We start from the raw sequence: 457,368 nt of genomic DNA, 5'->3' as shown, positions 1-457,368 counted from the left end.
TTGCGGACACCGAAGACCTCCCTTCGAACAAAGGGCGCGTCTCGCGAACTGCGCGGGGCGCGTCGCTGGAACCGACTCCATTACCAAAGAATCGAAACGGATTCGACGGGCGAGGGTTGCTGCCCCTTGGTAAAGCGGACCGACAACACTAGGTGCGTGCCCGCAACGGAGGATTGAAATGGGCTATCGGGTCGCAGTTGTCGGAGCGACGGGCAATGTCGGGCGGGAGATGCTGAACATCCTCGCCGAGCGGCAATTCCCGCTGGATGAGGTCGCGGCCGTCGCATCTGCGCGCTCGACGGGCGACATCATCGACTTCGGCGACAGCGGGCAGGAGCTCAAGGTCAAGAATCTCGAGCATTTCGATTTCAGCGGCTGGGACATCGCTTTGTTTGCGGCCGGCTCGGAAGTCAGCAAGGTCCACGCACTGCGTGCCGCTCAGGCTGGTTGCACGGTCATCGACAACAGCTCGCTGTTCCGGATGGACCCGGACGTTCCGCTGATCGTGCCGGAGGTGAATGCCGAAGCGATTTCCGGCTACACCCGCAAGAATATCATCGCGAACCCCAACTGTTCGACCGCTCAGCTTGTGGTCGCTCTCAAGCCGCTTCACGACGCCGCGAAGATCAAGCGTGTCGTGGTCGCGACCTATCAGTCGGTCTCTGGTGCCGGCAAAGAGGGCATGGACGAGCTATTCGAGCAGTCGCGCAACATCTTTGTCGGCGACGCGAACGAGCCGAGGAAGTTCACCAAGCAGATCGCCTTCAACGTTATCCCGCACATCGACAGCTTCCTGGACGACGGCTCGACCAAGGAAGAATGGAAGATGGTGGTCGAGACCAAGAAGATTCTCGACCCCTCGATCAAGCTGACCGCGACCTGTGTGCGCGTTCCTGTCTTTGTCGGTCACAGCGAAGCGGTGAACATCGAGTTCGAGAACGAGATTTCTGCCGAAGAGGCGCGTGACATCCTGCGCGAAGCACCGGGGGTGATGGTCGTCGATAAGCGCGAGGACGGCGGCTACGTCACGCCGGTCGAAGCGGTCGGTGAATATGCGACCTATGTCTCCCGAATCCGCGAGGATTCGACAGTCGAGAACGGGCTCAGCCTGTGGGTGGTCAGTGACAATCTCCGCAAGGGCGCGGCGCTGAACGCCGTGCAGATCGCCGAGCTTCTCGGCCGCAAGCATTTGCAGAAGGCCGCCTAACCCAATAGCCTCGCTTCCTTTACGGGAGGTAGCGATGCGCGTCTTCGTTCTATGCCTTGGCATTCTCGCCATTGCCGCCTGCAAGCAGGCGCCGGCCGGGCATGCGGCGGTGACCAAGGCGGAGGCGGCAACGATCGCCGAGCAGGCCGAAGCGAATTTCACAACCGGCAAGGTCGACGATGTCATGCGGCAATATGCCGAAGGCGCCGTCCTGTTCGACGCCGGGCATCCCACCTTGAGCACCGACAGGAAAGTCCAAACCGGCTGGGCGCGGGACTTTGTCAGCATGAAGCCCGCGGACTATCACGTCCCTGACCGGCAAATTCAGTTGCTCGGTCCCGATGCGTTCATAAGTTCGGGTACCGAAGTCTTCACCATCGAGTCCGGAACCACTCGACCGACGCTTAGCGCTCGGTTCACCGACGTATTTCAGCGCCAGCCAGACGGAAGTTGGAAAATCGTCCACGAGCACGTCTCGCTGCCGCCGGCGTCGCAAGGCAATTAGGCCCTAGGGCTGGTCGCCCCAGTAGCGAAGCAGGTTCGCCTGTATTAGCTGCATCCGGCTGAAGTTCTCCGGATCCATCTTCAGGCCCTCGAGTGCCGCGACTTCGTTCAGCTCGAACAGCATGTGCCGCTGGAAGGGATCTTTCACTCGGCTCTGAATGAAGGTGATCGCCACGAGCCTCTCTCCCTGCGTGACCGGCTCGACCTCGTGGAGCGTGTCCGACGGGTAGACGATTGCCTGGCCGGGCTTCAGCTTGAACCGCATGCTCCCGTCCGACAGCCGGACGTGGAGCGCGCCGCCCTCATAATCCCCGGGCTCGTTGAGGAAGATCGTGCAGCTGAGGTCGCTACGCACCGTCCCGTGCGGAAGTTGCAGATAGGCGGCATCGGCATGCGCGCCATAGTGCATCCCCGGCTTGTAGCGGGTCAGCAGCGGCGGAGCGATTTGCGCGGGGAATGCGAACTCGCGGAACTCGTCACTACGCATCATGGCCTGGAGGACGAGCTTCGCGCTCCGTTCGTAGGCGGCCGCCTCATGGAGCTGCTCGTTCTGCTTCGCCTTGTTGTGCGGGTTGCTGATCTTGCCGTGAACGAAGGTCGCATTGGCCGCAATCTGGCGGCATTCCGTGACTTCCTCCGGCGTCAGTATGTCCAGCACCCGATACATTCAGCTCTCCGCCTGCGCCCGGTCGAGGGCCTTCCGAAGCAAGGGCGCTGTTTCGGCCGCCGCGTCGAGCATGGCAAGCGCACTTTCGATGTCAGTACGATGGTTCCGTTCCGCCTCGGCCAGCAACTCGCGACGCAGCTCCGGGCTGTATTCGTACTCGGTGGCCTTCGAGTAGCGGCGAGTGAGCGGCCCATTGGCGATCTCGGCCAGGCGCTCGGCCGTCGCGGGGAACGCGAAGAAGCCGGCAAGCTTTCTCAGGAATCCATCCAGGTCACAGAGGACGCGGTCGAAATCGGCCCACAAGATGTTGGCTCCTTCCGCCGATTCCAGCGCGACCATTTCGCAGGCCCAAGCCGCCGCCGCGAGGTCGGCTTCGCTACGCGGAGCAGAAAGATTCACGCCTCGTGCGACCAGGCGGCCGGTACGCTGCTCCGACCGTCCGGCCAACTCCTTCCGTGAGTTCTCGCCCGCCAGGATCCCGGAGATGAAGGAGCGAGGCGTGGCGTAGAGGAATAGCGCGGGTTCTCCCTCCACCATCAACTCGCCCGCGATTTCGCTGACGAAGCTCGTCGCCTTGATTAGTGCCGCGCCATTCGGCTCGAAGGTCCGGGAGAACAGGGCCTGCAGCGTTGGGATGAACCGTGCCCGCACGTCTCGCGGAAGAAAGTCAGGTCGCGGAGAGCGCGCGGCTCGCGAACGGACAGAATCCCGTCCAGTTCGCCAAGCAGGCGCGCGATCAGGGTCGAGCCGACATGGCTGATGTGGAAGATCCAGCGTGCGTCGCGGCGAGCATCCACTGGGACCGAGTCTGCGATATTTCCCCAAGGAAGCAGGTGCGTGACGCGGTGCTGCTGCTGGAACATCCGATCATCGAGAAAGCTCGCCGAGCGATAGTTTTCCGGCGTCATCTCGACGAACCGCACTAGCCCAGCGCGAGGGTCGACCGCCTGGCCCAGCCAGCGGGCGTCCTTCCAAATCTCTTCCGCAGGCGGTGCGCTGGACATGCCGCCCCTTAGCCGCGCAAATGGTGATGCTCCAAGGGAGGATGTTTTGCCCGACGAAATGACTGGCGGCTGCGCGTGCGGGCGGGTCCGCTACACGGTGAAGATCGCCAACGATGACGCCTATCTCTGCCATTGCCGGATGTGCCAGCGGGCGACGGGCTCGGTCTCAGTCGCATTCAAGAACGTCAAGCAGGCGGACGTCGCATGGGAGCATCAGCCCGACTGGTACGACAGCTCTCCGATCGGGAAGCGGCCCTACTGCCGCGAGTGCGGAACTTCGCTGGGCTACCAGTACAAGGAAGGCAGCGAGAACATGGACCTGACGGTCGCGAGCTTCGACGATCCGTCACGCTTCAGGCCGAGGCACCATTTCGGAGCGGAGAGCATCCAGCGCCCTTGGCTCAATACTGATGGCCTGCCGGAATACAAGAGCAGCGACTACGACGTGCTCGTCAACAAGTGGATCGAGGCCACTGGGATGATGCCGGAATGAATGATGCCGTCCTCAATCGCTGGACCACTTCCGACGGTGTTGAGCTCGCCTATTACGAGGTGGGCGAGGGCAGGCCGGTCATCCTGCTGCACGGGCTCTTCTCCAGTGCCCAGATGAACTGGATCAAGTTCGGCCATGCCGATCGCATCGCGTCCGAGGGTTTGCGAGTGATCATGCCGGACCTGCGGGCTCACGGGGAAAGCGGCAAGCCACACGACCCGGCGAAATATTCGGCGGACATCCTCGTCCGCGACCTCAAGGAACTCATTGCCCATTTGAAGCTCGAGCGCTTCGATCTCGGCGGCTTTTCGCTGGGGGCGCGGACGACCATCGATGCTGTGAGCAGCGGTGTCCAGCCGGAACGTGCGATCCTGTCCGGCACCGGCGTGAAGGTGCTGACCAACTGGGATCGTCGGAGCAGCTTCTTCCTCGAGGCGATCGACCGGTTCGACCAGGCGCGGCGCGGCGATCCGTATTGGCTCTCGATCCAGTTCATGCGCACGATGAAGGTTGATCGCGTAGCTGCGGCGCTCCTGCTCAAGGCGCTCGGCGATCATCCGAGCCCCGAACAGGCGCTTGCCGCCTTCACCATGCCGACACTCGTCGTCTGCGGAAGCGAGGACCATGATAATGGGTCCGCGCGCGAGTTCGCCTCGGCGCTTCCCAACGCTCGCTATGAGGAGATCCCGGGCACGCACATGAGTTCGGTGACCAAGCCTGATCTTGGCGAAAAGATCGCGGAGTTTCTCGCGGCCGTTTGAAGAGCAAAGTTGACCGCTTGACGAAAGGGCTTGCCGGTTCCACTCGGCACGCCTCCGGAGACGTCCAAAATTGGGGAGAGTTGAATCCATGAAATTTGCTGCTTCCGTGTCGCTTGCGGCGCTTGCGTTGGCTGGTTGCGCCGCCAATACGTCTTCGACCTCGCCGGTCGCCGAAGTTCCGGCGACCGCCGCCGCTGCGCCGGCTCCTGCCGCCAATGCGTTGCCCTATCCGCAGACCCCTGAGGGTGCTCGCCAGTTCATTGCCGACGTCGAAAAGGACCTGTTCGACCTCAACGTGATCACCCAGCACGCCGCCTGGGTGAACAACACTTACATCAACGAGGATACGGACGCGCTAAACGCCTACTTCGGGACGATCACGACCGAGAAAGGCGTCAAATATGCGACTCAGGCAGCGCAATATTTGCAGGTGCAGGGTCTCGACGCTGACACTGCTCGCAAGCTGAATATCCTGCGCGGCGCGCTCGTTCTTGCGGCGCCTTCGACACCGGGCGCGGCCGCCGAGCTCAACGACATTTCGACCCGCCTGCAATCGACCTACGGCAAGGGCCGCGCGATGCATAAGGGCAAAGTCATCACCGGGGACGATGCGGAAGCCCTGATGGGCGAGCTTCGCAATCCCGCCGAACTGAAGGAAGTCTGGCAAAGCTGGCATGAGAATGTCGGCCGCCCGATGCGCAACGACTACACGCGCATGGTCGAGATCGCGAACCAGGGCGCGAAGGAGCTCGGTTACGCCGACACGGGCGCGATGTGGCGCTCGCAGTACGATATGTCGCCCGAGGAATTCTCGGCGATGTATGATCGCCTGTGGGCGGAGACGAAGCCGCTCTACAATCAGCTCCACTGCTACACGCGGACAAAGCTCAACCAGAAGTATGGGAACGCAGTGCAGCCCGCGACCGGCCCGATCCGTGCCGACCTGCTCGGAAACATGTGGGCCCAGGAATGGGGCAACATCTACGACGTTGTGGCGCCGAAGGGCTCGGGCGACGTCGGCTATGATATCGGTAAGCTGCTGGAGGGGCAGAAGAAGACGCCTCTCGACATGTTCAAGATCGGCGAGGGCTTCTACAGCTCGCTCGGCTTCGCGCCGCTGCCCAAGACCTTCTGGGAGCGGACGCAGTTCACCCGGCCGCGCGACCGCGAAGTGGTCTGCCACGCATCGGCTTGGGACGTCGACAACAAGGACGACCTGCGCATCAAGATGTGCACCAAGGTCAACTCGGACGACTTCGTGACCATCCACCACGAGATGGGTCACAACTATTATCAGCGCGCCTACAACCAGCAGCCGTACCTGTATCTCAACGGAGCCAATGACGGCTTCCACGAGGCGATCGGCGACTTTGTCGCGCTTTCGATCACACCCCAATATTTGGTGCAGATCGGATTGCTTGATCCAAAGAAGGTCCCCGACGAGAGCAAGGACACAGGCCTCCTTCTGCGGCAGGCAATGGACAAGGTCGCCTTCCTTCCGTTCGGCCTGCTCGTCGACAAGTGGCGCTGGGGCGTGTTCAACGGCTCGATCACGCCGGCGAACTACAACCAGGCCTGGGTCGACCTGAAGCGCGAGTATCAGGGCATCACGCCGCCGGTCGCTCGTTCGGAAGCGGACTTCGATCCGGGCGCCAAGTTCCACATTCCGGGGAACACGCCATACGCGCGTTACTTCCTCGCGCGGATCCTTCAGTTCCAGTTCTACAAGGCGGCCTGCGATATCTCGGGCTGGAAAGGCCCGCTCCACCGCTGCAGCTTCTACGGCAACAAAGAAGTCGGCCAGCGGCTGAATGCAATGCTGGCGATGGGCGCATCGAAGCCATGGCCTGATGCGCTTCAGGCATTCACCGGCAGCCGCGAAATGTCGGCAAAGCCGATGCTCGAATATTTTGCGCCCCTTCAGCGCTGGCTAGAAGAGCAGAATCGCGGGAAGCAGTGCGGCTGGTAAGCAGATAAGAGAAGGGGCGCCGCGAGGCGCCCCTTCGAATGCGTGGGCGTGGTATCAGGAGATTGCGCCCGATCCCGAACCCGTATGAGCGCCGAGCGAGGCGTTGCCGCCGCCCGTTTCGCTCATGCCGCTAGAGCTCTTGCTCCGCGTGCTTGTGCTGCGCGAGCCCGTCGAACGCGAGGACGTGCTTCCCGTCGCTGCGCCGCCCGTAGCGAACTCTTCCTCCAAGTCACCGGAACGCATGCTCTCGGTCCACTCACTGATCTGATCGCTGAGGTTACTCAGCTGCTCGCTGATCTGGTTGCGCTTCGACCAGAGGAACACACCCGCGCCGACAGACGCCGCGGCGACCGCAGCTGCTGTCATCGGTCGTTCCTTGACCGTGCTCATCCAATCGCTGCTGTACTGGTTGCGACCCGTGGGGTTGTTGTTACGGCCGCGATTGCTGGTTCTCGACATCTCCAATCTCCTCCTACTTTCGTTGTGAAAACAACGCGCTGGACCGAACAGCGTTTCGGCCCAGCGACAGGGGAGACTGGAGAGCGACAGACGCCGAAAGTCAGAGCTGTTCGAGCAATGTCTCAGCGCTGGAAGCACGGTATTCGCCCGGAGCTTCGACGTTCAGCTGTTCGACGACGCCGTCGTTGACGAGCATCGAATAGCGCTGGCTGCGCTTGCCCATGCCGAACTTGCTGGCATCCATCGATAATCCAACTGCGTCGGCGAATGCGCCGTTCCCGTCGGCGATCATGGTGATATCGCTCGATCCGTCAGCCTTGCCCCAGGCGGACATGACGAACGGGTCGTTGACGGAGATGCAAGCGATCTCGTCGACGCCCTTGGCCTTCAGGTCGGACGCCTTGTCGACGTAGGACGGAAGGTGGCGTGCCGAGCAGGTCGGCGTGTAGGCGCCAGGCACCGCGAACAGCGCGACGCGGCGGCCGCTGAAGAATTCTCCGGTGGTGGTTTGTTCCGGGCCATCCGGGGTCGCAACGGTAAGCGTTACATCTGGCAGGCGGTCGCCGACATTGATCGTCATTTCTTGTCTCCTCGAGGCATTGCGCTTGAAGCCCCTACAGCCGCGATGGGTTCCCCCTCAAGGCTTGCCCGTTACGGCTGTGCGGCTCATTACGGATTCATGGAAGAGCCGCGTTTTCTTTCGGGCAAGCTATTGCTTGCGATGCCCGGAATGGCCGATCCGCGTTTCGAGCGGGCAGTGATTGCCGTTTGCGTCCACGACGAGAATGGTGCGGTCGGGATCGGCATCGGTCACAAGCGTGCCGGAATGCGGTTCCGCGCACTTCTGGAGCAGCTGGACATCGACGCCGGCAAGGCGCCGGACTGCGCCGTGCACCATGGAGGACCGGTAGAGCCGGGGCGGGGCTTCGTGCTTCATTCCACGGACTGGGGCGGACAGGACTCGCTCCAGGTCAACGGGCCGGATGGGGCAGTGTTCGCAATGACCGGCACGATCGATGTCCTGAAAGCGATCGCGGAGGGAAAAGGACCATCGCAATGGGTGGTCGCGCTTGGCTATGCCGGCTGGGGTGAAGGTCAGCTCGACGAGGAGATGACGCGGCATGGCTGGTTTGCGGCGGAGAGTAGCAAGAAGCTGCTCTTCGACACGCCGGCGGATGAACGCTGGGCAGCGGCCTTCAAGGCGCAAGGTGTCGACCCGAGGCTGCTCTCCAGCGAAACAGGGGTCGCCTAGCTCTCTGTTCATCATATAAAGAATTCTTTATATTTGCTTTGACGGCGCGCTGCGGCTAGAGGCGGCGCGACGCGCACCTCGCGCACCAGCATTCACAATTGGAGACTTTTGACGTGGCGACCCAGGCTGAAACGCGTTTCACCGATTATGTCGTGAAAGACCTCGGCCTCGCCGATTTCGGTCGCAAGGAGATCGAGATCGCCGAGACCGAAATGCCGGGCCTGATGGCGCTGCGCGAGGAATATGGCGCGTCGAAGCCGCTGAAAGGTTCGCGGATCACCGGCTCGCTGCACATGACGATCCAGACTGCCGTCCTGATCGAGACGCTGGCCGAGCTGGGTGCTGAAATCCGCTGGGCATCTTGCAACATCTTCTCGACCCAGGACCACGCGGCGGCAGCCATTGCGGCTCGTGGTATTCCCGTCTTCGCCGTGAAGGGTGAGACGCTCGAGGAATATTGGGACTACGTGACCCGCATCTTCGACTGGGGTCGTGACACGACCTGCAACATGATCCTCGACGATGGCGGCGACGCGACCATGTTTGCACTCTGGGGCGCGCGCGTCGAAGCCGGGGAAGAGCTGTTCACCCCGTCGAACGAGGAAGAGGAAATCTTCGCCGCGACGCTGAAGAAGTTCCTGGCCGAGCGTCCGGGCTACCTGACCAAGACCGTTCAGAACATTAAGGGCGTCTCGGAAGAGACCACGACGGGCGTTCACCGGCTTTACGACCTCGCCAAGAAGGGCAAGCTCCCGTTCCCGGCGATCAACGTCAACGACAGCGTGACAAAGTCGAAATTCGACAATTTGTACGGCTGCAAGGAGTCGCTGGTCGACGCGATCCGCCGCGGGACCGACGTCATGCTCGCCGGCAAGATCGCCTGCGTCGCCGGCTTCGGCGACGTCGGCAAGGGTTCGGCAGCTTCGCTCCGCAACGGCGGCGCACGCGTCATCGTGACCGAGGTCGATCCGATCTGCGCGCTTCAGGCTGCGATGGAAGGCTATGAAGTCGTGACGATGGAAGAGGCCGCTCCGCGCGCCGACATCTTCGTCACCGCGACCGGCAACATGGACGTCATCACCCTCGACCATATGCGGGCGATGAAGAACATGGCGATCGTTTCGAACATCGGCCACTTCGACAGCGAGATCCAGATCGGCGCGCTGGCCAACATGAAGTGGACCGAGATCAAGCCGCAGGTCGACGAGGTCGAATTTCCGGACGGCAAGAAGATCATCGTCCTGTCGAAGGGGCGCCTCGTGAACCTTGGGAACGGAACGGGCCATCCGAGCTTCGTGATGAGTTCGAGCTTCACCAACCAGGTGCTCGCGCAGATCGAGCTCTGGACGAAGAGCGACCAGTACAAGAACGACGTCTACGTTCTTCCTAAGCACCTTGACGAGAAGGTTGCCGCGCTCCACCTCGAAAAGCTCGGCGTGCACCTGACCAAGCTTTCGGACAAGCAGGCCGCTTATATCGGCGTGTCCCCGGAAGGCCCGTTCAAGCCGGAGCACTACCGCTACTAAGCCAGTATTCGGGCGAACAATTCGGGGGGCGCTTCCAGAGATGGAGGCGCCCCTTCTGTTTGCCGACCGTGCCGGTTTGATTAGAAGGGCGGAAAGGATGAAATTCGAATGCGCCTGAAGCAGCCCTTCCTGAAACTGCCGATCCGTTTTGACGCGGACGCCCTGGCGGCAGAGGCGCGTGCTCTTCCGCCTTCGGCCTGGACTCCACACCCGACGGGCTTCGTCGGCAACGAGGCCGTTCGGCTGGTGACGCCCGCCGGCGAGGATAGCGACAATATCGAAGGGCCGATGGCGGCGACCGACAGCCTGAACCGCTGCCACTACGTCCGGCAGATCATGGCGGAGATCGGGGTGTCTGGGGCCGCAGCCGGTTCATGGGCCTGGCGCCGGGACGGGAAGTGCCGCCGCACATCGATATCCATTATTACTGGCGCACGCACCTGCGCATTCACATTCCGGTGATCACCAATCCGGGCGTCCTGTTCACCTGTGGCGACGAGACCGTCCACATGGCGGCGGGCGAATGCTGGGTGTTCAACAGCTTCCTCCGCCATGACGTTCAGAACAAGGGCGATGCGCAGCGCATCCATCTTGTGCTCGATACGGTGGGCGGAGGAATTCTCCCTGAACTGATGAGGGCGGCAGAGAAGGGGGCACTGAACCGCGGCTGTTGGCTCCTGGCGCTCGCTCTGGCCAAAGCTTAGTCTTCGAGCGGGTCAATTCGCCGAAGGTCATGTCACCTTGGGAGATGCGATGCCACCTCGCATTCATCCGCGAACAGGCCGGCACTGATCCGAAGATCGTGGAGTCTCTCGACAGGGTTGAATCCTTCATCGACGCCTGGGCCGCCAACTGGGCCCGCTTTGGAACCGAAGTTGAAGGGCGCGCGGTCTATGAAGGCCTGCTGAAGGACATTCGGGCGAGCCTGACGAAGCTGGAGGTCTCGTCGCTGGAAATGCCCAATGAGGTCTTCCTTGGGCGCATCCTCGAACAATTGATCTTCCAGATGGCGCTTGCCCATCCGGATAGCCGTGTCGCAAAGTCGGAGGCCCCGGTCGCTCACCCCGAGCCGGAAGAGAAGGCAACCGGAAGCGTGATCCTTTCCGGGTCGGCAAAGGCGTTTCGTCCCGCCGACAGGGAGCCGTACCGAAATCGCTTCGACCGGCCGCTCTTCGTCGTGAGCACCCCGAGATCGGGGTCGACCCTTCTCTACGAAACGTTCGTCAAGGCGCCCGGGCTTTTCGCCACTGGGGACGAGAGCCATCGCCTGATCGAGAACGTGCCCGGCCTTGCGCCACCGCAACGCGGATGGCTGTCGAACCAGCTCGTTGCGCACGATGCGACGCCCGAGCGCGCCGAACGCCTTGCCGAAGGTTTCTACCGGCAGCTCAAGGATCGCGACGGTCGCCGTCCGACAGGGCGGGTCCGGATGGTTGAGAAGACGCCGAAGAATGCTCTTCGCGTTCCGTTCTTCGACGCGATCTGGCCGGACGCCGAGTTCATCTATTTGTACCGCGATGCCCGCGAGACGCTCTACAGCATGATGGAGGCCTGGCACTCGGGCGGCTTCAGGACCTATCCTGGCCTGCCGGGCTGGCCTGACGGAACATGGTCGCTTCTGCTTGTCCCCGGCTGGCAGCAGCTCAAGCGGATGCAGATCCCGGAGATCGTTGCGCACCAATGGGCGATCACTACCGAGGTCCTGCTCGATGACCTCGAACGGCTTGGCGAAGGCCGCGTGCAGGCGATCGACTACGGAACCTTCCTTGGTTCTCCGCAGTCCGAAATGGAGCGGCTGGCAGCGGCCGTGGGACTCGGTTGGGATCGCAAGCTCGGCGACACTTTGCCGCTTTCGAAGACGACCGTTTCAAAGCCGGACCGCCAGAAATGGCGTCGGCTGGCGCATGTCATCGAAGCAGTCTGGCCGATCGTCGAGCAAGCCGATGAACGCGCCCGGCAATTCCTGGCTGACAGGCGCGTCCCGATCCGCGCGGCCGCTTAGTCACCAGCTTGGCGATTCCTTTGACGCCGGTTAGAGCGCCGGCAGCATTGCGCCCACGGAGTTTGCGCCAACCATGACATACCAAGTCACCCCGCCGGCTGCTGCCGGAGCAAGTGAAACTGCGGCTCCGCCAGCGCCTCCGCCCGAAGACACAAAGATCAGCGTATCGCGCGGACTGGCTTCCTGGCTGACTGCGAACCACACGAGCCTTGCAATCACGTCGTACCAGAGCGGCCGGCTATTCCTGGTCGGCACGATGCCGGACGGAACGGTCTCCGTGCATCAGTCGGCATTCAGCCGTGCCATGGGCGTTTGCTGGGATCGCAACGGCCTGTGGCTGGCTTCGCGGGTTCAGCTGTGGCGGCTGGAGAATATCCTGCCTGAGGGGATGACCGCGCAGGGCACCTACGATCTGTCGCTGATGCCCCGGCAGACCTTCATCACTGGTGACATCGATATCCACGAGGTGGGCGTGGACGGTGAGGGTCAGCCGGTCTTCGTAAACACAAGCTATTCATGCTTGGCGACGATCGATCCGGTGCACAGCTTCCGCCCGATCTGGAAACCGAGCTTCATTACCGAGCTCGCCAGGGAGGACCGTTGCCACATGAACGGCCTCGGCATGCTGGACGGGAAGCCGAAATACGTGACGGCGGTAAGCCAGACCGACGTCGCCGACGGTTGGCATGGCCGTCCGCTTCCGAAGGGCGTAGTCATCGACGTCGAGACTGGCCGCGTCGTCACCGACCAGCTGTCGATGCCGCACTCGCCGAGGGCGGGGCCGGACGGGAAGCTCTATGCTGTCGACAGCGGACGCGGATTTCTCGTCGAGGTCGACAAGGAGACCGGCGACCTACGCGACATCATGTTCTGCCCGGGATTCCTTCGCGGACTGGCCATCGTCAACGGCTATGCGATCGTGACCGTCTCCAAGCCCCGTTACGGCAAGTTCGAAGATATGCCGATCGCTGACGAGCTCGCGAAGCGTAACGGGACGCCCATGTGCGGGGTTCTAATCATCGAGCTTGCCACCGGGAAAGGGGTGGAGTGGCTGAAGCTTGATGGCGACGTGCACGAGCTGTTCACGGTCGAGCTGATGCCGGGCGTCAAATGCCCGATGGTCGTCGGCCCGGCGACGGAAGAATTCCCGGAGACGATTACCTTCGACGGGGAGTTCCAGACGAGCGCCGCCTAAGCGATAACCTAGCTGTGTCGGCTGTGCGACAATTCGCGTTTACCGGCTCGTACAGTCATGTTGCATTAATGCTACAACCGCCCGCGGAAATTGAGACTGGCGCGCTCTTCACTTTCTTTTCGTTACCGGTTTCGTAAGTCACCCATCGGGGAACCAATCACCACCTCCGAGGGGATCGAAATAGCCATGCGCTCACTTTCCTATGCGTTTCTGACGTCTGCGTCCTTCGCAGCGCTCGCGGTTGCGACGCCTGCGAACGCGCAGACACCGGATCCGGTCAATCCGGATCGTGACCCGTGCCAGGCACCAGCCGACCAGCGGGATCCGAAGGCAAATTGCCCGGCCGCCGACACTCCGGCGGGCGAAGCCATCCAGCAGGGCGCAGTTGCGACCCCGGCTGGTGAAGAAGGCGGCGTCGTCGTTGTCGGTTCGCGCATCCGCCGCGACCGCTTCAATACCGCTGATCCGGTCACCATCATCAACCGTCAGGCTGCGGTCGACGCAGGTTTCAACTCGACGGCTGAAGTTCTTCAGAGCGTCGGCGTCACCGGCGGCACGGGCCAGATCAACGACACGTTCGGCGGCTTCGTCGTCGAGGGTGGTCCGGGCGTCAACACGCTGTCGCTGCGCGGCCTTGGCCCGACCCGCACGCTGATCCTGCTCAACGGTCGCCGCATTGCTCCGGCCGGTACGCGCGGTCAGGTTGGCGCGGCCGACTTGAACGTCCTTCCGAACGCCATTCTCGACCGTATCGAGGTTCTGAACACCGGTGCGTCGTCGATTTACGGTTCGGACGCAGTCGCGGGCGTCGTCAATATCGTCACGCTCAGCAAGTTCAACGGCATCGCCGCGGAAGTCTCGGTTGGCGCTCCGGAAATCGGCGCCGGCACGACGCAGCGTTACGCGATCACCGCCGGTACGTCGGGCGAGCGCTTCTCGATTCTCGGATCGCTTGAGCTGTTCGACCGTAACCGCATCACGCAGGGCGACCAGCCTTGGGCCCGCTGCCCGCAGCAGCGCCGCCTGAGCCCGCTCGGCGTGAACGACTCGAACAAGTGCTGGCCGCTTGAAGAGGGTGGTGTGACGGTCAACACGATCGGCACCGGTTTCTACTTCACGAATAACCCGGCTGACCTCGCCCCGGGCTTCGAGACGGCACCTCCGGGTTACTACCTTTATTGTAACCGTTGGCGTCCGAATCCGGCCAAGGTCGGAACGACCCTGCCGGGCTTCGAGTGCGTTGGTGGCCTTCTGTACAACTACACCACTGGCGCCGGCTTCGGTACGAACCTGAACGTTCGTGACACCTTCGCGCCGTCGATGCTCCAGCAGGACATCATTTCGCCGACGCGGAACTACACCGGCTACCTGACCGGCACGTACGACACCGACTTCTTCGGCAACGGCCAGCTCTACTTCGAGCTGCTCGCAACCCGTCGTAAGTCGCAGCAGAACGGCCAGCGTCAGTTCACGCTGGACTATCCGGTCAACAGCCCGCTGCTCCTTGCTTCGAATGGCGGTCTATTCACCAGCATTCCGAGGCGCGTCAGCACGGCTTCGAACATCGGTGTTCGCGTGTTCGCCGACTACGGCATCTACGACAGCAGCCAGACCCAGGACTTCGTCAAGATGTCCGGCGGTTTCCGTGGCGACCTGCCGTTCCTGCCGACGTGGCGCTACGACCTCTACGCAGCGAAGAGCTGGCCGGACGGTACGTACAGCTTCGAGCAGATCCTTGCCGACCGTCTACAGCGCAGCCTCGACGTGGTCCCGGGTGCAACCCCCGGCACTTTCGTCTGCCGCAACACTCAGGGTGGCTGCGTTGCCGCTCCGCCAATCAGCGGCGCGATCATCGGTGGTCAGGCTCGCACGGCTGCGCCTGCGTGGTTCGACTATGTGACGGACGATGTCGTCGGCCACACGGCGTTCCGCGAATGGACTGCCAACCTCACCCTCGACGGTCCGCTGTTCCGCCTCCCGGGCGGCGACGCGCAGATGGTTGTCGGCATGGAGTACCGCAAGTCGAGCATCAACGACGTCCCGTCGGAAGACGCGCAGCGGAACAACCTGTACAACTTCTCGTCCGCTCCGATCACCCGTGGTTCGGACAGTGTCTGGGAAGCGTTCACCGAGCTTGAGTTCCCGATCCTCAAGAACGTACCGTTCGCCGAGGCTCTGACGCTCAACGCTTCGGGCCGCTACACGGATTATAAGTCGTACGGTTCGGACGAGACCTACAAGATCGGCGGTCTCTACTCGCCGACCCGCTGGCTGTCGTTCCGCGGCAGCTACGGAACGTCGTACCGCGCTCCGGCATTGTTCGAGCAGTTCCTGGGATCGACGACGGGCTTCCTGTCGGCGCAAAGCACGGATCCTTGCACCAGCTTGTTCAACGTCACCAACCCGACCATCCGGGCGAACTGTCTGGCTCAGGGGCTTCCGAACAACTTCATCAACAACGGAAGCGTCACTGTCTTCCAGCGTGGTGGTGCGGAAGCTGGTCTGTCGGCCGAGACGTCGAAGAACCTGACCTTCGGCGGGGTTCTCCAGCCGACCCTTGGTCCGGACTTCGGTAACCTCTCGCTGGCGATCGATTACTTCCGTGTCGAGATCAACGGCGGTGTGTCGCAGCTCGGTGCGGGTACCCTGACCCGTGGCTGCTACAACGGCACTCACCCGGAATACTGTCAGTTCGTGACCCGCGCGCCTTACACGGGACCGGGTACGGGAGCGCTGTCGGTCGTGCAGACCTACATCAACATCGCGACCGATATCGTGAAGGGCATTGACTTCGTGCTCCGTTACGATCGCGAGTTGGGCCCAGGTAAGCTCGACATCGGCGTCCAGGCGATCAAGATTATCGACCGCGTGAACCAGACCGACCCGGACTCGGAAGCGGTCGATTACGCCGGCTCGATCGGCAATCCGAAGTGGGCGGGCACTGCTCACATCGGTTACGATTGGGGCTCGTGGTACGCGCGCTGGGGCGTCGACTACATCAAGGGAACGGACGACCGGTTCCTCACCGAGGACTTGGGTTACGATCCGGCTGTCTACGACTTCTCGATGCCGGACTACTGGCTGCACACGGCCACGATCCGCTTTGAGCCGTCGAACCGCTACAGCCTGACGCTCGGTATTCGGAACATCTTCGACAAGAAGCCGCCGAAGATCACCGCCGAGGATCCGTTCGTGAACACGATCTCGAACGTTCCGCTGCAGTCGGGCTTCGACATGCGCGGACGTACGTTCTTCGTGAACGCGCAGGCCAAGATCTTCTAAGATCGGTCCAAGCGAACAACTCGACGGGCGGGAGAAATCCCGCCGTCTTTTTTTATTTTGCTCCGATGGTTGCGACGGGGCGCTTTCTATCCTTTGCAAGCGTAGCTCAGCGACTAAAGTCATGATCGCTTCGCGAAGTAGGGAGACGAATGGGCGAGCTGGGGGGCTCAGCATGGCTGGCATTGGTGATTGCGGGTCTTTGGCTCGCGATCGCAGCCGCTTTGCTCGTGCTTGCCGTGCGCCGAATGCGGGAAGCTGGGGCAGTCATTGACGCTGCCACGTCGATGGCGGCTCTTCTCGACGTTGCGCCAGCGCGACCGCTTCTCGTTCGACCGGACGGATCGCTCGAAGCGGATCAACGCCTCCTGAGAGAACTCGGGTTGGAGCGCTCCGTTACGCGATGGGCTGATCTTGGCGGCGACGATCAAGGACTGATCGACGAGGACTTGGCCGCGCTGAAGTCTGCAGTGGACGCTTCGGCCCTCTCAGGAACGTCGATACAGCGCCAGGTGAGGGCCTCCGGATCGGACCGCGTGTTCGATGTGCGTGGCGGTCCTGCTCCGGCCCATGAGCCCGCGGGCACCATCCTTCTCTGGTTCTCCGATACCAGCGCAGCGGAGGCGGAACGGTCGAAGTTGTCACTTCGCATCCGGCAGACCGAAGCAGCGTTCGATTCGCTCACTCACCTGATCGAGGCCGCCCCATTTCCAATGTGGTACCGCGGCCCCGATTTACGGCTCGGCCTTGTCAATCGCGCCTTTGTCGAGGCTGTGGAAGCACGCGATGCCTCGGACGTCATTTCCCGGTCGATCGAGCTGGTCGATGCAAGCGGACAGGATAGCGCGCGGGCTTCGGCGGAGGCGGCGCTCGAATCCGGCAGGCTCCAGACACGCATCCAGCCTGCAACAATTCGTGGCGAGCGGCGCGTGATGCGCATTGTGAACGTGCCGCTGACGACAGGCGCGGTCGCCGGCTTCGCGATCGATATCCAGGAATTGGAAGACGCCCGCTCGGAGCTATCCCGCCACGTGCAATCTCAGCGTGACCTGGCCGACCGCATGACCGCGGGCACGGTCCAGTTCGACGCCGATCGCAATGTCAGTTTCTTCAACCAGCCTTTTGCAGTCATGGCGCAGCTTGATCCGGAATGGCTTGCGGAAGCGCCCGAATTTGATCGCGTCCTGGAGCGGATGCGGGAGCGCAACCGCCTTCCGGAGGTCCGCGACTTTCCCGTGTGGAAGGCCGAGAAACGCGAGTGGTTCACCAGTCCTCAGGAGGTCATCGAGGAGGACTGGATTCTCGCCGACGGCGATCACCTGAGAATGGTCGCTCAGCCGCTTCCCGACGGCGGCCTTCGCATGTTCCTGGAGGACCGCACAGAGCAGGTTAGGCTTGCGTCCGCGCGCGATACCTTGTTGCGGGTTCGCGCTGCGACATTCGACAATTTGTTCGAGGCCATCAGCGTCTTCGCTAGCGACGGCCGTCTCTACCTATGGAACAAGAGGTTCCGCGACGTCTGGGATCTTGAGGAAGAACGGCTGACCGAACACCCGCGTGTCGACGAGCTGGTGCCGGCGATGGCTCGGAAACTCGTCAATCCGACCGCTGCCGCCCAGATTCGCGAGATGGTGCGGCACACGACGAATGAGCGCCAGCCCGCGAGTGGCCACATTTCGCTGACGGACGGCAGGCATTTCGAATTCGCGGCGGTACCGCTGCCAGACGGAAATGCGCTCTTCACGATGGTCGATGTGACGGACTCGACGCGCATTCAGGAGGCGCTGCGCGAACGCGCGACCGCGCTAGAGCAAGCCGATCGGGTAAAGACCGACTTCGTCGCTAATGTCAGTTATGAGCTGCGGACCCCTCTGACTTCGATCGGCGGATTCGCCGAGATGCTGGCTGGTGGTTATGCGGGCAAGCTGGCTCCGGCGGCAGCCGATTACGTGAGTGCCATCCTCGAAGCGGTGGACCGCCTTTCGAAGCTGATCGACGACGTCCTCGCGCTAACTCAGGGAACGGCGAGCGGGATCGCTTTGGAGCGCGAGCGAGTGGACCTGTCGGGATTGTGCCGGATGGCGGTCGACACGGTCCAGCCGAGAGCGATCGAAAAGGACCAAAAGCTGGAAGTCGACATTGCGCCCAGCACGGGGTTTGCGTTCGGTGACGTCCGACGCCTCAGGGAATCGATCGAGCACGTGCTTACGAATGCCATCGCTTACACCGACAAGAAGGGTCGCATTCGGATTGAAGCATCGGGCGATGACGAACAGGCCGTGATCCGGATCGTCGACAACGGTATCGGTATCTCCAAGCAGGACCTGCCGCGTGTCTTCGAACGTTTTGACCGGATCAACGAGACTGGTGTCCGCGGCGAGGCTGCGCTTGGCCTTGGCCTTCCACTGACGCGGCAGTTCATCGAGGCACACAGTGGTCATGTCGAGCTGGAATCGAAGAAGGGGAAGGGGACGACCGTGACCCTGACCATCCCGCGCGGAAGCAAATGAATCTTGCGGATGAACAAGCGACCGAAGCTTTGGGGAGGCTGCTTGCCCGTGCCGCGCGAGCCGGGGACGTGATCACAATGTCTGGGCCACTCGGTGTGGGGAAAACTGCGCTGGCACGAGGCTTCCTCGGTGCGCTTGGTCATGAGGGCGAGGCGCCGAGCCCGAGCTTCGCGATCGTTCAGCCCTATGAGGACCTCGAACCGCCCGTCTGGCACGTCGACCTGTTTCGGATAAACGATGTCGGTGAGTTGGAAGAGCTCGGCCTCGAAGCGGCGGCAGACGGCGTTCTACTAATCGAATGGCCGGAAAAAGCGGGCGATCAGGCGTGGCCGCAAGCCCTTGGACTCACCTTGGAATTTGCTGAAGGCAACGCGAGGCGCTTGACAGCGAAAGTCCCGCCTTCATGGCAGTCGCGATGGCCTCCTCAATGATTCCGCCGCCCCACGCGCCCGCATTCCTCGCTTCCTGCGGATGGGCGGGAGCCGAAATCCTGCCGCTCGCAGGCGACGCATCGTTCCGCCGCTACTTTCGGATAGTCCAGGGCGATCGCTCGGCCGTGCTGATGGACGCGCCGCCCGAGCGTGAGGATGTCCGGCCGTTCGTCGCCGTTGCCGAGTGGCTTGCCGAGAAGGGCCTTACAGCGCCGGAAATCCTGGCTCGGGACATTGAACGGGGACTACTTCTGCTCGGCGACTTCGGCGATTGGCGGTTGCGGGAATATCTCGACAGCGAACCGTCGCGCGAGCGCGAGCTTTACGAGCTCGCGACCGACGTTCTCATCCACCTCCACCGGCATGAGCCGATGCCGGGCCTGCCGCCGCACGGTCTCGAACAGTGGCTGGAAGAACTGAAGCTATTCACCGATTGGTATTGTCCGGCGGTAGGATTGTCCGTTGATGCCGGGGCATACCGGGACGCCTGGACGAAGGTGCTCGAGCCGGTTGCGAACGATGGTTTGGCACCAGTTACCGTCCTTCGCGACTACCATGCCGAGAACGTGATGCTGGTGGAAGGCCGCGAGGGTGTGGCCCATTTTGGTCTGCTTGATTTCCAAGACGCTCTCGCGGGCCATCCCGCCTACGACCTTGCGTCCGTACTCGAAGATGCCCGACGCGATGTTCCGCAGGAAATCGAGCGAGCGATGCTCGACCGCTACATTGAGGCAACCGGCAACGGGCAGGATTTCGAGCGAGCTTATTGGACGCTGGCCGCGCAGCGCAACACGCGCATCCTTGGTGTCTTCACCCGCCTCTGGAAGCGCGACAACAAGCCGCACTATACGCATTTCCAGCCGCGGATGTGGGGTTTGCTCGAACGCGATCTCTCGCAGCCCGGCCTGGAGCCGGTTCGCGAATGGTTCGATGCCAATGTCGGCGCGGACTATCGCGTGGCCCCGTGGAAAGAAGCCGCATGACCGCTGCACGCCGTGCACTAAGGCTCCGCGCCGAAGTCGCGGCGGATGTGCCCAAGACAGCGATGGTGATGGCCGCTGGCCTCGGCAAGAGAATGCGCCCGCTGACCGCCACTCGGCCCAAGCCGCTCATCGAGGTCGCGGGCAAGCCGCTGATCGATCATGTGCTGGACCGGCTTCGGGCAGCGGGTGTCGAGAACATCGTCGTCAACGTTCATTATCTTCCCGGTTCGATCGAAGCGCATCTCGCGGCCAAGGCGCAGGACCTGAACGTCACCATTTCCGATGAGCGAGGCCTGCTGCTCGAGACCGGGGGTGGAATGGTGAAGGCGGCTCCGCTGATTCACGACGACCCGTTCCTGGTAGTCAACAGCGATAACCTGTGGGTCGATGGGCCGGCCGATACGCTCAAGCTGCTGGCTTCTCACTGGGATAGCGCGCGGATGGACGCGCTTCTGTTGCTCGTGCCGCACGCGCGAGCCCAAAATCATCGCGGCTTGGGCGATTTCCACATGGACCGGACCGGGCGCCTCCGGCGCCGCGAGAAGTCGCGTGTTGCCCCGTTCGTGTTCACCGGGATTCAAATCGTGTCGAAGGCGCTCCTAAAGGACGCGCCCGACGGAGCTTTCTCAACGAATGTATTCTGGGATCGTGCGATCGAGGCGGGCCGCTGCTTCGGAGCGGTCCACCAAGGCCTGTGGTTCGACGTCGGAACACCGAAGTCCATCGGTGAAACCGAAGCTTTCTTGCAGAATGTCTGACGGCCGCGCTGCGCGCCCTGCCGTTTACAGCATACCGACGCATCGCTCGTTCGCGGATTCGCTTGCGGCGGGCCTGATCGCGAAATTCGGGGACGACCCACTTCGGCTGGCTTCGGGCCGGATCCTCCTTCCGAACAACCGTGCTGTCAGGACGATCACCGATGCGTTCGTTCGGGCGAGCGGATCCGGCCTCTTGTTGCCCCGCCTGATCCCCATCGGTGATCCGGAGCTGGACGAGCGGATCGGCGGCGCGCTCGATCCCGCTGGTGACGAGGAGCCCGTGCCGCCTGCGATCGAGCCGTTGGAGCGAATGGCGATGCTCGCGGCATTGGTGCGCGGACCCGACGAGTCCGCCGCCGAAGCGATGCGCCTCGCTTCCGAGCTGGCCCGAACCATCGACGCCTTGATCATCGAGGAGGTCGATCCCGCAAGGCTCGCCGACGCCGTCGCGGATGCGCCGGAGCTCGCCGCCCATTGGGAGAAGGCGCTGGAGCGATTCCGGGCGGTGCTCGAACGGTGGCCAGCGATCCTCGCCGAGCGAGGACGTATCGATCTGACCGATCGCCGCAATCGCCTGCTTCGACGCACTTCCGACCGCTGGGCTGAAAAACCGCCAACCGGCTTCACCGTCGCAGCGGGCATTACGACGGCTGCTCCCGCGATCGCAGCGGTCTTGGCGCGGGTCGCTCGAATGCCGGAAGGGATGGTCGTTCTTCCGGGCCTCAGCCTAGCCGGGTCAATGTCCGACGAAGAGTGGGATGCGCTTGGCCCGGACGACCGGGGCCGCACCGAGGAAACCCACCCCAATTTCATCTGAAGGTCTTGCTCGACCGAATTGGCGTCGCGCGAGGAGAGGTCCTATTGTGGCCGTCATCGGGAAGGGCGGCATCACCGGCCGTTCGCACTCGCGCGGTCTCGCATGCGATGACCGCCGCGGATTTCAGCGACAAGTGGAATGGGCTCAAGCCGGCTGAGCGCCGATTGACAGGCATCAAGTCCGCGGAATTACCCGATCCGGCGGCAGAGGCGCAGGCAATAGCGCTGGCAATTCGCGAGGCGCTGGAAACTTCGGGCCGCACTGCAGCGCTAGTAACTCCAGACAGGCTATTGGCGCAGCGAGTCTCGGCGCTTCTCCGCCGTTGGGGGATCGATGCTGACGACAGCGCGGGGCGTGCGCTTTCGCAGCTTCCGCCGGGGACCTTGTTGCTCGCTATTGCGTCGGCGGCGGCTGAGGACCTGGCACCGGTGGCCTTGCTCGCCCTGCTCAAGCATCCGCTGGTAGGCGGTGAGGGCGAAGCTCGCCGCAAATGGGTCGACGATGTTCGCGTGCTCGATCGCGCATTGCGCGGTCCGAGGCCGGCGAGTGGGCTAGAAGGGCTCGACGAGCATTTCGCGCGACAGGAGAAGGAGGTTCGAGGCTGCGTGAAGGCGTGGCAGCGCATCCGCCCTCATTTGGGCAAGCTCGAAGGCCTGAAGTTCGCGGTCACGCTTTCGGACCTTGCCTCTGGAATAGCTGGGGCCGCCAAGCAGCTTGCGGGTGATCGGGTTTGGGCCGGGTTGGATGGTCGCTCCGCGGCCGATCTCTTCGCCCGAATCCAGTCCCTTCCTGATTCAGACCTGGCGATTGCTTCCGAGGACGCTGTCCCGATCATTGGGCAGCTGCTCGACGGCATTCGCATCCGACCACCTTACGGTGGACACCCCCGGGTCTTCATCTGGGGATTGCTTGAAGCCCGTCTTCAACAGGCGGACCTGATGATCTTGGGTGGACTGAACGAAGGCGTATGGCCGTCGCTTCCCTCGCCTGATCCCTGGCTCGCACCCAGAATTCGCGCAAATCTCGGGTTGCCGAACCTCGAGTTCCGGGTCGGGCTTTCGGCGCACGACTTTGCCAGCGCACTGGGAGCGCCACACGTGCGCATTACCCGGGCGCGCCGTGACAGCCGTTCGCCGACGATCGCGTCGCGTCTGTGGCTCAGGCTTCAGGCCATGACCGGTGGCCTTGTGCGCGACACGAGGCTGGAGCGCCTTGCGCTCGCACTGGACGACCCCGGAGCTCCGCGGCCCGTCGACCGTCCGGCGCCGAAGCCGCCGCGTGAACAGCGGCCAACGAAGATCTCGGTCACGTCCGTCGACAGGCTGAAGGCTGATCCGTTCGCATTTTATGCGCAGGCGGTCCTGGGATTGCGCCGTCTCGATCCGGTCGATGCCGACCACAGTGCCGCTTGGAAGGGAACCGCAGTTCACGAGGTTCTCGAGGCTTGGCTTCGCGACGAGGGTTGCGACCCTGCAAAGCTAGTCGACCGCGCGCGGTCTCTTCTCGCGAGCGAGACCATTCATCCGATGCTCCGCGCCCTATGGCAGCCGCGCCTTATGGAGGCGATCCGGTGGATTGAAGAGCAGGAGGTTACGAACCAGGCGCTGGGCCGCCTTCCGATAGCGGCGGAGAAAAGGGGCGAGGTTAAGCTCGATGGAGTCCTGCTTCACGGCAAGGCCGACCGCATCGACCGGTTGCCGGACGGGGCGCTCGCAATTGTCGATTACAAGACCGGCAAGGCGCCCGCGCAGAAGGCCGTCGAGGCCGGCTTCTCTCTGCAGCTGGGGCTACTTGGCCTAATCGCGGAGGCCGGAGGGTTCGAAGGCATATCCGGCCACGCGCGAACTCACGAATATTGGTCGCTCAGCAAATACGGCGACCAGTTCGGCAAATGCGTCCGCCCGGACAAGAAGATGGGTCCGGACGGGTTCCTGGAGCATGCCCACCGCAACTTCAGCGAGGCCGCGCGAAAGTGGCTGACCGGCGTGGAGCCGTTCACCGCTAAGCTGAACCCGGCCTACGCTCCTTATGGCGATTACGACCAGCTGATGCGGCTCGAAGAATGGTACGGCCGCAAATGACGCTATCGGCGCGGCTTCTTCTTGATCTTGGAAGCGTAGAGGAGCGCGGCGACGATGGCGGCCGATCCGATCCCGACCGCGACGCCGGCTTTCACGAGCTTCGACCTGCGCTGCTCGCTGGCGTCATCCCTGTCGTTGCTGTCGGCCATCTCGAACCCCTGAATGCCTTTCTTCCGCGCACATCTATGTTCGACGAGCCGACAATGGAAGCGGAAGGCTGATGGGAAAACGCTTCAAGCCTCTTCCAATTCTCGAGGGAGCGCAGGCCGCGGCGGTCGATCCGAACGTCCATGCCTCGGTGTCGGCATCGGCAGGCTCGGGTAAGACGCAGGTCCTGACCGGTCGAGTGCTCAGCCTGCTCATGAACGGGGCCGATCCAGAATCGATCCTTTGCCTGACCTTCACGAAGGCAGGTGCGGCGGAGATGGCGAACCGCATCGGTGCGCGTCTGGCGGCCTGGGTACGCTTGTCGGATGCTCAGCTTCGCAAGGAACTCTACGCTCTGCGCGGCCCGAACGATCCGGCCGCGCTTCAGCGAGCGCGGCGTCTGTTCGCCAAGGTTTTGGAGGCTCCGGGCGGCCTGCGCATCCAGACGATCCATAGCTTTGCCCAGACGCTTCTATCCGCATTCCCGGCAGAAGCGGGAATAACGCCCGGCTTCAAGCCGATCGAGGGCCGTGCGGAGCAAGAGTTGGCGAAGACAACCTTGGCTGGCTTGCTTGCCGACGCCGAATCTCGCCGCGACGAGCAGCTAATTGCCGACGTCCAGTGCCTCAGCCTCCGTCTAGGCGAGGAAGGGGCCGTCAAATATTTGATGCTCTGCGCCCAATCGCCGGACGCGATGGCCGCGCTCGGATCACCGGAGAAAATCGAACCCGCGCTTCGGCATCTGATGGACCTGCCAGACAGCTCGGTTGAGGACTTTCTTGCTAACCATTGCCATGAGGATCGCTTCGATTGCGACCTTCTCGAAGCAATTGCCGATGCCAACCGCAGGTGGGGCGCGCAAAGCGGCCTCACCTATGCCCAAGCCATCGAAGACTGGCTCGAACTGACGCCGATCGAGCGGGCGGCAGGACTGCAGAAACTTCGCAAAGTCGTCCTCACGGACAAGGGTACCCCACGTGTCTCGACGGGCCAGACGAAAGTGGAGCCGGCCTATGAGGATCATGCGGGCCGCCTCGCGACCCTGATCGGCGATTTGCTCGCGGTGCAGAATGGCGTTCGATTGACTGGCGAAATGGCGGCGGGACTGCGGGCCGGGCAGGCGTTTGCGGCTATTTACACGAAGGCGAAGCGAAGCGCCGGAGTTGCGGATTTCAACGACCTGATCGCTTGGACGCGGCGGCTGCTCGACAGGCCGGGGATGGGCGAGTGGGTTCGCTACAAGCTCGACCGGCGAACCGATCACATCCTTGTCGACGAGTCCCAGGACACGAACCGCGAACAGTGGGAGATCGTTCAGGCGCTTGCTGCCGAGTTCTTCGCCGGAGTGGGAGCGGTCGAGAGCCGTGGTCGGACCATATTCATGGTCGGCGACTTCAAGCAGGCGATTTTCGGCTTCCAAGGTACGGACCCCCAGGAGTTCAAGCGCGCTCGCGATTGGGTTCGGCAGCAGTCCGCGGCACTGCTGGAGGCCGACGAAGATGCGCGGGCCGGCGCGGCGCTGGAATTTCGCGATCTTTCCATCGAGGCGAGCTATCGGTCAGCACCAGCTGTTCTCGACGTTGTGGACGCCGTCATCGGTGATGTTGGCTACCGAAACATGGGCCTTCCCGATCACCCGAACCTTCACCGCGCCCATTTTCATGCGCGTCCCGGTGTCGTCGAACTTTGGAAGCCATTCGCGGTTGAGAACGTCGAGGACAGTGAGGACGGGGAGGAAGGCTGGCTCGGCGAGGAGGCCCGCCTGTATGCCAGCGCGTTGGCCAGGCAAGTGCGGCGCTGGATCGAAGAGGCGCCGATCCTTGCCTCTACGAAACGACCGCTGAGCGCCGGCGATGTGCTCATTCTAGTCCGAAGCCGCGGCGAACTGGCTTCGCTGATCGTCGCGCGCCTTTTCGAAGAAGGTGTGCCCGTAGCGGGTATAGACCGCCTGCATCTCCAGGAGCCGCTGGCCGTCAAGGATCTGCTCGCAGCCGTCGCCTTCGCTGCACAGCCGCTGGACGACCTGAACCTCGCGAACCTGCTGGTTTCTCCCCTGATGGGCTGGAGCCAGGAGCTTTTGCTCGAGCTCGCCTACGGACGGGGAGGCATATCGCTGTGGCAGAGGCTCGGCGAACGCGCCGACCTGAAACCTGAATTCCGGACGGCCCGGGACCAGCTCGGCGAACTCCTTGCGACGGCCGACTTTACGACGCCCCACCGCTTTCTGGAGACCATCCTCTCCGGACCAATGGACGGACGGCGCAAGCTCTATGGTCGCCTCGGTATGGCTGCTCGCGACCCCATCGACGAGCTGCTGGCAAGCGCCCTCGATTTCGAGCATCAGGAAATAGCGTCGCTCGACCGGTTCCTGGCGTGGTTTTCGCGCGGCGAGGTCGAAATCAAACGCGACCCTTCCGCTCCGGCGAATGCGGTTCGAGTAATGACCGTGCACGGCGCCAAGGGCTTGGAAGCCCCCGTCGTAATCCTCGCCGACGCTACCGCCGACCCGGCAAAGCTTGGTGGCACATCGAGGACGCTCGATTTCCCCGTTGCCGGAGCGGGCGAAGTGCCGCTCATTCGGCCCCGCAAAGCGGAACGCGTTTCGCCCTTCTCCGAACTGATCGTCGAAGAGGAAGCGCGGGATCTCGAGGAGCATTGGCGGCTACTTTATGTTGGGCTGACCCGCGCCGAGGAGCGGCTCGTGATCGCTGGCCTGCAGCCGAAGACAAAGGACGGAATCCGTCCCGAGAACTCCTGGCATACGAGCGTCGAGCGGGCACTTGTGTCGCTAGGCGCCCACTGGATCGAGGACGAGCATTGGGGGTCTGCACTTCGTTACCAGGGGGGAGTCCCGGCAGGCGCAGTGAAGGCGAAGTCTGTGTCGGCCGCGCTCGCTCGCCCGAGCATTCCGGCGTGGGCGACGACACGCGTGCCTCCTGAAGCGCGTCCCCCGCAGCCGCTCGCTCCTTCGGCAATTGCCGAGGATCGCGAGTCACTGCCGCCTCCGAGCGAGTCCATGCGCCTCGCGGCCGAGCGCGGTACGATGATACACCTGCTTCTGGAACGGCTCGCGGACGTAGAACGATTACAGCGTCACGCTGCCGCACTACGATGGCTGGAGCGAAGCGCAGGGATGACGGATGCAGGTGCCCGCGGCGAAATCGCGGATACTGTCTGCGAAGTCCTGTCGGATCCGCGCTTTTCAGCTCTGTTTGGCGAAAGATCTCTCGCGGAAGCTCCAATAGCGGCAACCATCGCTGACGGGACGGTCGTCGCGGGGACCGTCGATCGTCTGTTGGTCGAAGAACACCGGATTTCGGTTGTCGACTTCAAGACCGGCAAGGTGCCGCAATCGCACGATGCGATTCCAGCCTCCCACAAGGCTCAGATGAGCGCCTATACAGCGGCGTTGCGAGTCATTTTTCCGGGTCGGGAGGTACGCGCCGCCTTGCTCTACACGAGCGGTCCCCAGCTCTTCGAACTGTAGTGTTGAGACTATCGCGCACAGTCCCATATGCCTGTTAACTTTTGTCACGGAGACATGTTGAAATGGCCACCAAATCCGTCACCGACCAGAGCTTCCAGGACGATGTGCTGGGTGCTTCGGGTCCAGTTCTCGTGGATTTTTGGGCGGAGTGGTGCGGCCCGTGCCGGATGATCGCTCCGGCGCTCGAGGAGATTTCGAACGAACTTGGCGACAAGGTTTCGGTCGTGAAGATCAATATTGACGAGAACCCGGACACGCCGGGCCGCTATGGCGTTCGCGGCATCCCGACGATGCTTCTTTTCAAGGACGGTCAGCCGATCGCACAGAAGGTCGGAGCAGCTCCGCGCAGCCAGATCCAGCAGTGGCTCGAGGGCAACCTCTAGGTCTTTCCGGCGGAATGCATTGAATTAGTCGGGCCCGCGCTTGCCGGGCCCGATTTTTTGCAGTTGGGCCAGGCTGCATTCCAGCGCTCCCATTAAGACTGCCTTTCATTGACTACGCTTAGGGCGCTGCCTACATCGCCCGCCACAATTTGCCGGCTGTGTGGGGGCAGTCGTTCAGGCCCGTCCAAGCGCCCGGCACGTAAAGGATTTCCATGATCGCCGCACTGGCAAAGAGCATCTTCGGATCGGCAAACGACCGCTATGTCCGAGGCCTCGGAAAATACGTCGATGCCGTGAATGGTTTCGAGCCCACGATTTCGGCCATGACGGACGATGAGCTTCGCGGTCAGACCGAGGTTTTTCGCCGCCGCCTGGCCGATGGAGTCAAGCTCGACGATCTGCTACCGGAAGCCTTTGCTACGGTTCGTGAGGCGGCGAAGCGGACGCTCGGCCAGCGGCATTACGACGTCCAGTTGATCGGCGGCATCGCGCTTCACCGTGGCGAAATCGCCGAGATGAAGACGGGCGAAGGAAAGACGCTCGTCGCCACACTCGCGACCTATCTCAATGCGCTACCCGGCAAGGGCGTCCACGTAGTCACGGTAAACGATTATCTCGCCCGCCGCGACGCGGATTGGATGGGTCAGATTTACCGCTTCCTCGGGCTGACGGTGGGCGTGATCGTGCCCAACCTGACCGACCAGCAGCGGCGCGAGGCATACGAAAGCGACATCACCTACGCGACCAATAACGAGCTCGGCTTCGACTACCTCCGCGACAATATGAAATATTCGCGGGAGCAGATGGTCCAGCGGCCGTTTAACTTCGCGATCGTCGACGAGGTGGACTCGATACTGATCGACGAAGCCCGCACACCGCTGATCATTTCCGGCCCGACCGACGACAAGTCGGAGCTCTACGTCTCCGTCGACAAGATCGTGAAGAGCCTAGTCGCCGAAGACTATGACAAGGACGAGAAGCAGAAGTCCGTCGTCCTTACCGAGGACGGCACCGAAAAGGCTGAGCGGATGCTCGAGGAGGCGGGTCTGATCGAGGGCCGCAACCTCTACGACATCGCCAACACGCAGGTCGTCCACCACTTGAACCAGTCGCTGAAGGCGAACGTGATGTTCAAGCGGGACATCGACTACATCGTGAAGGACGAGAAGGTCGTCATCATCGATGAGTTCACCGGCCGCATGATGGATGGACGCCGCTGGTCGGACGGTCTCCACCAGGCAGTCGAGGCGAAGGAAGGCGTCAACATCGAGGCGGAGAATCAGACGCTCGCTTCGATCACCTTCCAGAACTACTTCCGCATGTATCCGAAGCTGTCGGGAATGACCGGCACGGCAATGACCGAGGCGCCGGAATTCTTCGACATCTATCGGATGAATGTCGTTTCGATCCCGACCAACGTGCCGGTGAAGCGCGTCGATGAGGACGACGAGTTCTACAAGAACATCACCGACAAGTTCGCTGCGATCGCGAAGGAGATCAAACATCGGCAGGAGATCGGCCAGCCGGTGCTGGTCGGTACCGTCTCCATCGAGAAGTCCGAAATGCTCTCGGAATTCTTGGAGCGCGAGGGCATCAAACATTCTGTCCTGAATGCCCGCTTCCACGAAAGCGAGGCGCATATTGTCGCGCAGGCGGGTCGCCTGGGAGCGGTTACCATCGCCACCAACATGGCCGGCCGCGGAACGGACATTCAGCTTGGCGGTAACCTAGAATTCCGGATGCAGGACGAGTTCGCGCATCTCGTCGCGGGGACGCCGGAATATGAGGCGCAGGCCGAGAAAGTCCGCGCTGAGATCATCGAGGAGAAACAGCGAGCGCTCGACGTGGGCGGCCTGTTCGTTCTCGGAACTGAGCGCCACGAGAGCCGGCGCATCGACAACCAGCTTCGCGGTCGTTCAGGCCGTCAGGGCGACCCGGGACTGTCGCGCTTCTACCTGAGCCTCGACGATGACCTCCTGCGCATCTTCGGGCCGCAGACGATGTTCGCGCGGCTGATGAACAAGAACCTTGAGGACGGCGAGGCGATCATCAGCCCGTGGATCTCGAAGGCGATCGAGACGGCGCAGAAGAAGGTGGAAGCCCGCAACTACGACATCCGCAAGCAGGTCGTCGAATTCGACGACGTGATGAACGACCAGCGCAAGGTCATTTACGAGCAGCGCGCGGACATCATGGATGCGGAGGACGTCAACGAGGTCGTCACCGACATGCGCGCGGAGACGGTTGCGTCGATCGTGACGGCTTTCTGTCCGCCGGGCACTTATCCCGAGCAGTGGGACAAGGAAGGCCTGAAGGAGAGCGTCGAAGCCGTATTCGGCCTTCAGCCACCAATCGACGATTGGCTCGAGGAAGAGGCGGTCGAGCAGGAATTGATCATCGAGCGGGTCCAGCAGCTCGCAGACGACGCAATGGCGACCAAGCTCAGCGAGCTCGAGCCCGAACGCTGGAACCAGGTTGAGAAGAACATCCTTCTCCAGACCCTCGACCACTTCTGGAAAGAGCATCTGGCCACGCTGGATGCCCTTCGGGCGGTCATCCACCTTCGCAGCTATGCGCAGAAGAAGCCGATCGACGAATACAAGCAGGAGGCCTTCCTGCTGTTTGAGCGCCTGCTGATCTCGATCCGCGAGGAAGTGACGCGGGTGCTCATGCGCGCTCAGGTCCAGTTCCAGGAACCGCCGCCGCTCGAGCTTCCCGATTTTATCACGCAGCACATCGACCCGTTGTCGGGCGAGGACGATACTGTCGACGTGGATGCCGGAGGATCACTCCTGTCGAGCCTCGGCATTTCGTCGCTGAACATCCCGCAGCCGGCTTTGCCGCAGGGTGAGAATGGCGAGACGGTCGAGCAGCCAATCAGCCGTAACTCGCCCTGTCCGTGCGGCTCGGGCAAGAAGTTCAAGCATTGTCACGGCCAGCTGGCCTGACGGCGATGCCGGAACCGGCGCAGGTTGACCGTTCACAGCTGAGGCATGCCTATCGGGCCGACGAGGAATTCGTCGCGCGTGAACGTCTTGCTCAGGCCCGTCTCGACAGCGCCGCTCTGGGCGAGGCGACGGCGACGGCTCGAGCACTGGTGAAGGGCGTTCGCTCGCATAAGCCGTCGGGTCTCGACGCCTTCCTGCAGGCCTATGACCTTGGCAGCGACGAGGGCATCGCGATGATGTGCCTTGCCGAGGCGCTGCTGCGTATCCCTGATGCACACACCGCCGACGAGTTGATCGCCGACAAGCTCTCGGGCCCGGACTGGGCCGAAAAACTGGGCCAGTCGGATTCCTCCTTCGTGAACGCAGCGACCTTTTCCCTGCTCCTGACGGGCAAGGTGCTGGAAGGCGCGTCGGACCGCTCCGACAATTGGAAGGCCGCGCTTGGCCGCGCGGTTGGCAGGCTTGGCGAGCCGGTCGTCCGGACTGCAGTCCGGGAGGCGATGAAGATCCTCGGCCGCAATTTCGTGTTCGGCCGCACGATCGACGAGGCGCTTCGCCGGGCCGCACCCGAACGGTCGCAGGGGCTGACGCATAGTTTCGACATGCTCGGGGAGGCAGCGCGGACGATGGCGGACGCGGAACGGTACGCGGACGCTTACCGCAATGCCCTCGATCGTATCGCCAAGGAGGCCAAGGGAGGCTTCGCGAAGTCGCCGGGAATTTCCGTCAAGCTGTCGGCGCTCCACCCCGCTACGAATGGAGCCATGCCGAAGAGGCGAAGGCGTTCATCCTGCCGATCCTGCAGGAGCTTGCGCATAAGGCGAGCAAGGCTGACGTCCACCTGACGATCGATGCCGAAGAGGCCGACCGCCTCGAGCTTCAGATGGACATGCTCGAACAGCTACTTTTAAACGACAGCCTGTTCGCAAATGGTTGGGGCGGACTGGGCGTAGCGATTCAGGCGTATCAGAAGCGCGCTCTGCCACTCTGCGAATGGACGGTCTCAGCCGCGCGCGCTCATCGGCGCAAGCTGATGGTCCGCCTTGTGAAGGGTGCCTACTGGGACACGGAGATCAAGGCCGCTCAGGTTGCGGGATTGCCGGACTATCCGGTTTTCACCCGCAAGGTTGCGACCGACGTTTCCTATCTCGCGTGTGCCAAGATCCTGCTCTCTGCAAAGGATGCGATTTATCCGGCGTTCGCCACGCACAACGCCAACACCATCGCCGCCGTGAAGGCGCTCGCTGGCAAGACGCCGTTCGAGTTCCAGCGCCTGCACGGCATGGGCGAGGGGCTGTATGAGGAAGTCGCGAAGCTCGAAAAGGCGATCGGCGACCCGCAGACGCCGGTGCGGATCTACGCTCCGGTCGGTAGCCACAAGGAATTGCTGGCCTATCTTGTACGCCGTCTGCTCGAAAACGGCGCCAATTCCTCCTTCGTCAACCGTATCGCGGACGAGCATGTCAGTCTCGACGACCTGGTTCGCGATCCGGTTGCAGATCTTGAAGCTCTCCAGCCCAAGCGCAATCCGAATATCATCCTGCCGAGCGAACTTTTCGGGAACGGGCGCCGCAACAGCGCCGGAGTCGACCTCAGCGACCCATTGGTGCGCGAGCCGTTGATGCAGCGGCTGAAAAAGCTTGAGGCTCGCAGCTGGTCAGCGAAGCCGGGAATTGGAAAAGGTGAGGGCAGGCCGATCGTCTCGCCGCACGACCATCGGATCACTGTAGGTATGACGTTTGAAGCGACGGCCGATGACGTCGACCGGATGGTTCGTGCCGGGCACGCTGCGCAGGTCGCCTGGGATGCGCTTGGCGGCGAAGCGCGCGCAAAGTTGCTCGAACGAGCGGCCGATCTTTACGAAGAGCATGCGGAGGAGTTCTTCTCGCTCTGCACACGAGAAGCCGGAAAGACCCTGGTCGACGCGGTGCTCGAGGTTCGCGAAGCGATCGACTTCCTGCGCTTCTACGCGTCCGAAGCGCGCCGGCAGTTCACTAGGCCCTCCCGCTTCCGGGTCCCACTGGAGAGCGGAACGAAATGCGCTTGCACGGCCGTGGGGTGATTGCGGCCATCTCGCCGTGGAATTTCCCCCTCGCCATCTTCACTGGCCTGGTGTCGGCGCCGTTGGCTGCCGGTAACGCGGTTATTGCGAAACCAGCCGGGCAAACGCCGCTAATTGGCGCATTGGCTATCGAGCTGATGCATCAGGCGGGCATTCCCAAGGACATCGTCCAGCTCGCACCGGGCTCGGGCAGGGTAGTCGGCGGAACGCTGACTGCTCATCCGCTGCTTTCGGGCGTCGTCTTCACCGGCTCGACCGAGACCGCGCGGATGATCAACCGCACGCTGGCCGAGCGCGATGGCCCGATCATTCCGTTCGTTGCCGAAACCGGCGGGCAGAATGCGATGATCGTCGACAGCTCGGCTTTGCCCGAGCAGGTGACTCGCGACGTTATCTCGTCGGCATTCCAGAGCGCGGGCCAGCGCTGCTCGGCCCTGCGGGTCCTGTTCGTCCAGGAAGACGTTGCCGACGGCATGATCGAGATGATCGCCGGCGCGATGGAGGCGCTGAAGGTCGGTGACCCGAGTGACCTGACGACCGACGTCGGCCCCGTGATCGACGAGGCTGCAAAGAAAGTGCTCGATGACCACCTCAAGTGGCTCGACAATAATGCGCAAAAGATCTGCCGATTGAACGCGCCAAAGGAGGCTGCGAACGGTTGGTTCGTTCCTCCCGCTTTCTATGAGATTCAGTCGCTAAGCCAATTGAATCGCGAAAACTTTGGTGCGATCCTTCACGTCATCCGCTTTGCCAGCGACAAGCTCGACAAAGTCGTCGAGGCCATCAATGCGACCGGCTACGGACTGACCCTCGGGCTTCAGAGTCGCATCGACACGGTGCGCGATTACGTCGAGGCGCATGCCCACGTCGGCAATTTCTACGTAAATCGCAACCAGATCGGCGCGGTGGTGGAAAGCCAGCCCTTCGGAGGCGAGGGCTTGTCAGGAACGGGCCCGAAAGCCGGCGGGCCGCATTACGTCGCGCGCTTCGCGACCGAGCGGGTCACCTGCATCGACACCACCGCAGCAGGCGGCAACGCTACCCTGATGGCAGCGATCGAGGGCTAAAGCCTCGTTTGTCCCTTCACGGGACACCGGGGAGCGGCAGGAAAGAGCAGCCGTTTTTAGAGGGCGGGGTGGCCTTCCCAGGCACGAACGCGCTCCGCCGGAGCGGTCGGGCGAAAGCCTGGCCGCTCCGTTTGCATTTGCGCGAAAAAATGGCTCCCCGGGCCTGATTCGAACAGGCGACCATTCGATTAACAGTCGAACGCTCTACCGCTGAGCTACCGGGGAGCGACCCGCATTGCTGCAGGGCGAGGCGGCTAGATAGCGAAGCTCACTCCAAAGGCAAGTGCCGTTGACCCTTCAGGTGGCGAATTGCTCCATCGCGATCCGCTCGTCGAGCGCATGCTCCGGATCGAACAGCAATGTGAGCGATCTTTCGCGGTCCAGGCGGACCTCTACCTTCGCGACTTCGCGGACTTCCTTCTGGTCGGCAACAGCGGAAACCGGCCGATTCTTGGCTTCCAGGATCCGGAAACAGACGGCCGTGTCGTCAGGGAGAATAGCGCCCGACCAGCGGCGTGGCCTGAAAGGGCTGATCGGCGTGAGGGCAAGCATCTTGGCCTGAAGCGGAAGGATCGGGCCCCGCGCAGAGAGATTGTACGCGGTCGATCCCGCGGGGGTCGCGACAAGAACGCCGTCACAAGCCAGTTCCGGCAGGGCAACCCGGCCGTTCACCAGGATTTCGATCTTCGCGGTCTGCCGCGTCTCGCGAAGCAGGGATACTTCGTTGATTGCGGCGTGGCGGAAGATTTCTCCCGAAACCGTTGTCGCTGTCATCTGCAGCGGTGCGACGCGGATCGCTTTGGCACCGGCGATGCGCTCGGCGAGGCGGTCCAGCCGCCATTCGTTCATCAGGAAGCCGACCGTGCCCCGGTTCATTCCGAACACTGGCTTCGGTACTCCGGCATCCAGCATCGCGTGCAGAGTCTGGAGCATGAACCCATCGCCGCCGAGCGCCACGAGGGTGTCCGCCTCTTCTTCCTTGGCCCAGGTGTAACGGCGACGAAGCATCGTCTCGGCCGCTTTGGCGACCTCCGTGTGCGACGACAGCAACCCGATCCTCAGGCCGGCAAGGTCGACCTTTTCTTTGCCACCACCGATCTTGGCTGCGTCAGCGCTCAACTGCCGCTCCCTTCTGCTTTCGAGCATAGGGATTTTGGCAGGGCGCGCCACTGTCCCGTTGTGGGGCGAGGCCTTAATGGCCGGTTTCGGCGGGACGACGGGAGCGCTAGCCAATCATCCATGTTGAAGCGGGATGGCGTAGAGACCAGGGAACGCAACGAGGACCGGCGGGAGTCTCCCGTACCTCGGCGGCGCAAGGATGATCTCCTAGCGGCGGTCATTGCTCACCAGCAGATCGGCGTGGTTTTCCAGCCGCAGATCGATCCTGCCAGCGGCGAAGTCGCCGGTGCCGAGGCCCTTGCGAGATGGGATCGTGTTGCTGGAGCAGAACAATTGTTCGCTCGGGCGGCAGCAGCCGGGCTCTCCGAACCCCTTTCGCGCCTTGTTCAATTCAAGGCGTTGCGCGCTGCAGCGGCATGGGAAGGGCCGCTGCGGCGCCTCCGTGTTTCGATCAACCTTCTTCCGGAAGACATACTGCAGGACAACTACGTCGACTGGCTTATCGGCCAGATCAATTCCGTGGGGATCGACCCCAAGAGGGTCACAATCGAGATTACCGAGAATGCCTTGCTCAGCGACCTGGAAGCGGTTGCGGAGCGACTGACGAGAATTCGCCAGGAAGGAATCAAGGTTGCGCTGGATGACTTTGGAACAGGCTACGCAAGCCTTTCCTATCTCGGCAGCCTTCCATTGGACGCGCTGAAGATCGACCGCGGTTTGGTCGCCAGAATTGGCACCAGTGAGCGCGACCGCATCGTCGTTCGGTCGATCTTCTCTCTTGCCCGTGACCTTGGCCTGACCGTCATCGTCGAAGGCGTCGAGTGCACTTCTCAGCTCGTGTTGCTCGCGGAATGGGGCTGCGACCTCTACCAGGGATTCTTGGGCGCCGGGGCGCTCGACGAAGTGGAGCTCTCACGCTTCGTCGCCGTTTCGCAGGCCAATGCCGCCTAGGCGGCCACCGGCTCCTTCGCACGATCACTTGCCGCGGCCACACGCGCCAGCCCAGTTGAAAGCTGCAACGCGCCGTTGAGCCGTGCTTCTGGCGTCGGCCAATCCCGTGAAACAACGAGCTTGCTGTCCGGTCGGAGCTTAGCCGTGCCTTTCAGCCGGTCGATATAGCCGAGGAGGCCCGCGAGATCCGGGAACCCGCCGTCCGCGAAGGTGACGAGCGCACCCTTGGGCCCAACATCAAGCTTGGCGATCATCGCCTTCTTCGAGTTGAGCTTTGTCTCGACGATCTTGAGCAAATTCTGTGTCTCCGACGGAAGCGCTCCGAACCGATCGATCATCTCGGCCGCGAAAGACTCCACGCCTTGCTTGTCGTCCAGCTCGCCGAGGCGACGGTACAAGCCCATGCGCAGGTCGAGGTCCGGCACATAGGTTTCCGGAATGAGGACCGGTGCATCGACGCTGATCTGCGGAGTGAACCCTCGGGCCGTGGAATGCCGCCGGCCTTCTGCTCGACGATCGCGTCCTCCAGCATCGATTGATAAAGCTCGAAACCGACCTCCTTGATGTGTCCTGATTGCTCGTCGCCGAGCAGGTTACCCGCGCCGCGAATGTCGAGGTCGTGGCTCGCAAGCTGGAATCCGGCACCGAGGCTGTCGAGATTGGCAAGCACCTGAAGGCGCTTCTCCGCAGTCTCCGTGATCGAACGATCAGCCGGGGTCGTGAGGTAAGCGTAAGCGCGAGCCTTCGAACGGCCCACCCGGCCGCGGAGTTGATAGAGTTGGGCGAGGCCAAACCGGTCGGCGCGATGCACGATCAACGTGTTAGCGCTCGGAATGTCGAGGCCACTCTCGACGATCGTGGTCGAAAGCAGCACGTCATACTTGCGATCGTAGAAGGCGCTCATGCGCTCTTCCACTTCGGTCGGCGCCATTTGGCCGTGGGCGGTGACCGCCTTGACCTCCGGCACTTCCTCGCGAAGCCATTCCTCCACGTCCGGAAGATCAGCGATGCGAGGAACGACGAAGAAGCTTTGCCCGCCGCGATAGTGTTCACGGAGCAGTGCTTCGCGAACGACAACTGGATCCCACGGCGTGACGTAGGTGCGGACGGCGAGGCGATCGACCGGTGGCGTCTGGATAACGCTGAGCTCACGGAGACCGCTCATCGCCATTTGGAGCGTGCGCGGGATTGGCGTTGCGGTCAGTGTCAGCACGTGAACGTCGGCTTTCAGCGCCTTCAGCCGTTCCTTGTGGGTCACTCCGAAATGCTGCTCCTCGTCGACAATGACGAGCCCCAACTTCTTGAACTTGATCCCTTTCCCGAGAATCGCGTGCGTGCCGATGACAATGTCGACCTGGCCATTCTCAAGACCTTCACGAGTGCTCCTCGCCTCGGTCGCGGGGACCAGTCGCGACAGCCGCCCAACCTTAATTGGAAATCCTTCAAGCCGCTCCGTGAAATTTCGATAGTGCTGCCGCGCGAGAAGAGTGGTCGGAGCGACGATCGCGACCTGCATTCCTGACATCGCAGCGACGAAGGCAGCGCGAAGCGCGACCTCCGTCTTGCCGAAGCCGACGTCGCCGCAAACCAGGCGGTCCATCGGCTTGCCGGATTCTAGATCCGCAAGGACGTCCTCGATGGCGCGGTCCTGGTCGTCCGTCTCCTCGTAAGGGAAGCGATCGACGAACTGGGGAAAAGCGCTGTCCGCCTCGATCACAACGCCGGGGCGTGTGGCGCGCATCGCCGCGGTCTTGATGAGCTCGCCCGCGATCTCGCGGATGCGCTCCTTCATCCGCGACTTACGGCGCTGCCAGCCTTCGCCGCCAAGGCGATCGAGCGCGACGCCCTCGCTCTCGTTGCCGTAGCGCGTCAGCAGGTCGATGTTCTCGACCGGGACGTAGAGCTTGTTCCCGCCCGCATATTCCAGCGCCACGCAGTCGTGCGGCGCCTTGCCGACCATGATCGATGTCAGGCCTTCGTAGCGGCCGATGCCATGGTCGTTGTGGACGACGAGATCGCCAGGCGAGAGTGTCGCAAGCTCGGATAGGAATGCGGCCGCGCCCTTGCGCTTCTTGCGGCGGCGGACCAGCCGGTCGCCGAGCATGTCCTGTTCGGTGAGGACGGCGACGTCCGGCGCGGTGAAGCCATGGTCGAGCGGCAAGACCATCAGCGCAGGCTGGGTCTTGCTGCCGAGCGCCTCCTGCCAATTGTCGACGAGCTTCTGGGTCTTCAAGCCGTGATCGCCAAGTAGGCCAGACAGGCGCTCGCGGGCACCGACGCTGTAGCTTGCCAGAACGACTTTATGTCCGCTTTTCCGAAGCTTCGAGATATGATTAGAGACAGCTTCGTAGATATTGGCTTGCTGGGTGCGCTCGGGCGTGAAGTCTCGAGCAGTTTCGACTCCGAAGCTGACGATCCTGTCGCTTTCGGGCTCGGGGAATTGTGACGTCAGGTGGATGGGCCGTTCGGCGACGGCTGCATTCCATTCCTCCTCCGTCAGGTAGAGCGCGCCCGGCTCCAATGGACGGTAGCTGCCCGCTTCGCCGGACATCGTCTTGCGACGGTTGGCGTAATAATCGTCGATCGACTCCCGCCGCGCGGCAAGCGCCTGGTCCACACCGGCGTCACGGACGATGATGTCCGCCTCGCCAAGATGATCGAACAGGGTTGTCAGCCGCTCTTCAAATAAAGGGAGCCAATGCTCCATCCCGCTCATTCGGCGCCCGTCCGAGATGGCCTCGTAAAGGGGGTCGCCTGTCGCAGTCGCTCCGAACGTTTCCCGATAGCGAGAGCGGAAACGCTTGATAGTCTCCTCGTCGAGCAGAGCCTCGGACGCCGGCGTGAGCGTGAAGGCCTTGGCTCGGTCCGTCGAGCGCTGGTCGGCGGGATCGAAACGGCGAAGGCTCTCAATCTCGTCGCCGAAGAAATCGAGGCGGAGCGCCATGGTCTCGCCGGCCGGGAAAAGATCGACCAGCGAGCCACGTACGGCATATTCGCCATGCTCGGCGACGGACTCGACCCGCTCGTATCCTAGCGAGCTCAGCTGGGCGACCAGCCGGTTGCGGTCGATGCGCGCGCCCTCTTCGATACGCTGGGTAAGCTGACGTACGCGAAACGGGGTCAGCAGGCGCTGCGTCGCTGCATTCTCCGTAACGACCAATAGCTGAGGACTCGTGGCCTTCAGCTGCAGCGCGTTCAGCGTTGCCAGCCGTTCGGCCATGACGCGCAGGGCTGGGGAGGTGCGGTCGTATGGCAGGCAGTCCCACGAAGGAAGGGTCAGCACTTCCACTTCCGGCGCGAAAAGCGGGACGGTCTCCGCCAGCGCCCGCATTGCCATTTCGTCCGAAGCGATCAGTACCGCACGGCCGCCCTTCGCCGATCCATGCGCCGCGCGAGCGAGATCGGCAGCGAGCACCGGCAGGAAGCCCGGCGGTACGCCGGCAAGAGTCAGCGGTTCGGAAGCGCGGAGGACGTGCTGCAACGTGTCCGTCATCGCGCGCTCCGGATGTAATCGAGAAGCTTCAGGGCATCGATCATGGGACCAGCGAAGCGCTGTGGTGCCTCGGCGGTTCCGATGGCCCAGGCCATGATGTCGACGTCCTGCTCTTCCAGCAAGGCGGAGAAAAGCGCGCGCTCATCAGTGCTCCACGACGCATTGTGAGCGTCGAAGAACCCGCCGATCAGCATGTCCGCTTCGCGCGTGCCACGATGGTGCGCGCGCCAGCGCAGGCGCTTCAATTCCTCGTCTGGAAGCATGCCTGCGATGTAGTGGAGGGATGCCCTCAAAGAAAGTCCGTCCCCCACGCAATTTACATGTTCATTCCAGCCATCTGGTGCGTCTGCTTGTGCGCCTTGCAGCTGACGTTCGGATTGAATTGCGCGAATATCCCGCTCGGGTTCTCGCGATAGAGCCAGACGTGGCGGTCGTAATGGGGCTCGAACATGTGGGCCTCGTCGATCTTGGTGGCAGGGTCATCCTGCATCGTGTCCCATTCGACGCCGTGGAAGCTCGGCGGCTTTGTATTACCGGCGGCATGCCAGGACTTCCGGAAGACCAAGTTCTCGACGGCGACCAGCTGGAGCGAACCATCGGCATGAGGTTCGTAGATGAGGATCGCGGGCTTGTTGAAGTCGGTGTGCGTCCCGTTGCCGTTGACTCGCGGGTTGGGCGGCGCAGAGATTCCCAGCATGTCGGGCCGGAAGAAATGGATGCCCATGGCCCGAGGCTTGCGGGCCGGCCCATCATCTCCGCTGAGTCGCAGGTGTCCGACGGATCGCGGATATAACCTTCCGCCAAAGCGACCTTCACATCCTTGAAGCGCTCGGTGGCCGCCCGAACCTGGTCCAGCGTGGGCTCGGCAGGAATTGCCGTGGTCCCGGGCGGATTCGCTAATAGCAAGGCGCTCGCGGACACAGCCGCGAGGCCAATCGCAACTTTCAACATATTGGTGATGCTCCCTTTTGCGAGGGCGCGGCTACGCCTCGACAAGTCGTTGCTCAATCGAAATGCTTGCAAGGGGCTATGCAGATGTGAATAGCTGTCGGCGGTGTTCTCGTGGGACGATATCGGCGTGTTTCTCGCGCTCTATCGGGAGCGAACGACCGGCCGCGCCGCAAACGCCCGGGGAGTTAGCCAGCCGACGATCGTCCGGCGCATTGCTGCTCTCGAGAATGACCTCGGCCTAGCGTTGTTCGAGCGCAGTCCTACGGGCCTGATGCCCACTGATGCCGCGCACGGCTTGTATGCATCCGCGCAGCGCATCGAGCGGTCGGTTTGCGAGTTCACCGCCGAGGTGGACGGGCTCACCGGCGCTGAAGTGAATCTGATCCGGCTGACGTTCCTCGATCATTTCGAGCAATTGTTGATTCCGGTTCTACGCGACTTCCGATCCCGATGGCCACGTGTCCAGACGCAGCTCCTTGCAAGCGATCACATCTACGATCTTGCACGGGGCGAAGCCGACATTGGGGTTCGCGGACGCGACCGGCCGACCAGCGACGAACTGATTGTCCGCCAGCTGCCGCCGAGCGGATGGACAATCTACGCTTCGGCCCACTCTTCGGCAGAGGAGCGGCCGCGCGCCCCGCGGACGTTGCCGGACATCCGATTGCGCTGGTCGGGGGCGTCCCCGCGACCCTCCCGGTCTATCTGTGGCTTGAAGAGTTTGCGTCGTCTGGTCCTCCTCCCGCGCGGTGCAACAATTATCGGGCGATCAAATCGCTTGTCGCTTCCGGATCGGTTTTGTCGGCGCTGCCCTGCACAATCGGGGATGGCGATTCGGATCTGGTTCGGTGCTTTCCTCCACTCGAAGAATGGGATGTGCCGATTTATCTTATCGGACGGCGTGCGATCCTGCGTCGGCCTCCGGCGCGCGATCTGTTCGATTCGATCGCCGCGCATTTCGATCGCCATCCGGAACTGCTGATGGGCGTGCGCTGATGCGGCCCGACGTTCTCAATCCACTATTCGCAGAGGTGGATACGCTGCCGGGCGTCGGCCCGCAGGTCGCGAAACTCCTCAAGCGTCTCGACATCACACGTGTCGTGGACCTCCTCTATCACCTGCCGACCGGCGTGATCGAGCGAGTCAGGGCACGAGCGGCAACCGGCAACCTGCTCGGATGCAATGTCATCCTCGATCTAACGCCCTTCCAGACGCGCGAGCCACGGTCGGGCAGGGGACCGATGCGCGTGTTCGCATCGGACGCGGACGGTAACTCGATCAGTCTCATTTACTTCAACAATCCCGGCTGGGCGAAGAAGAGCCTGCCGATGGGTGAAAAGAGGACGGTCGCCGGAAAGCTCGAAGCCTACGGTGACGAATGGCAGATCATCCACCCCGAAGTGCTTACGGCGGATAAGGGCTCGGAGCTTTCGATCCGCGAGCCCGTCTATGGCCTGACCGAAGGGCTGACGAACAAGCGCCTTCGCGAATTGGCCGTGATGGCCTTGGAGCGTGCCCGGAGCTGCCCGAGTGGATCGAGCCGAGCCTTGCCGCTCGCGAGGCTTGGCGGCCGTGGCGCGCGGCGATCGCCGAAGCGCATCGCGATCCGGGGACGGACGATCCGCGCCGGCGCCTCGCCTATGACGAAGTGTTCGCCAATCAGCTCGCTCTCCTGCTTCTTCGGCAGGCCTCCCGGCGCAACCGCGGAGTCGCACTTGCAGGAGACGGGAAGCTAATCGGCAAACTCAAGCTGCCGTACCATCTGACGGGCGCGCAACGGCGCGTGGTCGAGGAGATCCGTGGCGACATGGCGCAGACCGCGCCGATGCTGCGGCTCCTCCAGGGCGACGTCGGCTCGGGCAAGACGCTGGTGGCGCTAATGTCGATGCTGACCGCTATCGAATCCGGCGCTCAGGCCGCCTTGCTCGCCCCGACAGAGATTCTCGCGCGCCAGCATCATGCGACGTTGTTGAAGCAACTCGACAGCATCGGCGTGCGTGTCGCGATCCTGACCGGGCGGGAGAAGGGGAAGGCGCGGGAGTCCGTCCTGATGGGCCTCGCCGACGGTTCGATCGACATCCTCGTCGGCACGCACGCGATCTTCCAGGAGAAGGTCGGTTACAAGAATCTCGGGCTCGCGATCATCGATGAACAGCATCGCTTCGGCGTGTCGCAGCGCCTGTTGCTTGCCTCGAAAGCAGAAAAGCCTCCGCACTTGCTGGTCATGACTGCCACGCCGATCCCGCGGACCCTGACGCTCACCCAATATGGCGAGATGGACGTCAGCCGGATCGACGAAATGCCGCCGGGCCGCACCCCCGTCGAAACGCGCGTGATCAGCGAAGAGAGACTCAGCGAGGTGGTCGATGGTCTGGGGCGCCATCACGCACTTGGCGGCCAGGCTTATTGGGTCTGCCCGCTGGTCGAGGAAAGTGAGAAGAGCGACGCCGCGGCAGCCGAAGAACGGGCCCGCATACTCCGCCTGCGCTTCGGCGACGACAAGGTTGGGCTCGTCCACGGGCGCATGAAAGGCCCGGAGAAAGACGCGGTCATGGCCCGTTTTGCTGCCAATGAGCTTGCCGTCTTGGTCGCCACGACCGTGATCGAGGTGGGCGTCGATGTGCCCAATGCGACCTTGATGATTGTAGAGGGGGCCGAGCGCTTTGGCCTTGCCCAGCTGCACCAGCTTCGCGGGCGCGTCGGACGTGGTACGGGCAAGAGCACCTGTCTGCTTATCCGCGGTCAGAATCTCACTGAGGTAGGACGCGCCCGGCTAGGCCTGATGCGAGAGACCAGTGATGGCTTCCGCATCGCCGAGGAAGATTTGCGCCTGCGCGGTCCGGGAGAAATCCTTGGTACCCGCCAGTCGGGCGAAGTCGCTTTCCGGGTAGCAACGGCTCAAGACGTCGAGGAACTCGCCCAGATTGCGCAGGACGATGCGCTTATCTTGCTCGACCGCGACGGAGGCCTTGCTGGGCCTCGGGGACAAGCCGCGCGGATTTGCCTTTACCTGTTCGAGCGAGATCAAGCGGTCGGCCTGATCAGGAGCGGTTAGCGCACCAGAAGCGCGTGCCGCTTCTTGCCCAGGCTGAGCTTCACCGGCTCGCCTCCGACTTCGACGACCAGCGCGGCATCCGACACGGCCTCGTCGTTCAGCCGCACTGCGCCCTCGGCGATCTTGCGGCGGGCTTCCTTGTTCGATGGCGTGAAGCCAAGCTGAGTCAGTGCATGGGCGAGGCTGACTCCTTCGCCGACCGACAGTGTTGGCAGGTTATCGCCGCTACCACCCTGCTCAAAGGTTGCGCGCGCCGTATCAGTCGCTGCCGATGCAGCCTCGCGGCCATGCAGCATCGCGGTCGCCTCGGTAGCCAGCACAATCTTCGCCTCGTTGATCCCGGCGCCCGGTAAAGCCTCAAGTCGCTCGACTTCTTCGAGCGGGAGGTCGGTGAAAAGCCGCAGGAATTTGCCGACGCTGGAATCGTCCGTGTTCCGCCAGAACTGCCAGTAATCGTAGGCGCTCAGCTGTTCCTCGTTGAGCCAGACGGCGCCCTGCGCGGTCTTCCCCATCTTCGAGCCGTCAGGGTTGGTGATCAGGGGCGTCGTCACACCGAACACCTCCGTGCCCTCGATGCGGCGCGTGAGCTCGATACCGTTGACGATATTGCCCCACTGGTCCGACCCGCCGAGCTGCAGCCGCAAGCCGTGACGCCGCGACAGCTCCAGGAAGTCGTAGGCCTGGAGGATCATGTAATTGAATTCGAGGAAGGTGAGCGGCTGCTCGCGATCAAGGCGCAGGCGGACGCTGTCGAACGTCAGCATGCGATTGATGGTAAAGTGCCGGCCGACATCGCGAAGGAAGGGGACGTACTCGAGCTTGCTCAGCCAGTCGTCGTTGTTGACCATCACCGCGTCCGTCGGGCCCTCACCGAAGGTCAGGAAGCGCTCGAATACGCGTCGGATGCCGGCGATGTTCGCGTCGATCTCCGCATCGGTGAGAAGCTTGCGGCTCTCGTCCTTGCCGGTCGGATCGCCGACCTTGGTCGTTCCGCCGCCCATCAGCACGATCGGCTTGTGACCGGCCTGCTGCATGCGGCGGAGTATCATGATCTGGACAAGGCTGCCGACGTGAAGGCTCGGCGCGGTCGCGTCGAAGCCGATGTAGCCGGTCACGATCTCCTTCGACGCCAGGGCATCGAGACCTTCGGCGTCAGTCAGCTGGTGAATGTATCCGCGCTCGTCGAGCAGCTTTAGGAGAGAGGAACGGAACTCGGTCATGCTCGCCGCTTAGCGTGATGCTCTCCGTCCTGCTACTGTGGGCGCAATGCAGCTGAACCTCATTCCGCATCCGGACACGCCGCCTTCGCAGCCCGACTTCAAGGTGTGGGCGAGTGTCGATCATGCAGGGGCTTTCGGCGCGACGGCGACGACCAACATCTGGTTCGGGGTCGGTGCGCCTGCATCGCGTTTCGCCATTCCAGCGGCCGAGGAGCCGTCTCGAGCCGATGAGCTATGGAAGACCACCTGCTTCGAAATCTTCCTGCAAGAGGCAGGCTCGGACGCCTATCAGGAGTGGAATTTCGCCCCGTCCGGAGACTGGGCCGCCTATCGCTTTTCAAATCACCGCGAAGACATGACCGAGTTTGAGGTGAGCGCCCCGCCTTACATCCGCATGGAGGACAATCTGACATGGTGGACGCTCGGCGCGACCATTGCGGTCGAAGCCGGCAAGAGCTGGGAGTTCAATCTCACTGCGGTCCTTGAGGAAAAGGATGGGACCAAATCCTACTGGGCGGTGGCCCATGCGCCGGACAAGCCGGATTTCCATCATCCCGATTGCTTCGTCGCCAAGCTCCCTTAAGCAGCCTTCATGAGCCTGTTTGGAATCGATCGCCTCTTGGCGGACCCGGAATTGCGACGCCCGCTCGAAGGACAGCGCGTCGCGCTGCTCGCGCACCCGGCCTCTGTCACCAAGGACCTGACGCACAGTATCGACGCCTTGTTCGCGGCGGGATTGAAGGTTTCGTCCGTCTTCGGCCCGCAGCATGGCGTCCGCGGCGACCTCCAGGACAATATGATGGAGTCGCCCGACTTCACCGATCCGACCTACGGTATCCCGGTATTCAGCCTGTATGGCGAGGTTCGCCGTCCGACCGGCCAATCGATGAGCACCTTCGACACGATCCTCATCGACCTGCAGGACCTGGGCTGCCGAATCTACACCTACGTCACGACGTTGCTTTACGTGCTCGAAGCTGCAGCCGAGCACGGAAAGAGTGTCTGGGTTCTCGACCGCCCCAATCCCGCAGGCAGGCCGATCGAAGGGTTGATCCTGCGATCGGGCTGGGAAAGTTTCGTCGGCGCCGCTGAGATCCCGATGCGTCATGGGCTGACGCTTGGTGAATTGGGCGCCTGGTTCATCGATTGCTTCAAGCTGGATGTCGATTATCGCGTGATCGAAATGGCCGACTGGCAACCTGAAGGCCCGGGCTTCGGCTGGCCGCAGGAGCGCGTCTGGATCAACCCGAGCCCCAACGCCGCCAACCTCAACATGGCGCGCGCCTATGCGGGCACGGTGATGCTCGAAGGCACGACGCTTAGTGAAGGCAGGGGCACAACGCGCCCGCTGGAAATTTTCGGTGCGCCGGACATCGATGCGGGCAAGGTCATCGCTGAGATGCACGCCCTTGCACCGCGCTGGCTCGAAGGCTGCAAGCTGCGCGAAATCTGGTTCGAGCCGACCTTCCACAAGCATGTCGGAACGCTGTGCAACGGCGTGCACATCCACGCCGAAGGGCCCTTCTACGATCACACTTATTTCAAGCCGTGGCGGCTGCAGGCGCTCGCCTTCAAGGTAATCCGCAATCTCAATCCGGATTACGAGCTATGGCGCGATTTCCCCTACGAGTATGAGTTCGACAAGCTCGCCATCGACGTGATCAACGGCTCGCCATTGCTCCGCGAATGGGTCGAGGATCCGAACGGGACGCCGGACGATCTCGACGCAATCACACTCCCCGACGAACGTGCTTGGAATGAACAGAGGCGCGCCTTTCTTCGCTACTGAATGGCGTGGTTAACGAAAGAGTAGGGGCTTCGCTCTATCCCGCTCACGAAGGAATTCGTTGGAGCGCACGCGGGTCATGGCCACACACGGTATCGAGGAAGTCACTGAGAACGCGATCCGCAGCGTTGCGCGGGACTGTGGCTCCCTGTCGATGGAATGCAGTGACGTCGCCGGTTACGTCAGGGATGTCGGGACCCGCATTACCGAGCATCTCAGCATGCTCGACCAGCTCGAAGAGGTAACAACCCGCCTTCTTGGCGACCAGGCGCGCGTTTCGGATTCGACCGACGAGGCCCGGCTCTTGTCCGAGCAGGCCCGCGCCAAGCTCGAGGCCGGCCGCGAAGCCATCGACGGGACGATCGCCGGTTTCAAGGGTCTGACCGATCTCGTCGTCCAGCTTGGCGAGCGCATGGCAGGCTTCGCGTCGGCCATGAACCAGGTTCAGACGGTCTCCTCCACCATCGAGACGATTGCCCGCAAGACGAACATGCTCGCGCTCAACGCGACGATCGAGGCTGCCCGCGCCGGTGATGCCGGCCGCAGCTTCGCGGTCGTTGCCGCCGAGGTGAAAAAGCTCGCGCACGACACACGCGCCGCCACCAGCCAGATCGCATCGACGATCGGCGAGTTGACCCGAGAGGCGGGAGCCGTCACCACCGAGATCAAGACCGGCGTCGAACGCAGCCGTGCAGCCCAGTCAGGCTTCGGCCAGATCAGCGAGACCGTCCGCGAGGTCGCCGAGATCGTTACGATGGTCGACCGCCAGACCGAGGGCATCGCGCACTCGACCAGCATGATCCAGACCAGCGTCGACCGCGTGAAGGCCGGGCTGACCGACTTTGCCGGCGATGCACGCAACAATGGCAGCCAGTTGCTCCAGGCGCAGAAGCGTCTCGAGCACCTCGAAATGCTGTCGAACACGATGCTCGACACGCTCGCCAATTCGGGCGCGGAGATCGACGACACGCCGTTCATCCTGAAAGCTCAGGAAACGATGCGCGCCATCCAGGCGGTTATCGAGCGCGGTCTCGAAAGTGGCGAGATCACCTTGGATGACGTGTTCGATCGCCAATATCGGTTGATCGAGGGATCGAATCCCGAGCAGTATGACAATCGTTTCTGCGACTATGCGGACCGCTATGTTCGGCCGATCCTGGACCGGGTGAAGGGTGGAGACGAGCGCCTGATCGGTTCCGCGATCACCGATGTGAACGGCTATTTGCCGACGCACCTCACGGAGCGCAGTCATGTTCCAGGTCCGGATCCGCTCTGGAACGATGCGCACTGCCGCAACAAGCGCATCATGATGGACGATACGACCGCCGCGGCGATCGTGAGCGAGAAGCCTGCGATGCTCGCGACCTATCGCATGGAGCTTGGCGAGAAGTTCATCCCGGTGAAGAACGTGTTCGTTCCGCTGTGGATCAAGGGCCGCCGCTGGGGCAATTACGAGCTCGCTTACCGCGACGACTGATCGTCGCTTCCGAGATTATGAACTGAAGATAACGTGGGCATCTGCTTCGTAGCAGGGGCCCGTTCTCTTAATAATCGCCGCGGGCTTCGGCGCGGGCCTCGAGCAGGTCGAACAGGCCGCGGTGCTGGAGCAGAAGCTGCTCGCCGCCGAATCCAAGCGCTCGCTCGCTGGCCATCGTGTCGGAGGCAGCTTCGATCACCGCCACGACCGATGCTTCGTCCGGCAGCGCGGGCGCCGGGGAATCGACGCCGGCTCGAGCAGCGGCACGATCCAGCAGGCGGCGGATGGGCCACCAATCGCCGACTAGCGCAGCGGCAGCACCAAGTGCGCATCCACGGCGCTCGGAAGTTGCGAGGATCTCCAGCGCATTGCGTTGAGCGTTCATGGCCGCTTCGGTCTCGGCGGCGCCAGGGGTGCTCGGCAGCGGCCCGACCGCGGAGGTCAGCCGGACAAGGAACAGGCGTTCACGCTCGAAACCTTCGGCGGCGCGGGCTAGCCAGTCGCGGGCCGGCCCTGCTTCGGCAATTTGGTGCGCGAGTTCGACGAGACTGGGTGGGCTGCCATGCAAACCACAGAGCAAGTGCACTGAATCGGCGATGTCGCGCGCCGTGTTCGTGCCGGAACCTTCGAGAAGGGCATTCAGATAGCGATGGCGTGACGATCCATCCGCGGCGACGCGCGCGAGGTGCGCTTCGGCTACGCTGACCGCTGAACGGCCGACGGACCGATTGATCGCCATTCTGTTCCCTCATCACGCGGAGCGAAAGCCCTAGTCCGTGGACCCTAGCCCAAGGGCGTAAAGAGGAGGTTTATGCGGCGTTAGATTGGCGGAAAGGACCGGTCAGGCGGCGATCAGCTCCCGCTCGGGCTGAGAATGGAACTCGACGTGCGCCGGCAGTTCGACGATTCCGGCATCCTCGACCGTCGCTTCGGCATACTGGGGCTTCGGGAAGACAAGGTGGGACACGCCGACGATGAGGCCGAGGCCGACATAGGCGCCGATCATCAGGGCAGGACCGAAAAAGAGTAGGCCGATCAGGCCGATGCGAAGGAAGATCGGGTTGAAACCCAGATGATCGCCGACCGCCTGGCAGATCCCGAACAGACGCTCAGGCTGGCCCGGCTCGGAATTGTCGACTTCGTTGGCGGCGTACTGAGTGTCGTGCATCGAACTTTCCTTATTGCGTGTGGCCATCGGCCTTTCTTGATGCACTGGAATAAGCAAGGCGCATGCCAGAGCTGGAAAATGGCCGTTTAACGGGATTTTCATTAGAATGATGAGCAACTGAGGACGTCCTCGTCACGGGCTGCAGCCCCAATGTTGGGAAAATCCACGAACCTTGGTGCGGGGCCTACGGGCTTTCTGCCGTAAGCCGGACCGTCTGCCGCCATTCCTGCGTTTGACCGTCAACAAACAGACAGGAGCATGGATATGGCCGACCTAAGCCTGACCGACATTTCCGAGAAAATGCGCGACATCGATTTCGCGGTGCTTTCGACCCGCACGGACGGCGGCGCGGTCGCGGGTCGGCCGATGAGCAATAACCGCCAGGTCGATTATGACGGCGACAGCTTCTTTTTCACCTGTGAAGACTCACGGACGGTAAGCGACATTCGCCGCGATCCGAATGTCGGGCTGACTTACCAGGCGAAGTCCGGAATGCTTGGGATGAAGCCCTTCTTTATCACTGTCGAAGGCCGGGCAGAGCTGATCCAGGACAAAGCGGAGTTCGCCGAGCATTGGACGAAGGACCTCGACGCCTGGTTCAAGCAGGGCATCGACACCCGAGGTCTTACGCTCATCAAGGTTGTCGCGGAGCGTCTGCACTATTGGGATGGTTATGATTCCGGTGAGATCGCGCTGAAGGAGCGGGCCACTGCCTGATCTGGGGAGAGTGGAAGCCCTGCCTCTGGGGAAGGCGAAGGGTCGGGCAGGGCTTCCCTGACGCTGTGTCCACTGGTCCTGACCTCGCAAGGGGAGGAGCGTTATCAGGACAGAATTCGATATTTACTCTTCCAGCCTTAAGCCTGTCCGAAGGATGACGGTTAACGGCTTGGTCAATTCCTCACGTTGATGAAGTCAGGATGCGGTGCAACCAACCGCCGCCATGATCCGCGATGTGACAGAGGAAGACGCAGAAGCGATCGCCGCAATCTATGCGCACCACGTTGCTCATGGCACAGCATCGTACGACATTGGTGCTCCATCAGTAGACGAGACTAGTGCGAAGATCCGCCGCATCATCGGTGCGAGCTGGCCGTTCATTGTCGCCGATGAGGGTGGGTCCGTCGTCGCCTATGCCTACGTCACGCAATTTCGCGACCGGGCGGCATATGCCTGGACTTGCGAGGACAGCATTTATGTCCATCCGGATTGGCAGGGCCGTGGAATTGGAAAAGGGCTGCTGCAGGAGCTTCTGCGGAGGGCGGAGGCTTTTGGCTTCCGGCAGATGGCCGCGGTGATCGGCGGAGCGGAGCCGGCATCGATCCGGCTTCATGCTGGCTGCGGCTTCCGTGAAGTCGGCAGGCTGCATGCGGTTGGCTGGAAGCATGGGCGTTGGCTCGACAGCGTCTACATGCAGATCGCGCTCGGGGAAGGGTCGAGCGAGCCGCCGAATATCTGATCTGGGAGGAGGTGGAAGCCCTGCCCTCTGGGGAAGGCGAAGGGTGGGGCAGGGCTTCTCTAGTCGTTCCGGCAGAGCCGCTCCAAAAAACGCCGGGGCAACGCTGCTGAGGACCTTATTTACCGGTCACCGCTTAAGCTGGTACCAAAGCAATTGGTTACCGAAATCCTCATATTTCGACTGGCTTATCGGGCCTGGACGCGGACGAGAGGACGGGTCCAGCCGCGGCGGATCGGCGAATATTTCAGGCGCACGGTCTCGATGTCCCGCGGTTGCCGGCGAGGTCGATGTTGCGAGTGCAGGCGCCAGCGCCGATGCGCTGGCGGACGCGGACGTCCTGATGCCCGCCATTCTCGAAGCGGACGTCGAAGTCGCGCATGACGATCGGTGCGTTGAAGACGCACAGGCGAACCTGGCGATAAAGGGCATGGCCCTGGACGGAAATCCGGTCGGTGTCGACGCCCCCGCTGACGGTCTTGTAGCCGATGGTGCGCCAGGAGGAGCCGCCGTGATGGCGCTGCTGTGCATCGGCGGGGACGGCGGCGACCATTCCTGCGGCGCCGAGGGCCAGGGCGGACATCAGGACATATGTTCTCATTATCTGATCCCTCCTTCGGATCTTGACGGTGAGAACGGACCTGAGTCCCGAAGCGTTGCACGGCCTGACGGCTCGCTCGCGTCGGCCCGTCCTATGTGAACGCCAGCGAAACGAAGGCTGAATCACTGCTGGATGATGGTCGTTTCGTAGTCGATGCGGATCTGCACCCACTCGCCGATCAGCTCCTTCCCATTCTTGCGGGGCGGCCTTACCCGGAACTGCCAGGCGGCCTGCCGGACCGCGCTCGCCAGGTGAGAGCCGCGCGGCGACTGGCCCAGCTCGATGCAGTCATCGACACGGTTCTGCGGAAGGGTTCTGCAGGCGATCAGGCCGTAACCATCCGGAGCGTTGCGGGGGAGGTAACCGCGAAGCTCGGCGGAGGTCGGTTCGCGAGCCCATTCGGCGGCGTAGAGTACTTCGCCGTTCGGGCCACGGCCGACCGTCCGCGAATCGCCGGCACCGCCCGAGCCCGATCCGGAGCCCACGGCCTTCGGAAGCCGAGTGATTTCCGCCGCCGCCAGTTCTTCCTTGGTCATTGGAATGAGGTCGAGTGGGCGTTCATCGGGGATGGGGGGCTTGATCGGAAGGACGTGGGGTAGGCGGGGACGGGGCGGGGTGATTTGCGCCGTGGGTTTCGGCCTCTCCGCCTTCTCGGCTTTGCTCGACGCTCCGCTCGATTCGGGCACGAGGTTCACGATCAGTGCGTCGGATGGCTTCAGTGGCGGGCCAGAGCGCAGGGCGCCGATCCCCAGCAATACGATGATGAGCACCACGTTGATCGCGACCGCGAGCGCGATTCCGGACGCGCGGCGTCGAAGCGGCGTCTCGTCATACGCGGAGCGGAGGCGATAGGTGGACAGGATCTGGTCTTGGTTTCAGCGTCGCGAAGAACGCCACTAGCCCGAGCGAAGTTGAACCGCGAGTGAAAGTCGCTCGGGCGAGCAGAATGGCGGTTGATTTCCTAAGCCGCGCCGCGAGCACGCATGCGGAGCGCGCGTTCTTCGCGGGGAGTTGGGGACGCCAGCATGCGCGTCACGGCTTTCTTAAGCGCCGTGTCGACCCGCGTGACATCATCTGCTCGATCGTGCGCCCGGCGAAACGAATTGCGGGTGTGGGGGTTGTATGTGGTCAAAGGGTTGATCCCGAAACGAGAATTGGAGACGTCACTTGGCGGAGGCCGAGCAGAAAGCCCAATTGGGCGTGCAGGGACTGGACGATATCACCGCGGGAGGCCTTTCCCGAGGCCGCTTGTTCCTGCTGGAAGGAAGCCCGGGCACGGGCAAGACGACGATTGCCACGCAATTCCTCATGGCCGGCGCCGCCGCCGGGGAAAGCGCGCTCTACATCACTTTGTCCGAAACGGAGGACGAGCTTCGCGCCAGCGCCGCGTCGCACGGGTGGTCGCTGGAGGGCATCGACATCTTCGAGCTGGTGCCGCCTGAGAGCCTGCTCGACGAGGACCAGCAGCAGAGCCTGCTTTATTCCTCCGACCTGGAACTTGGTGAGACGACCAAGCGCATTTTCGAATCGTTCGAGAATGTGAAGCCGAAGCGGGTGGTTCTCGACAGCCTGTCGGAGATTCGCCTGCTGGCGCAATCCTCGCTTCGGTATCGCCGCCAGATCCTGGCGCTGAAGCATTATTTCGCCCGAAGCGGCGCGACCGTGCTGATGCTCGACGACCTTTCGAGCGAGGCCAACGACCGCACGATGCACAGCGTCGCGCATGGCGTCATCCGCCTGGAGGAGCTCTCGCCCGAATATGGAGCGGAACGCCGCCGGCTTCGCGTCATCAAGTATCGCGGACAAAGGTATCGCGGCGGCAATCACGACTTCGTCATCGACACCGGCGGGGTGCGCGTGTTCCCACGGCTGGTGTCGTCGGAGCATCGCCGGCCATTCAAGCGCGAGGTTGTCCCGAGCAGGTCCGCGGAGCTGAATGCGCTGCTGGGCGGCGGCGTGGAGCGCGGCTCCAGCACGCTGATCCTGGGCCCGGCCGGCACCGGGAAGTCCCTGCTGGCGCTCAATTTCGTCGTCGGCGCGTTGAGCCGCGGCGAGCGGGCCGCGATGTTCGTGTTCGACGAGGAACTCGGGCTGTTGTTCGAACGCGCCAAAGGGCTCGGGATCGACCTTCAGGCAATGGTCGACAGCGAGCGGCTGTTGATCGAGCAGGTGGATGCGGCGGAGTTGACGCCGGGCGAGCTTTCCGAGCGCGTTCGGTACTGCGTCGAAGACAGCGGCGCGCGAACCGTCGTCATCGACAGCCTCAACGGATACCAGGCGGCGATGCCGGAGGAGCAGTCGCTCATCCTGCACATGCACGAGCTGCTCCAGTATCTGAACCGCAAGGGCGCCTCGACATTCCTGACCGTGGCCCAGCATGGGCTGGTCGGCGACATGAAGTCGCCGGTCGATGTGACCTACCTCGCCGACACGGTCATCCTGCTTCGCTATTTCGAAGCGCGCGGGCGGGTTCGGCGCGCCATCTCGGTAATCAAGAAGCGCACGAGCGCCCACGAAGATACGATCCGCGAATATCGCATCGGCAGCGAGGGAATCACACTGGGTGAGCCACTGATGAACTTCCAGGGCGTGCTTCGCGGCGTCCCTGAGCTCGTCGGCAAAGGGGAATCGTTGCTCGAGCCCGCTACAGTATGATTCCACACCTCTCGGAACGAGCTCTGATACTGGCTCCGCAGGGGCGTGATGCTGCGGTAGCGGCCGCGATGCTGCACGAGGCTCGATTGCGAAGCCAGATCGTCGGCGACCTCGGCGAACTGATCGCCAATCTGGATGCCGGCGCCGGTTTCGCAATCGTAACGGAGGAGGCGTTGGCTGGTTCGCCTCTTCATGGCCTGTCTGACTGGATCGCGGGTCAGGAGGAATGGTCCGACTTTCCGTTCGTCCTGTTGACGCGGCGCGGTGGCGGGCTCGAGCGAAACCCGTCGGCCGCCCGCTATCTGGAGTTGCTGGGCAACGCCACGTTCCTGGAGCGGCCGTTCCACCCGACGACTCTGGTCAGCCTGGCCCAGTCCGCACTCAGGGGGCGGCGCAGGCAATATGAAGCGCGTGCAAGGCTCAAGGAGCTCAATGACCTGGCCAAGGATTTGGAGCGCCGGGTCGAGGAACGCACGGCCGAGCATGAAGCGGCCGTGGCCCAGCTGCATGAAGTGCAGAAGCTGGAAACCTTGGGCCAGTTGACGGGCGGAGTGGCGCACGACTTCAACAATCTGCTCACTCCGATCACCGGCGCCCTCGATATTCTTCACAAGCAATATGGCGATACGGACCCTCGCTCGGCGAGGCTTCTTGGCAATGCGCTGAAAGCGGCGGACCGGGCCAAGACGCTTGTTCAACGGTTGCTTGGCTTTGCGCGGCGTCAGACGCTGCAGACCGAGGCGGTGGACATCGTTCGTCTGATCACGGGAATGCGCGACCTTATTGCGAGCTCAATCGGTCCGACCATTGAAATTCGTTTCGAGCATGAGGCTGAGCTTCCGGGCGCCGTCGTCGACCCGAACCAGCTCGAACTCGCGATCCTGAACCTTTGCGTGAACGCGCGTGACGCCATGCCCGACGGCGGCCATCTTACGATCGCTCTTCGACAGGAGTCTGTGCGCGCAGGCGAAGTCCCCATGCTGGCGCCAGGCGATTATGTTCGGCTGTCGGTCATCGACGACGGTTGCGGCATGTCCGGCGACACGCTCGCCCGCGCGATCGAGCCGTTCTATTCTACCAAGGAGGTTGGACGAGGGACCGGGCTCGGCTTGTCGATGGTTCATGGTCTTGCCGCCCAGCTGGGTGGTGGATTTTCCATCTCCAGCGAACTGGGCGAGGGGACGTCCGTCGATCTCTACTTCCCGATCGCGGCCGAGCAGGCCTCCGAGACGGATATTCCCTCCGCCGGCACGTCGCGACCCAGCCAGCGCAAGCTGTCGGTACTCCTCGTCGACGACGAGGATCTCGTCCGGTTTGCAACGGCGGAAATGGTTCGTGAGCTCGGCCACAGGGTGACCGACGTTGGAAGCGGCGTCGAAGCCTTGGAGCAACTCCGTCAGGGTCTGGAAGTCGACGTCGTGATTACTGACTACAAAATGCCGCGGATGGATGGAGCCCAGCTTGCGCAGCAAATCGGCGAGACGCGTCCATCGGTCCCAGTCCTGATCATCACCGGTTACACGGGTGTAAGCGGCGACGCCCTGAACCTGCCGCGGCTGGCGAAGCCCTTTGGCCAAGCCGAGATTGCGGCCGCGCTGGCAAACCTTACCGCCGGAGACGAGAAGGTCGTTCGGTTTCCGACGCGCGCCAAGACAGGCGCCTAGCGGCTACTGGTCCAGGAAGCTCCGCATCTTCCGCGAGCGGCTTGGATGCTTCAGCTTGCGCAGCGCCTTCGCCTCGATCTGACGGATACGTTCGCGGGTCACGCTGAACTGCTGCCCGACTTCCTCCAGCGTGTGATCGGTGTTCATGCCGATGCCGAAACGCATGCGCAGCACGCGCTCTTCGCGTGGGGTGAGTGATGCGAGGACTCGCGTCACCGTTTCCTTGAGGTTCGACTGGATCGCCGCGTCCACCGGGATGACGGCGTTCTTGTCCTCGATGAAATCGCCGAGGTGGCTGTCTTCCTCGTCGCCGATCGGCGTTTCGAGGCTGATCGGCTCCTTGGCGATCTTCATCACCTTGCGGACCTTTTCGAGCGGCATCGAAAGGCGTTCGGCGAGTTCCTCCGGTGTCGCTTCGCGGCCGGTCTCGTGCAGGAACTGGCGGCCCGTGCGGACGAGCTTGTTGATCGTCTCGATCATGTGGACCGGGATGCGGATGGTCCGCGCCTGGTCGGCGATCGAGCGGGTGATCGCCTGCCGGATCCACCAGGTGGCGTAGGTCGAGAATTTGTAGCCGCGGCGGTACTCGAACTTGTCGACCGCCTTCATCAGGCCAATGTTGCCTTCCTGGATGAGGTCCAGGAACTGCAGGCCGCGGTTCGTGTACTTCTTGGCGATGGAAATCACGAGGCGGAGGTTGGCCTCGACCATCTCCTTCTTCGCGATGCGGGCCTCGCGCTCGCCCTTCTGCACCATGTTCACGATGCGGCGGTATTCGGGGAGCGAGGTGCCGACGGCCTGCGCGATTTCGCTGATGTCGGTGCGGATACGCTCGGCGCTTTCGCGCTCGGCGGTTGCGAAGGCCGCGAACTTCTTGTCGATTCCGGCGGCGCGGTCGAGCCAGCTGTCGTCGAGCTCATTGCCCGTATAGCTGTCGAGGAAAGCGCGGCGCGGCACGCGATGCCGCTCGGCAAGGCGCAGCATCTGTCCGCCCAGTGCCATTAGGCGGCGGTTGTAGCTGTAGAGCTGCTCGACGAGGAACTCGATCTTCGCGTTGTGGAACTGGACGCTCTCGACCTCGGCGGTAAGCTGCTCGCGGAGCTTTTGGTACTTCTTCTCATCGGCGGGCGGGAATTCCGAGCCGCTCTGAAGCGCATCAAGGCGCGCGGCCTGGAGCTTCGAGAACTTCTTGAAGAGCGAGGTGATGGTCGCGAACTTCTCCAGCGCCTGTGGCTTGAGCTGCTCCTCCATCTGGGCGAGCGACAGGGCGTTTTCGTCGTCTTCCTCTTCGACCTGCGGCTTGGTGCGGCGGTCGACCATGTCCTCGTCGTCTTCGTTGGTCCCGGCCTCGGGCTCATCGGCGACCTCGTCCTCTTCCTTGATGGACGGGCCGGCGGTCTTCTCGCTTATTTCGCCCTCGGCTCCGCCTTCATCGCCTTCCTCGCTTTGCGCGATCTGCTCGGCGGTCGGGCCCTTCGACAGCATGGCTTCGAGATCCATAATCTCGCGCAGCTGCATGCGGCCCTCGTTGAGGGCGTTCGACCAATCAATGATGGCGTTGAAGGTCATGGGGCTTTCGCAAAGGCCCCAGATCATGATGTCGCGGCCCGCCTCGATGCGCTTGGCGATGGCAATCTCGCCCTCACGGGAGAGGAGTTCCACTGCACCCATCTCGCGAAGGTACATGCGGACGGGGTCGTCGGTGCGGTCGGTAGGTTCCTTCTTAGTCGCGGCGGCAGGGCGCGGGCCGCCGTCGTCGAGGGGATCGACCTCGTCTTCGGTCGTGTCCTCTTCCTGCTTGTCCTCTTCGTCGTCCGAGGCTTCCTCATTCTCGACGACGTTGATGCCCATGTCGTTGATCGCGGACATGATATCCTCGATCTGCTCCGAGGACATCTGGTCCTGGGGCAAAGCTTCGTTCAGCTCGTCGATGGTGATGAACCCGCGCTTCTTCGCACGGGCGATCATCTTCTTGATCGACGCGTCGTTGAGATCGATCAGCGGTGCATCGCCGCTGTCCTGGGTCTCGGTTTCTACTGCTTCGTTTTTCGCCATGTGTGCCGCCGCTTAGTCACTGCCGGCGAGAGACGCCAGCCGCTCCTTGATTTCCTCACGTTTCGAGTGCAGCCGACGCTGCTCCTCGAACGCATCCTCTTCGCCTTCCTTCAAACGCTCGGTCGCGGCTTTCAGGGCCGCACCTATCTCCCCGTCCGCCATCAACGCATCGATCGCGGTCCCGAGGTCGCGTACGGCCCGGTCTGGATCCGTGTCGCTGCGGGTGAAGGAAAAAGCCATTGTTCCGGTTCGGCGCGCTTTCTCGAGGTCGGCCGCCGCTCCACTGTCGCGCAATATGGTAGCAAGTGCCTCCCGATCAAGCATTTCGCCGGAAACGGCTGCATCGACCAGCCGGTCGCGTATCCGTGCGAGGGTCGCCTCGCCGATCGGAAGGGAGGCCAGTTGCTCGCAATGATGCTCCAGCGCCTCCGGAAAATTAACAAAACCGAGGACCAGGGCGCGGGCCATGGTTCGGTCGATGCCAGTCGCTGCAATGGCGCGTACGGCAGGGCCCGCGGGAGGCTTGGGCGGTACCCAGCGCGCGCCGCGCTGGTTTGGCTGGCCAGAATATCTGGACTGAAACTCGCGGCGCGGCTGGAATTGCGGGCGGGCGGGTGTGACCTCATCGTGGAATCGCCGAAGCCACTCTTCGCGGTAGAGGCGGGCAAGCGCCTGGTCGCCGATCGCCTGAGAATGCTCGATCAGGCGCTGGCGGAGACCGGCTCGGGCCTCGGGCGTCGTCAGCGGCTGCGCCTGGAGCTCGTGGCGCCAGAGGCGGTCGACCAGCGGCTCGGGTTCGGCAAACAGGGCTTCCAATGCCTCGCGGCCGCCGTTGTTGACGACGTCGTCCGGGTCCTGGCCCGCCGGAAGCTCGACGAACCGCAGGGTCCGTTCAGGGCCGAGGTGGGGAAGGGCGCGGGTTGCTGCGCGGATGGCGGCCTTCTGGCCTGCGCTGTCGCCATCGAAGCAGAGGATCGGGTTCGGATCGAGCCGCCACATCCGCTCGAGCTGGTGCTCGGTGACGGCGGTGCCGTTGGGCGCCACGGCCTCGGCGATGCCGGCTCGGTCGAGGGCGATCACGTCCATGTAGCCCTCGACGACGATCAGGCGCTTCGCCGAACGGGTCGCCGGGCTGGCGAGATCAAGGTTGTAGAGGGTGCGGCCCTTGTCGAAGAGCGGTGTGTCGGGGGAGTTGAGGTACTTGGGCTCGCCGGCGCCCAGGATGCGGCCGCCAAATGCGATCACCCGACCACGGGCGTCGCGGATCGGGATCATGATCCGGCCGCGGAAGCGGTCGTAGGTCTCGCCCTCGTCATTCTTGACGAGCATGCCCGTCTCGACGAGCTTGTCCTCGCCGAGGCTCGATAGTCCGGTCTTGAGCTTGTTTCGTCCCTCAGGCGCTAGACCGATGCCGAAGCGGGCGACGGTTGCTGGGCCGATGCCGCGGTTTTTCAAATATTCGCGGGCCTCTGCGCCTTCGATCCCGGCGAGTTGCTCGGCGAACCATTTCTGGCACGACGCCATGACGTCAGTCAGCGTTGAGGTGCGCTCGGATCGTTCGCGTGCTTGTGGGTCGGGGGCAGGGACTTCGAGCCCGGCCTTGCCCGCAAGCTCCTTCACCGCATCCATGAAGGGCAAGCCCCGCGCATCGGTCAGGAAGCGGATCGCGTCGCCATGCGCGCCGCATCCGAAGCAGTGATAGAAGCCCTTTTCGTCGTTGATCGTGAAGCTGGGCGTCTTCTCATTGTGGAAGGGGCAGCAGGCTTTCCATTCGCGGCCAGCGCGGATCAGCTTCACCGACGGCGAGATAACCGCCGACAGCAAGGTCCGGGCACGAAGCTCGTCGAGGAAGGCGGGACTTAAGCTCATTGGGCGACCGGATTTTCTCGCATCCGACTCGGCGCGCGGCAAGCGCATGAAGGCGATTTATCCACAGATGAGGTGGGCCGATTTTGCAGGTGAAGATTTGACCATGCCCGCAAGGGACGGAATCGACGGGATTATTTCTCCTGCGGAATGAGCGGAAATAGGGTTAATCTCTTCTTTGTTCCGAAGTGCAGCGGTGGGGAGCCGCTGCGCGGAACGAATTGGAGGGGTTACCATGATGAACAAGGTCGGCGGGCTTGCCCGCGCAATCTACATCGTCCTCGCGATCGTGGCTGGATTTGTCGCCATGGGTGGGTTGAATGTTGCGTTGATACTTGTCGTCCTCGGCCTGATCGCCGGACTCTCGATGCCCAGGGAAAGATTGGTGCTTGCCATGGTGGCGGTCGTCGCACTGCCGATCATAGGCACGGCGCTTTCGACGATCCCGGCCATCGGCGCCCAACTCAGTGCCGTGATGGGCAATCTCCAAATGGGTATCGCCGGCGCAGCCGCCACCGCACTTGCCATGCTGATGTATGAACTCGTCATGGAAGGGGTGATGGGCCTAACCGGCAGCGCCGCCGCAAGCGGAACTGCCGCAACCGCAAGATAATCTTCGAACATTTTGAGAGGCTCCGCCGCTTACCGCGGCGGGGCCTTCTTCGTCAGACCAGTGCAGTCCTGACCATTGCGCTGGCCCGCGCCGGATCGATCTGGCCGGCGAGACGCGATTTCACCTCGCTCATGACCTTCCCCATGTCCTTCATGCCCGAGGCGCCGGTCTCGGCGATGATCGTCTGGATCGCCGCGCTCGCTTCCTCGTCGCTCATCTGCTTGGGCAGGAAGCGCTCGATAACCGCGATTTCGGCCTCTTCGGTCGCGGCGAGCTCCTCGCGGTTGCCTTTGCGGTAGAGGTCTGCGGATTCGCGGCGCTGCTTGATCATTTTCTGGAGCACGTCGGTGACGACCAGGTCGTCGTCCGTGGTGGCAGTGGAAGTCCGAAGCTCGATGTCGCGGTTCTTGATAGCCGACTGGATGAGGCGGATCGTGCCCGTCGCGGCCTTGTCGCCACCTTTCATCGCCGTGACCAATGCCGCCTTGATTTCGTCGCGAATCATGCTCGCCCTGTGCCCTTTGGTGGAAAGGACAGCCCGTAACGCGGAAATTCGCGATTTTACAGCGTTGACCTCAAGTCCGCTGGGGCCTAGCGGCAGTGTCTTAGCGACATCGCTGCAAACTCTTTGACGGAAGGCTTTCCCGCCCATGGCCGACGCTCGACCCTTGTCCGCGCCTCAACCGAAAGGCGCGACGGGAGTCGTGGTCTTCGCCGATGGCCGGGTCGTGTGGGGCAAGGGCTTCGGGTCGAGGGCGAAGCCGTCGGCGAGCTATGCTTCAACACCGCCATGACCGGCTACCAGGAAGTGATGACCGATCCTTCCTACGCGAAGCAGGTCATCGCCTTCACCTTCCCGCACATCGGCAATGTCGGCGCCAACGACGAGGACGTCGAGGCAGGGGAAGCGCACGCGCTCGGCTGCCTGGTGCGCGAGGTGGTCACCGAGCCGAGCAATTACCGGGCGAACCAGGGTTTTTCCGACTGGATGCGGAAGTGGGGCCGGATCGGCATTTCCGGAGTCGATACACGGGCGCTGACGAAGCTCGTCCGTGAAGAGGGGCCGCCCACGGTCACGATCGCGTACAACGCTACTGGCGAGTTCGACCTGGAGCGGCTTCAGAAGATGGCGGCGGATTGGCCGGGTCTGGAAGGCATGGATCTGGCGAAGGACGTCAGTCGGCTTCAGGTCGAGCGCTGGACCGGCGGCAAGTGGGTCTGGGGCGAGGGCTATGAAATGGGTGGGGACGATGACGAGCGTCCGCACGTTGTCGCCGTCGACTATGGCTCCAAACGCAACATTTTCCGCAACCTGGTCGAGGCCGGCGCGCGGGTTACGGTGGTACCGGCGAGTGCGTCATTCAACGAGGTCATGTCGCACAATCCGGACGGCTTCTTCTTGTCGAACGGGCCTGGCGATCCGGCGGCGACGGGCGAATATGCGGTGCCGGTGATCCGCAAGATGCTGGAAACCGGCAAGCCGCTGTTCGGTATCTGTCTTGGTCACCAGATGCTTGCGCTCGCGGTCGGCGGCAAGACCAGCAAGATGTTTCAGGGCCACCGCGGCGCGAACCATCCGGTGAAGCGGCTCGAGGACGGTCAGGTCGAGATCACCAGCATGAACCACGGGTTCGCAGTCGAGCGTGAAGGCCTGCCGGACAATGTGCGCGAGACGCACGTCTCGCTGTTCGACAACAGCAATTGCGGAATTGAACTGAAGGACCGCCCGGTGTTCAGCGTGCAATATCACCCAGAGGCAAGCCCGGGGCCGCAGGACAGTTTCTACCTGTTCAAGAAGTTCGTCGGGGCCATGAAGTGAGGATGGCGGCTCTCGTTTGCACTGCTCTTGCTTTACCCGCCTGTGTCACTGCCCGCATGCACACCCAGGCCGAACTCAACGACGTCGGCCAGAATTGTGGTCTCGCCGTGGGAGAGCTGTTCCAGGATGAGAGCGAGAAGCGCCTCATCTTTCTGTTCCGTCCGGATTCCTCACCCGAGGAGCGCGCCTGCGTTGCCAAATGGGCGCGGAAAAACGGGCTCAAGACCGTCTTCGTCAACGCCATCAATTATCCAGCGAGCTGATGCCAAAACGCACCGACATATCCTCCATCCTGATCATCGGCGCCGGCCCGATCGTCATTGGCCAGGCCGCCGAGTTCGATTATTCGGGAAGCCAGGCGGTCAAGGCCCTGAAAGAAGAGGGCTACCGGGTCATCGTCGTCAATTCGAACCCGGCGACGATCATGACCGATCCGGAGCTTGCGGACGCGACCTACATCGAGCCGATCACGCCAGAGTTCGTCACCAAGATCATCGAGAAGGAGAAGCCTGACGCCATCCTCCCGACGATGGGTGGTCAGACAGCGCTGAATACGGCGCTATCGCTCGCGAAGGACGGCACGCTGGAACGGCTTGGGGTTGAGCTGATCGGAGCCAATGCCGAGGCGATTGAGAAGGCCGAAGACCGGCTCAAGTTCCGTGAGGCGATGGACAAGATCGGGCTGGAAAGCCCGCGCTCGGCAATCGCGCACAGCATGGACGACGGCTGGGCGGCGCTCGAAAGCGTCGGGCTGCCGGCGATCATCCGCCCGAGCTTCACACTTGGCGGGACGGGCGGGGGCATCGCCTACAACCGCGAGGAATTCGAGGCGATCGTTAGGGGCGGCTTGGAGGCCAGCCCGACCACCGAGGTGCTGATCGAGGAATCGGTGCTCGGCTGGAAAGAGTTTGAAATGGAGGTCGTCCGCGACCGCGCCGACAATGCCATCATCATCTGCTCGATCGAGAATATCGATCCTATGGGCGTTCACACCGGCGATTCCATCACTGTCGCTCCGGCGCTGACGCTGACCGACAAGGAATATCAGCGGATGCGCTCTGCTTCGATTGCCGTCCTTCGGGAAATCGGCGTCGAAACAGGCGGTTCTAACGTCCAGTTCGCAGTCGATCCGAAGACTGGTCGCATGGTCGTGATCGAGATGAACCCGCGCGTTTCGCGGTCCTCGGCGCTCGCGTCCAAGGCTACCGGCTTCCCGATTGCCAAGGTCGCGGCGAAGCTGGCCGTTGGGTACACGCTCGACGAGATCGCCAACGACATCACGGGCGGCGCAACGCCCGCGAGCTTCGAACCGACCATCGATTATGTCGTGACCAAGATCCCGCGCTTTGCTTTCGAGAAATTCGCAGGTTCTCCGGCGCTGCTAAGCACGTCAATGAAGTCGGTCGGCGAAGTGATGGCCATTGGCCGTTCGTTCGCGGAGAGCCTCCAGAAGGCGCTTCGCGGGCTGGAGACGGGCCTCACCGGTCTCGATCGGGTAATGCAGTACGACGGCGCCGACCCGGTGGTGATCGAGAATGCGCTGGCGAAGGCGACTCCGGACCGTCTACTGGTGGCTGCCGAAGCTCTCCGTCAGGGCTTCACAGTCGAGCGGATCGCCCAGATTGCTGGGTTCGATCCCTGGTTCCTCCAGCGCTTGCAGGAGATTGTGGACGCGGAGGCGCAAGTCCGGCGCGACGGCCTGCCGCAGGACCCGGCGGAGATGCGGCGGCTGAAAGCGATGGGTTTCTCGGATGCGCGCCTTGCACAGCTGGCGCTCCGGTCGGCGCACGTTGAGCGCGAGATGAGCGAGATGATCGCCGGCGGTTCGGGCATCATGCACGACGCGCTGAAGCACATGACGGGTGGCGTTACCGAGACGGAAGTGCGGGATCATCGGCACAAGCTCGGCGTCAGGCCAGTGTTCAAGCGGATCGACAGCTGCGCCGCGGAGTTCGATGCGGCGACGCCATATCTCTACTCGACCTATGAGGCTCCGCTGTTCGGTGAGCCCGAGGACGAAGCGGAGATCAGCGATCGTAAGAAGGTCGCCATCCTTGGCGGCGGACCAAACCGCATTGGGCAGGGCATCGAGTTCGATTATTGCTGCTGCCACGCGGCGTTTGCGCTCGGGCGTGATGGGGCGGGGTTCGAGACCATCATGGTCAACTGCAACCCGGAGACGGTGTCGACCGACCCTGACACGTCGGATCGACTCTATTTCGAGCCTCTGACAGCGGAGGATGTGCTCGAGATCCTGCACCGCGAGGTGGAGAAGGGGGAATTGCTGGGCGTCATCGTCCAGCTGGGTGGCCAGACCCCGTTGAAGCTGGCGGCGAACCTGGGTGCGGCGGGCATCCCGATCCTAGGCACCAAGCCGGATTCGATTGATCTGGCGGAAGACAGGGAGCGCTTTGCCCAGCTCGTCGACAAACTGGGCCTCAAGCAGCCTGAAAACGGGCTTGCGCGAAGCCGGGAAGAGGCAATCCAGGTCGCTTCGCGCATTGGGTATCCGGTGCTCCTTAGGCCATCGTACGTGCTCGGCGGCAGGGGCATGGAGGTGGTCGACGGGCCGGAGCAGCTCGATCACTACATTGCGACCGCCGTGGCTGTGTCGGGATCGAGCCCTGTCCTCATTGACCGTTACCTTCGAGATGCGATCGAGGTGGACGTTGATGCCATCTGCGACGGAACCGACGTCGCGGTTTGCGGAATTCTACAGCACATCGAAGAAGCCGGTGTGCACTCGGGCGACAGCGCCTGCTCCATCCCGCCACACAGCCTTTCAGATGAGGTGGTGACGGAAATCGAACGGCAGGCAAAGGAACTTGCCCTGGCGCTCGACGTCCGCGGGCTGATGAATGTCCAGTTCGCAGTGAGGGAGGACCAGGTCTACCTTATCGAAGTCAATCCGCGTGCCAGCCGTACGGTGCCGTTCGTCGCCAAGGCGATCGGACGTCCCGTTGCCAAGCTTGCAGCACGGGTCATGGCCGGTGAGAAGCTGGCCGACCTAGGCGGCATTGACCGCGCCATCGACCATGTCGCAGTAAAAGAGTCCGTCTTCCCCTTCGCCCGGTTCCCGGGTTCCGATCCCGTTCTCGGACCGGAAATGAAGAGCACTGGCGAAGTCATGGGAATTGACAGGGAATTCGACCTTGCTTTCGGCAAGGCCTTGATCGCCGCAGGCATCAGCCTTCCGAACAAGGGAACGGTTTTCGTATCGGTAAAAGACGCCGACAAGGACAATATCATTCCTGCCGTCGAGAAGATGATTGAACTCGGTTATTCGATCATCGCTACGGGCGGCACTGCCGATCATCTGGCGGGCAAAGGCCTACCGATCGAACGAGTGAACAAGGTTGCCCAGGGACGTCCGCACATCGTCGACAAGCTGATGGATGGTGAGGTCCAGATTGTCTTCAACACGACCGAGGGTTGGCAGTCGCTGAAGGACAGCCATTCGATCCGTTCGACGGCGCTTATCAGGAAAGTGCCATACTTCACGACGGCGGCAGGGAGCCTGGCTACGGCACGGGCAATCGAAGCGCTGAGAGGACATGCGCTTGAAGTCCGCTCCCTCCAATCCTATTATTCCGCCTCCGAAAGCTGAAATTCACCATACAATCCGCCTGAAGCTTCGCGAACCCTGGTCAGGGCGCGGCAGGCGGCGTTTTGAAGAGGAAGGCCATTGACATGGCGACTGCCGAAAAGGTCCCGATGCTGGCCGAGGGCCACCGCAAGCTCAGCGAGCAGGTGCGGCACCTGAAAACGGTCGAGCGCCCGGCGGTCGTCGAGGCGATTGAAGCCGCTCGCGCGCATGGCGACCTGTCCGAGAACGCAGAATATCACGCGGCGAAGGAGCGTCAGGGTCAGATCGAGGCGATGATCGCCGACATCGACGACCAGCTGAGCCGCGCGATGGTGATCGATCCGACCACGCTTTCGGGCGACAAGGTGGTGTTCGGCGCCACCGTCACCCTGCTGGACGAGGACGAGAAGAAAGTTCGCTACCAGCTCGTTGGCCAGGTCGAGGCCGACGCGAAGGATGGCCGCATCAGCTACAATTCTCCCCTCGGCCGCGCTTTGATCGGCCGCCACAAGGGTGAGGAAGTGGAAGTGTCGACGCCGTCGGGTGACCGCTACTACGAGATCAAGAAGATCGAGTTCATCTAGGCCGTGACGCGCTGATGCGCCTACCACGCACCGCAACCGTCACTATCACCGTCGTGACGGCCATCGCATGGCTGCTCACGGCCCTGCTCGGTGCAGACAGCCGGGCAGCGGTGATAATGGGCGTGATCCCGGCCCGTCTAAGCGGCCTGATCGACCTCACGCCGGCTGTTCCCGCCTGGTTGACGCCATTGACGTCAACTCTGGTGCACGGCGGTGGGCTTCATCTGGCCCTCAACATGCTGATGCTCGTATGGTGCGGAACGCAGGTCGAGCGCATTCTCGGTCCGGGACCTTTGGTCTTCCTCTATGCAGTCGGTGCCTACACGGCCGCCATCGCGCAGTGGCTGGTCGATCCGGCCTCGGCGACGCCAATGATTGGTGCCAGCGGTGCGATCAGCGCGATTATCGGCGCGTTCGCGCTCAGCTTCGGCCAGCAAAAGAAGATCGTCAGCTCGGCGGCTCTCAACCGATCGTTGAATGCCTTATGGCTGCTCGCTGCCTGGGTCGTGCTTCAGGTCATGACCGGGTTACTCGCCGGCACGCAGGGGTTCCTGCTCGCGACGCCCGCACACATTGGCGGCTTCGTGGCCGGTCTGCTTCTGCAGCGTCCCTTGCTGATCTGGCGGTACAGGAACGCCTAGGCGGCCGAGGCGGTGCCGCTGTCGCTCTCCGGCTCGAGCAGCCGGTGTAGGTGGACGACGACATACTTCATTTCCGCGTCGTCCACGGTCCGCTGGGCCCGGCCGCGCCAGGCCTCTTCGGCTTCGGTATAGCTCTGGAAAAGGCCGACGAAGTCGATGTGGTCGAGATCGACGAAGTCCAGGCCGCGCGGGTCCTTAACGCGGCCTCCGAAAACGAGATGAAGCTTGCTCATGGCGCGCCCGCTAGCAGGATTCTAAGGCCATGCGAACCGGCTCTCGGACGATCATTCGCCGCGTCGGACAGTGCCCAGCGCCGCCTGCGCCGAAGCTTTCGCAGCGTCGCCCGCGCCCTCGAGGATTGAACGGATGACGTCTGATCCCTTCTGACGCGTGAGGCCGAGCTCATCGAGCCGGTCCTGACCGGCATCCTTGGCAGCCTGGACCGCAGTGCGGGCGGTTTCCCGCGCACGATCGGCCACCGGTTTGACGAGCTTATCCTCCGCCCGGGTGCGCGGAAGCAGTGCGGCGATGGCCGCACCCGCAGCCAGCCCGGCGGCCAGCACGATCAGCGGAGCTTCTTCGATCGTCTCGCCTGCGCGGCGTCCGGCGTTCGAGACCCGGTCGCGGGCGTTGCCATAGGCCTCAATTGCCCGCTGGCGGGGCGTTGAGTGGCGAGCTTCGTCCCGATTGGAATTGCGATTCTCGGTCATACGGGATTCTCCGTGGATTTGGTTCGTGTCCTAGGCTTTGGTCTTGGCTTTGGCTGGGTTGTCTTCGGCACTTTGCGCTTCACGCCGTTGGCCACCTTTCCTGCGAGATCCATCAGCGGTTCGCGGGCGAGGAACAAGGCAATTGCGGCGACAACGCCTGTCGCGGCGACAGGTCGCTTGCGAACTGCGTCGACTGCATTTTCCGCGAGATCCGCGCCCTTGTTCTTCGCATCATGCCAAGCGTTGGAAGCAAGCGTGCCGGGACTCATCCGCGCCTGGAGGCGATTGGCCGTGCTCATCAGTTGCAAGCGGGCGCGCTCCGCTTCGAGCTTGGCGGCAGTCACTTCCGGCAATTCGCGGGTCATAGATCCTCCCGCAAACGCTTGGCGCCGTACCAGCCGAGGCCGCCGGCAACGGCCGCCAAAAGGAGGAAAGCGACAATTCCGCCGGCTAGCGGTCCGATCAATGTAGCGAGACCCATAGCCACGCCGACGGCGAGGGCGGCGATCGCCGCCAACGCAAGTAGGAACGCCATCCCGAACATGATGGACGGGATTTTCAGCGCATTGGCCTTCGCGGTGGCGATCGCCCTGATCACCTCCGCCTCTGCCCGTGCATAGGCCTTGCCGTCCTCGATCAGTTCGTGGACGAGCTCGCCAATCGGGCGCTCATTGTCGCCCGTCGCTCCTTCGGGTTCGTTGGGCGGCTTCAGCAAGTCCGGTTCGCCCCTAGCTATCGTCTTCCTCGTCGCGGTTCAGTCCGGACTTGAGCAGCCGAGCGACGACGAAGCCGACGATTGCGGCTCCCGCAACGGCGAGTCCGGGACTGTTGCGAACGAAGTCGCGGGTGTCCTCGATCAATTCATCGGGTTCTTGGATGCGATCTTGTTGGCCGTATCTTCGATCGCTGTTGCGGCGCGGCGAGCGTAGTCGCCATATTCCTGGCCGAGCCGTTCATCGAGGCCGTCCGCGGTGTCGCCGACCAGCTTGCTGACGTTTGCAAGGGCTTCGGCCGAACGTTCGAGTCCCTGGCTGACAAGGCCGCGGGCGCGATCGGTTGCTTCCGTGGAAAGCCGCTCTCCGCCCTCCCGAATGCGCTTCCGCAGGTCCGGATTGCTTCGAGTTGCGGGAGTTCTCGTTTCAGTCACCAGGCCTGTCTCCGTTGTATCCACGTTCGTGGTGTCGTCCGTATTCGATGCGCCCGCAAGTATCGTGTCGGTGCCTTCGGGAAGGTCGGTTCTGTCGTCACCCATGGCGAGTCTCCTTGTCCTTCCTCAACCCTGAACCGTTACCGTCGTTCCTGACTGCTGAAGCGAAAGTTGCACGCTCCGGCGCGCCGCCTATAGGTGCTGCGCACACCAAAATCATTACGCCTGCGCAAGAAGGATTGCCATGACTGCGATCGTCGACGTCCACGCCCGCCAGATCCTCGACAGCCGCGGAAACCCAACCGTGGAAGTTGACGTCACGCTCGAAGACGGAAGCATGGGCCGTGCCGCGGTCCCATCCGGCGCCTCTACGGGGCGCACGAGGCGGTGGAGCTTCGCGACGGCGACAAGAGCCGCTGGGGCGGGAAAGGTGTCGAAAAGGCGGTCCGGGCCGTCAACGACGAGATTGCTAACGCGGTGCTCGGCCTGGATGCCGAAGAGCAGGCGGAGCTGGACCGAACCTTGATCGACCTCGATGGCACTCCGAACAAGTCCCGGCTCGGCGCCAATGCGATCCTTGGCGTAAGCTTGGCAGCCGCAAAGGCTGCGGCGGATGCGCTCGGGACGCCGCTTTATCGCTATGTCGGTGGAGTAAGCGCCGACGTGCTTCCGGTGCCGATGATGAACATCCTCAATGGCGGCGCCCACGCGGACAATCCGATAGATTTCCAGGAATTCATGGTCATGCCGGTCGGCGCTCCGACCTTTTCGGAGGCCCTGCGTTGCGGCACCGAGATCTTTCACTCGCTGAAGTCTGCGCTGGCCAAGGCGGGCCTCGCGACGTCCGTTGGGGACGAGGGCGGATTCGCTCCGAACATTGCTTCGGCCCGTGAAGCGCTCGATTTTATCCTCAGGTCGGTGGAAAGCGCCGGATACAAGGCCGGAAGCGACGTCGTTCTCGCTCTTGATTGCGCTTCGACCGAGTTCTTCAAGAACGGTAAGTACGAACTGGAAGGCGAAGGCCGAAGCCTCTCGCCGATCGAAATGGCAAGCTATCTCGCCGAGCTCGTGGACGCCTATCCGATCGCGTCGATCGAGGACGGGATGGGAGAAGACGACCTGGAGGGATGGAAAATCCTGACCGACATGGTGGGCGACCATGTGCAAGTCGTGGGCGACGATCTCTTCGTAACGAATGAGAAGAGACTTTCGCAAGGCATTGAAAACGGGCTTGCAAACTCGATCCTGGTAAAGGTCAACCAGATCGGCACACTGACCGAGACCATCAACGCGGTGCGGCTGGCCCAGACCTCCGGCTATACGGCGGTCATGTCACACCGGTCGGGCGAAACCGAGGATTCGACGATCGCCGATCTCGCGGTCGCCTTGGCCTGCGGGCAGATCAAGACGGGCAGCCTTGCGCGGTCCGACCGGACCGCGAAGTACAACCAGCTGCTCCGGATCGAAGAAGAGTTGGGTGATTCGGCCCGATATCCAGGAATTGCGGCCCTGAAGGCATACAAGTCCGCATAATCCACAGCATTATCCCCAAAGGGCTCTTTTTCCTTGCCTTCATGACTCCATCGTGATTCTTAGAACTTATGGGGGGTGCTGCTCGCAGTTTCGGGTTGATGCGTCGGGCGTTTTGGCCCGCGCTTGCGCTGATCGTGGTCGGTAATTTTGCCGGCTATGCGGTTGCCGGACCCAACGGCCTGCTCGCCTGGGGCGGCTATCACCGCGACCTTCAGGCCCGAAAGCTAGAGTTGGCACAACTTGAGGCCCAAAAGCAGCAGCTGCGCCATCGTTCGGCACTGTTGGATCCCCGCAAGGCAGACCCGGACATGGCCGACGAACTCGTGCGCCGCGACCTCGGGCTTGTCCGGCCCGATGAGGTTATCGTCCCGCTCGATTGACGCTACGGCTGCCATTGCCGCCTGAAGCGGTGCAACCTATAGACGCGCCGCTCATTCCATTAGCGCGATAAAGAGGGATAGACGTGGCGCGTTCCGCGAAGACCAAAGCCGCTGCAAGCGCAGCACCGCAAATCCCGAACAGGGAACGCCCCGCGGAGCCCAAGCGCTACAAAGCGACCAAGGACGAGCTTCTACAATTCTACCGCGAGATGCTGCTCATCCGCCGCTTCGAGGAGCGCGCGGGCCAGCTTTACGGCCTCGGCCTGATCGGCGGTTTCTGCCACCTTTACATCGGCCAGGAAGCCGTCGCTGTCGGCCTCCAGTCGGCGATGACCGTCGGCAAGGACAGTGTGATCACCGGCTATCGCGACCACGGACATATGCTCGCTTACGGCATCGACCCGAAGGTGATCATGGCCGAGCTGACTGGACGCGCCGCCGGCATTTCAAAGGGCAAGGGCGGCTCGATGCACATGTTCAGCGTTGAGCATGGCTTCTACGGCGGCCACGGCATCGTCGGCGCGCAGGTATCGCTCGGGACCGGCCTCGCACTCAAGCACAAGTATAGCGAGGATGGCGGCGTCTGCCTCACCTATTTCGGCGATGGCGCGGTCAATCAGGGCCAGGTCTACGAGAGCTTCAACATGGCTCAGCTGTGGGACCTGCCGGTCATCTACGCGATCGAGAACAACAAGTACGCCATGGGCACGAGCATCGAGCGCTCGTCGTCCGAGCCTTTGCTCTACAAGCGCGGCGAGAGCTTTCGCATTCCGGGTATCCAGGTCGACGGCATGGACGTGCTTGCGGTTCGCGGCGCGGCCGAAGTCGCGCTCGAATGGACGCGCGCCGGCAAGGGCCCGATCATCATCGAATTCCTGACCTATCGCTATCGCGGCCACTCCATGTCCGACCCGGCCAAATACCGGTCACGCGAGGAAGTGCAGGACTATCGCGAGCATCACGATCCGATCGACCGCGTCTCCAAGGAACTGGAGGCGATGGGCGTGAAGGAGGAAGAGCTCAAGGCGATCGACAAGGAGATCAAGGACATCGTTGTCGAAGCCGCGAAGTTCGCCGAAGAGGCGCCGGAGCCGGATCCTGGCGAGCTCCATACCGACGTGCTGGTGGAGACCTACTGATGGCGACCGAGCTGAAGATGCCGGCGCTGTCGCCGACGATGGAAGAGGGCACGCTTGCGAAGTGGCTCGTCAAAGAAGGCGACGACGTGAAGTCGGGCGATATTCTTGCGGAGATCGAGACCGACAAGGCCACAATGGAATTCGAAGCTGTCGACGAGGGCAAGATCGCGAAGATCCTCGTTCCAGAAGGCACCGACGGCGTGAAGGTCGGCCAGCCGATCGCTCTGCTCGCAGCGGATGGCGAGGCAGTGAGCGATGCTCCTGCGGCGCCAGGGAAGGCCGAAGAGCCGGCTGCTCAGGCACCGCAGCCCGCGGAGCAGAAAGAGGAAGCAACCCCGACGCCGCACGTCTTCGAGACAGCAGCACGCGACCTGGTCGCCGACGTTGCCAATACCGTCGACGAGCCGGAAGTCCTTGAAGGCACGCCGCTGGTCAGCACGACCGTCCGCGAGGCCCTCCGTGACGCCATGGCGGAGGAGATGCGCAAGGACGATCGCGTCTTCGTGATGGGCGAGGAAGTCGCTCAGTACCAGGGCGCCTACAAGGTGACGCAAGGCCTGCTCGACGAGTTCGGTCCGAGGCGGGTCATCGATACGCCGATCACGGAATATGGCTTCGCGGGTCTCGGTTCGGGTGCCGCGATGGGCGGCCTTCGTCCTATCGTGGAGTTCATGACCTTCAACTTCGCGATGCAGGCGATCGACCACATCATCAATTCGGCCGCGAAGACGAACTACATGTCCGGCGGCCAGATGCGCTGCCCGATCGTGTTCCGCGGCCCGAATGGTGCCGCGGCGCGGGTGGGTGCCCAGCACAGCCAGAACTATGGCCCGTGGTACGCGAGCGTGCCCGGCCTGATCGTCATCGCGCCGTACAGTGCGTCGGACGCCAAGGGACTGCTCAAGGCCGCGATTCGGAGTGAAGATCCGGTCGTCTTCCTCGAGAATGAATTGCTCTACGGCCAGCATTTCGACGTGCCGCAGATGGACGATTACGTCCTTCCGATCGGTAAGGCCCGCATCGTTCGTCCGGGCAAGGACGTTACGATCGTCAGCTATTCCATCGGCGTCGGTGTCGCTCTGGAGGCCGCGCAGGAGTTGATGGGGCAGGGTATCAATGCCGAGGTCATCGATCTCCGCACTCTGCGACCGCTCGATAAAGCGACGGTGCTGGAGAGCCTCAAGCGTACCAACCGCATGATTGTCGTCGAAGAAGGCTGGCCGACCTGCTCGATCAGCTCGGAGATCATCGCCATCGCGATGACCGAAGGGTTCGACGACCTTGATGCGCCGGTGTTGCGCGTGACCAACGTCGATGTGCCGCTGCCCTATGCCGCCAACCTTGAGAAATTGGCGCTGATCAAGGCGTCGGACGTTGTCGAGGCCGCAAAGGCTGTCTGTTACCGCTGACGAGGAGCTAGCGGCTGCGATCGGTGGCGATCGCGTGCTTATGCTCCGTCAAGTCCCTGCTGAGGTTCGCGCGGCTACCGAAGCCTTGTGGCAGGTCGATGCTGCGATGGGCGATGTGGTCGCGCGAGCGACACAGCCGGCGCTTGCCGCCATCAAGCTTGCCTGGTGGCGTGACAGGCTGGCGGAACTCGATACTGGGCCGGCTCCGGCCGAGCCTCGACTGCAGGCAGCTGCCGAACATTTGCTCCCCGCGAACGTCACCGGTGCAGAGTTGGCGGCACTTGAAGACGGTTGGGTGGCTCTGCTGGAGGAGCATGTCGATGCGGCCCGTGTGGCGGAGCGTGGGATAAAGCTTTTCCGCCTCGCGGCCCGGTTGCTTGGTGCCGACGAAACCCGGACCCTTGAAGCGGGTGCACTTTACGCTTTGGTCTCAGTCGTCCGACGTGGCGTTCTGGAACTGCTGGATGAGGCCGAGACCTACGCGCCAGCCCTTGTGAGGCAGCGCTTCCCGCAACCCCTGCGCCCTTTGACGGCCCTAGCCAAGCTTGCAACGCGCGACCTGAAGCAGGGCGCGCCGTTCGAGATTGAGGGCTCACCGCCGCGTTTGGCGGCGATGCTTCGGCATCAGCTGACAGGACGCATTTAATCGCCGCTGAGACCGTCCGTTCCCGACGCAAGTTTTGCCATGCCGAATCTCCTTATGTTGAAGGAGAACCGCATTAGCGCGTTTCCTAACCGGGGCTGCGGCCTGTTTCCTACCCCTGACCGGAGCCTTCCTCTTCTGGCAGAGCCGAGGCGCCACAGCTTCCCCTGCACCCCAGCGCGAATGGCATCGTCCGGCGTGCAAGCGCCGAGCTTGCCCGCGCCGCCCGAAGCGTCCGCCAAGAGCCGCGAGGAGAAGCGATCTTCTCGCGCCGACAAGGACAAGAAAGAGCGCATCGAGCGCGAGGAACTGCTCGCAAGCCGTCGCAAGGCCTCCGCCAAGATCGACAAGAACGGAAACGGCTCGCTGTCGTTCGACGAATGGGCCGTGAAGACGATCGACAAGTTCGCTGGGGCCGACAAGGACCGGTCCGGATGGCTGAATGCGGCCGAATATGCGACTACGGCAGCCCTTCCGCCGAAGAAAAAGCGCTGTTCGTGTTAATTATGTCTTCAACCCGACGTTACCGCTTGAGACTGGCAAAAATGCGGCTAGCGATCAGGTATGCAGTTGACTTCGGTGACGTACACAAGCCTTGCCCGTCTCGACCCTCAATCCTCCGATTTGGACCAAATTCACCAGGTATCTAGAACCAGAAATTCGGCCGACGGGATAACCGGATTGCTGGTATTCAACGGCACGCATTTTCTCCAGATCATAGAGGGATCGGAAAAAGCGATTGAGGATCTGGTCGATCGACTGCGAAAGGATAGTCGTCATTCGGGTTTCGAAATCCGTGACAAGCGCAAGATCGAGAGACGGAGCTTTCCCGATTGGCGTATGGAACTGGTTCAGGTGAACCCGAGCTTCTTCGAGGCCAGGGATGCAATTGCTGAGCGGCTGCCCGAGACCGTCCCCGAAGCGATCAGGGCGCGCTTGCTTCGGATGACGGAGCTGATCTCGACGATTGAGTTCCCCAGTTAGGCCGGCTCGGCGACCGGCTCGCGCTCCAACCACCCGGCCAATTTCTCTCGCGCACGGTCGGTGTAGGCCTTCTTCCGCTCGGCCTTCTTCTGACGCCCGGAGAGCGGAGGCATCAGTCCGAAGTTGATGTTCATCGGCTGGAAACTCTCGGCATCGGCGCCGCCGGTGATGTGACCGAGGAGAGCCCCAGAGCCGTCTCGGGAGGTGGCGGAGGCAACGTTTCACCCGTCCGTTCCGCGATGGCAAAACGTGCTGCGATCAATCCAATCGCGGCGCTTTCGACATAGCCTTCGCAGCCGGTGATCTGGCCGGCGAAGCGGATGTTGGGCTTCGACTTCAGGCGCAGTTCGCCGTCGAGCAGGCGAGGGGAATTGATGAAGCTGTTGCGGTGGATCCCGCCAAGCCGTGCGAACTCCGCATTCTCCAATCCCGGAATGGTGCGGAAAATCCGTACCTGTTCGCCATGCTTCAGCTTGGTCTGGAATCCGACCATGTTCCATAGGGTTCCGAGCGCATTGTCCTGCCGAAGCTGGACGACGGCGTAAGGCCAGCGTCCCGTTCGCGGATTATCGAGGCCGACGCCCTTCATCGGGCCATAGCGAAGCGTGTCCAAACCGCGCTCCGCCATCACCTCGATCGGCATGCAGCCTTCGAAGTAGGGGGTGTCCTTTTCCCAGTCCTTGAACTCGGTCTTCTCTCCGTCGCGAAGAGCCTGGACGAAAGCTTCGTACTGCTCCTTGTCCAGCGGGCAGTTGATGTAGTCCTTGCCGCCCTTGTCCCACCGCGCGGCCATCCAACAGATGTCCATGTCGATGCTGTCGCGATGAACGATGGGCGCGATGGCGTCGAAGAAGGCAAGGGCACCCTGGCCGGTTTCGGCGGCGATCGCCTCGGCGAGCTTCGACCCGGTCAGCGGCCCGGTCGCAATGATCGTCGGATGATCGGGAAGCGCATCGATACGCTCGCGGACGATCTCGATGTTCGGATGACCTTCGATTGCTTGCGTGACTTCAAGAGCAAAGGCTTCGCGGTCGACGGCCAGGGCCGAGCCGGCGGGAACGCGGTGTTTTTCGGCGGCGGTCATGATCAGCGAGCCGAGCGCCCGCATCTCCTGGTGAAGGAGGCCGACGGCATTGTTCTCGGCGTCGTCGGAGCGGAAGCTGTTCGAGCAGACCATCTCGGCAAAGCGATCGGTTTCATGCGCCGGGGTCATGGCGCCACCGCCACGCATCTCGGAAAGACGGACTCGGAGGCCCGCTTCGGCAAGCTGCCAGGCTGCTTCGGATCCGGCGAGCCCGCCGCCTATGATGTGGATGTCGAAGGACATGGAGGGCTGTTAGTCGTCCCGTGAGGCGCTATCCAGCCGCCATGCGCATCTTCACCATCGGCTATGAGGGCGCGACGGTCGCTGAATTCCTGGCGGCGCTTCAGAAAGCAGGCGTCGAACGGATCATAGACATCAGGGCCGTGCCCAATTCACGGCGGCCCGGCTTTTCGAAGACGCCATTGCGCAATGCGCTCGCCGAGGCGGGGATCGACTATGTCCACCTGCGCGCCCTTGGGACGCCCGCGGATGGGCGCGCCGCAGCGCGAGCGGGTCGGAAAGACGAGCTCAAACGCATCTACGCAGGACAATTGGAGCTGCCCGAAGCGATAGCCGAGAGTGGGAAGATGCTCGACCTCTCCCGCGAGAAGCCGAGCGCTCTCCTTTGTTATGAGCGCGATCCCGCAGCGTGCCATCGCACACTGCTGCTCGAAGCCGTGGCGCCGGACGCGGAGATCGAGGACCTCTTCGCCTGACAATTTCTGTGGACGTCAGGCAGTCTCGCTGACTTGAAATGTTACGACCCAGTTTCCGACCGATCCTTCAACGCGGCCAAAGGGGTTGACCGTCAGGTGGAAGACTTCGCCGGTCCGGCGATTGATGCCCTGCAGGTGAGTCGTGCCGGTATCGTCCACCGTTTCGGAATAGCGGCCGATCTCATGCGCGTCCTTCGCGTTCACCGGCTGTACGATCCCATCCTTGCCGATTGGCGCCAGTCCAAGCGCGACGGCTACGATCGTCGTCATTATCGTCATTCTTGTCTCCCTTTTTGCGCAGCGGGGCGCTGCAGGGAGATCACTTCAAGAACCATGCCAACTCGACGAGCACAGGGGATTGGCCGACAAATCGGCCAGCGGCGGGACGAGCGAATGGGATCAGGTGCTATATATTAGCAATACACCACAGCCTCAGGCCGGGGAGCTCCCTCGCCGACGAGCAACTCCTCGATGTCGGGAATCGGGCGATCCGTCATTTCCTTGTTGATGGTCACGACGATGCGTTTCTGGACTTCCTTGTGGAGGCACTTCTTGAGGACACCGAGCGCCTTAGGTGGAGCGATGACCGCCAGGGCATCGAAGTCATTCCGGAGAGCGCGCTTCTTCAATTCGTCCGCCGCGTCCTTCACCCAGCGGTCTTCCTCCTGCTGGTGAAAGTCGGTTTCCTCCATCGCAGCGCGGCCAAATCCCATACTCTGCTTCGTCGCGCCGGGCGCGTCCGTCTTGATGTCGCTGTCCTTGCGGTCCTTGCGAGCATCGTGGGATTCTGTGCGCAGGTCGATCTGGTTCTGGTCACCGTGATTGCGAAGGAAGAGAACCTTCTTTCCGTCGGCGACAAGGACCAGAGCGCGATGGGGAAGGGCCATGAATTTCTCCTTGCTTTCGTTTCAACAACGAACGCGAGCTAACCCACCGTCGTTCCTACTGTTCATCCGCAATCTTACGGGGTTCGGATGCTACGCCCCAAGTTCCGGATCGGCCGAGCGATCGAGCTCGCTCTCGCCCACGACGGCGCCTTCCTCCGGCGCTTTCTCGTCGCCCGCGTCAAGCTCAATCTCGTCCTCGTCGCTCTCATCGATGCGAGCGACACTGACGACGTGCTCGTTCTCGGCGACGCGGAAGATGGTCACGCCCTGAGTATTGCGGCCCATGACCCGGATGTCGCCGACCGTCGTGCGGATCATCTTGCCCTGGTCGGTGATGAGCATGAGTTGCTCGCCGGTATGCGCCGGGAAGCTGGCGACGACGCGGCCATTACGCTCGGACGTGTCGATGTTCGTGATGCCCTGGCCGCCTCGGTTGGTGCGGCGGTACTCGTAAGCGGACGAACGCTTGCCGTAGCCGTTCTCGGTAACGGTGAGGATGAACTGTTCCTTCTCCGCCATTTCGGCCACGCGCTCCGCGGGTAGCGAGCATTCGACGTCCTCGCGGTCACGCCATGGCGGGCACTTGAGGTAGGCCTCGCGTTCTTCCTGAGTGGTGCCGACCCGGTGGAGGATCGACATTGAAATGACCTCGTCGCCGGCGAGCAGTCGAACGCCGCGTACGCCCGTCGAGGTGCGTGACTGGAATTCGCGGACGTCGGTGGACCTGAAGCGGATCGCTTTGCCGTTGCGGGTGGCGAGGAGGACGTCGTCTTCCTCGGTCAGAAGCTCAACGCCGATGAGGCGGTCGGAGAGGTCGGACTGCTCTTCGCTGTCATCGCCGTTGTCCGCGCCTTCGACCGCCGAAGTGCCGAAGCGCATCGCGATCTTGCCGGCGGTTGGGATGTTCGTGAACGCCGCCATGCTGTTGCGGCGCACCGTGCCGTGCGCGGTCGCGAACATGATATGCAGGCCGCCCCACTCGTTCTCGTCCTCGGGCAAAGGAAGCACGGTAGAGATGGTCTCGCCTTCCGCAAGCGGCAGCAGGTTGATCATCGGACGGCCCTTCGTATTCGGGCCGCCTTCCGGGAGGCGCCACACCTTCATTCGGTACACGCGCCCTAGGTTGGAGAAGAACAGTACCGGATTGTGAGTCGAGGTGACGAACAGGGTCGTCACGGCATCCTCATCCTTCGTCTGCATTCCAGCGCGGCCCTTGCCGCCACGCTTCTGCTCGCGGAACAATGCCAGCGGAGTGCGCTTGATGTAGCCGGTCATGGTCACGGTCACGACCATGTCCTCGACCTCGATGAGGTCTTCGTCTTCGATTCCGTCGGCGGCGGGCGCGAGCTCGCTCATGCGCGGCGTTGCAAACTCGGCTTCGACCTCGTCGAATTCCTCGCGCATGACCTCGTAGAGTCGGGCGCGATTGGCGAGGATTTCGAGCAGCTCGCCGATCGAGTCCGCGAGCCCAGCAAGCTCATTGCCGATCTCGTCGCGGCCGAGCGCGGTTAGGCGGTGCAGGCGAAGCTCGAGGATCGCTTTCACCTGCGCTTCGGAGAGCTGGTACGTCTCCGACTTGCCCTGCGGTTCGACGGCTTCGACCAAGGCAATGTAAGGGCGGATTTCGGCGCCGGGCCATTTGCGGTCGAGCAATTTTTCGCGCGCTTCCGCCGGGCTTGCCGACCCGCGGATCAGCTTCACCACCTCGTCGAGGTTGGTGACGGCCACAACCAGGCCGAGCAAGATGTGCGCGCGCTCGCGGGCCTTCAGCAGCTCGAACTTCGAGCGGCGGGTGATGACCTCTTCGCGATACTTGACGAAGCTCTCGATAATGTCGCGAAGCGCGAGAGTTTCCGGGCGGCCGCCGCGGATCGCGAGCATGTTCGCCGGGAAAGACGACTGCGCTGGCGTGTGCCGCCAGAGTTGATTGAGGACTACGTCCGGCGTCGCGTCGCGCTTCAGGTCGATGACGATCCGGACGCCTTCGCGGTTGGACTCGTCGCGGATGTCCGAAATGCCCTCGATCCGCTTGTCCTTGGCGGCTTCTGCGATCTTTTCGACCAGACCTGACTTGCCGACCTGGTACGGGATTTCGGTGAGGACGATCGAGCGGCGGTCGTTGCGGCCTTCTTCGATCTTGTAACGCGAGCGCATCATGATCGAGCCGCGGCCCGTCGTGTATGCGCTGCGAATTCCGGCCTGGCCGAGAATGAAGGCGCCCGTCGGGAAGTCGGGGCCCTTTACATGTTCCATCAGGCCTTCGGACGTGATTGCCGGATCGTCCATGTAGGCGCGGCAGGCAGCCAGCACTTCACCGAGATTGTGCGGCGGAATGTTGGTAGCCATGCCGACGGCGATGCCGCCTGCGCCATTGACGAGCAGGTTCGGGAAGCGCGCCGGCAGGACCTGCGGCTCTCGCTCCGACGCATCATAGTTCGGCTGGAAATCGACAGTGTCCTTGTCGATGTCCGCGAGGAGGAAGTTGGCGACCTTGGCGAGCCGGGCTTCCGTATACCGCATGGCGGCTGGCGGATCGGGATCCATCGAGCCGAAGTTGCCCTGACCGTCGATCAGGGGGACGCGGAGCGACCATGGCTGTACCATGCGGGCGAGAGCATCGTAGATCGCGCTGTCGCCGTGTGGGTGATATTTACCCATGACGTCACCGACGATGCGGCTCGATTTGCGATACGGCCGCCCGGCTACGTAGCCCGCTTCTTGGCAGGCGTAGAGGATTCGGCGGTGGACCGGCTTTAAGCCGTCGCGCACATCCGGAAGCGCGCGACTCACGATCACGCTCATCGCGTAATCGAGGTAGGAGGTCTTCATCTCCTCGACGATGGAGATGGGCGCAATGTCGTCGGTCTGGCCGGGAAGTTCTGCCGGCGGTTCGGTGGCCAAGTGAAAGATCCTGTGGGTTCTGTTTATGCGAATACGCAGGGAGAATCGCCGCTTTGCGCGGCGCTGCCCCCCAGATAGGGAGGCCTAGCCCAGTTTGAACCCTCGCACCAGTGCGCGCGCGGGCGCGCGCGAGGCTAATTCATGCGAAAAAGGCGACCCGGCAGCAGAGTGGAGGGATGCCGGATCGCCTTTGTCGGGTGGGACCCGCCAATTCCTGAGGTGTCGATGCCAAGGGATGGCGAGCCCCGTGCAATAGATACCCGCATGCACGATTACCTTTGTAGTTATCAGAAGTTAGCGCGCGGGCGCGGCCTCGAGTTCAAATTCGGTTCAGGCAGAATCTCGCAGCGGCTTGGCGATCCAATCGGCGGAGTTTATTGCGCCGGCACCACATTCGGGAAGCGCCATGTAGGGCGCGCGGGAGACCAACAGTGAAATCAACGATCAAAACGCTTGGCATTGCCCTTGCCGCTTCGACAGTCCTTGCAACCGGCGCGCAGGCGCAGCGCGATTATGGTGGGGGAGGACCGCAGACGACGGATCCTCAAAGCCGCAGCGAAAAGGCGGCAGAAAAGCAGGAGAAGGCGCCTAAGGGCAGCGCGACTGTCACGCTAGGCGACAAGAAGATCAAGATCTCGGCGGCATTCGCCAAGGCCTACCAGGACCTGGTCACGGCTGTCGAAGCAAACGATACCGCAACGCTTCCGGCCAAGGTCGCCGCCGCGCACGCAGCGGCGCAGACCAAGGAAGAGCATTACCTGGCTTCTCAGGCGCAGCTGAAGGCGGCTGTCGCGACGAAGAACGACGCCGAGCTGGCGACCGCGCTTGAAGCGTTGATTTCTTCGGGGATGCTGGACCAGGGGCAGATGTCCAACGCCTATCTCAACCTCGGCAAGACCCGCTACAACCTAAAGCAGTTCCCGCAGGCGATCGCCGCCTTCGAGAAGGTCCAGCAGCTAGAGCCGGGTAACCAGGAGATCATTCCGCTGCTCGCACAGGCCCGCTCGATCGGCGGCAATCCGGCAGACGCCGTAGCAACGCTTCGCCAGGCGATTGCCCAGCAGAGCGCGAACGGAGCCAAAGCGCCTGAAGATCTCTACAAACGCACGATTTCAGTCGCTTACAAGGCGAAGCTCCCGGTAACTGCGGAAATCAGCCGGCAGTGGGTGGCCGCTTATCCGACGGCTGCGAACTGGAGCGATGCGATTCGCATCTATCGCAACCTCAACAACACCGACGAGGCCGCGACTCTTGACCTCTTCCGTCTGACCCGCGCCGCCAAGGCGATGAAGGACGACGGCGATTACGACCGCTACGCCTATCTGGCTCTTAGCAAGGGCTATCCAGGCGAGGCGAAGCTCGTTCTCGAGGAGGGCGCTGCTGCGAAGCTCGTCGATCTCAGCAAGTCGCCCTTCAAGGAGGAAATGGAGCAGGCCAAGGCGAAGTCGGCCGGCGAAGCTGCGACTCTCGGCGCGGCGGCCACGAAAGGCCTTAACGCTCCGACCGCCAAGGCGGCGCTTGCGAACGGCGACCTCCTTTATGGCTATGGCGAATATGCAAAGGCGGCCGAGATCTTCCGGGCCGCGCTCAAGAAGCCGGGTGCCGATGCGAACATGATCAATCTCCACCTGGGAATGGCTTTGGCCAGGGCGGGCGACAAGGCGGGTGCAACCGCAGCTCTCAATGCCGTGACCGGACCGCGCGCCGAAATTGCCAAATACTGGCTGACCTACGTCTCGACGCTGGCTTAAGCCACGTTGAGTTTCGGGAGAGGGCGTCCGGCTCCGGGCGCCCTTTTTCGTTTGTTCTTTCTGCGTTTAGGCCTGTGCCATTTCGGGATAGTTAAGCATCAGCCTCTTCCTTAGGACTGTGCACCACGTGAACGGTGCATCGACCGATCTTGAAGGAAGCGGATGTAAGCGGTGCGGTTCGATGATCGCCTGGATACCGTGTTGGCACAGCCTGCAGCCAACCCGCACGACCGCGCCGTCCGCTGGCGTCAGTTGGTGGAGTTGCTTGCCCGCTCGAACGATCTCTCTTCGCCGTCCGCTCAAAGAGCGCTCGAGGAAGTCCTCGCGCAAGCAGCCCTGATCGATCCGCAATTGCGGGCTGCCGCTGCGCGCTCGGTCGCTGGTCCACACTTGCCGCTGCCACTGGTGATCGTCTTTGCTGCCGACAATCTTGCAGTCGCCGCGCCGGTGTTGTCGGCGTCTTCGCTCCAGCCGTCGCAATGGCGGGACGCCCTTGCAACAGCGAGCCCAGATAGCCGCCGGTTCATCGCGTCGCTCTATCCCGATCTGTCCGCCTGGGCGCTTGCTGCAGCGCCGCCGGCAGAGGCGGTCGTTGCCGTGCCTGAGCCCGAGCGTAGAACCGAGCCGGCAACAGCAACGCCACCAGAACCGCAGCCGGAGCAGGAACCGGAGGCTGAGCCGACGCCACCTCCGGCAGCTCCGGCGGCGCCGAGCGGGCCCATTCCATCGATCAGCGAAGTCCTCGCGCGGATCGAGCATCTGCGGCAGGAGCGGCACGTCGTTCGCCCACAGCCTCAAGCGCGTCCGCAGCCCGCCTTCGTTGCAAGCTCCGGATTTGGCGCTGCGCCCCTGTTTCGTTGGGAATGCGGACCATCCGGCGAAATCGCCTGGGTCGAGGGGGTTCCGCGCGGACCCTTGATCGGACGGTCCCTCGCAAACCCGGGCGAGCACAATGGCGTAGACCAGCGGATCCAGCGTGCCTTCGCCGTGAGGGCGCCCTTTCGCGACGCGATGCTGACCGTCTCGGGGGACGGACCCGCCGCCGGTGACTGGAAGCTTAGTGGTGTGCCGGCATTCGAACCGGCAGACGGCCGATTTGCCGGCTACCGCGGCGTTGGGATCCGTTCGGCCGACACGGACGAGGAGGAACAGCCGTCGGCCGAAGCTGATGAGGAGCCGCTCGACGAAGACGCCCTGCGCGAGTTGATTCATGAGCTCAGGACGCCCCTGAACGCGATCATCGGGTTCGCAGAGATCATCGACGGCCAGTATCTTGGCCCCGCCGATCACAGTTATCGCGAGCGCGCCGCCGAGATCGTCAGCCAGGCGCGGTTGCTACTTTCGGCGATCGAGGATCTTGATGTTGCCGCGCAGCTACGTTCGTCGTCCGCATTCTCGGATACGTCGACCGACCTAAACGAGTTGCTCACGGAGTTGACGCCCGAGTTGAAGGAACGGGCAGGCGAGCGTGGAGCAGCACTCGCGGTCACGACCTCACGTGCACCGGCGATCTGTTCGCTCGACCGCGCCGTGCTCGAGCGCTTGATGCGGCGATTCTGTTTCGCGCTTGTCGATGTAGCTTCGTCTCGCGAGCGCCTCTCGATCGCGGTCGATTGCGACGTCGGGCAATGCCTCGTTACCATGAACCGTCCGCAGTCCCTGAGCGGCCTTAGTGACGCGCAATTGTTCGGACGAAGTTCCGACAGTGCGGACGTGCTCGCCAGCAGCTTTTCGCTGAAGCTGGCACGCGGAATCGCGCAGACCGCTGGCGGCGATCTCCGGGTCGCCGGCGACAAGCTGGCGCTGGTTCTACCCCGGCGCAGGACCTAGCTTGCGCCCAATGCGGGCGGGGGCTAACGCTTCTGAACCGGGGAGGGCCTGTAGCTCAACGGTAGAGCCGGCCGCTCATAACGGCTAGGTTGGGGTTCGAATCCCTCCGGGCCCACCAAACCCGAATTCAATCCCTATCGGGTTTCTTGCCGATCAGGCTGCAAGTTAGAAACTTTCCATGATGCTCGGTGAGCAGAGCGGACTCGCCAATGCTGTGTGCCGCCATGATCATGGCAATCTTGTTAAGCCGGTAGTTGTTCATCTGCATCCCCGGTGCGTTCCAGTCACGACCGGCGCAGATGTTCTGCCAGATCTTCACGCCGGGAATGTGGTGGCTAGCCCACCAGAGGGAGCGGGATGCCAGGCCGTCCGATCTCAGCGAGAAGTGGATATGAAAGCCGCCGCCCGGGCTCACCTTGTCAATCAGTCGCGAGATGATCGGCAGTCCGCGGCGGACCGGTATGTGCTGAAGGACCATGTAGCTGGTGACGAAGTCGAACTGCCCCAGTGCATTTGAAAGCTCATCGTCGGCGAGCAGGAATTGCACGTTCGCTACGCCGAACTGTTCGGCATTGGTCCTAGCTTCGGCAATCATCGATGGTGAGACATCGAGTCCCAATACATTTTCGAATTCCTGCGTAAGCGGCAACGCAAGCCGGCCGACGCCGCAGCCATGATCGAGAGCGCGTCCCCGAGGAAAGCTACCGAAATGCGTCTCATATCGCTTGATGATGTGGGCAATTGTCTGTCGGCCCGTTTGGAAGAACTCGTCGCGATTCTCGAGGATCTTGTTCATCGAGAACTTCTCGTCCGCGAGAACGCCGAAATAGGGATCGCGCTTCCCTAATTTTTCCCACGCTTTGTCGGTATTGAGCATCGCGTCCACCACAGCCGACCCGAGCATCGACTGCAACGGTGTTTTACGGAAGACTGGTGCTCCGGCCGCGCGGTGAAGTCGCGACCGGAGCGCTCGGTGAAAGCTTAGGCTGCGAGGCGCAGGGTTTCCCCAACCGCCTGCTTGATCGAGCTCTCCCGCTGTTCGGGGCTCACGGCGAGACCGTCGGCGGCAACGAACTCCGGCTCGACACCGATGAAGTTGAAGACCCCACGGAGGTAGCTCTCAAGATGTTCGAGCGACGCGGCCGGCGAGCCGTCATCGTAGAAACCGCCCCGGGCGAGTGCGACGATCACGCGCTTGCCCTTGACCAGGCCTTCGGGGCCTGTCTCCGTGTAGCGGAAGGTCTTGCCGGCGATCAGCAGCCGGTCGATCCAGGCCTTGAGCTGGGTCGGCAGAGTGAAATTGTACATTGGCGCGCCGACCACCACCGTGTCCGCTCCTAGAAATTCGTCGAGGACTGTCCCGTCGGCGAATGCATCGAAGGTCAGGTGGGGCAGGGGGTCAGACACCAGGTCGCGGACGACAATATCGGCCTCGGGCGTCTGAGCGCGAAGCCGATCGACGATGGAGCGGCTGACCGCGCGGCTGGCGCTGTTTTCGCCACTGATGCTGCTGTCAATATGCAGGATGGTCACTATTGCCTCCTTGGTATGTATTTGTTACCGAGGCACCCTAAGTAACCACATGAAAAGCGCTGGCAAGAACGCACTTTTTTGTGGCGGACGAACAAATTTGTGAGCCGGGAACATTGAGGTGACCACGAGATGAAAGATCCAGCGAATCCAGTCTGCCGGACGATCAGCACCTTGCTTTCGCGCATTGGCGACAAGTGGACCGTGCTTGTCGTTCAGACGCTCGGCGATGGATCGAAGAGGTTCAACGAGCTTCGGCGCGAGATCCCGAGCGTGTCCCAGCGCATGTTGACGCTTACGCTACGCAACCTGGAGCGGGACGGGTTGGTCAACCGGACCGTTACTCCGACAATCCCGCCGCGGGTCGACTATGAGCTGACCGAGCTCGGCAAATCGCTTCAGAAGCCGATTTGCGGTCTGGCGACCTGGGCCATGGAAAATGTCGACGCGATCCATGGTGCCCAGGCGCGCTTCGACGCGGAGCAGGACGCGCGCGACGCGGCCTAGGAGATCGGCACTGGCGGCTGCGGACGCAGCTTAGTACGAGGGCGCCCATTCCACGGAATGGGGAGAAAACGCGGATGAGAGTGATTGCGACTGCCGACGTCGGTGGAACGCATGCGCGTTTCGCGTTGGCAGCAATCGACGACTGCCAGGTGGTCGACCTCGGCGAGCCGGTGACGGTCAAGACCGGTGAATTCGCGAGCTTCCAACATGCGTGGCAGGAATTCGGCCGTCGCATCGAGCAGCCGCTTCCCAAGGAACTGGCGATCGCCTTTGCGGGCCCCGTCGGCGGCGACGTGCTGAAGCTCACCAACAATCCGTGGGTCATCCGCCCCGCGCTTATGTTTGAGAGGCTCGGCGTCGAGCGCTTCGTAATCGTCAACGATTTCGCTGCAATCGCCCATGCCGTCGCGGGGCTGGATGCATCGGCTTACCGTCACGTTTGTGGCCCTGAGCGGGGTCTGCCCGACACAGGCGTGATCACGATCGTCGGACCCGGCACCGGCCTTGGCGTTGCGAGCCTGCTAAAGCGTGCAGGCGGATATGAGGTCATCGCGACCGAGGGAGGCCACGTGGACTTCGCACCTCTCGACTCGCTCGAGGATGGGATCCTGCAGCATTTGCGGGAGAACTTCCGGCGCGTGTCGGTGGAACGGCTTGTGTCGGGCAGAGGCCTTCTCAACATCTACGAAGCGCTCGGAACGATGGAGAAGCGCCAGTTCACCCTCCGCGACGAGAAGGACCTGTGGACCGCGGCCTTGTCTGGGAGCGATACCCTCGCGTCCGCGGCGCTCGACCGCTTGTGCCTGACCTTCGGGGCCGCCGCCGGGGACTTCGCACTCGCGCAGGGCGGGCATGCCGTAGTTCTTGCGGGGGGACTTGGCTTGCGGCTCGTCGATTATTTGCCGAAATCGGGCTTCCGCGATCGCTTCATCGCCAAGGGGCGCTTCGAGCGAATGATGGATGAGATGCCGGTCAAAGTGATCACCCATCCACAGCCTGGCCTTTTCGGCGCTGCAGAGGCGTTCGCGAGCGGCCACGGCGTGATCGAGGCCAATGCTTAGCGCCAGCACGCTTTCCGACCGCCGGGGCCTGGTGGCCTTCGGTATCGGCGTGATCGCCGTTACTGCGGGCGTGCTCCTTCACGCGCCCATGTTCTGGATGGGCCGGAACCTGCATTTCATGCTCGCGGGCATGCCGATGGGCGCGGACATGATCGCCGGTATGTTCCTCATTGTCGGCGGGGTCGGTGTCGCGGCTTACGGGCTGTTGCCACGAAACGTCTCGGGTATCCTGTCGGCCTCTCAGGACATTGTCGTATCTCCGCCCGAAGACGCGCCATTGTCTCGAGCACACTGGGTTTTGATGGGCGTTCTCGTTCTCGCCCTCGTCATCGACATCATGAAGCCCGCGAGCCTCGGATTCACGATCCCCGGAATGATCGACGAGTATCGGGTTCCGAAGCAGACCGCTTCGATGGTACCCTTCTTCGCATTGGTTGGGACGGTCGTAGGCTCGATTGTCTGGGGAATTCTTGCCGACATCTATGGCCGAAAAGCTTCCATTCTGCTCTCGGCTGTGATGTTCGTCGGGACCTCCATCTGCGGCGCCATGCCATCGCTCGCCTGGAACATCGGCATGTGCTTCATGATGGGCGCGGCGGCGGGCGGCATGCTGCCGGTTACCTACGCGCTTCTCGCCGAAATGATGCCCAGCAAGCACCGCGGCTGGGCGCTTGTGCTCGTCGGGGGCTGGGTGCCGTGGGCGGCTATTTCGCTGCGAGCGGCTTTTCCGCGCTCCTCCAGCCTTTCTTCGGATGGCGCATCCTCTGGTTGCTGAACCTGCCGACTGGATTGTCGCTCGTTTTGCTCGGCGCGTTCATTCCCGAGTCCGCGAAGTTCCTCCTCGCTCGCGGCCGTCGCGAAGAGGCGAGGGCGGTGATGGCGCGCTTCGGGTCGGAGGCGCGCAGCACTACCCGCGCCGAAGAAGCCGCTTTTACGAAAGGGCCGTCGGTCGCTCTGACCGGCAAGGCTTTCTTCGGCAAATTGTTCGCACTGAGTCTTGCGGCTATCTGCTACGGTCTCATCAATTTCGGGCTGCTCCTGTGGCTGCCCGCGGACCTCGTATCGCGGGGCTACAGCATGGAGGTGACCAGCAAGCTGCTGGCGGAATCCGCTCTGATCGCATTCCCGACGGTGTTCATTGTTGCCTATCTGTACAGCAGCTGGAGCACCAAATGGTCCGTTGTCGGGTCCATCGCGGTGACTCTTGCCGGGCTTGCCGGCGTCCTCTGGCTGGAGTTCACCGGAAGCGGGAGCCCGGTCCTTCCCGTCGCGCTCCTGATCGTCGGCACGAACGGATTGATTGCGATGCTGCTCCCGTATGCGGCCGAAAGCTTCCCGCTCAGGATTCGCGGCAGGACAACCGGCACGGTGGCGGCCTGCACGAAGGCGGGTGGCATGTTCGCGCAATTCCTGGCGATCCTCGCGCTCGTCCCGCCGCTTGATGTCGTGTCGCTGATCATCATCGTTCCGACGATCGGTGCGCTCGTCCTCGTAGCCATGTTCGGCAAGGAAACACGCGGCCGCGACCTTCGTGATCTTGATCCCGATGGCCATACATTTGCGGCGACGGGTGTGTAGTCCGGTGTAAACGATTGGCGCCTATTGCGGCGCGCGAGCTGAGTGACGGAGGGGGAATGACCCGTGAAGCTCATCTGGCCTTGGAAGTTGGCGCCCAGCTGGGCGAGGGGCCTGTCTGGGTAGAGCGCGACCAGGCGCTCTGGTTTACGGACATCAAGCGCAAGAAGATCCACCGCTACGATCCCGAAAGCGGCGACCATCACAGCTGGGATACGCCAGAGCAGGCCGGCTTCATCTTCCCCGCAAAGAGCGGCGGTTACATCGTCGGACTTCAGAGTGGCCTTCATCGGTTCGATTCGAAGAAGGGAAAGTTCAAGCTCCTGGTTGCCGTGGAACCCGGTAGCCCGGACAATCGGTTGAACGATGGCGTAGTCGATCCGAAAGGTCGCCTGTGGTTCGGCACGATGGACGACAGCGAAAAGTCCAAGACGGGCGCCTATTACTGCTTCCATCGCGGCAAGCTCACGCGAACCAATGTCACGAGCATCGCGATCACGAATGGCCCGGCGGTCTCCCCGACGGGGCCATCCTTTATTGGGTCGATACGCTGAGGGGCACGATCTCCGCGTGCGAGATTTGGGGTGATGGACAGCTGGGGCCCTCCCAACTGGTGGTAAGAATCGACCCGCGGGAAGGTCATCCGGACGGTCCGACCGTAGATCGCGAGGGCGCGATCTGGATCAGCCTCTATTCCGGATCGGAAGCGCGTCGATATTCGCCCGCAGGCGAGCTGCTGGAGCGGGTTCGTTTTCCCGTCTCGAACATCACGAAGATTGCGTTCGGAGGGCGAGACCTGAACACGGCCTTCGCGACCACAGCCCAACATTTGCTGTCACCCGAAAAGCTGCTGAGGGAGCCGCTTGCTGGGTCGTTGTTCGCCTTTCAGGCGGGTGTGTCGGGAATCCCCACGCCGCCGATCGCAGACTGACGATCAATGTCATGCCACGGAGCGCGAATGCGTTGACAACGCCATGCGTTCCTATGCACCCATGGTCTTCAAGGTCGCGCCATTCGGCGGTGCCGGCAGAGAGGGAGCATCCGCAGAATGGTTATCGCAACTGGGATCGGCGAAGGCGAGGCCAATGCAACTCCGCTGGAGTTGCCGGACGGCGGAGTGGACGCTCCGAGCCTGCGTTATTTCGTGTTCGCGCTGTTCTTCATCTTCGGCGGCATCACCAGCCTCAACGATGTGATCATCCCGAAGCTGAAGGAGCTGTTCACGCTCAATTACACGCAAGCGATGCTTGTCCAGTTTTGCTTCTTCACGGCCTATCTCGTGATCGGAATTCCCGGAGCTCAGCTCGTCAAGAAGATCGGCTACATGCGTGGAGCAGCGGCGGGCCTGCTGATCATGATGGTGGGATGCCTGCTGTTCATTCCGGCATCGCGGACCGCGACTTACGGCCTGTTCCTGCTTGCTCTGTTCGTCCTCGCCAGCGGCGTGGTCGTCGTGCAGGTGGTGTCCAACCCGCTCATCAGTCTGCTTGGCCCCGCAAAGACGGTGCACAGCCGGCTGACCTTTGCCCAGGCGTTCAACAGCCTCGGCACCACCATTTTCCCGCGTGTCGGCTCGGCGCTCATTCTCGGTGGTCTCGCCGGCGTGTCGGCTTCGCAGCTCTCGGGCGCGGCGCTCGACCAGTATCGGATGGAAGAGACCCAGGCGATCGTCTCGACCTACATCGGCCTCGCCGTCGCTCTCGCGGTGATCGCTGCGGTGGTCTGGATGTTCCGCGACAAGCTTCCCGGTGAAAAGCACGATCACAGCTCGCCGCTCGCGGGCTTTTCCCTGCTGAAGCGCCCTCGCTTCGGCTTCGGGGCGTTGTGTATCTTCCTGTATGTTGGCGCGGAAGTGTCGATCGGGTCGCTGATCGTCAATTACCTGATGCAGAAGCACGTGCTCGGAATCTCCGATGCGGCCGCGGGCAAGCTGATCATGTATTATTGGGGCGGCGCGATGGTCGGCCGCTTTATCGGATCCTACTTCCTGCGGGTCATGAGCCCGGGCAAGATCCTGGCCTCGGTTTCGACGGGCGCGATCCTGCTGATCGCGATTTCGGCCAACACGACCGGCACGCTGTCTGCTTACAGCCTGCTCGCGATCGGGCTCATGAACTCGATCATGTTTCCGACGATCTTCAGCCTGGCGTGCGAAAAGCTCGGTCCGCGTGCTGCGGACGGCTCCGGTATCATCAATATCGCGATTTTCGGCGGGGCCGTAGTGCCGCTGGCGACCGGCTTCCTGGCCGACCAGTCGGGTAGCCTGCAGTTCGCGCTGCTACTCCCCGCGCTCTGCTACGCGATCATCGCAGGGTTCGGCATCTTCGCCCGGCGTCCGGCGGAAGGTCCGGTGATGGCGCCGCTCACCGCCTGAGGCGCGCTCGCCACTGCAGCTAGCCGGAACTCGTACGCCGCGAGAATTGGACGCTCGTGGCCGCACGAAATGGTGAGGATGGTCGGGGAGACAGGATTCGAACCTGCGACCCTCTGCTCCCAAAGCAGATGCGCTACCAGGCTGCGCTACTCCCCGACGGCGGCCTGCTACACGGCAGCGCCGCCAGGAACAACCGCCTGAATCCGCCTATTGTTGGTTGGTGTGCTCGTCGTCCTTATGCGTAACATTCACGTCGACATCGACGTCACCAACCTTGTTCTCGACCTTTGCGGCGGTCTGATCGGCTTCCTTGGCGATTGCGCCACCCAGGTTCTCGGCGGCGTTTCCGATGTCTTCGGCGGCATTCGCGGCAACGTCTTCATTGAACGACAAGGTCGTCGAATTGTCGTCCTTCGTGACTTGGCAGGCACCGAGCAGAAGAAGCGGAACGGCAAAAAGAACTCGCATAGTTTCCTCCCTTTTGGGGGCTCAACGCCGCTTGGCCCGTTTCGGCTCCGGCTCGATTCCGCCCGACAGCACGCCAAGCATGGCGGTCCATGCCGCGACATTCTGGCGAAGCGCCTCCGGATCGATCTTGTCGAGTGTGTCGTCGGGCGTGTGGTGGATGTCGAAATAGTGAGTGCCGTCCTGACTCAGGCCGACACCTGGCAGGCCAGCGTTCAGCAGGGGCTCGATGTCGGATCCGTCCGCTTTCTCAAGCGAGCCCGGCACGATTCCTAGCGGTGCGAGCGCGATTTGAAGCGCCTTGGCCTCCGCTTCGCGGTCCTTGCCGAGCTTGCTGTCGACCTTCCAGATGCGGTCAGCGCCGAAGTCGCTCTCTGCGATCGCATAATGCAGCTCGGTGCCATGCTTCTTCTGGTAGTCGATGCCGCCAAAGAGGCCGACTTCCTCGGCACCGAACCAGACGATGCGAATGGTGCGGAGCGGCCGCCCGCGTCCATGATGCGTTTTGCGGCGGCGGTCGTGATGGCGACGCCTGACCCATCATCTATAGCGCCGGTGCCCTGGTCCCAGCTGTCGAGGTGGCCGCCGACGAGGATGAAGGGTGCCTTGGGATCTCGCCCCGGGACCTCGGCGATCACGTTGCCCGACTTCCCCTGGGTTACCTGCGAAACGAGCGTCAGATGCATCGTCACCGGTTGGCCACGCTTCAGGATGCGCTGAAGCTGCTCCGCGTCAGGAATGCTGAGTGCTCCAGCGGGAATCGGCTTCACACCATCCGCGAAGGTCTGGACACCCGCGTGCGGGTTCCGGTGATAGTCGGTGCCGATCGAGCGCACGACGATTGCGATGGCACCTTTCTTGCTCGCGACGGTCGGGCCCTGCCGGCGAGGCCCTCCGAAGAAGCCGTAGCCCGAACCGTCCTGCGTTCGCGGCATCGCGTGGGAGACGAAGACGATCCTTCCGCGCACTTCGTCAGCCGGCGCGGCTTCGAATTCGGCCATCGAGTTGAACCCGACGATTTCCCCGGTGATCCCTTCAGGAGGCGTCGATGCGCTGTTGCCGAGCGCCGTGATCACCATCCGCTGCGGGAACGGTGTGAGAACCTCCGCGCCTTCCGCGCCCCGTGTCCAGACAGGCATATCGAACGGCTCGATCCGGACATTGGCAAAGCCCATCGCCTTGAGCTTCTTCACCGCCCATTCGCGAGCGCGCGCCTCGGCCTCGGTTCCGGCCATCCGGGGGCCGACCTCTGTCGTAAGGCCTTCGACGATGTCCCAAGCATAATTGTCCTTCAGCGCGTCATCGCGAAGCTGGGCAACCTGCGTAGGCGCAGGCTGAGCGAGGGAAGGGGCGGCGGATGCGAGCAGGAACGCGGCGAACAGATGCTTGGTCATGGGCGATTGCCTAGGGCAGGGACGCACGCCAAGTCACCATGCGCTTCGATAAAAAGCATGCGGCACTCCATCAAAGAAGGCGAAGCTGGTTGCCTTGAGGCGGTTGGAACAGGTCGCGGCGAAGGCCGAACTTCGATCGCTGCAGGCCATAGCGAGCGGCCGCCTTCTCAAAGCGAGTCCGGATGAGGTCCGCCCACGGCCCCTGACCCTGCATGCGGCTGAAGAAGTTGGGATCGTTCTCGCGGCCGCCGCGCAGCGACTGGATGGTTGACATCACCTTGCTGGCCCGATCGGGAAAATGCTCGTCCAGCCATGCCCGGAACAGTGGCGCCACCTCATGCGGAAGCCGCACCGGCAAATAGAAACCTCCGCATGCGCCGGCTCCAGCTCCCGCTTCGACGATCGCCTCGAGCTCGTGGTCGGTGATCTGCGGGACGACCGGGGCAATGGCGATGTGGCATCGGACGCCCGCCTCATTGAGCGCCTTGATCGCCGCGATCCGCCGATGTGGGGTTGGAGCGCGAGGCTCGAGCGTCCGGGCGATCTTCGGGTCAAGTGACGTCACCGACAGCGCGACCGATACGATCCCGAGCTCGGCCGCGGGCTTCAGCAGGTCGAGATCGCGCAGAACGCGATCCGACTTGGTGGTGATCGTGAATGGGTGCTTGGTTTCCACCAGTAGTTCTATGATCGAGCGCGTGATCCGCCATCTTTCCTCGATCGGCTGGTAGGGATCCGTGTTTGTCCCCATTGCGATCGGCGCGCATTCGTAGCCCGGCCGCGACAGCGTTGCGTGGAGAAGCTGGGCGGCTTTGGGCTTCACGAACAGCCGGGATTCGAAATCCACGCCCGGCGACAGGTCATGATAGGCGTGCGTCGGCCTGGCGAAGCAGTAGATGCAGCCATGCTCACAGCCGCGATACGCATTCACCGATCGGTCGAAACCAATGTCCGGCGAGCGATTGCGGGTGAGGATCGACTTCGGATGCTCGATCGTGACCGTCGTTCGGCGCTTCGGAACTCCATCGAGCGCCTCTACGCTGTCGAGCCATTCACCTTCGACCAGCCGCTCCTGAAGATTGAAGCGCTTCGGCGTTGAATTGCGCGTCGCTCCGCGCCCTTTGATCGACTCGACCGGCATGCCGGCAAACTACGCCGACAGTAAGAACAGAACAAGAACAAATGGGCGATCAGGGCTCGCCGGTGGGTGCCATCTGAGTTGCTGCGGCAAGGTTGGTCTGCGCCGTTGGGAAGGCAGGCCAGCGATGTTGCGAAAGAGCGCTCAGCGTCGGCGTGTCGGCTTTCGCGAGACCCTGATAGACCCACAGGTTCCGGAACACCGCCGGGACGTAGTAGCGCGTCTCCCAATAGGGGATGGACTCGATCCAGAGCAGGGGATCGCCCTGACCGCCCAAGGACGTCGACCAACGAGCGACGGGCAGTGGACCCGCATTGTAAGCCGCGATGATCTTTGGAAGCTGACCTTGCGTGGACGTCGAAACGCGCATCGTCTCAATGAAGCTCTGGCCGTACTCGATGTTGGCTGTGGGGTCGAACAGGCTTCCGGCGTCATAGCCATTCCGCCGGGCCATCGCGTTCGCGGTGGTCGGCAGTACCTGCATCAGTCCGACCGCTCCAGCCGGGCTGACCGCATCGACACGGAAGTTCGATTCCTGCCGCATATGCGCAAGCGCAAGCGCCGGATCGATCCGCCAGCCGCTGCGCGGCATCCAGCGCGGGATGGGGTAGCGGTCGACCGCATCGACGACGGCGCCGTACTGGCCGTTATGGGCGAGCCAATATTGCGCCGACGGCAGATCGAGCTTTTTCGAGAGCTCGATCAGCGAGTGATGGTCCTGGACGCGCCCGATCTGCGCCTGGTGCTTGATCAGCGCTTCCGCGAGCCAGGGCTGGCCGATCTGAACCAATTCTTCGGCGCGGCGGACGTTGGGAAGGTTTTCGATGCGCCCAATGCCGTTGTGGATATCCGGCGGAAGCCTCTTGTCGATGCCGAGGGTCTCGCGCGCCAGAAGGCCGTAGAAGCTCTCGGGCGAGTTGGCGGCAACCTTTAGCAAAGGCGCTACCGAGTTTGGTCTGCGGCATGCCTGTTCGGCGCGGGCCGCCCAGTAGTAGCCGGCCGCAGCCAGCTCCCGCTGCTGTGCCCGGGATCCGACCTCGCGAAAGGCAATGGACGCGGAATTGCAGTCGTTGAGCCGCCAGGAGGCAAGGCCCGAAACCCATGCCGACTGGCTCGCCCAATCGCCGCTGGCGCCAACCCGATATGTATCGGCGACCCGGCGGGCATCGGCATCGCGGCCAACGGCGAAATAGGACCAGGCGACCCGCTGACCCGCTTCCGCACGCGCTTCGTAGGAGAGGAGCGGCGTTGCCTGCATCAGCAGGAGCTCCGCGTTGACGGCGTCGTCCACCTTGATGAGCGGATCGAGCTGCGCCCGGAGCGCATCTGCTGCTGGCTCGCCGGTGACGGCCTTAGCCTTGTACCGGCTGGGAGAGTTGCCTAGCCAGGTCGTCGGGCGGCGCGTGACATATTGCGGAAGCGTCGTTGCGCCACGCGTAAGCGCCATTCGCGCAAGCTGCTCCGCCTCCGGGAGCTCCGGCGCCTCAGCAAGAAGGGCCTGGATCTGTCCAAGCGACACGACCGGTGATCCCTTGGCGGTATAAAGCTCGGCCTTGGCCACGGGGGTAAGGATGCTCTGCGGAAGCGTCGCGATTCCGATCTGCGCTTCGGCCCAGCGGCCGCCGCGAATTGCGGAGAAGACCTCTCCGTAGTTGCGGGGAACCCGGACCGCGACGACCGGTGCCGTCGGCGGAGGAGCAATTACGGGCGGGACGACGGTCACCGGACCCTGAGCGACGGGATCGGAAGTTACGTTCGATTGGGCCTGCTCCGTTCCCGCCACAGGAACGAGGACTGGAAGCGGGCTAACTGACGGTTGTGACGGAAGCGGTGCGAGCGGGTCCGAGGCCTGGCCCTGCACCGCCGCGGCTGCAGCTGCTGCAAGAAACAGATGAATGCTCAAACCTCTTCCTCCATCAGAAGTAGAAGGTCACGCCACGCCAGCGCCTTGTTCGACGGTCGATCGAGCAGGAACCGCGGATGGAAGGTTGCTACCGCACGCACCCTTCAACTTTGTGAACATGACCGCGGGCGACTGTGAGCGGCTTTCCGAGCAGTGCCCGGCATGGTGCATCCCCAGAAGCAGCAGTCGCTTCGGCTTGGCGAGGGCGACGTGCCTTCGCGCAAGTGTCGCGCAGGCTTCAAGATCGTTGCCGGAAAGGCGGGTGCCCGGGCTATGGAAGCAGGTCAGGCCCGAGACATAGGCCTGGTTGCTATCGAAGCCGATCGCTGCAAGCATGCGCTGGGTGAGTTCCCAAGCCGGCCCCGCGATGGGTTGTCCTTCGGCAACATCCTCGGGCGTAGGCATATCGGCAAGAAGCATCACCTCGGCCGCTTCAATTCCTATCGGAAGAGCACGACGAGCATTGGCCTTTGCCAACGGAAGAGAAGGCGTCTCACCGAGCCAGTGTCGAAATGCCTCGAGACTTGCAGGAAGTTCCGGGGTTGGCTCGGGAGCGCCGAGCGTGTGGGTCTCGACAGAAGTCACGGCCGCGGTCGCGCCGAGCCAGGCGCGCGGTTGCTCCTGTATCGCAACATCGACTCCCGCCTCGATCCACCAGCCAATGACGCTGGCAGCCTCGGCCGCAGTCAAGCGGTCGTGCTCCCCACCCATGATTTGATTAGGCCTCAGCATTGACGCCGAGGTCAAGGAAAAGCAGGGCTAGCGCGGGCAAGGCGCCCTGCCTGCACGACGAGGGGAACGATGAGCGAACGCGAGTCCATGGCTTATGACGTGGTAATCGTCGGTGCGGGACCCGCCGGCCTGTCCGCGGCGATCCGGCTGAAGCAGCTTGCAGCGGCCGCGGGACGCGAGATTTCGGTTTGCATCCTTGAGAAGGGTAGCGAGGTCGGCGCGCATATCCTGTCAGGTGCAGTTGTCGACCCGAAGGCGCTCAACGAGCTGGTCCCGGACTGGAAGGAACGGGGAGCGCCGCTCACAGTGCCGGTGACGGAAAACCATCATTGGGTGCTCACGAAGACCGGCAAGTGGGGCATGCCGCACTTCGCCTTGCCGCCGTTCATGCGCAACAAGGGCACCTACACGCTGAGCCTAGGCAATTTTTGCCGCTGGCTTGCCACGCAGGCCGAAGAGCTAGGCGTCGAAATCTTCCCAGGATTCCCTGCCGCCGAGGTGTTGTTCAACGAGGACGGCTCGGTGAAAGGGGTGGCAACCGGCGACATGGGCATCGCCCGCGACGGCTCTCACCGTGCCGATTACCAGCCGGGCATGGAACTCCATGCGAAATACACCTTCTTCGCGGAAGGTGCGCGGGGCAGCCTGACCAAGGAGCTGAGCCGACTTTTCGGTCTTCGTGACAAGTCGGGACCGCAGGTTTATGGCCTTGGCGTCAAGGAGTTGTGGGACGTTCCTGCCGACAAGCATAAGCCCGGCCGAGTTATCCACTCGCAGGGCTGGCCGCTCGAGGACGCCTGGGGTGGTGGCTTTCTCTACCATCAGGAAAACAACCAGGTCGCGCTCGGCTTCGTCGTCGCGCTCGACTATGCGAACCCGTACATTTCGCCGTTCGAGGAATTCCAGCGGTGGAAGACCCATCCGGCTATTCGCGCCGAGATCGAGGGCGGCCGCCGCGTCTCCTATGGCGCTCGCGCCATCAACGAGGGCGGCTGGCAGGCCATTCCGCAACTGGCTTTCCCGGGCGGAGCGCTGATCGGTTGCTCTGCCGGCTTCGTGAATGTTCCACGCATCAAGGGCACGCACACGGCGATGAAATCGGCGATGCTGGCCGCCGAGGCCGCGTTCGATGCTCTCTGCAAGGATCGGTCTGCCGATGTCCTCGAGGCCTACGAACCGGCTGTCCGTTCGAGCTGGATCGACAAGGAATTGCGTCTCGTTCGCAATGCCCAACCGGCAGTGGCGCATTTCGGCGGTTTTCTCGGAACGCTCTATGCGGGGTTCGACATGTGGCTTGGCCAATTCGGACTCCGACTGCCGTGGACGCTCAAGCACAAGGCCGACAACACGACCCTCAAGCGGAAGGGCGAGGTCCGGAAGATCGATTATCCCAAGCCCGATGGCGTGCTGACCTTCGATCGCCTTACGTCAGTGTTCCTGTCGAACACCAACCATGAAGAAGACCAGCCCGTTCACCTGACGCTAAAGGATCCAGCCATACCTGTTGAGGTGAACCTCGAACTCTATGACGGGCCGGAGCAGCGTTATTGCCCGGCAGGCGTTTACGAGTTCGTCGAGGAGGCGGATGGGAGGCCGCGGCTGCAGATCAATGCCCAGAACTGCGTCCATTGCAAAACTTGCGACATCAAGGACCCAACCCAGAACATCAACTGGGTTACTCCGGAGGGCGGTGGAGGACCCAATTATCCGAACATGTAAGTCACTTCCCGCTGCTGCCGTCATTCTAGCCGCACTCTGGCCGTCACCAGCGCTAGCAGTCCGAACGTCGAATGCAGCCTGGACGTACATGGAAGCCCGTGCAGCGGCGATCGAGGGAAATCACCTGCGCTCGGCGGAGCTGCTTGCGCAACTGGTCGACGCCAGTTCGGCCAATGCGGACATCACGCGCGAAGCGGTTTCGCAGGCTATCAGCGCCGGCGACATGAAACTGGCGCTTCGCCTGGTCCGAGGACTTCCCGCCACCAGCACGCCGATCGAAGCGCAAATGCTTCAGGCAGCGGACGCTCTGCGCTCCGATGATCCGGCTCGGGCGATCTCCCTTCTTCAGAGCGGATCGGCGGCGGGAGATCTCGCTTTCGTGGCGCCATTCCTACGGGCTTGGGCAGCTGCGGACGCGAAAGATCAGGCTCGCGCGCTCACGGCTCTCGACGCCGTTTCGTCGCGAAACCTTCTGAGTGCCCTGGTGCCCGAGCATCGGGCGTTGATTCTGCTGAAGTTCGGCCGGACCGCAGAGGCGCAGCCGTTCGTCGACCAGGCGATCAAGGTGAGCGGCGGCCGTGAGGCGCGCCTTCGCCTGGCCCTTTCGGACGCCTACCTGCGGGCCGGAGACAAAGCGCGTGCGTCCGCGATCGTTCAGGGCATGAGCACGGAATTGGGCAAGGCCGGCGACAAGGTGTTGCAGGGCAGGCCCGGCGGAATCCGCATCGACAATGGCCGGCGGGCTTTCTCCGAGCTGCTCGTGGTGCTCGCTGCAGAGCTGAACCGCCTTCGCAATGAGAAGATGCCGGTCGCGCTGGCTCAGGTCGCGCGCTACGCGGCCCCCGACAATAGCGCGGCTTCGGTGATGCTCGGCTTGATGCTCGGCAGCCGCGACAGGGTCGATGAGGCCGTAATCGCGCTGCGAACCGTGCCCGATTCAGATCCCTTGTCGCCTCAGGCAAGGGATGCCGAAGTAAGGACCTTGCTTGGCGCAAAGCGTCAAGGGAAGCGCTTCAGGCTGCGCAGCGAGCCATCTCCGGAGGGAATGCCGGGGTTGCCGACTACGCTCGCCTTGGCGACGTCCTCGCGAACATGAAGCGCAATGACGAAGCCGCCGCAGCCTACGGACAAGCGCTTCAGCTGGTGGGGCAAGGCCGACCGGAAGATCGGTGGCCGCTCCTCATCCTCCAGGCTAGCGCGCTTGAAGAAGGCAATCGCTGGCCGGAGGCCCGCGGGCTCCTGACACAGGCGCTCGCGCTCGCGCCGAACGAAGCCGTCATCCTCAACTTCCTCGGCTACGCGAAGCTCGAGCGCGGCGAGGACATGGATTCAGCTGAAGCGATGATCCGCAAGGCCAGCGCGCTCGCTCCGGACGACTCCTCGATCACGGATTCGCTTGGCTGGGCGGTCTACAAGCGCGGGCGGATCAAGGAAGCGATCGAGATCCTCTCCAGGGCAGCAAAAGGGGATCCGGCCCAGGCCGAGATCCACGAGCACCTCGGTGACGCGCTCTACCGGGCCGGAAACCGCTTCGAGGCGCGATATGCGTGGTCGGCCGCTTTGCAGACCGCCGAGGATGAAGTCGCCACGCGGCTGAAAACGAAGATCGAAACCGGCCTGACGCCTGCGACCGCTGCACCCTGATGCAGCTGGAAGAGCTAGCACCAGCCAAGATCAACCTGGCCCTCCATGTCCGCGGGAAGCTGCCGGATGGCCGCCATCGGCTGGAGACCGTCTTTGCCTTCTGCACGGACGGTGATCGGGTCGCGGCGGGTCCAGCCGAAGAAGTGTCGTTGCAGGTGAAAGGCCCGTTTTCCGGCGAATTGGGCGATCCTGACGATAATTTGGCGCTGAGAGCCGCCCGTGCGCTCCGGGAGGATGCAGGCGTCAGCGGAGGCGCGTCTCTCGTGCTGACCAAAAACCTGCCGGTTGCGTCGGGTATCGGCGGCGGGTCGGCGGACGCTGCAGCCGTCCTTCGTCTGCTCACGCGCATGTGGAGCATCGACCCGTCACACGCGTCCGCCGTTGCTCCAGCGCTGGGTGCCGACGTCCCGGCGTGCCTGCTGAGCATGAGCGTCCGGGGCGACGGCGCCGGTGACGAGCTCAAGTCGGTCGATGCCGGAGTGAGCGGCACGCCAATCTTGCTCGTAAATCCGCGCGTTGCGGTCTCGACCGCAGAGGTGTTCACAGCCTGGAGCGGTGAGGACAAGGGCCCGCTCGACGATTGGCGGGCGGGACGGAACGACCTGCAGGAAGCAGCCGTGAAGCAGTTTCCTCTGATCGGCACCGTCCTCGCGTGGCTTTCGGTTCAGCCGGGGGCTCATTTCGTCCGCATGTCGGGCAGCGGCGCGACCTGCTTCGCCTTGTTCGATACGGAAATTGCGAGGGACCAGGTCGAAATCGCTGTGCCTCGCGAATGGTGGCGGCTCTCGACCTATCTGCGCTAAGGCGCGCCGCGTGAGACCAATTCTGACCGCCGAGGCCATGAGGGCCGCCGAGCAACGCGCAATCGCTGCGGGGACCAGCGTGGAAGCGCTGATGGAGCGAGCGGGGGCTGCGCTGGCGGAGGCGGCCTACTGCCACGCTGGAAAAATGCCCGCGCTGATCCTGTGCGGCCCCGGCAACAATGGCGGTGATGGCTACGTGGCCGCGCGACACCTGGCCGACAGGGGCGTCGAGGTTCGCATCGCAGCGATCTCCGAACCGAAAAGCGAAGCCGCCAAATGGGCGCGGGGACAGTGGCGTGGCGAGGTCGAGGCGCTGAACTCTTCGACCGGTCCATCGCTGCTCCTGATTGACGCTTTGTTCGGGACAGGTCTCAGAGAAGGGCTGGAAGATGCTCTACAGAAACAGTTTTATCGCCTGGCTGCAGACTCACAGATGCGGATTGCCTGCGACGTTCCGAGCGGCGTCGACAGCGATTCCGGAGTTGAACTGAGCTCAGTCCCAGGCTTCGAAATGACGGTGACATTCGGGGCGCTGAAACCTGCGCACCGCCTCATGCCTTCGATGGGCAAATGCGGTAGGGTCGTGCTGGCCGACATTGGGATCGAGGCGAGCCCAGAATGGCATGAGCTTGGGCAGCCCGTTCTTCCGGCGCTCGACCCTGGTGGTCACAAATACTCACGCGGACTTGTTCATGCCCTCGCAGGCAAGATGCCGGGCGCGATCGCGCTCTCCGCGAAAGCGGCCGCCTATTCGGGCGCAGGTTACGTCCGCGTCAGCACATCGCGGAGCATCGACGGCCTGCCTTCCGCTATCGTCCAGACCGACACAGCTGAGATCAACGATGGGAGGATCGGGTGCTTGATCGTCGGTCCGGGCATGGGGGACATCCCGCGGGTTCTAACCCTCGCTCTGACGTCACACGCGCCCAAGGTCATCGATGCCGACGCGATCACTCATCTGGGCGAACCAGAACGGCTTCGTGGGCAGGACGCGATTATCACCCCGCACCAAGGCGAGTTCGAGCGTCTGTTTGGCAAACTCGAGGGTTCGAAGGCAGATCGCGCGCTCGAAGCTGCGAAGCGTTCCGGGGCGGTTATTGTCTATAAGGGACCAGACACCCTTGTTGCCTCCCCTGACGGGCGCCTCGGTTTCGCTCCGCCGGCCCCGGCCTGGCTCGCCTCCGCCGGAACTGGTGACGTCCTTGCCGGAATGATTGCTGCCATGCGTGGCCGCGGCCTGGAGGCATTCGAAGCCGCGAGCGCCGCCGTCTGGCTCCACGGGCGTGCTGCCGAGATCGCGGGTGCGCAGATGATCGCCGACGACCTCGCCGCGGCCATTCCACAAGCGCTCGCACTACTGAATGACTGAGCAGATCGTTCGCATTGCCGCACGGGGCGATGGCGTCAGCTCGACCGGCAGGCATGTGCCTTTCGGCGTTCCGGGTGACATGCTGTTGGGCGACGGGACCATCGCCCCGGTCCTCATCACCAGCAACCGCCATGCCGTCATTTTCCCGAGTGCGGGGGATGCCAACTCCAGCATGTCGATGACGATGCCTACCGCAATTACCTTGTCTCGCGGGTGGTGACGGCGCTTGCGCAGCACGGCCTGACGACCGATATCCGCGACCCGCACCTGTCGCCGCCGCGGACACGCCGTCGAGCGAGTCTTCGCGCGCTGAAAGTCGGGCAGGGAGCCGTGATCGGCTTCAACGCGGCTAAATCAAACCGCGTCGTCGACATGCGCGAGTGCCATATCCTTCGGCCCGAACTGTTCGACTTGATCGCCCCTTTGAGATCGCTGCTTGGAGGCCTGTTGCTTCAGCGCCGGACGGCCGAGGTCCAACTCACGCTCGTCGAGCAGGGCGCGGACGTTCTGCTCAAGGGCGTCGAGCCTGAAGGCTATGAGGCGATGGAGGGCCTTACCAGCTTTTGCGAGAGCAATCGGCTGGCGCGGCTGTCGGTCGACCAGGGATTGGGGCCGGAGACGCTGTACGAGCCCTTCCCGGCGACGATATCTCTCTCTGGCGTGCCCGTCGGATTCCCGGTCGGTGGCTTCCTCCAGGCGACCGAGGACGGCGAAGAGACGCTCGGCTCATGCGTTCGCGAAGCGGTTCAAGGGGGCGAGCGTATTGCCGACCTGTTCGCTGGGCTCGGTACCTTCGCTCTTGCCCTGCCCGGAAAGGTCTATGCTGCCGAGGCGTCTCGCGACGCGGTTCAGGCGCTGAAACGTGCCGCGCCCAATATCGCGGTCGAGCATCGGGACCTTTACCGCCGTCCGCTCGACAAGGACGATCTGAAGAGCTTCGACGCAGTTGTTCTCGATCCGCCGAGAGCAGGGGCCGAGGAACAGGTGAAAGAGCTCGCATCCTCGGGCGTCGCGAGGATCGCTTATGTCAGCTGCAATCCTGCGACCTTCGCCCGAGACGCGATGATCTTGGCCGATGGTGGTTACCGGATCGATTGGATACGCCCGGTCGGCCAGTTTCGCTGGTCGACCCACGTCGAGCTGGGAGCCGCCTTCAGCCGTTAGTGGACGAACAGGCCTCAGCCCAGGCAATCGTGAAGTATGCGAGCGCCTGCGTGCACCGTCAGGCCGAGCAGGCACAATGAGGCCAAGGCGAATATCGTGAACCGGTAGAGGACGATGTTCACAGTCGACTGAATGAGGCTGTGGAGGATGCGCAGGCCGACATAACCCAGGCGAGCCAGTAGTTGATGCCGTGGCCCATGCCCATCAGTGCGAGGGTCAGCGCGATCGCATAGAAGATCGTCGGCTGTTCCATCAGGTGCATGTAATTGTGGGATTTCCACTGGACTTCGTCAGGTAGAACTCCGTCGAGGTTCGCGCCGCGCCCACCCCGGCGAGCTGTGCCCAACGTTATCCCCGCCTTTCTCATTGCCGGGATGCGGGTCACGACCATCCAGACCATCACCACGAGGGTCCACGCGACCAGCGCCACCACCGGTACGAGAATCGGGCTGTATTCCATGAAAAAGCCTCCCCTGCTTCCAGAGGGAGGCTGCTTCAGTTCGTTACGGTTGGCAATCGATTAGTCGAAGAGCTTGGCGAAGCGGCGCTTCTCGCGATTACGCCATGCTCCGCGGTGCCAGGCGTCGGACGCCAGCAGCGGAAGGACACTAGTCGCTTCGGCGAATACCATCTGCTCCATGGCGGTCGAGACCTTGCCCCAGCTCGCCGCTTCCTGAAGCGTCGAGGAGGAGCAGGCACCGTCGCGGACGTCTGCGACGGTGATCTGCACTGCGTACTTGTGCACCTCGACATCGTCGTGACCGAGGATTTCGGCGCAGACGACAGTGTCCTGGGTGAAGTTCTTGGGAACGCCGCCGCCGATCATCAGCAGGCCGGTCGTGCCCGCCTTGATCTTGATATCGGTGAGCTCGCGGAAGTCCGCGATCGCGTCGAGCACCATATAGTGGCCGCCGCGTTTCATCGCGTCGACCTGGTGCTTCACAAGGCCGAAGCCGGCCGAGCTGTCGACGAACGCCGGGCAAAAGATCGGCACGTCATGCTCGTAGGCTAGCTGGACGAGGCTGCCCTGCTTCTTGGCATTGCCCTCGCTCAGCCACTTGCCCATCTCGCGGATGAAGGCGCGGCTGGAGTACGCGCGCGGCTCCAGGCTGTCGGCGATCTTGCCGATGGTGAAGTCGCAATCCTGTAGCTGCTGCTCGTCGATGTAGGTGTCGTAGATGCGGTCGATGTAGAGCGAGCGCAGCGTATCATCGTCAGGAATTTCATTGGCTTGGTAGTGCTTGTGGCCAAGTGCTTCGAAGAAATCCATGTCGACGATCGAGGCGCCGGTGGCGACGATCGCGTCGACCATATTGGACTTCACGAGCTCAGCATAGAGATCCATGCAGCCGCCGGCCGAGGTCGATCCGGCGATCACCAGGATGATCGAGCAGTCCTTGTCCTCCAGCATCGTGTTGTAGATGCCGGTGGCGCGGGACAGGTCGCGGCTGGTGAAGCTCATCTTGCCCATTGAATCGATGATCGGGCGGGCATCGAACTTGGTGATGTCGATATGCTCGATCGGCGTCGAAAGAAGCTCGGACTTGCGCGTGTCGTTGATGCGCTCGGCGTCCTGAACCTTGTTCAGCGTATCGGTCGTCATTTCATGCTCCAATGGTTGCCGCGCCTATAGGCTCGACATCGGAAAAGGGCATGTCGTTTTGTTAGCGGGGGACAGCCTCACCCCATTCCCCTCCTACGCGAAGCAGGAGGGGAGGGTTCCTTACAGCGTCACGACGTTGGAGCGCTTGGTCTCGCCCGCATAGAGCGTCGCCATCGGCTCATCGTCGACGATTTCGGTGCGCTCGGCGCCGAAACCGTTGAACGCGGTGCGCATGGCGCAACCGTATGCGCCCAGCATTCCGATCTCGATGTAATCGCCGTTGGCGACATCGCCCGGAAGCTGGAACGGTCCCGTCATGTGATCGAGGTCGTCGCAGGTCGGCCCGTAGAAGCTAAAATCCATCGGGCGTGTGTTGGACCCGCCGTCCCGGATCAACCGTACGGGATAACGCCAGCCGATGTGCGCTGCATCGAAGAGGGCGCCATAAGCACCGTCGTTGATGTACAGTTCGCTGCCGCGGCGCTTTTCGACACGCACGAGCAGGCTCGCATATTCGGCGCAAAGCGCACGGCCCGGCTCGCACCACAATTCGGCCGAGTAGCTGATCGGAAGTGCTTCGAACGCCGAGTGGATGACCTCGAAATAAGCCTCCAGGGGCGGAGGCTCCATGCCGGGGTAGGTCGACGGAAAACCGCCGCCAACATCGACGATGTCGACGGTAACCGCTGCTTCGACGATCGCGTCGCGAACTCGGGACATCGCCTGGGCGTACGCCGAGGGAGTCATTGCCTGGCTTCCGACGTGGAAGCAGATTCCCAAGGCATCGGCAGCCTGGCGAACTGCGAACAGAAGCGCCTTTACCTCATCGGCCGCAGCGCCGAACTTGGCTCCCAAACTGAGCTTGGCGTGTTCGTTGCTCACTTGAAGTCTAACGAGCAGGTTGAGATCGGTCGGCGCAACGCCATCCCTCGAGGTCGCGCGAACGATCTTTTCCAGCTCTTCGAGCGTATCGAGGCTGAAGGTCTTCACGCCATGCCCGAAATAGGCCTCTGCAATGGCTTCCTCGGCCTTCACCGGGTGCATGAAGCAGAGCACTGCCTCGGGCAGCGTCTCGTGAACCAGTCGCACCTCGCCGATCGACGCGACGTCATAGTGAGTCACGCCCTCGTCCCAGAGGATCTTGAGCAGTTCCGGCGACGGATTCGCCTTCACAGCGTACAGCGACCGTCCCGGGAACTTGTCCACGAAGAAGCGAGCCGCGCGGCGCGCAGCATGCGGTCGGAGAAGCGTCACCGGCTGAGCGGGTCGGCTATTTGCGATATCGGCAACTGGATTGCCGAGAGGGGTGGCAGCTAGCCCCAGCGCGCTATGGTGCTTGTGCAACTCAAGGGACCTCCAACTGGTAGTTCGACAGAGAGAGCTGCCTTGCGGTTGGAAGTCCCATGGGCAGCGGACGCGCGATATATGTATGGGGTATCCTCAAGTAAAGAATTTTCCGAACAATTAAGGCTCGAAGGAGAACTTTTGTCCCCTTCGTGCAACGGTTGGTCGAAACGGTAGGAAAATCAAAGTCTTGAACGACACTCAGACGGTGACGCGAACCGACGTTGTCGAGGCTGGAAGACGCATTGCAGCCTCGATCGAGCACACTCCACTGATTGGATCCGACCTGGATGGCCGGACGATCTGGCTCAAATGCGAGTGTTTACAGACGGGCGGCGCCTTCAAGCTGCGCGGAGCGAGCAATCGGCTGCTCCAGCTATCGGAAGAAGAGCGGAAGAGCGGGGTGGTGGCATTTTCTTCGGGAAATCATGCCCGAGGGGTCGCAATCGCGGCCAGACGCCTCGGGATTCGGGCAATAATTGTCATGCCGAAGGATGCGCCGGCAGTGAAAGTCGACGGCACCCGGGCTGAGGGCGCCGAAATCATCTTCTTCGACCGCTATCGCGAAAGCCGCGAGGCGATCGCTGAGCGAATCTCCAAGGAAACCGGTGCAACTGTCGTTCCCAGCTTCGACGATGCACACATCGTGGCCGGACAAGGCACGGTCGGCCTCGAAATACTGGAGCAGATGCCGGAAGCACCCACGCGCATTGTGGTGCCCTGCGGCGGCGGCGGGTTGGCATCCGGCATAGTGCTGGCATGTCCGGACACGGAGATCGTCATCGTCGAGCCGGAAGGCTGGGACGATATGAAACGCTCGCTGGAGGTCGGAGAGATCGTCCCCGTCAGCTCCGATGCGTCGCCCACGCTGTGTGACGCGCTCCAGACGCCGCGAGTTTCGCCGATTACGTTCGAAATTCTGCGCAATGGGGATGCGAAAGCGCTGTCAGCCAGCGAGGAGGCGGTCCGCAAGGCGATCCGCTGGGCCTGGGAGAGGCATCAATTGGTCGTCGAGCCGGGAGGTGCAGTCGCGCTTGCTGTATTGTTGTCGGGCCAGGTCGAACCTGCCGATGGAACTGTTGTTGTGCTGTCCGGCGGAAATATCGATCCGGCGCTGCATGCCGAGATCGTCGCTTAGGCTGCAGCCGTCTTGTATTCGCCGGGCTCGACGTGGACCGGGCTGCTGCGCTCCACGGCGCGGGTGAGCTCTTCGAGTTCGGCAGCGAGGATCTGCAATTCGGCGGCCAGGGCTTTCGGGTCGGTCTTCGCGACGCTTTCCGAGGCTTCGAGCAACGTCTCCAGCATCATTGCGATGCAGGGGAGGATCGTTTCCTCGATTCGGTCGAACGCCTCTTCCAGGCGTGCCTGCTGCTCTTCGATCGGCATGACGCCTGCCTTAAGGCAGCAGCAGTTAAGTCTTGGTGAAACGGGAGCGGAATTTTGGGGGGCTTAGGTTCGACTTTGATGGCGATCGTGATGATCGCCGCCTTCCTGCTGGTCATCGGCGGGGTCCGGATGCTCAGGCGCAAGGAAGACCGCGGCCGCGGACTCCTGATGCTGGGAGCCGCGGCCGTCTTGGTGGCGAACGTCCTGATCTGGACGGTTTGAGCTTTAGCGCTTGGTGATCGCCGGAGCCGGTTTGTCGGTTGCCAGCCGCATGTCGAGATAATCGTCGACGCTCTTCATCAGCAGATCGAGTTCGTTCGCGAAAAAGTGGTTCGCGCCCGGGATCGTGTCGTGATGAATGGTGATGTGCCGCTGGGTGCGGAGCTTGTCGACGAGCTTCTGGACAGCGCTTGGCGTCACGACTTCGTCCGCCTCGCCCTGGATGATGATGCCTGAAGAGGGACATGGCGCTAGGAAGCTGAAGTCGTACATGTTCGCCGGCGGAGCGATCGAGATGAAACCGCGGATTTCCGGACGGCGCATGAGAAGCTGCATGCCGATCCAGGCACCGAAGCTGACGCCGGCAACCCAGGTCGTCTCGGCCTCCGGGTGAATCTGCTGCACCCAGTCGAGGGCCGAAGCTGCATCGCTGAGCTCTCCGATGCCGTTGTCGAACGTGCCCTGGCTCTTGCCAACGCCGCGGAAATTGAACCGCAGGGTCGCAAAGCCGCGCTTCACGAAGGTTTGATAGAGCAGCTGGACGATCTTGTTGTTCATCGTGCCGCCGGCCTGCGGATGTGAGTGCAGGACCATGGCGACCGGCGCGCGCGGGCGCGTGCCGGGATGGAAACGACCTTCGAGGCGGCCCTCGGGGCCAGGGAAAATGACTTCGGGCATGGAATTCCGTGAGTTCGCGTATAGCTTTGGCCGCAACTGCGGGTGCACCGCGGCGGTGGCTCCTATATAGGTGCGGCCGTTCAACTGGCAATCGGCAGGAATCCGAGCGTTTTGACCGTCAACGACCGCCTCTATCTCGACCATGCAGCGACTACTCCCGTTCTTCCGGAGGCGAGAGCAGCCATCGCCAATGCACTCGACTCATGGGCGAATCCGAATTCGCCTTATGCCGAGGGACGCGCTGCCCGCGGGCTGCTCGAGCAGTCGCGCGGCACAATCGCCGAGGTTCTCGACTGGCGCCATGACGTCATCTTCACATCAGGTGCGAGTGAGGCCGTGGAGATCGCGGGCAGCCGCGCGCGAATTCCAGGGCGGGTCTACGGGGCGACGGAACATGCAATCGTCCCGCATGCCATGGGTGAGGCATCAAAGGTCATACCGGTTGGTTCGGACGGTCTAGTCGACGAGAATGCTCTCGACGCGATCATTGCCGATGGGCCGGCCCTCGTCGCGATTCAGCACGTGAACAACGAAACGGGGGTCGTCCAGCCGCTGGAGCGATTGGCGCCGCGTATTCGTGAGGCGGGATCGTTGCTTCTGGCCGACTGCGCTCAGTCAGCGAGCAAATTGCCGCTTCCCGATGCCGACTTCATCGCGGCCTGTGCTCACAAGCTTGGCGGACCACCTGGCGTCGGTGTGTTGCTGGTCAGGGATCTCGCAACTCTTGAGCCGGTCGGCGGGCAGGAGAAGGGCTATAGGCGCGGTACCCAGGATGTTCCGAGCGCAGCTGGTTTCGCTGCGGCACTTGCAGCGAAGCCCTATGACATGGACCGCCTGACCGCGTTGCGCACTCGCCTCGAGGACGCAATCGTATCGGCAGGTGGTACTGTCATTGCCGGCGACAGTCCGCGCAATCCGACGATCGGAGCCTATGCGATGCCGGGCGTCGCCAGTTCGAGCCAGCTGGTCCAGTTCGACCTAGCCGGAATAGCAGTGTCTGCGGGTAGCGCCTGCTCATCGGGGAGCATGAAGCCGAGCCGGGTTCTCGAGGCAATGGGTCTGCCAGCGGAAGTCGGCAGCTGCTTCATCCGCATCAGCTTCGGTCCGCAGACGAATGAAGCGGATATCGATCGCTTCCTTGGTGAATGGCGGCGGATATACGAGCGAGCCGCGTCCAGGGCGGCATGATCTACCTCGATTATCAGGCCACCACTCCGGTCGCTCCGGAAGTCGCGGACGCGATGCGGCCCTGGATCGAGGAGAAGTTCGCCAATCCTCACTCGCCCTCGCGCTGGGGCCGTGAGGCCGCTGCGGCCATCGAAATGGCCCGTAAGGAGGTTTCAGAGGCGATCGGGCTCACTGGCGGACGCCTGGCGTTTACCGGGAGCGCGACAGAGGCTCTCAACTGGGCCCTCAAGGGCACGCTGGAAAAGACGAAGGGCCGCAATCGAATCGTTACGGTCGCCACCGAGCATGCCGCGGTCCTCGATACGTGCGAGTGGCTCAAGGGAGGGGCTTTGACCTTACGCGCCTTCCCGTCGGGGCCGACGGCCTGCTCAATCTCGAAAATGTGAAGGCCGAGTTGGATGACCGCGTTGCGATTGTCGCAGTCATGCTCGTCAACAATGAGATCGGTGTGATCCAGCCGATCGCCGAAATTGCGGAGCTCGCGCATGAGGTTGGAGCGCTGATGCTTTGCGACGCGGTTCAGGGCTTGGGCGTGTCGAAATACCGGAGGGACCCGATCTCGCCGCCGTATCTGCCCATAAGATTCACGGGCCGAAGGGCATCGGAGCGCTTTGGATGCGGGACGGCGTTGAGCCGGCGCCGTTGATCCATGGAGGCGGGCAGGAGATGGGGTTGCGTTCAGGAACCTTGTCTCCAGCACTGTGCGTCGGATTCGGAGTTGCGGCGAAGCTGGCCACGGAGCGCCGCCAATCCGATCACGAGCATGTCGAAGAGCTTTGGATCGCAGCCGGTTCTTCACTGATGACCGATTGGATCATCAACGGCAGCATGACCCAGCGCTACCATGGGAACCTCAATATATGCTGGCCCGGCGTCGACGCGGCTCGGATCATCGCCGAGCTTCGGGATGTTGCTTTTTCTCTCGGTTCAGCCTGCGCAAGCGGATCTGGCCGCCCGAGCCACGTGTTGCGCGCCATCGGTCTCAGTGATCGCGATGCCCGCTCATCCATCCGGCTCGGGTTCGGAAGGTACACCAGCAAGGAAGAGGTCCTCGACGCCGTGAACCGCATTGACGCGGCTGCCCGCACCCAACGAGGCCTGGCCGCGTGATCAAGGTGCGTTTCCACAAGCCGGACGGCACCCTCGACAAGGAAGTCGAGGCCAAGTCCGGTCAGCGGCTGCTCGATGTCGCCTGGGCCGCGGGCCAGCCCATTGAGGGTGCCTGTGAGGGCGTCATGGCCTGCTCGACCTGCCACGTAATCGTCGACAAGGTGGATTTCGAGAAATTGCCGCATGCAAGCGACGAGGAAGAGGACTTACTGGATCTCGCCGCCCACGCGACCAGAACGTCTCGGCTCGCCTGCCAGATCATCCTTACCGAGGACATGGAGACTTTGGGCGTCCGCATTCCAGCGGGTTCCAAGAATTGGCTGTACGGCTGAAGAAGGCGGATTAATGGATTGAGGGCACGGGTCCCGAGGACCTAGCTCCTCTCTGGCAGGGGAAGACCGATTCTCGTGTCGGGGGCGTTCTTGGGGCGCTTGACGCGCTTTCCCTCTTTCGGTCGGGACGGCAGAAGCACTTTGAGGTTCTGCATTGAGAGCCGGCCCGAGCGATCGTTGTCGAGCAGTTGAAAGCGATATGAGGCAGCGCGCCTGAATTCGTCCAGCGAAACGAATCGGTCGAAATCCGCATCCGCGCCCGCGACGGGTTCCGGGAGATTGAGTAAGCCGTATCGGGCCGCACCCTGCAGGCCGTCCGGTTGATATCCGTCGATGTCGTTCGCCCATCGCCGGTGCCGTTCGCTTCGTTGCGAATCATCCCCCAACCAAGGCTCTGCAGTGCTCTCCTGGCGCCTGCGCTTCCACTGTGAGCCGGACTGAACCTCCGGTGCGATTTCCGATTCGTAAGTCATGCGTTCCTCGGAATCGATTCTGCCGTCCTGATTGGCGTCGATCCTGGCAAAGAACCGCTCCGCGTCGCTACGCATTTCGTCGGCTGTCAGCATTCCGTCCTGGTTTCGGTCGGCTTGGTGAAACCAGCGTGCAAACGGATCATCATCCGGCGCGTGCGACCGAAACGGCTCTCCCATCGGGCTTATGAACGGCGCCCAGGGATATGCTCTGACAATGATCGGCGCCGTTGGTTCCTCCGCCTGCGTTGCGGAAGCGAGAAATGAAATCAAAGCGAATAGGAACATGCAGGCGCCTCCGGCTCGGCTATCGCGACATCCTGCAGGCTGCGTGAATGGTCGATGAAGGGGCATGATACGCAGCAAACTTGCGCGCCCCCAGGTCTTAACCCATATGCGCCGCGGGAGTCGGGCGGACGAGGCTGTCGCCAACCTGGTCAGATCCGGAAGGAAGCAGCCACAACGATTTCGTCTCGGGTCGTTCCGGCTCCCACCTCCAGCCCTTGGCGCGGACCCCACAGCGCCCCTAAACCACAGCTGATGGACGAATCCGAATCGCCTGGCCTGGGCCTCGACTTGCCCGAAGTGCCTCAGAAGGCTGCCGCCTCTCCGTATCGCGTGCTTGCGCGAAAGTACCGCCCGCAGGATTTCTCCGAGCTAATCGGGCAGGATGCCATGGTGCAAACGCTCGCCAACGCGATCCAGCGCGGCCGCATTGCCCACGCATTCCTGCTCACCGGCGTCCGAGGGTCGGCAAGACCTCGACCGCGCGTCTCGTGGCCAAAGCGCTCAACTGCATTGGGCCGGACGGGCAAGGCGGTCCGACCATCACGCCTTGCGGCATTTGCGAACAGTGCAAGGCGATCGCGGAAGGACGACATATCGATGTGATCGAAATGGACGCCGCATCACACACGGGTGTGGACGACGTCCGGGAGATCATCGACGCGGTCCGCTATGCCTCGGTCAGCGCGCGCTACAAGATCTATATCATCGACGAAGTCCACATGCTTTCAAAGAGCGCTTTCAACGCGTTGCTGAAGACTCTTGAAGAACCGCCTGAGCATGTGAAATTCCTTTTCGCAACGACCGAAGTGGAAAAGGTTCCGCTCACTGTCCTGTCGCGGACCCAGCGTTTCGACCTCCGGCGGATTCCAGCTGAAAAGCTCGCGGCTCATTTCGCGGAAGTTTCGAAGGCCGAGGGTGTCGAAGTGGACGAGGACGCGCTCAGGATGATTGCACGGGCAGCCGAAGGTTCCGCCCGCGACGGTCTCTCTATCCTCGACCAGGCGATTGCTCACGGCGGCGGTACCGTGACCGCCGAGCAGGTCCGTGACATGCTCGGCCTCGCGGATCGTGGCCGCATTCGTCGATTGCTGGAACATGTGCTTTCCGCAAACGCGGGAGCGACACTCGCCGACCTCGATGAAGCGCATGATCTTGGCATCGATCCGGGCTCGCTGATCCGTGGGTTGATGGAAGAGTTGCATCTGGCGACTCGGACCAAGGCTGGGGCCTCTGCCGAATCTCTTCCAGTCGAGCAGCGCGAATCGGCTGAGCGGCTTGCCGAGCAACTCGGGTGGGGACAGATCCACAGAGTTTGGCAGATGCTCCTGAAGGGTCTCTCCGACGTCCAGGTCGCCCCGGATCCCCGGGAAGCGGCGACGATGGCGCTTCTTCGGCTGATCCACGCGGCCGACTTGCCCGATCCCGCAAGCGTCCTGTCGCGCCTGTCTGGTGAGGCGGGGGCTGTCCCGGTCTCGGCGCCCGCGACGTCGCGGCCAGCCGGGCCGAGAGCCCAGCTTCCCGCTGACTTCCCGGCTCTCATCGCTTCGCTTGAAAGGTCGGGAAGGCATCAGCTTGCCGTGCAGCTTCACGATCAGGTCGGCCTCGTTCGCTTTGCGCCGCCAGAGATTGTTCTGAGGCCGCTGCGTCCGCTTGGCGGCGATTGGCCGCGTGACCTAGCGGCTGCCCTGAAAGATGCTACGGGCGGCAACTGGCAAGTGTCGCTTTCTGACGAGACGGGCGAGCCGTCGCTGCTGGATCAGGAGAAAATCGCCGAGGAGCGCGTTCGCTCCGAAGTGCTGGCCGATCCGGCGGTGCGCGCTGCGTTCGAAGCGTTTCCGGATGCCACGCTTGAATCCTTTGTTTCCACGAAAGGCGCCTGAAACATGCCCGACCTAGACCTCAACAAGCTCATGGAGATGGCGCAGAACGCCCAGAGCGAGCTTCAGAAGGCTACGCAGAACCTCGAAAGCATCGAGGTTGAAGGCATCGCGGGCGGGGCTTGGTGAAGATTCGTGCGACTGCCAAGGGCACCATCCTCGGCATCGATATCGACGAGAGCCTGCTCCAGCCGTCCGAGAAGGCGATGGTAGAGGATCTGGTCGCCGCTGCCATCAATGACGCCCGCGCCAAGGCTGACCAGGCGGCGAATTCGGAAATGCAGAAGGTAACCAGCGGCCTGCCCCTGCCGCCGGGAATGAAAATGCCCTTTTAAACAGCTGATTTCCGTAGCGAAAACGAACCAGTTGTCGGTTTCGAACTGAAAGTACACACTGCTCCCGCTGCAGTTGGGGAGAGAACGGTGCGGCTTGGGGCGATGCAAGACTGGTCGCTGCGCGTCACGCGGCTGATCGATCATGCCGAACGCGAGCATGGCGACGGGGAGGTTGTGACCGCTTGGGCCGATGGACGGCTGACACGAACGAACTGGCGCAACGTCGCTCGCGACGCGCGGAAAATGGCGCAGGCCCTTGAGCGGCTAGGGATCAACCGAGGTGATCGCGTCGCCACTCTCGCGATGAACCATGAGCACCACTTGATTGCCTGGTACGGCACGACCGGCATGGGTGGGGTGCTTCACACGATCAATCCGCGGCTGTTCGACGACCAGCTGGACTATATCGCGAACCACGCCGAGGACCGCGTCCTGTTTTACGACCGGGTCTTCACGCCGATCGTCGAGCGGATGAAGCCGAAGTGGAAAACGATCGAGCATTACATCTGCTTTGACCCGGAACCAGGCCAGCCGGGTTTCCGTGAATGGATCGATTCCGAAGACGGCAATTACACCTGGATTGATGGCGACGAGCGCGAACCGATCGGCCTTTGCTACACGAGCGGCACCACGGGGAATCCCAAGGGCGTGCTCTACGAGCATCGCTCGACGATGCTTCACACGCTGTCCCAGCTGAGCCCCGACATCATGGGCATTTCGAAGCAGGCGATCGTGCTTCCAATCGTCCCCATGTTCCATGCCAATGCCTGGGGCGTGCCTTGGGCTGCGCCGGCCGCAGGTGCGAAGCTCGTCCTGTCGGCCGACTATCGTCCGGAAAAGATGTGCCAGCTCTTCCGCGATGAAAGGGTCACCCATTCAGCCGGCGTCCCGACCGTCTGGCTGACGATGATCGAACACGTCGAGCGCACAGGAGACACGTTCCCCGATCTTCAGCAGGTCACGATCGGCGGATCCGCTGCTCCAAGAGCGATGATCCGCTGGCTTCGCGAGCGCGGCGTTAGGGTTGGCCATGCCTGGGGAATGACCGAGACGTCGCCGATCGGAACTTGCGGAGCGCCTCCGCAAGGATTCGATGAGATGAGCGACGACGAACAGGTCGAATATATCGCGCGGCAGGGACGAGTGCCTTTCGGCGTCGAGCTTCGTATCGTCGACGACGAGGGCAATGTTCAGCCGCGCGACGGCAAGTCGTCGGGCCGGCTTCAATGCCGCGGACCGTGGGTCATCAAGCGCTACTTCAAAGCCGAGCAGGACGCGACCGACGAAGAGCAATGGTTCGATACCGGCGACGTAGCCGTCCTTCATCCCGACGGTACGATGCAGATCACCGACCGGTCGAAGGACGTGATCAAGTCGGGAGGCGAATGGATCAGCTCGATCGAGCTTGAGAATGCGGCGGTTGGTTGCGGCGGGGTCACAGAGGCGGCTGCTATCGGAATTCCGCACCCGAAATGGGACGAACGGCCGCTCCTATGCGTCGTCCGTGCCAAGGGAAGCAGCATCACCGAGGGTGAGATCCGCGATCATATGAAAAAGCATGTGGCATCGTGGTGGATGCCGGATGCCATCGAGTTCGTGGATGAGCTTCCGCATACGGCGACAGGCAAGCTTTCAAAGCTCCAGCTCCGGCAGCAGTTCAAGGACTATCGCTTCCGGAATGCCGAGGAGATGGTCGGGCGCGACTGACGGGGTGGAAATCCCGCCGTTCATCGCCTAACTCGCGGTCAAATCCCGAACTCGAAGGAAGCTTGCGACCCAATGGCCGCCCAATACGCATTTGTCATGAAGGACATGACCAAGTCCTTCCCCGGCGCCCAGAAGCCGGTGCTGAACCACATAAATCTGCAATTCTATCACGGCGCCAAGATCGGCATCGTCGGGCCCAACGGCGCCGGCAAGTCGACGCTGATGAAAATCATGGCCGGCATCGACAAGGACTTCCAAGGCGAGGCCTGGCCGGGCGAGAACGTCACGGTCGGCTATCTGCCGCAGGAGCCGCAGCTCGATCCGAACAAGAACGTGCTCGAGAACGTCAGGGACGGCGCCCGCGACGTCGCCGATATGGTCGAGCGCTTCAATGCAATTTCGGCCGAAATGGGCGATCCGAAGGACGACACCGACTTCGATGCGCTGATGGAGGAAATGGGCGAACTTCAGGGCAAGATCGACGCGGTCGACGGCTGGACGCTCGACAACCAGCTCGAAGTTGCGATGGAAGCGCTGCGCTGCCCGCCGTCCGACTGGTCGGTCGAAAACCTCTCAGGCGGTGAGAAGCGCCGTATCGCTCTGACAAGGCTCCTGATCCAGAAACCGTCGATCCTGCTGCTCGACGAGCCAACCAACCACCTGGACGCAGAAAGCGTTCAGTGGCTCGAGGCGCACCTCAAGGAATATGCGGGCGCGGTCCTGATGATCACCCACGATCGCTACTTCCTCGACAATGTGGTGAGCTGGATCCTCGAAATCGATCGCGGGAAGTATTTCCCGTACGAGGGTAATTATTCGACCTACCTGGAGAAGAAGGCCAAGCGCCTTGAGCAGGAAGAGCGTGAGGAAACCGGCCGCCAGACGGCAATCCGGCACGAGCTCGAGTGGATCCGCCAGGGCGCCAAGGCCCGCCAGACGAAATCCAAGGCTCGTATCGCCAAGTTCGACCAGCTCGTGGCTGCGCAGGAAAAGCACGTCCCGGGCAAGGCCGAGATCCTCATCCAGGTGCCCGAGCGTCTCGGTGGCAAGGTCATCGAGGTGAAGAACGTCAGCAAGGCGTATGGCGACAAGCTGTTGTTCGAGAATTTGTCGTTCACCTTGCCGCCGGGCGGAATCGTTGGAGTCATCGGTCCGAACGGCGCCGGAAAGTCGACCCTGTTCAAGCTGATCACTGGCCAAGAAAAACCGGACTCAGGTGAGATCGATATCGGGCCCACGGTGCACCTCGGCTACGTCGATCAGAGCCGGGACCACCTCGATAATTCGAAGAACGTCTGGGAGGAGATCTCGGACGGTCTCGACTACATGAAGGTCAACGGCCACGATCAGTCCACTCGCGCCTACGTCGGGGCCTTCAACTTCAAGGGCCAGGACCAGCAGAAGAACGTCGGCAAGCTGTCCGGCGGTGAACGCAACCGCGTCAACATCGCCAAGATGCTGAAGCGCGGTGGCAACGTCCTGCTGCTCGACGAGCCGACCAACGATCTCGACGTCGAGACTCTGGGTGCGCTCGAAGAAGCGATCGAGAACTTCGCCGGCTGCGCCGTGGTCATCAGCCACGACCGCTTCTTCCTCGATCGTCTCGCCACACACATTCTGGCGTTTGAGGGCGACAGCCACGTCGAGTGGTTTGAGGGCAACTTCGAGGCGTACGAAGAGGACAAAGTCCGGCGCCTGGGTGAGGAAGCTACCCGCCCGCACCGGATGAGCTACCGCAAGCTGACCCGGTAATCCGATGCCTGGGGGACCGCGCATGACCACGATCATGTCGTTAGCGGTATCCTCTGCAGGGTCGGGTCGGGGGTGAGCTTCTCGACCATGGGCGCCTTGCTCAAGCTGGCGTCCATGGAAGGGCTCAACGCGCCGGAGCTCGTCTTTTATCGCTCGCTCTTCAGCTTGCCGGTCGTCCTGTTCTGGGTGCTGAAACGCGAGAGCCTGACATCGTTGAAGCCGAACCGGCCCTTGGCCCATGTCTGGCGAAGTTGCCTCGGGCTGCTCTCGATGGGTCTGACCTTCCAGGCCTTGATCCTGCTCCCGCTCGCTGACGCCACGGCGATCAACTTCACCGCGCCGATCTTTGCCACCATCCTTTCGTTTCTCATCCTGAGAGAGGATGTCGGCCTGCATCGCTGGGGCGCCGTGGTGCTTGGCTTCATCGGAGTGCTGATCGTCGCGCGCCCGGGCGGTTCGAGCCTGCCAATCCTCGGCATCGCGATCGCGCTGGTCGGCGCAGTTGGGCAGGCCGGTGTCACGACCACCCTGCGGCATCTTCAGCGAAGCGAGAATGTTGCGGCGATCGTGTTTTGGTTCGCGATTGCGGGGATAGTCGTGGGCGGGCTTCTCATGCCTTTCTTCGGGCGGCTGCACGGATTGACCGCCTTGGCCCTGGTGGTTGCGGGCGGTCTTGCCGGAGGTGTCGGCCAGCTGCTCATGACGTCATCGCTGCGCGCTCCCGTGTCCGTCGTATCGCCATTCGATTATCTCCAGATCGTCGCGGCCACGATCTACGGCTGGCTGCTGTTCTCCGACGTGCCGAGCCTTCACACGATCCTAGGGGCAGCCCTCATCGCCGGCAGCGGCATTTACACCGCGCTTCGCGAGCATCGCCGGCGATTGAGGGAGGGCCCGACCGCGGTGCCGGCAGTATGATCAAGCTCACCGCGACCCTTTGGATCTGGAGCGGTGAGAGCGCGACCTGGCATTTCATGACCGTGCCGGAGGCAATGGCCGGCGAAATCCGTGCCGAGAGCTTCGCTCGGCGGGGCGGGTTCGGATCAGTCCGTGTCGAAGCGACGGTTGGTGACGTGACGTGGCGCACGTCCGTTTTTCCGCAGAAGAGCGGAGGCTACATCCTGCCCGTGAAAGCGGACGTCCGTCGCCGCGCCGGAATTGCCGCTGGAGACGAAGTCGAGCTGGTCCTCGAGATTCTCTAGCTGTGCTGGAGAGATTGGGCAGACCGGTCATAGCCCGCGGCCATTGAGCGCAGGATCTCACGCGCGGACAGATCTTCGGTCGAGTTGGCGAGCCGCCTACAACGAGCGGCCTGCTCCTTGAGCGTTTCGGCCTGCTCTTCGCTGATATCGATCAGCATATTGATTGCACCCTGGAGATCACCTGCTTTGTCGAATAGAGGTGTGGGGTATGGGCGGAAGGCCACCCGGCTTCCGTTCGGGCGCAGGGCAATCGCGATCTCGGACCTTACCGACCGTCTTTCCCTGATTGCCGTCGCCATGGGGCACTCATCGTGGGGTAGGGATTCGCCTTCCTGCGTGAAAAGTCGCCAGGTTACGCACCATCGATCTTCCCCGAGTTGAGGTTCGCGGCCCGCGAAATCGACGCACGCCTGGTTCCAGTAGGTGACCCAGCCGTCCGCATCTGTGGTGTAGATTGGAATCCGGATCTTATCGAGCTCAGCGCGGTATCCGTCGCCGTCTTCTACAGCGGCAAGCGCGCTGTTGAGCAAAGCCTCTGGTTGGCTCGTTTCCAGCATTCAAAATCCCGGTCTAGCCCACGTCCCTCTTCGGCGAGGGACAACCTTCGCTCGGAAATTATGTTCCTAAGTTGCTTGTGGGAAACGCAGCTTTCGGAATCCTGTGTCAGTCAGGCAACAGTCCGAATCTAGCGGAGCCTCTTCACTAATAAGCTGCCGTCGGTAGCAGTTCGCACGTCGAAATTCGGGACCGAACGAATGAGGTCCGACAAGCGCGTGAACCCGTAGTTGCGCGCCGCGAAGCTCGAGACCGCGGTTGCTCGCTGTCCGAGCTCCGACAGGGAGGCATAGCCGTCGTCGTCGCGCTTCGAAGCTTTGTAGGCTTGTCCAAGCAGATCAATGAGTTCGTCGTCGACCACGCCAGCTGAATCATCCGCTGACTTTCCGGCGGCCTCAACGTCATGCGGCAAGTGCAACGCCGCGACATCGAAGAAGCGGGTGCAGGCCTGGCGGAAGCCCAATGGCGTTTTCGCTGTGCCGAAGCCGTAGACCGGAAGGCCTTCCTCGCGAATACGCTGGGCCAACGGCAGAAAATCGCTGTCGCTGGACATGATCCCAAATCCGTCGACATGGCCGCGATAGAGGAGATCCATCGCATCGATGGTCATGCGCATGTCGGTTGCGCTCTTACCCTTGGCAACGTCGAACTGCTGCATCGGGACGATTGAATGGATGCCGGTGAGATTGCCCCAGCCCTTGAGGCTGGTCTTTGCCCAATTTCCGTAGGCCCGGCGCACGTTTATCGCACCTAGCTCGCCGAGGACGAGCAAGACCTCGTCCAGGTGCTCCGGGCTCGCATTGTCAGCGTCAATGAGCAAAGCGATGTTGTCTTCGCGCTCTTCGAGCCTGTCATTCATGTTCGGAATCCATTCATGTTACCGTACCGTAATAGATCGATGCGGGAACGAAACGCCTGTTCGAGCACTGAACCCGCATTGGGAGAGTAACGGGCTTGGAGGATCAGTCGATGAAGAAGTTTGCAATAACTGCCGCCCTTGCCGCGAGTTTCGCTGTGAGTGCGTGCGCTACCAATCCGTACGGATACAATGACCCGTACTACAACGGCCAGAGCAACGATCAGGCTCGCCGTGCCGCAACCGGCGCCGCAGCCGGCGCGGTTGCCGGCGGCGTCCTGGGCGCTGTCGTTCCGGGCGTGAGCACGGTCGAAGGTGCTGTCGCTGGCGCTGTCCTCGGCGGTGTTCTCGGCGCTGTCGTCAATGGCCGTCAGTATTACCGCGATACCCGCGGCTACTGCTACTACGTCGACCAGTACGGTCGTCCGGTCTACGACTACAACACTCGCTGCTAGGCGAACGTGTCAGGCGGGGCGGAAAACACCTTCCGCCTCGTCAAGCACGTAAAGTTTTCCATCGTTGATGGAGAAGTGACAGCCGTGAAGCGCGAGCTTCGCGGCTGTTTCGCGTTCCGCGATCCATGGGAACGTACGAAGGTTGGCGAGGGACACCTGAACCGCCCTCAGCTCCATCTCTAGAAACGCCTTAGGGTCGAGATGAGAGTGCTCGGCCGTCACGGCATCCCGGGCCCCATCCAGCATCCTCACCCAATTGGCGATGAATCGGCCAGCGCCGTGTTCGGCCTCGTCGAACTGGCCGGTCAAAGCCGCGGCACAACCTCCGCATGAACCGTGGCCCATGACGACGATCTCTTCCACTTCCAGCTGGGTCACCGCAAATTCCAACGCCGCCGAAACGCCGTGGTGGCCGGGCGTCGTCTCATATGGTGGGGCGAGAGCGGCGATGTTGCGCACCACAAACATTTCGCCGGGCCGTGCGTCGAAAATGATCGCAGGCTCGACGCGACTGTCGGAACAGGCGATGACCATCACCTTCGGGCTCTGACCGTCGGCTAATTCGTTCCAGCGTTCCCGTTCGTCTTGCCATTCGTTCGTGCGGAAGCGTCGATATCCGTCGACCATGTCGGTGAAGCGCGTCATACGTGCCCGCTAGCGTCACGAGGGCAGGGGTGGCAAGCGGCTCAGCCAGTCGCTATCTGGCCCGCATGACCGAGCCCGCACAGGTAATTCGTCAACGCAAGCCGGACTGGATCCGGGTAAAGGCGCCGACCAGCCCAGGGTATCATTCGACGCGCCGATTGATGCGCGACCTTGGACTAGCGACGGTTTGTGAAGAAGCCGCTTGCCCGAACATCGGCGAATGCTGGACCAAGAAACACGCGACCGTGATGATCCTTGGCGACACTTGCACGCGAGCCTGCGCCTTCTGCAACGTGAAGACGGGGATGCCGCGCGCGGTCGATCCGCTTGAGCCTGAGCATGTGGCGATCGCGGCCGCCGAGCTTGGTTTGGAGCATATTGTCGTGACCTCGGTCGACCGCGACGATTTGCCGGACGGCGGCGCGTCGCAGTTCGTGAAGGTGATCGAAGCTCTTCGCAAACAGACGCCGAACACGACCATCGAGATCCTGACGCCCGACTTCCGGAACAAGAGCGAAGCCGCGGTCGATGCGATCGTCGAAGCCGGTCCGGACGTTTACAATCACAATCTGGAGACGGTACCGAGGCTCTATCCGACGATCCGCCCGGGTGCTCGATATTATGCGTCGCTGCGGCTCTTGGAGAGCGTCAAACGGAAGGCGCCGCATATCTTCACCAAATCGGGCGTGATGGTCGGCCTAGGCGAGCAACGCCTTGAGGTGCACCAGGTCATGGACGATATGCGCTCCGCCGGCGTCGATTTTCTGACCATGGGCCAATACCTGCAGCCTACTCCGAGGCATGCGAAAGTGGAGGAATTCGTCCCTCCTCAGGCTTTCGACGCCTATGCGGCGATCGCTCGTGCAAAGGGTTTCCTGCTCGTCGCAGCATCGCCGCTGACGCGGTCGAGCTATCACGCCGGCGACGACTTCAAGAAGATGCAGGCGAACCGTAACGCGCAACTGGAGCGGGCGAACGGCTGATGCCGCGTCACAGCGAGACGAAGCATCTTCCATACTCACCCGAGCAGTTGTTCGAACTCGTTGCGGACGTTGCCCGGTATGACGAATTTCTGCCCTGGGTCGTCGCTGTTCGCGTGCGCTCATCGAGCCCAAGGGAAACAGTCGCCGACCTCGTCGTGGGCTTCAATGCCTTCAAGGAGCGCTTCACCAGCCGCGTGGTTAAGGAGCGGCCCGGCCGAATTTGCGTCGATTATGTCGAAGGCCCGCTCAAGTATCTTCACAACGAGTGGAAATTCGAGCCTGCGGACGACGGCGGCACGAACCTCTGCTTTTCGGTGGATTTCGCCTTTCGGTCACGCATCTTCGAAGCGCTTGCGGGTCAGATGTTCGACAGGGCTCTTCGGCGGATGACGCGTGCCTTCGAGGAGCGCGCTGCCGTCCTTTACGGCATCAACAATTCGAGCGCGCAAAGCGCAGCCTGAAATCGGACGCCGGCCCGGTTTGGCTCGTCGAAGAACTTCTGGTCCGCGACGATCTGAGACGGGTCCTTTCCGCGCTCCGCCTTGGCGAAGACGACAGTGCCTACCGGCTTGCTCGGCGAGCCGCCGCCGGGGCCGGCAACGCCAGTGATAGCAACCGCAGTATCCGCCTCCGAGGCTTGGAGCGCACCTCGAGCCATTGCCCAGGCGGTCGCAATGCTGACAGCGCCGAACGTCTCGACGACTTCCTGGCTGACGTGAAGGTCGGCGATTTTGGCGGCGTTCGAATAGGTGACGTAGCCAGCCTCGAATACGTCTGATGAACCCGCGATCTCGGTGATGGCGGCGCTCACCAAACCGCCCGTGCAGCTTTCTGCCACGGCAATGCGCTTCCCGGCGGCGCGATTGGCGTCGACCACCTGCTGCGCTTTTTCGACAAGTTCTTTGGGGAGCAGGGCGTCAGGCATTGCGCATCATCCGTATGCTGGCAACGGCCTGTGCCGCAATGCCTTCGCGGCGGCCAGTGAAGCCCATGCCCTCGGTCGTCGTCGCCTTGATGCTCACCTGATTCTCACCAAGCTCCAGGATCTCCGCGACCCTCGTTCTGATCGCAGAACGATGTGGGCCGACTTTCGGCTCCTCGGCGATGATCGTAACGTCAACATGATCGATGATGCCACCGCGCTCGCGGATCATGCCAGCAGCGTGCTTAAGGAACAGGTCCGACGATGCGCCTTTCCATTGGGGGTCGGAGGGCGGAAAGTGCTGGCCAATGTCTCCAAGCCCTGCGCAGCCGAAAAGGGCGTCGGTGATCGCGTGCAAGGCGACGTCGGCATCACTATGCCCGGCGAGGCCGCGTCCGTGCGGGATGGCGATTCCGCCGAGCATGATTGGTCCTTCACCTTCGAAGGCGTGGACGTCGAAACCCAGGCCGGTCCTTGAAACGAAACGCGATGACAGGATCGCTTCGGCACGGGACCAATCCGCCGGTGTGGTCAGCTTCTCAAGCATTGGATCGCCTTCCACCGTCGCCACCTTCAATCCAGCCGCCAGCATCACCGTAGATTCATCGGTTGCGGAATTACGACCCGCTTCCTCATAGGCGTAGATCAAGTCTTCCACATGAAATGCCTGCGGGGTCTGCACGCGAAAGAGTTGTTTGCGATCGACTGGCTCATCGAGGACGCCACCGGAGCCCTTCCCGAGCGTGTCGGCCACTGCAACAACCGGAACCGCCCCGTCGCAGCCTTCCAGGGCGCCAAGCAGGCGGTCGATGACGTCAGTTGGACAAAAGGGCCGAGCCGCATCGTGGACGAGCACCGTACCTTCGGCGATCGCCATGAGGCCGTTGAGAACGCTGTCCGACCGTTCCACGCCACCCTCAATTAGTTCGCCAACCGGCAGGCCGCTAAGCGCCGCCTCGGCAAGATCGCGCTGGCCTGCTCCGATCACCACGCGAACCTGGTTGATCAAAGGGTGGCGAACCATCGCCTCGACTGCCCAGCGCAGCACAGGCTTTCCGCCGATCGGACGGAACTGTTTCGGCACGTCTCCGCCAAGGCGCTCGCCCTTGCCGGCGGCCACGATGAGAGCGGTAACGGTCATGCGGCGGGCGCCTTACGGCGGCTTGCCTTGTCCGCCAAGGGCCGTTCCCCTAAATGCGCCGAACTCATGACCGAGCTGAAGCCCATATCGATCGGCCCCGTCCAGATCGCGTCGCCAGTGATTCTGGCGCCGATGACTGGCGTCACCGACCTCCCGTTCCGGAAGGTCGTGAAGCGCTATGGCGCCGGTCTGACCGTCAGCGAGATGATCGCCAGCCAGGCGATGATCCGTGAGACGCGTCAGTCGCTGCAAAAGGCTCTGTGGGACCCCGCGGAGGAGCCGGTATCGGTCCAGCTCGCGGGGTGCGAGCCTGACGTCATGGCTGAGGCCGCGAGGCTGAACGAGCAGCGCGGTGCCGCGATCATCGACATCAATATGGGCTGTCCGGTCAGGAAGGTCGTAAACGGCGATGCCGGCTCGGCCTTGATGCGCGACCTGCCGCTCGCTGCTGCGCTCATAGAAGCTACGGTGAAGGCCGTGCAGGTGCCTGTCACGCTGAAGATGCGCATGGGTTGGGATCATTCGAGCCTTAACGCGCCCGAGCTCGCCCGCATCGCCGAGGACCTGGGCATCAAATTGATCACCGTCCACGGACGCACGCGTTGCCAGCTGTACAAGGGCACCGCCGACTGGGCGTTCATCCGCAGCGTGAAGGATGCCGTTTCGCTCCCGGTCATCGTCAACGGCGACATTTGCTCGATCGAAGATGCGCGAGAGGCGCTTCGTCAGTCGGGTGCCGACGGTGTCATGATCGGCCGAGGCGCCTACGGAAAGCCGTGGCTGCTGGGCCAGGCGATGGCCGAGCTGGGCGGAGGAGGGGCAAGCCCGATCCGGAGCTGGATGAGCAACTTTCGACCATGCTCGAGCAGTACGAAGACATGCTCTCGCTCTACGGCACGCACACGGGAGTGAACCTCGCCCGCAAGCATATCGGCTGGTATACCAAGGGGCTTCCGGGGTCGGCCGAGCTTCGAAACAAGATCAACCAGCAGGACGACCCGCGGGTAGTCATTGAAATGCTTCGGGAATTCTATTCGCCCTGGTTGTCCCGGGCCGCAGCCTGAAAAAGCGGCAAATAGGCTTCAGTAGCTGTGTTTTTTGTGCAACTGCCGTGCTAGGCCGCCCCGTGGACGCGCCTGCATCCGAATCGAATCTGACCAGGTCTGACTTCGCCGCTTGGCTCGCTCGCAATCGAGCGAACGGCCGAGTGACCCGTTACGCGACCTGGGGTGTTGCGGCCGTCCTGGTCGTGACGGTGGCGTTCAGTGTCTGGGCTTTGACGCGTAGCTCGGTGCCGGGGTCGCTGCTTTCACCGCCCTGATAGCGCTCCTGCTGGTGGCAAACCTCATCCCCGCTATCGCCCTGATGGTCCTTTACTCTCGCCGGGTCGCTCGGCGTCGCGCGAAGAGGGAGGGGCTGGGAAGCGGAAAGCTTCATGCCCGGCTGGTGACCCTATTCTCAGTGCTCGCCGCCGTTCCGACCGTATTTGTGGCGATTTTCGCTTCACTGCTTTTTCAAAGTGGCTTGGAGTTTTGGTTCTCGGATCGGGCTCGGTCGATGCTCGAGAACACGGTCCAGGTCGCACATGCCACTTATCGATATGAACTGGGCCGAGTGGGCGCTGAGGCGACTGCGATGTCCGGAAACGTCGGCGATATTCTGGAACAGATCACCCTCGACGACCCTCGTTTTCAGCAAGCGTTGGCTCAGCAAGTCTATCTCCGTTCGCTGAACCAGGCGGCGCTTCTTGAAATCAGGCAAAACGGGCAGGTTCAGTCGCTGGCTGTCGTAAATGGCTACGACGGGATGATCGACGAGAAGCGGATCAATAGCGCCGTCCGGAAACTCAAGGGCACGCCGCCAGACACGGTGGTCGATGCAGACACTCCCGACCGAATTTCTGTGCTCACGCGCCTATCATACGGGCCTAACAGCTATCTCTATGTCGCACGCGACGTTGACCCGGAGATCGCGCTTCAGGTCGGTCGAGCGAATGAAGTGCTTGATGATTATCAGGCCCTTCTCGCTCGTTCTCGAACGAACCAGCTTCGTTTCAACGGCGCTCTGCTGGTCGTCGCCTTGGTCATCGTGGGACTGGCGATATCTGCGGCCCTGAAGCTCGCGGACCGGCTCGTTCGACCGGTGGGTCAGTTGGTCACTGCTGCAGGGCGCATTGAAGAGGGCGATTTCTCAACGCGCGTCCCGGTCGCGAAGACTGAGGACGAGATCCAGACGCTGGCCAGCGCTTTCAACCGCATGTCCGGGCGCTTGGAAGAGCAGACGGGCGCCTTGATGTCCGCGAACGCTCAGCTCGACGCTCGGCGGGCGTTTACCGAGGCCGTGCTTTCCAGCGTGACCGCCGGTGTCGTCGCCCTGGATGCACACAATCGAATTCTGCTGATCAATCGTTCGGCCGAGAGCCTGTTGCAACATGAGCAGGAGGGGCTGGAAGGCGTTCCGCTGGCCGATGTTTCGCCGGAGTTGGGCGAGTTCATGGCGGGTGAGCAGCGTGAGGCCGATGTGCTTGTGGAGTCCAAGTCCGGCGAGCGCACGCTGGCGGTAAAGCGTGTGCGTTATCAGCAGGGTGCGGTCATTACCTTCGACGATATCACAGATCAGCTTTCGGACCAGCGCCGCGCCGCCTGGTCGGATATCGCCCGCCGCATCGCGCACGAGATCAAGAACCCGCTGACCCCGATCCAGCTTGCCGCCGAGCGCCTGCAACGGCGCTTCGGCAAGGAGATCGCCTCGGACAGCGAGACGTTCGAGCGGCTGACCGGAACGATTGTAAGGCAGGTCGGCGATCTTCGGCGGATGGTCGACGAATTCTCGAACTTCGCACGAATGCCGAAGCCGGTGTTCCGGCGCGAAAATGTGCATGAAATCGCGCGTCAGTCGCTGTTCCTGCACGAAGTCGCCCATCCGGGAATCAGTTTCGCGCTCCAGCCGCCGCAGGGCGACTTCGAGATGGTTTGTGATCGCCGACAGCTGGGCCAGGCGCTTAGCAATGTCGTGAAGAATGCGGTCGAAGCGATCGAGGCTCGGCGGAGCAGGGGCGAACACAACCTTGCCGGCGATCGCGTCGATTTGAAGCTGCATAAGGTCGGCGGGCAGCTGATTTTCGACCTCACAGATACGGGAGTGGGGCTACCTGAAGAGCGCGAGCGACTGACTGAGCCGTACATGACCACCCGAGTGCGCGGGACCGGCCTGGGCCTCGCGATCGTCAAGAAGATTGTCGAGGAGCATCACGGCGAGATTGCCTTCCTTGATCGACCGGGCGGTGGCACGCACGTGCGAATTGCTTTCGATGCGGAGCAGCTTGCTACGCTTGAATCGGAAGCACCAGCGGACTCTTCCGCGGAAAACTCACCTGTAGGGGTCAACAGGGGACAGCGATAATGGAGTAATTGATGGCGCTTGAAGTGCTCGTAGTCGACGATGAGGCCGATATCCGGGACCTGGTAAGCGGGGTGCTGGAAGACGAGGGCTATTCGGTGCGCTCTGCCGCCGACAGTTCCGCCGCGCTCGACGCAATCGAAGAGCGCAGGCCTTCGCTCGTGCTTCTCGACGTCTGGCTTCAGGGTTCTCGCATGGACGGTCTGCAGATTCTTCAGGAGGTAAAGCGCCGCGACCCGAATCTGCCCGTGTTGATGATCTCCGGCCATGGCAATCTGGACACGGCCGTCGCCGCCATTCGTGAAGGAGCGATCGACTTCATCGAGAAGCCCTTCGAGGCCGAGCGGCTCGTCCATCTGGTTGCGCGAGCTACGGAAACCGACCGGTTACGGCGCGAAAACGAAAATCTCCGCCAGCAGGTGGGGCAGGACGACCAGCTTCATGGCACTTCAGTCGCAATCAACAATGTCAGGGCAACGCTGAAGCGCGTTGCCCCGACTGGAAGCCGCGTCCTCATCACCGGCCCCGCAGGCGTGGGGAAGGAGATTGCGGCGCGGATGATCCATCAGTGGAGCCCGCGCGCGAAGGCGCCTTTTATCGTGGTGTCTTCAGCGATGATGAGCCCGGACAGGGTCGAGGAGGAGCTTTTCGGCAGCGAGGTGGACGGTGTCGCGCGGCCTGGCCTTCTCGAGCAGGCTCATGGCGGGACCCTGTTCCTCGACGAGATCGCCGATATGCCGCTCACCACGCAGGGCAAGATCCTGCGGGTGCTGACGGATCAGAGTTACCACCGGATCGGAGGCCAGCGGCCGATCAAGGTCGACGTCCGGGTTCTCTCGGCGACCTCGCGAAACCTGGCCGACGAGATCACCGATGGCCGCTTCCGCGAGGATCTGTATTACCGGCTCAATGTCGTTCCCGTTCGCATTCCCCCGCTGCGCGAACGCCGTGAAGACATTCCCGAGCTTGCGAACCACTTCCTGACCCGCTTCGCCGCGGAGCGTCGCATTACCCCGCCAAGCTTTTCCGAAGAGGCCATCGCGGCGCTGCAAGCCCACGACTGGCCGGGCAACGTCCGCCAGCTTCGTAACATCATCGAGCGGACAGTGATCCTGGCGCCTGGCGACGTTTCGTGCATCGACGTCGATCTCCTGCCGTCGGAGGTGCTCGACAACCAGGGGCGGCGGGTCTTTCGAGCGCGACGCTCACGATCATGGGCAGCCCGCTTCGCGAAGCGCGTGAGTCTTTCGAACGCGAATATCTTAAGATCCAAATCCGCCGCTTCTCCGGCAACATCTCCCGCACCGCATCGTTCATCGGAATGGAGCGATCGGCGCTTCACAGAAAACTCAAGGCGCTGGGCATTGCAGACAAGCGCGACGGAGAGGATTGAGCTCGGGCGATCGCAAATGCCGGACAAGCCCTCAGCCTCCAGGATCAGTTTTTGAACAGCGTCCGGCGATCCAAATCGCCGGCGGTCGTCTTTCTTGTCAAAGGTGTGAAGCTTCAGGGCGTAATCACCTGGTTTGATGCCTTTTCTATCCTTCTGCGGCGCGACATGTCTTCGCAGCTTGTCTACAAGCACGCGATTTCGACGATCATGCCGCAACGCACTCCGACGGACCTGCCGAAGGGGTTTCTTGAGCCGCAAGGAGGCCGGGGGAGCCTGCAGGACATCTTTCTTGCTGCCGCCGCCCGCGAGAAGGCGCCAATGACCCTGTTTCTCGTCAATGGCGTCATGCTGCAGGGTCATGTGGCCGGTTTCGACCAGTTTTCCATGTTGCTCGAACGCGATGGACAATTGCAGTTGGTATACAAGCACGCGGTTTCGACCCTGCAACCGCCGCACGCGCTGGATCTTGGCGATCAGGGCGCGACGGAAGAGCCGAACGCGTGACCTTCTACGACCCCGTCAACGATGTTGCCCGCGGCGAACGAGCGGTCGTCGTCGTGCCGGAGCGCGTTGGCGAGGGATCCCGCCGCTCAACGGAAGCGCGGCTGGACGAAGCGGAAGGGCTGGCCGGTGCGATTGGCGTCGACGTGGTCGCTCGCAAGGCGTTTCGCCTCCGGCAAGTTCGTCCGGCAACTTTGCTCGGCAAGGGGCAGGTGGAGGAAATCGCGGAACTTGCCAGTGAAAGCGACGCAAAGCTTCTAATCGTCGATGCGGCGCTGTCGCCGGTTCAGCAAAAATCACTCGAAGAGCAGGTCGGTACAAAGGTGATCGATCGCACGAGCCTCATCCTCGAAATCTTTGGGGAAAGGGCGGCCACTGCGGAGGGACGGCTTCAGGTCGAACTTGCCCATCTCGATTATCAGGCGGGCCGCCTAGTGCGAACGTGGACCCACCTCGAGCGGCAGCGCGGTGGTTTCGGTTTCCTCGGCGGCCCGGGTGAAACACAGATCGAGGCCGACCGTCGGCTGATCCGCGACCGCATGGCGCGTATTCGGCGCGAGCTGGAGCAGGTCAAGCGAACCCGCGCTTTGCATCGCGGCCGTCGTCAGCGCGCACCATGGCCCGTCATTGCGCTTGTTGGATACACGAACGCCGGGAAATCCACCCTTTTCAACATGATGACCGGTGACGGCGTGCTTGCCGAAGACATGCTCTTCGCGACGCTCGATCCAACGATGCGGAACGTGAAAATCCCGGGCTTCGACAAGGCCATATTGTCTGACACGGTCGGCTTCGTTTCCGACCTTCCGACCGAGCTGATCGCTGCCTTCAGGGCCACGCTGGAAGAGGTCGCGTCGGCCGACCTGCTAATCCACGTGCGTGACATGGCGCACCCGGACCACGAAGCGCAGGCAGAGGACGTCGAAGACGTGCTGTCTTCGCTTGGCATCGGGGAAGGGGAGGGTCCGGCCCGGATAGAGGCCTGGAACAAGGTGGATCTCCTGGACGAGACCGACCGGCGGGCGCTCTTGGCCGAAGCCGAGCGGCGAGCAGATGTCGTTCCAATTTCAGCGCTTAGCGGATGGGGCGTCGACCACATTAGAGAAAGGATTGCCGAAGCCTTGCAGCAGGACACGCAGGTCCATGTGATCCGGCTGAGCTCCAGCGAAGGAAGCCGGCTCGCCTGGCTGCACTCGCGTGGAGAAGTCCTCGAACAACGCGTTGACGGCGATGAGATCGAGCTTTCTGTTCGACTTTCGCCTGAGAATTGGGCGCGTTTTCAGGCGAGCGAGTCCGCCTGATCAGCCTTCGCGCGCCTCCAAAGCTCTTCCATTTCACCCAGCGTCATATCGGAAAAGCCGGGTTCCTGCTCGATAGCCCGAAAGCGCCGCTCGAACTTCCGATTGGCCTCACGGAGAGCAGCTTCCGGCTCAATGTTAAGCTTCCGTGCGAGGTTAACGACTGCGAAGAGGAGGTCTCCCATCTCCTCAAGCATGCCCTGATGCTCGGTTTCGAGCTCCAGCTCTTCCAGTTCCTCATCGATCTTCGCACGAGGCCCTGACGCATCGGGCCAATCGAAACCGGTCCGCGCAGCGCGTCGCTGGAGCTTTGCCGCTCGTTCCAGCGCCGGGAGAGCCAGAGCAACACCCGCGAGGGCGCTCTTGTCTTCGCTTGCCGAGCGTTCTTCGGCCTTGATGATCTCCCACAGGTGATGGCCGCCGTTCTCAGCGTCGCCGAAGATGTGCGGATGCCGGCGCTCCATCTTGTCGCATATGCCGTTGATGACGTCGTCGAGCGCGAAATGGCCGGCTTCCTCAGCCATTTGTGCATGGAAGACGACCTGGAGCTGGAGGTCGCCGAGCTCGTCGACCAGCGCGCCCATATCATTGCGAGCAATTGCGTCTGCAACTTCATAGGCTTCTTCGATCGTGTACGGCGCGATCGTTGCGAATGTCTGCACGCTGTCCCATTCGCAGCCGGTCGAGGGGTCGCGAAGCCGCTTCATGATTGAAACGAGCCGATCGAGGCTAAAGGACGTCCCCACGGCGATTTCCATTTCTACCTCGTAAGTATGATAATATGTATTATGTAAAGTTCCCGAGTAATCAGGGGACGAGGATCAGCCATCGCCCTTCCACTCCCCAACGCTGCAAAGAGGACAGGAAATTCATTCCGAGGACGTTCAAGTCCTCATCGTCGGCAATGTGCAGCGCGAGATCCCGGCGCTCAATGTCGCCGACTTCCAGTTCTTGCGCCGTACCTGTAGCCACACGAATGAATCCATTTCCGGTCCGGACGATCTGATTGCGTGTTGGGCTTGCCCGGACTCCGACCTCAGCCGCAGTTTCCCGCCCGATCGTCGTCATGGTCGCACCGCTATCGATCAGGAACTTCACCTTTCTTCCATTGACCAGTCCGTCGACCCAGAAATGGCCGTCCAGCGCCATCGGAATGCGAATTTCCCGTCCTTGCTTGACGGGCTCGCCTGTCGCTTCGGCTCGAAGCCTTTGCCCGACATAGCCAAGATCGTCACGAAACGTGAAGACGACGAAACCGCCGGCAAAGATTGCAATCCAGGCGAGCACCATGGTCAGTTTCCGGGCAAATGGCTCCCGCCGGGCCATAAGGCTCCCCAGCACCAGCATGATCGCCATGACCAGATAGACGCCGCCCAGCATGAGGCTGTTCGTCATCACGGCTGAAGCACCAGGTAAGTACCCTCGACACGCCAACCTTGAAGCGACGACAGGAAGTTCATCCCGAGTAGATTGGTGTCGTCGTTCTCATTGATATCAATCGGAAAGTCGGTCTTCTCGATGGAGCCGATCTGAAGCTGTTCCGCATATGCCTTGGTCGCACGCGCCGGTCCGTTCGCAGTGTTCACGATCACATGCTCGTTGCCGATTGGAACTCCGGCCGCGACAGCGGTTTCCCTGGATACGGTCGTTACCGAAGCTCCACTGTCCACCATGAAGCGCACATCACGTCCGTTCAGCTTGGCCGCGACCCAGAAGTGACCGTCATCGGCAATGGGTATTCTGATCTGCCGGCCGTCGAGGATGGGGTGCCCATGGCCTCGGCCTTCAACCGTTGGCCAACGCCGGAGAATTCGCTTCGAAACGAGAAGAGAAGGAATCCCACCCGAAGATTGCCACCCAGGCCAGGGCTATCTTCAGAGTTTTGCCGATGGGCTGGCGCATCCCGATGAGCGAACTGGCGACGAACACGGCCGCCACCACATAATAGATGATGTAAGGCCCCCGCTCTTCCATCAGAGTTCGATCTCCAGTCCGTCATGCGCCGGTGCCGCCCAGGACGGCAGTTCATCGACCAGCGTTGTGTAGTCCATGCTGTTGTTGAGGTGCGAGAGGTAGAGCTGCCCCACCTTCATTTCCTCCGCCCAGCCAAGGACAGCGTCGAGGTGGGTATGCGTTGGATGCGGTCGCCGGCTGAGGCAGTCGCTGACCCACACGTCCACACCTTCATACAGTGTCCGCATGTCATCGGTCAGCTCATTGAAATCTATGGCATAAGCCAGTGACCGCGAGCCGATGTCGATACGCAACCCAAGCGACGTGATTCCTCCGTGCGGCTGGTCGACAAAGCGTATCTGTGCGCCGCCGAAGGTCAATTCCGAACCGACTTCGACCGCTTCGCCTACCGCACGATAGAAGCTCGCCGACTTGAAGATGTAACCGAACCGTCTCCGGAGCCGCTCAAGCACGTCGGCTCGGCCATAGAATGGAACCGGCTTGCCCAGGGTCTGCGAGATTGCCCGCAATTCGTCGATGCCATGGCAATGGTCGGCATGATCGTGGGTGATGATCACGCCCTCGACCGTCGCAACCTGCGCCTGGAGCAGTTGCTCGCGGATGTCGGGCCCACAGTCGACAAGGAGCCTGCTGCCCCACCCTCGAGAAGGATCGATGAGCGTAGGCGTCGATTGCGCGGCTCAGCTCGATCGCATTGGCCCCAGTCATTCCCGATCCGCGGAACACCGAATGACGTTCCACAGCCGAGAATTCTTACCTTCACGCAGAGGCCCGGGAGAACAGCCGGAAGAAATTGGCAGTCGTCGTCTCTGCCAGCGCTTCGGGCGGTTCGCTACGCAGTTCAGCAACGAACCGGGCCGTGTCGGCCACAAAGGCCGGCTCACACGTTTGCCCGCGGTGCGGGACAGGAGCGAGGAATGGCGAGTCTGTCTCGACCAGCATGCGATCGGACGGAAGCCAGCTGGCCGTTTCCTGCAATTCCTTCGCATTCTTGAAGGTCACGATGCCCGACAGCGAGATGTAGAAGCCAAGGTCGAGGGCTTTGCGGGCAAGGTCGGCCGTACCGGTGAAGCAGTGGAGAACGCCGCTGACGCCCCCTTCCCGCACCGCGCGGGCGAGGATTTCCGCCGTGTCTTCCTCGGCGTCTCGAGTGTGAACGACCAACGGAAGGCCGCTCTGGCGGGACGCGTCAATGTGGGCTTCGAAGCGCTCCTTCTGAGCATCTCTCTCAGAATTGTCGTAGAAATAGTCGAGCCCACATTCCCCGATGCCGATCACACGCGGATGTGATGCAGCCTCGACCAGCGCCGAGGCGCCGAGATCGGGATGCGCATCGGCCTCGTGCGGATGAACGCCGACGGTGGCCCAGACGTCCGAGTTACGCTCGGCAGCGCCAAGCACATCGCCCCACTCGCTCTGGCGCGTGGAGATATTCAGGAAGCCCGTCACGCCGTTCGCCCGAGCGTTCGCGAGTACCTCGTCCTGGCGCTCAGCGAGACCCGCGTAATTAAGGTGACAATGGCTATCGATGAGTCTCAAGCGGCTGCCTCCTCGTCCTCCGAAAGCTCGAGGCGCGGGAACAGCGGCTGAGGCTGGGCGATCGGCTGGCCGGCTTTACCGCTATCGATATGGGCCAGCAGCTTTTCCGCCGAGGCCGGAATGACGGGCGCGACCGCTTCAGTCAGCTTCCGAACAGCCACGACCAACGTGCCGAGAACCGCCATCATGCGCTCCGGGTCGGTCTTGCGCAGCGCCCACGGCGCCTGAGCGTCGATATAGGCATTGCAGGCGAACACAGCGCCCATCCACGCCTCTAGCCCCACTGAGAACGCGTAATCGCCGAAGCGCTGCGTCAACTCGGCACAGGCCTGATCCACCTTTTGAAGCAGGTCCTTGTCTTCGGCGGCGTCTCCAGCAGCCGGAATGATGCCCTCCAAATTCTTGAAGATCATCGAAAGGGTGCGCTGCGCGAGATTGCCGAAGCTGTTCGCCAACTCCGCATTCACGCGATTGACGATCGCTTCCGCGCTATAGCTGCCGTCCTGGCCGAAAGTGACCTCGCGCATCAGAAAGTAGCGCAGCTGGTCAACGCCGAAGCCCTGGGCCAGCGCCAGCGGGTCGACGACATTACCTACGCTCTTGGACATCTTCTCGCCGCGGCTGAGCAGGAAGCCGTGACCGTAGATCATCTTCGGCAGATCGATCCCAGCCGACATCAGGAACGCCGGCCAGTAGACCGCGTGGAACCGGACGACGTCCTTGCCGATCAGGTGGACGTCCGCGGGCCAATACCGCTTCCAGAGCTCGGTTTCGTCGGGATAGCCGAGGCCGGTGATGTAATTCGTCAGGGCATCGAGCCAGACGTACATCACATGGTTGTCGCTCCCAGGCACCGGCACGCCCCAGTCGAAGCTGGTGCGCGAGATACTGAGATCCTTGAGGCCGCCCTCGACGAAGCGGACGACCTCGTTGCGGCGGCTATCGGGCCGAATGAACTCCGGCTTTGCAGCGTAAAGGTCGAGCAGGGGTTGCTGATATTTCGACAGACGGAAGAACCAGCTCTCCTCGACGGTCCATTCGACCGGCGTTCCCTGCGGAGACAGCTTTTCGCCGTCCTCACCGGGAACGAGCTCGTCTTCCTCGTAATAGGCCTCGTCGCGGACCGAGTACCAACCTTCATAGCGGTCGAGATAGAGGTCTCCCCTCTCCTCCATCGCCTTCCAGATCGCCTGGCTTGCGCGATAATGATCGGGCTGAGATGTACGAATGAAACGATCGTACGACACGTTAAGAGTGTCGCACATCTCTCGGAAAAGGAGTGACATTCTGTCCGCAAGTGCGCGCGGCTCAATGCCCTCGGCACGGGCAGTCTGGGCCATTTTCAACCCATGTTCGTCGGTGCCGGTTTGGAAGCGCACGTCGCGCCCCTGCGAACGCTGGAAGCGCGCGATCACGTCGGCGGCAATCGCCTCATAGGCGTGACCGATATGCGGCGGGCCGTTCGGGTAGCTGATTGCGGTGGTGATGTAGAAAGGTTCGGACATTCCTCACCGCCCTAGCGGCGGCGGTTGGGCGCTTCAAGGAAGCGGGTCGGCAACCGATGCCAGGATCCCGCCAAGCTGGAACACGGTCGACGCGGGATCGAGGGACAGCCGGGGAGCAATCGCCACCAATTCGCGCGTGCGAGCATAAGCGTCGACTGCCCGCAGCCGAGGCGCGCCGGTTAGCGATCGCGCCTCCCTTGCGATTACGGACGGCAGCATTTCCAGGAAGGCTGCATAGCGATCGCCGGCGCCGCGTTTCCCAAGCTCAAGAGCCAGATCCGATCGGCGGCCGTTGGTCGGATCGCCCTGCCGCAGGATCTTGATTGCCTTGTCTTCGAGACTGACGAGGTCGAGCCCGGCCAAGGCAATGGCCCTTCCCGCCGATCCGTCCGCTGCCGCAATGACTCGCGCCCGCTCGAAATCCTTTTGTTCCGGCAATGCCTTGGCGAGAATTGACGTCATGGCGTCGTCATCGAGCGACTGAAAATCCAGCCTCCTGCAGCGCGAGCGAACGGTCGGCAGGAGCCGACCCGGTGAATGGCTGACGAGAAAGAATATCGTGTTCGCGGGCGGCTCCTCAAGCATCTTCAGGAGCGCATTCGCAGCAGACTTTTCGAGGTCGTCGATGGAGTCGATCACCACGACGCGCCAAGGCGACAGTGCCGGCGTGAGGTCGAACAGGTCAGCGAGCGACCGCACCTGGTCGACCGTAATATTGCGGGCGAGGTTGTTCGTCTTGTCGTTCACCAATCGCTCGAGCCAGCGCAGGTCCGGATGGCTGCCTGCTTCCACCAGCTTTGCGATGCGATGATCTTCAGGCGTTTCCAGCCCGGGAGCATCGACTTGCGGCCCTGCGGCGTCCGCGAGAACTCGCGTCGCCGCTTCGCGAGCGAAAGTCGCTTTCCCTACCCCCTTGGGCCCTGCGAGCAGCCACGCATGGTGCAGCGCGCCGCGCTTCCACGCGTCCGAGAACTGTCCTACGGCGCGATCCTGGCCGACGATCACGACAGAAGATCCTTCAGGCCGTCGAGCAAACGCTGCGTAACTTGCTCTGGAGTGCCGGATGCGTCGATCAACCGAACGCGCTCAGGCTCTTCCGCGGCGATGATCCGGAAGGCCGTCTCGACCTTATGGTGATATTCGGCCGAGCGGCCGCCTATTCTGTCGGCTCCGTCGGTGTCGCGGGCACGGGCACGCTCCGCGCCCTCATCCAGAATCAGGACCAGCGTGCGATCCGGCAGGAAGTCGCCGCACGCGAAACGATAAAGATCCCGCACTCGCTCGATTCCGAGCCCGCCGGCACCGCCCTGATAGGCAAGCGAGGAATCGAGGAAACGGTCACTAAGCACCCATTTCCTTTGGCTCAGCGCAGGGCGGATCGTCTTCTCCACATGGTCGGCACGTGCCGTTGCGAAGAGCAACGCTTCCGATTCGGCCGACCAGCGCGCCTCATCTCCCGAGAGCAAAAGCGCTCGAATGGCTTCGGCTCCCTCGCTTCCGCCCGGCTCGCGGGTGACGACGCAGTCGACACCGCGCTGGGCCAGCGCAGCTTGAAGAGCCTTCAGCTGGGTCGACTTGCCGACCCCTTCACCGCCTTCGAGCGTGATGAAGCGTGGGGTCGGGTTCACGCCATCCCGAACAGCTGCTTGAGCCCGATCCAGATGCGTCCGAAGAAGCCCGCTTGTCCGACGTCCTCACCAGCGACCAGCGGCATGACCTGCTCGCCGTCGGGCATCACGACAACCAGGTCAGCGATGTGCTGCCCCTTGGCAATCGGCGCCTTTACCGGCCCCTGATAGCGGATCTTCATCGCTCCGGTCTTCGAAAGGATGCCTGCAGGAATGGTCAAGGCAAGGTCGCGCGGTGCGATCAGCGGCACTTCGCTGCTGCTTCCCATCTGAACCTTCGCCGAGCCGATATTGGTTCCAGACTTGAAAAGCGGCTTCGACTGCCAGGCGTTGAAGCCCCACTGCATCAGCCGCACCGACTCCTGAATCCGCCCGTTGTAACTGTCGAGCCCGGCGACAACCATGATCAGGCGGCGCCCGTTCTGCTCGGCAGATCCGGTGAAGCCGTAGCCGGCCTCTTCGGTATGGCCCGTCTTCAGACCGTCGGCACCCGGGACCTTGCCCAAGAGCGGATTGCGGTTGGCCTGAGTGATCGCGGCGCCCGACCCCAGCGTCTGGCCGTGGGTATACTCAGTCAGGCTGTAATATTTCTTGTAGAGGTCCGGATAGTTCTCGATCTCGGCGCGAGCGAGGGTCGCGAGGTCGCGCGCAGTGACATAAGTGCGACCCTCATCCGGCCAGCCGTTCGAGTTGCCGAAGTGGCTGTTGGTAAGTCCCAGCCGCTTCGCATTCTCATTCATGATGTTGGTGAATGCCTCTTCGGTGCCGGCAATGCACTCAGCGAGCACCACCGACGCGTCATTGCCGGACAAGGTGATGATGCCCTTGAGCAGCTCATCGACCGACACCTGCTCGTTGGGGCTCAGGAACATCGTCGAGCCCGCCTGCGGACCGTGCCACTTTTGCCAGGTCTCGGGCCGGACCGTGCACATTTTGTCCGTCTTAAGGTCGCCCTTCTTGATGAGCTCGAAGGCGACGTTGGTCGTCATCATCTTCGCCATCGATGCCGGCGGCATTCGGACGTCGGCATTTTTGGACAGCAGGACCGCACCGGACGAAAGGTCGATCAGATAGGCGACCCTCGCTGGCGTATCGAACGGGGGTGCCTTGGCCGGAGCAGCGGTGGAAAGTGTGAGAGCGGCGGCTGAAGCGAATAGTATTGCGCGTTTCATCGACTCGGGGTTCGTCCTGCTGGGCTTATTGGAACACCCTCCTATCGCCGCGATTCCACTCGCGCGAGGGGTTCAGCGGCGGGTTATCGCGTTTGCTAGAAGACCGACGGACAAAGCGTAGAAATTCGAGCAGTTGTAATCGAGGATCGCGCGATAGTTGCCGGTCAGCAGATAGGCCGTTCCGTTCGGCCCGTCCGGCTCCAGCAGGGTGGCCACCTCCTGGTCGGAAAGCGACGAACCGTACGGCACGACTCCAATCGATCGCCATTGGCCAACCGTGAGCCATCGGCTGTGCCGCGCATACACGCGCTCGCAGCGCGGGCCCGAAGCGTCGACCGGATAGCTGCTCGGTTCAACGTCGGCGAAACCCGGGCCGCGACGCCCCAAGGCACGCCCGGCTTCCACCCGGCATTGCGAAGATAATTGGCGATCGACGCGAGACCGTCTGATTCACTTCCCCAGATATCCGCATAACCGTCTCCGTCGCCGTCAGCACGAAGCCGGACGACGACCGAAGGCATGAATTGGGGATATCCCGTCGCGCCGGCGTAACTGCCCTTCAGGCGCCATCGCGGAACACCCATGTCGATAAGCCGAAGCGCGGCGATGAACTCGCTCTCGAACATTGGGCGTCGACGTCCCTCGTAAGCGAGGCTCGCCAAGGCTTCGAGCAGATCGAATCCGCCGGTGACCGCGCCATAGCTGGTCTCGTGACCGTAAATGGCCATGAGAATGCCCGGATCGACGCCGTAGCGCGCCTGAATCCGGGCGAGATTGCCGTAGATCGAAGCGTAGCGATCCTGCCCGCGCCGGATCAGGGTCGGAGTGACATGGTCGCGCTGATAGGGCGCGAACGGCGGGATGTAGCTGCTGTTCGGCGGCCCGCCCGGCTGAGACTGGTCGAGCTGGATGGCTCGCCGGTTCAAATCCAGGCCCAGGACATTCGCCTGGATCGTCGCCTCACGTATTCCTGCGCTACGCGCCCGCCCCGCCAGGTACAGCTTGTAGGCGTCGAATCCGGTCGGTGCGGCGTAAGTGGGTCGCGTGACGTATGTTTGAACCGGCTGCATGGAGACCGGCTGGAGCACGGCAGATGACTGCGCAGGCTGAGGAAGAGGCCCCAGCGGGTCGGACTGAGCACGCGCAGGCCACGAGGCCAGCACCGCTCCAGCCGCCAGAATCCAGGCACCAATCAACCGCAATTCGACACTCCCTCCACCGCGTGACGCTACGGGCTAAACGCTGTTTTAGGCCAGCCGTGTTCGCCGCGCGCCTTGCACGTCCCATCCCGACACGCGATAGCGGGAAAAGCTGAACGAAGGATGGGTGGCCGAGTGGTTTAAGGCAGCGGTCTTGAAAACCGCCGTGGGTGCAAGCCCACCGTGGGTTCGAATCCCACCCCATCCGCCAGCGACTTTAAAGCTTATTTTCTAGTACTTGGTCGGTATTGTTGAGACGATTAGATAATCGTCGCCAAAGTCCTCGTCGATAATCTCGCCGCTCCAGCGCTGGACGTTCATTCCCTCTTCGCCGTCAGGTGTGAAAGCCTTTCCACCATTGGCGACCGCAACCATGCGCTCGAGAGTTTCGAGGATTAGGCGATCGACATCGACGATCACCGCCGCTCTGAAGTCGTGGCCCAACCTTGCCGTGCCGGGACCGTAGGGGACATAGAGCCAACCCTCCCCCTCCGGCGACGGAACCACGGCGACTGCTCGACCACAGGTGAAGGCAGGGTCGATGAGCATCCGGTATGCTCGCTTTGGCATCTGCTGGGTCCGCGAGAGCAAGTCCGCCACCTGCATCATCCCGAAGGGCTGAAGCTCAAGCCCGAATGCAATCGTGAGAATGTCGCCACCCGTGAAATGCCTCCTACGGCCCTTCCCCGGGTTCTGCTCGCCCGAAAGCGTTAGCCACTTCCTTGAGACCCAGTTGTGAAGCTGGTGATCGGCAACACCCGTGATGGCAGCCACATCCGGCCGAGTGAATCGGGGAAGCTCCAGAATGCTGTGTGCCTGCTCTCCGCTGCCGACGATCGCACGAAGATTCGCAACCTTATCGGCCAGCGACATGGACTCTCCCCCGTTGCGCCGAGTGTAATTCACTTCGTGCATTTCTCGAAATGCGGGAATTCACCTGATGCATTTCGCGACGGCTCCCCTTGTCCCTCCGTCTAGCCGCCGATGCTTCTACCAACGGCTCTGGTCGATCCGTTTGTCGATTGATCGAACCATCGTCGCTCCCTGAAAAGCCGTGCCCTAGCCGCTCCTCCATCGAAACATGGGGATCTGGATGGTGCGGGCCTATTTGCTCGGAAGTATCGCCGTAACGGCCTTGGTGAGCTCCCCTGCGGCGCTCGCCCAAACCCGAGCCCCAGTGATTCGCAATCGACCGCTGCGGTCGCCCAGAATGGCACCGGAAAGCGAACGACGTCCTATGACGCGGCCTATTTCGCTCAATACGCGCCCCGCACCGCCCTCGACATCGCCCGACGCGTGCCCGGTTTCCAGCTGGATCTAGGAGCAACCCAGACGGACCTGGGCCAGGTCGACGTCCGCGGCTTTGCGGGAACGGCGGGCAATGTTGTCTTCAACGGTGCGCGCCCGACGTCCAAGGCGGAAACGCTCGAAGTCACCCTCGCCCGTATCCCGGCCCAGCGCGTTATCCGTGTCGAAGTTGGCCCTGGCGATCTCTATGGCTCCGACTATTCGGGCAAGAGCCAGGTTCTCAACGTCATTCTCTCCGCCGCGTCCGGAATTGACGGAAATGTCACTGCCGCCGGTACCCGACGGTACAACGGCTACATCAATACGGACATTTCGGGCTCGGCCGTCATCCGCAAGGGAGCCTCCACCTTCAATCTGTCGGCCGGAACGGGCCGCAATCGGCAGATTGAAGAGGGAACCGACACACTCACCGACGTGGAAACCGGGGAGCAGGTCGAGTTCCGGCGCAAGCACAACAGTTATTTCAATCGAGATCCTTATGTTTCGGGGAGCTGGGCCCTCGAGCGCGCATCGGACAGCGCCTACCGGTTCAACGTCCGGTATCAGCCCAGCCGTTTCGACCTGCACCAGGACAATCGCGTCACGACCGCTGACGGCCAGCGCAACGACAATCTAGACCAGCACTTCCGAAATCCGCTGATCGAGATCGGCGGTGACGTCACGCGACCGCTGGCAGGCGGCGCCATCAAGCTTGTCGGCCTGGCCACGCGCAGGAAGCGCGACGACACAGAAACCTATCTGCTCCGCGATGGCCTGATCGAGGACGGTGGCTCGGTTGTCGGCGGCTTCGACCAGAATATCGAGGCAAAGCGCAACGAGACGATCGGTCGGCTGAGCTGGACGCGCTCGAACCTCGCCGGCTTTTCCGTGGAAATCGGTGCCGAGGCCGCACTCAATACGCTCGACAGCACCGTCGAGCTTTTCGCCTTCGACGAGGACGGCAACAGGAACCGCATCGACCTGCCGCTCGACGACGCCACCGTGAAGGAGAGGCGAGGCGAGGTCTATTTCAGCATTGGCAGGAACCTGTCGGACAAGCTCCGGATCGACGGCGGGCTGAATTACGAATTCTCGAACCTGAAAGTCCGTGGCGACACTCGCGCCGACCGGACGCTCAAGTTCCTAAAACCGAATTTATCGCTCGACTGGCAGCCCGGCGGGGGGTGGCACGGTCGTCTGTCGGTGCGCCGCACGGTTGCCCAGCTCGATTTCTACGACTTCATCAGCGTGGCCGAGCTCTCGACCGATCGCGTCAACGCCGGCAACGAGAACCTGGAGCCGCAGCGCACCTGGGAATTCCGCCTGACCGCTGAACACCCATTCCTCGGCGACGGCCTGATCAAGCTGGACCTCGGTCATGACCGCATCAGCATGCTCCAGGACCGGATTCTGATCTTCGACGACGAAGGGAACGGCTTCGATGCTCCAGGCAATATCGGCGCCGGCAACCGCAGCTTCGCCGAGCTCACGGTCGATGCACCGCTTGGACAATTATGGAGCGGACTTCGCGCCAAGTTCACAGGCACGATCCAGCGTACGCGGGTCGAGGATCCGATTTCTGGAGATATGCGCAAGTTCAGCGGCTTCTTCCCGGCCTGGCAGTGGCGCGTCGACGTCCGTCGCGATGCCGGCAAATGGTCGTACGGCTTCAGCGTGAACGACAATCAGCGCTTCACCTTCTACCGCACCGACGAGTTCGATACGAATTTCAACGGCGGCCCGTATGGAACTGCTTTCATTGAATATCGTCCGACGGCCAAGACCTCCATCACGTTCGACGTCGACAATGTATTCGAAACCAGCGGGAACCGCACGCGGCGCCTGTTCCTGCCGAACCGCGCAGCGCCCGAGGACGTCATCGACGAGGTCCGCGAGCGTAATCGTCACCTCAGCTTCGGCCTGACGTTGAAGCAGAGCTTTGGAGGCTCAAGCGGTACCGGGGTGGCGAAGGCGGACTGACAGGGGTAAGGAGCCGGCGACTTCTTCAATCGCAGGGTATCCACGTGGCCACTTCCCTCAAGGCGGACGCTCACAACCACGAGCCCGCCATTTTGCCGTTCGACTGGGCTGACGCCTATGACCTCGAGCATCAGTTAACCGAGGAGGAGCGCCTCGTCCGCGACACGGCCGAGAATTATGCGCAGGAGAAGCTGCAACCGCGTGTGACCAGCGCCTACATGGAAGAGCGCTTCGATCGCGAGATCATGAGCGAGATGGGCGAGCTTGGCCTGCTTGGCGCGACTGTCCCAGAGCAATATGGCGGAGCCGGCCTCGGCTACGTCAGCTACGGCCTCATCGCCCGCGCCGTCGAGCGCGTCGACAGCGGCTACCGATCCGCTTGCTCGGTCCAGTCCAGCCTCGTGATGTATCCGATTTTCGCCTACGGCTCCGAAGAGCAGCGCATGAAATATCTGCCGAAGCTCGCCCGCGGCGAGTTCGTCGGCTGCTTCGGCCTCACCGAACCGGATTCCGGCTCCGATCCGGGAAGCATGCGCACCCGCGCCGAGAAGACCGCGAATGGCTACCGAATCACCGGCACCAAGATGTGGATCACCAACTCGCCGATCGCCGACGTCTTCGTCGTCTGGGCGAAGTCGGATGCCCACGGCGGCAAGATCCGTGGCTTCGTGCTCGAAAAGGGCATGCCCGGCCTATCGGCGCCGAAGATCAAGGAGAAGCTCTCGCTTCGTGCCTCGATCACCGGGAGATCGTCATGGACAATGTCGAGGTAGGGGAAGACGCCCTCCTCCCCAACGTTGAGGGCCTCAAAGGCCCGTTCGGATGCCTCAATCGCGCCCGCTATGGCATTGGCTGGGGTTCGATGGGCGCCGCTGAAGCCTGCTACGCCGCTGCGCGCCAGTACACGCTCGACCGCAAGCAGTTCGGGAAGCCGCTCGCCGCCAACCAGCTCGTTCAGCTGAAGCTCGCCAACATGGTGACCGAAATCACGCTTGGCCTGCAGGCGGCGCTCCGCGTCGGACGCCGGCTCGAAGAAGGCACGCTGATCCCGGAGACGATCAGCCTCCTGAAGCGCAACAATTGCGGCAAGGCGCTCGATATCGCGCGCGTCGCCCGTGACATGCACGGCGGCAACGGCATCAGCGCCGAATTTCACGTGATGCGCCACGCGGCGAACCTCGAGACGGTGAACACCTACGAGGGCACGCACGACGTGCACGCGCTGATCCTTGGCCGAGCGATTACGGGGCTCTCCGCCTTCTAGCGGGACCAACGGTAACCCTCTATGTTCGCTTCAAGGCAATTAGGGGCTAATCGCATGGGCATCTTGGTTTGGGTCGTCCTCGCGGCCATCGTGCTGGTGCTGGTCCTGGCCGTCAGCATCTACAACCGGCTCGTCCGGCTGCGCGCGCTGGTGAAGGAAGCCTTTAGCGGGATCACCGTGCAGCTGCGGCGGCGCGCCGACCTGATTCCCAACCTGGTCGAGACAGTCCAGGGCTATGCCACCCACGAACGCGAGGTCTTCGAAGAGGTTACTCAGGCCCGGGCTGAAACCGTCAAAGCCGGAAGCGTGGAGGCGACGGCGCAGGCCGATGCACACATGACGGGAATTCTGGGACGTCTGTTCGCGGTGGCGGAGGCCTATCCGGAGTTGAAGGCCAATACGAACTTCCTCCAGCTCCAGGACCAGCTGGCAAACATCGAGGGCGAGCTTCAGAGCGCTCGGCGGTACTACAACGCGACCGTTCGCGACCTGAATTCTACCATCCAGAGCTTCCCCCGGTGCTAATCGCCCGGCCTATGGGGTTCACCGAAGAGGCGTTCTACCAGGACGACGACCCGGCGATCCAAAGCGCCCCGAAAGTGGCCTTCCAGCGCCCGGGCGCTTAATGATGTCCCGCTTTTGGCGGGCCCTCCCCGCCTTGTTGCTCCTGCTGGCCGCCACGCCCGCGCCCGCCGAGGAGCGCATCCAGCGTTTCGTCTCCGACGTCCAGATCCAGAAGGACTCATCGCTTGAAGTCACCGAGACGATCGACGTCCGCGCCGAGCACAACGCGATCAACCGCGGCATCTATCGCGACTTCCCGACCCGTTATCGGGGACCGCACGGCTCTCAGGTACGGATCGGTTTCACGTTTCGGGACGCAACGCTCGACGGGACGCCGGTGCAGGCGTCGACGGAGATGGTCTCGAACGGCGTCAGGATCAGGCTCGGCGACCCGGACAAGTTGGTCGACATTGGCGATCATCGTTACGTCATCCGATACAAGACCACGCGGCAGGTCGGCCGCTTCAAGGATTTCGACGAACTCTACTGGAATGCGACGGGCAACGGCTGGATGTTCCCGATAGACGTTGCGCAGGCTCGTATTCGCCTTCCCTCCGCCGTGAAGTTCGGCCAGCGGTCCGTTTACACGGGCGCGCAGGGATCGACGGCATCCAACGCCCGAGTGATCGAAGAAAAGCCGGGCGACATTAGCTTCCAGACGACCGGAGCGCTCGGACCCTATGAAGGTCTTACGGTCGCGGTCGCTTTTCCGAAGGATGTGGTCGCCGAACCGACCGAGTCAGACCGGACCAAGTGGATACTTGCCGATTACGGCCCGCCGTGGTCGGTGTGATTGCCATGCTTGGCCTCGGAATATTCCTATACTTCGCCTGGGCCAGGGCCGGACGAAATCCGCGAGCAGGCACGATCGTCCCGCTCTTTTCTCCGCCGGCCGACCTTACGCCTGCCGGGATGCGTTACATTTGGAAGATGGGCGCGGACAATCGCGCTTTCGCGGCCGCCCTCGTCGACATGGGTGTCCGGGGTCACATCAGGCTCAGCGAAGAGGATGGCGGCTTCTTCTCGCGCGACAAGACGGTTCTCGAGCGCCTGCCCGGCGCGAATCCTCTTCCGCCAGAGGAAGAAGCCGCTCTTCGAGAACTGGCGAAGACGGGCGAGCAGATTGTGATGGAGCAGAAGAACCATCAAAAATTCTCTGCTGCACAGAAGAGTTTGGGAGATGTTCTGAAGAATACCTACGAAGGCGTGATGTTCAACCGGAATTGGGGTTGGGCGGTTGCCGGCGTCATCCTGTTCATAGCCGCCTTCTGGTTGGTCGCGGCTGCAGTGGTTGCGACAACCGACGGCGCTGCGATCTGGCGGATCCTGGTAACCCTTGGCGCGGCAGTCGTGGCCGCAATGCTGGCAATGGTGATCCATGGCTCTTCAACGAGCGGGAAATGCCTGCTCGTGCTCGGCATGTTCGGTGCGGGCGCGGTAGCACTCATGACCGGTGCTACAGTCCTGATTGAGGCGCTGAACACGGGCTGGTGGCAGCCGCTTGTGTTGCCGCTGCTCGGGCTGCCCCTCGTAATCTCTGCCTTCTTCTGGATAGCGGCGCCGACGAAGGATGGCCGCAAGGTTCTCGACCAGATTGCCGGCTTCAAACAATATCTCTCGATCACGGAGCGCGAGCGGCTGGACCGCATGCATCCCCTGCGGACACGCCGGAGCTGTTCGAACGCTATCTGCCCTACGCAATCGCGTTGGGCGTCGAAAACCGGTGGGCGGAGCGGTTTGCGGGTGTCCTCGCGGCAGCCGCCGCGCAGGGTCAGCAAGGCTTTGTTTGGTATTCGGGAACACGCGATCCCTGGAGCGACCCCGGCCGATTTGCAGAAAGCGTCGGCTCTTCCCTGGCAAGCACGGTCAGCTCGGCTTCAACGGCGCCAGGCTCGAGCAGCGGGTCCGGCGGAGGCGGGTCGTCGGGTGGCGGCGGTGGTGGCGGCGGAGGCGGCGGCTGGTAGCGCTCAGGCCGGACGCAACCAAATGGTTTGTGGCTTCTCGCGATACGTCCCGTCGGCCTGACGCTGAAAGCCCAGCTTCGATGCGAGCTTCATTGAAGGGTCGTTCCCGGGCGAAATGAGCGCCCAGATTGGCTGTCTGCCAAAATGCTCTTCGAACCAGCCTAGAGCGGCCTCGCAAGCTTCGCTGGCGTACCCTTTGCCGTGTGCGACGGGAGCGAGGATCCAGCCCATCTCGGCCTGCCCCTCGATCGAAGGCTCGCATCCGCGGAGGAAGTCGAAGAACCCGACGTGGCCGATCGCAGAACCACCGCCCCGCTCGGCAACGGCCCACATGCCAACGCCGGTGAGGTGCCACAGTCCTGCGCCGGCAAGCATTCGGCGCCACGTATCTTCGCGGCCGCTAGGCCCTCCAACATGCTGGCTGGCTTCGGCGTCCGCGAAGAAACTCAGGAAATATTCGAGGTCGCGCAGCTCGAAGTCGCGCAGCACCAATCGCTCCGTCTCGATCCGAGGAGCGGACGGAAATCGGTGGGCCTGGTCGTGAAACGGAAGCAGCTTCAGCGAGCCTGCTTACTTCTTGCCAAGCGAGAGTCCGCCGAAACGCTTGTTGAAGCGCGCCACCTGTCCGCCCGTGTCGAGCATCTGGCCACGTCCGCCGGTCCATGCAGGGTGTGACGTCGGGTCAATCTCGAGGTGCAGCGTGTCGCCTTCCTTGCCCCAGGTCGAGCGGGTCTGGAAGGTCGTGCCATCTGTCATCTGGACGGTAATGGTGTGGTAGTCGGGATGGGTACCGGATTTCATCTTCAGTTCCTTGAAATGGCGCTGGTTTCCGACCAGCAGCCGGGAATGCCGGGCGCACTTAAGCGAGAGAGCCCCGATTGACAAGGCTCGCGGCTGGCTCCTAGTCCCACCCCCGGACCGAGGTCCGGCGGTTACGGCTGCCGGCCAAGAAGGAAGCCGGTGCAAAACCGGCGCTGTGCCCGCAACTGTATCTGCCCGCCTGGGTGGGAGTCAGACACTTGCCTTGGTCCGTCGTCCGTTTCTCCGGCCGGGACCAGCCGTAGTGCGTGGGTGCTCCGCATCCTCTGCGACGACATGTTCGTCAAAGGAGGATGAATTGATCGACGCACTTCCAACCACCGAAATCATCGTCACCGCGGAGCGCGCGCCCGAGAAGGCCGAAGATACGCCCGCGAGCGCGGCCGTCATCGACAGTGAAAGTATCGAGCGGCTGGGCGAGCCGCTGGTCCCTGCCCTGCTGCGCCTTACGCCGTCGGTATCGGTCGCCACGTCGGGTCCAGCGGGATCGTTGACGGAGGTCCGCATCCGCGGGACCGAGAACAACCACACATTGCTGTTCGTAGACGGAATCCGGGCGAACGACCCCGCGACCGGCAACCAGCCGCGCTTCGAACTGCTCAACGCCGACGTTACTTCGCGAATTGAAATCGTCCGCGGACCGCAATCGGCGCTCTGGGGATCGGAAGCCGTCGGTGGCGTCGTCGCGGTAGACAGCGTTGCGAGCGAGCGAAGTTCGTTCTCGCTGGGCAGTGAGATTGGCTCGTTCGGATTTCGCAGGGGGTCAGCATCCGGATCGTTCACGAGCGGCAAGTCGAGCCTGGCGGGCGGACTCGGGTGGCAGCGAGCCACTGGCATCGACGCCTTTGACGGAAACGGCGACAAGGATGGCTACCACAATCTCTCTGGACGGGTTCGCGGAACCTTGGAAGTCACTCCGGCCATTCGACTTGGCGTAGCGGCGTTTGCAATGTCCGGACGGAGCGATTTCGACGGGTACGACCCGATTACGTTTCTCCATGCCAACACGCTCGACAGCAGTCGCAATCGACTCAGTGCCGTAAGGTTGTGGGGTGATTTCGGAGATCCCAAGTCGGCCTGGAGCGGCAGTCTCGGCGGCGCCACCCTCTCCTCTCGCAACCGGAATTTCCTCGCCAGTGACGAGATAAACCGAACGTCAGGGCGCAGACAGACGCTCGACGCCCAGGTCCAACACCGTTTTAAGACGTCCTCGGTCGAACATCGTCTGATCCTGGCGCTCGATCACGAAAGTGAGGAGTTCAAGGCGCGCGACGTCAATTTCGGCGGATTCACCGATCAGGACCGCGATCGCAAGCATAACGCCGTCACCGCAGAATGGCGGGCGGACGCCGGACCAGCAACTTTGGACCTCGCAGTCCGGCGCGACGCCTTCAACCGATTCAAGGATGCGACGACGCTTCGGGCCTCGTTGCTTGCGAAGGTCGGGAAGGGCTTCTCAATTGCCGGTTCCTATGGCGAAGGCATCGCCCAGCCGACCTTTTTCGATCTCTATGGCTTTTTTCCCGGCAGTTTCGTTGGAAACCCGTCGCTTAAGCCGGAACGTTCACGCGGATTCGAGGCATCGCTTAGGTATGCAAATCGGACGTTTGCGGCATCCCTCACGGCATACCAGCAACGTCTTCGCGATGAGATCGTCGATACTTTCGATCCCGACACCTTCCTGTCGAGCACTGCCAATCGATCCGAGACTAGCAGGCGGTCGGGTGTCGAGGCTCAAGCCAATTGGTCTCTACATGAGGGACTTAGGCTCTCGGCGAACTACGCCTATATCAAGGCGAGCGAGCCCGACGACCTCGGATCTCACGTTCGCGAAGCGCGGCGCCCGAAGCATATCGGCTCCGTCGCCGCCGATGGACAGCTGGGCCGCATCTCCTACGGGCTCTCTATTGCCTACACAGGTTCGCGCCTCGACACGGACTTCGAGACGTTTCCGTTCCAGCGTGTGAAACTCGGCGCCTACTGGCTCGCCGGCGCCCGCGTGTCTTACGAGGTTGCAGAAGGCGTGCAGATCTTCGCTCGTGCCGCAAATGCCTTCGATGAGCGCTATCAGGACGCGCTCGGTTATCGGACCGAAGGGAGGAGCATTTATGGCGGCATCCGCCTTGCTCGCGGCCGCTAGCGTCGCATCCCTCAATCTATGCACCGATGAGTATCTGCTGCTGCTAGCCAGGCCGCAGGAGATCGCGAGCGTCAGCTTCCTCTCGCAGGACCCGCAGGAATCCCGCTCTGGAAGCTGGCGCGCAGGCATCCTTCGAACCGAGGCTCGCTTGAAGACATCCTCGCGCAAAAGCCCAGAATCGTCCTGACAATGGGTGGCGGAGGACGAGCGACCTCGCTCATCGCTAACCGAATGGGCATTCGCGCGATTGACCTTCGCCCCGCGAGCGCGATCGAAGACGTCGCTTCGAACTTTAAGGCAGTCGCAAGTGCGCTGGGAGACCCTAAGAGAGCAACGCTGTGGCTGAAGCGCCTGGCCAGGCTTCGCGCCACTGCACCAATCAAGGCCCGAGATGCAATCTGGCTTGGTGGCGCCGGCCAGACGATCGGCGTTCCATCGGTTGGCGCCGACTGGATGCGTCTTGCCGGGCTCGCACAGAGACCGCTGAAGGGCGATCGCATATCGCTGGAAACGCTACTCGTCCGTCCTCCTTCCGTGCTCGTTCAGAGCACCTATCGGCATGGCGAATTCTCTCGCGGCGCACAGTGGCTTGATCATCCGATCGTCCAGAATGCGAGAGCCAAGTGGCTGCGCGCCGACGGGCGCTCTTGGACCTGCATGGGGCCGCTGGTCATCGGTGAGATCGAACGCTTTCGATCGGAGCTTCGATGAGCCGCAGCTGGTCCGCATCATTGATCGTCATCGTCGCCCTTATCGCGGCACTTAGCCTGCTGACGCCGCTCAGCAGCCTGCTGGAGCTGCGAAGGACTGATCCAGATCTGGCGTTGGCGTTAATCGAAGAACTCCGGCTTCCTCGGACCCTGCTGGCTCTTGGTTACGGTGCGGTACTGGGGATGACCGGCGCAGCGCTTCAGGCAACCTTCGCCAACCCCCTCGCTTCGCCCGACATCACGGGTAGCAGTAGTGGAGCCGCGCTTGGCGCCGTGGCTGGATCCTATTGGTTGGGAATTACCGGCCCATTGGCCCTCGCCGCATGCGGCGCTGCGGGCGCCGCGCTGGCGCTGGCTGCACTGTTCGCGATTGCAGGGCGTCGGAGCGAAACCGCGACCTTGCTTCTTGCCGGCATTGCCATCGCGCTCGCCGCCGGAGCGGGCACTAGCCTTCTTCTCGCCCTCGCTCCTTCGCCTTTCGCATTTTACGACAGCTTCGAATGGCTGATGGGGAGCTTTGTCGATCGGAGCCTTCCGCAGGCAGCGGCGGCTCTGATCCCAGCGGCGATCGCATGCGGTCTGCTCGCAAGTCACGGCAAAGCGCTCGACATGATGGCGCTTGGCGATGACGTCGCCGGCTCGGTCGGTTATCGACCACGCCGCCTCGCCGTCGACGTCGTGGCCCTCAGCGCGATTGCCGTAGGCGCGTGCGTGTCGGTCTGCGGGCAATCGCCTTCGTCGGCCTTATCGCTCCTTATGCGGCACGCACGATCACGCGGGGACATCCGGGTCAGGCGTTGCTGCCAGCCGCGGCGATTGGTGCAATCCTCCTTCTTCTCGCGGATCTGATCGTTCGCGTGGCTCCAGCGGGCCGATCGATTCCGGTCGGGGTCATCACGACAGCAATCGGCACGCCACTGTTCATCTGGATCGTCGTTCGGATGCGCCGGACGGTGGCGTCATGACGTCGCTCCTGGAAGCGCGAGACATTGCGATTGCCGGTCGGCTCAATCCGACGAGCGTCGATGCCGGGCCGGGTAGCCTGATCGCCCTGATTGGCCCAATGGTGCGGGGAAGACGAGTTTGCTGCGCACGCTCGCAGGCATTGAACGCGAGATGGGCCAGATCCTGGTCGACGGCGAGCCGATCAACGAAGCGCCTCCAGCGCGTCGGATGCGTCTGCTGTCATTTCTTCCCGCTACTCGAAGCCTGGTCTGGCCGATCGCAGCGCAGGATGTGATCGCGCTCGGTCTGCCCTCACCGGATCCAGCGAGGATTGTAGAGCTCGTCGAACTCCTCGAGCTTGGCAATTTGGCAGCTCGCCCTGTCAATCAATTGTCGACTGGCGAGCGGTCGCGGGTCCTGCTGGCCCGGGCTCTTGCGGCCAGGCCCCGGCTGATGCTGCTCGACGAACCCTTGTCGAACCTCGACCCTTATTGGGTCCTTCGAACGCTGCAGATCCTGCGCGGCGAAGCCGACACCAGCGGGTGCACCGTGCTGGCCTCCGTCCACGACCTGAGCCAGATCATGGCCTTCGATCGAGCATTGCTAGTCGATCGTGGCGGAATAGTCATGGATGGATCACCGGCAGTGGCCCTGGAATCACCCGAGTTTTCCACCGCCTTTCGTGTCGAGAAGGCGGGCTCGGCCTGGCGAATTAGCGATAAGTTTTAGGCCGACGGCGGGTCGGCGATCATCGCCGTAAAATTTGCTTCCGCAGCCAGCTTGCCTTCGATGGTTGCACGTCCGGCGAATTTACAGACCGTGGAGCGTTTCTGGACGAATTCAACCTCAAGCTTGAGAATGACGCCTGGCTCGACAGGCTGGCGGAACTTCGCGCCGTCGATAGCCATGAAATAGACGAGCTTGCCGCTGTTCGCGAGGCCGAGGGATTCGACCGCGAGTACGCCCGCCGCCTGGGCTAGCGCCTCCACGATCAGCACGCCCGGCATGATCGGCCGCCCGGGAAAATGCCCCTGGAAGAAGCCTTCATTGATGGTCACGGCTTTGATCGCGACGATCTTATGGTCCGGCTCGATGCTCTCGACCCGGTCCACGAGCAGCATTGGGTAACGGTGCGGAAGCGCCGCCATCACCCGCTTCACATCAAGCGGTCCGATAGCGGCGCCTTCCGTCATTCGCTTAGCGGCCCTGCGGCTGCTGCTGCGCCGGAGCGGCCGGAGCAGTCGTCGAAACGCTCGGCAGCTGCTGATTCAGGGCGGCCAGGACGTCATTGGTGACATCGAGATTTGCACCCGAGGCCAGCGTTGCACCCGCCTCGAGCATTACGTTGGCGCCGCGGCGCTGCATGACCTGCTGATAGATCGGGCCGAGCTTCGTGCTGATCTGCTGCGAAACATAGGCCTGGTTGCGCTGGATCTGGTTCGTCTGACGAGCAATCTCCTGAGCGCCCTGCTGCTGCTTGGTCTGGAATGCCTTGATGCGAGCCTGCAGCGCCGCATCGGGCTCCTTGCCCTTGAGGGCCTCGACAGCCGCCTGAAGCGACTGGCCTTCGGTCTTCAGCGGAGCTGCGAGGGTGGCTTCACGCGACTTCAGGGCAGTCACCTGGCCTTCGAGCGCGGTTTTCGCGGCCTTGCAGGCGGTGCACTCGCTGCTGACCTTTTCGAGGTCGACAACTGCGATCACGGCGCCGGGAATGGCCTGGGCAGAAACGCCCACGGGAGTGAGAACCATCGCTGCGAAGGCAGCGGTCATTGCAATCTTACGCATTAGAATTGTGTTCCTACGTTGAAGCTGAAGAGTTTTGTGTCGTCGCCTTCCTGCTTGAGGATCGCCTTCGCGAGGTCGATCCTGAGCGGCCCGAAAGGCGAAACCCAGTTGACGCCTACACCTATGGCCAGGCGCGGCTTCGGCGAATTGCCGACGAAACGTTCGCGATATCCCGACGTGAACGTATAGCCCGAAGCGCAATTCGCCTTCGTCTGACCCGGATCGAGCGTTACCACCGATCCTGTCGTTCCGCTCGGCGGCGAGCAGAAGCCCGGAATATCCTGCAGCGCCGGACTCTTGAGTCCCCAGACCGAGCCGACGTCGACAAATGCGGAAGGTCGGAGTCCGAAGCTCTTCAACGCGGAACTGGTCGGGAATTCTAGTTCGACGCGGCCCATATAATAGGCTCGCCCGCCGAGCGCATCGCTAACACGATTGCTGGCAGATACGAACTCGCCGTTCTCGTCGTAGTCCTCACGCAGGATACGCGGGCCGATGCCGCGGATGTCGAAACCGCGAAGCTGGGTTCCGAAAAAGCGGTCGGTGATGCGGATCGCGTCGCGGCCCGGTCCCGGCGCCTTCTCGAGCGGATGGATATACCCGCCCTCTGCACGAGCCGAGAAGACCCAGCCGCTGCCAAGGAATGGCGGCTGCCAATATTTGATGCCGCTGAAGCGCGACCGCACGTAGCGAACGTCACCGCCGAGGCCCGCGAAGTCCTGTGAAACGACGAGTGACTGGCCGCGCGTCGGGCGGATGCCGTTCGTATCGTTATAGACGATCGAATAGCCGACCGACGACGTCAGGCGCCTCCCGAGCTCGTCGCATAGATACTGACCCGCCTTCTTGGGGTCGCACGCCGCCGGCAGCGGGCCATTACTTCCAGTGAGAGGCCCGCTTCCATCCGGATCTGCAACAAGGTCCGGATCGGTGAAGAAGGTGCCCTTATCGAGGGTGATATTGTCGAGGATGAGCGAGTAGCGCGTGCCCAACGTAATATATTCGGTAATCGGGAATCCGAGGCGGAGCGCGGTGCCCGTGCTCGTCTGCGAATAGGTCGTGTTCCGCTGATTTCCGACGAAATTGAAGCTGTTGTAGTCGCGCCGAAAGATGTCGCCGCCGAGCAGGATCTGCTTGTCGAACAGATAGGGTTCGACGAAGCCAAGCTGGATCGACTTCGAATAGCGCGACCAGTTCACGCCCGCGTTGAGCTCCTGGCCTTTGCCCATGAAGTTCCGCTGAGCGATCGAGAATGCCAGGATGAATCTCTCGAGGCTCGAATAGCCGGCGGATAGCTGGAGCTCGCCCGTCGACTTCTCTTCAACGTTGAGGCCGAGAACGACCCGGTCCGGACTGGAGCCTTCCGTCTGCTTGATCTCCAGGTTCTCCTGGAAGAAGCCGAGCGACTGCAGGCGATCCTGCGAACGCTTCACCTTCAAGGCGTTGAAGGCGTCGCCCTCGTTGACGCGGAACTCGCGGCGGATGACCTTGTCGCGCGTTGAGGTGTTGCCCTGGATATCGATGCGCTCGACGTAAGTGCGAGGCGTATCGCCAACCCGGAAAGTAATACCCATCACGTGCTTTTCGGCATCGCGATTATAGGCCGGATTGATGTCGGCAAAGGCATAACCGAGGCCGCCGGCTTCCTCATTCAGCTTGGTGACGGCATCCTCGACCGCCTTGGCGTTGAACCAGTCGCCTTCTTTGAGGTTGACCGTCTGGACGATCTTGTCGGGCTGAAGGTCGCGAAGCGCGCTTTCGGCTTCGATCTTGCCGAAACGATAGCGCGGGCCCTCTTCGACCACGTAGGTGATGACGAAGTCGCGGCGGTCCGGGGTTAGCTCGGCCAGCGCCGAGACGACGCGGAAATCCGCGTAGCCTTCGGTCAGATAGAAGGCGCGAAGCTTCTGCTGGTCGGCCGCAAGACGGTCGGGATCGTAGCTGTCATTGGACTTGAGGAAGCCCAGGACGCCGCCGGCCTGGCGCGTGTACATCTCCTTGCGGAGCCGCCCGTCGTCGAACGCATCGTTGCCGATGATGTTGATGCTGCGGACCTTGGACTTGTCGCCCTCATAGATCTCGAACACCAGGTCGACGCGGTTCTGTTCGAGATTGACCACCTTCGGCTCGACGCGGGCGGCGAAGCGGCCTTGGCGCTTGTAAAGCTCGATGATGCGCTCGACGTCTGCCCGGGCCTTGGAGCGCGTGAAGATCTCGCGAGCCTTCAGCTTGATTTCGGGGAGGATCTTGTCGCTCTTGATCCTCTTGTTGCCCTCCAGAACGATCCGGTTGATGACCGGGTTTTCCTGGACGGTGATCACGATGTTGCCAGTCTCGGCGCCGGTGATGACGACGTCGGAGAATAGCTCAGTCCCGTAAAGGTCCTTGAGCGCCGTATCGAGCGTCTCGGCGGAATAGCTCTGACCGGGCGAAAGATTTGCGTAGGAGCGGATCGTCTCCGGCTCCAGGCGTTGGTTGCCGCGAACCGCGATGGAACGGATCGTTCCCTGCGTTGCCGGTGCAGGAGCAACGGACACCGGAGTTGGTGCAGGTGCCGGTGTCGCGGGCGGATTCTGCGCCGGTGCCGGAGCGGGCTGCGCCGCGAGCGGATCCGACTGCTGCGCCTGCGCCAATACGGGTACCGACCAGCCGCCCAGGATGGTTCCGGCGAGGAAGACCGCGCCTGCGCGATTGCCAATAAACTTACGCTCTGAAGTCACGCGTCCCCGCCTTTTGTGCAAGAATCAGCGGCCGCCCCTCAGCGGTCCGCAGGAATGGTGTGCAGCCCTGCCCTAACCGTCCTAGCCAATCAAGCGCCCAAGCCGTTCCCACAAGCCGAACGACCCCAAATCGTTGACGGTTGTGAAGATGAGCAGGGCCAGGATGAATGCGAGACCGCCCGGAACGCCCAGTCCTGAGCACGCGGGCTGACCGGGCGACGCTGCACGGCCTCGATTCCGTAGAATAGGAGATGTCCACCATCCAGCATGGGGACTGGCAAGAGGTTGATGAATCCGAGATTAATTGAAAGCAAAGCGAGCAGGCTCAGGAAGTCCACAAGCCCCAAACTCGCCTGCTGGCCCGCGACCTGAGCGATCTTGAGTGGACCTCCAAGTTCCTTGACCGAACGTCTTCCGGTGATGATCTGCCCCAGCGCCTCCAGCATCGTCCGAGTCATCTGCCAGACATAGGACGTGGCAGCTGGTACGAGCTTGAGTGGCGGCACCGGCTCGAACACGATCCCGACGGGCGACACGCCCAGCAAGCCCCTTCGATAGGTCTGCCCGAACCTGTCCCTTTCGACGTCAGTGCCCAACGTCACCTGGATCGCTCGAACCACTTGCTCGCGTTCAAGCTCGATAGTGACCGTCTCGCCGGGGCGAAGCATGGCGTAGTTGCGAAGCTCTTCAAATGTCGGGGTCGGACGTCCACCGATAGACAGGATCCGGTCGCCCGGCTGGATTTGCGCGGTCGCGGCCGCGCTTTCCGGCTGGACCTCGCTGACGATAGGAGGCGTCCTTGGTGCTCCATAGATCGCGAAGAAGGCCGAAAAGATAAGGATCGCGAGCAGGAAATTCGAGACTGGGCCGGCCAGCACGATCAGAAACCGCTGCCAGATCGGACGCAGGTGAAAGCTTATCTTCTGCTGCTCAGGCGTAAGTTGTTCCTGATCGGCCGGAGCGCTCGCAGCATGTTCGTCGCCGACGAACCTCACGTAGCCACCCAGCGGGAGCCAGCCCACCTTCCACCGTGTACCACGCTTGTCTGTCCAGCCCGTGACCTCGTGCCCGAATCCGATTGAGAAGATCTCGGCGCCGACCCCCAGCCAGCGAGCGACCAGATAATGGCCAAGCTCATGGATGAAGACGAGCGGTCCGAGCGCGCAGACGAACGCGATCAAGATCAGCCAGATTGGCGGTTGCGACAGCATCAGGCGCAGCGCCCTTCGATCATTGCGGTCACATCAGTGCGGACTTTCCGGTCGATTTCAAACACATCTTCGATGGATCGCGGAGCCGGGCTTTCATTTTCTTGAAGAGCCATATCGACCAACTTGCTGATGTCCGGGAAGGAAATCTTGCCGTCGAGGAAAGTCGCGACGGCCACTTCGTTTGCGGCATTGAGCGCCGCCGGCGCCGACCCACCTGCCTCAAGTGCTTCTCGCGACAGTCGAAGCGCCGGGAAACGCTCGAGGTCGGGCTCCCCGAAATCCAGTCTCGCTATAGCGGCAAGATCGAGGCGCTGGGCTGGCGTCGGCATGCGTTCCGGCCAGGCCAGCGCATAGGCGATCGGAATCCGCATATCCGGCGAACCTAGCTGGGCCAGCACAGACCCGTCGATGAATTCGACCAGCGAATGGATCACCGACTGCGGGTGGACGAGAATGTCGATGCGCTCGGACGGAAGCCCGAAGAGATAATGCGCCTCGATCAGCTCGAGCCCCTTGTTCATCAGGGTCGCCGAATCGACCGAGATCTTTGCTCCCATGGTCCAGTTCGGATGCGCCACGGCCTGAGCTGGCGTGGCGTTGCGCATAGCCTCCGCCGAAGCCGTCCTGAACGGTCCGCCGCTGGCAGTCAGGATGATCCTTGAGACCTGGTCGATGCGGCTCCCCGCAAGCGACTGGAAAATGGCGTTATGCTCGCTGTCGACGGGAAGCAGGGTGGCGCCGCTGGTCTTTGCGGCTTCGGTCATCAGGTCGCCAGCGGTGACCAATGCCTCCTTGTTGGCAAGAGCGACGGTCTTCCCCGCCTCGACAGCCGCCATGGTCGGTCGCAGCCCCGCACAGCCGACGATAGCCGCCATGACGAGATCGGAGTCGCCCGTTGCTGCTCCTACCAGCGAATCGGCGCCAGCGGCCGCCTGGCAACCGCTACCCTGAAGCGCATCTTCCAGGTCGCGAAGCCGGCTCTCGTCCGCGATGACCGCAAGCCTGGCGTTAGTCCGTCGGGCTGCGTCGGCGAGCGCGTCCACGTTCACAGCCGCCGTCAGGGCCGTGATCTCGAACTTGTCCGGCGATCGCTCGATGAGGTCGAGCGTCGATTTCCCGATCGAGCCGGTGGAGCCGAGAATTGCGACTTTCTTCACGCTAAGCCCGCTGCCTGCGCCGCAACGGTCAGAACCGCAACTGGAACTAGGCCATCAAGACGGTCCAGGAGACCGCCGTGTCCCGGCAGCCATGACCCGGAATCCTTGATCCCGGCCATCCGCTTCATCTTGCTCTCGAACAGATCGCCGGCCTGCGCGGCAACGGCGAACAGGGGTGCGAGTGGAAGCAGAGCCCAGTTGAGATCCGTTGAGAGAACCCAGGCTGCTCCGAGCAATGCTGCAGCGGCCATTCCGCCCACAGGCCCTCGACCGTTTTGCCGGGACTTATCGTGGGTGCGAGCTTGCGCTTCCCAAAGCGCCTGCCCGCGAAATAGGCGCCGATGTCGGTCGACCACGTCACAACGAAAACCCACAGCAGCAACGATAGGCCCTGATCGCCGCTCCGGTCGCGGATCCAGAGAAGGGCGAGTGCAGGCAGCAGGCAGTAGAAGAAACCGCCGACTGACCAATGAAGGCCCAGCCCCGGACAATCCGCATCCATTCGTAGAACATGCCCGTGGCCGCAGCGGCGACCAGGAATGCGAAATAATATCCACCCAGCACCGCCGCCATGAGCGCGACGACGACCATGGCGATTCCAGAGATGACACGGGTTGTTAGCTCGTTCACCGGCCTCCGAACCGCCGCTCACGGCGGCAAACTGCTCAATCGCTTTGACTAGCTCGGCCTCATCAAAATCGGGCCACAACGTCGGCGTGAAGACCAGTTCCGCATAGGCAGCCTGCCACAGCAGGAAGTTTGACAAACGGACTTCGCCGGAAGTCCGTATCAGGAGGTCGAGTTCCGGAAGGCCATGGGTCTGTAGATGTGATCCCAACGCCTCCTCATCGATCGAGGCGGGTTCGATCTCCCTGATACTGCCTTGGTTGCGAGCTTCCGGGCTGCGGCGGCGATTTCTGCACGCGACCCGTAATTGAGCGCCACGACGAGCGTCAGCCGCCTATTCGACTGAAGGCTCGCCATCGCCTTTTCAAGGCGTTTCGACAGATCGGGCCCGAAAGCCTCGTAATCCCCGATCAGCCTGAGCTTCACGCCCTCTTTGGCGAGCGAATCCAGCTCGCGTTCAAGATAATAGCCGAGCAGCCCCTTAAGGTCGGACACTTCCTCCTCGGGGCGGCGCCAATTCTCGGACGAAAAGGCATAGAGGGTAAGGACTTCTACGCCATTTTTGACGGCAGCCCGCAATGTTCGTCGAACAGCCTCTGCGCCCGCCCGATGGCCTGCAACACGGGGCAGCCCGCGCTTATTCGCCCAGCGGCCGTTGCCGTCCATAATGATGGCGACATGGCGCGGAACCGACCCGCCTTCTTTGGCCGGCCGCTCAGCTTCGTTCGGAGCGGCGGCAGGCGTCACTTGCCGAGGATTTCCTTTTCCTTGGTTTCTGCCGCCGTATCGATCTCCTTGATCGTATCGTCCGTCAGCTTTTGTACCTCAGTCTCGAGGCGCTTGCGCTCGTCCTCGCTGATGTCGTGCTTCTTCTCGTCAGCCTTGAGATGCTCCATGCCATCGCGGCGGACATTGCGAACGGCGATGCGCGCCTTTTCCGCATATTGGCCAACCAGCTTGGCAAGCTCCTTGCGACGCTCCTCCGTGAGTTCGGGGATCGGCAAGCGGATCATCTGACCGTCGGTGATCGGGTTGAGGCCGAGTCCGGCGGAGCGAATTGCCTTCTCGACGGGCTGCACGTTCGAACGATCCCACACCTGGACCGAAAGCATGCGCGCCTCTGGCACGGAAACAGTCGCTATCTGGTTCAGCGGCATGTTCGCGCCGTAGACCTCGACGTGAACGGGATCGAGCAAAGCCGTCGATGCGCGTCCTGTACGAAGGCCGGCGAGATCATGCTTCAGTGCTTCGAGCGCGCCGTGCATTCGGCGCTGGAGGTCGGATTTATCGATGCTCGTCGTCATGCTTACTCTCCCTGGACGACCGTGGCGGTCCCGCGGCCCTCGATGATCTCTGCGAGATTACCGGGCTGGCGGATGTTGAAGACCACGATCGGAATATTGTTGTCGCGGCACAGCGCAACTGCCGCTGCATCCATGACCTTAAGGTCGTCGCTCAACACCTTGTTGAAGCTCAGGCTTTCGTAACGGGTAGCGTCGGCTTTCTTCTTTGGGTCGGCAGTGTAGATCCCGTCGACGCTGGTGCCCTTGAACAAGGCGTCGCAGCCCATTTCGGCCGCCCGCAACGCTGCGGCGGTGTCGGTTGTGAAGTAAGGATTGCCCGTGCCGGCGGCGAACAGGACGATCCGGCCCTTCTCGAGATGCCTGAGTGCCCGGCGGCGAATGTAGGGCTCGGAAACGCTGGCCATCGGGATCGCCGACATCACTCGGGTATCGACACCTTGCTTCTCCAGTGCATTCTGAAGTGCCAGTGCGTTCATGACCGTTGCCAGCATTCCCATGTAATCCGCGGTCGCCCGGTCGAAGCCTTTCGCCGCTGCAGCCATGCCCGGAAGATGTTGCCGCCGCCGACGACCAGGCACAGTTCGTGACCCTTGGCCTTTGCCGCGGCAATTTCGCTTGCCAGTCCTGCGGCAGCTTCCGGGTCGATGCCGAACTGGCCCTGCCCCATCAGCGCCTCACCCGAGAGCTTCAGCAGGATCCGGTTGAAGCGTGGGCGGGTCATTCGGGCGCAACGTCCTTCAGATATGGAAAAGGCGGACACGCTTTAGCGCGCCCGCCTCATTTTCCAACAGCCAAGACAAAATGTCTTAGGCGACCGGTTCAGCCTTCGAGGAGCCGGCAGCCGCCGCGACTTCCGCCGCGAAGTCTTCCTGCTTCTTCTCGATGCCTTCACCGAGCTGGAAGCGGGTGAAGCTCTTTAGGACGATGCCCGTGCCGGCTTCCTTCGCTGCCTGCGCGACGACGTCCGCGACCGGCGTCTTGTTGTCCATCACGAACAGCTGCGACAAGAGCGCATTGTCCTTGCGGAACTTGCCGAGGCCGCCTTCGACCATCTTCTCGACGATGTTCTGTGGCTTGCCACTTTCCTTCGCCTTTTCCATCGCGATCGCGCGCTCACGCTCGACCAACTCCGGATCGAGCTCGTCCGCGTTTAGCGCCAGCGGGTTCGCAGCCGCGACATGCATCGCGATCTGCTTGCCAAGGGCGGTTAGCGTTTCGGACGGAGCAGCGCTCTCGAGAGCGACCAGCACGCCGATCTTGCCGAGGCCCGGAACGACCTGGTTGTGGACGTAAGGAACGACAACGCCCTCCTTCACTTCCACGACCGCGGCGCGGCGCAGCGACTGGTTCTCGCCGATCTTGGCGATGTTGTCCGTCAGCGTCTCGGCAACCGTTCCACCCGACGGGTAAGCAGCGCTCGAGAGCGCCTCGATGTCAGAGCCGTCCTTCAGTGCGATCTGTGCAACGTTGCGGACGAAATCCTGGAAGATCTCGTTCTTGGCGACGAAGTCCGTCTCCGAGTTCACCTCGACAACCGCACCACGAGTTCCTTCGACGGCCACGCCGACGAGGCCCTCTGCGGCCGTGCGGCCTGCCTTCTTGGCGGCAGCCGCGAGGCCCTTGGCACGCAGCCAGTCGATGGCGGCTTCCATGTCGCCATTGGCTTCAGCAAGCGCCTTCTTGCAATCCATCATCCCGGCGCCGGTGCGCTCACGGAGTTCCTTCACGGTCGCGGCCGTAATCTCAGCCATTTCTCTAATTCCCTCTAAGGGCCCCGCGTGTCGCAGGAGCTCGTTCAAGCTTGAATGTAAGTACTGCTCCCCCGCTTCGCGAGGGAAGCAGACTTAAGCTTCGAGCGCGGCTTCAGCCGGCGGTTCGGCCATCGCACCGATGTCCTCGCCACGGGCAGCGGCATTGCCGGTACGGCCGTTGCTGACAGCCTGGGCAACCGCGTCCGTGTAGAGGCGGATCGCGCGGCTGGCGTCGTCGTTGCCCGGAACCGGAAAAGCAATGCCGCTCGGGTCGCTGTTCGAATCGAGAATCGCGACGACCGGGATCCCAAGAACGTTGGCTTCCTTGATCGCCAGTTCTTCCTTGTTGGTGTCGACGACGAACATGATGTCCGGCAGGCCGCCCATGTCGCGAATGCCGCCAAGCGACTTTTCGAGCTTGTCGCGCTCGCGGGTCAGCTGAAGGACTTCCTTCTTGGTGAGGCCGGCGGTGTCGCCCGAAAGTTGCTCTTCAAGCGTCTTGAGGCGCTTGATCGAGTTCGAGATCGTCTTCCAATTGGTCAACATGCCGCCGAGCCAGCGGTGATTGACGAAGTGCTGGCCCGAAACCTTCGCGGCTTCAGCGACGGCATCCTGCGCCTGGCGCTTGGTGCCGACGAACAGCACCTTGCCGCCGCGCTGGACGGTCTGAGTGACGAAGTCGAGCGCGCGGGAGAACAGCGGCACGGTCTGCGACAGGTCGATGATGTGAACCCCGTTGCGGTCGCCGAAAATGTACGGCTTCATCCGCGGGTTCCAACGGTGGGTCTGGTGGCCGAAGTGCGCTCCGGCTTCGAGCAATTGCTGCATTGTGACGACGTTGGTCGCCATGGGTAGTCTCCTTCCGGTTGTGCCTCAGCGGAGCCATGTAACCAGCCTTACGACTGGCACCGGTATGTTAGCTCCGCCTGTGGGATGGCGGGCCAGTTAGCGGAAGGAGCTATTTCTTTCAAGGGCGCAGGCGCGCGTTCAAATTGCCACTTGACGAACCAGAACAAAGCAGGAACATTGTTCCGTCCCAGCAGCTTGGCGCAACCCGAAACGGAACAAAGCGAGTTCGTTACGGTTGTGCCACCAAACAAGGGACGTCGCTCATGCTTGCACCGCTCGCTACCTTGGCTTTCCTGTCGGCACTCTGGCTGACCGCAGCCGTTTTCACCGAAATGTTCGTACGCACCGGGTCGCGCATCGCCGCGGCCCTGCGTGGCGAAACACCAGCCGTCCGTGGAACGTCTCTGGTTATTCGGTCGCGACCGGCTCGCGCGCGGATTGCGAAGCGGAAGCCGATGCGGGCGCAGCCGCAATTGCGCGCCGCCGCCTGACCCGCTGATACGACGCGAAGGCAAACGGCAGCATAGCCAGATACAGTAGTGCGACGATCAAAAGCGTGACCCATGGCGCGCGGATCAGGGCGGCGCCGAGCAGCGCGACGCCCGCAAGCGCAAACAAACGCCAGCCACTTCGAATTCGGATCGACGACCAGCTGTAGGTTGGAAGGCTCGAGATCATCAGCGCCGCGATGAAGAGCGTCCACGCCATCACCGGCTCCCAGCGGCGGAACACCTCGTCGCCCGTGATCAACCAGAGAAAGATTGGGACGAAAGCCAACCCTGCCCCGGCGGGAGCAGGAACCCCTGTATTGAAGCCGGCGGACTTGTGCGGCTGCTCGGTGGCATCGATTCGAGCATTGAACCGGGCGAGCCGAAGAGCGCAACAAACCGCCAAAGCGAGCGCAGCGATCCATCCGAATCTTGGTGCCGTCTGAAGCGACCAGAGAAACAGGATCAGCGCCGGAGCAGTCCCGAAGGCGATATTGTCGCTGAGCGAGTCCAACTCCGCACCGAACCTGCTCTGAGCCCTCAACAGCCGGGCAATGCGGCCGTCAAGCCCATCCAGCACGCCGGCGAACACGACTGCGGCCAGGGCCTTCTCCCATTCAGCGCCGATCGCGAAGCTGACTCCGGTCAGTCCGAAGCACAGGGCCAGCAGAGTGATCGCGTTGGGGATCATCGCACGGAATGGAATACCGTGCCGCAGGCGTTGCTCGGGCTCGTCCATCACTGGCTGAACCCGATCAAGTCCGGCTGAGCTCCGAGTTCGGCGATCACCGTCTCACCCGCAATCGCCCTCTGTCCGAGCAGGACCCGAGGCCCCGTACCCGCAGGCAAGTAGACGTCGACGCGGCTTCCGAAGCGGATCAGCCCTACCCTCTCGCCCGCTTCGACCTGGTCGCCTTCGCGAACGAAAGTCAGGATCCGGCGTGCAACCAGCCCGGCGATCTGCGTGAAACCGATGCGGACGCCCGCTGCGGTCTCGACGACGACATGCTGTCGCTCATTGTCCTCGCTGGCCTTGTCCAGATCGGCATTCACGAACTTGCCGGGGATATAGGCAACCTTGCGGACGCGCCCGCCGACCGGCGAGCGATTAATGTGCACGTCGAAGACGCTCATGAAGATCGATACGCGCGTGTATTCCGCGCCGTCGAGGCCGTCCGCGCCAGCGAGTTCTGGCGGCGTGGGCACCCTGCTGATCATCGTGATGAGGCCGTCCGCCGGTGCGATTACGATATTATCGCCGCGAGGCGTGGTTCGGATCGGGTCGCGAAAGAAAGCGAAGATCCAGACCGTCAGGCCGACCAGCAGCCATGCGATGAACTGCCATCCGAGCAGGAAAGCGAATAGCGTCAGCGCTGCCGAACCGGCGGCGAACTTGCGCCCTTCAGGGTGGGTTGAAGGGAAGCGCCATTTGACGGTGGTTGGGGTGGTCAGGGCGCCATTAGGCTTGTCCAGAGAAGGCATGCGCACTCCCTTAAGCGCGGCTCCCCGGCTGCACAACGCTGCGGTTGCCTGATCGCGGGCCGCGTCCTAATGCCCCGCCAAACCCGGAAAAGCAGGACAATAATGACCAAGATCAAGGTGAAGAACCCGGTCGTCGAGCTCGACGGCGACGAGATGACCCGCATCATCTGGCAGTGGATCCGCGAACGGCTGATCCTGCCTTTTCTCGACGTCGACCTGCTCTACTACGACCTTGGCATCGAGAAGCGCGACGAGACCGAGGACAAGATCACCGTCGACGCCGCCGAAGCGATCAAGAAGCACGGCGTCGGCGTGAAATGCGCCACGATCACTCCTGACGAAGCCCGGGTCGAGGAGTTCAGCCTTAAGAAGATGTGGAAGTCGCCCAACGGCACCATCCGCAACATCCTAGGCGGCGTCGTATTCCGTGAGCCGATCGTCATCGCCAACGTGCCGAGGATCATCCCGGGCTGGACCGACCCGATCGTGATCGGCCGTCACGCATTCGGTGACCAATACAAGGCGACCGATTTCCTGGTCCCTGGCCCCGGCAAGCTCACGATCAAGTGGGAAGGCAACAGCGGCGACAAGCTTGAATACGAGGTCTTCGACTTCCCGAGCGCCGGCGTCGCCATGGGCATGTACAACCTAGACGAGTCCATCCGCGACTTCGCCCGAGCCTGCTTCAACTACGGCATCAACCGTAAGTGGCCGGTCTACCTGTCGACGAAGAACACGATCCTCAAGGCCTATGACGGTCGCTTCAAGGACATCTTCCAGGAGATTTTCGATAGCGAATTCAAGGCTAAGTTCGATGAAATTGGCATCGAGTACCAACACCGCCTGATCGACGACATGGTCGCCTCTGCTCTCAAGTGGAGCGGCAAGTTCATCTGGGCCTGCAAGAACTACGACGGCGACGTCCAGTCGGACCAGGTCGCGCAGGGCTTCGGTTCATTGGGCCTCATGACCTCGATCCTAATGACTCCGGACGGCAAGACGGTCGAGGCGGAAGCAGCCCACGGCACGGTTACCCGCCACTACCGCATGCACCAGCAAGGCAAGGCGACCTCGACCAACCCGATCGCGTCGATCTTCGCCTGGACGGGCGGCCTCAAGTTCCGCGGCAAGTTGGACGAAACCCCGGACGTGGTCCGCTTCGCAGAGACGCTCGAGCGAGTCTGCATCGATACGGTGGAGGCCGGTCACATGACCAAGGACCTCGCGATCCTCGTCGGCCCGGATCAGCCGTGGATGACGACCGAGCAGTTCTTCGACACGATCGTGAGGAACCTAGAGACGACTATGGCTTCGTGGGAGAAGGCGCCGCAGGCGACTGAACCCGCTCGCGCCTGACGCCGAGCCCGACGATCCGACCCGGAATGCGCCGGAGCAACGGAAAGCGATCGAACAGCCGAATAATCAAAGGCGCCTGACGAATGGGCTCTGTGCCCTGAAGCAGGCGGCCGATGATTCGGTCCTGCGCTAGCTTCTGTCCGCCCTGGATGACGCGGGTCGGAAACATTCGGCGCTCCTGCACCCTGGCAAGCAGCGGATCCAGACTTTCTCCACTGGCCAAGGGTCCAGCAAGCGCGTTTGCCGCCGCTACAGCGTCCTGAACCGCCAGGTTGATGCCAATTCCGCCGATTGGCGACATCGCGTGAGCTGCATCGCCGATGGCGAGCAGGCCCGGCTTGTGCCAGGTCGTCAGCCTGTCGAGCTTCACGGTCAGCAGGTGAAGGTCGGAAATCTCGTCGAGCTCTGCCAGGTCAAGGTCCGATGGGGCGGCTGCGGCTACTTCCTCCCGGATCGCGTCGATTCCTCGCTTTTGGTAGGCCTCGGCAGCACCCTTCGGGATCAGGAAGGCGCATTGCCAATAATCGCCGCGATCGATCATCACGAGAAGCCTGCCCCGTTCGACGTTCCCGCGGAGTCCTCCTATCTCCTGCCTCGGCTTGGCGACACGAAACCAGAAGACATCCATCGGCGCCCCAAGATCCTCCAGCGGAAGCTTTCCGCGAACGATCGAATCCCGCCCATCGGCAGCGATCGTTAGTGGAGCGATGACGTCGCGCCCGTCCTTCATCCGGACACCGAGGACCTTGCCTTCTTTTTCGATGAAGCTCTCAACAGGAGACTCCATCTCGATATAAAACCCGGGGAAGGCTTTCCCCTCGACTCGCAAGAAATCGAGGAACTCCCACTGCGGCATCATTGCAATGAACGGCGCCGGGGTGTGGAGGTGCGACAGATCGCCGATCGTCCACTCCCGCCCGGCGAGGCGCAGTTCCGCCCGATCGACTTTGTTGTGTGGCCGATGAAGAAATCGCTGAAGCATCCCGAGTTGGTCGAGGATCTCCATCGTCGACGGGTGGACGGTGTCTCCACGAAAATCGCGGAAGAAATCCGCATGCTTCTCGAAAATGCGGACATTGCAGCCCGCGCGGGCGAAGAGCAGACCCGCCATCACGCCCGCCGGCCCTCCGCCGACGACGATTAGGTCTGCATCACGCTCTGACGTCATGCGGTCGCGCTTACAGCCCTTGCGCGCTCAAGTCAGCGCTACCCGGCAGGGTGACAGATTCTCGGGCACCTGCTCTAAAGCCGGCATGGCAGGCGAATTCGGCACTTCCGGTTACAGTGATGCCTTAGTCATCCTGGGTGCGGCCGGAATCGTCATCCCGGCCTTCGCCCGACTCCGCATCACGCCGGTCATCGGGTTCATCATGGTCGGAATGATCGTCGGTCCCGCCGGTTTGGGTGGGCTGACCGACGAAATCCCGTGGCTGAATTACCTTACTATTTCCACTCCCGAAGCGATCGATCCGTTCGCGGAACTGGGCATTATCCTCCTCCTGTTCGCGATCGGGCTTGAACTGAGTTTCAGGCGACTGGTCGCCATGCGGAAGATGGTGTTTGGCATCGGCGCCGCGGAGCTGATCGGTAGCGCCGTCCTGATCGGCGGAGCTTTGTACGTGATGGGTCAGCCCGCGGCGAGCGCTGCCTCCCTTGGGTTTGCGCTGGCCATGTCATCAACAGCACTGGTCTTGCCGATCGCCGGGACGACCAGCCCAGTCGGGCGCGCGGCGCTCGCCATGCTGCTGTTCGAGGACCTCGCCCTCGTCCCTTGCTGTTCCTCTTCGGAACAGCCGCAGCCGGCGCAGCTTCCGGACTGGTGGATGTTGTTTGGAAGGGCGCACTCGTCATCGCGGGCCTCTTGCTGATTGGACGGCTGGTCCTTCCGGCGCTTTTTGCACAGGCAGCGCGCACCAAGAGCCCTGAACTCTTCCTCGCCGTCAGCTTGTTGGTCGTCATTCTCGCCAGCATCGCGACGGGCGCCGTCGGCCTTTCGCCGATTCTCGGCGCGCTCATCGCAGGCGTCCTGATCGCCGAAACCGAATATCGAAGCGAGGTCGAAGTGGTGACCGCGCCATTCCGCGGCCTCGCTCTCGGCATCTTCCTGATCACCGTCGGTATGCGCATTGATTTCCGCCAGCTGGCTCAAATCTGGCCGGAGCTGCTCGTGGCGCTGGCAGGTGTACTGTTGGTCAAAGCGCTGGTCACCGGCACATTGCTTCGCCTCAGTGGCTCGCGAGAGGGCGTCGCGGCGGAAACCGGCCTCCTGATGGCTTCACCGTCGGAAACGACGCTCATCCTCCTCGGAGCAGCCGCCGCAACCGGCGTTGTCGCACAGGATACGGCAACCTTCTGGCAGGCGGCGACGGCCGTCGGACTCACCATAACCCCTTGCTCGCAAAACTCGGTCGTCTCGCGGCAAGACGGGTCGATCCGCAGGCGATGGATATGCCTGACAATGAAGCCGCAAAGGGTCGCACGATCATCTTCGGGTTCGGCCGGGTCGGCAGAATGGTCGCCGACATGCTGCGCGAGCACGGACGCCCCTATCTCGCGGTCGACAGCGACATCGACAATGTCATGGCCTCACGAGAAGGAGGCTATACGATCCTGTTCGGTGATGTCGCCCGAAGCGAGCTGGTCGAAAAGCTCCACCTCGGCCACGCGGCGGCGCTCGTGCTGACCATGGACGATCCGGTGCTCGTGGCGCGCCTCGCCCGCCGCCTCCGAAACTCGTTCCCGCAGCTGGCCATCATAGCCCGAGCAAGGGACACGGATCATGCGGCCAAGCTCTACGAGGCCGGCGTGACCGATGCAGTGCCCGAAACGCTGGAGGCCTCGCTTCAGCTCTCCGAAGCCGTGCTTGTCGACATCGGCGTGGCGATGGGACCGGTGATCGCCAGCATCCACGAGAAACGGTCGGAACTTCGCTCCGAGATCATGGCCCAGGCGGAAATGGAAGCGGAACCACGTCTCGGCCGCCGGCGGCTACGTGATGCCGGTTAGGCTTCCGACACCGGCTCGAAGCGGAGCACGCCCGCCGTGTAGGTCCTGTGCTCCGGATTATCGCCAGGATGCCGTTGCCCGTCGAAGACCACTACCTCGGCAAAATCGAATGGCGAGACACCTTCGAGGCAAGCCACATTGACCCCGAGCTGGTCTGGGCTCGAGCGCCGCTTGTGGTGCGTGTAGATCCCGCAGGTGGTGCAGAAGTGATGCTCGGCAGTCTTCGTGTTGAAGCGATAGGTCGCGAGCTTCTCCTCACCCTCGGTGATCCGGAAATGCTCGTCCGTTGACGTCACCGCGATCGCGCCGCGCATCCGGCAGATACTGCAGGTGCAGCGCCTCGCGGAAGAAAAACCGAACGGCAGTGTCGTTGTGAACTTCACCGCGCCGCAGTGGCACGAACCGTCGAGCGTAAGCGGTTCGCTGGCTGCGGTGTCGATCACGCTGCAACCTTCTCCAGCGCGTCCCTCACCGCCTCGATCGCCTCCTTGGCCCTTGAGCCCTCCGGGCCGCCTCCTTGGGCCATGTCGGGACGGCCGCCGCCACCCTGCCCGCCGAGTGCTTCAACGGCGGCCTTTACCAGGTCAACGGCACTGATGTGGCCGGCTAGATCGTCGGTGACTCCCACGGCAACACTGGCACGGCCTTCGTTGACAGCCACGAGAGCCGCGACGCCCGAGCCGATGCGCTGCTTCATCGCATCAACAGTCGAGCGCAAGTCCTTGGGATTCAGTCCGTCCACCACCTGGCCGAGGAACTTGTGGCCGTTCACCTGCTCTGGACCGGCCTCGTCGGACTTGGCTGAGCCGCCGCCCATTGCCAGCGCCTTCTTCGCATCGGCGAGTTCGCGCTCGAGGCGCCGTCGATCCTCGACCAGCGACGCTATGCGCGCGGGCACTTCGTCCGGAGACGATTTCAGCGTGGCCGCTGCCTCGCGAAGCTTGGCGTCACGACCGACAAGCCACTGCCTAGCGGCCTCGCCCGTCAGGGCTTCGATACGGCGAACGCCGGATGAGACGGCGCTCTCGCTGATGATCTTGAACAGCTGGATATCACCCAGCGCCCGAACATGCGTGCCACCGCAGAGCTCGACCGAATAATCGGCCTCCGGAGTGCGGCCCATGGAGAGAACCCGGACCTCGTCGCCGTACTTCTCACCAAACAAGGCCATGGCCCCGGCCTCGATCGCTTTATCCGGAGTCATCAGACGCGTCGTGACCGCCTCATTCCCGCGAATCTGTGCATTCACATCGGCCTCGACCTGCTCGATCTCATCACGTGACAGCGCCTTGGGATGCGAAAAGTCGAACCGGAAGTAATCCGGCGCGACCAGGCTACCCTTCTGCGTCACGTGAGTTCCGAGCCGGTGGCGCAGTGCCGCATGAAGCAGGTGCGTCGCGCTATGGTTGGCGCGCACGCGATTGCGGCGATCAGCGTCCACCGATTGGTGGATTGTCTCTCCGACCGTCAGTTCGCCTGCGGCAACCCTGGTTCGCAACACATGAAGACGTCCTAGAGGCTTAATTGTATCCTTAACTTCGCCCTGGAAGCCTTTGAGTGTGGTTAGTTTTCCGGTGTCGCCGATTTGCCCGCCACTCTCGCCGTAGAAGGGCGTCTGATTGGGAACCAAATCCACCGTTTCACCGATCTCGGCGCTTTCAACGCGCTTGCCGTCCTTAACGATCGTCAGGACAACGCCCTCGCCTTCGTCGCCGGAATAGCCGGTGAACTCAGTGCTTCCGAACTCCTCGGCAATGTCGAACCAGAGATCATCTGAAGCGCGATCGCCCGAGCCCCTCCAGGCGGCACGGGCGGCCGCTTTCTGCTGCGCCATGGCCGTGTCAAAGCCCTGGCGATCCACGCCCAGCCCGCGGGCACGCAGCGCATCCACTGTGAGGTCGTAAGGGAAGCCGTAAGTGTCGTAGAGCTTGAACGCGGTCTCGCCCGGGAGCGTGCCACCCTCGGCAAGGTCTCCCGTCGCCTCGTCGAGAAGGCGCAAGCCGTTCGCCAGAGTCTGACGAAAACGCGTCTCTTCCTGTGCCAGGGTCGCCTCGATAAGTGGCTGCGCACGGACTAGTTCCGGGTAGGCAGCGCCCATTTCCGCGACGAGCGCCGGAACGAGCCGATGCATCAGCGGCTCCTTGGAGCCAAGCAGGTGCGCATGGCGCATCGCTCGGCGCATGATGCGGCGAAGGACGTAGCCCCTGCCCTCGTTCGCCGGCAGGACGCCGTCGGCCACCAGGAAGCCCGAAGCGCGAAGATGATCGGCGATCACCCGATGGCTCGCCTGCCGGTCCCCTCGGCCCGCGTCTTCGTCAGCTCTTCGCTGGCCTCGATCAACGCACGGAACATGTCCGTATCGTAATTGTCATGCACACCCTGAAGCACCGCAGATACGCGCTCCAAGCCCATGCCGGTGTCGATGCTCTTCTTCGGCAACTCCGAAACGATCTCCCCGCCGCCTGCTCGAACTGCATGAAGACGAGGTTCCAGATCTCGACGAAGCGATCGCCGTCCTCGTCAGGGCTGCCCGGGGGTCCACCCGCGATGTGATCGCCATGGTCGTAGAAGATCTCGGAACAGGGACCGCAAGGACCATCGTCGCCCATGGCCCAGAAGTTGTCCTTGGTCGGAATGCGGATGATCCGGCTGTCCGGGAGGCCGGAGATCTTCTTCCAAAGGTCGAAGGCTTCGTCGTCGGTGTGATAGACCGTCGCGGTCAACCGGTCTGCACTTATTCCCCATTCCCTGGTGATCAGGTTCCACGCGAGCTCGATTGCGCGATCCTTGAAATAATCGCCGAACGAGAAATTCCCGAGCATCTCGAAGAAAGTGTGGTGCCGGGCCGTGTAGCCGACATTGTCGAGATCGTTGTGCTTACCGCCGGCGCGGACGCACTTCTGGGAACTGCTCGCGGTCGAGTACGGCTTGGTCTCCAGCCCCGTGAAGACGTTTTTGAACGGCACCATGCCCGCGTTGACGAACATCAGCGTGGGGTCGTTCTGCGGCACCAGCGGCGCCGAGGGCACTCGCGCGTGTCCGTTCTTCTCGAAATAGTCGAGGAAGGAGCGGCGGATGTCGTTCGTCGAGGTCATGTTGAGCGGCATGTAAATGGGCTGCTGCACTGCGGCAAGGAGCCGCCGCTAGACAGCGCACTGCCGAGTGCTAGCTTTCCCGCGGGAGATTTGCTCGATGAGATATTACGCGCTCGCGTTCCTGACGGCTGCCTCGGCGCCGGCCCTTGCCCAGATGGACATACACCAGGGCCATTCCATGAAAGAAGCAACGGCCAAACAGACTGTCCTGCTGGAAGGTTACGGCTCCGGAGGCTTTCCGATCTCAACGGCTAATCGCCAGGCGCAAGCCTTCTTCGACAACGGAATGCAGCTCGCCCATGCCTTCGCGCACAAGGCTGCGGTCGAGGCGATGCAGGAAGCGGTGCAGCTCGACCCGAAGTGCGCGATGTGCCTGTGGGGTGAGGCATGGGCCGACGGGCCGACGATCAACTTCAACAAGACCGAGGACGAGGTCGCGAAGCTTAAGGAATTGGCCGACAAGGCCGCCGAACTCGCGAAGGACCACGGCACCGAGCGCGAGAGAGCGCTCATTCATGCTCTGCAACTGCGATACAAGAATGGTGGCGGCGGCAAGGATGGCGACCTCCATTTCGCAAAGGCGATGGCCGCGCTCGCGAGCAAATACCCGGACGACAATGAAATCGCGGTGATCGCCGCGGACGCCTGGCTGATGACGCACGCCGAGACCGACGAAGACTGGAAGCTCAATGCCGGGCTGGCGATCCCGCTTCTCGAAGGAGTCCTGAAGCGCAAACCGGACGATACCCCGGCAATCCATTTCTACATTCACGCGACCGAAATTGCCGGGCACCCGGAGCTGGCGGAGCCTTATGCGGACAAGCTTGCAGCTCTGGCACCGAACGCCAGTCATCTCGTCCACATGCCCTCGCACACCTATTACTGGGTCGGCCGATACGAGGATGCGGCCAAGGCAAACATGCGCGCCGTCGAGATCGGAATCGACAATGCCAAGAGACTCGGCCTGCCCGAGCCTGCTGGCGTGTGGGGACTGCCCTATCACTCGCACAACGTGACATTCGGGCTTGGAGGAGCGCTCGAGGCGGGCGATGCGGATATCGGACTGCGGTTGGGCAGACCACTGGTCGCCCGGGCGCAAGTCCAGAAGGAAGGTGGGCCGTACAGCCAAATGATCTCGGGCAACGGCTATTACGCACTGGCGCGCTTTGCCGAGCCAAAGGAGGTCCTGGCCTTGCCAGAGCCCAAGCTACCTTTCCTCAACGCGGCCTGGCATTACGCGCGTGGCGAGGCATTCGCCAAGCTGAACAACATTGATGGTCTCCGCAAGGAAGCGGCCGCGATCCGTGGCGTCTCCGGAGAGCTAAGCAAGGATGACGGCTCGCTCCAGGCGCAAACAATGACGTACATCGCCCGGAATGTCCTCGCCGGCCGGGCAGCGATGATGGCGGGCCGCCCCGACGAAGCGGAAATTGCTTTCGCGCAAGCCGCAGAAATGCAGGAAAGCAACGATTTCTCGTCTGTCTCGGACCCTCCAGCATGGCACTATCCGGTTCGCCGGGACTTGGCGCTCGCCTTGTTGCAGCAGAATGACGTGGCTGGGCGCGCCGCGAAGCCGCAGCGGCACTGAAGTACCGCCCCAAAGATCCGGGAACCCTGACGTTGTTGTCCAAGCTTGAGGCGCGCTCGGACGCCCGCTAGGCGCTGCAAATGGCGAGACGACCGAAGTCGAATATTCCCCGCTACAAGCGCAGGCGTACGAGCAAGCGCTCCCCGTTCGGACGCATTGTCGGATTCATCGTCAAACTGGTGCTGATTTTCGTGATCGGCTCGGTGCTTTGGGTTCTCGCCTACCGGTTCGTGAACCCGCCGATCACGGCCACCATGCTCGGCGACCTGGTCGCAGGTCGCGGCGCCACTCGCGACTGGATGAGCATCGAAGAGATTGACCGCGACATGGTTCGCGCAGCTATCGGTGCTGAAGACAGCAAGTTCTGTTCGCATAATGGGTTCGACGTCGAAGCCATTGAAGATGCTATGAAACGCAACGCATCCGGGGGCCGGATTCGGGCGGCTCGACGATCAGCCAACAGACCGCGAAGAACGCCTTCCTCTGGCAGGGCGGCGGCTATTTCCGCAAAGGCCTGGAAGCTTGGTTCACGCTGCTGATGGAAAATCTCTGGCCAAAGCGCCGGATCATGGAGGTCTATCTCAACCTCGCCGAGACCGGGATCGGCACCTACGGAGTTAACGCGGGGTCGCAGCGCTACTTCGATCATGACGCTAGCGCGATGAGCCGGACCGAGGCTGCACGGATCGCGGCCGTCCTTCCGCTGCCGAAGAAGCGCGGCGCGGTCGCTCCAAAGGGCTTCACCAGACGCTACGGGAATTCGATAAGCTCACGGATCAGCATCGTCGCACGCGATGGCCTCGACGCCTGCGTTTATCAGGACATCATACCACCGAAGGAAAAGACGCCGCCGGCCACCGCGAAGCCGCAGAAGCAACTTCCGGGCGAGGAATTCGAGAGCGCGAAGCCGCTTCCTCCGCTAAATGAAGCGGTCGACGAACTGCCACCTGAGTCGCAAGAGCCCCTGGCCACAAACCAGCTCTCACCGGCTTCAGAAACGCAGTCCGTGGCAAACCAGGCGACGCCTCCCGAGCCAGGGAACGTGGAAGCCCCGCCTCCGCCGGTCGGTCAGTAGCTTAATTCGTTGATCGCCTGGCCTTTTGCGTTCGGCAGAGGAACGCCGGGCTGTAGCCCTCCGTTCATGCCGCGAACCCAAAACGGAGGACATGTGATGGCTACACGTACTCAGAGTCGATCCTCATCCAGCAATCGTTCCGCAAGCGGCGGATCGGGTGGAAGCGAGAACGGCCGGACCCAGTCGAGAAATCGCACCGCCATCAACCGAAGCGCCTTTTCATGGACCGACAACGCTGGCCCACTGCTGGGCGCTGCATTCGCCGGTGCAGCGATCGGCTTTGCAGCCAACTACGGCCGCAAGTTCCTGATGCAGGGCCTTGAAGCGGCTGCCGGCGATTGGGACCAGATCCTCGCCGCGGAACATGAGGTGGCGCTCGGCATCTTCGACAAGATGCTCGAAACCGACGAAACGCAGACCTGGAAGCGCAGCATGCTTCTAATGAAGCTTACCCATGCGCTCGACAAACATGCGCACCAGGAAGAGATGGTCGTCTATCCGGCGCTCCGCGAGGCGAACATGGCTGTCAATGCGGACGAACTCGAAGGCGAGCACGGCTACATCAAGACTTTCATTTACGAACTGAAGAACATGGGGCCCGAGGCTCCGAACTGGCTTGAAAAGGTCCGGGAGTTCCGAGCACTGGTTTCCAAGCATGCGCACATGGAGGAAGAAGAGGTCTTTCCATCCTTCAAGCAGAGCATGACTGACGAGCAGAACGCCAAGGTTACCGGCCTGGTGAACGCCGACGGTTTCTGGATGGCGTGAAGACTAGCCGACGAGGGCGAGTCTCGGCGGTTCCTGAACGGAAAGGTCGACACTCCCCTCGCCGGTAATTCGCTGGATGCGTGCCTGGAGCTCGGCGTCGAGCGCGAAATCGCGGCCAGCGATCACCACTGCTTCTCCGCCCTTTGAAAGAGGGAGCAGCAGGCGAACGACTCCGCCTCCGCCATGCGCTCCGGCAAGCTCATGCGCGATCGCAGGCACTAGCAGGGGCGAAGAGACCCGCACTTCCATCTGCAGACGAGTCCGCTTGGCAAGACCCTCCAGCGGCTGGAATCGCTTGATCGCCACCCGAGGAATTTCGTCTCCGGGACGCTTGTCGAGTTCTACCGTCAGTAGGCCGCACGTTCCGGCGCGGGCTGCAGCCTCGATGGCGGCGCTGGCTTCATCGTCAAAAATGCTGGCCTGGAACTGGCCGGACGAGTCGCTCAAAGTGGCCATGAGGTAGCGGCGGCCCTTCGCAGACGTCCGCCAGCGCGCTTCCTCGACGAGGCCCGCCATGACCGCGCCCGCGCGACCTTCCGCCGGCATCGGGATATCGGCGAGCTGCGCAAAGGTCTTCGCCTTGTTCGCTTCCAGCAGGTGGCGGTGCGCGTCGACGGGATGGGCGGAGAAGTAAAAGCCGAAGGAATCCCGCTCGGCCGCCATTCGCTGCGCAAGCGACCATTGCTCGACCTTGGCGAGTCGGATCGGGGCGACCGAGGCCTGGCTGCCTCCGAACAAACCGTGCTGACCGCTCGTGCGCTGTTCCGCGGCGCTAGCCGCGTGAGCAAGGATGGTCTCGGCAGATGCAAAGACGGCCGCGCGGTCAGGAGCGATGGCGTCGAATGCGCCAGCGGCCGCAAGGCTCTCGATCTGCCGGCGATTGAGAAGGCGCGGATCGATGCGTTCCGCGAAATCGTCCAGCGACTTGAACGGCCCCTCTCCTCGCGCTCGGCCACCAGCGCTTCCATGGCCTTTTCGCCGACGCCCTTGAGCGCGCCGAGGGCGTAGCGGACCTTGCCGTCCGCGACGGAGAAGGCGGCCTCGCTCGCGTTGATGCAAGGCGGCAAGCACTCGACTTCGCCTCGACGCATGTCTTCGACGAACAGCGCGAGCTTGTCCGTCTGCGTCATGTCGAAGCTCATCGACGCCGCGTAGAATTCGGGTCTGTGATGCGCCTTCAGCCAGCCCGTATGATAGGCGACCAGCGCGTATGCGGCGGCGTGCGACTTGTTGAAGCCGTAGCCTGCGAACTTGTCGATCAAGTCGAACAATTCCGATGCCTTCGCCGACGTGATGTTGTGCGAAGCACAGCCTTCGACGAAGCGGGCGCGCTGCGCGTCCATCTCCGACTGGATCTTCTTGCCCATGGCACGGCGCAGGAGATCCGCTTCGCCGAGCGAATAGCCAGCGAGCACCTGCGCCGCCTGCATGACCTGTTCCTGATAGACGAAGATGCCGTACGTTTCCTTGAGCACCTCCTCGAGCATCGCGTGCGGATATTCGATCGCCGCGCGCCCGTTCTTGCGGTCCCCGAATAGCGGAATGTTATCCATCGGGCCGGGCCGGTAGAGCGACACGAGCGCGATGATGTCGCCGAAGCTTGTCGGGCGGACGGCCGCGAGCGTCCGGCGCATGCCCTCCGATTCCAGCTGGAAAACGCCGACGGTGTCGCCCCGCTGGAGGAGCTCGTAGACCTCTTCATCGTCCCAGGTGAGCGCCGAGAAATTGACGCTCACGCCCTGCTCGCCGAGCAGCCGCTCGGCCTCCTTGAGGACGGACAATGTCTTGAGACCGAGGAAGTCGAACTTCACCAGGCCCGCAGCCTCGACATATTTCATGTCGAACTGCGTGACCGGCATGTCCGACCGGGGATCGCGATACATCGGGACAAGGTCGTCGAGGCGCCGGTCGCCGATCACCACACCCGCAGCGTGAGTGGAGGCGTGGCGTGGCAGGCCCTCCAGTTTCATCGCAAGATCGATGAGGCGGCGTACGTCGGAATCGCCTTTGTACTCGGCCGCCAGCTCCGAGACGCCGTTCAACGACCGTTCTAGGGTCCACGGGTCGGTCGGATGGTTCGGGATCATCTTCGCGATCCGGTCGACATGGCCGTAGCTCATCTGGAGCACGCGCCCCGTATCCTTGAGCACCGCGCGCGCCTTCAGTCGCCCGAAAGTGATGATCTGCGCGACCCTATCGCGACCGTACTTCTGCTGGACGTAGGAGATCACCTCGTCGCGCCGTGTTTCGCAGAAGTCGATGTCGAAGTCCGGCATCGAGACGCGTTCAGGATTGAGGAATCGCTCGAACAGCAGGTTCAGCGCGAGCGGGTCGAGGTCGGTAATCGTAAGCGCCCACGCGACCACCGAGCCCGCGCCAGAGCCACGGCCCGGCCCCACCGGGATGTCGTGCGCCTTCGCCCATTTGATGAAATCGGCGACGATCAGGAAGTAGCCCGCGAACCCCATGCGGGTGATGACGTCGATCTCGAAATCGAGCCGTTCGCGGTAGCTTTCCTTCTCCTCGTCGGTCCGGCCCGTCAGTCGCGAATCGAGGCCCGCATGCGCGTCAGCCCGAAGTTGCTCGTCCTCGTGATCCGACAGCCGCGGCAGGATAGGCCTACGCTTCGGAGCGCCGACAGAACAACGCTGAGCTACAATCGCCGTGTTCGCCAAGGCCTCGGGCAGGTCGACGAACAGCTCGGCCATCGCCGCTGAATCCTTGAGCCAGGCTTCCGGCGAGGACGTGTGGCGATCGTTGCTCTCGATGTAGGCCGACTGGGCGATGCAGAGCATGGCATCGTGGGCGGCGTGGAAGCTTGGATCGGAATAGGCGGCTGGATTGGTTGCGATGAGCGGGAGGTCCCGTTCGTAGGCAAGCTCGATCAGTGCTTCCTCGGACGCTTCCTCGACCGGATCGTTCCGGCGGATGATTTCCACATATAGCCGATCGGTAAAGCATGCGTGCAGGCGATCGAGATAGGTCGCTGCCTTGCCCTTCTGGTTTTCCGACAGAAGCCGGGCGAGCGCGCCTTCCGAGCCTGCGGTCATTGCGATGAGGCCATCGCTCATCGCTTCCAGAGCCGAGAAGGGCACGTGCGGATCGAGTTCGACCGGGCGATCGAGATGGGCCGACGAAACCAGGTGGCAGAGGTTCGAATAACCCTGCTCGTCCTTCGCCAGCAGGACCAACCAATCGACCGCGCTTCCCATCTGGGACGGTCGGGCGACAGCGAGCATTGCGCCAACAATAGGCTGTACACCCTTTGCTACGCAGGCTTCTGTAAACGCCATGGCCGCATAGAGCCCGTTGCGATCAGTCAGCGCGACGGCCGGGAAGCCCAGCTTCGCGGCGCGCTCCGCGATGACTTTCGGCTCCATCGCCCTTCCAGCATCGTGAAGGAGGAAAAGATGCGAAGCGGAACGTACGGCTGAGTCACACTCGAACTATGGCGCTCCGCGGCACGATTGGAAGGCTCGCAGCCCCGCTTTCCACAGATTATTTGGGAATTGCGACGGGCTTATATGTGAAGTCGAAAAATGGCTGCCAGGTCACGCCTTTGTTGGTCGAGATTTGGCCTTGTTGACGCACCGCCCCACCTTCTAGGCGGCTGTACGTCATTCGGACCAGGCTCTCTTCTCCCGGTTTGCGAGCGCCCTTCCAGGAACCGGTCAGCACCATCTTTCCGTCCACCAGGTCTCCTTCGAACAAGACCCGCGCATTCGCTGCGTCCATCCAGACCTGGTGCCAATGACCGTCTTCCGGGTCGTATGTGTTGAGGCTTCCACCGGCTGTCCCAGTCAGCGGCGTCCAGTTCTCGCGAATGACGCACCCGCCGTAGAGGTTCTCGACTACGCTTCGCGCGACCAACCTGTCCTGCCCGGTTGGAAAAACATCCCATGTGCCGACCCAGAAATCGAACTGCCGGTGCTGCGGGGTCTTGCAACCGGACGCAACCTGGGCCGCCGAAACTGACGGAAGCGCCAAGGCCGCAATTCCAGCTATCATCAAGTAACGAATGGGAATCACGGACCCTTCTCCACTGATTGCAGAAGCGCCCAGTTCGTCAAATCTGACAAGCCCAAATCGACGAAACGCTAATGCTGCGGAGTCCACCTGCCGAGCATGATGTCGCGGATTTCGCGCATGCGCCCTCGATAAGTCTCGGCGATGCAGTCGTTGCTCGTGCAGCGGTCCCGATAGATCAGGAAGGAATCACGCGTGCGGGTCAGCAAGCCCCGCTGCTTTGCGTCGGCTTCCGACATTGCGCTTCCGAACTGCGCCGCCATGCGGCGATCGAGGATCGCAAGCCGGTAATCATTGCAGACCGCCACTTCGCCGCTCGTCTTGGCATTGGAGCAGTTGAAGCTCGGAGTGACGGTCGCGGCATTCGAAGCGTCCGCGCCTTCCGACTGCTCTACGGGCGGAAGCACTTCCACCGAATTGTCCGGTTCCGCGGGTGCAACTTCATTTGCGTTGGGCGGCAGCAAATCGCTTGTGCGCGCGTCCGCAGTTCGTGCGAGCGTCGTGAGGGCGTAATGATCTCATCGGCGTTGGAGACGGTCACCGCAGCGCCATCAACGGTGTAGAGAATGTCCGCGCCGAGCGAACGACGACCGCCCGCAACAGCAACCCCAGGCGGAAGGTCGAGCGTGAGTGTGCCGTTACAGGTTACGCTTCCCCCGCTTTCATCGCGTAAGACTGGCGCTTCCATCCGCACTGTCGAAAAGGATGCGATCTTGTCAAACGCCTCCTGGTCGCTGCCTCGGGCCGCTGCCGCCTGACGGAACAGCTCGCGCTTGATCTGATCGTATGTCGTTTGGCTTCCGCAGCGTTCCGAAGGCTCTTCACTGGATAACGTAACCTGGTTGCCGGTCAGGCGATCGTCTTCGCTCGACCGGTTGCCCATCACGATCATGATGACGATGAGCAGGACCAGCGCTCCGAGCGCAATTGTGGCAAGAACTGTGGGGTTTACGCGTTGCATCGGGCCGCTAACGCGCCCGTCGTCTTCCGGCTCCACTATCCAAGCAGTCCCTCGTGGAGCCGAACCACTCGGTCCATCTTTGCGGCGAGGCGCTCATTATGGGTTGCCACAAGGGCGGCACTACCCTCCCCCGCACCAGACCAAGGAACTCGGCAAGGACCGTATCGGCGGTTGCCTCGTCAAGGTTCCCGGTCGGCTCGTCGGCGAGGACGAGCGGCGGCTTGTTGGCGAGCGCCCGCGCAACGGCGACCCGCTGTTGCTCGCCTCCGGAAAGCTTCGAAGGCCGGTGATCGAGACGAGCGCCAAGGCCAAGCGCTGTCAGCAATTGCTCCGCGCGACCCAGGGCAGCCTCGGTTTCGGCACCGTGGATTAGCTGCGGAAGGACGACATTCTCACGCGCGTTGAACTCGGGCAGCAGGTGGTGAAACTGGTAGACGAAGCCCAGCGCGTTTCGGCGAAGCTCCGTCCGACCTTCGTCGTTGAGCGACGCGGCCTCCCTACCCGCGATCCGGATCGAACCTTCGAAGCCGCCCTCGAGCAGGCCCACGGCCTGCAGCAGCGTCGACTTCCCAGACCCCGACGGGCCGAGCAGCGCCACAATCTCGCCGGGCTGCACATCGAGATCGACTCCACGGAGCACCTCGATCGTCACGTCGCCCTGCGTGAAGCTGCGCTTCAACCCGCGCGTCGAAAGGACCGGTTCACTCATAGCGAAGCACCTGCACCGGGTCGGTGCTCGCCGCCTTCCATGCCGGATAGAGCGTCGCGAGGAAGGACAGGATCAGCGCGATCAATATGATCGCCGTCACCTCGAATGGATCGGTCTTCGATGGCAGTTCTGACAGGAAGCGCACAGACGGGTCCCAAAGATTCTGCCCCGTGATCAGTTGGATGAAGTCCACGACCGCCTGGCGGAAGAAGAGGAAGATGGCCCCGATGATGATCCCGAGCACGATCCCAAGAGAGCCGATCGTAACTCCGACGGTCACGAAGACCTTCATCATGCTTCGCCGGCTCGCCCCCATGGTCCGGAGGATGGCGATGTCACGGGTCTTGGCGCGCACCAGCATGATCAGCGATGACAGGATGTTGAAGACGGCGACCAGGACGATCAGCGACAAGACGACGAACATCGCGACGCGCTCTATCTCCAGCGCTTCGAACAAGGCCGAGTTCATCTGCTGCCAGTCGACGATGATCCCGCGCCCCTGAACCAGCGGTCCAAGCGGGGCGAGGATGATACGGGCTTTGTCCGGATCGCTCGTCTGGATTTCGACCATGCCGACCTGATCGCCAAGCATCAGCAATGTCTGCGCATCCTGCATCGGCATGACGACGAACGCCTTGTCGTAGTCGTAGACGCCGACTTCGAAGATCGCTCCGACCTGGTACGACACTATGCGCGGGACCGTCCCGACAACCGTCGACCGGCCTTCGGGGCTGATCAGGCTGATCTCGCTTCCGACATAGGCACCAAGCGTCTCGGCAAGACGCGATCCGATCGCGACTCGATTGCTGCCCGGCGTGATCGAGGCGATGCTTCCGGACTTCACGTTCTGGGTGATGACCGGGTTGTTGCGGATATCCTGAAGCCGCATTCCGCGGACGAGAACGCCTTCGACGCGCCCGTTTGCCGAAGCCATCAAAGGCTGCTCGATCAATGGCGTTGCCGAGGTGACTCCAGGCAACTTGCGCGCCTCGTCGGAAATCTGCTGCCAATTGGTCAGGCGGCCCTCATAGCCTTGCACGATCGCATGCCCGTTGAGGCCGACGATCTTGTCGAACAGCTCCGCGCGGAAACCGTTCATCACGCTCATGACTATGATGAGGGCAGCAACACCGAGTGCGACGGCGAACAGGCTTATTGAAGCGACGAGGAAGATGAACCCCTCGCCCTTGCCGGGAAGCAGGTATCGGCGAGCGACCGTGCGCTCGTACCGGTTGAGGATCATTCGGACATTCTCGCGAGGGCGGATTCCACGCTCAGCTCTTGCTTCTCGCCAGATGAACGGCGCTTGAGTTCGACCGTGCCCGCGGCAATTCCGCGGGGACCGACGATGACCTGCCACGGCAGACCGATCAGGTCCATCGTGGCGAGCTTGGCCCCGCCACGCTCATCGCGGTCGTCGTAGGCGGTCTCGATGCCGGCGTTCCTGAGGTCCGTGTACAGGCCTTCCGCGGCCGCCACGCTGGGCTCGTCGTCCTGACGCATCGTGACGAGGCCAACTTTCCACGGCGCAACGCTCTCCGGCCAAATAATGCCCGCATCGTCATGGCTCGCCTCGATGATGGCGCCGACGAGGCGGGAGACGCCGACTCCGTAGCTCCCCATCATCGGAGTGACCGGCTTCCCGTCTGTGCCGGAGACTTTCAGTCCCATCGCCGCCGAATATTTGTCACCGAAGTAGAAGATGTGGCCGACCTCGATGCCACGTCCGGTGCGCTTGCGGTCGTCGGAAATCGTCGCCCAACGCGCCTCATCGTGGGTCTCGTCGGTCGCCGAGTAAGTCGAGCCAACGCGATCGAACAAGGCCTTCAGTCCTGCGGCATCGCCATACTGGAGGTCCGACTGCTGCCAGTCGAACTCTTCGAATGCGGCATCGTAAAAGACCTCGCTCTCGCCCGTCGGTGCCAAGACGATAAACTCGTGGCTCAGGTCGCCGCCGATCGGGCCCGACGCAGCTTTCATCGGCACGGCCTGAATACCCATGCGCTGGAAGGTGCGCAGATAGGCTAGAAGCTGGGTGTAGTAGCTCTGCCGCGCACCTTCTTCGTCAAGATCGAAGCTGTAAGCGTCCTTCATGAGGAACTCACGTCCGCGCATCACGCCGAAACGCGGGCGGACTTCGTCGCGGAACTTCCACTGGATGTGGTAGAGCGTGCGCGGAAGCTCACGATAGCTCTTCAGCTCGTCGCGAACGATCGCCGTGAGCATTTCCTCATTGGTGGGCCCGTAGAGCATCTCGCGATCGTGCCGGTCGCGAATCCGCAGCATTTCCGGTCCGTAAGCGTCGTAGCGCCCACTCTCGCGCCACAGGTCCGCCGCCTGGATCGTCGGCATCAGCATCTCGATCGCACCCGCGCGATCCTGCTCTTCGCGGACGATCTGCTCGATCTTCTTGAGGACCCGATACCCGATCGGCAGCCAGGCGTAGATCCCCGCCGCCGTCTGGCGGACCAGCCCTGCGCGCAGCATCAGCTTGTGGCTGACGATTTGCGCGTCCGAAGGACTCTCCTTCAGAACCGGCAAAAAATAGCGGGAAACGCGCAACTTCAGATGCCTCCAGAGGACCGTGGAGCCGGTGCCCTAGGGCGCTAAGCAACAGAGCGCAATCGGGCTCGACCCCCGGCTCGATGTTGCCGGGCAGCCACAGGGTGTGCCCAAAACCTGCCGCACATTGCTTATGCAGGTGACAAGCCACGGCGCCGCGGCATAACTTGCAGTCCTTCCGGCGGGCTGCCCCTTGGGGCCGATGTCGGAAGCTTGAGGCGACGCGCGAAAGCGGGACGCAGCAAGCATCCAAGGGGCTGACGAGCAATCGTCACGCAGGACGCCCGGATCGCCACGCGGTCCGGGCGTTTGCGTTTCGATTGCGCACTCTTGGAAGTGAGTCGCATACGGTGGTATTGCGCCCTTAGCGCTGCTTTCAGCGCTTACACAGGAGGGCACCATGCGAACACGGTGGATGCTCGGCATGATCGTAGCGGCGGCATTGGCCGGTCCCGCTGCGCAAGCGCAGGAAACCAACGAGTCCGGTATCCGGACCGAGACGCAGGAACGTCTGCGTAGCGGCCCGCCGAAGATTGACTGGTTCAATCTGCTCGGAGCGTTGGGCCTGCTCGGGCTGCTGGGCCTTAAGAAAGAACATGGCGAGGACAGTTACCACCCGGCCTCAGTCGAATAGCGCCGACTAAAGGGGAGTTTGAAGATGCGGAATGTGACTTGCTTCCTGCTGGCCGCCGCTTTGGCATCAGCACCTGCGATGGCCCAGAACGAGCCCGCGCCTGCCAATGCGGCCGACGCGAACGCGACCATGGCCATGCCAGCCGACAATTCGATGATGGCTGGAAACGACATGGCTGCGGCCCCTGCGCCCGTCACGACGGAAGCGCCGGAACCCGCGCCGGCTCCCGCTCCGGCCCGCAAATCCGGTGGCGGACTCCCTTGGGGAGCGATCGGGCTTGTCGGGTTGATTGGGCTTCTGGGTCGCAAGCGCCGCGACTGAATCCGTCGCGGCGTGGTAGCGGAGGAGGGACTTGAACCCCGACACGCGGATTATGATTCCGCTGCTCTAACCAGCTGAGCTACTCCGCCCCAGGAAGGCATGGTATTCGCGACCCCGCGAGGCGGGACGCCGCGGCCATATAAGTGCGCGACCAGTGTCGGTCAACGCGAGGAACCGCTTACGGACGTTCACGTTCAAGCGGCATAATCGAAAGGCACTTTGATGGACCCGTTGACCCCGCTCGAAACGCTTTGCCGGATCATTCTTCGGGCGCGGGAGTACGAGGCCCAAACGCCAACGGACTATGACGGCAACGAGACCGCCGACAATGTCGACGACGAAGAGGAAGGTACCCTTTCCGTCCTCGACGACACGATCAACGACAGTGTCGAGGAAGAGCTCAAGGCCGTCTTCGAAGATCTCGGCGAGGACCAGCTCGCGGAAGTCGTCGCATTCTGCTGGGTCGGCCAGGGAACGTACGACGTCGGCGATTGGGAAGAGGCGATGGAGGAAGCCAACGACCTTACCAAGAACGGAAGCGACGCCGCGATCGACGAACTTATGGACATGCCGATGCTTGCGTCGGTTCTCGAAGCAGGTCTCGCGGCGTTCGATCTCAGCTGCGACGGAATCGGCGAACTCAGCTAGCCCCTGAAAGAGAACTTCCGCAGGGTCTCCCAGGGACCGCCCAAATAGCGGTGCAGGCCTACGCCAGAAATGTGGATCGGCCGTCGCAAGAATTGATCGCCCAGTGCATCTATCAACGCTCGCGCCTCTCGCGGCGGCGCCTTGTTCTGGATCGTGACATGGGCTGACCAGCCCGCCGAGTCCTGAGCGGTCAGCAGTCCCCGCAGTCGCTCGGCGATCTCCGCCCGGATAGCGTCAAGTTCTTCGGACGCCACCCGAAGCGCCACTCCTCCGCCGAGATTCACGATGCTTCTGATGCACGCACGAGGAGGAGGCCGTCCGGCCATGGATTTCAGGATTTGCCGCAATTCGTCTTCAGCGGACGGTGCGATGGCGTGGAAGAGGGTCAAGTGTGCCAGCACTTGGTTCCGTTCAGCGGGATAATGGCGGCGGCGCAAGGCATCGAGCCAGGCGAAATCTTCCGGTGCAAATTCGGCAGTGACGATTAGCGGACCGGCCATTCCTTGCCCGTGATTTCCTTCAGTTCATCCACGCAATCAAGGATCAGCCTGTCGGCTTCAACCTTCGTCGCACCCCAAGGCAGCCGATGGAGCGTCTCCCCCACGCCGCCGACTCCTCCCTTCGCTACGACAACATAGTGCAGTCGACCGCTAGAGCAGCCGGCCATGCCGTCCACGCAATTGCCGACTTCATCTCCGGAATGGCTTTGAACTGGCGCCTTAAGCAGTGTCGAGACCGGGAACAGGGCTTCCCCGGGAGTGCGCTCGCTTTTCTCCGCGGCGAGCGAGGCGCCCTCCTCTATCCGCGACTGCCGCCCGAGCCAGCGCCAGACGCCGAAGAGATTCAGGCCTGTCAGCAGGATATTCGTCCACAGCAAAGCGGGCTGGTTCGTCAGGAAAGCCAGCGCCAGCCATGCCACGGAACCGACGGTAAAGACCGCGAAGCCATAACCGGTGATTCGAGAGCCGAGATTCGATGCCGTTACCAACGCCGCTGTAACCGTCGCGATCGTTGCCATCCAACCGATGAGATCTTCCATGGCTGCCGCAACACACGATCAGCCGCGAGGTTCAGATTTCGACCTGGCTTCCCAGTTCGACGACGCGGTTGGTCGGCAGCTTGAAGAACTCCATCGCGCTTTCCGCATTGCGAAGCATCCAGGAGAAAAGCTTCTCGCGCCAGATCGCCATGCCTGGGCGCGACGAGGCAATCAGCGTCTGCCGGGCGAGGAAGAAGCTCGTATCCATCATCTTGCAGGCGGGTCCGCAGCCTTCGAGCTTCGACAACTCGGCCGGAATGTTGACCTCTTCCATGAAGCCGTAGTGGATGATCACGCGATAGAAGCCCGCGGAATAATCCTGCGTCTCCGCGCGCTTTTCCTCGGACACGTAAGGCACGTCCTGAATTTTCACGGTTAGCAGGATCACCCGCTCATGAAGGACCTTATTGTGCTTCAGGTTGTGCAAAAGCGCATGGGGCACGCCGCTTGCGGAGCTGGTCATGAAGACCGCGGTTCCGGGCACGCGGGTTGCGCTGGTAGCCGCCGACTTGATGAAGATTTCCATGGGCAGGCTGGCTTCGTCCATCCGCGCCAAAAGGAGCTGGCGGCCCTTCGCCCAGGTGGTGAGCAAAGTGAAGGCAATCGCCCCGATGAGGAGCGGGAACCAGCCCCCGGCGGGGATCTTCAGCAGGTTCGCGCCGAGGTAGAGACCATCGACCGTGAAGAAGAGCGCTAGGAGACCGATCGCGAGGTAGCGGTTCCAATTCCACAGCTGCAGCAGCACGACGGAAATGAGGACGGCGTCGATCAGCATCGCGCCCGTAACAGCGATGCCATAGGCCGCAGCCAGGTTCGACGAGCTGCCGAACATGATCACGAGGAGGATGACCATCGTCATCAACGCCCAGTTCACGACCGGAATGTAGATCTGGCCGGCGGCGCTCTCGCTCGTATGCGCGATTCGCAAGCGCGGAACGAAGCCCAGCTGTATGGCTTGCTGGGTGACTGAAAAAGCTCCTGAAATCACTGCCTGGCTAGCTATGATGGTCGCCATGGTCGCAAGTAGGACCAGGGGCAGGCGCAGCATGTCAGGAGCGAGGTAGAAGAACGGGTTCTTGACCGTTTCCATCGCCTGCGCAGCGCCCATGTTCATGAGCATCGCGCCCTGCCCCATGTAGTTGAGCAGCAGCGCGGGCATGACGAAATAGATCCACGAAACACGGATCGGCTTGCGGCCGAAGTGGCCCATGTCCGCGTACAGCGCCTCGGCGCCGGTCACCGCGAGGACGACCGAGCCGAGCGCAATGAATGCCCGCAGCGGCTCGTCGAAAAAAAACGTGAACACGTGCACCGGGTTGACCGTTGCGAGGATCACCTGCGGACGGTCGACGATGTGCATCACGCCGAGCACGGCGATGACCGTGAAGTAGAACAGCATCACCGGACCGAACAACGCCCCCACTCTCGCCGTCCCGTGCGACTGGATCGCGAAGAGGCCAATCAGGATTCCGACTGCGATCGGAATGACGAAAGGCTGCAGCCCGGCATTGACGGTCGTCAGGCCTTCGACTGCGGACAAGACCGAGATCGCCGGGGTGATCATGGAATCGCCGTAGAAGAGCGCGGTCGCGAAGACGCCGAGAAGGACTATCCCCGCTGTCCATCTCTTCTTCCCGCCCAATTGCCGGTTGATGAGGGCCAGCAAGGCCAGGCTTCCGCCCTCGCCCTTGTTGTCGGCGCGCATAATGATGGTGACGTATTTCAGCGTCACGATGATCATCATCGACCAGAAGATCAGGCTAAGCACACCGTTGATGTGCATCTGGTCGACATGGAGGGTGTGATGACCCGCGAAGGTCTCACGGAATGCGTAGATCGGCGACGTACCGATGTCGCCAAAGACGATGCCGATCGCACCGACGGCCAGCTTGGCCATCGATCCCTGCCCGTGAGCATGCCCATGCGAATGATCTTGCGGGGCTGCTTCAGCTCCGCCGGTTGCTGTTACGCTCATGGAATCGAAAACTGCCTGGACCGACTGCGAACCCGCATTTCTGGTGCCCCCGCACCGCCGCCGGAGCAGCGGCGCGCCGCACTAGCACCAGTGAACAATGGCCGCAAACCCTGCCGTAATGTGGGGGGACAAGGGCGTTTTGCCAGTCTATAGGCGCGCGCAATCACCATCAGCGGAGCGAACGAATAATGCGGGTCGGGGTGCCTAAGGAAATCAAGGTGCATGAATATCGGGTCGGTTTGACCCCCGCTTCGGTGGCCGAGCTGGTATCGGCCGGGCACGAAGTGTTCGTCCAGGCTGAAGCCGGCAACGGCATCGACTGCCCGGACGGCGCTTACAAAAAGGCCGGAGCGCAAATCCTTCCGGATGCCGAGTCCGTGTTCAAGTCGTCGGACATGATCGTGAAGGTCAAGGAGCCGCAGCAGCAGGAAATCGCCCTGCTCGAGCCGCGGCACATCCTGTTCACCTATCTCCACCTCGCTGCCGACAAGCCGCAAGCCGAGGGCCTGATGAAGTCGGGCGCGACCTGCATCGCCTATGAGACGGTTACGTCTCGGACGGGTGCCCTTCCCCTTCTCAAGCCGATGAGCGAGGTCGCTGGCCGCATGTCGGTGCAGGTCGGCGCGCACTATCTCGAAAAGGAGCAGGGCGGTCGCGGTGTCCTCCTTGGCGGCGTTCCCGGAGTCGCGCCGGCGAAGGTCGCGATTCTCGGCGGCGGCGTAGCCGGCGTGAATGCCGCGCAAATGGCTACCGGCATGCGCGCGGACGTCACCATCTACGACATCAACAATGATCGGCTGGCCGAGCTCGACATGTTCTTCTCGAGCCAGATCAAGACGGCCTACGCCTCGCGACGCGCGATAGAGAATGCGGTGCAGGAAGCCGAGCTGGTCATCGGAGCGGTCCTCGTTCCCGGTGCGGCCGCTCCCAAGCTCGTCACGCGCGACATGCTCAAGACGATGAAGCGCGGATCGGTGCTGGTCGACATCGCGATCGACCAGGGCGGCTGCTTCGAGACGTCGCATGCGACCACCCACGCCGATCCGGTCTACGAGGTCGACGGAATCATCCACTACTGCGTCGCGAATATGCCGGGCGCGGTTGCCCGGACCAGCGCCTTCGCGCTCAACAATGCGACGCTTCCGTTCGCCCTGAAGATCGCGAAACTGGGAGCGGAAGAGGCGATGCGGCACGACCCGCATCTCGCAGCCGGCCTCAACGTTTCGGGCGGGAAGATCCGCCACGAGGCCGTCGCCGAAGCGCTCGACCTTCCTTACGAGCCGGTAGCAGCCTGAGGCGGTCGCCGCGGTCCTTCGAGGGCCGCGACCGCATCCTCGACGAAGGGGCGCCAGCTGGCATCGGCTGGCGCCTCCGCGAGAATTTGCCGCCAGAGGATCAGCGCATCCTTTGGATCGCCCGACCGGGCGAGCGCGAGACCGTAGAAGAAACGCGGTGCAGGATAGTGAGGCGCAAGCTCCTGCGCCCTGCGGAACGCCAGCTCGCTGGCCGGCGTCAACGTTCCAGCGTGGTCGGCAAGGGCATTGCCCAGACCGATCCAGAGCGCCGGATCGCCGGGGTGCTCCCGCACCGCCGACTGGAGGATTCCCGCAGCTTCCTGCGTCCTCCCTCGGCTTGCGAGTGATTCCGACATTACGAGCCAATGCTCGGTGGGCGTGAATTGCCCAAAGAAGGCATGGCGCAAATTCGTCAGGGGATAGGCGGCTGCCGTTGCTCGGCGCTTCGAGGCGACGACGGCAGCTCAGGCTGGCCCAGGAAGGCATAGCCGGCTGACCCGAAAAGCAGGGCCGCAACGGAAAGGTGCATCATTGGCCCGCGAACGCTGAGCGCCCACAGCAGGCCAAGCGAGGCCGCAACTAGCACGAGCAAGCCGACCCAGCCGCTCATCGCCGCTTCCTCCTGAGCCGCCCCGCAGCGACGGCTGCGCCGAAGATCAGCAGAACGACCGGAGCGGCCCACAACGGCCACGCAATCGGCTTTGCCGAGGGCGGTAGCTGATCCAGTCGCCGTAGCGCTCGATCAGCCAGGCCCGGATCTGATCGGGCTTCTCGCCCGCCGCAATGCGCCGGCGAACGAGGTCGCGCATGTCGCCTGCAAGCTCGGCGTCCGAGTCGGCGATCGACTGTCCCTGGCAGACAAGGCATCGGATCTCCTGCATCAGCTCCTGGGCCTTCGCCTCCTGCTTCGCATCGGGAAGCTGGCGATAGGCCCAATAAGACGGCGGCAAGTTGGAATCCGCAAAAGCTGGCGCCGCCAGCGCGATCAGAAGAGCAACCGCGAGAGGCCTCACCGCACCTTCTCCAGCTCTTCGAGAACCTTCGGAACATCCGCCGGTCCGATCGGACCCACATACTGGAGCCGGATGACGCCCTTGCCGTCGATCACGAAGGTTTCCGGAACTCCGGCGGACCCGAGCGCGAGTTGCACCCGGCTGGTCGGGTCGCTCCCGATCCGGGTGTACGGATTGCCATGGCGGTCGAGGAATGCGGCGATTCCGCCCGGAGTGTCGCGGATGGCGATACCCTCGATCTTCACGCCCCGCCGCTTCAGTTCCTCGAGGACCGGAGCTTCAGCGACACACGGCACGCACCAACTTGCGAACAGGTTCAGCAGGCGCGGCTCGCCGGTCGCGAGGTCAGTAGAACGCAGCGCCGGAACATCTGGCGCAGCCTGCGCCAATTCGAACGCAGGGACCGGCCTGTTGACCAGCTGGGAGCGAACGGTCGGATCGTTGGGCGCGACCAGGCGCCACGCGAATGCGATCAGGATCCAGATCAGTAGGACGATCGGAATGAGGCGGAGGCCGCGGCTCATAATGCTGCCGCCCTGCGTCTGCGCCATACTCGCATCGAGTGGCCGATGAGCGCGAGCAGTCCCCCGAGCCCGACCAGCATCCCGCCGAGCCAGATCAAAGTGACCATGGGCTTCCACCAAAGACGCAATTGCCAGCGGCCTTCCTGATCGGACTGGCCGAGGACCGTGTAGAGCTGGCCACCAAGGACGGTCTGGATCGCAGCCTCGTTGGTCTCGGTGGGCGGATCGGTGAAGAAGCGCGACTGCGGACGAAGCACATGCACTCCGCCTCCACGCGACGCGCGGAGCTCCGCCTCAAGAGCGGTCCAGTTCGGGCCGGCGACTGGCGACAGATTCTCGAACCGAACCAGCCACGGCCCGACATCGACCGTCTCGCCGAGCCTGACCGCGGTCAGCTTTTCGGTGGTAAACGCGCTGTCTGCGGCCATCCCGGCGACGGAAACGGCAGCACCCAAATGAGCGATGATCATACCCCAGGTGGCGAGCGGCGTGCGCAACGGATTACGACCGATCAAGGGGAGGATCACCGCCGGGATCAAGCCGGCGGCCAGCGCCAGCCCAAAGCGGGAGAGAATGCTTGCTTGCGGCATGGCAAGGAAGGCGATGACCAGAGCGGTCGCGGCACAAAGAGCCGGCGGCGCGAGCTTGCGAAAGATCGGCCGCTTCTCCTGCCTCCAGCTAAGCAGCGGACCGAAAGCGAGAAGAATGCCGAGCAGGATCGCAAGCGGTCCGGCAACCGAATCGAAGTACGGCGCCCCGACCGAAAGCTTCTCCCCGGAAAGCGCCTCCGCCATCAGCGGATAGAGCGTCCCGATAAAGACGATTCCGAGGATGACCGTCAGCAGCAGATTGTTGACGACGATCCCCGCCTCACGGCTGACAAGTTCGAAGGGTGCCCCTTCGCGCAATGAACCGGCGCGGAAGGCGAAGAGCACGAAGGCCGCGGTCACGTAAATACCGAGCAGGCCCAGGATGAAGGCGCCGCGCGTCGGATCGACCGCAAAGGCATGAACCGACGTTAGAATGCCGGAGCGCACCAAGAACGTGCCGACCATCGACATGGAGAAAGCGATGACCGCAAGCATCATCGTCCACGCCTTGAGTGCGTTGCGCGCTGCAAGCACCGCGACCGAGTGCAGTAAGGCGGTGGCCGCAAGCCAAGGCATGAGCGAGGCGTTCTCGACCGGGTCCCAGAACCACCAGCCGCCCCAGCCCAGCTCGTAATACGCCCAGTAGCTGCCTGCGGTGATCCCCAGCGTCAGGAAGATCCACGCACCGAGAACCCATGGGCGCATCGCCCGCGCGAGATGACGATCGACGTCGCCCGCAAGCATGGCGCCGACAGCGAGGCTGAACGCGACCGAAAGCCCGACATAGCCGAGGTAGAGCGTTGGCGGATGAAAGGCCAAGCCCGGGTCCTGAAGCAGCGGATTGAGGCCCTGCCCTCCACCGGCGCCGGGTTCAATCGCGCGAACGGATTGGAGGCGAACAGCAGAAAGGCGTGGAAGCCCAGCGCCAGCGCCGCCTGAGCGCCAAGGGCCGCAACAAGCGTCCGGCTCGGAAGTTGGCGGGAAAAGATTGCCAGAGCCGCGCCCGACACGCCCAGCACCGTGACCCAGAGAAGCATCGAGCCTTCGTGATTCCCCAGGCTCCGGCAATCTTGTAGATCAACGGTTTGGCGCTGTGGCTGTTCTCGGCGACCAGCGCCGCCGACAGGTCCGTCCTCGCGAAGACGAGCATAAGCATCGCGAACGCGAACAGGCAGAGCACGCCCTGCACTATCGCAAGCGCCCGGACGGGCCGATCCGCTTCCAGCTTTCCGCGAACGTGCGCGATGCTCAGGAACAGCCCGAGAAGCGACAGCGCAGCGGCTAGCCAAATGGCGGCAAGGCCTGCCTCCGGGATCATCGCTTGAGCGTACGTCCCACTTTGTGCTCGGCGGCCTGATTGCCGAGTTCCGGAGGCATGTAGCGCTCATCGTGCTTGGCCAGGATGTTGTCAGCGACGAACGTCTGGTCCGGCGCGAGTTTGCCTTCAGCGACGACTCCGCTGCCTTCGCGGAACAGATCGGGAAGGATGCCGCGATAGGAGACCAGCACACGCGCCTCGCCGTCCTCGACCATGAAGCGCGTCGTCACGCCGTCGCGATCGCGCTTGACCGAGCCGCGCTCGACCATTCCGCCGAGTCTGACGGCCTTTCCGGCCACCGCCTTGCCCGCAACTACATCCGCGGGCGTGTAGAAATAGGCCGCGCGATCCTTGAGCCCCCACATGGCGAGCAAGACCGCGCCCAGCACCGCCAGGAGCGCGAGGACGACAAGGACGAGGCGCTGGTGCTTCGGGCGGGCAATCATTGCGGGCGCTTCAACCCGTCCGCAGCGGCCTCCGCCTTACGCATTGTCACGTATGCCCAGGCGAGCAGCCCGGTCGTTCCAAGAACAACGACGGCGTACGCGGCCGTTACGAATGCCCAATGGTTCATTCCGCGGCCGCCCGGCGCATGCGCGCCTCGACCTTGGCTTCCGCGAGTTCGGCCCGCATGCGCATCAGGACGGCGGCTCCGAACAGGCAGGTGAAGCCCAGCGCAGCGAGCGGCAGCGGCCAGAGGATCGATGAATCGATGCTCGAACCAGAAACTCCGATGCTCTGGCCCTGATGAAGCGTGCGCCACCACAGGACCGAATAATGGATAATTGGGAGGTTGATCGCGCCAATCAGGCCGAACAGGGCCGCGATGCGCCCTTCGCCTCCGCGCTCTCGCTCTGCGCCCGCCAGTGCGATGTAACCGAGATAGAGGAAGAACAGGATGAGCATCGACGTAAGGCGGCCGTCCCATTCCCACCAGGTGCCCCAGGTCGGCCGACCCCAGATCGAGCCCGTGAGCAGGCAGATCGCGGCAAAGGTCGCGCCTGCCGGGGCCAGCGCGCGACCTCCAACGGCCGCCAAGGGATGACGCCAGACGAGTTGCGCGATCGAAGCACCGGCAATGCCTGCCCAGCCGGCCATGCCAAGCCAGGCCGCCGGCACATGGACATACATGATGCGGACCGTCTCACCCTGCAGGTAATCGGGTGGCGTAAGGGTCAGGCCTCCAATGAGCCCTGCAGCCGTCAGCAACAGCCCAATAGCCAGCAGCCAGCCAGTCGCGGGTCGCGCGAATTTCAGGAACCTTGCCGGGTTGGCAAAGCGGTGCACGGCCTGCCTTAACCCCTGCCGATCAGCCGCTGCGCCATCGCATCGGCAACCGACGCGGGGTCGCGGCCAGACTGGGCGCTTTCCGCCCAGATCTGCTCGAGCCGGTCCGGAATGCCCTCGATCCGCTTGCGCACGAGGCTTGCATCGCCGTCGCGAAGATATTCGGTGCAGACATTGATGATGCCGCCGGCGTTGATCACATAGTCCGGCGCATAAAGGATCCCGCGCTCATGCAGGCGTTGCCCGTCCTCCTTTTCCGCAAGCTGATTGTTCGCGCCGCCCGCTACAACCGGCACTCGAAGCGCCGCAATCGTCTGCTCGTCGAGGATCGCTCCCAGCGCGCATGGGCTCAGCACGTCCGCCTCGATTCCCAGGATTTCTTCGGTGCTGACAACCTTGCCGCCGGTAGCATCAGCCAGCTTCTGAGCCTTCGCCGCATCCACGTCCGCGATTGAGAGCCTCGCGCCTTCCGCCGCCGCATGGACCGCGACGCCCGTCGCGACGCTGCCCGCGCCCTGCAGCGCGATGTGAAGACCGTTTACGCTATCCTTGCCGAGCGCGCGCCGAACCGCGGCCTTGAGGCCGAGAAAAACTCCAAGTGAAGTATGCGGCCCAGGATCGCCGCCCACATCGCCACCTTCGACCGGAAGACCAGCAACGAACGGCGTCTGGCGACGGATTTCGATCATGTCGGCAACGCTCATGCCCACGTCTTCCGCGGTCACGTAGCGGCCGCACAGATGATCGACCGCCCTGCCGAAGCAATGCAGCATTTCCGGGGTCTTGGTACGGTTCTCGTCGGCGATGATCACCGCCTTGCCGCCCCGAGCGGGAGGCCGGCCATAGCGTTCTTGTAGCTCATGCCGCGTGACAGGCGCAGCGCGTCGGTCAGACCTTGGGCAGGATCCGCATAGTGCCAGAACCGGCAGCCGCCCGCGGCCGGACCCAAATGGGTCGAATGGACGGCGATGATGGCCTTGAGACCGCACTCTTCGTTCCAGACGAAGTGCAGGTCTTCATGCGCGTCGAAATCTTCGAAGCCCCAGGGCGTATTCATAGGATGGAAAAGGTCCGATAATCGTCAAGAAATGGGGCGATCGACGGGACTTGAACCCGCGACCCCCGGTACCACAAACCGGTGCTCTAACCAGCTGAGCTACGATCGCCATGATGCGTCCCATGGCATCTCTCCCCGGGGCGCGCGCGCTCCTTAGGGTGGCAGCCTTGCGAAGGCAAGCGAACCGGGAGGCGTCGTCGCGTTGGCAGCCTAAGTGCCTTTGCGTAGTTAATATGGGCGTGAATAGGCCCATTTTAAGTTTGCTAAGATCGTTTCAGAGGCGCAATTTGTCTTGGGGAGAACGAAGATGTTGGCGAGTCGCCGCTCGGGCCAGTCGCCGGATCTGGCGTTTCGCTACGCGACACGTTGATTGCGGCCGGACTGAATGAAGAACTTGTCGATCTGCTTGATCATATGCCGCACAGGGTCATCCAGGTCGATCCTCGACGGCCGTTCCGCGAGCCTGGGGTTCCGCGCGACGAAGTCCTGTTTGTCCGATCGGGTCTGATTTCCAAATTCAAGGTCGATAGTTCCGGGCGACGCCAGATCGTTGCCTTGAGGTTCCCGGGTGAAGGTGTGCTTCCTCGCGACGGCCTTGCCAGCTACGGAATTCAGGCGATTGTTCCCAGCGAAGTCATGGTCGGAAGCTCCAAGGACCTCGGCTCGATCATCGAGGCCCATCCAGAGATCCAGCAATTCTTCTGGAGGCTGACGCAGCGCAATGAAGCGATCGGCTACGAATGGCTGGTCAATTGCGGCCGCCGGGATTCGACGGCTCGCGTTGCACACCTGCTGTGCGAAACGGCGGTGCGGAGCCACACGAAGGTGCCGGACGAAGCGCTGCACAATCCTTTCACGCAGCAGCAGATCGCGGAGATTACCGGCCAGACGTCGGTGAACGTGAACCGCGTCATGGCGGACCTGGAACGGCAAGGCCTGATCAGGCGCAAGGGACGCGACATCACGTTCATGGATTGGTCCGAGATGCGTCGCGTCGCCAGCTTCCAGCCAGCTTATCTCGAATAGATTTCGGCGGATTGGCTGCGCTCGGACATGGTGGGCGCGACAGGGATTGAACCTGTGACCCCACCCGTGTGAAGGGTGTGCTCTACCGCTGAGCTACGCGCCCATGCCCGTTCAGGAAGTCGCGGATATAGTGCCGGCTTCCGCCGTGTCCAGCTTACTGAACAGCATCCTTCAAGACCTTGCCCGGACGGAACTTGGGCTGGGCGCTGGCCTTGATCTGCATCGGCTCCCCAGTGCGTGGATTGCGCCCGGTGGACGCCTTGCGGCGAGTGACCGAGAAATTGCCGAATCCTACGAGCCGAACTTCGTCGCCGCGCTTCAGCGCGGACGTCACAACTTCGAGCATCGTCTCCACGGCACGAGCGGCGTCGTTCCTGCTGAGACCTGCGCGATCAGCGACATGTCCGATCAGTTCCTGCTTGTTCATCGGTTCGGCTCTCCCCGGAATTCTACGCGAGACTCACCCGCGACCGCCAAATCCTTAAGGCAAGAGTCTAAACACAAGTAAAGGTCAGTGCCGCAGGGACGCTTCACCTTCCGACGAATGGCCAGGAACTCGGTGTTCGGCCGCATGCTCGTCCGCCTCTGTCCATTCGATCGGCTGCATCTTCTGCGTCATCGCGCGGGCAAGCACCTCATCGACATGCGAAACCGGCACGATCTCGAGGAGATCGCGGACGGTCGCCGAAATATCGACCAGGTCCTTCTCATTCTCCTGCGGAATGAGAACGGTTGTGATCCCGCCGCGAAGAGCCGCGAGCAGCTTTTCCTTCAGGCCGCCTATCGGAAGAACACGGCCACGAAGCGTAACTTCGCCGGTCATCGCGACGTCACGCCGGACCGGAATGCCGGTGAGCGTCGAGATCATCGCTGTGACCATGCCGATGCCCGCGGACGGGCCGTCCTTTGGTACCGCGCCTTCCGGCAAGTGGACGTGGATATCCTTGCGGGCGAAGATCGAGGGCTTCACGCCGTAAGCCGGCGCGCGAGCCTTCACGAAGCTCATCGCCGCCTGGATCGACTCCTGCATCACCTCACCGAGCTTGCCGGTCGTCCTGATCTGTCCCTTGCCGGGAACAGTGACGGCCTCGATGGTCAGTAGCTCGCCACCGACTTCGGTCCAGGCGAGACCCGTAACGGCGCCGACCTGATCCTCTTCCTCGCCAACGCCGTAACGGAAGCGGCGGACACCGAGGAAATCGTTGAGGTTGTCTTCGGTTACGACGACGCTTTCGAACTTGCCTTCGAGAATCTTGCGCAGCGCCTTGCGGGCAACCTTCGCCAACTCGCGCTCAAGCGTTCGGACGCCGGCTTCGCGGGTGTAGAAGCGCAGGATTCCGCGCAGCGCTCCGTCAGTGAACTCGAGTTCGCTGTCCTTGAGACCGTGCGCTTCCATCTGCTTCGGGATGAGATGACGACGCGCGATCTCGACCTTCTCGTCCTCGGTGTAACCCTCGAGCCGGATAATCTCCATGCGGTCGAGCAACGGCTGAGGCATGTCGAGCGAGTTTGCGGTCGTCACGAACATCACGTCCGAAAGGTCGTAATCGAGCTCGAGGTAGTGGTCCTGAAAGCGCGAATTCTGCTCAGGGTCGAGCACTTCGAGAAGCGCGGAAGCCGGATCGCCTCGGAAATCCTGGCCCAGCTTGTCGATCTCATCGAGCAGAAACAGCGGATTGGACGTGCCGGCCTTCTTCAGGTTCGACACGATCTTGCCCGGCAGCGACCCGATGTACGTCCGGCGGTGGCCCCGAATCTCGGCTTCGTCACGGACTCCGCCCAGCGACTGGCGAACAAACTCACGTCCGGTCGCACGAGCGATCGAGCGGCCGAGAGACGTCTTGCCGACGCCGGGAGGCCCGACGAGGCAAAGGATCGGGCCCTTCAGCTTGTTGGTACGCGCCTGGACCGCGAGATATTCGACGATCCGGTCTTTAACCTTTTCAAGGCCGTAGTGATCCTCATCGAGGATGCTCTGCGCCTCCGCGATGTCCTTCTTTAGCTTGGACTTCTTGCCCCAAGGCAGTCCGAGCAGGACATCGAGATAATTGCGAGCAACAGTCGCTTCCGCCGACATCGGCGCCATCGCGCGGAGCTTCTTCAGCTCGGCATTGGCGCGGTTGCGGGCTTCCTTGGAAAGGCGCGTCTTGCGGATCTTGTTGGCGAGTTCCTGGAGCTCGTCGCCGCCCTCCTCGCTCTCGTTGCCGAGCTCGCGCTGGATCGCCTTCAACTGCTCGTTCAGATAATACTCGCGCTGCGTCTTCTCCATCTGACGCTTCACGCGGCTGCGGATCTTCTTCTCGACCTGCAGAACGCCAAGCTCGCCTTCCATGAAGGCGAACACCATCTCGAGCCGGCGCGACGGGTTCATCTCACCAAGCAGCGCCTGTTTGTCGGCAACCTTGATCGACAGGTTCGACGCGACCGCGTCAGCGAGGACGGAAGCGTCCTCGATCTCGCTCAGCTGGATGCCTGTTTCCGGCGGGAGCCGCTTGTTGAGCTTCGCGTAATTCTCGAACTGATCGATCACCGAGCGCATGAGCGCCTGGACCTCCGGACCGTCTGCGGTCTCCTCATCCACTTCCTCCACCTCGGCTGCCATGTAGCCGTCCTGGGGCACCAGCCCGGTCAGCCGGGCCCGCTTCGCGCCCTCGACAAGGACGCGGACTGTGCCGTCCGGCAGCTTCAAGAGCTGCATCGCAGTCGCGATCACGCCGAGATCGTAAAGAGCGTCGCGATCGGGATCATCCTCGCTCGGATCAAGCTGGGCGACGAGGAACAGCTCCTTGTCCGCGGACATGGCCGCTTCGAGGGCGGCCACGGATTTTTCGCGGCCAACAAACAGCGGAACGATGCGCTGCGGGAAAACGACGATGTCGCGCAGGGGCAGGATGGGAAGCAAACGTGTCATAGATGAGCTATATGGGCGGCGCCCGTTCAAGGCGCAACAAAGGGCGGAACAATCGCGCCGAGCGGAGCGCTGAATGCCTCAGCCGTACAAAGGAGTGCGAGCAATGGCCGACGATAGAGAAAAGATCAGCACTGGGCCGAATGACAGGCCGCTCAACGAGACGATCGCCGGGACCGGGCCGGGTATTCCGGACGAAGCTCTGGTTCCTGGAAAGGAGCTCCCGCAACCTCCGACCGAGGAGCAGGAGAAGCGCATTCGGGAGCGCCTCGGCGTCGAGGAAGAAGTCGATACCCTGCCGCTCGAAGGCGAATGATTAGAGCATGTGCCCGTCGCCAGCATGAGCGCCGGCGGAAGATTCTGGAGCGCGTGAACCGTCGCTGGGATCGCGAAGGCCGTCAGCAGTGACCGGCTGCGCCAGGTGACGAACAATGTCGAGAAGATCAGAAACGGCCACCAGATCACCAGACCCCACGTTGGGTGAAAGCTCGAATGGAATAGTCCCCATCCAATCGAACTGATCATGATAGCGACTGCCGGGTTCACGAAGCGGAGCAGGATCAGCAGCGCCGTTCCCATCATCAGCGTCTCGACGACCGGTGAAAGGATCACGATCAGAAAGATTTGCATCGCCGGCGACACCGGGAAATCCGGCTGCGACGCGTTGGGGAAGATCAGGCTGATTAGCGCGGCCAGGGCAATGCTCGGGACGAAAGCCATGAGCCAACCGACGCCGATCGCGACAAGCGGCCGGCGTGGTTCGCGGATCGGTCTTGGCAGGATTTCGAGTGGGCCGAGCCCTAGGCGGCTTGCGTCAGCGGACAATTCAGCCGTCACGCGGCGTCGCCCGCCTTACCCTTCTTGGCGTAGACCCGGACGGGCTCCTTAGTGCCCATAACGACTTCCTTGTCGACGTGGACCTCGTCGACGCCGTCCATCGACGGCAGGTCGAACATCGTGTCGAGCAAGATGCCTTCGAGGATCGAGCGGAGTCCGCGCGCGCCGGTCTTGCGATCGATCGCTTTGCGGGCAACCGCGCCGAGCGCGTCCTCGGTGAACTCCAACTCGACATCTTCCATGTCGAACAGCTTGGCGTACTGCTTCACCAGCGCATTCTTCGGCTCGACCAGAATCTTGACCAAGGCCTCCTCGTCGAGGTCCTCCAGCGTCGCAATCACCGGCAGACGGCCAATGAATTCGGGATGAGGCCAAACCTCAGCAGATCCTCGGGCTCGGTATGCTTGAGCGTCTGGCCCGTACGCCGTTCTTCCGGAGCCGCAACGTGGGCGCCAAAGCCCATCGACTTGCCCTGCATGCGGTCGTCGATGATCTTCTCGAGTCCTGCGAAAGCGCCGCCGCAGATGAACAGAATGTTCGTCGTGTCGACCTGCAGGAATTCCTGCTGCGGGTGCTTCCGGCCGCCCTGGGGCGGGACCGAGGCGGTCGTGCCTTCCATGAGCTTCAGAAGCGCCTGCTGCACGCCCTCGCCAGACACGTCGCGCGTGATCGAAGGATTGTCAGACTTGCGCGAAATCTTGTCGATTTCGTCGATGTAGACGATGCCGCGCTGCGCCTTCTCGACATTGTAGTCGGAGGCCTGAAGCAGCTTCAGTATGATGTTCTCGACGTCCTCGCCGACGTAACCGGCCTCCGTTAACGTCGTCGCGTCGGCCATCGTGAACGGCACGTCGAGGATGCGGGCGAGCGTCTGGGCCAGCAGAGTCTTGCCACAACCGGTCGGGCCGATCAGCAGGATGTTGGACTTCGCGAGCTCGACTTCCTGGCCCGTTTTCGCGCCGTGGTTGAGCCGCTTGTAATGGTTGTGAACCGCGACCGAGAGAACGCGCTTCGCACGGTCCTGCCCGATGACGTAGTCGTCGAGGACCTTGCAGATCTCCGCCGGCGTCGGAACGCCGTCGCGGGTCTTCACCAGAGCGGACTTGCTCTCCTCGCGGATGATGTCGTTGCAGAGCTCGACGCACTCATCGCAAATGAACACCGTCGGCCCGGCGATCAGCTTCCTGACCTCATGCTGCGACTTGCCGCAGAAGGAGCAGTAGAGGGTGCTCTTGCCGTCGCTGCCTGAAAGCTTGGTCATCTAAGTCCTTGTTCAACCGGTCTCATGGACCGCCTCTCGAAGGCCATGCTAGCCTTCTTTATTGCACAATCAATCTTGGTTCAGGGTTAACGTCAGCCCCAATCGATCGCTTCTGTCCCGAATATGGATTGCGTCGGGACGCGCGGCAAGGGCCGCGAGCGCGGCTTTCGTGCAACAAATTGCTGAGACGAACGGCTTTTCCCGCTTGTCAGTCTAGAACAGGGTCGTGAACCAGTAGAAGAGCGCCGCAACCGCAGCCGATGCGGGAATGGTGATGATCCAGGCCGTCATGACGTTTCCGGCAACCTGCCAGCGCACCGCCGAAGCACGCCGGGCCGCGCCTGCGCCGATGATGCAGCCCGTTATCGTATGGGTCGTGGAGACCGGAATTCCGAGCCAGGAGGCAGTGAACAGCATCACCGACCCGCCGAGGGACGCGCTGAATCCCTGATGCTGGGAAAGTTTCGTGATGCGGATGCCCATGGTCTCGATAATCCGCCAGCCTCCTGAAAGCGTGCCGAGACCCATCGCTACGTAGCAGCTCAAGGCAACCCAATGCGGCACCTGAAATTCGCCGTGCAGATAGCCCGTCGAATAGAGCAGCACTGCAATGATTCCCATCGTCTTTTGCGCGTCATTTAATCCGTGCCCGACGCAATAGGCCGCTGCGGAGCTAATGTGTAGAACACGGAAACTTCGCTCGGCTCCAGCAGCGGTCGCCCGCACGCCTAACCAGCTTGTGACCAACATGATGAGCATCGCAAGGACCATGCCCAGTGTCGGCGAAAGGACGATCGCGACCAACGTCTTGTTGAGCCCGCCCCACTGTACGCCGTTCAGCCCAGCATGGGCCACGCCTGCACCGATGATCCCGCCGACAAGCGCATGACTGGACGACGAGGGAATGCCCTTGAGCCAGGTGACGACGTTCCAGAACATTGCCCCGACAAGCGCGCCGAACACCACGCCAGGCGTGACGAGATCCTTGTCGATCAGGCCCTTGCCGATCGTGTCTGCGACCTTGTGGAGTTCCGGGACGGCCAGTGCCAGGAAATAGGCGGCAAAGTTAAAGAAAGCCGCGAACGCTACCGCCGTGACAGGCTTGAGGAGACGGGTCGCAACGACCGTCGCGATGGCATTGGCTGCGTCGTGCAGACCGTTCAGAAAGTCGAACGCCAGCGCAATAAGGATAAGGCCAACCAGAAGCGGAAAGGCGAGCTCGTGCATGTTCCTGCCTCAGCCCGCCTAGGAGTGGTCGATCACGATGCCGTCGATTTGATTGGCGACGTCCTCGAATGCGTCTGTCACCCGCTCCAGGTGCCTCAAGATTTCCCGTGTTACGGCAAATTGCAGGGGGTCCGTCCTCGCAATCTCCCGGAATGCGCGCCTGAGACCGGCTGCGTGAATATCGTCGGCCTTCCCTTCGAGGCGAACGAGCCGTTCGGTCAATTCATGGAGCTTTTGGCCGTTCCTGCTGACGTCGCGAAGCAAGGGAATCGCATCGTTAGTCACGCGGGCCGCCTCGGCGATGACCGCGACGATGTCCTTCATCTCCGGCCTGAGTTGCTCGACTTCGTAAAGGTCGATCGCCCGGGCCGCGGCGAGCATTTCGTCGATTGCATCGTCCATCGCCCCGATGAGGGACGTGATCGCGCCACGGTCGAATGGGGTCAGGAAGGTCTTACGAACGGTCGTAAGGACGTCGCGGATCACATCGTCCGCAACATGTTCGCGATCCTGGATCGTCCTGAGGCACTTCTCGGTAGAACCGCCATCGCTTGCCAATTGCTTGAGGGCTTCGGCCGCTGCGACGAGCATTGCCGAATGCGCTTCGAACATGCCGAAGAAGTCGCCCGTCTTGGGCAGCAGGCGCTGGAACCAGCCGAGCATTTACGAAATCCCTGGACGTGACAGTTCTGTGACGGCTCAATGACAGGGATTTCGCGAAGCGCAAGTCGCCGCGGCTAGCGAACCAGCTCACCTGCCTTGATCACGGCCCCCACTTTCTCAAGCGCTCGGATATCGGTCAACGGATCGGAACTGACTGCGATCAGGTCACCCCAGGCGCCCGGCCGAAGCGTCCCCACCTCTCCCTCCTTTCCGAGGGCACGAGCCGCCTCCGTTGTCGCAGATTGGATGGCCTGCAATGGGCTCATCCCGTAGCGCACCATGTAGGAGAATTGCCGGCCCCCGAGACCGTAGGGATAAACCGCAGCGTCCGTCCCGAACGAGAGTTTCGCGCCCGCTTTCACCGCCGCCGCAAAGCCCTGGCGCTGGATATCGGTCGTCTCGCGGTTCTTGCGGAGATACTCGGCGGGCCAGCCCTGCTTGGTGCCGACCTCCTCGATCCAGTCGCCGTTGTAGATGTCCATGTCGAGCCAGACGCCGCTCTTTTTGGCGAGAGCGATGCCCTCTGCGTCGAGATAGCTCGCATGTTCGATCGTGCGCGCGCCGGCCCGGATCGCGGCCTTGATGCCTTCCGCGCCATGCGCATGAGCGATGCAGTATGAACCGCGCAACTTCGCCTCGTCGCAGGCCGCCCTCATTTCTTCCGGACTTAGCTCGAGCGCGCCGGGTTCGCTTCCAATCGCCAGGACGGCCCCAGTCGCGATCAGTTTGATGAAGTCCGCGCCATGGTCGAGCAGGTAGCGCGCCTTGTCTCGTGCCTCCGAAGCGTTTCGCACTTCGCCGATGCGAAAGGTTTCCGGGACCGGGATGTCTGGCGCCAGTGCGTCGATCTCGCCCCCGCCACCCGGCGTAGTGATGTAGCCACCGGCAACGAACATTCGTGGGCCGATGATGTCACCCGCATTGATCGCGTCTCGAAGCGCTACGTCCGTAAGCCCGCGATAGACCCCGACGTCCCTCACCGTCGTGAAGCCGGCCCGGAGCATCGTCCTGGCCGCCGGGACGGCCTTCAGGATAGTCGCGGATTCGCTGTGCTTGAACGGCTCCGCGGGATCGGCGCTTTCCGTTGCGCCATCGGCGATGTGGGTGTGAAGATCGATCAGGCCCGGAAGGACCGTAAGGCCGGACCAGTCGACGGTGGCGGGTCCGTCGCTCGCCCGCCACGGAGTGACCGCCGAAACCTTTCCGTCGACGATGCGGATGCGCTGGTCAGTCGAAACCCGCCCAGTCTCGGGATCGATCAGGCGCCCGGCGTGGACGTCGACCGTCGCCGCAAAGGCAGGGGACGCAACGGCAATCGCGCAGGCTAAGGACGCTAGTCGAACCGCCATGCCCCTCCCCTTGTTTTCATCTTAAGACGGCGAAACGTCTCCAGCTCCGGTGCCGGCATCTTCGCCCTGTTCCGGACGCTTCTCGAACACCTCGTCGATCAGGCCAAATGCCTTGGCCTCATCCGCCTCCAGGAACTTGTCACGGTCCATCGCCTTCTCGATCTCCTCGATCGCCTGGCCCGTATACTTTGCGTAGAGCGAGTTGAGGCGCGAGCGCATGCGCAGGATCTCGCGGGCCTGGATCTCGATGTCCGCGGCCATGCCCTGCGCACCGCCTGAGGGCTGGTGGACCATGATCCGGCTATTGGCGAGCGCAATACGCATTCCGGGCTCTCCGGCGGCAAGCAGGAAGCTGCCCATTGAGGCCGCCTGACCGATGCAGACGGTCGCAACCTTGGGCCGAATGTACGCCATCGTGTCGTGGATCGCGAGGCCGGCAGTAACCACCCCGCCCGGCGAGTTGATGTACATGAAGATGTCCTTCTTCGGGTTCTCGGACTCGAGGAAGAGAAGCTGTGCGGTAACGAGCGAGGCCATGTGATCCTCGATCGCTCCGGTGATGAAGATGATCCGCTCGCGAAGCAGGCGCGAATAGATGTCGAAGCTGCGTTCGCCGCGGTTCGACTGCTCGATGACGATCGGAACGAGCTGCGAGACGATGTCCTGATGATTCATTGAAAAACTGCCGGTCCTTTTGCTGATGTGACCTACATCGGCGCGAAATGCGGCCGGTTCAAGCGGGCTCGGCAAAACTGAAACGGGCGGCCGGATGAACCGACCGCCCGCCAGGATTACAAAGCCTTGTTAGGGCTTACATTTTCACGGAGGCCCGCGCGTAATAGTACCGGCCCGGAACGTCGTAGACGGTCGGGTCGAAGTTGTTGATGTCGCAGGTCACGCAACCCGGCGCCTTGGTCTTGAACAGGTTGTTCACGCCGACCGCGAAGCCGAAGCGCTCATCCCAGAACGACGGAGTGAAGCGCAGCTGGGCGTCGGTGTAGAAGCGTGACTTCATCACGTTTCCACCCTGCTCCTTCAGCTTCGAGACGTAACGACCAGTGAGCGTTGCGCCAAAGTTCGCGCCATCCCAATCCAGAATGCCGATCGACTTCCACTTCGGGAAGCCCTGCGAAGGGCTGCCCTGCTCGGTACCTTCACGGCTGATGATCTGGGTCCCGTTCGCGATCGGAACGATAACGTCATAGTTCTCCAGGAACGTATTGTTCCAGGTGAAACCAAACGTACCGACCTGTGTCTTGGGCGTCCGATAGGTCGCGTTGACGTCCCAGCCCTTGGTCTTGATGCCCGCAATGTTCTGCAGCAGGCCCGAGATCTGGGTCAGCTGCCCGCCACTGCCAGCACGAGTGACCAGCGCACAGGCCGTCGGGTCGTTGTTGACGACGCAGTTGGTCAGCGTGACCTCTGCGTCGACCGTCTGGATCGCACCGTCGATTTTGATGTTGTAGTGGTTCACCTCGACCGAGAGACGCGGCATGAATGACGGACTGTACACGCCGCCGAAGACCCAGCTTGTCGACGTTTCAGGCAACAGATTCTCGTTGCCGCCGACTATCACGGAAATCTGCGGGTTGGCTTGCTGATAACTTCCGTCAGCCGGGACGCCTGCAGCAATACAATTTGCCCGAACCGTTGCATTGTTCTGGAACCGCTGCGGCGCTGTATTCCCCGCATCAGACGAGCAAGGGTCGTCCAACTGCTGGTCGAAGCGCGACGCCGTTCCAAACAACTCGCCGATCGACGGAGCACGGAAGCCTTCCGCATAGGAACCGCGCAGACGCAGGTCCTTGATCGGCTTCCAGTTTACGCCGCCCTTGAAGGTGGTCGTCGAGCCCGACGTGGAATAGTCGGACACGCGAACGGCACCGTTCAATTCGAGCAGCTCCGCGAAAGGCACGTTGGAAAGCAGGGGAGCATTGAGCTCTGCATACGCCTCCTTGACGTTGTACTTGCCCCGCGTCGGTAGCGCCGGAATGTCGGAGCTAAAGCCCGCGGCCACGACCGGATCTGGATCGAAACGTCCAGAGAGCTTGCGGAACTCTACGCCCATCGCCAGGCCGAGCGGTCCGCCCGGAAGCTGGAACAGGTTGCCGGCGACGTTTCCGGTGAAGTCCCAGGTTACTTGCTGGCTCTTGTCGCGTTGGATGAACGTGACGTAATCTATCATGTCTTGCGTGATGGAGCCCGCGCCGCCGAAGAAGTTGAACGGCACGCAACCCGCGGTAGCCTGGCAGACCGCGAGCGGTCCAAGGGCGGTGCGAAGGTTGCCGGAGTTGATGTTTCCGAGCATCCGCTGATGGGCCTTGTTCTGACCCCATGCAGCGTTGACATCCCAGTACCAATCTCCGCTCAGGATTGAGAACTTTCCGTCCAGGGTCGCCACGCCGTAGGTCGTGTTGACGGTCTGGAAGAAGCGGCGCGGTCCACCTTCGACGAAGCGGCGCAGGATGAAGTCGAAATTCGTCGAATCCAGCGTCACGCCGAACGGATTGTAGGGGTTGGTCGCGTCGATCGTCGTATTGTCGAGGACCGGCGTGATACCCGCGGCGACACCGATGCCGAACGGCAGCGGCGCGGCCTGGTTGCGTGACTTGCGCTGGTTCCAGATGCCCTTGATCGTCAGATTCACGTTGTCGGTGAGCTCGGTCTTGACCGTTCCGAAGAGGCCAAAGCGCTCGAGCGGAATTTGGAGGAAGTTGTACGGACCGAAGTTAAATCGGTCGTCAGGGCTCACGAACGGCCGGAAGTCCGCCGGCGTCGAGGTCCGGTTGAGCACCGGCGCGATCAGGGTCGCATCGCCGCCCGGGAAGAGCGAGCCCGCGTAACGGCCGTTGGGCAGGAAGCCCGAGCAGCCGCCGTCGGCGCATGTCGTCGAATACGGTGCCGGGAAGCGCGAGATCGCGCGATCGCCCGCACTGATCGAGCCATTCTTCACATAGTTGGCGCCAAGAACGACCTGCAGCGGACCGTCGCCGCCATTACCCCAGCTCAGCTGGTAGTTCTGCGTGCTACCATCATCCTCGTCGAGGTAACCACCAAGCTGCGCGGAAGCCATGAAACCGGCCTGCCGGTGCTTGGTGATGATGTTGACGACGCCAGCGATCGCGTCCGAACCGTAGATCGCCGAGGCGCCGTCCTGCAGCACTTCGACGCGCTCGATGGCGCTTTCCGGAATGGAGTTGAGGTCGGTCGAGCCGGGGACGCCGCTGGCCGACGCACCGTTCACGTAACGGATCCCGTCGACGAGGACGAGGACGCGGCGCGATCCGAGGTAGCGCAGGTCGATTTCCGCCGCGCCGGCGCCGACGCCGCCGCCGTCAGGCGGGTTGCCGAGGTTGCCGGAGTTGTTGAACTTGCCGTTCAGGCCGCCGCCGGAGCTCGGAAGGCGCTGGAGAATGTCGTTGACCGAGCTTAGGCCGGTCTTCTGCATGTCTTCCTGGTCGACGAAGACGATCGGCTGGTCCTGCGAAAGCGGATCACGGCGGATGCGCGACCCGGTGATGACGATGTCACCGCCCTGGGTCGTCTGGTCGCTGGCAGTAGCCGGCGTCTGTTGCACATCTTCCGGCGGAACGGTGCTCTGCGCGCCCGCGGAAGACGCGATGGCGACAGCGACGAGAGCCGTCCCGGCCCTGAGTGCAAACGGAATGCGAGTCATTAAAGGCCCCCTATTTGTCACGGCCCGATCGATTTGATGTCGGGCCGAAACGACATATCCAACTAAAGAGGGCTGCAACAGCAGTAGTCACCGAAGCGTAACAGATTTGCTCGGAGGTGATGCAAATCGTCTACAGTTGAGTTGCTCCGGGGGCCGGCAAAGCGAGGTACGCGAGGCGGCGCACTTCCCGCCTTCCCCGCGTGACCGTGTCGAGGATCAGGCCGGCAAAGAATGACAGTACCGCCACGATCGTCATGCCAGTGGCCAGGATTGCCGTCGGGAAGCGCGGCACAAGGCCGGTTTCGAGGTAAGTGAAGACTAAAGGCACGGCCAGGATCAGCGCGGCAGCGACGAGAATCGCGCCAATTCCACCGAAGAAGAGAACAGGCCGCTCGATGCGATAGAGCGTGACGATCGTCTTCAGGATCCGCCAGCCGTCCCGAAAGGTCGACAGCTTCGAATGCGAACCTTCGGGCCGCGCGAGGTAGCGCGTCTCGATCTCGCCAACCGGCATCCGAAGCTCGAGCGCATGTACGCTCATCTCCGTTTCGATCTCGAATCCCTCGGACAGGACCGGGAAACTCTTCACGAAGCGGCGGGAGAAAACGCGGTAGCCGGAGAAGATGTCGGTGAAGCTCCGCCCGAATAGCCCGGAGAGCAGACGGGTGAAGATCCTGTTCCCGATCACATGCCCGCCCCGGTAGGCTTCGGCGGCGTCGTGCTTGCGAGTGCCGACGACCATGTCGAGCCGGTCCGCGGCGATCATCCGCGCCATTTCGGGAGCTGCCTCGGGATCGTAGGTCAGGTCGCCGTCCGCCATAACATAAACGTCGGCCTCGATGTCGGCGAACATGCGCCGTACGACATGGCCTTTGCCTTGCTGCGTTTCGGTGCGGACGACCGCGCCTGCGGCGGCGGCAACTTCCTTCGTCCCATCGCGGCTGTTGTTGTCGTAAACGTACACGGTCGCGCCAGGGAGCGCCTTGCGGAAGCCCTCAACCGTCGCGCCGATTGCCGCTTCCTCATTATAGCACGGCAGGAGCACGGCGATCCGCGGCGACTGCTGGCTGTTCACGCTTCCCCCTCGACTGGTCCTGCGCGGCTATAGAAGGGAACCGCCGAAAACTTCTAGCCCAGCTGAGCGCTCGTAACATGCAATAACCGGAAGTCGTCCGATCCGTCGCAAATGTTCCAGGACGCTCCGGGCGGGATCACGAACGCGTCGCTGGCGCAAAGCTCGAAACCATCCTCGAAATCCAGAAGAGCTGATCCATCAAGGACGAACCCGAACACAAGCTCGCCGTGATGCATGGGAAAGTCGATCTGGCTCCCTCGGATTGTCCTGACTTCTGCGAGTCCACCCGTGGCGTCGCAGATTCCTGTCTCCCGCGCCTCTCCGCCGTGGAAATTCGTCCAGGGCGTTCTTGCCGCAACATGATGCAAGAAGCGTTGCCCGCCGAACGTGCGTTCCGCATTTATCGCGTTCGGAAGGACCATCTCATGATCGGCAAGCGTTTCGTGGAGTGCCGGACATCCGAGCTCGACGACCTCCAGCCCGGCTGAGCTTTCCAGGACTCGATGCCTGATTTGTGGGGGCTGCAGGACGAGGTCGCCGGCCCGCATGACGAATGGCTCGCCCTGGTTTTCGTAAACTACGCGGACCCAACCGCTCCGGACGTAGATGAGCTGGAGCGCGATCCGATGGAAATGCACCCAGTCGGCGACGGGACCGCCATTCGGGATGCTGATCAGCGACGCGATGTAGCGTCCGCCCGAGCGGCCGGGGATCAAGTCGCGATATAGCATTCCGGCCCGGCCTGCGCTCTCGGAGCTGTCGCCGCGCGCCAGGAGGAAGCCGGGCTGAAATGGAGGAAGTCGGCTGGTCGGACGCGAAGCATCGGGCCGGCTCGTTAGCCGGACCTGTTCCCCCTCCCGAGTGAGAACGGCGGTATGCGGATCGTCTGCGGGGTAGATCGAATCTAGCCGGAACCCGGCGCCGCGCCAGGTTTCCAGCGCGGCGTCCAAGTTGGGACAGACGATTTCCCGGTCGTTCAAGCCTTCTTGACGGGCTTCTTGGCAGGCGCCTTCTTGGAAGATGCCTTGGCCTCCGGAGCCTTAGCTGCGGCGGCCTCCTTCACCGGCTTGGCCTGCTTCGGCTTGTCGGCCTTCTTCTCGACGGCACCCTTGGCCGGCTTTTCAGCCTTTGCCGCGACTTCAGCCTTGGGCTTCGCAGCCTTGGCCTTCCCCTTTGTAGTCTTGGCTTCCGGGACGTCGTGGCCGCAGCCCGGGCCATGCACATGGCCTTCCTCGGCCTCGAGATCGGCTTCCAGCTCCGCTCGCGTTGCCGTGCGGTCGGTGATATCCGCCTTCGAGAAGAGGAAATCGACGACCTTGTCCTCGTAGAGCGGGGCACGAAGCTGGGCGGCAGCCATCGGCTCCTGCTGGATGTACTGGATGAACCGCTCGCGATCCTTGCCCTGGTACTGGGAAGCAGCCTGGCCGATCAGCTGGTTCATCTCGCGCTGGCTGACTTCGACGCCATTTGCGGCGCCGATTTCCGAAAGCAGGAGACCAAGCCGGACGCGGCGTTCGGCAATTCCGCGATATTCGGCGGCTTCGCTCTCAATTTCCTTGAGCGCGGCTTCCGGATCCGATTCATGGCTGGCCTCATGGCGAAGCTGCTGCATGATGTTCTCATATTCGGCGTCGACCATCGACCCCGGCACCTCGAACGAATGCCGCGAGGCAAGCTCATCGAGCAGCCGGCGCTTCATGTGGGTCCGCGTAAGGCCGTTCAGATCCTGCTGCTGCTGGTCCCGGAGGATGCCGCGAAGCTGCTCGAGATCCTGTAGGCCGAGCGACTTGGCGAACTCATCATCGAGCTTGCTCTCGCCAGCAATCTTCACGGACTTTACCGTCACGTCGAAGGTTGCGTCCTTGCCTTTGAGATTCTCAGCCGGATAGTCCGCCGGGAATGCGACCTTCACCTCGCGCTTGTCGCCCGCCTTCGCGCCGACGAGCTGATCCTCGAAACCCGGAATCAGCTGGCCCGAACCGATCTCGACCTGCATGTCCTGGCCGGTGCCGCCGTCGAACGGCTTTCCGCCAACGCTGCCGGCGAAGTCGATGACGACCAGATCGCCGGTCACGGCTGCATGGCCCTTCTTCGCGTCAGTCCAGTTCTTGTTGGCGCTAGCCAGCCGCTGAATCTGCTCTTCGATCGCACTCTCGTCAGCATTGACCGTAAGGCGCTCGAGCTTCAGGCCGTCGAAACTGGGAGCCGGGATTTCCGGGAGAGCTTCGAGGCGAACCTTAACCTGGACGTCCGATCCGGGTTTGTAGTCGTCCTCGAGCGCAACTTCCGGCTGCATCGCCGGACGAAGCTTCTTGTCCTGCAGCAGCTGCTGGACGCCCGCCTGGACCGCGCTGTTCAGCGCATCCTGCTGCAGCGATTCGCCGTGCATCTTGCGAATGAGGTTCGGCGGTACCTTGCCAGGACGGAAGCCCGGCATGCGGATTTGCGGAGCAATCCGCTTGACCTCCTGCTCAACGCGGGCGTCGATATCCTCCGCCGGGATGGTCAGCATGAATGCCCGCTTCAGGCCTTCGTTTTCCGTCTCAACCGTCTTGATCACTGTTCAATCCCGTCAAAAGAATTTCGTCTTTCCCGCGCGGCCGAAGCTGCGCGTGGACCGCCGTGCTCGCCAGTCCCCGGGACTAGCTTCACGCGGCGGTGGTGCGCGCGGAGGGAGTCGAACCCCCACGTCTTGCGACACTGGAACCTAAATCCAGCGCGTCTACCAGTTCCGCCACGCGCGCGGACAAGGAGCGGCGCTATAGCAAGGATCGCCGCAGGGGCAACCGCTTAAGGCTTAGCGGCGTTTGTGGAGGCGAAAGGAACGACCATATGACCCAGCAGACGCCGCCTGAAACTCCGCCGCCGCAAGAACCGCCGCAACCCTCTCAGCCCGGACAGCCTACGCCCGTACCGCAGGAAACTCCTGCACCCTCGCCGGACGTGGACGTGCCGACACCGGGCACGACACCGTCGCCTACCCCCGCATCACCGATCGGCTAGGAACTGCGAATCCGGGCGTTGTTTGCCATTACCTCGAAGTCGGGAAGCGCGTTTCCGTAATAGTGCGAGCGCGTCGCGTCGAAGAGGATCAGGTAGAGGCGGCCCTCAACGACAGCGCCAACCGCCCTGCCCTTGCGCCACAGCTCGTCATTATCGAGATGCTCGAAATCGAACTGGAAACCCGGATAGCCTAGGAACTGCCGGGGCTGCAGGCCAAGAGTCCGGAAATCGACGGCACCGCCGCGCACCCTGAAAGCCGTTTCCAGCATCGCCGCAACTTCCGGCGCAGTCATGTCCGACCGGAACTTCGGCACTTGCCGCTCGTCGCTCTTGCGCTGGCGGATCAGATATTGGCCGCTCGGCAGCGCCGTCACGAAGGTGATCCCATCGAGATAAGGGCCGTTCAGCGTCCAATCTTCGACCCAGCGGACGCTGTCGAAGAAGAAGAACCGCCTTTGCTTGTTCCAGGGCCGGGCGGGACGACCGTCACCGAGCCATTGCCCACGTTCGTCGGCTTCGACCGGACAAGGGTGTAGAGCCCGAAATCGGTGCCCTCGCCAACAGTACTGCAAGCAGCGAGCGGGAGCATCGCGGCGGCAAAGACAAGCTTGAACTTGCGCATTCGAATGCTCCTCAACCAGCCATTTGCCGGATGAACGGCGCGTCCGGCGCCGCGGGCTTCATCTGCAGGTAGCGGCCCAGCGCCGCCTTGCCCTCGCCGCTGCGGCCTTCCTTGATCAGCGACAGCCCATGCCAGCGCCAGGCCTCCGCGGGCGCATCGGGATAAGCGACCGCGACCGCATAGCTCTGCGCGGCGCGGGCATCGTCACCAGCCCGATTCCGCAGCCGCCAGACCTCGCCCTCATAATAACGTAGCAGGCCATTCCATCCGTCCAACGCCAGCGTGTTGAGCAGGTATTGGCTTGCGCCCGGGTCGTTCAGCTTGACCTGGTCTTCGAGCAGCATCTGGCGGACCGAACCGATCTTCGACAGATAGTTCGTCCGGCGGCTGTCATAGGGACGCCCGGCGACAGTAACCTCAGCCGCCGAAATCCGGAGATCGGCCATTCGCGAGGTCGGCGACGGATGGGTATCGAAAAGCGTCCCGCGACGACGGCGCTTGCGGCGATAGCGAGCGCTCGCTTCTTCCTCGCCGATCAGCTGCTCCCAGACATTCGCCATCTCGATCGGCGGATATCCGGCTTCCTCGATCAGCCGCGCACCCATGGCGTCGGCCTCGGCCTCCATCGCCCGGCTGTATGCGAACAGCGACAGGATCGTGCCAAGCTGCGCAAGCTGGACATAATCGCCCAGGTAAACCCCGGCACCCGCACCGGCGACCCCCGCCGCCATCGCGCCGATGGCGAAAATGTCGCTCTTCCGCCTGGTGTCGCGCCACGAACGGATCATGTGGCGGCGAAGGAAATGCCCGGACTCGTGAGCGATCACGCCCGCGAGCTGCGCTTCGTTCCGCATGCGCAGAAGCAGCCCTGAGAAAACGACCGCGAAGCCCGACGGGAACATCATCGCGTTGAAGTCGGGGATATGCGCGAGATAGATGCGCATGTCCTTCGCGGCTGGCCCACCGACAGTCCCGATTATGTTCTGGAGATAGGAGACCAGCTCGGGATCCTTGATCAGCAGGTTCGAGCCGGAAATCTCTTCCTCGGCCCGGTCCATCAGTTGCCAGAGACCTTTCTCGTCAGTGTCCGTCGGGCGAAAGCCGGGACCAATCAGCGGAACCATGTCGGCGGGCGAACGCGGGCCTGTGCAATTCCGGTCGCCATCGTCGCGGCAAGCGCTCCGCCTCCGGCGAGAAGCGAGCGGCGGTCCAGTTCGAAGCAGCGTGAGCACATCAGCGCTTCTCCATCGCTTCGCGAACCTCGCGGCCCGGCTTCATTCGACCGACGAGGCGCTCGACCATCTGGGCGGCGCCCTCGGGCGTGCGGATATCGCCGAACTTGACCCCGGGAAGCTGGCTCCCGGTCTGGAGGACATTGAACCAGACGACCTCGCCCGACCTCAGGTCGACGAGCGACGCATAGGCGAACTGGTTACTCCCGCCGCTCGGAGCGCAGAATCCGATGAAGCAACCGGCAACTCCCAGGACCTGCAGCGCCGTGCGTCCCGTCGATGCGATATTGTCCTGGGCATAGAGAAACAGCGCGTAATCGTAGCCGGTCCGGCGGCCGAGCGAGACAGCGTCTTCTCCCAGCGTATATTCGATGCCCTTGCCGCGCTTGGTCGGCAGTGCGGCTCCGGAATATTTGTGAAGAGCGATCGAATTGCCGACCGCATAATGAAGCCGCTCGAGGTCCGCGATTTCTTCCGCGCTGACGTTCGGCAATTCATTTCGCCGCGCGAGAATCAGAACCTTGCCGCCCCGGTCGGCCTGCTCGGCACGCAGCGCGCTGACAATGTTTCCTCGCGCCTGCTCCGTCCAGTCCGCTCTCGGCTCGGCCATCCCGCCGGTCGTAAGCGAGTTCACGGTCACGTCCGGGCGCATGACCAGTAGGCGATAATCGCCCTTCGGCGGCGTAAACTGGACGTCCGCATATTGCCGCGACTGCACGCACCCAGAAGCCGCCACGCTTGCCGCAAGCGTGAGCGCTATCCCGAATCTCCGCATTGCCAACTCCCCCGGCGAACGCCGTCGCCCGCCGCCTGCGATGCACCCTGCCCCTCAATTCCTGAACGCCAAATTAAAGACAGGGAAAAGGTCAAAGAATTGAATGGCCTAGCGGACCGGGCAAGCGACTCCCTCAACGCCATTCAGACATCTTCCGTCCAACTGGGTCGGAAGCGCAAGGCCTATCTCGGCCGCGATCGTGGGGAGGATGTTCACGGTCGAGATGTGGTCCTGCCGATCGGAGGGGCGCATGCCTTTCCGCCACATCAGGATGGGTACACGGCGATCATAGTCCCAGACGCTCCCGTGCGTCGCGACGTAGCCCTCACTCGGCTTCGTAATCGGTGAGACATACTTCTTCAGGACGACATAGAGGTCGCCGGAACGCTGGGCGTCAAACGAAGCGCGAATTTTCTGCGCCGTCGTCCATTTATCGGGCGATTCTGTCGGGATCGGCAGCCTCGCTATCTGCCTTGAGGTGAATACGGCCTCGACCTGCGGGTGCGCCTTGAAGATCGCGATCGCTTCACGCTCAACGCGAATTCGATCCCGCGGCTTCAGCGAACGATCGATCCACACGTCATTGGCGAGGTCCCCGAGCAGCACGGGTCCGGACAGCTTGAGCTTCGCCGCAATCGCCTTGCCAATCTCGGCAGTTCCGAGCGCGGGATCAGCCCGTGCCGCCTGTGTAATCCCCTTCGCCCGCAGGCGCTCCGGAATGTCCATCCCGCCATGATCCGCGGTCAGGACGACGGCATAGTCGATGCCTTCAGCGTCCAGCACCCGGAAGAAGCCGGCGAGATCGCGGTCGAGCGAAAGCAACTGGAGGCACATTTCGCCCCCGCCCGCGCCGAGGCTATGTCCGATGTAATCGGTGGCCGAGAGCCCGACCGAAATGACGTCAGGCGCGGCATCCGTGCCGAGCTTCATCTCCTGAATGAGACCGGCAGCGATTGCGAGCACGGCGCCGTCGAACTCCGGCGAGGCGCGAAAGCCCCTGATATCGCCGCCGGCGCGGGCGAAGCGGCCCGATCCGACCGACATTTCCGGCGATACCGCAACCGGCGCAGCCTTGACCTGGCACATCGGCGGGACTTGCAGGGGCTCACGAGCCGTTGCGATCGCTGCTGCGATGGCACTCTTCGCCCGAGTGATCGTCGCGGGAACCGCAGCCAACTTCAGGTCGGTCGCGAAGGTCTTGCCATCCCAGTACCAGCGCTGGTCGACGTTGTGCCCGCTCATCATGACTGCCGCGCGGTCCTTGCCGGCAACCGCGACGTTCATGCTCTGTGGCGACTGCTGCTTCAGCAGGTCGCCGAGCGTTGAAACGCGAAGATGCATCGGCGAGACCGTGTAGCTCGTCGTCGACGATCCCGGAACGCGCTCGTCTTCGGCGCAGTAAACTGTCCTGTCTGACCGCGTCAGCGACTGGTCGACCCAGGTGTTGCCGATAATGCCTGTATGCGTCGGATGCGATCCCGTCAGGATCGTCGAATGGCCCGGGCAGGTCTCCGTCGCTGCGTGCGCCTGGTAGCCGTTGTGGAAGGCCGTGCCGTTCGCAAGCCGCGCGAAGCCGCCAGTGAAATGCGGGCGGTACTCATCGAAAAGGTCGGCGGAGAACTGGTCAACCGAAATAACAACGACAAGCTTTGGAGCACCCGCCTTCAGCGGTACTGGCGGCTTGGCCGGAGCGGGCGCGGCGGCAAACAAGCCGAGAATGAATGCTACCAATCCCAGCATTCGGCGTCCCTCCGACATCAAGCTAGTCCAGCTTAGCCCGCAGCCGCTCGTTCACAACCTGCGGGTTGGCCTTGCCCTGCATCGCCTTCATCGTCTGGCCGACGAAGAAGCCGAACAGCTGCTGCTTGCCGCTCTTGTACTCGGCGACCTTGTCGGCGTTCGCGGCGAGGATTTTGTCGATCTCGGCATCGATCGCGCCGGTGTCCGACGTCTGCTTGAGGCCGCGCGTCTCCACGATCTCAGCGGCGCCCTGGCCGGTTTCGAGCATGATCTCGAGCACCTGCTTGGCGATAGTGCCTGAAATCGTCCCGTCGGCGACGAGCCCGAGAAGTTCGCCAGCCTGATTCGGAGAAACGGGTGATTCTTCAATACCCTTGCTCAGGCGGTTGAGCGCTCCGAAGAGCTCCGCAACGACCCAGTTTGCCGCCTGCGTCGGCTGCGCGCCCACTTCGAGCACGGCGTCGAACCAGCGCGCCGTCTCGACTTCTGCGGTAAGGACGCTGGCATTGTAAGGGGTGATGCCGAGGCCTTCGTAGCGCTTGCGCTTGGCGTCCGGCAGCTCCGGAAGCGACGAACGGCATTCCTCGATGAAAGCCTCATCCAGTTCAAGCGGGAGTAGATCCGGGTCCGGGAAGTAGCGATAGTCGTGTGCGTCTTCTTTCGACCGCAGCGTCCGCGTCGTTCCGCGATCCGGGTCGAACAGCCGTGTCTCCTGCGCGACCGAGCCACCCTCTTCAAGCAACTCGACCTGGCGCCGCGCCTCGTACTCGATCACCTGCATGACGAAGCGGACCGAATTGACGTTCTTCGTCTCGGTACGAGTGCCGAGTTCGCCGCCGGGTCTGCGCACGCTGACGTTGACGTCGGCACGCATGGAGCCTTCCTCCATGTTGCCGTCGCAAGAGCCGACATAGCGCAGGATCGCCCGCAACTTCCGAAGGTAAGCTCCTGCTTCGGCGGGCGAACGCATGTCCGGACGCGAGACGATCTCCATCAGCGCGACGCCCGCGCGGTTGAGATCCACATAGGACATGGTCGGATGCTGGTCGTGCATCAGCTTGCCGGCGTCCTGCTCGACATGGATGCGCTCGATGCCGACCCGCTTGGTGCTGCTTTCGTCCTTCTCATCGAGCAGGATCTCGACCTCGCCCTCGCCCACGAGCGGATGGAAGAGCTGGCTGATCTGGTAGCCCTGCGGAAGGTCGGCGTAGAAATAGTTCTTCCGGTCGAAGCGGCTCCAGCGATTGATCACCGCTTCAAGCGCCATGCCCGTTCGGACGGCCTGGCGGATGCACTCACGGTTGGGAACCGGAAGCATCCCCGGCATAGCGGCATCGATCAGCGACACCTGCGTATTCGGCTCCGCCCCGAACGCGGTCGCGGCCCCGAGAACAGCTTCGATGCCGTCGCGGTGATCTGCGCGTGGACTTCGAGGCCGACAACGACCTCCCACTCGCCGGTTTCGCCCTCGACGCGATAGGGTGCGGTTGCGGCAGCCATTACCACCACCTCGCCGGCTTCGCGGTGAAGCCCGCTCGTTCTTCGATCGCCAGTCCCGCATTCAGCACGCCCTGCTCGTCCAGCTCACGTCCGATGAGGTGCAGACCGAGCGGAAGCCCCTGCTCGTCGAGCCCGCCTGGAACCGACATGGCCGGAAGCCCGGCAAGACTGGCCGGAACCGCGAACACGTCGTTCAAATACATCGACAGTGGATCGGCCGTCTTGTCGCCAAGCCCGAACGCCGCCGACGGCGCAGTCGGCGTCAGGATCAGGTCGCACTGCTCGAACGCCTTCTCGAAGTCCTGCTTGATCAGCGTTCGGACCTTCTGCGCCTTGGTGAAATAGGCGTCGTAGAAGCCCGCCGACAGCACGTAGGTGCCGATCATGATGCGGCGGCGTACCTCCGCGCCGAACCCGGCAGCCCTCGTCGCCGCGTACATGGCGTCGAGATTGCCTCCGTCCGGAACTTCCCGCAGGCCGTAGCGGACGCCGTCATAGCGCGCGAGGTTCGAAGACGCCTCTGCCGGAGCGATGATGTAGTAGGTCGGCAGCGCATATTTCGTATGCGGAAGGCTGATCTCGACAATTTCGGCGCCCGCGTCGCGCAGCCATTCGATACCGCGATCCCACAAAGCGCCGATGTCGGCCGGAACGCCGTCGATCCGATATTCCTTGGGAATCCCGACCCGCTTGCCTTTGAGATCACTCGACAATCCCGTTTCCCACTTGGGCACGGACAGGTCGAGAGATGTCGAATCCTTCGGATCGAACCCAGCCATTGCCTCGAGCATGATAGCGCAATCGCGAACCGTCCTCGCCATAGGCCCCGCCTGGTCGAGCGAGCTTGCGAACGAGACGATGCCCCAGCGCGAGCAGCGCCCGTAAGTCGGCTTGATCCCGCAAATGCCGGTGAATGCCGCCGGCTGGCGGATCGAACCGCCCGTGTCCGTCCCGGTTGCCGCAGGAGCGATCCCCGCGGCCACCGCGGCAGAAGATCCACCCGACGATCCACCCGGCGCAAGCGCTGCATTGCCACCGTCGTTGCGCCGCCACGGCGAAATCACCGGACCGTAAGCGCTCGTCTCGTTCGACGAGCCCATCGCGAACTCATCCATGTTGAGCTTGCCGAGCATCCCCGCCCCTGCCTTGCGCAGGTTGGCGGTGACCGTGCTCTCGTAGCGCGGCTTGAAGTCCTTGAGGATGCGGCTGCCCGCGGTCGTGTTCACGCCCCGCGTTGCGAACAGGTCCTTGATGCCCAGAGGGATACCCGCCAACGATCCCAGCTCCCCCCGCCGCGCGCCTTGTCCGCAGCGTCGGCGGCCGCGAGGGCGTCGTCCGGCGTCTCGACTGTATAGGCGTTCAGCGCACGCGCAGCATAGACAGCCGCATTATACTGCTCGGCAATCTCGCGGGCGGTGAACTCGCCAGAGCGGAAGCCGTCGCGAAGCTCGGCAATCGACAATAACGTCAGGTCGCTCATTCGATCACCTTCGGCACAGCGAAGAAGCCATGCTCGGCGGCCGGCGCATTGGCGAGAACGTCGTCCCGACAATCGCCGTCGGTAACCTTGTCCTCGCGAAGCCGCAGCGTGTTCGGGATGACCGCGGTCAGCGGCTCCACGCCGTCGGTATTAACTTCGCCGAGCTGCTCCACCCAGCCGAGGATATTATTGAGCTCGGGCACCAGCTGCTCCAGCTCGTCATCGCTCATGGCGATGCGGGCGAGCCTGGCGATGTGCCGCACCTGTTCGTTCGTGATTGACATTGTGGCCGCGCGATAGCCGCGAGGGTCAGGAGCGGCAACCCGTTCGGGGACATCTTGCGGCGGGCAGACCAACCGCGACTTCCAGAAATCTTCTCGAGCTGCTCAAAGGATTTCCAGCACACCCGCGTCTCAGGATCGGGCGGAGCGTTTTTGTACCGCAGTCTGAGGGAGATAATCGTGCCAGTTAGCAGGTTTCTGAAAATCGTCGCCTTCTCAGCCGTGATAATGCAGTCCGGAATGGCGTTGGCCCAACAGGCGCCTACGGCCAGCATTTCCGAAATGGCCAGCACGCCGCTTGTGCGCGTCAACATCGCGGAGTCTTTGAGGACGCCTCCCGACGAGGCAAGCATGACGGTCGGAACGCAGGCGAAGGCGCCGACTGCGACGCAAGCGGTCGCAGCCAACAAGGTAAAGACCGAAAAGCTGCTCGCGACCATTCGCGCGGCCGGCATCCGCGAGCGTGATATCCAGACGCAAGGCATTCAGCTGCAACCGGATTACCGCTGGGACAATTTCCCCGGCAGTCAGGGACGACAGACGCTGATCGGGTACATCGCCAACAATTCGGTGCTGATCAAAACCCGCAACATCGACAAGCTGACGTCCCTACTCGACGCGCTGACGACCGCAGGTGCGGATTCCGTCTACGGTCCGACTTTCTCGATCGCGGACCCCGCGCCGCTGAGGAAGGAAGCGCGCATTCGCGCGATGGCGCGAGGCGAGGCGGAAGCGACCGAATATGCCCACAACAACGGCTACACGTCCGTTCGGCTGCTCTCGGTCGAGGAAGGCGTCTCCTATAGAGGCACGGAAGTGATCGTGACGGGCTCGAGAGTCATGAACGCATCCGCACCGCCGCCTCCCCCACCGCCCGCGCCTGAGCGCGGCGGAGACATCGTGGCTCCAGGTCAGCTGGAAACAGGCGTCTCGCTCAACTTGCTTTACCGGATGGAGCGCTAGTCCGGATCAAGACGCGCTCGCCGAGTTGCGGTCATAAAGAGACGGCAACACGAAGGCCGTTCGACGTATATTCCGTGATTGTGACCTCATCGTCCGACGCGTCGTGTCGCGCTAGTACCGCGGAGTATCACGTGCGCGGATTGTTCCGGAAAGCATCCGAAAGGCCGGGAGCGTTCTTCATGATTAATTGGCTCAATCCTTGGAGAAAAAGCGGCTCGACCGTGCCCTGCTTACGGAACAATCAAAGCGACAATTGCCAACACTGCGGCAACGGAGCTTAAGGCGAAGGCCAAAACTAACGTTTTCATGGCAAGCTCCGCAGGACCATCATTCGACGCTCGACTCCCATCGAGCCGCTGTAGCAGCGGACCTCGGAGTATTTTGCCCCAAATGGTCGCGGACACCGCCAAGAGTATCACTGAGATGAGAGCAAGAGTGCGTGCTGCCTCAAGCATGACATGCTTCCTTGGTATGGCCGTTGGCAGCACCGGCGCAGATAGCGCGCGGAAACGAGCCGTGCGTCTCCGCCGAACGAGCCTTCACACTATAGCGACCGGCAAGATCATAATGAATCAATCGAGCCTCGGAGCTCACCGCGTCATGCGCCGCCTTCAGAGAAGCCCTCTCCCGGCTGAGCCAATATATCTGTTCCATATCCATCTCCTGCGAGCGAGAGCACGAACTTGTCTCTCTGTCACAGGGCGCCCGGTTGCGATCTCAGGTGATGGATACTTGTAGCACACCTTCATGAATGACGCGTGACGGTAATCGCTTAATGTCCGCAATGGGTCGGAAGCTGCCACTAGGTCGCTGGCGAGAGGAATGAGTGGAGAACGGATGATACGGTGAACTCCGTATTGGCGTATCCCCCCGCAGACCCGAAGATGAAAACTGGCGCTGCTGGGCGCTGGGTGAAGGAGCGCTTTCGTGGCGAAACCACTTAGGAAAGCTGAACTACGCAGCAAGTACGGCGTGAAACCTGTTACCGAACCTGAGGCTTCTGAGCGGACAGCGCAGGAACGCGCGCCCGATGAAGACGATCTGGACGCGATGGTCAGGCGAAGCATTCAGGAACACGGGCCGTGACTCAAATGGTCGAAGATTGAAACCCGCTCCACCTTGCGGGGCGAAGCGGGTTGACGGGGTATCCCTGAAAAACACAACAACTCAGACGGGCGTCGAAGAACCAACGTTCGTGCCACCACGTCGTTCCGCTCGCAAACGTGCCGATGTCTCTCAGGCTGACGCGCCTCCTAGGCGGCCAACTTCTCCATGCGCATAGCGATAGTTACGACGAGGCCGGTTTCCTGCCAATCATAGGTGAGTTCGCCGCCAAGCTGACTTGACACGGTCCGAGCGATTAAGCGGCTGCCAAAGCCTGACAGCTCGGGATGACCGACAATTGGGGGACCTCCAGTTTCTGCCCAGATCAGGAAAATCCGATCTCCCTCCGTGCGGCTTGAGAGGTCCAAGAAGCCCTCGGCAGAAGACAACGCACCATACTTGACCGAGTTAGTAGCCAGCTCATGGACCGCCATAGCCAAGGTAGAAGCCGTGCGTTCCCCTATACCCACCCGTGGAACCGCGACGCGGATACGCCCGGAGAAGGCCGCCGTTTCGTCGTAAGGAGCGAGCAAGACTGACAGAAGGTCGCCGAGAAGCGCTGCCTTGCCCTGCTCCCCTGGGAGGGGCCGGACGATGTCGTGAGCGCGGCCGAGGGCGGTGAGCCGCTCAGTCAGCTCGCCAGTCATTTGCGCCACGGAAGACGCGGATCGCCCTGTGAACTGCGTCAGGCCCGCAGCGATGGACAAAAGATTCTTGACCCGATGACTCATCTCTCCCGCGAGGAGCTCGCTTCCCTCTTCGGCCTGCTTTCGACCTGTCACGTCGAGGAAGATGCCAAACATTGCGCCGTCGACAATCCCTGCATCGGCGCCTTGCCCTCGGGCCGAGATCCAGCGGACTTCCTCCCCCACTAAAATGCGGAAATCGATTTCGTAAGAACCCTCGACAGAGCGCGTTGCATTGAACGCGGCGCGAACCCTGTCCCGGTCAGCCGGGTGAATGTTGACCGACAGCTCCTCGAACGTAACTTGCTCGGACCAGGGCAGCGCCCAAAGCTCAAAGCCACGTTGGTCCATGGCGAACCGATCGTCGTCAACGTGCCAAGACCACAGAGCGACACAAGCCGCCTTAACCGCCAGTCGGAGGTGATCCTCGTGCCAAACTGGCGCTGCAGTTTTGTCCAAGACCAATCACGTGCCCTGCCGGAGGATTGCCGTGACTGACCCTGTGCCACCAAGCGACGGCACGCAAGCTGCTAATCCGGACCGGGACGGGTAATGTCCGCAATGGGTCGAAAGCCGACATCAGCCCCCGACGACAATTCGCTATCCTACAGACCCAACCCTGTGCTTGCGCCGCTCAGAGACACAGTCATCAGCGCAGGATCGCCATTTTCTTCCACTCTCCTGCCCTCCCTCTCCGCCCGCGCCGTGATGGCGAATGGCCCGGCAACAGGGCCGTAACCTCATTGTCACCCTCGCCGCGCATTGCTCTGTAACTCTCGCTGCACGGGAGGCGGGAATGAGCCGCAAGTCCGCCTACACCCTCAAGGCTCGCGATCCCGACTTTGCGGCGGCCTGGGATGCGGCGCTTACATGCGCTCGGAACATTCGCCAGGTTGACGAAGTGCAGGAAGTGCACAACTCCCGGACTTCACTCAGTCAGGGCGACAAGGCACGCCGCGGCGCGCCGTCGAAATCGTCAACCGCCCAGCTGCGCCGGATCGACGAGCTCCGCCGGGATCGGTTCTTCGCGGGCTTGCCGCGACTCGGACAGCCTCCTCCAAGGTGAGGGAGTTAGGAGTTGCCCGGCCCTCTTCCGCCCAATAGAGCGCCCAGCCAATGTGCGCCCGCCGGTTCCTTATCTTCGTCTTCATCCTGATCCTGCTGTTCGTCGCAGGGGCCTTCGCCATATACCAGTTCGGCCAGCAGGTGCTGATCAAGCAGGCGACGCCGCAGGGCCACTTCGAAGCGCCGTCTAACGGCAAGCCGGATTATTCGAAGGCGGAGAACTGGATCGCGTCCGAGGATCTGCCCAATGACCCATCGCATTGGCGGCCAGCGAACGACCAACCTGTCGAGCCGATCGCGATCGATGCACGCGTCTTCTACGTTCACCCGACGACTTACCTGCGCCGCGACCATTGGAACGCGCCCCTCCTGCCGGACTCCGACACCGAGGCCCGGACCCGGCTGTTCGTTCAGAGCGAGGCCAGTGCGTTCAGCCAGGATGCGGCCGTCTGGGCTCCCCGCTATCGGCAGGCCGCATTCGGCGCCTTCCTGCTTCGAAACGCCGATGCACAAAATGCGCTGGACCTCGCATTCTCGGACGTTTCGGCGGCCTTCGACGAATTCCTGAAGCGCAATCCGACTGGCCCGATCATTCTCGCCGCGCACAGCCAGGGTTCGCTTCACATCTCGCGGCTGCTGCGCGAACGGGCGCCGCAGCTCAAGGACCGGCTGGTGGCCGCTTATGTCGTCGGCTGGCCGCTCAGCGTCACCGCCGACTTGCCCGCGATTGGTCTGTCGGCCTGCACCTCGCCCGATCAGACTGGTTGCGTTCTTTCGTGGCAAAGCTTTGGGCAGCCCGCCAACCCGGACCTGATCATCACTGCATGGGAAGGCACGAAGGGCCCGACCGGCATCAAGCGCGAGCGCAAGGACATGCTCTGCGTCAATCCGCTCACCGGCACCAAGGACGGCGCCGCGCCTCCGAACGCCAATCCGGGCACGCTCGTTCCGAACGGCAGCATGACCGGTGCGCATCTCGAGCCCGGAAGCGTCGGAGCGCATTGCGATAAGGGTCTGTTGCTCCTCGATGGGCCATTCCTGCGCTTGGGCCATTCGCCCTGCCGGGCAACAATTATCACGTTTACGACTACGCCTTGTTCTGGGCTGCGATCCGGAATGACGCGGCACGGAGGCTCAAGGCTTGGCGTCAGTGATCACCAGCAGCGCCGCCGAGTTCGGCGAGACCGTTTTGCACGGCAAGCTTGCCGGGCTCGACGTCGGGACGAAGACCGTCGGACTGGCGGTCTGCGATTTGGGCTGGAGCTTTGCCGGGCCATCCGAAACGATCCGTCGGACCAAGTTCACGGCAGACCTCGAAGCACTTCGAAAATTCGTTGAGCGCGAACAGGTTACGGGCCTTGTCCTGGGACTGCCCTCAACATGGACGGAAGCGATTCCCCGCGGACGCAGTCCGTCCGCGCCTTCGCCCGCAACCTGGCTCCTTTAAACATTCCGATCCTCCTCTGGGACGAGCGCTGGTCCACCCAGGCGGTGGAGCGGGCGATGATCGAAGCGGACGTCAGCCGGGCCAAGCGCGCCGAGAAGGTCGACGCCCTCGCGGCCGCTCACATTCTGCAAGGCGCAATCGACGCGCTGGCGAATCTGGCGCAGCGCCATTAGGCGACGGGCTCGTGGACCTGATTTCAATCGATTCGCTGAGCGACGGCCAGATCGAGACCATACTCGATCGTGGTGAGCGCTGGTTCGAGTACAACCGCTCGAATTCTCGGGGCAGGACAAGAGCCTGCACGACAAGCTCGTCTTCAACCTGTTTTACGAGAACTCGACGCGAACGGCGATGTCCTTTGCGACCGCCGCCCATCGGCTAGGCGCTTCGCCCGTGTTCCTCCCCGTCGAGCAATCCTCGATCAAGAAGGGCGAGACCTTCGACGACACGGCGCGGACGCTCAATGCGATGCGGCCGGACGTCATCGTGGTCCGGCATCGCGAGAACGGCGCTCCGGCCCGCATGACCGAGTTGATGGATTGCGCCGTCATCAATGCCGGCGACGGCACCAACGAGCATCCGACTCAGGCCCTGCTGGACGCGCTTGCGATCTCCATCCGCTTCGGACGGGTCGAAGGACTTAAGATCGCAATCTGTGGCGACATTCGCCACAGCCGCGTCGCTCGCTCCAACGCCAAGCTCCTGCCACGCCTCGGCGCTGAGGTGAGGCTTGCTGGGCCGCCTTCCCTATTGCCGAGTGATGCCCCCGCCCTGTCGATCGACGAGGCGATCAAGGGTGCGGACGTGGTCATGATGCTCCGCGTCCAGCGAGAGCGGCTCGAGGAAGAGCTCGGCGATGCCCCCGGCGAATATCTGTCTCGCTACGGACTGACTGTGGATCGGCTGGCCAAGGCCGCGCCGGGGGCCGTTGTCATGCATCCGGGCCCGATGAACAGAAACGTCGAGATCGCCGACGATGTCGCCGACGATCCCGAACGTTCCTTGATCTTGCTTCAGGTCGAGGCCGGAGTGGCCACTCGAATGGCCTGCCTCGAGCTGGTGACGTCTAGCTGATCAGCGCGACGCGAACTGGATCGGCGAATCGCCGGCAGTCGAACGCACGAAGCAGCTTCCGCCTTTGCCACGCAGGATCTGGCAGCGCGAAATCGCTTCCTGCTGGTTCGCGAAACCGCGGATCGACAGGCGATAGACCGTGCCGCGCGGACCGTCGAAGCGAGCGCTGACCGGCGAATAGTTGCGAAGCGTCGGGAAGCGACGGGTCAGCTTGTCCCAGGCGAGCGACACCCGCTCCTCGGAGCTGAACGCGCCGAGCTGGACGACGCCCTTGGCACTGCCGAGGCTCGGACGGGCCGCGGCGGGCTTCTTGGCCTTCGCCGGCTTGGGCTTCGGAGCAAAGTTGGAAGCCATGGCATAGGCCGCCGGAGCTTCCGGCGAGATGGCTGCTGCCGAGGCGACTGCCTCGCGAACGGTCGGCACTTCTGGTGCAGGAGCAGGAGCCAGTGCATCCGGTTGCGACACCGGGGTTTCGTAAGTCGGGACGTTCGCAGCCTCGGCGACGACCTGGACAGGTGCCGGAGCCGGAGCGGCCTCAGCAACGCGCGTATCGCCTTGCACGAGAGCGAGACGGACCGGCTGGCCCGGATCGGCCGCCGCAGGGCTGACGCCGACAAGGGCGGCAACCTGGTCGTAGGCGTGAGCTGGCTTCGCGAGCGCCATCCACTGCTGTACACGTGCGTCGACGAGGTCGGCGGAGAGATCCTGCGCCGCAATCGTGCGGGCGGCAGCCCAGTCACCAGCGAGCGCATGGGCCAGCGCCAGGTTCTGACGGACGCGAGAGTCGGCACCTTGTGCACGGGCCGCGGTTTCGAGGACCTGGACTGCGTCATACGGCTGGCCCGCAAGAGCGAGCGCGAGACCGTAATCGGCCGGATCGATCATGCCCTGAGCAGCCTGCAGCGCGGCAACTGCCTCGCCGTTCTTGCCTTGGGCGATCTGGACGAGCACGCGCTTCAGGATGATCTGCGGCTGACCCGGAGCCAGCGCGAGCGAGTCATTGTAGGCGGCTTCAGCAGAAGCGAAGCGCCCGGCACCGAAATAGGCGTTGCCGAGGAGGCCACGAATGCCGGCATCCTGCGGGCTGCTCTCGGCAGCGCGCTCGGCGAGATCGACGGCCGAAGTGTAATCACCGGAGCCGATGGCCATCTGCGCCCGCAGAGCATAGGCCAGATTCGCCTTGCCTTTCGCGACCGAAGCATTGCGAGACATTGGAGCTGCGCATCCCGCCAGTATGCCGGCGAGAGCGACGGCCGATACTGCGGTTCCCAAGCGAAGCGGTTTCATTTGCCTTACCCCTTGCATTCGGCCTCGCCAGGCCAGTGCTTACCCGTTGCGTTTGGCCTTTTCGGCCATTGCCTCCAGCTCAGGCATTCCATCGAGGAACAGATCGAGAGCGTCGGTTACGAGAAGCTGAGCCGAGCGCCCGTTGAGGGCACAGGCCAGACGCAGCTTCAGATGACGCTCGGGATCGAGCCGGAGGGTGAACGCAGCCTTCCCCTTGCTGCCCGGAGCCGCGCGCGGACTCGGAGCACGACGAGCGACCGGAGCCGGAGCAGAAGGCACCACGTACATGGGTGCCCGGGCTTCGACAGGCTGCACCGGCAGCTCATCAGATTCTTCGACGATCTCGGCGGTGTCATCGACCACTTCGCCTTCGTCCGTCGCGCCTTCCGGCTCGTTGAACCGGTCTTCGATTTCCGCCTGCTGCGTATGCACCGGCGAATTCACCGGCGTCAGGCCAGCGTGGCCATGGAGAGCGGGATGCTCGGCAATCGGCTCACCGAAGGCATCATGCTCGGAGTCGCGCGGAGCCTCGGCAGGCTTTGGTGCCTCGAACCCCATGTCATTCCAGCCAAGATCTTCGAGATTTCCGCCGATCTGACCAAATCCCTGGGGCCGCATCGCGGGGCGCGCACCGCCCTTGCGAGCCAGCAGGCCGGAAGAGAGAGAAGCGAAAGGCTTCGGTTCGGATTTCACTTACACGGCCTCCTTACTGGCCGGCCACACGACGGCCGAAGCCGCCAACCGGGCGAGGCGAAACTGGAGCCTGAGCTCCGGGGGCCGCAAACACGGTACGGCGGAAATTCTTTTCGAGGCGATCCGAGATGTAGTCCCACAGCTCGATCACTTCCTGGGCCGAGCGCCCCTTCGGATCGATTTCCATGACCGTGCGGCCATCGATCATCGAGGCCGCATAGTCGGTGCGATGGTGAAGGGTGACCGGCGCGACGGTGCCGTGCTGCGAAAGCGCAACAGCCGCCTCGTACGTGATCTTGGCTTTCGGAGTTGCCGCGTTGACGACAAAGATCAGTGGCTTGCCGGCACGATCGCAGAGATCGACCGTGGCGCCGACGGCGCGAAGGTCGTGCGGGCTCGGCCGGGTTGGGATTACGATCAGTTCGGCAACGGCGATAACGCTCTGAATGGCCATCGTGATGGCCGGCGGAGTGTCGATGACAGCGAGGCGGAAGCCCTGCTGGCGAAGGACTTCGAGGTCCGAAGCAAGGCGAGCGACGGTGGTTTGCGCAAAGGCCGGCATTTCGGCTTCGCGCTCGTTCCACCAGTCGGCAAGGCTTCCCTGCGGATCGATGTCGATAAGGCAGACCGGACCGGCCCCGCTAGCTGCGCCTGCACCGCAAGATGTCCGGACAAAGTCGTTTTACCCGACCCGCCCTTCTGCGATGCCATAGCCAGAACGCGCATGCTTTTCCCCTCGCCGTATGCCGTCAATTCAGCGCCGGGAGTGACACTCAAGGCTCTAAAATCTGGTTAACATCCTCAAGATACTGTTGCGGCTTGGTCGCGCTTGATTACCCTCCGCGGTTACGGGGAGTCGCGGACGTATGCGGTCGAAGTATTGGAGCGCAGCTTTATTCGGTGCGTCGCTTGTGTGGGCGGCCCCCGCAAGCGCGCAAAACGTGAAGGCCGGTATCGATGCCTGGCAGCGGGGCGATTATGCGGGCGCCGTCGCAATCTGGCGCCCTCTTGCCCAGGCAGGCGATCCCGACGCCTCGTTCAACATGGGCCAGGCCTATCGGTTGGGTCGCGGTGTGTTGGTCGATCTGGGCACGGCGCAGACTTGGCTCGAGCAGGCCGCGCGAAAGGATCACGTGGACGCTCAGACCACGCTCGGGCTCCTCCTCTTCCAGAACGGTAATCAGGCAGAAGGCCTGAAGTGGCTGAAGATGGGTTCCGAGAAGGGCGATCCGCGTGCCATGCTCGTGTACGGGACCGCGCTCTTCAACGGCGATGGCGTCGCGCAAGACCCGGTGCTCGGGTACGCCTATGTAAGCCGCTCGGCCGCCCAAGGGCTCGAGCCGGCCAGGAACACGCTTGCACAGATGGATGAGATCATCCCGCTGGCGCAGCGGAAGAAGGGTGTGGCCCTCGCTCTTCAGAAGGCGAAGACCCAGTCGGTTGCGAAATCTGCTCCAGAACCGACGCAAAAAGTCGCCCAAACCACCGCTCCGAGAACGAAGATCCAGCAGGTCGCCGCTACAATCCCAACAAGTGGAGCATGGCGGATCCAGCTCGGAGCGTTCTCGCAGCGGTCTTCTGCAGAAGCCCTCTTCAGGAAGCTGTCGGGAAGCGCACCGGTCGCAGGTCGCCAGCAGTTTCTAGTTACAGCCGGAACCGTGACTCGCCTTCAGGTTGGCCCCTATTCCAGCAAGACGGCGGCTTCAGCCGCATGCGGCACATTGTTAGGACGCGGCCAGCCCTGTTTCCCAGTCGCCGCGAAATAATTCCTAGGCCTTCACCCAGTCACGATTCCGAATACCCTGCACCCAAAGCAAGGCGTCCAATCCGTGATGGTCGAGGCGCGCGTCGGCGACTTCGGCCAGCGCAGGCTTTGCCCGGAAGGCAACGCCGAGGCCCGCTTCCTGCACCATCAGCCGGTCGTTCGCGCCGTCGCCGATGGCGAGAGTCTCTTCGCGTTTTAGCCCGAGCTCCTCACGCGCCTCGATAAGCGCATCGCGCTTGGCTTGGGCATCGACGATCGGATCCTCGACCGATCCGGTCAGCAGGCTGCCGTCGAAAAGCAGCCGATTGGCCCGCACAGCGTTGAAGCCGAGCAGCTTGGCGATCGGATCGGCAAAGGAAACAAAGCCGCCCGTCACGAGAATAGATCGCGCTCCGCCGACGCGCATCGTTCGGACGAGCGTCGCCGCGCCTGGGTTAGGAACGACGCGTTCGGCGAGACAACGGGAGATCGCATCTTCGTCGAGACCCGAAAGCATCGCCACGCGCTCACGCAGCGCAGCCTTGAAATCGAGCTTTCCCTGCATCGCCCGCTCGGTGATTTCGGCGATCTCGCGTTTAAGGCCCGCGAAGTCGGCCAGCTCATCGAGACATTCCTGACCGACGATCGTCGAATCCATGTCGGCGACGAGTAGCCGCTTGAACCTGTTCTCCTCGGGCTGAACGAAGACGTCGACGTCCTGAAGGCCATCGAGGGCCCAGCGTATAGCCTGGATGTCTCCTGATACGCGAAGGTCGACCGCATCGCCCTCGTCGATCCATGCAGCGAATGCAGCCTTGGGATCGATTTCCCGAAGCGCGCCGAGAGCGCGGTCGATCAGCCTGTCATCAAGGCGTCCGGCTGCTATCAGCGTCGCAATGGCCATACGGGTCGAGAAACCTCCTGTCGCTTTAATTGCTGGGCCGACCGCCAGCGGCAAGTCGGCTTTGGCGCTTCGGCTTGCAGAGCAGGTCGGCGGGGTGATCGTCAACGCCGACAGCGCACAAGTTTATCGCGATCTTCCGATCCTGAGCGCGGCTCCCAGTCCCGGCGAGCTCAAGCGTGCGGACCACCGGCTGTATGGAATGCTCCATGGAGTAGAAGCCTGTTCTGCCGCCGACTGGGCAGAAATGGCAAAGCGCGAGATTGCCGACGTTCACGTTTCGGGCAGACTGCCGATCCTGGTCGGCGGCACAGGGCTTTACCTGCGGACACTGCTCAACGGGATTGCGCCCGTCCCGTCGATCGATCCCGAGGTGCGCAATCAAGTGCGTGAGCGCTCGGTCGAGAAGAATCGCACCAAGTTGAAGGAGTTGGACCCTGAAGCTGCCGAGCGCCTCAATCCCGCCGACACGACGCGAATCGCGAGAGCGTTGGAAGTTGTCCTCTCGACGGGAAGACGCTTCGCAAATGGCAAGAACAGCGTGAAGGCGGGATCGGCGATCTGATCGCGCTCAGGCCCCTGATCCTGCTTCCACCGCGCGATTGGCTCTACGAGCGCTGCGAAGAGCGTTTCGCACAAATGGTCGAACTGGGTGCCGCGGACGAGGTTCGGGCTTTGATCGATCGAGGGCTCGACCCTGCCCTTCCCGTAATGCGCGCAATCGGTGTCCGTGAAATCGCCTCCTGGCTGAAAGGCGACGTCACTCAGGAAGAAGCCATCGCCGCCGGTCAACAAGCTACACGGCGCTATGCGAAACGGCAGTACACCTGGTTTGCCCATCAGCCGCCCGCCGAATGGCCGCGGTTTCGCGAACCCATGACGCATACGACTTTGAGCGACGCGCTGGCGCTGCTTGGAGTGAAGAGTTAGTCGAAGAAGCATGGAGCTTCTGCGCGACGCAGATATCAACCCCGCGCCCTTGAAGGGGAAGCGCGTCGCCATTCTTGGCTACGGCAATCAAGGTCGTGCCCAGGCGCTCAACCTCAAGGACAGCGGCATCGATGTGGTCGTCGGCCTGCGCGGGGCCTCCGGAAGCGCCAGGTCCGCCGAAGAGGCCGGTCTCGAGGTTGCCCTGGTCGATGACGCGGCAAGCTCAGCCGACGTCGTCATGTTCCTCGCCCCAGACGAAGCACTCGCCGGCATCTACAAGGAGGTGGAGGCGCGGATTCGATACGGCGGGGCGATCGGCTTCAGTCATGGACTGACCATCCATTTCGACCTTATCCGGCCTCGCCACGACCTCGATGTCTATCTGGTGGCTCCCAAAGGGCCGGGAACGGCGCTCCGGTCGCTCTACGAGCAGCGCAAGGGCATGATCGCGCTTTGGGCTGTAGCGCAGGACGCGACCGGCCATGCGAAAGAGATTGCACTCGCCTATGGCAAGGCGATCGGGTGCGCGCGGGCCGGTCTCATCGCGTCATCCTTCGCCGAAGAGTGCGAGGCCGACTTGTTCAACGAGGGCGCGGTCGTGTGGGGCGCGGTCCCCGAAATCCTGACGGCCGGGTTCGAGACGCTTGTCGAGGCGGGCATCTCGCCGGAAGTCGCCTTCCTTGAATGCGTCGGCGAGCTGAAGCTGATCGCGGAACTGATCGAGGCGCGCGGCATCGCGGGAATGCGCGAAGCCATTTCCAACACCGCCGAACTTGGAGCCGTTCTTGGCGGACCGCGCGTCGTCGACGATCATGTTCGCCAGAAGATGCGCGAAGTGCTGGATGAAGTCCGCAGCGGCCGCTTTGTCGAGGCGCTCCGCGAGGAAGCCGCCGGCGGCTATCCGCTTCTCGAAAATGCGCGTGCGCAAGCGCGGAAGTCCGCGATCGAGCAAGTGTTCAATGATCTGAAGAAGCTGGGCGGGTCCTAGCCGACCTCTTCCGGCACTTCGGTGATCCGGCCCCCGATCGATGCGCGCTCTGTATAAACGCGCTGCAGCCTCCGGTGCGCTTCGGCTGCGTCATGGTCCTTTGCGGACAAGGCGAGATCGAGCTCTTCGGCTGCACGCTGGGCGAAATAGGCCCGATCGCCGGTGACGTTGCTGGAGTCTTCCATGATCCGTCTCCTCCGGACGGAAAGAACGATAGCAGTCGAATTGCTCAATGTCGCCCGGAAATGGCGAAATTCAGCGCCTTCCGAACAGCTTCTCCATTTCCGCATGGCCCAGCTTCACCCAGGTGGGACGGCCATGGTTGCACTGTCCGGATCGCGGCGTGACCTCCATTTCGCGAAGAAGGGCATTCATCTCTGCAACCGAGAGCACGCGTCCGGCCCGCACCGAGCCGTGACAGGCGATGGTTGCGGCCACATGGTCGAGCTTTTCCTGGAGCGAAAAGGCGCTGCCGAGCTCGGCGAGCTCTGAGGCTATGTCCGCCAGCAGCCCGGAAACCTCCGTCTTCCCAAGTGCAGCCGGCGTCGCGCGAACAAGGATCGAGGTCGGTCCGAAACGCTCGATCTCCAAGCCCAGGCCTCCAAGTTCCTCGGCGGCGGCGGCGATGCGATCGCAGTCGGTCTCCTCGAGATCGACAACCTCCGGCATTAGCAAGGGCTGCCTGGCGACCGCCGCTCCTTCCCTTGCGGCACGCATTCTCTCGAGGACAAGGCGTTCGTGGGCCGCATGCTGGTCGACGATGACCAGGCCGTCCTCAGCTTCCGCGATGATGTAGGTTGCCGAGACCTGGCCACGCGCGACGCCGAGCGGATACTTCGGGATTTCGGCGACAGCGGGCTCGGCGCGGGCAGCGGGGGGGCGTGATCGAACAGAGCTCGAGCCTCTTCGAGGACGGCGGTGGCGCCGGCGGGCATCGATTGTGGAGATGTGGGCAGCGCAGAAATTCTCCCGGGCTGCTGGTCGTAAGTAGCGCTTGTCGTCCAGAGGACCGGTGCGGCAAGCTGCTCGCGTGTCGCGCTCTTCTGGCTGGCTTCGTCCAGCGCGGCCCGAAGCCCGCCGACGATCAGCCCACGCACGGCGGTCGGGTCGCGGAACCGGACTTCCGTCTTCGCCGGGTGCACGTTCACGTCCACGTCCACTAGCGGCACTGAAAGGAACAAGGCGGCGATCGGATGGCGATCGCGGGCAATCAGGTCGCGATAGGCACCGCGAAGGGCACCGACCAGCAGCCGGTCCTTCACCGGTCGGGCATTGACGAAGAGATATTGCTGGTCGGCCAGGCCGCGATTGAAGGTCGGAAGGCTGACCACACCCGTCAGGCCCATCCCGTTGCGCTCGCAATCGATGCCGATCCCGTTGCGGTCCAGCTCGGCGCTGAGAAGCTCCGCGACCCGTTGCGGCGGGGTTGTCGGCTGCAACGAAAGGATCCGGCGGCCGTCATGCTCCAGGACGAACGCCACGTCGCTTCGGGCCATCGCCAAGCGCTTCACCGCATCGAGACAAGCGGCATATTCAGCGCGAGGACTGCGCAAAAACTTGCGCCTTGCCGGTATCTTATCGAATAAAGCTTCGATCCGCACGCAGGTTCCGGGTGGCAAGGATACGGGTCCCTCGCCCACGGTCGCGCCGTGGTCGATTTCGATCCGCCAGCCGTCCGCGCCGCGAACCCGGCTCCCCAGGGTGAAACGCGATACGCTCGCAATCGACGGCAGAGCTTCGCCGCGGAAGCCGAAGCTGGTCACGCGGTCCAGGACATCGTCCGGCAGCTTGGAGGTTGCGTGACGCTCCAGCGCGAGGCGCATTTCGTCCGGCGACATCCCGCAACCGTCGTCGGCTACTTCGACCAGCTCGAGGCCGCCCGCCGTCAGCCTGATTCGGACCGCTTCCGAGCCGGCATCCAACGCATTTTCGACAAGCTCCTTGAGGGCGCTCGCAGGGCGTTCTACGACCTCGCCAGCAGCGATGCGATTCACGAGCTCGGACGGCAGCCTTCTTATTGACATGTTAACCGTTCCTAGCCGATTACCACTGGGCCAGCGAAGCGCTGATTTGCGACAAAAATTCAGTTTGCATTCAATGGGATAATTTTAATGGCCGGTTAAACTCCAGGGTCTGTCCTGCGAGATGACCGAGCAAAGGGCGAGAGACGGGAAGAATGTTCTGGACGCGCTGGTTCAAATGGATGTCGCACGACATGGCGATCGATCTCGGAACCGCCAATACTTTGGTTTACGTACGGGGTCGCGGCATCGTCCTGAACGAACCGTCCGTAGTCGCGATTGAAACCATCAACGGGGTCAAAAAGGTCAAGGCGGTCGGGGAAGACGCCAAGCTGATGATGGGCAAGACGCCCGATCAGATCGAGGCGATCCGCCCGCTCCGCGACGGGGTCATTGCCGACATCGATGTCGCCGAGCAGATGATCAAGCACTTCATTCATAAGGTGCACGGCGGCAAGATGCGTGCCTGGCGCTTCCCGGAAATCGTCATCTGCGTTCCCTCGGGCTCGACATCGGTTGAGCGCCGCGCGATCCGCGACGCCGCGTCGAACGCAGGCGCCAGCGCCGTCTACCTTATCGAAGAGCCGATGGCGGCCGCCATCGGTGCGGACATGCCGGTAACGGCTCCGATCGGTTCCATGGTTGTCGACATCGGCGGCGGGACGACCGAAGTCGCTGTGCTTTCGCTCCGTGGCCTCGCCTACACCACGTCGGTCCGCGTCGGCGGCGACAAGATGGACGAAGCGATCAGCTCCTACGTCCGTCGCAACCACAACCTCCTGATCGGTGAAGCCACTGCCGAGCGGATCAAGAAGGAAGTCGGAATCGCCAAGCCGCCGACTGACGGCATAGGCAAGACAGTCCACATCAAGGGCCGAGACCTCGTGAACGGCGTTCCCAAGGAGATTTCGATCAACCAGGGCCAGATTGCGGAAGCGCTTTCGGAGCCGGTTGGGACGATCGTCGAGGGCGTCCGCATCGCTCTGGAGAACACAGCGCCGGAACTGGCCGCCGACATTTGCGACCAAGGTATCGTGCTCACTGGGGGTGGCGCACTGCTTCAGGGCCTCGACGAGGTCCTGCGCGACGAGACCGGGCTTCCGGTCACGGTTGCCGAGGACCCGCTGACATGCGTTGCGCTTGGTACTGGACGAGCGCTTGAGGAAGAGCAGTTCCGCGGCGTTCTGCAGACGGCCTAGGGAGTACTGACTGATGGCGCCGCCAGGGGGCCGCGCCCAGGTTGGTCCCGGCGCGCCCAATATGGGCTTTTCTTCAGCTTCCTTGCCGCGGTTGCCGGTCTGGTCATCGGCTTGGTCCTCCTCGGCCTGTCGCTCGTTGCGCCGAAGAGTTATGCTGCCGTTAGAGGTGTTGCGCTGGACGCGACCGCTCCTGTTACGTCGGGCCTAAGGGAGGTCACCGCGACCGTCGGCGGAATCTTTACGGGCGCCGGCAATTATTGGGATGCCGCCCACCAGAACGCGCGCCTCAAGCGCGAGCGCGAACTGATGCTGCAGCGGATCATCGAAGCCAAGGCAATCTCGCTCGAGAACCGCGAGCTTAAGGCGACGCTGCAGTTGCGGGAGCACAGCCGTGCGCCCGTCGCCATGGGTCGCGTCGTAGGATCATCCTTTAGCAGCCCTCGCCGCTACGCGATCTTCTCCGCTGGAACCTCCGACGGCGTACGCGTCGGCATGCCGGTCCGCACTGCCCAAGGCCTAATCGGCCGAGTGATCGATACCGGCGCTTTGGCGTCACGCGTCCTGCTTGTTTCCGACCGGGCGAGCATCATACCTGCTCGGATCCTCCGCAGCGGCCAGCCCATTATCAGTCAGGGCCGCGGCGACGGCACGATCGACCTCAGGCCGCTGGAAGTCGGCCGCAACCCGTTCAAGCCGGGCGATATCGTCATCACGTCAGGGACCGGCGGCCTCTATCCGCCACTGGTGCCCATTGCCCGCGTCGTCAGGCTCGACGACGACGGCGCCATCGCCTTGCCGCTGGCCGATCCTGCCTCAACCAGCTTCGCCATGGTCGAGGAGCCATACGAACCGGAGGCCGTCGCGGAGGAAGCGGGCGGCTCAACGGATACGCAATAATGGTCCGCGCCGCGCTCGCCCAAAAACGCAATATAGGCCAGGGCCCACTCCCCGGGGCACGCTTTGTGCCGGCAATCTCGGTCATCTTCGCTAGCCTCCTGACCGCCCTTCCGATCGTCTCGACCAGCGGCTGGTATCCGGATTTCGGCTTTCTGGTCCTAATCAGTTGGCGGCTCCTGCGCGCCGACGCCTGGCCTGCCTGGTGGGCTGCGCCACTTGGCTTCTTCAACGACCTGATGACGGGGCATCCGCTCGGCTTTTCCGTCGCCCTCTGGACCGCATCCATGCTCGTCCTCGATCTCGTCGACCGGAGGACCATGTGGCGCGGCTACTGGCTCGAATGGGCCCTTGCGACGCTTCTGCTGTTTGGGAATGAGACGGCGGAATGGCGGATCGCCCAGATCATGGGCGCATCGCTTCCCTTTGCGACCATCATCCCGCCGCTCCTGATTGCGGCCCTCGCATTTCCCGTCTTCGCCTGGCTTGCGGCACGACTGGACCGCTGGAGGCTCGGGCGATGAAGATGGAACGGCGGTTCACGTCGGTACACCAGTCGCTGACCTTCTCGCGGCGCATGGCCATTGCGGCGGGCGCCCAGACCGCGGTCGGCGCCTTGCTCCTCAGCCGTTTGGGCTGGCTCGCAATCGCCGAGAACGAGAAATACTCGCTCGAATCCGAGAGCAACCGGGTCCAGCTAATAATTGTCCCGCCCGGCGAGGCTGGATTGTCGATCGCCACGGCAAGCCGATCGCAATCAATCGAAGCGACTTCCGTGTCGACATCATTCCCGACCAGCTGGAGAATCCGGAGGCGACGCTGCGGGAGCTCAGCCAACTGCTCTCGCTGAGCCCGGATGACGTCGACCGCATCCTTCGCGACTTGAAGGCGGCGCACGGTTACCAGCCGATTGAAGTCGCCGAGAGCGTGCCGTTCGACAAATATGCCGCGGTCACCGTCCGCTTGCCTGAACTCCCGGGCGTCAATCCGATGCGCGGCTTCTCGCGCTTTTATCCGGACGGTCCGGCGGTCGCCCACCTTGTCGGCTTCGTCGGAACGGCTTCGGCCGCCGATTATGAGAAGGACAAGAACCCGCTGCTCATCACTCCGGGATTCAAGATTGGCAAGGAAGGCCTTGAAAAAACTCTGGAACCTCGTCTTCGCGGAACCCCGGGCGGGCAGCGCGTGGAGCTTACTTCGCGCGGCAAGCTCGTCCGCGAGCTCGAGCCCAAGCCGGATCGCAGCGGCAACACCGTCCAGCTGACCATCGACGCCGGGCTGCAGCAATATGCCGCCCGGCGAATGGGCGACCAGTCGGGTGCCCTCGTCGCCATGGACGTGTCGAGCGGCGACATGCTTGCATTCGTCTCAATGCCGGCGTTCGACCCCAATAGTTTTAGCGATGGTATCGGCCGAACCGAATGGAAAATGCTGTCCGAAGACGACCACATTCCATTGCTGAACAAGGTGGCCCAGGGCCTCTATCCGTCAGGATCGACAATCAAGCCCGCAATGGCGCTCGCGTTCCTTCAACAAGGCATAGACCCCAACAGACGCGTCCACTGCCCAGGCGGTTATCAGATCGGGAATCGGTACTTCCGATGCGACGCGGTGCATGGGTCGATGGATATGCATTCCGCGATCGAACGAAGCTGCAACACCTATTTCTGGGCCACGGGCCTTATCACCGACCCCAGAAGACAACCGAGATGGTCCAGTATCTGGGTTACGGCGAGAAGTTCGACCTTCCGATCCCGAGCCAGCGCTTCGGCACAATGCCGAACCCGAAATGGCTGAAAAAGAAGTATAATCGCGAATGGCAAGGGTATGATTCCGCCAATACCTCGATTGGCCAGGGATATGTGCTCGTCAATCCGATGCAACTCGCGGTCATGCCCGCACGACTGGCGTCAGGAAAGCTACTCAAACCCGCTTGCTGATGGCCGAGAAAGGCCAGGCGGCGCCCGACCTAAATGCCGACCCGGGGCATCTGGAAATCATCCGCAAGGCAATGGCTGCGGTCGTCAACGGCAGCGGCACCGCGGTGGCGTCAAAGCTACCGCTCGAAGGAATCCAGATGGCCGGCAAGACCGGCACGGCCCAGGTTTTCCGTCTCGGCGAACGCGGCCACCAATCCAACTGGGCGCTTCGCGACCATGCCCTATTCATCGCCTTCGCACCGGCGGACAAGCCGCGCTTTGCCATCGGCTGCATCATCGAGCACGGAGGCTTTGGCGCCTCGGCAGCTGCGCCGATCGTACGCGATTCAATGACTTACTTGTTTGACCAGCAGAAGGCGTTCGACGCACTCGCTCCGCTCGAAAAGCAATGGGCGGCACGCTGGCCGAGCGAAACGCGCGCCAAGCTGCTAAATTCGAGGCGATAGCGAGAGCGTCGGCGTCGGCCGCGCCGACTCCAACGCCGCCCGCGGGGCCGACGACATGATCTCGTCAGCCATCATTCCCCAGCCGCTGGCACGGCTTCCGTGGCGCTTGATCTTCCTGATCGCCGGGATCTCCGGGATCGGCATCATCACGCTTTATTCGGCCGCCGGGGGCTCGGCGCAGCCTTGGGCGACGAAACAGGCCATCGTTATCCTCTTCTTCCTGGCCATCGCCATCACGATGTCGTGGAGTAGCGAGGCCACGATCAAGAAAGTGGCCTTCCCGCTTTACGGCGCGGTTCTCGTGATGCTCGTCGTTGTCGAGGCGGTCGGTTTTGTCGGCAAAGGCGCTCAGCGCTGGATCGACCTTGGCATCATCCGGCTGCAGCCGAGTGAATTCATGAAATTGGGCATCGTCCTGGTGCTCGCGCGCTTCTACGAGCTGCTGCCAGCTGGCGACATCCGCAAGTGGCGAGCGATCTGGCCTGCCGCCGCGCTGATAGGTGTCCCGGTAGGCCTGATCATTCTTCAGCCGGATCTCGGTACCGCGCTGATGATCTCGTTCATCGGGGTCACCGTCATGTTCATTGCGGGAGTGCCGATGAGGGTCTTCCTCATTCCCGGCGCAGCGCTCGCGGTCGCGATTCCCGTCGTCTACCAGCTGCTGCACGGCTATCAACGCAAGCGGATCGACATCTTCCTCGACCCTGAAAGCGACCCGCTAGGCGCCGGCTATCACATTACCCAGTCGAAGATCGCGATCGGATCCGGAGGCATCTTCGGGAAAGGCTATCTGAACGGAAGCCAGAGCCACCTCGACTACCTCCCGAAGGTCATACCGACTTCGTCTACGCGACCATGGTCGAGGAATGGGGCCTGATGGGTGGCGCCCTCCTGATCTTCGCCTTCGCCTTCGTCATTCGCTGGGGGATGCGCGTCGCCAACAACGCGCGCAGCCGCTTCGCCCAACTCACCGCGGCCGGACTTTCCGCGACGATTTTCTTCTACGTCTCGATCAACCTCATGATGGTAATGGGTCTGGCCCCGGTCGTCGGGGTTCCCCTCCCCCTCGTCAGCTACGGCGGATCGGCCGTCATGACGGTGATGTTGTGCCTTGGTTTGCTTATGGCGTTGGAGCGTCAGCAGCGAACCACGTCGCGAGTTCTGTAGGCAGGTTGAACTCCGGCGGTTGCGCACCAAGTTTCACCGTGCTACCGGCCCCGCCGCTCAGGGTGAGATTTGACCGCCAGAGCATCCGCCGAATGGCAGTGGACGCATAGCTCAGTTGGTAGAGCAGCTGACTCTTAATCAGCGGGTCCTAGGTTCGAGCCCTAGTGCGTCCACCATTCCTTCCTTCAAATAGAGCTGCCTGCATGCAGGGGAATTCTGCTGGCCCGGTACATCCGTGTCTGGGACGCGGACTTCATACGCCGTAAGGAGCGCTGATGATCTTCGACTTACCACCGTCCGATCCTTCGCTGGAGATCAGCGTTGCGAGCAGAGGTTATTCGAAAGGCCTCGCGCAGACCGACGGTATGCAGGTCCTCATTCGCCCCGAAGTGGCGTTTGGCTCGCTTCGCTTGGGCGCCTACGGAAAAAATATTACCTCTAACCAGTACGATGGAGAGGCCGGAGCGTCCGTCGGATATCGAAAATCGTTCGGCAAGATGGAGTTGGGCGCCAGCGCGACTGTCAAGCATCTCTACGGCGCCGATCCGGACGTCGATGATGTCGCGCTCGAACTGAATTTTGCGGCGTCGAGATCATGGGGCGCACTAAAGCCGCGGGTCAGCCTGACTTACAGTCCCAATGACCTTGCTGGAACCGGGCGCACGGCATTTTGGGAGGCCGGTTCGTCTTACCAAATCGACAAGAAGACTAGCCTTTCGGCGGGAATCGGAATCCGTAGAAGAACAGGCGGGCCTGACTATACCAGCTTCACGGCAGCGCTGAGCCGCACGCTCGGTGGGCCGTTCACCGCAGAATTCCGCCTCTACGATACGAACCGAAACGAACTAGGCGAGAACTATCATCGAAGGATGGTCGTCTCCGTACGAACGCGGATCTGACAATGCTTCTAGCCAGAGTCAGTGGCTCATACTCCTGAAGCGGTCCCTCGCGTTCCGCAGATAATCGAGGGTGGCGTTACGCTCCCGATCGTTTCGATAGTCGGCGCGGCTGCCAGCATCGGCGACGACACGGTCGAGCCAGGCAGCGAAATAATCTGCATCTGAGGGCACCGATGAAGGGCCGCCCGGAAGGTCGAGATAAATCGGGCTTGTGGTGGCGTAAGGATAAAGATCGAGCACCTGCGGATCCGATCCGTCATTCCAGGCGCGCAGGACCAGCCAGCCACCTGTGTCGACCTGCAGCTCGCCCGCTGTGTCAAAATTCCGCCGATCTCCTTTGAGGGCGAAGGCCTTCACGACCCTTCCGTTCTGGACAAGCTCGAGGTGGTCGACGGCAACCGGCGAGCGAAGCGCAATTCGGAAACGCAGCTTGCCAGCGGTCTTTCGACCAACGGTATCGCCCGGATGTTTGCCTTCGACTTCAAGGCCGAGCAGCGGTCCGTTGCTTGCAAAGGTGCGGCCTTCCTTGAGGGCCTTGCGAAGCGCCGCGGGCTAAGCTCGCCGCCGGTGTCGAGAAACACACGATTCATGCCGACCGGCCCGCGCAAGGAAGCGTAGTTCGCCATCGCATCCGTGCCTGCTCCCGCCGGAAGCCGGAAGCCCAGATTCAGCAGCCGGTACCAGATCTCGGCGGTCGATTTGTGGTCGGCGAACCCGACGATCTCGATGTAGTCGACCTTCCCATTGATCACGTCGGCCGGAAGCTCGTTGCTGAGCGATTCCTCCTTAGGCGGATCGATGGCCCAGTCGAACGGGTGCACGTAACCGACCAGGGCACCCTGTGCATGAGCGAGATCAGCGACCACGCCATTGAACGGGTAGGGACTGGCGAGCGCAGTGTGCTGATACGCCGAGAAGTCGGGCGTCAGCATGTGATCTGACAGGTGAAGCAGGCCTAGATGACCCCAATAGCTGGTGTGAAACTCTTGCGAATGCATGATCAGCGTCTCGGCGCTGCCCGCCGGGTCCGGAGTTCCGCGGAAGTATCCGATATCCGGGACCCTCTCCTCCTTGTTGACGATCACGTTGTAGATGGCGTCCAGATCCTCGGCCTGGGTCTGTTTGGCGAGATGTTCCGGCGTATTTCGGTACGCTCCGCCGTAGTTCATGTGGACGTGCAGGTCGGCGCTCCGCCATCTCCCGAACGACGAGGGCAAGTCGTTTAGGTGCAGCTTCACAGGAACTGCCCTGTTCTCGCCTGCGGCCAGCTTCACGGTCTGTCGCCACGGAAGATAGCGAAAGCCGTGCTGAACCCAGATGGCGGTATCGCCTGCCGGCGCCTCCAATGTGCATAGCGACGGACAGTGAAAGTAATGCGTCTCGCTGGCTTGGAGCGCCCGGTCGAAACCGTCGTCCGCGTGCATCCAGGACGACGTCGGCGCGGCAGCCCGTCTGTCGCTTCCCAGGACCGCGACCCGTGCCGGAACGCTGCGTCCCTGCTCGTCGCGGATGTCGAGTGTCAGCCGGGCCTGAGTGCTCTTGTAGTGCCGTGTCTTCGCAACGATCTTCGTCGTTGCCCCACCGATGAACTCCCGAACAGCAAGGCTCGTGTTTCCGCCCTCATTGCTGACGTAAGCGACACGCTCGCCATCGGGTGACCAGCGCGCGCTCGAAAGATCGAAATCGCCAAAGGTCAGGGGAAGCGGCGCAACACCGTCAGGCGTGGTCAACCACAACTGGCGCCACTGCCTGCCGTGATAGCTCGCGAAGAGCACCTGCTTGCTATCTGGGGACATTTCCGGACGGGCGCTCCAGCTGGTCTCCTCGCTCAGTATTTTCCGGCGGTCACTTGGGTGATCCGCCGCCACCGACCAGATATCGCCGGTGCCCCACGCGACCTCGTTATTGGTGACATAAAGGATGCGCTTTCCGTCCGGCGTCCAGGACGGGTTCAACGCATGGTCGTAGGTCGAATAATAATATCGCGAGATCTTGCTCTGACGCTCGCCAAGAAGCGGCCGAGCGTTTCGAAGCCCGTCGGGCCCGATGTCGGCGATGAACAGGTTGAAGTGGCCTGTGCCCTGCGTGGAAACCCAGGCGATGCGCTTGCCGTCCGGCGACAGGCGAGGCTCGACGTTCACCGCGTCGCCCGAGGTCAGTCTCTGCTCGCCACCGGTGCCGAGATCGAGGCGCCACAGTTCCAGCCCAGCCCCGTTATAGCGGCTGAATACGACGCTTCTTCCATCCGGCGATACATCCGGCTGGTAGTCATAGGCTCCGATTGGATGCGTCAATTCGACGGCCTCGTCAAAGCCGATCGTCTGGCGCCACAGTGAACCGCCCATGCTGTAGATCAGCGCTTTGCCGTCGGGCGTGAAGACGGCGCTCGAGGGTCCCGTGGTCAGCTGCGGAATGTACAGCTCGCGCCAGTAGTAGGTGTGCGGAAGATCGACTTGCTTGAGCACCGCCTCGCGCTCGGCATTCGCCACGCCTGCCGGGCCAGGCAGCAAGGCCGCCAGAATTGCAAGACCTCGCCACCCCTGCATCAATCCTCCTTATTCGCGTTCCCTTATGGTCAACTTCTCGACGCGCTTCTCGTTGATCGTGCACTTCACGATGCGGTGCACGTAAATCCCAGGGGTGTGCACGCAGTCGGGGCTGATCTCGCCCACATCGACCAGTTCCTCGACCTCGACCACCGTTGTCTTTGCCGCAGTCGCCATGACCGGATTGAAATTGCGCGCCGTCTTTCGGAACTGAAGATTGCCTTCACTGTCTGCCCGCCACGCCTTGATAATCGCGAGATCGGCACGCAGCCATGTTTCGCGGATGTAAGGCTGACCTTCGAACTCCTCCTGCAGCTTCCCGTCCGCAACGACCGTCCCGACACCGGTTGCCGTGTAGAAGGCCGGAATTCCCGCGCCCCCTGCCCTGATGCGCTCCGCGAGAGTCCCCTGAGGATTAAGTTCGAGCTCCAGTTCGCCAGTCAGGTACTGCTGCTCGAACAGCTTGTTCTCACCAACGTATGACGAGATCATCTTTCGAACCTGCCGCGACTGCAGGAGGTGCCAAAGGCCGAAGCCGTCGGCCCCGGCGTTGTTCGAGATGATCGTCAGGTCTTTCGCGCCCGCCGCCTTTATCTCCGGGATCAGGCTTTCGGGATTTCCTGATAGCCCGAAGCCGCCGGACATGATCGTCATTCCGTCGCGAAGCAGTCCGTCGAGTGCAGCTTTGGGTGAATCGTAGAGCTTGTTCACGGCGTGCAAAACACAGTGTGGCTCTGCTCACGCATGAACTGCGGGACGTACCAGCTGCCAAGGCCGCCTTTCCCGGTCGTGCCGGAGCCCTTCCAGCCGCAAAAGCTCTGAAACCCGGGCCAGGCGCCGGTCGTCGCACCCGCCGCACGGTTTGCGTAAAGCACGCCCGCCTCAATCGTGCTGAGGAAGAGATCGAGTTCCTGCTCATCTTGCGCATACACGCCGGCCGTCAGCCCGAAAGCGCTGCGGTTCGCGTCGGCAATCGCCTCGTCCAGACTGTCGAACGGAAGCACGCTGACAAAGGGGAGGAAAAGCTCATCGCGGTTGATCCTGTGGTCTGCGGGAGTCCGGTGGCAATCGTCGGTTCGACATATGGACCGCCTTCGAAAATGCCGCCTTCGAGGCGCTGGCCTCCTCTTAGGATGGAGCCGTCATTCTCAGCCGCGCTCGCGGCCTTGGTGAAGCGGTCGAGCGCAGCGTCGTTGATGACGGGTCCCATGAACACGTCCTTGTGACGAGGATCTCCGACCACGATTTTATTAGTCGTTTCAAGGAGGGCGCTAAGGAAATCGTCGTAAACCGAGCGATGCACATACGCCTTGGAAGCAGCGCTGCATTTCTGCCCTGACAGACCAAAGGCGGAGCGCGCGACACCCGTAGCCGCCAGGGCCAGATCAGCGCTCGCCGTCACGAATGCCGGATTCTTACCGCCCATTTCCGCGAGCACCGGGCGTGTTGCCTGTGCAGAGACGGCGTGACGAAGGATCGTCATTCCGACTGCGTTAGAACCGGTAAAGGCGAAACCGTCGATGAGGGAGTGTTTCGCCAGCAACTCGCCTGTTTCGCGACCACCCTGGATGAGGTTCAAAACGCCGTCGGGAAGTCCGCCGTCGATTAAAGCTTCGACGACCAGGCGACCGGTCAGCCCGGCAGCGTCGCTAGGCTTGAATACGACCGTGTTCCCAGCAACAAGCGCCGCCGACATCATCCCGACCGACAAAGCGACGGGAAAATTGAACGGCGCGATCACCGCGAAGGCGCCATAGGGCCTTAGAACCACACTGCACTTTTCGGCGGAAGAGGCGCCGGGCCGATCGTCGCGGAAGCCGTCGGTTCGCTCCATCTCGTCGCAATAATGGCGGATAAGATCGATCGCTTCTTCGACCTCTCCAACCGCCTCCAGCCGGGACTTGCCCACTTCGATCAGGCAGGCGACGGAGAGGTCCCACTTGCGCTCTTCGATCACGTCCGCTGCGGCTCGAAGGATTTCGATCCGTCGCGGCCAACCCATCGCCCGCCACGACGGATAAGCAGCACGCGCTGCTTGGACAGCATCGTTGACCATGCTCTCGTCAGCTTGCGGGAACTCGCCTAGAACTATGCTGTAGTCGATCGGACTTCTGACGCTGACGTTTCGACCTTGCGGGCGATCTTCGCCGCCAATGAAGCTGGGCCGAATGTTCCCGAGAAGGCGCGCTTCAGCATCTGGAATAATCCCGTCCAGATAAGCGTGAACACCTGAGAAATCCTCGCCCGTGTTCGAATAGGTGACGCGAGGCAGGTTCATTTCGTGACCTCCAGCCGGTTGTAGCGCTTCAGGATCGAGCGAAGCTCGTCGTGCGGAATACCAAAATAGCGCGCCCCGTTGGCGCCGGTCATCGTCTTTGCAGCGACCAGCGCATTGGTAATGGCCTCTTCCGTTGCCTGAGTCGCCGCTTCGAAAATCGGATCGACGTTGGCGTTCGCAATCGCCTGAATCGGGCTCGGCTTCGCCTGATCCTCATGATTCACTTCCCCGGCACGGTCGAGAAAGCCAGGATCAGGTCGCCCGATGAATTGCCCGAATAGGAACCAAGCCGCGCCAGACCCATGGCAGCGCGCTTGGCAACGCGGTCGAGCTGCTTCGGCATCAGCGGCGCGTCCGTTCCAACGACAATGATGATCGATCCCTGGTCAGGCGGGGCAACGCCCTTCGAACCATCCTCCGTACATGGGGGAAGATTTTCTGCTTTCGCTGCCAGCTTTCGGTCGAAGCAGGGCAACCAGCGATTGGCGAGCGCTGCACCGACCGGTGCACCCGCAATTCTCAACACCCTCCGCGCACCGGTATTGCACTGGACGAGCACGCCGACGGTATAGGACTCGGACTCAATCGTGACGACACGTGAAGCAGTGCCGATGCCGCCTTTGAAGCCGAAGCAGACCATGCCGGTCCCACCTCCGACATTTCCTTCCTCTACCACTCCCGGTTTTGCGGAATCGAGCGCCGCGACGGCGGTTTCGGGTGTGACGTGGTAGCCTTCGAGGTCGCTGAGGTAGCCGCTCCAGGTTTCGGCAACAACCGGCCAGGTGGCGCTTCCGAAATGCTTCGAGTGCCACTGCTGGATGCCGGCATAAACCTGGCCGACACCATTCGTGTCCGTGATCCCGACCGGGCCCTGGACGATGCCGAAATCGTCGAGATAAGCGCGGCCGGTCATTTCCCCATTGCCGTTCAGATTGAAGAAGCCGCCATAGACCGGGCGAGCGTCCGCTTTGCCTCGCGGGAAGATGACGGTGACGCCGGTCCGTACCGGTCCAACTCCGACCTTTAGAGCGCCTTCGCCTTCGATCAGCGTCTTCTGACCGACTTCGACCCCACGGATATCAGTGATCGCGTTGAGGGGCCCGCCTTACCTTCGAACGGAATTCCGAGATCGCGTGCCCGGGCATCCGCCTGCGACGCGAGCGCCACCGCGAGAAGCGCGAGCGCAGCCTTCACAGAGCCACTTTCACCCGACCCGACTCGATCATCGGCAACTCGCGCGGAATAAGCCCTTCGGACTCTTCATCGAGGCCACGCGCCCACTTGTGGCCCGTGTAAACGGCCTGCTGAATGGTGCTCGGCGCCCAGCAGTCTCCGATCCGCGTAATCGAAGCGATACCCGCGTTTCCCCATCGGTCGCTCATCTGATCGAGCCCGAGGTATAGTGCATCGACAGGTAGACGCGCGGTGACAGTCACCAAGGCGCTGCACGGCAGTTCGCTTTCCGCGCCAGTCAGGGCACTGACCAGCCGCACCTTCGACCCATCGAAGCCTATGACACTGGCATAAGTGATTACGTCGATTCCAAGCCGGGCGATCTTCTTCGCAATCGGAACGGCCTCTAGAGTGTTGACCGTCCAGGCCGAGAGCGTCGCCGCCGGCGTCACCAACGTCACGTCGAGCCCGGCCGCGCGACATCGCTCCGCGAGCACTCCACCCATGTAATAATGGTCGTCGTCCCAAATGATGACGGGTCCTCCCGACGGGACACGACCGCTCATCAGATCGTCCGGTGAATAGACATTGGCACCATCGAAACCCGGGACCGCGAAGCCGGAATCGCGGCCGATGCCATCGCTTCGCCAGGTCGAGCCGGTCGCGATCGCCACGTGGCGCGCGCCAAACTCAAGAACGTGCTCAGGCTCGAGCGCGCTTTCCCGGTAGATCGAAACGTTCTCCAAGCGCTCGAGCTGCGAGACCCGCCAGTCGCGAACACGCGCCCATTCGGAGAGGCCTGGCAGTTTGCTCTCGCGGGTTACACGGCCGCCGAGTTCTGAGGTCGCTTCAGCGAGATGAACTTCAAAACCCCGGCGGGCGGCGGCGAGAGCGGCCTCAAGTCCAGCAGGACCTGCGCCAACTACCAGCACCGAGCCGTCCGACTTCTTCGGCGGAATGCTTTCAGGGTGCCAACCCCGGCGCCACTCTTCGCCCATCGTCGGGTTCTGGGTGCAACGCAGGTTCGTCGACGTGTAGTCGCTCGACACGCACATGTTGCACCCGATGCACTCGCGGATATCGTCGATCCGGCCTTCCTCGATCTTCTTCGGAAGAAATGGATCGGCAATCGACGGCCGAGCAGCGCCGATGAAATCGAGGATTCCGCGCCGAATCTGCGAAACCATCGTATCCGGCGACGTAAAGCGCCCGACGCCCACCACCGGTTTGGTCGTGAGCCGCTTCACGAAGCTGGTGTACTGCTCCTGAAATCCTTCCTTTGCGAAGCGAGAGGTCTGGCTGTCGTTCGGCCAGGTCGAGATGTTGACGTCCCACAGGTCGGGAAGCTCGGCGAGCATTTCGATAACGTCGCGAGCCTCGCCATCGTGCGTCAGCCCTGCGTCGCCCAACAGCTCGTCTGCAGCAATTCGAACCGCAACTGCGCAAGTGTCTCCGACCGCTTCCTTGGTGTCCTCGATCAGTTCGCGAAGCAGCCGGGCGCGGTTCTCCAGGCTTCCACCATATTCGTCGTTTCGGTCATTCTTCCGCTTCTCGAGGAACTGCTGAGCGATCGACAGGTCATGGGTCGCGTATACATAGACGATGTCAAAGCCGGCCTTCTTCGACCGAATTGCCGCGTCACGATGCCATTTGCGAAGGTCGCGAATGTCCTGCTTGTCCATCGCTCGCGCCTGCACCGGCGAATAATAGATGATCGGACGGTGCGACGCCCCAGCGGCGCCAGCCGCGTTCCCCAGTTCGCCGCCGATGCGCCGTGGTGCATGATCTCGATGGCCGCGAGGGCACCATGCTCGTGGACTGCGTCGGCCATGATTGCCATCGCCGGAATGTCCCGGTCGTCCCAGAGGCGCCCCTCATGGAAGGGCTCGCAGTCGCCCGTCGGATGGATTTCCGTCTCTTCCGTGGCGACAACCGCCCAGCCTCCTTCGGCCTTGATCCCTCGAAGCCGGGCCAAGGTCTCTGGCTGGGTCCAGCCAATGCCCGTGCAATGCGGCACCTGGTAGAAACGGTTACGCGCCGTCACCGGGCCAATGCGGACGGGTTCGAATAGAATGTCGTAGCGGGGATCGCGGGTCATGACGGCAGGATCGAATCCAATGTTTGAGCGAGGAGATCGACGATCATGGCGAGTTCGTCGTCGGTGACGTTATAGGGCGGCGCGAGAAGGATGTGGTCGCCGTTCCGACCGTCAATCGTTCCTCCACCGGGGTAGATCAGCAGCCCTCGATTGAAAGCGTCGGCCTTGGCCCGCTGGTGCATCGCAAGCTCCGGATCGAACGGAGCCTTCGTCTGCCGGTCAGCGACAATCTCCAACGCGATGAGCAATCCCCGGCCGCGGATGTCGCCGATATTGGGATGATTGCCGAAGCGGCTTCTCAGTAGCGACGAAAGGTAATCACCAGCCTCGTTGACTCGGTCGAGAAGCCCGTCGCGCTGGATGACGCGCTGAACCGCCAAACCGGCCGCACAGCCCACCGGATGCGCATTGTAGGTTTGACCATGCTTGAGCGCGCCAGAGCCCCGCGCGACAGCATCATAGACTTCGCTAGTGCAGATCACCGCCCGATCGGCTGGTATCCGGCGCCCAGCCCCTTCCCGAGCGTCACGATGTCAGGGACCACGCCATCCTGCTCGCAGGACAAGAAGGTGCCCGTCCTGCCCGAGCCACACATAACCTCGTCGAGAATCAGCAGGACGCCGTAGAGGTCGCAGATCTCACGGACATGCCTGAGGTATTCGCCTGCCGGGGGACAGCGCCGGCAGTCGCTCCGACCACCGTTTCTGCCAGGAATGCGATGATCGTCTCCGGGCCGAGGCGAATAATCTCGTCTTCGAGCGCCCGCGCGGCCCGCCGGCCATAATCTTCCGCGCTCTCGCCCGGCTCGGCGAAGCGATATTCGAAACATGGATCGACGACAGAGACGTCGATGAGGAGCGGCTCGTAAGGTGCGCGCCGCCAGACGCTCCCACCCGCCGCGAGAGCGCCGAGCGTATTGCCGTGATAGCTCTGGCGGCGTGCAATCACGCGGCTGCGTGCAGTGTCACCCCTTTCAAGATGATATTGCCGCGAAAGTTTCAGCGCGGCCTCAACCGCTTCCGATCCGCTTCCCGTAAACCAGACGCGGTCGAGTGAGCCCGGCGACATGTCGGCCATGACCGTGGCGAGTTCTTCTGCGGCGTCGGTCGTGAAGAAGCCGGTGTGAATGAACTCCAGTCGCGCAGCCTGCTCGGCAACCGCTGCAGCGATTTCAGCATGTCCGTGGCCGAGGCACGACACGGCTGCACCCCCGCACGCGTCGACGAAACGGCGACCCTCACTATCGGACAGGTAAATGCCTTCGCCGCGTGTGGCGATGGGAGGGCGCGCGGACGTGAACCGATGAAAGACGTGCCCCGCGTTCATTACGCTAGACTAACGTCCGCAGCTTTGGCTTCAATGCCGCCTGATGAAAGCGATCCAGATTCTCTTCGCGACAGCCGCACTGACGATCGCTGCGCCGGCCTCGGCGGAACTCGACCTCAGGCGCGCCGACGTCAGCCATCTTCCGATCGGCCTCACGGTCATCATGCTGGAAGACCACAGTTTTCCGGTCGTCAGCGTCCAGATGCTCTACAAGAGTGGTTCTGCCGCTGAGATAACCGGCAAGACCGGTCTTGCACATTTCCTCGAGCATCTCGCGTTTCGCGGAAGCGCGAACTTCCCGAAGGCTGGCGCGACCGAAGCGATCTACGACGCGGGCGGCGAGTGGCACGGCTACACCGCGATGGACCAGACGACCTACTTCGCGACCATGCCGAAGGGCGATCTCGAACTGCTCCTGAAGATAGAAGCGGACCGGATGGCGAGAACCGTCATCGACCCCGCATCGATCGAAGCCGAAAAGGGCGCGGTCATCACGGAACTCCACAGCTACGAGAATGACCCCTCGGGCGTCCTGCAGGACGCCGTCGTTCGGACCGCGCTTCAATCTCATCCTTATGGGAGTCCGATGGCCGGATATGTGAGCGACGTCGAACGCCTGACCATCAGTGATGCCCAAGCCTATTACGCCAGCCATTACGCGCCGGGAAATGCGGTCCTTGCGATTTCCGGCGACATCGATCTGAAGCGGGCGAAGGCGCTGGTCGAGCGGGCCTTCGCCAATGTCGCAGCCAGGCCAATCGCCCAGCCTCACTATACAGCCGAGCTTCCCCAGCGCGGCGAGCGCCGCACGCAACTGCTCGGTTCGGTCTATCGGCAATATTTCCAGCTCGCATTTCCCGCCCCGGCTGCGTCCAATCAGGACTTTGCTGCTTTTCTTGTCCTCCAGCAGGTCTTGGCAGGCACTCCCGGCGTGAACCCGCGCCAAAGCGGCTGGTCCGGAACGCGTGCAATTGAAGGTTCTCTCCTTTTCGGAACGACGCGTGACATCGCGACCTGGCTGCCCGCTACTCGTGATCCATTCTTGTTCATGATCAGCGGGTCGATCGAGCCGACAGCGGATTCGGGAAAACTCGAACGAGAGATTGCAAAACGGATCGATGGGCTTCGCGATCGTCCAGTCTCTCCGGCTCAACTTGCCAATGCCAAGGCTGCGGTCGCGCGCATCCTCAGGGCAGATGTCCTGACCACCGAAGATGCCGCACATCAGCTCGCCTACTTCGAAGGAATTGGCGCTCTCGATGCGCTGCTCGACATGAACCGTCACGTGCAATCCGTCACAGCTGCGGATCTGCAACGCGTTGCACGGAACTATTTCGCGCCCGATCGGCTCACCGTTGGCTGGATGGCCCCTGGCAATTTGCCCGTTGAAGCCCTCGGATCCGGCAATCCGAAGCCGGCGGCCGATCGAAACGGCGCGCCGGCAAATTCGGAAACCACGACCCAACCGGAGCTGCGCCGACTTCCCGGTGGTTTATCCGCCATCGTTCAATCGAGCCCGCTCTCCGACACCGTAACGGTCGAGCTCCTTCTTGATTCCCCGGTCAAGGACGGTGAGCGGCCCAGTGATCTGCCGGGCCTCGGAACCGTTTCTCGCTCCGGTGAGCCGTCTGAGCTTTCTGACCTGTTGGACGAGGTGATCGCGGCTTCTCGCAGCGGGCCGGCGTCAGCTGAGAGCAAAAGCGACGATCCGGAGACACGCATCCAGCAACTTATCGCGGCCCAGATCGGTGATCCGACCGGGAGAAATGGTCGGCCTCTCGCCGTGATCGTCAGTGGGAATATCGACACCTCAACGGCTTTTGGGAAGCTCGAACAGAAACTTGGTCAGGCGGCCCGGGGAAAATCGGCCCCTCTCCCTCCCCAACGCGCGGACCCAACGTCGTTCGGGAGCGTATCGGGAAGCCACTCTCACAGGGTGGACTTGGCTACGTCGTCGATGGGCCACCGCCGGGCACGCGTGAGGCACTTGCGTGGCAAATGATGCTCTACGTTCTCACCCATGATTATTCCGGACGGCTCGGCCGGTCGGCGATCACCGAGAAAGGCCTCGTCTACCACATCTACAGCTCGCTGCGGACGAATGGCCGGCAGACCTGGGCGACGATCTGGACCGGGGTCGATCCCGACAAAGCCGATGCGCTGGAGATCGAGCTACGCACTCAGATCGCCACTCTGGCGAGCGAACCACCGACCGCCGCAGAAACTGAGGCGGCACGCAACCACATCCTCGGCCGCGACGTCACCGCCGCCCAAAGCAATGACGAACTGGCCACCAAACTCATGCGGGAATTTGTCGAAACTGGCGGTGGCCGGTCTCACGAACAGCTGAGACTCGTACTCAAGACGATTACTGCTAGGGATCTCGCCAAAGCTGCCAAGACATTCACGAAAGGCACCATCCTTCGCGTGGACGTGGGCGCTCCCGGAAACTGACCATTTTAGAGGTTCGATTCAGGCTCCTGGTCGGGTTGCGCACCCTCATCGGAATCTTTCGCAATCATGGCCTTGTAGTTTGCCACTACGGAACGGCAGCTCTTGAGGCCCTCCGCCAACCGGCTGTGCGCCTCTTCGATTTCCTTCTCGCTTGGCAATTCGGAACCAGACACCTGTTATCCCATTTCCGATTCGTCGTTTGTCGACCTAATGCATTCGCAACGGCAGAGTTTCTCGGTTCGCCGCTCTGATTTCTCTATTCGGGAGATACCGATCGGAAGGTGCTCAAGTCGCAACAGCTGCCGGATTGCAAGCGCGCGCAATGGCGTTCTCGAGGGCTCGAGGCCTGAACGGCTTGAGCAGGATGCCGACCTTCTTTGGTAGATCGGCCACCGCTTCGGTTTCCGCATAGCCCGTTATGATAAGGGCCGGTATTCCGGGATGAAGCTCGCGAGCCCGCCGAACGAATTCCGTCCCGGACAGGTGCGGCATCGCATAATCGCTGATCAAAAGGTCACACCTGCTCGACCCGTTCTGCAACGCGGTGAGCGCCTCCTTGCCGTTGGCAACCTCGACAACCGAGTGGCCTAGCTCCTCGAGCATTGCTGCCGTGGTGGTTCGCACCTCGGGATGATCGTCCACGAGCAAGATCTTGAGCGGTCGTGTAGCCCTTTCGCCGAGGGGCTCGTCTGTTGTGGCATCGTAGGGCTGATCGGATGCGTCATACGGAGCACGTGGTATCCACAGTTCGGCTGCGGTCCCTCGACCCAGGCTGCTGTCGATACGGAACGCGCCGTTCGACTGCTTTGCGAAACCGTAGACCATCGGAAGGCCGAGCCCGCTGCCCTTCCCCACATCCTTCGTAGTGAAGAAGGGCTCGAGCACCTTCTCCAGATGCTCCGGTGCGATCCCGCTGCCCGTATCCGAAACGCAAATGCGAACATATTCACCGGCTGCAAGCCCTGGCAGTTCTTCCTCGGCTGCACGGCGGCTTTCGATCGAAACCGTTACGGTGCCTCCGCCCGGCATCGCGTCGCGGGCGTTGATGATCAGATTGACTAAAGCAAGCTCGAGCTGTGCTTGGTCTGCAAAAGCATCGGGAACCTCGCCCTCGACGCGCCAATCGAGGTCGACCAGGCCGCCCAGTGTGTGGGTGAGCAGGTCGGACACTGCATTCCGAAGTGCGGCGATCCCGATCGGCCGCGGTTCGAGTGCCTGCTTGCGGGCAAAGGCGAGCAATCGACGGACCAGCTCACTGCCCTGTTCGGCGGCGCGCTTCGTCATACCCAGGATTCGAGCCTCGCCTTCAGCAAGGTTCGCGCGCTTCTCGATAAGCCCGAGCCCGCCGATCACCGCCGCAAGCAGATTGTTGAAATCGTGCGCAATTCCGCCGGTCAGCTTGCCGATCGCGTCCATCTTCTGCGCCTGAACCAGCTTCATCTCTAATGAGCGTTGTTCGGTGACGTCCGTAAGCGTTCCGGCGAATTCTAGCGGACGACCGTCGCTGTCTTTCAGGAGCACCGCCTGGTCTAGGAAGTGCCGGTACGTCCCGTCCGCGCACTGCCATCGATATTCGACGGAACTCCGCCCGCTCTCGCGGCGCATGCCAAGCGCTGCATCAACCGTGTCGCGATCATCAGGGTGAAGCCGTTCGGACCAAATGTCCGGCTGCTTCTGTACGTCTTCGAACGAGAATCCAGTGATCGCACGAAGGTCGCCGCTGACATAGTGGGGCCAGCGCCGTTCCGAGTCATAGGGTTCCAGATAGAGAACCATCGGCAAGGACTGGATGATCGCGGCCTGCCGTTGCTCGGCGCGGCGCAATTCCTGCTCGGCCTTCAGTCGCTCCGCGTTCGCTCGGATCGTCGCGTCGAGGAGAGCCTGCTCCTGCGCGGCCTTTCGCTCGATCTCCTTGGTTTTCGCGAACAGGTCGACGAAGACGGTGACCTTGGACCGCAGGACGACCGGGTCGACGGGTTTGAAGACATAATCCACCGCACCCATGGAATAACCGCGGAGGAGATGTTCGGTTTCCTTGTTGACCGCCGACAGGAAGACGATCGGAATGCCCTTGGTCTGGTGGCGGCTGCGGATGATCTGGGCGGTCTCGTAGCCGTCCATGCCCGGCATGTAGACGTCGAGCAGGATGACGGCGAACTCGCCCCTCAGCAGGTGCCTGAGAGCTTCCTCGCCCGATCGCGCCAGGACCACTTCGCCGAGATCCTCAAGGACGGTCGCAACCGCGAGAAGGTTCCGCTCGTCATCGTCGACCAGAAGGACGCGTGGCCGCCCCTCTCGGAAGCGAAGGCCGCCGCTCCTTCTTCCGCCAGTGGATTTACCGAAACTTCAGTCACAGGACGGATCATTCCTTACTCTGCCGCCTCCATTGGAGCGGAGGATGCCGAGGCTTCGCGCGCCCGCGCCACCCAGACCCGGAGCAACGCAAGCAGCAGCTCGATATCGACGGGCTTCGCGATGTAATCGGATGCGCCGGCATCGAGGCACTTCTGGCGATCGCCTTTCATGGCCTTCGCGGTGACGGCGATAAGCGCCAAGTCCGCCAGCTCCGGGCGCCTGCGGATCTGCTGCATAGTCTCGTAGCCGTCCATTTCCGGCATCATGATGTCGATCAGCGCCGCATCGACGCCCGGCGTCTGCTCCAGGATCAAGATACCGTCCTTACCCCGCTCCGCATGGAGCACTTCAACATCGTGACTTTCCAGAACGCTTGTCAGGGAGAAGATGTTGCGAATGTCGTCGTCGACGATCAGAACTTTCGCTCCGGCAAGCTCAGGAACCGGCCGTGTCGACGGCAGGGGCGCATCGCCGAGTTTCTTGCGCCGACGCGGCTTCTGCTTCTGCGATTCCTCGACCAGCGGACGGAAGATCCGGACCAATTCGTCGCGCTCCGCAGGCTTCTCCGTCACCCCGAAGCGCCCATGCCAATAACCGACCGGCTTCGGTCGGCGCCGGAAATCACATGCACCGGAATATGTTTGGTTTCAGGGTCGTGCTTGAGGAGATCGAGGAGCACGAAGCCGTCGATATCGGCTAGGCCCAGGTCGAGCGTTATCGCCGTTGGTTGAAGCTTGCGCGCCATGTTGAGTGTGCCCGCCCCCGCAGTCGAGACGACACCCTTCAATCCAGCCTCATGCGCCGCATCAAGTAGGATGGATGCGAATGTTGGATCGTCCTCGACGATGAGCACGAACGAATCCTTGCCGATCCGGTCCCGATCGTCGCTGACCTCGAACTCGGTCGGCAGGGCGGTGGGAACGACCGCACCGCTGTTGTCGTAGCGCGCAGGCGTCCCGATCGCGGCTGTGGAGGTCAATTCCGCTTCGAGCGGCACGTAGAGCGTGAAGGTCGAGCCTTCGCCTGGCTTCGAACGCACCTGAAGCTCACCCCCAGAAGGCGTGCGATTTCGCGGCTGATCGAAAGCCCGAGGCCCGTACCGCCATATTTGCGGCTCGTCGTGCCGTCCGCCTGCTGGAAGGCTTCGAAGATGAGCTTCTGCTTGTCTTCGGGAATACCGATGCCGGTATCCGTGACCGAAATCTCCATCGCGCGGTCGGCATTGCGTAGTACCGGATGGTTGGGACTCCAGCCGCTCTCGGCACAGCTGATTCCAAGGGTAACGCTGCCTTTCGAGGTGAACTTGAAGGCGTTCGACAGCAGGTTGAGGACGATCTGCTGCAGCCTCTTCTCGTCGGTGCGGATCGTCTGCGGCAGCTTGCCTTCGACCTCGACGTTGAAGTCGAGGCCTTTGTCCGCGGCGAGCTGACGGAACGTGCGCTCCATGTGCTGCTTGAGGTGCTGCACGGGCATTTCGCCGACCTCGATGGTCACCGTTCCGGACTCAATCTTCGAAAGATCGAGAATGTCGTTGATGAGGTTGAGAAGATCCGAGCCGGCCGAGTTGATGGTCTTCGCAAACTCCACCTGCTTGTCGTTGAGGTTCCCCTGGGCGTTGTCGGACAGGAGTTTCGACAGGATCAGCAGCGAGTTGAGCGGCGTCCGCAGCTCGTGGCTCATGTTCGCCAGGAATTCGGACTTGTACTTCGAGGTGAGCGCAAGCTGCTCGGCCTTCTCCTCGACCGCTCGGCGGGCCATTTCGATTTCGATATTCTTCGCTTCGACCTGCTTTTTCTCGTTCTCGAGCAGCTGCGCTTTCTCCTGAAGCTCCTCGTTGGTCGCGTGGAGTTCCTGCTGCTTGCGGGTGAGCTCAGTCTGTCGAGCCTGAAGTTCCTGCGTGAGCAGCTGCGACTGCTTGAGGAGCCCCTCGGTGCGCATGGTCGCAGCGATCGTGTTCAAGACGATGCCGACCGATTCCATCAGCTGGTCGAGGAAGCTTTGGTGGGTTTCGTTGAACTCGTTGAACGAAGCGAGCTCGATGACCGCTTTCACTTCGTCTTCGAACAGCGCGGGCAGGATGCTGACGCTCGCGGGACGGGCATGACCAAGTCCGGAGCCGATGCGGATGAAATCGGGCGGTACGTCCTTAAGGAGTATGGGCCGGCGATCCGCAGCCGCCTGACCGATCAGGCCTTCGCGAAGGCCGAATTCCTGCTTCAGTTCGTCCTGACTCTCCGCTCCGTAGCTGGCGACCAGCTCGAGCTTGGTCTCGTCGTCCTCGCGCTTGGAAACGTAGAACACGCCGTATTGCGCGTTCACCAGCGGCGCGAGCTCGGACATGATCAGGTTCGACACGGTCGCGAGATCGCGCTCGCCCTGAAGCATGCGCGAGAAGCGGGCGAGGTTGGTCTTCAGCCAATCCTGCTCCGCATTCTTGAGCGTCTGCTCCTTCAGGTTGAGGATCATCTCATTGATGTTGTCCTTGAGCGCAGCCATCTCGCCCTGCGCCTCGACGGCGATGGAGCGGGTAAGGTCGCCCTTGGTCACCGCGGTCGACACTTCGGCGATCGACCGCACCTGGTTGGTCAGGTTCGCGGCGAGCTGGTTCACGTTGTCCGTGAGGTCGCGCCACAAGCCTGCGGCGCCCGGCACCCTCGCCTGCCCGCCGAGCTTGCCTTCGATGCCGACCTCGCGGGCCATGTTCGTGACCTGGTCGCCGAACGTCGAAAGCGTATCGATCATGAAGTTGATGGTGTCGGCGAGGGCCGCGATTTCGCCCTTGGCGTCCACGGTCAGCTTCCGCTTGAGGTTGCCCTGAGCAACCGCGGTCACGACTTCGGCGATGCCGCGGACCTGATTGGTGAGGTTGGTCGCCATCAGGTTCACGTTGTCGGTAAGGTCCTTCCACGTGCCGCCGACGCCCGGCACCTGCGCCTGACCGCCGAGCTTGCCCTCGGTACCCACTTCGCGAGCCACGCGGGTCACTTCGGACGCGAAGCCGTTGAGCTGATCGACCATGGTGTTGATCGTGTTCTTGAGGGCGAGAATTTCGCCCTTAACGTCAACGGTAATCTTCTTCGACAAGTCGCCCTTCGCGACCGCGGTGGTCACGTCGGCGATGTTGCGGACCTGGCCGGTGAGGTTCTCGGCCATCAGGTTCACATTGTCGGTGAGATCTTTCCAGGTGCCGCCGACGCCGCGCACCTGTGCCTGACCGCCGAGCTTTCCTTCCGTTCCCACCTCGCGCGCCACGCGCGTAACTTCCGATGCGAACGAGTTCAGCTGGTCCACCATGACGTTGATGGTGTTCTTGAGCTCAAGGATCTCGCCCTTCACATCGACGGTGATCTTCTTCGACAGGTCGCCGCTGGCCACGGCGGTCGTCACTTCGGCGATGTTGCGCACCTGGCCCGTCAAGTTCGCGGCCATGGCGTTCACATTGTCGGTGAGGTCCTTCCAGGTGCCGCCGACGCCTTCCACCTGCGCCTGACCGCCGAGGCGGCCCTCGGTGCCGACCTCGCGGGCAACGCGAGTCACTTCCGATGCGAACGAGTTCAGCTGGTCCACCATGACGTTGATGGTGTTCTTCAGCTCAAGGATTTCACCCTTTACGTCGACGGTGATCTTCTTGGATAGGTCGCCCAGCGCCACGGCCGTCGTCACCTCGGCGATGTTGCGGACCTGACCCGTCAGGTTCGCGGCCATCAGGTTCACGTTGTCGGTCAAATCGGCCCACGTGCCGCCGACGCCTTCAACCTGCGCCTGACCGCCCAGCTTTCCTTCCGTTCCCACTTCGCGGGCCACGCGGGTCACTTCGGAGGCGAAGGCGTTCAGCTGGTCCACCATCGTATTGATGGTGTTCTTCAGCTCGAGGATTTCACCCTTCACGTCGACGGTGATCTTCTTGGACAAGTCGCCCTTGGCGACGGCGGTGGTCACTTCGGCGATGTTGCGGACCTGACCGGTCAAATTGCCGGCCATCAGGTTCACGCTGTCGGTAAGGTCCGCCCAGGTCCCGGCAACGCCTTCCACCTGCGCCTGACCGCCGAGCTTGCCTTCCGAGCCCACTTCGCGGGCCACGCGGGTCACCTCGGACGCGAACGAGTTGAGCTGGTCCACCATCGTGTTGATGGTGTCCTTCAGCTCCAGAATTTCGCCGCGCACGTCGACGGTGATCTTCTTGGACAAGTCACCGCGAGCCACGGCGGTGGTCACTTCGGCGATGTTACGCACCTGGCCGGTAAGGTTCGCGGCCATCAGGTTCACGTTGTCGGTGAGATCCTTCCACGTGCCTGCAACGCCCGGCACCTGCGCCTGTCCGCCGAGGTTGCCTTCAGTGCCGACCTCGCGGGCCACGCGAGTCACTTCCGAAGCGAAGCCGTTGAGCTGATCCACCATGGTGTTGATGGTGTTCTTGAGCTCGAGGATCTCGCCCTTCACGTCGACGGTGATCTTCTTGGAGAGGTCGCCGCGAGCCACGGCGGTGGTCACCTCTGCGATGTTGCGGACCTGGCCGGTGAGATTCTCAGCCATCAGGTTCACATTGTCCGTGAGGTCCTTCCACGTACCGGCGACGCCTTCGACACGCGCCTGACCGCCCAGCTTTCCTTCCGTGCCCACCTCGCGAGCCACGCGGGTCACCTCCGACGCGAAGCCGTTGAGCTGGTCCACCATGACGTTGATGGTGTTCTTCAGCTCCAAGATCTCGCCCTTCACCTCCACGGTGATCTTCTTGGACAAGTCGCCGCGGGCAACCGCGGTGGTCACCTCGGCGATGTTGCGGACCTGACCGGTAAGGTTGGTGGCCATCGCGTTCACGTTGTCGGTCAGGTCGGCCCAGGTCCCGGCGACGCCTTTCACGCGTGCCTGGCCACCGAGCTTGCCCTCGGTGCCCACTTCGCGGGCCACGCGCGTCACTTCGGAAGCGAAAGACGCGAGCTGCTCGACCATCGTGTTCACGACCTTGCCGATACGGAGGAATTCGCCCCGCAGCGGACGTCCGTCGATCTCCGTGGTCATCGATTGAGAAAGGTCGCCCTTCGCGACCGCGCCGATCACTCGCGAAACTTCCGCGGTCGGCTGCACCATGTCGTCGATGAGCTCGTTGACGGCTCGAAGCTTGCTGTCCCACCCGCCGCTGGCACCACGAACACGGGCGCGCTGGGTGATCTTGCCTTCCTTGCCGACGACCTTCGACAGGCGCTCGAATTCCTCGGTGATCGCCTCGTTCATGCCGACCACCTCGTTGAAGAGGCTGGCAATCTCGCCGTCGATTCCATCGACGGCCTCGGGCAAACGAACGGTGAAGTCGCCCCGTCTCAGCGCACGAAGAGCGCTGACGAGCTGGCGGCGGTCGATAAAGTCCCGCTGGGCTTGGACGTTCACTCTTACTCTCCGGTCGGTTTTACTCCCCCCGCCCGGTTGAAAACATGCAGCCCCCGGCTGCGGCGAACAAGACACTAGTCGACCGAATTAGTTTCCGCTTCATAAAAATGAACCTCACTTTGGATAGGTCATTTCGGCGGTTGCGTGAGCACGCATTGGCTCGCTAGGGCCGGTCCTATGTCTGGACTGCTCATTCCCGACAATCCGAAGTGAGTCCTTCCGAAGACCTTCTCCGGTTCATCGGATCCAGCTTTCGGTCGGTATGGGCCCTCGAGCTCCTACTCATGCTCAAGCGCGACCAACGCGTCTGGTCGCGGGACGAGCTGGTTGCCACCATGCGGGCGAGCGAACTCGTGGTCAGCAAGGCTCTCGACGCGCTCGTATCGGCCGGTCTAGCGTCGACCGAAGCCGAGGGGGCAGTATACATGCCGGTCAACGACGAGGTCGCCGCCTGCGTCGATCAGCTCGAGCAGGTTTACACCGTCCGGCCCGACGCGGTCCGCCGCGCAATCGTCTCCTCGACGACCAGCGGTGCTGCGGCGTTCGCAAACGCTTTCAAACTGCGGAAGGACTGAGGATGAGCGAAGTCTTCCCGGCAGTCGTTTACGTCCTGTGTTTCCTGACGAGCTCCGCCTGCGCGTGGCTACTCGGGCGCAGCTACAGCCGCTCAAGTATCCGCTTGCTGTTGTGGAGCAGCATCTGCTTCGCATTCCTCGCGCTGAACAACCTGGTCCTCGTCCTCGATCTCGTGGTCTGGCCCCAACCCGAGACCGACCTGCGTTTACCGAGACTTCTGCTGGCGCTGGCGGCGGTCGTCTCGCTGATTTGGGGCTTCATCTGGGACGCTGCAGAGGACTGATCGATGACCCTGTACGACTTCCTATCCGGCGCCGTCGCCTTTGGCTTCCTGGTCTGCGGGCTGTTCTTCCTGCGCTACTGGCACCGTTCGCGGGACGGGCTGTTCCTCGCCTTCGCTTTGGCGTTCGCATTGCTGGGGGTGGGCCAGTCGATCCTCGCGCTGGCAGACATTCCGACAGAGGAAAGAGGAGCTATCTATCTCTTCCGCCTTACGGCATTCCTGCTGATCCTCTTCGCGATCTACCGGAAGAATCGCGTCTCTGCCGGCAATTGAGCCGCTCTAGGCGGGGTCGACGATCCGGATGTGAAGCTCCTTGAGCTGCTTCGGCATGACCGTCGCGGGGGCGTTCATCATCAGGTCTTCCGCCTTCTGATTCATCGGGAAGAGGATGACCTCGCGGATATTGGGCTCGTCGGCCAGCAGCATGACTATGCGGTCGATACCCGGAGCCGATCCACCGTGCGGAGGTGCGCCGAACTTGAAGGCATTGATCATGCCCGCGAAGTTCGTGTCGACTTCTTCCTTGGAATAGCCGGCAATCTCGAACGCCTTGTACATGATGTCCGGACGGTGATTCCGGATCGCCCCGGAACTCAGCTCTACGCCGTTGCAGACGATGTCGTACTGCCACGCCAGGATATCGAGCGGGTCCTTGGTCTCCAGCGCCTCCATCTCACCCTGCGGCATCGAGAATGGATTGTGCGAGAAGTCGACTTTCTTCTGATCGTCATTGTACTCGAACATCGGGAAGTCGACGATCCAGCAAAAGCGGAACGAGTCCTTCTCAATCAGGTCGAGCTGCTCACCGGCGCGCGTACGAGCAGCCCCCGCGAGCCTCGCTGCGTCATCTTCCTTGCCGGCAGCGAAGAAGAGGCCATCGTCAGGGCCGAGGCCCATCGCCTCGGCAATGCGGTTCATGCCCTCTTCGCCATGGTTCTTGGCGATCGGGCCGCCCCACTCGCCACCCTTGCGGGTTGCATAGCCGAGACCCGCGAAGCCTTCGCTCCGTGCCCACTCATTCATGTCGTCGAAGAATTTGCGGCTCTTTTCGGCGGTGCCCGGAGCCGGGACCGCGCGGACGACTGCGCCCTTCTCGACCAGGCCGGCGAACAGGCCGAAGCCCGAGCCTTTGAAATGCTCAGAGACATCGGTGATTAGCAGCGGATTACGGAGATCTGGCTTGTCGCTGCCGTACTTTAGCAGCGCTTCCTTATATGGGATGCGAACGTACTCTCCGGCCGGAGTGACTGAGCGACCGTTCGCGAACTCCTGAAACACACCCGAGAGCACCGGCTCGATCGCATTGAACACGTCCTCCTGGGTGACGAAGCTCATCTCGAAGTCGAGCTGGTAGAATTCGCCCGGGCTACGGTCGGCGCGAGCGTCTTCGTCGCGGAAACAGGGCGCGATCTGGAAATAGCGGTCGAAGCCCGCGACCATGATCAGCTGCTTGAACATCTGCGGCGCCTGCGGGAGCGCATAGAACTTGCCCGGGTGGACGCGGCTTGGGACGAGATAGTCGCGCGCGCCTTCCGGCGAGCTGGCGGTCAGGATCGGCGTCTGGAACTCGGTGAAGCCTTGGTCGATCATGCGGCGACGGATCGAGCTGATCACCGCCGAGCGAAGCATGATGTTCGCGTGTACCTGCTCCCGGCGAAGGTCGAGGTAGCGGTACTTGAGGCGGATATCTTCCGGATAGTCCTGCTCACCAGCGACCGGCATGGGCAGCTCGGCTGCGGCCGACTGGACGACCACTTCACGGGCAACGACCTCGATCTCACCCGTCGGAAGCTTCTTGTTCACGACCTCCGGACCGCGAGCAACGACATCACCAGTGATCGAGACAACCGATTCGGCGCGCAAAGCGTCCAGCTGCTCGAGCATCGGGCTTCCAGCGGCCGCCACTACCTGCGTGATCCCGAAATGATCGCGAAGGTCGATGAACAGGACGCCGCCGTGATCCCGCTTCCGATGGATCCAGCCGGAGATACGGACGGACGAGCCGACGTCGGAAGCGCGGAGCTGCCCGCAATTATGAGTGCGATAAGGGTGCATTTGCCTGCCGATAGCGATGTTCGGAAATTCGCGGCGGCACTCACTGGCGCAAAGCCTTTTGTCAACCCGGCCACTGGCCGCTAATGCCGCCCCAGACCCATGCGAATCCATCCTTTGATCACCCGGTCCGATGACCTGGTTCCCCTTGTCGAGCGCCTCTCCAAGCACCCGTTCGTCGCAGTGGACACCGAGTTCATGCGCGAGAACACCTATTGGCCGGACCTCTGTCTGATCCAGATCGCGAGCCCGGAAGAAGCCGCGGCAATCGATCCGAAGGCGGATATCGACCTCGACCCTCTCCTCAACCTGCTCGTGAAGCAGGAGGAAGTCCTGAAGGTCTTCCACGCGGGAGGTCAGGATCTCGAAATCATCTACAACCTGACCGGCAAGACGCCCTCGCCCCTGTTCGACACCCAGATCGCGGCCATGGCGCTCGGGCACGGTGAGCAGGTCGGTTACTCCAACCTCATCGAATCGATGCTCGGTCACAACATCGACAAGGGGGCGCGCTTCACCGATTGGAGCCGCCGGCCGCTCGACAAGCGCCAGATCGACTATGCAATCGCCGACGTAACCCACCTCGCTACCGTCTTCCCGAAGCTGCTGAACCGGCTGAAGAAGACGGGCCGCGGTGGATGGTTGGACGAGGAGATGGAACGGCTCGCGAATCCGATGAGCTTCGCGTTTGAGCCTGAAGACGCGTGGAAGCGCCTGAAACTTCCGAGCCGAAATCCTGCGGTGCTCGGTCGCCTAAAGGCGCTCGCCGGATGGCGCGAGACCGAGGCACGGACGAAGAATATCCCGAGAGGCCGGATCGTGAAGGACGATACGCTCGGCGAGCTCGCCGCACACCCTCCGAAGACGCAGGATGACCTTGGACGGGTACGCGGGCTCTCCGCGGGGTGGCGGACAAACGATATCGGCGCTCGCCTGATGGCTGCCGTCGAGGCGGCAGCTGCTTTGGAGCCGCACGAGCTTCCCGATCGCGAGCCGCGTCGGCCTGGCCTTACTAAGGACGCCGCTTTGGTTAGCGACCTCCTCAAGCTGCTCCTCAAGATCCGGGCGAAAGAAACCGGTGTCGCTCCGAGGCTGATCGCGCGATCGGACGACCTGGAAGCTCTCGCGGCCGGCGTTCGCAAGGATTTGAACATATTGAGTGGCTGGAGGTTCGAGGAATTCGGCCGAGACGCGCTCGATCTCGTCGAGGGCCGGCTGGCTTTTGCGATCGAGAACGGGAAGCTGAAGATGAGCCGCGTCGTGGAGCAGGAAACGGTCGATGCGTAAGCTGGTCGTGTTAGCCCCGCTCCTAGCTGCTGCCTGCAGCACCGTCCCAGCAGATGGACCCGCTCTCGCCGGCTCCTGCAGCAACAAGGGGCTGAGCGCTTTCGCCGGACAGGACGCGACCGCCGACATCGGTGCCGAGATCATGAGCAAATCGGGCGCTCATGTACTGCGCTGGGTACCGAACGGCTCGGTCGTCACGATGGAGTTCAGCGCCGACCGGGTGACGATCTATCTGGACGCCAACAACAAGATCGAGCGAGTCAGCTGCAGCTAGGCCGCGTCGCCGATCATTCTTGCCTGTGACAGCGCACGCCGGATGGTGGGCATGGTCACCCGCGCCCGCTCGGCAATGGCGAAACGGTCGACTTCCTCGACGGCGCGCTCCGCTGTCCAATATTCGCGACTGAGCCGCTCGGACATAAAGCGGAGAGCATCGGGCGGTACATGCAGCCCGCGATCCGCGAACAATAGCTGAATCAACGCCCCGAACAGCTTGTCGTCGGGCTGATTGACCCTCGCAATTGGGGTGATCGCCAGCCGAGTGCGCAGATCGGGAAGCCTGGGCGCCCAAGCCGGGGGCGCCTCGTCAGCGACCATCACCAACGGAAGGCCACTGTCCTGGGCGTCGTTCCATGCGTGGAAAACTTCCTCCTCGTCCCGGGTGTCAGCCTGATCGATCAGGCGACCGCCGACGCGCTCGGCGAAGGTTCGCGCGAGCAGAGTGCGGCCGGACCTTCGAGGGCCCGTCAGGACCGTCGCCTTGACCGGCCACATGCTCCAGTGACGGAAATGTTCGAACGCCTCGCGGTTGGCGTCGGAGACGATGAAGCGCGATTCGCCTTCTGTCTGGGGCCAGTCGAGGGGAAGCGCGATCTGGTCCGCGCCGCGCTTCATTCATTTCCCCTGGGTGGGTTGGCCGGAGGGGCCTGCGCAGGCTGGGCCGGCTGAGGCGGGGCGGGCGGCGCCAGAGGCGGCGGCCCCTTTCCAGAGGAAGTCATACGCAGAACGAATCCATTCTGCTCGACGCTCCAGCCGCGAGCCGTCAGGGCCGCACGAAGGGCTGGCAGTTCGCCGCGGAAGGTGACGTTCACATAGCTGACGCCGCCCGGATTGATGCTCACCGGAACAACCTGGTCGACGCCGCCAGTCGTGCGAAGGTGGGCCATGGCAAAGTTATAGATGTTCACGTCGGGCGAGACGATCTGCACCTGGTATGTCCACGGCCGTCCAGCGACCGGCTTCGGCGCCTCTTCAACGACTTCCGGCGGTGGCGGAGGCTCAGGAATGTCGAGGCTGCGATCGCGTACCAGCCTGCCGTCGGCAAGCGCCTCTGCAAATATCTGATCCATGCGCTGCACACCTGCCCGCATGACCTGGAGCGCGCTTGCACCGGCAGGCGCTGAAATGGTGAAGGCGCCGACCGGCTGCCTGTCCGGCCCATGATAGCCAACGAATTTCGCGAAGACCGGTCCACCCGGGTAGAGGCGCTGGAACTCCACCTGCGCCACCAGGATGTCCGCAGCTCCGTACAGGTCGATGATGTTACGCCACCAGCCGCGACCTGGCCGATCCGTCTGCGCCGCATTCACCAGCAGCGGATCAATTCCGGAGCCGGTGACCCGGACGTAATCGATCGGGCTTTGCGAAGTCCGGAACTCCGCCCACGCCCGCTGCCAAGGATTGCGAAGTTCGACGGAGGTCTCTGAGCCTGCTGTAACGAGGACCGGCACAAGAATCATGGGTGCCGAACGGCGGACGTCTCCGCCTACGCCGAGTATTTCCGCCGAGCGGGCCCGGTCGAAGAGGATTCCGAGGTCGGCGATATAGCGATTCGGCCCGATCTGCTCACGTTCGACCACAATCGAGCTCACCAGTTCGTCCAGAGTCGAATCCGGAACGGTCGGTGCCTCGGTCACAGGGCGGTTGTGCGCCTTGGCCCAATATGCCCTGAACCCTTGCCGCTGGGCGATGCGCCAACCTTCGTAGCGAGCCGACTGGCCGTCCTTGCCCATCACGTCGACATGAATTCCGGTGACTTCAAGCGTCCCCGAGCTGTCGATCGGCGCAATGCCGCGCTCACCCGCTTCCATCTGCGCGTAGAGCACCCCCGATAGACCGAGGACCGCGGAGAGCAGGATCAGAAGGGAAACGAGGCGGCGGCGGAGCATTCGCGCTGCCTTTTGGCGACAACGGCGTGGAAATCCAAGCGGCTTGTGGCTAGGCGGCCCCTGATGTCCAACAAGCCGCTGACCTATGCAGACGCCGGAGTGTCGATCGACGCGGGGAACGCGCTCGTCAAAACGATCGGACCGCTCGCCCGCTCAACCGCCCGGCCGGGGGCCGATGCGGAGCTTGGCGGCTTCGGCGGATTCTTCGACCTGAAGGCGGCAGGTTACGATGATCCACTGCTGGTGGCCGCCAACGACGGCGTCGGAACCAAGCTGAAGCTCGCGATCGAGGCGGGCAATCATCGCGGCGTCGGCATCGACCTCGTTGCGATGTGCGCCAACGACCTGATCGTCCAGGGCGCCGAGCCGTTGTTCTTCCTCGACTATTACGCGACCGGAAAGCTCGACAATGCCATCGCGGCCGAAGTTGTCGCATCCATCGCCGATGGCTGCCGCCAGGCAGGCTGCGCGTTGATTGGCGGCGAAACGGCCGAAATGCCGGGCATGTATTCCGAAGGCGACTACGACCTCGCGGGGTTCTGCGTTGGCGCCGTCGATCGCAGCAAAGTGTTGACCGGGAAGGAAATCGCGCCGGGAGACATGGTTCTCGGCCTCGCCAGCTCAGGCGTCCACAGCAATGGCTTCTCGCTCGTTCGCAAGATCATCGCGGATCGCAATTGGGATCTCGACGCGCGCTACCCTTGGGCGGAAGGCCGAACGTTAAGCGAAATACTTCTCGAACCGACCCGAATCTACGTGCGGTCGCTGCTCCCGCTCGTCCAGCAGGGGCGAATCAAAGGATTGGCGCACATCACCGGCGGCGGGCTGCTGGAGAACATTCCGCGCGTGCTTCCGGCCAACCGGCATGCCGTCATCGATGCCGGCGCCTGGGTCCCGCTCCCGGTTTTTGAACTGCTCCGCGAGGGAGGCAACGTCGATCCTGCGGAAATGGTCAGGACTTTCAACTGCGGCGTCGGGATGGTCGTTGTTGTCGCTGCCTCCGAGGCCGACGGCGTCACTGCGCTTCTCGAACAGGCAGGCGAAACCGTCTCCCGAATTGGCCGGATAGACGAAGGCCCGCGCGGCTGCACCGTGAACGGTCCCGAGGGCAGCTGGACCGCAACGCATAATGCGTGATCCCCGCCGGGTCGCTATCCTCATTTCCGGGCGCGGCAGCAACATGCAGGCGCTCGCCGAGAAAGCGACCGGCTTTGAAGTCGCGCTCGTCGCCTCCAACAAACCGCAGGCGGCTGGCCTGGATTGGGCCCGTGAGCGGGCCTTCCGACCTGGGCCTGGGACAGCAAGGGAGTCGACAAGGAAGAGTTCGACCGAACATTGAGCGCGGCCCTGGAAGAGCACCGCGTGGGCACGATCGCCCTCGCTGGTTTCATGCGAATCCTCTCTCCTTGGTTCATCGGGCAATGGCGCGGGCGAATCCTCAACATCCACCCTTCCCTCCTTCCCAAATATCGGGGCCTGGATACGCACGCCCGCGCGCTTGAAGCCGGCGACGCGGCCGGGGGCTGTTCGGTGCATATCGTTACTGAGGAACTCGATGCGGGCGAAGTGCTCGGCCAGGCTGAAGTACCTGTCGAGCCCGGCGACACACCTACGACGCTAGAACAACGCGTCCTGGCGGCCGAGCATGAGCTGTATCCGAGAATTCTCAGCGAGTTCGTGAAGCGATGACGAAATCATTGGACCGCGTGCGGCAGGCGGCCCTGGAACTGCCCGAGACCGAAGAACGACTCTCGCACGGCCAAGCGACTTTCTTCGTTGCCGGAAAGCAGTTCGCGCAATTTCGCGACAATCACCACAGCGACGGAAAGACGGTCGTCTGCGTTCGAACCAGCAGTCTCGACGAACAGGCGATGCTGCTTGAGAGTCATCCCGAGACCTATTCGAAGCCGGCTTACCTTCATCATGCGGGCTGGATTTCGGTGAATCTGACGGGCGAAGCGGTCGACTGGGGCCATGTCGCCGACCGCATCGCGGAAAGCTGGGAGCTTGCGGCGCCGCGGCGCTTGCTCGAAGCAGGTGGCCGATGAACGATTCGCCTTCGAACGAAGCCAAGAGACGATCGCGCCTCCGCTGGGTAACCCTCGGCGAATCGATCGCGATCGCAGCCCTGCTCGTCTCCGCCGTCGGAGTCTGGATCAGCTGGAAGACCGATAGCGGCGACAAGGGCCCGACGACTGTCGTCGAAAAGAGGCAGGCGATTCCGCTCACGCTCCGCGGCAAGGTGCAAAGCGACGGGCGAAGCCTGGAAATCACGCCCGTCGAAGACAGCCATGCGCTTCAATCGCTGACCGTCGCGCTTCCCGAGGCCGACGCCATCGAAGTCGGAAGCGACGGCCAACTCAGCGCTAGCGATGTCGAATCCGCCCTCGGAAAGTCGGCAGCCGACGGAAAAGGCACGCACCGTGTCCGCGCCCGGATGGTCGCCAAATATGTAGAAGCCGGCGCCGACAAGTCGGCCACCGGCTCCTACGTAATCAGTTATCGGTGGGAAGGCGGCGGCCTGTTCGGCGGCCGCTCCCTGCGACTAGTCAGCCTGAGCCGTTAGCCGACGATTTCTTCGGGCTTGAAGAAGAAGTCGATTTCGATCTTCGCATTTTCGTCGCTGTCCGAACCGTGGACCGAATTGGCCTCTATCGATTCAGCGAATTCCTTGCGGATCGTGCCTTCGGCGGCATCGGCGGGGTTGGTCGCGCCCATCACTTCGCGATTGCGAAGGACGGCGTTCTCACCCTCGAGGACCTGAACCACGACCGGACCCGACGTCATGAAGGCGCACAGGTCGTTGTAGAACGGACGCTCTTTATGAACGGCGTAGAAGCCTTCCGCCTGATCGCGGGTCATGTGGATCCGCTTCGAAGCAACGACGCGGAGACCCGCATCCTCAAGCTTCTTGGTGATCGCACCGGTCAGGTTGCGGCGGGTGGCATCGGGCTTGATGATCGAAAAGGTGCGCGTAGCGGCCATGGCCGTGCGGTCTCCTGAAACAAAGGGTTGGGATTAGCCGCAGCGCCTAGCGGCACGCGGTAGACGGGGCAAGGGTCAGCTCTTCTGGACCCATTTCCCCTGCTCGTCCTGAGCCCAGTAACGGCGCTCGATCCCTTCCCTGCCTGCGAGCAGCTTCCAGGCCACGCGCGCGCCTTCCAGGGTCGCGGCATCGAACAAGTAGAATGCGCGATCGAAGGTCAGCGCCACTTCTCTCCACTGGCCGTCGGCGATCAGCACGTTCCGAGCGAGGTTAGGCGCATCGTTACTGTTCGACAGCAGGATAGGCTGGCGGGCGTCATCGCTTCCGCCCGAAGGCGCGTGGGGCAGGAAGCTGGTCGCCCCTGATCCCAGAGCATGCGGTCCAGCCTCCCCAGCAGATTTTCGTCCTCCGCGACGATGAGCAGGCGCTTCCTCTCCACGAGGAGCCGTTGCGAAATCGCGGAAATCACCTGCTCGAGCGGCGTTCGTCCGAGCTGGTAGAAGTCGACCTGCATCCAGGCGTCAGCGTGCCTCCACCGACGCTTCGACGAAGCGATCGATGAGCCTTACGCCATAACCGGTCGCGCCCTTGTCGTACGTGCTGTTCGGCTTGTCCGACCAGGCCATGCCGGCAATGTCGAGATGCGCCCACCGGGTGCCGTTCTCGACGAACCGGTGGATGAACTGGGCGGCGGTGATCGAGCCGCCTTCGCGGGGACCGACGTTCTTCATGTCGGCGATCGGCGAATCGATCAGCTTGTCGAACGACTCCGCCATCGGCTGGCGCCAGAGCTTGTCGCCCGACGACTTGGAAGCGTCGAGCAGCTGGTTGGCGAGGTCGTCGTCCGGCGTGAACAGGCCGCCGAACTCGTGACCAAGGCTGATGACGATAGCGCCCGTGAGCGTCGCGAGGTCGACAACGATCTTCGGCTTGTAGTTGCGCTGGACGTAGGTGATCGCATCGGCAAGCACGAGCCGACCTTCCGCGTCGGTGTTGATCACCTCGATGGTCTGGCCCGACATGCTAGTCACGACGTCGCCGGGCCGCTGCGCATTTCCGTCAGGCATGTTTTCGACGAGTCCGCAGATTGCGACGATGTTCGCCTTTGCCTTGCGCTTGGCGAGCGCGAGCATGGCGCCCGCGACTGCTCCGGCGCCGCCCATGTCCCACTTCATGGCTTCCATGCCGGCAGCCGGCTTGATCGAGATGCCGCCGGTGTCGAACGTGACTCCCTTGCCGACGAAAGCCACGGGCGCGTCGCCGTCCTTGCCGCCGTTCCAGCGCAGGATGAGCAGGCGCCCGTCACGGACGGAGCCTTGCGCGACACCGAGCAGCGCGCCCATGCCCAGCTTCTTCATCGCCGCACCATCCAGCACTTCGACTTCAAGGCCGGAACCTTTGACGGCGGCCTGGACGCGCTCGACGAAGGTCTCGGGGTAGATGATGTTCGCAGGCTCGGTCACCAGTTCGCGAGTGAGGCCCACCCCTTCGTAAACGGGCTTCCAGCGCTTCTCCCAGATGCCCGCCGAATCCGCCGGCGCACCGACAATCGTCAGCTCCGTCAAGGTCGGCTTCTGCTTGTCCTTGAGCTTCGTCCGGTAACGGTCATACCGCCAAGCCCGGAGCGCTGCGGCAAGCGCGACGCGAGCGGCCGAATCCGCATCATAGTTAAGCCCCGAAAGGTCGAGCACGGCCTGCTTCTCGCCAGAGGTCAGCAGGCGCCCACGAGGGCGCCGCCAAGCTTCTCGGCTGCCTCGGACGGACCCGTGCCATCACCGGTACCGACGACGATCAGGCGCCGAACGCCACCGTCGGCGGGAATGAACAGCTCGGCCGCGCTTCCGGAATCCCCTCGAACCTTTGGCTCTTCAGCGCGGCGTCGACCGCAGACCTGTCAGCGCCCAGGCTGTCGAGCGCGATACGGTTCTTACCCGAGACTGGAAGCACGAGGGCGAAATCGCCTGAAGGCCGGCTGTCGGCAAAACGAATTTTCATCAAGGAAAGTCCTGCGAATGTCTTGATCTGACGGATATGCAGCGCCTCTTAAGACCCACCCGCCGCAATAGCAAAGGCCTCCCATGCAAGGCGGATTGTGGACTGCCTGCCAAGGTGCGATAGGCTGGCTGGGCTTGAAACCAGGGTTGAGCGGCGGGACCATCTTTTGCGTATGAGATTTGCCTGGTGGACGGCTCTCCCGCTCTCGCTTGCTCCCGCGATTGCCACCGCCCAAGAGACCGCACCGGCATCATTGCCGGCCGCCGAGGCTCCGCCGTCAGATGTCGCACCTCCGGAAACCGATGAGGTCGTCGAATTCAGCGCCGACCAGGTCACTTACGACAGCGAAGCCGATCTCGTCACAGCGATCGGCCAGGTAAGACTTTCCCGCGACGGCAATTACGTTGCCGCCGACCAGGTCGTCTGGGACCGCAAGTCGGGTCAGGTCCGCGCCCAGGGCAATGTCGTCGTGGTGAACCCTGAGGGCGACAAGTTCGTCGGCGACAATGTCGTCCTGACGGATACCTTGCGCGACGGGACCGTGGAGAACCTGCTGATCGTGCTGGAGAGCGGTGGCCGCATTGCTGCGACTAGGGGGCGCAAGACCGGCGAAATCACCGTGCTCGACAACGCGATCTACTCGCCTTGCCCGGTCACGACCGAAACGGGCTGCCCGCGTAACCCCAGCTGGGCGATCACCGCCGCCCGCGTCGCTTACGATCCCAAGGCCGATCGGGTCCGCTTCCAGGGTGGACGGATCCGGATTTTCGGCGTTACGCTCCCACTGCTCCCAATCTTCAGCCTGGCGACGGGCGGCGATGGCGGAGGGATTAGCGGTTTCCTCGTCCCGGACATCAGCATCTCGCATCGCCGGGGCCTCAAGCTCGCCTTCCCCTATTACAAGAGGTTCGGGCCGAACCGCGATCTCACCATTACTCCGCACCTCTATACCGGTCTGCTGCCTGCCATCGAGACGCGCTACCGGGAACTCAACCGCCTCGGCGCATTCCAGGTCGGCGGCTTCCTCACCTATGGCCGGATCGAGCGACTGACCGAGCTCGGCGAACCGGAGAAAACCGAGAACAGGGGTTTCCGCGGCTACTTCGAGGCGAACGGGAAAGCGCAGGTCGATCCGCTGTGGAGTGTGACGAGCTCGATCCGGATCGCGACCGACAAAACGGTGACTCGCCGCTACGACATTACCCAGGACGACCGCCTCCGCAGCTTCATCAACGCAGAGCGGATCAGCCCGAATAGCTACATCTCCATCGCCGGCTGGGCTTTCGAAGGTCTGCGCGTCGACGACGTCCAGAAGCGCATTCCGATTGCTTTGCCCGCTATCGATGCGCGGTTCCGGCTGGACCCGCCGATGCTCGGCGGAACGCTGGAACTACAAGCGAACAGCCTCGCGATCCTCCGCATCGAAGGCCAGGACACGCAGCGTGCCTTCGCAAGCGCGCGCTGGGACCTGCGACGCCTGACCAACTGGGGCCAGGAAGTGACCTTCACCGGCTATGCGCGCGGGGACATCTACCACACGAAGGACGCCGCGAGCACCGAAGTCCCACTTTATCGCGGCGAAGACGGATGGCACGCGCGGGGAATCGGGGCGCTTGCAGCGGACGTAAAATGGCCGTTCGTCGGTCCGCTCTTCGGTGGAACGCAGAAATTCTCTCCGCGCTTCCAGGTCGTCCTGACGCCGCCGACTCCGAATCTCGACATTCCGAATGAAGACGCCCGCGCGATCGAGTTGGAGGACAGCAATCTCTTCGCGCTCAGCCGCTTCCCCGGATACGACCGCTGGGAGGACAGCTCGCGGATCACCTATGGGCTCGACTGGTCCTACGACCGGCCCAAGCTGTCGATCATGACCACGATCGGTCAGAGCTATCGGATCAAGAAGAAGGGCGAGATCTTTCCTAGCGGAACGGGACTTGCTGATCGCGTCTCGGATATCGTCGGACGGACTCGGGTCCGCTACGGCCGGCTGATTGACATCACGCATCGCTTCCGGATCGACAAGGACAACATGGCTTTCCGCCGGAACGAGATCGACCTGACCGTCGGCGGCGAGGAGACCTATGCCCAGATCGGCTATCTCCGCCTCAACCGGGACATCGACGAATCAATCGAGGACCTTCGCGACAAGGAAGAGCTTCGCGCCGCGGCCCGGATCAAGTTCGCCAAGCATTGGTCGGTGTTCGGCGCGACCGTCCTCGACCTGACCGACGCAAGCGAGGATCCGCTATCCGTTTCCGACGGATTCGAGCCTGTCCGGCACCGCCTGAGCATCGATTACGAGGATGAGTGCATTGCGCTTGGCGTCTCGTGGCGGCGGGACTATGAGCGAATTGGCGGGTTCCGCGAAGGGAGCACCTTCTCGTTCCGGGTGTCGCTCAAGGGGCTCGGCCGCTAAGCCTGCGTTCAGCGGGGCTGAATAAACGCTAATCCGCTCATTCAATTGAACTACAAGGGATTTCCGCACTTGTTCGCAGCATCCGATTTTTTCCCGGCCCGCGCTCGTTATGCAGCAGCGGCGCTCGTACTGGCCGTAGCGACTGCAGCAGCGGCGCAGGATGCGGCAGACTCGCCTCCAGCCACAAGCAGCGCCAGCGCGTTGCGGCTGCCCGACAATCCCCAGATCTTCGGCCAGGCCATGCCGTCGGTCGTCAAGGCGACTGCGATCGTCAACGGCGAGGTCATCACACAGACCGACGTGGACCAGCGCCTCGCGCTCTTGGCAATTGCGAATGAAGGCAAGCTTCCCAGCGACCAGATCGACCAGCTTCGTCAGCAGGTTCTTCGTAACCTGATCGACGAGACCCTTCAGATCCAGGCCGCCAAGACCGCAGAGATCAAGGTCACGGACAAGGACATCGACCGCACATTCGGCCGCGTTGCCGAAGGCGTGAAGATGAATTCCGATCAACTCAGCGCCTACCTCAAGACGCACGGTTCATCGGTGCGTTCGCTCCGTCGCCAAATTGAGGGCGAAACCGCCTGGCGGCGCCTTCAGCAGGCGAAGATCGAGAATACGATCAGCGTCGGCGACGAAGAAGTGAAAGCCGTCCTCGAGAGACTGAACGCCTCGAAGGGAACCGAGGAATATCGCGTCAGCGAGATCTTCCTGTCGTCGACCAGCGACAAGATGCAGCAGACGATGGCCAACGCCAACCAGATCATCGGCCAGCTACGTCAGGGTGCATCCTTCGCCGGCTATGCCCGGCAATATTCGGAAGCTTCGACGGCGGCGGTGGGTGGCGACCTCGGCTGGGTCCGCCCGGAACAACTTCCCGAGCAGTTGGGGAACGTGCTCCGGAGCATGGGCGCCGGCCAGGTCAGCGCGCCGATCCCCGTCCCGGGCGGCGTCTCGATCATCGCGATCCAGGATGCGCGCAAAATTCTTTCTGCCGATCCCAGGAATGCAGTCCTGAGCCTCAAGCAGGTCTCGATCACTTTCCCGGCCGGCACAACGCGTGCCCAGGCCGAAGCTCGCGTGGCGAAGTTCGCGGAAGCGGCTCGGAATGTCGGCGGCTGTGGCGGAGCAGATCGCATCGCCGGCGAATTCAATGGCGAAGTCGTCCAGAGCGACCAGATCCGGCTTCGCGAGCTCCCGCCCGCGCTCCAGGAGATCATGCTTCCGTTGCAGGTCGGCCAGGCCACGCGTCCGTTTGGATCGATCGAAGAAGGCGTCCGCACTCTAGTGATCTGCGGCCGCGACGAAGCCGATCCGACCGCACCGACCTTCGACCAGGTCTTCAACCAGCTCAGCGAAGAGCGCGTGAATCTTCGTGCCCGCCGCTACCTCCGCGACCTGCGCCGCGATGCGGTGATCGAATTCCGTTAGGTTTGAGGATCCACGAGCGGGGCTGATGGTGCAAACTCCGTCCCGGCCACTTGCAGTTTCCTTGGGCGATCCCGCCGGGATCGGACCGGAGGTCGTAGCGAAGTGCTGGGACGGCCGCGCCACTTTCGATCTTCCGCCGTTCGTGGCGATTGGCGATCCACGGTCGATCGCGCACGTCTGGGACGGCCCGCTCGAGCTCATCGACGATCCACGGCAAGCGGACTCGGTCTTCGATTATGCACTGCCGCTGATCCAGATCTCATCGGCTGACGGGGATTTGCCTGGACGTCCGAGCATGTCGGGCGCCCATTGCTCGCTCGATTCTCTCGAAATCGCTGTAGGGCTTGCCCGTTCCGGCTCCGCGGGAGCGGTAGTCACTGGTCCGGTTTCCAAAGAGCAGCTTTACGGCATCGGCTTTTCCCACCCTGGGCAAACCGAATTCGTCGCCGAGCGCTGCGGCGTGTCTCACGGCAATGTCGCCATGATGCTTGCTGGGCCTACCCTTCGGACAGTTCCTGTGACCACGCACGTCCCGCTAGCCGAAGTTCCGCACGAGCTATCGGCCGCTCTAGTCGAGGCACGGGGGCGTACGACGCTTCGCGGCCTCCAGCGAAACTTCGGGATTGCCGAACCCACGCTCGCCGTTTCCGGATTAAACCCCCATGCCGGCGAAGGTGGCATGCTCGGCCGCGAGGAGGTCGAACTGATCGAGCCTGCGATTGCGGCGCTTCGGGCGGAGGGATGGCGAGTCACCGGCCCCATCCTGCCGACACGATGTTCCACGCTGCCGCTCGTGCCCGCTACGACGCGGCGCTCTGCATGTATCACGACCAGGCGCTTATCCCTCTGAAAGCCCTGCATTTCGAAGACGGCGTCAACGTCACGCTGGGGCTGCCGATCATCCGGACTGCACCGGACCACGGCACAGCATTCGACATTGCGGGTCAGGATCGGGCCGACCCGAGGCCGATGGCGTCGGCAATCCGGATGGCCGCGTACTGCTCGGCGAACCGGGAACTCGTCGAGTGATTGAAGCAACGGAGCCGCTGCGCGATGTGATCGCGCGGCATGGGCTCCAGGCAAGCAAGTCGCTGGGCCAGAACTTCATCCTCGACCGCCAGTTGCTGGCCCGCATCGCCGCGGTTCCAGGTCCCCTGGAAGGCCTAACCGCCTATGAAGTGGGTCCGGGTCCCGGCGGCCTTACCAATGCTCTTCTTGAAGCCGGTGCCTCGGTCGTCGCGGTTGAGCGCGACCGCCGCTGCATCCCGGCCCTCGCCGAGCTGGAAGCGCGGCACAAGGGCAAGCTCCGGATTATCGATGCCGACGCGTTGACCATCGACGAGCCCACCGAGGCGGGCGAAGGCGCGCACGTCGTCGCGAACCTTCCCTACAATGTCGGAACAGCCTTGCTCCTGCGTTGGTTAAGCGGGCCGTGGCCGCCGTGGTGGCGCTCGCTGACGCTCATGTTCCAGAAAGAGGTGGCGGAGCGAATCGTCGCGGCTCCCGGCAGCAAGGACTTCGGACGTCTGTCCGTTCTGTCCCAGTGGAGATCGGACGCCCGGATCGTCATGAATTTGCACCGCTCGGCCTTCGTCCCGCCGCCCAAGGTCATGTCTGCGGTCGTCCACATTGTGCCGAAGAACATGCCCGGGGGCGTGAAGGCTGCCGTGCTCGAACGACTGACGGAGGCTGCATTTGGCCAGCGGCGAAAGATGCTGAGGTCGAGCCTGAAGAATCTGCCCGGCGCGCTAGAAGCGCTGCAGCGTCTCGGCATCGACAGCTCTCGGCGCGCTGAAACGGTCAGCGTCGCGGAATTCGTTGAAGTCGCGCGCGAGCTTTCGGCCCGCGCCTAACGTCTAGTTGCTCTTCGGAACTTCCGGCGGCTTGGCCGAAGCGACCGTCGGACCGCGATTGATCGTCGCGGAGAGCTCTGCGAGCTGAGTGCAGCCCGTCGGGCAAAGCTTCTGAAGCTTTACGAGGTTTTCCTTCGCGCGGGCCACGGCGCCCAGCTCGACCATTGCCTCGCCCTGGATGGCGATTGCGTCGCGATCGTTCGGCTCAAGGAGAAGCGCTTTCTTGGTGAAGCGGATCGACTGGCCGAACAGCTTCTGACGCTGCGCGACGCGAGCGAGCGCATTGTAAGCGGCGCGGTTGCGCGGATCGACTGCGAGCGAGGTTTCGAACGCCTCGTCTGCCTCGACAAAGCGACCCGCCGCCAGGTGCGTCTGACCCTGGCGGAACAACTCAACCGAACGCGGAGAAAGCTGATCGTCAGGCCGCTGGCCGACCGCTGCGGTCGCGACCAGCGCTGCTGCGATACCGGCAATCAAAACTGGGGGCAAAAGGCGCATCCTCATCTCCTCGGGCCCGGCGGTTCTAACATGGGCTAACCAGCCGCGCGACGAAAAAGCCATCGGTGCCGTCGTGACCCGGAGTCAAAAGCTTTCCGACATCATCCCAACGCCCGGCAGCGATTGGCGTTTCCTCGACGATCCACGATGAACGGCGGCTGAGGAAGTCCTGAATTTGGCCTGCCCCTCGCGGGACAGCAGAGAACAAACCGCATAGACGATCCGCCCCCCGGCTTGACAAGCTCGGCCGCGATATCGAGCAAGCGCGATTGAAGCGCCACGACCCGGTCGAACCTTGCCGGCGTCAGGCGCCAGCGGCCTTCCGGATTGCGCCGCCAGGTGCCGCTGCCTGAGCAAGGAGCGTCGACGAGGACGACATCCCCTGCCCCACCCAATCGGGAAGCTGCGACAGCTCTTCATTGGGATTTAGCAGACGGGCCTCAATCCTCGCCTTTGCTCGATCTGCGCGTCGCACGAGATTGGAAAGCCTGGCGCGGTTTGTATCTGTCGCAACGATGACAGCCGAAGGTTCGGCGGCTGCGAGCGCCAGCGCCTTTCCGCCGGCCCCTGCACAAAGGTCGAGAATACGTTCACCCGGCTTTGGCCCACAGGCGAGCGCGATGAGCTGGCTGCCTTCGTCCTGAACTTCGATCAGACCATCAGCAAATGCCGGATTATCGTCCAGACGCGTTTCTGTGATCAGGCGGACGCCCACGGGCTCAGCGGAGTCGGCTCCGCATCCTCGAATTGGGCAATCAGATCTTCGCGAGCAGCTCGGGCGATGTTCACCCGAATATCGAGCGGCGCGCGATCCAAAAGCGCGGGCCATTCCTCCGGTGCGACGAGCGGTGACAGTTCGTCCTGCAACCAACCGGGAACATATCCAGTCTCGGCACTTGCCTCGCCGTTAACAAGTGGCTCCGGTCCGCGAGGCTCGCCGAACAAATCGAGCAGCTCTGGATCCTGCTGTGTGAGCGCCAGGACGACCGCGCGTCCGCTCTCCGGACGATCCGCAACTACGCGGATCGCGCGGAAAACCAGTTCCCGAACAGCACGGCGATCCTTTGACCCCGCGTAACGGCGTGTCTTGAAATAGCGCGTGACGATCGTGTCCGCGGGCGGCCCATCGTCGCGCGCGGAGACGATTACCTCATCCAGAACTTCGATCGCCGCCTGAAGTCTCGCGGCCGGTGTCATAGCTTAGCGTGTCGGATAATTGGGCGCCTCGCGAGTGATCGCGACGTCGTGGACGTGACTCTCCGACAACCCGGCATTTGTGATTCGAACGAACTTCGCACGCTGCTGCAGGTCCCGAATGGTCTCAGACCCCGTGTATCCCATCGCCGCCTTCACGCCTCCGACAAGCTGGTGAACGATATCGCGAACTGGGCCTTTGTACGGGACCTGCCCTCGATCCCCTCCGGCACCAGCTTCAGCTGGTCCTTGATATCCTGCTGGAAATAACGGTCGGCCGAACCGCGGGCCATCGCCCGACCGAGCCCATGCCGCGGTAGCTCTTGTAGGCTCGGCCCTGGTACAGGAACGTCTCACCGGGCGCCTCTTCAGTGCCTGCCAGAAGAGATCCGACCATCACGGTCGAAGCGCCAGCGGCCAGAGCCTTGGCAATGTCTCCGCTGGTGCGAATGCCGCCGTCAGCGATCACCGGCACACCCGCTTGCGAGGCTGCACGCGCGCTTTCCATGATCGCTGTCAGTTGCGGGACGCCGACACCCGCGATGACACGCGTCGTGCAGATTGATCCCGGTCCAATGCCGACCTTCACTGCGTCAGCGCCGGCGTCGACGAGCGCCTTGGCGGCATCTCCAGTAGCGACGTTGCCGGCGACAACTTGCACCGAATTCGACATGGTCTTCACTCGCTCGACGGCGCGAGCGACTTCCGTGTTGTGGCCATGGGCCGTGTCAATGACGATACAGTCGCAGCCCGCATCGATCAGGGCCTGCGACCGTTCAAAGCCCGCATCCCTACGGTGGTCGCGGCGGCTACTCGAAGCCGACCTTCCGCATCCTTGGTTGCGTGGGGAGCCGCCACCGCTTTCTCGATGTCCTTGACGGTAATAAGCCCAACCAGGTGGTTACGGTCGTCGACGACCAGTAGCTTCTCGATTCTTCGTTGGTGAAGGATCCGGCGGGCGACCTCGCCGCTTGTGCCGAGCCCAACGACAGCGAGATTTTCCTTGGTCATAAGCTCCGAAACCGCCTGGTCAGGGTGCTCAGCGAAGCGAACGTCGCGGTTGGTGAGAATGCCGCAGAGCCTTCCGGACTTCTCGACGATTGGAATGCCGCTGATCCGGTTCGCCTTCATCAGCTCCAGCGCCTCGGCTAGCTTCTGATCCGGCGTCATCGTGATCGGATTAACGACCATGCCGCTCTCGAACCGCTTCACGGCGCGGACGGCGGCAGCCTGTTCTTCAGCGCTAAGATTGCGGTGGAGCACGCCGATGCCGCCGAGTTGCGCCAAGGCGATCGCCATGTCGGCTTCGGTGACCGTGTCCATCGCCGACGAAAGCAACGGAATGTTGAGCGGGATTTCGCGGGTGAGCTGGGTGCTAGTGTCAGCCTGGCTCGGCAGGACCGAGGATTCAAGCGGCTGCAAGAGGACGTCGTCGAACGTCAGTCCGAGCGGGATTTCGGGGGAATCGTTGTGTGGGGCCATATCGGCCCATGCCAAGGTTCCGTCGATTCGCCAAGGGGCGGGCTAGACGAGCGGCCCGACGGAATTCAGCCAGCGGCGGGTTTGAGGCGATAGATTGACAGGCAGGTCGTTGAGCGGCGCGTCACAGACCTTCTCAACTTCCCAGCTCCAGCGCCTGGGTCGGTATTCCACGTCACGGACGACCACGAGCGAGCAGTTATCGCGCTTGAAGTCGACCGATTCCTCTAGCTCGCACGATAGTTTGACCTCGCCATGCGAGGTCATCCCAATCTCTTCGCGAAGTTCGCGAAGGGCGGCGTCTGCCGCCGGCTCGGCCGCATCTCGTCCTCCGCCCGGCAGCCGCCACCCTGGCGCATACCAAAGCTTCACCAAGATCAGGCGACCATTGGGCGTAAGTGCGATCGCGTGAGCGCCAAACGTTCTTGGTCGGCGGAAGAACCATCCAACCGTGAGCATCTTGTGAAAGGCCCTCGCTCCGGCCCGCAAGAGGCGGTTCAGCATTCGGTTAGGGCTGTCCTGCGCGTTCGAGAACGCGCCGCGCGGCCTCGACGTGCATGCGTTCGATCATCCGATCCTCGAACCGCTCGGCGCCGCCGCTGAAAGCTTCCACCAGCCGGCGCGCGCTTTCCACTTCGTCCTCGCTGGGGCCAAAGGCCTCGTTGCACGGTCCGATCTGGTCGGGATGAATCAACGACTTCCCGTCGAAGCCGAATGTACGTCCATGGATGCACTCAGCGATGAACCCGTCGATATCGCTAAGGCGATTGTACACCCCGTCGAACGCCGGGATGCCGTGCGCTCGTGCTGCTAGGACGATTAGCTGGAGTGCCGTCGAAATCGGCTCCCGCGTCGCATCGAGAGGCAGGCGAAGGTCGGTTCGGAGATCGTTCGTTCCGGCGATCAGCGCCCCAACTTCGCGCGCGATCTCGGACGCCGCCAGCACTCCCGCGGCCGTCTCGATCATCGCCAACAGGGGCTTGCCAATGGCCTCCCTGACATCGCGGACAAGATGACCAGACGAGGCACGCGGGAGAACTGCAACGTCGCATTTCGATCGGGCGACCGCGTCGATATCGAGCGAATGCCATTCGGTCCCTACTCCGTTGACGCGAATGGCGACCGGCATCGGCCAGTCTGACGTCACGGCGTCGACCGCCGCAGCCCGCGCCTCCCTCTTGTCAGCCGGTTTGACCGCATCTTCGAGGTCCAGGACGATCAGGTCCGCCGCACTCTCTCGCGCCTTCGCAATAGCCCGAGGGTTCGAGGCAGGCAGAAACAGGATCGAGCGCATCGCGAACAAGTCCGAAGTCACCTCGATTTTCCTTTCGTTCCGCTTCCAGCCACATCAATATGCCGAGAATGATGTTTTGGGGGATATGATGCTGACTACGTTCATGACCGCAGTTGCAGTTCTAGCGCTTCTTTACGTCATGATCGGCGTCAAGATCGTCCACCAGGGTTATCGCTACACGATCGAGCATTTCGGGCGTTTCGTTCGCGTCGGGCAACCCGGTTTCAATTTCGTCCCTCCTTTCTTTTACCGCGTTGGCCACAAGATCAACGTCATGGAGCAGGTGGTCGATATCCCCGGGCAGGAAATCATCACCAAGGACAATGCGATGGTCGCCGTTGACGGCGTCGTATTCTTCCAGGTTCTGGATGCCGCAAAGGCCGCCTACGAGGTGAGCGATCTTTACACGGCGATCATGGCGCTCTCGACGACCAATCTTCGTACGGTGATGGGTTCGATGGATCTCGACGAGACTTTGTCGAAGCGCGACGAGATCAACGCGCGCCTGCTTGCGGTCGTCGACCATGCGACCGAGGCGTGGGGTGTGAAGATCACGCGGGTCGAATTGAAGGACATCCGTCCTCCGCGCGACATCGTCGATGCCATGACCCGCCAGATGAAGGCTGAGCGCGAGAAGCGCGCTTCCATCCTCGAATCGGAAGGTATGCGCCAGTCGGAGATCCTGCGCGCCGAGGGCGAGAAGCAGGCCAAGATATTACAGGCGGAAGGCCTGAAGGAAGCTGCCTTCCGGGAAGCCGAGGCGCGCGAGCGTGCGGCAGCTGCCGAAGCCAATGCAACCAAATCGGTAAGCGACGCGATCGAAGGCGGATCGAGCCAGGCGATCAACTATTTCATCGCTCAGAAATATGTCGAGGCGCTGGGGAAGTTCGCAACCTCGCCTAATGCGAAGACCATCTTATTCCCGGTCGAAGCGACCCAGCTGATGGGGACGCTGGGCGGGATCGGCGAATTGGCGCGCGAAGCCTTTGGCGCAGGCGGCGAAAAGGTGAGTGCTGCACCGCGGGTCAAATCGGAGATCAAAGCAAGTCGCGGCGCGCCGCCTTCCGTCCCCGGCGCTCCGAGGATTGAAGGCTAATGATCGACAATCTGGAGCCCGGCTGGCTGTGGATGATCGGGGGTATCCTGCTGCTGATCGCCGAGATCATCGCGCCGGGATTCTTTCTCGTCTTCATCGGAGTGGCGGCGCTCGCCACCGGAGCATTCACTTTGCTGTTCGGGATGCCGCTGGCGTTCCAGCTGATCCTGTTCACGATCTATGCGCTTGTTGCGGTGATGATCGGCAGGAAAGTCTACGCCAACCAGGCCGCGGATAGCAGCGACCCGCTGCTCAATGATCGGGTCGCGCGCATGGTCGGTAAGAGCGTCACGGTCATCGAGACGGTCGACGAGCATTCGGGACGCGTCCGCGTCGGCGATAGCGAATGGTCGGCGCGTGGTGGCCCCGGTCGTCCTGGCGAGCGCGTTCGCATAACGGGGGTTGATGGAAACTGCCTCCTCGTCGAGCCTGAGCGTCAACTTCCCCCAGCTGACGGAGTTTAATTTGTCAGAATTGTTCCTGAGCCGCCGCGAGGCGGTTGCAGCCCTTTCGGCCAGCGCCGCCCTTCCGTTCTTGAGCGGCGGTCTCTCGCCGGCCTTTGCACAGACAACATCCGCCGACGCCCAGGCCTCGGCGCTTCTCGATTCAATTGCCGAGAACCTGCTTCGCCAGTCGCCAGAATCCGCCACGTCACTGGGAATCGACAAGGGCGAGCATATCGCCCTTCGTTCGCAGCTCGGCGACCGTTCGGGCATCGGGCAGCAGAGGCTTGCACAGACGCTCCGCGGCGACCTCGCACGGGCCAATGCAATCGACGTTTCCGCGCTTTCGCACTCGGTTCGCACCAGCGTCGAAGTCGTCCGGAGTGCCTACGCGAATGCACTTGAAGGCTTCATGCAGCCTTATGGCGACGTTGCCGTCGGCAGCTGGCGGAACACGCCCTACGTGGTCATCCAGAATGTGGGCGCCTACCTCGACACTCCGCGCTTCCTCGATTCCGAGCATCAGATTGCGACACGCGACGACGCAGATGCCTACATCGCGAGGCTCAAGTCCTACCCCGAGCAGCTCGACAATGAACTCGGGCGAGTGATCATGGCCCGCTACAAGGGCCTGATCCCACCCGACTTCCTGCTCGACAAGGCGCTGAAGCAGCTTGGCCAATCGCTGGACGGTGCCCGCAGGGGCGGTGGGCTGGTCGAATCCATCGAACGCCGCACCCGCGAGAAGAACATTTCGGGCAATTGGGCCGAGCAGGCCCGCGCCATCGTCCAGCAGCAGGTTGCGCCCGCGCTAGAGCGCCAGATCGCCGAACTCACGCTCCAGCGCGGATTGGCCAAGAGCGATCCCGGAATGTGGGCACGCAAGGACGGCGATGGGTACTACGCCTGGGCTCTGAAGGCTTCGACGACCACGACAATGACGCCCGATGAGGTCCACCAGATGGGCCTGGAGGAGCTTCGCGCCCTGCAGGCCCGGATGGACCCGATCCTGAAAAGCCTTGGCTACACCAAAGGTTCGGTCGGCGAGCGGATGCAGGCGCTTGGCAAGGATCCGCGCTACAAGTTCTCGCCCGGCGACAAGGGCCGCGCTGAGATCCTCGCCTTTATCAACGAGCGGCTGCGGATCATCCGCTCGAAGCTCCCACAGATGTTCAACACGATGGTGAAGGGCAATCTGGAAGTTCGCCGTCTTCCACCCGAAGAAGAGCCCGGCGCACCTGGCGCCTATGGTGGAGCAGGGTCGATCGACGGGTCTATCCCCGGCAAGTTCTGGATCAATCTGCGGACGACCGAGCTTCACACCAAATTCGACCTCCCCGACCTCACCCATCATGAGGCGATACCGGGCCATGTCTGGCAGGGCGAATATGCGAACAAGCTGCCGCTCATCAGAACGTTGCTGTCGTTCAACGCCTATTCCGAAGGCTGGGCGCTCTACGCGCAGCAGCTCGCCGATGAGTTCGGAGTCTATGACGACTTCCCGGCCGGCCGCCTGGGTTACCTACAGGGCATCGCCTTCCGAGCCTGCCGCCTGGTCGTCGATACGGGCCTCCACGCCAAGCGCTGGTCGCGCCAGCAGGCGGTGGACTTCTTCGTCAACGAGAACGGCTCGAAGGCCGAGGAAGTGGCAAGCGAAGTCGACCGATACTGCAGTTGGCCCGGCCAGGCATGCGGCTACAAGGTCGGTCACACGACCATCAACCGCCAGCGCGACAAGGCGAAGGCGGCACTTGGCTCGCGGTTCGACATCAAGGCCTTCGACGATGCCGTCGTCCTTGGCGGCAACGTCCCGATGGACGTGCTCGCCAAGAACGTCGACGAATACATAGCCAAGGCGCGCGGCTAAGGAGCGACCAGCTGGCTGCTGCCGTCTGAGCGGGAGTTGCGATCTCCCGCCCATGGCTGGTTCGATCTTAGCTCTTTGCTGGAGCGGGCGGTCCCTGCTCGGACCTCCCGCCCGTCTTCCATAGCGAATAGCCGACGCCGGCCGCGAGGATTGCAAAGGTCACCGACAACGACAAGAGTGGGGGAACCTTTGCGATGCCGAGAGCGTCGGCAACGAAGATCTTGGAGCCGATAAATACCAGCAACACGCTAAGGGCGTACTTGAGGTAGTGGAATCGGTGCACCATCGCTGCCAGCGCGAAATAGAGGGCGCGCAGGCCGAGCACGGCGAAGATGTTCGAGGTGTAGACGATGAAGGGGTCTGTCGTGATCGCGAAGATGGCGGGTACCGAGTCGACCGCGAAGACGACGTCGACGACTTCCACCATCGCCAATGACAGGAACAAGGGCGTCATGAACAAGCCTGCGTTTCTGCCCTTTCCAGAAGGCAGACGAACCCAGAAACGGTTGCCATGAAAGGCATCCGTGACGTTGAACCGCTTCCGGACCCAGCGGAGCACCGGCGAGGAACCGACGTCATATTCCTTGTCGGCGAACACCCACATCTTGATGCCTGTGACGATCAGAAACGCCGCGAAGATGTAGAGCACCCAGCCGAACTGACTGACGATCGTTGCGCCGAGCCCGATCATGATCGCGCGAAGGACGATTACGCCGATTATGCCCCAAAAGAGCACCCGGTGCTGATATTCGCGGGGAACAGCAAAGTAGGTGAAGATCATTGCGATGACGAACACATTGTCCATCGCAAGGCTCTTCTCGATGACGAAGCCGGTAACGTAATTCATGCCGGCGGTCGGCCCCATGTACCACCACACCCAGCCGCCGAAACCGAGGCCGAGCAGGATGTAGAACGCGGACATAAGAATGCTTTCGCGCGCGCCGATCTCGCGTTGCTTGCGGTGTAGCACGCCAAGGTCGAGCACGAGCAAAGCGACGACCACGCCGATGAAACCGAGCCACATCCAAAGCGGCTTACCGAGCCAGTCGAAGAACAGAATTTCCATTTTCAGGTCCCTTTGTCAGCGCTCCGCCATGGAGCGTTCCCGTCCGACATCACGGACCAATTCGTCCGCCAGAGGGGCCCGGATGGGATGAGAGGGCGCCACCACCGCCAACCGGCGGCGGCGCCCCCGGTCAGTCAAACAGCTCTTCGAGAAAGCTCTTCCGTCGCTTGCCATAGTGCCGGCCGTGATGACGATCGTCATCCCAGTGCCGATCACCGGAGGTTTCGCGAACCGGCCGGGCAGGCGCGCTGGCGCCGCTTCGCTCGACGATCTTGTCGAGCTCGCCGCGGTCCAGCCACACGCCCGGCAGGACGGGCAATAGTCGATCTCGATCCCCTGCCGTTCCGACATAGTCAACGGGGTCGCACAAGTCGGGCACTGCATCTCAAGTCCTCCCTGCCTGGAGGGACTGCCGACGGATCAGGTCCTTCACGCGCAGCTTCAGCTTCTTCAGTCGCGCGATTCTGAACCAGTCCTTCCAGCGGCGTTGCTGTTCGAGATGAAGTTGGCCATCGATGCGCTGGTGCGCCTCGAGCAGCGTGTACAGACGCGAATTCATACGTGTCTCCTCTTCCTTCAAACCGAGGTTTGATCGGAGACCCGATTGTGCTCTGGGAATGCTGACAGCCCATCGAACGCACCGGATCAACCGATGCGGTCCGACATCACGAATGTCCCGAAGGACAGCCGCCAGAGGGGCCCGGTCCGCAAGGCTTACATATTTGCTGCTGTTCGCTAGTTCAAGAGGATTGGGATGGAGGCTGCGACTTATGCGCGCCTTGGCAAGGGGTTGTAGCGGAGTAGTCCATTCTGAGGCCTTCACCATCCTGAAGATTGCGAACATTCGACCTTCAATGCATGACCGCGAGGTCGGGCGGTACGTGCCATCGCCTCGCTTCGACGGAGAATAGAAGCTCACGGCTATAGAATCTGAGCGGCCAGTCTCGACGCCCCATTGGAGAGATAAGCAGCTCGTTGACGAGCATGTGAAGCGGCTCGCTCGTATCAGCGCGCTCAAGGAACAGGCGAACGCCGTGCAGGAAGCTTCGCGTGATTGTTTCGTGATAGCCTTCGGTATCGCTGTTCACCCCGCCCACGCTTTTGTTGAAGCGACGGATGATGCTCGGAAGTTCGGCATCGAGATGAATGTCGAGCCGTCGAAGCAGGAGGTAGGTCGTCGCGGCTAGGTGAGCTTCGTGTGTCCAGGCTTCGCGGGGCAAGGTGCATGCGAGAAGCCCTTCCCCGAGATGCTCGATCTCGGCGTCAGCCGAAAAAAGTCGTGGCGAATATTCGGTCATTAGATCGGGTCCTGAAATTGGGAGCCCGATCCTTGATGACCGGGCAATTATGCGGCGGCGGGAACCTTGGGCGCGGCTTGTCGGACGCCCTCGTCCACTTGGTCGGCAAACTGCGCGAAGTTCTCGACGAACAGGTCGACTAGCTTGGCCGCGGTCCGGTCGTACTCGGCCGTGTCATCCCAAGTGCTGCGGGGATCGAGAATGTTCGTGACGCCGGGCAGCTCAACCGGGACGTCGAAGCCGAAGTTCGGATCCTTGCGGAACTCCGCGTTCTTCAAGCTGCCATCGAGCGCCGCATTGAGCAGCGCGCGGGTGGCCTGGATCGGCATGCGCTTGCCGACGCCATATTTGCCGCCGGTCCAGCCGGTGTTGACCAGCCAGCAGTCGACATGGCCTCTGGCAATCCGCTCCTTGAGCAAATTGCCGTACACCGACGGATGGCGAGGCATGAACGGTGCGCCGAAACAGGTCGAGAAAGTCGCTTCCGGCTCGGTGACGCCGATCTCCGTTCCGGCGACCTTGGCGGTGTATCCGGACAGGAAGTGGTACATTGCCTGGTCGGGAGTCAGCTTCGCGATCGGCGGCAGGACGCCGAACGCGTCAGCCGTCAGCATCACGACGTTCTTCGGAACCGGCCCCATGTTCTTGTCGGAGCTGTTCGGGATGAAGTCGATCGGATAGGCGCCGCGGCTGTTCTCGGCATATTCCGCGCTGTCGAGATCGAGCTCACGCGTTTCGGGGTCCATCACCACGTTCTCGAGCACCGTGCCGAAGCGCTTGGTGGTCGCATAGATCTCCGGCTCGCTCTCGGCCGAAAGGCGGATCATCTTCGCGTAGCAGCCGCCTTCAAAGTTGAAGACCGCCGTGTCCGACCAGCCATGCTCATCGTCGCCGATAAGCGTGCGGTTCGGGTCAGCCGACAGGGTCGTCTTCCCAGTGCCGCTGAGGCCGAAGAAGATCGCGGTATCACCCCTTGGGCCGATGTTGGCAGAGCAGTGCATCGGCATGATGCCGTCCGCCGGGAGCAGGTAATTCAAGATGCCGAAGACGGACTTCTTCATCTCGCCGCCATATTCGGTGCCGCCGATCAGGATCAGCTTTTCGCTGAAATTGACCGCGATCACGGTCTCGCTGCGGCAGCCATGACGCTGAGGGTTGGCACGGAAGCTCGGAAGGTCGATGATCGTGAACTCGGGCACGAAGCCGGCGAGCTCGCTCGCCTCTGGCCGCACCAGCATCGTGCGGATGAAGAGGTTGTGCCAGGCGTATTCATTGATGACGCGAACGTTGACCCGGTGCTCGGGCTGCGAACCGCCGAACAGATCGGCGACGAACAAGGTGTCGCGACCCTTCAGGTGATCGAGGAAGTCGGCCTTGAGCGCCGCGAACGCTCCCGGCTCCATCGGCTTGTTCGACTTGCCCCACCAGACGGTATTTTCGGTCTCGGCATCGCGGACCGTGAACTTGTCGTTGGCGGAACGGCCGGTGTGCTTGCCCGTGCGGACGACGAGGGGACCGTCCTTCGCCAGCTGGCCCTCACCGCGCTGAACCGCGGCCTCGACCAAAGGTGCGGTCTGCAGGTTCCAGTGGACCTCTGCACTCGTCGCGATACCCTGGTCGTTGAGGCCGAAGCGCGGCACCCGGTCAGTCACGTAAAATCCCCTTCGTTCAATAAATTAAACGGCGGCGACCGGGCTGGCCTGCCGCCGCATACGTATGCGTACGGCGCCTATAACTCCGAAAATCTCGCCGCGTCAAAGCGGTTCGCCGAGTCTGTATCAGCCGGATACAATGGAAGCGCTTCCAATAAGCAGTTGAAATTTCAGGGCCATTATTTTGCCGAAACGTCGCTCGTCGGGGCCCCGCTTGTTTAAGGGGATTGGCCTATCTATCCGTCGCGGATGAGCCACGAGATCGCGCTGGTCGACGACGACCGCAACATCCTGACTTCCGTCTCGATCGCATTGCAGGCGGAAGGATTCGTGACTCGGGTCTACACCGACCCGACGGTCGCCCTAAAGGCCTTTGCGGACAAGCAGCCGGACCTCGGTGTGTTCGATATCAAGATGCCGCAAATGGATGGAATGGAGCTTCTCCGACGCGTCCGCGAATTCAGCCCGATGCCGGTTATCTTTCTGACGTCGAAGGACGATGAACTTGACGAGGCCCTGGGCCTCGCGATGGGTGCCGACGATTATATCGCCAAACCCTTTTCGCAGCGGCTTCTGGTCGCACGCGTTCGGGCAATCCTGCGCAGGCAGGAACTGGCAAAGGGCGTTGCGTCATCCGCTGCGCCGGAGCCTGAGCCTGTTCTGCTCGAGCGTGGCCGGCTGGTGATGGATCCCGCCCGCCACAAGGTCATCTGGGGCGGCAAGGATGTGACCCTGACGGTCACGGAGTTCCTGATCCTCGAAGCGCTGGCGCAACGTCCGGGGGTCGTAAAGACCCGGAACCAGCTCCTCGATGTCGCCTATCACGACGACATCTATGTCGACGATCGAACCATCGACAGCCACATCAAACGCATGCGCCGCAAGTTCCGCGCTGTCGACCCGGAGTTCGATGCCATCGAGACGCTCTACGGCGTAGGCTACAAGTTCCAGGATGAGTAAGCGTCGTCCCAACTGGTTCGGCCAGTTGCCGCTCACCCGCCGCATCCTCGCGGTGAACCTGCTGACGATCGTCCTTCTGGCGTTCGGTGTTCTCTACCTGGACGCCTTTCGCAACCAGCTGAGCGAGGAAAGGCTGACGCTCATCCATCGCGAAGCCGAGATGACCGCCAGCGTGCTGGCCATGACCCCCGCCCCGGCGCGCGACTCGGTGCTGTTGTCGCTCGCCAAATCGACGGGCAGCCGCATCCGCCTTTACGGAAGCGACGGATCCCTGAGGTCCGACAGCTGGAAAGCGACCGGTCCGACCTACACGCTTCGCGATCCAACGACCCAGAAATGGAACAAGGACGCGGCGCGCGCTCTCGACCGGGGGTTCAACGCGCTCGTCGGCGCCAAGCCGCTTGACGACTTCATCGAGCCCGCGGAAGACAAGCTGCAATCCTGGTCGGAAGGAACGTACGCCAGGCAGACGGGACAGGCCGTGACCAAGGTCCGCAACGCCCCCGACCTCACTCCCGTTTTTTCCGCGGCGGCTCCTGTTGGCGAGGAAACTGTCCTCCTGACCACCAACGACCGTGAATTCACTCGAACAATTCGAAGCCAGCGGACCTCCCTCGCCATTGCGATGGCAATCGCGGTGGTCCTGTCCGTGCTTCTGTCGCTCTTCCTCGCCCGCACCATCGTCCGTCCGCTAAGGAGAATTGCGCTTGCGGCTCACCGCGTCAGGCTGGGCCGGGCACGGGAGGTAAAGGTCCCTCGCCTGCCATCCAGGACCGATGAGATCGGCCAGCTTGCCCGCTCCGTCTCCGACATGAGCCAGTCGCTCCGACAGCGAATGGACAATATCGAGCACTTCGCGGCCGACGTGACGCATGAGCTGAAGAACCCGCTCGCATCGCTCCGCTCGGCGCTGGATGGCCTCGACCGAGTTGAAGACCCGAAGCTGAAGCTGCAGCTCCTCGCGGTAGCGAAAGACGACGTCGTCCGCCTCGATCGCCTCATCGGCGACATCAGCGAAGCAGCGCGGACGGACGCTGAACTTGCCCGCGCCAAGTTCGAGCCCGTGGACCTCGGCCCAGTCATCGAACAGCTCGTGTCGTCCTGGGAGCACCGCCGCGAGAAGGGCGACGCGCACCTCGCTTTCGCCAGGCCGCGCAGGGCGACGGCCGTCGTGCTCGGCGATGCGAACCGCCTGGTCCGTGCGATCGACAATATCATCGACAATGCGATCAGCTTCTCGCCGCCTGGCGGACTCGTCGAAATCGCAGCGGCCCGCGTCGGTGACGAAGTCAGGATACGGATCGATGACGAAGGCCCCGGCGTGCCCGAGGAAGCGCGTGAAGCCATCTTTAACAGGTTTCACTCAATCAGGCCGGAGGAAGAACATTTCGGGCGGCACTCGGGACTCGGTCTGGCGATCGCCCGGGCGATCGTCGAAGGACACGACGGGGAAATTGACGTGCAGGACCGCGACGACGCTCCTTCGGGTGCCCGCTTCACCATCACCTTGCCGGCAACGGAGGCAGCATGAACCGCCTACTCTCTTCTGAAACGGTTCACGCGAGCACCGTCGCATCCGAAGGGCGCGCTATCCTGATTTCCGGGCCGTCTGGGTCGGGAAAGTCGGATCTCGCGCTTCGCCTCCTCGACCGCGGCTTCACCCTGGTCAGCGACGACCAGACCATCGTCCGCCGCGAGGGTGACAAGCTGATCGCCAGCGCTCCGCCGAACATCGCGGGAAAGCTCGAGATCCGGGGCATCGGAATCGTCGACATGGAAACGGTGAGCGATGTGCCCGTAGCCCTCTATGTGGAGCTCACCAGCGAAATCATGCGGCTTCCGGACGACCGCCGCGAGCGTCCGGTGCTGGGCGTGAACCTGCCGCTGGTCAGCGTCGACGCGCTGACCGCATCGGCCGCCTCCAAGGTTGCACTTGCTCTCGACCGGCTCGGGCTGAAGCTCTAACACATCGGCGGTGTCTTCCCGCCGTAGTCCCCCTCGCCTCCTGCTCGTGACCGGCATGTCCGGTGCCGGCAAGTCCAGCGTCCTCGACGCTTTGGAAGACATGGGGTGGGATTGCGTGGACAATCTCCCTGTGTCGCTGCTGAACAGTTTCGTTCACGGAAGCGGCGAGAAGGAATGCCGGCTGGCCCCGGCGGCCGTTGGAATGGACGTCCGAAGCCGAGGCTTTGACGCATCGGCGCTCACTCAGCTCATCCGATCGATCCACGGCGTACGAGGCGAGATCCTGTACCTCGACTGCGCCGGCACTGAGCTGATGCGCCGTTACAACGAAACGCGCCGGAGGCACCCGCTCGCTGCCGATCGTCCCGCCGAGGACGGCATTGCCCGCGAGCGCGATATCACCGCGCCGTTGCGCGCGGCAGCCGACAATATCATCGATACGACGGACCTCACGCCCACAGAGCTTCGTGACGAGCTCCGCCGCCGATATCCGAGCGACAGCGACGAGCCGGTGCTGACGATTGTCTCATTTGGGTACGCCCGCGGAGTCTCGCGAACTGCAGACCTGATGTTCGACATGCGGTTTTTGGATAATCCTCACTGGGTGCACGAGCTTCGCCCTCTGACAGGACTGGACATGCCGGTTCGCGAACACCTGGAAAAGGACCCGGCCTGGTTCCAGGCCATGGACCGACTTGAAGCGCTTCTCACCGACTGGATTCCCCGCTACTGGGCCGCCGGCAAAAGCTACGTCACCGTGGCTTTCGGCTGTACCGGGGAAGGCATCGGTCCGTCCGCGCTGCGGAGGAAATGTCCGAACGGTTGCGGAGGGCGGGTTTTTCGCCAAATGTCCGCCATCGTGACCTGGCCTCGCAGCCGAGCGACACGATTGAGGAAGATCCGGGGCACGCCGCAGCCGATGTTTCTAGCGGCGATTCTGGAAGTGAGTTGAACGAATGATCGGATTGGTACTGGTGACCCATGGCCGCCTTGCGGCTGAATTCGTGGTTGCCATGGAGCATGTCGTTGGGCCGCAGGAGGCGATCGAGCCGATCTGCATCGGCCCGGATGACGACATGGAAGCCAGGCGTCAGGACATCGCCGACGCCATTGCCCGGGTCGACCGGGGCAAGGGCGTGATCATCCTCACCGACCTGTTCGGCGGAACGCCCTCCAACCTCGCCATCTCGTTGATGAAGACCGAGAACATCGAGGTAATCGCGGGCGTGAACCTGCCCATGCTCATCCGCCTCGAAGGCGCCCGCAAGGTCATGGGTGTCCACGCTGCGGTCGCTGCAGCGCGCGAGGCTGGGCGGAAATACATCTCGGTCGCTTCCGAGATCCTCGGGGAAGCGGCCGCTTGAACGCGCTGAGGCGCGAGGTCCAGATCACCAACCAGCGCGGCCTCCACGCGAGGGCGAGCGCTAAATTCGTTAATCTTGCCAGCGGCCTGGATGCGACTGTTGAGGTCGAGAAGGATGGAAACAAGGTCTGCGGAACCTCGATCATGGGCTTGATGATGCTCGGCGCGGCCAAAGGTGATTCGATCGTGATTTATGTCTCCGGCACGAATGCCGAGGATGCGCTCGAGAAGCTTGCGACGCTTGTCGAGGAGCGGTTCGGGGAAGAATAATGCCCCGCGAGGTCACCGCTTTCTCCAATGCGACCGTCAAGAGGCTCCGCTCCCTCCGCGACAAGAAAGCGCGCAAGGAAGAAGGGCTGTTCCTCGCCGAGGGTTTGAGGATCATCGCCGAAGCGCGGGACAGCGGCCGGTTGCCTGAAATCATCATGTTCTCGGCCGAAGGAGCACGCCATCCCCTTGCGTCCGAAATCATCGGCGCAACGGAAGCCGCCGGCGGCGACGCTATAGAAACGACGCCGGACATCCTCTCGAAAACATCGGGCAAGGATAACCCGCAAATGATCCTGGGCGCCTACGGGCAGCCGGAAACCATCCTGTCGGCGATCGACCGCTCCTCCGCACCATTATGGTTCGTCGCCCAGGCACTGCGCGACCCCGGCAATATCGGCACGATCCTGAGAACGGGCGACGCGGTCGGTGCCGGTGGGCTGATCCTTATCGACGACAGCGCCGACCCCTATTCCGTTGAGGCCGTCCGCGCATCGATGGGCGCGATCTTCACGCAGAAGGTCGCGAAAGCGCCATGGAGCGAGTTCGTGACCTGGCTGCGCGGGGATCGGGCCAACTCGTCGGTACCAGCCTCAAAGCCACCAACGACTATCTCGAGGTCGAATACACGCGGCCCTGCTTCCTTCTGATCGGCAACGAGCAGCAAGGGCTGCCGGCAGCCTATGAGGAAGAGTGCGATACCCTCGTGAAGATCCCGATGGCCGGACGGGCAGACAGCCTCAACGCGGCCATTGCAGCGGCCGTCATGGCCTTTCAGGTTAGGGCAAGCTGGCGAGACCAATAAGGAACCGGCAATCAACTGCGAAGGCTGTTCCGGTTATGAAACTTTGGCTCGCACCCCTTTCCGCCCTGCTCTTGAGCGGCTGTCTCACCTATCCTCCGCCATCGAGCGCTCCTTATAGGGCCGTTGGACAGGAGCCGGGCTGGACCCTGGTCATCGACGAGCGCGACCTCACCTTCATTCCAGCGGGCGGACAGCCGGTGCGACAGCCGCGGCCGCAGGCGATCATCGGCATTGCCGGTGAGATCTATCAGACGCCGCGCATCGGCGTGAACATCGTCCATGCGCAGTGCACCGACGTCATGTCGGGCAAGGCTATCGCGACCGGGTTCAGGTCGACATCGACGGACGCCGCTTCAATGGCTGTGGGGGCGATCCCGTAGCGCCCTCGGGACTGGCAGGCACCAATTGGCGCGTCGAAGCCGTGAATGGTCGCGTTACGCCTCCGCAAGGCCAGTATTACGTACAGTTCGAGGCCAACCGCATCGGCGCCAGGTTCGGCTGCAATGGCATGGGTGGAAGCTACAGCCAGAACGGCAATGTGCTGACGGTAGGTCCCTTGGCAGCTACGCGCATGTTCTGTCCCGATCCGGCGATGAGCTTCGAAAACCAGGGAGGCGCAATCCTCGCGCAGCCGGTGACGATCACCTCGAGTGGCGACCGCATGACGCTGAGCAATAGCGTCGGCCGGATCGACCTTCGCCGGACCTACTAGGCCAAACTACTCTGCTGCGATCTGCGGCTGCTCTTCGTCGTCGTTGTATCGCGGCAGCGCTTCGACGGGCTGCACGATCTCGATTTCGCGAGCTCCGGGCTCAATGTTGAGGTCGCGGAACTTGCGGGCAGTAACCAAAGATCGGCTCTCAAAAGATGAGACGAAGCTGTTGTAATTGTTGACAGCAGTGGTCAGCCCGCCGCCGACACGCTTGAGATCTTGCGCGGCTTTGGCGAGACGGTCGTAAAGCTCCTTGCCGAGCTCGCCGATCTGCCGTGCTTCCTTGGCCAGCTTTTCCTGACGCCAGACAGCCGCAACCGTGCGCGCGATTGCGATCAGGTTGGTTGGGGTCGCCAGAAGTACCCGGCGCTCGAACGCGTAATCCCAGAGCTTACTGTCCTGCTCCAGGGCAGCCGATAGGAAGTGCTCACCGGGGATGAACATCACGACATAGTCGGGTGCGTCGTCGAACTGTGCCCAATAGGCCTTGTTGCCCAAGGTGTTGACGTGATTCTTGATAGCTGCGGCATGGGCAGTGAGGTGCATCGCCCGCTCAGTCTCATCGACTGCTCCGAACGCATCCTGATAGGAATTTAGGCTGACCTTGGCATCGATCACCAGGCTCTGACCGCCCGGAACGCGCAGAGTGACGTCAGGCCTTAGCCGGCCGCCCTCTCCATCCGACTGGCTCACTTCGGTCTCGAAGTCGCAATGTTCGGTGAGCCCGCAGCTTTCGAGGACATTGCGAAGCTGCTGCTCGCCCCAGCGGCCGCGAGCCTTCGGGGCATTGCGAAGGGCGTTCACAAGCTTGGCGGCCTCCGCAGAAACCCGCTCAGTGCCGCTCCTCATCGCTTCGATGTGGCCGGTGAGCAGGCCGAAATCCTTGCGCCGCTCCTCCTCGACTTTCGTCACCACCTCTTCGTAACGCTGGAGACGATCATGAACCGGCTGCAGCAGTGCTTTGAGGCTCGTGCCGGCGGTTTCTTCCGACTGGCGGAATCGTTGGTCTGCCCGCTCCAGGAATTGTTTCTGCGCGCCCTCGAGGAGCTTGCCGCCAACTTCCGCGAATTGGGCCGACAAAGCTTCCCGCGCGGCTGTCAGCTCGGCGAGCCGCTCCTCAAACGCCCGCTCGCGCTCATCCTGTACTGCCTTGAGCGCCGCTAGCTCTTGCGCAGCACCGCGATTCGCATCTCGTTCCTTGACGACTTCATCCAGCTGCAGGCGCAGGCTATCAACGGTCTGCCTCGCGCCGACGCCGTCACGGCTGCCGATCAGCCAGCCAATTACAGCGCCGACTGCCAAAGCGGCGACAACGAATGCTACAAGCCCCACACCCATCTCGATTCCCCCACGGAACGAAATGTGAACTTACGACCGTCGGACCCGGTGCTCAAGCGGAACGTTGAGGGTCAGAGCGAGGAGAGAATTTCAATGTCCATCCGCAAGATGATCAGCCTTCACCCCGACGTTCACGGCCACGTGAATCAGCCACTAGGCGATGCCGTCCATCATCTGATGTACTGCGCGAAGATGTGCCTCAGCTGCGCGGACGCCTGCGCGGCCGAGAAGATGGACATGACGCAGTGCATTCGAAGCTGCCTCGACTGCGCTGATATTTGTGAGGCTGCATGCCGCGTCGGTTTACGCCGGACCGGGTCCAACGACGACGTTGTCCGCGAAGTGCTCGAACTATGCGCCCGAGTCTGCGAGGCCTGCGCCGCTGAATGCGAGAAGCATGACCACGAGCATTGCAGGCTCTGCGCGCAGATCTGCCGCGAATGTGCCGAGGATTGCAGGAATGCGGCGGCGTCGGTGACGCCGGTTATGGCCTAAGCCGCGACTTTTCTCTGCTTGGCGAGCTTGTTGAGAATCATGTTGCGCTTCAGGCGCGACAGATGATCGATGAACAGCACGCCTTCCAGGTGATCCATCTCGTGCTGGAGGCAGACGGCTAGCAGGCCCTCGATCTCTTCCTCGCGGACCTTACCGTCGAGTTCCATCCACCGGGCGCGGATGCGGTCCGGGCGGTCCACTTCGGCGAACTGGTCGGGCACCGACAGGCAACCCTCGGTGTAGGGCACATCCTGATCGGACGTCCGGAGGATTTCAGGGTTGATGAAGACGCGCGGGTCCTTGACCGGATCGCCGCCCTCCTCTTCCGGTTCCTGGAGGTCGATCACCAGCACGCGCTTGGGAACGCCGACCTGGATCGCTGCAAGACCGATGCCTGGCGCTTCGTACATCGTCTCAAACATGTCGGCGACGAGCGTGCGCAGTTCGTCGTCCACGCCTTCCACGGGCTTGGAGATCTCGCGTAGACGCGGGTCGGGAACTTCAACGATCGTTCGAATTGCCATGTCGGTGATTTAGTCTTTCAGCCCAGTCGCTTCAAGCAATGGGACGCCTTGCTCTAAGGGCCTGCGCGAGCGTGCCCTCGTCTAGATAGTCCAGTTCCCCACCCACGGGCAGGCCGTGAGCGAGCTGCGTGAGGCGGATCGGAAACTTTTCGAGCCGCTCGGCGAGATAGTGAGCGGTCGTCTGGCCTTCCAGCGTTGCGTTCATTGCCAGCACGACCTCTTCGATCCCTCCGAAATTCACTCGGTGAATTAAGCTGTCGATGGCTAAGTCCTCGGGGCGGACGCCTTCCAGCGCCGAAAGGCGGCCTCCAAGAACATGATAGCGTCCGGGAATAGCCGAGAGCGGTCCAGCGCCCAGAGATCTGCAACTTCCTCGACAACGCAGAGGCTCTTCTCGTCCCGGCGCGGGTCCCGGCAGATGGCGCACGGGTCGGAGGTATCCACGTTTCCGCAGATCGAGCAGGTCGAAAGCTTCTCGGAGACGCGCTGGAGGGCCGACAGGAGAGGCTCCAGTGCCGTCTGGCGCTTCTTCATGAGGTGAAGCACCGCACGGCGCGCCGAACGGGGCCGAGCCCCGGCAGCTTTGCCAGCGCGCCTGCGAGCGCCTCGATCTCTTCCGAAGCCATTGCAGCGGTGAGGTAGGCAAAATCCGTGGCGTCCGCCATAGGGCGCCGCAATGCGGATCATCTTCATGGGAAGCCCGGACTTTGCCGTGCCCGCGCTCAACGCGCTGGTAGAGGCGGGCCACGAGGTGGCGGCGGTCTATTGCCAGCCGTCACGACCCGCCGGGCGAGGCAAGGCCGACCGGAAGACCGCAGTTCATGAACGGGCGGACGATCTCGGTCTTGAAGTTCGCACGCCGAGGTCGCTGCGAAGCGAAGAGGAGCAGGCGAAGTTCGCAGCCCTTAACGCAGACCTTGCCGTCGTGGCGGCCTATGGCCTGATCCTGCCGAAGCCGATCCTCGAAGCACCTCGGATGGGCTGCGTGAATATTCATGCCTCGCTGCTGCCCAGATGGCGCGGCGCGGCGCCAATTCAGCGCGCGATTATCGCGGGCGACAAGAGAACAGGCGTCACGTTGATGCAGATGGACGAAGGCCTTGATACCGGCCCGATGTTGCTGGAATGGCCTATCGAAATCGATAGCAAGAATGCCGGGGAACTTACTGAAGAACTTGCAGTTCTCGGCGGACAGGCTCTCTGGCGGTGGCTCGCCGACACCGAACAATACCCACCCCGAGCACAACCTGCGGAAGGTGTTACCTACGCCTCGAAAATCGACAAATCGGAGACTCAACTCGACTTCACGCAGGACGCATACGCGGTCGAACGGCAGGTGCGAGCATTCAATCCACCCGGCGCCTGGTTCGAGTTCATGGGAGAGCGAATTAAGGTGCTATCTGCTGAGGTCGTACCGGGTAGCGGCCCGCCTGGCATCGTCGCCGACGATCATTTGAAGATTGCCTGCGGAGAACGAGCAATCAGGCCGATAGTCGTTCAGCGCGCCGGTAGAACGAGAATGCATCCGGATGAGCTGCTCCGCGGCTTCCCCATTCCCAAGGGAGCTCAACTCAATCCGAGAGGAAGCGAGTGACCCGCTGGCGTCTGACGATCGAGTTCGACGGCGGCCCCTTCATGGGCTGGCAACGGCAGGACCACGGTCCATCGGTCCAGCAGGCGCTCGAGGAAGCGATCCATCGGATGACCGGCGAGCTCATTGCCGTGCATGCCGCCGGACGCACGGATGCAGGCGTCCACGCACTGGCGATGGCAGCCCATGTCGACATCGCGAAGTCGCTCACCGAGCACCGCCTCCGCGAGGGCATTAATGCTCTCGTTCGACCGAATCCGATTTCGGTCACAGCAGTTCAACCCGTCGATGACAATTGGCATGCCCGCTTCTCATGTATCGGGCGCAAGTATCTGTATCGCATCCTTAATCGCCGTGCTCCGCCAGCGTTGGATCTCGGGCGCGTGTGGCACATCGCCGTACCGCTGGACGTCGAGGCGATGGCCGAGGGCGCGGCAATGCTCGTCGGCCGCCACGACTTCACGACCTTCCGATCGGTCAACTGCCAGTCGGATAGTCCGGTAAAGACGCTCGATCGGCTTGATGTGAAGCGTGTCGGCGAGGAGATTCACATCGAGGCGGCCGCACGGAGCTTCCTCCATCATCAGGTCCGCTCAATGGTGGGTTGCCTTGCGCTGGTCGGTCGGAACCAGTGGCAACCGAACGACATCGGTCGAGCGCTCGAAGCACGCGATCGCGCGGAGCTCGGCCTGAACGCACCGCCTGAGGGCCTATATTTCGTCGAGGCCGCCTACCCCTGAAGAAGCAGCTCGCGTGCGCGGGGCTGGCTCAGGAATTCCTGCGGGCTCGCGCTAAGGCCGTAGGCACCCGCGCAGAAAATCGCCACGAGATCGCCGACTTCCGCTCTTGGAAGCGCAACCTCATGCGCCAGCAGGTCGAGCGGCGTGCAGAGGCAGCCTGTAATCGTTGCTTCGCTGTCGGCTTCCGTTCCGAAGCGATTGGCCAGGGCGACAGGATAATTGCGGCGCAGGAGCTGACCGAAATTGCCGCTCGCCGCGAGCATGTGATGCAAGCCGCCATTGGTGACCAGGAAGGTCTCGCCACGGCTTTCCTTCCGATCGACAATGCGAGTCAGATAGACGCCGGCCTCTCCAACGAGCCAACGGCCAAGCTCGATTGATAAGCGGGTCTCCCCGAGGATTTTCGGGCGGCCTTCCAACGTCTTGGCGAGTGCCGTTCCTACGGTCTCGATGTCGAGAGGCTGGTCGCCCGGGAAGTACGGAATGCCGAATCCACCCCCGAGATTGACTTCAGGCGGAGGTGTTCCGGCCTGCTCCGATATTTCCGCGGCAAGCGCAACCGTTGCGGCCTGAGCTTCGATCAGCGCGTCCGCATGCAGCGCCTGACTACCGGCGAAGATGTGCAGGCCGCGCCAATCCGCCCCGGCGTCGATCAGCCGCCGAATAAGTGCGGGCGCCCGATCATGATCGACACCGAACTGGCTGGCGAGGCCACCCATCTTCATCCCGGCACCTTTCAGCGAAAACGGAGGGTTCACACGCACGGCAAGCTTTGGCGGCCGGCTTCCTTGAGCAGCAATGGCCAGAGCGCGTTCCCCCTCACCCTCACTTTCGAGGTTGATGGTGATGGCGGCTCGAATCGCGGTCTCGAGTTGCTGGTCCGTCTTGCCCGGGCCGGCGAAACTGATCGGGAGGCCCAGGTGCACGACCCGGCCGAGTTCGCCAGCGGAAGCCACGTCAAACCCGTCGATCTTGTCAGCAATCCATGACAGCAATGGCGTGTAAGGGTTTGCCTTTACGGCATAATGTAGTGAAATCTCAGGCGGCATAGCCGCCCGGAAGAGTCCGATCTTTTGTTGGATCAGACCCGCATCGTAGACGAACAATGGCGTGCCGCCCGCTTCGGCGACGAGATCGTCGGCGGTGCGTCCGCCAATCAGCAAGCGGCCCTCGACATCGGCTCCGAAGCCGGACGGGACGAGTCCCATCGCCTTCATGCGAATTCCTTCACGATCGCCGCCCGGTCAACCTTGCCGTTTGGCGAAAGCGGAAGAGCATCACGCCAGACGATCTCCTTTGGCTGCATATAGGCTGGCAGTTCCTTCGCGAAATATGCTCGCAGGCGTTCTTCGGCCCCTGCCCCTTGGCGACCGCGATCAGCTTCACCGCCTGGCCTAACCGCTCTTCCTTTACTCCGATTGCCAAAACCTCGCTGACCGCTCCGCTGGCGAGAGCTGCTTCTTCGATCTCCGTCGGGCTCAATCGATTGCCGCTCACCTTGATCATCGCATCGTCACGGCCGCGGAAGCGGATGAGGCCGTCCTTGCCTCGAACCGCCCGATCTCCAGACCAGACAGCGGATCCGCCGTAGCGCGAGAATGACGGAGCCGGCTTGAACCGTTCGCCAGTCTTCGCTGGGTCGTTCCAATAGCCTTGCGCAACGAGAGGGCCGGCATGGACGAGTTCGCCCTCCTCTTCCGGCGCGGCTTCGCTACCATCCTCCCGGGCGATCATCACTTCGGCAAAGGGAATTGCAGTCCCGACGCTATCCGGATGCTCATCCGCCAGTGCCGGTTCAAGACTTGTCGAGCGAAAGGCTTCGGTTAGTCCGTACATCAGGTGCACGCGAGCTTCGGGGAAGAGTGAGCGCAGCTTCCGGAGGACCGTCTCCGGCAGATGCCCGCCGCTGTTGGTGAGAGTTCGCAGCGAGGCTCCCTCGCCCTTGGACCAATCCGCTTCAGCAAGCTGGATCCAGAGTGGGGGAACGCCCGCGAGAACCGTGACGTCATGGCGTCCAACCGCACGGACCACATCTCTCGGCAGGAGATAGTCGAACGCAATTGCGTGACCGCCGGCGGCCCAAGTCGAAAGCAGCTGGTTCTGTCCGTAATCGAAAGCCAGAGGCAGGACCGCCAGTGTCCGATCCTTGAGCGACAAACCGAGGTAATCCGCCACGCTGATTGCACCGAGCCAGAGATTGGCGTGGCTCAGCATCACGCCCTTCGGCTTTCCGGTCGAACCCGACGTGTATAGGAGCGCCGCAAGTTTATCTGGATTGTGGGAGGATGGCGGAAGGATTTCCTCGCCCGGCTGCCACTGTTCCATAGAGGCCAGGCTCGCCTCGGCGCGATCGCCAGCCTCGAGCGACTTCAGCCGTGCCTCATTGGCGATCAGCAGCCTCGCCCCGCTGTCCGCGAGGATGTGAGCCGCTTGCGCGCGTTTAAGGACGGGATTGATCGGCACGTGCATCAACCCTGCGCGGGCAGCGGCCAACGGTAGTACGCAGGCAAGTTTGGTCTTGCCCATCCAGCTCGCAATACGATCACCGGCTTGAAGACCTTGATCCAAGAGTGCCGCGGCCACCTGGCCAACCTCGCACTCGAGCTCTGCGTAAGAGAGCGTCTCTGCTCCCGCGGTCAGTGCCGGAGCATCGGGCGCGCCACGGCTCGTCAGCCGATCGAGCGGAAGAGGCGTCGGGTCTGGCGTCACGCCGCCGTCATCGCCGCCGGAGAGGCGCTAGGCAATGATGTTGCCGTAACAATGGCCTTCGACTAGGGCCGCGGGCGTGTTGAAAAAGGTCGAGAAAGCGCCCGACGAAGTCATCGCCGAGGTGACGCTTCGTGAACTGCTGTCCGAGGTTCTCGGGCTGGCCGAGGACCAGGTGAGCGGGTTTGCGGAGAGCACGGCCCTGTTCGGCTCGCTTCCGGAGTTCGATTCGATGGCGGTGGCAAACTTCCTGACCGCGCTCGAGGAACGGCTTGGGGTTCTCATCGAGGATGACGACGTCGACGCCGAGGACTTCGCCAGTTTCGGCAGCCTGCTGGATTTCGTGGAGCGGCTTCAGAGCCGCTAGTTACTCCGCGGCGAGCGCTTCGAACTCCTGCGCCGCCAGATATTTCTCCGCATCCAGCGCGGCCATACAGCCGGTTCCAGCCGCCGTCACGGCCTGTCGGTAGATCTTGTCCATGACGTCGCCACAGGCGAACACGCCCGGGATGCTGGTCTTGGTCGTACCGGTCTCGACTTCCAGATAGCCGTCGCTGTCGAGCTTGAGCTGCCCGTCGAACAACTCCGTCGCTGGCTTGTGGCCAATGGCGACGAAAGCGCCTTCGACGTCAATTCGTGACACTTCTCCGGTGAGGCGATTCTTGATGTCGAGGCCGATGAGGGCTTCGGGCTCGCCGCCGCCAACAAACTCGGTGACTTCCGAATCCCAGATGATCTTGATGTGCGAGTTGGCGAACAGCCGGTCCTGAAGGATCTTCTCCGCTCGAAGGCTGTCGCGGCGGTGGATCAGGGTTACGTCGTGGCTGTGATTGGTGAGGTAGAGGGCTTCCTCGACCGCGGTATTGCCGCCACCGATCACGGCGACGCGCTTGCCTCGGTAGAAGAAGCCGTCGCAGGTCGCGCAGGCGGAGGCGCCCCTGCCCTTCATATGCTCTTCCGACGGCAGGTTGAGCCACTTGGCCTGGGCTCCGGTCGCGATGATCAACGTGTCGGCAAAATATTGCGTGCCGCTGTCACCGGTCAGCCGGATCGGCCGGCTCTTCAGGTCGACCGCGGAAATGTGATCCCACACCATGCGCGTGCCGACATGCTCGGCCTGCGCCTGCATCTCCTCCATCAGCCAGGGACCCTGAATGACGTCGCGGAAGCCGGGATAATTCTCGACGTCGGTCGTCGTGGTGAGCTGGCCGCCGGGCTGGATGCCCTGGATGACGATCGGCGAAAGGCCGGCGCGCGCGGCATAGATTGCGGCAGTCAGGCCAGCCGGACCTGAGCCGAGAATTGCGACGCGGGTAGACATGGTATTGGTCATGGGAAGCCCGATTTAGTGCCTAAGCTGAATTAAACCAGACGCGACTGTTTCAGCGCGGCCTCTATGAAACCGGCGAAAAGCGGGTGCGGATCGAACGGGCGGCTCTTAAGCTCCGGATGGAACTGAACGCCGATGAACCATGGGTGGTCCGGACGCTCGACGATCTCCGGTAAACGGCCGTCCGGCGACATTCCGGAGAAGACCAGACCGCCCTTCTCCAGCGCATCCTTGTAATGGCTATTCACTTCGTAGCGGTGACGATGGCGCTCGCTGATCTCGTCCTTGCCGTAGATGCCGCGGACGACACTGTTGCCGTCGAGCTTGGCCGGATAGGCGCCGAGCCTCATCGTTCCGCCCAGGTCGCCACCTTCCGCGCGGGCCTGCAGGCCCTCGGGGCTCATCCATTCAGTGATCAGCCCAACTACCGGTTCCGATGTCGGGCCAAACTCGGTCGTCGAGGCTTCGCTGATCCCGGCGGTGTTCCGGGCGCCTTCGATGCAGGCCATCTGCATGCCAAGGCAGATGCCGAAGAAAGGAATCTCGCGCTCGCGGGCGAACTTTACCGAGGCGATCTTACCCTCGGACCCCCGTTCACCAAAGCCACCGGGAACGAGAATCGCATTCAGCGGCTCGAGCTGCGCTACGATGTCGGACTCCGGATGCTCGAAGATTTCGGCATCGATCCACTCGATGTTGACCTTGGTGCGATTGGCGATGCCGCCGTGGACCAGGGCTTCGCGCAGGCTCTTGTAGGCGTCGGGAAGGCCGACATATTTGCCGACGACGCCGATCGTCACTTCGCTCTCGTAATGATCGATGCGATCCATGATTTCGCGCCAGCGTGTCAGGTCCGGCGCAGGAGCATCCTTGATCCCGAACGCGTACAGGACTTCGTCATCGAGGCCGGCTTCATGATACTGAAGCGGGACGTCGTAGATGTTGCGAGCGTCGAGCGCCGGGATAACCGCGGATTTCCGGACGTTGCAGAACAGGGCAATCTTTTCGCGCTCAGATTCCGGAAGCGGCCGATCGCTGCGGCAAAGCAAGACCTCGGGCTGAACGCCCAGGCTGGATAGCTCCCGCACCGATTGTTGCGTCGGCTTCGTTTTCAGCTCACCGGCGGCGGCGATCCAAGGCACGAGTGTCGTGTGAACGCTGACCGTCTGGTCGCGACCGAGATCGTTCCGAAGCTGCCGAATCGATTCGATGAAGGGCAGGCTCTCGATATCGCCAACGGTTCCACCGATCTCGCAAATGACGAAATCGACGTCGTCCGTCTCCGCGAGCGCGAATTCCTTGATGGCATTGGTGACGTGCGGGATGACCTGAACGGTCGCGCCGAGATAATCTCCGCGCCGCTCCTTCGCGATGATGTCGCGGTAGATGCGACCGGTCGTAATATTGTCCGACTGGCGCGAGGACACGCCGGTGTACCGCTCGTAGTGACCGAGATCGAGGTCGGTCTCGGCCCCATCGTCGGTCACGTAGACCTCGCCGTGCTGATACGGCGACATCGTCCCCGGATCGACGTTCAGATAGGGGTCGAACTTCCGGATGCGGACCTTGTAGCCACGCGCCTGAAGCAACGCCCCGAGAGAGGCTGAGAGGAGACCCTTGCCAAGCGATGAGACCACGCCGCCGGTGACAAAAATAAACCGCGCCATGGGAGTCGGGCTTAGGGGCGAACCGCTCGACCGCGCAACCCGCGATGCGAAAAAAATCTGGTTTCGGGCCCGTTATTGAGCGAGCGGGACCGCCGGCTGGCTCTGATTTTGCGTCGGCTGCGCTGGCTGCTGTTGCGGCGCCGCGGGTGCCGTGGTCGGCGCCGGAGCGACCTGGTTGGCGAGCGAAGTATCGACCTTGGTCGGCTCGCGCGTAGCGCCGGCAATCGCGGCAAGCACGATGGACAGCGTGATGAAGAGGCCGCCGAGGATTGCCGTCGAGCGAGTCAGGAAATCTGCTGCGCCGCGCGCCGTCATGAAGCCGGACGAGCTTCCTCCAACCCCCAGTCCGCCGCCTTCCGAGCGCTGCATCAGGATCACGCCTACCAGCGAAGCGGCGACGAGCGTCTGAACGATCAGAAGAAACTTGAACATGGCGGCCTTTCAGGGAGGTGCGGCGGGCATCTAGCGTTCGATGCCCGCCGTTTCAATGCCGTCAGCGTCTACTGCGCGGCAGGTGCCGCGACCTGCGCCTGCAATTCCTCGGCCGTCATTCCGATCACCACTTCACCGTTAGCTGCCGCTACTGCATTGCGAGGCAAGCGAACAAGGGCTCCGGATTGAAGCTTCAAGGTCACGAACTCGGCGTCGACCGCATCGATAGTGCCGACGACGGCGCCTGCGGATCCCTTAACGTTTGCTCCAGGAGCAATCAGCGCCGCAGCAGCCGCAAGGTTTTTCTCAACCTCGGCATTCAACTGCGCCTGGGTCATCCCGAACAGCAGCTTGCCCTCGTTCGGCGTAAAGCTAGTCTTGGGAAGCGCGACCTCATGCTTGTCGGTCTTGACGATGACGTTGCCGCCATCGACGCGAACGACCGTACCGACGGCTGCGCCGCTGGTGTCGATCACCTGCTGGCCAGCAGTCTGCGCAAAGGAAGGCGCCAGAGGCACCGCAGCGGTCAAAGACAGGACCGCAATCGAACGAAGAATGAGTTTCATGATCTCCTTCCCACAATGAACTTCAATCTTATCAATCATCTAATGATTGGAGGCTTGAACAGTCACCCGATTGATGCCGCCGCGATTACGATTGGCACGAATTTTTCGGCAGTCAGGCTTGCTCCGCCCACCAATGCGCCATCGACGTCGTCGACCGCAAAGATTTCCGAAGCATTCGAGGCACTGACCGACCCGCCGTAGAGGATGCGCACCTCGTTGCCCGCATCACCATAGGCGGCGACAAGCCGCTCGCGCAGGGCGCTGTGCATTTCGCGAATGTCGGCGGTTGAGGCAACCTTGCCCGTCCCGATCGCCCACATGGGCTCGTAAGCTATCGCAAACTTTGCCGGAACTCCCGCGGCCGCACCTTCACCATGCGGCAGCGATGCATCGAGCTGAGCTTGAACGGTGCTTAGCGCCTGCCCTGCCTCCCGGACTTCCAGGCTTTCACCGATGCAAAGAATGACATCCAGCCCGGCTCCTAGTGCAGATTCTGCCTTTGCGCGGACCTGCTGGTCTGTTTCGCATTGCCCGGCGCGGCGCTCGGAGTGGCCGACGATCGTCAGGCTCGCACCGGCATCCAGAAGCATCGGGGCCGAGACGCAGCCCGTGTGTGCGCCCTTAGCTTCCTGGTGAACGTCCTGCCCGCCGAATGAAAAGCCGGAAACAGACCGTACCGCCCGCTCGATCAGGGTTGCTGGAAGGCAGAGTGCGACATCGACATTTGATGATTCGGCTGCAGCCGATGCAATGCCCGAAATCTCCAAGATGTCGGCCGAGACGCCATGCATCTTCCAATTGCCAACGACATACTTCCGCCGAGCCATTCATCACCCCTTCTTGCGAGCCGTCGCACCTAGCGGCGGCGAAAGCTTGTGGGAAGCGACGCTTGATGGTCTGGAAAGCCGCACCTAAAGCGGCACTTCCACATCGGCCTCAGGCGAGACCTCAATGCTTGCTTCATTCCGCCGGCTGTCAAAGTCGACCGTCGGCACCGCCATCATGGCGATTATCTTGATTCTGATCCTCGTCGGTTTCGCCATGGGCGACATCCAGAGCGTGCTTTCGGGCGGCGGTTTCGGCGGCAGCAGCGACACACTGGTCAAGGTCGGCTCCGACAAGGTCACCGACCGGGAAATCAGCAAGGCGATGGAGCGCCGGCTCTCGCAAGCCAGGCAGCAGAATCCCGAGGCAGATTACCCGACCATCATGGGCGATTTCGACCAGCTGCTTAGCGCGCTTGTCGACGCGAAGACGCTTGAGGCATTTGCCGCCAAGCTGGGGCTCAACCTGTCGAAGCGCCTCGTCGATGCGCAAATTGCGAATATCCCAGGAGCCAAAGGTCTGAACGGACAGTTCAGCGAGCAATCCTACCGTTCCTTCCTCCAGCAACAGCGGATCACCGACGAGGAAGTTCGGATGATCGTTCGCAACGGCCTTCTCCAGCAGTTGTTGATCGCTCCGGCCGTTGTGAACGCACGTGCTCCGGTTGGCATGGCGACGCCCTACGCATCGATCCTGCTCGAGGCTCGCCAAGGCGAGGTTGCGTTCGTTCCGACTGCGGCATTCCGCGCCGGGCTGAACCCCACGCCGGGGGATATCCAGGCGTACTACGCCGCGAACCAGCGGCGTTATATGGTCCCCGAGCAACGCATCATCCGGATTGCCAAGATCGGGCCCGAGCAGGTCGCGAACGTCCAGCCGACTGACAAGGAAATCGCCGACTATTACAAGGCGAACCAGCCGACCTATGCAGCCAAGGAATCAAGGGTCATCACGCAGGCCGTCGTTCCAACGCAGACGGTCGCCAACGCGATCGCCCAGCGGGTAAAAAGCGGTCAGAGCTTCGTCGCTGCGGCAGCTCCAGCCGGACTGAGCGCCGAGGACATTTCGGTGGGCCCGCAGACCAAGGCCGAGCTGACCGAGCTTGCCGGATCGCAGATTGCCAACGCCGCCTACGCCGCCAGCAAGGGCGCGGTCATCGGACCGGTGAACACCGATCTCGGATGGCGGGTCATAAAGGTCGACGACATCTTGCGTGAAGGCGGCAAGTCGCTCGATGCGGCTCGGGCGGAGATTTCCGCCAAGCTCGTCGCCGACAAACGCAAGGAAGCGATTGAATCGCTCGTCGACACTGTGCAGAATGCGATCGACGAAGGTTCGAGCTTCAGCGAGGCGGCGGCCGCGGCAAAGCTCACCCCGATCGAGACCCCGCCCCTCACCAGTAGCGGAACGTCGCGGACCGATCCGAATTATCGCCTGCCTGCCGATCTTGCCCCTGCGCTCAAGGGTGGCTTCGAGCTTGCGGAGAACGACGCCCCGGTCGTGGATCCTCTGCCGAACAATGCCGGCTACGTGCTGGTCGCGCCGGCGCGCATCATTGCGGCGGCCCCCGCCCCGCTTGCGAGCATCCGCGAGAAAGTCACGGAGGATTGGATCGCCAGCCAGGCCTCGAAGCGCGCCCAGCAGCTGGCACAGAACATCGCCAACAAGGCGGGCACTGTTGCGCTGACCGAAGCTGCGAAGGGCTCAGCCCAGGTCCGGGTCGAACCGGTAAGCGCGCGCAGGATTCAGCTGAGCCAGTTCCAAGGCAATGTTCCGGCGCCGATCGCGATGCTGTTCAGCCTCGGCCAAGGGAAAGCGCGCATGGTGGCGGGCAGCCAGGGCGAGGGCTTTTACGTCGTCAAGGTGAACAGGGTCATCCCGGGCAATGCGCTGAACCAACCGAGCATCATCGGTCAGACCCAGCAGCAGATGTCGGATCCGCTCTCGCAGGAATATGGCCAGCAGTTCCTCAATGCGATGCGCGGCATGATTGGCGTGAAGCGGAATGAAAAGGCCATCCAGGCCGCGAAGGCGCGCATTTCGGGCATCGGAAGCTAAGGCCGGGCGCCGCTTGACTGGCGGCATTTTGTTGCCTACACGTTCCCCGTATGTTCTAACGGGGGATTGGCAGCAACATGCTCACCGCCAAGCAGCACGAATTGCTCCTGTTCATCAACCAGCGGCTGAATGAATCAGGGGTTTCGCCAAGCTTCGATGAAATGCGCGAGGCGCTGGACCTCAAGTCCAAGTCGGGCGTGCATCGGCTGATCTCTGCGCTGGAGGAGCGTGGATTCATTCGGCGGCTGCCCAATCGGGCGAGGGCGCTCGAGGTGCTGAAGCTTCCGGAATCCGCTGCTCCTGCTCCCGCAGTGCCGCGTCCGGTCGTTCCCGCCGCGGCGAACGACACGATCGAAATTCCCTTGCATGGCCGCATTGCTGCCGGAACGCCAATCGAGGCCTTGCAGGGCACGGACGGATTTGCCGTTCCCGCTGCCTTGCTCGGCCCGGGGGAACATTATGCGCTCGAGGTTTCCGGTGACTCGATGGTCGAGGAAGGCATTCTCGACGGCGACTTCGCCCTCATCCGCAAGGCCGACACGGCACGTGATGGTGAGATCGTGGTGGCGCTGATCGACAATGAAGAAGCCACGCTGAAAACTTATCGGCGCGAAGGAAGGACCGTCCGACTGGATCCGGCGAACGCCCGCTACGAGGCTCAGCGTTACGACGAGAGCCGTGTCGCAATCCAGGGTCGCCTGGCGGGCCTGATCCGTCGCTATTGAGAATGGCCGGACCACGCATCGATTATGTCGAATTGCCGAGCGTGACCGCGCACGAGCTGACGCGGGGCTTCTACTCCAGGGCGTTCGGCTGGAGCTTCACCGATTTCGGCCCTGACTATTCGGCGATGACAACTGGCGACGTAGACGTCGGGTTGAACGGGCAGCGGGAGGAAGCGCTTGCTGCGCCACTCCCCGTCATCCGCGTCAACGATCTCGAAGCAGTGTTCGACGCTGTCACCAAAGCCGGCGGAATCATCGCGAAGCCGATTTTCTCGTTCCCGGGCGGCCGTCGATTTCACTTCATCGACCCGTCAGGAAGCGAGCTCGCCGTCTGGCAATCCGCGGAAGAGTAAGGACGCCCTACTCCGCCGTAGTCGGATCGATCATGTTCCTTACCTGGCTGATCTTGTTCGCCGGGAAGCCGCCACGCTGAGCATGCTCGCGAATGATGTCTTCGTTGGGCGCCCGATAGATGCAGTAGATCTTGTCGTCGGTCACGTAGCTCTGCACCCACTGGATTTCCGGCCCAAGCTCACGAAGCACTGAACAGCTGGTCTGCGATGCGCCCTTGAGTTCATTTTGCCCGAGTGACCCAACGCCGGGCATGTCCCGCTCAATTACATACTGAGGCATTCACCGTCTCCCCTTTACGAGGCCAAGCGGCATAGCCGATTTTCCTTTCGGCGTCAGTGCCCACGGATGTCGGCCAAGATGTTCGGACACCTTGTCAACGCGAGAGTATTGCCCAAGGCGGATAGCGACGCCGCCAGTTTGCTCGAGCGCCTTGCGGTCTAGCTTAAGCCAACGGGGTGCACAGGCCTTGGCTAACCAGCGCTCGGACACCACGATGTCGGCATCCGCACAGGCTTTCACGAGCGACTGCCAGTCGATCCGCGCCATCGAGCGCATTGCCAGAAGCCGATATTCGCGCCCGTCCTCGCTAATTCGTCTAATGCGAGCATCGCGCGTTGCGTGAAAACGTACCGTCCAATAGCCCGAGCGCGCTGTGGAAGAAGCGCACCCGCTATGTTAGGGGCGCTCGTCCGTTGCATTGCACAATTGAAAAAAGAGGAAAGCGCGCTTGAGCGCAAGCAGTTCTGTAGTCACCCGCTTTGCCCCGTCGCCGACCGGCTTCCTGCACATCGGCGGAGCGCGCACCGCATTGTTTAACTGGCTCTTTGCCCGCCATCACGGCGGCAAGTTCCTGTTGCGCATCGAAGATACGGACAAGGCGCGTTCGACCACGGAGGCGATCGACGCGATCCTGGACGGGATGCGCTGGCTGGACCTCGATTGGGACGGCCACGAATATTACCAGTCGCAGTTCTGGTCTCGCCATGCCGAGGTCGCCCACAAGCTTCTTGAGCGCGGGCATGCCTATCGCTGCTACATGACGCAGGAGGAGCTCGCAGCTCAGCGCGAGAAAGCACAGGCGGAGCGCCGTCCTTTCCGCATCGAAAGTCCATGGCGCGACGTGACCGACGATCAGGGCGACAAGCCCTTTGTCATCCGCCTTAAGGCGCCTCGAGACGGCGAGACGGTGATCGAGGACAAGGTCCAGGGCCGTGTTGCAGTGCAGAATGTGGAGCTCGACGATTTCGTCCTGCTCCGTTCCGACGGAACACCCACCTACATGCTGGCCGTCGTTGTCGACGACCATGACATGGGCGTTACCCACGTCATCCGCGGCGACGATCACCTCAATAACGCTTTCCGTCAGCTCGCCATCATCCGCGCGATGGGTTGGCCCGAGCCGATCTACGCACACGTCCCGCTGATCCACGGTCAGGACGGAGCGAAGCTTTCGAAGCGTCACGGCGCCTTGGGAGTCGACGCCTACCGGGACGAACTGGGCCTGCTCCCGGAAGCGGTATCAAATTACCTGCTCCGCCTCGGCTGGGGCCATGGTGACGACGAGATCATCAGCCGCGAGCAGGCGATCGAATGGTTCGACCTCGCCCACGTTGGCAAGTCGCCGTCGCGATTCGACTTCAAGAAGCTCGAGAACCTCAACGGGCACTACATACGCGAGGCGGACGATGCGCGGCTCGCTGAGCTCGTCGCTCCCAAGCTCGGCCTAGACGCCGGGCAGAAGGGCCTTCTCCAGCGCGCAATGCCGGAGCTGAAGGCGCGAGCGCACGACCTGAACCAGCTCGCGGAAGGCGCCCGTTTCCTTTTTTCAAGGCGACCCCTCGACGTCGACGAGGCCGCGTCCGCATTGCTGACGCCGGAAAGCCGCGCGCTTCTTACGCACGCGCACAAGGCGCTCGGAACCGTCGAATGGAACCATGACGCGCTCGAGCAGTCTGTGCGCGAGGTGGCTGAAGCGCAGGGCGTGAAGCTCGGAAAGCTTGCCCAGCCGCTGCGTGCCGCGTTGACCGGCCGGACCACAAGCCCGGGAATTTTTGACGTGCTGGCGCTGCTCGGTAAGGGCGAAAGCCTGGCGCGAATTGAAGATCAAATATTGGAGCCGAACGAATGAGCGATACGTCCGTAACCCTGAAGACCTCCGCCGGAGACTTCAACTATCCGGTGCTGGAAGGCACGGTCGGGCCTGACGTCATCGACATCCGCAAGCTCTACGGCCAGACGGGCATGTTCACCTACGATCCCGGCTTTACGTCGACCGGGAGTTGCCAGAGCGCGATTACCTATATCGACGGCGAGAAGGGTGTCCTCCTCCACCGCGGCTATCCGATCGATCAGCTGGCCGAGAAGTCGACCTTCATGGAGGTCGCCTACCTGCTCCTTCATGGCGAGCTTCCGAAGAAGGACGAGCTGGACACCTTCGTCTACACGATCAGCCGCCACACCATGCTGCACGAGCAGCTGGCGACGTTTTATCGCGGCTTCCGCCGTGACGCGCATCCGATGGCGATCATGTGCGGGGTCGTCGGCGCGCTTTCGGCCTTCTATCACGACAGCACGGACATCACCGATCCGCAGCAGCGGATGATCGCCTCGCACCGACTGATTGCGAAGATGCCGACGATCGCGGCGATGGCCTTCAAGTATTCCATCGGCCAGCCGTTCCTCTACCCGGACAACTCCTTGTCCTACACCGGCAATTTCCTGCGCATGACGTTCGGCGTCCCTGCCGAGCCATACGAGGTCAATCCGATCATCGAGAATGCGATGCGCCGGATCTTCATCCTCCACGCCGACCACGAGCAGAATGCGTCGACCTCGACCGTCCGCCTCGCCGGATCGTCGGGAGCAAACCCGTTTGCGTGCATTGCCGCGGGCATCGCCTGCCTGTGGGGCCCGGCGCATGGCGGAGCCAATGAAGCAGCCTTGAACATGCTGCGCGAGATTGGCGACGTGAAGCGGATCCCGGAATATATCGCCCGGGCCAAGGACAAGGACGATCCGTTCCGGCTGATGGGCTTCGGCCACCGCGTCTACAAGAACTTCGACCCGCGCGCGAAGGTCATGAAGGAGACGGCGGAGGAGGTCCTCAAGGAACTCAACATCTCCGATCCGGTCCTCGACGTTGCCCAAGAGCTTGAACATATTGCGCTCAACGACGAATATTTCATCGAGAAGAAGCTCTACCCGAACGTGGATTTCTATTCGGGCGTGATCCTCAACGCGATCGGCTTCCCGACCGACATGTTCACGGCATTGTTCGCGCTCGCCCGGACCGTCGGCTGGGTCGCCCAGTGGAACGAAATGATTTCCGATCCCGAGCAGAAGATCGGCCGCCCGCGCCAGCTCTACACCGGCGCAACGCAGCGGGACTATGTCCCCTGCAACGAGCGCTAAGGGGTCAGGCTGACGGCAGGGAAAGCGTGAAGCGCGCGCCCTGCCCCGGCTCACTGACCAAGCTGATGTCGCCACCCATGGAGTGAGCGAGCCGGCGAGCAATCGCCAGGCCGAGACCGGTGCCGCCTTCTGCACCCTTCGCGCGCTCGAACCGCTCGAAAATGCGCTGCTGGTCCTCCGCGGCGATTCCGGGTCCTTGATCGGCGACGTGTGCGCGGGCGAATCCATCCGTTCGATCGAAAGTAATGGTGACCGTCCCACCCGGCGGTGAGTGACGGACCGCATTGCCCAAAAGGTTCACTAGGATCTGGATCACACCGCGAGCATCGCCATGCGCGGAGACCTGGCGGCTCGGTTCCGAAACGATTGTGACTTTTTGATTTCGGGCAGTGGATTCCAAGAGCCCAATCGCTTCCGTCGCCAAAGCGACCAGGTCGACGCGATCCTGGTCCTGCTCACCCTCATTGTTCATCGATCGGATGACGGAGAGGAGATGCCGCGCGGCGGCCGCGATGTCGCTCGCATAATCGGCATAGTCGGTGCGCAGCGGTCCGTCGGACTGTTGGACGATCCGGTCCGCGCTTTCGATGATGCGGTCCAGCGGCGAGCGCAGCGCTTCGTCGATGATCTGGTCGAGCTGGGCAGTCATGTCGCCCGGCATTGCCTGGGACGCTCCGGATTCACCGATCGCTTCCCCTGAAAGCCGGCGAACCGGCCGTCCTGTGACAACACCGGCGTCCCACGAAGAATCAGGACCTCCTCACTGCCTCTACGAGGCCGAGCCCGCTGACCATCGAACTCATTTCGTGAAGTCGCGGCGACCAGAAGCGGCAGCTCTCCGTCTTCATTTTCTTCGAGCTTCAGGAAACGTGTCAGCGGCTTGCCGATCGCTTCCTCGGGCGTCGTGCCGAGCTTTTCCGCCAACCCGGAGGAGATCGAAACGATCGAGAGGTCTTCGTTTGCCGCCCATTCCTCCGGTGCGCTTCCCAAATCGATCTGCTGCTCATGCGGGACCAAAGTGTTGAGACGCGGCGATGCGGCTGGACGGTAGATCCAGCGCTCCAGCGTCAGAGCGATCTCATCGCCATCGGGAGAAGCCCGGACCCACAGCTCGACATCATGATCCGCGCCGGCCGCAATGGCGTTGCGATAGATCGGCACGCCGAGCTTCCGGGAGAGCCGGGCAATCGAGAGGATCTGCGGCAGCGCAAGCTGCGACCCGATGTGCGATCCCGCCTCCGTTTGCAGCGCAACGAGATCCGGATCGGCGGAGATCAGCCGGTCCATCGCGTCAAGCCGCCCGTTCACTGGGCCGCGATCAGAGGGTGCCGTCGCCACCGCCGCCCTCCAAGGTCCGCAGTGCTGCGCGATACCCCTGATCCAGAATCAACCACTCGTTAACCGATCGCGCTTGCGCCTCGTCCAGTGCATCGAAGCGCCCAATCTCGGTGCCAAGGTCCGCAATCCCGACGAGGTCGCCGAGAAGTGCGAGAAGCCTGGCTGCAAACTCTCTCGAGACTCCCGAGAGCCTCAGCAGGAGGACGAGCCGGCCATCGTCGCCATCGGCGAGATAATCCCACGCGCCGCTCCCACCGATTCCCGCCCGCTCTCCCAGGGCGTTCGCGAGGAAAGCGACGTCGCCTTCGTCCGCAGCGGCCTCCAACAGGCGCTCGTCGAGAAGGCCGGCCTGATTGAGAATCTTTACGAGCGACGAAGTCAGCCGGTCGATCGCCTTGGCTTCCGCCCGCGATTGCACGAGCACCGCCGCCGCTTTGCCAAAGGGCAAATGTCCGTCCTTGGCTGCGAGACCCGGGACATGCTGGCGAAGGGCCGCAGCCACCGAATAAGCAAGCGTTCGCGCGAGCGATACCGGCAGGTCCTCGAACTCGATGCGAGGCTGACCAAGCCTGTCACGGCGGCGGCCGCGGGACAGGATCAGCGCCATTGCTGCCGCGGAGATCGTCTCGTCCTCGTCCGCAATCAGAGCCTGCAGGAATCCGCCGCGCGGGTTCGAGCGGGCGCGAATGGCGTTGGCGATCCGCTCCTCATCAGCACGACGGAGCAAGAGAGCGATCAGATCGGCATGATCGAGCAAGCCGGCCGAGCTCAGCTCACGCAGCAATTGCTGACTGTCTTCGTCATTCGCCGGAACCAGGTTCGCCGGAAGCGCTGCGCGAATTTCATCGGCGATCGTGCCGAGCAATTCGGCAAGCATTGCCGTCATGAGCGCCCGCTCCTGTTCGGTCAGGCGGTCTCGCGGATCGAGGAAAAAATCCTTGCGGACGGTAGGCAAGCGCCGTCGGCCCGCGGGTCGTGCAGGATAACCTCCGTCATCCTCAGACGGAGCCTCGACTGGCCATTCATCTGCCGCCATTGGATTTGCATTATCCGATTGAGGTTAATGTGGCGTCAATTCTGTGCGTATTCGGTGCACCAAATATTGGACAAAGAATAAGGAGATAGCGGCGTAGGCGAGGACCGCGATCAGAAAGCCGGTCCAGGCATTTCCGATCGCGAACGGGAGCAAAAGAAAGATCGAATTGCGGCGTGATACGAGCCACGGCGGGAGCGTGACGTTCGTATGGGCTCGTTCTAGTTGGTACGCCTGCCCAAACGCGGCCCCACAGATCGCGCAAACAAGGGCTCCCCAGCCCCTCCATGCCGGGCTTCCCACCAGCTCAACGCCACAAGGGCCAGGCCTGCCGCGGGCCACAACAGCAGCTGGGAAAAATTGTTGGGCGGAATCGGTCGAAGACGAAGCATCCCGAGCCTCCGCGCAACCAGGTCCAGCGGTGTCGACAGCAGGAGCATGACGACGCCGGCCCACAACCAGCCGCGTGTGAATGAAAAGGCGGCCGCCAGAGTTAGGCCGAGCGTAAGGTGAAGGAGCCAGGTGGGACGGACCGCCGTCTCCATCAGCTTCTCCGTCGCGAAATCTTCGACGAGCGGAAGGATATACTTGCTAGCCAGGTCTGTCCGCTCCGACCGGCTATTTGCGATCAGCGAGCGCTCGAAAAGCTGGAGATCGCCGGGGTTATGGACCAGCAGCGGCTCCCTTTCGGGCGGCACGGGCGCCTGGCGGGCGCCGGCCTGAAGGGTTCGCCGCAGCAAGGTCGACGGTAAATCCCAGTCGCCCAGAACGGCCGCGGTCGAACCGAGCGTGCGTCCATCTACAAGCGCGATTCCGCTCCAGCGGCTGACGCCGTCGATGCGTTCATTCGCTTCATGCTCTGCATCGTCGGGCACCGTGAACACCAAGGGATCCGCCTCGTCAGCGAGGCCGGACAGGAGGTCGAGAGGCGGAGCAACACCGTCGCCGACCACCAGGATCAGCTCGCCAGCCTCGAACCTGGTCGCCGCCTCATTGGCATCGCTGACGAGGATGAGGTTGAGGCCCTCCTGCCGCAGGCGCTCGAACGCCTGATTCAACGCGGCCGGTATGCGCTCGACGAGAACGACGATCGGAGATGCCCCGGCGGCGGCGGCGCAACGGACCTGATATTCGACGAGTGTTCGGCCGGCGAGCGGAAGCAAAGCGGTGAGACCGCCGGAATCATCTTCCTGATAAGCTCCGATCAAAGCGCCGAGCGCCAAACGTCCCCTCCCCGTCTTTCCGTCGCCAGCATCCAGGAATGCAGCGCCGAACCGCATCTGTAACGGCTTTCGCGCCGGGACAAAGATGATAAACTGCTTGTATGAACCCGAGCCCGCAGCGCGCCGAAACGACCACAACCCTTAAGGATTACGTCGATCCGCCCGCCGAGCCGGAGATCTCGGGCGCGTTCGACCCCTACACCTGGAGGGAATCGGAAGCTCAATCCGAGTTTCGCGGAGCGGGTGGTCGTCAGGTCCTCGGCAGCGCGCTGGTCATACTCGCGGCACTATGGCTCGGCTACATTGCATGGGCAGCGGGCAAGGCGTTGTCCGGCCAGCCGCTTTCGTCTCCAGCCATTGCCCAATGGCTGGCGCTCGCTGCTGGGCCGCTGGCGCTGCTGGGTCTCGTCTGGATCATGTTCGGCCGCACCCGGCGGAAGGAAGCCGAGCGATTCACCCGATCGGTCATCGAAATGCGGGCCGAGGCGCGGTCGCTGGAAGGTCTCCTCGCGGTCCTGACACAACGGATCCAGGACAGCCGGACCGAATTGACGATGATGGCCCAGCACCTCATGCAGCTTGGCGACGAGACCACGGGCAAGCTTGGCGGAATTACGCGCGAACTGGATTCGAGCACAGACAAGCTGACGAAACAGGGCGTCGCCCTTGATCGCGCAGCGGAGTCCGCCCGGAACGACATTGCCGTGTTGCTCGACGATTTGCCGCGGGCCGAAGCCACCGCCTTGAGCATGGCCGAGCAATTGCGGGCCGCCGGTTCCGAAGCGCAGCAGCACGCTGCGACCTACGCCGAGCAAGTTTCGACGCTCTCGGAGAGCACGAAGGCCGCTGAGGAAATTGTCGCGACCGCGGTGCAACGCCTCACCGAGCATCTGGGTCGCGTCGAAAGCTCCGGCTCCGCTGCTTCAGCTTCGATCGGAGAAGCCAATATAAAGCTGTCGACCACGGCCGACGACCTGATGAGCCGAGCCGCTGCGACCCTCGAGCAGATTCGTTCAGGGATCGATGCCCAGGCTGCCGCCGTTGCCTCGCTTGTCGAGCAGTCTTCTGCCGGTATCGGTCGCACCGGTGCCGAAGCGGCAGAGGCGCTGGCGACCAATGTCACCGGCGCCAACGTTGCGATCGACGGCCTGACTGCGCGCATCGCCGAGCAGGAGCGTTCGTCCCGGCGGATCGTCGCCGAAACCAGCCGCGCCCTCGCCGAGCTCGATCGTCACTTCGCCGATCTTGCCGAATCTGGCGACCAGCGCGCGATCGCTTTCACCCAGTCGATCGGCCGTGCGCGCGGCGAGTTGCAACAGCTCTCGCAGGAAACCGGCGCGCAGGACAATGCGGTCGAAGCGCTAGCCGAACGAGCGGCCGCCCTGCAGAACCACGTTGGTCAGTTGACCAGCGACGTGAAGGAGCAATTGTCGCTGGCAATTAGCGACGCGGAAGCTGGCGCGAATCGGTTGATGCGAGCGACCGAGACCATCCGGCCGGAGCTCGACTGGATGCGTGAGGCAGCGATCGAGGCTAGCGACCGCATTCGGGCGTCTGCAACCAGCATTGCCGAGCAGCAGGACCGGTTCACGACCCTGCTCGCGACTCTCGACGAAGGTGTGGGAACGGCCGGCGAGCGTCTGACTTCGCTTGCTTCGTCAATTTCCGAGGCACAGACCGAAGCATCGCGCCTGAGCCAGGAAACCGGTCCTGCCTTGATCGATGCGATGGTGCAGGTGAAGGAAGCCGCTGCGCATGCCGCCGAACGCGCCCGGGAAGCGATCGCCAGCGTGGTGCCGCAGAGCGCGCAAAGCCTGTCCGAAGCGACCCGCGATGCACTTCAAAAGGTCATCCACGAAGAGATCGAACAGCGGCTCGCCGACGTTCAGACGACCGCCGCGCTCGCCGTGGAAGCTGCCCGCACTGCATCCGATCGCCTGACCGAGCAGATGCTTACGCTCGGCCGCAGCGCCACGGCGCTCGAACAGCATATGGAGCAGATCAGTTCGGAGCAGCGCGAGAAGGACAGCGAGGCCTTTGCGCGGCGCGTGGCGATGCTCATCGACTCCATGCACTCGGCATCGATCGACGTGGGGAAGATCCTGTCCGACGAGGTCGACGACAAGGCGTGGGATTCCTACCTCAAGGGCAACCGCGGGGTGTTTACGCGTCGGGCGGTTCGCTTGCTCGAGGGCTCAGAAACTCGCTCTATACGGGCGCATTACGAAACGGATGCGGAGTTCCAGCAGTCGGTTAATCGCTACGTGCATGATTTCGAAGCGATGATGCGCCGAGTGGTCTCCGACAAGGACGGCGGAATCATCGCGGTGACGCTCATGTCGTCGGACACCGGCAAGCTTTACGCAGCGCTTTCGCAGGTCGTGGACAAGAAGCGCTAAGCCGTTGGTTTAGTTATAGAAGTCCAGATCGTCGGCTGTGATCCAGCCGTACGTCCAGTTCACGTAGTAGATCCCAAACAGCACCAAGGCGAGCAGCGCCGCCTTGAGCAAGTGGCGTTTGAGATCGAACTTGTGCGGCGCGCTATCCGCCTGCCCCGGCACTTTCTTCGCTCCCACCTCTTCGTGAGTTCTCACTCCGAACGGGAGCAGAAAGAAGGCACTCGCCGCGAAGAACAGGAAGTAGATGGCGGAGATCGACGTCCACTTCATCAGTTGGAACGCACCAGCATCACATCCACGACCGGTTTCTTGCCAGTCCAGGCCGTCGCGCATCGGCGCACCGCGAGCCGTACCGCTTCCCGAAGCTGATCTTCCGATGCCGACGGATTGAAAGCGCGTTCGGCGGAATCCGTCGCATCGATGATGAAGTCTTCGCGGTCTTCCTCGATCGGAACGCCGAAAGGCCGAATGATTGGCTTCCCGGCAAGCTCGCCATTCGAGCCAACCGGAACGGCTACTGAAATCAATCCGCTGAATCCGAGCCGCCGGCGCTCGGTAATAGTGGAACCATCGGCGGGCAGGATTACGTCGCCATCCAGGACCAGGCGCCCGACCCGAACTTCGCTCAATTTTGTGGGACCATCCGGCGCGAGGCGGACGACGTCGCCATTCTTCTGCAGTGCCGCCTTCGGTACTCCATGGGAGAGCGCGAAACGGGCATGCTCCGCCATGTGCCGTGGCTCGCCGTGGACCGGGACGATAATTTCCGGGCGGATCCAGTCATACATCTGCGCCAGTTCCGGCCGGCCGGGGTGCCCAGACACGTGCACATGCGCCTGACGGTCGGTGACGATGATCACGCCAAGGTCGGAAAGCGCATTCATGATGCGGCCGATCGCCGCCTCGTTCCCGGGAATGATCTTCGACGAGAAGATCACGGTGTCGCCCTCGGTCAGCTTGATATCGTGGTTGCCGAGGGCAATGCGGCCGAGCGCTGCGCGCTGCTCGCCCTGGCCGCCAGTCGCCATGATCAGCACTTCCTTGCGGGGCAGCCGCATGGCCTCATCGAACCCGATGATCTCCGGGAAATCGAGAAGATAGCCGGTAGCCTTCGCTACGCGCACGATGCGGTCCAATGACCGCCCCGCCATGCAGACTCTTCGGCCGGTCTCGTTCGCTACCCGGCCAATCGTCTGCAAGCGGGCGGCGTTCGACGCGAACGTGGTGATGACGACGCGTCCCCGCGCTCTGGCAACCTCGTTGCGAAGTCCTTCGTGCACGCCTGCCTCGGACCCCGACGGAGCGTCCTGAAAAACGTTCGTGGAATCGCAGACGAGGGCAAGAATGCCTTCCTCGCCAACCCGCTCCAGCGTCTCATGGCTTGACGGCTCCCCAAGGACAGGCGTTTCGTCGATCTTCCAGTCGCCCGTGTGGAAGATGCGCCCGTGCGGAGTGTCGATCAGCAGCCCGTTGCCCTCGGGAATCGAGTGAGCGAGCGCGATGTAGGTCAGCTTGAATGGGCCGATCTCGAAGCTCGCATCGCGGGCAATGACATTGAGCTTCACCTGCCCGGTGAGGCCCTCTTCCTCCAGCTTTTCGGCGATCAGCCCAGCGGTGAAGGGCGTCGCGTAGAGCGGTGCCTTCAAGTCGGCCGCGAGATAGGGGATCGCGCCAATATGGTCCTCATGACCGTGCGTGAGGACGATGCCGGCCAGCATGTCCCGCCGCTCCTCGATGAAATCGAGGTCTGGCAAGATGAGGTCGATGCCCGGATAATCGGGATCGGCGAAGGTCAGGCCGAGATCGACCATCAGCCACTGGCCCTGCGTACCGTAGAGATTGACGTTCATGCCAATCTCGCCCGACCCGCCGAGCGCGCAGAACAACAGCTCTTCGCCTGGAGTCATTTAAGCCGACGCAACCTTTTGATGCAGCAGGCTCAACCCCTGGATGGTCAGGTCGGGCTCAACCGCGTCGAAGAGATCGGTTTGCTTGTCGAACAGCGTCGCAAGCCCGCCAGTGGCAATGACTCTTACCGGCCGCCCGATTTCACTCTTCAGGCGCTCCACCAGCCCTTCCATCATCGCGACATAGCCCCAGTAGATGCCTATCAGCATCTGGCTGTCCGTAGTTCGGCCGATGACAGACTCATCCGCCGGAACCTCGATGGCAATGCGGGGAAGCTTGGCCGCAGCGTTCACCAGTGCATCCAGAGACAGGTTGATACCAGGAGCGATGATTCCGCCTTTGTAGGCACCGTTATAGTCGACGATGTCGAAGGTCGTGGCCGTCCCGAAGTCGATGACAATCACGTCGCCCGGACATTTGTCGTGTACGGCAATGGCATTGAGAGCGCGGTCGGCACCGACGTTCTGCGGCTCGTCGACGTCGAGCGCAATCGGCCAAGCCGCCCTCCCCTCGCCCGCGATGAGCGCCTCGACACCAAAATACTTGCTGGCGAGAACCTCGAGATTGTGGGTCGCTCGTGGAACAACCGTCCCGATTATTGCCGCCGTGACGTCAGCCTTCGAATAGCCTTCGAGCTCAAGCAACTGATGAAGCCAGACAGCATATTCGTCACCCGTCCGCCGGGGGTCGGTCGCAATCCGCCAACGCGTCTTGATCTCGCGCCCAGCGACGAGCGCGAAGACGACATTCGTATTGCCCGCGTCGATGGCTAGCAGCATGGTTGCGCCCTAGCCGCACCGGCTATTGTTCACAACTTGGCGGTGGATCGAGATGAACCTGCCCGACGACGCGCCCTATCATGCGCATATCTACTTCAAGCCGGATCAGCAAAGCACGGCCGAGGAACTGAAAGGCCGATTTGAGGCTGAGCCGGACATAATCTTCGTGGGCGTCATCCAGGACAAGTCCGGGCCTCACCCGCTTCCACAGTTCGAAGTGCATTTCCGAAGACAGTCGCTTGCACGTGTTCGGGAACTGATCCTCGCGTCGGGCTCGCGGGCGTTGGTCCATCCGCTTACTGAAGACGATCTCGCCGACCATACCAGTCTTGCGGAATGGTTTGGGGAACCTCTCGACCTCGATCTCACGACACTCGATCCGCCCGGAATGAACAAGGGTATCGAACGTTTCGGATCCGCGGCTTGAGGCTTGCGGTCATCGTCGATGGAGGTGCTGTCCAGCGCTTCGCCCTCAATGCGCTCGACACGGTCCGGAACCGACGAGATCTCAGTCTACACCTGCACTAATACTCGAATTCGCAAGCGCTGGTTTCGCCACGCCGCGTATTACGCGCTGAATCTGATTACCGTCCGCAACCGGCTAACACGCAGCGTTCCAGTCGGATGGGAGGCAGCACCATCGAGCAGGAGGGCCGCCTTTATTTCGGCCGGAAAGATCCGCTTCTATCTCAAGCATGCCCTGAACCCGGAGATCCTGCCGGTCTCCGAGCCGGCCAATCGATATTATCCGTACCTGATTGCAATCCCGTCGGATCGAAAGGACAGATTCGATCTGACTTAGCTCTCAAGCGCGCGGATGGGCGTGGCGATAGACGTCGAGCAACCGTGCAGCGTCAACGGCAGTGTAAATCTGTGTCGAAGACAGGCTGGCGTGTCCAAGCAGCTCCTGAAGGGCCCGAAGGTCCGCTCCCCGTGCGAGGAGATGCGTCGCAAAGCTGTGGCGCAAGGCGTGCGGCGTAAGCGTGTCCGGTAGCCCCAGCCGCTTGCGCGCTGCCGCGACCGCCCGGCGGACTAGATCAGGATTGAGCGGCCCGCCGCGGGCGCCGACAAAAAGAGGCGCGTCACGCTCGATTGGCCAAGGGCATTGCCTCACATAGTCCTCAATGGCCTCGCGAATGGCTGGCATGATCGGGACCACGCGTGTCTTGGACCGCTTGCCGGTCACTCTCAGGGCCTGGCCGATGGGGCGCACCCCGCCGGTAAGCGAAAGCGCCTCGGCCACACGGAGTCCGGCTCCGTAGAGCAGCAGCAGGATCGCGAGGTCACGCGCCCCGATCCACCCTTCCGAAGCGGCCTCCGATGCATCTTCTGCGAGCGCGACCGCCTCGTCGGGTGCGACCGGGCGAGGCAAGGTTCTCGGACGGCGCGGAGCGCGAGTGCGCGGCAGTTGCGGCAATTCGCCTTGCTGCTCTGCGGCGTAAGTCAGGAAGTTGCGAACTGCCGACAGCTCTCGAGCGGTGGAGGACGCGCCTAAACCCTGTCGGCGGCGTTCGGCAAGGAATGCGCGCAGGTCCTGAGCATTGATCGTCAACAGATCGCCCTCGCCGATCGCATCGCCGCGGTAAGTACCGAGAAACTCGATCAGCCGATGCGCGGTCGCGACGTAGGCGCGGCCGGTGTGCTGCGAGCGCCTGCGATCGTGGAGGAGATACCCTTCCCAGCGCACGACCAGGCCGCGCGCCGGATGATCGGTCAATTGTCCGGGTTCACCAGCCACCGGCGGATGATAGCGGCAAGGCTCCGGCCTAGGAACATCAGTAGTTCAGACCCGTGACGCGCATCGAGATCCAGCTCGGAACGCTGGCCCAGCGCGATCAGACCGACCGGAAGCGGCGGGTCGCATTCGATGCGGATGAGGGCTTCAGAGCGGATCAGGTCGCAGGCAGGGCCGAACAAGGGATGCCCATGCTCCACCTTACGCATCGAGACGCCCTCGACCCGTTCAATCGAACGGAGAAGAAGCTGTGGCTCTACCTCATGAATGCCATTGCCATCGGCGCGAAAGGCCTTGTCCCCTACAATCAGGGCTAGCGCCACAGCATCGATGCCGAGGATCAGCGGCCATTCCTGCGTGACGACGTGAAGAAGATCGTCGACGCTGTCCGCTTCGATCGCTGCGAGAACCGCCTCATGAATCGCGGAAACGGCGCCCGAATGACCACGCGCGAACGCGATCAGGTCCTGATTGGCTTCCTCGACCGCGCCAAGACGGGCGCGCAGACGCGCCAACGCGTGGTCCTTGAAGGGGATCACCGATGCCATACCCATAATGGTACGCTGGGGACGGTTAATTTCCTACAACCCGCCCTTGAAGGTCAGCGAGCGGCAAGCTTGGCTGCTTCCCGGGCCTCGACGACCTCGGCACGCTTGCCCTCGCCTCCCTTGGTCACGTCCGCAAGCTCGGCGTAATAACGGCTGGCTTTCGCCGTATCGCCCGCAAGCTTCGCGGAGTGCGCAGCGCCGTAAAGACCGGCAAGGCGGCGCGGAGCGCGCTTCAGCGACGCCTCATACTCGACCAAGGCGTCCGCCGGGCGGCCTGCTTCAATCAACATTTCACCGAGCTGCTCACGTGCAGGAAGGATGTTCCCCGGCGTCACCGGATGCTTTTCGGTGGCGTCGTCGAGGTCTGCAGCGGCACGCATGGCTGAAAGCGCCTCGTCCTTTTTGCCGTCGGCATATGTCGTCCAGGCTCCAGCGATCTGGCGCTCAATGGAAACCTGCTTCCGCCAGTCATAGGTTCCGGAGGGAACGACGAGCGTGTCCTCGATTGCCTTGAGCTTGCCGACTTCGTCTCGAGCAAGCGCAACATCTCCGCTTCGAGCCGCACCAATCGCACGGCCGAAATGAATATGTGCCTGACCCCACCGGAAATTCTCGAGCGGAGAAAGCTTTAGGACGTTGTCGGGTATCTGCAGGGCCGCAGCTTCCTTCCAGCGTCGATTCTCGAGCAGGATACGGACTGGAATGGCCGTCGCGGCGTAAGCGACCGAAAAGATCGGCTCATCGACCTTCTGCATCCGGCTCAGATCGCCAAGGACTTGCTGGGCTTTCGCCTCTTGGTCCGTTTGAAGGTAGGCGTAGGCTAGATAATCCATCGCGTGCAGCTCTTCCCGGGACGCCCCGACGAACCCCTTCTTCTTCATGAGCTCGCGGGCGGCAGCTTCAGACTTCAGGTTCGACGCAATCGAGTCATCCCACATCCCAAGCCTCGTGAAGATATGGGAAGGCATGTGCTGCGCGTGAGGCGAGTCCGGAGCGATGCTCGCGTATCTCTTCGCCGCCGGGACCGCCAACTCAGCAAGCGGCGGATAGTCGAAGCCGTGGATCAAGTAATGCGCGACGCCGGGATGGTCCGGCTCCTCCTTCAGCACGGCGTTCAGGATCGCCGCAGCATCCTTCTCGCGCGTGAAATTGGGATCATTGTCCAGCGTTCCGGCAGCAATCTGCGAGAGGGCGTAGAAGACTGCCGCCTCGCGGTCGGCGGGGTAATGCCGATGCACTTCCGCCATGGCAGCGTTGTAGGCAAGCGCCCGTGTCTTGTGATCGGGCTTGTCTGAATCCCGATAGAAGCTGGCGATCGCGGCGACATATTCGCGCTCTCGCTCGGTCTTTGCCGGTGTTGCCTGTGCCGCGGCGACTGCAGCACGGCCCCGCTCCATCTCGGCCTTCGTCGGAGGCGCCCACAGCGGGTGGTAGAGGCTCATCGCGGCGCCCCAATGCGCGATCGAGCAGGACGGATCGGCCGCCGCGGCCTCGTTGAACGCGGCTTCCGCCTGCTCGTACTCGAAGGAGTGAAGCCAGGTTACGCCGCGCTCGAAGATTGCGTGCGCTTGCGGGCTGCAGCTGGTCTGGAAGCTAACTCGGCCGATCTGCTCCGAATGGAGGTGCTCGTGATCGTGCGGAACCGCCTGAGCAAATGCCAAAGCGGAGATGAGAAGAAGCGCGTTCATCGGCAAGACCTCCCGCGCCGCCGATATCATAGCGCGGGCCTTGCCGTCAGTGCTTAGCCTATCTTCTGGCCGGTCTTTTCCCAGTCGGCGAGGAAGCTCTTGATTCCGCTGTCGGTCAGCGGGTGCTTGAACAGCTGGTGGATAATCTTCGGAGGCGCCGTCATGACGTCAGCGCCGATCTTTGCCGCTTCGACAACGTGCATCGGGTGACGAACGCTCGCGACCAGAATCTGAGTCGCATAATCGTAATTGTCGTAGATCAGCCGGATATCGGCGATCAGCGCCATTCCGTCGAAGCCGACGTCGTCGTGGCGGCCGACGAATGGAGAAATGAAGGTCGCGCCGGCCTTCGCCGCGAGCAGCGCCTGCGCCGCCGAGAAGCAGAGCGTGACGTTGACCATCGTCCCATCACTGGTGAGCGCCTTGCAGGTCTTGAGACCGTCCTCGGTCAGCGGGACCTTGATCGCGATATTGTCCGCGATTTTCCGAAGGACTTCAGCCTCGCGCATCATCCCCTGATGATCGAGCGCGACAACTTCGGCCGAGACGGGGCCCTCGACCACGCCCGCGATTTCCTTCACAACTTCCAGGAAGTCCCGCCCCGACTTGTGAATGAGCGACGGGTTCGTCGTCACGCCGTCGAGCAGTCCCGTGGCTGCAAGGTCGCGGATTTCTGCAATCTCGGCGGTGTCGGCGAAGAACTTCATGATTTGCTTCAATCCCGGCTTTAGTGAATTTGGGGCCGCATAGCCGGTGAAGTCGGGTCCGTCACCCGATTCGGACCGGCGCGGGAGGGCCCAATGAGCGAGCACGTCCTGGTCGAGCGAAAAGGCGACGTCCTCGCGATAATCCTCGCCCGGCCTGATCGGCGCAACGCGATCACCGTTGCCATGTATGCAGCACTCGCCGACGCCGTCGAAAGCGCCGCTGGCGATGACAATGTTCGCCTGATCACGCTTCGTGGCGAAGGACAGGACTTCACCGCCGGCAACGACCTCGGAGATTTCATGGCCGAGCTGCCCCGCGACGGATCCGACATTCCTGTCTGGCGCCTGCTGCGGGCGCTGGCGAAGAACCAGGTGCCGATCGTCGCGGCGGTCCACGGCAATGCGGTGGGCATCGGCACGACGATGCTGTTCCATTGCGACTTCGTCATCGCAGAGGAAGGCACTCGTTTCTTGATGCCGTTCGTGGACCTGGGTCTGGTTCCGGAAGCCGCGAGCTCGCTGATCCTACCGAGACTGGCGGGACGTCGGAGGGCGGCGCGCTACTTGCTGCTCGGCGAGCCCTTTGGACCGGAGGAAGCGCTTGACTTCGGCCTGGTCAGCCACGTCGCTCCCGCCGGTCAGCTGCAATCGATCACCGAAAAACTGGTGGCAAAGCTGAAAGCCAAGCCGGCGGAAGCGCTCCGCCTGACGCAGCGCCTACTTCGGCGCGGGAATACCGACGAATTGCTCGAACGAATGGAGCTCGAGAACGGTCATTTTTCGGAACGTCTGACCTCGACGGAAGTCCGCGACGCGATCAACGCCTTCTTCGCCGCGAGGGCGAAGCCCGTCAGCTGACGGTGTAAGCGCGCTTCGAGCGGGTCAGCGTGACCGTCGGGCCGTTGAAGAAAATGAAGTTCATCTTCTTCGTGTAGGTGATCGACAAATCCTTGTATCCCGCACCGGTAACCGGATCGGCGACGGTGAAGGCGCCGTCTCCCTTGCCGAACAGCTTCGTCGTCATCCGCGACTTGATCGCAGCGTCGGTCGGCACGTTATTCGCCGTGTAGCGCTCATAGAGCGTTGCCATGCGCGCGCCTTCACCAAGGGCGTGCTGCATGCCGGCATTCGCCTGGTAGAGCAGGCCGACCTGAAAGAGGCCGTAGATCATTGAGACGAGGATGGGCAATGCCAGCGCCATCTCGATGGCAGCGGCACCGCGGTCGTCCCGCTTCAGGCGCAAGAACTTCATCATTGCGTCCTCATTCCTGTCTTGCCCGTGATCGTGAACGTCCCGTCGGAGTTCGCACGCGGATAATATTTCGACCGGAACATTGGCGTGAAGGTGCCCCGCACGGAGACCGTCACCCAGCGGGCGTAGGTCTGGCCGCTCGTGCAGACCGACTCGTAGTTCGAAGCGCGCGCTCCATCGCACTCGAGCCAAAAGTCGATGGTGACATTGCTCGTTGGCACGCCCGCGGCCGTGGCAGCCTCACTCTGCAGTGTGCCGTAGGTGCTCGTACTTGTCTGGTAAGCCTGGACCTTCTCGATCGCACGCTGCGCGGCCTGCTCCAGCTTGAGCTTGTAGGAATAGGCGCGGCTGAGATCGACCATGCCGATCAGCAGCGAGGCCAGAATGGGTGCGACAAGCGCAAGTTCGATGATCGAGGCGCCGCGGTCATCGCGCGCGAGACGTGCGAAGCGGATCATTCGACCATCCTTATCTTTTTGCCGGTGAAGGAGGATGCTCCGGACCCGGCGGGGCAAGTATTCGAAACTGCGCTATTCCCCGTGAACTTGACCGTCCAGGACACGATCTGCAGGCAGTTCGTATTCATTCCGGACGTGCCGTTGAAGGTGAGGTCCGCCCGCGGGAAGTACAATGCACCTTCAAACTTGGACGCACTGTTACCGTTCACGGTCTGCGAGTTACTTAGCGTGGCCCGCCGATCCTGGTAGAATAGAATTCCTTTGTAAGTCCCTGACGTGGGTGCCACGATATTGATGTTCGCCCCGCCGTTCATTTGCACGCCGCCGATGGTGGCGGTGGAGCTGGGGTCGCGGTTCGTCAAAACAAATGTGCAACCAGTGCAGCTGACGCTGGCTTGCGAGGTTGTCGTGATTGAGCCGGCATCGAGAATGTAGACTCCCGGATTGAGAGTCACATTTCCCTTGAGGTTCAAGCTGCTGTAGCAGCCAGGGTCCAAGGTCGCACTGTTGTTCGGATTTACCGTAACGCTCGGACAGGCGCCCGCCGGGAAATCTGACGCCGAAGGCGCCGGCACGTTCGCGAACGGATCATCCTGCGCCAGCGTAAATGGTTGAAGAACCGTGCCCGTGCCCCAGTTGTCGCTGGCCGGAATGCCTCCAACTGCCGCGATCGGACTTGCTGCTACGCTCGCATTGCCCGTGGCAACGGCGGCCGACATTGATGTCGAATTGGTAATCATGCCGCAGCCCAGGTTGACTACGGTGCTGCCCGTCGCATCGATTCCGGTCACCGGCAGGTTCACGAGGCTCTTCACGCAGTAGTCGCCGCTCGGGACGATCGTCGCCGTGGCCGTTGCAGTGATTGTCGGAGCCGCGTTCATGAACATTCCGGAGAAGCTCAGCTTCTTCTGGATTGCGAGCGCGACCCGGACGGCATTTGCGTCGGCCGTGTAGCCGCCGACCGATGGAGGATTCGTGACCGTGCAGGTTGTCGGTATGCCGACCTGATTGTTCTTCTTCAGGTCGTAGGCAACCGGATTTGCGTAGGTCGAACCAGCAATGTCCGCGCAGGTGCCGACCGCTTTTCCGGAGGCAATGGCATAGACGCCCGCTGCAGCAGCGGAATCCGCCGCGCGCTGAAGCTGCCGCTTCCAGAGCGTCCACTGGATCGTATCGCTCGCCAGACCTGCGGAACCCAGCACGAGCGGGAGCGCAGCGCCTGCAATAGCCAGAGTGTTCCCGCGGCGGTCGCGCCAAAGGCGCTTGAGTGACGAGATCATTCGAAGATCCTCAGGCAATCGGTGCGCATTCCACGCCTCTACGACCGTCACGGTGATCGAAACGTTCAAAGTTTCGGTTAACGAGAGCTAACTCTGTTGTGCTTCCAGCGTCGCTTGAAGAGCGGCGTATTATGCCTATAATACAGTGGAAGTTGTCGCTTGCGCGGCGTAGGGCAGATGTTCACACCCTGCCCACTCGCGCCGGCGACTGGATGACGAGGAACTTGAGATGGCCACGGAACCCACGACCGAGACCAAGACGGACACGACGCTGAAGCTCGATCCGCCGGAAGCGTTAAACCCGATTGCGCCAGCGGAGGCGGCGGGGCTCGTTCCACTAAAGGCTGAAGAGACGACCGAGCTCGACAAGCGGGTCGCGCAATTCGTTGCCGAGCTGGCGGCGCTGGACTCCAACAGCCCCGAATTCGGCAAGAAGGTCGACCAGCTGACGGCGATGGGCCGCAAGGAGATCTCCGAAGCGGCAGGCGCGTCGAACCGTTTCCTCGACCGGCCGGTGAAGGCGATCGACAAGGACACGGGCATTGGAGCGGACCTGACCGAGCTCCGCCGCACCGTCGAGTCCCTGGACCCGAAAGAAGCCACCAAAACCCGCAAGCTCCTCGGGATCATTCCCTTCGGCAACAGCGTCGATCGATATTTCGACAAGTATCGCAGCTCCCAGACGCACATCTCGAAGATCCTCGGCAGCCTCGCCAATGGCAAGGACGAGCTGCTGATGGACAATGCGGCGATCGACACCGAGCGCGCGGGCCTGTGGAAGACCATGCACAAGCTCGAGCAGATGGTTCACATCTCCAAGAGTCTCGACAAACAGCTCGAGGAGAAAGCCAACGAGCTCGACGCGACCGATCCGGCCAAGGCGAAAGCCATTCGCGAAAGCGCGCTGTTCTATACGCGCCAGCGCACGACCGACCTGCTGACGCAGACGGCGGTCACCGTTCAGGGCTACCTCGCTCTCGACCTGGTCAAGAAGAACAATGTCGAGCTGGTGAAGGGTGTCGACCGCGCGTCCACCACGACCGTCTCCGCGCTTCGCACGGCCGTCACCGTCGCCCAGGCGATGACGAACCAGAAGCTCGTCCTCCAGCAGATCACGGCGCTGAACACGACGACCGCGGGAATGATCGATTCCACCGGCGAGATGCTCCGCACCCAGACTGGTGCGATCCACGAGCAGGCAGCCTCGTCGACTATCCCGATCGAGACCCTTCAGCGCGCCTTCCAGAACATTTACGAGACAATGGACCAGATCGACCGGTTCAAGCTCCAGGCGCTCGACAACATGAAGCAGACGGTCAACACGCTCTCGTCAGAAGTCGAGAAGTCGAAGGGTTACATCGCCCGCGCAGAGGGAGTGAACCAGGCGAAGCTCGAGGGTGCCCCTCGCCGCTCACGCCCATTGAAAGCAAATGAGCACAGAACGCTTCGACAAGGTCATCGCACGCGCTGACCGCGTCATGCGGCAGCTCGACGAGCGCGACGGCGCCGTACGGGAAGCCGCGCGGCGTGAGCGCGAGCGGGTGAATGCCGACATGATGCGCCGGATCGGGCGAGTTGGCGTCGCGATCGGCGTGATCAGCCTCCTCACTATTGTCATTGGAATCATCACTCCGATCGGAATGTTCGGCTTTCTCGCGGCCGTGGGCGTCGCGATCGGAATTGCCGCACTTCTGGCCTTCATGCCGAGCGGCAAGAGCAATGCGACGGCACCGACGGCGGATCTGCCGAATGGCCAGATGGTCCAGCGCTTCGATTCCTATATCTACCGGCAGCGTCCGGCTCTCCCTGCGCCCGCACGCGCGGAGTTGGACGCGATCAGCCGCATCCTGCCATCGCTGAAACAGACACTCGAGCGGATCGACGATTTGAACCCGGATGCGCAGGACGCCCGGCGATTGATGTCCATGCACCTCCCGGGCCTGATCGACCGCTACGTCAACGTGCCGCCCGCCTACCGCAACCAGCGCGATGGCGAAGACGTGAGCGTCGACGAACGTCTGGTCGAGGGCTTGCACGCGGGCCGCGGCGCGCTCGAGGAGATTTCCGAGAAGCTTGCCCGGTCGGATGTCGCAGCCCTCGAAACGCAGGGCCGCTTCATCAAGAGCCGCTACGGCCAGGAGCGCATCGACAGTTAAGGCCTGCTGTTCCCCCGCGGGCCTCGTGCTATTGAGGTTCTGGGGCAGGTAATGGGGCATGACACTGGCATGGCGACAGATTCGGTAGCTAGCGCCGACGCTGTCCGCCTTTCCCCGGCGCGGCTGCCCGACAAGATCCCGGATCTGAGCCGTCGTGGGCTTATTCTTTTCCAGCTGATCTGGATTCCGGCTCTGCTACTGGCGGTTGCTGGGCCACTTGCCGGCATATGGTTACGCTTTGACCAGTCGGGCGAGAATTCCGCGCTGATAGTCGGCAGTCGCATTGGACTTGGACTTTCCGAAGACGACCTGACCAAGGTCCGCTTCCCGATCGGCAAGGCTGCGAAGGCCGCGGGTGTGAAGGCCGGAGACGACATCGTTGCGATCGACGGCACGCCGGTCGCGAGGGTCGTTCCCATCTCGAAGCGCGGGCTCGCTCAGCCGCACGATGCGACGGACATGGACTATGCCTTGTTCACCCCGATCATCGAGGGCGGAGATGAGTCCGACTATACGATCCGGCTTCGATCCCGGGACGGTAGCGAAAAGAACTTTCGGGTTCGACCGGGTGAGGATCACATTGGACAGGCCGCCAGCTCCGTCGGCTTTCCGCCGGTCCTCCTGAGCGTCGTCGACCTTCTGCACCTGCTCACCTACCCATTCCTGCTGTTTGCGGCGTGGATCCTGCATCGGCGAAAGCCGGAGGACCTGATCAGTTCGGTCCTGTCCCTCGCGATCCTCCTGACGATTGCCGCTGAACAGCCAAGCGCCGGGTTCCTGACGTTCGTCCTACACCTGCCGGAATGGGCCCATCGCACGCTCTACGACGTGGGCAACATCTGTTTGCTCGCGGGCGTGCTGCTGTTCCCCTTCGGGCAGCTTCGTCCGCGCTTCGTGATCGTTCCACTTGCCCTATTGCCGGTCCTCTTCCTGCTGGAAGGCGAATGGTACCGGGCGGTCTTCATGCTGTTCATGGCGGTCGCCGTAGCGACCTTGTTCGCCCGGCTCCGCGAGACGCCACCCGGTGATGCCCGTCAGCAGATCAAATGGGCCCTGTTCGGCTTCTCCGGCTATGCGGTCTTCCTTGCATCGGCCCTGGCCGCGGACGCCTTCAAGCTCCAGGTCGGATCGTTTGGCAGCCAACTCCTGCTGGAGCTCCTCGGTGGCCTCAGCTTCGGCCTCGCCTTCCTTTGCCTTCAGCTCGGGCTAATGGTCGCGCTGCTGAGGTTCCGGCTCTACGACGCCGAGGTCGTGATCAGCCGGTCGGCAACGTTCGCGCTGGTGACAGTGTTCATCGGCGGGATCTTTGCGGCGAGCAACGAGGCCGTGAAGGTCTTTATCCAGGGCCTCTACGGGCCGAACGCGGGACAGTCTCCGGGCATCTTTGCGGCGGCCGTCGCTACTGTCCTTGTCACCCCGGCGCAGGAGCGCATCCAGCGCTGGTCCGAGCAGCGATTCCAGCGCAATCTCGTCAGGCTTAGGGAAGACCTCCCATCGTTTCTGCGCGAACTTCGCGAGAGCGCCTCGATCCAGGAACTGCTCGACGACACGCTTAAACGGATCGAGTCCGGGTTCGGACGACGCGCATTGCAGTGCTTGTCGACGGCGCGGTCGCTGCCGCGCGCGGGATAGACGCCAAATCGGTGAAGCAGTGGCTCAAGGAATTCGACCCGGACTCCTGCCGCGATGCTCTGTGCAGCACGTCGGACAAGACCTTTCCCGTGCGTGTTCCACTCCAGGCGCGAGCGGACGACGGCGAGTGGATCGGATGGCTCCTCGTCGGACCGCGCCCGGACGGCTCGCTGCTCAGCAAGGACGAGCAGAATGCGCTGGTCGACGTGGCGGCCCCGATCACCAGGGCCGTGCGGATCGTCACTCGACGTGAACTGCGTGAAAAATCGCTGATCGAGAGGATCGAGGCAATCGAAGCGCAGCTTTCGAAAGGGCCGCCCCGGTTTGCTCCGAAAAGGGAAAAAACCGTTAATCGCTAATCGATTGACCGGGTTATAACCGAGGCATAGTTTGCCGTCTGCTCTGGGGTCCCGAGTCATGTTTCGCGTATCCATCATTGCGGCTCTGCTGCTGGCTGCCCCAGCGACGCTGACGATTCCAGTCGGCGCCGCGATTGCCCAGGCCGACGGGCAGGAGCCCGGCCAGGAGCAATGCGCCGACAATCCGCAGAAAAAAGCCAAAAGGTCTATGTTCGGCAACGTCCTCGGAGGCATTGCCGGAGGCATTCTCGGCCGTGCGGGTGGCATAGCAAGCAGCCTGGTCCCGGTAAGCTCGATCGTCGCGGACGAATTGCTGAAGCTGCTCGACTGCAAGGAGCAGAAACAGGCCGCGGACGCGACCAACCAGGCCATTGAGGGGGTGTCGGCACCGAAATCAAATGGAAGAGCGAGTCACGCAAGAACGTGACCGGCTCATCCAAGGTTACGGGTTCTCAAAAGCTGGCGGACGGTAGCCAGTGCATGACCGTGACGGACGTGGTGATCATCGATGGTGAAGAAACCACCGTTCCGAAGAAGATGTGCCGCGGAAAGGGCGACAGCGGCTACAGGAAGGCGTGACTTGGCAGCGCTTTCGTTATTGATCGCGGCGGCGCTCGCAAGTGCGAACGCGGAGGCCGCGGTGGGTTCGACGCCCCGCGATCCGCTCAACCCGACTTGCCCAAAGGTTCTCGACTGGTCGACCTATCGCCAGATGCGCTTTTCGCTGTTCGAGACGGAAGCACGTCGGATCCTGAGGGCGGAAGGCATGATCGACGCGGATGCCGCGACACGGCTTGCGGACGCGCTGAAGCAATATGAACCGGTCGATGAAATTTGGCTTAGATCGCCGGGCGGTGACGCGCGGGTCGGCAACAAGGCCGGTACGATCATCCGCAAGCAGGGCATACCGACCAGGATACCACCCGGGTGGGCTTGCTTCTCGGCCTGCAATTTCATGTTCATGGGCGGGCCGATCCGCTTCATCGACGACGGCGGCCTGTTCGTGGTCCACATGTTCACGCATCTCGCCGACAAGGATGCGGTCCATGCGGAGATCTCTCAGGGGCCGACAAAGCGACGGCGTTGATCGGCGATGTCGAGCAGGACTCGGCCATGCTCGCGAGCGAGGACAACGACTTCCTCATCAAGATGGGCGTGTCGCGAAAACTGCTGACCGAAGTGATGTACCAGCAGAAGGCGGTCGCATCGGACGCCGACAGGTCAACCCGACGCTGCCTGACCGCCAAGGAAACAATCAAGTACAATGTCGCGAACGCCCAGTGAGGCGTCGCGGGGGGAGGCGCACGATGACGTGGCGAACACTTCTGACTGCTTGGACGACGGGTTGCTGCGTGGCGATCGCGGCCCCTGCCCTGTCGAAGGCGTTGGTCGTCCGCTCGGCAGGTCCGTCAGCAAATGCCTACCCGCCGGGCAAGGCATTGCCGGACAGCGCCAAGATTTCGCTGAAGCCCGGCGACAGCGTCACGATTCTCGGCCCGAACGCCACCAAGACCCTTCGTGGGCCCGGCACTTTCCCGGCGTCCTCATCGAGCGCGGAAGGGCTTGCGATGGCGGCCGCCCGCCGCACGCGCTTCGGCGCCATGCGCTCCGGCGACCTCGCTCTCAATCCGAGCCCGTGGAACCTCGACATCAGCCAGAGCGGGACGATCTGCATCGCCAAGGGCAGCCCGCTCAAGATGTGGCGGCCGTCGTCGGAGGACGCCGCGAAGCTCATCATCACGCTTTCGTCGGGCAAGGCAACGACGGTCAACTGGCCGGCCGGCAAGTCGACGATAGATTGGCCCGCTGCACTGCCGATTAGCGAGGGCGTGGATTATCAGCTGGCACTGAAGGACGGTCCAAGCCCCGAGAGCGTCCGATTTTCGCTGATGCCTGCCCTCCCGTCCGACGCAGTGGATACCGCCGAAGCGCTCATCCAGCGCGGCTGCCAGAACCAGCTGGACGTTCTGGTCGCCGAGCTCGGCGACGGCGAATAGGCTAGCCGACCACTCCAGCCGACCGGAGCCGCTCGACCTCCGAGCCGTCCAGCGCCAACGACTCAAGAACTTCCTCTGTGTGCTCGCCGAGCGCGGCGGTGGCAGATCGGTATCCGTGCGGTCTCCATCAATTCGCATGGGTGAGCCAATGAGCGGTATTCCCGTCATGGTACGGATCATGTGCCGGTGCCGAGCCTGAACGTCCGCGAGAGCCTCGCTGATCGTGTTGATCGGACCGGCGGGGATGCCCGCCGCGTCGAGCTGCTCGAACCACTCGGTCGCCGGCTTCTGGCGAATGCACTCGCCGATCAGCCGCACCATCTCGGTGCGATTGCCGACGCGGGCGGCGTTGGTCGAAAAACGCTCGTCCGTCGTCCATTCCGGATGGCCGCACAGTTCAGCCAATTTCCCGAATTGCCGATCATTTCCGACGGCGACGATCAAAGGTTTGTCGGCGGCCTCGAACGGCTGATACGGAACGATATTCGGGTGCGTATTGCCCTGCCGCGGCGGGTCCTTGCCAGACACCAGCGCGTTCGAAACCTGGTTGGCGAGCACTGCGATCTGCGTGTCGAACAGAGCCATGTCGACATGCGCGCCCTCGCCCGTGCGCTCGCGGCGAAACAGGGACGCCAGGATGGCGGTCGCGGTGTACATGCCGGTGAACAGGTCGACCACCGCAACGCCCACGCGCAGCGGCCCGCCGCCCGGCTGCCCGTCAGGAAGGCCGGTAATGCTCATCATCCCGCCCATCCCCTGGATGATGAAATCGTATCCGGCGCGGTCGGCGTAGGGCCCATCCTGACCGAAGCCGGTTATCGACGCGACGATCAGGCGCGGATTGGCTGCCCGAAGGCTTTCGGCGTCGAGCCCGAACTTCTTCAGGCCCCGACCTTGAAGTTCTCGACGACGATATCGCTCCGCTCGGCGAGCTTGCGGACGAGCGCGGCGCCCTCCGGCTTGGCGAAGTCGATCGCAGCCGACTTCTTCCCGCGATTGGCGCTCAGAAAGTAAGCCGCGACCCGCTCCTCGCCTTCACCGTGCCACGGCGGACCCCAATGCCGCGTGTCGTCGCCTGCACCCGGCCGCTCGATCTTGATCACTTCCGCGCCGAGATCGGCGAGAAGCTGCGTGCACCAAGGCCCCGCGAGAACGCGCGAGAGGTCTAGGACCCGGATGCCTGCAAGCGGCGCTGTCACGGTTTCCGTCTGCTCCAGGGCTTGCGGTCGGCGAGAACGGCCTGCGCGGCGTTGTGGCCGGGAGCCCCGGTAACGCCGCCCCCGGGGTGCGCGCCCGATCCGCAGAGATAGAGGCCCTTCAGAGGCATGCGGTAATCCGCCGCACCGATCATCGGCCGAGCGCTGAACAGCTGGTCGAGGCTCATCTTGCCGTGGAAGATGTCGCCGCCGACCAATCCGAACCGGCGCTCTAGGTCGAGCGGCGAGTGGATTTGCCTTCCGATGACCGACTTGGCGAAGCCCGGCGCATGGGAATCGACCGTCGCGATGATCGCGTCCGCCGCCTTTTCGCGTTCTTTGTCCCAGCTTCGGCCCGGGCCGAGGTTGAAGCGAAAATGCTGGCAGAATAGCGACGCGACGTGCTTTCCCTTCGGCGTCAGCGTGGAGTCAAGCGTCGACGGGATCAGCATTTCCACGACCGGCTGCTTGGTCCAGCCGTTGTTCTCGGCATCCAGCCAGGCCTTGTGCATGTAGCCGAGGCTCGGCGCCATGATGATGCCGGCGGTCAAATGATCGCCCTTCTTCGGGAGCACCGTGAACTTGGGCAGCTCCGACAGGGCCACGTTCATCCGGAAAGTCGCGCTTTCGCCCTTCCAGTGATGCATGCGGTTGTGGACGTCCGCATCGACCGCTCCCTGCGGAACGAGCTTGTCGAACAGCAGCTTCGGGTTGACTCCGGCGACGACCGTATCGGCGCGCCAGGCCTTGCCTCCCGCCACGACGCCGACGGCCTTGCCGTTCTCGACAATGATCTCTTCGACTGGCGTGCCAAGCAGGATGTCCGCGCCCTTCTCACGCGCAGAACGGGCCATGGCCTGGGTGATCGAGCCCATGCCGCCGATCGCATGACCCCATGCTCCTGGAACGCCCGCGGCCTCGCCGAAAAGGTGGTGCAGCAGAACGTAGGCGCTGCCAGCCGCGTACGGAGACGCGAAGTTGCCGACGACACCGTCGAAACCGAACAGGGCCTTCACGATGTCGGTCTCGAAATAGCGGTCTAGGACCTCGCCCGCGCTTCGAAGGGCGAAATCATGAACGACGCGCGTCTCGCCAAGCGACAGCCCGGCCATGTCCTTGCCGAGCGTCAGGATCTTCGGAATGGCACTGAGTCTTGCACCAACATTCGGCGGGGAACGCAGGAGCCATTTCTTCAGAAGATCGACGACCGCATCTAGGTCCGCAATGTAGCGGTCGTACCCTTCTGCATCCTTCCTCGAGTGGCGGGCGATCTCCTTGCGGGTCAGGCCATTTCGGCCGGAGAGCAGATAGTCGCCGTCGCCAGGTAGGAAATTATCAGTCTTGCGGAGCACTACCTTGAGGCCGTGGCGTTCCAGATCGAGGTCGCGAATGACCTTTGGGTTCAGCAGGCTGACGGTGTAACTCGCGGCCGAGTTGCGGAAGCCGGGCAGGAATTCGTCCGTGACCGCCGCACCACCGACCGTGTCGGACGCCTCGAGGACGGCAACCTTCAGCCCCTTCGCTGCGAGATAGTAAGCGCAGGTCAGGCCGTTGTGGCCCGCGCCGATGATTACAACGTCGTGCATCAGATCCCCACCGGTGTTCGCCAGAGCCTATAGTGAGGCCCCCGCGCCGCCGCCAGTCGAAGTCTCCGTGCCAAAATCTGGCACGGTCGGGCCTGTCTTTGCGCACCACGCGCAGGCGTATTAGTCTAATAATACGCCAGACACGATTTCGGAGCGGGAAATGAAGATTATGACGGCACTGGCCGGCGCGGCAGCGCTCGCACTGATCCCAGCGAACGCCGGCGCGCAGGCGCAGGAGGCGACGACCGCAACGCAACCCTCGATCGATGCGAAAGCGGTCGTCGCCGATGTCCGGCGCATCCTCAACGAAAACTACGTCCTGCCCGAACTTCGGCCTCAACTCGATGCCGCCCTTGCGAAGGGCCTGGACGACGGCCGGTACGACGTGACCGACGCGGGGGCGCTGGCCGAACGGATCAACTCCGACCTGGAGGCGGTGGCGCACGACCATCACCTTGGCATGCACTTCGATCCCAAGCAATCGGCGGAGCTGGCCGCTCGCCCGGCCGGGGCCGGCGCGGACGACGCCCCGCCGAGCGCGGAGGAAATCCGGTTCGCGGACCGCCTCAATCACGGAATTCTGCAGCTGAAAGTGCTGCCCGGCAACATCCGCTACATGGAAACGATCGGCTTCTTCTGGGCGGCGATAAGACCAAGGAAGTCTACGACAATGCGATGCGCTTCCTCAAAGGGGCGACGCGATCATCATCGACATGCGCAAGAACGGCGGCGGAAGCCCCGACGCGGTCCAGTACATGATCAGCCACTTCCTCCAGCCGAACACTCCGATCGTGACATTCTACATGCGCGGCCAAAAAGGCGACACGTGGAAGAGCCTCGGCTCGCTTCCGGCTGGCAGCCTGGCTGGGAAGCCGCTGTACGTGCTGACTGGCGGCCGTAGCGCCAGCGCGGCGGAGGAATTCATCGGGCATGTGAACGGCTTTAAGCTCGGCGAACTGGTCGGCGAGAACACTGCCGGCGCAGGCTATCGGAACGAGTTCTTCCCGGTCGCGGGTGGCTACGTCATCAGCGTTTCCGTCGGACGGGCCGTGCTCGCCTCGACGGGGAAGGACTGGGAAAAGGTCGGCATCGCTCCAACGATCAAGGCGAGCCAGGACAATGCGCTCGAAGTCGCCCAGGTGAACGCCCTCCGGAAGCTCGCGGCAAAGGCGGCGGGACCGGACAAGACCATGCTGGAGGGAAGTGCCCAGGTTCTCGAAGCGCAGCTCACCCCTGTCTCAACCGCTTTGCCGCTGCCGCAATATGTGGGCGTCTATGGGGTCCGCCACATCACGAACGATGACGGTGCTCTCATTTTCCAGCGCGAAGGCGGACCGAAGGGCAAGCTCGTAGCGGTTGGGCCCAACGAATTCGCCTTCGCTGAAGACCCGATGCAGCGCGTGAAGTTCAAGGTCGCTGGAAACAACGCGACCGAGCTGGAGCTGATCCGGGGTGATGGCAGCAGGGTGGTTGCCGCCCGCAACCCCTGATTATCTCATCAGGACGAGCTCTTCCGACATGGTCGGGTGCAGGGCCACGGTCGCGTCGAAGTCGGACTTCTTGAGCCTTGCCTTCACCGCGATCGCGGCGGCCTGCATGATTTCCGGAGCATCCGGGCCGATCATGTGGACGCCTACGACCCTGTCGGTCTCGCCGTCGAGCACGAGCTTGTAGAGCGAGCGCTCGTTCCGACCGGCGAGAACGTTCTTCATAGGCCGAAAGTCGGAGGTGAAGGTCTTTACGGTGCCCAGCCGGTTGCGCGCCTGACCCTCGGTCATTCCAACTCCTGCCAGCGGCGGATGGCTGAACACCGCGCTCGGAATGCAATCATAGTCGACCTGGTGCGGCTTCTTGCCGAAGAAAGTGTCGGCGAAAGCCTGCCCCTCGCGGATCGCTACTGGCGTCAGCTGAACCCGGTTGGTCACGTCGCCGACCGCGAAGATAGACGGCACATTTGTGCGATTGTCTGCGTCGACCTTGATCTCGCCCTTCTCGCCAACGTCGACTCCGGCCGCATCACAGCCTAGGCCTTCGGTGTTCGGCTGCCGTCCGACCGCAAACAATATTTGGTCCGTGTGAATATCGTCGCATCCGGTCATGCGGACGTGGAGCGAGCCATCGTTCCGCTTCTCGATCGCCTCGATCGTCGCGTGAAACTTGAACTCGATCCCCTTCCGGATGGAAATCTGGATCAGCCGGTCGACGACCTGCTGGTCGTAGCCCCGAAGCAGGACGTCCGTCCTGTTCACCAATGTCACATGGCTTCCGAACTGATGGAATATCCCGCGAACTCGTTCGCGATGTAGCCCCCACCGGCAATGATGATGCGCTTCGGCAGCTTCTCCAGATGAAAGGTCTCGTTCGAGCTGATCGCATGCTCGATGCCCGGAAGCTCAGGCATCAGCGGACGCGCACCGGTCGCAATCAGTATCTTCTCGGCGGTGATCGTCTTGCCGGAAGCGAGCCGAACCGAATTCGACCCGATCAACGTCGCGCGCTCCTTGAAGATCGTCACGTCATGGTTGGTCAGCGTTTCGGTGTAAGCGCCTTCCAGCCGGCCGACCTCGCTGAGGACGTTGTCGCGCAGCACCGCCCAGTCAAAGCGCTTTTCCGGCACGTCCCAGCCGAACATGGCAGCGTCGTCGAGGTCCTCAGCGAAGTGCGCGCCGTAGACGAGCAGCTTCTTCGGGACGCAGCCCCGAATGACGCAGGTCCCGCCGACCTTGTGCTCCTCGGCAATTGCGACGCGCGCGCCGTAGCTCGATGCCACGCGCGCTGCACGCACGCCGCCCGATCCGGCCCGATTACGAACAGGTCAAAGTCCGCCATTCCATTCCTCCGATGCGGCTCGTTCTCGCGGAGAACGAGCGGACGCGCCAATGACATCTATGCATCGGTGCGATGCGTTGCGACCTAGAGCCCGGCTCTTTCGATGAGCGTCTTTGTTGACGGGTCGAAGCTTTCATCGTCCGCGGACTCGTCGAGCTTGCGGGCGATTTCCTTGCCCAGCTCGACCCCGAACTGATCGAACGGGTTGATGTCGAGCAAAATGGCGTTCGCGAACGTGCGGTGCTCGTAGAAGGCAATCAAAGCGCCAAGCGTCCGAGCATCCAGCCGATCGAGAAGGATGGTCGTGCTCGGGCGGTTTCCGGGATAGCTGCGATGCGGATCGTCGCTCTTCTTTCCCCGCATCAGCGCAGCGCCTTGCGCGAAGGCATTCAACAACAGCTGACGGTGGTGATCGGGCGGCAGGCTATCCTCGGCCTCGGTAACCGCCAGGAATTCGACGGGGACGAGCACTGTGCCTTGGTGCAACAGCTGGAAGACCGCGTGCTGCGCGTCCGTGCCCGTTCCGCCCCAGGTCACCGGCGCGGACGGTTGGCCGATCGGCGATCCGTCGAGCCTCACCGACTTGCCGTTCGATTCCATCTCGAGTTGCTGGAGGTAGGACGGCAGCAGCCGCAGGCGCTCATCGTAGGCGAAGGCGGCACGCGTCTGGCATTCGAACTTGCGGACGTAGAGACGGTCGATGAATGCAGAAACTAGCGGCGCATTGCTGGCGGGCTCGGCGTATCGGAAATGCCGGTCCATCTCGGCCGCGCCTTCAAGCAATTCCTCAAACGAACTCCAGCCCAGCGCGAGAGCGGCGGAGAAACCGACGGCGCTCCAAAGCGAATAGCGACCCCCTACCCCCTCGCTGAACTGAAGAATGCGCGTCTCGTCGACGCCCGCCTCGACCGCGGCTTCGGGATGAGCAGTCACCGCAATCACTCGGCCAAAGGGATCGTCCACGCCACCCTCTCGAAGCCAGCCAATCGCGGCATTCAGGTTGGACATGGTCTCGGCCGTCGTGAACGTCTTCGAGGCGGCGACGATCAGCGTCGTTTCCGGATCAAGCGTCGAGACGGCATCGTCGAACGCCGCGCCATCGATGTTTGAAAGAAAACGAACCTCGGCCCGTGAACCGTTCCGGCCAAGCGCGTCCACGAGCAAAGCCGGCCCGAGAACGGATCCGCCAATGCCAATGTGAAGAACGCCGGTAATATCGCCGAACGCGCCTGCTTCGATCGCATCGAGAAGGGCGCGCATCCGGCCGCGGCGGCCTGACGCCAACTCGACCGCATCGGGCGCCCCGGTTCCTCGCTCAGCCACATGCTCGGCGGGCCGACCCTCCGTCGCGTTCACGATCTCCCCTGCAAAGAGGGAGTCGCGGGCCGCGGCAAAGTCCTTGGATTCGGCAATTGCGACGAAGCGTTCGAGCAATCCCGCGTCGAGATGCGTCTTCGACCAGTCGAAATAGAGACCGCCGAGTTCGAGCGAGAACGCCGAAAGCCTTCCTTCATCGCGCTCGAAGAGAGCTTCGAGCGATTGCACCTCGTACGCGTCGATCGCGTTCCAGTCTTGGCCTGCCATGGCCGGCGTCATAGTCGGGCTACCCACAAAAACCATCCCCGCTTGACGGCTGGGCCACAGGCGGAAACAAGCACGCGCGATGGCATTAAGCTATGCTCGGCGATCGGGCTCAAGAACCAGCAGAAGGGAGCGCCGCGGCAGCTTGCCGCGTCTTATCGTCTCTGTCCTTCTGCTGGCCTGGGTGATCCGAAGCTTCATCTTCGCGCCGTTCAATATCCCTTCCGGTTCGATGCTGCCCGCCCTCTACATCGGTGACTATGTGATGGTGTCGAAGTGGCCGTATGGCTTCTCCCGCTACAGCTTTCCCTGGGGTTTCCCATCCTTCGACGGCCGCATCTTCAGCAGCTTGCCGGAACGGGGCGACGTCGTCGTCTTTCGTGCCCCCGGCACGGAGGAAGACTTCATCAAGCGCGTGGTCGGCCTGCCCGGCGATACGGTGGAGGTTCAGGGCGGCATGCTGATAGTCAACGGCAAGCCGGTGCCCCGTGAGCAGGCGGGACCTTCACGATGCCGATTTCGGCAAACAGCCCCTGCCGCGTGGTGGCGGGAGCGACGCCGATGTTCGGGCGAACGGACGGCGGCGCTTCGGCATGCCTTTATCCGGTCTATCGGGAAACGCTTCCGGGCGGGCGGAGCTATCAAGTCATCGACCAGGTGAGTAACCCCCGCGGCGACGACGTAGCGCCCATCAAGGTTCCCGGCGGCCACGTCTTTCTGATGGGCGACAACCGTGACGACAGCCTCGACAGCCGCTTCAGCGTCAAGGAAGGCGGCATCGGCTTCGTCCCGATCGAAAATCTGGTGGGTCGGGCGGCATTCATCTTCTGGTCCACCGACGGCACTGCCGAATATGCAAAGCCGTGGACCTGGTTCACGGCACTTCGCGGCGGTCGCATCGCGAGCGCCCTCGACGGACAGTCCCAATGACCGAACTTCGCGACTTCCTGCGCGAGACGCTGGGCCACGATCCAGATGATCTCTCGCTTTTCGAGCGCGCGCTGACGCATGCCAGCGTCGGGAAGGATAGCTACGAGCGGCTGGAATTCCTTGGCGATCGAGTGGTCGGGCTGGTGATCGCTCGCCTGCTCTATGAGCGCTTTGAGAAAGAGCCCGAGGGTAAGCTTTCCCGCCGCTACAATGTCCTCGTGTCGCGAGAAACCTGCGCGGAGATCGGGCGTGGAATGGGACTTCCGGCCTGGATCAGGCTCGGCAAGCAGGCCCGCGACGACGGCGCGAACCAGAGCGAGAATGTCGTGGGAGACGCGGTCGAGTCCCTGGTGGGAGCCCTCCTCATCGACGGCGGACTGAAGAAGGCGGACGCGTTCATAAGACGGGCCTGGGCGCCTTTCGTGGACGCTCAGGGCAAGGCTCCGAAGCACCCGAAGTCGGCGCTCCAGGAGCTTGCTGCAGCGCGCAACTGGGCTGCCCCCGAATATGAAATTGCCCGAAAGAGCGGCGCGCACCATGCCCCCGCTTCACGGTTAAGGTCGGAATCCGGAACGTGGGCGAAGCGACCGCCGAAGGCTCGAGCAAGCAGGAAGCGGAAACCGCGGCCGCATCAGCACTGTTGGACCAACTGAAATGACCGAGAAGACCACACGCGCCGGCTTCGTCGCCGTGATCGGCGCCCCGAATGCCGGCAAATCGACGCTGGTGAATGCCCTTGTCGGCCAGAAGGTCGCGATCGTCAGCGCCAAGGCTCAGACGACGCGCGCCCGGCTGATGGGCATCGCGATTCAGGACCAGTCCCAGATCCTGCTAGTCGACACGCCCGGGATCTTCGAGCCACGGCGACGGCTCGACCGGGCAATGGTCGCCGCGGCCTGGGGCGGTGCCGGGGACGCGGATCTCATCCTGCTCGTCATAGATGCCTCGGACGGCCTCAATCGTGAGGTCGAGCGCATCATCGACAATCTTGGGCATCGCGACCACCCCTTGTGGATCGCGCTCAATAAGGTCGACCTCGTCAAGAAGCCCAACCTGCTGACCTTGTCGGTTGCGCTCACGGAGCGGCTGAACCCCGATAAGGTGTTCATGATCAGCGCAGCGCAGGGAGATGGCGTGCCCGACCTTAAGGGAGCGCTCGCCGAAGCGATGCCGGACGGCCCCTGGCTATACCCGGAAGACGAGGTCTCCGACGCGACCGATCGAATGATTGCCGCGGAGATGACCCGCGAGCAAATATTCAACCAACTCCATCAGGAATTGCCCTATTCGTCTGCGATCGAGACCGAGAGCTGGGAGGACCGTCCCGACGGATCGACCGTCATCCACCAGCAAATCTTCGTCGAGCGCGACAGCCAAAAGGCGATCGTGATCGGCAAGGGCGGATCGCGGCTGCGGACCATCGGCGAGAAGGCCCGCGCGGAGATTAGCGAGCATCTCGGCCGCAAGGTCCACCTGTTCCTGCACGTTAAGGTCAATCCACGCTGGGGCGAGGACCGCTCTCTCTACGAAGACATCGGCCTGGAGTGGTCTGACTAGGGTCCGATCATCTCCGCGACCCACGTCGGCACCAGCTTTCCGGCAGGTCCAAGCCGGCTCTCGTCGAAGAGCGTGCTGCCGATGCTTGGATCCAGGTTCATCTCGAGCGTCCGGGCGCCGCAGCAGCGGGCGGTCTGCACGAAGCCGGCGGCCGGATACACCGCGCCTGAGGTTCCAATCGACACGAACAGGTCGGCTCGCCGCAGCGCTTCGTCGATGCGATCCATGTCATAGGGCATCTCGCCGAACCACACGATGTCGGGACGGACTTGGCCCACCTCTCCGCATTGCAGGCACGACGCGCCTTCGCCCATCGGTCCTTCCCAGGCGAAACGCTCGCCGCACGCGAGGCACCATCCGCTGGTCAACTCTCCGTGCATGTGCAGCAGGCGCTTCGAGCCCGCGCGCTCATGCAGGTCGTCGACATTCTGGGTAACGAGCAGGAGTTCCCCCGGCCATTCGGCATCGAGCCGCGCTAGCGCCTTGTGCGCGGCGTTCGGTTCGACCTCGCAGAGACGCGCTCGCCGCGCATCGTAGAAGCGATGCACCAGGACTGGGTCGCGCCGATAGGCCTCTGGCGTCGCAACGTCCTCGACCCGGTGATCTTCCCACAGACCGTCCGCCGCCCGGAATGTTGCGAGGCCGCTTTCCGCCGACACGCCGGCCCCGGTCAGGATTACGATGTTGCGTATTTCGCGGCTCATGATCGCGGCGTATCTCCGGCGGCAGAACTTTCACATAGGTTAGACGGCAGAGTTAACGAGATCGTCGGTGACATTCGCTTTCTGACTGATAATAATCGTTTTCCGGTTCGGGCTTCGAGCCATTCCTGGGGCGACAATTCGCAAGATACTTTACTCGCGTCTGCCGCAGCGCTGGGCCCATCGAGCCCCGCCGCTGCTCGTCGAATTGTCGATTGGAATCATCGCGGCCATTCTGATGGTCTGGGTCCGAGCTCAGCTCGAACCCATCGCCAACGATCGTGCGCCTTACGCACTGAACTTCCTCGCGGTCGTGACCGCCGCCATGCTCGCCGGCTGGCGAAGCGGGCTGGTTGCCTTGGTCGTGGGTCAGTTACTCATCTGGTACGCGATCGTTCCCCCGGCCTGGAGTTTTAGCATTCCGGACGCCGAACGTGCAGGGGGATTGATCATTGCCACGTTCTCCCAGCTCCTGGTCCTCCTCGTAATTGGTCTTTATCAGCGCGAAGTCGACAAGGGCACGGCGGAGCGTGAACGCCGCATGGAACTGTTGAACCACGCCCTCAACGAAATCGACCACCGGACCCGCAACAACCACCAGACCGTCCTGGCGCTCGTCCAGCTTCAGGCTCAACGGTCCAGCGACGATAATGTCAGGGCCGCGCTGCACCAGGTCGCCGATCGCATCCAGGCGATTGCTCATGCAAGCGAGCGCCTTGCCCTTCGCAGCGGGACCTCGAGCACGTCCGGCTGGACGACCACCTTTGCGGCCTGTGCGAGCAAATCGAACGCGGACTTTCCCGGCAGCACGTCAACGTCAGCTGCGACGTCGAGGAGATCACGACCAGCGCCGACAAGGCAATCCCGATTGCCATCATCGTTAATGAACTCGTCACGAACGCCCTCAAACACGCGTTCGATGGCCGCGATGAGGGTCAGGTCTTCGTGAAGGGCCGCATGAACGGTGAGCTCAAATTGACGATCACAGACAACGGCGTCGGCATGAAAGGTCGGTCAACGGGCAAGCGCGGCGGACTCGGCACGAAACTCGTCGAGAATTTCGCCCGACAGCTCGGCGCCCGGCATGAGGTGGTCTCGACCGAAACGGGAACTACGCACGCTTTCACCATCCCCACTGCCGCCTAGCCCGGCATGCCGTTATAGAGCCGGCGATTATGGCTGGCGCGAAGCAAGGTAGGATCAGGATTGGAATCGGCGGGTGGACCTACGAGCCTTGGCGCGGCGTATTCTATCCGTCCGACCTGCCGCAGAAGCGCGAACTTGAATATGCCTCGCGGCACCTCGGCGCGATCGAGATAAACTCGACCTTCTACTCGCGCCAAAGCCCCAAAAGCTGGGCCGCCTGGGCGGCCGCGGTGCCCGACGACTTCCAGTTTGCGGTGAAGGCGTCCCGCTACTGCGTGACCCGGCCGAAGCTCTGTGATGCCGGCGAAGGGATCGGCAACTTCTATGCCCAGGGTCTTTCGGCGCTCGGACCGAAGCTAGGCCCGACCCTCTGGATGCTTGCGAAGCACCGCAAGTACGACCGCGAGGACATCGCAGCATTTCTGAAGCTGATTCCCCGCGCGCTCGACGGAATTCAGTTGCGCCACGCACTTGAGCCGCGACACGAGAGCTTCCGGGACGACGGCTTCTTCGATCTCTGCCGCGAGCACGACGTGGCAGTCGTATTCGGCGACGACGACGAATTTCCCTGCATCGATGCGGACACGGCAAGCTTCCGATACGCCCGCCTGCAGCGGATGCACGAGGAGCTTCCGACCGGGTACGACGACGAGGCGCTCGACGGCTTTGCAGGACGAGTCCAGCACTGGGTCGCGAATGGCGACGATGCCTATGTCTTCATGATCAACGGCGCCAAGGTCCGTGCACCTGCCGCCGCCGCAGCCCTCCAGCAGCGCCTGGTTGTTTAATTTACATTAGGACCGACTCGGTAACGAGGTCTATGAGGCGCGCCGGAGCGACGCCGTCCAGGCGTTCCGCCGATAGGCGACGCCGCTCCCATTAGCCGGAAACACTCGGGTTTCCGGACCGGGAGCATCTCAATGCGTAAGACTATGATTGCCGCACTCGGTGCGGCTGCAATGCTATTATCTACCCCTGCCGTATCGCAGGATTTCCCAGTCAAGGGCGGCGACTATTGGACCGTTGCCGAAATCACCATCGATGACGGCCATTTCGGCGATTACGCCGACCACCTTGCCGGCCTCTATCGCAAGTCCATCGACTTCCAGAAGTCCAAGGGCTGGATCAAGGCCTCCTACATCCTTTCGAACGTCAACAAGCGCGCCGGAGAGCCGGACCTTTACCTGGTGACGATCGCCGATCGGCCCACCACTCCGGCGGAAGACGACGCGCGCGCAAAAGAAACCAACGCTTATCTCCAATCAAGCGCACGCCAGTCGGACAGCCAGAGTGGCGAACGCGCAAAGTATCGCAAGCTCGGCGGCAACATGCTGCTCCAGGAGCTGGTCTACCGGAAGTAGGTCTTGCGGGCCCGGAACCGGTTTCAGTCGGGTCCGGGACAGCCTGTCTAGCGTGAGCGCCGGTCATCTGCCGGCAACTTAGGGGATTACAAATATGCGTAAATATCTTATCGGGGCTGCAGCGTTGGCCCTAACCTGGTCGCTTCCTGCGTTCGCTCAGGACAGCGCGGTCAAGGCCGGTCCGTTCTGGCAAGCAAACCGCATCTACGTCGAAGACGGGCAGTTCGAAAATTACATGGACTGGTTGTCGAAGACCTGGACAGCCAACCAAGAATACGCGAAATCTCAGGGCTGGCTGCTGGAATATCATATTCTCAACAGCGTCAATCCACGGGACGGCGAGCCAAACGTCATCCTGCTCACCCGCTTTAACGACGTCCCGTCCGCGGCGGAATCAGAGCGCCGCAACGCGATGATGAACCAGCGCATGCAGCAGACGGACAAGAGCGCCGACGCCGCCAGCGGCGACCGGACAAAGATGCGCAAGTTGATGGGCAGCGCTCTTTACGTGGAGATGCTCAAGCGTTGAGCCGAACCGCGGCGCCGGCGCCTGTTGCGCGGGCACCGGCGCTGAGCCATCAGTGCCAGCATGCGCACTGACGAGCAGCCGACCCGCATCAGCCTCTTCGCACCGAACGGCCGAATGGGCCGCGCCATTGCGACCGCGGTCGCCGACGATCCTGGCTTCGAGATCGATGCTGACCATGGCGACGTAATCGTCGATTTTTCGGCTCCGTCTGCGCTGCAGGCGAGCCTCGATCGCGCGCTCGCAGCGGCCGTCCCGATCCTGGTCGGAACGACTGGGCTAGACGATTTCGCGAGCCGAAGGATTTCAGCGGCGGCAAAGGACATTGCCGTCCTCCGCGCAGCGAACACTTCCTTGGGCGTCGCCCTGCTTTCCGACCTCGTCGAGCGCGCGGCGAGCGTACTTGGCCCCGAGTGGGACATCGAGATCCTAGAAATGCACCATCGGCAAAAAACCGACGCACCGTCGGGGACTGCACTGGCACTCGGTGACGCCGCGGCCCGCGGGCGCGGAACGAAACTGAATGCAGAACGTGGCCGTAAGGGCACCAACCTCAAGCGGGAGGAAGGCGCGATCGGCTTCGCCTCGCTTCGCGGCGGTACGGTCGCCGGCGACCACGATGTCATTTTCGCCGGCCCCGAGGAGCGCCTGATTCTTTCGCACCGGGCCGAGAATCGCATGATCTTCGCGCGGGGCGCGCTTGCTGCCGCGAAGTTCCTCGTCGGCAAGCCAGCAGGCATCTATTCGATGCGCGACGTCATCGACGCACTGTGACGCGCGAGCAGGTTTTCGAGTTTTTCCGCAGGCTTGCCGAGGAGAACCCCTCGCCAACCACTGAACTTGAGTACGAGAATCCGTACACATTGCTCGTCGCCGTCGTCTTGTCCGCCCAGGCGACCGACGCCAGCGTGAACATCGCCACCCGGCCGCTGTTCGAACACGTGAAGACGCCGGAGCAGATGGTTTCGCTGGGCGAAACGAAGGTCCGTGACGCGATCAAGACGATCGGCTTGTTCAACACCAAGGCGAAGAACGTCATCGCTCTTTCGGAAGCGCTGATCCGCGACCACGGGAGCAAAGTGCCCGGCAGTCGCGAAGAGCTGGAAAAGCTACCCGGCGTCGGCCGGAAGACCGCTAACGTGGTGCTCAACACGGCCTTCCATGAAGAGACCTTCGCGGTCGACACGCACATTTTCCGAGTCTGCAATCGAACCGGCCTTGCGCCTGGCAAGGACGTGCTCAAGGTCGAGCTGAAGCTCGAGAAGGTTGTCCCCCAACCCTTCCGGCTTAACGCGCACCACTGGCTGATCCTGCACGGCCGCTACATCTGCAAGGCACGAAAGCCAGAATGCTGGCGGTGCCCGGTGATCGACCTCTGCCGATACAAGCCGAAAACGCCCGAACCGGGGTCTAAGGCCAGCGCCTCTCGAAACGCGAGCCCAAGGTCGTCAGCAGTTCGTACTGGGAAAGCCCAGAAGCCTCGGACGCCGTAGGCAGGTCGTAATCGATCTCGACCCACTCGCCTTCCCTAATATCAGGGTCGCATCACAACGCACTGCAATCAGGTCCATCGAAACCCGGCCGAGCACAGGCAGCGCGAATTCGCCAGCAAATGCCGTACCCTTCGAGGAGAAGCCTCGGAGATAGCCGTCAGCATAGCCAATGTTCAGGATCGCGGCCTCGGTGTCCGCATCGGCGACGAAGGTCGCGCCATAGCCGCAGCTTTCGCCAGCCCGGATTGTGCGCCGCTGCACAATTTGCGCTTCGATGTGCGCGACTTGCTGGATCTGTCCTTCGGCCTCCTGGCGAGGAATGCCGCCGTAGAGGGCCAAGCCCGGCCTCACGAGGTCGAAGCTGTAGTCGGGCCGATACAGGTACCGGCAGAATTGGCCAGGCTGTAACGCTTGGCCGGCACCTGTGCGGCCACCTCGCGAAAGCGCTGCAGCTGAGCCGCGTTCAAGTCGTGATCCTCGTCGGCACAAGCGAGATGGCTGTGCAGCGTATCGATGGAGAGACCGTTCAGGGCTGCGATCTCATCCGGCCGAAGGCCGAGCCGGTTCATGCCCGTGTCGATCATCACGTCACAGACGCGACCAGGCGCAGCCTGTTTCCAGCGCGAAACTTGCTCGACAGAGTTGAGAACTGGCCGCGCGGTAGAGGCCAGAGCCGCCTCGACGTCGTCAGGGCCAACACCGTGCAGCACTACAAGGCTCGCGTCGCCTGGAACCGCTCCAAGCTCTTCCGCTTCCGGCCAGACGGACACGAAGAAGTCGCGGCATCCAGCACCGTGAAGCGCCCGCATCGTCTCCCGCGCGCCAAGGCCATAGGCGTCCGCCTTGATCGCCGCTCCCGCCGGAACTCCGGCGCGATCGGCGAGCCAGCGCCAGTTATGAACAAGGGCCGAGCTATCGATGGTCAGGCGTAGCGGACGATGCATCCGACGCGCCTAGCCGCCCGCCTGTTCGCCGTCGAGGCGCGCCTTTGCGTTCTCCCAATGCCTCCCGTTGAACTGTTCGATTTCGAGTTCGACCGCTTCATCGAGGCAGTTTGCGTTGACGCTCCACGCATCAGGATGAGACCGCGGCTGATAGAAGCTCTTCACCCCGCAATTCGAGCAGAAGAGGTGCTCCGCTGAGCCGGTGCCGAAGCGGTAGCTCGCCAAGGCGTCGCGTCCGGTCAGCAACTCGAACTCCGAGTGCGGGACTATGACGTGCAGGAAGCCCGTCATCGAGCAAATCGAGCAATTGCAGTCGAGTGCGTGCACCGGCGCGTCGGGCATCCTCGCCGTGAAACGCACCGTGCCACAATGACAGCCGCCTGAAACCTCGATCATGTGTCGGCTCTAAGTGTGGCGCCTGCACCAGACAAGGCGAAGGGCGCCCCGGGGAGGCCGGGACGCCCTTCTTGGAGAGCTCGTGAAACTTAACGGCTGGCAGTGATCGCGATGACCGCTCCGCGGTTCGCGGCGGCGAGCAACGCTTCTCGCTCGGCGGCGGCACGCTGGATCGCTTCGTCGCGGCACTGGCGGACCTTGTTCTGGCCGACGAGATCGGAGTCTGAAGGAACGCCGCAGACTTCGCGTGCCGCCTGGGCAAGCCGGCGATCGAGAGCCTGCTGACCACGCTCGCTGGTGAGGTTGAGGTCGGCTGTCTTCACATAGCTGACGTAGGTCTGCTCGACTGCCGGTGTCTCGGCGAGGGCCGGAACTGCCTTGATCAGACCAGCGGTGATGATCGCGGATGCAATCGCAAGAACGAATGGGTTTCTCATGTCGCTACCCCTTGTTTGTCTGGGACCGGAGCTTACCGGCGCGACCCTTCAACTAATCCCGAAAACCGGTTCGTGTAAGCAACGATATCGTGCTATGATTCTGCAAAATTGCAGAACGGAAATAGCGCCTTTAGGCGCTAAATTGCAGCCCATGCTCGATTGGAACGACCTCCGTTATTTCCTCGCTGTTGCCCGTGACGGCAGCACGCTTGCGGCAGCGCGGGCGCTGCGAGTGAGCCAGACGACAGTTGCCCGACGGATCACGGCGCTGGAGGAAGCGCTTGGTGTTAGGCTCTTCGAAAAGCGCCAAGCCGGCTACACTCTGACGCCTGAAGGGCAGAGCCTGCTTGGCCAGGCCAAGACGGTCGAATCCGCCCTCAACAGCTTCGCCGATGCCGCCTCGGCCCATTCGCGAGATGTCAGCGGCACCGTGAAGATCACGACCGAGGAGGTCTATGCGATTACCATCCTCGCACCCCTGCTTCGCGAGCTTCACGAGGCCTTCCCGGAGATAGTTATCGAACTGGATACGTCGCAGTCCGTCCGCGATCTCGGTGCTGGAGAGGCAGACATCTCGCTACGAAGCACAAAGGCCGAGTCTCAGCTGTCAGCCGGCCTGGTCGGCCGCCAGCTCTGCATCGACGACTGGGCGCTTTACTGCAGCCGTGACTATGCGGCTCGAAACGGCGTCCCGCGGAACAGGGCGCAGCTGAAGAAACACTCGTTCATTGGCGGCGGCGGCGGCAATCTGTGGATTCATTATCAGAACTGGCTGCAGCAACTTGGGCTGGAGCAACAGGTCGCCATGCACCATGCGACCTCGGGCGGTCTCCTGTCCGGAGTGAGGTCCGGCTTCGGAATAGCAGTGCTGCCCTGCGTAGTCGCCGATGGCGATCCGGACCTCGTCCAATGCCTGACGCCGCGCAGCGATCACGGACGCCTGTTGTGGCTCTTCACGCATGAGCGGGTACGCCATACGCCGCGGGTTCGGGCCGTTGTCGACTTTCTCTACGACAAACTCAGCAAGCACGTCCGCAAGCTCGAGGCGACGCGCCAAGCCGCCTGACTACTCGATCGGTCCGCCGCGCCAGGTCGGCATCGGCCGCTCACCGATTGCGACTTCCACCGCGGCCTTCGCGAGCAATTGCGTCGATTCCAGCGTCGGGAGCGGCGAGACGTCCTTCGTCACCAGCAGCGGAATCTCCGTGCAGACAAGCGCAACCGCATCGCAGCCATCCCGCCGCAGCTTCTCGATGATGCGGACGTAGGCGTCGCGCGAGCGCTCGGTGAAAACGCCCAGGCAAAGCTCGTCGAAGATGACATCGTTGACGAGCTTCTGGTCCTCCGCCGAGGGAACGGCCCAGCCGATGCCGCGGCGTCCGAACGCACCGGGATAGACCGGACCGTTCATCGTATATTTGGTTCCAAGGATGCCGACCTTAATGCGACCTTCCCTCAGCGCTTGGTCGGCCACCACCTCGCCGATATTGAGGCCGGGGATCGGGAAGGCATCTCCGGGTGATTCCATCGCGATGTGCGCCGTATTGTCCGGAAGAACGAAGAAATCCGCGCCCGCCGCTGCGAGCTTCTTGGCATCCTTCATGAAGAATGAGCGGAGCGTTTCATTGTCGCCGCTTTCCCATGCATCGAGGACCAGCGCCATCGGCGAGCAGGTCATGATGATCTCGGGATGCATGTGCGGCCCGAGCCGGGCGACGCCCTCCAGGCAGGCGGAATGAAAACAAAGGGTCGCGCCTTCGAAGCTGTGAGCCAGAATGCCGATATGTTTCACAGCCGGTGGTGCCTCTTCCAAAGTTCCTGTGTTGTCTGCACGAAGGCATCGAAGTCCGCGCTGGATGCGAACGCGCGTCGCGGGATGATGAAGGCCTGGCGGCGGGTCGAATAGACGAAGAGGCGCGGCTCTTCGACGTGGATGCGGGGAATGGCCGACCAACGAAGCTCAGTCTTACCGCGCGTCGATTCCGCCCGGAAGCAGTCGTCGGCCACCGTCAGTCGTTGCTCACGGAGCAGGTCGTCGCGCCTCGCGACGCGATCGATCGCCCAGGCGCCGATGTGTGCCCCGTAGCGATAGAGCAGCAGGTAGGCGACCAAGATAATTGCGAGAACGGGCAGATAAATCAGGACGCGCGAGGAGCCTGCAAGAAGGCAAATTGCGATCAGCACGCCCGCCAGGGCAAACAGCGCCCACGCCAGACGAAAGAGCCAGCTTACGATGCGGGGCCGGCCGAGCTCCGCGAGCGCGACGAAATCGGAACGGTCATATCTGAACGGCAGCGTCTGAGGCTCGCCGGCCATGTTCACTCGACCGTGACGCTCTTCGCGAGATTGCGCGGCTGGTCGACGTCCGTGCCCTTCAGGACCGCCGTGTGATAGGCGAGAAGTTGCACCGGAACCGCGTAAACCAGCGGCGCGATCAGCGGATGGACCTCCGGCATCTCGATCGTCGCAATGCACCCCTCCCCGGCATCCTCCAGGCCCTTGGCATCGCTGATCAGCACGATCTTGCCGCCGCGCGCGCGGACCTCCTGCATGTTACTGACGGTCTTCTCGAAAAGGGGCCCCGACGGCGCGAGCACGATCACCGGCACGGCTTCGTCAATCAGGGCGATCGGGCCGTGCTTCATCTCACCGGCCGCATAGCCTTCGGCGTGGATGTAGCTGATCTCCTTGAGCTTCAGCGCGCCTTCCAGAGCCAGGGGATAGTCGGGCCCGCGGCCAAGGTAGAGCACGTCCCGGGCGGGCGCGATGAGGTGGGCCATCGCCGCAATGTCGTCGTCGTGGCCAAGCGCGGCGTTCAGCGCTGCCGGCGCCTCCTGCAGGTGCGCAACGATATCCTGCTCTTCTTCGCGTGTTAGGCGACCCTTGGCCCGCGCCAGGTTTGCGGACAGGGCCGCAAGAACCGCAAGTTGACAGGTGAAGGCCTTGGTCGACGCGACGCCGATTTCTGGCCCCGCGTGCGTTGGAAGTAGAAGATCTGCCTCGCGAGCCATCGAGCTTGTCGGCACGTTCACCACAACCGCAATGCGCTGCTTCTCGCTACGGGCATGACGAAGCGCTGCCAGTGTGTCTGCAGTTTCGCCAGACTGACTTATGAAGAGCGCCAGGCCGCCCGGCTCCAGCACCGGTTGGCGGTACCGGAACTCGCTTGCGACATCGATGTCGACCGGAACGCGAGCAAATTGCTCGATCCAGTATTTGGCGACCATTCCGGCGTAGAAGCTGGTTCCGCAGGCAACGATCGTGACTCGGCCGACGGTTGCGAGGTCGAGATCGCCGGTGGGGAGCGCGACTTCGCCTTCGAAGGGACGGACGTAGCTCTGGAGAGTCTGGGCAACTACGATCGGCTGCTCGTAGATCTCCTTCTGCATGTAGTGGCGGTAATTGCCCTTCTCGACCGGGCCGAAGATGCGCCGGACTCGACAATCTCGCGCTCGACCGGCTCGTTGTCGCGGTCGAAGATTTCGATGTTCTCGCGACGGACAACCGCCCAGTCGCCCTCATCGAGATAGGCGATGCGCTGGGTCCAGGGCGCTACGGCAAGCGCGTCAGACCCAAGATAGTTTTCGCCGTCGCCGTAACCCACGGTCAGCGGCGCGCCCATGCGAGCGCCTATGATCAGGTCGGGATGGTCGCGGAACAGGAACGCGATCGCGAAGGCGCCCTGCAGGCGAGGCAGCACGGTCGCGACTGAGTCCTGCGGCGAGGCTCCGCCCTCGACCTCGCGGGCTACAAGGTGCGCGACGACTTCCGTGTCGGTCTCACTCTTGAACTCACGACCGTCGGCAATGAGCTCCTCACGGAGTGGCTTGAAATTCTCGATGATCCCGTTGTGGACGATCGCGACAGGCCCAACGATGTGCGGGTGGGCATTGTCGACTGTGGGCGCGCCGTGCGTCGCCCAACGCGTGTGGGCGATGCCGATGGTCCCGCCGAGCGGCTCCTGCGCGAGTTCGCGCGCAAGATTTTCGAGCTTTCCTTCGGCTCGACGCCGAACCAGCTCGCCATGGTCAATCGTGCAGATGCCGGCACTGTCATAACCGCGATATTCGAGGCGCTTCAGGCCATCGAACAGGCGCTGAGCGACCTCACTTTTGCCGACAATTCCAACGATTCCGCACATAATCCCTCACTGGACGATCACGTCCGACCCGGTCGCCACCGCCCTAGTATTTTCGGCTTGTAAGTAAACCAGTGGGCGCAGCCTGAAATTATTCCAAGCTCGGCATTAGCCTGCGGCCCTTTTCGCCAGCATTCGATCGCGGAAGCGTTTTGCCCAGCCGGCGATCCCCCTCTGCTCGCTGCGTTCGACGGCAAGGCTGTCGGGCGCGACGTCCTTGGTGATGACCGAGCCAGCTCCAACGATTGCGCCCGGACCTATCGTCACCGGTGCGACAAGCGCGGTGTTTGAGCCAATGAACGCGCCCTTGCCGATCACCGTATTGTACTTGCCGAAACCGTCGTAATTGCAGGTGATCGTTCCAGCGCCGATGTTCGCATCCGCGCCGACGTCCGCATCCCCGATGTAGGACAGGTGGTTGGCCTTCGCGCCGGGCCCAGCACCGCCTTCTTCACCTCGACGAAATTGCCGACCTTCGCCTTCTCGCCGATCTTCGCGCCTGGGCGGAGGCGGGCAAACGGCCCGATCACCGCCTTGGTCGCGATAGTCGCCCCCTCGATGTGGCTGAATGCCTTAATCGTCGCTCCGTCGGCGACCTCGACGCCCGGGCCAAAGACGACATGCGGTTCGACAGTGACGTCGCGGCCGAGCTTGGTGTCGGCCGCGAACCAGACGCTCTCGGGATCAATCAGGGTGGCGCCGTCCTGAAGCGCTTGCTCACGGCGGCGGCGCTGCCAATCGAGCTCGAGATGGGCGAGCTCGGCGCGACTGTTCACGCCGGCAGTCTCGTAGGGATCGCCTTCGATGACGACCGCGTCGCGGCCTTCCGCGGCGGCGATGTTGACGACGTCAGGCAGGTAATATTCGCCCGCCGCATTGTCGTTCCCGACCTGGTCGAGCCAGCGGAACAGATCCTTCGAACGCAACGCCATCATACCGCTGTTACAGAGGCGGACGGTCCGCTCCTCTTCGGTCGCGTCCTTGAACTCGACCATCTTGGCGATGTGATCGCCTTCGCCGAGGATGATGCGTCCGTATTTCAGCGGATCGTCCGGCGTGGAAGCCAGGACGACGACGCCAGGCCCGCCTCCGCCATCAAGGCGGTCAAGCATCCGCTTCAGCGTCTCGGGCTCAACAAAAGGCGTGTCGCCATAGAGGATGAGGACCGCACCCTCATAACCTGCAAGCGCGTCTTGCGCCTGCTGGACAGCGTGGGCGGTGCCCTTCTGCTCCACCTGATGCGCGATACTGACATCGCGACCTTTCAGCGCCTTCTCGACCTGGTCCCGGCCCTTGCCGACGACGACGACGCGTTTCTCGGCACCCAGACGGTCGACGCTGTCGAGCAGGTGCATCAGCAGCGCCTTGCCGGCGATCGGATGCAGGACCTTGTGCGTGTCCGAGCGCATGCGGGTGCCTTGACCCGCCGCGAGGATCACGACTGCGAAATTGGGTGTGTCGCTCATGCGGGTCGGAGCAATGGCACCTTAGCCCAGACCGGCCAAGTGCCTTTGCCGAAGCGCGTCGATCGGCTGAAGCGCCCCAGCTTCCTCGACATGCCAAAAGCTCCAGCCATTGCAGGAGGGAGCGCCCTGCAATGCAGCGCCGACCTTGTGGATTGAGCCCGCATGTGCCTCGCAGGCAATCGATCCGTCGGCGCAGACTTTCGCCTGCCACCGGCGCTTGCTGTCGGTAAGCACCGTTCCGGGTGCGACCATGCCGTACTCAACAAGAAGTCCGAATGCGACCCGCGGCGCAGAGCGCTTGTCGGGAGCCACCTGCATCGCGCTCTCGTCAAGGGCAGGGTCGATGCGATCCGTTCACGAGCAACCTTCACATAGGACGGCTCGCGCTCGATGCCTATCCAGCGGCGGCCGAGACGCCGCGCAACCGCGCCGGTCGTGCCGGTCCCGAAGAATGGATCGAGCACGATATCGCCCGGCTTCGTGCAGGCGAGCAGGATGCGATAGAGCAAAGCCTCCGGCTTCTGCGTCGGATGGGCCTTGATGCCTTCGTCGTCCTTAACGCGCTCCTGGCCGCTGCAGATGGGCAGCACCCAGTCGGACCGCATCTGAAGGTCGTCGTTGAGCGCCTTCATCGCGCGATAGTTGAAGGTGTAGCGCGCCTTCTCATCCTTCGCACACCAGATCAAAGTCTCGTGGGCGTTGGTGAAACGAGTGCCGCGGAAGTTCGGCATCGGGTTGGCCTTGCGCCAGATCACGTCATTCAGGATCCAAAATTCGGCATCCTGAAGCAGTGAGCCCACGCGGAAGATGTTGTGATAGCTGCCGATCACCCAGATCGTGCCATTGTCCTTCAGGATACGGCGCGCCTCGGCGAGCCATTCGCGGGTGAAATTGTCATAGGCGGCGAGGCTGTCGAACTTGTCCCACTCATCATCGACAGCGTCGACGCGGCTTCCTTCCGGCCGGAACAAGTCGCCGCCAAGCTGCAAATTGTAAGGCGGGTCCGCGAAGATCATGTCGACGGACTTGTCGGGGAGGCGCGCCATTTCGGCGATGCAGTCACCCATCAAAATCTCGTCGAAAGGAAGCTCGCGCTTCGGCTTTGTACTTGCACGCGGGCGCAAAGCGCCCTTGGTCTCCGCGATGCGGGCAATAAGATTCATGCGACTGTGCCCCCTTTGCGTCGAAGGGTGAGTCAGGCCCGACTCGCGGTCAAGCGAACAGAGGTTAACGCGCTTTGGGGACACGACGGAACGAAGAGAGTCCGCGAAGACTCGACCACAAGATGTTGAGTCCGCCCGGACTCACGAGACTCAACCTGTGGTGGTGTGACTCAAAGGACTCGCGACGGCGATTTCCGGAAGCTCGAGCTCCGGTTGGGCGGCTGCGGCGATCATGTCACGGACCAGGCCAAAGCTCCGGCGGTGCAGCGGCGTCGGTCCAAGCTCACGCAAGGCGCGACGGTGATCGGGGTCGGATAGCCGCGATTTCGCTCCCATCCGTAACCAGGATAAGTCTCGGCATGAGCTGCCATCATCCGGTCGCGAGTGACCTTGGCGATGATCGATGCCGCAGCGATAGAGCGACATTTGGCGTCGCCGTCGACGATAGCCTTCGACGGCCTCTGCCACTTCGGCGTGGCATTCCCGTCGACTAGAACCCAGGCTGGCTCGATGCCAAGCGCCTCTACCGCCCGGGTCATCGCCAGCATGCGTGCCCAGTAGATATTGATGCTGTCGATCTCCTCGACGCTGGCGATGCCGACTCCGAACGCCGCTACCTTGGTGATCTTGGCGTAGAGCGCCTCACGCTTCTCAAGCGGCAAATTCTTGGAATCGTCGATCCCGCGCGGGAATTTGTTGCGGTCGAGGATGCAGGCCGCCGCAACCACCGGCCCTGCCAGCGGCGCGCAGCCCGCCTCATCCACGCCGGCCAGCGGCTGGGGAAATCCAGCTCGATCTTGAAGGAACAGCGGCGAGGCATTTGCGCCTAAGCCTATGGAGACCCTCGGTGAGTCGCCAGACGACGACTCACAAAACTGTGGATTTATTCGACGCGCCAGGGCGGAAGCGCCGTGCCTCCCCGGCTTTGTAGAGGAAGATGATGTTCCCCGACGGGTCACGGAGGCGAGCCTCGCGCCACATCCACGGCTGGTTACGCGGCGCGTGTTCGAACAAAATTCCAAGGCGCGCCAACCGCTCGACGCGCGCGTCAAGGTCGTCGCACTCGAGATAGACTGCGGTAGTCGGCGAGATCTTCTCTTCCGGGTCAGCCTGGATCGACAAAGTAGCACCGCCGTACGTCTCGAAACGCGCGTACGAATTCTCGGGCTATCGACGATCTGCTTCAGACCCAGCTTCGAGTAAAAATCGACGGACTTGGCGTAATCCTTCACGGTCAGCGTGACCTGATTCAGCCGCGGTCCGGGACCAACATCGAGACGGACGTTGGTCGATCCAACGGGTCCGGCGCCATGCCCTAGGTCCGGAGCAGCGTAGAGGGAAACGCGAACAAACGTGCGCGCGCGTTCTACCGCCGAGGTCAGGCTATCGCCCTGACCGAGCAGGCAGGCGATCGCGCTCGCTAGAGTGCAGCCGGTTCCGTGCGTGCTCTTCGTGTCGATGCGCTGTCCCTGCCAACTGGTGATATTGTCTGTCTCGATCAGGGCGTCGGCAAGCGTATCACCCTCGTCGTGCCCGCCCTTGATGAGCACCGCGCAGCCATGCTCTCCGACAAGCCCGAGCGCAGCGGCCACGGGGTCTTCCTTGTTGCTGAGCCGAGCGAGCTCCGGAAGGTTTGGGTGGTGATGGTTGCAAGGTCCATCAGCGGACCGAAAGCGGCAATCGTCGCTTCATCCGCGAGCAAGGAGCCACTGGTCGCGACCATCACGGGATCGAAGACAATCGGAAGGTCGGGATTCTCCGCCTTCAGCCTCTCAAGCCTCAGCGCGATCTGCCGGGCCGCGAAGACGCTTCCGATCATCCCGATCTTCACTGCGTCTACGCCGATGTCGTCGACCACCGCATCGATTTGCGCGAGGATCACTTCGGCCGGGACCGGATGCACGGCCGTGACGCCAGTCGTGTTCTGGGCGGTGACGGCGGTGACGGCGGTCATCGCGTGACCGCCGAGCATGGTGATCGTCTTGATATCCGCCTGAATGCCTGCGCCGCCGCCGGAGTCGGAACCGGCGATGACGAGGACTCGCGCGGGTTTCGCGGTCATCGCGGCACTTCGGGCGCCGTACGGGCGAAATTGTCCATGCGCACAACATTGGGGTTTCGCGGCAAATTGCGAACAAAGGGTTCACGCCGCGCTTTTCACGGCCTCACAGATGTCGTCGACCAGTCGTTCGACGAGCTTGGAATCATCGCCCTCGGCCATGACGCGGATGAGCGGCTCGGTGCCCGACTTGCGGATCACCAGGCGACCGCGGCCTTTCAATTCTGCCTCGGCGGCAGCGATGCGTTTCTGGACCTTGTCGGATTCAAGGGGTGCGTTACCGCCGTTGAACCGGACGTTCTTCAACAGCTGCGGTACCGGGTCGAACAGGTGCAGCACTTCGCTCGCAGGCTTGCCGCTATCGACGATTGCCGCGAGCACCTGAAGCGCGGCGACGAGGCCATCGCCGGTTGTCGAGTGATCGCTGAGAATGATGTGGCCGGACTGCTCGCCCCGACGTTGCATTTCTTCTCGCGCATCGCCTCGAGCACGTAGCGGTCGCCCACCGCGGTGCGGATCAGACCGATCCCCTCCTGCTGAAGCCGCCGCTCTAGCCCGAGATTGGACATGACCGTAGCCACAACCGCCCCACCACGAAGCTCGCCGCGCCGCTGCAGGTCGAGCCCGACCAGCGCCATCATCTGGTCGCCGTCGATGATGCGGCCCTTTTCGTCGACGAGGATCAGGCGGTCCGCGTCTCCGTCGAGGGCGATGCCGATGTGGGCCCCACTCGCGACGACTGTTTCCTGGAGTAGCTGAGGCTTGGTCGATCCGCAGTCCGCATTGATGTTGAGGCCATCCGGCTTCACTCCGATCGGGATGACGTCCGCACCGAGCTCCCAAAGCGCTTCGGGCGCGACATGGTAGGCCGCTCCATTTGCGCAATCGACAACGATCTTCAGGCCGTCGAGGCGTAGCTGCTCCGGGAACGTCGACTTGACATGGTGGATGTAGCGACCGCGGGCGTCGTCGATGCGGCGGGCGCGACCGATCTTCTCCGCCGAAACGAGCTTTACCCCCTTCTCGATCTTGCTCTCGATCGCCTGCTCGGTCTTGTCGCTGAGCTTGTAACCGTCCGGCCCGAACAGCTTGATGCCATTGTCCGCAAACGGATTGTGCGACGCGGAGATCATCACGCCAATGTCGGCACGCATCGACCGGGTCAGCATCGCGACTGCAGGCGTCGGCATTGGACCCAGCAATACGACGTCCATGCCGACCGAGGTGAACCCGGCGACCATCGCCGATTCCATCATGTAGCCAGACAGGCGGGTGTCCTTGCCGATCACAACGCGATGGCGGTGATCTCCACGAAGGAAGTGAGCGCCCGCCGCTTGCCCTACGCGAAGCGCAGTCTCCGCCGTCATCGGCTCGCTGTTGGTGAGGCCGCGAATGCCGTCCGTGCCGAAGAATTTCCGTGTCATTGATGACGGTTTAGCGCGCCGCTGCCGGCAGCGCGAGTGGTCAGCCGATCCAACGCCAAATGCCGACAGGGAAAGGATGCAGCCAGGTCGCAACGAGGAACAGGAGGGTGCCGCCAATGAAGGCGGCCGTTCCCGGCCACGCTACGCCCCGGCTGAACGGCACGAACGCAGTTTGGGCGGCCCACTCGTGGAAGCGCTCGCCCATCAGCTTTTCTTTCTTGGCGTCCTGCCCGATCGACCCGGCGATCGCGAGGAAGATGAGGGCGCCGTCGAAGACCATCGCTTTTGCGGTCCCGATGACCGCCAGGTGCACGGCGGCCCAGGTCGCAAAGCCCCACATCATCGGGTGGCGCGTGATTGCGAAAACGCCGGCGGGCACCTTGCCCCGGTCCAGTTTCGCGCCGGGGAGCGCAGGATTACCAAGGAAAGAGCCGACGAACAGGATCGCGCCCAGCCACATTACGAGCACGGCAACTGCCCATACCCACTCACCCGCCGTCCAGACCGGCTGCTCTCGCCCGATGGCCCGGTAAAAATAGATCATCAAGCCGAACGTCAGCAGGGACTGTACGGAATAGAATCCCTGGAAGTCCTTTTCTCCCAGCCTTCCGACGAGCGGAGCGCGGAGCGGATGGGACAGGAGGAAATGCAGGCCGACGAAGGCAATGGCCGACAGGAAAAGGCCGGCCTGCGGAGTCACCTTTGATAGGCCTCCGGAAGCACGTCGCGGCTCAAGTCCTTGTACCGCTCGCGAAGCTTGGTCTGCCTGGTATCCAACGGCTGCTGAACCCCGTCGATGAAAACAGCGTCGGCGTTGCTTGTAACCTGCAACGGATCGCCGGACCATATGACGACGTCTGCACGGCGGCCCGGTGCGAGGCTGCCAATCTCCCGGTCGAGTCCAAGAACCTCGGCAGGTCGCGAAGTGATCATCGCCAGCGCCTCACCCCAGCGGACTCCGCTTGCGCCCGGTACATCGGTCAGTGCGACGAGGTTTCCGGCATATTGGCGCTCGTTGAAGAGATAGCGGGTGTCGTTGTCGTCGATCATGCCGATCGCGACATGCACCCCGGCATCGCGCATGCGGCCTACATTCGACTGCGTCGCTGCGAGCTGCTCGAATGTCGCCGGAAGGTCGTTCACAGCCGATGCTATCACGGGAATTCGCGCCGCCGCGATCTTGTCCGAGACAAGCCAGCCTTCCGATGCGCCGACCAGCACCAGCTTCAGCGAAGGATAGGTGCGCTTGAGGTCGAGCACGTTGAGGATGTCACGGGCTCGCTCGGCATGAATCACGAGATATTGGCGCCCCTGAAGCACCGGCACGAGCGCGGCAGCGTCGAACCGGGTCAGCATGACATCCTCGCTACGCCGGGCGTCAGGGCCGTATTCGCGAGATTCGTTTGGATTGCGGACTTCCGGCGGAAGCCGGCTTTCGCCTCCACGGGTCGAGGAAATTGACGGCGCGTAGCGACGCAGCTCCGATGCTTCCTTCAGCGCATTTCGGAACAGGACATAGGCAGACGCTCGGGAGCCGCCCGCTGTATCGGCGCCGGTCTCGCCAAACTCGACGAACTGGAACAGACGCGCGTGCGTAATCGGTTCCATGTCGGCACCGAGGTCGATGACCGCGCCCTGCCCCGCGAAGATGCTCTTCGCGGCGTTGGGGCCACGACCGCACGCGTTACGCCGTCGGCGCGGTTTACTGCGATCGTCGAGCTTGCGGGATTCACCGCGGGAGCGACGTCGATTGCTGCTCCGAACGGCCCGCCGCTTGCCTTGTCGTCCGTGACTCCGTCGTCCCCGAGATCGATCTCGGAAAGGCCGATCCGGGAGAATCCCGCGACGATTCCTGGCGTAACCCACTTGCCGCGCGCATCGATAACCTGCGCGCCGGGAGGAACGCTGACATGGGTACCTGCAGCGGTGATGCGGCCGTTTCGGATGATGACCGTGCCGCCGGGTATCGGGTCCGACCCATCGCCCAGTGCAACCGTGCCGCCGGTAATCGCGATCGTCTGCGCTGCGGCCGGCAAAGCGGTGGCAAAAAGCAGTGCGGCCATGAAGGAGCGGATCACTTCACGTCTCCTTCACCGGGCTGGCCAAGCTCGAAGTCGCTGACCGGCCGCAAATGCGGATTGCCGCTGAAGTACATGAGCGCGCCGTCGATCCACACGCGTTCGGGCCGTGCGTAGGTGCTGAACGGATTCGCGTTCCACAGCACCACGTCAGCCATCTTGCCGGCTTTCAGGCTGCCGGTCTTGTCGGCGATCCCGAGCGCCTTCGCCGGATTGTAGCTTAGCCAAGTCCAAGCGTGCTCTTCGCTGATGTTGAGGCCCATGCGGCGACCGTCCGCGAGCGCCTTTGCGGCTTCCTGGTTCAATCGCTGGATGCCGTTCGGATCGTCCGAATGGACGATTGCGCAGGCCCCCGCCTTGTCGACCAGCGGAATGTTTTCCTTGATCCCGTCATAGGCCTCCATCTTGAAGCCCCACCAGTCGGCCCACATCGCCGCGCACGTCCCGTTCGCGGCCAGCAGGTCGGCAATCTTGTACGCCTCCACGGCATGGTGGAAGGCCGTGATCTTGTAACCAAACTCCTTGGCCACATCGAGCATGATGGCCATCTCGTCGGCGCGGTAGCAGTGGTTGTGAACCAGGATCTGCCCGTTGAGCACGCCCATCAGCGTGTCCATCGCGAGATCGCGCTCCGGCATGTCACCGCCGATCTTGTTATATTTGTCCCACTTGCGCTTGTAGGCCTGCGCCTTGATCCAGGTGGCGCGAGTGACCGCAATATTGCCCATGCGCGTCTGCGGCATCTGTCCCTTCGAGCCGTAGACACGCTTCGGATTCTCGCCGCAGGCCATTTTCAAGCCGTAGGGCGCCCCTGGGAATTTCATCCCCTGCATGGTCCGTGCGGGCACATTCTTCAGCGTCACCGACCGGCCGCCGAAGAGGTTCGCGGAGCCGGGCAGGATCTGGAGCGTCGTGATTCCGCCATTCATCAGCGCTCGGCTGAAGCCCGGGTCTTGCGGCCAAACGCTATGCTCTGCCCAGACTTCAGGACGAACCGGACTGGTCGCCTCGTTGCCGTCGCTCTGCGACTGAGTGCCGGGCGAGGGATAGTCTCCAAGATGGCTGTGCACGTCGATAACGCCCGGCGTTACATACTTGCCTGCGCCGTCGATCTGATATGCACCCGCGGGAATTGGCGTGTCCGGTCCGCCAACCGCCTGCACGACGCCGTCGGCCAGTACGACCGTCCCGTTATCAACGCGGCCGCCTTCACCATCGAATACAGTCGCGCCGAGGATGGCGGTCACTGCCCCCGGATAGCGATGATAGGTTGAAGGATACGGGTCCTGGTTGATGCGGACCGGCGGCGCCAGTTTTTTCGGCGCCTCGGTCGCGCACCCGGAAATACAAAAGGAAACGGCGGCAATCGCCGCCGTCACCCATTTATTTGACACCGTGCATCCATTTCTGGAGCGGCCAGCTTAGCAGGAACAGCACGACGCCCGCGCCAATAGCGATCCACGCAATCGTCGTGAATGTCGAAGTGTAGGTATCCAGGCTGACCTTCAAGTTCGTCACCTGGCCACCGACCGTTTCGACGCTCGCGAACTGAGCGACGACACCCGCGACATATTGCGCGACAGAGATCGAGAGGAACCAAACGCCCATCATCAGGCCGACGACCCTGGCAATGGATAGCTTGGTGATCATGCTCAATCCGACAGGCGATATGCACAATTCTGCGAGCGAATGGATCAGGTAGAGCCCAGCGAGCCACCAAAGGCCAACCTGCCAATTGTTCTCAGGTCCGGCGAAAGTGGTTCCGAGAACGAGGAACAGGAAGCCAGCACCCACGCCCATCAAGGCGATCGAGAACTTGACCGGGATCGACGGCTCGAGACCGCGCTTGGCCAGGCCCAGCCAAAGCAGGCTCATTAGCGGAGCGAAGACGACGATCGAGATCGGATTGAAGTTCTGCGTCTGCGGCGCGGACATAGTGAACAACCCGAACACGTCGCGATCCGTGTTACGGTCGGCGAACAGGGTCAGCGATGAACCGGCCTGCTCGAAGAGCGTCCAGAAGAAGACGTTGAAGACGATGAGGATCATCGCCGCCGTCATCATCTGCGCTTCCTGCTTGGTCCCCTTGGCGAAGGACCAAGCGAGGATGCCGGGTACTGCGACGATGAAGGTTCCGAACAACAGTTTGCCCATCAAAGGCAGGGAGGCGATGTAACCGATGAAGCCCGAACCAGCCTCCGCCTCGGTGGCATTCATCAGGTTGCTGAACAGAAACACGAACACCGGCACCGCGAGCAATGCGCAAATGTAGATCGTGATGTCCCGATTCTTTGCGGTCTCGGGCCGCTCGCCGTAACCGGCCAGGCGTCCGCCATCGAACTGGATGAGCGCATAGCTGATCAACATGCCGACACCGGCGAGACTGAGGCCAGCCCACCAGCCAAACCAGTCCGCGAGGAATGGGCAGAGCAACTGGCCGCCAATCGATCCCAGGTTGATACCCATGTAAAAGATCGTGAAGCCGGCATCGCGACGGCGATCGCCCTGGTCGTAGAGCGCGCCGACGATGGTCGAGATATTCGGCTTGAAGAAGCCGTTGCCGACCGACACCAGCGACAGTGCAACCAGCATTATGATCAACGTCATCTGATCGCGCTCGCCGCCGAACTCGATCGAGCCCTTGGGAAGGCGCTTTGCCTCCTGCCCACTGTTCAGAAGAGAAACCGACCCGTCTTCATTGCCACGGATCTGCAGCTTCTGCCCGTTCTCCACGAGGAAGCGAGCCTCGTTCGGATCGCTCGTTGGCCGGTCGACGAAATTATCGACGACGACTTCATAGCGGTGGCCATTGACCTCAGCGTACGGCTTTGCCGGGGACCCTCCGAATGCGAGCGTGAAATAGCCGATCGCCATCAGGATGGCGCCGAACTTGATGGATCGCTTGGAGCCCAGATATTGGTCGGCGATGAAGCCGCCGACTAGCGGGGTCAGGTAAACGAGCGCCGTGTAACCACCGTAGAGACCGGTTGCTTGCTGATCCGAGAAGAGAAAGTGCTTTGTCAGATAGAGCGTAAGCAACGCCCGCATGCCGTAGTAGCCAAAGCGCTCCCACATCTCCGTGGTGAACAGGCGGGCGAGCTCGCGCGGATGACCAAACCACGTCTTCTTATCGGCGGGATTGGTTCGGCCCGATGCGGGCGAAAAAGGTTCTTCTACGGCCGGTGTATCGACCATCCGGTTGTCTCCCCTCGCGGATGCGAAAAAATTTTTGCGACCCTAACGGGCAAATACGGCTTGTGAAGCGGATTGTTGCAGGCGTGCCCCTCCCCTAGATGACCGGCCACATGTTGAATGACCGTTCCTCAGCTTTGTCGCTCCTCAAGACCCGCCGCTCCGGCCGACCGCGTGAGATGGTCGCCCCCGGCCCGTCCGACGACGAGCTTCGCCAGATCCTCGAAATCGCAATGCGGGTCCCCGATCACGGTAAACTCGCGCCATGGCGTTTCGTGATCGTCGGAAAGGACCAGCGTGAGCAGTTCGCGCTACTCCTGCGCCGGGCGCTCCAGGAGGAAGACCCCTGCGCAGGCCCTGCGCACCACGAAAAGGCGGATCAGTTTGCACGTCAGGGCGAGGCTCTCGTCGTGCTCGTCTCCACGCCGGTCCCGGAGCACAAAATCCCGGTCTGGGAGCAGGAATTGTCCGCCGGCGCCGCGGCCATGAACCTGCTGCACGCCGGGCATGCGATGGGTTACGTCGGTGGCTGGATTACCGGCTGGGAGGCCTATTCGCCGAAGGTCAATGCAGCCTTTGCGAAGCCCGGCGAGCGTATCGCAGGTTTCATCTATTTCGGCTCGCCCGGACGCGAGTTGGAGGAGCGGCCGAGGCCCGATCCCTCGGAAATTGTTCGGAAATGGGACCCACCTTCCGATTGACCCAAACTGCGCAGTGCTGTATTAGAACAGCATGACGCTTAAGACGAGCCACGAAAAGCCGGTTTACGTCCGCCTTCGCGAAACGATTGCGGACGCGATCCTCTCCGGAAAGTACAAGGACGGGGACCCGCTTCCGTCGGTTCGTGCGCTTGCGGCGGAGGAGCAGGCCAATCCCCTCACGGTCGCGAAGGCCTATCAGGGATTCCAGGATGAAGGTCTGGTCACTGTACGGCGCGGCGTCGGCCTGTTTGTTGCGCCGGGCGCCCGCACTCGCCTGCGCGACGGCGAGCGCAAGCGCTTCGTCGAAACGGAATGGCCGGCGATCCGCGACCGCATGGCTCGCCTCGGAATCAATCCCGTCGAACTGCTGGACCGCGAGAGCGCTTAGGCGAGCTCTTCCGCCGGGGCGCGATAAAGAAGCTCCGTCGTGGCTGCCGCCCCCGCCCCAAGTCCGAGAGCTTCGGGAACAACGATCGACAGAAAATATGCGACTGCTGCGCTGCGCCCCGCATTGCCGGCGTCCGCTTCTCCAGCGTCGATTGCTCGGCCCAGTCGTTCGATCAGCCATCCGGCCGTAAGAACTGCGGCCATCGTCATGAGAGGATAGCTCGCGACCAGCCGGTCGCCGGGCTCCGCATTGCGGGCCGTTGCGACCAGGATTTCCACCTCGTCCGCAAGCGCGATAAGCTCTTCATGAAGAGATTCCGCTCGAATGTCCGCCATCAGGGCGTCGAAGGCACCGCCACCGTCAAGGCCAATCTTCCGCTGGACGAAGTCGGCGGCCTGAATACCGTTGGTTCCTTCATAGATCGGAGCAATGCGCGCATCGCGCAGGTGCTGCGCAGCGCCAGTTTCTTCGATGAAGCCCATTCCCCCGTGGACCTGGATTCCGAGGCTGGCGACTTCGCACCCAACGTCCGTGCACCACGCTTTCACCAGCGGCGTCAGGACATCCGCACGAAGGCCAGCTTCGCGGTCGCCGAGGATATCGCGATCGAGCTGGCCGAATGCGTAGTAAGCGAGCGCTCGTGCGGCCATGGTGAGCGCGCGCATTCGCACCAGCATCCGTCGCACGTCGGGATGGTCGGCGATCCGGATCGGAAGACCAGAGCGCTGCCCCTGCTTCCGTTCCAGCGCATAGGCGACCGCCCGTTGCGTCGCCCGCTCGGCCAGACCGACACCCTGCAGCCCGACGTTGAGGCGCGCATGGTTCATCATCGTGAACATCGCACGCATGCCGCCAAGTTCCTCGCCAACGAGCCAGCCGGTCGCTCCACCATTCTCGCCGTAGCCCATCACGCAGGTTGGCGACGCGTGAATGCCCATCTTGTGCTCGATCGACACGCAATGGAGATCGTTGGACTCGCCATCCGGCAGTATCTTCGGAACGAGGAAGAGCGAGATGCCTTTCGTCCCGTCCGGTGCGCCTGGCGTTCTGGCAAGCACCAGGTGGATGATGTTGTCTGTGAAGTCATGCTCACCGTACGTAATGAAGATCTTCGTGCCGGTGATCCGCCAGCTGCCGTCACCCGTAGGCGTCGCGCGTGACTTGAGAGCTCCCACGTCGCTCCCCGCCTGCGACTCTGTGAGGTTCATCGTCGCCGTCCACTCGCCGCTGACGATCCTGGGAAGATATTGGCGCTTCAGCTCCTCTGAGCCGTGGGCCTCGATCGCCTCGACCGCACCGAGGCCCAGCATCGGGCAAAGCGCGAACGCGACGTTGGCCGCGTTGAAATCCTCCATCATCGCCGCCGACAGGCTGTTCGGAAGTCCCTGCCCGCCAGCTTCGACTGGCCCCGACAGGCCCATCCACCCGCCCTCGACGAACTTTGAATAGGCCTCCCGAAAACCCGGAGGTGTGGTGACCATGCCGTCCGACCATCGCGATGCCGTCCGGTCACCAATCTCATTGAGTGGCGCAAGTTCGCCCTCCGCAAACTCCGCCGCAGCTTCGAGCAAGGCATCGACCGTCTCGGGCGTCGCTTCGGCAAACCGGTTCGATTTCGCCAGCTCGGAAACGCGAACAACATGGTTCAACACGAGGCGTTGGTCGCTGACGGGACAGGCGAAGCTCATTCACGCATCCTTGGCTGTTGGCTCACAGCGTCTATAGCGGCGGCGCTATGCCCGAGGCCACCCGCATACTAACGTTCAGCGACGAGGCCATCGACGCCGCTGCACGCCTGATCGGCGAAGGTTTTCCAGTCGCGATCGCGACGGAGACTGTTTACGGCCTTGCCGCCGACGCCACCAATGCTGAGGCAGTCGCTCGCATCTACGAAGCCAAGGGAAGGCCAAGCTTCAACCCGTTGATCGTGCACGTGCCCGATCTCACGGCTGCCGAGCGCATTGGCGAATTCAGCAACGAGGCGCGGGCGCTTGCGGATCAATATTGGCCGGGGCCCTGACCTTGGTCGTTCCGCTCCGCGCCAACGCCGGCATTTCCTCGCTCGTCACGGCCGGCCTTTCGACCATCGCCCTTCGAGTGCCTGCTCATCCCGCCATGCAGGCCCTGCTTCGACGGACTGGCAGACCTCTCGCCGCCCCTTCTGCCAACGCCAGCGGAAGGATCAGTCCAACGAGGGCAGAGCATGTTCTAAAAAGCCTCGAAGGCCGCATTCCGCTGATCGTCGACGCGGGGCCGACCGAGCGCGGGCTGGAGTCCACCATCGTTGCAGCGACGGACGGGCAGATAAGGCTACTGCGGCGCGGGCCGGTCTCGGTCGCGGGCGCGATTGAAGCGGTAACTGCTGAGATCGAAGCACCCGGCCAACTCGCCAGCCATTATGCGCCGTCGAAGCCTCTGAGGCTGAACGCGGCCGAAGCAACGCAAGACGAATTCATGATCGGCTTCGGAAAGGCGGGCGGAGACGTCAATCTCAGCGCGAATGGCGATCCGGTCGAAGCCGCGGCACGCCTGTTTGAGTTGCTTCACGTCGCGGACGGCTCCGCCAAACCGCGGATTGCGGTCGCTCCGATTCCCGATGAAGGTCTCGGCGCCGCGATCAACGACCGCCTGCGCCGCGCCGCGGCCCCACGTGGTTGACGGAGCGTCGTCCTGTCGCGAGGTATCGCGGCAATGAGCGACCGAGGAGGTCGGCTACCTCCCGGAGGTGACCCTGTCGGGGCGGCGGGTGAACGACAGAATGGGCACTGCTGGAGCGAAGGGCGTCGCCAAGCTGCTTGCAGCGAGCGGTAAGCCACCACCTCAGGCGCGCGTCGGAATCCTCGGCTTCACGTTCAAGAGAACGTACCCGATATCCGGAATTCGAAGGTCATCGATATTCACACGGAGCTACGCAAACTCGGTGCAGAGCCCATCGTTCACGACCCGACGGCCGACCCGGACGATCTCAATCGCGTATGGCATCGAAATGGAGGCGATCGATGAATTTGCCGACTTGTCGGCGCTCATACTTGCCGTACCGCATGCAAAATTTGATTCGATAACGGGCGAGAGCATCAGGCATGATCGAACATGGAGGAGTGTTCATCGACGTGAAATCGTGCGTTAACCCGGCATCGCTCAGATCCGACATCACCTATTGGAGCCTTTGAGGCCAGAACGGAGCGGGACAGTTTTGAACGCAACCCTGCAAAACTTACTGGCTCGCGAGAACGCCACCTGGCTCGTAACCGGCGCCGCCGGCTTCATCGGTTCGAACCTGGTCGAAGTCCTCTTGCGGGGCGGCCAGAAGGTGGTCGGCCTCGACAATTTTGCGACCGGGCATCAGCGCAACCTCGACGAGCTTCAACGGCTGCTTCCCGAAGTTTATGCTGGCAATTTTCGGATGGTCGAAGGGGACATACGGGACCGGGAGACCTGCCGATCGATCGTTGAAGGCGTGGACTTCATCCTCCACCAGGCGGCGCTTGGTTCCGTACCACGCTCAATCGACGATCCCGTGACGTCACACAACGTGAACGTCACCGGTTTCGTCAACATGCTGGACGCGGCGCGTCAGGCGGAGGTCAAGCGCTTCATCTACGCAGCCTCGAGCTCGACGTATGGAGATTCCACCGAGCTCCCGAAACGAGAAGACCGGATTGGCCAGCCCCTATCGCCGTACGCCCTGACCAAGCTGGTCAACGAGCAATACGCTGCCGTTTACGCCCGAACCTATGGGTTCAAGGCGACGGGCCTCCGCTATTTCAACGTTTTCGGTCCGAGGCAGGATCCGAACGGCGCATATGCAGCAGTCATCCCGAAATGGGTCTCGGCGATGATCACTGACGACACCGTCACGATCAATGGCGACGGACTGACGACCCGGGATTTCTGTTACGTCGCGAATGCGGTTCAGGCGAACATTCGGGCCGCGCTTGCGCCGGACGAAGCGCAAGGAGAGGTTTACAACGTAGCGGTCGGTGACCGCACCAGCCTGCTCGACCTGTTCCAGCTGTTGCAGCACGGCCTTGCTCAGCACCAGGTTCACTATCATCGCGACCCGGTGATGGGCCCGTTCCGGCGCGGCGACGTCCGCGACACCCAGGCCTCGATCGAGAAGGCGCGGCGCCTCCTGGACTATTCGCCTACGCACAACCTCGCGCAGGGCCTCAATGACGCTTTGCCCTGGTACCTCAACTTCTTCCGATCTGAAGCGTCGCCAGCGCCGTAGAGGTTAAGCGGGAGCGCCTGCGCCTTTCACGCGCGCCTGGAAACTCTTGCGGAGCTTCTGAAGCTTCGGCGGGATCGTCGCGATGCAGTAGGGATTCCGCTGGCCTTCGCCTTCCCAATATTGCTGGTGATAGTCCTCCGCAGGCCACCATTCGGATTTCGGCTCGATCGTCGTCACCACGCGGCCATCGAGGTCGGCATTTGCGCGATCGAGGCCCGCGCGGGCCTCCCGCTCCTGCTCCTCGTCCTGCGGGAAGATCGCCGAGCGATACTGGGTTCCGACGTCATTGCCCTGGCGATTGAGCTGGGTCGGATCATGGGTCGCAAAGAAAATGTCGAGCAGGTCGGCGTAGCTGAGCACGTCCGGATCGAAGGTGATGCGGATGGCTTCGGCATGGCCCGTGTCTCCGCCGCAAACCTGTTTGTAGCTGGGGCTCGGGACGGATCCGCCCGTGTAGCCGCTCTCGACCTTTTTCACGCCAACGACATCGTTGAACACGGCTTCGGTGCACCAGAAGCACCCACCTGCAAAGACAGCGACTTGTTCGGCCATGATCCGCTCCTGCTGATTGGAGCGTCTAAAATAGGAAGCGTCAGCTGTTTTGGTAAGCCGCCTTCAGGCTGGCGAGCTCCAGCCGCTTTCCGACCCACTCGGCCAGATCCTCGAACGACAGCGCGTCGTCGAAGACGATGCCTGCCTTGCGATTCGAGTACCAGCGGACCTCGCCACGGATAGGGCGGAGGCTCTCGACGACCACGACGACCTTCTTGCCGAGACAATATTCGTCAATCGGCTCGACCTTCATTCCGCCGAGCGAAATGTCGTGAACGTCCACAGTGTAGTAAGTCTTGTCGACGCGGAGCGACGCCTTGCAGCTGACGTCCAGCCGCGGCGGGCGGGCGCGGAAACCATGACGCGGCTTGCGGCCCGCGAGCAGTTCCCCAAGGTCGATATTCTGGTCGAACTTCACGCCGACCGTTCCGTCGCGAATCCAGACAACCGATCCGGGATCTTCTGCGAAGAGAGTTCGACGGTAACTATGTCGCCCACCGAGACCGGTTGGCCGATTTCGGCCATCAGGCCGCCAGCTGAGACGTTACGGACGCGAATGAGCTGCACACCCGAAGGACCATCGAGCTTGGCAACGCGAAGCATGGGCGCCACCCGCTCTTCAGTGCGGCGCTCGCTTGGGCGCGGAACGGCGGTGCTAAGCGAGAAAGTCGTCGAATCGAAACTGCCGTCTTCCGGATTTGGAAGGCGGGTTTCTTTCCGGCGAATGAGCGATCCGAACATTCAAGCGCCTCCAAACGGCACATTTCGAGCGACGAATGTAACTAACTTGCGGTTAAGAACCGGTTTCATTTGTTTGACGTCCATGGGCATTCGAGCGCACACTTGCGGTCACGGTGTCGGCAGGAGTTTTCGCCGATGAAGCGGCCTCAGCTGCTTCTTATTGATGACGAGCCGGCGCTTGCCGATTTCGTTGCGAACGCGGCACGCGAGTGCGGCTTCGATCCTACTGTCACCTCGAATGACATGGCTTTCCGGGATGAATTCCGCGCCGGGCGGCCGGACGCCGTTGCGATGGATTTGGGCATGCCCGTCGATGGAGTCGAACTTCTGCGCTTCCTTTCGGACGAGCTCTTCCAAGGTCCGGTCCTCATCATCAGCGGCTTCGACCGCCGCGTCCTGGAGTCTGCGTTCCGGCTTGGAGAGGCCCAGGGCCTCAACATGGCCGGACCGCTCGAGAAACCCGTCCGGCTCGAGGAGCTTGAGGACTTGCTCAAGCGCCTCAAGCCGGTTGTGCCTTCATGACGGCAGCCGACCGCAAGCTGCTTGAAAGTTTCGGGCGCGCTCTGGCGACCCAGAAACTTCGCCTTGTTTATCAGCCCAAAGTCAGTCTTAAGGATGGTCGGCTTACACGAGTTGAGGCGCTCGTCCGATGGGACGATCCCGAGCTCGGTCCTGTCTCACCCTCCCGGTTTGTTCCTCTCGCCGAACAGCACGGACTGATCGACCCGCTGACAGAGTGGGGGTTGAGGACGACACTCAAGCAATGGCGAAAGTGGCGCGAGCAGGGTCTCGAGACGCGCCTCGCCTTCAATATTTCCGCCGTAAGCCTTCAGAGCCTCGATTTCCCCGACCTTGTCGAGCGAATGTGCCGCGCAGTGGGCGTTCCGACCGATCGGCTGGTGCTCGAACTGACGGAGGGCGCAACCCAGCCGCTCGTTCGCCTGATGGACACGCTCACCCGGTTCCGGATCAAGGGTATGGGCTTGGCGATCGACGATTTTGGGACAGGCTATTCATCGCTCCTGCAGCTTCGCCAACTGCCGTTCACGGAAGTGAAGATCGACCGCTGTTTCGTCAAAGACCTTCCCTCAGCGCATGATTCACGGCTGATCGTGCGGACGATCGTGGACCTTGCACACGGACTAGGCCTGGTTGCCACAGCAGAGGGCATCGAGACGATCGAGCAGCTCCGTTGCGTCCGCGAGCTCGGCTGCGATGTCGTTCAGGGCTTTCTGGTTGCGCCACCGCTCGATCCTGACGACCTGATCGGGTGGGACCGCGAGTTCAAGAAGCTCTGGCCAGCCCTTCTCTCCGACGAAAGCCTCGAGCTATGGGGCGATGTCGAAGCGGATACCCTGCGCCAAAGGTAAGTCGGTCCCGTAGTTCACCGTATTGGTCTGCCGCCGCATGTAGGCTCGCCAGCTGTCCGAACCACTCTCTCGGCCCCCGCCCGTCTCCTTCTCGCCGCCAAACGCGCCTCCGATTTCGGCCCCTGACGGGCCGATGTTGACATTGGCGATGCCGCAGTCCGATCCGGCTGCCGAAAGGAAGCGCTCGGCCTCGCGCAGATCGTTGGTGAAGATCGCGGACGACAGGCCCTGCGGCACCTCATTGTTCAGCCTCAGCGCTTCATCGAACTCTCGATACCGCAAGGCATAGAGGATTGGCGCGAAGGTCTCCTGGAGAACCGTCCCAGCCTGCGCTTCCGCCTCCACGAGTGCAGGGCGAACGTAATAACCACCCGAAATGGCGTCGACACGCTCGATCCGTTCTCCGAGCACCCGCTTCATTCCGTCGAAGGCGGATTCATCGATCAGCGGTCCGACAAGAGTGTCGTGCTCGCGAGGGTCGCCAACCTTCACATGGGCGAAAAGCTGCTTGAGCCGAGCGACAAGTTGGTCTGCGACCCTTTCATGGACGATCAGGCGCCGGAGCGTCGTGCAACGTTGTCCCGCCGTTCCCGCCGCCGAGAACAGAATTGCCCGCTCCGCCAGCGCTAGATCAGCCGACGGGCAGACAATCATCGCATTGTTCCCGCCAAGTTCGAGCAGCGCGCGCCCAAACCGCTGTGCGACGCGTGGCCCGACGGCGCGGCCCATTGCCGTTGAGCCGGTCGCGGAGACGAGTGCGATGCGGGGATCGTCGACCAGCTGCTCGCCAATCTCCCGGCCGCCCTGAACCAGCTGGACCAGCCCCTCCGGTGCATCGCCGAACCGCTTGAGCGCACGTTTCATAAGCGCAGTCACAGCTTCGGCCGTGAGCGGGGTCTTCTCGCTCGGCTTCCAGATGACCGGATTGCCGCAGACCAACGCAAGTGCGGCATTCCAAGCCCAGACGGCGACAGGAAAGTTGAATGCACTGATGACGAGCACCGGCCCAAGCGGATGCCACTGCTCCATCATCCGGTGGTTGGAACGCTCGCTGGCGATGGTGAGGCCGTAGAGCTGGCGCGAAAGACCGACAGCGAAGTCGCAGATGTCGATCATCTCCTGGACCTCGCCGAGGCCCTCCTGGAGGATCTTGCCACTTTCAAGAGTCACGAGCTTGGCCAGCGGCTCCTTGGCCGCGCGAAGCTCCTCGCCCAGCAGGCGAACGAGCTCACCGCGTCGCGGAGCTGGGACGGTTCGCCACCGCTCGAAGGCCTCTACGGCCGCACGTGCAGCCTCGGCCGGATCGGCAGTGCGGACTCGGCCGATTTCACTCCCGTCGATCGGCGACGAGCTGACAAGATCGCCGCCGTCGGCATTCACTCCCAATTCTTTCAGGATCGATGCGGCTTCCTCTGCCGGGCTCATTTGAAAAGCTCCCTTGCGCGCGCCATCGCTTCTACGCCCGCGTCGATCGTTTCGTCACGCTTGGCAAAGCAGAGCCGGACAAGATGTCGTGATGGATTGTCCTCGGCGAAAGCAGACACGGGTATCGTGGCAACGCGCGCTTGCTCGACCGCTGCCGTGGCGAACGTCTCGTCGTCCGCGTTCAGGCCCGACGCCTTTAGGTCAACGCACAGGAAATAGGTCGAAGCCGGCTCGAGAACCGCATAGCCCTCGTTGATCAATCCCGTGCGCATCCGCGCAAGCGCTCGGGCGAAGCGCTGCCGCATGGGCTCAATCCACGCATCACCCCTTGCAGACCGAAAACCACGGCCGACTGTAGGTTCGGAGCCGTCGAGAACGTGAGAAACTGGTGCGCCCGCGCCGCAACCGCCGCATTCTCCGGCGAGGCGATGATCCAGCCCACTTTCCAACCGGTTAGCGAGAAGATCTTCCCGGCCGATCCCGCCTTCAAAGTCCGCTCAGCCATCCCGGAAAGCGTCGCGAGCGGCGTGAAGCGCTCATCATGAAGCAGGACGTGCTCCCAGACCTCATCGCTGATCACCATCAGGTCGTGCTCGATCGCGATGTCGGCGACGATCTGGAGTTCGTCTGGTCCAAACAGCCGGCCAGTGGGGTTCTGAGGATTATTGAAGATGATTGCGCGCGTCTTGCTGGTGACCGCCGCGCGAAGAGCGCCCCGGTCGATCTTCCATCCGGGCGGCTGAAGCGCGACTTCGCGAGGCTTCCCTCCTGCCCTCCGGATCATCGGAGCGTAGCTGTCGTACGCGGGCGTGAAGATGATCACTTCATCACCCGGCTCGACCGTCGACAGGATCATCGCGCCAAGTGCCTCCGTTGCGCCGCTGGTCACGCAAACATGATCCGGGTCGAGCTGCTGGGCGAAATGGCGCCCGTAATGGTCGGCGATTGCCTGCCTGAGCTGGGGTAACCCACTCGACGGGGCATATTGGTTGGAGGTCTCCTTCAGTGCCCGCGCCGCTTCATCAAGGATTTCGTCCGGCCAGCCGAAGTCGGGAAAGCCCTGCCCCAGGTTCACCGCGCCGTGCTTCGCGGCGGCGAGGCTCATGCGCTCGAACACGCTGACTTTCATATTCTCATAGAGCGGGTTCAAAGCAGCACACCCTCCGTCCGCAACCGCGCGATCTCGTCCCCGGAATATCCCAGCTCGCCGAGAATGACGTCTCCGTCCTGCCCCTCGCTCCTCGGCGGATCGGGTCGGTCGATCTGCGTCGCCGAGTATCGAGGCGCCGGCGCGGGTTGGAAGACGCCGTCCACGTCAAGAAAGGTGCGCCGGGCGATGTTGTGCGGATGAACCGGCGCTTCGCCGAGATCGAGCACGGGCGCGACGCAGGCGTCAGTCCCGGCGAAGTGGTTCACCCAGGCATCGCGCGTCCGGCTCTTGATCACGGTTGAGATTTCTTCTCGTGTCGCGCCTGGATTGAGCGCCAGTCCCTTGAAAAGGGCGTGCTGGAACTGGGGCTCAATCGCCCCGATCGCCAGGAACTTACCGTCAGAGCAGCGATAAATCCCGTAGGTCGCGGTCCCACCATCCAGAAGGTTCGCCTCCCGCTCGTCTTTCCAGAGCCCAGCGGCGAGCAGGCCGTAGGTCATCGCCCCGATCAGGGCCGCTCCGTCGCTCATTGCCGCGTCGACAACCTGACCGTCAGCGCCGCCCTTAACCGCTAGCAGCGCGCTGACCATGCCGAACGCCAGCATCATTCCGCCGCCGGCATAATCCCCGAGATAGTTGATCGGCGGTACGGGCCGCTCTTGCGGGCCGATGCCGTGAAGAAGCCCGCTCAGTGCAATGTAATTGATGTCGTGGCCGGCAGTCTGAGCGAGAGGGCCGGTCTGGCCCCAGCCCGTGACGCGGCCATAGACCAGCTTTAGATTCGTCCGAAGCAACTCATCCGGGCCAAGGCCGAGCCGCTCCATTACGCCTGGCCGATATCCTTCGATCAGACCGTCGGACTTCGCAGCGAGCCGCCGCACAATCTCGCAACCTCCCGGCTGCTTGAGGTCGAGTGAAATGCTTCGGCGCGACCGTCGAAGGGGATCGTTCTCGAAACCGATCATCCCGGCACGCTCGACGCGGATCACGTCAGCACCATGATCCGCGAGCATCATCGCGGCAAAGGGCGCCGGCCCGATACCGCCCAGCTCGACTATCCTGACGCCCTTCAGCGGCCCTGCCATGGCTGGCGTGCATGCACGTCAGATAGTGTCGTTTGCAAGGCTACGAACGCCGCCTCCCGTCCGTCACCTCTGCTCAATGCAACGATGAAATGCCTTCGAACTGAAGTCAGGTAGGCAAACGAAAGGGGAGCCGGCAGAAGCCGGCTCCCCTCCGTTAGTTCGCTGCTGCTTAGCCGCGCTCTGGAGCAGGCGGTGGCGGCGGCGGCGGCGGCGGCGGGGCCGGGCAGGCCTCGGTCGCCAGGATTACCGAACCGTCCGGGCACGTCTGAGTAGCAGGCGGCGGCGGCGGCGGCGGCGGCGGCGGCGGCGGCGGCGGCGGCGGCGGAGCCGCTTCCTGACCGCCGAAGCGGACACCCGCGCCAATCAGGAACGCAAGACGCGAGGAGTTGGTGCGGTAGTTTGAGTACCGGCCTTCGCCCTTCAGGTAGAACATGTTGCTGACGTCTTGTTCGATACCAGCGCCAACCTGCCAACCGCGGGTGCGGTAGTGGTTGTAGTAATCACCGTATGCGTCGTTGACCGGGATGCCCGGAGTGGCGACGGGATCGGCGTTGAAATACTTGCGCTGCTCGTTGATGACCCAGCCGCCCTTGACATAAAGAAGGGTCGACGGAGTGATCAGGGTGCCGGCGCGAAGGCCTGCGCCCCACTCTTCGAATGACTTGCGGTACGCAACTCCCGGTCCGTCACGAGTGACGTTCTCACCGCGCGCATTCCAGAAGCTGCCATACGGACCCACAATGAACCCGCCGAGATCGAAGTCGGCGCCGATTTCGCCTCCCCATCCGACATGGTTGTCGTGATTTCCTTCCGAATAGAAGCGATCAATGCCGACATCCGCCTCAGCGCGAATACCGTGCAGAGACTGCGCGTTCGCCTGCTGAGCGGCGAATAAGGCTAGCGCCGTGAAAGCGCCTACGCGAACTAGCTTCATCTTATCCCCTTTCTGTGTGGATACGTATTAATTGGAGTTCCCCGTCGGAAAATCGGGAACGTTCACTATGTTCCCTATCCGTCGCGTTAATTTTCATCATATGATAACGGAAGTTTAATGATCAACTGACGAAATACTTCTTCAAGATGATAACTCGTGAAGAATGGACCTCCTTACAACTAAATGGCAACAGAATAGACCCTCCGTAGTCAAGCTTGGTTCCGTGAGTGGCGCTTGATTTAGACGGGTATGTTGCGGGTTCGCAACAACTGCATATCCCTTAATTGCAGTATGCGAAGTTCCGCGATATGAGCCGCCCATCTTATGTTTAAGGCCTTGTAAACTGGTGCGTTCTGTGTCGGGTCAGCGACATTGTCACGTTAACCTGCTTCAGCCTTGTGCATGCAGAGTTGTTAAGATTTTGGGACGGGCATGAATTTCGACAGTCTTAATGGGATGGTTGCGAATACCGACAAGAGGCAAGAGAGTTCCCTTTGCGGTGACGTCTCGTCGTCTCGCGTGGCGCCCATCGTGCCTGTGGTGTTGAGCGGCGGGGCGGAACACGGCTGTGGCCTTTCTCGACGGCCGAAATGCCCAAGCAATTCCTGCCGCTCGTGGGCGACAGTTCCCTTTTCAAGCAGGCATTGGCGAGGGTGAGCGATAAAGGCCGGTTCGCGTCAGCCATCGTTGTCGGAAGTGTTCGCCACGCTGAGCACTGCGAACAGGAATTGTCCGACTTCGAACAGTCGAGACTTGTCCTGGAGCCTTGTGCACGAAATACGGCGCCCGCAATCATTATGGCAGCGATGGTGGTCGACGAGATGCATGGGCCGGACGCGCTCCTGCTCGTGATGCCGAGCGATCACGTGATCGAAGATGTCGGCGCCTTCCATGATGCGATTTCAAAGGCAGTTCCTGCTGCACTTGCAGGCCGCCTGGTAACGTTTGGTATCCGTCCTACCGGTCCGGATATCAGCTTTGGCTATTTGCATATGGGAGCCGAGCTCGAGCCAGGCGTGATGGAGGTCGTGCGGTTCGTAGAAAAGCCGACTCTCCATGTCGCGGAATCGATGGTCGCCAGCGGAGATCATCTCTGGAACGCAGGTATTTTTCTTTTTCGGGCGGGCACTCTGCTGGAAGAGGCTGAGCGAGTGGCACCAGAGATCGCGCGGTGCGCGAAAGGTGCCATCGGCGCTGCGATCAGAGAAGGACACCGGATCACGCCGGACGTCGCTATTTTGTCGGAATGCCCGAGCGATTCCATCGACTATGCAATCATGGAACACGCATCGAATGTCGCGGTTGTTCCAATGTCGCCTGGTTGGTCGGACCTTGGAAGCTGGGACGCACTAGCGGACCTCGTAGGCTCCGATTCTACTTCCGGGCACGTCACGGCGCTGGAGTGTGATGATTGTTACATCCGCAGCGACGGGCTAGAGATCGCGGCGTTCGGCTTGCGAGACTTGATCGTCGTGGCCTCGGGGCGGCGCCTGCTGGTGCTTCCGCGAGGCCGTTCGCAAGAAGTCAAACAGCTGTTGTCGGCGATGGAGTCGACAGCTGCCTAACTAAAGGCGTGGCATTTTGCTGCGGAGCATCGGTGCGGAGGACACCTCAATAAACGTGTATCAAGACCTCACCTCAAGGTGGTCGATTTCCACCTTGCGAGTTCGCGAACGAATTCGGAAGATCAACTGGCTATTCTTAGCCACTGTTGTCGTGCCGACCGGTGTTGCGATCGCATACTACGGATTGCTTGCTTCGGACGTTTACGTTTCTGAATCCAGCTTCGTCGTGCGGAGCCCGGATAAACCTTCGACAAGCGGATTTGGCGTGCTCTTGAAGAGCGCCGGATTCAGCAATGCAAATGATGAAGTGTTTGCCGCGCAGGATTTCATCCGTTCGCGAGATGCCCTCCGTGCAATAAACAAGGGGGCGCCTTCAAGGCTTCCTACTCTGCGCCCGACATTTCCGTCTTCGATCGTTTCAATCCGACCGGAATGCGTGGATCATTCGAGGACCTCTTCGACTATTTCCGCAAAAAGGTCGACGTGAACTTCGACAGTTCAAATTCGATCACCAAGCTGACCGTACGCGCCTATAATTCTGAAGACGCGTACCGGTTTAATGAAGAGCTGCTGCAGCTCGCCGAGCATACGGTCAATCGGCTGAACGAGCGCGGTCGGCAGGACCTCATCGGGTTCGCGCAGGCGGAGGTCAATCAGGCCAAAATCGAATCCAGAGAGGCCGCTGCCAAGCTCGCCTCGTTCCGCAACCAATCCGGTGTGGTCGACCCGGAAAAGCAAGCGGCAGTTCAATTGCAGATGGTTTCGAAGCTTCAGGACGAGCTCATTGCCACGCGAACTCAACTTGCCGAATTGCAGCGCTACGCGCCTGAGAACCCGCAGGTTGAATCCTTCCGAATCCGGATCGGAAGTCTCCAGCGACAAATCGGCGAAGAGTCAGCCAAGGTTGCTGGGAGCCAGCGCTCGCTGGCTGGGACTGCTGCCCAGTATCAGCGTCTGTCACTCGAAAGTCAGTTCGCCGACAAAAACCTGGCCGCGGCAATGAGTTCGCTGCTCGAGGCGCAGAATGAAGCTCGCCGAAAGCAAGCGTACGTAGAGAGGATTTCCCGACCGAACACTCCGGACGAGGCGACCGAGCCTCGACGACTTCGCGGAATTCTGGCGACCTTCATCCTGGGTCTCGTTGCCTGGGGCATTCTGTCGATGTTGCTTGCCGGCATTCGCGAGCATCGGGACTAGTCCGAGCCGCCGTGATCAAACTTACCAACGTCAGCAAGACCTATGAGACCCGTACCGGGCCCGTCACAATCTTCAGTGATGTGAATCTGAGTGTAACTGCAGGCCAGAAGGTCGGCGTCCTAGGTCGAAACGGCGCCGGAAAATCAACGATCATTCGCCTAATCAGCGGAGCGGAAATGCCGACCTCGGGCCGCGTCGAGCGACGTATGAGCGTGTCGTGGCCACTCGCATTCGGCGGTGCGTTTCAGGGCGCATTGACCGGGCTTGATAATCTCCGCTTCATCTCGCGTGTCTACGGGGCGAACGCGGAAGACAAAGTCGGCTTCGTCGAGGACTTTTCAGAGCTTGGCACCTATTTCCGCGAACCTGTTCGAACCTATTCTTCGGGCATGCGCGCCCGCCTTGCGTTCGCTATTTCGATGGTTGTCGAATTTGATTGCTTCCTCATCGACGAAATCGTTGCGGTCGGCGATGCCCGGTTCACCGAGAAGTGCCGTCACGAACTCTTCGAAAAGCGCGGCGACCGAGCAATGATAATCGTTTCACACGACCGCGAATTCATCCGTCAGCATTGCGAGCAGGCGGCCGTGCTGACCGGTGGTCATCTTCATCAGTTTGCGAGCGTTGAAGAAGCCTATCAGTTCTACGGGGAACATCAGCAGTGAATCTCGCGGCCAAAAATCGCTGGCCCGCGGACGAAAAGGTGGGCTTGGGCGATGCCGCAAAGGTGGCGCCAGCGCCGTCCCGTCAGCTACTGCTAGACGTCTCGAACATCGCGAAGAACGACGCTCGCACCGGGATCCAGCGGGTTGTCAGAGCTGTTGTGGCCGCACTCCAACATGTAGACCTCCAAGGAATTTCCGTTAGGCTAATCGCGGCGGATAAAACAACATTCTACCGGCGCCTCCCCGACAATTGGCTCCAAGAAGCAAGGCCCGGCCGGGAACTCCGACTACTCGATCACCCGCCAGTTCGAGTGCGCCGGGGCGATATATTCTTTGGTCTCGATTTCACTTCGTCAATCCTTCCTCATCACGAGGACAGGCTGGCCGCGTGGCGCAGTGAGGGCGTGGAGATCCGGCTGGTCCTGTACGATCTGCTCCCGCTGACGCATGGGCGGTGGTTCACCATGAAGATGCGGCGCAATTTCCGCCGGTGGCTCAATCTCGTCGAGCGTCGCGCAGACCGAATCGTGGCTATTTCGGAATCCGTTGCGAATGAGTTTGCTGCCTGGCAGCGCCGTCCGCGCATTCGCGCGCGCCGCAACATCCCTGTTTCGACGGCACGATTGGGCAGCGATATCTCCGCCTCTCTACCCAGCAAAGGCTTGCCGGGAGACAGTGAATCTGTCCTGTCATGGATGAGGCAGGGCCGCACTCTGTTGATGGTCGGGACCATCGAGCCTCGGAAAGGTTACGAGCAGGCAGTCGCTGCGTTCGAATGGCTAAAGCGCGAAGGAGACAAAGCAACTCAATTCCTGGTGATCGGGCGAGGCGGCTGGAAAACCGAACAACTGCAGCAGAAGATGCGAATGTTATCTCAGGCCAACAGACAGTTCCGATGGATCGATTCTGCCAGCGACGAATTCCTGGAACATATCTATCGCCGCGCGTCGGGATTGCTCGTCGCCAGCGAGGGCGAAGGCTTTGGACTTCCAATTGTTGAGGCACTCTCGCACGGCAAACCAGTTCTCGCGCGTGATCTCGCGGTCTTTCGTGAGCTTGAAGGTCCGGGCGTCAGTTTCTTCGAAGGCCGCACCGGGGCGCAACTGGGCAATGCGATCGTAAATTGGTTGGAAGAGAATGCTCGTGATGGAACCGCTGTACTGCGCCGCACCGCAAGCTGGACCGAAGCAGCCGCGATGCTATCCGATCTACTTATTTCTCCAAGTACCCAGACCGAAACTGAAAGGCCTGGTCGATGAGTGAGAAGAGGAAGCCGGGCGCCAATAACCTTGCCGAACTCCTGTCCAGTTGGGACAGCGAGTTCGTCGAGAAGGCTTATTGGACCCTGCTGGGCCGCGCACCTGATCCTGACGGAGGAACTCACTACCTAAACCAAATCAGGTCCGGTGTGTCGAAGCTCACAATCCTGCTTCGACTTAGCGAGTCTCAAGAAGGTCGCGCTCAGGACCACCAGGTCGATGGCTTGGACGATGCCCTGAGAAAACATCGGCAGGCTATACGGCCCTTCACAGGTGGTATCGTTCGAATGATTACCGGTCGCGCTGGAGACACTGGACAAGAACGAACGCGACGCGCGATCGTGAATCATCTCGCCGCAATCAATCCTGAAGCAGGGACAATGACGGATGTCGACGCGAGAGACCGGCATGCAAACTTCCCGTCAGCGAGTGTCGGTGCCCGAACGGAATTCGGAATGGTCGACCATCTGCTGATGAGAATGGTGCGGGTTGAAGCCTCGCTTAAACGCATCGAGGACCGGCTTAAGCGAATCCCTCCTCCTAAGGGCAGTGAGAAGGTAGCTCGACGAAGCTGAGGTCAATGCCGGAGCGCTTAAAGAGGGCGACTGGCTATGCTGCAGAAATTCAATCGTTTCGGTCAACGCTCAAAGTCCATTGAGCCAGAACCTTGTCAACGCGTCGGAGAATTTAATGTGGACTGAGAGTCAGAGCAGTGAAACGAGGGGCGCTGAAAGCCGCACGCTGCTGACAAGTGGTGATAAAGCGAGCCCAATGAAGTCTCGATCAATAGGAACAGTCGGCATCTGGATCGAAGGTGTCGATCGCCTTGGTGCGGCGTACGAAGGTATCTGGCGTGTTATAAAGCGCTTCATCATCTCGTCTGACGGCACGAGGACGCGCTTCCGATTTGTTGCTCCGGCGCGGTTCGCAAGCGAAATTCGAGAGTTTCTCTCCGATCTACCGCCTGAGCTATGCGAAAAGGTTGAAATCGACGAATTCGGCAGCCGGTCCGATGTTCACGACGCCAACGAGGCGGTTCGCCAAGCGAGCTTCGCCAACAATATTGAAGTTGATACTTGGCTGGTCCCGAATCCCATGTGGAGCTCGGCCAAATACCTGATACGGCCTAAACTGGTTTGGTTTCACGACTTCCTTCTCGTCGAGTTTCCGCAAAGCTACCCGCGGAAGCTGTTCCTGGAATTCCAAAGCAATGTGAAGGACTTCGTCTCTGCCGGCGCCTTCTTCATATTCACATCGCCCTACGTAAAGGAAAAGCACGGCCACGAATTCTGTGGCATTCCTCGCGAACAATCGGCCCTGATCCTCAATTCGCCGATCGATGGGCTACCTGCACTGGAAGGAGCTTCCGCCGATCCGCGCGATGCCGGCGACTTTATCCGCGACGAGTTGAAGGGAAACCTGAGGCGATGGTGCTCCCCTGCCCACGCGGAGCTCTTCTTCCATCACATTTCGTCCTATCCGTTCGAAAAAGTCCCTTACTTCTTCGTCTCGTCGCAAAATCGCGAGCACAAGGGTTTTCTGCGTCTTGCGCAGGCGCACGCCGCACTCCTTCGTGAACGGTATTTCCAATATTCGATCTTCACGACGGCGCTAGTCGACGTCGCTGGCTCCTCGGCGCTCGAGCAGTTCCTAAGAGCCAAACTTCTGCTCGGCGATTTCATGAGCGTGGGCAAGGTGAGCGAAACGACGCATGCGCTCCTTTACAAATTTGCGAGGCTGACGATCCACCCGTCGACCTTCGAAGGAAACTTGCCCCTGCCCTTTGCAGAGTCCGTTTCCGTCGGAACCCCTTGTATTATGCCGTACAGTCGCGCTTACGCGGACTATCTAGATCCGGCCCTGCATCCCTGGGTTTTCTACAATGCGACGCAGACCGGGCTCATCGACAAGGTCGCCGAGGTTGAGGAACGGCGCAGCGACTTTATCAGCGCACAACGAGACGTGCTTTCCCAGCTTCGCAAGCACAGTCTGAAGGATTTCTTCAAGCTTCATGCGGAGGCCTTTGACAAGGCGCGCGAAGTCAAACCGCAATCGGCCGAATTTGTCGTAACTTCTCGACAAAGCAGTTTTGCGCCGATCCGCAAGGGATTGCTGAAAGGTCTGTTCGCCGCGCCTTCGAATGAGGCCTTCGCCGATACAGGGTCGCTGATTCAGACCCGTCTGTGGAGTTCTTTCGAGCTGGAGCGCAGTGCGGAAGCTGACGGAGAGGACGCGCCCGCATTACATTGGGCAGCATATCTCGGATCCAATCATCCGAAAGGGGATTCCTACTTCCTGGCTGGGATCGGCGAGCGTCGACCGACCCTCAATCCGGCGGACCTGGGCCTCTTCGCGGAAGTCGGGTCGTGGCTGAACAATGAGTATAGAGTCGCAGACAGCCATACTTTCCGCTTCGACGGACTCGAAGGCTTGCCGCAAATATTCCGGGAAGTCGCCCAGCAAACGGGAGTCGTCGCGGCTTTGGGCGGCGCTCAGCGCATTGGCTGGGTAAGGCTGACCTGGAACCAGGGCATCATTCCCGAACTAAGAATCGGCGGCAAAGCGCTGAAGAGCGGCTCGGCAGTCAGTGCGAGGGCAGCGAGTTTATTCCGTAGCCCGACATTGCATCCCGATTTCGAACAGAGCCTAAGCTGATTTTCTCCGGCCCACTCTCGAATGTTCCTCCAAATAAGGATGGATTTGTGTCCAGTTTCGTACCGACCCACATCGACTACCGCGACAAGACGATCATGGTCGTCATGCCCCACCCGTGGAAGGGTGGGTTCTTCCGTGTCGCGGCGGCGATCTGCAACGCACTCGATGAGATAGAAGTCGATGGCTCGCGCTTCCGCGTAATTCTGGGGGTTCCTGCCGAGTATGAGTGCACGGAGGCGTATCTACTCAACAGAGGCGTGACTGTGGAGCAAATCGGGTACGAGGCCGTCGATCTGTACGACACTCGATACGTGGATCCCAACAAGGTCGAGCGCCTTAGCGGGCTACCATTGGTAACGCCCGCCAAGACCCTCCCTTACGGAGACACGGGGACGATCGGCGAGGTCGACGCCTATGTGTTGCTGTCGGCTCTCTATTTCGAAGGGGTCTTCGTCAGCCGCAAACCTTACTCGGTCTACATCGCAGATTTGATCCAGCGATACGTGCCGGAGATCTACAGCGACGCCGGAGCCAACTATCAGGCTCCGCCCTGGAAGATGGATCGGCATCAGCGCGCCGCCATCAAGGAAGCTGCGTGCGTTTTTTCGACAACGGAACAAACTCTCAAGGACACATTGCATTACGCGGGCGCTGACCCGGACAAGACCATGTTGTTCCCGATGTTTGCGATGGACATCGCCGACCGCCAGGACACCGAACGCGGCCCCGGGAAGCCCGCCCGGCAGTCATACGAGCTGATGGACCTGATTTCGAACAAGACGTTCAAGGTCGAACGTCGCGGGTACTTCCTATGGGTGACGAATGCGTCGGCCCATAAGAACCACGTAGCTGCCTTTCGGGCGCTTCGTCATTACTACGAATCCTTGGGTGGACAGCTAAAGTGTCTGATATGCGGCCCAGTGACGGACATGCTGATTCCGGGCCAGCTCGAGAGCCCATATCATGCAAAGGTCTACAAGGAACTCCGGCAGTGGACCTCGTACAACGATAATGTGAAGGTTCTTGGCTATCTGAGCGACCATACTTATCTGTCGTTGCTGAAGGATGCTCAGTTCCTCTGGCACAACGTTATCTACGACAACGGGACCTTCTCGATCATCGAAGCATCGAGTGTCGGCACGCCGGTGCTATCTAGTTCGTATCCGCAGATTGAGTTCATCGACCAGCAGTTCAAGGTAGGCAGCACCTTCTTTGACGCCCGCGACCCGATTGAGGCGGCGACGAAAATCCGCGCCATGGAATTGAAGTCCAAGAGATTGCCCGCTCGAAAGGTTGGCGGCGTGAACACCGTATTGTTTCGGGCGTCGCTCAAGGAGCTTGTTGAGCGGATGTTCGAAGGTAATGCTGCATCCAGAAAGCCGTCGCCAAGGAAGAAGGCCGGGCGTTCCGCGGTGATCGGCTGATCGGGCATTACGTCGTGCGCTTCCACGGCCAGTTCGAACCTCCCCTCGACCAATACCTTTGGGAGACGTTTTTCATCGAGAAGAAGGATCCCGGATTCTTCGTTGAGTGCGGAGCCTTCGACGGTGTCTACGACAGCAGCTGCCTGATGTTTGAAGAATCGCTGGGGTGGACTGGCGTGAACATTGAGGCGTCGCCGGTCATATTTCCGTTGCTGGAGAAACAGAGGCCGAACTCGACGAATCTTCAAATCGCACTGTCACGGAATTCTGGCACCGCAACTTTTCGACACGTCAGCGACGCTGTTCACGGGGATTTTCTGGGATGGGGCTCGCTAGAGCATCAGCCGGCTCAGGCAGCTGAAATCTCCCAAGAGAGGATGCTTGTGACAGAATGGCAGGTCCAAACCTGCGCCTGGCGCGACTGTGAAATTCTGCAGACCGCTGGGAACATTGACCTTTTCGTCCTCGACGTGGAAGGACATGAGATCGCGGTTATCGACGGAATGGCAGGAGCGGCCGTCCTTCCGAAGGTCCTGTGTGTTGAGCATGGTCAGGTTGGGATAGAACTGCTGAAGGGCAAGCTTCTCGAGCTGGGCTTTGAATTCGTGTCGAGTTTGCACGTGAACAGCTTCTTCGTGCTCAAACTCTGAAACAAAGATATCGAGCGAGCAACTGGAAGTCGCTTCCTCCAATTTTGGTAAGAGACTGTAATGACAACAGAAGGACGGCGCGGAAGGATGAGCGCCATCTATGGGACCGGACACTCGATGCGGGTCGAGGGGCGGATCATTCACGCATTGTTGATGCGCGAAATCCTGACCCGTTTCGGCCGTCACAACATCGGTTTCATGTGGATGTTCGTCGAGCCGATGATCTTTACGCTCGGCGTTACCGCGCTTTGGACCATCACCAAGAATCTTCACGGCTCCAACCTGCCGATCGCCGCATTCGCGCTAAGTGGATACTCCAGTGTGCTCCTCTGGCGAAACATGCCTTCACGCTGCATCGGAGCGGTCGAGCCAAACCTGGCCTTGATGTATCATCGCAACGTCAAGGTTATGGACATCTACGTGTCCCGCCTAATCCTGGAGGGCGGAGGCGCGACCACGTCTTTCGTGGTTCTTTCGGTTGTCTTCATTGCAATCGGTCTGATCCAGCCCCTGAAGATTTACTCCAGGTGTTCTGGGGTGGATCATGCTTGCATGGTTCGGTGTCTCCCTCGCGCTCTTTCTGGGCAGTCTTTCCGAAGACTCAGAGATCGTCGAAAAACTGTGGCACCCCGCATCTTACCTCTTGTTCCCTCTTTCGGGCGCTGCCTTCCTTGTGGATGTCCTACCACCGCAGGCTCAGAACTTAATCCTTTACCTCCCGATGGTGAACGGCGTGGAGTATCTCAGAGAGGGGTTTTTCGGATCGAGAGTCATTGCGCACTACGACATGGGATATATGGCGCTTTGCAATTCGGTCATCCTTCTAATGGCCATGGCTCAAATTCGTAAGATTAGCCGAACAATCATCCCCGAATGACGGCAATTGCGTTTGCCAGGCCTAAAGCTTTTGGTTAGCCGCACCAGGTCGGATTTCTCTTCTTCTGCGTTGGATAATTGACATGATTCCTGTGTATTCGCCTGATCTTAGAGGAAACGAGCGTCGTTATGCCGATGACGCTGTCGCAACGAGCTGGATCAGCAGTCTTGGTCCCTACATCGATCGATTCGAGACCGCCTTGCGCGATACTATCGGCACGCGGCATGTGGTCGCCGTCTCAAATGGTACCGTCGCTCTCCATCTGGCGCTCCATTGCCTCGATGTGGGACCGGGCGACGAGGTGATCGTCCCGACGTTCACCTACATTGCCTCGGTGAACGCCATTAAGCAGACGGGCGCCACACCGGTGTTGGCAGACGTGAGACCGCAAGACTGGCTTCTCGATCCCGATCAGGTCGAAGCACTGATCACTCCGCGCACGAAGGCCATAATGCCTGTGCATCTCTACAGCGGCGTCTGCGATTCCCGTATCAACGAGATTGCACGTTCGAATGGGATCAAGATCGTTGAGGATTGTGCGGAGGTTCTTGGCACCCGTATCGGCGATCATCATGTCGGAACCACCGCCGATGTCGCAACCTTCTCTTTCTTTGGAAACAAGACCATTACGACGGGCGAAGGCGGAGCCGTGGCAACCAACGACGACGCGCTCGCGTTGCGGCTGCGCAAGGTCAAAGGCCAGGGACAGTCGCTCACACGGCGCTACTGGCACGATGAGCTTGGCTTCAACTATCGCATGACGAACATTTGCGCCGCGATTGGAACAGCGCAGATGGAACGCATCGACTCAATCCTCGATCGCAAGTCGCGTATCGCGAGCATGTACCGCGACGCACTCGGAGGATCGGGCGTCGAGTTCCAGAGCGTCGCGCCCTATGTAAAGAGCAGCGAGTGGCTCGTCACGCTGCTCCTTCCCAAGGGCGCCGACCGCGATCAGGTGATGGCCGGACTTACCGATCTTGGAATAGACACGCGCCCGGTATTCTTCTGTGCGCATCAGATGCCTATGTACCGTTCGGACAAGCCCTACCCCGTCGCCGAAGACATCACGGCCCGGGGAATTTCCTTGCCATCGTATCCGGGCTTATCGGACGATCAGGTTGCGCAGGTGTCCGACGCTTTGCTGAAAGTTCTTGCGCAACGCGACGTCGCAGTCGCTTAGCCTCACGCTCGCTCAACGTTGGACCCATAACGAATGAAAGTCGGAGTACTGCTCCCGTCGGCAGTTGACTTGGGTCTCCTTCGCCGCGCCCAGCGGTTGTCGCGGATAATCGCCGGCATTGAGGATGCGGACGGCACATCCTGGTCGGTTGCGATCGGAGTGCCGGAGGACTCCGAGGAGGGCTGGCGCGCGATCGAGCGTGAGCTACGCGGAGTCGAGCCGAGCGCGATTGTCCGGCATCTCAAGTGGGAGACCGTGCCGGTTGAGAACGCCCGGCGTATGTTCGCGAAACTATCGCCCTCACTCGATCTAAGCGGTATCGAAGACGTCGTCGTTCCCCGCGACTGGGGCTGGAATTTTCAGGACTGCGATGTCCAGATCGTCTTCGCGGATCCTGGATTGGGCGCCGTTCTGCCGCTCGTTCCGACCTTGTTCTACTGCCCAGACCTGGCTGTACGGATCGTTCCAAAGATCGCAGCCAAGTCGATCGACGACGAATATTGGACCAGGCAGACCGATGCATTCCGAATCTGGCGACAGGCCGGTGTCGCGACCGCCGATCCTTTCACGATCGAGGACATCGTCGGATTTGCGGGCGTTCGCCGAGAGAAAGTGTCTCTCTTCCCGAAGCTTCTGGACACCGGTATCGCTCAACCTTCGGATCCTGTCGGCAATCGATCCCAGGCCCTCGCGTGGCTGATTCAATCTGCAGCGATCAGTGACGTAGAGAATGCCGCCAAGGGATTGCGAACCTATATTTCCGAGGGAGGCGGGCTTGAGCCTCTTCTCGTAATCGACGCGGTTCGGACGAAGGGTGCTGACGCCTCCTTGTTCTACGAAGAGGGGCTGCCCAAGTCGGTCGCGGATTTTCTCTACGGCCTTCCGAGCGAAACCGTAGGCTCGGAGCGGGAACTCATAAGATTACTCCGGCGGACCTCCGCAATCTGGTCAAGTCGCCTCGCTGGCGGCGAAGGCGAGGCACCATCGCTCGCGACGGAGATTGGCATTCCATTCGTTGGCGCCAATTACGGCGCGAACCGAGAACCCCTGCAGTCCGAAATAATACCTTCCGTTCTTTATGAACTGAACAATCCGCTCGCGATAGCAGACGCCTTGCATGAAATTGAGAAGCGAATCGATACGCCGGCAGTAGGCACAAGGCCCCAGGACCTCACGTCGAAGCGTGCTGAAATCAGAGCACTCCTTGAGCGCCTGCTGGATCCCCACGGTGGGGTTGAAGGGCGGGTCCCGGTCGGGATTTGGTCTGAGCTCGGACCGGGCGCGCGCTGGGCGAACGAGGGCGTCTCGCGCGTCGTAGGCTTCCTTATCGAAGGCGCAGCGGCGGGCCGCAAATACACTTTCCACATCCTCGTTCCGCACGGGATGGGCGAAACTGTAAGGGAGGACTTGCGGCAGCTCTCTGCGGTTGAAGACCGGGACTGGGTTGTCTGGGAGCCGCCTGCACCTGCGCATGGGGAAGCACTTTCCGAGCTCGCCGATTTCGCGAATCGGAACGTGCCGGTTGAGGCTTGGATCGTTACGTTCCCTCATTTCTCCGGCTCCCTGCACCTCACCAAACCCAAAGCGACGCTTTATCCGGATGCCCTGCCCTACGACTTCCCGCTTGGCTGGAATGAAGAAAATGCGTGGGGCCGGACGGTAGTTGGCCGAAGTGGCGACGCACCGCCACAAACGTCATGGCCGAGAGCGCTGCGGTAATCACCTTCTCCAGGCACGTCGCCGAACGGCATGCTGGCCCCCTTTGCGACGTTCCTTTGAAGAAAGTCCGCGTGATACCGTTGGCGCCACCGGATCTCGCTCCACTTCTGCCTTTCGTCACAAACCGACAGCAGACGGCCGAAAGCCGCTCAAGGGCCGCGGATATTTTGCGGAAGCATGCGACCGAGCAGAGTCTAGATTACCTTCGTGGTTTTCCATTTGAGGAAGTCAATTTCGTTGCGGCTGCTACGCAGGACCGGCCGACGAAGAATCTTGGGCTGACCGCTGAAGCAGTGCGGAGAGTAGTTCGCGAACGGCGCGGGAATTTGAAGTTGTTCATGACCGCACACCTTCACGTCGGGGCGACGTGGACAAAGCTTCCGGAAATTGTTCGGCGTGGTCAGTTCCACCACGATCTAATGTCACTGCCAGACCTGCCGCGAGACGTTCACGCAGCGCTTTTCCACTGCGCGACTGTTGTTGTTCACAGCAGCTTCTTTGAAGGAATCATCGGCTCACTTCCCTTCTATGAAGCGGCCAGCGTCGGTACACCCAGCCTTCTCGCTCGAGGGCCACACATCGATGAGCTGCTCGAAACGGAGCCGACGATCGAACCTTTTGTGTACGACCCCTATGATATCGATCGATTGGCGGATTTGATCGTGGACGTAGCTTCGAACCGCGAGACCTATGTCAAAGCGCAGGCGGAGGTATTCGGGCGACTGGTTCAACGCAGTTGGTCGGAAGTAGCGACAGAATATGCTCAGGCAGCGCTCTCGGGCGTTGTCGCAAGGTCGGCCTGCTGATGATGATCGATCGAATCTCCATGAACAACGACCGGCCGGCGATTGGTATCTGGGCCCAATGGCCGGACGGAAGTCGTTGGACCAATGAGGGGATGACGAGGCTTCTAGGTTTTCTCGTCGAAGGAATTGCGCAAGCCGGGACTCACGTATTTAGGATAGTCCTGCCGGATAGTATCCGCGACGCGGCCGAATCGGACCTCCGTACCTTGAATGCCAAAATCGGCCGTGATTTTACGCTCCACTCACCTCGTGATTATTCGACACGTGGTGGAGATATCTCCGACTTGCCGACTTTTGCCAATCAATACGTCAATGTCGAAGGTTGGCTAAGTCTCTTTCCAAATTTCGCCGAAGCGGGAGAACTCAACGCTCCGATTACGGTAATATTCCCCGACGCAATTCCTAAGGTTTTTCACCAGTTCGGCGATGACGCGTGGGGTGAAGAAGGAGCTCATTTTCGGTGGGAAAATGACGTTCGACACTTGCTTGCGCGTGCCCGGGCCGTGGTCACGTTTTCGAACCACGTAGCTCGCGAGCATGTCGGCGGAATATTTAATTTCCCGGCCGACCGCCTCAGAGTGGTCTCCCATGCAGCACCGGACCTGAAACCGCTTCTTCCTTTCATGGACGGTCGTCAGCGAACCCAGGAAAGCCTCCGACAGGCAGCCGAAATCCTCCGAGAGGAGTGCCGAAACCGCAATGACTCGTATTTGGGCGACTTTCCGTTCGAAGAAGTTCCATATGTCGCGGTTTCAACTCAGGATCGGGTAACGAAGAACATCCAGCTGATAGGCCGCGCTATTCAGGTTCTGGTGAGGGAACGCCGGAAGAGCTTGAAACTCCTGACTACGGCCCCTTTGTCGTACGTTGAGCGATGGGCTGTGCTTCCGAAAATAGTGAAGGAAGCCCAAGCCCAGTTTGACGTCGTCTCCATCCCGGACCTTCCGCGGCAGGCTCATGCGGCGTTCCTGCATTGCGCGTCGCTAGCTGTGCACCCATCGATTTACGAGGGCGGGCACGCTCCGTTCCCTTTTTATGAAGCCGTGAGCGTAGGTACGCCCTGCATTATGGCCCTGGGCCCGCACATCGCTGAACTTGTCGAGAGCGAGCCCTCGATCTCGCAGTTTTGCTTTGACTCGAATGATTGTGACGGGCTTGCAGACTTGATTTGCAAGACAATGGAGTCCCGAGTGGACGTGCTGACGGCGCAGCAAGACATCTACTCCAGATTGCAGGGGACGGACTGGTCGAACGTGGCCCGAAATTATGCGAGCGCAGCACTTTCTTCGGCGCATCGATAGAAATGAAGGGAATAATGAAGTCCGAAGTGATTCACAGTCTGGGATCCGACCTTGACAGTGCTGTGGTGGTCATTGGCGCTGGAGGACACGCGAAGGTTGCTATCGAGGCCCTTAGGTTCTCCGGCTGGCGAGTGATTGGTTGCACGGACTTCGACCCCTCTCCTCGAACCGTGGTCGGCGCTGAATTGTTGGGAGGAGATGAAATACTTCCGGACCTAAGGTCAGCGGGAATTCGTTACGCATTCGTTGCGCTTGGTAACAACAATCTTCGCCAGGCCAGAGGGGAAGATTTGCTCAATGAAGGCTTCGAATTGCCGGCTGCTATTGGCCCCAATTGCTCGATATCTCCGACTGCAAAGTTAGGTCGAGGTGTCGCCATTTTTGGCGGGGCAGTCATAAATGCCGACGCCCAAATCGAGGATCTTGCGATCATCAACACCAATGCGTCGGTGGATCATGACTGCGTGGTTGGAACGGCGGCGCATGTGGCTCCGGGCAGCGCGTTGGCGGGCTGCGTCAAGATCGGAAATCGCACTTTCCTGGGGCCGGCACGACCGTGATCCCGGGCGTAACCATTGGCGCAGACTGCATGATCGGGGCGGGAAGCGTCGTCGTTCGCGACCTGCCCGACCTAGTCACTGCTCTCGGTGTGCCCGCCCGCGTCCGATCGTCTTAAAGTTGGGGACGAAGTGCTTTGACGTTCCGGGACGATCTGCTATCGCCGCGCGGCAGGATGAATGAATCCTACTTCAATTCAAATTGAATGTAAGTCGCTGGCTCCTGCCTGCGTATTTATCCACATTCATTTATCATTTATCTTTGAGTAAAGGCGTCCAGTTCGAATGAAAACGGCAGTCATTACTGGAATTACTGGGCAGGATGGCGCGTATCTTGCTGAACTGCTTCTTGAAAAGGGTTATCAGGTCTACGGCACTTATCGCCGTACGAGTTCGGTTAATTTCTGGCGCATCCAGGAGCTTGGGATCGCCGATCACGCGAATCTTCACCTGGTCGAACATGATTTGCTCGATCTCGCGTCCTCTATCCGACTACTGCAGCAAACTGGCGCGAAGGAAGTCTACAATCTCGCAGCTCAAAGCTTCGTAGGCGTTTCCTTCGACCAGCCTGTGGCAACGGCGAAAATAACGGGTGTAGGTGCACTAAACCTACTTGAAGCAATTCGGATCGTCGATCGTGGCATCCGCTTCTATCAGGCAAGCACGTCTGAGATGTTCGGGAAGGTTCAGGCCGTCCCGCAGAACGAGTCGACGCCCTTCTATCCGCGCAGCCCTTACGGCGTCGCCAAGCTCTACGCGCACTGGATTACGGTCAACTACCGCGAGAGCTACGACATTTTTGGAAGCAGCGGCATTCTATTCAATCACGAAAGCCCGCTTCGTGGTCGCGAGTTCGTGACTCGCAAGATCACGGACGGCGTCGCCAGGATCAAGCTCGGGAAGATCGAGAGCCTTGCGCTTGGTAACCTCGACGCTCAGCGCGATTGGGGTTTCGCTAAGGAATATGTCGACGGCATGTGGCGAATGCTTCAGGCGGATGAACCAGATACGTTCGTGCTTGCGACCAATCGCACCGAGACCGTCCGCGACTTTGTCACGATGGCGTTCAAGGCCGCAGACATCAGCATCGAATTCTCCGGCAAGGAGAGCGAAGAGACAGCGATCGACACGGCGAGCGGCAAGACCGTAGTTCGGATCGATCCACGTTTCTATCGTCCAGCGGAAGTTGAGCTGTTGATCGGCGATCCGTCCAAGGCGACCGAAACCCTAGGCTGGAAGCCGAAGACCGCACTAGAAGAACTTTGCCGGATGATGGTCGAGGCAGACCTGAGGCGGGTTCAGACCGGCTATTCGTTTTGATTGTCCGCGTGCCGGTTGAATTCCTGATCGCCCCGCTAGCATAGAGCGCAGATGAAACGCGTGCTCGTTACTGGCGCCCATGGCTTCACGGCGCGCTACCTTGTGCCTCGCCTGGTCGAGCGGCGAGTAGAGGTTCATGGTACGGCCCGGCCCGGCGTGGCTGGGCCGTCTCCCGATAATCTGCATTTGCATGATGTTGATCTGACCGACTTGCATACGCTCACTAGACTTGTGGAACGGGTGCAACCTGACACGGTCATTCATTTGGCCGGGATCTCGTTCGTCGCCCACTCGAACATCCGCGATATCTACGATTCCAATCTGGTTGGTAGCCGCAATCTTCTCCAGGCCCTCACCGACGCAAAGGTGCAGCCTGGCGCAGTCCTCTTAGCCAGCAGTGCGAACGTTTATGGCAATCAGCGACAAGGCATATTGCGCGAGGACACTCCGCCGCAGCCAGTGAACGACTATGGCATCAGCAAGCTGGCGATGGAATATGTTGCTCAGCTTTTCATGGACCGCCTGCCGATTATCGTGACGCGACCGTTCAATTACACTGGGGTCGGTCAATCGACTGATTTCGTAATCCCAAAAATCATTGATCATGTCCGCCGCCGAGAAGCCACGATCCAACTCGGGAATTTGGACGTTGAGCGAGACTTTTCGGATGTCCGGGGCGTGGTGGATTGCTATCTGCGTCTTCTCGCTCTCCCTGCAGCAATCGGCCAGACATACAACGTTTGCTCGGGCAAGGGGCGCACGCTGAACGAGGTTATCGAGCTCGCGCAACGTCTCTCAGGCCATTCTCTACAAATTGAGACAGATCCCGCGCTGGTTCGCGGCAACGAGGTTAAAACCCTTTATGGAGACAACGAACGGCTTGTCGCGGCGATTGGCGATCTGGAAATGCCGCAACTGGAAACCACGCTGAAGTGGATGATTGAGGCCTAGCCTGTCCATTCGATTAGGTCTTTCAGTCGAAGCCGTTGAGCCTGAACTTACCGGCATCGGACGATATTCGCTTGAGCTCGCGCGGCGGCTCCCGCGGCACAGCTCGATCAGGTCTTTGACACTTTTTCGTGGTCTCGAAACCCTCAGCGATGTCGAGACGCTAACGCGTATGGAGCTACGGCGCAGACGGGGTCATCGCCTCGTCAGCCAGGTCTCGCGAGCCTTAGCCAGACACCGTATCAACCTGTTTCACGGCCCTAACTATTTCCTGCCGGATTGGGCGGAGCAGGGGGTCGTTACGGTCCACGACCTGTCCGTCTTCAGGTTCCCCGAGCTTCATCCAACCGAACGAGTTTCCGCTTTCGAACGCGGCCTCCGCGCAAGCATCGACAGGGCAAGTCATCTTATCACGGATTGTGAAACCATTCGCCGGGAGGTCATCGACTTTACTGGATTTTCACCCGACCATGTAACCGCAATACCGCTCGGGGTTTCGAGCAACTTTCGACTCGTGCCTGCGGAAGTTCGGCAGGCGGTCCTCGCGCGCCACGGTCTTCCGGCGGGTGGTTATGGCCTCACTCTTTCCAGCTTCGAGCCTCGCAAGCGGATTGCAAGCCTCCTCCGCGCATGGCGACTTCTGCCTCGTCCCGTGCGCGATCGGATCCCCTGGCAATCGCAGGCGCAAGTGGCTGGAAGAATGAGACTCTTCATGATGAAATCCGGGAGGGAACGCGGGAAGGATGGGTAATTCCGCTTGGCTTCGTCCCGGACGAAGATCTTCCCGCACTATATTCAGGTTCGACGCTGTTCGTCTTTCCATCCATTTACGAGGGCTTCGGTTTGCCGCCGCTTGAAGCCATGGCTAGTGGCGTTCCAACGATGGTTGCTTCATCCTCGTGCCTGGAAGAAGTGACGAAGGGCGCAGCAATGCTTTGCCAGCCCGACGATATAGACGCATTTGCAGACGATATTGCTCGGGCGCTGGAGGATGAGCCTTGGAGACAGCGAGCGATTTCAGCTGGCATTCAGGTTGTGAAGGATTACACATGGGAGCGATGTGTCGATGAAACTGTCGGCGTTTATCAACAAGTTATGGGTAAATTGGCCGACAGGTGAACTCATGAGAGCGTCCTTGAATTTCTCGATTCGCAACTTTCGAAGAGCATCGATTCTGATGGCGGGAGTCTCGCTGACGGCCTGCGCCTCCGTTGGTGCCTCCGGGCCGTCCAGAAACCAGATCATGAAGGCTGGCGAGCAGACGATCGAGTCCGCGGGCATCAAGATCGTCGACGTGAACGATACCGTCGCGCGTCAAGTTTTGAATGCAAACCAGACCCCCTCTTCTCTCAAGCGCTCGGCGAAGGCGTTGCCGAACCGACGGTGATTGGGCCGGGCGACGTGGTGGATATTTCCATCATCGAAGCGCCCCAGCCGTGCTTTTCCTCGGCACGCTCCAGAGCACTCAACTGTCCACCAACGACGCCGTTCGGCCAACCACCGTATCGAGCGGCCTTCAGCTTCCGCAGCAAATGATTGATCAGAACGGCCGGCTTACCGTTCCCTTCGCCGGATCGGTTCAGGCCACTGGACGGACCCCGCAAGAGATCGAGCGCGATATCAGAGCTCGGCTCCGCGGCAAGGCTCATGACCCCCAGGTGGTCGTCCGCCGAGTCACAAACGCCACTTCAACGGTGACGGTACTTGGAGAAGTAGCGCAAAGCGGGCGCGTTCCGTTATCGGCAAAGGGCGAACGCCTGCTTGACGTCCTTGCGACAGCCGGCGGCTCGACCCAGCCCATCGCAAAGAGTGTAGTCCAGGTCACGCGGGGCGATCGAACCCTCGCACTGCCCCTCCGAACAGTCGTGAGCGACTCACGACAGAACGTCATTCTCGAGCCGGGCGATGTCGTAACCGTCTTCTACCAACCTTATACGTTCACCGCCCTCGGTGCGACTGGAAGCAATGCAGAAGTTCCGCTCGAAGCCACTGAAGTAAGCCTCTCTCAGGCCCTCGGCCGCGTTGGCGGCCTGCAAGACAATCGTGCCGATGTAAAAGGTGTATTTGTCTTCCGATTTGAAGATCCGCGAGCTCTTGATCCTTCGCTGTTGGCCGGAGCCAGAACGACCCTGATGGTCGAGTACCAGTGATCTATCGGGTAGATATGACGAATCCGGCGACTTTCCTCGTCGCGCAGAACTTTCCGATCAAGAACAAGGATGTCCTTTACACTGCGAATGCACCTCTCACGGACTTCGTGAAGTTCGTGAACATCATCTCATCGATGACCTATACTATCGTGAACTTGGGCACGTCGGTCACCCGATAACGTTCTGACGACGGAACGATCTGACTGAGACTGGCAAATCTCCGGACCTTGATCCGCCCGTTCAGGAAATCTTTAGTGGCTTCGTTCATTTTGTTGCATCGAGGACACATCTGCACATTTAACTTTTGGTAATTCCTATTGTTAGCTTGCGTTGTCAGCCCTCGGTCCGGGGCAGGGCCTTGACTGCACCTACTTGAGCTTTAGGGGTGGTGCGGCTCGGGTGAGGGAACCATGGTTGCGTTTGCCACCGCTATCGCTTTGAGCGTGCGCGATAATTTACGACGTGAGCGTCTTCGTGCTGGGGCGGGGCAGCCCTGCTTGACCAAATTTCCGGCGCTCAAGACGGGGTTGAGGGGGGCGAATGCGGAGCCAGAACCGGCACTTGCTGCGCATCCCGCCTTTTCCCGGCGCAATGACTTCAAATCTCGCCCGTCCGGCAGCGGATGTTGAGTTGGGACGTGGTCGGGTTGAAGCGCTCGTGGACCGCATCCGTAAAGCGCGGGTTGGCGGAACGTACTGGGCAGCTCAACCACGACTTTCAGCAAGCTATGTGCTGGCACGAACGCCAGACGCGCTCGCTACTGCGAAACGTGTTCTTAGCGATGCACCTATCGTGCTTTGGAGCACCCAGAAAACGCCACACACCGGGTTCACCGTAACGGGCGATTGTGATCCCTGGCACATGCTCTCTGGGGCGCTGGGCTTGTTCACTAACGACGAGGACAACGAAATCCTGACGATCGCAGCGATCTTAGGGGTGCCTACCTACGTCCGGGGCAAATCGCGTGACTTCGAACTGGAGGGCGGGATGCGGCTTCCAGGCTGCAACTGGCGCTCCGGAACACGATCTTCACCGATCCATTCACGGGCACGGACCTTGGCATCGAAGACGCGATCGAGCTTTGCAGCTTTTGGCGCAATTTGATTGACTCAAACAGGCCTATATCTTGTGCCCTCGGCTTTGCGTTTTGGAAGCGGGAGAACGTCGCTCCACTTCTTTGGAGTGGCTCCGGCCCCGTAAGATTTGACGAACCCAAGGATGGCCCCAATGGGCAACCAGTTGCGATCTGGCGCTCCAAGGTGCCCAACGAAAGCGCCGCGGCGCTGGAGCACTCCAAGACACCATTGATAGAGGTCGAGGATGGCTTTCTACGGTCGAAAGGTCTTGGTGCCGATTGCGTCCCGCCACTGTCGATCACGGTAGATCGCCTCGGACCTCACTTCGACCCTTCAAAGCCGAGTGAACTCGAAAACTTACTGCAGTTTGGCGTCTTCAGCGAGGAGCTGCTCGGACGTGCTCGATCCCTTCGAGAGGTTATCGTCAACGCAGGTCTCGGCAAGTACGAGGCCGGCGGACTTCCGCTGGACCGCCCCGCTCGAGCCCGCCGCCATATTCTGGTCCCGGGGCAAGTCGAAGACGATCGATCCGTTTTGCTAGGCGGCTGTGGACTGAATTCGAATATCGACTTGCTTGTTCGGGTTCGAAAGCATGCTCCCGATGCTTTCATCATCTACAAGCCTCATCCCGACGTCATCGCCGGTCACCGAAATGGCTCCATTCCGGAACGAATGGTTCTGCAATTCGCGGACGAAGTAGTGATCGATCAACCGATCGTACCGCTTATCCAGATGTGTGACGAGGTTCACGTCAACACCTCGCTCGCCGGGTTCGAGGCTTTGATGCGCGAGAAACTGGTCACTACATACGGAGTGCCGTTTTACGCGGGTTGGGGCCTCACAACTGACCTTGGCCCCGTTCCCGCTCGCCGCAGCACCGAACTGTCGCTCGACGAACTCGTTGCCGCAGTGCTTCTTTTGTATCCGCGCTATCTTGATCCGGTAACGGGTCTTCCTTGCCCGGCAGAAACCGTGGTTCGCCGCCTCGTCGATGGCTCAGCCGCGCAGGATAGCCTAGTAGTTTCGATGCGTCGTATCCAAGGCAAGGTCATGCGCCGTTTTCGGGAACTGGTGCGATGAACAAGCCGCTGATCGACTTCCACGGCCCGGCCAGTGATGCCATCGTTGAGCAGCGGAAGTCGGAACGTGTCCGCCCGCGCCCTGCATCTCGGCTAATCGATCACCGCGCGTTTGTATTTCTCCAAGGTCCGCCAGGTCCGCTCTTTCATCAACTCGCTCAATCCATGCGCGGCAAAGGAATCTTCGTTGAGCGGATCAACATCTGCGCGGGTGACAGCGTCGACTGGCCCGAAGCGGCAACCAATTTTCGCGGTCGTTTCCGCGACTGGCCCGTCTTTTTCGACAACTTCCTTCGTAAGCACCAGATTACTGATGTCCTCCTCTTCGGCGATTGCCGCCCATATCACGTATCCGCGCGGCGGATTGCGGCGCTTAGAGGCATTCGAACCCACGTGCTCGAAGAAGGCTATCTGCGTCCACACTGGATGACTCTCGAACTTGAAGGCGTGAACGGATATTCGCGGCTCCGCCGAGACAAGGATTGGTTTTTCGAACAAGCCCAGTTACTTCCTCCAGAGCCTTTCCTGCCGCCGGTGACATCGAGTTTTCGTCGTCGGGTACGCGATTCTGCCCGACACTATGTCGCCGTTCATTTGGGAAGGATTGCCTATCCATTCCATCGCACTCATCGGCCCGAATCTCCGCTGCTTGAGGCTGTTGGATGGGGTTGGAAATATCTGAGGTCCAAGCGCCGCAGGAATACGACGGACATGACCCTGGATCGGCTAAATGGCCATTCGTTCTTCCTTCTGCCACTTCAGCTCTCCGGCGATTATCAGATTCGGAATCATTCTCCCTTTCCGGACATGCCGGCGGCGGCCGCCTACGTATTGGAAAGCTTCGCTGCGCACGCCCCATCCGAAGCAAGGCTGGTCATTAAGGCGCATCCGCTCGACTCGTCGTTCTTTAACTGGAGTCGTTTTGTTCAGAAGAGAGCGCACGGACTTGGGATCGCTGACCGCGTCTATTACATTGACGGCGGCGACCTCGACAATCTTGCCGCAGGTGCTGAAGGCATGGTTTGCGTAAACAGTACCTCGGCGACGCTGGCGTTGGCAGCAGGGACGCCAGTCTGCACGTTAGGCGATGCAGTCTACAATGTCCCGGGCCTGACATTCGATGGGCATCTTGACGATTTCTGGGATGACCCAGAGCCGCCGTGCCCCGGTCTGTACGGCGCGTTCCGTCGAGTGATCGTGGATCGCTGCTTGGTCCGCGGAGGATTGGCTAGCGAGTCCGCGGTGAAGACGCTTGTTCAAAGCATGATCGAAAAGCTTTGCGGGAGATCCCCTTTTCAGAGCCCTGCCAACCAGGATTCGACCTTCGCGAAGTGATCCGTCCATGTCGGGGTTTGAATTTACTCAGCCGCTCCAATTGAGTGCGGCGGGCTACGCTCGTCTTCTCAGAATAAGATAGAATTGCACGCTCCCAAGCTGGGCCATCCAGCGGATGGACAAATTCGGGAATACCCTGGCCAATTTCTCGGAAGACGGCCAGATCGCTCGCGATTACCGGCACCCCTGCCGAAAGCGCCTCGATCAGCGGCATTCCGAACCCCTCCGCCAGGCTTGGGAATAGCAACGCGCGAGCCGAAGCAAGATGGCTTGCGAGTTCCGCATCTCCGCAACCGGCAATCTCGACTAAAGAGTCACCGAACGCGCCGCGTTCGAGGAGATCAATTGCCTGCTCGCTTTCCCAGCCCCTCTGCCCGATCACCAGCAACCGAGGTGAATCGGACCCCATTTGCCGCGCCAAGCGCGTCCAAACCTGCAACAGTAGCAAATGATTCTTCCGAGCCTCGATCGTCCCGAGCATGACGAACGTGGGGCGTGCGGAGAGCTTAGGTTCGCTACACGGTAGTTTCGTCGACCCAAGCCAAGCGGCAATCTCCGGTCGATTGGGCAGGTTCTCCCGCCGGGCGAAGATGGACAATTCATCGAGCGTCGCCTGGCTGTTCGCAATAATGCCTTCGCCAGTTTCCAGGACGGTTTGCATCCGCAATGCATGGCGTCGAGCCTCTCCGGCGCGGCAGTATTCCGGATGCGTAATCGGTATCAGATCGTGAACGAAGTAGATCGGCCTGACATCGGAACTGACGACCCAACGCCGAAAGCCTGGGTCGTTGAGGCCTGTATGCCCTATGTTCAGATAGGGCCGCCGCCGCGCCCCGCAAGCCGTTGACATCCCACGACGAATAGCTCCCAAAGCAAGCCGGCCTCGAAAGTTATCGGACCCTTCGGAAAGTAAGGAAAACAGAGCTTTGGACGCATCGACGTCAAGGATGCCGCGATAGTATTTGTGCTGAACCACGGCTTGGGCCTGGGTCCCAAAGTGTTCGAGATAGGCTAGGCAAACCCGGTCGACACCCGTGGGTGCCGGCCGACCCATCGGCGCCAAACAAGCCGCGTTACATCCAGCAAGAATGGGGCATCGTTTAACAGATTTCCTCACTAAGTCTTTGCGTTGCTTGTGGTGTGAAGCGGACGCCCACCACTCCAAAGAAGGTTTGAAGGCACTGTGAAAGCCGAGCCTCGAAAAGCAGCCCGCCCTTCAGCAAAGTCTTAGAGCCAGTAGTCCGAGTTTGATAACGCGACATAAACGCCACTTGCCCCGAATCCGACGATATCAACGAAGCCGTCGTTGTTGACGTCGGCGAGGTGCCGCGGGAAGGTGTCTTGGCTTCCCCATCCTCCGGCCTCGGGACCGGCCCCGAAGTTCCCCGAAACGACCTGGGAAGCAGCGAAGGTGCCGTTCTGCTGGCCGAGAGCGACATAGACCGCGCTCTGGCCAAAGCCGACAATGTCGGCACGGCCGTCACCGTTTACGTCCGCAAGTTCGCGATAATAGACCTCGTTCGAAGTCCAGCCGCCAGCCGGCGCCGACCGACCAAATTCGCCAGTCGCGACGAAGGCCGCTCCGAAAGTGCCGTTTGTCTGCCCCAACGCAACATACGTGCCTCCCTCACCGAACGCGACGACGTCCGCTCGACCATCGCCGTTCACGTCGGCAAGCGTACGTGGATAAATGTTGTCCGAGGTCCAGCCTCCGGCACCCACGTTGTAACCAAAGTTTACCGAAGCGACCTGGGCAGCGCCGAACGTCCCGTTGGAATTGGCCAAAGCAACGTAGACGCCGTCATTGCCAAATCCGACGATATCGTCCCGATTGTCTCCGTTCACGTCAGCCAATTCGCGATGGTACCGATCGTCCGAAGCCCATCCCCCGGCTCCGACCGAATGTCCGAACTGGCCCGTTGCGACGAAGGTCGCCCCAAACGTACCATTAGCCTGCCCCAGCGCGACATAGGTGCCACCCTCACCGAAAGCGACGATGTCGGCGCGATTATCGCCGTTCACATCGGCCAACTCGCGCGGATAGGTATTGTCCGAAGTCCAGCCTCCCGCACCCGGGTTGAAACCGAAGTTAAGTGAAGCGACTTGCGACGGCAGGAATGAGCCGCTGTTGTTAGCGAGCGCGACAAAGACCCCGTCGTTGCCAAATCCGACGATATCCGCGCGGCCGTCACCATTCACATCGGCCATCTCGCGCGGATAGCGATCGTCCGAAGTCCAGCCGCCTGCACTGTAACCAAACGCGGTCAGTACCAAATTCTCGGCGCTGAATGGCGTCACTTGGATGGCCAATTGAACCCCACCCCCCTGTGCAGCGCTGGCAACTATCGTTCCGCTGACCGGCGCGGACAGCGTCAGCGAGCCGCCCGAGTAGGTAAGCGTGTTGCCGGAGAGGTTGAAAGTGAACCCGTTCAGAACCGCATCGGTGAACACGATCTTATCACCAACCCCGAAGTCCGTGATCGTATCGCCGTTAAGGCCGCTCTTTAAATCCCGGAAGGTGTCGTTGCCGGCGCCGCCGGTGATCGTATCGCTGCCATCGCCGCCAGTCAGTACATTTGCGACGCTATTGCCGATGATGCTGTCATTGCCTCCGCCACCGATCGCATTCTCGATGGTCGTCCCTCGGGCGATGCTGACATTTCCATCGAGAGTACCGACGCTCGAAAATGATTCGGCATTCAGATTGAGTACCTGGGCGACGTCGTACCCAGAGAAATCCATCGTATCCGTGCCGCCAGTATCGAAGATGGTGTAGGCGACATTGAAGAGAACCGCAGCGTTATACGGATTGCCCGCATTTGAGTTGAAGCCGTAGGTCGTGTCCCCATTTCGGGTGGTCGTCGACAACCCGTACATCTGCTGCATAGCCAGTATGTCGGCTACCATCGGCGTAACCAGGTACGCGCTGTCGAAGCCTTGACCCGCGAAGTAGGTGTTCTCGGTCTGGCTGAAGTACGACATGACCGACGTCGACCAGGCGTCGTTCTGGTAAAGCGCGTCGTACGGATAATTTGCAGTCGTATTATAGTTCCCGGCGTGCCCAAGACCGAGTGCGTGCCCGATTTCGTGAAGATAGGCCTGATATGCGTAGCCCCCCACGCTTGAGCCGTACGTCGACAGCCAACCAGCATCGATATTGACGTGCGAGTCCGATATGTCTGCGCCCGAGTAGTTGGAATCGGTGAATGCGCCCCTGCCGGATCATTATCGGTGAAAGTGATTTGCGCTGCACCGGAAGTCTGGACGAAATTGATGCCAGTGATGCTGCTCCATTGCTGAAGAGCTGTCAGAGCGAGATTCTGACCGTTCAGGTCTGAGATTCCACTGATGTTGACTGTAATCGTCCTAGTTTGGTCTAGGACGAAGCGATGCATGCCGTCGCCCCAATAACCTGAAACCAACTGCTGGGCGATCTGATCATTGGTCCAAACGGGAGGTTGGGTCCAAGCGGTGACGTTCAGCTGATAGTCGCCGGTAACGCCCGGATAACTGGCATTTGGATTTTGCGGATCCGCCCACGCAGCGGCATCTATGTAGTAAGTCCCCGATTGCGTCGCCTGAAAGCTTATCTGCGAGTTGAGACCCCCGAAATCATCGTTTTTGAAGACGACATTCCCACCAGCATCCAGAATTCGAAGGTATGGATCGCTCAACGTCACTCCGTTCAGCGAAACGGTGATTGCTTGGCCTGCCGTTAGGGTTATCCGGAACCAATCGTGATCCCCGATCGTGTCAATCGTGCTGGTGACTGACCCGCCAACCGAAATGGTTGCGGTCGTCGACGCATTGCCCGCGATAGTATCGACCAAGTTCTCTGCTCCCCACAAGCGCCGACGGGATTTGTCCGGTTATTCGGCGACACCAAATTCCGAATAGATTGCTCCTAAGTGCTTTCCGTTTCCTTCAGCACCGGAACTATGATTTGCCGGACCCGGCTTTCGCCAGTTCCATCGCGATTGCCGAGGCAAAGCTTTGAAAAGCCCCCATCGACAGGGCCTGTCCATCCTCACGAAGTTCTTCTCCGGGAGTTTGCGACCGTCGCTCATCGTGATCGCCGCCGACAGACGCGATCTCGGCAGAACCCGAACTTCGACGGTGTAGCCCACGCCTGGAGCGTGCTTAGCCGCGGCGACCGCAATTGCGTCGCAGAGAGCGGTCTCACCGCCTGAATTGGGAGGGAGGAGCTCACCATCGATCACGCGGCAACCGGCAGTCGATGGCATGGAAGTGCTCATCGCACAGGCACTTCCGCCCGTGAGCAACGCGGCGCTGGCCAAAGCTGCCAACCTTCCGAGCATCGATCCTCCACCCTCACCGCGACCTCGTCCCCATTGTTCAAATTGCCGACAATCGTAATTCTGTCAATGACTTATGCACTGTAAAATTAACCTAGAATTGCAGACTTTTATGCTGATACAGGCCTCGGCGCATCCGGATTGATTGCGCTGTCCCAAATCGTTTCAGATCGGAAAGGGCTAACATCTGGACCGCGGCTCGGATTCGTCTCATCGCCATCCGCCAAGCGAGCATTGGAAGGACCTATTGTGAAGCTACAGAGAAGCGCAGTGGAAAAGCCATGGGGTCGAACGGATCTCGATCCCGTGTTCGGTACATCCTCAGCGCAGAGAGTTGGCGAAATATGGTTCACTCATGCGGAACTCGCGGACCCGCCGCTGCTCGTGAAGTACATCTTCACTAGCGAAAACCTCTCGGTTCAGGTCCACCCGAGCGATGATGAAGCCCGCGCTCGCGGCCTGGCCAGCGGCAAGAACGAATCTTGGTACATCCTCAATGCCGATGACGGCGCGCGACTGGGCTTGGGGCTGAAGGCAGCGGTCACGGAGGATGAATTGCGGGCGGCCGCAATCAATGGCTCAATCGAACAGATGCTGGACTGGCGGCCCGTCGAGGCCGGGGATTTCTTCTATGTTCCTGCTGGCACGATCCACGCGATTGGCGCCGGAATCGCACTCATGGAAATACAGCAGAACGCCGATGTGACCTACCGACTTTACGATTACGGACGGCCGCGCGAGCTCCACCTCGACGACGCTGTCAGCGTTTCGCAACGGAAGCCGTACGTCGGCCACTCGATAATCAACTCGAGCACCTCCAATGATCGTATTCTAGTCGATGAGGCCAGTTTCAGTGTGATTCGCGCCAGTTCAACCGAAGGCATTCCTCAATCGCTGGCATCGCGGCAACGATGGGTAATGCCGCTTCACGGATCCGCTTCCTCCGGTACCGAAGGAGCCTCGATTGGCGAGTGCCTGCTTCTTCAGCCGAGGGCGCCGCTATCGTTGTCGCCCGATGCGCTTGTCTTGGTCGCGGTTGCGGGGCGGATCTGAGTTTCATTCACTATCAATCCGTAAATGCATGCATTCCCGCGATAATCTGACCGCCTCTGAAATCTTTACCCAACGTTCGGACGTCGAACAACTCCTTGAAGGAATAGCTTCCGCTCAATTCCCGGCCTGGAGAAGTCGCTCTCCATCTCACCGAATAGGACCAGCATTGCCCCTCCGGGGCCGTTAACGATCAACTTCCATGAGGCGGACAGGCGTTGAAAACAGGAGACGCAACTCCTCGGCCGGGCCGCTAACCGAGGATCCGGCGGCGGGCGTTGAGCTCACCAGCGGCGGTTGTCTTAAGGTAGTCAAGGAGACTTGAGCAGTAGGCGAGATACAGGCTGAGACGGAAGGCATGCGCTGCCAACAGTTGCAAAGGCATTGAACGGTTCAACGGCATTCTCCCCTCCACAAACGGCTAACCGCGTAAAGCGCTTGCAGTTCCGTTCTGGGACAAACCGGTGCCAGCACCGCGACTTGCTGACTTGCTTTAGGCACGCGCAACAACTTGTTACGAGTGCGAGGCGACTGCAGGCGGAGTAGTGTTGGGCCGTGACGAAGGAAGGGAGCTCCGAACCCCAAAGGCCATCGCGCGCGATTCTCGTCGGTGCAGGGCTGATGGGACGCTATCACGCGCGCGCCGCGGCCGCCGCTGGTGCAGCGATCGTCGCCATCGTCGATCGGGATGCGCAAGCTGCGTCGTCGCTTGCGAGTCAATTCAGATCTGCCAGGCCGTTTGCCGACTTCCGTAAGTCCGTCAGAGCCAGCGAGGCGGATGTCGTTCACATCTGCACGCCGGCTGGCACACACGTCGAACTCGCCCAGTTAGCTGCCGACGCGAGACTTCACGCGCTCATCGAAAAGCCGCTCGCAGCAACGGCCGAGGACACGCGGCTCGTCCTCGACAATTTCGCTTCGGCCGGGCGCTTCGCCTGCCCAACCCACCAATATGCGTTCCAGCGTAGCGTCTGTTCGGCGATCGAAAGCTTTCCGCGGCTCGGCCCGGTTCGGCACATCGCTTTCGACATCTGCTCGGCCGGCGCAGATCGCGGTGGAATGGATCTCGACGAGCTGGTCGGGGAAATTCTGCCGCATCCGCTAGCGATGATTCAGACGCTCCTCCCGACTTCCGATGTCGGCGCGCTCGAATGGTCCTGTTTCCGGACGGGCCCGGGCGAATGGCAGATGTTTGCCCAGTCCGGAGATGTCGCTTTGACGATCGCGATGAGCATGAGCGGACGCCCAACCCGCTTCCGAACGACAGTGACGGCAGACCGGGGCACGGTCGAGCTCGACAACTTTCACGATTACGCAGTCCTTCTGCCCGGAAATGTCTCGAGGGCGCAGAAGATGGCCGCGCCATTCATCCGCGACGGGCTGGGGCTGTTCGCTGCCGGGCGAAACCTCGTCCTCCGCGCGATCCGGTCGGAATTGGCCTATCCCGGACTGACGAACTTGGTCGATGTCTTTTACCGGGCAGTTCGAGAACCGCGGACGGTCGCGCCTCCGATCACTGCCGAGCAGGCGATTGCCGTGGCGACCGCCCGCGACCGCCTTATCGAGTTGTCCGGAAGTGGCTGACGACCTCACCGTCATCATCGTCGCTCTCGTCGGAGGAGAGGCGCTCGCGCGCTGCGTGGAAGCTGCGAGATCGCAGGCACCTGCCCTACTCATCATTCAGCGCGGCGGGACGATCACAGATGCGTCCGGCCGCGTGGTCGGACGAGCCGACAGCCTAGACATTCCATCGAAACGCAGACGGGCCGTGGAGCTGGCGACAACCGGGCTGGTCGCGCTGGTCGAGGACACCGTGATTGCCGCACCGGGCTGGGCGAACGCGGCGGTCGAAAAGCTCGGTGGCGAGCGAGCAGCGGCCTGCGGCGGACCAGTCCGAATCTCTGCCGGCCTTCCGGCTTCGACGCGAGCTCTAGCGATCTCCGAATACGGGAGCTTCAGCGACCGCAAAGCGGCTGGCGAGACACTTACCCTGCCCGGTTGCAACTTCGCGTTCCGCCGCGATGCCCTTTTGAAAACGATGAAGGGTTCAGAGGGTCTCGTCGATCAAATCGTCTTCCGCGAATTGCGCAAGGACGGTCGGGTCGTTTGGTCGTCGGATATGGCCGTGACCTACGCCCACGCGTACCCCGAAGGCGCCCGACTCCGGACGCGGTTCGATCACGGCCGCATCTACGGCAGCGCAGAGGCAGAGCATGCGGAGCTCGCCGGCCGCATCGGCAGGGCCGGCAAGGCCTTCCTCCTTCCACTCGTCCTGACGCTTCGCAGCCTTAAGACCGCAACCGCCGCCGAACGTCGTTCCCTTCCAACGCTCGGCTGGCTGGCGCTTCAGCACACAGCCTGGGCGGCGGGCGAGTTCGCCGGTGCTCTGGCGGGCCCGTCCCACAAGGGTCTGGAGCATTGGCAGTGACCGGCCACCTGTCCATCGGCGTCGACGCGACGACGTGGTGGAACAAGCGCGGGTTTGGCCGCTTCACGCGGGGCCAGCTTGGAGCGATGCTCGACGATCCGCGCGGCCACCGGTTCGTGCTCTTCGTCGATCAGGAACCAGTCGACGAGATGATCCGCCCGAACGTGGATATCGTTCGAGTGGAAACGTCCGCGACCGTCACGGACTCGGCGGTTGCGGACGGTAGCCGCAGTGTCGGAGACCTGCTCTCGTTTCGGCGGGAGGCATCGAGCCGGCCGCTTGACGTCTTCTGGTTTCCTGCCGTCTATTCCTGGTACCCGGTCAGCGGCAGAATTCCGACCGTTGTGACGTTTCACGACGCGATCGCCGAGCATTTCACGAGGCTCGTCCTTCCCACGCTGCGCGGACGACTGTTCTGGAATCTGAAGGTCTGGCTGGCGAAGCGATCTGCGCGGCACATTGCGACCGTCTCCGAAGCGGCCCGCGAGGAGATCGTCCGCTATCTCCACATCCCGCGGCGGAAGATCAGCGTCATCCTCGAGGCCGCCGATGAGCAGTTCCATCCGATTACGGACGAGCAAGAGCTGCGAGCCGCGCGGTCGAACCTCGGGCTTCCGCTCGATCGACGCCTCCTCCTCTACGTCGGCGGCCTAGCGCCTCACAAGAATCTCGCCGGGTTGATCGAAGGTTTCGCCAGAGCGATCGGGAACGGCGGGCTGGACGATCTCGACCTGGTCCTCGCCGGCGATCCCAAGGGGGCGGCTTTCACTCCAATGTTGAGGAATTGCGCGCCCTGATCGCCGAACACGGGCTGGAGGACCGCGTTCATTTTCCCGGCTTCGTACCCGAACCGGTGTTGCCCGCGCTTTATTCCGGCGCTGTCGCCGTGGCCATGCCGGCGTTCAGCGAGGGCTTCGGACTTCCTGCGGCGGAAGCCATCGCCTGCGGAACGCCCGTGATCGCAACCGAAGGCGGAGCAGTTTCGGAAGTCGTCGGACGAGCGGGGCTGTTCTTCGACCCTCGCAATCCGGACGACATTGCAGAAGCGATTGCGAAGATTGCCGGGGACCCAGCACTGCTTGCTCATCTCAAGATGGAGTGCCTGCCGCGTGCCGCCGAGCTGAGTTGGAGCCACAGCGCGTCAGCAATGATGGACCTCCTCGAAGCACACGCGAGGGGAGAGCCTGATGCGCTTCGGGATGGTCACCACCTTCTATCCGCCATTCAGCTACGGCGGCGACGCGACCTACGTGCGCAGCCTCGCGAAGAGCGTCGCCGCACTGGGCCACGAGGTCGAAGTCATCGCCTCCACTGACGCCTATTTCGTTCGCAGTTCGGACCAGGGTCAGCCCGACACGACTGTCGAGGATGGGATCAGCGTACACCGGCTTCGCCATCCCGCGGGAATTCTTGCGCCGCTCGTAAGTCATCAGACCGGCCGTCCTGCGCTGAACGCCCCGGCGTTGGCGTCCTTTTTCGCCGAGCCGTTCGACGTCCTCCATTTCCACAACATCTCGTTGATGGGCGCTCCGGGCGTGCTCGGCATGGGCAAAGCTCGGGCCCGCCTTCTCTCCCTCCACGACCACTGGCTGATCTGTCCTACCCACGTTCTCTGGAAAAACCGGAGCCACGCCTGCGATCGCCGGACCTGCTTTTCATGCTCGATCCGCTCCGGGCTTCCGCCGCAACTCTGGCGATACACGGGCCTGAGGGATCGGTGTCTCAAGCGAATGGACCGACTGCTCGCGCCCAGCCGCTTCACGTCGGAGATGCACCGGGAAAACGGCATCAGGGCACCAATCGAGGTCCTGCCGCTCTTTTCCTCCGTCGACCGTCCGACGAAACCTCCCGAAGTCCGACCAAACCGGATTGTCTTCGCGGGCAGGGTCATGACCCTGAAGGGCATCGCCAGCCTGGTCCGCGTCGCCGCGGACATGCCCGATATCGAGTTGGTAGTAATCGGCGAAGGCGAGTTGAGGTCCGACCTCGCGGCCAGATACGCCGGCCATTCAAATATCCGCTTCGTTGGCAAGATCGATCAGGAAGCCTTGGCCGAACATTATGCGAGTGCCGCAGCAATCGTCATCCCGTCCATCGTGCCGGAAACCTTCGGACTAACCCTCGTCGAAGCGGCCGCCTGCGGAACGCCCGCGATCGTCGGCAAGGGAACCGGAGGCGCGGCCGAGATCGTCCAGGTCACCGGCGGCGGCCTACTCTACGACGGAGACGAGGAGCTCGCCGAGGCCATTCGCCAGATGGTCAGTGACCGCCCACTTCGCGATCGGCTGGGCGCCCTGGCACGCGCTGGCTACGAAACGCGCTATACTCGGGAACGGCACGTCGCGGACTATCTTGCGCACGTCGAAGAAGTGCTGGGCAAGCGAAACTGAGATGCGCGCAGTTCTCACCTTCCACTCGATCGACGACCTGCCCGGCCCACTATCCTATTCGCCAGCCGGCCTCGAACGAATGCTCGATGCGCTGGACGAGGCGAGATTGCCGGTACTCGATCTCGACGAACTCCTTGCCGATCCGGACGCGAATGGCGTCGCGTTGACCTTCGACGATGGCATTTCGACCGTCTTCAAGACGGCGATGCCGATCCTCGCCGAGCGCAAGCTGCCGGCGCATGTCTTCGTCATCACGAACTGGGTTGGCGGCGACAATCGCTGGCCAGGTCAACCCGATCGCGCGACACCCTTCAACCTCATGGACTGGAGCCAATTGGAGGCCATCCAGAGCGGCGGTTTCAGGATAGAAGCGCATACGGCAAGCCATCCTGACCTGCGCAAACTGACCGATGCGCAGATCGACGCCGAGATGGAGGAAGCGGATTCCGCTATCGAATCTCGTTTGGGCAGGTGCCCGCGCTATTTCGCTTATCCCTACGGTTATTATGACGGCCGGGTCCGAGCGATCGCCAGCAAGCGTTACCGCGGCTCCTTCACGACCAAGCTCGATTATCTCGATCCTCGCTCGGCCGCGGACGCTCTGCCTCGGCTGGATACACATTATCTGCGGTCTCCGACCTTCGTTCGTGCGTTGGCCGGCGGGCCTGCGCACGCGTACATCGCACTGCGGCGTGCGCTCCGACGACTGCGTGGCTACTGATGACCGAGCCAACGCTCAGCATTGTCCTGGCGGTAAAGGACGGAGCGGAAAACGTCCCGGCGTTGCTCGACGCCATCAAATCCCGCGGTGACGAGACGGAAGTAATCCTTTGCTGCGCCGGATCAATGCCAGACGCCAGCAGTGGAATAGGTTGCCATGCGTTTCCCGAAGAAACGCTGGTCCCAGTGCTGTGGAGCGAGGGGATCAAGCGTGCCCGCGGCGGCCGGGTCGCGCTTACAACCGCGCAGTTCGTCCCCGATCCTCGCTGGATCTATCATTTGCAGTCGGCGGATCTCGATCGCTGGGCCGGAGTGGGCGGAGTGATCGATAATGATCCCCGGTCGTCCGCCCGCAACTGGGCGATCTTCTTCCTGCGCTATTCCGCGTTCGCACCTCCTCTCAAGGCGGGCGAAACGAACGAGATCGCCGCCGACAATGCTATCTATGACCGCGCCGCCATCTTCGAGCATCCGGACCTGCTGGAGGAAGGATTCTGGGAGCCATCCTTTCATCGCCGCTTCCATGCTGCGGGACGGAAGCTTTCAATCGATCCTGGTTTGGTCGTCGTGCACCATGGCACGGTTTCGACCGTTAGCTTTGCACGTCAGCGCTTCCTCCATGGACGCGCCTACGGGGTCGAGCGCGCGGAGCGCGGGAGCTTCCCGCACAACTTGCTCCTGCTACTTTCGAGCCTGCTGGTGCCGCCTCTCCTGCTGGCGCGCATCATCTCCAGGATTGCGAAGAAGAGGGCTTATCGCGGCAAGCTTTTCGCCGGATTTCCGTGGCTATTCTGGTTCACCCTAGCTTGGTCGGCAGGTGAAGCCGGCGGTTACGCTTCAACATTGACCAGAAAGCTGCGCGGCAACGCCGCTGGCCCGTCGAAAAGGCACGCTTGAATGAGTTCGGGGGAAAGCATCGCAGTCGTGCTCGGGCGCGTCAGCACCGAGGACACGGACCGCGTAATCGAGACGATCGAAGCGCTCGATCCCGTGGTCAGCGGAGAGCGCTGCGAAATCGTCATCGCCGACCGATTGCAGGACAAGCTCACCGACGTCATCCGGCGAGTCTATCCGCATGTACGGCTGATCGATTGCCCACCCGGCATGACGCTGACCGAGATGCGAACCCTGGCCTACGAAGCGAGCAGCGCGCCGATCGTCGCGGTCACCGAGGACCATTGTGTTCCAACTCCGGGCTGGGCGCGTACTATCAAGCAGGCTTTCGACCAGGGCGGGCCCGAACTCGTCGCGGTCGGGGGAAGCGTCGTCAACGGCGTCACGGACACCGGCCTCGATTGGGCAACCTACCTTTGCGAATACAGCTTCTTCTCTCCGCCCGTTGCGCAGGGCGACAGCGCGATTCTGCCGGGCATGAACGTCGCCTACCGGCGCAGCGCGCTCGAAGGCATTCCGCGCGAGCTGCTGACGAGCGGATTCTGGGAAACGACGGTCCATCCGCTCCTGCTCGAAAAGGGCGGACGCTTCCTGTCACTCAACGAGCTGGTGATGTTACACAAGAAGCGGTTCTCGTGGCGTCTCTTCGCGTCCCAGCGCTTCATCTATTCGCGCTATTTCGCCGGCCTACGGTTCGGCCATGCGGCATTGCCCAAGCGGGCTTTGGCCTCGCTTGCGTCGCTAGCGCTGCCGCCCCTACTGCTCATGCGAGCCGTTAAAGCCGCCAAGGCCAAGGGTCTCGGCAAGGAAATGCTGCGGGCGTCCCCCTACCTCCTCACGCTCTATTGCGTCTGGGCCCTCGGCGAGAGCGTCGGGCGCTTCGCGGCCCGGGCGACGCCCTCGCGATGATCGAATGACCGCGCTGGCACCGATCGAATTCATTTGCCCCGCGTGCCGCTCGCCTGTTGAAGCGAAGGACGGCGCTTACCGCTGCGGCCCGTGCAATCGCGACTTCCCGGTGTTGTTCGGGATCCCCGATTTTCGCTTGGGCGGGGATCAGTATCTGTCGCTCGAGGACGAAAGGGCGAAGGCCGGCAAGCTTCACGCCTATGCTCTGGATCATGACTTCGCCTCACTGGTCGCTTTCTATTACTCAATCACGGACGATGTCCCCGACCGGCTCGCGCAGCATTTCACAAACTACGTCATGGGAGCGGCCGATCGTGCTGCGCCCGCAATGCACTTCCTCGCACCGGCCGGAGGGCGTTCGCTCCTCGACCTCGGTTGCGGGAGCGGTGGCGCGCTCGTTGCCGCAAAGGACGGTTTCGAACGGCGAACCGGCGTCGACATCGCGCTACGCTGGCTAGTCATCGCCCAGAAGAGGCTGAAAGATCTCGGCTTCGAAGCCCTGCTCGTCTGTGCCGACGCCGAGGCCCTACCCTTCCGCGATCAGCTTTTCAGCCATGTGATGGCAAGCGACCTTCTCGAAAACACGCGCTCCCCCGACGCCGCCATGCGCGAGTCTGGTCGTGTAATGGAGCAGAGTGGCCGTCTCTACGTCTCGTCGAGCAACCGGCGGTGGGTCGGGCCCCATCCGGCGACCGGCGTTTGGGCGGCAGGCCTGGTACCCGCCGGATTGCGCTCAAACATGCTCAATCGCCGCCACGGCGTCGATATCCTTCGCGCGGTCAGCTTCGTGAGTCCCGGCTCGGTTCGGCGGATGGCGAAGTCAGCCGGGCTTCGGCAGGTCGATCGAAGACCATTGGAATTCGACGCATCCGGGCTCAAAGGCCGCTCGAGGCTCTTCAGATTTGCAGCAGGCCTGTACTCCGGGCTCGCCAAAGTGCCGCTGCTTCGTACAGTCCTGGTCGTGGCCGGACCCGTGTTCCAATCCCTGTTCGTGAAGGAAGAAGCCAGTTGAGCGAAGTCATGCGGTTCGGGCTCATCGGAGCAGGGGCGATCGGAAAGATCCGTGCGGACGCCCTCACAAAATCCAATTCTTGCGAGCTCGTAGCGGTCAGTGACCTTGATGGGGCCCGAGCCCGCTCGGCCGCGCCGGAGGCAATTTATTACGCTGACGCCAACGAGTTGGTTGCCGCGAAGGACGTGGACGCAATCATCATCTCCACACCTCCTCCACTTCACGAACCCCTGGCGGTCGCTGCGGCTTCAGCGGGGAAGCACGTGCTGGTCGAAAAGCCGATGGCCGCCACTCCCGATGCCTGCGAACGCATGATCCTCGCGGCGCGCAAGGCTGGCACGCTGCTCACCGTTGGATACAACCACCGCTACTTCGATGCGCTGAAGCTGGTCAGGGACGTCGTCGCATCCGGCGACATCGGAACGCTCTCTCATGTCCGCGCCTACACCGGGCACAGCGGGCTCGCTGAGTTCAAAGCACCCTGGATGTACGACAAGGAAGTCATGGGCGGCGGGGCGCTCATGGACAATGGCACGCACGTGATCGATCTCGTCCGTTACATGATCGGAGATCCGACCGAGGTCTTCGGTTTCGCTACCAACAAGGTCTGGAAGCTGGGCGTCGAGGACGAGGGCATCGCACTGCTTCGGACTGCGGAAGGGACGACCGCTTCGATCGAAGCCAGCTGGCACGAATGGCGCGGCTACCGCTTCCACATCGAAGCCTACGGCGATCGCGGATTGGCGCGAGCTTATTATGCTCCGATGATGGCCACCGTCGTGAAGCTCGACAAACCGGGCGGCAGCAAATCGGTTCAGCGCCATTTCTATCCGAAGGCCATCCTTCGAGAGAAGGTGAAGGGCTGGCAGAGCACGGTCATCCAGACGTTCGTCGAGGAACTCGCGGACTTCGTGGCAGCCGCGAATGGCAAGCCGCACAGTGGGCGACTGGCGGTCGCTGCCGATGGATTGCGCGCCGTCCAGATCGCCCAGGCGACCTATGCGAGCGAAGCCACCCGCGACTGCGTCAAATTGCCCGCCCTACCCTAGTCGAGCTGGGACGGATCGCCCGGGCGGCCGGTGACGTAGCCGACCAGCTCGCCCGCCGACCAGCAGGTCTCGGCGATCAAGATCCGAGGGAACCAACGCAGCCAGGAGAGGCCGCCCTGCCGATGCTGAAAAGCGTGGGCAAGAATACGGTCCGTCCGTACCGCCGGCAGGACAAGGGTCATCGGGATGGTCTTCAGAAGCGAGAGCTTCGGCGTGCGCTTGGCCGCATAGGCGCGGCCATGGCGGAAACGGCGCCCGCAATATTCGGCGAACCGGTAGGAACGGGCGTATCGAACGCGAGCCTGTTCTACGAGCTTCGGTGCAAAGCCTTCGCCAAGCAGCTTGGTCTTGGAAAAATCGTCGCCCGGGAATCCCAGTCTTTGTCGAGGCAATACGAGATTGCTTCCAGGGACCTCTTTCATGTCGATCGGGATCGGCCAGCGGAACTGGACGTACTCGGTGAAGTACCCGACCGTACGAGGATCATCTGGGCCGAAATCAGGCTCGACGGGGCCCCAATAGCCGTCGCTCCAACCTTCCCGCTCGATCGCTTCTGCCATGGCGGCAAACCAGCCAGGTGCCGGGAGCGCATCAGCGTGAAGGATGGCGACCCACCCGGCCTTGGTTCGGTCGATCGCCACACCCCACAGCTCGAACAGCGATTTGCCATCTCGCAAGTGGATCGTCAGTCCTGTTGTAGAAGTCGCAGGCACAAATTTGGGATCGCATGCGACATGGATTTCGACGGAAGGCGGGACTCCCGCCTTTCGAATGGCAGACAGCAATGCGTCCGGATCCCACTCGCCTTTGGTAGCGATCGCGAGGGCCAAGTCGGTCAAGACCGTCGTGCCTCCGCCTCCGCATAGGAGCGATAGACCAGATCAAGCGTGTTCCGCGCCTCCGCGATGCCGTTGGGCGGTTCTCGCCCTTCGCCGATCGCGTCGAGGAAATCCCGAAAGAGGCGTGCGGTCGCGTCGGCAAAGAGGTCCAGCGGAGCCTTCGCCAGGGTCGTGTAGCGATCTCCATGATAAAGCCGTGCCACACCGCCCATGTGGACACCCAGATCGACGAAGGGTTTGCGCCCCTGAGGCCTCAGGCCGAGGGTCACCTCCGCGCTTCCCCCGATACTGGTCTCGATCGTTCCCTTCTCGCCGACGAGCCGAAGATCGAGGTAATGGTGCCGTCCCTTGGTCAGTCGGTCGAGCGTGATCTGTGCGACGCGATCGCCGCTGAATTCCAGCTGGACCAAGTTGAGGTAATCTGGGCCGCCTGCCGCAAAGGGGCGAGGCATTCGCACCTGCATCGCCTTCGGCTGCTCTCCGAAGAAAGCCTTGCACAAGTCGATGACGTGGGTCCCGAATTCCTTGAAGGTCCGCTGAAGGTCCTCGCCCCTCCAGCCGGCCTCCGTCTCGTCAGTCACGACGAAGGTCTGGCGCGCTTCCACGAACAACAGCCGCCCGAACCGGTCGCTCCCGATCTCGCGGGCGGCTGCGAGATGCGTCGGCATGAACGGGAATTCGCTGTTCACGCAGACAAGTCGTCCGGCCGCTTTGGCGGCAGCGGCGATCTCGTCAGCTTCCTCGACGCTATTGGCGAGCGGCTTCTCGCAAAAGACGTGCGCCCCGGCCTGCAGCGCTGCAACCGCGATCACAAGATGCGCGGCTGGAGGCGTTGCGATGACAACGATTTCGGGCTTGAGCGCAAGCAGCTCATCCAGCGACGCAAAGACCGGAAAATCCATATTCTGCGGCACGGGGTCGTAACCGCCTATGACGCTAACGTCCGGCAGCTTCCGAAGCGCCGGAATATGAATGGCTTTGGCGGCCCTGCCGAGGCCCGCGATGGCGACCCGAGTTTTCGGCATGTTGGAGATCGTAAACTGGCCGGCGTTACTGGGCTAGTTCGGCGCGCTTCAGCGGCACCGGCGTGTTGCGGTCCGCGTGACGCCGGAGCCCAATCCGGGTCCCCAGCATCACCAGCGCGTACGTTACGCTCGCGTATAAGTGATAGAACCAGTGCATCGCGGCCGCGCCGGCTAGCTGAAGCGGATTCATTCGGCGGGTCAGGACGCCAAGGAACTTGCGAATACCGAACAGATAGAATGCGATAAGCGCTCCAGCTCCAATCCAGAAGTAGCTCTCGAATAATCCGCCAATCACAAACACGGGAATGGAGAATGCCGTAAGCGCCAGGATTCGCTCCTTCCTGGCAAGGTTGAGGTCCGGCACCGCCAGCTGCCCATCGGCAATAAGCCGAGACCACGGAAGCGCCCGGCGCACAACGTCGGTGTGCCACACCCTCCAGAGCGTCCAGTCCTTCCAGTGCGTGCCCTGCGCTTCGGGCACCAGTCGGATCGTCTTACCCGAATTGATCAGCCTCATCCCCAGCTCGACATCCTCGATGCTGGGATGCGCGAACAGGACGTCGTCGTAGCCGCCAAACTCCCGAAACGCCTCGGTCTCGATCAGCCCGATGCCCGTCCAGAAGGTCGTCGCATCGCGATTGCCCGACTGATGCACGAAGTGATGCCGCAAGTTTGCGTAGAGCGCCGGCAGCCGCCTCGAGCGCGGATGATCGTCGTATGATCCGAACGCCGCGACAGCGCCTGTCCGCTCAACCTCTTCAGCCAACTTTTCGATCGCATCCTTGTGGATGATCACGTCAGCATCGACGAACATAATGTAGGGCTGGCTTGCGTGGGCAGCCGCGACATTGCGGCCGTGCGCAGGGCCTTTCGGGGAGCCTGCATTACGGACAATCTTAGCTCCGGCTGCCTCGGCGATACTGCGCGTCGCATCGGTCGATCCATCGTCGAACAGCATGAGTTCGTCCCCGGGCCGCATCGCCGCCCGCAGAGCGCTCAAGCATTCGGGAAGGGTGGATTCAGCGTTGTACGCCGGAACGATGATGGAAACCGGCTGACGCACAGTTCATTTCGCCCCTGCGAGAATCCTGGTCGGCTGAAGCCTCTCGGAATGCCCCATCGCGCGCTGCTCTGATTCCTCGGGCTCCCTGACCTCCTCGTGATACTCCTCCTCGACGTTCACGGCCCACAGGTCGTGATTCTCGCCAAGGATGTTCTTCACGGCCAGCATGGCGGTGAGCATCGAGTGGTCCTGGTTGTTGTAGCGGTGCATCCCGTTACGGCCGACCGCCTGCAGGTTCGGGATTGTCGCCAGCCACTCGCGGATGGTCTCGAGCGCGTCGCGATAATCGCCATCGTAGAGCGGATAGGCCTTGCGCTGGCGGATCACCTTACCGTCGAGCACGGGAGCGTCGCCGACCAGGTTCAGCGTGCGCAGCTCTCGCTCCGCCTGGGCCAGAAGCTCCTTATCATCCTTGTCCCAGAGTTCGTCGTTCTCGTTGCAGAAATACTCCATGCCGAGGCTCGAACGGTTCGGCTCCGGAATCATTTCCTCGGACCAGGACCGGAAATTCTGGATCCGGCCGACCTTCACGTCCGGCGAGTGAATGTAGATCCAGTTGTCCGGGAACATGTTCTCGCCCTCGATGATCAGGGTGACCATCAGGAAGTCGCGATAACGAAGCTTCTTGGCGGCTTCGCGGACGTGGTCTGGAGCCGGCGGAACCATATTTTCGACCAACGCTGAAATCGGCATGGACGAGATGAATTGGTCCGCGGCGAACTCGTAGGTTGAGCCGTCGGCATTCTCGACCTCAACGGCGCGAACCCTGTTCTCGTCGCGGAAGATCCGGCGGACCTTCTGCTCCATCCGGACCTCGCCGCCCTGGTCCTCGACACGGTCGCGGAACGCTTCCCACATCATGCCCGGGCCGAGGCGCGGATAGTCGAACTTCTCGATCAGGCTGTGCGTGTCGTTCGAGCCCGAAAAGGCATTCCATATAGCCTTGCGAAGCGACAGGTTCTTGATGCGCTGGGCCGCCCAGTCGGCACGGATCTCATTGCAGGGATTCCCCACACCTTCTCTGTGTAGGACTTGAAGAAGTGCCAGAAGAGGCGTCCGCCGAAGCGGTTGGTCACCCACTGCTCGAAAGTGACTTCCTCGCGGCTCGGGCGAACCTTCCACTTCGCATAGCTGAGCATGATCCGCATGGACTCATACGGACCCATATTCAGAAGCGCGTTGAGTGGTTTCAGCGGGTAGTCGTAATACTTGTTCCGATAGAAGATGCGGCTCATCCGAGGGCGCTGCAGGAAATCGTTTGGCAGCACTTCCTTCCACAGGGCCTCAACCGACTTCACCTTGGTGAAGAAGCGATGCCCGCCGATGTCGTAGCGATAGCCCTTGTACATTTCCGTGCGGGAAATGCCGCCAACCTGGTCGCTCTCTTCGAAGACCACGGGGTGATACGCTTCGCTGTGTTTCTGAAGCTCGTAAGCAGCAGTAAGCCCCGCTGGGCCCCCACCGATAATGGCAACCGTCGACGCTTCGGACTTGCGACCGACATCATCGGCCGCGCCGAACGAGCCGGCTGGGTGGAGATTCATGCTCGGGCCCCGCATTTCTAAATCATTGTTAATTTAACGAAAGTTGGCAAGCCTAACAATGGCCGAGTCCCGCTCGTCCCAATTTGAGGCAGGGCGCACTCCCCGTCCAGTTCAGTCAGTTGTTCCGAGTTTGCGCGTGCATCGCAGGGCCGAACAAGTATCACGCGTTTGGACGGTGGGCTGATGCAGCGAGGAACGCATGCGTCGAACGGCCGCGTTTCCTGTTCCGCTTAGGCGATGCCCGGCTTGCAAGGGCGTCCTCAAGAATCGCGCAATGTGGTTAACCTGCGAAGGCTGCAATCGCGAATTCGACGTCATCGACGGCATACCGGATTTGAGACTGTCGATCCCAAGTTGGATCGACGCTATCGACGACACCAAGACTGCGCGCGAATTGTCGGCTGCCCATCTCCCTCTCAAAGAGCTAGTCACCGAGGTGTACTCTCGCCGTCACGGGTGGGACGAAGCCAGGATCGCTCGTCGGTCGCGGGAAGTCCTTCAGGGAAGCGCCCAACTTCGGGAGGACCTCAAGAGCTGGCTCAGGCCGGTCGTCGCTGACGGCCCATTCCTCGATCTCGGTTGCGGCGGCGGCATGCTCATGGCCGCGGCAGCAAAATTGCAGCCCGGTCGATGTTTGATCGGGATCGACGTGTCGATGACCTGGCTGGTCGTTGCCAAGAAGTTCGTGAGCGAATGCGGCGGGAGGCCGATGCTGGCCGCCGCGATGGCAGAGGCCTTGCCGTTGGCGGACTCTAGCGTGCCTGCAGTCGTTTCGCTCGATGTCATCGAGCACGTCCACGATCCCGACGCCTATCTCGCCGAGATCGATCGGGTCCTTCAGCCCGGCGGCCGCGCCGCATTTTCCACTCCAAACCGGTTCAGTCTGACCGCAGAGCCTCACGTCTTCGTTTGGGGCGTGGGATGGCTGCCGCGATCACTGCAGGCGTCGTACGTCCGGTGGCGGAGCGGCAAGGTCTACTCGGACACGGTCCTGATGAGCAGCTTCCGGCTAGCCAGGCGCTTGCGCCGGCGTACCCACCTTCAATTCAGCATCATCGTTCCGACAGTTCCCGAGGCACATATCGCCTATTTCAACAAGGCGAAGGGTAAACTCGCACGGCTTTTCAACGCCGTGTCGCAATCCGCTGTGCTGCGTCCACTTTTCCTGATCATCTCGCCATATTTCCGGGTTACCGGTGCGAAGGTGTGGCTTCATTAGCCCCAGGCCAGGACGCTTTCAGCGCTCCGCCGAATAGATGATCGCGCCCGTACGATACACCAGAGAGGCGCCCCGGTCTGCAAGGACCTTACACTCGCTGACGAACTTTCGCTTCAGCTTCTCCGCCTCCGCGTCCGGCAATGCGGTCAGGCGTTCCCTGGCTTCGCTGTCGAAAACCGCCTGCACGTCCCAGAATTCCTCCGGCGTCAGCTGGAAGCGCTCTCCCCACCATTCCCGGCGGATGTTCTTGAATCCCACTGCCGCGAGCATCCCGCTCACATCTTCATTTCCGTGGTGCGCGGCATGTCCCCTGCTCGACGGCACTCCTTGTCGGTCAAGAAACCTGCGCAGGAACTCGGGCGACAGCGCACGACGCCCCACCGCGGCGAACAGGCGGTCTGACAGGGCGCCAATTCCCGATGCTACGGCGCTCGCCGAGAAGGGGGTCGGTCTCGCGCCAACCGCTGCGACCAGCTTTCCACCGGGTCGCAGGATGCGATGCAGCTCACGGCAGGCGGCTCGAGGATTGGGCAGGTGTCGCAGGACATACAGGGTCGCCGCGACATCGAATGAGCCGTCTTCGAACTGGAGCGCTTCGGCATCCATGACCTGGAAGGTCGCTAGCTTGGCCTTCAACCGCGCTCGGTCGAGCATCCCTTCCGAGTGATCGATCCCGACGACATTCGCCCCCCGTTCGGCGGCCAGCCGTGCAAGAAGGCCGGTTCCGGTACCCAGGTCGAGCAGTCGATCGGATTGTTCGACCTTCACGACGGCCAGGATCCGCGAGGCGATCCCCGTCGAATATCGATCCGTGAGATAATCGAAATCCGTCGCGGTTGCGTCGTAACTCGCGGCATCGGCTTGCTTCAGTCGGTTCGAGTCACCCGCATCGTCGCCCATGCCCGCCCCTCCGCTGGATGGCAGGCACACTTGATCATGCCACCCGCTGTGGCAACCCCTCGGAGGGCATTCTCTTCAAGCGCCGGTACTTAGAACCAGGTCCTGAGGCCGGCCACGAACTGCCAGCCACCAGGACTTTCGCCATCCTGCGTGCGAAATCGCCGGGTGTCGCCGAACGCGCGTTCGTAGTTGACGCCGACATACGGGGCGAACTGGGGCACGATCTGGTAGCGGAGCCGCAGACCGAGCTCGGCCGAGGAAAGGCCCGATCCGATTTGCTGGCGCGGGATATCCTGCGCTGCAAAATCGAGTTCGACGCGAGGCTGGAGGATGAGCTTCTGGGTCAGTCGCATGTCATGCTCGACCTCGACTCGTGCGGTGACGTCGCCCTTGTCCGAGAGGAATGCGGCCGCGTCGACCTCGATCCAATACGGCGCGAGACCTTCGACGCCGAGGACGAGATGCCCGCGCGTATCGGGCCGCGCATCAAAACGCGCTCCGGCCTGGAGATTGAACCACGGGTCGATCGCATGGCTCCAGAGTGCCTGGAACTCGGCCTGCTCTGCCTTCCGTCCGTACTCGCCTTCTATCTCGGTCTTCAGCCACAGCTTGTCGATGTCGCCGCCGTACCAGGCTTCGGCGTTTAGATAGTAGCCGTCGCGCCCTCTCCGGGCGCGCGTCTCTAGCTGATCGATCAGCAGCTTTGACGCCGGCATGCTTCCATGCTCGCGCAGGAGCACCGCGCGCGAGGAATCCATCGCCCCATGCCCCAGACCGTGTCCGCCGCATACTGGGGACCGCTGAGAGCCTCGGGCGGAGGCGGTGCGACCGGCGGTTCGGCCGCCATCGCCGTCATGTCGTGACCTGCATGGGCATCCGGCGTCGCGGATTGCTCTGTCGGCATGACATGGCCGGCGTGAGGATCGGTCTTCGACGTTTCAGCGGGCATCTCCATGCCGGGCATGCTCGACATGTCGTGCCCTGCATGCGAGTTCGCCGCGGGCTTTTCGACTGCCTTCTTCACGGTCTTCTTTGGGGCCGCCTTCTTCGGCACCGCCTTCTTTGCCGTTTTCTTCTTCGCGGTTGTCTTTTTGGCCGCGGCCTTCTTGGCGGCTGGCTTCTTCTTTGCTGCGGGCTTGGACGGCATCGGCATCGTCATGCCGGGCATGTTGTGCCCCGTGTGCTGTGCCAGGGCCGGCGATGACGCGAGCGCCGATGCGGCGAGGAGCAGGATCAGGCGCTTCATGCCGCCTCTCCTTCCAGTGGCCGGATCTTCACAACGCGCATCATCCCCGCGTGCATGTGGTAGAGCAGGTGGCAGTGAAACGCCCAATCGCCCGGTGCGTCCGCGGTCATGTCGAGATCCACGTAGCCGCCGGGTAATACACGCACGGTGTGCTTCAGCGGCTGATTGGCGCCGTGACCATTCACCAGCTGCCAGAAATGCCCATGGATGTGCATCGGATGAGTCATCATCGTGTCGTTTATGAGCCGCATCCGCACCCGCTCGTTGCGCGCGAATCGGTACGGCTCCGGGTTCTCGCTCAGCTTCTCGCCGTCCATCGACCACATGAAACGTTCCATGTTGCCGGTCAGATGGATGTCGATCCGGCGCGTCGGCGGGCGCTGATCGTGAAACGGCTTCAGCGCCACGAGATCCCTGTAGGTGAGAACCCGGTGGCCGACATTGTCGAGGCCGATGCCCGGATCGCCGGTGCGGTCCATCGGCATCGGGGCGATCATGTCGACCCCTACGCCGACGGGGAATCTCACCTTGGACTTGTCGCGCATCTTCATGTCGCCGTGGTCCATCGGCGCGCCGGGCACAGGCACGCTTCCATGTCCCATCGCCGAATGATCTATTGCGCCGGTGCTGCCATGCCCCATGGCCGAATGGTCCATGGGCTGGGCCGAGGCGCCGTGATCCATGCCCATGTCCTTCATTCGAAGGATCGGACGTTCGCGAAGGGGTGGGACTGTCGAGCGCATGCCTTCGCGCGGAGCGAGCGTCGCGACGCCCATGCCGGACCGGTCGATCGTCTCGGCGACAAAGGTGTAGGCACGGTCTGAGGGCTGGACGATCACGTCGTAGGTCTCTGCATTGCCGATCTGAAGCTCGTCGACCTCGACGGGCCGGACGTCGGTCCCGTCGGTCGCAACGACCGTTATCGGCAGGCCGGGGATGCGCAGGTTGAAAATCGTCTGCGCGGCCGCATTGATGATCCGCAGTCGGACCCGCTCGCCGGGATGGAAGAGACCCGTCCAGTTTTCTCCGGGCGTGTGGCCGTTGATGAGATATTTGTAGGCGGCCGCGGTCACGTCCGAAACGTCGGTCGGGTCCATCCGCATCCGCGCGAACATGGCGCGTTCCTCGGCCGTCAACGGATTACGGCCCTTCATCCTGTCTTCGAGTGTCAGCTTCTGCCGGTTGAAGACACCAGGCTGCTTCTTCAGCTGGGTAAACAGCGCGTGCGGGTGGAGGAAGGTCCAGTCGGACAGCAGGATCACATGCTCGCGATCGTAAGCAACCGGATCCGGGCCGGCAGGATCGATAATAATCGGCCCGTAATGTCCCACCTGCTCCTGCAGGCCGGAATGGCTGTGATACCAGTAGGTGCCGGACTGCCTGACCGGGAATTCGTAGACGAAGGTCGAGTGCGCCTTGATCCCGGGGAAGCTGACGCCCGGGACCCCGTCCATCTGAAACGGCACGAGCAGCCCGTGCCAGTGGATCGACGTGTCCTCGCCCAGCTGGTTGTGCACCGCGATCCGGACGTTCTCACCTTCCTTGAGGCGAACGAGGGGGCCCGGGATCGTGCCGTTCATCGCGACGGCGAGTCCGACGCGGCCGTCAACGTTGAACGAATGCGGCGCGACCGTGATCGCCAGGTCGTTTCCGGCAAGCGTGCCGCTTCCTTTTGCAGCAGTGACGCCGGGGCTCATGCTCATGGCCCAGGCCGGAAAAAGTCCGGCCACGCTGGCGGCGGCCGCGCTGCCGGCGAGAAACGTCCGCCGGTTGAGTAATGTCAGTTCATTCATGAAAATGTCCTCGCCCGACGAGCGGGCGTCGATCCTGTTCCCTGGAAAGGTGGCGCCGCCCGCGTGGAGCGGCGCCTCTTCGATTAGTGGGCGTGGCCTTCGTGGGCCTGCGCGGACGCGTCGGGCGCTGCCGTCTTGGCATCCGCCTTCTTGTCCATGCATTCCATCTTGCCGTCCTTGCCCTTCATCTTCTCACAGCACTCCTTGCAGTCATGCTTGCCCTGGCTGTGCTGGCTATGGTCCATCTGTCCCATCTGGGAATGGCCCATCTTGGAATGGTCCATCTGGGACGACGGAGCGGTCTGGGCTGCGACCGGTGCGGCAATAATGAGCGCGATCGCGCCAATAAAAGTCTTCATGTGAAATTCTCCAAATGCTGTGTTGGATCGAAAACTGAGAGTCAGTCTTCAGGCCAGCCTTGGAGGGGGTGTCGCGATCTCGGGTTTGGTGTCGGAAAGGGCGTTCATCGCAGAAATGCGCGCGGGCGCCTGCGGCTTGAGTTCGGGGACTGCCGTCGGTTCGATCGCAGGCAGCGCCGCGCAAGCTGCACAGTGCATGCTCATCTTGGCCGGCGCGTCGGCCGGCTTCTGATGTTCGTCGCAATGGCCGGCAGCGGCGGTGGAAGCAGTTGCCGCCACCGCAGGCGCGCCTGTCATGCCAAGAGGCATGAACGCCAATGCGATCAGCATGATAAGCCTGAGGAGCGCCGCGGGCATGCGGGCGACATAGGCCCCGCCAGCTTGCGCGGCAATGACCAGGGTCATTTTCCGTCTCCCTCGAGCCCGCCGAGGATCGGACAGTCCGGTCGGTCGTCGCCATGGCAGCGAGCGGCCAGATGCTCGAGCGAACGGCGCATCTCGTCGAGCTCCTTTGCCTTCCTCTTCAGCTCGGCTGCCCGCGATAAAGCGAGCTGCTTGACGTCCGCGCTCGACCGGTGCCGGTCGTTCCAAAGCCCCAGGAGCGTGCGGATTTCCTCGATCGGGAAGCCCAGATCGCGGGCTCGACCGATGAACCGCAAGGTATGGACATCGCGTTCGTCATAATCCCGGTATCCGGAATCTCGCCGCGATGCCGCGGGGACGAGACCGATCTTCTCGTAATGCCGGATCATCCGCTGACTGACGCCGGATGCGATCGAGGCCTCACCGATCTTCACAGCCGGGCGCTCCTCAATCGCAAGGAATTGCCGATGACCGCGACTGAGCTGAAGGCCATCGCGGCCCCAGCGATGATCGGCGACAAAAGCAGGCCGAAAGACGGATAAAGGACTCCGGCGGCGATAGGCACGCCCGCACCGTTAAAGACGAACGAAAAGAACAGGTTTTGCCGGATGTTGCGCATCGTTGCGTGGCTGAGGCGGCGAGCGCGGACGATTCCGTTCAGGTCGCCCTTCACCAGGGTCACCGCTGCGCTTTCCATGGCGACGTCGGTTCCGGTCCCCATTGCGATGCCGACATCGGCCGCGGCCAGCGCGGGGGCATCGTTAATGCCGTCGCCAGCCATTGCGACACGGCGCCCTTCGCTGCGAAGCTTTTCAACGGTTGCCTGCTTCTGATCGGGGAGCACCTCGGCGGCGACTTCGTCGATGCCGACCCGGCGGGCGACGGCTTCCGCCGTTCGGCGATTGTCGCCCGTCATCATGACCAGGTGAATTCCCTCGCGCTGTAGATGGGCGACGGCTTCGGCGGCGCTGGGCTTGATGGGGTCCGCGACAACGATGAGGCCGGCCGCACGGCCGTCGATGGCGACGAACATGACGCCCTCGCCCTCCGACCGATGTTCATTCGCTAAGACCTCAAGCACGGTGACGTCCGCTCCGAGTTCCGCGAGCAGGACATTGTTTCCGAGGGCGACCTCTCGGCCGTCTACTGTCCCGGAAACGCCCTTGCCCGTGTGGCTCTGAAAATTCTGGGCCGCCGGCAGGTCGAGGCCGCGCCCCTCAGCACCTTCAACAATCGCCGCCGCAAGCGGATGTTCGCTGCCCCGTTCGAGGGCGGCAGCAAGACGAAGCACCTCGCGATCCTCGAATCCGCTTTCCGCTTTGACGGTGACGAGCCTGGGCTTGCCAAGCGTCAGGGTCCCGGTCTTGTCGACGACGAGTGTGTCCACCTTTTCCATCAGCTCGAGCGCCTCGGCATTCTTCACCAGCACGCCCGCCGTCGCTCCGCGGCCGGTACCGACCATGATCGACATCGGAGTTGCTAGGCCAAGAGCACAGGGACAGGCGATGATCAGCACGGCGATCGCGTTGACCAAGGCGTGGGCAAGACGCGGCTCGGGGCCGACGAAGCTCCAGACGACGAACGCGATGACAGCCACCAGCGCAACGCCTGGAACGAACCAGGCGGAGACCTTGTCCGCGAGCGCCTGGATCGGAGCGCGCGATCTCTGCGCTTCAGCCACCATGCGCACGATCTGGGAGAGCATAGTGTCGCGGCCGACGCGCTCAGCCCGGACGAGCAGGCTGCCCGTCCCATTGACCGTCGCTCCAACGACCTTGTCGTTCGCGACTTTCTCGACCGGCACGGGTTCGCCGCTGATCATGGATTCGTCGACCGAGCTGTGGCCCTCGACCACGATCCCATCGACGGGCACTTTCTCACCGGGCGGACGCGCAAGAGGTCGCCGACATGGACGTGCTCTAGCGGAATATCCTCCTCGCTGCCGTCGTCGTGGACCTTGCGGGCTGTCTTCGGAGCAAGTCCGAGCAAGGCGCGGATAGCCTTGCCGGTTGCCGACCTAGCCCTCAACTCGAGCACCTGTCCGAGCAGCACCAGGGTCGTGATGACCGCGGCAGCTTCAAAATAGACCGGGACCGACCCGCCATGGTCTTCAGCGACGCGGGGAATATCTCGGGCACCAGTGCTGCAACGACGCTGTAGCCGTAAGCAACGCCGACCCCGAGCCCGATCAGCGTGAACATGTTGAGATTGCGCGACTTCAGCGATGACCAGAACCGCTCGAAGAACGGCCATCCGCCCCACAGGACGACGGGCGTCGCGAGCGCAAGCTGCACCCACACGAGCGTCCGCATCGGCATGATTTCCAAGCCGAACAGCTCTGCCGCGATGACCAGCACGGCAAGTGGCACGGTGAACGCGGTGCTGGCCCAGAAGCGCCGGGTCATGTCGATCAGCTCGGGGTTCGGCCCCTCCTCGAGGCTTGGCTCGAGCGGCTCGAGCGCCATGCCGCAGATCGGGCAGCTTCCGGGACCGTCGCGACGGATCTCCGGGTGCATCGGACAGGTCCAGATCGTACCCGCAGGGCCGAGACCACCGGACTATGGCCGGTCGGGTTCAAATAGGTGTCCGGGTTCGCTCTGAACTTCTCCAGGCAACGCGCGCTGCAGAAGTAATAGGTGCCCTCACCGAGCTCGAATCTGTGCTCAGCGGTCGTCGTATCGACCGTCATCCCGCACACCGGGTCGGTCACGAACTTTCCGTGGTCGCCCGCCGCAGCGTGGTGGTGATGTTCGTGCGCATGATGGCACTCGGCCATGACGCATTCCTCGCCTTCTCGACTCGTCATGTGGGCGCTTTTGGACCTTGACACAATGTCAGGGTCAAGAGCGCCGAGTTCGGCGATATTCGTACTGGCTGGGGCGGCAGGATTCGAACCTGCGAATGCCGGTACCAAAAACCGGTGCCTTACCACTTGGCGACGCCCCAGCAGGCGGCCCGTCGATGCGGGGAAGCGCGCTTATACCCGCCGCTTCTCCCAAGGGAACCCCAAGCTTAGCCTTTGGCTCCGCCTCTGCTAAATGGCGCGCCATGAACGCCATCCGCGACTTTCACGCCCACATCTATTTCGATGCGGACCAGCTCGACCGCGCTCAAAAGCTTGCCGAAGCTGCCCACGCAAAGTTCGGCGTTCCAGTGGGGCGCTTCCATACGAATCCCGTCGGTCCCCACCCTCGCGGAAGCTGCCAACTCACGGTGCGTCCGGAGCAATTTGGGGATTTCGCGCAATGGATGGCCCTCCACCGCAACGGGCTGACGATCTTCGCGCACACCAGCACCGGCGAGGACTTCGCAGACCATACCGAGCATGTGATCTGGTTCGGCCCGAGCGAAACACTCGACCTGTCGATCTTCGCCGAAGCGCTCTAGCGGATCAGAGTACCCGCTCGGTCCAGCCGTACGGGTCGGGAGCATGGCCGCGCTGGATGTCGACCAGTGCCGAGCGCAGGCGCATGGTCAGCGGGCCGACCGACTGACCGCCGATGGTGAACTCGCCGTCCACGCCTTTTACCCGTCCGATCGGCGTGACGACCGCGGCGGTTCCGCAGGCGAAGGCCTCCGTCAGCCGTCCGCTTTCGGCATCCGCCTTCCACTGCTCGATCGAATAAGGCTCCTCGCGAACCGGCGCACCCATGTCGCGAGCCAACGTCAGCAGGGAATCGCGGGTAACCCCGTGCAGGATGGTGCCGTCCAGCGGCGGGGTCCGGATCGATCCGTCGTCGAAGACGAAGAAGACATTCATTCCGCCAAGCTCTTCGACCCAGCGCCGCTCGATCGCATCCAGAAAGACGACTTGGTCGCATCCATTGCGGATCGCTTCGGCCTGCGCGATCAGGCTGCCGGCGTAATTGCCCCCGCACTTCGCTTCGCCGGTCCCACCGGGCGCAGCTCGCACATATTCCCGCGTGACCCAGAGCGACACGCTCGGCGCATTGCCTTTGAAGTAGGCTCCGACCGACGATGCGATAACGGCGTAAATGAACTCAGTCGAAGGCCTCATCCCAAGGAACGAGCCGTTCGCAATCATGAACGGGCGAAGATAGAGGGAACCGTCTTCCGTCTCCGGAATCCATTCCCGGTCCGCACGCACGAGCCCACGAACGGATTCCAGGAACATCTCTTCCGGCAACGGCGGCATAGCCAAGCGAATGGCCGATTTGGCGAACCGGCGCGCATTTGCGTCCGGGCGAAAAAGCGCGACGCCGCCGCCCGGCCTGCGATACGCCTTCATGCCCTCGAAAATTTCCTGGGCGTAATGAAGTACCGGCGACGCCGGATCCATTTTGAAAGGATGGCGGGCGGTGACACGCGCGTCGTGCCAGCCCTTGCTCTCATCATATTCAATGATCGCCATGTGATCGGTGAAAACCCGGCCGAAACCCGGATCGGCGAGGAGCTTGGCGCGCTCGTCCGCCGGAACGGGCTTCGTCGTGGGTTCGAAGGCGAGACGGCTTTTATCTTCCACGTAAAGTTCGCCGATCATGTCATGGCCCCTGTTAGGCTTTGGCGACTAGGACGGTGAGTTCTCGTCGGCAAGCTGAGTGCCCTTCGCTTCCGCTGCGAGTTCGCCGGCACGACGCGAAGCTGCGGCGGTTGTCAGCGAAACGAGCTTGTCGAGCACATCATCCCGGCCAAGCACTGCGAGTCCGGCCGCCGTCGTGCCGTCCGGGCTCGCGACGCGTTCGACGATCTCGCCCATTGTCTCCCGCGTTGAGGCGGCCATCCATGCCGTTCCGAGCACCGTTTCCAGCGCAATCGTCGAGGCCGTCTCGCTCGACAGGCCGCGATCGACGCCCGCCTTCGTCAAAGCGTCGATGAACTTCGCAACATAGGCCGGTCCGGCGCCAGCGACCGAGCCGATCGCCACGAGATTGGCCTCGGTATTGGTCCACATTGCAAAACCTAGCAGTGCGAACAGCTGCGACAGCTCGTCATGCACCTCGCCCGGCAGATCGTCGCCGTACAGCGCGACCACGCCGCGACGCACCGAGACGGGAAGGTTCGGAAGTGCCCGGACGACCGCTCCGGCGGTCCAGAATTTCTCGCGCAGTGTCGCAACTTCGACACCGACAAGGATAGACACGACCACGGTCTGCGCGGTCAGGTGCGCTGAAAGCCGGGTGACGACATCGTCCAACTGCTGCGGCTTGCATCCGAGGATGACCAGCCGCGGCGGCGGGCCGGCCTCGGCATAATTCGTGATGACTCGAAGACCTTCGACAGGCTTGCCGCTCGGGCGAATGACGACAGCATCGCTCAGGTCGGCGCCGGCAGTGCGCCAGCCTTCGATCATTGCTCCGGACATGTTTCCGCAGCCGATGAACCAGATCGGTTTCAGTACCAGTTTAAGCCTCCCCGTGGGTGTCGATCAGGGCCGCGGCGATGGCTTCGCCCGGCGATTTCCCGCCCCAGAGTACAAACTGGAAGACGGGGTAGAAGCGCTCGCATTCCTCGAGAGCGGCTTCGATAATGGCTTCCGCCTGGTCGAGGGTAAATCCATCGCTTTCGCGCGTGTCCAGGATGGTCGCGTGACGGAACACGACCAGGCCGGAGCCCGACCACATCTCGAAATGGCCGAGCCACAGCTGCTCATTGATGAGGCCCAGGCTCTCATAGATCGCCGAGCGCTTCTCCGGTGGCACCTTGATGTCCGGGAACGCCAGAAACTGCAGAACCTGATCTTCCGGCCGCCAGACGCCGCGAAGCTCGTACTGGGTCCAGCTACCGGTCGCAGACGCTACGATTTCGCCTTCGCCAGAGCGTTCGCACGCCCAGCCGCGAGCCTCGAAATATTGGTCGAGAACTTCAATCGGAGCGCCGTCGTCGCGCTCTTCCTGGGCCTCTTCGTCGCTCAGGTTCACGCCTCCGGGCTGCCCTTCGGCCTCGGCGCTCTCTTGGTGCTGGCAGCCGCAGGAGTCGCCTTCGCTTCCAGAGCGGCGATCCGGGCCTTCAGGGCCTCATTCTCGTCGCGGGCAGCCGCGGCCATCGCCTTTACAGCCTCAAACTCGTCACGGCCGACGAAATCGGCACCGGCCATCCATTCGCGCGCCTTCTCCCGCACGGACGCTTCGGCCTCGCGGCCTACTCCGGCCATGGTTCCGGCAACGCCGTTCACCATTTTCACGAAGTCGTCGAACAGCTTGTTCTCGGACTGCATACTAGTCTCCTCCGCCCCGTCAGATGGGCTCAGCTACGCATTTAGACAATGGAACGCGCCGCCTGCAGGAGGCGCGAAGCACATCGACGTCAAATAGGGAAGCCCGAATGCGCCCGCCAGAGGGCGGCGTCAGCGAAGTGCAGCTACCATCCTGGTCTGGAGCGCGCCCTCTTCGGGTAGGACGACCTTCAGCTTCTTGCGATAGAAATCGATCGATACGCGGTCGAAACTCCGAAGGGCATTCATGCCGAGGAGAAGCGCCGGCTTGTCGTTGAGGCCGAGCCGCTTGAACGCGTGCGAGTCCGCAAAGACGATCGGAAGCTTTTTGAGCGTGATGCCGCCCACGGTGAGCTCCCGAACGATCGTATATTCGCCCGCCAATTTCTCGCCGGTCACGGATTGCAGCTCGACCGGTCCCGTCCTCTTCACACTCCCGCGGCTAAGCTTTCGCCGGAGCGCCTCATTTCCGATCGAAATCTGCGCACCGGTATCGACCACCAGCGTCAGGGGAGTGGACTCAGCGCGAGCCTGGGTCAGGATCAACCTGCCGTTCTTCACGCGCGCGGTGACAACGATAGTATCCTTGTCTTCACGAACGTAAGTCTCGGAAGGAACGATCGTCAGAGTCTGCTTCTTGAAATCGAACAGGACGCGCTGCGAACGAAGCGAGTCCAAGCCCAGGATGCCGTCGGCGCCGATATGCGCGGAATCAAGGAGTGCCGCGTTGACGTTCTTCACCTGTTTCGCCGCGACATCGAGAACCGAAACGTTTGCAGTCTCGATGTCCGAAGCGCCGGTCACGCTATGAAGGACCACGTGATCGCGATCGTGAAGACTTAGGCGTTGGGCCAGCTCCGACGAGATCGCAGTCCGATCGGCGCCCGTATCGACCAAGAAACGGTACGGCCCGGCCCCGGCGACGCGAACCGGCACGGTCATCCTGTCGTAATCGTCACGATTGAACTTTAGCTTCGTGGCTTGGGTGGTGCTGTCGACCTGATCCGACTGGGCGATGGTCTCGTATTGCTGGGTCCGGACGGGAGAAACGGGAGCCTCGACCGCAGCAACCGGTAATTTCATCGTCTGCGCCGCCACTGGCAGCGCCGTCCGAGGAGAAGTAGTCCTGCAGCAGGTAGGAGTCTCATCATCCCGCACCCTTCTTTGGAAGGGCGCTTATACCATGAATGACGGACCGTGCGGGATATTCGACGAACGTCGTCCTGGCGCGGCTAAACGCTAGCGCCTGGATTGAGCCGGCCGATTGCGGAATTGAGCGTCGCCGCGAAGCAGAGCCAAAGCAGGTACGGCACCATCAGGTAACCAGCGAGCGGCCGGATCCGGCGGAACTGGCCCGCGGTGAAAGCGGCGAGCGCTGCCATCACGACAATTACGCCAAGTGCGATCTGGATCGCGTGTGCCGCGAAGAAAATCGGCGACCAGGCGAAATTGAGCGCCAACTGCGCGAAAAAGGCCAACAGTGCGTTGCGGCGGCGGTCCGACGGCGGTTCGACCAGGATCAGGGCAAGCGCGATCCCGAGCAGTGCGTAGAGGATCGGCCACACCACGCCGAACGCCCAGCCGGGCGGCATGAAGAACGGCTTTGCGAGGCTGTCGAACCAGGGATTCCCGAAACCGGAATTGGATAGCCAGCCGCTGGCGGACCCGGCAATTATGATCGCCGGAACCGTGACAAGTGCGATCTTCCACCATTCTCGACGCTCGACAGCTTCAGCCATTCTTCTCCGCCCCAGCAGGAACTCAATATTGCCTTCGGGCCCGGTGATCGGGCTTGGTGTCACGCCAAGCACGGTCCAGCCTTGGGACTCAACCCAGCCTTTGGCCTGTGCACAAACGCGCTCGTGGACTTCCGGGTCACGAACTACACCACCTTTTCCGACATCTTCTCGACCTGCTTCGAACTGAGGTTTCACCAGAGCGACCAACTTGGCACCCGGCCCGACAAGCTTGAGCGGCGCTTCGAGGACCTTCGCCAGCGCAATGAAGCTAGCGTCGCAGACGACGATGTCGATCGGCTCCGGAACCTGGTCGGCGGTCAGGAAGCGCGCATTGGTCTGCTCGTGGACGACAACCCGCGGGTCCTGCCGAAGCTTCCACGCCAGCTGATTAGTGCCGACGTCGATCGCGTAGACCTTGGCCGCACCGCGCGACAGCAGGACGTCCGTAAAGCCACCAGTCGACGACCCGACATCGAGCGCCACCGCGCCGCTCACGTCGAGGCAGAAGTGCGCCAGCCCGTGATCGAGCTTGATACCTCCGCGTGAGACCCAAGGATGGTCTTTACCGCGCACTTCCAGCGGCGCGTCCTCGGCGAGCATATCGCCCGGCTTGGCGAGCTTCCTCTCCCCACTAAACACCGCTCCAGCCATGATCAGCGCCTGAGCCTTGGTACGGCTGTCGGCGAGCCCGCGGCTCACCAACAACTGATCGGCGCGGACCTTGGCTACGCCCGCACCTCTTCGACGCCGGCGCTGTTCACGCGAAGCGCCTTGAGCACCATCTCGACGATATGCGGGGCGTTTAGGTGCGCCTCGTCATATTGCTTCTCGGGCTTGTCATGCTCCTGGAAGGCGTCGGGCAGGCGCATCGTGCGGATCTTGAGCCCCGCATCGGTCAGGCCTTCGTCGCTGGCCATCGTCAGGACATGGGCGCCAAGTCCACCGATCGAGGCTTCCTCGATCGTCACCGCGACTTCGTGCGTCGTCAGGAGCTTGCGGATCAGCGCCTCGTCAAGCGGCTTGGCGAAGCGCAGGTCCGCCACGGTCGTCGACAGACCCTTGGCCTCAAGCTGATCGGCCGCCTTCTCCGCCTCGGCCAGACGCGTTCCGAGCGACAGGATCGCGACCTTGCTGCCCTGGCGGACGATCCGTCCCTTGCCGATCTCCAGCGCCTGCGGGGTTTCCGGAAGCGCAATCCCGCGACCCTCGCCGCGCGGATAGCGAACCGCGATCGGCCCGCTGTCGTGGAGCGCCATGGTGTGAACCATGTTGACGAGCTCCACCTCGTCCGCAGCGGCCATCACCACGAAATTCGGCAGAGTGCAGAGATAGGCGAGATCGAAGCTACCGGCGTGGGTCGCACCATCAGCGCCGACGAGGCCAGCGCGGTCCATCGCGAAACGAACCGGCAAATTCTGGATCGCCACATCGTGGACGACCTGGTCGTAGGCGCGCTGAAGAAAGGTCGAGTATATCGCGACGAACGGGCGCATGCCCTGCGCCGCAAGCCCGGCGGCAAAAGTAACACCATGCTGCTCGGCGATACCGACGTCGAACGCCCGCTCGGGATGAGCGGCCGCGAATTTGTCTACCCCGGTTCCGGAAGGCATCGCAGCCGTAATCGCGCAGATTCGGCTGTCGGTTTCGGCCAGCTTGGCGAGGGTTTCGCCGAAAACGTTCTGATAGGACGGAGGACCGCCGCCGGGTCCCTTATCCTGCTTGCCGGACACGACGTCGAACTTGACGACACCGTGATACTTGTCCGCTGAATTCTCCGCCGGACCGTAGCCCTTGCCCTTGTGAGTGACGACATGGACCAGCATCGGCCCGATATCGGCGTCGCGGACGTTCTCGAGGACTTCGACCAGCGCCTCGACGTCATGCCCGTCGACGGGGCCGACGTAATAGAAGCCTAATTCGTCGAAGAGCGTGCCGCCCGTGAACAGGCCGCGCGCATATTCTTCGACGCGACGTGCCGTGCGATGGAGCGGCTCCGGCATGGCGCGGGCGAGTTTCTGCGCCAACTTGCGAGGAGCAAGATACTTGCTCGAGCTGACCAGCCGCGCGAGCGCGTTGCGCAGACTTCCGACCGGCGGCGCGATCGACATGTCATTGTCGTTTAGAATGACAACCAGCCGGTTGCCGGCCGCAGCGGCATTGTTCATCGCCTCGTAGGCCATGCCTGCGCTCATCGCCCCGTCGCCGATGACCGCGATCGCCTTACCGGATTGGTGGGCTAGCTTATTGGCGATGGCGAAGCCGAGAGCCGCCGAAATGGACGTCGAGCTGTGAGCCGCACCGAAGGGATCGTATTCGCTCTCGCTCCGCCTAGTGAAGCCGCTGAGCCCTCCGCCTTGGCGAAGCGTACGGATGCGGTCTCGCCGACCGGTCACGATCTTGTGCGGATAGGCCTGGTGTCCAACGTCCCAGATCAATTTGTCGTCGGGCGTGTTGAAAACATAGTGCAGCGCGACCGTCAGCTCGACGACGCCCAGGCCCGCGCCAAGGTGACCGCCCGTCACGGAGACGGCGGAAATGACTTCCTGTCGCAGCTCATCGGCAAGCTGCGAAAGCTTTTCCCTGTCGAGCTTGCGGATGTCTGCGGGATACTGAACCGTATCGAGCAACGGTGTTTCTGGCCGGTCGGACATGGAACAGGCCTTATCCGGAACCCGAAACCTTGTCACGAACGAGTCCCATTCTCAGCAATTGCTCAGAAAATGCTCAGCTGCGGTCATCCCCGCAGTCGCCGCAGGTTCCACGGACCTCGATCACCGGCCTGGCGGATGAGAAGCCGGCGCTTGCAGCCGCCTTCCTGACCCCACCCGAGAGCGCATCGTCGTCGATGTGCACGGCCTGTCCGCAAGTGTCGCAGATCAGGAAGATGCAGTCGTGCAGGCAGTCCGGATGGGCGTTGGCGACATAGGCGTTGGCGCTTTCAACCCGGCGGGCCAAGTTCGCGCCGACGAACAGGTCGAGGATACGATAGACGCTGTTCGCTGCGACCCGCCGCCCCTGCTTGCCGGAGACGGCCTCGGCAATGTCATAAGCGCTTGCCGGACGGTCGAACCCTGCCAGGGCCTCGAACACCGCGGCCCGCATGTCGGTCCACTGCTCGCCGCGGCTGGTCAGCTGCTCGCGCGCCGCTTCCGTCAGCGACTCGCCTTCGTGCAAGTGGTGGTGATGCGCGCCCATAGGTAGGGGAAATAGTCCTCGGTTGGTGAGGCCGCAAGGCGGCCCGCTCCTAATCGCCTAGTCCGCAGCGATGCTGTTGAGCTGATGCCCGAGCGCAAGAATGCCGACGCCGATCACCGTGGTCAGCGCTTCCGATCCATTGTGCGGCAGGGTCAGCGCACCGCCCATCACGCCAAGACCCAGGCTTCCGACCGCACTCGGCATCATGAAGCCGTGCTCGATGATTCCTCGTCCAAGCGCAAAAGCACCGACAATCATCGCCAGGCCGAGGCCCGTCTCGTGTATCAGCGGCGATCCGAGGAACCCGCCGGCTGCCGAAAGCATCCCGAGCAGGATAGCGGTGGCAAGGCAATGGACGAGGCAAAGGCCGGATAGGCCAATGGCCATCCGGTCCAATCCGCGTGTCTGAACTGCCATTGCCATCGGGCGAGAATATAACGCGCCATTCGTCAGGTTACAACATTACATAGAGAGAATCTCGACGGGGTGGATCGGCGCAACCGAAGCACTTGGCAAAGCTCTCCGGCCGCCCGATACGCCCCCGCAAATGGACTCGACCCTCACCGCATCCCGCGAGCAGGCTCTGCCGACGAAGCGGCCGCTAGCGATCTCCAACTGGCTCCTGGCCGTTGCCGCCCTGGTCTTCCTGATGGTCGTCGTGGGCGGGATTACCCGCCTCACCGAGAGCGGCCTCTCGATTACCGAGTGGAAGCCCGTCTCCGGCGCGATTCCGCCGCTGAGCCACTCCGACTGGCAGCACGCTTTCGACCTTTACAAGCAGACGCCGGAATATTTGGAGATCAACGGGCCAGCCGGAATGACGCTTGCCCAATTCAAGTTCATTTTCTTCTGGGAGTGGTTCCACCGGTTGATCGGCCGCCTCATTGGCGTGGCCTTCGCTGTTCCCCTGATCTGGTTCGCGGCGAGGCGGGCCATCCCGCGAGGCTATGGGTGGAAGCTGGGCGGCCTTTTCGTGCTCGGCGGGATGCAAGGCGTATTGGGCTGGTACATGGTCATGTCCGGGCTCGTGGATCGCACCGACGTCAGCCACTTCCGGCTCTCGGCGCACCTTCTCCTAGCCTTCGCGATCATGAGCGCCCTGATCTGGGTAGCCCTCGATTTGCGACTTCTTGCGCGCACGGGAGAAGACCGCCCTGCCCACTTCACCGGCGCTGCATTCGCAACGATCGCTGTCCTCTTCATCCAGCTCCTGTTCGGGGCCTGGGTCGCCGGCCTCAATGCGGGGCAGGTCGCCAGCGACTGGCCGTTGATGCAGGGGCGCATCTTCCCGGAAGGTGTGGATTGGTCGAACGGCGCGTTCTTCGCGCTCACGCATGACCCATTCTTCATTCACTTCATCCACCGCTGGTGGGCCTGGGTCGTCGTCGCGGCGCTCGTGATCTTCGCGCGACGGATCAAGCCACGTGAGGGCGGGCGGTCCGCGTCGATCGCCATCCATTCCGCCTTCGGGACGCAGATCCTGCTGGGTATCCTGACGGTGCTCACCGGCGTTGCGATCTGGCTCGCGGCCCTTCACCAGGCCGTCGGCGCGCTCGTGCTCGCCTCGACGGTCTGGGGCGCGCATGTGCTGGGACGCCGCGAGAAATGAGCGTCGTCTCGGTCTACTGTGTCTTCGCCAGTGTAGAGGAGGCCGAGCGCATTGGCCGGACCGTCGTCGAGGAGCGTCTGGCGGCCTGCATCAATATCCTTGGACCCTGCCGTTCGATCTACCGTTGGCAAGGCGCTGTTGAGACTACGGAAGAGACGCCGGCGATCCTCAAGACGACCGTAGAGGCCGCCGACGCGCTGATTTCGCGCATCGCCGGCCTTCACAGTTACGAGGTGCCGTGCATCGCCGTCTGGCCAATCGACAAGCTTCTGCTCAGCTATGCCGAATGGGTCGAGCAGAGCATCGGCTTGGTCGGCAACGCCTAGAGCGGCTCGATCGGGGTCTCGACCCCGGTCGGATGGGCAATGCGGGCCCGACCCGCCGAAAGCGCGAAGAACAGCAGGATGCCGTAGCAGATCGCCGGAACGATCAGCGCCGTGACATAGTCCGTGTTCTGCGAGACGAGACCTACGAGCGGCGGAATTGCCGCGCCGCCGATGATCGAGAAGCAAAGGAACCCGGACGTCGCTTCTTCCGACGCAGTCGACCGTTCCAGCGTGATCGTGAAGATCACCGGGAACATGATCGAATTGAACAGGCCGATCGCCAGTGCGACATAGCCGGCGCTAACGCCGCCTACCGCGAAGACGTAGACGCACATGGCGCAAGCCATCCCGGTAAAGACCGCGAGCAGTCTCGGCGCCGGAACCTTCGTCAACAGTCCTGACCCGACAAGCCGGCCGACCATCGCACCGCCCCAATAGAGGCTGACATATTTGGCGGCATTCTCGAGCGGGATACCCCAGACGCGATCGCTGTTGAGGAAGAAGGACATCTGGGTCCCGATCGCCACCTCAGCTCCGACGTAGAGGAAGATGGCGAGCCCACCGAATAATGCCCAGTTCGACGAAGTCGCGTCGCGGAAGGTGGCAGCGACGCCTCGGCGTGCGGTCTCCTGGGGTGCCGCGGGAGCGGAAGCGCTGATCACCTTGCGGCCCATCCAGATTATTACGCCGACCAAGATGATCAGGCCTGCAATCCAGAAGAAGGCTCGGTCGATTCCGGCCAGCGACTGTGCGCGCACCTCGTCGGTGAGGACCGCGCCATGCTTCACCTCGACGCCCTTCAGGAACAGTACCGCACCGAGGTACGGGCCGATGAAGGTGCCGAGGCTGTTGAAGGTCTGGCTGAACGTCAGCCGGAAGTGGCTGCGATCTGGCGGCCCAAGCGCGGCGGCCAGCGGGTTCGCGGCGACCTGCAGGATCGTGATACCGCTAGCGAGGACGAAGAGCCCAAGCAGCACAAGCTCGTAGACGGCGATGTTCGCAGCGGCGAGCATGATCATGCATCCAGCGACCATCAGCGCCAAAGCGATCAGGACGGTGCCGACGGCCTTCCTTCTCGAGAGCAGGACCGCGGCCGGGAGGCTCATCACGCCGTAGGCGATAAAGAATGCCGACGCGCTGAGTTGGGCCTCGACGTCACTGAGCTGGAAGATGCCCTTCACCGCAGCGACCAAAGGGTCGACCAGCGAGGTGATGAATCCCCATGCGAAAAACAGGCATGTGACGATCGCATAGGCGCTAGTCACTGTTGCCGAACGGCTATCGGTCTGCGCCACTCGTCGCTCTCCCTAACTGATGGCGGCGCCTTGGTGGCAGCTAAGGACCGGTGTCACAAGCCCGGAAGTCTCGGATTTCAGCGAGCGGCTGCGGCGTCCATTGCAAGCGCGATCGATCCCATCGGTCCGGCTTGCGCGCCGAGTCCGGGAGCGACCACGTAATCGGCGCGAGGCAGGTCGACATAGTCGCCGAGGCTATCGACGAGCGCCTTCTGGACTCGCGGAAGCAGATGCGGCTGGCGCTCCAACACGCCTCCGCCGATCGCAATCCGCTCCGGGCAAGCGGCGCAGACGAGCGTGTGACAGAGCTGAGCAAGGGCGCTCACCACACTTTCCCATACCGGATCGTCCTCGGCGATCTCGCCGATATGCCGCGACTGGAGCCTCGCCTTCAGTGCCGTTCCGGAGGCCAGGCCCTCGACGCACGCGCCATGGAAGCTGCACGCGCCCGGCCAATCGTCGCCCGGCAGCCTCACCGGCCGTACATGCCCGAGCTCGCTATGGCCGAACCCGCGCGGTGGAAGCCCGTTGACGATCAGCCCGACGCCGATACCCGTTCCCACTGTGATGTAGGCGAAGTCGTGAAAGCCCCTGCCCGCGCCCCATTTCATCTCAGCAAGAGCCGCGCCGTTCACGTCCGTATCGAAAGCGACGCTCGTCCCAGCCGCGCGAGCGAGCCGCTTCGCGACGTCCGTGTTTGACCATGCCGGCTTCGTCGTCTTGGTAATGTAGCCGAAGGTCGCGGATTCCATGCGCAAGTCGACCGGGCCGAAACTGTTGACGCCGAGTGCCGCGATGCCACCCCCGGACCATTCGCGCAGCAAAACCTCGATCGCTCCAAGCGTCTCGCCCGGCGTGGTGGTCGGCACGGTTTCCTGTCGAAGGATGTCGTTAGGTGAGTTTGCGAGCGTGCAGACGCATTTCGTCCCTCCAAGCTCGACTCCGGCGAACGGTAATCCCGCCAATGCGTTCTCCATGACGACTTCCACCTTTGAACAGCAACGCTACACTCCTATTGAGGCGCGCAACAACGAGGAGCCATTTTGGCCGAGGGCCATCGACAGTTGATCGAGACGGTCGGCGCATCGCCGCTGGCGATGGTCGTCAGCAACCCGCGCCTCCCGGACAATCCCATCGAAGTCGCCAACGCGGCCTTCTGCAATCTCACCGGTTATGCAGAATCCGACATCGTTGGGCGCAACTGCCGGTTCCTCGCCGGCGAAAGCACCGAGCCATGGGTGACCGGAGAAATCCGCGCTGCGCTTCGCGATCGACGGCCGCTCCTTGTCGACATCCTGAATTACAAGAAGGACGGCACGCCGTTTCGCAATGGCGTGATGATCACGCCCTTGTTCGACGCGGAAGGCGGCCTTGCCTGGTTTCTCGGCTCGCAAGTTGACCTGGGAGAACCCTCGGCGGATCGGTTGTCAGGGCGCCGCGGAAGGGCCGCGGCGCTGGTTGCCGATCTCCCGCCGCGCCAGAAGGAAGTGCTCGAATCCATGGCTCGCGGCCTGCTCAACAAGCAGATCGCCTGGGAAATGAAGATCAGCGAGAAGACGGTGAAGATGCACCGTGCTCTCCTGCTCGAACGCCTCGGCGTGGCAACGTCAGCGGAAGCTATCCGCATCGCCGTGGAAGCCGGACTCTAGCTGCTCGTACGGCTGAAAGTCCGTATCGCTTCAGCCCCGCCGCCAGCCTACTTCCGACCAGTAAAAGGGCGTCCGGCGCATTTGGTCCCTCCTGAGCGCCGGGCGCCCGACTTCGAAAAGGATTCCCCATGCGCGCCATCAACACCATCACCCTGCTCTTGCTGATTATCGGCGGCCTCAACTGGGCCTGGTCGGCCTGTTCGGCTTCGACCTCGTTGCGACCATCTTTGGCGAGATGTCGGTGCTCAGCCGGATCGTCTACGTACTAGTGGGCGTCTCCGCGATCGCGCAAATCGTCCCGCTCATCAGGGCCGGCGACCAGCGCTAGCCCCTATCCGAGCGCGGAGCTGATCTGCAACATCGGCGCGGCGAGTGCCTGCTCGACCGCGCCGAAAGCCGTCATCGCCAGCGCGCCTGCGATAAGCGCCAGGCAGGCAAACTCCATCGCCCGGCCTGCCATGCGGCTATGGTCGTGTTTCTGCTGAGCAGCCCGCGGCGCACGCCGGCGCTCGACCGGCTGGCCCGCACCAACGCGCGGCGCCGGCGCGGAATTGTCGTTTACCAATGCCCTTATGAAAATCGCATCCTGTGAGCGGAGTCCGGCGCGATGGCCCTTTGCCCAGACGACCCTCGCAACGATCGACTGGGTTCCTCGGCAAATCTCGACATAAGTCCCGCGGGACGGCGGCTCCGAAGTCTGGATCCCTAGACCGTGCAGGGACAGGTTGACGATGCAGACGTCGTTCCAGGAGGCGTCGCTACGCATCCTGGCTTTGACCATCACCTTCTGCCGCTCTTCGCGAGGCTTCATCGACACTGCTTCCGCCGCGCGCCGTTCCCCCCTTGGCGCGGCAACACGCGCCGGAGAATTAAGCCCGCAGCCAACTTCGCATGCTTAAGCATTCCTCCGTTCCGGAGCAGGTTGACTATAACGATCCGGTATTATTTTACCCGTCGCCAAACAGGCGGATTTGCTTGACGAATTTGGCCTCTGCTGCCATTGGCCGCTCCGACGGCGGCGCCATTTGGGTGCCGCTTTCCCGTTTTTGAAAAGAGGCAAACGCCATGAAGGCGCTGATGAAGACGACCAAGTCGGCCAAGCCGGCCGAGGTCGAGAAGAAGTGGCACCTGATCGATGCGGACGGGCTGGTTGTCGGCCGCGTCGCGACGATTATCGCCAATATCCTGCGCGGCAAGCACAAGCCGAGCTACACCCCGCACGTCGATTGCGGCGACCATGTCGTCGTCATCAACGCGGACAAGGTTCGTTTTACCGGCCGCAAGCTCAGCCAGAAGATCTATTACAAGCACACCGGTTATGCCGGCGGCATCAAAGGCATCACCGCGGGCAAGGTCCTCGAGGGCCGTTTCCCCGAGCGCGTGCTCGAGAAGGCGGTTGAGCGCATGATCCCGCGCGGCCCGCTTGGCCGCGACCAGATGCGCGCTTTGCATCTCTACAACGGCACCGAGCATCCGCACGGCGGCCAGGACCCGCAGGTCCTCGACGTCGCGTCGATGAACCGCAAGAACAAGGTGGGCGCATAATGTCCGACAATCGCCAGTCCCTTTCCGATCTCGCCGAGTTGACCGGCCAGCAGGCTGCCCAGCCCGCGCCGGCTCCGTCTGCAGAAGCTCCGGCTGAAGCCGCTGCTCCGCCGCCACCTCCGGTGCAGGCCGAGACGCCGCTTCGCGAGCAGCAACTCGACAAGTTTGGCCGCGCCTATGCGACCGGCCGCCGCAAGGACGCCGTTGCGCGTGTCTGGCTGAAGCCGGGCTCGGGCAAGATCGAGGTCAACGGCCGCGACCAGGAAGTCTACTTCGCGCGCCCGACGCTTCGCCTGGTCATCAACCAGCCGTTCGACATTACGGACCGCAAGGGCCAGTACGACGTCGTCATCACCGTCAAGGGTGGTGGCCTCTCGGGCCAGGCCGGCGCTGTGAAGCACGGCATCGCCCAGGCGCTCAGCCGCTTCGAACCGGCGCTCCGCACGACGGTCAAGCAGGCAGGCTTCCTGACCCGCGATCCGCGCGTCGTCGAGCGCAAGAAGTACGGCCGGGCCAAGGCACGCCGCAGCTTCCAGTTCTCGAAGCGCTAGTCGCTACGGCAGCAGTCAAGCGAAGGGCGGTCCGGACTTTCCGGGCCGCCCTTTTCTTATGCGCGTTTAACTGTGCTAATCCGCGTCGCCCAGTTGCGTAGGGTCCACATCAAGGAGCTACGCTCATGCCAAGCGACCGTAAGAACTTGCAGCGCCTGGACGGTAAGTGCGCGGTCATCACTGGCGCGACGGGCGGGATTGGTGAAGCGACCGCCAAACTCTTCCTCGACCTTGGCGCGAAGGTCATGCTCGTCGGCCGCAACGGCGACAAGCTGGCCGAGACGTGCGCAAGGCTCGGCGAAGGTGCGAATTGCTCCACGGCAATCGCGGATTCTACCGACGAAGCCGCGATCGCGGCCGCTGTGAACGCGACCCTGCAGCAGTTCGGCTCACTCGACATTCTGGTCGCGAACGCCGGGACGGAAGGCGTCCTTAAGCCGATCGAGGCGCTCAGTGTCGAGGATTTCGAGGAGGTCCTCAGGGTCAACGTAATCGGGTCTGGCTAGCGATGAAATATGCCGCCCCAGCCATGAAGGCGGCCGGGAAAGGATCGATCATCGCCCTATCTTCGATCGCGGGCGTCATCGGCTTTCCTGCGATGGCCCCTACATCGCGAGCAAGCACGCCGTCGCGGGCTCGTGAAGACCGCGGCGCTGGAGTTAGGCTCCTCTAACGTCAGGGTGAATGCTGTCGCTCCCGGCCCCATCGACAATCGAATGACCCACTCGCTCGCGGATCAGCTTTCGCCCGGCGACGAGAAAGGATTCCGCTCCTTCGTCGAGGAGAAGATCCCCATGGGCCGATACGGCACCAACGAGGAGATCGCGCATCTCATCGCGTTCCTGGCGAGCGATGCCGCAACCTATTGCAGCGGCGGCCTCTACCTGGCGGACGGAGGCTATGTTGCGGGCTGACATTGGGCCTCGTATCCGCTCTACTTGATGCCCCGCGCGTACACCCGGGCCGTGAGCCCGAGACTTGCCGATTGTGAGCTGACTCACTTGGAGCGAATGCCGATCGACCCGACGAGGGCCGACCGTCAGCATTCCGCCTACGAGCGGGCACTCGAGGAGGCTGGGTACGGGATCGTCCGCCTCCCCGAACTCCCGGACCATCCCGATGGCGCCTTCGTCGAGGACACGGCCCTCCTGCTCGACGACCACGCGGTCATTCTTCGGCCTGGCGCCGCATCGAGGGCTTCCGAAACCATCTCAACCGCCGAGGGTCTTGGCGCTCATTTCGAGCTGCATCGCGTGGCCGATGGGCATGTGGACGGCGGCGATGTCCTCAGGATCGACCAGACTCTCTATGTCGGGCTTTCAAAGCGCACCGACGCTGCGGGCATTGCCGCGCTAACCGATATTGTTCGCCCGCTCGGTTTCGAAGTCGTCCAGGCCCGGCTGAAGGACTGCCTGCACCTGAAGACCGGAGCAACGCTCGCAGGCCCTGATCAAACCGGGAGCCCGGTGCTTCTCTATAATGCCGCCAGCGTCGACCCCGCGCAGTTCGCCGGCGTCGAGCCCATTGCGGTCGATCCTCTGGAGCCCGCCGCGGCAAACTGTCTCCGCGTAGGCGCGCGGCTGATCCTGCCGTCGGGCAATCCGCGGACCGCACAGCGCCTGCGCGAACGAGGCTTCTCCGTCGTCGAAGTCGATGTCTCCGAGCTTCAGAAGGCCGAAGCCGGCGTCACCTGCATGAGCCTGATCGCCCACTAGCGGCGGGACTCAGCTAATGTCTGCCTTGGGTGGAAGGCGGACATTAGGCTAGAGGCACCCGCCTCTCGATTAGCGTCAACGAAAGCGTCCTGTCCGGAGATCGACGGGACAGGTCGCCTTCCAAAGCAGAGAGCAGGCAAAGCAACTTTCCGACAAGTTAAGTTGGCACGGAGTGTAACGGGCAAGCGGCTTTGGTCAGTCAAACTTGCGATCATTTGCAAGAAGGCGTCGAACCCCACTCGACGTTCGACGCCTTCATCTTTCAGAGCTTAATGCGACTTGCCGTGGTGGCAATTATTGGGCTCGGACTGGTCTGTTCTGAACGGGACGCCCGTAGGATTGAGCCTAATCGCAATGAACTCAGAAGCATGGTCCGTTGGATTTCGCGCGTTGTGAGTTCGAAGGGCCGGCTCGATAAAGGACTGTCCAGCGGTGTAAGATTTCCAAGCACAGATCGGATCGCCTCCATCGAACCATTGGATGGTACCCTTGGTGACGGTTACGAAAACCGGCGCTGGATGGTTGTGCCAGCCCGTGTAACCACCCGGCTGCAAGGTCAGCCTGTCGGAACCGACGTCCGTGGCATCGGTCGATTTGACGTGAAAATTCCAATTGCCCACCGGTCCGGCGCTCTGATCGATCGTGCCGAATTGACCATTCACGACCGGTGACACCGCAATTCCCGAACCTGGGTAGCCGTCGCGGGCGAAATCGCGAACCCGGAAGCAATTAGGGCGACCGTCGCTCCCGCCCCCGGTACCAGCATGTGGATCTTTCGCATGTCGTGCCTCCAGTGCGACACCGGAAAACACCACCCCCTGATCAACCAGACAACTGCGATTATGCGCTCGTTTCAAGCCTTTGGATATAGCTGCACATTCATGTGGACGATTAGCCTTTATCAAACGCTCGAACTTGGTGCAGCGCACGATGGTTGATCTATCAAGAAGAGCGCTAATGTCCGGAATGGATCGAAAGCGGACACGTCCGTGCCAGCGCTGAACACTATCAATTTGAGCTTCGGCGCCTGAAAGTCCGTGAACGCGCTTTGATCTTGCGGGAGAGAATTACCGGGTGCGGCCTTAGACGATGCCGCGGTGCCTTAGCCCAGCCAACTCTTCGGCCTCAATTCCCAGCAGTTCGGAATAGACTTCGGCATTGTCTTGTCCGATCTTCTGCGGGGCGACGCGCCGGACGCCCGTCGGCGTTCGGGACAGCCGAGGAAATGCATTCTGCATCTTGAGCTTGCCCCAGCGAGGATGCGGCACTTCAATAATTGCTTCGCGCGCGGCAAAGTGCGGATCTTCAAGCATGTCCTTGGGGTATAGACACGCCCGGCAGGGATCGCGTGCCGGATCATCAGATCTTCCACCTCTGCCAATGACTTCGTTGAGGTCCAGGCCTCGATCAGCGCATCAAGTTCGTCCTGGTTGCGACCGCGAGCGATATGATCGACGTACCGCGGGTCGGACGCAAGTTCGGGCTTGCCCATCGCCTTGCACAGCCGTGCGAAAACGCTGTCCTGGTTTGCTCCAATCAGAAGCTCGCCGTCCTTGCAGCGGTAAACGTTCGATGGCGCGATGCCCGGAAGTTTGCTTCCGGAGCGACGCCGGATGTAGCCGCTTGCCGCGTATTCCGGGACCAGGCTTTCCATCACCTGCAGCACCGCCTCGTACAATGCGCTGTCGACGACCTGCCCTTCGCCTGTTCGGTCCCGGTGATGGAGTGCGGCTAGCGCGCCCATGCATCCGTAGGTCGCGGCAAGGCTATCGCCGATCGAAACGCCCATTCGGCTTGGCGGCCGGTCAGGGTCCCCAACGATGTTGCGCCAGCCACCCATTGCCTCGCCAATTCCCCCGAAGCCGGCACGATTCGAATAGGGGCCAGTCTGACCGTAGCCGGAGACACGGACAATGATCAGGCGCGGATTCTCAGCATGGAGCTTCTCAGGCGCGAGGCCCCACCTTTCGAGTGTGCCTGGGCGGAAGTTCTCGATCAGGATGTCCGCCTTGCCGATGAGCCTCCGCGCGAGATCCTGCCCCTCCGGCTCGCGAAGGTTTGCTGTGACGCTCTTCTTGTTTCGTCCTACGACTTCCCACCAAAGCGGATAGTCGCCGCGACCCCAGTCGCGCATCGGGTCGCCACCCTTGCTCTTGCTCGTGGAGGGCGGCTCGATCTTGATGACATCCGCGCCCATGTCGCCGAGCAGTTGGCCGCAGAAAGGCCCGGCAATCAGTTGCCCCATCTCAACGACGCGGATGTCCTTGAGTGGGCCCCTGTTCTCGCCGCTCAGAGTCATGCTGCCGCCATGGGAATTACATCCCAGCGTGGTGGCAGCGGCGCCGGCAGCCCCGTCTCCTTCTCGCATCGTGCCCGAAGCTCTTCGATCGTGCCGCCCCGGTCGAACAACTCGTTCGCGCCCTGTCCTTGCATCGAGCTGCGCAGAGCTCGAGTTGCAGTTTCGTCCAGAAAGCCTTCGGCATCGCAAACGACGCCATACTGGCGCGCCCCCGCTGGACTGACGAGGCCTTGCCTCACTTCCTTCGCGACCAGCGCTGGATCGCGCTCCAGCGGGTTACCCCAACCGCCGCCTCCCCAAGTGATAAAGTGAAGGACATCGCCATCTTCGACTGTCAGGCTATCCTTCTTGTTCGGGACCGGAACCCTGGTGCCGTCGGCTTTTTCAAGGATCTTGCGCGCGCGTTGACCCGGTTTTCCACCGTTCACGCCCCACGGGTATGTGAACCATCGATCGTCGTGGATCGACACCGTACCGCTCGCCAAGAAGCGATAGCTCATAAGAATGCCGTTCCCCCCCCGGAACTTTCCCGGCCCGCCGCTATCGGCCAGCGCCTCGTAACGCTCAATCCTGAGCGGGAAGTAGCGCTCGAGAAACTCGTTGGGGACGTTCGTGAAGCCGGGCCACAGCGAGTGGCCGTCCGGACCGTCCCCGAATGGCTTGCCGGGAATGCCTCCGAAGCCAATCTGAAAAAGCTGGAACCAGTCACCCTTTTTGTCGCGTCCCGAATACATGAGGTGCGGCGAGGAACTGAAGCCCGCCGCGCAAAGGAATTCCGGCGTTCGTTGGCCGAGGAGGCCGCCCAGAATGTCGAAGATCCGGCCCAATGCGTGCGTTCGCCCGGATAGCGCGGCTGGAAACCTCGGTTTCAGCAGCGATCCCTCCGGTATCCGCACTTCGATGAGGTCGTAGAACCCGTCGTTAAACATGATCTGTGGGTCGAAGACCATGATCATGTAGATACCGAAGAACATCTTGAACATGTTCTCGTTGAGATAGAAGTTGATCGACGCGGCCGACTGCGGATCGGTGCCGTCGAAGTCTAGGATCACCTTCGATCCCTCGCGGTGCATGGTGCAGGCTATCTTGTACGGACCGTATCCGACGCCGTCGTCGCACACGTAGTCTTCGAAGCTCACCGGGTCGGTGCCGACGCTGCTTTCAATCAATGCCTTCATGGCTCGGTAGTTGCGGTCGAGCAGCGCTTTAGTTGCGCTAATGTACGTGTCGTCGCCGAACCGAGCGCAAATCTCCTCAACGCGGCGGGCGGCCACCCGGCAGGAGGCAATAAGCGCGTTCAGATCGGCTGCGCACCAGTCCGGCTTTCGGGTCTGGTGCATTATGAGCTTGATCAAGTCTTCGTTGTAGACGCCCTTCGCATAGATTTTGACCGGCGGGATGCGCACACCTTCCTCGAAGATGGCGCGTGCATCGATCGGCATCGACCCGCGACCTTGCCGCCGATATCGGACTGGTGCCCAAACATTGCAGTCCAGGCGACCAACCGCCCATTTCTGAAAACCGGCAGAAGCACCAGCCAGTCGTTCGAATGACTGATTGCACCCTCGCAGCTGTACGGGTCAGAGAGGAATATCATGTCTCCGTCTTCGATCGTCCCATCGAAGGCCTGAAGGAAGCCGTCGATGAAGCTCCCGAACTGACCGACGATCATCTTGCCCGCGGGATCGGCAATGAGAGGAAAGGCATCACCCTGCTCACGGATGCCAGGGACATGGCAGTTCGGACGAGCGTCGCATCCATTTCTATCCGCGCATTGCGGAGCGCGTTCTCGATGATGTCGAGTGTGACTGGATCGATGTCTTGCGCAACGAATGGCGCGCTGTCGCTCTGCAGGATACGTGCGGGCATCAGCGTCCCTCCGGATTGATCAGCAGGTTCCCGAAATCGTCCACCGTGGCGAGGTGGCCCGAGTGAACGAGCGTCGTCGAGTCCATCTCCGTGATGATCGCTGGCCCGGCAATCCGATCGCCTGCGCGAAGACGCGCACGATCGTAGATGATTGCGTCCTGCTCGCGGCCGTCCATCCAGAGCTTGTGGTCATAGAGCTTCGCGGAAGCCGGATTGCCGGACCCCTTCTCAATCCGCTCCGCGCTGACGTTTGCCGCCTTCCCGAGCGCCACGACACGGATGTTCACAATCTCTTGCGGCACGGGAAGATTGAAGGTGAACAATCGAAGGTGCTCTGCGTCGAAACGGTCGACCAGTTCGGCAATCGTACTGCCCACGGGCGCCGAAAGCGGAACTTCGAACGCCTGGCCAGAATAGCGGAGATCGATTTCAACCCGGTGTTCCTGGTCGGCGGCGGTAACACCTTCCGCCTCCAGCTCCGAAGTGACTTGCGCGATGATCTCTTCGACCACCGCCTTCACTTCTGAATCGTTGGTCTGCGTGACCAGCCTGTTGAAGCTGCGCTGCGCGTCGACGCGCAGTCGTGTGGTCGCATCGCCATAGGCGCACAGCACGCCCGGCGAGGGGGGAATAATTACCGGCCAGCTACCCATCAGCATCGCCATGGCATTGCCATGCAGCGGCCCCGCGCCGCCAAAGGCCATCAGCGCGAAGTCTCGCGGGTCGTAGCCCTGCTGCACCGAGACGAGGCGAAGGGCACCAAACATCGTCTCGTTGACGATCGAAATGATACCGGCGGCCGCCTCCATCAACGAGAGATTGAGCGCGTCAGCAATTTTCTGGACAGCACGCTTGCTTGCCTCGCGGTCGAGGCGGAAAGTTCCGCCAAGCAAGTTCTCGGGAGGTTGCCTAGGACCACATTGGCATCTGTAACGGTCGGCTCCTCGCCTCCGCGGCCATAGGCTGCAGGACCCGGCACGGCGCCAGCTGATTGCGGACCGACGCGCAACGCTTTGGTGAGCTCGGGCACGCTTGCGATCGATCCTCCGCCGGCGCCCACGGTCTTTACATCGAGCGATGATGCCCGAACGGTAAGGTGCCCGACGCTGGTCTCGCGCCTGAGCCGCGGCTGGTAGTCTTCAATGAGCGCCACGTCGGTCGAGGTTCCGCCCATGTCCAACGTCAGCACGTTTCGATGGCCGCTGTTCTTCGCGACCCAAACCGCCCCCGCCACGCCGCCCGCTGGTCCGCTCATCAACAGGTTCACGGGTGCAGTGCAGCTTTTGTCGGCGCTCATCAGACCGCCGTCGGAGCGCAACAGGCTCAGTTTCGCTTCGCTTCCCAATTCGTGAAGCTCGCGCTGGAGGTTCCCAATATAGCGGGAAACCGTTGGCCGGACGGCGGAGTTTGCCACGGTCGTCAGCGCTCGCTCATATTCCTGCATTTCCGGCAGGATGTCGGCAGATACGTTGACCGGAACACCGGGAAGCTCTTCGGCAACGATCTCGGCGATGCGCCGCTCGTGCGCATCGTTCACGTAACTGTTGATCAAGCAAACGGTCACTGCCTCCACTCGCTCTTCGGCCAGGCGCGCCAAGCTGGCCCGAAGGGCGGCCTCGTCGAGCGGCCGAACAATCTCTCCGTTGGCGCCGATCCGCTCTTTCGCCTCGATCGTCGCTTCGAGCGGCGCCATTGGTTCGGGCTTCGGCCAGACAATCCACGCCGCAAGTCCACCCGGCACGAGGCTTCGCGCGATTTGAAGGATGTGACGATAGCCCTCGGTGACGATTAGCCCGACGCGGGCAATCTTTTTTTCCAGCACCGCGTTCGTCGCCACGGTCGTGCCGTGCAGGAATAGGCTCACTGCTTCCGGACTGACGTCAGCTTTGCTGCAGACGGCCTTCATCCCGGCGACGACTGCCTCGGAAGGGTCGTGCGGGGTTGAAGGAACCTTGTCGCGCCAGGTCCGA

General features: G+C 62.2%; 402 protein-coding genes, 10 tRNA genes, 1 other RNA gene, 79 pseudogenes and 1 riboswitch (2 of these 493 cut by a window edge). Of the genes and pseudogenes, 237 read left to right on the top strand and 255 right to left on the bottom strand.

Features of this window, described 5'->3' with window-relative positions; genetic code table 11:
- Nucleotides 1-10 carry the start of a DUF2189 domain-containing protein gene (locus H9L14_RS06900; protein ID WP_222949951.1) on the bottom strand. Its footprint begins 806 nt before the window's first position, so only the first 10 of its 816 coding nucleotides appear in the window; its start codon is at nt 8-10; the stop codon falls past the left edge of the window.
- A 168-nt stretch (nt 11-178) separates the two neighbouring features.
- Here H9L14_RS06900 and H9L14_RS06895 point away from each other — a divergent pair, with 168 nt between their 5' ends.
- Entirely contained in the window at nt 179-1,207 is a 1,029-nt protein-coding gene (locus H9L14_RS06895; protein WP_187709727.1) for an aspartate-semialdehyde dehydrogenase, read from the top strand.
- 34 nt (nt 1,208-1,241) lie between these two features.
- A complete protein-coding gene (locus H9L14_RS06890) occupies nt 1,242-1,712 on the top strand; it encodes a YybH family protein (RefSeq protein ID WP_187709726.1) in 471 nt (156 codons plus the stop codon).
- A 3-nt stretch (nt 1,713-1,715) separates the two neighbouring features.
- On the opposite strand, the gene H9L14_RS06885 is transcribed toward H9L14_RS06890, so the two are convergent.
- The 3 genes from H9L14_RS06885 to H9L14_RS06875 are packed head-to-tail and all read right to left on the bottom strand — an operon-like array spanning nt 1,716 to nt 3,382.
- Nucleotides 1,716-2,378, bottom strand: a complete 663-nt coding sequence (locus H9L14_RS06885) for a Fe2+-dependent dioxygenase (protein ID WP_187709725.1) — start codon at nt 2,376-2,378, stop codon at nt 1,716-1,718.
- Nucleotides 2,379-3,029 carry a hypothetical protein gene (locus H9L14_RS06880; RefSeq protein ID WP_187709724.1) on the bottom strand — a complete coding sequence of 217 codons (651 nt, stop codon included), beginning with the start codon at nt 3,027-3,029 and terminating at the stop codon, nt 2,379-2,381. It abuts the gene before it with no gap.
- Nucleotides 2,957-3,382 (bottom strand): hypothetical protein, encoded by a 426-nt coding sequence (locus H9L14_RS06875; RefSeq protein WP_187709723.1) that lies wholly within the window; start codon nt 3,380-3,382, stop codon nt 2,957-2,959. The genes H9L14_RS06880 and H9L14_RS06875 overlap by 73 nt, the downstream gene beginning before the upstream one ends.
- Before the next feature lie 46 nt (nt 3,383-3,428).
- Here H9L14_RS06875 and H9L14_RS06870 point away from each other — a divergent pair, with 46 nt between their 5' ends.
- The 3 genes from H9L14_RS06870 (at nt 3,429) to H9L14_RS06860 (ending at nt 6,605) form a co-directional block, all read left to right on the top strand.
- Entirely contained in the window at nt 3,429-3,875 is a 447-nt protein-coding gene (locus tag H9L14_RS06870; RefSeq protein ID WP_187709722.1) for a GFA family protein, read from the top strand.
- Nucleotides 3,872-4,636, top strand: a complete 765-nt coding sequence (locus tag H9L14_RS06865; RefSeq protein WP_187709721.1) for an alpha/beta fold hydrolase — start codon at nt 3,872-3,874, stop codon at nt 4,634-4,636. The genes H9L14_RS06870 and H9L14_RS06865 overlap by 4 nt, the downstream gene beginning before the upstream one ends.
- 88 nt (nt 4,637-4,724) lie before the next feature.
- Nucleotides 4,725-6,605, top strand: coding sequence for a M2 family metallopeptidase (locus H9L14_RS06860; RefSeq protein WP_187709720.1), 1,881 nt, complete (start codon nt 4,725-4,727; stop codon nt 6,603-6,605).
- Between the two features lie 54 nt (nt 6,606-6,659).
- Here H9L14_RS06860 and H9L14_RS06855 read toward each other — a convergent pair whose 3' ends face one another.
- Nucleotides 6,660-7,064, bottom strand: a complete 405-nt coding sequence (locus H9L14_RS06855) for a hypothetical protein (RefSeq protein ID WP_187709719.1) — start codon at nt 7,062-7,064, stop codon at nt 6,660-6,662.
- Between the two features lie 100 nt (nt 7,065-7,164).
- Nucleotides 7,165-7,644 carry a peroxiredoxin gene (locus H9L14_RS06850; RefSeq protein ID WP_187709718.1) on the bottom strand — a complete coding sequence of 160 codons (480 nt, stop codon included), beginning with the start codon at nt 7,642-7,644 and terminating at the stop codon, nt 7,165-7,167.
- A gap of 99 nt (nt 7,645-7,743) precedes the next feature.
- On the opposite strand from H9L14_RS06850, the gene H9L14_RS06845 reads away from it, so the two are divergent.
- The 13 genes from H9L14_RS06845 (at nt 7,744) to addB (ending at nt 23,898) form a co-directional block, all read left to right on the top strand.
- Nucleotides 7,744-8,316 (top strand): YqgE/AlgH family protein, encoded by a 573-nt coding sequence (locus H9L14_RS06845; protein WP_187709717.1) that lies wholly within the window; start codon nt 7,744-7,746, stop codon nt 8,314-8,316.
- A gap of 113 nt (nt 8,317-8,429) precedes the next feature.
- Nucleotides 8,430-9,842, top strand: coding sequence for an adenosylhomocysteinase (ahcY, locus tag H9L14_RS06840; protein ID WP_187709716.1), 1,413 nt, complete (start codon nt 8,430-8,432; stop codon nt 9,840-9,842).
- Between the two features lie 108 nt (nt 9,843-9,950).
- On the top strand, nt 9,951-10,304 hold the full coding sequence (locus tag H9L14_RS06835; RefSeq protein ID WP_187710025.1) for a hypothetical protein: 354 nt from the start codon (nt 9,951-9,953) through the stop codon (nt 10,302-10,304).
- Nucleotides 10,217-10,546 carry an aspartyl/asparaginyl beta-hydroxylase domain-containing protein gene (locus H9L14_RS06830; RefSeq protein WP_187709715.1) on the top strand — a complete coding sequence of 110 codons (330 nt, stop codon included), beginning with the start codon at nt 10,217-10,219 and terminating at the stop codon, nt 10,544-10,546. The genes H9L14_RS06835 and H9L14_RS06830 overlap by 88 nt, the downstream gene beginning before the upstream one ends.
- Before the next feature lie 44 nt (nt 10,547-10,590).
- A complete protein-coding gene (locus H9L14_RS06825; RefSeq protein WP_187709714.1) occupies nt 10,591-11,844 on the top strand; it encodes a sulfotransferase family protein in 1,254 nt (417 codons plus the stop codon).
- 73 nt (nt 11,845-11,917) lie between these two features.
- Complete coding sequence (locus H9L14_RS06820) at nt 11,918-13,039, top strand: TIGR03032 family protein (RefSeq protein ID WP_187709713.1); 1,122 nt, start codon at nt 11,918-11,920, stop codon at nt 13,037-13,039.
- Nucleotides 13,040-13,225: 186 nt separating this feature from the next.
- Nucleotides 13,226-16,321 carry a TonB-dependent receptor domain-containing protein gene (locus tag H9L14_RS06815; RefSeq protein WP_187709712.1) on the top strand — a complete coding sequence of 1,032 codons (3,096 nt, stop codon included), beginning with the start codon at nt 13,226-13,228 and terminating at the stop codon, nt 16,319-16,321.
- 149 nt (nt 16,322-16,470) lie between these two features.
- On the top strand, nt 16,471-18,828 hold the full coding sequence (locus H9L14_RS06810; RefSeq protein ID WP_187709711.1) for a PAS domain-containing sensor histidine kinase: 2,358 nt from the start codon (nt 16,471-16,473) through the stop codon (nt 18,826-18,828).
- Nucleotides 18,825-19,259, top strand: coding sequence for a tRNA (adenosine(37)-N6)-threonylcarbamoyltransferase complex ATPase subunit type 1 TsaE (gene tsaE / locus H9L14_RS06805; protein ID WP_187709710.1), 435 nt, complete (start codon nt 18,825-18,827; stop codon nt 19,257-19,259). Before H9L14_RS06810 ends, tsaE begins: the two co-directional genes overlap by 4 nt.
- Entirely contained in the window at nt 19,256-20,242 is a 987-nt protein-coding gene (locus H9L14_RS06800; RefSeq protein ID WP_187709709.1) for an aminoglycoside phosphotransferase family protein, read from the top strand. The genes tsaE and H9L14_RS06800 overlap by 4 nt, the downstream gene beginning before the upstream one ends.
- A complete protein-coding gene (locus tag H9L14_RS06795; protein ID WP_187709708.1) occupies nt 20,239-21,000 on the top strand; it encodes a nucleotidyltransferase family protein in 762 nt (253 codons plus the stop codon). The genes H9L14_RS06800 and H9L14_RS06795 overlap by 4 nt, the downstream gene beginning before the upstream one ends.
- The gene (locus H9L14_RS16970) at nt 20,993-21,817 is read left to right on the top strand and encodes a PD-(D/E)XK nuclease family protein (protein WP_343070244.1); all 825 of its coding nucleotides are present in this window, start codon (nt 20,993-20,995) and stop codon (nt 21,815-21,817) included. The genes H9L14_RS06795 and H9L14_RS16970 overlap by 8 nt, the downstream gene beginning before the upstream one ends.
- The gene (gene addB / locus H9L14_RS06790) at nt 21,754-23,898 is read left to right on the top strand and encodes a double-strand break repair protein AddB (RefSeq protein ID WP_343070243.1); all 2,145 of its coding nucleotides are present in this window, start codon (nt 21,754-21,756) and stop codon (nt 23,896-23,898) included. The genes H9L14_RS16970 and addB overlap by 64 nt, the downstream gene beginning before the upstream one ends.
- 2 nt (nt 23,899-23,900) lie before the next feature.
- Here the strand turns inward: addB and H9L14_RS06785 are convergent, their stop codons facing one another.
- Nucleotides 23,901-24,047 carry a hypothetical protein gene (locus H9L14_RS06785; protein ID WP_246444534.1) on the bottom strand — a complete coding sequence of 49 codons (147 nt, stop codon included), beginning with the start codon at nt 24,045-24,047 and terminating at the stop codon, nt 23,901-23,903.
- A gap of 71 nt (nt 24,048-24,118) precedes the next feature.
- On the opposite strand from H9L14_RS06785, the gene addA reads away from it, so the two are divergent.
- The 6 genes from addA (at nt 24,119) to H9L14_RS16595 (ending at nt 33,992) form a co-directional block, all read left to right on the top strand.
- A complete protein-coding gene (gene addA, locus H9L14_RS06780) occupies nt 24,119-27,532 on the top strand; it encodes a double-strand break repair helicase AddA (protein ID WP_187709707.1) in 3,414 nt (1,137 codons plus the stop codon).
- A gap of 62 nt (nt 27,533-27,594) precedes the next feature.
- Nucleotides 27,595-27,915, top strand: a complete 321-nt coding sequence (gene trxA / locus H9L14_RS06775; RefSeq protein WP_187709706.1) for a thioredoxin — start codon at nt 27,595-27,597, stop codon at nt 27,913-27,915.
- A 212-nt stretch (nt 27,916-28,127) separates the two neighbouring features.
- Complete coding sequence (gene secA, locus H9L14_RS06770) at nt 28,128-30,863, top strand: preprotein translocase subunit SecA (protein ID WP_187709705.1); 2,736 nt, start codon at nt 28,128-28,130, stop codon at nt 30,861-30,863.
- The gene (locus tag H9L14_RS15700) at nt 30,842-31,708 is read left to right on the top strand and encodes a proline dehydrogenase family protein (protein ID WP_246444532.1); all 867 of its coding nucleotides are present in this window, start codon (nt 30,842-30,844) and stop codon (nt 31,706-31,708) included. Before secA ends, H9L14_RS15700 begins: the two co-directional genes overlap by 22 nt.
- 38 nt (nt 31,709-31,746) lie before the next feature.
- Nucleotides 31,747-32,925 carry a proline dehydrogenase family protein gene (locus H9L14_RS16600; RefSeq protein ID WP_425506903.1) on the top strand — a complete coding sequence of 393 codons (1,179 nt, stop codon included), beginning with the start codon at nt 31,747-31,749 and terminating at the stop codon, nt 32,923-32,925.
- Nucleotides 32,901-33,992, top strand: coding sequence for an L-glutamate gamma-semialdehyde dehydrogenase (locus H9L14_RS16595; protein WP_281389443.1), 1,092 nt, complete (start codon nt 32,901-32,903; stop codon nt 33,990-33,992). Before H9L14_RS16600 ends, H9L14_RS16595 begins: the two co-directional genes overlap by 25 nt.
- 150 nt (nt 33,993-34,142) lie before the next feature.
- Here H9L14_RS16595 and H9L14_RS06760 read toward each other — a convergent pair.
- A tRNA-Asn gene (locus H9L14_RS06760) sits at nt 34,143-34,217 on the bottom strand.
- Nucleotides 34,218-34,289: 72 nt separating this feature from the next.
- Entirely contained in the window at nt 34,290-35,111 is an 822-nt protein-coding gene (locus tag H9L14_RS06755) for an NAD kinase (RefSeq protein ID WP_425506902.1), read from the bottom strand.
- 120 nt (nt 35,112-35,231) lie between these two features.
- On the opposite strand from H9L14_RS06755, the gene H9L14_RS06750 reads away from it, so the two are divergent.
- Nucleotides 35,232-36,062 (top strand): EAL domain-containing protein, encoded by an 831-nt coding sequence (locus H9L14_RS06750; protein ID WP_187709703.1) that lies wholly within the window; start codon nt 35,232-35,234, stop codon nt 36,060-36,062.
- Here H9L14_RS06750 and mfd read toward each other — a convergent pair.
- The 3 genes and pseudogenes from mfd to H9L14_RS06735 form a co-directional block, all read right to left on the bottom strand.
- Nucleotides 36,059-39,555: pseudogene (gene mfd / locus H9L14_RS06745) on the bottom strand (transcription-repair coupling factor). The gene H9L14_RS06750 and the pseudogene mfd overlap by 4 nt on opposite strands.
- On the bottom strand, nt 39,552-39,818 hold the full coding sequence (locus H9L14_RS06740) for an FAD assembly factor SdhE (RefSeq protein WP_187709702.1): 267 nt from the start codon (nt 39,816-39,818) through the stop codon (nt 39,552-39,554). Before H9L14_RS06740 ends, mfd begins: the two are co-directional and overlap by 4 nt.
- A 53-nt stretch (nt 39,819-39,871) precedes the next feature.
- On the bottom strand, nt 39,872-40,279 hold the full coding sequence (locus H9L14_RS06735; RefSeq protein WP_222949949.1) for a hypothetical protein: 408 nt from the start codon (nt 40,277-40,279) through the stop codon (nt 39,872-39,874).
- Between the two features lie 330 nt (nt 40,280-40,609).
- On the opposite strand from H9L14_RS06735, the pseudogene H9L14_RS06730 reads away from it, so the two are divergent.
- Nucleotides 40,610-41,502, top strand: a pseudogene (locus tag H9L14_RS06730) (LysR family transcriptional regulator).
- Nucleotides 41,502-43,561: pseudogene (gene recG / locus H9L14_RS06725) on the top strand (ATP-dependent DNA helicase RecG). The pseudogenes H9L14_RS06730 and recG overlap by 1 nt, the downstream one beginning before the upstream one ends.
- On the opposite strand, the gene tyrS reads toward recG, so the two are convergent.
- Nucleotides 43,558-44,781, bottom strand: a complete 1,224-nt coding sequence (tyrS, locus tag H9L14_RS06720; RefSeq protein ID WP_187709700.1) for a tyrosine--tRNA ligase — start codon at nt 44,779-44,781, stop codon at nt 43,558-43,560. The pseudogene recG and the gene tyrS overlap by 4 nt on opposite strands.
- A 46-nt stretch (nt 44,782-44,827) precedes the next feature.
- On the opposite strand from tyrS, the gene H9L14_RS06715 reads away from it, so the two are divergent.
- From H9L14_RS06715 to H9L14_RS06705, 3 genes are all read left to right on the top strand, one after another.
- Nucleotides 44,828-45,364: a DOMON-like domain-containing protein gene (locus H9L14_RS06715; protein WP_187709699.1), complete on the top strand. Its 537-nt coding sequence runs from the start codon at nt 44,828-44,830 to the stop codon at nt 45,362-45,364.
- A 9-nt stretch (nt 45,365-45,373) separates the two neighbouring features.
- Nucleotides 45,374-46,570 (top strand): exo-beta-N-acetylmuramidase NamZ family protein, encoded by a 1,197-nt coding sequence (locus tag H9L14_RS06710; RefSeq protein ID WP_187709698.1) that lies wholly within the window; start codon nt 45,374-45,376, stop codon nt 46,568-46,570.
- Nucleotides 46,571-46,646: 76 nt separating this feature from the next.
- Nucleotides 46,647-48,044, top strand: a complete 1,398-nt coding sequence (locus tag H9L14_RS06705) for a methyl-accepting chemotaxis protein (protein WP_187709697.1) — start codon at nt 46,647-46,649, stop codon at nt 48,042-48,044.
- Between the two features lie 67 nt (nt 48,045-48,111).
- Here H9L14_RS06705 and H9L14_RS06700 read toward each other — a convergent pair whose 3' ends face one another.
- Both H9L14_RS06700 and H9L14_RS06695 read right to left on the bottom strand, forming a co-directional pair.
- Nucleotides 48,112-48,783 carry a DUF6975 family protein gene (locus H9L14_RS06700; protein ID WP_246444530.1) on the bottom strand — a complete coding sequence of 224 codons (672 nt, stop codon included), beginning with the start codon at nt 48,781-48,783 and terminating at the stop codon, nt 48,112-48,114.
- A 102-nt stretch (nt 48,784-48,885) separates the two neighbouring features.
- Nucleotides 48,886-49,212: a PspC domain-containing protein gene (locus H9L14_RS06695; RefSeq protein ID WP_187709696.1), complete on the bottom strand. Its 327-nt coding sequence runs from the start codon at nt 49,210-49,212 to the stop codon at nt 48,886-48,888.
- A gap of 264 nt (nt 49,213-49,476) precedes the next feature.
- On the opposite strand from H9L14_RS06695, the gene H9L14_RS06690 reads away from it, so the two are divergent.
- Together H9L14_RS06690 and H9L14_RS06685 are read left to right on the top strand one after the other, a co-directional pair.
- Nucleotides 49,477-49,929 carry a pyridoxamine 5'-phosphate oxidase family protein gene (locus H9L14_RS06690; protein WP_187709695.1) on the top strand — a complete coding sequence of 151 codons (453 nt, stop codon included), beginning with the start codon at nt 49,477-49,479 and terminating at the stop codon, nt 49,927-49,929.
- Between the two features lie 223 nt (nt 49,930-50,152).
- Nucleotides 50,153-50,668, top strand: coding sequence for a GNAT family N-acetyltransferase (locus tag H9L14_RS06685; RefSeq protein WP_187709694.1), 516 nt, complete (start codon nt 50,153-50,155; stop codon nt 50,666-50,668).
- 244 nt (nt 50,669-50,912) lie between these two features.
- Here the strand turns inward: H9L14_RS06685 and H9L14_RS06680 are convergent, their stop codons facing one another.
- Nucleotides 50,913-51,266 carry a hypothetical protein gene (locus H9L14_RS06680; protein WP_187709693.1) on the bottom strand — a complete coding sequence of 118 codons (354 nt, stop codon included), beginning with the start codon at nt 51,264-51,266 and terminating at the stop codon, nt 50,913-50,915.
- A gap of 122 nt (nt 51,267-51,388) precedes the next feature.
- Nucleotides 51,389-52,036, bottom strand: a complete 648-nt coding sequence (locus tag H9L14_RS06675) for a hypothetical protein (protein WP_187709692.1) — start codon at nt 52,034-52,036, stop codon at nt 51,389-51,391.
- Between the two features lie 430 nt (nt 52,037-52,466).
- Between H9L14_RS06675 and H9L14_RS06670 the strand changes: the two genes are divergently transcribed.
- Both H9L14_RS06670 and H9L14_RS06665 read left to right on the top strand, forming a co-directional pair.
- On the top strand, nt 52,467-53,921 hold the full coding sequence (locus tag H9L14_RS06670) for an ATPase domain-containing protein (protein ID WP_187709891.1): 1,455 nt from the start codon (nt 52,467-52,469) through the stop codon (nt 53,919-53,921).
- Nucleotides 53,918-55,585 carry an ATP-binding protein gene (locus H9L14_RS06665; RefSeq protein WP_222949947.1) on the top strand — a complete coding sequence of 556 codons (1,668 nt, stop codon included), beginning with the start codon at nt 53,918-53,920 and terminating at the stop codon, nt 55,583-55,585. Before H9L14_RS06670 ends, H9L14_RS06665 begins: the two co-directional genes overlap by 4 nt.
- 3 nt (nt 55,586-55,588) lie before the next feature.
- Here H9L14_RS06665 and rpoD read toward each other — a convergent pair whose 3' ends face one another.
- A complete protein-coding gene (gene rpoD / locus H9L14_RS06660) occupies nt 55,589-57,640 on the bottom strand; it encodes an RNA polymerase sigma factor RpoD (protein WP_187709691.1) in 2,052 nt (683 codons plus the stop codon).
- A 12-nt stretch (nt 57,641-57,652) separates the two neighbouring features.
- On the bottom strand, nt 57,653-59,509 hold the full coding sequence (gene dnaG / locus H9L14_RS06655) for a DNA primase (protein ID WP_187709690.1): 1,857 nt from the start codon (nt 59,507-59,509) through the stop codon (nt 57,653-57,655).
- Nucleotides 59,510-59,741: 232 nt separating this feature from the next.
- Here dnaG and H9L14_RS06650 point away from each other — a divergent pair, with 232 nt between their 5' ends.
- Complete coding sequence (locus tag H9L14_RS06650) at nt 59,742-60,119, top strand: hypothetical protein (RefSeq protein WP_187709689.1); 378 nt, start codon at nt 59,742-59,744, stop codon at nt 60,117-60,119.
- 52 nt (nt 60,120-60,171) lie between these two features.
- On the opposite strand, the gene H9L14_RS06645 is transcribed toward H9L14_RS06650, so the two are convergent.
- Entirely contained in the window at nt 60,172-60,624 is a 453-nt protein-coding gene (locus tag H9L14_RS06645; RefSeq protein ID WP_187709688.1) for a GatB/YqeY domain-containing protein, read from the bottom strand.
- A 145-nt stretch (nt 60,625-60,769) separates the two neighbouring features.
- Here H9L14_RS06645 and carA point away from each other — a divergent pair.
- From carA to H9L14_RS06620, 5 genes and pseudogenes are all read left to right on the top strand, one after another.
- Nucleotides 60,770-61,938, top strand: a pseudogene (carA, locus tag H9L14_RS06640) (glutamine-hydrolyzing carbamoyl-phosphate synthase small subunit).
- Between the two features lie 56 nt (nt 61,939-61,994).
- Entirely contained in the window at nt 61,995-62,201 is a 207-nt protein-coding gene (locus H9L14_RS06635) for a hypothetical protein (RefSeq protein WP_187709687.1), read from the top strand.
- Nucleotides 62,201-65,545 carry a carbamoyl-phosphate synthase large subunit gene (carB, locus tag H9L14_RS06630; RefSeq protein ID WP_187709686.1) on the top strand — a complete coding sequence of 1,115 codons (3,345 nt, stop codon included), beginning with the start codon at nt 62,201-62,203 and terminating at the stop codon, nt 65,543-65,545. The genes H9L14_RS06635 and carB overlap by 1 nt, the downstream gene beginning before the upstream one ends.
- Before the next feature lie 83 nt (nt 65,546-65,628).
- Nucleotides 65,629-66,108 carry a transcription elongation factor GreA gene (greA, locus tag H9L14_RS06625; RefSeq protein WP_187709685.1) on the top strand — a complete coding sequence of 160 codons (480 nt, stop codon included), beginning with the start codon at nt 65,629-65,631 and terminating at the stop codon, nt 66,106-66,108.
- A 14-nt stretch (nt 66,109-66,122) separates the two neighbouring features.
- Nucleotides 66,123-66,749, top strand: a complete 627-nt coding sequence (locus tag H9L14_RS06620) for a rhomboid family intramembrane serine protease (protein ID WP_187709684.1) — start codon at nt 66,123-66,125, stop codon at nt 66,747-66,749.
- Here H9L14_RS06620 and H9L14_RS06615 read toward each other — a convergent pair.
- Genes H9L14_RS06615 through H9L14_RS06595 form a run of 6 tightly spaced genes read right to left on the bottom strand, consistent with a single transcriptional unit; the run spans nt 66,746 to nt 68,711 of the window.
- Entirely contained in the window at nt 66,746-66,982 is a 237-nt protein-coding gene (locus H9L14_RS06615) for a DUF4170 domain-containing protein (RefSeq protein WP_187709683.1), read from the bottom strand. The two genes, H9L14_RS06620 and H9L14_RS06615, sit on opposite strands and share 4 nt — an antisense overlap.
- 51 nt (nt 66,983-67,033) lie before the next feature.
- On the bottom strand, nt 67,034-67,459 hold the full coding sequence (locus H9L14_RS06610) for a hypothetical protein (protein WP_187709682.1): 426 nt from the start codon (nt 67,457-67,459) through the stop codon (nt 67,034-67,036).
- The gene (locus tag H9L14_RS06605) at nt 67,456-67,824 is read right to left on the bottom strand and encodes a DUF3618 domain-containing protein (RefSeq protein WP_187709681.1); all 369 of its coding nucleotides are present in this window, start codon (nt 67,822-67,824) and stop codon (nt 67,456-67,458) included. Before H9L14_RS06605 ends, H9L14_RS06610 begins: the two co-directional genes overlap by 4 nt.
- Nucleotides 67,821-68,174 (bottom strand): phage holin family protein, encoded by a 354-nt coding sequence (locus H9L14_RS06600; RefSeq protein ID WP_187709680.1) that lies wholly within the window; start codon nt 68,172-68,174, stop codon nt 67,821-67,823. The genes H9L14_RS06605 and H9L14_RS06600 overlap by 4 nt, the downstream gene beginning before the upstream one ends.
- Nucleotides 68,175-68,187: 13 nt before the next feature.
- Entirely contained in the window at nt 68,188-68,319 is a 132-nt protein-coding gene (locus H9L14_RS16590; RefSeq protein ID WP_281389440.1) for a hypothetical protein, read from the bottom strand.
- The gene (locus H9L14_RS06595; RefSeq protein ID WP_187709679.1) at nt 68,316-68,711 is read right to left on the bottom strand and encodes a hypothetical protein; all 396 of its coding nucleotides are present in this window, start codon (nt 68,709-68,711) and stop codon (nt 68,316-68,318) included. The genes H9L14_RS16590 and H9L14_RS06595 overlap by 4 nt, the downstream gene beginning before the upstream one ends.
- Nucleotides 68,712-68,850: 139 nt before the next feature.
- Between H9L14_RS06595 and eno the strand changes: the two are divergent.
- The 7 genes and pseudogenes from eno (at nt 68,851) to H9L14_RS06560 (ending at nt 74,694) form a co-directional block, all read left to right on the top strand.
- Nucleotides 68,851-70,139, top strand: a pseudogene (gene eno, locus H9L14_RS06590) (phosphopyruvate hydratase).
- 68 nt (nt 70,140-70,207) lie between these two features.
- Nucleotides 70,208-70,519, top strand: a complete 312-nt coding sequence (locus H9L14_RS06585; protein ID WP_187709678.1) for an FtsB family cell division protein — start codon at nt 70,208-70,210, stop codon at nt 70,517-70,519.
- Nucleotides 70,520-70,602: 83 nt separating this feature from the next.
- A complete protein-coding gene (pdhA, locus tag H9L14_RS06580; RefSeq protein ID WP_246444528.1) occupies nt 70,603-71,658 on the top strand; it encodes a pyruvate dehydrogenase (acetyl-transferring) E1 component subunit alpha in 1,056 nt (351 codons plus the stop codon).
- Complete coding sequence (locus tag H9L14_RS06575) at nt 71,658-73,067, top strand: pyruvate dehydrogenase complex E1 component subunit beta (RefSeq protein WP_187709677.1); 1,410 nt, start codon at nt 71,658-71,660, stop codon at nt 73,065-73,067. The genes pdhA and H9L14_RS06575 overlap by 1 nt, the downstream gene beginning before the upstream one ends.
- A gap of 40 nt (nt 73,068-73,107) precedes the next feature.
- A complete protein-coding gene (locus H9L14_RS06570) occupies nt 73,108-73,713 on the top strand; it encodes an isoprenoid biosynthesis enzyme family protein (protein ID WP_187709676.1) in 606 nt (201 codons plus the stop codon).
- 195 nt (nt 73,714-73,908) lie between these two features.
- A complete protein-coding gene (locus tag H9L14_RS06565; protein ID WP_246444526.1) occupies nt 73,909-74,214 on the top strand; it encodes an EF-hand domain-containing protein in 306 nt (101 codons plus the stop codon).
- Between the two features lie 60 nt (nt 74,215-74,274).
- Nucleotides 74,275-74,694, top strand: a complete 420-nt coding sequence (locus H9L14_RS06560) for a BLUF domain-containing protein (RefSeq protein ID WP_187709675.1) — start codon at nt 74,275-74,277, stop codon at nt 74,692-74,694.
- On the opposite strand, the pseudogene trmFO reads toward H9L14_RS06560, so the two are convergent.
- Nucleotides 74,691-76,021, bottom strand: a pseudogene (trmFO, locus tag H9L14_RS06555) (methylenetetrahydrofolate--tRNA-(uracil(54)-C(5))-methyltransferase (FADH(2)-oxidizing) TrmFO). The gene H9L14_RS06560 and the pseudogene trmFO overlap by 4 nt on opposite strands.
- Before the next feature lie 41 nt (nt 76,022-76,062).
- Here trmFO and H9L14_RS06550 point away from each other — a divergent pair.
- On the top strand, nt 76,063-76,494 hold the full coding sequence (locus H9L14_RS06550) for a DUF488 domain-containing protein (protein WP_187709888.1): 432 nt from the start codon (nt 76,063-76,065) through the stop codon (nt 76,492-76,494).
- 15 nt (nt 76,495-76,509) lie between these two features.
- Here H9L14_RS06550 and H9L14_RS06545 read toward each other — a convergent pair whose 3' ends face one another.
- The 3 genes from H9L14_RS06545 to gyrA form a co-directional block, all read right to left on the bottom strand.
- A complete protein-coding gene (locus tag H9L14_RS06545; protein WP_187709674.1) occupies nt 76,510-76,773 on the bottom strand; it encodes a hypothetical protein in 264 nt (87 codons plus the stop codon).
- Between the two features lie 134 nt (nt 76,774-76,907).
- A complete protein-coding gene (locus H9L14_RS06540) occupies nt 76,908-77,381 on the bottom strand; it encodes a host attachment family protein (RefSeq protein WP_187709673.1) in 474 nt (157 codons plus the stop codon).
- Between the two features lie 90 nt (nt 77,382-77,471).
- Entirely contained in the window at nt 77,472-80,282 is a 2,811-nt protein-coding gene (gene gyrA / locus H9L14_RS06535; RefSeq protein ID WP_246444523.1) for a DNA gyrase subunit A, read from the bottom strand.
- 431 nt (nt 80,283-80,713) lie between these two features.
- Between gyrA and H9L14_RS06530 the strand changes: the two genes are divergently transcribed.
- From H9L14_RS06530 to H9L14_RS06520, 3 genes are all read left to right on the top strand, one after another.
- A complete protein-coding gene (locus H9L14_RS06530) occupies nt 80,714-82,033 on the top strand; it encodes a tetratricopeptide repeat protein (protein ID WP_187709672.1) in 1,320 nt (439 codons plus the stop codon).
- Between the two features lie 171 nt (nt 82,034-82,204).
- Nucleotides 82,205-83,863, top strand: coding sequence for a HAMP domain-containing histidine kinase (locus tag H9L14_RS06525; protein ID WP_187709671.1), 1,659 nt, complete (start codon nt 82,205-82,207; stop codon nt 83,861-83,863).
- Between the two features lie 44 nt (nt 83,864-83,907).
- A tRNA-Ile gene (locus H9L14_RS06520) sits at nt 83,908-83,981 on the top strand.
- Between the two features lie 9 nt (nt 83,982-83,990).
- Here H9L14_RS06520 and H9L14_RS06515 read toward each other — a convergent pair.
- Nucleotides 83,991-84,740: a class I SAM-dependent methyltransferase gene (locus H9L14_RS06515; RefSeq protein ID WP_187709670.1), complete on the bottom strand. Its 750-nt coding sequence runs from the start codon at nt 84,738-84,740 to the stop codon at nt 83,991-83,993.
- Nucleotides 84,741-84,844: 104 nt separating this feature from the next.
- Complete coding sequence (locus H9L14_RS06510; protein ID WP_187709669.1) at nt 84,845-85,396, bottom strand: FMN-dependent NADH-azoreductase; 552 nt, start codon at nt 85,394-85,396, stop codon at nt 84,845-84,847.
- Between the two features lie 129 nt (nt 85,397-85,525).
- On the opposite strand from H9L14_RS06510, the gene H9L14_RS06505 reads away from it, so the two are divergent.
- The 6 genes and pseudogenes from H9L14_RS06505 (at nt 85,526) to H9L14_RS06485 (ending at nt 90,910) form a co-directional block, all read left to right on the top strand.
- Nucleotides 85,526-85,900 carry a winged helix-turn-helix transcriptional regulator gene (locus H9L14_RS06505; protein WP_187709668.1) on the top strand — a complete coding sequence of 125 codons (375 nt, stop codon included), beginning with the start codon at nt 85,526-85,528 and terminating at the stop codon, nt 85,898-85,900.
- Nucleotides 85,901-85,974: 74 nt separating this feature from the next.
- Entirely contained in the window at nt 85,975-86,961 is a 987-nt protein-coding gene (gene glk, locus H9L14_RS06500; RefSeq protein ID WP_187709667.1) for a glucokinase, read from the top strand.
- Nucleotides 86,954-87,736, top strand: a complete 783-nt coding sequence (locus tag H9L14_RS16585; RefSeq protein ID WP_281389439.1) for an MFS transporter — start codon at nt 86,954-86,956, stop codon at nt 87,734-87,736. The genes glk and H9L14_RS16585 overlap by 8 nt, the downstream gene beginning before the upstream one ends.
- Nucleotides 87,658-88,539, top strand: coding sequence for an MFS transporter (locus H9L14_RS06495; RefSeq protein WP_281389438.1), 882 nt, complete (start codon nt 87,658-87,660; stop codon nt 88,537-88,539). The genes H9L14_RS16585 and H9L14_RS06495 overlap by 79 nt, the downstream gene beginning before the upstream one ends.
- Before the next feature lie 56 nt (nt 88,540-88,595).
- Nucleotides 88,596-89,467 (top strand): annotated as a pseudogene (locus H9L14_RS17375) (SMP-30/gluconolactonase/LRE family protein).
- Nucleotides 89,468-89,584: 117 nt separating this feature from the next.
- The gene (locus H9L14_RS06485; protein ID WP_187709666.1) at nt 89,585-90,910 is read left to right on the top strand and encodes a sugar MFS transporter; all 1,326 of its coding nucleotides are present in this window, start codon (nt 89,585-89,587) and stop codon (nt 90,908-90,910) included.
- Nucleotides 90,911-90,989: 79 nt separating this feature from the next.
- Here H9L14_RS06485 and H9L14_RS06480 read toward each other — a convergent pair.
- The 6 genes and pseudogenes from H9L14_RS06480 to H9L14_RS06455 form a co-directional block, all read right to left on the bottom strand.
- Nucleotides 90,990-91,066, bottom strand: a tRNA-Pro gene (locus H9L14_RS06480).
- A gap of 51 nt (nt 91,067-91,117) precedes the next feature.
- A complete protein-coding gene (locus tag H9L14_RS06475; protein ID WP_187709665.1) occupies nt 91,118-91,378 on the bottom strand; it encodes a hypothetical protein in 261 nt (86 codons plus the stop codon).
- Between the two features lie 21 nt (nt 91,379-91,399).
- A pseudogene (locus H9L14_RS06470) lies at nt 91,400-92,769 on the bottom strand (M28 family peptidase).
- Between the two features lie 70 nt (nt 92,770-92,839).
- The gene (locus H9L14_RS06465; RefSeq protein ID WP_187709664.1) at nt 92,840-93,910 is read right to left on the bottom strand and encodes a PA0069 family radical SAM protein; all 1,071 of its coding nucleotides are present in this window, start codon (nt 93,908-93,910) and stop codon (nt 92,840-92,842) included.
- A gap of 49 nt (nt 93,911-93,959) precedes the next feature.
- Nucleotides 93,960-95,810 carry a lytic transglycosylase domain-containing protein gene (locus H9L14_RS06460; RefSeq protein ID WP_187709663.1) on the bottom strand — a complete coding sequence of 617 codons (1,851 nt, stop codon included), beginning with the start codon at nt 95,808-95,810 and terminating at the stop codon, nt 93,960-93,962.
- Between the two features lie 27 nt (nt 95,811-95,837).
- On the bottom strand, nt 95,838-96,521 hold the full coding sequence (locus H9L14_RS06455; RefSeq protein WP_187709662.1) for a uracil-DNA glycosylase family protein: 684 nt from the start codon (nt 96,519-96,521) through the stop codon (nt 95,838-95,840).
- A gap of 90 nt (nt 96,522-96,611) precedes the next feature.
- Here H9L14_RS06455 and H9L14_RS06450 point away from each other — a divergent pair, with 90 nt between their 5' ends.
- From H9L14_RS06450 to H9L14_RS06425, 6 genes and pseudogenes are all read left to right on the top strand, one after another.
- Nucleotides 96,612-98,261 carry an electron transfer flavoprotein-ubiquinone oxidoreductase gene (locus H9L14_RS06450; protein ID WP_187709661.1) on the top strand — a complete coding sequence of 550 codons (1,650 nt, stop codon included), beginning with the start codon at nt 96,612-96,614 and terminating at the stop codon, nt 98,259-98,261.
- An 88-nt stretch (nt 98,262-98,349) separates the two neighbouring features.
- Entirely contained in the window at nt 98,350-99,357 is a 1,008-nt protein-coding gene (locus H9L14_RS06445) for a tetratricopeptide repeat protein (RefSeq protein ID WP_187709660.1), read from the top strand.
- A complete protein-coding gene (locus tag H9L14_RS06440) occupies nt 99,354-99,905 on the top strand; it encodes a tetratricopeptide repeat protein (protein ID WP_187709659.1) in 552 nt (183 codons plus the stop codon). Before H9L14_RS06445 ends, H9L14_RS06440 begins: the two co-directional genes overlap by 4 nt.
- A complete protein-coding gene (locus H9L14_RS06435; RefSeq protein WP_187709886.1) occupies nt 99,902-100,708 on the top strand; it encodes a 4-(cytidine 5'-diphospho)-2-C-methyl-D-erythritol kinase in 807 nt (268 codons plus the stop codon). The genes H9L14_RS06440 and H9L14_RS06435 overlap by 4 nt, the downstream gene beginning before the upstream one ends.
- Before the next feature lie 10 nt (nt 100,709-100,718).
- Complete coding sequence (locus H9L14_RS06430) at nt 100,719-102,077, top strand: NAD(P)H-hydrate dehydratase (protein WP_246444520.1); 1,359 nt, start codon at nt 100,719-100,721, stop codon at nt 102,075-102,077.
- Nucleotides 102,070-103,241, top strand: a pseudogene (locus H9L14_RS06425) (class I SAM-dependent RNA methyltransferase). The gene H9L14_RS06430 and the pseudogene H9L14_RS06425 overlap by 8 nt, the downstream one beginning before the upstream one ends.
- A gap of 14 nt (nt 103,242-103,255) precedes the next feature.
- On the opposite strand, the pseudogene H9L14_RS06420 reads toward H9L14_RS06425, so the two are convergent.
- The 3 genes and pseudogenes from H9L14_RS06420 to H9L14_RS06410 all read right to left on the bottom strand — a co-directional run bounded on the left by H9L14_RS06420 (nt 103,256) and on the right by H9L14_RS06410 (nt 106,188).
- A pseudogene (locus H9L14_RS06420) lies at nt 103,256-103,632 on the bottom strand (MAPEG family protein).
- Between the two features lie 129 nt (nt 103,633-103,761).
- Nucleotides 103,762-104,844 carry a 1,9-bis(guanidino)-5-aza-nonane synthase gene (locus H9L14_RS06415; RefSeq protein WP_187709658.1) on the bottom strand — a complete coding sequence of 361 codons (1,083 nt, stop codon included), beginning with the start codon at nt 104,842-104,844 and terminating at the stop codon, nt 103,762-103,764.
- A 120-nt stretch (nt 104,845-104,964) separates the two neighbouring features.
- Nucleotides 104,965-106,188, bottom strand: coding sequence for a type III PLP-dependent enzyme (locus H9L14_RS06410; protein WP_187709657.1), 1,224 nt, complete (start codon nt 106,186-106,188; stop codon nt 104,965-104,967).
- 190 nt (nt 106,189-106,378) lie between these two features.
- Here H9L14_RS06410 and H9L14_RS06405 point away from each other — a divergent pair, with 190 nt between their 5' ends.
- Nucleotides 106,379-107,326: a threonine ammonia-lyase gene (locus H9L14_RS06405; protein WP_187709656.1), complete on the top strand. Its 948-nt coding sequence runs from the start codon at nt 106,379-106,381 to the stop codon at nt 107,324-107,326.
- Here the strand turns inward: H9L14_RS06405 and H9L14_RS06400 are convergent.
- Nucleotides 107,323-107,574 carry a hypothetical protein gene (locus H9L14_RS06400; RefSeq protein ID WP_187709655.1) on the bottom strand — a complete coding sequence of 84 codons (252 nt, stop codon included), beginning with the start codon at nt 107,572-107,574 and terminating at the stop codon, nt 107,323-107,325. The genes H9L14_RS06405 and H9L14_RS06400 overlap by 4 nt on opposite strands.
- A 90-nt stretch (nt 107,575-107,664) precedes the next feature.
- On the opposite strand from H9L14_RS06400, the gene H9L14_RS16580 reads away from it, so the two are divergent.
- The gene (locus tag H9L14_RS16580) at nt 107,665-107,796 is read left to right on the top strand and encodes a hypothetical protein (protein ID WP_281389437.1); all 132 of its coding nucleotides are present in this window, start codon (nt 107,665-107,667) and stop codon (nt 107,794-107,796) included.
- Nucleotides 107,797-107,799: 3 nt separating this feature from the next.
- Here H9L14_RS16580 and H9L14_RS06395 read toward each other — a convergent pair whose 3' ends face one another.
- Nucleotides 107,800-108,471 (bottom strand): alpha/beta hydrolase, encoded by a 672-nt coding sequence (locus tag H9L14_RS06395; protein ID WP_187709654.1) that lies wholly within the window; start codon nt 108,469-108,471, stop codon nt 107,800-107,802.
- Nucleotides 108,472-108,582: 111 nt separating this feature from the next.
- Between H9L14_RS06395 and H9L14_RS06390 the strand changes: the two genes are divergently transcribed.
- The 3 genes and pseudogenes from H9L14_RS06390 (at nt 108,583) to H9L14_RS06380 (ending at nt 111,101) form a co-directional block, all read left to right on the top strand.
- A complete protein-coding gene (locus tag H9L14_RS06390) occupies nt 108,583-109,659 on the top strand; it encodes a cysteine desulfurase family protein (RefSeq protein WP_187709653.1) in 1,077 nt (358 codons plus the stop codon).
- Nucleotides 109,656-110,769, top strand: a pseudogene (locus H9L14_RS06385) (cysteine desulfurase family protein). Before H9L14_RS06390 ends, H9L14_RS06385 begins: the two are co-directional and overlap by 4 nt.
- Complete coding sequence (locus H9L14_RS06380) at nt 110,766-111,101, top strand: 2Fe-2S iron-sulfur cluster-binding protein (RefSeq protein ID WP_187709652.1); 336 nt, start codon at nt 110,766-110,768, stop codon at nt 111,099-111,101. Before H9L14_RS06385 ends, H9L14_RS06380 begins: the two are co-directional and overlap by 4 nt.
- Nucleotides 111,102-111,142: 41 nt before the next feature.
- Here the strand turns inward: H9L14_RS06380 and H9L14_RS06375 are convergent, their stop codons facing one another.
- Nucleotides 111,143-111,751: an EF-hand domain-containing protein gene (locus H9L14_RS06375; protein WP_281389447.1), complete on the bottom strand. Its 609-nt coding sequence runs from the start codon at nt 111,749-111,751 to the stop codon at nt 111,143-111,145.
- 220 nt (nt 111,752-111,971) lie between these two features.
- Between H9L14_RS06375 and ffs the strand changes: the two genes are divergently transcribed.
- From ffs to H9L14_RS06340, 7 genes and pseudogenes are all read left to right on the top strand, one after another.
- Nucleotides 111,972-112,069, top strand: an RNA gene (gene ffs, locus H9L14_RS06370) — signal recognition particle sRNA small type.
- Nucleotides 112,070-112,111: 42 nt separating this feature from the next.
- Nucleotides 112,112-113,739, top strand: a pseudogene (locus H9L14_RS06365) (DNA polymerase III subunit gamma/tau).
- 3 nt (nt 113,740-113,742) lie between these two features.
- A pseudogene (locus H9L14_RS06360) lies at nt 113,743-114,071 on the top strand (YbaB/EbfC family nucleoid-associated protein).
- A gap of 102 nt (nt 114,072-114,173) precedes the next feature.
- Nucleotides 114,174-115,778, top strand: coding sequence for a long-chain fatty acid--CoA ligase (locus H9L14_RS06355; RefSeq protein ID WP_187709650.1), 1,605 nt, complete (start codon nt 114,174-114,176; stop codon nt 115,776-115,778).
- Nucleotides 115,779-115,850: 72 nt separating this feature from the next.
- The gene (ettA, locus tag H9L14_RS06350; RefSeq protein WP_187709649.1) at nt 115,851-117,530 is read left to right on the top strand and encodes an energy-dependent translational throttle protein EttA; all 1,680 of its coding nucleotides are present in this window, start codon (nt 115,851-115,853) and stop codon (nt 117,528-117,530) included.
- Nucleotides 117,531-117,578: 48 nt separating this feature from the next.
- Nucleotides 117,579-118,448: a DMT family transporter gene (locus H9L14_RS06345; RefSeq protein ID WP_281389446.1), complete on the top strand. Its 870-nt coding sequence runs from the start codon at nt 117,579-117,581 to the stop codon at nt 118,446-118,448.
- Nucleotides 118,445-118,732: a DUF1905 domain-containing protein gene (locus tag H9L14_RS06340; protein ID WP_187709648.1), complete on the top strand. Its 288-nt coding sequence runs from the start codon at nt 118,445-118,447 to the stop codon at nt 118,730-118,732. Before H9L14_RS06345 ends, H9L14_RS06340 begins: the two co-directional genes overlap by 4 nt.
- Here the strand turns inward: H9L14_RS06340 and H9L14_RS06335 are convergent.
- Entirely contained in the window at nt 118,729-119,289 is a 561-nt protein-coding gene (locus H9L14_RS06335; protein WP_187709647.1) for a PAS domain-containing protein, read from the bottom strand. The genes H9L14_RS06340 and H9L14_RS06335 overlap by 4 nt on opposite strands.
- Nucleotides 119,290-119,417: 128 nt before the next feature.
- A complete protein-coding gene (locus tag H9L14_RS06330) occupies nt 119,418-120,146 on the bottom strand; it encodes an NYN domain-containing protein (RefSeq protein WP_187709646.1) in 729 nt (242 codons plus the stop codon).
- A gap of 110 nt (nt 120,147-120,256) precedes the next feature.
- Here H9L14_RS06330 and H9L14_RS06325 point away from each other — a divergent pair, with 110 nt between their 5' ends.
- The gene (locus tag H9L14_RS06325) at nt 120,257-120,598 is read left to right on the top strand and encodes a hypothetical protein (RefSeq protein WP_187709645.1); all 342 of its coding nucleotides are present in this window, start codon (nt 120,257-120,259) and stop codon (nt 120,596-120,598) included.
- A 9-nt stretch (nt 120,599-120,607) separates the two neighbouring features.
- Here H9L14_RS06325 and H9L14_RS06320 read toward each other — a convergent pair whose 3' ends face one another.
- The gene (locus H9L14_RS06320) at nt 120,608-121,243 is read right to left on the bottom strand and encodes a carbonic anhydrase (protein WP_187709644.1); all 636 of its coding nucleotides are present in this window, start codon (nt 121,241-121,243) and stop codon (nt 120,608-120,610) included.
- A 65-nt stretch (nt 121,244-121,308) separates the two neighbouring features.
- Here H9L14_RS06320 and lipA point away from each other — a divergent pair, with 65 nt between their 5' ends.
- Together lipA and H9L14_RS06310 are read left to right on the top strand one after the other, a co-directional pair.
- A complete protein-coding gene (gene lipA / locus H9L14_RS06315; protein ID WP_187709643.1) occupies nt 121,309-122,226 on the top strand; it encodes a lipoyl synthase in 918 nt (305 codons plus the stop codon).
- Entirely contained in the window at nt 122,226-122,687 is a 462-nt protein-coding gene (locus tag H9L14_RS06310; protein ID WP_187709642.1) for a type II toxin-antitoxin system RatA family toxin, read from the top strand. The genes lipA and H9L14_RS06310 overlap by 1 nt, the downstream gene beginning before the upstream one ends.
- Here the strand turns inward: H9L14_RS06310 and H9L14_RS06305 are convergent.
- The gene (locus tag H9L14_RS06305) at nt 122,648-123,151 is read right to left on the bottom strand and encodes a CinA family protein (protein WP_187709641.1); all 504 of its coding nucleotides are present in this window, start codon (nt 123,149-123,151) and stop codon (nt 122,648-122,650) included. The genes H9L14_RS06310 and H9L14_RS06305 overlap by 40 nt on opposite strands.
- Nucleotides 123,144-124,289: a bifunctional 2-C-methyl-D-erythritol 4-phosphate cytidylyltransferase/2-C-methyl-D-erythritol 2,4-cyclodiphosphate synthase gene (locus H9L14_RS06300; protein ID WP_187709640.1), complete on the bottom strand. Its 1,146-nt coding sequence runs from the start codon at nt 124,287-124,289 to the stop codon at nt 123,144-123,146. Before H9L14_RS06300 ends, H9L14_RS06305 begins: the two co-directional genes overlap by 8 nt.
- A 66-nt stretch (nt 124,290-124,355) precedes the next feature.
- On the opposite strand from H9L14_RS06300, the pseudogene dusB reads away from it, so the two are divergent.
- From dusB to hflX, 5 genes and pseudogenes are all read left to right on the top strand, one after another.
- Nucleotides 124,356-125,353: pseudogene (dusB, locus tag H9L14_RS06295) on the top strand (tRNA dihydrouridine synthase DusB).
- 271 nt (nt 125,354-125,624) lie between these two features.
- The gene (locus H9L14_RS06290) at nt 125,625-127,691 is read left to right on the top strand and encodes a sensor histidine kinase NtrY-like (protein ID WP_187709639.1); all 2,067 of its coding nucleotides are present in this window, start codon (nt 125,625-125,627) and stop codon (nt 127,689-127,691) included.
- An 11-nt stretch (nt 127,692-127,702) separates the two neighbouring features.
- A pseudogene (ntrX, locus tag H9L14_RS06285) lies at nt 127,703-129,081 on the top strand (nitrogen assimilation response regulator NtrX).
- Nucleotides 129,082-129,132: 51 nt separating this feature from the next.
- Nucleotides 129,133-129,585: an RNA chaperone Hfq gene (gene hfq / locus H9L14_RS06280; RefSeq protein WP_246444514.1), complete on the top strand. Its 453-nt coding sequence runs from the start codon at nt 129,133-129,135 to the stop codon at nt 129,583-129,585.
- On the top strand, nt 129,582-130,883 hold the full coding sequence (gene hflX / locus H9L14_RS06275; protein ID WP_187709638.1) for a GTPase HflX: 1,302 nt from the start codon (nt 129,582-129,584) through the stop codon (nt 130,881-130,883). The genes hfq and hflX overlap by 4 nt, the downstream gene beginning before the upstream one ends.
- Here the strand turns inward: hflX and mazG are convergent.
- The 12 genes and pseudogenes from mazG to H9L14_RS16570 form a co-directional block, all read right to left on the bottom strand.
- Nucleotides 130,862-131,638 (bottom strand): nucleoside triphosphate pyrophosphohydrolase, encoded by a 777-nt coding sequence (mazG, locus tag H9L14_RS06270; protein ID WP_187709637.1) that lies wholly within the window; start codon nt 131,636-131,638, stop codon nt 130,862-130,864. The two genes, hflX and mazG, sit on opposite strands and share 22 nt — an antisense overlap.
- A gap of 49 nt (nt 131,639-131,687) precedes the next feature.
- Nucleotides 131,688-132,275, bottom strand: a complete 588-nt coding sequence (locus tag H9L14_RS06265; RefSeq protein WP_187709636.1) for a retropepsin-like aspartic protease family protein — start codon at nt 132,273-132,275, stop codon at nt 131,688-131,690.
- The gene (locus H9L14_RS15695) at nt 132,275-132,613 is read right to left on the bottom strand and encodes a retropepsin-like aspartic protease family protein (RefSeq protein WP_281389445.1); all 339 of its coding nucleotides are present in this window, start codon (nt 132,611-132,613) and stop codon (nt 132,275-132,277) included. The genes H9L14_RS06265 and H9L14_RS15695 overlap by 1 nt, the downstream gene beginning before the upstream one ends.
- A gap of 52 nt (nt 132,614-132,665) precedes the next feature.
- Nucleotides 132,666-132,854: a hypothetical protein gene (locus tag H9L14_RS06255; RefSeq protein ID WP_187709635.1), complete on the bottom strand. Its 189-nt coding sequence runs from the start codon at nt 132,852-132,854 to the stop codon at nt 132,666-132,668.
- Nucleotides 132,854-133,456, bottom strand: coding sequence for an MBL fold metallo-hydrolase (locus H9L14_RS06250; protein WP_343070248.1), 603 nt, complete (start codon nt 133,454-133,456; stop codon nt 132,854-132,856). The genes H9L14_RS06255 and H9L14_RS06250 overlap by 1 nt, the downstream gene beginning before the upstream one ends.
- Nucleotides 133,457-133,613: 157 nt before the next feature.
- Nucleotides 133,614-134,393 (bottom strand): TatD family hydrolase, encoded by a 780-nt coding sequence (locus H9L14_RS06245; protein ID WP_187709634.1) that lies wholly within the window; start codon nt 134,391-134,393, stop codon nt 133,614-133,616.
- Nucleotides 134,390-135,898: a methionine--tRNA ligase gene (metG, locus tag H9L14_RS06240; protein ID WP_187709633.1), complete on the bottom strand. Its 1,509-nt coding sequence runs from the start codon at nt 135,896-135,898 to the stop codon at nt 134,390-134,392. The genes H9L14_RS06245 and metG overlap by 4 nt, the downstream gene beginning before the upstream one ends.
- A 33-nt stretch (nt 135,899-135,931) precedes the next feature.
- On the bottom strand, nt 135,932-136,903 hold the full coding sequence (locus H9L14_RS06235; RefSeq protein WP_187709632.1) for a DNA polymerase III subunit delta': 972 nt from the start codon (nt 136,901-136,903) through the stop codon (nt 135,932-135,934).
- A complete protein-coding gene (gene tmk, locus H9L14_RS06230; RefSeq protein WP_187709631.1) occupies nt 136,900-137,526 on the bottom strand; it encodes a dTMP kinase in 627 nt (208 codons plus the stop codon). Before tmk ends, H9L14_RS06235 begins: the two co-directional genes overlap by 4 nt.
- Entirely contained in the window at nt 137,523-138,698 is a 1,176-nt protein-coding gene (locus H9L14_RS06225) for a D-alanyl-D-alanine carboxypeptidase family protein (protein ID WP_187709630.1), read from the bottom strand. The genes tmk and H9L14_RS06225 overlap by 4 nt, the downstream gene beginning before the upstream one ends.
- A 72-nt stretch (nt 138,699-138,770) precedes the next feature.
- On the bottom strand, nt 138,771-139,103 hold the full coding sequence (locus H9L14_RS16575) for a lytic murein transglycosylase (protein ID WP_343070241.1): 333 nt from the start codon (nt 139,101-139,103) through the stop codon (nt 138,771-138,773).
- 62 nt (nt 139,104-139,165) lie between these two features.
- A pseudogene (locus tag H9L14_RS16570) lies at nt 139,166-139,768 on the bottom strand (lytic murein transglycosylase); the annotation flags it as partial.
- Between the two features lie 250 nt (nt 139,769-140,018).
- On the opposite strand from H9L14_RS16570, the gene H9L14_RS06215 reads away from it, so the two are divergent.
- Nucleotides 140,019-140,108, top strand: a tRNA-Ser gene (locus H9L14_RS06215).
- A gap of 20 nt (nt 140,109-140,128) precedes the next feature.
- On the opposite strand, the gene H9L14_RS06210 is transcribed toward H9L14_RS06215, so the two are convergent.
- A complete protein-coding gene (locus H9L14_RS06210) occupies nt 140,129-140,770 on the bottom strand; it encodes a hypothetical protein (protein ID WP_187709629.1) in 642 nt (213 codons plus the stop codon).
- A gap of 171 nt (nt 140,771-140,941) precedes the next feature.
- Here H9L14_RS06210 and H9L14_RS06205 point away from each other — a divergent pair, with 171 nt between their 5' ends.
- The 6 genes and pseudogenes from H9L14_RS06205 (at nt 140,942) to H9L14_RS17365 (ending at nt 146,956) form a co-directional block, all read left to right on the top strand.
- On the top strand, nt 140,942-143,164 hold the full coding sequence (locus H9L14_RS06205) for a TonB-dependent receptor plug domain-containing protein (protein ID WP_187709881.1): 2,223 nt from the start codon (nt 140,942-140,944) through the stop codon (nt 143,162-143,164).
- Between the two features lie 89 nt (nt 143,165-143,253).
- A pseudogene (locus H9L14_RS06200) lies at nt 143,254-144,428 on the top strand (acyl-CoA dehydrogenase).
- A gap of 54 nt (nt 144,429-144,482) precedes the next feature.
- Nucleotides 144,483-144,953: a LemA family protein gene (locus H9L14_RS06195; protein ID WP_246444508.1), complete on the top strand. Its 471-nt coding sequence runs from the start codon at nt 144,483-144,485 to the stop codon at nt 144,951-144,953.
- Between the two features lie 100 nt (nt 144,954-145,053).
- Nucleotides 145,054-145,785, top strand: a complete 732-nt coding sequence (locus tag H9L14_RS06190; RefSeq protein ID WP_187709628.1) for a DUF2207 domain-containing protein — start codon at nt 145,054-145,056, stop codon at nt 145,783-145,785.
- 5 nt (nt 145,786-145,790) lie between these two features.
- Nucleotides 145,791-146,357, top strand: a pseudogene (locus tag H9L14_RS17370) (DUF2207 family protein); the annotation flags it as partial.
- A gap of 125 nt (nt 146,358-146,482) precedes the next feature.
- The gene (locus tag H9L14_RS17365) at nt 146,483-146,956 is read left to right on the top strand and encodes a DUF2207 family protein (protein WP_425506904.1); all 474 of its coding nucleotides are present in this window, start codon (nt 146,483-146,485) and stop codon (nt 146,954-146,956) included.
- A gap of 3 nt (nt 146,957-146,959) precedes the next feature.
- Here the strand turns inward: H9L14_RS17365 and H9L14_RS06180 are convergent, their stop codons facing one another.
- Nucleotides 146,960-147,445, bottom strand: coding sequence for a GNAT family N-acetyltransferase (locus tag H9L14_RS06180; protein ID WP_187709626.1), 486 nt, complete (start codon nt 147,443-147,445; stop codon nt 146,960-146,962).
- Between the two features lie 81 nt (nt 147,446-147,526).
- Nucleotides 147,527-147,757 carry a 50S ribosomal protein L31 gene (rpmE, locus tag H9L14_RS06175; protein ID WP_187709625.1) on the bottom strand — a complete coding sequence of 77 codons (231 nt, stop codon included), beginning with the start codon at nt 147,755-147,757 and terminating at the stop codon, nt 147,527-147,529.
- Nucleotides 147,758-147,860: 103 nt separating this feature from the next.
- Nucleotides 147,861-147,997: riboswitch (cobalamin riboswitch) on the top strand.
- 76 nt (nt 147,998-148,073) lie between these two features.
- On the opposite strand from rpmE, the gene H9L14_RS06170 reads away from it, so the two are divergent.
- The 4 genes and pseudogenes from H9L14_RS06170 to H9L14_RS06155 form a co-directional block, all read left to right on the top strand.
- Entirely contained in the window at nt 148,074-149,915 is a 1,842-nt protein-coding gene (locus tag H9L14_RS06170) for a TonB-dependent receptor plug domain-containing protein (RefSeq protein WP_187709624.1), read from the top strand.
- A 231-nt stretch (nt 149,916-150,146) separates the two neighbouring features.
- Complete coding sequence (locus H9L14_RS06165) at nt 150,147-150,626, top strand: substrate-binding domain-containing protein (protein WP_187709623.1); 480 nt, start codon at nt 150,147-150,149, stop codon at nt 150,624-150,626.
- Nucleotides 150,623-151,590: pseudogene (locus H9L14_RS06160) on the top strand (FecCD family ABC transporter permease). The gene H9L14_RS06165 and the pseudogene H9L14_RS06160 overlap by 4 nt, the downstream one beginning before the upstream one ends.
- Nucleotides 151,591-151,696: 106 nt before the next feature.
- Nucleotides 151,697-152,299, top strand: a pseudogene (locus H9L14_RS06155) (ABC transporter ATP-binding protein); the annotation flags it as partial.
- Here H9L14_RS06155 and fabZ read toward each other — a convergent pair.
- From fabZ to H9L14_RS06090, 15 genes and pseudogenes are all read right to left on the bottom strand, one after another.
- Entirely contained in the window at nt 152,296-152,763 is a 468-nt protein-coding gene (fabZ, locus tag H9L14_RS06150) for a 3-hydroxyacyl-ACP dehydratase FabZ (RefSeq protein ID WP_187709620.1), read from the bottom strand. The pseudogene H9L14_RS06155 and the gene fabZ sit on opposite strands and share 4 nt — an antisense overlap.
- Nucleotides 152,764-152,767: 4 nt before the next feature.
- Nucleotides 152,768-153,355, bottom strand: a complete 588-nt coding sequence (locus H9L14_RS06145; protein WP_187709619.1) for an OmpH/Skp family outer membrane protein — start codon at nt 153,353-153,355, stop codon at nt 152,768-152,770.
- Nucleotides 153,355-156,075: an outer membrane protein assembly factor BamA gene (gene bamA, locus H9L14_RS06140; RefSeq protein ID WP_187709618.1), complete on the bottom strand. Its 2,721-nt coding sequence runs from the start codon at nt 156,073-156,075 to the stop codon at nt 153,355-153,357. The genes H9L14_RS06145 and bamA overlap by 1 nt, the downstream gene beginning before the upstream one ends.
- Nucleotides 156,076-156,156: 81 nt before the next feature.
- Nucleotides 156,157-157,286, bottom strand: a pseudogene (locus H9L14_RS06135) (M50 family metallopeptidase).
- The gene (locus H9L14_RS06130) at nt 157,286-158,443 is read right to left on the bottom strand and encodes a 1-deoxy-D-xylulose-5-phosphate reductoisomerase (protein ID WP_187709617.1); all 1,158 of its coding nucleotides are present in this window, start codon (nt 158,441-158,443) and stop codon (nt 157,286-157,288) included. The pseudogene H9L14_RS06135 and the gene H9L14_RS06130 overlap by 1 nt, the downstream one beginning before the upstream one ends.
- A pseudogene (locus H9L14_RS06125) lies at nt 158,440-158,837 on the bottom strand (phosphatidate cytidylyltransferase); the annotation flags it as partial. The pseudogene H9L14_RS06125 and the gene H9L14_RS06130, both read right to left, overlap by 4 nt.
- Nucleotides 158,801-159,016, bottom strand: coding sequence for a hypothetical protein (locus tag H9L14_RS15690; RefSeq protein ID WP_343070280.1), 216 nt, complete (start codon nt 159,014-159,016; stop codon nt 158,801-158,803). The gene H9L14_RS15690 and the pseudogene H9L14_RS06125, both read right to left, overlap by 37 nt.
- Before the next feature lie 139 nt (nt 159,017-159,155).
- Nucleotides 159,156-159,281 (bottom strand): annotated as a pseudogene (locus tag H9L14_RS17360) (undecaprenyl diphosphate synthase family protein); the annotation flags it as partial.
- On the bottom strand, nt 159,233-159,817 hold the full coding sequence (gene uppS / locus H9L14_RS06120; protein ID WP_425506901.1) for a polyprenyl diphosphate synthase: 585 nt from the start codon (nt 159,815-159,817) through the stop codon (nt 159,233-159,235). The pseudogene H9L14_RS17360 and the gene uppS, both read right to left, overlap by 49 nt.
- A complete protein-coding gene (gene frr, locus H9L14_RS06115) occupies nt 159,814-160,374 on the bottom strand; it encodes a ribosome recycling factor (RefSeq protein ID WP_187709616.1) in 561 nt (186 codons plus the stop codon). The genes uppS and frr overlap by 4 nt, the downstream gene beginning before the upstream one ends.
- A 2-nt stretch (nt 160,375-160,376) precedes the next feature.
- Nucleotides 160,377-161,041 (bottom strand): annotated as a pseudogene (pyrH, locus tag H9L14_RS06110) (UMP kinase).
- A gap of 139 nt (nt 161,042-161,180) precedes the next feature.
- On the bottom strand, nt 161,181-162,125 hold the full coding sequence (gene tsf, locus H9L14_RS06105) for a translation elongation factor Ts (RefSeq protein WP_187709615.1): 945 nt from the start codon (nt 162,123-162,125) through the stop codon (nt 161,181-161,183).
- 93 nt (nt 162,126-162,218) lie between these two features.
- Nucleotides 162,219-162,974, bottom strand: coding sequence for a 30S ribosomal protein S2 (rpsB, locus tag H9L14_RS06100; RefSeq protein WP_187709614.1), 756 nt, complete (start codon nt 162,972-162,974; stop codon nt 162,219-162,221).
- Nucleotides 162,975-163,382: 408 nt separating this feature from the next.
- Nucleotides 163,383-164,201: a CDP-alcohol phosphatidyltransferase family protein gene (locus H9L14_RS06095; RefSeq protein WP_187709880.1), complete on the bottom strand. Its 819-nt coding sequence runs from the start codon at nt 164,199-164,201 to the stop codon at nt 163,383-163,385.
- Entirely contained in the window at nt 164,201-164,944 is a 744-nt protein-coding gene (locus H9L14_RS06090; protein WP_187709613.1) for a phosphatidylserine decarboxylase, read from the bottom strand. The genes H9L14_RS06095 and H9L14_RS06090 overlap by 1 nt, the downstream gene beginning before the upstream one ends.
- Nucleotides 164,945-165,046: 102 nt before the next feature.
- Here H9L14_RS06090 and H9L14_RS06085 point away from each other — a divergent pair, with 102 nt between their 5' ends.
- The gene (locus H9L14_RS06085) at nt 165,047-166,300 is read left to right on the top strand and encodes an NADP-dependent isocitrate dehydrogenase (protein ID WP_187709612.1); all 1,254 of its coding nucleotides are present in this window, start codon (nt 165,047-165,049) and stop codon (nt 166,298-166,300) included.
- Here H9L14_RS06085 and H9L14_RS06080 read toward each other — a convergent pair.
- Nucleotides 166,248-167,468, bottom strand: coding sequence for an FAD-dependent oxidoreductase (locus H9L14_RS06080; protein WP_187709611.1), 1,221 nt, complete (start codon nt 167,466-167,468; stop codon nt 166,248-166,250). The two genes, H9L14_RS06085 and H9L14_RS06080, sit on opposite strands and share 53 nt — an antisense overlap.
- A gap of 85 nt (nt 167,469-167,553) precedes the next feature.
- Between H9L14_RS06080 and H9L14_RS06075 the strand changes: the two are divergent.
- Nucleotides 167,554-169,306: pseudogene (locus H9L14_RS06075) on the top strand (cation:proton antiporter domain-containing protein).
- On the opposite strand, the gene H9L14_RS06070 reads toward H9L14_RS06075, so the two are convergent.
- Complete coding sequence (locus tag H9L14_RS06070) at nt 169,303-169,749, bottom strand: GFA family protein (protein WP_246444503.1); 447 nt, start codon at nt 169,747-169,749, stop codon at nt 169,303-169,305. The pseudogene H9L14_RS06075 and the gene H9L14_RS06070 overlap by 4 nt on opposite strands.
- Nucleotides 169,746-172,401, bottom strand: a pseudogene (alaS, locus tag H9L14_RS06065) (alanine--tRNA ligase). Before alaS ends, H9L14_RS06070 begins: the two are co-directional and overlap by 4 nt.
- A 97-nt stretch (nt 172,402-172,498) precedes the next feature.
- Here alaS and H9L14_RS06060 point away from each other — a divergent pair.
- From H9L14_RS06060 to H9L14_RS06050, 3 genes and pseudogenes are all read left to right on the top strand, one after another.
- Complete coding sequence (locus tag H9L14_RS06060) at nt 172,499-173,989, top strand: tetratricopeptide repeat protein (protein WP_187709610.1); 1,491 nt, start codon at nt 172,499-172,501, stop codon at nt 173,987-173,989.
- An 80-nt stretch (nt 173,990-174,069) separates the two neighbouring features.
- Nucleotides 174,070-174,803, top strand: a pseudogene (mtgA, locus tag H9L14_RS06055) (monofunctional biosynthetic peptidoglycan transglycosylase); the annotation flags it as partial.
- A 357-nt stretch (nt 174,804-175,160) separates the two neighbouring features.
- Nucleotides 175,161-175,832: a hemerythrin domain-containing protein gene (locus H9L14_RS06050; RefSeq protein WP_187709609.1), complete on the top strand. Its 672-nt coding sequence runs from the start codon at nt 175,161-175,163 to the stop codon at nt 175,830-175,832.
- Between the two features lie 3 nt (nt 175,833-175,835).
- Here the strand turns inward: H9L14_RS06050 and dnaE are convergent.
- From dnaE to proS, 7 genes and pseudogenes are all read right to left on the bottom strand, one after another.
- Nucleotides 175,836-179,226, bottom strand: a pseudogene (dnaE, locus tag H9L14_RS06045) (DNA polymerase III subunit alpha).
- Nucleotides 179,227-179,330: 104 nt separating this feature from the next.
- Entirely contained in the window at nt 179,331-179,861 is a 531-nt protein-coding gene (locus H9L14_RS06040; protein WP_187709608.1) for a hypothetical protein, read from the bottom strand.
- Nucleotides 179,862-179,929: 68 nt separating this feature from the next.
- Entirely contained in the window at nt 179,930-180,265 is a 336-nt protein-coding gene (locus tag H9L14_RS06035; RefSeq protein WP_187709607.1) for a lysozyme inhibitor LprI family protein, read from the bottom strand.
- Nucleotides 180,250-180,819, bottom strand: coding sequence for a hypothetical protein (locus H9L14_RS06030; protein WP_187709606.1), 570 nt, complete (start codon nt 180,817-180,819; stop codon nt 180,250-180,252). Before H9L14_RS06030 ends, H9L14_RS06035 begins: the two co-directional genes overlap by 16 nt.
- 35 nt (nt 180,820-180,854) lie before the next feature.
- A pseudogene (locus H9L14_RS06025) lies at nt 180,855-181,528 on the bottom strand (ABC transporter ATP-binding protein).
- Complete coding sequence (locus tag H9L14_RS06020) at nt 181,521-182,771, bottom strand: lipoprotein-releasing ABC transporter permease subunit (RefSeq protein ID WP_187709605.1); 1,251 nt, start codon at nt 182,769-182,771, stop codon at nt 181,521-181,523. Before H9L14_RS06020 ends, H9L14_RS06025 begins: the two are co-directional and overlap by 8 nt.
- Complete coding sequence (gene proS / locus H9L14_RS06015; RefSeq protein WP_187709604.1) at nt 182,768-184,090, bottom strand: proline--tRNA ligase; 1,323 nt, start codon at nt 184,088-184,090, stop codon at nt 182,768-182,770. The genes H9L14_RS06020 and proS overlap by 4 nt, the downstream gene beginning before the upstream one ends.
- A 400-nt stretch (nt 184,091-184,490) precedes the next feature.
- Here proS and H9L14_RS06010 point away from each other — a divergent pair, with 400 nt between their 5' ends.
- Complete coding sequence (locus H9L14_RS06010) at nt 184,491-184,724, top strand: hypothetical protein (RefSeq protein WP_187709603.1); 234 nt, start codon at nt 184,491-184,493, stop codon at nt 184,722-184,724.
- A 24-nt stretch (nt 184,725-184,748) separates the two neighbouring features.
- Nucleotides 184,749-185,045, top strand: a complete 297-nt coding sequence (locus H9L14_RS06005; protein ID WP_187709602.1) for a WGxxGxxG-CTERM domain-containing protein — start codon at nt 184,749-184,751, stop codon at nt 185,043-185,045.
- Between the two features lie 13 nt (nt 185,046-185,058).
- Here the strand turns inward: H9L14_RS06005 and H9L14_RS06000 are convergent.
- A tRNA-Met gene (locus tag H9L14_RS06000) sits at nt 185,059-185,134 on the bottom strand.
- A 133-nt stretch (nt 185,135-185,267) separates the two neighbouring features.
- Between H9L14_RS06000 and H9L14_RS05995 the strand changes: the two genes are divergently transcribed.
- Nucleotides 185,268-185,693 carry a DUF3775 domain-containing protein gene (locus tag H9L14_RS05995; RefSeq protein ID WP_187709601.1) on the top strand — a complete coding sequence of 142 codons (426 nt, stop codon included), beginning with the start codon at nt 185,268-185,270 and terminating at the stop codon, nt 185,691-185,693.
- On the opposite strand, the gene H9L14_RS05990 is transcribed toward H9L14_RS05995, so the two are convergent.
- The 3 genes from H9L14_RS05990 to H9L14_RS05980 are packed head-to-tail and all read right to left on the bottom strand — an operon-like array spanning nt 185,690 to nt 188,707.
- Nucleotides 185,690-186,193: a 2'-5' RNA ligase family protein gene (locus H9L14_RS05990; RefSeq protein WP_187709600.1), complete on the bottom strand. Its 504-nt coding sequence runs from the start codon at nt 186,191-186,193 to the stop codon at nt 185,690-185,692. The genes H9L14_RS05995 and H9L14_RS05990 overlap by 4 nt on opposite strands.
- The gene (locus H9L14_RS05985; RefSeq protein ID WP_187709599.1) at nt 186,178-186,732 is read right to left on the bottom strand and encodes a PRC-barrel domain-containing protein; all 555 of its coding nucleotides are present in this window, start codon (nt 186,730-186,732) and stop codon (nt 186,178-186,180) included. Before H9L14_RS05985 ends, H9L14_RS05990 begins: the two co-directional genes overlap by 16 nt.
- 31 nt (nt 186,733-186,763) lie before the next feature.
- A complete protein-coding gene (locus tag H9L14_RS05980; protein ID WP_187709598.1) occupies nt 186,764-188,707 on the bottom strand; it encodes a potassium transporter Kup in 1,944 nt (647 codons plus the stop codon).
- A 188-nt stretch (nt 188,708-188,895) separates the two neighbouring features.
- On the opposite strand from H9L14_RS05980, the gene ald reads away from it, so the two are divergent.
- Nucleotides 188,896-190,002, top strand: coding sequence for an alanine dehydrogenase (ald, locus tag H9L14_RS05975; protein WP_187709597.1), 1,107 nt, complete (start codon nt 188,896-188,898; stop codon nt 190,000-190,002).
- On the opposite strand, the gene H9L14_RS05970 is transcribed toward ald, so the two are convergent.
- From H9L14_RS05970 to H9L14_RS05930, 10 genes and pseudogenes are all read right to left on the bottom strand, one after another.
- Nucleotides 189,981-190,358, bottom strand: coding sequence for a tetratricopeptide repeat protein (locus tag H9L14_RS05970; RefSeq protein WP_187709596.1), 378 nt, complete (start codon nt 190,356-190,358; stop codon nt 189,981-189,983). The two genes, ald and H9L14_RS05970, sit on opposite strands and share 22 nt — an antisense overlap.
- Nucleotides 190,359-190,414: 56 nt before the next feature.
- The gene (locus H9L14_RS05965; RefSeq protein WP_187709595.1) at nt 190,415-190,612 is read right to left on the bottom strand and encodes a hypothetical protein; all 198 of its coding nucleotides are present in this window, start codon (nt 190,610-190,612) and stop codon (nt 190,415-190,417) included.
- A pseudogene (locus H9L14_RS05960) lies at nt 190,609-191,015 on the bottom strand (cytochrome c-type biogenesis protein). The gene H9L14_RS05965 and the pseudogene H9L14_RS05960 overlap by 4 nt, the downstream one beginning before the upstream one ends.
- Nucleotides 191,012-191,539, bottom strand: coding sequence for a DsbE family thiol:disulfide interchange protein (locus H9L14_RS05955; protein ID WP_246444500.1), 528 nt, complete (start codon nt 191,537-191,539; stop codon nt 191,012-191,014). The pseudogene H9L14_RS05960 and the gene H9L14_RS05955 overlap by 4 nt, the downstream one beginning before the upstream one ends.
- Nucleotides 191,536-193,447, bottom strand: a pseudogene (locus tag H9L14_RS05950) (heme lyase CcmF/NrfE family subunit). Before H9L14_RS05950 ends, H9L14_RS05955 begins: the two are co-directional and overlap by 4 nt.
- A complete protein-coding gene (gene ccmE / locus H9L14_RS05945; protein WP_187709593.1) occupies nt 193,444-193,893 on the bottom strand; it encodes a cytochrome c maturation protein CcmE in 450 nt (149 codons plus the stop codon). The pseudogene H9L14_RS05950 and the gene ccmE overlap by 4 nt, the downstream one beginning before the upstream one ends.
- Nucleotides 193,890-194,021, bottom strand: a complete 132-nt coding sequence (locus H9L14_RS16565; RefSeq protein WP_281389435.1) for a hypothetical protein — start codon at nt 194,019-194,021, stop codon at nt 193,890-193,892. The genes ccmE and H9L14_RS16565 overlap by 4 nt, the downstream gene beginning before the upstream one ends.
- The gene (gene ccmC, locus H9L14_RS05940) at nt 194,018-194,734 is read right to left on the bottom strand and encodes a heme ABC transporter permease CcmC (RefSeq protein ID WP_187709592.1); all 717 of its coding nucleotides are present in this window, start codon (nt 194,732-194,734) and stop codon (nt 194,018-194,020) included. Before ccmC ends, H9L14_RS16565 begins: the two co-directional genes overlap by 4 nt.
- Before the next feature lie 8 nt (nt 194,735-194,742).
- Nucleotides 194,743-195,791 (bottom strand): annotated as a pseudogene (locus H9L14_RS05935) (Leu/Phe/Val dehydrogenase).
- A 32-nt stretch (nt 195,792-195,823) separates the two neighbouring features.
- A tRNA-His gene (locus H9L14_RS05930) sits at nt 195,824-195,900 on the bottom strand.
- Between the two features lie 257 nt (nt 195,901-196,157).
- Between H9L14_RS05930 and H9L14_RS05925 the strand changes: the two genes are divergently transcribed.
- Nucleotides 196,158-196,817: a Crp/Fnr family transcriptional regulator gene (locus H9L14_RS05925; RefSeq protein ID WP_187709591.1), complete on the top strand. Its 660-nt coding sequence runs from the start codon at nt 196,158-196,160 to the stop codon at nt 196,815-196,817.
- A gap of 28 nt (nt 196,818-196,845) precedes the next feature.
- Here H9L14_RS05925 and H9L14_RS05920 read toward each other — a convergent pair.
- The 3 genes from H9L14_RS05920 to lon all read right to left on the bottom strand — a co-directional run bounded on the left by H9L14_RS05920 (nt 196,846) and on the right by lon (nt 199,728).
- Nucleotides 196,846-196,920: transfer RNA gene (locus H9L14_RS05920), tRNA-Val, on the bottom strand.
- A gap of 51 nt (nt 196,921-196,971) precedes the next feature.
- Nucleotides 196,972-197,244 (bottom strand): HU family DNA-binding protein, encoded by a 273-nt coding sequence (locus tag H9L14_RS05915; protein WP_187709590.1) that lies wholly within the window; start codon nt 197,242-197,244, stop codon nt 196,972-196,974.
- Nucleotides 197,245-197,328: 84 nt separating this feature from the next.
- Nucleotides 197,329-199,728 (bottom strand): endopeptidase La, encoded by a 2,400-nt coding sequence (lon, locus tag H9L14_RS05910; RefSeq protein ID WP_187709589.1) that lies wholly within the window; start codon nt 199,726-199,728, stop codon nt 197,329-197,331.
- 103 nt (nt 199,729-199,831) lie between these two features.
- Here lon and H9L14_RS05905 point away from each other — a divergent pair, with 103 nt between their 5' ends.
- The gene (locus H9L14_RS05905) at nt 199,832-200,041 is read left to right on the top strand and encodes a hypothetical protein (protein WP_187709588.1); all 210 of its coding nucleotides are present in this window, start codon (nt 199,832-199,834) and stop codon (nt 200,039-200,041) included.
- Here H9L14_RS05905 and H9L14_RS17575 read toward each other — a convergent pair whose 3' ends face one another.
- The 20 genes and pseudogenes from H9L14_RS17575 to gatC form a co-directional block, all read right to left on the bottom strand.
- Entirely contained in the window at nt 200,042-200,452 is a 411-nt protein-coding gene (locus H9L14_RS17575) for a hypothetical protein (protein WP_187709587.1), read from the bottom strand.
- Nucleotides 200,453-200,558: 106 nt separating this feature from the next.
- Nucleotides 200,559-201,823: pseudogene (clpX, locus tag H9L14_RS05895) on the bottom strand (ATP-dependent Clp protease ATP-binding subunit ClpX).
- A 213-nt stretch (nt 201,824-202,036) separates the two neighbouring features.
- A complete protein-coding gene (locus H9L14_RS05890) occupies nt 202,037-203,050 on the bottom strand; it encodes an inorganic phosphate transporter (protein WP_187709586.1) in 1,014 nt (337 codons plus the stop codon).
- Nucleotides 203,051-203,068: 18 nt separating this feature from the next.
- A complete protein-coding gene (locus tag H9L14_RS05885; RefSeq protein ID WP_187709585.1) occupies nt 203,069-203,713 on the bottom strand; it encodes a DUF47 domain-containing protein in 645 nt (214 codons plus the stop codon).
- 74 nt (nt 203,714-203,787) lie between these two features.
- Nucleotides 203,788-205,062, bottom strand: a complete 1,275-nt coding sequence (locus H9L14_RS05880; protein WP_187709584.1) for a metal-dependent hydrolase family protein — start codon at nt 205,060-205,062, stop codon at nt 203,788-203,790.
- A 21-nt stretch (nt 205,063-205,083) separates the two neighbouring features.
- On the bottom strand, nt 205,084-205,737 hold the full coding sequence (locus H9L14_RS05875; protein ID WP_187709583.1) for an ATP-dependent Clp protease proteolytic subunit: 654 nt from the start codon (nt 205,735-205,737) through the stop codon (nt 205,084-205,086).
- 136 nt (nt 205,738-205,873) lie between these two features.
- Nucleotides 205,874-208,738 (bottom strand): TonB-dependent receptor, encoded by a 2,865-nt coding sequence (locus tag H9L14_RS05870; RefSeq protein WP_187709582.1) that lies wholly within the window; start codon nt 208,736-208,738, stop codon nt 205,874-205,876.
- 130 nt (nt 208,739-208,868) lie between these two features.
- Nucleotides 208,869-209,813, bottom strand: a complete 945-nt coding sequence (locus H9L14_RS05865; protein WP_246444497.1) for a glycosyltransferase — start codon at nt 209,811-209,813, stop codon at nt 208,869-208,871.
- Between the two features lie 53 nt (nt 209,814-209,866).
- Complete coding sequence (locus H9L14_RS05860) at nt 209,867-210,544, bottom strand: cupin domain-containing protein (RefSeq protein WP_222949946.1); 678 nt, start codon at nt 210,542-210,544, stop codon at nt 209,867-209,869.
- Nucleotides 210,545-210,789: 245 nt separating this feature from the next.
- Complete coding sequence (tig, locus tag H9L14_RS05855) at nt 210,790-212,370, bottom strand: trigger factor (protein WP_187709877.1); 1,581 nt, start codon at nt 212,368-212,370, stop codon at nt 210,790-210,792.
- A 102-nt stretch (nt 212,371-212,472) separates the two neighbouring features.
- A tRNA-Leu gene (locus H9L14_RS05850) sits at nt 212,473-212,557 on the bottom strand.
- Between the two features lie 255 nt (nt 212,558-212,812).
- Entirely contained in the window at nt 212,813-213,190 is a 378-nt protein-coding gene (locus H9L14_RS05845; RefSeq protein ID WP_187709580.1) for a hypothetical protein, read from the bottom strand.
- A gap of 29 nt (nt 213,191-213,219) precedes the next feature.
- Nucleotides 213,220-213,438 carry a hypothetical protein gene (locus tag H9L14_RS05840; protein ID WP_187709579.1) on the bottom strand — a complete coding sequence of 73 codons (219 nt, stop codon included), beginning with the start codon at nt 213,436-213,438 and terminating at the stop codon, nt 213,220-213,222.
- 11 nt (nt 213,439-213,449) lie between these two features.
- Nucleotides 213,450-214,562, bottom strand: coding sequence for a M48 family metallopeptidase (locus tag H9L14_RS05835; protein WP_187709578.1), 1,113 nt, complete (start codon nt 214,560-214,562; stop codon nt 213,450-213,452).
- Entirely contained in the window at nt 214,550-214,672 is a 123-nt protein-coding gene (locus tag H9L14_RS05830; RefSeq protein WP_187709577.1) for a twin-arginine translocation signal domain-containing protein, read from the bottom strand. Before H9L14_RS05830 ends, H9L14_RS05835 begins: the two co-directional genes overlap by 13 nt.
- Nucleotides 214,672-215,445 (bottom strand): hypothetical protein, encoded by a 774-nt coding sequence (locus H9L14_RS05825; RefSeq protein ID WP_187709576.1) that lies wholly within the window; start codon nt 215,443-215,445, stop codon nt 214,672-214,674. The genes H9L14_RS05830 and H9L14_RS05825 overlap by 1 nt, the downstream gene beginning before the upstream one ends.
- A gap of 108 nt (nt 215,446-215,553) precedes the next feature.
- Nucleotides 215,554-217,185, bottom strand: a complete 1,632-nt coding sequence (locus tag H9L14_RS05820; protein ID WP_187709575.1) for an alkaline phosphatase family protein — start codon at nt 217,183-217,185, stop codon at nt 215,554-215,556.
- Between the two features lie 22 nt (nt 217,186-217,207).
- Nucleotides 217,208-218,685, bottom strand: a pseudogene (gatB, locus tag H9L14_RS05815) (Asp-tRNA(Asn)/Glu-tRNA(Gln) amidotransferase subunit GatB).
- Nucleotides 218,685-220,165 (bottom strand): annotated as a pseudogene (gene gatA / locus H9L14_RS05810) (Asp-tRNA(Asn)/Glu-tRNA(Gln) amidotransferase subunit GatA). Before gatA ends, gatB begins: the two co-directional pseudogenes overlap by 1 nt.
- On the bottom strand, nt 220,162-220,449 hold the full coding sequence (gene gatC, locus H9L14_RS05805; RefSeq protein ID WP_187709574.1) for an Asp-tRNA(Asn)/Glu-tRNA(Gln) amidotransferase subunit GatC: 288 nt from the start codon (nt 220,447-220,449) through the stop codon (nt 220,162-220,164). The pseudogene gatA and the gene gatC overlap by 4 nt, the downstream one beginning before the upstream one ends.
- Before the next feature lie 177 nt (nt 220,450-220,626).
- Between gatC and H9L14_RS05800 the strand changes: the two genes are divergently transcribed.
- Nucleotides 220,627-221,409, top strand: a complete 783-nt coding sequence (locus H9L14_RS05800) for an SIMPL domain-containing protein (protein WP_187709573.1) — start codon at nt 220,627-220,629, stop codon at nt 221,407-221,409.
- A gap of 1,253 nt (nt 221,410-222,662) precedes the next feature.
- Here H9L14_RS05800 and H9L14_RS05795 read toward each other — a convergent pair.
- Complete coding sequence (locus H9L14_RS05795; RefSeq protein ID WP_187709572.1) at nt 222,663-223,550, bottom strand: sensor histidine kinase; 888 nt, start codon at nt 223,548-223,550, stop codon at nt 222,663-222,665.
- A 445-nt stretch (nt 223,551-223,995) separates the two neighbouring features.
- Here H9L14_RS05795 and H9L14_RS05790 point away from each other — a divergent pair, with 445 nt between their 5' ends.
- The 4 genes and pseudogenes from H9L14_RS05790 to H9L14_RS05775 all read left to right on the top strand — a co-directional run bounded on the left by H9L14_RS05790 (nt 223,996) and on the right by H9L14_RS05775 (nt 226,785).
- On the top strand, nt 223,996-224,265 hold the full coding sequence (locus H9L14_RS05790) for a hypothetical protein (RefSeq protein WP_187709571.1): 270 nt from the start codon (nt 223,996-223,998) through the stop codon (nt 224,263-224,265).
- 50 nt (nt 224,266-224,315) lie between these two features.
- Nucleotides 224,316-225,110 (top strand): annotated as a pseudogene (locus H9L14_RS05785) (DUF3089 domain-containing protein); the annotation flags it as partial.
- Between the two features lie 304 nt (nt 225,111-225,414).
- Nucleotides 225,415-225,884: pseudogene (gene ruvX / locus H9L14_RS05780) on the top strand (Holliday junction resolvase RuvX).
- A gap of 11 nt (nt 225,885-225,895) precedes the next feature.
- A pseudogene (locus H9L14_RS05775) lies at nt 225,896-226,785 on the top strand (aspartate carbamoyltransferase catalytic subunit).
- Here H9L14_RS05775 and H9L14_RS05770 read toward each other — a convergent pair.
- From H9L14_RS05770 to H9L14_RS05760, 3 genes and pseudogenes are all read right to left on the bottom strand, one after another.
- Complete coding sequence (locus tag H9L14_RS05770; RefSeq protein ID WP_222949945.1) at nt 226,786-227,997, bottom strand: SPOR domain-containing protein; 1,212 nt, start codon at nt 227,995-227,997, stop codon at nt 226,786-226,788.
- A 114-nt stretch (nt 227,998-228,111) separates the two neighbouring features.
- On the bottom strand, nt 228,112-228,765 hold the full coding sequence (locus H9L14_RS05765; RefSeq protein ID WP_187709569.1) for a hypothetical protein: 654 nt from the start codon (nt 228,763-228,765) through the stop codon (nt 228,112-228,114).
- A gap of 13 nt (nt 228,766-228,778) precedes the next feature.
- Nucleotides 228,779-229,491 (bottom strand): annotated as a pseudogene (locus H9L14_RS05760) (AAA family ATPase).
- A gap of 140 nt (nt 229,492-229,631) precedes the next feature.
- Here H9L14_RS05760 and H9L14_RS05755 point away from each other — a divergent pair.
- A complete protein-coding gene (locus H9L14_RS05755) occupies nt 229,632-230,531 on the top strand; it encodes an SPOR domain-containing protein (protein ID WP_187709568.1) in 900 nt (299 codons plus the stop codon).
- Between the two features lie 3 nt (nt 230,532-230,534).
- Here H9L14_RS05755 and serB read toward each other — a convergent pair whose 3' ends face one another.
- Nucleotides 230,535-231,413 (bottom strand): phosphoserine phosphatase SerB, encoded by an 879-nt coding sequence (gene serB, locus H9L14_RS05750; RefSeq protein ID WP_187709567.1) that lies wholly within the window; start codon nt 231,411-231,413, stop codon nt 230,535-230,537.
- Here serB and miaA point away from each other — a divergent pair.
- Both miaA and ilvC read left to right on the top strand, forming a co-directional pair.
- Nucleotides 231,406-232,340, top strand: a pseudogene (gene miaA / locus H9L14_RS05745) (tRNA (adenosine(37)-N6)-dimethylallyltransferase MiaA). The gene serB and the pseudogene miaA sit on opposite strands and share 8 nt — an antisense overlap.
- 10 nt (nt 232,341-232,350) lie before the next feature.
- Nucleotides 232,351-233,328: a ketol-acid reductoisomerase gene (ilvC, locus tag H9L14_RS05740; protein ID WP_187709566.1), complete on the top strand. Its 978-nt coding sequence runs from the start codon at nt 232,351-232,353 to the stop codon at nt 233,326-233,328.
- Here the strand turns inward: ilvC and H9L14_RS05735 are convergent.
- A complete protein-coding gene (locus tag H9L14_RS05735; protein WP_187709565.1) occupies nt 233,325-233,513 on the bottom strand; it encodes a hypothetical protein in 189 nt (62 codons plus the stop codon). The two genes, ilvC and H9L14_RS05735, sit on opposite strands and share 4 nt — an antisense overlap.
- Nucleotides 233,514-233,583: 70 nt before the next feature.
- A pseudogene (mutL, locus tag H9L14_RS05730) lies at nt 233,584-235,352 on the bottom strand (DNA mismatch repair endonuclease MutL).
- A gap of 152 nt (nt 235,353-235,504) precedes the next feature.
- Between mutL and H9L14_RS05725 the strand changes: the two are divergent.
- The 9 genes and pseudogenes from H9L14_RS05725 to H9L14_RS05695 all read left to right on the top strand — a co-directional run bounded on the left by H9L14_RS05725 (nt 235,505) and on the right by H9L14_RS05695 (nt 241,894).
- A complete protein-coding gene (locus H9L14_RS05725; RefSeq protein WP_187709564.1) occupies nt 235,505-236,548 on the top strand; it encodes a rod shape-determining protein in 1,044 nt (347 codons plus the stop codon).
- Nucleotides 236,549-236,659: 111 nt separating this feature from the next.
- Nucleotides 236,660-237,445, top strand: coding sequence for a rod shape-determining protein MreC (locus tag H9L14_RS05720; protein ID WP_187709563.1), 786 nt, complete (start codon nt 236,660-236,662; stop codon nt 237,443-237,445).
- The gene (mreD, locus tag H9L14_RS05715; protein WP_187709562.1) at nt 237,445-237,966 is read left to right on the top strand and encodes a rod shape-determining protein MreD; all 522 of its coding nucleotides are present in this window, start codon (nt 237,445-237,447) and stop codon (nt 237,964-237,966) included. Before H9L14_RS05720 ends, mreD begins: the two co-directional genes overlap by 1 nt.
- Nucleotides 237,929-239,239 carry a penicillin-binding transpeptidase domain-containing protein gene (locus tag H9L14_RS05710; protein WP_281389434.1) on the top strand — a complete coding sequence of 437 codons (1,311 nt, stop codon included), beginning with the start codon at nt 237,929-237,931 and terminating at the stop codon, nt 239,237-239,239. Before mreD ends, H9L14_RS05710 begins: the two co-directional genes overlap by 38 nt.
- Complete coding sequence (locus H9L14_RS16560; protein ID WP_281389433.1) at nt 239,152-239,382, top strand: penicillin-binding transpeptidase domain-containing protein; 231 nt, start codon at nt 239,152-239,154, stop codon at nt 239,380-239,382. The genes H9L14_RS05710 and H9L14_RS16560 overlap by 88 nt, the downstream gene beginning before the upstream one ends.
- A complete protein-coding gene (locus H9L14_RS16555; protein WP_281389432.1) occupies nt 239,382-239,828 on the top strand; it encodes a penicillin-binding transpeptidase domain-containing protein in 447 nt (148 codons plus the stop codon). The genes H9L14_RS16560 and H9L14_RS16555 overlap by 1 nt, the downstream gene beginning before the upstream one ends.
- Before the next feature lie 55 nt (nt 239,829-239,883).
- Nucleotides 239,884-240,995, top strand: a pseudogene (gene rodA / locus H9L14_RS05705) (rod shape-determining protein RodA).
- A gap of 100 nt (nt 240,996-241,095) precedes the next feature.
- Nucleotides 241,096-241,171: transfer RNA gene (locus H9L14_RS05700), tRNA-Lys, on the top strand.
- A 99-nt stretch (nt 241,172-241,270) separates the two neighbouring features.
- On the top strand, nt 241,271-241,894 hold the full coding sequence (locus H9L14_RS05695; protein WP_187709561.1) for a hypothetical protein: 624 nt from the start codon (nt 241,271-241,273) through the stop codon (nt 241,892-241,894).
- 18 nt (nt 241,895-241,912) lie between these two features.
- Here the strand turns inward: H9L14_RS05695 and H9L14_RS15040 are convergent, their stop codons facing one another.
- The 10 genes and pseudogenes from H9L14_RS15040 to H9L14_RS16530 all read right to left on the bottom strand — a co-directional run bounded on the left by H9L14_RS15040 (nt 241,913) and on the right by H9L14_RS16530 (nt 251,315).
- Nucleotides 241,913-242,251 carry a hypothetical protein gene (locus H9L14_RS15040; RefSeq protein WP_222949944.1) on the bottom strand — a complete coding sequence of 113 codons (339 nt, stop codon included), beginning with the start codon at nt 242,249-242,251 and terminating at the stop codon, nt 241,913-241,915.
- Complete coding sequence (locus H9L14_RS05690) at nt 242,248-244,440, bottom strand: CehA/McbA family metallohydrolase (RefSeq protein ID WP_222949943.1); 2,193 nt, start codon at nt 244,438-244,440, stop codon at nt 242,248-242,250. Before H9L14_RS05690 ends, H9L14_RS15040 begins: the two co-directional genes overlap by 4 nt.
- A 9-nt stretch (nt 244,441-244,449) precedes the next feature.
- The gene (locus H9L14_RS05685; RefSeq protein WP_187709560.1) at nt 244,450-245,151 is read right to left on the bottom strand and encodes a CoA transferase subunit A; all 702 of its coding nucleotides are present in this window, start codon (nt 245,149-245,151) and stop codon (nt 244,450-244,452) included.
- Nucleotides 245,148-246,718, bottom strand: a pseudogene (locus tag H9L14_RS05680) (aldehyde dehydrogenase family protein). Before H9L14_RS05680 ends, H9L14_RS05685 begins: the two are co-directional and overlap by 4 nt.
- A complete protein-coding gene (locus tag H9L14_RS16550; protein WP_222949941.1) occupies nt 246,715-246,942 on the bottom strand; it encodes a P1 family peptidase in 228 nt (75 codons plus the stop codon). The pseudogene H9L14_RS05680 and the gene H9L14_RS16550 overlap by 4 nt, the downstream one beginning before the upstream one ends.
- Nucleotides 246,939-247,763: a P1 family peptidase gene (locus tag H9L14_RS05675; protein ID WP_281389483.1), complete on the bottom strand. Its 825-nt coding sequence runs from the start codon at nt 247,761-247,763 to the stop codon at nt 246,939-246,941. Before H9L14_RS05675 ends, H9L14_RS16550 begins: the two co-directional genes overlap by 4 nt.
- A 145-nt stretch (nt 247,764-247,908) precedes the next feature.
- Complete coding sequence (locus tag H9L14_RS16545; RefSeq protein WP_222949940.1) at nt 247,909-249,573, bottom strand: oxidoreductase; 1,665 nt, start codon at nt 249,571-249,573, stop codon at nt 247,909-247,911.
- A gap of 140 nt (nt 249,574-249,713) precedes the next feature.
- Nucleotides 249,714-249,989: pseudogene (locus tag H9L14_RS16540) on the bottom strand (oxidoreductase); the annotation flags it as partial.
- Complete coding sequence (locus tag H9L14_RS16535; RefSeq protein WP_222949939.1) at nt 249,986-250,471, bottom strand: aminotransferase class III-fold pyridoxal phosphate-dependent enzyme; 486 nt, start codon at nt 250,469-250,471, stop codon at nt 249,986-249,988. The pseudogene H9L14_RS16540 and the gene H9L14_RS16535, both read right to left, overlap by 4 nt.
- A pseudogene (locus H9L14_RS16530) lies at nt 250,468-251,315 on the bottom strand (aminotransferase class III-fold pyridoxal phosphate-dependent enzyme). The gene H9L14_RS16535 and the pseudogene H9L14_RS16530 overlap by 4 nt, the downstream one beginning before the upstream one ends.
- A gap of 43 nt (nt 251,316-251,358) precedes the next feature.
- Here H9L14_RS16530 and H9L14_RS05660 point away from each other — a divergent pair.
- Together H9L14_RS05660 and H9L14_RS05655 are read left to right on the top strand one after the other, a co-directional pair.
- Nucleotides 251,359-253,317, top strand: coding sequence for a M16 family metallopeptidase (locus tag H9L14_RS05660; RefSeq protein WP_187709559.1), 1,959 nt, complete (start codon nt 251,359-251,361; stop codon nt 253,315-253,317).
- Complete coding sequence (locus H9L14_RS05655) at nt 253,230-253,769, top strand: insulinase family protein (RefSeq protein ID WP_246444754.1); 540 nt, start codon at nt 253,230-253,232, stop codon at nt 253,767-253,769. Before H9L14_RS05660 ends, H9L14_RS05655 begins: the two co-directional genes overlap by 88 nt.
- 5 nt (nt 253,770-253,774) lie before the next feature.
- Here the strand turns inward: H9L14_RS05655 and H9L14_RS05650 are convergent, their stop codons facing one another.
- The 5 genes from H9L14_RS05650 to H9L14_RS05640 all read right to left on the bottom strand — a co-directional run bounded on the left by H9L14_RS05650 (nt 253,775) and on the right by H9L14_RS05640 (nt 261,509).
- Entirely contained in the window at nt 253,775-253,942 is a 168-nt protein-coding gene (locus H9L14_RS05650) for a hypothetical protein (protein WP_187709557.1), read from the bottom strand.
- Between the two features lie 112 nt (nt 253,943-254,054).
- The gene (locus H9L14_RS05645; protein ID WP_187709876.1) at nt 254,055-256,043 is read right to left on the bottom strand and encodes a response regulator; all 1,989 of its coding nucleotides are present in this window, start codon (nt 256,041-256,043) and stop codon (nt 254,055-254,057) included.
- 95 nt (nt 256,044-256,138) lie between these two features.
- Complete coding sequence (locus H9L14_RS15010) at nt 256,139-256,696, bottom strand: response regulator (protein ID WP_222949936.1); 558 nt, start codon at nt 256,694-256,696, stop codon at nt 256,139-256,141.
- Nucleotides 256,693-257,163 (bottom strand): response regulator, encoded by a 471-nt coding sequence (locus H9L14_RS15005; RefSeq protein ID WP_222949935.1) that lies wholly within the window; start codon nt 257,161-257,163, stop codon nt 256,693-256,695. Before H9L14_RS15005 ends, H9L14_RS15010 begins: the two co-directional genes overlap by 4 nt.
- Nucleotides 257,100-261,509 carry a HAMP domain-containing protein gene (locus H9L14_RS05640; RefSeq protein WP_222949934.1) on the bottom strand — a complete coding sequence of 1,470 codons (4,410 nt, stop codon included), beginning with the start codon at nt 261,507-261,509 and terminating at the stop codon, nt 257,100-257,102. The genes H9L14_RS15005 and H9L14_RS05640 overlap by 64 nt, the downstream gene beginning before the upstream one ends.
- 284 nt (nt 261,510-261,793) lie before the next feature.
- Between H9L14_RS05640 and H9L14_RS05635 the strand changes: the two genes are divergently transcribed.
- Genes H9L14_RS05635 through H9L14_RS05625 form a run of 3 tightly spaced genes read left to right on the top strand, consistent with a single transcriptional unit; the run spans nt 261,794 to nt 262,641 of the window.
- Nucleotides 261,794-262,084, top strand: a complete 291-nt coding sequence (locus H9L14_RS05635) for a hypothetical protein (protein ID WP_187709556.1) — start codon at nt 261,794-261,796, stop codon at nt 262,082-262,084.
- Nucleotides 262,085-262,086: 2 nt separating this feature from the next.
- On the top strand, nt 262,087-262,368 hold the full coding sequence (locus H9L14_RS05630) for a DUF5985 family protein (RefSeq protein WP_187709555.1): 282 nt from the start codon (nt 262,087-262,089) through the stop codon (nt 262,366-262,368).
- Nucleotides 262,369-262,371: 3 nt separating this feature from the next.
- A complete protein-coding gene (locus H9L14_RS05625; protein ID WP_187709554.1) occupies nt 262,372-262,641 on the top strand; it encodes a DUF5985 family protein in 270 nt (89 codons plus the stop codon).
- A gap of 6 nt (nt 262,642-262,647) precedes the next feature.
- Here the strand turns inward: H9L14_RS05625 and aspS are convergent, their stop codons facing one another.
- Nucleotides 262,648-264,423 (bottom strand): aspartate--tRNA ligase, encoded by a 1,776-nt coding sequence (aspS, locus tag H9L14_RS05620; RefSeq protein ID WP_187709553.1) that lies wholly within the window; start codon nt 264,421-264,423, stop codon nt 262,648-262,650.
- A 99-nt stretch (nt 264,424-264,522) separates the two neighbouring features.
- On the opposite strand from aspS, the gene rnd reads away from it, so the two are divergent.
- Nucleotides 264,523-265,707 carry a ribonuclease D gene (gene rnd, locus H9L14_RS05615; RefSeq protein WP_187709552.1) on the top strand — a complete coding sequence of 395 codons (1,185 nt, stop codon included), beginning with the start codon at nt 264,523-264,525 and terminating at the stop codon, nt 265,705-265,707.
- Nucleotides 265,700-265,981, top strand: a complete 282-nt coding sequence (locus tag H9L14_RS05610) for an I78 family peptidase inhibitor (RefSeq protein ID WP_187709551.1) — start codon at nt 265,700-265,702, stop codon at nt 265,979-265,981. The genes rnd and H9L14_RS05610 overlap by 8 nt, the downstream gene beginning before the upstream one ends.
- Here the strand turns inward: H9L14_RS05610 and H9L14_RS05605 are convergent.
- Together H9L14_RS05605 and H9L14_RS05600 are read right to left on the bottom strand one after the other, a co-directional pair.
- Complete coding sequence (locus tag H9L14_RS05605; RefSeq protein WP_187709550.1) at nt 265,978-266,601, bottom strand: P-loop NTPase family protein; 624 nt, start codon at nt 266,599-266,601, stop codon at nt 265,978-265,980. The two genes, H9L14_RS05610 and H9L14_RS05605, sit on opposite strands and share 4 nt — an antisense overlap.
- Nucleotides 266,598-267,875, bottom strand: coding sequence for a heavy-metal-associated domain-containing protein (locus H9L14_RS05600; RefSeq protein ID WP_187709549.1), 1,278 nt, complete (start codon nt 267,873-267,875; stop codon nt 266,598-266,600). Before H9L14_RS05600 ends, H9L14_RS05605 begins: the two co-directional genes overlap by 4 nt.
- Before the next feature lie 63 nt (nt 267,876-267,938).
- On the opposite strand from H9L14_RS05600, the gene purM reads away from it, so the two are divergent.
- The 4 genes and pseudogenes from purM (at nt 267,939) to H9L14_RS05580 (ending at nt 270,441) form a co-directional block, all read left to right on the top strand.
- Nucleotides 267,939-269,012: a phosphoribosylformylglycinamidine cyclo-ligase gene (gene purM, locus H9L14_RS05595; protein WP_187709548.1), complete on the top strand. Its 1,074-nt coding sequence runs from the start codon at nt 267,939-267,941 to the stop codon at nt 269,010-269,012.
- Nucleotides 269,005-269,564, top strand: a pseudogene (gene purN / locus H9L14_RS05590) (phosphoribosylglycinamide formyltransferase). Before purM ends, purN begins: the two are co-directional and overlap by 8 nt.
- Nucleotides 269,561-269,923 (top strand): MmcQ/YjbR family DNA-binding protein, encoded by a 363-nt coding sequence (locus H9L14_RS05585; protein ID WP_187709547.1) that lies wholly within the window; start codon nt 269,561-269,563, stop codon nt 269,921-269,923. Before purN ends, H9L14_RS05585 begins: the two are co-directional and overlap by 4 nt.
- Nucleotides 269,920-270,441 (top strand): hypothetical protein, encoded by a 522-nt coding sequence (locus H9L14_RS05580; protein ID WP_187709546.1) that lies wholly within the window; start codon nt 269,920-269,922, stop codon nt 270,439-270,441. Before H9L14_RS05585 ends, H9L14_RS05580 begins: the two co-directional genes overlap by 4 nt.
- On the opposite strand, the gene ndk is transcribed toward H9L14_RS05580, so the two are convergent.
- The 4 genes and pseudogenes from ndk to H9L14_RS05560 form a co-directional block, all read right to left on the bottom strand.
- Complete coding sequence (gene ndk, locus H9L14_RS05575) at nt 270,438-270,860, bottom strand: nucleoside-diphosphate kinase (protein WP_187709545.1); 423 nt, start codon at nt 270,858-270,860, stop codon at nt 270,438-270,440. The genes H9L14_RS05580 and ndk overlap by 4 nt on opposite strands.
- Before the next feature lie 75 nt (nt 270,861-270,935).
- A pseudogene (locus tag H9L14_RS05570) lies at nt 270,936-271,375 on the bottom strand (DNA polymerase III subunit chi).
- A 7-nt stretch (nt 271,376-271,382) separates the two neighbouring features.
- Nucleotides 271,383-272,552, bottom strand: coding sequence for a leucyl aminopeptidase (locus tag H9L14_RS05565; RefSeq protein ID WP_425506900.1), 1,170 nt, complete (start codon nt 272,550-272,552; stop codon nt 271,383-271,385).
- Nucleotides 272,553-272,652: 100 nt separating this feature from the next.
- Nucleotides 272,653-272,856 (bottom strand): hypothetical protein, encoded by a 204-nt coding sequence (locus tag H9L14_RS05560; protein ID WP_187709544.1) that lies wholly within the window; start codon nt 272,854-272,856, stop codon nt 272,653-272,655.
- Nucleotides 272,857-273,028: 172 nt separating this feature from the next.
- Between H9L14_RS05560 and H9L14_RS05555 the strand changes: the two genes are divergently transcribed.
- The 4 genes and pseudogenes from H9L14_RS05555 to rsmA all read left to right on the top strand — a co-directional run bounded on the left by H9L14_RS05555 (nt 273,029) and on the right by rsmA (nt 278,556).
- Nucleotides 273,029-275,272, top strand: a complete 2,244-nt coding sequence (locus H9L14_RS05555; RefSeq protein WP_187709543.1) for an LPS-assembly protein LptD — start codon at nt 273,029-273,031, stop codon at nt 275,270-275,272.
- A 69-nt stretch (nt 275,273-275,341) separates the two neighbouring features.
- Nucleotides 275,342-276,703, top strand: a complete 1,362-nt coding sequence (locus tag H9L14_RS05550; protein WP_187709542.1) for a peptidylprolyl isomerase — start codon at nt 275,342-275,344, stop codon at nt 276,701-276,703.
- A 25-nt stretch (nt 276,704-276,728) separates the two neighbouring features.
- A pseudogene (gene pdxA, locus H9L14_RS05545) lies at nt 276,729-277,732 on the top strand (4-hydroxythreonine-4-phosphate dehydrogenase PdxA).
- Nucleotides 277,729-278,556, top strand: a complete 828-nt coding sequence (rsmA, locus tag H9L14_RS05540; RefSeq protein ID WP_187709541.1) for a 16S rRNA (adenine(1518)-N(6)/adenine(1519)-N(6))-dimethyltransferase RsmA — start codon at nt 277,729-277,731, stop codon at nt 278,554-278,556. The pseudogene pdxA and the gene rsmA overlap by 4 nt, the downstream one beginning before the upstream one ends.
- Before the next feature lie 3 nt (nt 278,557-278,559).
- Here the strand turns inward: rsmA and H9L14_RS05535 are convergent, their stop codons facing one another.
- The 5 genes and pseudogenes from H9L14_RS05535 to H9L14_RS05515 all read right to left on the bottom strand — a co-directional run bounded on the left by H9L14_RS05535 (nt 278,560) and on the right by H9L14_RS05515 (nt 283,021).
- Nucleotides 278,560-279,054 carry a tetratricopeptide repeat protein gene (locus H9L14_RS05535; protein WP_187709540.1) on the bottom strand — a complete coding sequence of 165 codons (495 nt, stop codon included), beginning with the start codon at nt 279,052-279,054 and terminating at the stop codon, nt 278,560-278,562.
- Nucleotides 279,055-279,079: 25 nt separating this feature from the next.
- Nucleotides 279,080-280,251, bottom strand: a pseudogene (locus H9L14_RS05530) (RsmB/NOP family class I SAM-dependent RNA methyltransferase).
- Nucleotides 280,252-280,254: 3 nt separating this feature from the next.
- Nucleotides 280,255-281,730, bottom strand: a pseudogene (guaB, locus tag H9L14_RS05525) (IMP dehydrogenase).
- 42 nt (nt 281,731-281,772) lie between these two features.
- A complete protein-coding gene (locus tag H9L14_RS05520) occupies nt 281,773-282,231 on the bottom strand; it encodes an NUDIX domain-containing protein (protein ID WP_187709539.1) in 459 nt (152 codons plus the stop codon).
- A gap of 4 nt (nt 282,232-282,235) precedes the next feature.
- A complete protein-coding gene (locus H9L14_RS05515) occupies nt 282,236-283,021 on the bottom strand; it encodes an HpcH/HpaI aldolase/citrate lyase family protein (protein ID WP_187709875.1) in 786 nt (261 codons plus the stop codon).
- A gap of 88 nt (nt 283,022-283,109) precedes the next feature.
- Here H9L14_RS05515 and H9L14_RS05510 point away from each other — a divergent pair, with 88 nt between their 5' ends.
- From H9L14_RS05510 to H9L14_RS05500, 3 genes are read left to right on the top strand one after another with little or no spacing between them, the layout of a single operon-like run.
- The gene (locus H9L14_RS05510; protein ID WP_187709874.1) at nt 283,110-284,117 is read left to right on the top strand and encodes an SPFH domain-containing protein; all 1,008 of its coding nucleotides are present in this window, start codon (nt 283,110-283,112) and stop codon (nt 284,115-284,117) included.
- Nucleotides 284,117-284,581 (top strand): NfeD family protein, encoded by a 465-nt coding sequence (locus H9L14_RS05505; RefSeq protein WP_246444494.1) that lies wholly within the window; start codon nt 284,117-284,119, stop codon nt 284,579-284,581. Before H9L14_RS05510 ends, H9L14_RS05505 begins: the two co-directional genes overlap by 1 nt.
- A gap of 1 nt (nt 284,582) precedes the next feature.
- A complete protein-coding gene (locus tag H9L14_RS05500) occupies nt 284,583-286,427 on the top strand; it encodes a DUF885 domain-containing protein (protein WP_246444492.1) in 1,845 nt (614 codons plus the stop codon).
- 67 nt (nt 286,428-286,494) lie between these two features.
- Here H9L14_RS05500 and H9L14_RS05495 read toward each other — a convergent pair whose 3' ends face one another.
- The 5 genes and pseudogenes from H9L14_RS05495 to H9L14_RS05475 all read right to left on the bottom strand — a co-directional run bounded on the left by H9L14_RS05495 (nt 286,495) and on the right by H9L14_RS05475 (nt 290,443).
- Nucleotides 286,495-287,493 carry a TerC family protein gene (locus H9L14_RS05495; RefSeq protein WP_187709537.1) on the bottom strand — a complete coding sequence of 333 codons (999 nt, stop codon included), beginning with the start codon at nt 287,491-287,493 and terminating at the stop codon, nt 286,495-286,497.
- Between the two features lie 130 nt (nt 287,494-287,623).
- A pseudogene (locus H9L14_RS05490) lies at nt 287,624-287,877 on the bottom strand (TFIIB-type zinc ribbon-containing protein).
- Between the two features lies 1 nt (nt 287,878).
- Nucleotides 287,879-288,052 (bottom strand): DUF465 domain-containing protein, encoded by a 174-nt coding sequence (locus tag H9L14_RS05485; protein WP_187709536.1) that lies wholly within the window; start codon nt 288,050-288,052, stop codon nt 287,879-287,881.
- Nucleotides 288,053-288,344: 292 nt separating this feature from the next.
- Complete coding sequence (locus tag H9L14_RS05480) at nt 288,345-288,791, bottom strand: hypothetical protein (protein WP_187709535.1); 447 nt, start codon at nt 288,789-288,791, stop codon at nt 288,345-288,347.
- Nucleotides 288,792-288,838: 47 nt separating this feature from the next.
- Nucleotides 288,839-290,443, bottom strand: a complete 1,605-nt coding sequence (locus H9L14_RS05475; RefSeq protein ID WP_187709534.1) for a phosphoenolpyruvate carboxykinase — start codon at nt 290,441-290,443, stop codon at nt 288,839-288,841.
- Between the two features lie 249 nt (nt 290,444-290,692).
- Between H9L14_RS05475 and H9L14_RS05470 the strand changes: the two genes are divergently transcribed.
- From H9L14_RS05470 to H9L14_RS05430, 9 genes and pseudogenes are all read left to right on the top strand, one after another.
- On the top strand, nt 290,693-291,403 hold the full coding sequence (locus H9L14_RS05470; RefSeq protein ID WP_187709533.1) for a response regulator transcription factor: 711 nt from the start codon (nt 290,693-290,695) through the stop codon (nt 291,401-291,403).
- Complete coding sequence (locus tag H9L14_RS05465; protein WP_187709532.1) at nt 291,396-292,934, top strand: sensor histidine kinase; 1,539 nt, start codon at nt 291,396-291,398, stop codon at nt 292,932-292,934. The genes H9L14_RS05470 and H9L14_RS05465 overlap by 8 nt, the downstream gene beginning before the upstream one ends.
- Nucleotides 292,931-293,368 carry an HPr kinase/phosphorylase gene (locus tag H9L14_RS05460; RefSeq protein ID WP_187709531.1) on the top strand — a complete coding sequence of 146 codons (438 nt, stop codon included), beginning with the start codon at nt 292,931-292,933 and terminating at the stop codon, nt 293,366-293,368. The genes H9L14_RS05465 and H9L14_RS05460 overlap by 4 nt, the downstream gene beginning before the upstream one ends.
- A gap of 55 nt (nt 293,369-293,423) precedes the next feature.
- Nucleotides 293,424-294,328: pseudogene (gene rapZ / locus H9L14_RS05455) on the top strand (RNase adapter RapZ).
- Nucleotides 294,325-294,732 carry a PTS sugar transporter subunit IIA gene (locus tag H9L14_RS05450; protein ID WP_187709530.1) on the top strand — a complete coding sequence of 136 codons (408 nt, stop codon included), beginning with the start codon at nt 294,325-294,327 and terminating at the stop codon, nt 294,730-294,732. Before rapZ ends, H9L14_RS05450 begins: the two are co-directional and overlap by 4 nt.
- Entirely contained in the window at nt 294,729-295,001 is a 273-nt protein-coding gene (locus tag H9L14_RS05445; protein ID WP_187709529.1) for an HPr family phosphocarrier protein, read from the top strand. The genes H9L14_RS05450 and H9L14_RS05445 overlap by 4 nt, the downstream gene beginning before the upstream one ends.
- Nucleotides 295,001-295,803 (top strand): annotated as a pseudogene (locus H9L14_RS05440) (TrmH family RNA methyltransferase). Before H9L14_RS05445 ends, H9L14_RS05440 begins: the two are co-directional and overlap by 1 nt.
- 35 nt (nt 295,804-295,838) lie before the next feature.
- On the top strand, nt 295,839-296,183 hold the full coding sequence (locus tag H9L14_RS05435; RefSeq protein ID WP_187709528.1) for a hypothetical protein: 345 nt from the start codon (nt 295,839-295,841) through the stop codon (nt 296,181-296,183).
- Complete coding sequence (locus H9L14_RS05430) at nt 296,090-296,515, top strand: META domain-containing protein (RefSeq protein ID WP_281389431.1); 426 nt, start codon at nt 296,090-296,092, stop codon at nt 296,513-296,515. Before H9L14_RS05435 ends, H9L14_RS05430 begins: the two co-directional genes overlap by 94 nt.
- 6 nt (nt 296,516-296,521) lie before the next feature.
- Here the strand turns inward: H9L14_RS05430 and H9L14_RS05425 are convergent, their stop codons facing one another.
- The gene (locus H9L14_RS05425; RefSeq protein WP_187709526.1) at nt 296,522-297,853 is read right to left on the bottom strand and encodes a DNA recombination protein RmuC; all 1,332 of its coding nucleotides are present in this window, start codon (nt 297,851-297,853) and stop codon (nt 296,522-296,524) included.
- Nucleotides 297,854-297,946: 93 nt separating this feature from the next.
- On the opposite strand from H9L14_RS05425, the gene H9L14_RS05420 reads away from it, so the two are divergent.
- Nucleotides 297,947-298,348, top strand: a complete 402-nt coding sequence (locus H9L14_RS05420) for a four-helix bundle copper-binding protein (protein WP_187709525.1) — start codon at nt 297,947-297,949, stop codon at nt 298,346-298,348.
- Here the strand turns inward: H9L14_RS05420 and def are convergent.
- Nucleotides 298,345-298,872, bottom strand: a complete 528-nt coding sequence (def, locus tag H9L14_RS05415) for a peptide deformylase (protein ID WP_187709524.1) — start codon at nt 298,870-298,872, stop codon at nt 298,345-298,347. The genes H9L14_RS05420 and def overlap by 4 nt on opposite strands.
- A 31-nt stretch (nt 298,873-298,903) precedes the next feature.
- A pseudogene (gene recR / locus H9L14_RS05410) lies at nt 298,904-299,498 on the bottom strand (recombination mediator RecR).
- Between the two features lie 50 nt (nt 299,499-299,548).
- Here recR and fmt point away from each other — a divergent pair.
- On the top strand, nt 299,549-300,466 hold the full coding sequence (fmt, locus tag H9L14_RS05405; RefSeq protein WP_187709523.1) for a methionyl-tRNA formyltransferase: 918 nt from the start codon (nt 299,549-299,551) through the stop codon (nt 300,464-300,466).
- On the top strand, nt 300,463-301,203 hold the full coding sequence (gene truA, locus H9L14_RS05400; protein WP_187709522.1) for a tRNA pseudouridine(38-40) synthase TruA: 741 nt from the start codon (nt 300,463-300,465) through the stop codon (nt 301,201-301,203). The genes fmt and truA overlap by 4 nt, the downstream gene beginning before the upstream one ends.
- Here truA and H9L14_RS05395 read toward each other — a convergent pair.
- Together H9L14_RS05395 and H9L14_RS05390 are read right to left on the bottom strand one after the other, a co-directional pair.
- Nucleotides 301,194-302,420: a pyridoxal-dependent decarboxylase, exosortase A system-associated gene (locus H9L14_RS05395; RefSeq protein ID WP_187709521.1), complete on the bottom strand. Its 1,227-nt coding sequence runs from the start codon at nt 302,418-302,420 to the stop codon at nt 301,194-301,196. The genes truA and H9L14_RS05395 overlap by 10 nt on opposite strands.
- Nucleotides 302,417-303,912: pseudogene (locus tag H9L14_RS05390) on the bottom strand (acyl-CoA ligase (AMP-forming), exosortase A system-associated). The gene H9L14_RS05395 and the pseudogene H9L14_RS05390 overlap by 4 nt, the downstream one beginning before the upstream one ends.
- A 76-nt stretch (nt 303,913-303,988) precedes the next feature.
- On the opposite strand from H9L14_RS05390, the gene H9L14_RS05385 reads away from it, so the two are divergent.
- Nucleotides 303,989-304,276 carry an acyl carrier protein gene (locus tag H9L14_RS05385; protein WP_246444491.1) on the top strand — a complete coding sequence of 96 codons (288 nt, stop codon included), beginning with the start codon at nt 303,989-303,991 and terminating at the stop codon, nt 304,274-304,276.
- On the opposite strand, the gene trxB is transcribed toward H9L14_RS05385, so the two are convergent.
- The 5 genes from trxB to tpiA form a co-directional block, all read right to left on the bottom strand.
- Complete coding sequence (trxB, locus tag H9L14_RS05380) at nt 304,277-305,242, bottom strand: thioredoxin-disulfide reductase (protein ID WP_187709520.1); 966 nt, start codon at nt 305,240-305,242, stop codon at nt 304,277-304,279.
- Nucleotides 305,243-305,271: 29 nt separating this feature from the next.
- Nucleotides 305,272-306,906: a CTP synthase gene (pyrG, locus tag H9L14_RS05375; RefSeq protein ID WP_187709519.1), complete on the bottom strand. Its 1,635-nt coding sequence runs from the start codon at nt 306,904-306,906 to the stop codon at nt 305,272-305,274.
- A gap of 72 nt (nt 306,907-306,978) precedes the next feature.
- The gene (gene secG, locus H9L14_RS05370) at nt 306,979-307,338 is read right to left on the bottom strand and encodes a preprotein translocase subunit SecG (protein WP_187709518.1); all 360 of its coding nucleotides are present in this window, start codon (nt 307,336-307,338) and stop codon (nt 306,979-306,981) included.
- 68 nt (nt 307,339-307,406) lie between these two features.
- Nucleotides 307,407-307,904, bottom strand: coding sequence for a hypothetical protein (locus tag H9L14_RS05365; RefSeq protein WP_187709517.1), 498 nt, complete (start codon nt 307,902-307,904; stop codon nt 307,407-307,409).
- Between the two features lie 62 nt (nt 307,905-307,966).
- Nucleotides 307,967-308,731 (bottom strand): triose-phosphate isomerase, encoded by a 765-nt coding sequence (gene tpiA, locus H9L14_RS05360; protein ID WP_187709516.1) that lies wholly within the window; start codon nt 308,729-308,731, stop codon nt 307,967-307,969.
- 124 nt (nt 308,732-308,855) lie between these two features.
- Here tpiA and H9L14_RS05355 point away from each other — a divergent pair, with 124 nt between their 5' ends.
- From H9L14_RS05355 to H9L14_RS05345, 3 genes are all read left to right on the top strand, one after another.
- Complete coding sequence (locus tag H9L14_RS05355) at nt 308,856-310,787, top strand: peptidylprolyl isomerase (protein WP_187709515.1); 1,932 nt, start codon at nt 308,856-308,858, stop codon at nt 310,785-310,787.
- A gap of 77 nt (nt 310,788-310,864) precedes the next feature.
- Nucleotides 310,865-311,512: a transcriptional repressor LexA gene (gene lexA / locus H9L14_RS05350; RefSeq protein WP_187709514.1), complete on the top strand. Its 648-nt coding sequence runs from the start codon at nt 310,865-310,867 to the stop codon at nt 311,510-311,512.
- Nucleotides 311,513-311,514: 2 nt separating this feature from the next.
- Nucleotides 311,515-311,865: a VOC family protein gene (locus H9L14_RS05345; protein ID WP_222949933.1), complete on the top strand. Its 351-nt coding sequence runs from the start codon at nt 311,515-311,517 to the stop codon at nt 311,863-311,865.
- Nucleotides 311,866-311,872: 7 nt separating this feature from the next.
- Here H9L14_RS05345 and H9L14_RS05340 read toward each other — a convergent pair whose 3' ends face one another.
- Nucleotides 311,873-312,145, bottom strand: coding sequence for a DUF4242 domain-containing protein (locus tag H9L14_RS05340; RefSeq protein ID WP_187709512.1), 273 nt, complete (start codon nt 312,143-312,145; stop codon nt 311,873-311,875).
- A 448-nt stretch (nt 312,146-312,593) separates the two neighbouring features.
- Between H9L14_RS05340 and gltX the strand changes: the two genes are divergently transcribed.
- Both gltX and H9L14_RS05325 read left to right on the top strand, forming a co-directional pair.
- Nucleotides 312,594-313,994: a glutamate--tRNA ligase gene (gene gltX / locus H9L14_RS05330; protein WP_187709510.1), complete on the top strand. Its 1,401-nt coding sequence runs from the start codon at nt 312,594-312,596 to the stop codon at nt 313,992-313,994.
- The gene (locus H9L14_RS05325; protein WP_187709509.1) at nt 313,991-315,277 is read left to right on the top strand and encodes a citrate synthase; all 1,287 of its coding nucleotides are present in this window, start codon (nt 313,991-313,993) and stop codon (nt 315,275-315,277) included. The genes gltX and H9L14_RS05325 overlap by 4 nt, the downstream gene beginning before the upstream one ends.
- Before the next feature lie 4 nt (nt 315,278-315,281).
- On the opposite strand, the gene H9L14_RS05320 is transcribed toward H9L14_RS05325, so the two are convergent.
- The 4 genes from H9L14_RS05320 to H9L14_RS05305 form a co-directional block, all read right to left on the bottom strand.
- A complete protein-coding gene (locus tag H9L14_RS05320; protein ID WP_187709508.1) occupies nt 315,282-315,938 on the bottom strand; it encodes a sensor histidine kinase in 657 nt (218 codons plus the stop codon).
- Complete coding sequence (locus H9L14_RS05315; protein WP_222949932.1) at nt 315,923-316,615, bottom strand: PAS domain-containing protein; 693 nt, start codon at nt 316,613-316,615, stop codon at nt 315,923-315,925. The genes H9L14_RS05320 and H9L14_RS05315 overlap by 16 nt, the downstream gene beginning before the upstream one ends.
- Complete coding sequence (locus H9L14_RS05310) at nt 316,596-317,651, bottom strand: DUF2336 domain-containing protein (protein WP_187709506.1); 1,056 nt, start codon at nt 317,649-317,651, stop codon at nt 316,596-316,598. Before H9L14_RS05310 ends, H9L14_RS05315 begins: the two co-directional genes overlap by 20 nt.
- Nucleotides 317,652-317,869: 218 nt before the next feature.
- Nucleotides 317,870-318,928: a hypothetical protein gene (locus tag H9L14_RS05305; protein WP_187709505.1), complete on the bottom strand. Its 1,059-nt coding sequence runs from the start codon at nt 318,926-318,928 to the stop codon at nt 317,870-317,872.
- 44 nt (nt 318,929-318,972) lie between these two features.
- Here H9L14_RS05305 and H9L14_RS05300 point away from each other — a divergent pair, with 44 nt between their 5' ends.
- Nucleotides 318,973-321,270 (top strand): coiled-coil domain-containing protein, encoded by a 2,298-nt coding sequence (locus H9L14_RS05300; RefSeq protein ID WP_187709504.1) that lies wholly within the window; start codon nt 318,973-318,975, stop codon nt 321,268-321,270.
- A gap of 9 nt (nt 321,271-321,279) precedes the next feature.
- Here the strand turns inward: H9L14_RS05300 and H9L14_RS05295 are convergent, their stop codons facing one another.
- The 3 genes from H9L14_RS05295 to H9L14_RS05285 are packed head-to-tail and all read right to left on the bottom strand — an operon-like array spanning nt 321,280 to nt 323,957.
- Nucleotides 321,280-321,540 (bottom strand): DUF1467 family protein, encoded by a 261-nt coding sequence (locus H9L14_RS05295; RefSeq protein WP_187709503.1) that lies wholly within the window; start codon nt 321,538-321,540, stop codon nt 321,280-321,282.
- Nucleotides 321,540-323,177 carry a ribonuclease J gene (locus tag H9L14_RS05290; RefSeq protein ID WP_187709502.1) on the bottom strand — a complete coding sequence of 546 codons (1,638 nt, stop codon included), beginning with the start codon at nt 323,175-323,177 and terminating at the stop codon, nt 321,540-321,542. Before H9L14_RS05290 ends, H9L14_RS05295 begins: the two co-directional genes overlap by 1 nt.
- Nucleotides 323,178-323,957 carry a type III pantothenate kinase gene (locus tag H9L14_RS05285; RefSeq protein ID WP_187709501.1) on the bottom strand — a complete coding sequence of 260 codons (780 nt, stop codon included), beginning with the start codon at nt 323,955-323,957 and terminating at the stop codon, nt 323,178-323,180. It abuts the gene before it with no gap.
- 52 nt (nt 323,958-324,009) lie between these two features.
- Between H9L14_RS05285 and H9L14_RS05280 the strand changes: the two genes are divergently transcribed.
- Together H9L14_RS05280 and H9L14_RS05275 are read left to right on the top strand one after the other, a co-directional pair.
- Nucleotides 324,010-324,384, top strand: coding sequence for a DOPA 4,5-dioxygenase family protein (locus H9L14_RS05280; protein WP_187709500.1), 375 nt, complete (start codon nt 324,010-324,012; stop codon nt 324,382-324,384).
- A gap of 48 nt (nt 324,385-324,432) precedes the next feature.
- Nucleotides 324,433-324,759, top strand: coding sequence for a hypothetical protein (locus tag H9L14_RS05275; protein WP_187709499.1), 327 nt, complete (start codon nt 324,433-324,435; stop codon nt 324,757-324,759).
- A 3-nt stretch (nt 324,760-324,762) separates the two neighbouring features.
- Here the strand turns inward: H9L14_RS05275 and H9L14_RS05270 are convergent, their stop codons facing one another.
- The 4 genes from H9L14_RS05270 to fsa are packed head-to-tail and all read right to left on the bottom strand — an operon-like array spanning nt 324,763 to nt 328,635.
- Nucleotides 324,763-325,695, bottom strand: a complete 933-nt coding sequence (locus H9L14_RS05270; RefSeq protein WP_246444490.1) for a tyrosine recombinase XerC — start codon at nt 325,693-325,695, stop codon at nt 324,763-324,765.
- Nucleotides 325,671-326,240, bottom strand: a complete 570-nt coding sequence (locus H9L14_RS05265) for a DUF484 family protein (protein ID WP_187709498.1) — start codon at nt 326,238-326,240, stop codon at nt 325,671-325,673. Before H9L14_RS05265 ends, H9L14_RS05270 begins: the two co-directional genes overlap by 25 nt.
- A gap of 53 nt (nt 326,241-326,293) precedes the next feature.
- The gene (locus H9L14_RS05260) at nt 326,294-327,928 is read right to left on the bottom strand and encodes a tetratricopeptide repeat protein (RefSeq protein WP_187709497.1); all 1,635 of its coding nucleotides are present in this window, start codon (nt 327,926-327,928) and stop codon (nt 326,294-326,296) included.
- A gap of 53 nt (nt 327,929-327,981) precedes the next feature.
- Nucleotides 327,982-328,635: a fructose-6-phosphate aldolase gene (gene fsa, locus H9L14_RS05255; protein ID WP_187709496.1), complete on the bottom strand. Its 654-nt coding sequence runs from the start codon at nt 328,633-328,635 to the stop codon at nt 327,982-327,984.
- A 93-nt stretch (nt 328,636-328,728) separates the two neighbouring features.
- Between fsa and H9L14_RS05250 the strand changes: the two genes are divergently transcribed.
- Nucleotides 328,729-329,493 (top strand): enoyl-CoA hydratase-related protein, encoded by a 765-nt coding sequence (locus H9L14_RS05250; RefSeq protein WP_187709495.1) that lies wholly within the window; start codon nt 328,729-328,731, stop codon nt 329,491-329,493.
- Here the strand turns inward: H9L14_RS05250 and H9L14_RS05245 are convergent.
- The 3 genes from H9L14_RS05245 to H9L14_RS05235 are packed head-to-tail and all read right to left on the bottom strand — an operon-like array spanning nt 329,486 to nt 331,625.
- Nucleotides 329,486-329,890, bottom strand: coding sequence for a TadE/TadG family type IV pilus assembly protein (locus H9L14_RS05245; protein WP_187709494.1), 405 nt, complete (start codon nt 329,888-329,890; stop codon nt 329,486-329,488). The two genes, H9L14_RS05250 and H9L14_RS05245, sit on opposite strands and share 8 nt — an antisense overlap.
- Complete coding sequence (locus H9L14_RS05240) at nt 329,887-330,345, bottom strand: TadE/TadG family type IV pilus assembly protein (RefSeq protein ID WP_187709493.1); 459 nt, start codon at nt 330,343-330,345, stop codon at nt 329,887-329,889. Before H9L14_RS05240 ends, H9L14_RS05245 begins: the two co-directional genes overlap by 4 nt.
- Nucleotides 330,342-331,625: a pilus assembly protein TadG-related protein gene (locus H9L14_RS05235; protein WP_187709492.1), complete on the bottom strand. Its 1,284-nt coding sequence runs from the start codon at nt 331,623-331,625 to the stop codon at nt 330,342-330,344. Before H9L14_RS05235 ends, H9L14_RS05240 begins: the two co-directional genes overlap by 4 nt.
- 229 nt (nt 331,626-331,854) lie before the next feature.
- Between H9L14_RS05235 and H9L14_RS05230 the strand changes: the two genes are divergently transcribed.
- The 9 genes from H9L14_RS05230 (at nt 331,855) to H9L14_RS15665 (ending at nt 337,769) form a co-directional block, all read left to right on the top strand.
- Nucleotides 331,855-333,096: a toxic anion resistance protein gene (locus H9L14_RS05230; RefSeq protein ID WP_187709491.1), complete on the top strand. Its 1,242-nt coding sequence runs from the start codon at nt 331,855-331,857 to the stop codon at nt 333,094-333,096.
- On the top strand, nt 333,056-333,781 hold the full coding sequence (locus tag H9L14_RS05225; RefSeq protein ID WP_187709490.1) for a hypothetical protein: 726 nt from the start codon (nt 333,056-333,058) through the stop codon (nt 333,779-333,781). Before H9L14_RS05230 ends, H9L14_RS05225 begins: the two co-directional genes overlap by 41 nt.
- A 69-nt stretch (nt 333,782-333,850) precedes the next feature.
- On the top strand, nt 333,851-335,413 hold the full coding sequence (locus H9L14_RS05220; RefSeq protein WP_187709489.1) for a hypothetical protein: 1,563 nt from the start codon (nt 333,851-333,853) through the stop codon (nt 335,411-335,413).
- The gene (locus H9L14_RS05215) at nt 335,374-335,772 is read left to right on the top strand and encodes a hypothetical protein (RefSeq protein ID WP_187709488.1); all 399 of its coding nucleotides are present in this window, start codon (nt 335,374-335,376) and stop codon (nt 335,770-335,772) included. Before H9L14_RS05220 ends, H9L14_RS05215 begins: the two co-directional genes overlap by 40 nt.
- Nucleotides 335,773-335,830: 58 nt before the next feature.
- Complete coding sequence (locus tag H9L14_RS05210) at nt 335,831-336,199, top strand: hypothetical protein (RefSeq protein WP_187709487.1); 369 nt, start codon at nt 335,831-335,833, stop codon at nt 336,197-336,199.
- Nucleotides 336,196-336,351 (top strand): hypothetical protein, encoded by a 156-nt coding sequence (locus H9L14_RS05205; RefSeq protein WP_187709486.1) that lies wholly within the window; start codon nt 336,196-336,198, stop codon nt 336,349-336,351. The genes H9L14_RS05210 and H9L14_RS05205 overlap by 4 nt, the downstream gene beginning before the upstream one ends.
- Nucleotide 336,352: 1 nt before the next feature.
- Entirely contained in the window at nt 336,353-336,859 is a 507-nt protein-coding gene (locus tag H9L14_RS05200; protein WP_246444489.1) for a hypothetical protein, read from the top strand.
- On the top strand, nt 336,856-337,056 hold the full coding sequence (locus H9L14_RS15670) for a hypothetical protein (protein ID WP_246444488.1): 201 nt from the start codon (nt 336,856-336,858) through the stop codon (nt 337,054-337,056). Before H9L14_RS05200 ends, H9L14_RS15670 begins: the two co-directional genes overlap by 4 nt.
- A 23-nt stretch (nt 337,057-337,079) precedes the next feature.
- Entirely contained in the window at nt 337,080-337,769 is a 690-nt protein-coding gene (locus tag H9L14_RS15665; protein ID WP_187709485.1) for a hypothetical protein, read from the top strand.
- 150 nt (nt 337,770-337,919) lie between these two features.
- Here the strand turns inward: H9L14_RS15665 and H9L14_RS15660 are convergent.
- Nucleotides 337,920-338,968, bottom strand: a pseudogene (locus H9L14_RS15660) (CaiB/BaiF CoA transferase family protein); the annotation flags it as partial.
- Entirely contained in the window at nt 338,965-340,551 is a 1,587-nt protein-coding gene (locus H9L14_RS05185) for a phytoene desaturase family protein (protein WP_187709484.1), read from the bottom strand. The gene H9L14_RS05185 and the pseudogene H9L14_RS15660, both read right to left, overlap by 4 nt.
- Nucleotides 340,552-340,711: 160 nt before the next feature.
- Here H9L14_RS05185 and H9L14_RS15655 point away from each other — a divergent pair.
- Nucleotides 340,712-341,029: pseudogene (locus H9L14_RS15655) on the top strand (hypothetical protein); the annotation flags it as partial.
- Nucleotides 341,030-341,264: 235 nt separating this feature from the next.
- Complete coding sequence (locus tag H9L14_RS05175; protein WP_246444487.1) at nt 341,265-342,041, top strand: S41 family peptidase; 777 nt, start codon at nt 341,265-341,267, stop codon at nt 342,039-342,041.
- Here the strand turns inward: H9L14_RS05175 and gorA are convergent.
- Nucleotides 342,042-343,380, bottom strand: a pseudogene (gene gorA, locus H9L14_RS05170) (glutathione-disulfide reductase). It abuts the gene before it with no gap.
- Nucleotides 343,381-343,464: 84 nt separating this feature from the next.
- Nucleotides 343,465-344,964: a glucose-6-phosphate isomerase gene (gene pgi, locus H9L14_RS05165; RefSeq protein ID WP_246444486.1), complete on the bottom strand. Its 1,500-nt coding sequence runs from the start codon at nt 344,962-344,964 to the stop codon at nt 343,465-343,467.
- A 142-nt stretch (nt 344,965-345,106) separates the two neighbouring features.
- Between pgi and lepB (H9L14_RS15650) the strand changes: the two genes are divergently transcribed.
- The 4 genes and pseudogenes from lepB (H9L14_RS15650) to era all read left to right on the top strand — a co-directional run bounded on the left by lepB (H9L14_RS15650) (nt 345,107) and on the right by era (nt 347,448).
- Nucleotides 345,107-345,622, top strand: a complete 516-nt coding sequence (gene lepB, locus H9L14_RS15650) for a signal peptidase I (protein ID WP_246444485.1) — start codon at nt 345,107-345,109, stop codon at nt 345,620-345,622.
- The gene (gene lepB, locus H9L14_RS15645; protein WP_246444483.1) at nt 345,619-345,891 is read left to right on the top strand and encodes a signal peptidase I; all 273 of its coding nucleotides are present in this window, start codon (nt 345,619-345,621) and stop codon (nt 345,889-345,891) included. Before lepB (H9L14_RS15650) ends, lepB (H9L14_RS15645) begins: the two co-directional genes overlap by 4 nt.
- A pseudogene (gene rnc / locus H9L14_RS05155) lies at nt 345,888-346,549 on the top strand (ribonuclease III). The gene lepB (H9L14_RS15645) and the pseudogene rnc overlap by 4 nt, the downstream one beginning before the upstream one ends.
- Nucleotides 346,546-347,448: a GTPase Era gene (gene era, locus H9L14_RS05150; RefSeq protein ID WP_187709482.1), complete on the top strand. Its 903-nt coding sequence runs from the start codon at nt 346,546-346,548 to the stop codon at nt 347,446-347,448. The pseudogene rnc and the gene era overlap by 4 nt, the downstream one beginning before the upstream one ends.
- Here era and H9L14_RS05145 read toward each other — a convergent pair.
- A complete protein-coding gene (locus tag H9L14_RS05145; protein ID WP_187709481.1) occupies nt 347,445-348,152 on the bottom strand; it encodes an NAD-dependent deacylase in 708 nt (235 codons plus the stop codon). The genes era and H9L14_RS05145 overlap by 4 nt on opposite strands.
- A gap of 235 nt (nt 348,153-348,387) precedes the next feature.
- On the opposite strand from H9L14_RS05145, the pseudogene H9L14_RS17355 reads away from it, so the two are divergent.
- A pseudogene (locus H9L14_RS17355) lies at nt 348,388-348,822 on the top strand (DUF4118 domain-containing protein); the annotation flags it as partial.
- A gap of 26 nt (nt 348,823-348,848) precedes the next feature.
- Here H9L14_RS17355 and H9L14_RS15635 read toward each other — a convergent pair.
- Nucleotides 348,849-349,061: a hypothetical protein gene (locus H9L14_RS15635; protein ID WP_246444480.1), complete on the bottom strand. Its 213-nt coding sequence runs from the start codon at nt 349,059-349,061 to the stop codon at nt 348,849-348,851.
- Between H9L14_RS15635 and H9L14_RS05135 the strand changes: the two genes are divergently transcribed.
- The 6 genes from H9L14_RS05135 (at nt 348,987) to nth (ending at nt 352,675) form a co-directional block, all read left to right on the top strand.
- Nucleotides 348,987-349,295 carry a sensor histidine kinase gene (locus tag H9L14_RS05135; RefSeq protein WP_343070278.1) on the top strand — a complete coding sequence of 103 codons (309 nt, stop codon included), beginning with the start codon at nt 348,987-348,989 and terminating at the stop codon, nt 349,293-349,295. The genes H9L14_RS15635 and H9L14_RS05135 overlap by 75 nt on opposite strands.
- Before the next feature lie 29 nt (nt 349,296-349,324).
- Nucleotides 349,325-350,083 carry a DUF72 domain-containing protein gene (locus H9L14_RS05130; RefSeq protein WP_187709478.1) on the top strand — a complete coding sequence of 253 codons (759 nt, stop codon included), beginning with the start codon at nt 349,325-349,327 and terminating at the stop codon, nt 350,081-350,083.
- A gap of 132 nt (nt 350,084-350,215) precedes the next feature.
- A complete protein-coding gene (locus tag H9L14_RS05125; RefSeq protein ID WP_187709477.1) occupies nt 350,216-350,656 on the top strand; it encodes a hypothetical protein in 441 nt (146 codons plus the stop codon).
- 94 nt (nt 350,657-350,750) lie between these two features.
- Nucleotides 350,751-351,185 (top strand): hypothetical protein, encoded by a 435-nt coding sequence (locus H9L14_RS05120; protein ID WP_187709476.1) that lies wholly within the window; start codon nt 350,751-350,753, stop codon nt 351,183-351,185.
- Between the two features lie 60 nt (nt 351,186-351,245).
- Nucleotides 351,246-351,956, top strand: a complete 711-nt coding sequence (dapB, locus tag H9L14_RS05115; protein ID WP_187709475.1) for a 4-hydroxy-tetrahydrodipicolinate reductase — start codon at nt 351,246-351,248, stop codon at nt 351,954-351,956.
- Nucleotides 351,953-352,675 carry an endonuclease III gene (nth, locus tag H9L14_RS05110; protein ID WP_187709474.1) on the top strand — a complete coding sequence of 241 codons (723 nt, stop codon included), beginning with the start codon at nt 351,953-351,955 and terminating at the stop codon, nt 352,673-352,675. The genes dapB and nth overlap by 4 nt, the downstream gene beginning before the upstream one ends.
- On the opposite strand, the pseudogene alr reads toward nth, so the two are convergent.
- The 3 genes and pseudogenes from alr to H9L14_RS05095 all read right to left on the bottom strand — a co-directional run bounded on the left by alr (nt 352,593) and on the right by H9L14_RS05095 (nt 354,452).
- Nucleotides 352,593-353,619, bottom strand: a pseudogene (gene alr, locus H9L14_RS05105) (alanine racemase). The gene nth and the pseudogene alr sit on opposite strands and share 83 nt — an antisense overlap.
- 9 nt (nt 353,620-353,628) lie before the next feature.
- The gene (locus H9L14_RS05100) at nt 353,629-354,015 is read right to left on the bottom strand and encodes a GFA family protein (RefSeq protein ID WP_187709473.1); all 387 of its coding nucleotides are present in this window, start codon (nt 354,013-354,015) and stop codon (nt 353,629-353,631) included.
- A gap of 89 nt (nt 354,016-354,104) precedes the next feature.
- Nucleotides 354,105-354,452 carry a UrcA family protein gene (locus tag H9L14_RS05095; protein ID WP_187709472.1) on the bottom strand — a complete coding sequence of 116 codons (348 nt, stop codon included), beginning with the start codon at nt 354,450-354,452 and terminating at the stop codon, nt 354,105-354,107.
- Between the two features lie 151 nt (nt 354,453-354,603).
- Between H9L14_RS05095 and H9L14_RS05090 the strand changes: the two genes are divergently transcribed.
- The gene (locus tag H9L14_RS05090; protein ID WP_187709471.1) at nt 354,604-355,518 is read left to right on the top strand and encodes a LysR family transcriptional regulator; all 915 of its coding nucleotides are present in this window, start codon (nt 354,604-354,606) and stop codon (nt 355,516-355,518) included.
- Here the strand turns inward: H9L14_RS05090 and H9L14_RS05085 are convergent, their stop codons facing one another.
- The 12 genes and pseudogenes from H9L14_RS05085 to H9L14_RS05030 all read right to left on the bottom strand — a co-directional run bounded on the left by H9L14_RS05085 (nt 355,519) and on the right by H9L14_RS05030 (nt 369,975).
- Nucleotides 355,519-356,244 (bottom strand): aspartate/glutamate racemase family protein, encoded by a 726-nt coding sequence (locus tag H9L14_RS05085; RefSeq protein ID WP_187709470.1) that lies wholly within the window; start codon nt 356,242-356,244, stop codon nt 355,519-355,521.
- Nucleotides 356,241-356,768: a YcxB family protein gene (locus H9L14_RS05080; protein WP_187709469.1), complete on the bottom strand. Its 528-nt coding sequence runs from the start codon at nt 356,766-356,768 to the stop codon at nt 356,241-356,243. Before H9L14_RS05080 ends, H9L14_RS05085 begins: the two co-directional genes overlap by 4 nt.
- Nucleotides 356,769-356,770: 2 nt before the next feature.
- Nucleotides 356,771-358,593: pseudogene (gene glmS, locus H9L14_RS05075) on the bottom strand (glutamine--fructose-6-phosphate transaminase (isomerizing)).
- Nucleotides 358,594-358,698: 105 nt separating this feature from the next.
- Nucleotides 358,699-360,056 (bottom strand): annotated as a pseudogene (gene glmU / locus H9L14_RS05070) (bifunctional UDP-N-acetylglucosamine diphosphorylase/glucosamine-1-phosphate N-acetyltransferase GlmU).
- 21 nt (nt 360,057-360,077) lie between these two features.
- A pseudogene (locus H9L14_RS05065) lies at nt 360,078-361,219 on the bottom strand (DNA methyltransferase).
- 150 nt (nt 361,220-361,369) lie between these two features.
- Nucleotides 361,370-362,055: pseudogene (locus H9L14_RS05060) on the bottom strand (ribonuclease HII).
- A gap of 369 nt (nt 362,056-362,424) precedes the next feature.
- Nucleotides 362,425-363,191: pseudogene (thiD, locus tag H9L14_RS16945) on the bottom strand (bifunctional hydroxymethylpyrimidine kinase/phosphomethylpyrimidine kinase); the annotation flags it as partial.
- A 171-nt stretch (nt 363,192-363,362) separates the two neighbouring features.
- Nucleotides 363,363-364,702 (bottom strand): annotated as a pseudogene (glmM, locus tag H9L14_RS05050) (phosphoglucosamine mutase).
- A gap of 40 nt (nt 364,703-364,742) precedes the next feature.
- The gene (locus tag H9L14_RS05045) at nt 364,743-365,402 is read right to left on the bottom strand and encodes an NnrU family protein (protein WP_187709468.1); all 660 of its coding nucleotides are present in this window, start codon (nt 365,400-365,402) and stop codon (nt 364,743-364,745) included.
- A pseudogene (locus H9L14_RS05040) lies at nt 365,399-366,765 on the bottom strand (amidohydrolase family protein). Before H9L14_RS05040 ends, H9L14_RS05045 begins: the two are co-directional and overlap by 4 nt.
- 11 nt (nt 366,766-366,776) lie before the next feature.
- Nucleotides 366,777-368,126: an amidohydrolase gene (locus H9L14_RS05035; protein ID WP_246444749.1), complete on the bottom strand. Its 1,350-nt coding sequence runs from the start codon at nt 368,124-368,126 to the stop codon at nt 366,777-366,779.
- Nucleotides 368,127-368,163: 37 nt separating this feature from the next.
- Nucleotides 368,164-369,975 (bottom strand): peptide MFS transporter, encoded by a 1,812-nt coding sequence (locus H9L14_RS05030; RefSeq protein WP_187709466.1) that lies wholly within the window; start codon nt 369,973-369,975, stop codon nt 368,164-368,166.
- Nucleotides 369,976-370,085: 110 nt separating this feature from the next.
- Between H9L14_RS05030 and H9L14_RS05025 the strand changes: the two genes are divergently transcribed.
- Nucleotides 370,086-370,673, top strand: coding sequence for a nitroreductase family protein (locus tag H9L14_RS05025; RefSeq protein ID WP_187709465.1), 588 nt, complete (start codon nt 370,086-370,088; stop codon nt 370,671-370,673).
- Nucleotides 370,674-370,704: 31 nt separating this feature from the next.
- Nucleotides 370,705-371,061 (top strand): GntR family transcriptional regulator, encoded by a 357-nt coding sequence (locus H9L14_RS05020; protein WP_187709464.1) that lies wholly within the window; start codon nt 370,705-370,707, stop codon nt 371,059-371,061.
- Here H9L14_RS05020 and H9L14_RS05015 read toward each other — a convergent pair.
- Nucleotides 371,058-372,749, bottom strand: coding sequence for an acyl-CoA dehydrogenase family protein (locus tag H9L14_RS05015; protein ID WP_187709463.1), 1,692 nt, complete (start codon nt 372,747-372,749; stop codon nt 371,058-371,060). The two genes, H9L14_RS05020 and H9L14_RS05015, sit on opposite strands and share 4 nt — an antisense overlap.
- Before the next feature lie 47 nt (nt 372,750-372,796).
- Here H9L14_RS05015 and H9L14_RS05010 point away from each other — a divergent pair.
- The 3 genes and pseudogenes from H9L14_RS05010 to H9L14_RS05000 all read left to right on the top strand — a co-directional run bounded on the left by H9L14_RS05010 (nt 372,797) and on the right by H9L14_RS05000 (nt 375,292).
- Nucleotides 372,797-373,719 (top strand): annotated as a pseudogene (locus H9L14_RS05010) (L-threonylcarbamoyladenylate synthase).
- A gap of 213 nt (nt 373,720-373,932) precedes the next feature.
- Nucleotides 373,933-374,064 (top strand): hypothetical protein, encoded by a 132-nt coding sequence (locus tag H9L14_RS17350; RefSeq protein WP_187709869.1) that lies wholly within the window; start codon nt 373,933-373,935, stop codon nt 374,062-374,064.
- 190 nt (nt 374,065-374,254) lie between these two features.
- Complete coding sequence (locus H9L14_RS05000; protein WP_187709462.1) at nt 374,255-375,292, top strand: SDR family oxidoreductase; 1,038 nt, start codon at nt 374,255-374,257, stop codon at nt 375,290-375,292.
- 3 nt (nt 375,293-375,295) lie between these two features.
- Here the strand turns inward: H9L14_RS05000 and msrA are convergent, their stop codons facing one another.
- The 3 genes from msrA to H9L14_RS04985 are packed head-to-tail and all read right to left on the bottom strand — an operon-like array spanning nt 375,296 to nt 376,585.
- Entirely contained in the window at nt 375,296-375,844 is a 549-nt protein-coding gene (msrA, locus tag H9L14_RS04995) for a peptide-methionine (S)-S-oxide reductase MsrA (RefSeq protein WP_187709461.1), read from the bottom strand.
- Between the two features lie 40 nt (nt 375,845-375,884).
- Nucleotides 375,885-376,262 carry a PilZ domain-containing protein gene (locus tag H9L14_RS04990; protein WP_187709460.1) on the bottom strand — a complete coding sequence of 126 codons (378 nt, stop codon included), beginning with the start codon at nt 376,260-376,262 and terminating at the stop codon, nt 375,885-375,887.
- Nucleotides 376,259-376,585, bottom strand: a complete 327-nt coding sequence (locus tag H9L14_RS04985) for a PilZ domain-containing protein (RefSeq protein ID WP_187709459.1) — start codon at nt 376,583-376,585, stop codon at nt 376,259-376,261. The genes H9L14_RS04990 and H9L14_RS04985 overlap by 4 nt, the downstream gene beginning before the upstream one ends.
- Before the next feature lie 135 nt (nt 376,586-376,720).
- Here H9L14_RS04985 and H9L14_RS04980 point away from each other — a divergent pair, with 135 nt between their 5' ends.
- The gene (locus H9L14_RS04980) at nt 376,721-377,107 is read left to right on the top strand and encodes a response regulator (protein ID WP_187709458.1); all 387 of its coding nucleotides are present in this window, start codon (nt 376,721-376,723) and stop codon (nt 377,105-377,107) included.
- Nucleotides 377,104-377,955, top strand: a complete 852-nt coding sequence (locus H9L14_RS04975) for an EAL domain-containing protein (RefSeq protein ID WP_187709457.1) — start codon at nt 377,104-377,106, stop codon at nt 377,953-377,955. The genes H9L14_RS04980 and H9L14_RS04975 overlap by 4 nt, the downstream gene beginning before the upstream one ends.
- On the opposite strand, the gene amaB is transcribed toward H9L14_RS04975, so the two are convergent.
- The 5 genes from amaB to H9L14_RS04955 form a co-directional block, all read right to left on the bottom strand.
- Nucleotides 377,914-379,380, bottom strand: coding sequence for an L-piperidine-6-carboxylate dehydrogenase (gene amaB / locus H9L14_RS04970; RefSeq protein WP_187709456.1), 1,467 nt, complete (start codon nt 379,378-379,380; stop codon nt 377,914-377,916). The two genes, H9L14_RS04975 and amaB, sit on opposite strands and share 42 nt — an antisense overlap.
- A complete protein-coding gene (locus H9L14_RS16940; protein WP_343070240.1) occupies nt 379,377-379,652 on the bottom strand; it encodes an aminotransferase class I/II-fold pyridoxal phosphate-dependent enzyme in 276 nt (91 codons plus the stop codon). The genes amaB and H9L14_RS16940 overlap by 4 nt, the downstream gene beginning before the upstream one ends.
- Nucleotides 379,637-380,530: an aminotransferase class I/II-fold pyridoxal phosphate-dependent enzyme gene (locus H9L14_RS04965; RefSeq protein WP_343070239.1), complete on the bottom strand. Its 894-nt coding sequence runs from the start codon at nt 380,528-380,530 to the stop codon at nt 379,637-379,639. The genes H9L14_RS16940 and H9L14_RS04965 overlap by 16 nt, the downstream gene beginning before the upstream one ends.
- On the bottom strand, nt 380,527-381,615 hold the full coding sequence (locus tag H9L14_RS04960) for a CaiB/BaiF CoA transferase family protein (RefSeq protein ID WP_187709455.1): 1,089 nt from the start codon (nt 381,613-381,615) through the stop codon (nt 380,527-380,529). The genes H9L14_RS04965 and H9L14_RS04960 overlap by 4 nt, the downstream gene beginning before the upstream one ends.
- Before the next feature lie 169 nt (nt 381,616-381,784).
- Entirely contained in the window at nt 381,785-382,549 is a 765-nt protein-coding gene (locus H9L14_RS04955) for an outer membrane protein (protein ID WP_187709454.1), read from the bottom strand.
- Nucleotides 382,550-383,139: 590 nt separating this feature from the next.
- On the opposite strand from H9L14_RS04955, the gene H9L14_RS04950 reads away from it, so the two are divergent.
- The 24 genes and pseudogenes from H9L14_RS04950 (at nt 383,140) to H9L14_RS04850 (ending at nt 406,315) form a co-directional block, all read left to right on the top strand.
- Nucleotides 383,140-384,114, top strand: a complete 975-nt coding sequence (locus H9L14_RS04950; RefSeq protein WP_343070238.1) for a mannose-1-phosphate guanylyltransferase — start codon at nt 383,140-383,142, stop codon at nt 384,112-384,114.
- 432 nt (nt 384,115-384,546) lie between these two features.
- Nucleotides 384,547-385,311, top strand: coding sequence for a KpsE/RkpR family capsule polysaccharide export protein (locus tag H9L14_RS04945; RefSeq protein WP_343070237.1), 765 nt, complete (start codon nt 384,547-384,549; stop codon nt 385,309-385,311).
- Between the two features lie 11 nt (nt 385,312-385,322).
- Nucleotides 385,323-385,976 (top strand): ABC transporter ATP-binding protein, encoded by a 654-nt coding sequence (locus tag H9L14_RS04940; protein WP_187709453.1) that lies wholly within the window; start codon nt 385,323-385,325, stop codon nt 385,974-385,976.
- Between the two features lie 404 nt (nt 385,977-386,380).
- The gene (locus H9L14_RS04935) at nt 386,381-387,235 is read left to right on the top strand and encodes a glycosyltransferase family 4 protein (protein WP_222949931.1); all 855 of its coding nucleotides are present in this window, start codon (nt 386,381-386,383) and stop codon (nt 387,233-387,235) included.
- Entirely contained in the window at nt 387,232-387,810 is a 579-nt protein-coding gene (locus H9L14_RS17345; protein ID WP_187709451.1) for a DUF4214 domain-containing protein, read from the top strand. Before H9L14_RS04935 ends, H9L14_RS17345 begins: the two co-directional genes overlap by 4 nt.
- A gap of 196 nt (nt 387,811-388,006) precedes the next feature.
- Entirely contained in the window at nt 388,007-389,890 is a 1,884-nt protein-coding gene (locus H9L14_RS04925) for a glycosyltransferase (RefSeq protein WP_187709450.1), read from the top strand.
- Between the two features lie 47 nt (nt 389,891-389,937).
- Nucleotides 389,938-391,314: a glycosyltransferase gene (locus H9L14_RS04920; protein ID WP_187709449.1), complete on the top strand. Its 1,377-nt coding sequence runs from the start codon at nt 389,938-389,940 to the stop codon at nt 391,312-391,314.
- A gap of 14 nt (nt 391,315-391,328) precedes the next feature.
- Entirely contained in the window at nt 391,329-391,964 is a 636-nt protein-coding gene (locus H9L14_RS04915; protein WP_187709448.1) for an FkbM family methyltransferase, read from the top strand.
- A gap of 544 nt (nt 391,965-392,508) precedes the next feature.
- Nucleotides 392,509-392,841 (top strand): ABC transporter permease, encoded by a 333-nt coding sequence (locus H9L14_RS15625; RefSeq protein WP_246444478.1) that lies wholly within the window; start codon nt 392,509-392,511, stop codon nt 392,839-392,841.
- Between the two features lie 82 nt (nt 392,842-392,923).
- Nucleotides 392,924-394,024 carry a DegT/DnrJ/EryC1/StrS family aminotransferase gene (locus H9L14_RS04905; protein WP_187709447.1) on the top strand — a complete coding sequence of 367 codons (1,101 nt, stop codon included), beginning with the start codon at nt 392,924-392,926 and terminating at the stop codon, nt 394,022-394,024.
- A 33-nt stretch (nt 394,025-394,057) separates the two neighbouring features.
- Complete coding sequence (locus H9L14_RS04900; protein WP_187709446.1) at nt 394,058-395,743, top strand: hypothetical protein; 1,686 nt, start codon at nt 394,058-394,060, stop codon at nt 395,741-395,743.
- 338 nt (nt 395,744-396,081) lie between these two features.
- Complete coding sequence (locus H9L14_RS04895; protein ID WP_187709445.1) at nt 396,082-396,549, top strand: glycosyltransferase; 468 nt, start codon at nt 396,082-396,084, stop codon at nt 396,547-396,549.
- Nucleotides 396,549-397,850, top strand: coding sequence for a glycosyltransferase (locus H9L14_RS04890; RefSeq protein WP_187709444.1), 1,302 nt, complete (start codon nt 396,549-396,551; stop codon nt 397,848-397,850). The genes H9L14_RS04895 and H9L14_RS04890 overlap by 1 nt, the downstream gene beginning before the upstream one ends.
- A gap of 14 nt (nt 397,851-397,864) precedes the next feature.
- Entirely contained in the window at nt 397,865-398,410 is a 546-nt protein-coding gene (locus tag H9L14_RS04885; protein WP_222949930.1) for a PglD-related sugar-binding protein, read from the top strand.
- 282 nt (nt 398,411-398,692) lie between these two features.
- The gene (gene gmd / locus H9L14_RS04880; RefSeq protein ID WP_187709443.1) at nt 398,693-399,727 is read left to right on the top strand and encodes a GDP-mannose 4,6-dehydratase; all 1,035 of its coding nucleotides are present in this window, start codon (nt 398,693-398,695) and stop codon (nt 399,725-399,727) included.
- 51 nt (nt 399,728-399,778) lie between these two features.
- Nucleotides 399,779-400,678: an NAD-dependent epimerase/dehydratase family protein gene (locus H9L14_RS04875; protein ID WP_187709442.1), complete on the top strand. Its 900-nt coding sequence runs from the start codon at nt 399,779-399,781 to the stop codon at nt 400,676-400,678.
- Nucleotides 400,668-401,114: pseudogene (locus H9L14_RS15620) on the top strand (glycosyltransferase family protein); the annotation flags it as partial. The gene H9L14_RS04875 and the pseudogene H9L14_RS15620, both read left to right, overlap by 11 nt.
- A 191-nt stretch (nt 401,115-401,305) precedes the next feature.
- On the top strand, nt 401,306-401,794 hold the full coding sequence (locus H9L14_RS15615; protein ID WP_246444477.1) for a glycosyltransferase: 489 nt from the start codon (nt 401,306-401,308) through the stop codon (nt 401,792-401,794).
- Nucleotides 401,795-402,000: 206 nt separating this feature from the next.
- Nucleotides 402,001-402,534 (top strand): annotated as a pseudogene (locus tag H9L14_RS16935) (polysaccharide biosynthesis/export family protein); the annotation flags it as partial.
- Nucleotides 402,535-402,540: 6 nt separating this feature from the next.
- Nucleotides 402,541-402,825 carry a hypothetical protein gene (locus H9L14_RS15610; protein WP_246444476.1) on the top strand — a complete coding sequence of 95 codons (285 nt, stop codon included), beginning with the start codon at nt 402,541-402,543 and terminating at the stop codon, nt 402,823-402,825.
- Entirely contained in the window at nt 402,822-403,004 is a 183-nt protein-coding gene (locus H9L14_RS14985; RefSeq protein ID WP_222949926.1) for a hypothetical protein, read from the top strand. Before H9L14_RS15610 ends, H9L14_RS14985 begins: the two co-directional genes overlap by 4 nt.
- Nucleotides 403,005-403,386: 382 nt before the next feature.
- Nucleotides 403,387-403,929, top strand: coding sequence for a hypothetical protein (locus tag H9L14_RS04860; protein ID WP_187709441.1), 543 nt, complete (start codon nt 403,387-403,389; stop codon nt 403,927-403,929).
- Nucleotides 403,930-404,084: 155 nt separating this feature from the next.
- Nucleotides 404,085-404,981 carry a capsular polysaccharide export protein, LipB/KpsS family gene (locus tag H9L14_RS04855; RefSeq protein ID WP_246444474.1) on the top strand — a complete coding sequence of 299 codons (897 nt, stop codon included), beginning with the start codon at nt 404,085-404,087 and terminating at the stop codon, nt 404,979-404,981.
- Entirely contained in the window at nt 404,978-406,315 is a 1,338-nt protein-coding gene (locus H9L14_RS04850) for a capsule biosynthesis protein (RefSeq protein WP_187709440.1), read from the top strand. The genes H9L14_RS04855 and H9L14_RS04850 overlap by 4 nt, the downstream gene beginning before the upstream one ends.
- On the opposite strand, the gene H9L14_RS04845 is transcribed toward H9L14_RS04850, so the two are convergent.
- The 3 genes and pseudogenes from H9L14_RS04845 to H9L14_RS17340 form a co-directional block, all read right to left on the bottom strand.
- Complete coding sequence (locus H9L14_RS04845) at nt 406,209-407,291, bottom strand: glycosyltransferase family 4 protein (protein ID WP_246444472.1); 1,083 nt, start codon at nt 407,289-407,291, stop codon at nt 406,209-406,211. The two genes, H9L14_RS04850 and H9L14_RS04845, sit on opposite strands and share 107 nt — an antisense overlap.
- Before the next feature lie 251 nt (nt 407,292-407,542).
- A complete protein-coding gene (locus H9L14_RS04840; RefSeq protein WP_187709439.1) occupies nt 407,543-409,435 on the bottom strand; it encodes a M10 family metallopeptidase C-terminal domain-containing protein in 1,893 nt (630 codons plus the stop codon).
- A 443-nt stretch (nt 409,436-409,878) separates the two neighbouring features.
- Nucleotides 409,879-410,145, bottom strand: a pseudogene (locus H9L14_RS17340) (PPC domain-containing protein); the annotation flags it as partial.
- A gap of 735 nt (nt 410,146-410,880) precedes the next feature.
- On the opposite strand from H9L14_RS17340, the gene H9L14_RS04835 reads away from it, so the two are divergent.
- The 11 genes and pseudogenes from H9L14_RS04835 to H9L14_RS04790 all read left to right on the top strand — a co-directional run bounded on the left by H9L14_RS04835 (nt 410,881) and on the right by H9L14_RS04790 (nt 421,083).
- The gene (locus H9L14_RS04835) at nt 410,881-411,684 is read left to right on the top strand and encodes a class I mannose-6-phosphate isomerase (protein WP_343070236.1); all 804 of its coding nucleotides are present in this window, start codon (nt 410,881-410,883) and stop codon (nt 411,682-411,684) included.
- 552 nt (nt 411,685-412,236) lie between these two features.
- Nucleotides 412,237-413,265, top strand: coding sequence for a Gfo/Idh/MocA family protein (locus H9L14_RS04830; RefSeq protein WP_281389429.1), 1,029 nt, complete (start codon nt 412,237-412,239; stop codon nt 413,263-413,265).
- Nucleotides 413,258-414,109 (top strand): hypothetical protein, encoded by an 852-nt coding sequence (locus H9L14_RS04825; protein WP_187709437.1) that lies wholly within the window; start codon nt 413,258-413,260, stop codon nt 414,107-414,109. Before H9L14_RS04830 ends, H9L14_RS04825 begins: the two co-directional genes overlap by 8 nt.
- Nucleotides 414,106-414,906, top strand: coding sequence for a glycosyltransferase (locus H9L14_RS04820; RefSeq protein ID WP_187709436.1), 801 nt, complete (start codon nt 414,106-414,108; stop codon nt 414,904-414,906). Before H9L14_RS04825 ends, H9L14_RS04820 begins: the two co-directional genes overlap by 4 nt.
- Nucleotides 414,894-415,169, top strand: a pseudogene (locus H9L14_RS17335) (glycosyltransferase); the annotation flags it as partial. The gene H9L14_RS04820 and the pseudogene H9L14_RS17335, both read left to right, overlap by 13 nt.
- A 127-nt stretch (nt 415,170-415,296) precedes the next feature.
- Entirely contained in the window at nt 415,297-416,499 is a 1,203-nt protein-coding gene (locus H9L14_RS04815; RefSeq protein ID WP_187709435.1) for a glycosyltransferase family 4 protein, read from the top strand.
- A gap of 1 nt (nt 416,500) precedes the next feature.
- Nucleotides 416,501-417,220, top strand: coding sequence for a polysaccharide deacetylase family protein (locus tag H9L14_RS04810; RefSeq protein ID WP_187709434.1), 720 nt, complete (start codon nt 416,501-416,503; stop codon nt 417,218-417,220).
- A complete protein-coding gene (locus H9L14_RS04805) occupies nt 417,220-418,116 on the top strand; it encodes a glycosyltransferase family 2 protein (protein WP_187709433.1) in 897 nt (298 codons plus the stop codon). Before H9L14_RS04810 ends, H9L14_RS04805 begins: the two co-directional genes overlap by 1 nt.
- Nucleotides 418,117-419,022, top strand: coding sequence for a glycosyltransferase family 2 protein (locus H9L14_RS04800; RefSeq protein WP_187709432.1), 906 nt, complete (start codon nt 418,117-418,119; stop codon nt 419,020-419,022). It abuts the gene before it with no gap.
- 4 nt (nt 419,023-419,026) lie between these two features.
- Nucleotides 419,027-420,034: a methyltransferase domain-containing protein gene (locus H9L14_RS04795; protein ID WP_222949925.1), complete on the top strand. Its 1,008-nt coding sequence runs from the start codon at nt 419,027-419,029 to the stop codon at nt 420,032-420,034.
- Nucleotides 420,031-421,083 carry a Gfo/Idh/MocA family protein gene (locus tag H9L14_RS04790; RefSeq protein WP_187709431.1) on the top strand — a complete coding sequence of 351 codons (1,053 nt, stop codon included), beginning with the start codon at nt 420,031-420,033 and terminating at the stop codon, nt 421,081-421,083. The genes H9L14_RS04795 and H9L14_RS04790 overlap by 4 nt, the downstream gene beginning before the upstream one ends.
- On the opposite strand, the gene H9L14_RS04785 is transcribed toward H9L14_RS04790, so the two are convergent.
- Genes H9L14_RS04785 through H9L14_RS16930 form a run of 5 tightly spaced genes read right to left on the bottom strand, consistent with a single transcriptional unit; the run spans nt 421,080 to nt 425,569 of the window.
- Complete coding sequence (locus tag H9L14_RS04785) at nt 421,080-421,922, bottom strand: glycosyltransferase family 2 protein (RefSeq protein ID WP_187709430.1); 843 nt, start codon at nt 421,920-421,922, stop codon at nt 421,080-421,082. The two genes, H9L14_RS04790 and H9L14_RS04785, sit on opposite strands and share 4 nt — an antisense overlap.
- Nucleotides 421,919-422,947 (bottom strand): Gfo/Idh/MocA family protein, encoded by a 1,029-nt coding sequence (locus H9L14_RS04780; protein WP_187709429.1) that lies wholly within the window; start codon nt 422,945-422,947, stop codon nt 421,919-421,921. The genes H9L14_RS04785 and H9L14_RS04780 overlap by 4 nt, the downstream gene beginning before the upstream one ends.
- Before the next feature lie 25 nt (nt 422,948-422,972).
- Nucleotides 422,973-424,010, bottom strand: coding sequence for a glycosyltransferase family 2 protein (locus H9L14_RS04775; RefSeq protein WP_187709428.1), 1,038 nt, complete (start codon nt 424,008-424,010; stop codon nt 422,973-422,975).
- 3 nt (nt 424,011-424,013) lie between these two features.
- Complete coding sequence (locus tag H9L14_RS04770) at nt 424,014-425,024, bottom strand: FAD-dependent oxidoreductase (RefSeq protein WP_343070235.1); 1,011 nt, start codon at nt 425,022-425,024, stop codon at nt 424,014-424,016.
- Nucleotides 424,907-425,569, bottom strand: coding sequence for an NAD(P)-binding protein (locus H9L14_RS16930; protein ID WP_343070234.1), 663 nt, complete (start codon nt 425,567-425,569; stop codon nt 424,907-424,909). The genes H9L14_RS04770 and H9L14_RS16930 overlap by 118 nt, the downstream gene beginning before the upstream one ends.
- Before the next feature lie 259 nt (nt 425,570-425,828).
- Between H9L14_RS16930 and H9L14_RS04765 the strand changes: the two genes are divergently transcribed.
- Nucleotides 425,829-426,773 (top strand): methyltransferase domain-containing protein, encoded by a 945-nt coding sequence (locus H9L14_RS04765; RefSeq protein WP_187709427.1) that lies wholly within the window; start codon nt 425,829-425,831, stop codon nt 426,771-426,773.
- A gap of 18 nt (nt 426,774-426,791) precedes the next feature.
- Here H9L14_RS04765 and H9L14_RS04760 read toward each other — a convergent pair whose 3' ends face one another.
- From H9L14_RS04760 to H9L14_RS04720, 9 genes and pseudogenes are all read right to left on the bottom strand, one after another.
- Entirely contained in the window at nt 426,792-427,673 is an 882-nt protein-coding gene (locus tag H9L14_RS04760; protein ID WP_187709426.1) for a class I SAM-dependent methyltransferase, read from the bottom strand.
- An 89-nt stretch (nt 427,674-427,762) separates the two neighbouring features.
- Nucleotides 427,763-428,389 (bottom strand): copper resistance protein B, encoded by a 627-nt coding sequence (locus H9L14_RS15605; protein WP_246444469.1) that lies wholly within the window; start codon nt 428,387-428,389, stop codon nt 427,763-427,765.
- Nucleotides 428,368-428,919 (bottom strand): hypothetical protein, encoded by a 552-nt coding sequence (locus tag H9L14_RS15600; protein ID WP_246444467.1) that lies wholly within the window; start codon nt 428,917-428,919, stop codon nt 428,368-428,370. Before H9L14_RS15600 ends, H9L14_RS15605 begins: the two co-directional genes overlap by 22 nt.
- Nucleotides 428,916-430,712, bottom strand: a complete 1,797-nt coding sequence (locus tag H9L14_RS04750) for a copper resistance system multicopper oxidase (RefSeq protein WP_187709425.1) — start codon at nt 430,710-430,712, stop codon at nt 428,916-428,918. The genes H9L14_RS15600 and H9L14_RS04750 overlap by 4 nt, the downstream gene beginning before the upstream one ends.
- Before the next feature lie 83 nt (nt 430,713-430,795).
- Nucleotides 430,796-431,071: a hypothetical protein gene (locus H9L14_RS04745; RefSeq protein WP_187709424.1), complete on the bottom strand. Its 276-nt coding sequence runs from the start codon at nt 431,069-431,071 to the stop codon at nt 430,796-430,798.
- Between the two features lie 48 nt (nt 431,072-431,119).
- Nucleotides 431,120-431,476, bottom strand: coding sequence for a hypothetical protein (locus tag H9L14_RS04740; protein ID WP_187709423.1), 357 nt, complete (start codon nt 431,474-431,476; stop codon nt 431,120-431,122).
- Nucleotides 431,473-431,868, bottom strand: coding sequence for a Cu(I)-responsive transcriptional regulator (gene cueR, locus H9L14_RS04735; protein WP_187709422.1), 396 nt, complete (start codon nt 431,866-431,868; stop codon nt 431,473-431,475). Before cueR ends, H9L14_RS04740 begins: the two co-directional genes overlap by 4 nt.
- Nucleotides 431,865-434,210: pseudogene (locus tag H9L14_RS04730) on the bottom strand (heavy metal translocating P-type ATPase). The gene cueR and the pseudogene H9L14_RS04730 overlap by 4 nt, the downstream one beginning before the upstream one ends.
- A 95-nt stretch (nt 434,211-434,305) precedes the next feature.
- A tRNA-Gln gene (locus H9L14_RS04720) sits at nt 434,306-434,380 on the bottom strand.
- Nucleotides 434,381-434,482: 102 nt separating this feature from the next.
- Here H9L14_RS04720 and H9L14_RS04715 point away from each other — a divergent pair.
- Nucleotides 434,483-434,821: a DOPA 4,5-dioxygenase family protein gene (locus H9L14_RS04715; protein WP_187709420.1), complete on the top strand. Its 339-nt coding sequence runs from the start codon at nt 434,483-434,485 to the stop codon at nt 434,819-434,821.
- Between the two features lie 4 nt (nt 434,822-434,825).
- On the opposite strand, the gene H9L14_RS04710 is transcribed toward H9L14_RS04715, so the two are convergent.
- From H9L14_RS04710 to H9L14_RS04670, 10 genes and pseudogenes are all read right to left on the bottom strand, one after another.
- Entirely contained in the window at nt 434,826-435,935 is a 1,110-nt protein-coding gene (locus H9L14_RS04710; protein WP_187709419.1) for a branched-chain amino acid aminotransferase, read from the bottom strand.
- 27 nt (nt 435,936-435,962) lie between these two features.
- Complete coding sequence (locus tag H9L14_RS04705) at nt 435,963-436,772, bottom strand: pyrroline-5-carboxylate reductase family protein (RefSeq protein ID WP_281389482.1); 810 nt, start codon at nt 436,770-436,772, stop codon at nt 435,963-435,965.
- Between the two features lie 25 nt (nt 436,773-436,797).
- Nucleotides 436,798-437,307, bottom strand: a complete 510-nt coding sequence (locus tag H9L14_RS04700) for a type III secretion system chaperone family protein (protein ID WP_187709865.1) — start codon at nt 437,305-437,307, stop codon at nt 436,798-436,800.
- Nucleotides 437,308-437,309: 2 nt separating this feature from the next.
- Nucleotides 437,310-437,609: an accessory factor UbiK family protein gene (locus H9L14_RS04695; RefSeq protein WP_187709417.1), complete on the bottom strand. Its 300-nt coding sequence runs from the start codon at nt 437,607-437,609 to the stop codon at nt 437,310-437,312.
- A gap of 129 nt (nt 437,610-437,738) precedes the next feature.
- Nucleotides 437,739-438,704 carry a retroviral-like aspartic protease family protein gene (locus H9L14_RS04690; RefSeq protein WP_187709416.1) on the bottom strand — a complete coding sequence of 322 codons (966 nt, stop codon included), beginning with the start codon at nt 438,702-438,704 and terminating at the stop codon, nt 437,739-437,741.
- Nucleotides 438,705-438,838: 134 nt separating this feature from the next.
- Nucleotides 438,839-439,345 carry a TspO/MBR family protein gene (locus H9L14_RS14980; protein ID WP_222949969.1) on the bottom strand — a complete coding sequence of 169 codons (507 nt, stop codon included), beginning with the start codon at nt 439,343-439,345 and terminating at the stop codon, nt 438,839-438,841.
- A gap of 3 nt (nt 439,346-439,348) precedes the next feature.
- Nucleotides 439,349-440,050 (bottom strand): annotated as a pseudogene (locus tag H9L14_RS14975) (TlyA family RNA methyltransferase); the annotation flags it as partial.
- Between the two features lie 20 nt (nt 440,051-440,070).
- Nucleotides 440,071-441,996 (bottom strand): 1-deoxy-D-xylulose-5-phosphate synthase, encoded by a 1,926-nt coding sequence (dxs, locus tag H9L14_RS04680; protein ID WP_187709414.1) that lies wholly within the window; start codon nt 441,994-441,996, stop codon nt 440,071-440,073.
- A gap of 73 nt (nt 441,997-442,069) precedes the next feature.
- Entirely contained in the window at nt 442,070-442,540 is a 471-nt protein-coding gene (locus H9L14_RS04675; protein WP_187709413.1) for a Fur family transcriptional regulator, read from the bottom strand.
- A 57-nt stretch (nt 442,541-442,597) separates the two neighbouring features.
- Nucleotides 442,598-442,927: a MerC domain-containing protein gene (locus H9L14_RS04670; protein WP_246444466.1), complete on the bottom strand. Its 330-nt coding sequence runs from the start codon at nt 442,925-442,927 to the stop codon at nt 442,598-442,600.
- Between the two features lie 160 nt (nt 442,928-443,087).
- On the opposite strand from H9L14_RS04670, the gene H9L14_RS04665 reads away from it, so the two are divergent.
- A complete protein-coding gene (locus tag H9L14_RS04665; protein WP_187709411.1) occupies nt 443,088-444,149 on the top strand; it encodes a COX15/CtaA family protein in 1,062 nt (353 codons plus the stop codon).
- Nucleotides 444,146-444,475 (top strand): divalent-cation tolerance protein CutA, encoded by a 330-nt coding sequence (gene cutA, locus H9L14_RS04660; RefSeq protein WP_187709410.1) that lies wholly within the window; start codon nt 444,146-444,148, stop codon nt 444,473-444,475. The genes H9L14_RS04665 and cutA overlap by 4 nt, the downstream gene beginning before the upstream one ends.
- Here the strand turns inward: cutA and H9L14_RS04655 are convergent.
- The gene (locus H9L14_RS04655; protein WP_187709409.1) at nt 444,472-445,770 is read right to left on the bottom strand and encodes a sugar MFS transporter; all 1,299 of its coding nucleotides are present in this window, start codon (nt 445,768-445,770) and stop codon (nt 444,472-444,474) included. The genes cutA and H9L14_RS04655 overlap by 4 nt on opposite strands.
- Nucleotides 445,771-445,847: 77 nt before the next feature.
- Nucleotides 445,848-446,747, bottom strand: a complete 900-nt coding sequence (locus H9L14_RS04650; protein WP_187709408.1) for an ROK family protein — start codon at nt 446,745-446,747, stop codon at nt 445,848-445,850.
- 66 nt (nt 446,748-446,813) lie between these two features.
- On the opposite strand from H9L14_RS04650, the gene H9L14_RS04645 reads away from it, so the two are divergent.
- A complete protein-coding gene (locus tag H9L14_RS04645; RefSeq protein WP_343070233.1) occupies nt 446,814-447,419 on the top strand; it encodes a LuxR C-terminal-related transcriptional regulator in 606 nt (201 codons plus the stop codon).
- 79 nt (nt 447,420-447,498) lie between these two features.
- Nucleotides 447,499-447,747 carry a DUF378 domain-containing protein gene (locus H9L14_RS17330; RefSeq protein ID WP_222949968.1) on the top strand — a complete coding sequence of 83 codons (249 nt, stop codon included), beginning with the start codon at nt 447,499-447,501 and terminating at the stop codon, nt 447,745-447,747.
- A gap of 3 nt (nt 447,748-447,750) precedes the next feature.
- Here the strand turns inward: H9L14_RS17330 and H9L14_RS04635 are convergent, their stop codons facing one another.
- Nucleotides 447,751-448,230 carry a PilZ domain-containing protein gene (locus H9L14_RS04635; RefSeq protein ID WP_187709407.1) on the bottom strand — a complete coding sequence of 160 codons (480 nt, stop codon included), beginning with the start codon at nt 448,228-448,230 and terminating at the stop codon, nt 447,751-447,753.
- A 254-nt stretch (nt 448,231-448,484) separates the two neighbouring features.
- Between H9L14_RS04635 and rplM the strand changes: the two genes are divergently transcribed.
- From rplM to H9L14_RS04610, 4 genes and pseudogenes are all read left to right on the top strand, one after another.
- Nucleotides 448,485-448,964 (top strand): 50S ribosomal protein L13, encoded by a 480-nt coding sequence (gene rplM / locus H9L14_RS04630; protein ID WP_187709406.1) that lies wholly within the window; start codon nt 448,485-448,487, stop codon nt 448,962-448,964.
- Nucleotides 448,964-449,515 carry a 30S ribosomal protein S9 gene (gene rpsI, locus H9L14_RS04625; RefSeq protein ID WP_187709405.1) on the top strand — a complete coding sequence of 184 codons (552 nt, stop codon included), beginning with the start codon at nt 448,964-448,966 and terminating at the stop codon, nt 449,513-449,515. Before rplM ends, rpsI begins: the two co-directional genes overlap by 1 nt.
- A gap of 125 nt (nt 449,516-449,640) precedes the next feature.
- Nucleotides 449,641-450,429 (top strand): annotated as a pseudogene (locus H9L14_RS15590) (SDR family NAD(P)-dependent oxidoreductase).
- 96 nt (nt 450,430-450,525) lie between these two features.
- Entirely contained in the window at nt 450,526-451,230 is a 705-nt protein-coding gene (locus H9L14_RS04610; protein ID WP_222949923.1) for a dimethylarginine dimethylaminohydrolase family protein, read from the top strand.
- 269 nt (nt 451,231-451,499) lie between these two features.
- Here H9L14_RS04610 and H9L14_RS04605 read toward each other — a convergent pair whose 3' ends face one another.
- The 5 genes and pseudogenes from H9L14_RS04605 to H9L14_RS04590 form a co-directional block, all read right to left on the bottom strand.
- Entirely contained in the window at nt 451,500-452,159 is a 660-nt protein-coding gene (locus tag H9L14_RS04605; protein ID WP_187709402.1) for a cupin domain-containing protein, read from the bottom strand.
- 153 nt (nt 452,160-452,312) lie between these two features.
- Nucleotides 452,313-453,598: pseudogene (locus H9L14_RS04600) on the bottom strand (CaiB/BaiF CoA transferase family protein).
- Nucleotides 453,526-455,398 (bottom strand): annotated as a pseudogene (locus tag H9L14_RS04595) (hydantoinase B/oxoprolinase family protein). The pseudogenes H9L14_RS04600 and H9L14_RS04595 overlap by 73 nt, the downstream one beginning before the upstream one ends.
- A complete protein-coding gene (locus tag H9L14_RS16925; RefSeq protein WP_343070276.1) occupies nt 455,398-456,051 on the bottom strand; it encodes a hydantoinase/oxoprolinase family protein in 654 nt (217 codons plus the stop codon). The pseudogene H9L14_RS04595 and the gene H9L14_RS16925 overlap by 1 nt, the downstream one beginning before the upstream one ends.
- Nucleotides 456,031-457,368: pseudogene (locus tag H9L14_RS04590) on the bottom strand (hydantoinase/oxoprolinase family protein); its annotated part runs 71 nt beyond the window's last position; the annotation flags it as partial. The gene H9L14_RS16925 and the pseudogene H9L14_RS04590, both read right to left, overlap by 21 nt.

Origin of the sequence: Sphingomonas sediminicola (genome assembly GCF_014489515.1) — a bacterium.
Lineage (GTDB): Bacteria > Pseudomonadota > Alphaproteobacteria > Sphingomonadales > Sphingomonadaceae > Sphingomicrobium > Sphingomicrobium sediminicola.
Note: the sequence above shows the minus strand (reverse complement) of the source record. Positions and strands in the feature narration are given on the sequence as shown.

Bases quoted from the DNA above. Each gene is read 5' to 3' on its own strand.
- H9L14_RS06895 (WP_187709727.1), top strand. From the start codon at position 179: ATGGGCTATCGGGTCGCAGTTGTCGGAGCGACGGGCAATGTCGGGCGG.
- H9L14_RS06890 (WP_187709726.1), top strand. From the start codon at position 1,242: ATGCGCGTCTTCGTTCTATGCCTTGGCATTCTCGCCATTGCCGCCTGC.
- H9L14_RS06885 (WP_187709725.1), bottom strand. From the start codon at position 2,378: ATGTATCGGGTGCTGGACATACTGACGCCGGAGGAAGTCACGGAATGC.
- H9L14_RS06875 (WP_187709723.1), bottom strand. From the start codon at position 3,382: ATGTCCAGCGCACCGCCTGCGGAAGAGATTTGGAAGGACGCCCGCTGG.
- H9L14_RS06865 (WP_187709721.1), top strand. From the start codon at position 3,872: ATGAATGATGCCGTCCTCAATCGCTGGACCACTTCCGACGGTGTTGAG.
- H9L14_RS06860 (WP_187709720.1), top strand. From the start codon at position 4,725: ATGAAATTTGCTGCTTCCGTGTCGCTTGCGGCGCTTGCGTTGGCTGGT.
- H9L14_RS06855 (WP_187709719.1), bottom strand. From the start codon at position 7,064: ATGTCGAGAACCAGCAATCGCGGCCGTAACAACAACCCCACGGGTCGC.
- H9L14_RS06850 (WP_187709718.1), bottom strand. From the start codon at position 7,644: ATGACGATCAATGTCGGCGACCGCCTGCCAGATGTAACGCTTACCGTT.
- H9L14_RS06845 (WP_187709717.1), top strand. From the start codon at position 7,744: ATGGAAGAGCCGCGTTTTCTTTCGGGCAAGCTATTGCTTGCGATGCCC.
- H9L14_RS06835 (WP_187710025.1), top strand. From the start codon at position 9,951: ATGCGCCTGAAGCAGCCCTTCCTGAAACTGCCGATCCGTTTTGACGCG.
- H9L14_RS06830 (WP_187709715.1), top strand. From the start codon at position 10,217: ATGGGCCTGGCGCCGGGACGGGAAGTGCCGCCGCACATCGATATCCAT.
- H9L14_RS06825 (WP_187709714.1), top strand. From the start codon at position 10,591: ATGCGATGCCACCTCGCATTCATCCGCGAACAGGCCGGCACTGATCCG.
- H9L14_RS06820 (WP_187709713.1), top strand. From the start codon at position 11,918: ATGACATACCAAGTCACCCCGCCGGCTGCTGCCGGAGCAAGTGAAACT.
- H9L14_RS06815 (WP_187709712.1), top strand. From the start codon at position 13,226: ATGCGCTCACTTTCCTATGCGTTTCTGACGTCTGCGTCCTTCGCAGCG.
- H9L14_RS06810 (WP_187709711.1), top strand. From the start codon at position 16,471: ATGGGCGAGCTGGGGGGCTCAGCATGGCTGGCATTGGTGATTGCGGGT.
- tsaE (WP_187709710.1), top strand. From the start codon at position 18,825: ATGAATCTTGCGGATGAACAAGCGACCGAAGCTTTGGGGAGGCTGCTT.
- H9L14_RS06800 (WP_187709709.1), top strand. From the start codon at position 19,256: ATGATTCCGCCGCCCCACGCGCCCGCATTCCTCGCTTCCTGCGGATGG.
- H9L14_RS06795 (WP_187709708.1), top strand. From the start codon at position 20,239: ATGACCGCTGCACGCCGTGCACTAAGGCTCCGCGCCGAAGTCGCGGCG.
- H9L14_RS16970 (WP_343070244.1), top strand. From the start codon at position 20,993: ATGTCTGACGGCCGCGCTGCGCGCCCTGCCGTTTACAGCATACCGACG.
- H9L14_RS06785 (WP_246444534.1), bottom strand. From the start codon at position 24,047: ATGGCCGACAGCAACGACAGGGATGACGCCAGCGAGCAGCGCAGGTCG.
- addA (WP_187709707.1), top strand. From the start codon at position 24,119: ATGGGAAAACGCTTCAAGCCTCTTCCAATTCTCGAGGGAGCGCAGGCC.
- trxA (WP_187709706.1), top strand. From the start codon at position 27,595: ATGGCCACCAAATCCGTCACCGACCAGAGCTTCCAGGACGATGTGCTG.
- secA (WP_187709705.1), top strand. From the start codon at position 28,128: ATGATCGCCGCACTGGCAAAGAGCATCTTCGGATCGGCAAACGACCGC.
- H9L14_RS16600 (WP_425506903.1), top strand. From the start codon at position 31,747: ATGGACATGCTCGAACAGCTACTTTTAAACGACAGCCTGTTCGCAAAT.
- H9L14_RS16595 (WP_281389443.1), top strand. From the start codon at position 32,901: ATGCGCTTGCACGGCCGTGGGGTGATTGCGGCCATCTCGCCGTGGAAT.
- H9L14_RS06750 (WP_187709703.1), top strand. From the start codon at position 35,232: ATGTTGAAGCGGGATGGCGTAGAGACCAGGGAACGCAACGAGGACCGG.
- H9L14_RS06740 (WP_187709702.1), bottom strand. From the start codon at position 39,818: ATGCTTCCAGACGAGGAATTGAAGCGCCTGCGCTGGCGCGCGCACCAT.
- H9L14_RS06735 (WP_222949949.1), bottom strand. From the start codon at position 40,279: ATGGGCATCCATTTCTTCCGGCCCGACATGCTGGGAATCTCTGCGCCG.
- tyrS (WP_187709700.1), bottom strand. From the start codon at position 44,781: ATGACCGAGTTCCGTTCCTCTCTCCTAAAGCTGCTCGACGAGCGCGGA.
- H9L14_RS06715 (WP_187709699.1), top strand. From the start codon at position 44,828: ATGCAGCTGAACCTCATTCCGCATCCGGACACGCCGCCTTCGCAGCCC.
- H9L14_RS06710 (WP_187709698.1), top strand. From the start codon at position 45,374: ATGAGCCTGTTTGGAATCGATCGCCTCTTGGCGGACCCGGAATTGCGA.
- H9L14_RS06705 (WP_187709697.1), top strand. From the start codon at position 46,647: ATGGCCACACACGGTATCGAGGAAGTCACTGAGAACGCGATCCGCAGC.
- H9L14_RS06700 (WP_246444530.1), bottom strand. From the start codon at position 48,783: ATGGCGATCAATCGGTCCGTCGGCCGTTCAGCGGTCAGCGTAGCCGAA.
- H9L14_RS06695 (WP_187709696.1), bottom strand. From the start codon at position 49,212: ATGCACGACACTCAGTACGCCGCCAACGAAGTCGACAATTCCGAGCCG.
- H9L14_RS06690 (WP_187709695.1), top strand. From the start codon at position 49,477: ATGGCCGACCTAAGCCTGACCGACATTTCCGAGAAAATGCGCGACATC.
- H9L14_RS06685 (WP_187709694.1), top strand. From the start codon at position 50,153: ATGATCCGCGATGTGACAGAGGAAGACGCAGAAGCGATCGCCGCAATC.
- H9L14_RS06680 (WP_187709693.1), bottom strand. From the start codon at position 51,266: ATGAGAACATATGTCCTGATGTCCGCCCTGGCCCTCGGCGCCGCAGGA.
- H9L14_RS06665 (WP_222949947.1), top strand. From the start codon at position 53,918: ATGATTCCACACCTCTCGGAACGAGCTCTGATACTGGCTCCGCAGGGG.
- rpoD (WP_187709691.1), bottom strand. From the start codon at position 57,640: ATGGCGAAAAACGAAGCAGTAGAAACCGAGACCCAGGACAGCGGCGAT.
- dnaG (WP_187709690.1), bottom strand. From the start codon at position 59,509: ATGAGCTTAAGTCCCGCCTTCCTCGACGAGCTTCGTGCCCGGACCTTG.
- H9L14_RS06650 (WP_187709689.1), top strand. From the start codon at position 59,742: ATGATGAACAAGGTCGGCGGGCTTGCCCGCGCAATCTACATCGTCCTC.
- H9L14_RS06645 (WP_187709688.1), bottom strand. From the start codon at position 60,624: ATGATTCGCGACGAAATCAAGGCGGCATTGGTCACGGCGATGAAAGGT.
- H9L14_RS06635 (WP_187709687.1), top strand. From the start codon at position 61,995: ATGCACACCCAGGCCGAACTCAACGACGTCGGCCAGAATTGTGGTCTC.
- carB (WP_187709686.1), top strand. From the start codon at position 62,201: ATGCCAAAACGCACCGACATATCCTCCATCCTGATCATCGGCGCCGGC.
- greA (WP_187709685.1), top strand. From the start codon at position 65,629: ATGGCGACTGCCGAAAAGGTCCCGATGCTGGCCGAGGGCCACCGCAAG.
- H9L14_RS06620 (WP_187709684.1), top strand. From the start codon at position 66,123: ATGCGCCTACCACGCACCGCAACCGTCACTATCACCGTCGTGACGGCC.
- H9L14_RS06615 (WP_187709683.1), bottom strand. From the start codon at position 66,982: ATGAGCAAGCTTCATCTCGTTTTCGGAGGCCGCGTTAAGGACCCGCGC.
- H9L14_RS06610 (WP_187709682.1), bottom strand. From the start codon at position 67,459: ATGACCGAGAATCGCAATTCCAATCGGGACGAAGCTCGCCACTCAACG.
- H9L14_RS06605 (WP_187709681.1), bottom strand. From the start codon at position 67,824: ATGACCCGCGAATTGCCGGAAGTGACTGCCGCCAAGCTCGAAGCGGAG.
- H9L14_RS06595 (WP_187709679.1), bottom strand. From the start codon at position 68,711: ATGGGTGACGACAGAACCGACCTTCCCGAAGGCACCGACACGATACTT.
- H9L14_RS06585 (WP_187709678.1), top strand. From the start codon at position 70,208: ATGGGGGGTGCTGCTCGCAGTTTCGGGTTGATGCGTCGGGCGTTTTGG.
- H9L14_RS06575 (WP_187709677.1), top strand. From the start codon at position 71,658: ATGGCGACCGAGCTGAAGATGCCGGCGCTGTCGCCGACGATGGAAGAG.
- H9L14_RS06570 (WP_187709676.1), top strand. From the start codon at position 73,108: ATGCTCCGTCAAGTCCCTGCTGAGGTTCGCGCGGCTACCGAAGCCTTG.
- H9L14_RS06560 (WP_187709675.1), top strand. From the start codon at position 74,275: ATGCAGTTGACTTCGGTGACGTACACAAGCCTTGCCCGTCTCGACCCT.
- H9L14_RS06550 (WP_187709888.1), top strand. From the start codon at position 76,063: ATGCGCATCTTCACCATCGGCTATGAGGGCGCGACGGTCGCTGAATTC.
- H9L14_RS06545 (WP_187709674.1), bottom strand. From the start codon at position 76,773: ATGACGATAATGACGACGATCGTAGCCGTCGCGCTTGGACTGGCGCCA.
- H9L14_RS06540 (WP_187709673.1), bottom strand. From the start codon at position 77,381: ATGGCCCTTCCCCATCGCGCTCTGGTCCTTGTCGCCGACGGAAAGAAG.
- H9L14_RS06515 (WP_187709670.1), bottom strand. From the start codon at position 84,740: ATGCTCAATACCGACAAAGCGTGGGAAAAATTAGGGAAGCGCGATCCC.
- H9L14_RS06505 (WP_187709668.1), top strand. From the start codon at position 85,526: ATGAAAGATCCAGCGAATCCAGTCTGCCGGACGATCAGCACCTTGCTT.
- glk (WP_187709667.1), top strand. From the start codon at position 85,975: ATGAGAGTGATTGCGACTGCCGACGTCGGTGGAACGCATGCGCGTTTC.
- H9L14_RS16585 (WP_281389439.1), top strand. From the start codon at position 86,954: ATGCTTAGCGCCAGCACGCTTTCCGACCGCCGGGGCCTGGTGGCCTTC.
- H9L14_RS06485 (WP_187709666.1), top strand. From the start codon at position 89,585: ATGGTTATCGCAACTGGGATCGGCGAAGGCGAGGCCAATGCAACTCCG.
- H9L14_RS06475 (WP_187709665.1), bottom strand. From the start codon at position 91,378: ATGCGAGTTCTTTTTGCCGTTCCGCTTCTTCTGCTCGGTGCCTGCCAA.
- H9L14_RS06465 (WP_187709664.1), bottom strand. From the start codon at position 93,910: ATGCCGGTCGAGTCGATCAAAGGGCGCGGAGCGACGCGCAATTCAACG.
- H9L14_RS06455 (WP_187709662.1), bottom strand. From the start codon at position 96,521: ATGGGTGGGGAGCACGACCGCTTGACTGCGGCCGAGGCTGCCAGCGTC.
- H9L14_RS06450 (WP_187709661.1), top strand. From the start codon at position 96,612: ATGAGCGAACGCGAGTCCATGGCTTATGACGTGGTAATCGTCGGTGCG.
- H9L14_RS06445 (WP_187709660.1), top strand. From the start codon at position 98,350: ATGGAAGCCCGTGCAGCGGCGATCGAGGGAAATCACCTGCGCTCGGCG.
- H9L14_RS06440 (WP_187709659.1), top strand. From the start codon at position 99,354: ATGAAGCGCAATGACGAAGCCGCCGCAGCCTACGGACAAGCGCTTCAG.
- H9L14_RS06415 (WP_187709658.1), bottom strand. From the start codon at position 104,844: ATGACGACCGATACGCTGAACAAGGTTCAGGACGCCGAGCGCATCAAC.
- H9L14_RS06400 (WP_187709655.1), bottom strand. From the start codon at position 107,574: ATGCCGATCGAAGAGCAGCAGGCACGCCTGGAAGAGGCGTTCGACCGA.
- H9L14_RS16580 (WP_281389437.1), top strand. From the start codon at position 107,665: ATGATCGCCGCCTTCCTGCTGGTCATCGGCGGGGTCCGGATGCTCAGG.
- H9L14_RS06395 (WP_187709654.1), bottom strand. From the start codon at position 108,471: ATGCCCGAAGTCATTTTCCCTGGCCCCGAGGGCCGCCTCGAAGGTCGT.
- H9L14_RS06375 (WP_281389447.1), bottom strand. From the start codon at position 111,751: ATGGGAGAGCCGTTTCGGTCGCACGCGCCGGATGATGATCCGTTTGCA.
- H9L14_RS06355 (WP_187709650.1), top strand. From the start codon at position 114,174: ATGCAAGACTGGTCGCTGCGCGTCACGCGGCTGATCGATCATGCCGAA.
- ettA (WP_187709649.1), top strand. From the start codon at position 115,851: ATGGCCGCCCAATACGCATTTGTCATGAAGGACATGACCAAGTCCTTC.
- H9L14_RS06340 (WP_187709648.1), top strand. From the start codon at position 118,445: ATGATCAAGCTCACCGCGACCCTTTGGATCTGGAGCGGTGAGAGCGCG.
- H9L14_RS06335 (WP_187709647.1), bottom strand. From the start codon at position 119,289: ATGCTGGAAACGAGCCAACCAGAGGCTTTGCTCAACAGCGCGCTTGCC.
- H9L14_RS06330 (WP_187709646.1), bottom strand. From the start codon at position 120,146: ATGAATGACAGGCTCGAAGAGCGCGAAGACAACATCGCTTTGCTCATT.
- H9L14_RS06325 (WP_187709645.1), top strand. From the start codon at position 120,257: ATGAAGAAGTTTGCAATAACTGCCGCCCTTGCCGCGAGTTTCGCTGTG.
- H9L14_RS06320 (WP_187709644.1), bottom strand. From the start codon at position 121,243: ATGACGCGCTTCACCGACATGGTCGACGGATATCGACGCTTCCGCACG.
- lipA (WP_187709643.1), top strand. From the start codon at position 121,309: ATGACCGAGCCCGCACAGGTAATTCGTCAACGCAAGCCGGACTGGATC.
- H9L14_RS06310 (WP_187709642.1), top strand. From the start codon at position 122,226: ATGCCGCGTCACAGCGAGACGAAGCATCTTCCATACTCACCCGAGCAG.
- H9L14_RS06305 (WP_187709641.1), bottom strand. From the start codon at position 123,151: ATGCCTGACGCCCTGCTCCCCAAAGAACTTGTCGAAAAAGCGCAGCAG.
- H9L14_RS06300 (WP_187709640.1), bottom strand. From the start codon at position 124,289: ATGACCGTTACCGCTCTCATCGTGGCCGCCGGCAAGGGCGAGCGCCTT.
- mazG (WP_187709637.1), bottom strand. From the start codon at position 131,638: ATGGAAATCGCCGTGGGGACGTCCTTTAGCCTCGATCGGCTCGTTTCA.
- H9L14_RS06265 (WP_187709636.1), bottom strand. From the start codon at position 132,275: ATGACGAACAGCCTCATGCTGGGCGGCGTCTATCTGGTCATGGCGATC.
- H9L14_RS06255 (WP_187709635.1), bottom strand. From the start codon at position 132,854: ATGGAAGAGCGGGGGCCTTACATCATCTATTATGTGGTGGCGGCCGTG.
- metG (WP_187709633.1), bottom strand. From the start codon at position 135,898: ATGTCCGAACCTTTCTACATCACCACCGCAATCAGCTACCCGAACGGC.
- H9L14_RS06225 (WP_187709630.1), bottom strand. From the start codon at position 138,698: ATGAAACGCGCAATACTATTCGCTTCAGCCGCCGCTCTCACACTTTCC.
- H9L14_RS06210 (WP_187709629.1), bottom strand. From the start codon at position 140,770: ATGTCGCTGGCCGATAAGGTTGCGAATCTTCGTGCGATCGTCGGCAGC.
- H9L14_RS06195 (WP_246444508.1), top strand. From the start codon at position 144,483: ATGGGCATCTTGGTTTGGGTCGTCCTCGCGGCCATCGTGCTGGTGCTG.
- H9L14_RS06190 (WP_187709628.1), top strand. From the start codon at position 145,054: ATGATGTCCCGCTTTTGGCGGGCCCTCCCCGCCTTGTTGCTCCTGCTG.
- rpmE (WP_187709625.1), bottom strand. From the start codon at position 147,757: ATGAAATCCGGTACCCATCCCGACTACCACACCATTACCGTCCAGATG.
- H9L14_RS06165 (WP_187709623.1), top strand. From the start codon at position 150,147: ATGGGCATTCGCGCGATTGACCTTCGCCCCGCGAGCGCGATCGAAGAC.
- fabZ (WP_187709620.1), bottom strand. From the start codon at position 152,763: ATGACGGAAGGCGCCGCTATCGGACCGCTTGATGTGAAGCGGGTGATG.
- H9L14_RS06145 (WP_187709619.1), bottom strand. From the start codon at position 153,355: ATGCGTAAGATTGCAATGACCGCTGCCTTCGCAGCGATGGTTCTCACT.
- H9L14_RS15690 (WP_343070280.1), bottom strand. From the start codon at position 159,016: ATGGCGGCGGTGCTGGGTGGATATTATTTCGCATTCCTGGTCGCCGCT.
- frr (WP_187709616.1), bottom strand. From the start codon at position 160,374: ATGACGACGAGCATCGATAAATCCGACCTCCAGCGCCGAATGCACGGC.
- tsf (WP_187709615.1), bottom strand. From the start codon at position 162,125: ATGGCTGAGATTACGGCCGCGACCGTGAAGGAACTCCGTGAGCGCACC.
- rpsB (WP_187709614.1), bottom strand. From the start codon at position 162,974: ATGGCGACCAACGTCGTCACAATGCAGCAATTGCTCGAAGCCGGAGCG.
- H9L14_RS06095 (WP_187709880.1), bottom strand. From the start codon at position 164,201: ATGGACGAGCCCGAGCAACGCCTGCGGCACGGTATTCCATTCCGTGCG.
- H9L14_RS06090 (WP_187709613.1), bottom strand. From the start codon at position 164,944: ATGCCTTCTCTGGACAAGCCTAATGGCGCCCTGACCACCCCAACCACC.
- H9L14_RS06085 (WP_187709612.1), top strand. From the start codon at position 165,047: ATGACCAAGATCAAGGTGAAGAACCCGGTCGTCGAGCTCGACGGCGAC.
- H9L14_RS06080 (WP_187709611.1), bottom strand. From the start codon at position 167,468: ATGACGTCAGAGCGTGATGCAGACCTAATCGTCGTCGGCGGAGGGCCG.
- H9L14_RS06060 (WP_187709610.1), top strand. From the start codon at position 172,499: ATGAGATATTACGCGCTCGCGTTCCTGACGGCTGCCTCGGCGCCGGCC.
- H9L14_RS06050 (WP_187709609.1), top strand. From the start codon at position 175,161: ATGGCTACACGTACTCAGAGTCGATCCTCATCCAGCAATCGTTCCGCA.
- H9L14_RS06030 (WP_187709606.1), bottom strand. From the start codon at position 180,819: ATGCAACGCGTAAACCCCACAGTTCTTGCCACAATTGCGCTCGGAGCG.
- H9L14_RS06020 (WP_187709605.1), bottom strand. From the start codon at position 182,771: ATGATCCTCAACCGGTACGAGCGCACGGTCGCTCGCCGATACCTGCTT.
- H9L14_RS06010 (WP_187709603.1), top strand. From the start codon at position 184,491: ATGCGAACACGGTGGATGCTCGGCATGATCGTAGCGGCGGCATTGGCC.
- H9L14_RS06005 (WP_187709602.1), top strand. From the start codon at position 184,749: ATGCGGAATGTGACTTGCTTCCTGCTGGCCGCCGCTTTGGCATCAGCA.
- H9L14_RS05995 (WP_187709601.1), top strand. From the start codon at position 185,268: ATGGACCCGTTGACCCCGCTCGAAACGCTTTGCCGGATCATTCTTCGG.
- H9L14_RS05990 (WP_187709600.1), bottom strand. From the start codon at position 186,193: ATGGCCGGTCCGCTAATCGTCACTGCCGAATTTGCACCGGAAGATTTC.
- H9L14_RS05985 (WP_187709599.1), bottom strand. From the start codon at position 186,732: ATGGAAGATCTCATCGGTTGGATGGCAACGATCGCGACGGTTACAGCG.
- H9L14_RS05980 (WP_187709598.1), bottom strand. From the start codon at position 188,707: ATGAGCGTAACAGCAACCGGCGGAGCTGAAGCAGCCCCGCAAGATCAT.
- ald (WP_187709597.1), top strand. From the start codon at position 188,896: ATGCGGGTCGGGGTGCCTAAGGAAATCAAGGTGCATGAATATCGGGTC.
- H9L14_RS05970 (WP_187709596.1), bottom strand. From the start codon at position 190,358: ATGTCGGAATCACTCGCAAGCCGAGGGAGGACGCAGGAAGCTGCGGGA.
- H9L14_RS05965 (WP_187709595.1), bottom strand. From the start codon at position 190,612: ATGAGCGGCTGGGTCGGCTTGCTCGTGCTAGTTGCGGCCTCGCTTGGC.
- H9L14_RS05955 (WP_246444500.1), bottom strand. From the start codon at position 191,539: ATGAGCCGCGGCCTCCGCCTCATTCCGATCGTCCTACTGATCTGGATC.
- ccmE (WP_187709593.1), bottom strand. From the start codon at position 193,893: ATGATTGCCCGCCCGAAGCACCAGCGCCTCGTCCTTGTCGTCCTCGCG.
- H9L14_RS16565 (WP_281389435.1), bottom strand. From the start codon at position 194,021: ATGAACCATTGGGCATTCGTAACGGCCGCGTACGCCGTCGTTGTTCTT.
- H9L14_RS05915 (WP_187709590.1), bottom strand. From the start codon at position 197,244: ATGAACAAGCAGGAACTGATCGGACATGTCGCTGATCGCGCAGGTCTC.
- lon (WP_187709589.1), bottom strand. From the start codon at position 199,728: ATGACACGTTTGCTTCCCATCCTGCCCCTGCGCGACATCGTCGTTTTC.
- H9L14_RS05905 (WP_187709588.1), top strand. From the start codon at position 199,832: ATGGCCGACGATAGAGAAAAGATCAGCACTGGGCCGAATGACAGGCCG.
- H9L14_RS05890 (WP_187709586.1), bottom strand. From the start codon at position 203,050: ATGCACGAGCTCGCCTTTCCGCTTCTGGTTGGCCTTATCCTTATTGCG.
- H9L14_RS05885 (WP_187709585.1), bottom strand. From the start codon at position 203,713: ATGCTCGGCTGGTTCCAGCGCCTGCTGCCCAAGACGGGCGACTTCTTC.
- H9L14_RS05880 (WP_187709584.1), bottom strand. From the start codon at position 205,062: ATGGCGGTTCGACTAGCGTCCTTAGCCTGCGCGATTGCCGTTGCGTCC.
- H9L14_RS05875 (WP_187709583.1), bottom strand. From the start codon at position 205,737: ATGAATCATCAGGACATCGTCTCGCAGCTCGTTCCGATCGTCATCGAG.
- H9L14_RS05870 (WP_187709582.1), bottom strand. From the start codon at position 208,738: ATGACTCGCATTCCGTTTGCACTCAGGGCCGGGACGGCTCTCGTCGCT.
- H9L14_RS05860 (WP_222949946.1), bottom strand. From the start codon at position 210,544: ATGCTATATCGCGACTTGATCCCCGGCCGCTCGGGCGGACGCTACATC.
- H9L14_RS05840 (WP_187709579.1), bottom strand. From the start codon at position 213,438: ATGCGCAAGTTCAAGCTTGTCTTTGCCGCCGCGATGCTCCCGCTCGCT.
- H9L14_RS05835 (WP_187709578.1), bottom strand. From the start codon at position 214,562: ATGGTTCCGCTGATTGGTCCCGGCTTTCGCCCGACGGACACTGACGAG.
- H9L14_RS05830 (WP_187709577.1), bottom strand. From the start codon at position 214,672: ATGTGCTCACGCTGCTTCGAACTGGACCGCCGCTCGCTTCTCGCCGGA.
- H9L14_RS05825 (WP_187709576.1), bottom strand. From the start codon at position 215,445: ATGCGGAGATTCGGGATAGCGCTCACGCTTGCGGCAAGCGTGGCGGCT.
- H9L14_RS05820 (WP_187709575.1), bottom strand. From the start codon at position 217,185: ATGCTGGGATTGGTAGCATTCATTCTCGGCTTGTTTGCCGCCGCGCCC.
- gatC (WP_187709574.1), bottom strand. From the start codon at position 220,449: ATGTCAATCACGAACGAACAGGTGCGGCACATCGCCAGGCTCGCCCGC.
- H9L14_RS05795 (WP_187709572.1), bottom strand. From the start codon at position 223,550: ATGGACCAACGTGGCTTTGAGCTTTGGGCGCTGCCCTGGTCCGAGCAA.
- H9L14_RS05790 (WP_187709571.1), top strand. From the start codon at position 223,996: ATGAGCCGCAAGTCCGCCTACACCCTCAAGGCTCGCGATCCCGACTTT.
- H9L14_RS05770 (WP_222949945.1), bottom strand. From the start codon at position 227,997: ATGTCTCGCAATGCTTCGGTCGCGAAAGGCAAGGCGAATCTGGCCTAT.
- H9L14_RS05755 (WP_187709568.1), top strand. From the start codon at position 229,632: ATGCGGTCGAAGTATTGGAGCGCAGCTTTATTCGGTGCGTCGCTTGTG.
- serB (WP_187709567.1), bottom strand. From the start codon at position 231,413: ATGGCCATTGCGACGCTGATAGCAGCCGGACGCCTTGATGACAGGCTG.
- ilvC (WP_187709566.1), top strand. From the start codon at position 232,351: ATGGAGCTTCTGCGCGACGCAGATATCAACCCCGCGCCCTTGAAGGGG.
- H9L14_RS05735 (WP_187709565.1), bottom strand. From the start codon at position 233,513: ATGGAAGACTCCAGCAACGTCACCGGCGATCGGGCCTATTTCGCCCAG.
- H9L14_RS05725 (WP_187709564.1), top strand. From the start codon at position 235,505: ATGTTCTGGACGCGCTGGTTCAAATGGATGTCGCACGACATGGCGATC.
- mreD (WP_187709562.1), top strand. From the start codon at position 237,445: ATGGTCCGCGCCGCGCTCGCCCAAAAACGCAATATAGGCCAGGGCCCA.
- H9L14_RS16560 (WP_281389433.1), top strand. From the start codon at position 239,152: ATGGTCCAGTATCTGGGTTACGGCGAGAAGTTCGACCTTCCGATCCCG.
- H9L14_RS16555 (WP_281389432.1), top strand. From the start codon at position 239,382: ATGGCCGAGAAAGGCCAGGCGGCGCCCGACCTAAATGCCGACCCGGGG.
- H9L14_RS05695 (WP_187709561.1), top strand. From the start codon at position 241,271: ATGATCTTCGACTTACCACCGTCCGATCCTTCGCTGGAGATCAGCGTT.
- H9L14_RS05690 (WP_222949943.1), bottom strand. From the start codon at position 244,440: ATGCAGGGGTGGCGAGGTCTTGCAATTCTGGCGGCCTTGCTGCCTGGC.
- H9L14_RS16545 (WP_222949940.1), bottom strand. From the start codon at position 249,573: ATGGACAAGCAGGACATTCGCGACCTTCGCAAATGGCATCGTGACGCG.
- H9L14_RS05660 (WP_187709559.1), top strand. From the start codon at position 251,359: ATGAAAGCGATCCAGATTCTCTTCGCGACAGCCGCACTGACGATCGCT.
- H9L14_RS05635 (WP_187709556.1), top strand. From the start codon at position 261,794: ATGCTCAAGCGCGACCAACGCGTCTGGTCGCGGGACGAGCTGGTTGCC.
- H9L14_RS05630 (WP_187709555.1), top strand. From the start codon at position 262,087: ATGAGCGAAGTCTTCCCGGCAGTCGTTTACGTCCTGTGTTTCCTGACG.
- H9L14_RS05625 (WP_187709554.1), top strand. From the start codon at position 262,372: ATGACCCTGTACGACTTCCTATCCGGCGCCGTCGCCTTTGGCTTCCTG.
- aspS (WP_187709553.1), bottom strand. From the start codon at position 264,423: ATGCACCCTTATCGCACTCATAATTGCGGGCAGCTCCGCGCTTCCGAC.
- rnd (WP_187709552.1), top strand. From the start codon at position 264,523: ATGCGAATCCATCCTTTGATCACCCGGTCCGATGACCTGGTTCCCCTT.
- H9L14_RS05610 (WP_187709551.1), top strand. From the start codon at position 265,700: ATGCGTAAGCTGGTCGTGTTAGCCCCGCTCCTAGCTGCTGCCTGCAGC.
- H9L14_RS05605 (WP_187709550.1), bottom strand. From the start codon at position 266,601: ATGAAGCGCGGCGCGGACCAGATCGCGCTTCCCCTCGACTGGCCCCAG.
- H9L14_RS05600 (WP_187709549.1), bottom strand. From the start codon at position 267,875: ATGCTCCGCCGCCGCCTCGTTTCCCTTCTGATCCTGCTCTCCGCGGTC.
- purM (WP_187709548.1), top strand. From the start codon at position 267,939: ATGTCCAACAAGCCGCTGACCTATGCAGACGCCGGAGTGTCGATCGAC.
- H9L14_RS05585 (WP_187709547.1), top strand. From the start codon at position 269,561: ATGACGAAATCATTGGACCGCGTGCGGCAGGCGGCCCTGGAACTGCCC.
- H9L14_RS05580 (WP_187709546.1), top strand. From the start codon at position 269,920: ATGAACGATTCGCCTTCGAACGAAGCCAAGAGACGATCGCGCCTCCGC.
- ndk (WP_187709545.1), bottom strand. From the start codon at position 270,860: ATGGCCGCTACGCGCACCTTTTCGATCATCAAGCCCGATGCCACCCGC.
- H9L14_RS05560 (WP_187709544.1), bottom strand. From the start codon at position 272,856: ATGAAAATTCGTTTTGCCGACAGCCGGCCTTCAGGCGATTTCGCCCTC.
- H9L14_RS05555 (WP_187709543.1), top strand. From the start codon at position 273,029: ATGAGATTTGCCTGGTGGACGGCTCTCCCGCTCTCGCTTGCTCCCGCG.
- H9L14_RS05535 (WP_187709540.1), bottom strand. From the start codon at position 279,054: ATGCGCCTTTTGCCCCCAGTTTTGATTGCCGGTATCGCAGCAGCGCTG.
- H9L14_RS05520 (WP_187709539.1), bottom strand. From the start codon at position 282,231: ATGCTGAACCGCCTCTTGCGGGCCGGAGCGAGGGCCTTTCACAAGATG.
- H9L14_RS05515 (WP_187709875.1), bottom strand. From the start codon at position 283,021: ATGCGCTCGATCCTGTTTCTGCCTGCCTCGAACCCTCGGGCTATTGCG.
- H9L14_RS05510 (WP_187709874.1), top strand. From the start codon at position 283,110: ATGCTGACTACGTTCATGACCGCAGTTGCAGTTCTAGCGCTTCTTTAC.
- H9L14_RS05505 (WP_246444494.1), top strand. From the start codon at position 284,117: ATGATCGACAATCTGGAGCCCGGCTGGCTGTGGATGATCGGGGGTATC.
- H9L14_RS05495 (WP_187709537.1), bottom strand. From the start codon at position 287,493: ATGGAAATTCTGTTCTTCGACTGGCTCGGTAAGCCGCTTTGGATGTGG.
- H9L14_RS05485 (WP_187709536.1), bottom strand. From the start codon at position 288,052: ATGAATTCGCGTCTGTACACGCTGCTCGAGGCGCACCAGCGCATCGAT.
- H9L14_RS05480 (WP_187709535.1), bottom strand. From the start codon at position 288,791: ATGACCGAATATTCGCCACGACTTTTTTCGGCTGACGCCGAGATCGAG.
- H9L14_RS05470 (WP_187709533.1), top strand. From the start codon at position 290,693: ATGAGCCACGAGATCGCGCTGGTCGACGACGACCGCAACATCCTGACT.
- H9L14_RS05465 (WP_187709532.1), top strand. From the start codon at position 291,396: ATGAGTAAGCGTCGTCCCAACTGGTTCGGCCAGTTGCCGCTCACCCGC.
- H9L14_RS05460 (WP_187709531.1), top strand. From the start codon at position 292,931: ATGAACCGCCTACTCTCTTCTGAAACGGTTCACGCGAGCACCGTCGCA.
- H9L14_RS05450 (WP_187709530.1), top strand. From the start codon at position 294,325: ATGATCGGATTGGTACTGGTGACCCATGGCCGCCTTGCGGCTGAATTC.
- H9L14_RS05435 (WP_187709528.1), top strand. From the start codon at position 295,839: ATGAAACTTTGGCTCGCACCCCTTTCCGCCCTGCTCTTGAGCGGCTGT.
- H9L14_RS05425 (WP_187709526.1), bottom strand. From the start codon at position 297,853: ATGGGTGTGGGGCTTGTAGCATTCGTTGTCGCCGCTTTGGCAGTCGGC.
- H9L14_RS05420 (WP_187709525.1), top strand. From the start codon at position 297,947: ATGTCCATCCGCAAGATGATCAGCCTTCACCCCGACGTTCACGGCCAC.
- def (WP_187709524.1), bottom strand. From the start codon at position 298,872: ATGGCAATTCGAACGATCGTTGAAGTTCCCGACCCGCGTCTACGCGAG.
- fmt (WP_187709523.1), top strand. From the start codon at position 299,549: ATGCGGATCATCTTCATGGGAAGCCCGGACTTTGCCGTGCCCGCGCTC.
- H9L14_RS05395 (WP_187709521.1), bottom strand. From the start codon at position 302,420: ATGAAGGCGATGGGACTCGTCCCGTCCGGCTTCGGAGCCGATGTCGAG.
- trxB (WP_187709520.1), bottom strand. From the start codon at position 305,242: ATGACCAATACCATGTCTACCCGCGTCGCAATTCTCGGCTCAGGTCCG.
- pyrG (WP_187709519.1), bottom strand. From the start codon at position 306,906: ATGGCGCGGTTTATTTTTGTCACCGGCGGCGTGGTCTCATCGCTTGGC.
- secG (WP_187709518.1), bottom strand. From the start codon at position 307,338: ATGTTCAAGTTTCTTCTGATCGTTCAGACGCTCGTCGCCGCTTCGCTG.
- H9L14_RS05365 (WP_187709517.1), bottom strand. From the start codon at position 307,904: ATGAAACTCATTCTTCGTTCGATTGCGGTCCTGTCTTTGACCGCTGCG.
- tpiA (WP_187709516.1), bottom strand. From the start codon at position 308,731: ATGGCTCGGCGGAAGTATGTCGTTGGCAATTGGAAGATGCATGGCGTC.
- H9L14_RS05355 (WP_187709515.1), top strand. From the start codon at position 308,856: ATGCTTGCTTCATTCCGCCGGCTGTCAAAGTCGACCGTCGGCACCGCC.
- lexA (WP_187709514.1), top strand. From the start codon at position 310,865: ATGCTCACCGCCAAGCAGCACGAATTGCTCCTGTTCATCAACCAGCGG.
- H9L14_RS05345 (WP_222949933.1), top strand. From the start codon at position 311,515: ATGGCCGGACCACGCATCGATTATGTCGAATTGCCGAGCGTGACCGCG.
- H9L14_RS05340 (WP_187709512.1), bottom strand. From the start codon at position 312,145: ATGCCTCAGTATGTAATTGAGCGGGACATGCCCGGCGTTGGGTCACTC.
- H9L14_RS05325 (WP_187709509.1), top strand. From the start codon at position 313,991: ATGAGCGATACGTCCGTAACCCTGAAGACCTCCGCCGGAGACTTCAAC.
- H9L14_RS05320 (WP_187709508.1), bottom strand. From the start codon at position 315,938: ATGCCGGGCGACATGACTGCCCAGCTCGACCAGATCATCGACGAAGCG.
- H9L14_RS05310 (WP_187709506.1), bottom strand. From the start codon at position 317,651: ATGGCGGCAGATGAATGGCCAGTCGAGGCTCCGTCTGAGGATGACGGA.
- H9L14_RS05305 (WP_187709505.1), bottom strand. From the start codon at position 318,928: ATGCGGTTCGGCGCTGCATTCCTGGATGCTGGCGACGGAAAGACGGGG.
- H9L14_RS05300 (WP_187709504.1), top strand. From the start codon at position 318,973: ATGAACCCGAGCCCGCAGCGCGCCGAAACGACCACAACCCTTAAGGAT.
- H9L14_RS05295 (WP_187709503.1), bottom strand. From the start codon at position 321,540: ATGAAGTGGACGTCGATCTCCGCCATCTACTTCCTGTTCTTCGCGGCG.
- H9L14_RS05290 (WP_187709502.1), bottom strand. From the start codon at position 323,177: ATGACTCCAGGCGAAGAGCTGTTGTTCTGCGCGCTCGGCGGGTCGGGC.
- H9L14_RS05285 (WP_187709501.1), bottom strand. From the start codon at position 323,957: ATGCTGCTAGCCATCGACGCGGGCAATACGAATGTCGTCTTCGCGCTC.
- H9L14_RS05280 (WP_187709500.1), top strand. From the start codon at position 324,010: ATGAACCTGCCCGACGACGCGCCCTATCATGCGCATATCTACTTCAAG.
- H9L14_RS05275 (WP_187709499.1), top strand. From the start codon at position 324,433: ATGCGCTCGACACGGTCCGGAACCGACGAGATCTCAGTCTACACCTGC.
- H9L14_RS05265 (WP_187709498.1), bottom strand. From the start codon at position 326,240: ATGGCATCGGTGATCCCCTTCAAGGACCACGCGTTGGCGCGTCTGCGC.
- H9L14_RS05260 (WP_187709497.1), bottom strand. From the start codon at position 327,928: ATGAACGCGCTTCTTCTCATCTCCGCTTTGGCATTTGCTCAGGCGGTT.
- fsa (WP_187709496.1), bottom strand. From the start codon at position 328,635: ATGAAGTTCTTCGCCGACACCGCCGAGATTGCAGAAATCCGCGACCTT.
- H9L14_RS05250 (WP_187709495.1), top strand. From the start codon at position 328,729: ATGAGCGAGCACGTCCTGGTCGAGCGAAAAGGCGACGTCCTCGCGATA.
- H9L14_RS05245 (WP_187709494.1), bottom strand. From the start codon at position 329,890: ATGATGAAGTTCTTGCGCCTGAAGCGGGACGACCGCGGTGCCGCTGCC.
- H9L14_RS05240 (WP_187709493.1), bottom strand. From the start codon at position 330,345: ATGATCCGCTTCGCACGTCTCGCGCGCGATGACCGCGGCGCCTCGATC.
- H9L14_RS05235 (WP_187709492.1), bottom strand. From the start codon at position 331,625: ATGATCTCGTCACTCAAGCGCCTTTGGCGCGACCGCCGCGGGAACACT.
- H9L14_RS05230 (WP_187709491.1), top strand. From the start codon at position 331,855: ATGGCCACGGAACCCACGACCGAGACCAAGACGGACACGACGCTGAAG.
- H9L14_RS05225 (WP_187709490.1), top strand. From the start codon at position 333,056: ATGAGCACAGAACGCTTCGACAAGGTCATCGCACGCGCTGACCGCGTC.
- H9L14_RS05220 (WP_187709489.1), top strand. From the start codon at position 333,851: ATGGCGACAGATTCGGTAGCTAGCGCCGACGCTGTCCGCCTTTCCCCG.
- H9L14_RS05210 (WP_187709487.1), top strand. From the start codon at position 335,831: ATGTTTCGCGTATCCATCATTGCGGCTCTGCTGCTGGCTGCCCCAGCG.
- H9L14_RS15665 (WP_187709485.1), top strand. From the start codon at position 337,080: ATGACGTGGCGAACACTTCTGACTGCTTGGACGACGGGTTGCTGCGTG.
- H9L14_RS05185 (WP_187709484.1), bottom strand. From the start codon at position 340,551: ATGCACGACGTTGTAATCATCGGCGCGGGCCACAACGGCCTGACCTGC.
- H9L14_RS05175 (WP_246444487.1), top strand. From the start codon at position 341,265: ATGCGCAAGAACGGCGGCGGAAGCCCCGACGCGGTCCAGTACATGATC.
- pgi (WP_246444486.1), bottom strand. From the start codon at position 344,964: ATGGCAGGCCAAGACTGGAACGCGATCGACGCGTACGAGGTGCAATCG.
- era (WP_187709482.1), top strand. From the start codon at position 346,546: ATGACCGAGAAGACCACACGCGCCGGCTTCGTCGCCGTGATCGGCGCC.
- H9L14_RS05145 (WP_187709481.1), bottom strand. From the start codon at position 348,152: ATGAGCCGCGAAATACGCAACATCGTAATCCTGACCGGGGCCGGCGTG.
- H9L14_RS05130 (WP_187709478.1), top strand. From the start codon at position 349,325: ATGGCTGGCGCGAAGCAAGGTAGGATCAGGATTGGAATCGGCGGGTGG.
- H9L14_RS05125 (WP_187709477.1), top strand. From the start codon at position 350,216: ATGCGTAAGACTATGATTGCCGCACTCGGTGCGGCTGCAATGCTATTA.
- H9L14_RS05120 (WP_187709476.1), top strand. From the start codon at position 350,751: ATGCGTAAATATCTTATCGGGGCTGCAGCGTTGGCCCTAACCTGGTCG.
- dapB (WP_187709475.1), top strand. From the start codon at position 351,246: ATGCGCACTGACGAGCAGCCGACCCGCATCAGCCTCTTCGCACCGAAC.
- H9L14_RS05100 (WP_187709473.1), bottom strand. From the start codon at position 354,015: ATGATCGAGGTTTCAGGCGGCTGTCATTGTGGCACGGTGCGTTTCACG.
- H9L14_RS05095 (WP_187709472.1), bottom strand. From the start codon at position 354,452: ATGAGAAACCCATTCGTTCTTGCGATTGCATCCGCGATCATCACCGCT.
- H9L14_RS05090 (WP_187709471.1), top strand. From the start codon at position 354,604: ATGCTCGATTGGAACGACCTCCGTTATTTCCTCGCTGTTGCCCGTGAC.
- H9L14_RS05080 (WP_187709469.1), bottom strand. From the start codon at position 356,768: ATGGCCGGCGAGCCTCAGACGCTGCCGTTCAGATATGACCGTTCCGAT.
- H9L14_RS05030 (WP_187709466.1), bottom strand. From the start codon at position 369,975: ATGGTCGATACACCGGCCGTAGAAGAACCTTTTTCGCCCGCATCGGGC.
- H9L14_RS05025 (WP_187709465.1), top strand. From the start codon at position 370,086: ATGTTGAATGACCGTTCCTCAGCTTTGTCGCTCCTCAAGACCCGCCGC.
- H9L14_RS05020 (WP_187709464.1), top strand. From the start codon at position 370,705: ATGACGCTTAAGACGAGCCACGAAAAGCCGGTTTACGTCCGCCTTCGC.
- H9L14_RS05015 (WP_187709463.1), bottom strand. From the start codon at position 372,749: ATGAGCTTCGCCTGTCCCGTCAGCGACCAACGCCTCGTGTTGAACCAT.
- msrA (WP_187709461.1), bottom strand. From the start codon at position 375,844: ATGGCCGAACAAGTCGCTGTCTTTGCAGGTGGGTGCTTCTGGTGCACC.
- H9L14_RS04985 (WP_187709459.1), bottom strand. From the start codon at position 376,585: ATGTTCGGATCGCTCATTCGCCGGAAAGAAACCCGCCTTCCAAATCCG.
- H9L14_RS04980 (WP_187709458.1), top strand. From the start codon at position 376,721: ATGAAGCGGCCTCAGCTGCTTCTTATTGATGACGAGCCGGCGCTTGCC.
- H9L14_RS04975 (WP_187709457.1), top strand. From the start codon at position 377,104: ATGACGGCAGCCGACCGCAAGCTGCTTGAAAGTTTCGGGCGCGCTCTG.
- amaB (WP_187709456.1), bottom strand. From the start codon at position 379,380: ATGAGCCCGGCAGAGGAAGCCGCATCGATCCTGAAAGAATTGGGAGTG.
- H9L14_RS16940 (WP_343070240.1), bottom strand. From the start codon at position 379,652: ATGCGCACGGGATTGATCAACGAGGGCTATGCGGTTCTCGAGCCGGCT.
- H9L14_RS04960 (WP_187709455.1), bottom strand. From the start codon at position 381,615: ATGGCAGGGCCGCTGAAGGGCGTCAGGATAGTCGAGCTGGGCGGTATC.
- H9L14_RS04955 (WP_187709454.1), bottom strand. From the start codon at position 382,549: ATGAAGCTAGTTCGCGTAGGCGCTTTCACGGCGCTAGCCTTATTCGCC.
- H9L14_RS04950 (WP_343070238.1), top strand. From the start codon at position 383,140: ATGCCCAAGCAATTCCTGCCGCTCGTGGGCGACAGTTCCCTTTTCAAG.
- H9L14_RS04945 (WP_343070237.1), top strand. From the start codon at position 384,547: ATGCGTGGATCATTCGAGGACCTCTTCGACTATTTCCGCAAAAAGGTC.
- H9L14_RS17345 (WP_187709451.1), top strand. From the start codon at position 387,232: ATGAGTGAGAAGAGGAAGCCGGGCGCCAATAACCTTGCCGAACTCCTG.
- H9L14_RS04925 (WP_187709450.1), top strand. From the start codon at position 388,007: ATGAAGTCTCGATCAATAGGAACAGTCGGCATCTGGATCGAAGGTGTC.
- H9L14_RS15625 (WP_246444478.1), top strand. From the start codon at position 392,509: ATGCTTGCATGGTTCGGTGTCTCCCTCGCGCTCTTTCTGGGCAGTCTT.
- H9L14_RS04905 (WP_187709447.1), top strand. From the start codon at position 392,924: ATGATTCCTGTGTATTCGCCTGATCTTAGAGGAAACGAGCGTCGTTAT.
- H9L14_RS04900 (WP_187709446.1), top strand. From the start codon at position 394,058: ATGAAAGTCGGAGTACTGCTCCCGTCGGCAGTTGACTTGGGTCTCCTT.
- H9L14_RS04895 (WP_187709445.1), top strand. From the start codon at position 396,082: ATGACCGCACACCTTCACGTCGGGGCGACGTGGACAAAGCTTCCGGAA.
- H9L14_RS04890 (WP_187709444.1), top strand. From the start codon at position 396,549: ATGATGATCGATCGAATCTCCATGAACAACGACCGGCCGGCGATTGGT.
- H9L14_RS04885 (WP_222949930.1), top strand. From the start codon at position 397,865: ATGAAGTCCGAAGTGATTCACAGTCTGGGATCCGACCTTGACAGTGCT.
- gmd (WP_187709443.1), top strand. From the start codon at position 398,693: ATGAAAACGGCAGTCATTACTGGAATTACTGGGCAGGATGGCGCGTAT.
- H9L14_RS04875 (WP_187709442.1), top strand. From the start codon at position 399,779: ATGAAACGCGTGCTCGTTACTGGCGCCCATGGCTTCACGGCGCGCTAC.
- H9L14_RS15615 (WP_246444477.1), top strand. From the start codon at position 401,306: ATGGCGACTTCTGCCTCGTCCCGTGCGCGATCGGATCCCCTGGCAATC.
- H9L14_RS04850 (WP_187709440.1), top strand. From the start codon at position 404,978: ATGAACAAGCCGCTGATCGACTTCCACGGCCCGGCCAGTGATGCCATC.
- H9L14_RS04815 (WP_187709435.1), top strand. From the start codon at position 415,297: ATGCGCTTCGGGATGGTCACCACCTTCTATCCGCCATTCAGCTACGGC.
- H9L14_RS04810 (WP_187709434.1), top strand. From the start codon at position 416,501: ATGCGCGCAGTTCTCACCTTCCACTCGATCGACGACCTGCCCGGCCCA.
- H9L14_RS04805 (WP_187709433.1), top strand. From the start codon at position 417,220: ATGACCGAGCCAACGCTCAGCATTGTCCTGGCGGTAAAGGACGGAGCG.
- H9L14_RS04800 (WP_187709432.1), top strand. From the start codon at position 418,117: ATGAGTTCGGGGGAAAGCATCGCAGTCGTGCTCGGGCGCGTCAGCACC.
- H9L14_RS04795 (WP_222949925.1), top strand. From the start codon at position 419,027: ATGACCGCGCTGGCACCGATCGAATTCATTTGCCCCGCGTGCCGCTCG.
- H9L14_RS04780 (WP_187709429.1), bottom strand. From the start codon at position 422,947: ATGCCGAAAACTCGGGTCGCCATCGCGGGCCTCGGCAGGGCCGCCAAA.
- H9L14_RS16930 (WP_343070234.1), bottom strand. From the start codon at position 425,569: ATGCGGGGCCCGAGCATGAATCTCCACCCAGCCGGCTCGTTCGGCGCG.
- H9L14_RS04765 (WP_187709427.1), top strand. From the start codon at position 425,829: ATGTGGTTAACCTGCGAAGGCTGCAATCGCGAATTCGACGTCATCGAC.
- H9L14_RS04760 (WP_187709426.1), bottom strand. From the start codon at position 427,673: ATGGGCGACGATGCGGGTGACTCGAACCGACTGAAGCAAGCCGATGCC.
- H9L14_RS15605 (WP_246444469.1), bottom strand. From the start codon at position 428,389: ATGCCGGCGTCAAAGCTGCTGATCGATCAGCTAGAGACGCGCGCCCGG.
- H9L14_RS15600 (WP_246444467.1), bottom strand. From the start codon at position 428,919: ATGAAGCGCCTGATCCTGCTCCTCGCCGCATCGGCGCTCGCGTCATCG.
- H9L14_RS04750 (WP_187709425.1), bottom strand. From the start codon at position 430,712: ATGAATGAACTGACATTACTCAACCGGCGGACGTTTCTCGCCGGCAGC.
- H9L14_RS04745 (WP_187709424.1), bottom strand. From the start codon at position 431,071: ATGAAGACTTTTATTGGCGCGATCGCGCTCATTATTGCCGCACCGGTC.
- H9L14_RS04740 (WP_187709423.1), bottom strand. From the start codon at position 431,476: ATGACCCTGGTCATTGCCGCGCAAGCTGGCGGGGCCTATGTCGCCCGC.
- H9L14_RS04715 (WP_187709420.1), top strand. From the start codon at position 434,483: ATGAACGCCATCCGCGACTTTCACGCCCACATCTATTTCGATGCGGAC.
- H9L14_RS04710 (WP_187709419.1), bottom strand. From the start codon at position 435,935: ATGATCGGCGAACTTTACGTGGAAGATAAAAGCCGTCTCGCCTTCGAA.
- H9L14_RS04695 (WP_187709417.1), bottom strand. From the start codon at position 437,609: ATGCAGTCCGAGAACAAGCTGTTCGACGACTTCGTGAAAATGGTGAAC.
- H9L14_RS14980 (WP_222949969.1), bottom strand. From the start codon at position 439,345: ATGGCTGAAGCTGTCGAGCGTCGAGAATGGTGGAAGATCGCACTTGTC.
- dxs (WP_187709414.1), bottom strand. From the start codon at position 441,996: ATGTCCGACCGGCCAGAAACACCGTTGCTCGATACGGTTCAGTATCCC.
- H9L14_RS04675 (WP_187709413.1), bottom strand. From the start codon at position 442,540: ATGGGCGCGCATCACCACCACTTGCACGAAGGCGAGTCGCTGACGGAA.
- H9L14_RS04670 (WP_246444466.1), bottom strand. From the start codon at position 442,927: ATGGCCATTGGCCTATCCGGCCTTTGCCTCGTCCATTGCCTTGCCACC.
- H9L14_RS04665 (WP_187709411.1), top strand. From the start codon at position 443,088: ATGGACTCGACCCTCACCGCATCCCGCGAGCAGGCTCTGCCGACGAAG.
- cutA (WP_187709410.1), top strand. From the start codon at position 444,146: ATGAGCGTCGTCTCGGTCTACTGTGTCTTCGCCAGTGTAGAGGAGGCC.
- H9L14_RS04650 (WP_187709408.1), bottom strand. From the start codon at position 446,747: ATGGAGAACGCATTGGCGGGATTACCGTTCGCCGGAGTCGAGCTTGGA.
- H9L14_RS04635 (WP_187709407.1), bottom strand. From the start codon at position 448,230: ATGAAGCCTCGCGAAGAGCGGCAGAAGGTGATGGTCAAAGCCAGGATG.
- rplM (WP_187709406.1), top strand. From the start codon at position 448,485: ATGAAGGCGCTGATGAAGACGACCAAGTCGGCCAAGCCGGCCGAGGTC.
- rpsI (WP_187709405.1), top strand. From the start codon at position 448,964: ATGTCCGACAATCGCCAGTCCCTTTCCGATCTCGCCGAGTTGACCGGC.
- H9L14_RS04610 (WP_222949923.1), top strand. From the start codon at position 450,526: ATGCCGATCGACCCGACGAGGGCCGACCGTCAGCATTCCGCCTACGAG.
- H9L14_RS16925 (WP_343070276.1), bottom strand. From the start codon at position 456,051: ATGGGTAGCTGGCCGGTAATTATTCCCCCCTCGCCGGGCGTGCTGTGC.